The 329,439-nt window shown below is 73.7% G+C and carries 299 protein-coding genes, 5 tRNA genes, 2 pseudogenes and 1 riboswitch (1 of these 307 running past the window's edge); of the genes and pseudogenes, 150 read left to right on the top strand and 156 right to left on the bottom strand.

Translation table 11 applies throughout. The features are described from left to right. On the bottom strand, positions 1–863 hold an 863-nt coding region (locus tag CLV35_RS10940), incomplete at its 3' end, for an IS110 family RNA-guided transposase (RefSeq protein ID WP_121193545.1). Between the two features lie 1,439 nt (positions 864–2,302). On the opposite strand from CLV35_RS10940, the gene CLV35_RS10930 reads away from it, so the two are divergent. Next, a complete protein-coding gene (locus tag CLV35_RS10930; protein WP_147431940.1) occupies positions 2,303–3,223 on the top strand; it encodes a hypothetical protein in 921 nt (306 codons plus the stop codon). Positions 3,224–3,643: 420 nt separating this feature from the next. Here the strand turns inward: CLV35_RS10930 and CLV35_RS10925 are convergent, their stop codons facing one another. Further along, entirely contained in the window at positions 3,644–4,516 is an 873-nt protein-coding gene (locus tag CLV35_RS10925) for an NAD(P)H-binding protein (RefSeq protein ID WP_121193464.1), read from the bottom strand. An 81-nt stretch (positions 4,517–4,597) separates the two neighbouring features. Here CLV35_RS10925 and CLV35_RS10920 point away from each other — a divergent pair, with 81 nt between their 5' ends. Next, a complete protein-coding gene (locus tag CLV35_RS10920; protein ID WP_121193463.1) occupies positions 4,598–5,308 on the top strand; it encodes a TetR/AcrR family transcriptional regulator in 711 nt (236 codons plus the stop codon). 17 nt (positions 5,309–5,325) lie between these two features. On the opposite strand, the gene CLV35_RS10915 is transcribed toward CLV35_RS10920, so the two are convergent. Continuing rightward, positions 5,326–5,790, bottom strand: a complete 465-nt coding sequence (locus CLV35_RS10915) for an Lrp/AsnC family transcriptional regulator (protein WP_121193544.1) — start codon at positions 5,788–5,790, stop codon at positions 5,326–5,328. A 94-nt stretch (positions 5,791–5,884) separates the two neighbouring features. Here CLV35_RS10915 and CLV35_RS10910 point away from each other — a divergent pair, with 94 nt between their 5' ends. Continuing rightward, positions 5,885–6,337, top strand: coding sequence for a rhodanese-like domain-containing protein (locus tag CLV35_RS10910; protein ID WP_121193462.1), 453 nt, complete (start codon positions 5,885–5,887; stop codon positions 6,335–6,337). Positions 6,338–6,354: 17 nt separating this feature from the next. On the opposite strand, the gene CLV35_RS19730 is transcribed toward CLV35_RS10910, so the two are convergent. After that, entirely contained in the window at positions 6,355–6,777 is a 423-nt protein-coding gene (locus tag CLV35_RS19730) for a hypothetical protein (RefSeq protein ID WP_147431939.1), read from the bottom strand. Between the two features lie 172 nt (positions 6,778–6,949). Between CLV35_RS19730 and CLV35_RS10900 the strand changes: the two genes are divergently transcribed. Next, entirely contained in the window at positions 6,950–7,291 is a 342-nt protein-coding gene (locus CLV35_RS10900; RefSeq protein ID WP_121193460.1) for a YciI family protein, read from the top strand. Between the two features lie 17 nt (positions 7,292–7,308). Here the strand turns inward: CLV35_RS10900 and CLV35_RS10895 are convergent, their stop codons facing one another. Genes CLV35_RS10895 through CLV35_RS10885 form a run of 3 tightly spaced genes read right to left on the bottom strand, consistent with a single transcriptional unit; the run spans position 7,309 to position 9,497 of the window. Then, entirely contained in the window at positions 7,309–7,932 is a 624-nt protein-coding gene (locus CLV35_RS10895; RefSeq protein ID WP_121193459.1) for a histidine phosphatase family protein, read from the bottom strand. A 42-nt stretch (positions 7,933–7,974) separates the two neighbouring features. Then, entirely contained in the window at positions 7,975–8,886 is a 912-nt protein-coding gene (locus CLV35_RS10890) for an alpha/beta fold hydrolase (protein ID WP_121193458.1), read from the bottom strand. Continuing rightward, positions 8,883–9,497 carry a LysE family translocator gene (locus CLV35_RS10885; protein ID WP_121193457.1) on the bottom strand — a complete coding sequence of 205 codons (615 nt, stop codon included), beginning with the start codon at positions 9,495–9,497 and terminating at the stop codon, positions 8,883–8,885. Before CLV35_RS10885 ends, CLV35_RS10890 begins: the two co-directional genes overlap by 4 nt. 129 nt (positions 9,498–9,626) lie before the next feature. On the opposite strand from CLV35_RS10885, the gene CLV35_RS10880 reads away from it, so the two are divergent. Both CLV35_RS10880 and CLV35_RS10875 read left to right on the top strand, forming a co-directional pair. After that, positions 9,627–10,208 carry a VanZ family protein gene (locus tag CLV35_RS10880; RefSeq protein ID WP_121193456.1) on the top strand — a complete coding sequence of 194 codons (582 nt, stop codon included), beginning with the start codon at positions 9,627–9,629 and terminating at the stop codon, positions 10,206–10,208. 20 nt (positions 10,209–10,228) lie between these two features. Next, a complete protein-coding gene (locus tag CLV35_RS10875; RefSeq protein ID WP_121193543.1) occupies positions 10,229–10,807 on the top strand; it encodes a dihydrofolate reductase family protein in 579 nt (192 codons plus the stop codon). On the opposite strand, the gene CLV35_RS10870 is transcribed toward CLV35_RS10875, so the two are convergent. Next, complete coding sequence (locus tag CLV35_RS10870; RefSeq protein ID WP_121193455.1) at positions 10,801–11,415, bottom strand: class I SAM-dependent methyltransferase; 615 nt, start codon at positions 11,413–11,415, stop codon at positions 10,801–10,803. The two genes, CLV35_RS10875 and CLV35_RS10870, sit on opposite strands and share 7 nt — an antisense overlap. A gap of 63 nt (positions 11,416–11,478) precedes the next feature. Between CLV35_RS10870 and CLV35_RS10860 the strand changes: the two genes are divergently transcribed. Further along, positions 11,479–12,618: a hypothetical protein gene (locus tag CLV35_RS10860; RefSeq protein WP_147431938.1), complete on the top strand. Its 1,140-nt coding sequence runs from the start codon at positions 11,479–11,481 to the stop codon at positions 12,616–12,618. A gap of 9 nt (positions 12,619–12,627) precedes the next feature. On the opposite strand, the gene CLV35_RS10855 is transcribed toward CLV35_RS10860, so the two are convergent. Beyond that, positions 12,628–13,017, bottom strand: coding sequence for an Ltp family lipoprotein (locus CLV35_RS10855; protein ID WP_121193453.1), 390 nt, complete (start codon positions 13,015–13,017; stop codon positions 12,628–12,630). A 137-nt stretch (positions 13,018–13,154) separates the two neighbouring features. Between CLV35_RS10855 and CLV35_RS10850 the strand changes: the two genes are divergently transcribed. After that, the gene (locus tag CLV35_RS10850; protein ID WP_121193452.1) at positions 13,155–13,988 is read left to right on the top strand and encodes an SDR family NAD(P)-dependent oxidoreductase; all 834 of its coding nucleotides are present in this window, start codon (positions 13,155–13,157) and stop codon (positions 13,986–13,988) included. On the opposite strand, the gene CLV35_RS10845 is transcribed toward CLV35_RS10850, so the two are convergent. Next, positions 13,883–14,539 carry a TetR/AcrR family transcriptional regulator gene (locus CLV35_RS10845; RefSeq protein ID WP_231121708.1) on the bottom strand — a complete coding sequence of 219 codons (657 nt, stop codon included), beginning with the start codon at positions 14,537–14,539 and terminating at the stop codon, positions 13,883–13,885. The genes CLV35_RS10850 and CLV35_RS10845 overlap by 106 nt on opposite strands. Before the next feature lie 74 nt (positions 14,540–14,613). Between CLV35_RS10845 and CLV35_RS10840 the strand changes: the two genes are divergently transcribed. Together CLV35_RS10840 and CLV35_RS10835 are read left to right on the top strand one after the other, a co-directional pair. Beyond that, complete coding sequence (locus tag CLV35_RS10840) at positions 14,614–15,312, top strand: alpha/beta fold hydrolase (RefSeq protein WP_121193451.1); 699 nt, start codon at positions 14,614–14,616, stop codon at positions 15,310–15,312. Continuing rightward, positions 15,309–15,728 carry a RidA family protein gene (locus tag CLV35_RS10835; protein WP_121193450.1) on the top strand — a complete coding sequence of 140 codons (420 nt, stop codon included), beginning with the start codon at positions 15,309–15,311 and terminating at the stop codon, positions 15,726–15,728. The genes CLV35_RS10840 and CLV35_RS10835 overlap by 4 nt, the downstream gene beginning before the upstream one ends. A 12-nt stretch (positions 15,729–15,740) precedes the next feature. Here the strand turns inward: CLV35_RS10835 and CLV35_RS10830 are convergent, their stop codons facing one another. The 3 genes from CLV35_RS10830 to CLV35_RS10820 form a co-directional block, all read right to left on the bottom strand. Continuing rightward, complete coding sequence (locus CLV35_RS10830; protein ID WP_121193449.1) at positions 15,741–16,361, bottom strand: MBL fold metallo-hydrolase; 621 nt, start codon at positions 16,359–16,361, stop codon at positions 15,741–15,743. A gap of 2 nt (positions 16,362–16,363) precedes the next feature. Then, positions 16,364–17,545, bottom strand: a complete 1,182-nt coding sequence (locus CLV35_RS10825) for a glycerophosphodiester phosphodiesterase (RefSeq protein ID WP_231121707.1) — start codon at positions 17,543–17,545, stop codon at positions 16,364–16,366. 184 nt (positions 17,546–17,729) lie between these two features. After that, positions 17,730–19,328, bottom strand: coding sequence for an amidase family protein (locus CLV35_RS10820; protein ID WP_183061918.1), 1,599 nt, complete (start codon positions 19,326–19,328; stop codon positions 17,730–17,732). A 209-nt stretch (positions 19,329–19,537) separates the two neighbouring features. Here CLV35_RS10820 and CLV35_RS10815 point away from each other — a divergent pair, with 209 nt between their 5' ends. After that, on the top strand, positions 19,538–19,942 hold the full coding sequence (locus CLV35_RS10815) for a VOC family protein (protein WP_121193447.1): 405 nt from the start codon (positions 19,538–19,540) through the stop codon (positions 19,940–19,942). Between the two features lie 6 nt (positions 19,943–19,948). On the opposite strand, the gene CLV35_RS10810 is transcribed toward CLV35_RS10815, so the two are convergent. The 4 genes from CLV35_RS10810 to CLV35_RS10795 all read right to left on the bottom strand — a co-directional run bounded on the left by CLV35_RS10810 (position 19,949) and on the right by CLV35_RS10795 (position 25,099). Further along, the gene (locus CLV35_RS10810) at positions 19,949–20,737 is read right to left on the bottom strand and encodes a YaaA family protein (protein WP_121193446.1); all 789 of its coding nucleotides are present in this window, start codon (positions 20,735–20,737) and stop codon (positions 19,949–19,951) included. A gap of 127 nt (positions 20,738–20,864) precedes the next feature. After that, a complete protein-coding gene (locus CLV35_RS10805) occupies positions 20,865–22,574 on the bottom strand; it encodes a glycerol-3-phosphate dehydrogenase/oxidase (protein WP_121193445.1) in 1,710 nt (569 codons plus the stop codon). A gap of 135 nt (positions 22,575–22,709) precedes the next feature. Next, the gene (gene glpK, locus CLV35_RS10800) at positions 22,710–24,227 is read right to left on the bottom strand and encodes a glycerol kinase GlpK (RefSeq protein WP_121193444.1); all 1,518 of its coding nucleotides are present in this window, start codon (positions 24,225–24,227) and stop codon (positions 22,710–22,712) included. A 41-nt stretch (positions 24,228–24,268) separates the two neighbouring features. Continuing rightward, positions 24,269–25,099: an MIP/aquaporin family protein gene (locus tag CLV35_RS10795; RefSeq protein WP_121193443.1), complete on the bottom strand. Its 831-nt coding sequence runs from the start codon at positions 25,097–25,099 to the stop codon at positions 24,269–24,271. A gap of 138 nt (positions 25,100–25,237) precedes the next feature. Here CLV35_RS10795 and CLV35_RS10790 point away from each other — a divergent pair, with 138 nt between their 5' ends. From CLV35_RS10790 to CLV35_RS10740, 11 genes are all read left to right on the top strand, one after another. After that, a complete protein-coding gene (locus CLV35_RS10790) occupies positions 25,238–26,002 on the top strand; it encodes an IclR family transcriptional regulator (RefSeq protein WP_121193442.1) in 765 nt (254 codons plus the stop codon). Next, the gene (gene glpK / locus CLV35_RS10785; RefSeq protein ID WP_121193441.1) at positions 25,995–27,515 is read left to right on the top strand and encodes a glycerol kinase GlpK; all 1,521 of its coding nucleotides are present in this window, start codon (positions 25,995–25,997) and stop codon (positions 27,513–27,515) included. The genes CLV35_RS10790 and glpK (CLV35_RS10785) overlap by 8 nt, the downstream gene beginning before the upstream one ends. A gap of 32 nt (positions 27,516–27,547) precedes the next feature. Further along, on the top strand, positions 27,548–29,677 hold the full coding sequence (locus CLV35_RS10780) for a putative bifunctional diguanylate cyclase/phosphodiesterase (RefSeq protein ID WP_183061917.1): 2,130 nt from the start codon (positions 27,548–27,550) through the stop codon (positions 29,675–29,677). A gap of 9 nt (positions 29,678–29,686) precedes the next feature. Then, positions 29,687–30,685 carry a Gfo/Idh/MocA family protein gene (locus CLV35_RS10775; RefSeq protein ID WP_121193439.1) on the top strand — a complete coding sequence of 333 codons (999 nt, stop codon included), beginning with the start codon at positions 29,687–29,689 and terminating at the stop codon, positions 30,683–30,685. A gap of 42 nt (positions 30,686–30,727) precedes the next feature. Next, on the top strand, positions 30,728–31,819 hold the full coding sequence (locus tag CLV35_RS10770) for an S-(hydroxymethyl)mycothiol dehydrogenase (RefSeq protein ID WP_121193438.1): 1,092 nt from the start codon (positions 30,728–30,730) through the stop codon (positions 31,817–31,819). After that, positions 31,819–32,496 carry an MBL fold metallo-hydrolase gene (locus CLV35_RS10765; RefSeq protein WP_121193437.1) on the top strand — a complete coding sequence of 226 codons (678 nt, stop codon included), beginning with the start codon at positions 31,819–31,821 and terminating at the stop codon, positions 32,494–32,496. Before CLV35_RS10770 ends, CLV35_RS10765 begins: the two co-directional genes overlap by 1 nt. Then, a complete protein-coding gene (locus CLV35_RS10760) occupies positions 32,496–33,356 on the top strand; it encodes an alpha/beta fold hydrolase (protein ID WP_121193436.1) in 861 nt (286 codons plus the stop codon). The genes CLV35_RS10765 and CLV35_RS10760 overlap by 1 nt, the downstream gene beginning before the upstream one ends. Before the next feature lie 156 nt (positions 33,357–33,512). Next, positions 33,513–33,947, top strand: a complete 435-nt coding sequence (locus CLV35_RS10755; RefSeq protein WP_121193435.1) for a DUF3151 domain-containing protein — start codon at positions 33,513–33,515, stop codon at positions 33,945–33,947. Positions 33,948–33,950: 3 nt separating this feature from the next. Continuing rightward, positions 33,951–34,925 carry an NAD(P)/FAD-dependent oxidoreductase gene (locus CLV35_RS10750; RefSeq protein ID WP_121193434.1) on the top strand — a complete coding sequence of 325 codons (975 nt, stop codon included), beginning with the start codon at positions 33,951–33,953 and terminating at the stop codon, positions 34,923–34,925. Between the two features lie 5 nt (positions 34,926–34,930). Further along, a complete protein-coding gene (locus CLV35_RS10745) occupies positions 34,931–36,364 on the top strand; it encodes an MFS transporter (RefSeq protein WP_231121704.1) in 1,434 nt (477 codons plus the stop codon). A 45-nt stretch (positions 36,365–36,409) separates the two neighbouring features. Beyond that, on the top strand, positions 36,410–37,387 hold the full coding sequence (locus CLV35_RS10740; RefSeq protein WP_121193433.1) for an oxygenase MpaB family protein: 978 nt from the start codon (positions 36,410–36,412) through the stop codon (positions 37,385–37,387). 21 nt (positions 37,388–37,408) lie between these two features. On the opposite strand, the gene CLV35_RS10735 is transcribed toward CLV35_RS10740, so the two are convergent. Then, the gene (locus tag CLV35_RS10735; protein ID WP_121193432.1) at positions 37,409–38,404 is read right to left on the bottom strand and encodes a hypothetical protein; all 996 of its coding nucleotides are present in this window, start codon (positions 38,402–38,404) and stop codon (positions 37,409–37,411) included. Positions 38,405–38,591: 187 nt separating this feature from the next. Between CLV35_RS10735 and CLV35_RS10730 the strand changes: the two genes are divergently transcribed. Beyond that, the gene (locus tag CLV35_RS10730) at positions 38,592–39,878 is read left to right on the top strand and encodes an adenylosuccinate synthase (protein WP_121193431.1); all 1,287 of its coding nucleotides are present in this window, start codon (positions 38,592–38,594) and stop codon (positions 39,876–39,878) included. Positions 39,879–39,881: 3 nt separating this feature from the next. Here CLV35_RS10730 and CLV35_RS10725 read toward each other — a convergent pair whose 3' ends face one another. Continuing rightward, positions 39,882–41,030 carry a hypothetical protein gene (locus tag CLV35_RS10725; protein ID WP_147431937.1) on the bottom strand — a complete coding sequence of 383 codons (1,149 nt, stop codon included), beginning with the start codon at positions 41,028–41,030 and terminating at the stop codon, positions 39,882–39,884. A gap of 208 nt (positions 41,031–41,238) precedes the next feature. Here CLV35_RS10725 and CLV35_RS10720 point away from each other — a divergent pair, with 208 nt between their 5' ends. The 7 genes from CLV35_RS10720 (at position 41,239) to purB (ending at position 51,715) form a co-directional block, all read left to right on the top strand. Then, the gene (locus CLV35_RS10720) at positions 41,239–42,699 is read left to right on the top strand and encodes an MFS transporter (protein ID WP_121193429.1); all 1,461 of its coding nucleotides are present in this window, start codon (positions 41,239–41,241) and stop codon (positions 42,697–42,699) included. 78 nt (positions 42,700–42,777) lie between these two features. Continuing rightward, positions 42,778–46,200, top strand: coding sequence for a BTAD domain-containing putative transcriptional regulator (locus CLV35_RS10715; RefSeq protein ID WP_231121703.1), 3,423 nt, complete (start codon positions 42,778–42,780; stop codon positions 46,198–46,200). A 69-nt stretch (positions 46,201–46,269) separates the two neighbouring features. Further along, complete coding sequence (locus CLV35_RS10710) at positions 46,270–47,730, top strand: FAD-binding oxidoreductase (protein ID WP_231121702.1); 1,461 nt, start codon at positions 46,270–46,272, stop codon at positions 47,728–47,730. 53 nt (positions 47,731–47,783) lie between these two features. Beyond that, positions 47,784–48,218, top strand: coding sequence for a universal stress protein (locus tag CLV35_RS10705; RefSeq protein WP_183061916.1), 435 nt, complete (start codon positions 47,784–47,786; stop codon positions 48,216–48,218). Continuing rightward, positions 48,218–48,940: an HAD family hydrolase gene (locus tag CLV35_RS10700; RefSeq protein WP_121193427.1), complete on the top strand. Its 723-nt coding sequence runs from the start codon at positions 48,218–48,220 to the stop codon at positions 48,938–48,940. The genes CLV35_RS10705 and CLV35_RS10700 overlap by 1 nt, the downstream gene beginning before the upstream one ends. Before the next feature lie 12 nt (positions 48,941–48,952). Further along, complete coding sequence (purD, locus tag CLV35_RS10695) at positions 48,953–50,212, top strand: phosphoribosylamine--glycine ligase (protein WP_121193426.1); 1,260 nt, start codon at positions 48,953–48,955, stop codon at positions 50,210–50,212. A gap of 69 nt (positions 50,213–50,281) precedes the next feature. Beyond that, on the top strand, positions 50,282–51,715 hold the full coding sequence (gene purB, locus CLV35_RS10690; protein WP_121193425.1) for an adenylosuccinate lyase: 1,434 nt from the start codon (positions 50,282–50,284) through the stop codon (positions 51,713–51,715). A 127-nt stretch (positions 51,716–51,842) separates the two neighbouring features. Here the strand turns inward: purB and CLV35_RS10685 are convergent, their stop codons facing one another. Genes CLV35_RS10685 through CLV35_RS20055 form a run of 3 tightly spaced genes read right to left on the bottom strand, consistent with a single transcriptional unit; the run spans position 51,843 to position 53,813 of the window. Next, positions 51,843–52,538 (bottom strand): DUF3618 domain-containing protein, encoded by a 696-nt coding sequence (locus tag CLV35_RS10685; RefSeq protein WP_121193424.1) that lies wholly within the window; start codon positions 52,536–52,538, stop codon positions 51,843–51,845. 43 nt (positions 52,539–52,581) lie between these two features. Continuing rightward, complete coding sequence (locus tag CLV35_RS10680) at positions 52,582–53,031, bottom strand: phage holin family protein (protein WP_231121701.1); 450 nt, start codon at positions 53,029–53,031, stop codon at positions 52,582–52,584. Next, positions 53,028–53,813 (bottom strand): hypothetical protein, encoded by a 786-nt coding sequence (locus CLV35_RS20055; protein WP_183061915.1) that lies wholly within the window; start codon positions 53,811–53,813, stop codon positions 53,028–53,030. The genes CLV35_RS10680 and CLV35_RS20055 overlap by 4 nt, the downstream gene beginning before the upstream one ends. Before the next feature lie 184 nt (positions 53,814–53,997). Between CLV35_RS20055 and CLV35_RS10670 the strand changes: the two genes are divergently transcribed. Both CLV35_RS10670 and galE read left to right on the top strand, forming a co-directional pair. Next, entirely contained in the window at positions 53,998–54,894 is an 897-nt protein-coding gene (locus tag CLV35_RS10670) for a phosphoribosylaminoimidazolesuccinocarboxamide synthase (protein ID WP_121193423.1), read from the top strand. A gap of 52 nt (positions 54,895–54,946) precedes the next feature. After that, positions 54,947–55,909 carry a UDP-glucose 4-epimerase GalE gene (gene galE / locus CLV35_RS10665; protein WP_121193422.1) on the top strand — a complete coding sequence of 321 codons (963 nt, stop codon included), beginning with the start codon at positions 54,947–54,949 and terminating at the stop codon, positions 55,907–55,909. A gap of 7 nt (positions 55,910–55,916) precedes the next feature. On the opposite strand, the gene CLV35_RS10660 is transcribed toward galE, so the two are convergent. Further along, on the bottom strand, positions 55,917–57,302 hold the full coding sequence (locus CLV35_RS10660; RefSeq protein ID WP_121193421.1) for a hypothetical protein: 1,386 nt from the start codon (positions 57,300–57,302) through the stop codon (positions 55,917–55,919). Between the two features lie 98 nt (positions 57,303–57,400). Between CLV35_RS10660 and purS the strand changes: the two genes are divergently transcribed. The 8 genes from purS to CLV35_RS10620 all read left to right on the top strand — a co-directional run bounded on the left by purS (position 57,401) and on the right by CLV35_RS10620 (position 67,410). Continuing rightward, on the top strand, positions 57,401–57,658 hold the full coding sequence (purS, locus tag CLV35_RS10655; protein WP_121193420.1) for a phosphoribosylformylglycinamidine synthase subunit PurS: 258 nt from the start codon (positions 57,401–57,403) through the stop codon (positions 57,656–57,658). Then, positions 57,655–58,326 carry a phosphoribosylformylglycinamidine synthase subunit PurQ gene (purQ, locus tag CLV35_RS10650; RefSeq protein ID WP_121193419.1) on the top strand — a complete coding sequence of 224 codons (672 nt, stop codon included), beginning with the start codon at positions 57,655–57,657 and terminating at the stop codon, positions 58,324–58,326. Before purS ends, purQ begins: the two co-directional genes overlap by 4 nt. Next, the gene (purL, locus tag CLV35_RS10645; protein ID WP_121193418.1) at positions 58,323–60,638 is read left to right on the top strand and encodes a phosphoribosylformylglycinamidine synthase subunit PurL; all 2,316 of its coding nucleotides are present in this window, start codon (positions 58,323–58,325) and stop codon (positions 60,636–60,638) included. The genes purQ and purL overlap by 4 nt, the downstream gene beginning before the upstream one ends. A gap of 46 nt (positions 60,639–60,684) precedes the next feature. Continuing rightward, positions 60,685–61,767, top strand: a complete 1,083-nt coding sequence (locus CLV35_RS10640) for a winged helix DNA-binding domain-containing protein (RefSeq protein ID WP_231121700.1) — start codon at positions 60,685–60,687, stop codon at positions 61,765–61,767. Between the two features lie 150 nt (positions 61,768–61,917). Continuing rightward, positions 61,918–65,286, top strand: a complete 3,369-nt coding sequence (locus CLV35_RS10635; RefSeq protein ID WP_121193417.1) for a S8 family serine peptidase — start codon at positions 61,918–61,920, stop codon at positions 65,284–65,286. Beyond that, the gene (locus CLV35_RS10630; protein WP_121193416.1) at positions 65,286–66,269 is read left to right on the top strand and encodes a hypothetical protein; all 984 of its coding nucleotides are present in this window, start codon (positions 65,286–65,288) and stop codon (positions 66,267–66,269) included. The genes CLV35_RS10635 and CLV35_RS10630 overlap by 1 nt, the downstream gene beginning before the upstream one ends. A gap of 78 nt (positions 66,270–66,347) precedes the next feature. Continuing rightward, on the top strand, positions 66,348–67,040 hold the full coding sequence (locus CLV35_RS10625; protein ID WP_121193415.1) for a hypothetical protein: 693 nt from the start codon (positions 66,348–66,350) through the stop codon (positions 67,038–67,040). 10 nt (positions 67,041–67,050) lie between these two features. Beyond that, complete coding sequence (locus CLV35_RS10620; RefSeq protein ID WP_121193414.1) at positions 67,051–67,410, top strand: sterol carrier family protein; 360 nt, start codon at positions 67,051–67,053, stop codon at positions 67,408–67,410. Here CLV35_RS10620 and CLV35_RS10615 read toward each other — a convergent pair. After that, complete coding sequence (locus tag CLV35_RS10615) at positions 67,358–69,658, bottom strand: MMPL family transporter (RefSeq protein WP_231121699.1); 2,301 nt, start codon at positions 69,656–69,658, stop codon at positions 67,358–67,360. The genes CLV35_RS10620 and CLV35_RS10615 overlap by 53 nt on opposite strands. Before the next feature lie 228 nt (positions 69,659–69,886). On the opposite strand from CLV35_RS10615, the gene CLV35_RS10610 reads away from it, so the two are divergent. From CLV35_RS10610 to purM, 3 genes are read left to right on the top strand one after another with little or no spacing between them, the layout of a single operon-like run. Next, on the top strand, positions 69,887–70,099 hold the full coding sequence (locus CLV35_RS10610; RefSeq protein ID WP_121193413.1) for a hypothetical protein: 213 nt from the start codon (positions 69,887–69,889) through the stop codon (positions 70,097–70,099). A gap of 9 nt (positions 70,100–70,108) precedes the next feature. Then, complete coding sequence (gene purF, locus CLV35_RS10605; protein WP_121193412.1) at positions 70,109–71,644, top strand: amidophosphoribosyltransferase; 1,536 nt, start codon at positions 70,109–70,111, stop codon at positions 71,642–71,644. Beyond that, positions 71,641–72,708 (top strand): phosphoribosylformylglycinamidine cyclo-ligase, encoded by a 1,068-nt coding sequence (gene purM / locus CLV35_RS10600; protein ID WP_121193411.1) that lies wholly within the window; start codon positions 71,641–71,643, stop codon positions 72,706–72,708. The genes purF and purM overlap by 4 nt, the downstream gene beginning before the upstream one ends. A gap of 66 nt (positions 72,709–72,774) precedes the next feature. Here purM and CLV35_RS10595 read toward each other — a convergent pair whose 3' ends face one another. Next, positions 72,775–72,972, bottom strand: coding sequence for a DUF3073 domain-containing protein (locus tag CLV35_RS10595; protein ID WP_121193410.1), 198 nt, complete (start codon positions 72,970–72,972; stop codon positions 72,775–72,777). Between the two features lie 265 nt (positions 72,973–73,237). Here CLV35_RS10595 and bldC point away from each other — a divergent pair, with 265 nt between their 5' ends. After that, positions 73,238–73,453 (top strand): developmental transcriptional regulator BldC, encoded by a 216-nt coding sequence (gene bldC / locus CLV35_RS10590; RefSeq protein WP_121193409.1) that lies wholly within the window; start codon positions 73,238–73,240, stop codon positions 73,451–73,453. A gap of 187 nt (positions 73,454–73,640) precedes the next feature. Next, a complete protein-coding gene (locus CLV35_RS10585; RefSeq protein WP_121193408.1) occupies positions 73,641–75,203 on the top strand; it encodes an LLM class flavin-dependent oxidoreductase in 1,563 nt (520 codons plus the stop codon). A gap of 25 nt (positions 75,204–75,228) precedes the next feature. Here CLV35_RS10585 and CLV35_RS10580 read toward each other — a convergent pair whose 3' ends face one another. From CLV35_RS10580 to hutH, 7 genes are all read right to left on the bottom strand, one after another. Continuing rightward, positions 75,229–77,472, bottom strand: coding sequence for an exo-beta-d-1,3/1,6-glucosidase (locus tag CLV35_RS10580; RefSeq protein WP_121193407.1), 2,244 nt, complete (start codon positions 77,470–77,472; stop codon positions 75,229–75,231). Continuing rightward, complete coding sequence (locus tag CLV35_RS10575) at positions 77,472–78,530, bottom strand: aldo/keto reductase (protein WP_121193535.1); 1,059 nt, start codon at positions 78,528–78,530, stop codon at positions 77,472–77,474. Before CLV35_RS10575 ends, CLV35_RS10580 begins: the two co-directional genes overlap by 1 nt. A 49-nt stretch (positions 78,531–78,579) precedes the next feature. Beyond that, positions 78,580–79,803, bottom strand: coding sequence for an imidazolonepropionase (hutI, locus tag CLV35_RS10570; RefSeq protein WP_121193406.1), 1,224 nt, complete (start codon positions 79,801–79,803; stop codon positions 78,580–78,582). Next, entirely contained in the window at positions 79,800–81,119 is a 1,320-nt protein-coding gene (locus tag CLV35_RS10565; protein WP_121193405.1) for a formimidoylglutamate deiminase, read from the bottom strand. Before CLV35_RS10565 ends, hutI begins: the two co-directional genes overlap by 4 nt. Further along, positions 81,116–82,306: an allantoate amidohydrolase gene (locus CLV35_RS10560; RefSeq protein ID WP_121193404.1), complete on the bottom strand. Its 1,191-nt coding sequence runs from the start codon at positions 82,304–82,306 to the stop codon at positions 81,116–81,118. Before CLV35_RS10560 ends, CLV35_RS10565 begins: the two co-directional genes overlap by 4 nt. Position 82,307: 1 nt before the next feature. Then, positions 82,308–83,963, bottom strand: a complete 1,656-nt coding sequence (gene hutU / locus CLV35_RS10555; RefSeq protein ID WP_121193403.1) for a urocanate hydratase — start codon at positions 83,961–83,963, stop codon at positions 82,308–82,310. Positions 83,964–84,028: 65 nt separating this feature from the next. Beyond that, positions 84,029–85,588, bottom strand: coding sequence for a histidine ammonia-lyase (hutH, locus tag CLV35_RS10550; RefSeq protein ID WP_121193402.1), 1,560 nt, complete (start codon positions 85,586–85,588; stop codon positions 84,029–84,031). 86 nt (positions 85,589–85,674) lie between these two features. Between hutH and CLV35_RS10545 the strand changes: the two genes are divergently transcribed. Both CLV35_RS10545 and CLV35_RS10540 read left to right on the top strand, forming a co-directional pair. Beyond that, positions 85,675–86,442, top strand: a complete 768-nt coding sequence (locus CLV35_RS10545; protein ID WP_121193401.1) for an IclR family transcriptional regulator — start codon at positions 85,675–85,677, stop codon at positions 86,440–86,442. 102 nt (positions 86,443–86,544) lie between these two features. Then, positions 86,545–86,793, top strand: a complete 249-nt coding sequence (locus tag CLV35_RS10540) for a hypothetical protein (RefSeq protein ID WP_121193400.1) — start codon at positions 86,545–86,547, stop codon at positions 86,791–86,793. A 5-nt stretch (positions 86,794–86,798) separates the two neighbouring features. On the opposite strand, the gene CLV35_RS10535 is transcribed toward CLV35_RS10540, so the two are convergent. Further along, positions 86,799–88,688, bottom strand: a complete 1,890-nt coding sequence (locus CLV35_RS10535; RefSeq protein WP_121193399.1) for a GmrSD restriction endonuclease domain-containing protein — start codon at positions 88,686–88,688, stop codon at positions 86,799–86,801. A 335-nt stretch (positions 88,689–89,023) separates the two neighbouring features. On the opposite strand from CLV35_RS10535, the gene CLV35_RS10530 reads away from it, so the two are divergent. Continuing rightward, a complete protein-coding gene (locus CLV35_RS10530; protein ID WP_121193398.1) occupies positions 89,024–90,052 on the top strand; it encodes a right-handed parallel beta-helix repeat-containing protein in 1,029 nt (342 codons plus the stop codon). A gap of 691 nt (positions 90,053–90,743) precedes the next feature. Next, on the top strand, positions 90,744–93,914 hold the full coding sequence (locus CLV35_RS10525) for an RHS repeat domain-containing protein (protein WP_183061914.1): 3,171 nt from the start codon (positions 90,744–90,746) through the stop codon (positions 93,912–93,914). A gap of 566 nt (positions 93,915–94,480) precedes the next feature. Here CLV35_RS10525 and CLV35_RS10520 read toward each other — a convergent pair. Continuing rightward, entirely contained in the window at positions 94,481–96,091 is a 1,611-nt protein-coding gene (locus CLV35_RS10520) for a carboxylesterase/lipase family protein (protein ID WP_121193396.1), read from the bottom strand. 142 nt (positions 96,092–96,233) lie between these two features. Between CLV35_RS10520 and CLV35_RS10515 the strand changes: the two genes are divergently transcribed. Continuing rightward, a complete protein-coding gene (locus tag CLV35_RS10515; RefSeq protein WP_183061913.1) occupies positions 96,234–97,220 on the top strand; it encodes a LacI family DNA-binding transcriptional regulator in 987 nt (328 codons plus the stop codon). Positions 97,221–97,238: 18 nt separating this feature from the next. On the opposite strand, the gene CLV35_RS10510 is transcribed toward CLV35_RS10515, so the two are convergent. Genes CLV35_RS10510 through CLV35_RS10500 form a run of 3 tightly spaced genes read right to left on the bottom strand, consistent with a single transcriptional unit; the run spans position 97,239 to position 98,619 of the window. Next, positions 97,239–97,841 (bottom strand): maleylpyruvate isomerase family mycothiol-dependent enzyme, encoded by a 603-nt coding sequence (locus tag CLV35_RS10510; protein ID WP_121193394.1) that lies wholly within the window; start codon positions 97,839–97,841, stop codon positions 97,239–97,241. Continuing rightward, entirely contained in the window at positions 97,838–98,278 is a 441-nt protein-coding gene (locus tag CLV35_RS10505; RefSeq protein ID WP_183061912.1) for an SRPBCC family protein, read from the bottom strand. Before CLV35_RS10505 ends, CLV35_RS10510 begins: the two co-directional genes overlap by 4 nt. Beyond that, positions 98,275–98,619, bottom strand: coding sequence for an ArsR/SmtB family transcription factor (locus tag CLV35_RS10500; RefSeq protein ID WP_231121697.1), 345 nt, complete (start codon positions 98,617–98,619; stop codon positions 98,275–98,277). Before CLV35_RS10500 ends, CLV35_RS10505 begins: the two co-directional genes overlap by 4 nt. Before the next feature lie 99 nt (positions 98,620–98,718). Between CLV35_RS10500 and CLV35_RS10495 the strand changes: the two genes are divergently transcribed. From CLV35_RS10495 to CLV35_RS10485, 3 genes are all read left to right on the top strand, one after another. Next, positions 98,719–99,219 (top strand): Fur family transcriptional regulator, encoded by a 501-nt coding sequence (locus CLV35_RS10495; protein WP_121193392.1) that lies wholly within the window; start codon positions 98,719–98,721, stop codon positions 99,217–99,219. Between the two features lie 5 nt (positions 99,220–99,224). Beyond that, positions 99,225–101,453 (top strand): catalase/peroxidase HPI, encoded by a 2,229-nt coding sequence (gene katG / locus CLV35_RS10490; RefSeq protein ID WP_121193533.1) that lies wholly within the window; start codon positions 99,225–99,227, stop codon positions 101,451–101,453. Positions 101,454–101,521: 68 nt separating this feature from the next. Continuing rightward, positions 101,522–101,986, top strand: coding sequence for an AAA family ATPase (locus CLV35_RS10485; protein ID WP_121193391.1), 465 nt, complete (start codon positions 101,522–101,524; stop codon positions 101,984–101,986). A 19-nt stretch (positions 101,987–102,005) separates the two neighbouring features. Here the strand turns inward: CLV35_RS10485 and CLV35_RS10480 are convergent, their stop codons facing one another. Further along, positions 102,006–102,776 (bottom strand): SDR family NAD(P)-dependent oxidoreductase, encoded by a 771-nt coding sequence (locus tag CLV35_RS10480; RefSeq protein WP_121193390.1) that lies wholly within the window; start codon positions 102,774–102,776, stop codon positions 102,006–102,008. Positions 102,777–102,836: 60 nt separating this feature from the next. Here CLV35_RS10480 and CLV35_RS10475 point away from each other — a divergent pair, with 60 nt between their 5' ends. Further along, positions 102,837–103,661, top strand: coding sequence for an SDR family oxidoreductase (locus CLV35_RS10475; protein WP_121193389.1), 825 nt, complete (start codon positions 102,837–102,839; stop codon positions 103,659–103,661). A 65-nt stretch (positions 103,662–103,726) separates the two neighbouring features. Here the strand turns inward: CLV35_RS10475 and arr are convergent, their stop codons facing one another. The 4 genes from arr to CLV35_RS10455 all read right to left on the bottom strand — a co-directional run bounded on the left by arr (position 103,727) and on the right by CLV35_RS10455 (position 106,358). Beyond that, positions 103,727–104,188 (bottom strand): NAD(+)--rifampin ADP-ribosyltransferase, encoded by a 462-nt coding sequence (gene arr / locus CLV35_RS10470; protein ID WP_121193388.1) that lies wholly within the window; start codon positions 104,186–104,188, stop codon positions 103,727–103,729. A 24-nt stretch (positions 104,189–104,212) separates the two neighbouring features. Next, positions 104,213–105,202, bottom strand: coding sequence for an LLM class flavin-dependent oxidoreductase (locus CLV35_RS10465; RefSeq protein ID WP_121193387.1), 990 nt, complete (start codon positions 105,200–105,202; stop codon positions 104,213–104,215). Positions 105,203–105,273: 71 nt separating this feature from the next. Continuing rightward, the gene (locus tag CLV35_RS10460) at positions 105,274–105,915 is read right to left on the bottom strand and encodes a winged helix-turn-helix transcriptional regulator (RefSeq protein WP_121193386.1); all 642 of its coding nucleotides are present in this window, start codon (positions 105,913–105,915) and stop codon (positions 105,274–105,276) included. Positions 105,916–105,920: 5 nt separating this feature from the next. Continuing rightward, positions 105,921–106,358 (bottom strand): VOC family protein, encoded by a 438-nt coding sequence (locus tag CLV35_RS10455; RefSeq protein WP_121193385.1) that lies wholly within the window; start codon positions 106,356–106,358, stop codon positions 105,921–105,923. A gap of 119 nt (positions 106,359–106,477) precedes the next feature. On the opposite strand from CLV35_RS10455, the gene CLV35_RS10450 reads away from it, so the two are divergent. The 3 genes from CLV35_RS10450 (at position 106,478) to CLV35_RS19725 (ending at position 109,129) form a co-directional block, all read left to right on the top strand. Then, the gene (locus tag CLV35_RS10450) at positions 106,478–107,323 is read left to right on the top strand and encodes a PHP domain-containing protein (RefSeq protein WP_121193384.1); all 846 of its coding nucleotides are present in this window, start codon (positions 106,478–106,480) and stop codon (positions 107,321–107,323) included. A gap of 65 nt (positions 107,324–107,388) precedes the next feature. Continuing rightward, positions 107,389–107,910 carry a sigma-70 family RNA polymerase sigma factor gene (locus CLV35_RS10445; protein ID WP_121193383.1) on the top strand — a complete coding sequence of 174 codons (522 nt, stop codon included), beginning with the start codon at positions 107,389–107,391 and terminating at the stop codon, positions 107,908–107,910. A gap of 592 nt (positions 107,911–108,502) precedes the next feature. Further along, complete coding sequence (locus CLV35_RS19725) at positions 108,503–109,129, top strand: beta propeller repeat protein (RefSeq protein WP_147431936.1); 627 nt, start codon at positions 108,503–108,505, stop codon at positions 109,127–109,129. A gap of 302 nt (positions 109,130–109,431) precedes the next feature. Here CLV35_RS19725 and CLV35_RS10435 read toward each other — a convergent pair whose 3' ends face one another. Continuing rightward, entirely contained in the window at positions 109,432–109,806 is a 375-nt protein-coding gene (locus CLV35_RS10435; RefSeq protein ID WP_121193381.1) for a cupin domain-containing protein, read from the bottom strand. Positions 109,807–109,879: 73 nt separating this feature from the next. Here CLV35_RS10435 and CLV35_RS10430 point away from each other — a divergent pair, with 73 nt between their 5' ends. Both CLV35_RS10430 and CLV35_RS10425 read left to right on the top strand, forming a co-directional pair. Further along, the gene (locus CLV35_RS10430; protein WP_231121696.1) at positions 109,880–110,317 is read left to right on the top strand and encodes a MarR family winged helix-turn-helix transcriptional regulator; all 438 of its coding nucleotides are present in this window, start codon (positions 109,880–109,882) and stop codon (positions 110,315–110,317) included. Positions 110,318–110,396: 79 nt separating this feature from the next. Then, a complete protein-coding gene (locus CLV35_RS10425) occupies positions 110,397–111,257 on the top strand; it encodes a helix-turn-helix domain-containing protein (protein WP_121193379.1) in 861 nt (286 codons plus the stop codon). A gap of 7 nt (positions 111,258–111,264) precedes the next feature. On the opposite strand, the gene CLV35_RS10420 is transcribed toward CLV35_RS10425, so the two are convergent. Continuing rightward, positions 111,265–112,251 (bottom strand): polysaccharide deacetylase family protein, encoded by a 987-nt coding sequence (locus CLV35_RS10420; RefSeq protein WP_121193378.1) that lies wholly within the window; start codon positions 112,249–112,251, stop codon positions 111,265–111,267. A 205-nt stretch (positions 112,252–112,456) separates the two neighbouring features. Between CLV35_RS10420 and CLV35_RS10415 the strand changes: the two genes are divergently transcribed. From CLV35_RS10415 to araA, 4 genes are read left to right on the top strand one after another with little or no spacing between them, the layout of a single operon-like run. Beyond that, entirely contained in the window at positions 112,457–113,521 is a 1,065-nt protein-coding gene (locus CLV35_RS10415; RefSeq protein WP_231121694.1) for a LacI family DNA-binding transcriptional regulator, read from the top strand. Next, complete coding sequence (gene araB / locus CLV35_RS10410; RefSeq protein WP_121193376.1) at positions 113,518–115,185, top strand: ribulokinase; 1,668 nt, start codon at positions 113,518–113,520, stop codon at positions 115,183–115,185. Before CLV35_RS10415 ends, araB begins: the two co-directional genes overlap by 4 nt. Then, complete coding sequence (locus tag CLV35_RS10405; RefSeq protein WP_121193375.1) at positions 115,182–115,865, top strand: L-ribulose-5-phosphate 4-epimerase; 684 nt, start codon at positions 115,182–115,184, stop codon at positions 115,863–115,865. The genes araB and CLV35_RS10405 overlap by 4 nt, the downstream gene beginning before the upstream one ends. Before the next feature lie 22 nt (positions 115,866–115,887). Further along, positions 115,888–117,393, top strand: a complete 1,506-nt coding sequence (gene araA / locus CLV35_RS10400) for an L-arabinose isomerase (protein ID WP_121193374.1) — start codon at positions 115,888–115,890, stop codon at positions 117,391–117,393. 30 nt (positions 117,394–117,423) lie between these two features. On the opposite strand, the gene CLV35_RS10395 is transcribed toward araA, so the two are convergent. The 3 genes from CLV35_RS10395 to CLV35_RS10385 all read right to left on the bottom strand — a co-directional run bounded on the left by CLV35_RS10395 (position 117,424) and on the right by CLV35_RS10385 (position 120,427). Beyond that, on the bottom strand, positions 117,424–118,329 hold the full coding sequence (locus CLV35_RS10395; protein ID WP_121193373.1) for a phosphatase PAP2 family protein: 906 nt from the start codon (positions 118,327–118,329) through the stop codon (positions 117,424–117,426). 113 nt (positions 118,330–118,442) lie between these two features. After that, complete coding sequence (locus tag CLV35_RS10390; RefSeq protein WP_231121693.1) at positions 118,443–119,657, bottom strand: aldose epimerase family protein; 1,215 nt, start codon at positions 119,655–119,657, stop codon at positions 118,443–118,445. 104 nt (positions 119,658–119,761) lie between these two features. Further along, complete coding sequence (locus CLV35_RS10385; RefSeq protein ID WP_121193372.1) at positions 119,762–120,427, bottom strand: maleylpyruvate isomerase N-terminal domain-containing protein; 666 nt, start codon at positions 120,425–120,427, stop codon at positions 119,762–119,764. 40 nt (positions 120,428–120,467) lie between these two features. On the opposite strand from CLV35_RS10385, the gene CLV35_RS10380 reads away from it, so the two are divergent. Further along, positions 120,468–120,902 carry a hypothetical protein gene (locus tag CLV35_RS10380; RefSeq protein WP_121193371.1) on the top strand — a complete coding sequence of 145 codons (435 nt, stop codon included), beginning with the start codon at positions 120,468–120,470 and terminating at the stop codon, positions 120,900–120,902. A 38-nt stretch (positions 120,903–120,940) separates the two neighbouring features. Further along, positions 120,941–122,077, top strand: coding sequence for a PP2C family protein-serine/threonine phosphatase (locus CLV35_RS10375; protein ID WP_121193370.1), 1,137 nt, complete (start codon positions 120,941–120,943; stop codon positions 122,075–122,077). Here the strand turns inward: CLV35_RS10375 and CLV35_RS10370 are convergent. Continuing rightward, on the bottom strand, positions 122,049–124,541 hold the full coding sequence (locus CLV35_RS10370; RefSeq protein WP_147431935.1) for a zinc ribbon domain-containing protein: 2,493 nt from the start codon (positions 124,539–124,541) through the stop codon (positions 122,049–122,051). The two genes, CLV35_RS10375 and CLV35_RS10370, sit on opposite strands and share 29 nt — an antisense overlap. Positions 124,542–124,633: 92 nt before the next feature. On the opposite strand from CLV35_RS10370, the gene macS reads away from it, so the two are divergent. From macS to CLV35_RS10355, 3 genes are read left to right on the top strand one after another with little or no spacing between them, the layout of a single operon-like run. Further along, complete coding sequence (macS, locus tag CLV35_RS10365; protein WP_183061910.1) at positions 124,634–125,740, top strand: MacS family sensor histidine kinase; 1,107 nt, start codon at positions 124,634–124,636, stop codon at positions 125,738–125,740. Positions 125,741–125,751: 11 nt separating this feature from the next. After that, positions 125,752–126,402, top strand: coding sequence for a response regulator (locus CLV35_RS10360; RefSeq protein ID WP_121193531.1), 651 nt, complete (start codon positions 125,752–125,754; stop codon positions 126,400–126,402). Between the two features lie 11 nt (positions 126,403–126,413). Next, positions 126,414–126,929, top strand: coding sequence for a beta-class carbonic anhydrase (locus CLV35_RS10355; protein ID WP_231121691.1), 516 nt, complete (start codon positions 126,414–126,416; stop codon positions 126,927–126,929). A gap of 3 nt (positions 126,930–126,932) precedes the next feature. On the opposite strand, the gene CLV35_RS10350 is transcribed toward CLV35_RS10355, so the two are convergent. Continuing rightward, positions 126,933–127,526, bottom strand: a complete 594-nt coding sequence (locus tag CLV35_RS10350; protein WP_121193367.1) for a hemerythrin domain-containing protein — start codon at positions 127,524–127,526, stop codon at positions 126,933–126,935. An 82-nt stretch (positions 127,527–127,608) separates the two neighbouring features. Here CLV35_RS10350 and CLV35_RS10345 point away from each other — a divergent pair, with 82 nt between their 5' ends. Next, positions 127,609–128,613, top strand: a complete 1,005-nt coding sequence (locus tag CLV35_RS10345) for an NAD(+)/NADH kinase (RefSeq protein ID WP_121193366.1) — start codon at positions 127,609–127,611, stop codon at positions 128,611–128,613. 135 nt (positions 128,614–128,748) lie between these two features. Here CLV35_RS10345 and CLV35_RS10340 read toward each other — a convergent pair. Both CLV35_RS10340 and CLV35_RS10335 read right to left on the bottom strand, forming a co-directional pair. Further along, a tRNA-Phe gene (locus CLV35_RS10340) sits at positions 128,749–128,825 on the bottom strand. A 75-nt stretch (positions 128,826–128,900) separates the two neighbouring features. After that, positions 128,901–129,440 carry a pyridoxamine 5'-phosphate oxidase family protein gene (locus CLV35_RS10335; protein ID WP_121193529.1) on the bottom strand — a complete coding sequence of 180 codons (540 nt, stop codon included), beginning with the start codon at positions 129,438–129,440 and terminating at the stop codon, positions 128,901–128,903. On the opposite strand from CLV35_RS10335, the gene CLV35_RS10330 reads away from it, so the two are divergent. Beyond that, positions 129,439–130,230, top strand: a complete 792-nt coding sequence (locus CLV35_RS10330; RefSeq protein ID WP_121193365.1) for a GNAT family N-acetyltransferase — start codon at positions 129,439–129,441, stop codon at positions 130,228–130,230. The genes CLV35_RS10335 and CLV35_RS10330 overlap by 2 nt on opposite strands. Positions 130,231–130,272: 42 nt before the next feature. On the opposite strand, the gene CLV35_RS10325 is transcribed toward CLV35_RS10330, so the two are convergent. The 3 genes from CLV35_RS10325 to CLV35_RS10315 form a co-directional block, all read right to left on the bottom strand. Continuing rightward, positions 130,273–130,346: transfer RNA gene (locus CLV35_RS10325), tRNA-Asp, on the bottom strand. Between the two features lie 61 nt (positions 130,347–130,407). After that, positions 130,408–130,480, bottom strand: a tRNA-Glu gene (locus CLV35_RS10320). Between the two features lie 83 nt (positions 130,481–130,563). Next, a complete protein-coding gene (locus tag CLV35_RS10315) occupies positions 130,564–132,015 on the bottom strand; it encodes a metallophosphoesterase family protein (protein WP_147431934.1) in 1,452 nt (483 codons plus the stop codon). Positions 132,016–132,033: 18 nt separating this feature from the next. On the opposite strand from CLV35_RS10315, the gene CLV35_RS10310 reads away from it, so the two are divergent. Beyond that, complete coding sequence (locus CLV35_RS10310) at positions 132,034–132,381, top strand: metallopeptidase family protein (protein WP_121193363.1); 348 nt, start codon at positions 132,034–132,036, stop codon at positions 132,379–132,381. A 394-nt stretch (positions 132,382–132,775) separates the two neighbouring features. Further along, positions 132,776–134,152, top strand: coding sequence for a glycosyl hydrolase (locus CLV35_RS10305; protein ID WP_147431933.1), 1,377 nt, complete (start codon positions 132,776–132,778; stop codon positions 134,150–134,152). An 86-nt stretch (positions 134,153–134,238) separates the two neighbouring features. On the opposite strand, the gene CLV35_RS10300 is transcribed toward CLV35_RS10305, so the two are convergent. From CLV35_RS10300 to CLV35_RS10290, 3 genes are all read right to left on the bottom strand, one after another. After that, the gene (locus tag CLV35_RS10300) at positions 134,239–134,547 is read right to left on the bottom strand and encodes a hypothetical protein (RefSeq protein ID WP_121193361.1); all 309 of its coding nucleotides are present in this window, start codon (positions 134,545–134,547) and stop codon (positions 134,239–134,241) included. A gap of 79 nt (positions 134,548–134,626) precedes the next feature. Beyond that, entirely contained in the window at positions 134,627–136,510 is a 1,884-nt protein-coding gene (gene typA / locus CLV35_RS10295) for a translational GTPase TypA (protein ID WP_121193360.1), read from the bottom strand. A 200-nt stretch (positions 136,511–136,710) separates the two neighbouring features. Continuing rightward, entirely contained in the window at positions 136,711–137,433 is a 723-nt protein-coding gene (locus CLV35_RS10290; RefSeq protein ID WP_147431932.1) for a hypothetical protein, read from the bottom strand. Between the two features lie 197 nt (positions 137,434–137,630). On the opposite strand from CLV35_RS10290, the gene CLV35_RS10285 reads away from it, so the two are divergent. The 7 genes from CLV35_RS10285 to CLV35_RS10255 all read left to right on the top strand — a co-directional run bounded on the left by CLV35_RS10285 (position 137,631) and on the right by CLV35_RS10255 (position 146,024). Beyond that, positions 137,631–138,395: a response regulator transcription factor gene (locus CLV35_RS10285; protein WP_121193358.1), complete on the top strand. Its 765-nt coding sequence runs from the start codon at positions 137,631–137,633 to the stop codon at positions 138,393–138,395. Next, complete coding sequence (locus CLV35_RS10280; protein WP_121193357.1) at positions 138,392–139,852, top strand: sensor histidine kinase; 1,461 nt, start codon at positions 138,392–138,394, stop codon at positions 139,850–139,852. The genes CLV35_RS10285 and CLV35_RS10280 overlap by 4 nt, the downstream gene beginning before the upstream one ends. A 326-nt stretch (positions 139,853–140,178) precedes the next feature. Continuing rightward, a complete protein-coding gene (locus tag CLV35_RS20050; protein ID WP_183061909.1) occupies positions 140,179–141,564 on the top strand; it encodes a hypothetical protein in 1,386 nt (461 codons plus the stop codon). 147 nt (positions 141,565–141,711) lie between these two features. Next, positions 141,712–143,754, top strand: coding sequence for a flagellar biosynthesis protein FlhA (gene flhA, locus CLV35_RS10270; RefSeq protein ID WP_121193356.1), 2,043 nt, complete (start codon positions 141,712–141,714; stop codon positions 143,752–143,754). Beyond that, positions 143,732–145,156 (top strand): hypothetical protein, encoded by a 1,425-nt coding sequence (locus tag CLV35_RS10265; protein ID WP_121193355.1) that lies wholly within the window; start codon positions 143,732–143,734, stop codon positions 145,154–145,156. The genes flhA and CLV35_RS10265 overlap by 23 nt, the downstream gene beginning before the upstream one ends. Further along, a complete protein-coding gene (locus tag CLV35_RS10260) occupies positions 145,153–145,779 on the top strand; it encodes a PilZ domain-containing protein (RefSeq protein WP_121193354.1) in 627 nt (208 codons plus the stop codon). The genes CLV35_RS10265 and CLV35_RS10260 overlap by 4 nt, the downstream gene beginning before the upstream one ends. Positions 145,780–145,781: 2 nt before the next feature. Continuing rightward, positions 145,782–146,024, top strand: coding sequence for a hypothetical protein (locus CLV35_RS10255; RefSeq protein ID WP_147431931.1), 243 nt, complete (start codon positions 145,782–145,784; stop codon positions 146,022–146,024). 5 nt (positions 146,025–146,029) lie between these two features. Here CLV35_RS10255 and CLV35_RS10250 read toward each other — a convergent pair whose 3' ends face one another. The 3 genes from CLV35_RS10250 to CLV35_RS10240 all read right to left on the bottom strand — a co-directional run bounded on the left by CLV35_RS10250 (position 146,030) and on the right by CLV35_RS10240 (position 151,226). After that, the gene (locus CLV35_RS10250; RefSeq protein ID WP_121193352.1) at positions 146,030–149,095 is read right to left on the bottom strand and encodes an MGH1-like glycoside hydrolase domain-containing protein; all 3,066 of its coding nucleotides are present in this window, start codon (positions 149,093–149,095) and stop codon (positions 146,030–146,032) included. A gap of 110 nt (positions 149,096–149,205) precedes the next feature. Next, positions 149,206–150,759: a methyl-accepting chemotaxis protein gene (locus tag CLV35_RS20790; RefSeq protein ID WP_147431930.1), complete on the bottom strand. Its 1,554-nt coding sequence runs from the start codon at positions 150,757–150,759 to the stop codon at positions 149,206–149,208. Between the two features lie 74 nt (positions 150,760–150,833). Continuing rightward, positions 150,834–151,226, bottom strand: a complete 393-nt coding sequence (locus tag CLV35_RS10240; RefSeq protein ID WP_121193351.1) for a DUF6204 family protein — start codon at positions 151,224–151,226, stop codon at positions 150,834–150,836. Between the two features lie 51 nt (positions 151,227–151,277). On the opposite strand from CLV35_RS10240, the gene CLV35_RS10235 reads away from it, so the two are divergent. Next, positions 151,278–151,781: a PadR family transcriptional regulator gene (locus CLV35_RS10235; RefSeq protein WP_183061908.1), complete on the top strand. Its 504-nt coding sequence runs from the start codon at positions 151,278–151,280 to the stop codon at positions 151,779–151,781. Between the two features lie 6 nt (positions 151,782–151,787). On the opposite strand, the gene CLV35_RS10230 is transcribed toward CLV35_RS10235, so the two are convergent. Genes CLV35_RS10230 through CLV35_RS10220 form a run of 3 tightly spaced genes read right to left on the bottom strand, consistent with a single transcriptional unit; the run spans position 151,788 to position 154,812 of the window. Continuing rightward, the gene (locus CLV35_RS10230; RefSeq protein ID WP_121193349.1) at positions 151,788–152,576 is read right to left on the bottom strand and encodes an endonuclease/exonuclease/phosphatase family protein; all 789 of its coding nucleotides are present in this window, start codon (positions 152,574–152,576) and stop codon (positions 151,788–151,790) included. Continuing rightward, positions 152,558–153,427, bottom strand: a complete 870-nt coding sequence (locus CLV35_RS20045) for a GNAT family N-acetyltransferase (protein WP_183061907.1) — start codon at positions 153,425–153,427, stop codon at positions 152,558–152,560. The genes CLV35_RS10230 and CLV35_RS20045 overlap by 19 nt, the downstream gene beginning before the upstream one ends. A 26-nt stretch (positions 153,428–153,453) precedes the next feature. Continuing rightward, positions 153,454–154,812: an alpha/beta hydrolase family protein gene (locus CLV35_RS10220; protein ID WP_121193348.1), complete on the bottom strand. Its 1,359-nt coding sequence runs from the start codon at positions 154,810–154,812 to the stop codon at positions 153,454–153,456. Positions 154,813–154,986: 174 nt separating this feature from the next. Between CLV35_RS10220 and CLV35_RS10215 the strand changes: the two genes are divergently transcribed. The 4 genes from CLV35_RS10215 (at position 154,987) to CLV35_RS10200 (ending at position 158,459) form a co-directional block, all read left to right on the top strand. Continuing rightward, positions 154,987–155,466 carry a globin domain-containing protein gene (locus CLV35_RS10215; protein ID WP_147431929.1) on the top strand — a complete coding sequence of 160 codons (480 nt, stop codon included), beginning with the start codon at positions 154,987–154,989 and terminating at the stop codon, positions 155,464–155,466. 190 nt (positions 155,467–155,656) lie between these two features. After that, the gene (locus tag CLV35_RS10210) at positions 155,657–156,205 is read left to right on the top strand and encodes a SigE family RNA polymerase sigma factor (protein ID WP_121193346.1); all 549 of its coding nucleotides are present in this window, start codon (positions 155,657–155,659) and stop codon (positions 156,203–156,205) included. Continuing rightward, the gene (locus tag CLV35_RS10205; protein WP_121193345.1) at positions 156,205–157,623 is read left to right on the top strand and encodes a hypothetical protein; all 1,419 of its coding nucleotides are present in this window, start codon (positions 156,205–156,207) and stop codon (positions 157,621–157,623) included. The genes CLV35_RS10210 and CLV35_RS10205 overlap by 1 nt, the downstream gene beginning before the upstream one ends. Before the next feature lie 86 nt (positions 157,624–157,709). Next, on the top strand, positions 157,710–158,459 hold the full coding sequence (locus CLV35_RS10200; protein WP_121193526.1) for a GntR family transcriptional regulator: 750 nt from the start codon (positions 157,710–157,712) through the stop codon (positions 158,457–158,459). 247 nt (positions 158,460–158,706) lie between these two features. On the opposite strand, the gene CLV35_RS10195 is transcribed toward CLV35_RS10200, so the two are convergent. Continuing rightward, positions 158,707–159,531, bottom strand: a complete 825-nt coding sequence (locus CLV35_RS10195; protein ID WP_121193344.1) for a YdcF family protein — start codon at positions 159,529–159,531, stop codon at positions 158,707–158,709. A 205-nt stretch (positions 159,532–159,736) separates the two neighbouring features. Here CLV35_RS10195 and CLV35_RS10190 point away from each other — a divergent pair, with 205 nt between their 5' ends. The 3 genes from CLV35_RS10190 (at position 159,737) to CLV35_RS10180 (ending at position 163,935) form a co-directional block, all read left to right on the top strand. Then, positions 159,737–160,558 carry a hypothetical protein gene (locus CLV35_RS10190; protein ID WP_121193343.1) on the top strand — a complete coding sequence of 274 codons (822 nt, stop codon included), beginning with the start codon at positions 159,737–159,739 and terminating at the stop codon, positions 160,556–160,558. A gap of 223 nt (positions 160,559–160,781) precedes the next feature. Continuing rightward, on the top strand, positions 160,782–163,484 hold the full coding sequence (locus CLV35_RS10185; protein WP_147431928.1) for a LuxR C-terminal-related transcriptional regulator: 2,703 nt from the start codon (positions 160,782–160,784) through the stop codon (positions 163,482–163,484). A 4-nt stretch (positions 163,485–163,488) separates the two neighbouring features. Beyond that, positions 163,489–163,935: a globin domain-containing protein gene (locus CLV35_RS10180; RefSeq protein WP_183061906.1), complete on the top strand. Its 447-nt coding sequence runs from the start codon at positions 163,489–163,491 to the stop codon at positions 163,933–163,935. Here the strand turns inward: CLV35_RS10180 and CLV35_RS10175 are convergent. After that, positions 163,914–164,390 (bottom strand): MarR family winged helix-turn-helix transcriptional regulator, encoded by a 477-nt coding sequence (locus CLV35_RS10175; protein ID WP_183061905.1) that lies wholly within the window; start codon positions 164,388–164,390, stop codon positions 163,914–163,916. The two genes, CLV35_RS10180 and CLV35_RS10175, sit on opposite strands and share 22 nt — an antisense overlap. A gap of 31 nt (positions 164,391–164,421) precedes the next feature. On the opposite strand from CLV35_RS10175, the gene CLV35_RS10170 reads away from it, so the two are divergent. Beyond that, positions 164,422–164,844, top strand: coding sequence for a nuclear transport factor 2 family protein (locus CLV35_RS10170; protein ID WP_121193339.1), 423 nt, complete (start codon positions 164,422–164,424; stop codon positions 164,842–164,844). Further along, entirely contained in the window at positions 164,841–166,001 is a 1,161-nt protein-coding gene (locus CLV35_RS10165) for an epoxide hydrolase family protein (protein ID WP_121193338.1), read from the top strand. The genes CLV35_RS10170 and CLV35_RS10165 overlap by 4 nt, the downstream gene beginning before the upstream one ends. Before the next feature lie 59 nt (positions 166,002–166,060). On the opposite strand, the gene CLV35_RS10160 is transcribed toward CLV35_RS10165, so the two are convergent. Then, a complete protein-coding gene (locus tag CLV35_RS10160) occupies positions 166,061–168,118 on the bottom strand; it encodes an Ig-like domain-containing protein (RefSeq protein WP_121193337.1) in 2,058 nt (685 codons plus the stop codon). Positions 168,119–168,350: 232 nt separating this feature from the next. On the opposite strand from CLV35_RS10160, the gene CLV35_RS10150 reads away from it, so the two are divergent. Next, a complete protein-coding gene (locus CLV35_RS10150; RefSeq protein WP_121193335.1) occupies positions 168,351–169,277 on the top strand; it encodes an alpha/beta fold hydrolase in 927 nt (308 codons plus the stop codon). Positions 169,278–169,298: 21 nt separating this feature from the next. Here CLV35_RS10150 and CLV35_RS10145 read toward each other — a convergent pair whose 3' ends face one another. After that, positions 169,299–170,180, bottom strand: a complete 882-nt coding sequence (locus CLV35_RS10145) for an SDR family oxidoreductase (RefSeq protein WP_121193334.1) — start codon at positions 170,178–170,180, stop codon at positions 169,299–169,301. 108 nt (positions 170,181–170,288) lie between these two features. Between CLV35_RS10145 and CLV35_RS10140 the strand changes: the two genes are divergently transcribed. From CLV35_RS10140 to CLV35_RS10130, 4 genes are all read left to right on the top strand, one after another. Next, positions 170,289–170,915, top strand: a complete 627-nt coding sequence (locus tag CLV35_RS10140; RefSeq protein WP_183061904.1) for a TetR/AcrR family transcriptional regulator — start codon at positions 170,289–170,291, stop codon at positions 170,913–170,915. 361 nt (positions 170,916–171,276) lie between these two features. Continuing rightward, positions 171,277–171,531: a DUF6458 family protein gene (locus CLV35_RS10135; RefSeq protein WP_121193525.1), complete on the top strand. Its 255-nt coding sequence runs from the start codon at positions 171,277–171,279 to the stop codon at positions 171,529–171,531. Positions 171,532–171,576: 45 nt separating this feature from the next. Next, complete coding sequence (locus CLV35_RS20040) at positions 171,577–171,741, top strand: hypothetical protein (RefSeq protein ID WP_183061903.1); 165 nt, start codon at positions 171,577–171,579, stop codon at positions 171,739–171,741. A gap of 155 nt (positions 171,742–171,896) precedes the next feature. Then, a tRNA-Arg gene (locus tag CLV35_RS10130) sits at positions 171,897–171,969 on the top strand. 329 nt (positions 171,970–172,298) lie between these two features. Here the strand turns inward: CLV35_RS10130 and CLV35_RS10125 are convergent. The 5 genes from CLV35_RS10125 to CLV35_RS10105 all read right to left on the bottom strand — a co-directional run bounded on the left by CLV35_RS10125 (position 172,299) and on the right by CLV35_RS10105 (position 175,423). Then, a complete protein-coding gene (locus CLV35_RS10125) occupies positions 172,299–172,679 on the bottom strand; it encodes a YybH family protein (RefSeq protein ID WP_121193332.1) in 381 nt (126 codons plus the stop codon). Between the two features lie 49 nt (positions 172,680–172,728). Then, the gene (locus tag CLV35_RS10120; RefSeq protein ID WP_121193331.1) at positions 172,729–173,517 is read right to left on the bottom strand and encodes a hemerythrin domain-containing protein; all 789 of its coding nucleotides are present in this window, start codon (positions 173,515–173,517) and stop codon (positions 172,729–172,731) included. A 287-nt stretch (positions 173,518–173,804) separates the two neighbouring features. Then, positions 173,805–174,041: a DUF1059 domain-containing protein gene (locus CLV35_RS10115; protein WP_121193330.1), complete on the bottom strand. Its 237-nt coding sequence runs from the start codon at positions 174,039–174,041 to the stop codon at positions 173,805–173,807. Positions 174,042–174,112: 71 nt separating this feature from the next. After that, positions 174,113–174,943 carry a sigma-70 family RNA polymerase sigma factor gene (locus CLV35_RS10110; RefSeq protein ID WP_121193329.1) on the bottom strand — a complete coding sequence of 277 codons (831 nt, stop codon included), beginning with the start codon at positions 174,941–174,943 and terminating at the stop codon, positions 174,113–174,115. 96 nt (positions 174,944–175,039) lie between these two features. Continuing rightward, complete coding sequence (locus CLV35_RS10105) at positions 175,040–175,423, bottom strand: STAS domain-containing protein (RefSeq protein WP_183061902.1); 384 nt, start codon at positions 175,421–175,423, stop codon at positions 175,040–175,042. Positions 175,424–175,595: 172 nt separating this feature from the next. Between CLV35_RS10105 and CLV35_RS20035 the strand changes: the two genes are divergently transcribed. Beyond that, a complete protein-coding gene (locus CLV35_RS20035; RefSeq protein WP_183061901.1) occupies positions 175,596–175,883 on the top strand; it encodes a BON domain-containing protein in 288 nt (95 codons plus the stop codon). Positions 175,884–176,571: 688 nt separating this feature from the next. Here CLV35_RS20035 and CLV35_RS10090 read toward each other — a convergent pair. The 4 genes from CLV35_RS10090 to CLV35_RS10075 form a co-directional block, all read right to left on the bottom strand. Then, the gene (locus CLV35_RS10090; protein WP_121193326.1) at positions 176,572–177,006 is read right to left on the bottom strand and encodes a hypothetical protein; all 435 of its coding nucleotides are present in this window, start codon (positions 177,004–177,006) and stop codon (positions 176,572–176,574) included. A gap of 109 nt (positions 177,007–177,115) precedes the next feature. Then, positions 177,116–177,724: a GerMN domain-containing protein gene (locus tag CLV35_RS10085; protein ID WP_147431926.1), complete on the bottom strand. Its 609-nt coding sequence runs from the start codon at positions 177,722–177,724 to the stop codon at positions 177,116–177,118. Further along, entirely contained in the window at positions 177,721–179,094 is a 1,374-nt protein-coding gene (locus CLV35_RS10080) for a HAMP domain-containing sensor histidine kinase (RefSeq protein ID WP_231121688.1), read from the bottom strand. Before CLV35_RS10080 ends, CLV35_RS10085 begins: the two co-directional genes overlap by 4 nt. Then, a complete protein-coding gene (locus CLV35_RS10075) occupies positions 179,091–179,798 on the bottom strand; it encodes a response regulator transcription factor (protein WP_121193324.1) in 708 nt (235 codons plus the stop codon). Before CLV35_RS10075 ends, CLV35_RS10080 begins: the two co-directional genes overlap by 4 nt. Positions 179,799–179,910: 112 nt before the next feature. On the opposite strand from CLV35_RS10075, the gene CLV35_RS10070 reads away from it, so the two are divergent. Continuing rightward, complete coding sequence (locus tag CLV35_RS10070) at positions 179,911–180,294, top strand: STAS domain-containing protein (protein ID WP_183061900.1); 384 nt, start codon at positions 179,911–179,913, stop codon at positions 180,292–180,294. A 53-nt stretch (positions 180,295–180,347) separates the two neighbouring features. On the opposite strand, the gene CLV35_RS10065 is transcribed toward CLV35_RS10070, so the two are convergent. Then, positions 180,348–180,998 (bottom strand): DUF4396 domain-containing protein, encoded by a 651-nt coding sequence (locus tag CLV35_RS10065; RefSeq protein WP_231121687.1) that lies wholly within the window; start codon positions 180,996–180,998, stop codon positions 180,348–180,350. A 156-nt stretch (positions 180,999–181,154) separates the two neighbouring features. Between CLV35_RS10065 and CLV35_RS10060 the strand changes: the two genes are divergently transcribed. Both CLV35_RS10060 and CLV35_RS10055 read left to right on the top strand, forming a co-directional pair. Next, a complete protein-coding gene (locus tag CLV35_RS10060) occupies positions 181,155–182,204 on the top strand; it encodes an SDR family oxidoreductase (RefSeq protein ID WP_121193321.1) in 1,050 nt (349 codons plus the stop codon). Then, positions 182,201–183,160 carry a vitamin K epoxide reductase family protein gene (locus CLV35_RS10055; protein WP_121193320.1) on the top strand — a complete coding sequence of 320 codons (960 nt, stop codon included), beginning with the start codon at positions 182,201–182,203 and terminating at the stop codon, positions 183,158–183,160. Before CLV35_RS10060 ends, CLV35_RS10055 begins: the two co-directional genes overlap by 4 nt. Positions 183,161–183,168: 8 nt before the next feature. On the opposite strand, the gene CLV35_RS10050 is transcribed toward CLV35_RS10055, so the two are convergent. Then, positions 183,169–183,627: a MarR family transcriptional regulator gene (locus CLV35_RS10050; RefSeq protein ID WP_121193319.1), complete on the bottom strand. Its 459-nt coding sequence runs from the start codon at positions 183,625–183,627 to the stop codon at positions 183,169–183,171. Positions 183,628–184,547: 920 nt separating this feature from the next. Between CLV35_RS10050 and CLV35_RS10040 the strand changes: the two genes are divergently transcribed. Beyond that, positions 184,548–185,600 (top strand): helix-turn-helix transcriptional regulator, encoded by a 1,053-nt coding sequence (locus tag CLV35_RS10040; RefSeq protein WP_121193318.1) that lies wholly within the window; start codon positions 184,548–184,550, stop codon positions 185,598–185,600. Between the two features lie 36 nt (positions 185,601–185,636). Here CLV35_RS10040 and CLV35_RS10035 read toward each other — a convergent pair whose 3' ends face one another. Both CLV35_RS10035 and CLV35_RS10030 read right to left on the bottom strand, forming a co-directional pair. Next, positions 185,637–186,080: a DUF6196 family protein gene (locus CLV35_RS10035; protein WP_121193317.1), complete on the bottom strand. Its 444-nt coding sequence runs from the start codon at positions 186,078–186,080 to the stop codon at positions 185,637–185,639. Continuing rightward, complete coding sequence (locus tag CLV35_RS10030; RefSeq protein WP_121193316.1) at positions 186,061–186,951, bottom strand: helix-turn-helix transcriptional regulator; 891 nt, start codon at positions 186,949–186,951, stop codon at positions 186,061–186,063. The genes CLV35_RS10035 and CLV35_RS10030 overlap by 20 nt, the downstream gene beginning before the upstream one ends. A 101-nt stretch (positions 186,952–187,052) precedes the next feature. On the opposite strand from CLV35_RS10030, the gene CLV35_RS10025 reads away from it, so the two are divergent. From CLV35_RS10025 to CLV35_RS09990, 8 genes are all read left to right on the top strand, one after another. Next, positions 187,053–187,940, top strand: a complete 888-nt coding sequence (locus CLV35_RS10025) for an aldo/keto reductase (RefSeq protein WP_121193315.1) — start codon at positions 187,053–187,055, stop codon at positions 187,938–187,940. A 146-nt stretch (positions 187,941–188,086) separates the two neighbouring features. Continuing rightward, positions 188,087–190,060 carry a right-handed parallel beta-helix repeat-containing protein gene (locus tag CLV35_RS10020; protein WP_121193522.1) on the top strand — a complete coding sequence of 658 codons (1,974 nt, stop codon included), beginning with the start codon at positions 188,087–188,089 and terminating at the stop codon, positions 190,058–190,060. Between the two features lie 20 nt (positions 190,061–190,080). Continuing rightward, positions 190,081–190,911 (top strand): oxidoreductase, encoded by an 831-nt coding sequence (locus CLV35_RS10015; RefSeq protein ID WP_121193314.1) that lies wholly within the window; start codon positions 190,081–190,083, stop codon positions 190,909–190,911. 100 nt (positions 190,912–191,011) lie between these two features. After that, positions 191,012–192,019, top strand: coding sequence for a LacI family DNA-binding transcriptional regulator (locus CLV35_RS10010; RefSeq protein ID WP_121193313.1), 1,008 nt, complete (start codon positions 191,012–191,014; stop codon positions 192,017–192,019). A 171-nt stretch (positions 192,020–192,190) separates the two neighbouring features. Next, positions 192,191–193,597, top strand: a complete 1,407-nt coding sequence (locus CLV35_RS10005; RefSeq protein WP_121193312.1) for an ABC transporter substrate-binding protein — start codon at positions 192,191–192,193, stop codon at positions 193,595–193,597. A 1-nt stretch (position 193,598) separates the two neighbouring features. Continuing rightward, positions 193,599–194,546, top strand: a complete 948-nt coding sequence (locus CLV35_RS10000; protein ID WP_231121685.1) for a carbohydrate ABC transporter permease — start codon at positions 193,599–193,601, stop codon at positions 194,544–194,546. Further along, positions 194,543–195,367 (top strand): carbohydrate ABC transporter permease, encoded by an 825-nt coding sequence (locus tag CLV35_RS09995; RefSeq protein WP_121193311.1) that lies wholly within the window; start codon positions 194,543–194,545, stop codon positions 195,365–195,367. The genes CLV35_RS10000 and CLV35_RS09995 overlap by 4 nt, the downstream gene beginning before the upstream one ends. Before the next feature lie 6 nt (positions 195,368–195,373). Continuing rightward, positions 195,374–196,273 (top strand): GDSL-type esterase/lipase family protein, encoded by a 900-nt coding sequence (locus CLV35_RS09990; protein ID WP_121193310.1) that lies wholly within the window; start codon positions 195,374–195,376, stop codon positions 196,271–196,273. Here the strand turns inward: CLV35_RS09990 and CLV35_RS09985 are convergent. Together CLV35_RS09985 and CLV35_RS09980 are read right to left on the bottom strand one after the other, a co-directional pair. Further along, complete coding sequence (locus tag CLV35_RS09985) at positions 196,266–196,691, bottom strand: hypothetical protein (RefSeq protein ID WP_231121684.1); 426 nt, start codon at positions 196,689–196,691, stop codon at positions 196,266–196,268. The genes CLV35_RS09990 and CLV35_RS09985 overlap by 8 nt on opposite strands. Positions 196,692–196,747: 56 nt before the next feature. After that, positions 196,748–198,685, bottom strand: coding sequence for a methyl-accepting chemotaxis protein (locus tag CLV35_RS09980; RefSeq protein ID WP_147431925.1), 1,938 nt, complete (start codon positions 198,683–198,685; stop codon positions 196,748–196,750). A gap of 133 nt (positions 198,686–198,818) precedes the next feature. Here CLV35_RS09980 and CLV35_RS09975 point away from each other — a divergent pair, with 133 nt between their 5' ends. Next, complete coding sequence (locus CLV35_RS09975) at positions 198,819–200,291, top strand: GGDEF domain-containing protein (protein ID WP_121193308.1); 1,473 nt, start codon at positions 198,819–198,821, stop codon at positions 200,289–200,291. On the opposite strand, the gene CLV35_RS09970 is transcribed toward CLV35_RS09975, so the two are convergent. Beyond that, positions 200,208–201,062, bottom strand: coding sequence for an SDR family oxidoreductase (locus tag CLV35_RS09970; RefSeq protein WP_121193307.1), 855 nt, complete (start codon positions 201,060–201,062; stop codon positions 200,208–200,210). The two genes, CLV35_RS09975 and CLV35_RS09970, sit on opposite strands and share 84 nt — an antisense overlap. 89 nt (positions 201,063–201,151) lie before the next feature. Between CLV35_RS09970 and CLV35_RS09965 the strand changes: the two genes are divergently transcribed. From CLV35_RS09965 to CLV35_RS09945, 5 genes are all read left to right on the top strand, one after another. After that, a complete protein-coding gene (locus CLV35_RS09965) occupies positions 201,152–201,727 on the top strand; it encodes a TetR/AcrR family transcriptional regulator (RefSeq protein ID WP_231121683.1) in 576 nt (191 codons plus the stop codon). Further along, positions 201,724–202,686 (top strand): helix-turn-helix domain-containing protein, encoded by a 963-nt coding sequence (locus tag CLV35_RS09960; protein WP_121193305.1) that lies wholly within the window; start codon positions 201,724–201,726, stop codon positions 202,684–202,686. Before CLV35_RS09965 ends, CLV35_RS09960 begins: the two co-directional genes overlap by 4 nt. Positions 202,687–202,879: 193 nt before the next feature. After that, a complete protein-coding gene (locus CLV35_RS09955; RefSeq protein WP_121193304.1) occupies positions 202,880–206,785 on the top strand; it encodes a carboxypeptidase regulatory-like domain-containing protein in 3,906 nt (1,301 codons plus the stop codon). A 75-nt stretch (positions 206,786–206,860) separates the two neighbouring features. Further along, the gene (locus CLV35_RS09950; protein ID WP_121193303.1) at positions 206,861–207,556 is read left to right on the top strand and encodes an SDR family NAD(P)-dependent oxidoreductase; all 696 of its coding nucleotides are present in this window, start codon (positions 206,861–206,863) and stop codon (positions 207,554–207,556) included. Positions 207,557–207,668: 112 nt separating this feature from the next. Further along, on the top strand, positions 207,669–208,754 hold the full coding sequence (locus tag CLV35_RS09945) for a ScyD/ScyE family protein (protein WP_121193302.1): 1,086 nt from the start codon (positions 207,669–207,671) through the stop codon (positions 208,752–208,754). Positions 208,755–208,784: 30 nt separating this feature from the next. Here the strand turns inward: CLV35_RS09945 and CLV35_RS09940 are convergent, their stop codons facing one another. The 7 genes from CLV35_RS09940 to CLV35_RS20025 are packed head-to-tail and all read right to left on the bottom strand — an operon-like array spanning position 208,785 to position 215,091. Beyond that, positions 208,785–209,492, bottom strand: a complete 708-nt coding sequence (locus CLV35_RS09940) for an aspartate/glutamate racemase family protein (RefSeq protein ID WP_231121682.1) — start codon at positions 209,490–209,492, stop codon at positions 208,785–208,787. Beyond that, on the bottom strand, positions 209,483–210,139 hold the full coding sequence (locus CLV35_RS20030; RefSeq protein ID WP_183061899.1) for a collagen-like protein: 657 nt from the start codon (positions 210,137–210,139) through the stop codon (positions 209,483–209,485). The genes CLV35_RS09940 and CLV35_RS20030 overlap by 10 nt, the downstream gene beginning before the upstream one ends. A gap of 58 nt (positions 210,140–210,197) precedes the next feature. Further along, complete coding sequence (locus CLV35_RS09930; protein WP_121193301.1) at positions 210,198–211,142, bottom strand: alpha/beta hydrolase; 945 nt, start codon at positions 211,140–211,142, stop codon at positions 210,198–210,200. Between the two features lie 2 nt (positions 211,143–211,144). Continuing rightward, the gene (locus CLV35_RS09925) at positions 211,145–212,083 is read right to left on the bottom strand and encodes an alpha/beta hydrolase fold domain-containing protein (protein ID WP_121193300.1); all 939 of its coding nucleotides are present in this window, start codon (positions 212,081–212,083) and stop codon (positions 211,145–211,147) included. Positions 212,084–212,096: 13 nt separating this feature from the next. Next, positions 212,097–212,927 (bottom strand): ATP-binding cassette domain-containing protein, encoded by an 831-nt coding sequence (locus CLV35_RS09920; protein WP_121193299.1) that lies wholly within the window; start codon positions 212,925–212,927, stop codon positions 212,097–212,099. Between the two features lie 5 nt (positions 212,928–212,932). Continuing rightward, the gene (locus CLV35_RS09915) at positions 212,933–214,012 is read right to left on the bottom strand and encodes an ABC transporter permease (RefSeq protein ID WP_121193298.1); all 1,080 of its coding nucleotides are present in this window, start codon (positions 214,010–214,012) and stop codon (positions 212,933–212,935) included. 29 nt (positions 214,013–214,041) lie between these two features. Beyond that, complete coding sequence (locus CLV35_RS20025) at positions 214,042–215,091, bottom strand: substrate-binding domain-containing protein (RefSeq protein ID WP_183061898.1); 1,050 nt, start codon at positions 215,089–215,091, stop codon at positions 214,042–214,044. Between the two features lie 211 nt (positions 215,092–215,302). Between CLV35_RS20025 and CLV35_RS09895 the strand changes: the two genes are divergently transcribed. Beyond that, entirely contained in the window at positions 215,303–216,424 is a 1,122-nt protein-coding gene (locus CLV35_RS09895) for a helix-turn-helix domain-containing protein (protein ID WP_147431923.1), read from the top strand. A 2-nt stretch (positions 216,425–216,426) separates the two neighbouring features. On the opposite strand, the gene CLV35_RS09890 is transcribed toward CLV35_RS09895, so the two are convergent. Next, entirely contained in the window at positions 216,427–217,113 is a 687-nt protein-coding gene (locus CLV35_RS09890) for a TetR/AcrR family transcriptional regulator (protein WP_121193293.1), read from the bottom strand. A 71-nt stretch (positions 217,114–217,184) separates the two neighbouring features. Here CLV35_RS09890 and CLV35_RS09885 point away from each other — a divergent pair, with 71 nt between their 5' ends. From CLV35_RS09885 to CLV35_RS09875, 3 genes are all read left to right on the top strand, one after another. Continuing rightward, positions 217,185–217,631: an SRPBCC family protein gene (locus tag CLV35_RS09885; RefSeq protein WP_121193292.1), complete on the top strand. Its 447-nt coding sequence runs from the start codon at positions 217,185–217,187 to the stop codon at positions 217,629–217,631. Positions 217,632–217,740: 109 nt separating this feature from the next. Then, positions 217,741–218,583, top strand: a complete 843-nt coding sequence (locus tag CLV35_RS09880; RefSeq protein WP_121193291.1) for an SDR family NAD(P)-dependent oxidoreductase — start codon at positions 217,741–217,743, stop codon at positions 218,581–218,583. Beyond that, entirely contained in the window at positions 218,580–219,248 is a 669-nt protein-coding gene (locus CLV35_RS09875) for an SDR family NAD(P)-dependent oxidoreductase (protein WP_121193290.1), read from the top strand. The genes CLV35_RS09880 and CLV35_RS09875 overlap by 4 nt, the downstream gene beginning before the upstream one ends. 4 nt (positions 219,249–219,252) lie before the next feature. Here the strand turns inward: CLV35_RS09875 and CLV35_RS09870 are convergent, their stop codons facing one another. The 6 genes from CLV35_RS09870 to CLV35_RS09845 form a co-directional block, all read right to left on the bottom strand. Continuing rightward, complete coding sequence (locus CLV35_RS09870) at positions 219,253–220,056, bottom strand: helix-turn-helix domain-containing protein (protein WP_407938203.1); 804 nt, start codon at positions 220,054–220,056, stop codon at positions 219,253–219,255. 91 nt (positions 220,057–220,147) lie between these two features. Beyond that, positions 220,148–222,307, bottom strand: a complete 2,160-nt coding sequence (locus CLV35_RS09865; protein WP_121193288.1) for a beta-galactosidase — start codon at positions 222,305–222,307, stop codon at positions 220,148–220,150. 80 nt (positions 222,308–222,387) lie between these two features. Further along, the gene (locus CLV35_RS09860; RefSeq protein ID WP_121193287.1) at positions 222,388–222,942 is read right to left on the bottom strand and encodes a hypothetical protein; all 555 of its coding nucleotides are present in this window, start codon (positions 222,940–222,942) and stop codon (positions 222,388–222,390) included. Between the two features lie 127 nt (positions 222,943–223,069). Further along, positions 223,070–223,726 (bottom strand): TetR/AcrR family transcriptional regulator C-terminal domain-containing protein, encoded by a 657-nt coding sequence (locus CLV35_RS09855; RefSeq protein WP_121193286.1) that lies wholly within the window; start codon positions 223,724–223,726, stop codon positions 223,070–223,072. Positions 223,727–223,762: 36 nt separating this feature from the next. Next, on the bottom strand, positions 223,763–224,143 hold the full coding sequence (locus CLV35_RS09850) for an STAS domain-containing protein (RefSeq protein WP_121193285.1): 381 nt from the start codon (positions 224,141–224,143) through the stop codon (positions 223,763–223,765). 52 nt (positions 224,144–224,195) lie between these two features. Next, positions 224,196–225,248 carry a fatty acid desaturase family protein gene (locus tag CLV35_RS09845; RefSeq protein WP_121193284.1) on the bottom strand — a complete coding sequence of 351 codons (1,053 nt, stop codon included), beginning with the start codon at positions 225,246–225,248 and terminating at the stop codon, positions 224,196–224,198. A 122-nt stretch (positions 225,249–225,370) separates the two neighbouring features. Between CLV35_RS09845 and CLV35_RS09840 the strand changes: the two genes are divergently transcribed. Further along, positions 225,371–225,688, top strand: coding sequence for a hypothetical protein (locus CLV35_RS09840; RefSeq protein WP_121193283.1), 318 nt, complete (start codon positions 225,371–225,373; stop codon positions 225,686–225,688). 24 nt (positions 225,689–225,712) lie between these two features. Here the strand turns inward: CLV35_RS09840 and CLV35_RS20020 are convergent, their stop codons facing one another. The 12 genes from CLV35_RS20020 to CLV35_RS09775 form a co-directional block, all read right to left on the bottom strand. Next, positions 225,713–226,351 (bottom strand): ABC transporter ATP-binding protein, encoded by a 639-nt coding sequence (locus tag CLV35_RS20020; RefSeq protein WP_183061897.1) that lies wholly within the window; start codon positions 226,349–226,351, stop codon positions 225,713–225,715. Then, positions 226,348–227,193 (bottom strand): ABC transporter ATP-binding protein, encoded by an 846-nt coding sequence (locus CLV35_RS09830; RefSeq protein WP_183061896.1) that lies wholly within the window; start codon positions 227,191–227,193, stop codon positions 226,348–226,350. Before CLV35_RS09830 ends, CLV35_RS20020 begins: the two co-directional genes overlap by 4 nt. After that, the gene (locus CLV35_RS09825; protein WP_121193281.1) at positions 227,180–230,020 is read right to left on the bottom strand and encodes a hypothetical protein; all 2,841 of its coding nucleotides are present in this window, start codon (positions 230,018–230,020) and stop codon (positions 227,180–227,182) included. Before CLV35_RS09825 ends, CLV35_RS09830 begins: the two co-directional genes overlap by 14 nt. Before the next feature lie 64 nt (positions 230,021–230,084). Further along, positions 230,085–230,768: an ANTAR domain-containing protein gene (locus tag CLV35_RS20015; protein ID WP_183061895.1), complete on the bottom strand. Its 684-nt coding sequence runs from the start codon at positions 230,766–230,768 to the stop codon at positions 230,085–230,087. A gap of 93 nt (positions 230,769–230,861) precedes the next feature. Beyond that, the gene (locus CLV35_RS09815) at positions 230,862–231,545 is read right to left on the bottom strand and encodes a response regulator (RefSeq protein WP_121193280.1); all 684 of its coding nucleotides are present in this window, start codon (positions 231,543–231,545) and stop codon (positions 230,862–230,864) included. A gap of 22 nt (positions 231,546–231,567) precedes the next feature. Further along, positions 231,568–233,523, bottom strand: a complete 1,956-nt coding sequence (locus tag CLV35_RS09810) for an APC family permease (protein ID WP_121193279.1) — start codon at positions 233,521–233,523, stop codon at positions 231,568–231,570. Beyond that, on the bottom strand, positions 233,520–236,027 hold the full coding sequence (locus CLV35_RS09805) for a sensor histidine kinase (RefSeq protein WP_121193516.1): 2,508 nt from the start codon (positions 236,025–236,027) through the stop codon (positions 233,520–233,522). The genes CLV35_RS09810 and CLV35_RS09805 overlap by 4 nt, the downstream gene beginning before the upstream one ends. A 32-nt stretch (positions 236,028–236,059) precedes the next feature. Next, a complete protein-coding gene (gene kdpC / locus CLV35_RS09800; protein ID WP_231121681.1) occupies positions 236,060–236,689 on the bottom strand; it encodes a potassium-transporting ATPase subunit KdpC in 630 nt (209 codons plus the stop codon). A gap of 42 nt (positions 236,690–236,731) precedes the next feature. After that, positions 236,732–238,774 (bottom strand): potassium-transporting ATPase subunit KdpB, encoded by a 2,043-nt coding sequence (gene kdpB, locus CLV35_RS09795; RefSeq protein WP_121193277.1) that lies wholly within the window; start codon positions 238,772–238,774, stop codon positions 236,732–236,734. Beyond that, on the bottom strand, positions 238,771–240,435 hold the full coding sequence (kdpA, locus tag CLV35_RS09790) for a potassium-transporting ATPase subunit KdpA (protein ID WP_121193276.1): 1,665 nt from the start codon (positions 240,433–240,435) through the stop codon (positions 238,771–238,773). Before kdpA ends, kdpB begins: the two co-directional genes overlap by 4 nt. 1 nt (position 240,436) lies before the next feature. After that, the gene (gene kdpF / locus CLV35_RS09785) at positions 240,437–240,526 is read right to left on the bottom strand and encodes a K(+)-transporting ATPase subunit F (protein ID WP_121193275.1); all 90 of its coding nucleotides are present in this window, start codon (positions 240,524–240,526) and stop codon (positions 240,437–240,439) included. A 260-nt stretch (positions 240,527–240,786) separates the two neighbouring features. Next, on the bottom strand, positions 240,787–241,188 hold the full coding sequence (locus CLV35_RS09775) for a hypothetical protein (RefSeq protein WP_121193274.1): 402 nt from the start codon (positions 241,186–241,188) through the stop codon (positions 240,787–240,789). A gap of 59 nt (positions 241,189–241,247) precedes the next feature. Further along, a riboswitch (cobalamin riboswitch) is annotated at positions 241,248–241,447 on the top strand. A 29-nt stretch (positions 241,448–241,476) separates the two neighbouring features. Between CLV35_RS09775 and nicT the strand changes: the two genes are divergently transcribed. After that, a complete protein-coding gene (gene nicT, locus CLV35_RS09770; RefSeq protein WP_121193273.1) occupies positions 241,477–242,568 on the top strand; it encodes a Nickel transporter NicT in 1,092 nt (363 codons plus the stop codon). Positions 242,569–242,579: 11 nt separating this feature from the next. Here the strand turns inward: nicT and CLV35_RS09765 are convergent, their stop codons facing one another. The 5 genes from CLV35_RS09765 to CLV35_RS09745 form a co-directional block, all read right to left on the bottom strand. Then, complete coding sequence (locus tag CLV35_RS09765) at positions 242,580–243,254, bottom strand: YcnI family protein (RefSeq protein ID WP_121193272.1); 675 nt, start codon at positions 243,252–243,254, stop codon at positions 242,580–242,582. Positions 243,255–243,342: 88 nt separating this feature from the next. Next, on the bottom strand, positions 243,343–243,873 hold the full coding sequence (locus CLV35_RS09760; protein WP_121193271.1) for a hypothetical protein: 531 nt from the start codon (positions 243,871–243,873) through the stop codon (positions 243,343–243,345). 26 nt (positions 243,874–243,899) lie between these two features. Beyond that, positions 243,900–244,436 carry a SixA phosphatase family protein gene (locus tag CLV35_RS09755; protein ID WP_183061894.1) on the bottom strand — a complete coding sequence of 179 codons (537 nt, stop codon included), beginning with the start codon at positions 244,434–244,436 and terminating at the stop codon, positions 243,900–243,902. 162 nt (positions 244,437–244,598) lie between these two features. Next, positions 244,599–244,871: a GlsB/YeaQ/YmgE family stress response membrane protein gene (locus CLV35_RS09750; protein WP_121193269.1), complete on the bottom strand. Its 273-nt coding sequence runs from the start codon at positions 244,869–244,871 to the stop codon at positions 244,599–244,601. A gap of 165 nt (positions 244,872–245,036) precedes the next feature. Further along, positions 245,037–248,228, bottom strand: coding sequence for a glycoside hydrolase family 3 protein (locus tag CLV35_RS09745; protein ID WP_121193268.1), 3,192 nt, complete (start codon positions 248,226–248,228; stop codon positions 245,037–245,039). A gap of 149 nt (positions 248,229–248,377) precedes the next feature. On the opposite strand from CLV35_RS09745, the gene CLV35_RS09740 reads away from it, so the two are divergent. Beyond that, a complete protein-coding gene (locus tag CLV35_RS09740; RefSeq protein WP_121193267.1) occupies positions 248,378–248,998 on the top strand; it encodes a TetR/AcrR family transcriptional regulator in 621 nt (206 codons plus the stop codon). Between the two features lie 7 nt (positions 248,999–249,005). On the opposite strand, the gene CLV35_RS09735 is transcribed toward CLV35_RS09740, so the two are convergent. The 5 genes from CLV35_RS09735 to CLV35_RS09715 are packed head-to-tail and all read right to left on the bottom strand — an operon-like array spanning position 249,006 to position 253,009. Further along, complete coding sequence (locus tag CLV35_RS09735) at positions 249,006–249,518, bottom strand: hypothetical protein (RefSeq protein ID WP_121193266.1); 513 nt, start codon at positions 249,516–249,518, stop codon at positions 249,006–249,008. After that, positions 249,515–250,801, bottom strand: coding sequence for a DUF58 domain-containing protein (locus tag CLV35_RS09730; protein ID WP_147431922.1), 1,287 nt, complete (start codon positions 250,799–250,801; stop codon positions 249,515–249,517). Before CLV35_RS09730 ends, CLV35_RS09735 begins: the two co-directional genes overlap by 4 nt. Continuing rightward, positions 250,798–251,784 (bottom strand): AAA family ATPase, encoded by a 987-nt coding sequence (locus CLV35_RS09725; RefSeq protein ID WP_121193264.1) that lies wholly within the window; start codon positions 251,782–251,784, stop codon positions 250,798–250,800. Before CLV35_RS09725 ends, CLV35_RS09730 begins: the two co-directional genes overlap by 4 nt. After that, positions 251,781–252,299: a hypothetical protein gene (locus CLV35_RS09720; RefSeq protein WP_121193263.1), complete on the bottom strand. Its 519-nt coding sequence runs from the start codon at positions 252,297–252,299 to the stop codon at positions 251,781–251,783. The genes CLV35_RS09725 and CLV35_RS09720 overlap by 4 nt, the downstream gene beginning before the upstream one ends. Then, entirely contained in the window at positions 252,296–253,009 is a 714-nt protein-coding gene (locus CLV35_RS09715; RefSeq protein ID WP_121193262.1) for a DUF4129 domain-containing protein, read from the bottom strand. Before CLV35_RS09715 ends, CLV35_RS09720 begins: the two co-directional genes overlap by 4 nt. An 82-nt stretch (positions 253,010–253,091) precedes the next feature. Here CLV35_RS09715 and CLV35_RS09710 point away from each other — a divergent pair, with 82 nt between their 5' ends. From CLV35_RS09710 to CLV35_RS09695, 4 genes are all read left to right on the top strand, one after another. After that, positions 253,092–253,388 carry a putative quinol monooxygenase gene (locus CLV35_RS09710; RefSeq protein WP_121193261.1) on the top strand — a complete coding sequence of 99 codons (297 nt, stop codon included), beginning with the start codon at positions 253,092–253,094 and terminating at the stop codon, positions 253,386–253,388. Between the two features lie 17 nt (positions 253,389–253,405). Next, positions 253,406–254,329, top strand: coding sequence for a universal stress protein (locus tag CLV35_RS20010; protein ID WP_183061893.1), 924 nt, complete (start codon positions 253,406–253,408; stop codon positions 254,327–254,329). 91 nt (positions 254,330–254,420) lie between these two features. Next, positions 254,421–256,094: an ATP-binding protein gene (locus tag CLV35_RS09700; protein ID WP_121193260.1), complete on the top strand. Its 1,674-nt coding sequence runs from the start codon at positions 254,421–254,423 to the stop codon at positions 256,092–256,094. Positions 256,095–256,245: 151 nt separating this feature from the next. Beyond that, positions 256,246–260,172 (top strand): LamG-like jellyroll fold domain-containing protein, encoded by a 3,927-nt coding sequence (locus tag CLV35_RS09695; RefSeq protein ID WP_231121680.1) that lies wholly within the window; start codon positions 256,246–256,248, stop codon positions 260,170–260,172. On the opposite strand, the gene CLV35_RS09690 is transcribed toward CLV35_RS09695, so the two are convergent. Next, positions 260,169–260,450, bottom strand: coding sequence for a hypothetical protein (locus CLV35_RS09690; RefSeq protein WP_121193258.1), 282 nt, complete (start codon positions 260,448–260,450; stop codon positions 260,169–260,171). The genes CLV35_RS09695 and CLV35_RS09690 overlap by 4 nt on opposite strands. Positions 260,451–260,673: 223 nt before the next feature. Between CLV35_RS09690 and CLV35_RS21005 the strand changes: the two are divergent. Both CLV35_RS21005 and CLV35_RS09680 read left to right on the top strand, forming a co-directional pair. Beyond that, positions 260,674–263,035, top strand: a pseudogene (locus CLV35_RS21005) (phosphoketolase family protein). A gap of 60 nt (positions 263,036–263,095) precedes the next feature. Then, a complete protein-coding gene (locus tag CLV35_RS09680) occupies positions 263,096–263,818 on the top strand; it encodes a GAF and ANTAR domain-containing protein (protein WP_121193257.1) in 723 nt (240 codons plus the stop codon). Here CLV35_RS09680 and CLV35_RS09675 read toward each other — a convergent pair. From CLV35_RS09675 to CLV35_RS09660, 4 genes are read right to left on the bottom strand one after another with little or no spacing between them, the layout of a single operon-like run. Then, positions 263,815–264,732 carry a 1-phosphofructokinase family hexose kinase gene (locus CLV35_RS09675; protein ID WP_121193256.1) on the bottom strand — a complete coding sequence of 306 codons (918 nt, stop codon included), beginning with the start codon at positions 264,730–264,732 and terminating at the stop codon, positions 263,815–263,817. The two genes, CLV35_RS09680 and CLV35_RS09675, sit on opposite strands and share 4 nt — an antisense overlap. Beyond that, complete coding sequence (locus CLV35_RS09670; protein WP_121193255.1) at positions 264,729–265,673, bottom strand: 1-phosphofructokinase family hexose kinase; 945 nt, start codon at positions 265,671–265,673, stop codon at positions 264,729–264,731. The genes CLV35_RS09675 and CLV35_RS09670 overlap by 4 nt, the downstream gene beginning before the upstream one ends. Further along, positions 265,670–266,452 (bottom strand): DeoR/GlpR family DNA-binding transcription regulator, encoded by a 783-nt coding sequence (locus CLV35_RS09665; RefSeq protein WP_121193254.1) that lies wholly within the window; start codon positions 266,450–266,452, stop codon positions 265,670–265,672. The genes CLV35_RS09670 and CLV35_RS09665 overlap by 4 nt, the downstream gene beginning before the upstream one ends. Beyond that, entirely contained in the window at positions 266,449–267,774 is a 1,326-nt protein-coding gene (locus CLV35_RS09660; RefSeq protein WP_183061892.1) for an FGGY-family carbohydrate kinase, read from the bottom strand. The genes CLV35_RS09665 and CLV35_RS09660 overlap by 4 nt, the downstream gene beginning before the upstream one ends. A 97-nt stretch (positions 267,775–267,871) precedes the next feature. On the opposite strand from CLV35_RS09660, the gene CLV35_RS09655 reads away from it, so the two are divergent. Then, a complete protein-coding gene (locus tag CLV35_RS09655; protein WP_121193252.1) occupies positions 267,872–268,714 on the top strand; it encodes a class II fructose-bisphosphate aldolase in 843 nt (280 codons plus the stop codon). A gap of 214 nt (positions 268,715–268,928) precedes the next feature. Here CLV35_RS09655 and CLV35_RS09650 read toward each other — a convergent pair whose 3' ends face one another. From CLV35_RS09650 to CLV35_RS09630, 5 genes are read right to left on the bottom strand one after another with little or no spacing between them, the layout of a single operon-like run. After that, positions 268,929–269,921 carry an N-acetylglucosamine kinase gene (locus tag CLV35_RS09650; protein ID WP_121193514.1) on the bottom strand — a complete coding sequence of 331 codons (993 nt, stop codon included), beginning with the start codon at positions 269,919–269,921 and terminating at the stop codon, positions 268,929–268,931. A gap of 5 nt (positions 269,922–269,926) precedes the next feature. Next, the gene (locus CLV35_RS09645; RefSeq protein WP_121193251.1) at positions 269,927–271,087 is read right to left on the bottom strand and encodes an SIS domain-containing protein; all 1,161 of its coding nucleotides are present in this window, start codon (positions 271,085–271,087) and stop codon (positions 269,927–269,929) included. A 58-nt stretch (positions 271,088–271,145) separates the two neighbouring features. Further along, positions 271,146–271,994: a carbohydrate ABC transporter permease gene (locus CLV35_RS09640; protein ID WP_121193250.1), complete on the bottom strand. Its 849-nt coding sequence runs from the start codon at positions 271,992–271,994 to the stop codon at positions 271,146–271,148. Beyond that, the gene (locus tag CLV35_RS09635) at positions 271,991–272,914 is read right to left on the bottom strand and encodes a carbohydrate ABC transporter permease (RefSeq protein ID WP_121193249.1); all 924 of its coding nucleotides are present in this window, start codon (positions 272,912–272,914) and stop codon (positions 271,991–271,993) included. The genes CLV35_RS09640 and CLV35_RS09635 overlap by 4 nt, the downstream gene beginning before the upstream one ends. Positions 272,915–272,946: 32 nt before the next feature. Then, entirely contained in the window at positions 272,947–274,281 is a 1,335-nt protein-coding gene (locus CLV35_RS09630) for an ABC transporter substrate-binding protein (protein ID WP_121193248.1), read from the bottom strand. 215 nt (positions 274,282–274,496) lie between these two features. Here CLV35_RS09630 and CLV35_RS09625 point away from each other — a divergent pair, with 215 nt between their 5' ends. Then, on the top strand, positions 274,497–275,252 hold the full coding sequence (locus tag CLV35_RS09625; protein ID WP_121193247.1) for a DeoR/GlpR family DNA-binding transcription regulator: 756 nt from the start codon (positions 274,497–274,499) through the stop codon (positions 275,250–275,252). An 87-nt stretch (positions 275,253–275,339) separates the two neighbouring features. Continuing rightward, a complete protein-coding gene (gene melA, locus CLV35_RS09620) occupies positions 275,340–276,647 on the top strand; it encodes an alpha-galactosidase (protein ID WP_121193246.1) in 1,308 nt (435 codons plus the stop codon). Positions 276,648–276,710: 63 nt separating this feature from the next. Here melA and CLV35_RS09615 read toward each other — a convergent pair whose 3' ends face one another. Next, positions 276,711–278,291, bottom strand: coding sequence for a carboxylesterase/lipase family protein (locus CLV35_RS09615; protein WP_183061891.1), 1,581 nt, complete (start codon positions 278,289–278,291; stop codon positions 276,711–276,713). A gap of 167 nt (positions 278,292–278,458) precedes the next feature. Between CLV35_RS09615 and CLV35_RS09610 the strand changes: the two are divergent. Then, a pseudogene (locus CLV35_RS09610) lies at positions 278,459–279,873 on the top strand (ferredoxin reductase family protein). A 114-nt stretch (positions 279,874–279,987) separates the two neighbouring features. On the opposite strand, the gene CLV35_RS20475 reads toward CLV35_RS09610, so the two are convergent. Next, positions 279,988–280,161, bottom strand: a complete 174-nt coding sequence (locus CLV35_RS20475) for a hypothetical protein (protein WP_231121674.1) — start codon at positions 280,159–280,161, stop codon at positions 279,988–279,990. A 31-nt stretch (positions 280,162–280,192) separates the two neighbouring features. Between CLV35_RS20475 and CLV35_RS20470 the strand changes: the two genes are divergently transcribed. The 3 genes from CLV35_RS20470 to CLV35_RS20005 all read left to right on the top strand — a co-directional run bounded on the left by CLV35_RS20470 (position 280,193) and on the right by CLV35_RS20005 (position 282,043). Further along, positions 280,193–280,429, top strand: coding sequence for an FMN-binding protein (locus CLV35_RS20470; protein WP_231121673.1), 237 nt, complete (start codon positions 280,193–280,195; stop codon positions 280,427–280,429). Between the two features lies 1 nt (position 280,430). Beyond that, entirely contained in the window at positions 280,431–281,249 is an 819-nt protein-coding gene (locus tag CLV35_RS09600) for an FAD:protein FMN transferase (protein WP_231121672.1), read from the top strand. Positions 281,250–281,371: 122 nt separating this feature from the next. Further along, positions 281,372–282,043, top strand: a complete 672-nt coding sequence (locus CLV35_RS20005; RefSeq protein ID WP_121193243.1) for a hypothetical protein — start codon at positions 281,372–281,374, stop codon at positions 282,041–282,043. Positions 282,044–282,135: 92 nt separating this feature from the next. Here CLV35_RS20005 and CLV35_RS09590 read toward each other — a convergent pair whose 3' ends face one another. Further along, a complete protein-coding gene (locus CLV35_RS09590) occupies positions 282,136–282,801 on the bottom strand; it encodes a TetR/AcrR family transcriptional regulator (RefSeq protein WP_121193242.1) in 666 nt (221 codons plus the stop codon). A 102-nt stretch (positions 282,802–282,903) separates the two neighbouring features. On the opposite strand from CLV35_RS09590, the gene CLV35_RS09585 reads away from it, so the two are divergent. Then, positions 282,904–284,412, top strand: a complete 1,509-nt coding sequence (locus tag CLV35_RS09585; RefSeq protein ID WP_231121671.1) for a DHA2 family efflux MFS transporter permease subunit — start codon at positions 282,904–282,906, stop codon at positions 284,410–284,412. Between the two features lie 19 nt (positions 284,413–284,431). Here CLV35_RS09585 and CLV35_RS09580 read toward each other — a convergent pair whose 3' ends face one another. Beyond that, entirely contained in the window at positions 284,432–285,445 is a 1,014-nt protein-coding gene (locus CLV35_RS09580) for a LacI family DNA-binding transcriptional regulator (protein ID WP_121193240.1), read from the bottom strand. Positions 285,446–285,654: 209 nt separating this feature from the next. On the opposite strand from CLV35_RS09580, the gene CLV35_RS09575 reads away from it, so the two are divergent. The 5 genes from CLV35_RS09575 (at position 285,655) to CLV35_RS09555 (ending at position 294,056) form a co-directional block, all read left to right on the top strand. Next, positions 285,655–287,001, top strand: coding sequence for an ABC transporter substrate-binding protein (locus tag CLV35_RS09575; protein ID WP_231121670.1), 1,347 nt, complete (start codon positions 285,655–285,657; stop codon positions 286,999–287,001). A 131-nt stretch (positions 287,002–287,132) separates the two neighbouring features. Beyond that, positions 287,133–288,017, top strand: a complete 885-nt coding sequence (locus CLV35_RS09570) for a carbohydrate ABC transporter permease (protein WP_121193238.1) — start codon at positions 287,133–287,135, stop codon at positions 288,015–288,017. Positions 288,018–288,019: 2 nt separating this feature from the next. Further along, positions 288,020–288,919, top strand: coding sequence for a carbohydrate ABC transporter permease (locus tag CLV35_RS09565; RefSeq protein ID WP_121193237.1), 900 nt, complete (start codon positions 288,020–288,022; stop codon positions 288,917–288,919). Between the two features lie 68 nt (positions 288,920–288,987). Next, positions 288,988–291,639: a glycoside hydrolase family 78 protein gene (locus CLV35_RS09560; protein WP_121193236.1), complete on the top strand. Its 2,652-nt coding sequence runs from the start codon at positions 288,988–288,990 to the stop codon at positions 291,637–291,639. A gap of 167 nt (positions 291,640–291,806) precedes the next feature. Next, positions 291,807–294,056 (top strand): beta-glucosidase, encoded by a 2,250-nt coding sequence (locus tag CLV35_RS09555; RefSeq protein ID WP_121193235.1) that lies wholly within the window; start codon positions 291,807–291,809, stop codon positions 294,054–294,056. A gap of 82 nt (positions 294,057–294,138) precedes the next feature. On the opposite strand, the gene CLV35_RS09550 is transcribed toward CLV35_RS09555, so the two are convergent. Genes CLV35_RS09550 through CLV35_RS09535 form a run of 4 tightly spaced genes read right to left on the bottom strand, consistent with a single transcriptional unit; the run spans position 294,139 to position 298,077 of the window. Next, positions 294,139–294,783 carry a LutC/YkgG family protein gene (locus CLV35_RS09550; protein ID WP_121193234.1) on the bottom strand — a complete coding sequence of 215 codons (645 nt, stop codon included), beginning with the start codon at positions 294,781–294,783 and terminating at the stop codon, positions 294,139–294,141. Continuing rightward, complete coding sequence (locus CLV35_RS09545) at positions 294,780–296,285, bottom strand: LutB/LldF family L-lactate oxidation iron-sulfur protein (protein WP_121193233.1); 1,506 nt, start codon at positions 296,283–296,285, stop codon at positions 294,780–294,782. Before CLV35_RS09545 ends, CLV35_RS09550 begins: the two co-directional genes overlap by 4 nt. After that, positions 296,282–297,022, bottom strand: a complete 741-nt coding sequence (locus CLV35_RS09540; protein WP_121193232.1) for a (Fe-S)-binding protein — start codon at positions 297,020–297,022, stop codon at positions 296,282–296,284. The genes CLV35_RS09545 and CLV35_RS09540 overlap by 4 nt, the downstream gene beginning before the upstream one ends. A 2-nt stretch (positions 297,023–297,024) precedes the next feature. Next, positions 297,025–298,077, bottom strand: coding sequence for a LacI family DNA-binding transcriptional regulator (locus tag CLV35_RS09535; RefSeq protein ID WP_121193231.1), 1,053 nt, complete (start codon positions 298,075–298,077; stop codon positions 297,025–297,027). A gap of 222 nt (positions 298,078–298,299) precedes the next feature. Between CLV35_RS09535 and rhaI the strand changes: the two genes are divergently transcribed. The 5 genes from rhaI (at position 298,300) to CLV35_RS09510 (ending at position 307,222) form a co-directional block, all read left to right on the top strand. Beyond that, complete coding sequence (gene rhaI, locus CLV35_RS09530) at positions 298,300–299,481, top strand: L-rhamnose isomerase (protein WP_121193230.1); 1,182 nt, start codon at positions 298,300–298,302, stop codon at positions 299,479–299,481. Further along, positions 299,469–301,508 (top strand): bifunctional aldolase/short-chain dehydrogenase, encoded by a 2,040-nt coding sequence (locus tag CLV35_RS09525; protein ID WP_121193229.1) that lies wholly within the window; start codon positions 299,469–299,471, stop codon positions 301,506–301,508. Before rhaI ends, CLV35_RS09525 begins: the two co-directional genes overlap by 13 nt. Continuing rightward, positions 301,505–302,974, top strand: a complete 1,470-nt coding sequence (locus CLV35_RS09520) for a rhamnulokinase (RefSeq protein WP_121193228.1) — start codon at positions 301,505–301,507, stop codon at positions 302,972–302,974. The genes CLV35_RS09525 and CLV35_RS09520 overlap by 4 nt, the downstream gene beginning before the upstream one ends. A gap of 93 nt (positions 302,975–303,067) precedes the next feature. Beyond that, positions 303,068–304,660: a methyl-accepting chemotaxis protein gene (locus tag CLV35_RS09515; protein ID WP_147431920.1), complete on the top strand. Its 1,593-nt coding sequence runs from the start codon at positions 303,068–303,070 to the stop codon at positions 304,658–304,660. Positions 304,661–304,741: 81 nt separating this feature from the next. Beyond that, on the top strand, positions 304,742–307,222 hold the full coding sequence (locus CLV35_RS09510) for a putative bifunctional diguanylate cyclase/phosphodiesterase (RefSeq protein WP_121193226.1): 2,481 nt from the start codon (positions 304,742–304,744) through the stop codon (positions 307,220–307,222). A 38-nt stretch (positions 307,223–307,260) separates the two neighbouring features. Here the strand turns inward: CLV35_RS09510 and CLV35_RS09505 are convergent, their stop codons facing one another. The 11 genes from CLV35_RS09505 to CLV35_RS09455 all read right to left on the bottom strand — a co-directional run bounded on the left by CLV35_RS09505 (position 307,261) and on the right by CLV35_RS09455 (position 319,816). Beyond that, entirely contained in the window at positions 307,261–309,504 is a 2,244-nt protein-coding gene (locus CLV35_RS09505; protein ID WP_121193225.1) for an EAL domain-containing protein, read from the bottom strand. 82 nt (positions 309,505–309,586) lie between these two features. Then, positions 309,587–309,970 (bottom strand): ATP-binding protein, encoded by a 384-nt coding sequence (locus CLV35_RS09500; protein WP_231121667.1) that lies wholly within the window; start codon positions 309,968–309,970, stop codon positions 309,587–309,589. Between the two features lie 118 nt (positions 309,971–310,088). Next, on the bottom strand, positions 310,089–311,267 hold the full coding sequence (locus CLV35_RS09495) for a hypothetical protein (RefSeq protein ID WP_121193224.1): 1,179 nt from the start codon (positions 311,265–311,267) through the stop codon (positions 310,089–310,091). A 79-nt stretch (positions 311,268–311,346) separates the two neighbouring features. Next, positions 311,347–313,809: a beta-glucosidase gene (locus tag CLV35_RS09490; protein WP_121193223.1), complete on the bottom strand. Its 2,463-nt coding sequence runs from the start codon at positions 313,807–313,809 to the stop codon at positions 311,347–311,349. Then, a complete protein-coding gene (locus CLV35_RS09485; RefSeq protein WP_121193511.1) occupies positions 313,796–315,013 on the bottom strand; it encodes an NAD(P)/FAD-dependent oxidoreductase in 1,218 nt (405 codons plus the stop codon). The genes CLV35_RS09490 and CLV35_RS09485 overlap by 14 nt, the downstream gene beginning before the upstream one ends. A 5-nt stretch (positions 315,014–315,018) precedes the next feature. Then, a complete protein-coding gene (locus CLV35_RS09480; RefSeq protein ID WP_231121665.1) occupies positions 315,019–315,840 on the bottom strand; it encodes a CPBP family intramembrane glutamic endopeptidase in 822 nt (273 codons plus the stop codon). A 39-nt stretch (positions 315,841–315,879) separates the two neighbouring features. Further along, positions 315,880–317,262, bottom strand: coding sequence for a serine/threonine-protein kinase (locus tag CLV35_RS09475; protein WP_147431919.1), 1,383 nt, complete (start codon positions 317,260–317,262; stop codon positions 315,880–315,882). Beyond that, entirely contained in the window at positions 317,259–317,543 is a 285-nt protein-coding gene (locus tag CLV35_RS09470; RefSeq protein ID WP_121193221.1) for a hypothetical protein, read from the bottom strand. Before CLV35_RS09470 ends, CLV35_RS09475 begins: the two co-directional genes overlap by 4 nt. Positions 317,544–317,769: 226 nt before the next feature. Beyond that, entirely contained in the window at positions 317,770–318,279 is a 510-nt protein-coding gene (locus CLV35_RS09465) for a DUF1360 domain-containing protein (RefSeq protein ID WP_231121664.1), read from the bottom strand. Next, positions 318,276–318,800, bottom strand: a complete 525-nt coding sequence (locus CLV35_RS09460; RefSeq protein ID WP_121193220.1) for a DUF1360 domain-containing protein — start codon at positions 318,798–318,800, stop codon at positions 318,276–318,278. Before CLV35_RS09460 ends, CLV35_RS09465 begins: the two co-directional genes overlap by 4 nt. After that, positions 318,797–319,816 (bottom strand): SDR family oxidoreductase, encoded by a 1,020-nt coding sequence (locus tag CLV35_RS09455; protein ID WP_121193219.1) that lies wholly within the window; start codon positions 319,814–319,816, stop codon positions 318,797–318,799. The genes CLV35_RS09460 and CLV35_RS09455 overlap by 4 nt, the downstream gene beginning before the upstream one ends. 97 nt (positions 319,817–319,913) lie before the next feature. Between CLV35_RS09455 and CLV35_RS09450 the strand changes: the two genes are divergently transcribed. Next, positions 319,914–321,506 (top strand): phytoene desaturase family protein, encoded by a 1,593-nt coding sequence (locus tag CLV35_RS09450; RefSeq protein ID WP_121193218.1) that lies wholly within the window; start codon positions 319,914–319,916, stop codon positions 321,504–321,506. 40 nt (positions 321,507–321,546) lie between these two features. Here CLV35_RS09450 and CLV35_RS09445 read toward each other — a convergent pair whose 3' ends face one another. Next, on the bottom strand, positions 321,547–322,008 hold the full coding sequence (locus CLV35_RS09445) for an SRPBCC family protein (protein WP_231121663.1): 462 nt from the start codon (positions 322,006–322,008) through the stop codon (positions 321,547–321,549). A gap of 31 nt (positions 322,009–322,039) precedes the next feature. After that, entirely contained in the window at positions 322,040–322,678 is a 639-nt protein-coding gene (upp, locus tag CLV35_RS09440; protein WP_121193217.1) for a uracil phosphoribosyltransferase, read from the bottom strand. 98 nt (positions 322,679–322,776) lie between these two features. On the opposite strand from upp, the gene CLV35_RS09435 reads away from it, so the two are divergent. The 3 genes from CLV35_RS09435 to CLV35_RS09425 all read left to right on the top strand — a co-directional run bounded on the left by CLV35_RS09435 (position 322,777) and on the right by CLV35_RS09425 (position 324,129). Then, complete coding sequence (locus CLV35_RS09435; RefSeq protein WP_121193216.1) at positions 322,777–323,034, top strand: hypothetical protein; 258 nt, start codon at positions 322,777–322,779, stop codon at positions 323,032–323,034. Between the two features lie 85 nt (positions 323,035–323,119). After that, on the top strand, positions 323,120–323,647 hold the full coding sequence (locus CLV35_RS09430) for a tRNA adenosine deaminase-associated protein (RefSeq protein ID WP_121193215.1): 528 nt from the start codon (positions 323,120–323,122) through the stop codon (positions 323,645–323,647). Positions 323,648–323,679: 32 nt separating this feature from the next. Further along, on the top strand, positions 323,680–324,129 hold the full coding sequence (locus CLV35_RS09425; RefSeq protein ID WP_183061890.1) for a tRNA adenosine deaminase-associated protein: 450 nt from the start codon (positions 323,680–323,682) through the stop codon (positions 324,127–324,129). A gap of 6 nt (positions 324,130–324,135) precedes the next feature. On the opposite strand, the gene CLV35_RS09420 is transcribed toward CLV35_RS09425, so the two are convergent. Further along, positions 324,136–325,974 carry a family 43 glycosylhydrolase gene (locus CLV35_RS09420; protein WP_121193213.1) on the bottom strand — a complete coding sequence of 613 codons (1,839 nt, stop codon included), beginning with the start codon at positions 325,972–325,974 and terminating at the stop codon, positions 324,136–324,138. A gap of 117 nt (positions 325,975–326,091) precedes the next feature. Here CLV35_RS09420 and CLV35_RS09415 point away from each other — a divergent pair, with 117 nt between their 5' ends. Together CLV35_RS09415 and CLV35_RS09410 are read left to right on the top strand one after the other, a co-directional pair. Further along, the gene (locus CLV35_RS09415; RefSeq protein WP_121193212.1) at positions 326,092–326,574 is read left to right on the top strand and encodes a nucleoside deaminase; all 483 of its coding nucleotides are present in this window, start codon (positions 326,092–326,094) and stop codon (positions 326,572–326,574) included. A gap of 37 nt (positions 326,575–326,611) precedes the next feature. After that, positions 326,612–326,698 (top strand) — tRNA-Ser (locus CLV35_RS09410). Between the two features lie 54 nt (positions 326,699–326,752). Here the strand turns inward: CLV35_RS09410 and CLV35_RS09405 are convergent. The 5 genes in view from CLV35_RS09405 to CLV35_RS09385 are tightly spaced (at most 1 nt apart) and all read right to left on the bottom strand, a layout consistent with a single transcriptional unit that may run on beyond the window. Further along, entirely contained in the window at positions 326,753–327,391 is a 639-nt protein-coding gene (locus tag CLV35_RS09405; RefSeq protein ID WP_121193211.1) for a hypothetical protein, read from the bottom strand. After that, positions 327,388–327,837, bottom strand: coding sequence for a hypothetical protein (locus tag CLV35_RS09400; protein WP_121193210.1), 450 nt, complete (start codon positions 327,835–327,837; stop codon positions 327,388–327,390). The genes CLV35_RS09405 and CLV35_RS09400 overlap by 4 nt, the downstream gene beginning before the upstream one ends. Further along, positions 327,834–328,229 carry a hypothetical protein gene (locus tag CLV35_RS09395; protein WP_121193209.1) on the bottom strand — a complete coding sequence of 132 codons (396 nt, stop codon included), beginning with the start codon at positions 328,227–328,229 and terminating at the stop codon, positions 327,834–327,836. The genes CLV35_RS09400 and CLV35_RS09395 overlap by 4 nt, the downstream gene beginning before the upstream one ends. A gap of 1 nt (position 328,230) precedes the next feature. Then, positions 328,231–329,421 (bottom strand): WXG100 family type VII secretion target, encoded by a 1,191-nt coding sequence (locus CLV35_RS09390; protein WP_121193208.1) that lies wholly within the window; start codon positions 329,419–329,421, stop codon positions 328,231–328,233. Beyond that, positions 329,418–329,439, bottom strand: the 3' portion of a protein-coding gene (locus CLV35_RS09385; RefSeq protein WP_121193207.1) for a WXG100 family type VII secretion target. Its footprint extends 269 nt past the window's final position; only the last 22 of its 291 coding nucleotides appear in the window; the start codon falls outside the window, past its right edge; it ends in the stop codon at positions 329,418–329,420. Before CLV35_RS09385 ends, CLV35_RS09390 begins: the two co-directional genes overlap by 4 nt.

The following is a 329,439-nucleotide window of genomic DNA, read 5'->3' as shown; positions in this document are numbered from 1 at the left end:
TGCAGGACCCGGTTGATCCGCCGATTCCCGGCCCGGGAGAGCCGGTGTCGGGTCTGGTCACCCGACGAGGCGTCGATCGGGGCGGTGCCGTTCCACGAGGCGAAGTGCCCGCGGGTCGGGAACCGGGACACGTCGCCAACGTCGCCGAGCAGCCGCGCCGCGCCCGAGGGCCCGATCCCGTGCGGCTCGAGCAACCCGGAGCCGGTCGCCTCGACGAGCTCGGTGAGCTGCTTCTTCGCCGCCTTGATCTTCCGGTCGATGACCTCCAGCTCGCCGACGAGCTCGGAGGCGAGCTGTCGACGGGTCCTGCCGACCACGTCACGCGGGCGAACGCTGGCCAACAGCTCGCGTGCTTGTGCTGCGGACAGGGCCTTCTTCGCCCCACCGGCGATCAGTTCGGTAAGCAGCCGGTGCAGCCGGTTCACCGTCAAGGACCGTGCCGCGCCCAGTTCGTCGCGGCGATCAACCAGCAGCCGCAGAGCCACCGACGCATCATCGGCGACCACCTGGCGCAGCACGGGAGTGCGCAGCGCCACAACCGCCACGGAGTGCGCGTCGGTCGCGTCGGTCTTGCGGCCCTGCCCAGTGGAGAACACCCGCGCCCGCGCGGACAGCTTCGCCGGCACGTCCACCACGGGCTCGCCGTCGGCGACCAGACGTTGGGCGAGGTGCCGGCCCACGCCGTTGCAGCCCTCGACCGCCCACAGCCGCTCGGGCCAGCGCCGGCCCTCCCGCAACATCTGCTTGTAGCCCTCGCGATCAGTGCCGAACCTGCCGGTCGCGAGCACACGCTCACGCTCGTCGAGGACCTCGATCGTGGCGGACCGCTTGTGCGGGTCCATCCCGATGATCACTGCGCCCATCTCTGCCTCCACCCGCCGACCGGATCCTGTGGACGACGAGGGGGCAGCGCTACTTCGAGCAGGACAAACCCTTCTTGAGCCTCACCTCGTCACGGCGTCCGGCGGGACGCAGACCATGAGAGAGCCACACCAACGAGCCGTGGGCAGCCGCTATGAGAGCGACCCCGCCGTACACCTCGACCAGCCTCGCCAGGCTCAGGCCGTGAGTCCAGTACACAAGTAGCCGCCGAGCGCGCGGACGCGCATGCCTGCCGCCGGCCGCACACCGACGCAGTGTGCCGCACGTGCGGCGGCCGCGGTCAGACGCTCCCCGCGCGTTCTCGCCAAGGCGTCGGATGCCGGCTCAGGGCAGGCGCAACTTCGTGGCTGGCCCGGTAATGCGCGAGCCGTCGTTGTCGTACAGGACTGCGACGAGACCGTAGGTCCCGGCCCTCAAAGCGTCCCTGGTCAGGTCGGGGTGGCGGCGACCCACCGGACCAAACGGGCAGCCACGGAGGGCCACTGACGACTCGGTGGTGGCTTCATCGCTGCCCTCGAGGGTCGGGCCCCAACCTTCGGACGTGTGGCCGACGTCCCCGTGGTCGCGGCCGACTACGAAACCGTCCTTCACCAGCAAGACGGTGGCTCCGCCGGTCAGCACTGAGACGCGGCGCCCGTCACGGGAGCGAAGCCTGACCCGGACGTTGACTCGCTGGCCCGCCACTGGGGCGACCGGCGGTTGAACGGTGGCCACGATGTCTCGGCCCTTGGGCCCACTCGGATGCGGAGCTCGTCCACAAGTCGGGCCACCAGTTCGGACGTACCCAGCCAGCCACAACGGCGCGTTGTGTTCAGGGGCGACGACAGTCCCGACTGCGAGCCCTAGAGCCAACAGCCCAGCCACCCAGCCGGCGACTGCTCGAGCTCCGAGGCGCTTCGGTCTGTCGCTCGGCGGGCGAGAGGACACTGGTGCGGGCGCCGCCACGCTCGCACTGTAACCCCGCCCGGTGTGTTCTCGCGCCGGCGCGAAGATCGCGACCTCGAAAAGCCCGGCAGATCCGCTTAGCCAGAGCCTGCAGATGCACGCTCATGCCGCGGGGCGCGCGGGCGCGCGCAGCATGTCGCGAGGGCCGCGGCTGCGCGCCTGCCCGCTGGTCATGGGGGCGATGATCCTGAGCGACTTACTGCTGCAGCTCGTCGATCTACGAGGACAGCGAGCCCGTCTGACGACTTGAGCGGGGACGGAGTGGCATCCTCGTCTGACGCGGTTGACGGCAGCGCCGAACGAGGGAGCGACTCGTATGACCGAGCATCGGGACGGTCCGCGCCGCCTCAGCACGGCACCGTGGCGCGTGCGACTCGGAGTGCTCGGGGCGACTGTCGTTCTCGCTGCGTGCGGTACCCAGCATGCCGCAGGGTCGATGCCCTCCTCCTCACCTGCGGCAGGCAGCACTTCTGCAGTGCCTAACGGCTGGCAGCGCATTAGCTCGCGCGGCGTCGAGGTCGAGGTGCCCGCGTCCTGGCCGATCAACTCCTGGAGCGGATGCGAGCCAGCGCCTGAGGCCCTCGTAGTGCGCGGGCAGGGCGTCGTCGCCGGCTGCGGGAACGACTCCCCCGTCCACTCCCTCGTCACCATCGAGCGCGCCAGCGTGCCGCCAGACAGCAGCGTGCGGGCCTTCCAGCCGGGCGCCAAGCTCAGCACAGTGGCCGCCATGCTGGACGGAGTTCCGGCGCAGCGCCGCACATCCACCCTGCCTAACGGTCAGCGCCACGTCGAGCTCACCGTCCCCGGGCACGACGTCGCGCTCTCCGCAACTAGCTCGGACGATGTCTTGCTCGAGCAGATCCTGTCCAGCGTGCACCTTGTCGACGTGGACTCCGCAGGATGCGCGACCCGCTTGCCGACCCCGGCGCCCTGGGACGTTCGGCGGTCGGGTCCCGCGGTCGACCTGGCTGCCGAGGGCGCTCCCTCGTCCATGGCGGTCTGCGCCTACGAGCAGGACGGTATCGACTCTTCCCTCGACGCCACGCCCTCACCCGAGCCGACGCAAGCGTCCACAGCGACCCTGTCCGCCTCGAGTGTGCTCACCGGCGACGCGCTCACGCAGGCAGTCGCCGCCATCGACGACGCCGCCCCCGGCCCAGTCCCTGACCTGTCAGCCAGGGAGTGCCTCGCCGGTCCAGACCGCGCGCCACTGCTGTTGAGCGCTCACTACCCCAGTGGTGGAACCATGGACGTGCGGATCCGATACTCCACGTGCACCGACCGCTGGACCGCGACTCCGCACGGCACCTCTCAGGTGACCATGGCGCAACTCGCGGCGCTCCTTGGACCGCTGCACATCGGCTACGCCACCCTCGGATCGCTTCCCGGGCGATAGGGAAACCGTTAGCACCCCGGCGGACTCGCACACAGGACCCGCTCAATCGTCCGACCTAGGTGGGCATGCTCGAACAAGGAGGCCCGCTCATGCCGCCGTTCGCGCGATGGCACCACTGTGGCCCTGCTTCGTGAGCATCCCCTTGCAATGCGCCCCAGGCGCGCAGAGGAGCCGGCGGCCGGCGCCGCGATCCGGTAGATCCAGCCAGCTGAAAGGCGCAGCCCAGCTCGTCGTCCTGCGTGGCGAGACGCCCTGGATGCACTGCGGCTGTACGAGCGGTGCCGCGGAGCCGACAGTCCTCGAGCAGGACTGCCCGGCACAGCCCCGTCCGCCGTCGCCGAGGCGTGAAAGCCGTACTGCACCGCGGTGCTTCCCCTGCAAGCCCTGCCGGAGTCCCGGCGAACCGCCAGCTAGCGTCGGTCAGCCAGCAGCCCTCTGCTTTGCGTCGATCGCCTGCAGGGCGTCGCGTACGGTGCGCGGCGCACGGCCGAGCAGTTCGCCGAGCAGCGGGTCGACACCAGCGAACATTTCCTGGGCCGCCGCCTCGAAGATGCCCAGGGTGAAGCGCGCTTGCGGCTCAGGCGAGCCAGCGGCGACCAACCCTGACACCCACTCCTCGGGATCGACTACCACCGTCTCCACTGGCCGCGACGCAAGCTCCGCCGCGACGGCCGCCACCGCGACGAAGGTCGGCGCAGCAGCGGCAGTCAGAGTCACCGGCCCGTCGTGCGCACCCGGGGACAGAAGCACGAGGGCCGCTGCCTCCGCCTCGTCCTCTCGAGATGTCCAGGAGACAGGGCCGTCGCCCGGGATCACGATGCGGCCGGTCTCGCGCCACGGGCCGAGCAGCCACTCGAGGGTGTGGGCGTAGAAGCCGTTGCGCAGGGACGTCCAAGCGAGGCCGGACCCCGCCAGGAGTTCCTCGGTAGCGGCGTGGGTGCGGGCGGGCGCGAAGGGCGATGCTGGCGAAGCGCCCTGGTGGCTGGTGTAGAGCAGACGGCCGACGCCGGCTGCGACGGCCGCCTCGATCGCAGCCCGGTGCTGCTCGACCGGGTCCCCGACCACAGCGTTCGATGACACGAGCAGCAGCTGGTCCGCTCCCGCGAAGGCAGCGGGCAGACCACTCGGGTCGTCGTAGTCGCCATGCCGCACCTCCACCCCGCGGTCCGCGAAGCGCTGCGCCTTCCTCGGGTCGCGCGCGACGACGACGAGCTCCTCAGGATCGAGTCGCTCGAGCAGGTGGTCTGCAGTGGATCCGACGAGAGCGCCAGTGGCGCCAGTGAGCACGATCATGGAGTCCTCCGGTAGCGATGATAACGAGGCGACGTTAACAGCGAAATCACGGCGTTAGCAAGACCGCGGTAGCATCGATACGTGACCGAGACTCCGGTACGCCGTGCTGACACACGGGTGCGCATCGTCGAAGCGGCCGCTGAGCTGCTGCAGGAAGGCGGACCCGCCGCGGTGACCACGCGAGCGGCAGCCGAGGCGGCGGGCGTACAGGCCCCAGCGATCTACCGGCTGTTCGGCGACAAGGAAGGGCTGCTCGAAGCGGTGGCGGAGCACGTGCTCGCGACGTACGTCTCGAGCAAGGCGCAGGTGGTGCGCGATGCCACGGTTGCCGAGATCGATCCCCTCGATGACCTGCGTTCCGGTTGGGACACGCAGATCGCGTTCGAACTGGCCAACCCCGCCCTCCACCGGCTCCTGCACGATCCGCAGCGGGCGGGGCGCTCGCCCGCCATCCAGTCCGGCTTGCGGGTTCTCGAAGCACGCGTCCACCGGCTCGCGGTCGAGGGTCGCCTGGCGGTCAGCGAGCGGCAAGCTGTCGACGTCATAGCGGCTGCTGGTAGTGGCGCGGTGCAGGTGCTCCTCGCTGCCCCGCCGGACAAGCGGGACCTTGCGCTCGCCGACCGGATGTTCGACGCTGCCCTCAGTCAGGTCCTCGTCGAGCCTGTCGCGTCGGGGCCGGGCGGCACTCTGCCGGCCGCTGTCACCCTGCGCGCCGCAGCACCGCAGCTCGACGTGCTGACCACCTCCGAGCGCGCCCTCCTGGTGGAGTGGTTGGACCGCATCCTCGCCTAGGCCGCCGACTCGGCGGCCTACTCAGCGGCGGGTGCCAGGTTCCTGCGCGGCAGCGGGCTCGAGTAGACGACGTGGGTCGTGATGCTCCCGAGCGTCGCCAAGCGCCCGGTGATCCGCTCGAGGTCCTTCATCGACCGGGCGAGAGTCTTGACGATGAAGCACTCGTTGCCCGTCACGTGGTGCGCCTCGACGATCTCCGGCGTCGAGTCGAGCAGGTCGTGGAACGGCTTGTAGGTGCCGGACGGGTACGCGACGCGCACGAACGCCGTGATCTGGTAGCCGAGCGACTCCGGACTCAGGACCGCGCTGTAGCCGGTGATCACGCCAGCCTCCAACAGGCGCCGCAGACGCTCCGCTGTGGCGCTCGAGGACAGGCTGACGGTTCGGGCCAGGTCGGCGATGCTCATGCGTGCGTCGCGCTGGAGGCACTCGACGATGAGGCCGTCTGTGCGGTCGAGCGTCAGGCGGGGATTCGTCGGCACGACCGGCACCGTACAGGTCATTCGCCGGCCGCAGAGCGCACTTCCCGGCTGTTGCCGGTTCTCCGAGCGACAGAACCCCGCTTGACTGGTCCCCATGCCGAGCACTTCGACGCTTCCGACCCAGACTCCGACCACCCTCGCGGCGAGGGACTTCTTCGCCGCCAAGCTCGCCTACGAGACCGACCCGTCGGACCTGGCTGCGGACCGTGCCGCCGGGCGTGACCCGCTCGTCCTCGACGTGCGCTCCCACGCAGCGTGGGCGCAGGGTCGCATCCCCGGCGCCGTGCACGTACCGAACGACGAGCTCGCCGCTCGGGCAGCAGACGTCGTACCCACCCCGGACACCGCCGTCGTCGTCTACTGCTGGGGGCCGGGGTGCAACGGCAGCACTCGCGCCGCGCTCACGCTCACCCTGCTCGGCTACTCGAACGTCCGCGAGCTCATCGGCGGCTTCGAGTACTGGGCCCGTGAGGGGCTCGCAGTGGTAACCGACTCCGGTCGGGGGCGCCGCGCTCCCGACCCGCTCACGGCACCTGCGTCGTCCTGACCGCCGCGCGCTCCGGTTCAGAGCGCTTCGACGACCCACACATGACCACTGCTGTCGACGCGGAGGAGTCGGCGCTGCTCCCGTCTGCGCAGGGCCATCAGCAGCCAGACGACGAGCCAGAGGCCGCCGGTCAGGACTGTGAGCAGGAAGTGCGCGAGGTGGGACACCGGAGTCCGGGTCAGGAGGGTGATGCTGTCCTCGGTGGAGTCGAGGAGCAGCGCGCCGGCGAGCACTTCCTGCTCCCGCACCTGCTTGAGGAGGCGGCCCCGACGCTCGACGGGCAGCGGCGCGCCGACCAGCTCTGTCAGCGGCGGCGTCGATCGTTCCAGCGCAGCGCGCCTACGTCTTCTCGGTCGCTCACGTCTTCCCCCGTCCTGCCTGGGGCCACCGTACGACTGCTCCGGGGGCAGCACGGCGACCACGTGGCTGCGAACGCTCATGGCACCTCCCGTTCGGGCGCCCGGCACACACCCGCGGTTCCCTCGCTCCGGAGCAGGAGAAATGCCCTTGCACGGGCTGCTCACCGCTCTGCAGAGTGGCCCGAGGTCGAGCGCAGCGGGGGACTGACGGACCCGAGCGCTGGCCCCTCGTCCGCGGAAAGGGGACAGGCGCATGGCTCGGTTCTTCATCTCGTTCGACGACGGCGCGATGGACCACATACCCGACGAGGACTGGCCTCTCGTCGGTGAGGCGGCGCATGCCGTGGTGCGCGAGGCGCAGGCTGCCGGGGTCTGGGTCCTCGGAGCCGGCATCACCCGGCAGCGGTCGACAGTCGTGGCGCCCGACGGGACGGTCACGTCGGGGCCGGTGCCGGAGACGAAGGCCGTCGTCGGCGGCTTCTCGGTCGTCGACGTGCCGTCGCGCGACGACGCGGTCACCTGGGCGGCCAAGTTCGCCGCCGCCTGTCGGTGCGCGCAGGAGGTGCGGGAGGTTCTGGCCGACCCTGCGGGCTAGCGATGGTCGAGTGCGGTTCAGGTGGTGCGCAGCCGCACCGGGAGGTGCTCGACGTCAGCGACGCGCGCCACCAGCGTGTGCCGTGGTGCACGTCCAGGCGGACGACCACTCGGCCAGTGCCGCAGCTCGGTGATCGACGCGTGCCCTGTGTCCATCTCGCTCAGCCACGGCTGGTCCGCCGACAACCCGAAGGCCCAGCGCAGGGCCACGGCGAGCACCCCGTCGTGCGCCACTGCGACGACCCGCCCACCGGTCCGCGCCTCGGCCACCAACCGCTCCAGCGCCTCCTGCACACGACGGTGGAACTCGCCGAGGGACTCGCCGCCCTCCAAGCGGTCCTCCGCGCGCCACAGCGACCGGTCCTCACCACCGGCAGCCCGGTCCCAGCTCCACGACGGGCCGAAGCGGAACTCGGCCAGGTCCTCCACGACCCGAGGCGGCCGCCCGAGGGCGGCCGCGGTGTCGCGTGCGCGCAACGTGGCACTGCTGACGAGCAGGTCGTCATCGGTCAGGGCGACGGTCGGGCGAAGGAGAGCCGCCTGTTCGTGCCCGAGCGGCGTCAACGGCCCGTCGTCACCCTCGCGCACCTGCTGCGCGTGGCGCAGCAGCAGCAGCGTCACCGCGCCCTCGTCGTCCTCCATCGCACGATCGTCCCGCACTCCGGCGAGACCACGCTCTGCCTGCTAGGAGCTTGTCCTGAAAGCGTGCACGTCGACCACTGCACGCGCGAAGTCTGCCGGCGCCTCCTGGGGCAGGTCGTGCCCCGCGTCGACGAGGCGGTGGTCGAGCAGTGCGCTGAAGTGCGGCTCGTGGTCGCTCCGGGGCTGAGGCGGCGACACGGTGTCGTGCTCGCCGTCGAGGACGATGGTGGGCACGCCGATGACAGGTCGCTCGGCGATCCTGCGCTCCGTCCCGTCGTAGGCAGGGTCGCCCGCCACGAGGCCGTAGCGGTGCCGGTACGAGTGGACGACGACATCGACGAAGTCGGGGTTGTCGAACGCCGGCCGCGTCGTCTCGAAGTCCTCGTCGCTGAACCTCCAGGTGGGGGACCACTCCTCCCACAGCAGCCGGGCGAGCTCACCCCGGTAGCGGAGCAGTCCTTCGCGACCTCGCTCGCCGTGGAGGTAGTACTGGTACCAGTGCGGCCGCTCGTGCTGGGGCAGGGAGGGTGTCGCGGCGCCGGCAATGTCCTGCAGCAGGTAGCCGTTCCCGGTCACCAGGCCCGAGACGCGCTCCGGCCACAGGGCAGCCACCACGCACGCTGCACGACCGCCCCAGTCGTAGCCCGCGACGACCGGCGTCTCGAGTCCGAGAGCGCCGAGGAGCTCGAGCAGGTCGGAAGCCACCGCCGCCTGCTGGCCCGAGCGCATGGTGGCGTCGTCGACGAAGCGGGTGCCGGCGTACCCGCGCAGGGACGGCACCACGACGTTCGCTCCGGCGTCGGACAGGATCTCCGCCACCCGGTCGAAGCTGTGGGCGTCGTAGGGGAAGCCGTGCAGGAGCACCGCTGGCCACCCGTCCCGGCTGCCGCTGCAGCGGACCTCGACGTCGAGCACGCCCGCGCGGACGCTCAGCAGGTCTGGACCGGCGCTCACTCGCGGCCGGTCATCGCCAGCCGCGCGCCGAGAGCGACGAAGGAGACGGAGAAGACCTTGCGCACGCGGTCGACGAGCGCGGGGCGTTCGAGCAGGTGCGTACGCGTCGCGGCCGCGCACACGCCGTAGGCCGCGAACACGACGAACGTCAGGAGCATGAAGACCGCACTGAGACCCAGCATGTGCGACAGCGCATGGGGGCTGTCGGCAGGTACGAACTGGGGCAGGAACGCGAAGAAGAAGATGGTGAGCTTCGGGTTCAGCAGGTTGACGAGGACCGCGCGGGTGACCACCGTGCGAGCAGGGACCGGGCCGCTCGTCGACTGGACGGCCAGCACGCTGCTGTCGCGCCACGTCGACCAGGCCATCCAGATCAGGTAGCCGACGCCGAGGAACTTCACCGTCTCGAAGGCCAGGCCGCTCGCGCGGAGGAGCGCTGCCGTACCCGTCACGGCCGCCACGAGGTGCGGCAGCGTGCCGAGCGTGCACCCGGCGGCTGCGACGAGGCTCGCCCGCCGGCCGCGCGACAGGCCGGCCGCGATGGTGAACAGCGCACCTGTGCCAGGGGTGGCCACGATGATGAGCGAGGTCAGTACGAAGGTCACGCTCACGGTGCCCGCCTCGGGTGGGGAGTGGCTTGGCCGCGATACTGGTGCACGCGGTCGGCCCTCGGCAAGCGCGTTTGCGCGGGCAAGGTGCTGGCGGCCGACCCGCAGGACGAGCAGCACCCGAGGAGGAACGTGGCCACGCCGTGGCACGAGCTGAGCCCGTGGCCGTTCGTCGTCCCCCTCGGAGTGCTGGCCTTCGCCGCCGCGCTGTGGTGGCTGCAGCGACGCGCCGCCCTGACCGTGTCCCGTGCCGTGACCGCTGCGGTGGCGTGCGTCTACGGCGGTGGCGTGGTCGCCAACACGGTCTTCCCGATCTTCATCGGCAAGCCCGGGTCGGGCGTGCCGTGGTGGGACCAGCTGAACCTGACGCCGCTGCAGGGCACGGACGTGAAGGACATGCTGCAGAACGTCGTCGTCTTCCTGCCGTTCGGCGTGCTGCTGCCGCTGCTCGCTCGGGTCCGCTCTGTGCTCCTGGTGCTGGTTGGCGGGTTCCTCTCCAGCCTCGGCATCGAGCTCGTGCAGCTCGTGCAGTCCACGACCGGCAACGGCGGCCACGTCGCGGACGTCAACGACCTGCTCGCCAACACCGTCGGAGCGCCCGGCGGGTACGCGGTCTACCGTGCCGCTCTGCTCCTGCCACGCCTGCGGCGGCTGGCCGAGGACGCCACCTGGCCGCCGACGAGGATGGCGCTGGAGCCTCGTCCTCTTCGGTAGTGGACGAACCGGAGGGGACCATGGCGGATGTCGTGATGCATGCGGTGGTGTCGGTGGACGGCTACGTGGCCGACCCCGACGACGAGGTCGGGCCGCTGTTCGACTGGTACTTCAACGGTGACACCGAGATCGTCGACGGCGGGCCCTTCAAGGTGTCGCCGGAGTCCGCGGCCTACGTGCGCCCGATGTGGCAGAGCATCGGCGCCACCGTCATGGGTCGTCACCTCTTCGACCTGACCAACGGCTGGGAGGGCAAGCCGCCTGCGGGCGACCACGTCGTGGTGGTCTCGCACCGGCCGAAGCCGGACGGCTGGCACCCCGAGGCGTCCTACGACTTCGTCGACGACGTGGCTGCCGGTGTGGCGCGGGCCAAGGAGCGAGCCGGCGACCGGGTCGTCGCGCTCACCGCCGGCGACGTCGGCGGGCAGGCGCTGGCGCTGGGCCTCGTCGACGAGGTTGCGATGGACGTCGTGCCCGTCGTCTTCGGCGCAGGCAAGCGCTACTTCGGTGCCGCCGGCGACAGTGTCGTCCTCGAGGACCCGCACGTCGTCGTCCAGGGCGACCGGGTGCTGCACCTGCGCTACCGCGTCCGTCACTGAGGAGCGACGCGGGCGGCCAGAGCGGCGTACCTGCGGTCCGGCCGGTCGGGAGTCCGTCGCTGCAGCCGGTCGACCTCTGCGAAGCCCGCGTCGGCCAGGTGCTGCGCGAGGACCTCGACGGGCCAGCGGTACGCGGTGGTGACCGCGTGGTCGAACGCAGCCACCTCGTCGTCGCTGTCGAAGAACCCCACGACCAGGACGCCGGTCGGCGTCAGGAGCCGGTGGAAGGCCTGCAACACGCGGTCCAGCTCGACGGGCGGCGTGTGGATGGTCGAGTACCAGCTGAGGACCCCGGCGAGCGAGTGGTCGGCGACGTCGAGCTCGAGCATGGAGCCGACCTCGAAGGGCGGCCCCGGGTGGTGGGCTCGCGCGTGGGCGACGAACTCCGGCACCAGGTCGACGCCCGAGACGTCGACGCCCAGACCGTGCAGCCAGGCTGTCCACCAGCCCGGGCCGCACCCGACGTCGAGGACCGGGCCAGCGAGTCCGAGGAGGTGGCGGCGTACGAACGCCTCGTCCTGCTCGTCGGGCCGCCAGCCGCCGTCGAACAGGTCGACGTAGCGCCCGGCCAGCGCCGAGTAGGCGGTCGACACCCGCTCGAGCTCCACCGCAGCACCCTAGGGCGCCGGCCCCCGGTGAACCTCGCGCGCACGCCGGCGCGTCCTACCAGCGTGCCCAGACACCTGCACCGCCTCGTCGCGGCCCTGCCGATCGCCCTCGCTCTCGCCGTCACCGCGCCCGCGGCCGCGGCGACCCCCGCCCCGTCTGCTCCTGCCACGACCGTGTCCGACGTGCGGCTCAGCGCGCCGGTCACCCGCCTCGTGGGCACAGCGACGACGACGCTCACGGTCGAGGCTCACCTGAGCAACCCCGGCGGAGTGCACCCGGTGAGGGCAGTCTTCAACGACGGCAACGGGGCTGCGACGTGCCCGTGCCTCGTCGTGCGGACCGGCACCTCCCAGTCGGCCCGCGCGGTGGACCCGCAGGCCGGCAACGACCGCACCGTGCCCCTCGAGCTCGTCGGGGGCACTCCCGAGGACGGGCTGTGGCGGGGCACCACGACGCTGGGTGCGGTCAACGCCGGCATCTGGCGCGTCTCGGGGATCTTCACCGAGGACCTGCACGCCGAGAACCTGTTCGACCAGTCACCGGTCACGGTGCCTGCGCTGGAGGCGGCGGCCTTCAACCTGCGCGGTGCCGACTGGCCCCGCATCGCGATCGCGGCCGTGCCCACACCTCGCGCCGACCGGCCCACGGTGATCAGCGGCACCGCGCGCCTGTCCCGCACCGGGCACGCGGCGACCGGGCTCCGGCTCGCGGTCTACGGCGGCGGCTGCGAGATGGCCGCGCTGAGCGAGGGCGCGCTGCTCGGCAAGGCCGTCGTCGGGCGCGACGGGCGCTGGCGCACGACCACGACGACCGCCGACACGGCCGTCTGCGTGCGCTACGCCGAGGCCGCGGTGCCGACGGCCGCGCCGGGGAGCTGGGCGGCGCAGGTCGTGCGCACCGTCGACCTGTCGAAGCTGCGCCGCACGGTGACTGCTGCGCCGGTCGCGGCCTCGGCCGAGGCGGGCACGGACGTGCGGGTCCGGGGGCGCATCTGGCCTCGGGCGAGCGGCGGCGACGTGCGCCTCCAGCGGCGCGTCGGCCGCACCTGGCGGCAGGTAGGGCAGGCCTACACCGGCACGACAGGGACCTACACCCTCGTCGCCACGCCTCCGGCGCGCGGTGCCAACTCCTACCGCGTGCTGCTGCGGCGGGGGGCCTTCGGTGCCGCCTACAGCAAGTCGTTCACCATCACGGGCCGCTGACCGGACGGCTCACAGTCCGGTGTGGTTGACCCCGTAGACCGCCTGGGCGTGGGTGAACTTGTCGCCGTAGGGCGACTCGAGCTGGTGGATGAGCCCGTTGCGGCTGAAGTGCTGGAACTTGAGGTAGGACTTCGCGGCCCGGACCGCCTGCGTGTTCCAGTTGGCCTTGACGTGGTCGACGCCGTAGACGGCGTCGGCCTTCTTGAAGCCGTCACCGTAGGACGACGAGAGCTGGTCGATGAGGCCGAGGCGGGAGAAGGCCTGGAAGCGCAGGTAGTCCTGCGCCGCGCCGACCGCCTGCCGCTGCGCGACGGTCACAGCCTGAGCGGGCGTGGTGGAGACCGCCGTGGGCACCGCGGCAGCGACGAGCGCAGCGGCGGTGAAGAGCAGCTTCTTCATCTGACCAGTCCTCGGGGTCGTGGGGCGCCGGGCATGCCGGTGCCTGATCATCGGCGCGGCTCGCCGCGACCTGAGTGGTCGTGAGCGCGGCGGGGTAGGCCCTCCACCAACTCCCCGCTCCGCTCCCGAGAGGCCTCATGTCCCAGCGCACCATCGTCATCACCGGAGCGAGCGACGGGATCGGTGCAGCGGCGGCCCGGACGCTCGCCTCCCGCGGTGAGCACGTCGTCCTCGTCGGCCGCTCTCCCGAGAAGACGGCAGCGCTCGGCGCCGAGCTCGGTGCGCCGTTCCACGTGGCCGACTACGCGGACCTCGCGCAGGTCCGGCGGCTCGCGCGAGAGCTCACCGACGCGTACCCGCGCATCGACGTGCTGGCCAACAACGCCGGCGGCATCATGGCCGGCCGCACCATGACCGTCGACGGGTTCGAGAAGACCTTCCAGGTCAACCACCTCGCCGGCTTCCTGCTGACCCACCTGCTGCTGCCGACGCTGGTGGAGAGCAGGGCGACGGTGGTCCAGACCTCGAGTCGCGCGGCCTCCGCCTTCAGCAGGTTCGACATCGACGACCTGCAGAACTCCCGCAGCTACTCGCCCCAGCGGGCCTACGGCAACGGCAAGCTCGAGAACGTCCTGTTCACCCGCGAGCTCCACCGGCGCTACGCCCAGCACGGCCTCTCGACGGCGGCGTTCCACCCCGGGGTGGTGGGCACGAACTTCGGCAGCGAGTCGACCTTGCTGATGCGGGCCGTCTACCACACGCCCCTGGTCAAGCGGCTCTTCACCCGGACCCCTGACCAGGGCGCTGCGCCCCTGCTGTGGCTGCTCGACAGCACGCCCGGCAAGGACTGGCAGTCGGGCGAGTACTACGAGAGGTACGCAGTGGCGCGCACTGCGCCCGCGGCGTACGACGACGAGCTGGCGCGTCGCCTCTGGGACGAGTCCGAGCGCCTCGTGGGGGCCGCGGTCTGAGAGCTCGCGGCGCGCACGGTCGCGAGGAAGTCCGTGAAGGCAGCGTCGACACGCATGTGGTCTCCCGTGGCATCGAGGTCCATGAGAAGGCCGCGCACCACGGCGAGCACCACCGAGCCGAGACCTGGGTGGCCGGTGGTGGCCATGCCCTGCTCGAGCGGCGCCAGCCAGTCGGTGGTCGCCTCTCGCCGGAAGTCCGGCCAGTGCGGTGCGCCGGCGGTGTCGTGCAGCGGGCTGAAGATGCGCAGGTAGGGACGTCCCTGCGCTCCGGAGATCGCCTTCCACGCGCGGGCCAGGGTGTCGAGGTAGTCCTCGTCAGGCCGCAGGGTCAGCAGTCCGGTGAAGTCGGCGACCTGGCGGGCCCGTGCTGCTACCAGCACCTCCCGCAGCAGGCCGTCGCGCGTGCCGAAGTGGTAGACGAGCATGCGGCTCGACGTGCCCACCGCCGTGGCGAAGGCCTCGAGGCGGTCGGGCAGCCCGTGCGCCAGAGCGTGGTCGGTGCACGCCTCGAGGAGCCGCTGGCGGATCTCCGGCTGGGGGCGTCGTCCCACCCACGCACCGTTTCACGTAATCGCCGCTACGTCTACCGTCGTCAGCAGGTGCTCGACGGCGGAGGGAGCGGGACGTGACGAGGGTGGTCTTCGTGCACGGGGCGTGCGTGCAGGACGGTACGTGGTGGTGGCGCCCGACGGGCGACGCGCTGGCCGCGCGGGGCGTACGCAGCGTCGCCCCGCTGCTGCCGAGCTGCGGCGAGACCGGTCTGCCGGTGGGCGGCGACGGGCCAGGGCTGGTGGAGGACGTGGCCTCGGTCCGGGCGGTGCTGCTCGCCGACGACGAGCCGACGGTCGTGGTCGGGCACAGCTACGGCGGCATCATCGTTGCCGACGCCATCGCCGGGGTGCCCAGCGTGCGCCACCTGCTGCTCGTCTCCAGCTACCTGCCCGAGCGGGGCCAGACCCTCTCGGAGTTCGGCGCGCCGGAGCCGTCGCCGGCGCTCGACGTCGACCCCGAGCGGGGCACCTTCACCGTCCGGCCCGAGCTCGCGGCGGAGACGTTCCTGCAGGACTGCGCCGCCGACGTCCAGCGCGAGGCGCTGGGGAAGGTCGCGCTGCAGAGCCTGCGCGTCCTCAGCGACCCGGTGCGGGTTGTGGGGTGGAAGGAGGTCGCGACCACCTACCTCGTGTGTGCCGAGGACCGTGGCACCCCGGCGTCGCTGCAGCGGGACTACGCGCAGCGGGCGGACCGTGTGGTGGAGCTCGACAGCGGCCACCACCCGTTCCTCTCGCAGCCGGAGGCCGTCGCGGACCTCATCATGGGCCTGTGACCCCACCACTCGAACCCACCGTCACCCTGGTCCGCGCCGAGCGGCTCGCGGGGTCGGTGCCCTACGCGTACGCCGCCATCGCCGCACCCGGGGCGCTGGTCTTCACCGCGGGCGCCTGCCCGCTCGACGCCGACGGGCGGACGGTCGCCGTCGGCGACGTCGTCGGGCAGGCGCAGCAGGTGATGGCGAACCTCGCGGTGGCGCTGGAGGCGGCCGGCGCGGGCCTGGGCGACGTCGTGAAGACGACCGTCTTCGTCGCGTCGTCGAGGCGCGACGACCTCGGCGCCGCGTGGGAGGTCGTGCATGCAGCGTTCGGCGACCACGACGCGCCCAGCACGCTGCTCGGCGTCGGCGTGCTGGGCTGGCCCGACCAGCTGGTCGAGGTGGAAGCGGTCGCCGTGCGCCCGCCGGGGTGATGCCCCGCGGAGTCACCGAGCGGGCGGGCCCGCCGTCACCAGAGCGGTCAGCGCCTCCCACGGGTCGGCGACCTCCGCGCCATGGCCGAGCAGCAGCCGTCGCCCGCCCTGCTCGACCAGCCGGAGGAGGCTGCGCTCGGCGACGTGCGCGTCGGCGGTGAAGGGAGCCGGCGCGCGCTCCAGGCGTCCGCCCACCGACCCGACGCAGTCACCGACGAGCACGTCTCCCGACCGCTCGTCGACGAATGACACGTGGCCCGGAGTGTGACCGGGCGTGGCCATCACGCGCAGCGGACCGACCCGGTCACCGTCCCCGACGCGCCGCGCGTCCGGCAGCTCGTCGCCCGACCAGACCCGGGCCTGCGGTGCCTGGGCTCGGACTCGGGCCAGGCCCCCGGTGTGGTCGGGGTGGTAGTGGGTGACCACCACGTCGGACACCTCTGCCCAGGCAGCGCCCAGCTCGACGAGGCCGGCCGCGACGCCCTCGGCGGACGGGTCCATCCCCGTGTCGACGAGGACGACGCGGTCCTCGCTCGCGACCAGGTAGGCGCGGACGTCCAGCTCCACGCCCGCCGGACCGGCCATCCCGGGCGGCAGGCGCAGCGGCATCACGACCGGCAGCACGTCGAGCACGGCTACTGCACCTTCGCCTCAGGGTGGTCCAGGCCGTACGAGTAGCCGAGGAAGTCCTCGCGGGCGGCGAACTCGAGGTCCGGGGTGTCGGAGAAGAGCCCGTCGACCCCCGCGGCGAACAGCGCGGAGTACTCCGCGAGGACGTCGCCGTAGGCGTTGGGGTCGGTGCCGATCCGGTCCTGCGCCGGCAGGAACTGGTTCTCGGGCCGCACGGTGTAGGGGACGACCTCCACGCCTGCTGCGTGCGCGTCCCGGACCAGCGGCGACGCGGCACCGGTCGACCCGTCGGCGGCGAGCGGGAACACCTGGGCCTTGTCCGGCCCGAGCCAGTCGGCGTAGGTGGCGATCTCCCGGAGCCCTGCCGGGGTGGTCATCTGCGCGTAGGTCTCCGGGTTCCCGCTGGCCACGTGGTCCCACGGCCGGGCCGTCGGGCCGGCGCTGGTCAGCTGCACGAGGTGCACCCGCAGCTTGTAGGTGCGGCGCAGGGCGCGCAGGTTGGCCTCCTCGAACGACTGCACGTAGACGTCGGCGCTGTGCTTGTCGAGCCGGTTCGCGCGCAGGGTGTCGACCAGCACGGGCTCGAGCGGGAGGCCGATGGACGCGAAGTAGGTCGGGTGCTTCGTCTCCGGCGCGATCCCGATGTCGCGGTGGTAGATCCGGCTCTCGCGCTTCGCGAAGTCGATGACCTGCTGCAGGGTCGGGATCTGGTAGCGCCCGTCGAGGATCGTGTTGTGCTCGCGCACGTCGGGGAGCCGTTCCACCGCGCGCAGCGTCTGCAGCTGCGCGTAGGTGAAGTCCTGCGTGAACCACCCGGTCTGCGTCACGCCGTCGATGGTCTTCGTGGTCTGCAGTGACGCGAACTCCGGGTGCTGCGCCACGTCGGTCGTGGAGGTGATGTTCGGCTCGTGCCGCACGACGAGCACGTGGTCCTTGGTGGTCACCAGGTCGGGCTCGATGACGTCCGCGCCCATCCGCACCGCGAGGTCGTAGCTCGCGAGCGTGTGCTCGGGGCGGTATCCCGACGCGCCGCGGTGGCCGAAGATCAGCGGCGCGTCGACAGACGTACGCGTGCTGTTCTGCCCTGCGTCCGCCGAGGTCACCAGGCCGACGGGTGTCAGCACGGCGGCCAGCGCCGCGACGCCCGCAGCGAGGCGGACCTTCAAGCGGGGCATGGATCGGGTCATGGGTCGGCTCCCTTCCACAGCATCGCGTGCCGGGACCGTTCCCGAGCTCCGTCGCCGTGGGACGAACCAGACAACCACGGAGAAGTGCCCCGGGGGAAGAACCCGAGGCGGCCTGGAGCTGAACGTCAGTCGCCCCGCCCGTCCGGGCGGACGGGCGGGGCGGGCCGCCGTGGTGGGGCGAGGGTCAGGGAGCGCAGGACTCCGCTGCAGCGTGCTTGGGCGTCACGCCCACGCACCGGAAGGCCGCTGGGTTGACCTGCGCGGGCGGCTTCCAGAGCATGCTCGCCTGCTCGTAGTCGTAGGCGAAGCCGAGCAGCTGGGCCTCGTGGTAGGCGGCGCCCAGGAAGCCGATGCCGAACGGCCGCCGGGTCGAGGCCTGGTAGCCCGCCGGCACGATCACCGTCGGGTAGCCGGCACGGGCGCCGATCCCGGCCGAGCTGCTGCCGGCGAACAGGATCGAGTCGAGGTGGCTCGCAGCCATCGCCGCGTCGATGTAGCCCTTGCTGGTCGCCAGGTCGGATGCCCGGTCGGCGTCGTGCTTGGCCTTGGCGGCAGCCAGGTCCACCGCCTCGGACGCGAACAGCTGCGTCGCACCGAACTTCTGGGTGGTCATGGGGTTGGCGCGGTAGAAGTCGGCGACGGAGGAGATGTCCTTGAAGGCGAAACCGGGCGCGGTGCGGGTCTGCAGGTAGCTGTTCAGGTCGCGCTTGAACTCATAGGTCAGGACCGACGAGCCACCAGGCGTACCGCTGGTGTCCAGCGCCACCGGCACGAGAGTCGCGCCCTGGGCGACGAGCTCGGCCTTCGCCTGCTGCCACAGCGCGTCCTGGTCGGGCGAGAGCACGCCGGGGTCCTGGACGCCGATGCGTGCACCTTGCAGAGCCGTCGTGCTGAGGGCCTTCGTGTAGTCCGTACCGGCGTAGGGCGCGCTGCTCGCGGTAGCGGGGTCAGCGGGGTCCACACCAGTCATGGCTGTGAGCTCGGCTGCGACGTCGTAGACGTGGCGCCCCATGGGGCCGGCGGTGTCCTGGCTCGCGGAGATCGGGATGATGCCGGTGCGGCTGACGAGCCCGACAGTCGGCTTGATCCCGGCGAGGGAGTTGGCGTTCGACGGGCTCAGGATCGAGCCGGAGGTCTCGGTGCCGATGCCGACCGCGGCCATGCCGGACGCGATGCCGGCGCCCGTGCCGGAGCTCGAGCCGCTCGGGGTGACGCTGGTGTCGTAGGGGTTGAGCACCTGGCCGCCGAGCGAGCTGTAGCCCGAGGGCATGCCCGAGGTGAGGAAGTTGGCGAACTCGCTGAGCTTGGTCTTGCCGAGGATCACCGCGCCAGACTTCTTGAGCTGCTTCACCAGCGGCGCGTCGTCGACCGGGTAGTTCCCTGCGAGCGCCAGCGACCCGGCCGTCGTCGGCACCCCGTTGAGGTCGATGTTGTCCTTGATCAGCACCGGGATGCCCATCATCGGGCCGAGGTCGATGCCCTTCTTCCGGGCGTGGTCGGCGTCCTTCGCCTCGCGCTTCCAGTCCGGGTTGATCGCCTGCACCGCGTTGATCGCCGGAGCGTCGGCGTTGATCGCCTCGATGCGGTCGAGGTAGAGCTCGGCGAGGTCGACGGCGTCGATCTTCCCCGCGTCGAGCAGCGACTCGAGCTGCTGCACCGTGGCCGTCGTGATGTCGACCAGCGGGGTGTCGACGTGCGAGGAGGCACGGCCCGGCACGGCGCTCGCCGTGAGAGCGGCGACCAGTGCTGCGGCTGCGGCAGTGCCGGTGAGCGCCGTACGCATTCCGCCTCGGCGGAGGATGCTCGTGGTTGGCATCGGTGTCCCTTTCGTCCGGTGACGTGCAGGACGAACAGCACCAGATGCACCGGTGAACCGGAAGGGGGAGCGACCACACGCAACCAGACCCTTACCGGGGCGAAACACCCGGCGCCGTGACGAGCTGACCGAGAACCCTGTTGGTCGGCGCGCTCCGGAGCCCTAGCATCGCGCGCATGACAGGTCCGCAGCCCTACCTGCAGCTGCCCGGGACGGCGCGTGAGGCCCTCTCCACCTACGGCTCCGTCTTCGGCTGCACGGTCCACGTGCACACCTTCGCCGAGTTCGGCCGCACCGACGGGCCGCCGACCGCGGTCGCCCACGGCTACCTCAGTGACGGGCCGGTGGACCTCTTCGCCTCCGACGTGGCGGGTGACCAGCCGCCGCTGCGCTGCGAGGGGCTGCTGTTCTCGCTGCTGGGCGCCGCTCCTCCGGCGACGCTGCGCGAGTGGTTCGCCGCGCTCTCGGAGGGTGGCCGCGTCGTCGACGACCTGCAGCGCCGGCCGTGGGGGGCGCACGACGGCACGGTGGTCGACCGCTTCGGCGTGCCGTGGCTGATCGGGTTCGAGGGCGAGGGCTGAGGGGGCTCAGCCCGGCAGGACGACGTCCAGGGCGGGAACTCCGCCGGTGACCCGTCGCTGCACGACCTGCCAGCCGAGGCCGGTCGCCACGGCTGCCACGTCGTCCACGTCCTCGGGCACCGCACCCGCAGCGGCCTTCTCGAGCAGGGCCCGCGCGAGCACGCCCTTGCCGTGCTTGGAGAAGTGCGACACCACGCGCGGCGGTCCCGACGGGCGCGGCGACAGCACGCGTACCCCCAGCACCTGGTGGCGCAGCGGCCCGGTCGGGGGCCACATGCCGGCGTAGTCCGTGGAGCGCAGGTCGACGGCGAACGACGTACGCAGCACCGCCGGCATCGCGTCGCGCAGCGCTGCGCGCCACACCGGCGTCAGCGGACCGAGCGCCGGGAGCGTCGCCGAGACGGGTACGCGGTAGTCCGGCACCAGGTCGCTGCCGCGCACGATGCCGAAGAGCCCCGAGAAGACGAGCACCGAGCGCTCGGCCAGACCGCGTACGTCCGGGCCCATCGAGGGCACGTCGAGCCCGGCGTAGACCACGCCGGTGTAGCGGTCGAGGGCGGGGCGGGTGGGACTCGTCGCCGCCGAGCGGTTCGCCTCGAGGGCGGCCTCGACCACGGCGGGCGGCAGCTTCAGCGCCGCGGCCGCAGCTCCCTCGTCGGCGGAGACTCCCGCAACCTCGGTGAGCACGCGCCGTCGGGTCGCACCGAGCCGGGGCGCGACCAGGGCGTCGCAGTCGACCGGGGGCCCGTCGCCGCCCGTCGACTTGGCCTCGCTGGGCGGCAGGAGCAGGAGCACCCGGGCACGCTACCCGGCGCGTTGTGTCCGAACCCGCCGCCCACCCCTACGTCCGGCACGATGTGACTTCTTGCCAATCGGATTGGAAAGAAGTCACATCGTGCCAAAGGGAGGGGCGCACGACGGGCTAGCGCTGCGGGACGATCTCCGGGGCGGTGAGGCGCACCTCGTCGGCGGCCTTGTCGTCGGGCTGGAGCTGCGAGGCGCGCTCGGCCTCCACGCGCTGGAGGTAGCGCTCGACCTCGGTCTGCTCCTGCTCCGGCGTCCAGCCCAGCACGCCGGCCATGAGCCGTGCGGCCTGCGGGGCGGCGCTGACACCGCGGTCCCAGGCTTCGATCGACACCCGGGTGCGCCGGGCGAGCACGTCGTCGAGGTGGCGGGCGCCCTCGTGCGTCACCGCGTAGACGATCTCGACGGCCAGGTAGTCGTCGGCGCCGGCCACGACCTCACCGAGCGAGGGGTCCTTGGCGAGCAGCTCGAGCAGCTCGTCGACGAGCGTGCCGTATCGGTTGAGCAGGTGCTCGATGCGCGCGACGTGCAGCCCCGCCTTCTCGGCGATGAGGTGCCGCCGGTTCCAGGCGGCGGAGTAGCCCTCCGCGCCGACGAGGGGTACGCGGTCGGTGACGCACTCGGGGATGCGCCCCTCGAGCCCGTGGCTGACGGCGTCGACCGCGTCCTTCGCCATGACGCGGTAGGTCGTGTACTTCCCGCCGGCGACCACGACGAGCCCGGGCGCCGCGTGCGCCACGACGTGCTCGCGCGACAGCTTGGACGTCGACTCCGACTCACCGGCGAGCAGCGGGCGCAGGCCCGCGTAGACGCCCTCGACGTCCTCCTTGGTGAGCGGCGTCGACAGCACGCTGTTGACGTGCTCGAGCAGGTAGTCGATGTCGCTGGCCGACGCGGCGGGGTGCGCCTTGTCGAGGTCCCAGTCGGTGTCGGTCGTGCCGACGATCCAGTGCCGGCCCCACGGGATGACGAACAGCACGCTCTTCTCGGTGCGCAGGATCAGCCCGGTCTCGGACTGGATGCGGTCGCGCGGGACGACCAGGTGGATGCCCTTGGAGGCGCGCACCTTGTACTGCCCACGCCCGCCGATCAGCGCCTGGGTCTCGTCGGTCCACACGCCCGTGGCGTTGATGACCTGCTTGGCCCGGATCTCGAACGTGGTGTCGCCCTCGAGGTCGTGCACCAGCGCCCCGGTGACGCGCTCGCCCTCGCGCAGCAGGTCGACGACCCGGGTGCGCGACGCGACGACGGCGCCCTGCTGGGCCGCCGTGCGGACGATCATCATCGTGTGGCGGGCGTCGTCGACCTGCCCGTCGTAGTACTGCACGGCCCCGACGAGGGAGTCCTTGCGCAGCGCCGGCGCGAGGCGGAGCGCACCTCGCCGCGTGAGGTGCCGGTGGTGCGGCACGCCGCGGGCCGCGCCGCCCTCCAGCCCCATGGTGTCGTAGAGCAGCACGCCGGCACCGACGTAGGGCCGCTCCCAGAACCGGTGCGTCAGCGGGTAGAGGAAGGGGATGGGCTTGGTGAGGTGCGGCGCGAGCGTCTGGAGGATCAGCCCGCGCTCGCGCAGCGCCTCCCGCACCAGCCCGAAGTCCATCATCTCGAGGTAGCGCAGGCCGCCGTGCACGAGCTTGCTCGAGCGGCTCGACGTGCCGCTCGCCCAGTCCCGCGCCTCGACGAGCCCGGTACGCAGTCCGCGGGTCGCCGCGTCGAGCGCGGCGCCGGCGCCGACGACGCCGCCGCCGATGACCAGGACGTCGAGCTCCTCGGTGGCCAGGCGGGAGAGGGCCGTGCTGCGGTCCTCCGGTGAAAGCGCGACTGTGGTCACGAGCTGCCTCGATCTCTCTTCTTCGGTGGTTCGGTGGTTCGGTGGTGCGGTGGGTTCTCCCGGTACAACGCCCCGGGAGGCGCGGACGGTGCCGGGCGGGGGTGTGACCCTCGCCCCGCACCGCCCGCCGGACGACTAGTCGACGTCTACCCAGTCGAGGGTCCGCTCGACGGCCTTCTTCCACTTGGCGTGGCCGGTCTCGCGCTGCTCCTCGCTCCAGTTGGGCTCCCAGCGCTGGTCCTCGTTCCAGTTCTCCCGCAGCTCGTCGGTGTTCTTCCAGAACCCGACGGCGAGACCTGCCGCGTAGGCGGCGCCCAGCGCCGTCGTCTCGGCGACCACCGGCCGGCTGACCGGAACGCCGAGCACGTCGGCCTGGATCTGCATGCACAGGCTGTTGGCGGTGACGCCGCCGTCGACCTTCAGCACGTCGAGGTGGACGCCGGAGTCCTTCTCCATCGCGTCGGCGACGTCGCGGCTCTGGTAGCAGATGGCCTCGAGGGTGGCGCGCGCCAGGTGGGCGTTGGTGTTGTAGCGAGAGAGCCCGACGATCGCGCCGCGCGCGTCGGAGCGCCAGTAGGGCGCGAACAGGCCGGAGAACGCCGGCACGAAGTAGACGCCTCCGCTGTCCTCGACCTGGCGGGCCAGCGCCTCGCTCTGCGCCGCGCCGCTGATGATGCCGAGCTGGTCGCGCAGCCACTGCACCGCCGAGCCGGTGACGGCGATCGAGCCCTCGAGCGCGTAGACCGGCGCCTCGTCGCCGAAGCGGTAGCAGACGGTGGACAGCAGGCCGGAATCGGAGCGTACGAGCTCGGTGCCCGTGTTCAGCAGCAGGAAGTTGCCTGTGCCGTAGGTGTTCTTGGCCTCGCCCGGCGCGAAGCACACCTGGCCGACCATGGCGGCCTGCTGGTCGCCGAGGTCGCCCGTCAGCGGCACGGCGCCACCGAGCGGCCCGCCGCTCAGCGCCTCGCCGTAGCCCGCGGGCTCGGAGGAGGACTTGATCTCCGGGAGCATGGAGCGCGGGATGTCGAAGAAGCCGAGCAGCTCGTCGTCCCAGTCGAGCGTCTCGAGGTTCATGAGCATCGTGCGGCTGGCGTTCGTCACGTCGGTGACGTGGACGCCGCCGTTGACGCCGCCGGTGAGGTTCCACAGCAGCCACGAGTCCGTGTTGCCGAAGATCGCGTCGCCGCGCTCGGCCGCGGCGCGTACGCCGTCGACGTTCTCGAGGATCCACTGCACCTTGCCGGCGGAGAAGTACGTCGCCGGCGGGATGCCGGCCTTCTGCCGGATGACGTCGCCGCGGCCGTCGCGGTCGAGCGCCGAGGCGATGCGGTCGGTGCGGGTGTCCTGCCAGACGATCGCGTTGTAGTAGGGGCGCCCGGTCTTCTTGTCCCACACGACGGCGGTCTCGCGCTGGTTGGTGATGCCGCAGGCCGCGAGGTCGGAGGCGTTGAGCCCCTGCTTGCCCATGGCGGTGCGGATGACGGAGCTGGTGCGTTCCCAGATCTCGACCGGGTTGTGCTCGACCCAGCCGGCCTGCGGCAGGATCTGCTCGTGCTCGAGCTGGTGCTTGCCGATCTCCTTGCCCGAGTGGTCGAAGATCATGAAGCGCGTGCTGGTGGTGCCCTGGTCGACTGCGCCGACGAAGTCAGCCATGCGAGGTCCTTCCACGAAGTGGATCGAGTGGTGTGCGAGGGTCAGACGGTGGCGCTGGCGGGGAGCTCGACGGTGTCGCGGTCGGGCGTGCCCCGGCCCGGCTCCTCCTCCTCGTCGGGGATCGGCAGGAACTTGCCCACGAGCAGGTCGTAGAGCCCGCCGCCGATCAGGCCGCCGACGACCGGCGCGACTATGGGCACCCAGAAGTAGACCGTGCCGTCGGCCGAGGTCCACGCGTGCGAGAAGCCGGTGATGGACTCCGCGAGGCGCGGGCCGAAGTCGCGCGCCGGGTTGATCGCGTAGCCGGAGTTGACGCCCCAGGCCATGCCGATGGCCACGACCAGGAACCCCGTCACGACCGGCCCGATGTTGGCCAGGGGAGAGGTGTTGCGGGCGTCCACGATCGCGAAGATGCCGAAGAGCAGGATCGCCGAGCCGATCACCTCGTCGACGACCGCCATGTGCAGGCTGACGCCCGGCTGCGTGGCGAAGATGCCCTGCGACTTGTAGCCGTGCGACGGGTCGAACTTCGCCAGCACCTCGCTGTAGTTCCAGCGCACGAGCAGCGCGGCCACGAAGGCTCCGGCCGTCTGTGCGAGCGAGTAGGGCAACACCTTGCGCCACTCGAAACCACGGAATACCGCCAACGTGATGGTGACGGCTGGGTTGAGGTGTGCGCCGCTGAGGCGCGCGGCGACGTAGACGCCGAAGGTCACGCCGAAGCCCCACGCCCAGTGGATCGCGTTGGCATCGCCGTTGCCCCCGGCGACCACCTGCGCCACCACGCCGACGCCGAACAGGATCAGCACCATCGTGCCGGCGAACTCGGCGCAGAGCTCGCCCACGAGTCGGTTCTTCCACAACGCCGCCAAGACACCCACTCCTTCGTGACTGGGCCCTGCCTCGTCAGCAGGGCACCTGCTTGGTGCTGCGAACGTAGGGCGGCCGCACGCGCGCGACAACGGATCTTCGTCGGCATTGTCGAACGATCGAGAGGTACGCTCCGCGGCATGCCGGGTCCGGTGCAGTCGGTGGAGCGGGCAGCAGCCATCCTCAAGCTGCTGGCGGCGAGCTCTGCCCCGCTGGCCCTGGTCGAGGTGGCCAACAGCCTGGACCTGGCCAAAGGCACTGCCCACGGCCTGCTGCGCACGCTGGTCGAGGTCGGCTTCGTGGAGCAGGACCGCACGAGCGGCCGCTACGCGCTCGGCGCGACGCTCCTCCAGCTGGGCACCGACTACCTCGACGTCAACGAGCTGCGCTCGCGCGCGCTCAACTGGGCCGACCCGCTGGCCTCGCGCACCGGCGAGGCCGTGCGCGTGGGCGTGCTGCACGGCGCCGAGGTCCTGGTCGTGCACCACGTCTTCCGCCCGGACGACACCGCGCAGACGGTGGAGGCGGGCGCCCTGCTCCCCGCGCACGCCACGGCCCTGGGCAAGGTGCTGCTCGCCCACGACCCGGCCGCGGTCGCGCGCCTCGGCGCGCCGCTCGCCAGCTTCACGCACCGTACGCTGACCGACTCCCGCGCCCTCGCGGCGTCGCTCGCGGAGGTGCGGCGCCGCGACTGGGCGGTGTCGGTGGAGGAGCTCGAGGTGGGGCGCGCGGCGATCGCCGCACCGATCCGCGGGCGCGGCGGGCTGGTCGTCGGAGCGGTCGGCATCAGCGGCGACTGCGACCGCTTGGCCCCGCGCGGCACGCCGCCGGCCGGCCTGCTCTCGCTGGTCGCCGACACCGCGAGGGCCATCTCCCACGAGCTGGGGGCCCGCGCCCATGGCTGAGCGCTACGTGGCCGCCGTCGACCAGGGCACCACCTCCACCCGGTGCATCCTGTTCGACCAGGGCGGCCGGCTGGTCTCGGTCGCCCAGCGCGAGCACCGCCAGCACTACCCCCAGCCCGGCTGGGTCGAGCACGACGCGACCGAGATCTGGCGCAACGTGCAGGCGGTGGTGCCCGAGGCGGTCCGCCAGGCCGGCGTGTCGGTCGACCAGGTCGTCGCGCTCGGCATCACCAACCAGCGCGAGACCATCGTGCTGTGGGACCGGCACACCGGCGTGCCTGTCGCGCGGGCGATCGTGTGGCAGGACACGCGCACCGACCTCATCGCCTCGACGTTGGAGGAGGACGGGCGCAGCGCCGGCATGCGGCGGACGACCGGACTGCCGCCCACGACGTACTTCTCCGCGCCGAAGGTCCAGTGGCTGCTCGAGAACGTACGCGGTCTGCGCGAGCGCGCGGACCGCGGCGACGTGCTCTTCGGGACGATGGACACCTGGCTGGTCTGGAACCTCACCGGCGGCCCGCGCGGGGGCCGGCACGTCACGGACGTGACGAACGCCAGCCGTACGCTCCTCATGGACATCGCCACGCTCGAGTGGGACCCCGGCCAGCTGGCCGCCTTCGGCATCCCGCGCGTCGTGCTGCCGGAGATCCGGTCGTCGGCAGAGGTCTACGGCACCGCGAGCGAGGTGCTGCCGGGCGTACGCATCGCCGCGGCCCTCGGCGACCAGCAGGCCGCGCTGTTCGGGCAGACCTGCTTCGACGCCGGCGAGGCGAAGTGCACCTACGGCACCGGCAGCTTCCTGCTGCTCAACACCGGCGCCGAGGTCGTGACGTCGTCGCACGGGCTGCTGACCACGGTGGCCTTCCATCTGGGGGGCGAGCGGCCGACCTACGCGCTCGAGGGCTCGATCGCGATCACCGGCTCGCTGGTGCAGTGGTTCCGCGACAGCCTCGGGCTGATCCGGACGGCCCCCGAGATCGAGACGCTGGCCCGCACGGTCGACGACAACGGCGGCTGCTACATCGTCCCCGCGTTCTCCGGGCTCTTCGCGCCCCACTGGCACAGCGAGGCACGCGGCATCATCGTCGGGCTGACCTCCTTCATCACCAAGGGCCACCTCGCCCGGGCGGTGCTCGAGGCGACCGCGTGGCAGACGCGCGAGGTGCTCGACGCGATGGACGCCGACTCCGGACTGGCGCTGACCGGGCTCAAGGTCGACGGCGGGATGACCTCCAACAACCTGCTCATGCAGTTCCTCGCCGACGTCCTCGACGTGCCGGTCGCCCGGCCCATGGTCTCCGAGACGGTGTCGCTCGGTGCGGCCTACGCGGCGGGGCTGGCCGTGGGCTACTGGCCCGACCTGCAGGGGCTGCGCCGCAACTGGCACCGGGCCGGGCAGTGGACGCCCGCGATGGACCCCGCGACACGTGCGGCGGAGTACGACAACTGGCAGCGGGCGGTGCAGCGGACCTTCGACTGGGTACGCCCTGCATCGCACGGACCCGGCTGAGATCCAGCAGCCGGGCGAGGGTGGAATCGCAGGTGAGGGGGAGTGGAGTGCTGGGACGCCGCAACGACGCGGGGGTCGCCCAGGTCGCGCAGGCTGTCGTGGCCGCGCTGGAGGTCGACGACACGACCGGCCTGCTGGTGTGCGACCCGGTCCTCGACCCGGAGGGCCGGGTGGAGGACTTCGTCTACGTGCACCAGAACGCGACGGCGTCATCACTGCTCCAGATGGATGCGCTCGTCGGGCGCCGGATGCTCGAGGTGTTCCCCGACCTGGCCCGGTCCGAGCTGATGACCACCTACCGGTGCCTGGCGGCCACGGGCGGGCGCGCGGTGACGAGCAGCCGCTTCGAGGCCATGCGCTCGCACCTCGACGGCCACTCCTACGAGATCGCCGCCGACGCGCGCAGCGGCCTGCTCGTGCTGCTGTTCCGCGACGTCACCGCCGCTGAGGACGCGAAGGCCGCCCTCGCGGCCCTCGCCGCCAACGAGCGCCGGTTCCGCGCGCTGGTGGAGCAGGCGACCGACGTGATCCACCTGATCGACTCCTCCGGACGCACGATCTACGCCAGTCCGGCGCTGGGCCGCATCCTGGGCTACTCGCCCAGCGAGGTCTCGGCACTGCCCTTCACCGCCTTCGTCGACCCGGACGACCTCGAGCAGGCGCGCAGCGGCTGGGAGGCGGTGCGCTCGGCAGGACCCGAGCAATTGTTCCGGTGGTCGGCCCACATGCGGACCTCGACCGGCGAGTCCCGCTGGTGCGAGGTCTCGGCGCGCAACAAGCTGAGCGACCCCTCCATCGCCGCCGTGGTCGTCAACTGGCACGACGTCACCGAGCGCCGCGAGCTGGAGGTCCAGCTCGCGCACGACGCGACCCACGACCCGCTCACCGGGCTGCCGAACCGCCGACTGATGGGCGAGCTCGTCGAGCACGCCATCGCCCGGTCGGTGCGCGGCACGAACTCCGCCGGCCTGCTCTTCTGCGACGTCGACCACTTCAAGGTCGTCAACGACACGCTCGGGCACGCCGCGGGCGACGACCTGCTCGTGCAGCTCGGACGCCGGCTGAGGGAGGCGCTGCGCCCCGGGGACGTCGTCGGCCGCTTCGGCGGCGACGAGTTCGTGGTCCTCTGCGAGGACCTCACCGAGGTCTCGGACCTGTTCGCGGTCGCGGAGCGCGCGCAGGAGGCGCTGCACGGCGAGTACGTGCTCGACGGCCGGGTCGCCACGGTCTCGGTCTCCGTCGGGCTGACGACGCTGGAGCGGGGCGGCTCGCTGCGCCGGGCGCTCAGCGAGGCCGATGCCGCCCTCTACGAGGCCAAGCGCACCGGCCGCGCCCGCATCGAGGTCTTCGACCGCCGGCTGCGCGTCCAGCTCGAGCACCGCCTCGAGACCGAGGGGCTGCTGCGCGGCGCGATCGGTCGCGGCGAGCTCGAGCTGCACTACCAACCGATCGTCGACCTGCGCGACGGCCGGCTCGTGCGGGTCGAGGGGCTGCTGCGCTGGCGCCGCGACGGCGAGCTGCTGGCGCCCGGCTCGTTCCTGCCGGTGGCCGAGGAGACCGGTCTGATCGTCGATGTCGGCGCCTGGGTGCTCCGCTCGGGGTTCTGCCAGGCGGCCGCCTGGGCGGCCGCGCTCGACGAGCCGCCGGTGGTGTGCCTCAACGTCGCGGCCCGCGAGCTCGCCGACCCGGGCCTGCTCCGCCGGGTCGACGCGCTGCTCGAGGAGTTCCCGCAGGCGCGCGGACGCGTGGAGCTGGAGGTCAGCGAGCGGCTGCTCGCGGCCGACACGCGCTCCGTGGGTCCGGTGCTGCAGGCCTTCGCCGAGCGCGGGCTCCTGCTCGCGCTCGACGACTTCGGCGCCGGCAACACCTCGCTCACCTGGCTCCAGCACCTGCCGCTCGACGTGCTCAAGCTGGACCGCGCGCTCGTCGAGGGGCTGCCCGGCGAGAGCCACGTGGCGATCGTGGGCGCGCTGACCCAGCTCGCCGAGCGCCTGGGCATCCGCACCGTCGCCGAGGGCATCGAGACCGGCGAGCAGCTCACCTCCGTGGTCGAGCTCGGCTGCTCCTACGGGCAGGGCTTCCACCTGGCCCGCCCGGCTCCTGTCGGCGACCTGGACGGCCTGCTCGGCGGCAGAGGTCTCGCGCCCTGGGCGCGGGTCTAGGGTCGGGCCGTGACGCACAGCCCCGCACGCCTGAAGGTCGCCGTCGTCGGCACGGGAGGCTGGGGCGAGCAGCACGCCCGCATCTTCAGCCGCCGGCCCGACACCGAGCTCGTGGCGGTCGTCGGCCGCAACCCCGACCGCACGCAGGCCCGCGCCGCCGCCTACGGCACCACCGCGTACACCGACCTCGACGCCATGCTCGAGGGCGCCCAGCCCGACCTGGTCACCGTCTGCCTGCCCAACGAGGGCCACTTCGAGCCGACGCTGCACCTGCTCGAGCGCGGGGTGCCGCTGCTGGTCGAGAAGCCGCTGGTCTTCGACCTCCGCGAGGCCGACCGGCTGCTCGAGGCGGCGGGCGAGCGGTTCTTCGCGATCAACTTCAACCACCGGTTCGGCGAGCCGGCGCTGCGGGCCAAGGCGGCGATCGACGCGGGGGACCTCGGCGAGCTGGTCTTCGCCACCTGGCGCTTCGGCGGCGAGCCCAACTTCGGCACCAGCCCGCACGCCAACCTCGTCGAGACCCAGTGCCACGGCTTCGACCTGCTCGAGCACCTGGTCGGCCCGGTCACCAGCGTCATGGCGCAGATGACCGACCGGACGCGTCCGGGGACCTTCACGACCGTCGCGCTCGCGCTGGAGTTCGCCGGCGGCGCGGTGGGCACGATGCTCGGCACCTACGACTCGTCCTACGCCTACCCCGGCACCCAGCTGGTCGAGGTGAACGGCACGCGCGGCCGCGCCTACCTCGAGGACACCACCCGCCGGCTCACCCTCCAGTCGGCCGGCGACGACGTGCGGCGGGTGTGGGAGGCGGGCTACTTCGACGACGAGGCGCGCACGTTCGAGTACACCTTCGACCGCCACGTCGAGCTGGTGGTCGACGCCCTGCGCAGCTGCGGCGAGCCGCCCGTGCACGCACGCGCCGGCCGCCGTGCGCTGCAGGTGGCCCAGGCCTGCATCGAGAGCTTCGAGACGGGGCAGCGGGTGGCTGTCAGCCCCGGACCGTAGGGTCTGGGGCCAGGTCGAGCATCCGGGGCAGAGGGGCAGCACATGGCAGAGGCACAGCGCGTCCGAGGGGTCGTCGCGAGGTCCAAGGGCGCGCCGGTCGGCATCGAGACGGTCGTCGTGCCGGCGCCCGGCCCGGGCGAGGCACGAGTGCGCGTGCAGGCCTGCGGCGTGTGCCACACCGACCTGCACTACAAGCTCGGCGCGATCAACGACGACTTCCCCTTCCTGCTCGGGCACGAGGCTGCCGGCGTGGTGGAGTCGGTCGGCCCCGACGTCACCGAGGTCGCGGTCGGCGACTACGTCGTCCTCAACTGGCGCGCCGTGTGCGGGCAGTGCCGCGCGTGCCGCCGCGGCCGGCCGCAGTACTGCTTCGCCACCCACAACGCCACGCAGAAGATGACCCTCGAGGACGGCACCGAGCTCTCGGCCGCGCTCGGCATCGGCGCGTTCGCCGAGCTGACGCTGGTCGCGGCCGGCCAGTGCACCAAGGTCGACACCGCCGCCCCGCCCACGGTCGCCGGCCTGCTGGGCTGCGGCGTGATGGCCGGGCTCGGCGCGGCGATCAACACCGGCGGCGTGGGCCGCGGCGACAGCGTGGCGGTCATCGGGTGCGGCGGGGTGGGCGACGCGGCGGTCGCCGGCGCCTACCTCGCCGGCGCCCGCGCGGTGATCGCCGTCGACGTCGACGACCGCAAGCTCGAGTGGGCGCGCGGGTTCGGGGCCACCCACACCGTCAACTCGCGCACCCACGACCCGGTCGAGGCCATCCGCTCGCTCACCGACGGCCACGGCGCCGACGTCGTCATCGACGCGGTCGGCTCGCCCGAGACCTGGAAGCAGGCGTTCTACGCCCGCGACCTCGCCGGCACCGTCGTGCTGGTCGGCGTGCCCGACCCCGAGGCGACGCTGGAAGTGCCGCTGATCGACGTGTTCGGCCGCGGCGGCTCTCTCAAGTCGAGCTGGTACGGCGACTGCCTGCCCTCGCGCGACTTCCCCGTGCTGCTCGACCTCTTCCTCCAGGGCCGGCTGCCGCTCGACCGGTTCGTCAGCGAGGAGATCGGGCTCGACGACGTCGAGGCCGCCTTCGACCGCATGCACGCCGGCGAGGTCCTCCGCTCGGTCGTGGTGCTCTGATGGCCGAGCTCTCGAAGGGCCTCGAGGTCGTCGCCGAGTTCCCGCAGGGCCTGCGCATCGAGCGCCTGGTCACCTCCGGGCTCTTCGAGCTCGACGGCGGCAGCTGGGAGGTCGACAACAACGTCTGGCTCGTCGGCAACGACGAGGAGGTCGTCGTCATCGACCCGGCGCACGACGCCGAGGCGATCCTGGCCGCTGTCGGCGACCGCGAGCTGCTGATGGTCGTCGCCACTCACGGGCACAACGACCACGTCAACGCCGCCGTCGAGGTCGCCGCTGAGAAGGAGGCCGAGATCGGGCTGCACCCGAAGGACTCCATGCTGTGGGCCGAGGAGTACGGCGCCGACCTGCGCTGGGACGTCGACCTCGCCGACCAGGGGGCCATCACGGTCGCCGACCTCGACCTGACGATCCTGCACACGCCGGGCCACTCGCCGGGGGCGGTCTGCCTGCACGCCGCGGACATCGACGTCGTCTTCACCGGTGACACGCTCTTCAAGGGCGGCCCCGGCGCCACCGGCCGGAAGTACTCCGACTTCGACCTGATCCTGCGCTCGATCCGGCGCAAGCTGCTCCCGCTCGCCCCCGAGACCCGCGTGCTGACGGGCCACGGCGACGAGACGACGATCGGGGCCGAGGCGCCCGACTACGACGAGTGGGTCGCGCGCGGTCACTGATGGCACGCACCCACCTCCCCGAGGTCCCCGGCGTGCGCCACCGGTGGGTCGAGGCGGCCGGCCTGCGGGTGCACGTCGCGCTCGCGGGTCCCGAGGTCGGCGAGCCGGTCGTCCTGCTGCACGGCTGGCCGCAGCACTGGTACGCGTGGCGCCACGTCGTCGCGGCGCTGCCCCCCGACGTGCGTCTGGTGCTGCCTGACCTGCGTGGTCTCGGGTGGAGCGCTGCTCCCCGCTCCGGCTACGGCAAGGAGCAGCTGGCCTACGACCTGATGGCGACGCTCGACGCGCTGGACGTGCGCCGTGCCGTGCTCGTCGGTCACGACTGGGGCGGCTACGTCGCCCACCTGGCCGCCCTGCGCTGGCCCGACCGCGTGCGCGCGCTGCTCGAGGTCGCGATCGTGCCGCCCGTGTCCACCCTGCGCATCGGCCCGCGCGACCTCCGGCGCTTCGCCTACCAGCCGGCGATGGCGGCGCCGCTCGCCTCGCAGCTGGCGCTGGTGACCGCTCCGGGCGTGGTCGAGCGGCTGCTCGCGTCCGCCGCCCACCGCTCCTACTCCGTCGAGGCTGAGGCTGCGCACTCGTACGCCGCGGTGCTCCGCGAGCCCGCCCGCGCCCGGGCGTCGGCGCTCTACTACCGCCGGTTCCTGCTCGAGGACCTGCCACGCGTGCGCGCCGGGCGCTACGACGCGCCGCTGGAGATGCCGCACCGCTTGGTGCTCGGCTCGCACGACCCGGTCATCCGCCGGCGCTTCCTGCCGGCGGGAGGGCGCGAGCACGTGCGCGTCGTGCACGGCTCGGGCCACTTCGTGCCGGAGGAGTCGCCGGGCGAGCTCGCCGCGGAGGTGCTGCGCCTGCTGTGAGGCACCCGCTGCGACCGGTGCCTCGAGAGCGGGAGGCGCGGGGCACGAGGTGCTCGTCCACTCCACCCACGACGGTGGCAGCAACGCCGTGCGCGACGCCCGCGCGCTGCGGGGGCTCCGGGGACGCTGGTGTGCCCGGCGCCGTCGTGCGGCAGGATGCGGAGCATGATGCCGAACCTGCTCGCCGGTCCGCCCCCGACGCACCTGCCCGACGACCCGGCCGCGCGCGAGCAGGTCGAGGGCCTCGTGGCGGCCGGCGGCGACGTACGCCCCGCTGCAGCAGCGCACCCCGCGTCCTCGCTGGCGTGGGCGGTGCTCGCCGAGCAGGCGCTCGACGGCGGCGACGCCGTGACCGCCTACGCCTTCGCCCGCACCGGCTACCACCGCGGCCTCGACGCCCTGCGCCGCGCCGGCTGGAAGGGCCACGGCCCGGTGCCGTGGGAGCACGAGCCCAACCGCGGCTTCCTCCGCGCGCTGGCCGCCCTCGGGCGGGCCGCGGCCGCGATCGGCGAGGAGCCGGAGGCCGAGCGCTGTCGCGACTTCCTCCGCGACAGCAGTGCCACCGCTGCGCAGGAGCTGCCCACGTGGTGACCCGTGCCGGCGGCTGAGGCGGGTCCGGCGGTCGTCGTGGTGGGCGGCGGCATCGCCGGCTCGGCGTGCGCGCGCGAGCTCCAGGCGGCAGGCGTACGCGTCCGCCTCCTCGACCGCTCGGCGAACCCGGGCGGGCGGCTCGCGAGCTACGAGCTGCACGGCCGGGTCGTCGACCTGGGCGCCTCCTACGTCACGGCCGGCGACGAGAGGTTCGCCGCGCAGGTGCGCGACTGGGAGTCGCGCGGCCTCGCGCGCCCGTGGACCGACACCTTCCACGTCGCCGAGGGCCGCAGCATCACCGGCTCGAAGGCGGGACCGCTGCGCTGGGGCACCGCGCAGGGGCTGCGCTCGCTGGTCTCCGACCTCCAGCGCGGGCTCGACGTGGTGCGCGGGCGCGAGGTGGTCGACGTCGACCCCGGCCCGCTCGTCGACGGCGAGCTCGCCGAGGCGGTCGTGCTGGCGATGCCCGACCCGCAGGCCGCCGACCTGCTCGCCGACACCCTCGGCGAGGAGCTCGACGCGGTCGTCCCGCGCACCTGGGAGCCGGTCGTGGCGCTCGCCGCGGGCTGGGACCGCCGCAGCTGGGACCCCGAGGTGGCGGGCGTCTTCGTCAACGCCGACCCGGTGCTGGGCTGGGTGGCCGACGACGGCAGCCGGCGCGGCGACGGTGCGCCCGTGCTGGTGGCGCACTCGACCTCGCAGTTCGCCGAGGAGCACCTCGACGACCCGCCGTCGGCCGTGGGCCCGATGCTGGCCGCGGTGAGCCAGCTGCTCGGCGTCGCGGACGAGCCCGAGTGGGTCGAGGTCCGCCGCTGGTCGCTGGCCCGGCCCGCCGAGGGCCGCGACGCGCCCTTCCACCTGGGCGCCTCGATGGTCGGGCTGTGCGGCGACGGCTGGCACGGCACGCCGAAGGTCGAGGCCGCCTACCTGTCCGGGCGCGAGCTCGGCGCGGCGCTCGGGCAGCTCGTGGGCGGCTGAGGCCGGTGACCGCGACGGGCGCGACCGGCGCCGGCGACCTGGCCTACGCGTCGGCGCCGGGCCGATGGGTCCTGCTCGCGACGGTGCTCGGCTCGGGCATGGTCTTCCTCGACGGCACGGTGGTCAACGTCGCGCTCCGCCCGATCGGCAGCGACCTCGACGCGGGGCTCTCGGCCCTGCAGTGGGTGGTCAACGGCTACACCCTCGCCCTGGCCTCCCTGATCCTGCTCGGCGGGTCGCTCGGTGACCGGTTCGGGCGCCGCCGCGTCTTCGTGGTCGGCACCGTGTGGTTCGCGGGCGCCTCGCTGCTGTGCGGGCTCGCCCCCGACCCCTCGACGCTCATCGCCTTCCGCGTGCTGCAGGGCATCGGCGGCGCGCTGCTCACGCCGGGCAGCCTGGCGATCCTGCAGACCGCGTTCCGCCACGAGGACCGGGCGCGGGCGATCGGCGCGTGGTCGGGGCTCGCCGGGCTGGCGTCGGCGGCGGGACCCGTGCTCGGCGGCTGGCTCGTCGGCCAGCTCTCGTGGCGCTGGGCGTTCCTGATCAACGTGCCCTTCGCCCTGGCGGTGGTGCTCGTCTCGGTGCGTCACGTGCCCGAGAGCCGCGACGCGGAGGCCGCGCCGCACCTCGACGGCATCGGCGCAGGGCTCGGCGCGCTCGGGCTCGGCGCCACGACGTACGCGCTGATCGCCTGGCCCGACGGCGGTGCCGACGCGCTCGACGTCGCGGCTGCGGTCGTCGGCGTCGCCGCCATGGTGGCCTTCGTCCTGCGCGAGCGCACCGCGCGCTTTCCGATGCTGCCGCTGGGGCTGTTCCGGTCGCGCACCTTCAGCGCCGCCAACCTGGCCACCTTCGCGATCTACGGCGGGCTCGGCGGCGTGTTCCTCCTGCTGGTGCTCGAGCTGCAGGTCGTCGACGGCTTCTCCCCGCTCAAGGCGGGGAGCATGCTGCTGCCGCTCACGGCCGTCATGTTGCTCGTGTCGGCGCGCATGGGAGGCGTCGTCAACCGCATCGGGCCGCGCTGGCCCATGACGGTCGGGTCCCTCGTCGCCGGCACGGGCGTCGTGCTGATGTCCCGCCTGCCCTCTGGCGGGGCGTCCGTCCCGAGGGTCCTGCTGATGGTCGCGGTCGTCGGGCTCGGCATGTCCGTGCTGGTCGCGCCGCTGACCGCGAGCGTGCTGGGCAGCGTCGAGGACCGCTTCGCCGGGGTCGCGTCGGGCACCAACAACGCCGTCTCGCGCGCGGCCGGGCTGCTCGCCGTCGCCGCGCTGCCGGCGCTGGTCGGCCTCACCGGCGACGAGTACGCCGACCCCCACGCCCTGCACCCGGCCTACCAGCACGCGACGCTCATCTGCGCCGGCCTGTTCGCCGCAGGTGCGCTCGTGTCACTGGTCGGCGTGCCCGACGTGCTTCGGGCGCACCCCGTCGACGCCGACTGACTCCCCGGGTGGCGGGACCGGCCGCGCCGGGAGAGTCTGGGACCGATGTGTGCTCTCCCGCTGAAGGACCTGGCCGACACGACCCGGCGCACCTTCCGCGCCCGCGTCTCGGGCGACCCCACCGGCGCGCCGGACTGGGTGCGCGACATCGCCCGCGTGGGCGAGGGTCCCGGCTGGTTCGATCCCGAGGGCGTCGTGTGGCGCGTGCACGGCGACCTCGCGACCCTGGTGGGCGGGGTCGGCGCGCTGCTCGGGCAGGGAGCGCACCCCCTCGCGCTCGCCGGCGTGCTGCGCCACTCCGCCTACCAGGACGACCCGTGGAAGCGGCTCGCCGGCACCGCGCGCTGGCTGGTCGTCTCGACCTTCGGCTCGGCCGAGCTGGCCGAGCGCGAGTCCGCCCGCGTGCGCGGCATGCACACCCGGGTGCGCGGCACCGACCCGCAGGGGCGCGCCTACGCCGCCTCCGACCCCGCGCTCCTGCGCTGGGTGCACCTCGCCTTCACGGACGCGTTCCTCGCTGCGCAGGAGGCGGTCGGGCGTGACCTCACCGGGCGCTTCGGGCGCCGCTGGCCCGACACGTACGTCTCCGAGTGGCGCCGCAGCGCCGAGGCGCTCGGCGCGCGCGACCTGCCCTCGACCGAGGCCGAGCTGGCGGAGGCGATCGCCGCGTACGCACCGGTGCTCGAGCCGGTGCCCGACCACCTGCTCGCCTTCCTCTCGGCGCCGCCGGGGCTCGGGCGGGCCGAGCAGCTGTTCTACTCCGGGCTGTCGGGCGCTGCCGCGCTGCTCGTCTCCCCGACCATCGCGCCCCTGGCCGGCGTGCCCGGTCGCGCGGCGCGGGGGCCTCGCGAGCGGGCCCGGCTGGCGCGTACGCGGCTCCAGCTCCGCGCCTTCGGCGTCGCGCTGGGTTCCTACAGCCCGTCCGAGGAGTCGGCCCGCTACCGGCTCGGCGGGCCGCTGCCCGGCTGGGTCACCGATGAGGACGACGACCTGCCCGGCCTGGTGGCTGCGTCAGGCGCCTGAGTCGTCCGTCGGCGCCGGGCGTCAGCAGACGAGGGCCGGGTCGGCGCTCGAGCCGCCGACGACGACGAGCGTCCCGTCGGAGAGGCTGACCGAGCTGCGGTGCGTGACCCGGGTGAAGGGGTCGGTCGCGGCGATCGACCAGCCGTCCGGCGTGCGCGCGAAGCGCAGCGGGATCGCGAGGTCCGCGACGCCGCGCCGCACCGCGGCCACGCCGGTCGCCAGGTCGGCAGGACCCACGGCGCGGGTCTGGCGGTCTGCGACGGCGTTCGCGTAGGCAGCGCTGCACGTCGCAGCCTGCGCGACCTCGTCGCCGAGCTCGGGCGCCGCCTTGGCCTGCAGCAGCCGCTGGAGGCCCACGACCCGCCGGCGGTCGGGGAGCCCGACGTGTGCGCCGTAGGAGAACGACGCGCTCCACGCGGAGGTCTCGGTGGGGGCGGCGACCACCCTGGCGAGGGCCCCCCCGCGGCCGACGACGAGGGTGAGCCGGTCGGCCGGCGAGTGCCGCTGCAGGACGAGCAGGGTCGTCCCGTCGACCCGCCTGCGCACCGAGCGGACATCGGTCTGCCGCAGCCCGCCCAGCTGACTCGTCGGCTCGTCGTCGGCGATCGCCAGCGTCTGCCGCGGATCCGGGTCGAGCGCATGCGTCGCACCGGGACGGTGCATCAGGCGCAGGGCCGGTCGGTCCTCGGCGTCGAGGCGGTAGTAGACGCCGACGTGGCGGACCTCGAGCCGGTCCTCGACGCCGTCCACGCTGGTGCTCACCACGTGGGCGGCGTAGCGCACGGCGTCGTACGTCGTGACCTGGCTGCCTGGCTCGGTGCCGCGCGGATCCCGCTCGACCGCACGGAAGCCGCTGCGCTGCGCCGCCGCGGTGGCTGCGCGGATCGCGGCCAGGTCGCCCGCCGCCGCCCGGGTCGCCACGGAGGCACCGCCCGCGGCGGACGCACCGGTCGACGGCACGAGGGCCGCGAGCGAGAGGGCTGCGACAGCGAGAGGGCGGAGGTCGGGGCGGCGCACGGACGCACAGTAGGGTTCGAGCCGGTCGAGCGGCCGGAGATCCGCGTGACTCCCACCGGTCAGGGCCGGGGGGAGTTCCGCACCGCCCCCGGCAAGCCTCGAGCCGGCGAGTGCGGCAGATCGTGGGGCTTCGTCCGGTCCGTTAGGCTCCCACGACGTACCTGCCCCCTGCTGTAGAGGTGTCGCCGTGCCTGCGATCGTCGTCGTCGGAGCCCAGTGGGGCGACGAGGGGAAGGGCAAGGCCACCGACGCGCTCGGGTCGTCGCTCGACTACGTCGTGCGCTACAACGGCGGCAACAACGCCGGCCACACCATCGTGGTCAAGGGCGAGAAGTACGCGCTGCACCTCCTGCCGACGGGCATCCTGACGCCCACGGTCATCCCGGTCATCGGCAACGGCGTGGTCATCGACCTGAGCGTGCTGTTCGAGGAGATCGACCTGCTCGAGAGCCGCGGCGTCGACACCTCCAAGCTGCTCATCAGCGCCAACGCCCACATCATCACGCCCTACCACCGCACGGTCGACAAGGTCACCGAGCGGTTCCTCGGCAAGGCCAAGATCGGCACGACCGGGCGCGGCATCGGCCCCACCTACGCCGACAAGATGTCGCGGGTCGGCGTGCGCGTGCAGGACCTGCTCGACGAGAAGATCCTGCGCCAGAAGGTCGAGGGCGCGCTCGAGCAGAAGAACAACCTGCTGGTCAAGGTCTACAACCGCCGGGCGATCACCGTCGACGAGGTGGTCGAGGAGCTGCTCCAGCACGTCGACCGGCTGCGCCCGTTCATCGCCGACACCTCGCTGCTGCTCAACAAGGCGCTCGACGACGGCAGGACGATGGTCCTCGAGGGCGGGCAGGCCACGCTGCTCGACGTCGACCACGGCACCTATCCCTTCGTCACGAGCTCCAACCCCACCTCGGGCGGCGCCTGCACGGGCTCCGGCATCCCGCCGACCCGCATCGACGGCGTCGCCGCGGTCGTCAAGGCCTACGCGACGCGCGTGGGCGCCGGGCCGTTCCCGACCGAGCTGCTCGACGCCGACGGCGAGCGGCTGCGCCAGGACGGCGGCGAGTTCGGCACGACCACCGGGCGCCCGCGCCGCTGCGGTTGGTACGACGCGGTCGTCGCCCGATTCTCGGCGCGCATCAACGGGGTGACCGACTTCGTGCTCACCAAGCTCGACATCCTCACCGGCTGGGAGCAGATCCCGGTGTGCGTCGCCTACGACGTCGACGGCGTGCGCCACGACGAGATGCCGATGACCCAGACCGACTTCCACCACGCGAAGCCGGTCTACGAGTACTTCCCCGGCTGGACCGAGGACATCTCGTCGGCGCGCACCCTCGACGACCTGCCGAAGAACGCGCGCGACTACGTGGCGGCGCTCGAGCGGCTCTCGGGCGCCCCGATCAGCGCGATCGGGGTCGGCCCGGGCCGCGACCAGACCATCGAGATCCGCAGCCTGCTCCGCTAGCGCTCAGCCGGTGAGGCCGGTGGAGCCGGAGAAGGCACCACCCATGCCGCCCTTGGCGGCCGCGAGCGCCATGTCGACCAGCGTGTCGAGCGCGACGGTGTCGCCCGCGTCGGGCGAGGACACGGCCTTCGGGGAGTCGTCGATGTCGACGACCAGCTTCGCCGTCGTGATGGCCGAGGCTTTGGCGTCCTGGCTGAGCTTCGCGATGCCGGCCAGGTCGACCGTCGCCCGGGTCAGGTGCTTGGACTCGACCGTGGCCGTGCCCGTGACCGGAGTGCCGTCGGGCAGCTTGCCGATGCTCGTGCGCGCCTGGGTCAGCTCCGAGGCCGAGATCGAGCGCCCGAACAGCGTGGAGTACTGCGGCTCCGTGACCACGTCGAGCGCGGCGAGCAGCGACTTCTTGACGTCGACCTGGTACTTGACCAGCGTCTTGTCGCCGTCCTGGCTGACGTCGGTGGTGAGGTCGGCCGCGTCGACCAGGTCGCGGCCCAGCGCTCGGAGCGCGCCGGGGTCGAGGGCCTGCGGGGTGGTGCCGGTGGCGCCGGCCACCGAGTCGAGGAGACCCGCCGCCTTGGCCTTCGCATAGGCGCCGGCGAGGTCGAGCTTGAGCCACTTGCCCGCCTTGAGCCCGTCGACGACGGTGGCGAACTGGGGGGCGGTCGCCGCGTCGAGCGGCAGTGCCGAGCCGGTCGCCTTCTCCCACGCCTGCGGGTCGAGCCTCGCGAAGAGCACGCCGTCGACCAGCCGCACCGCGGCGACCTGGGTGCTGCCGTCGGACCACACCAGCTCGAGCGTGCCGCTCTTCTTGAGCGACTCGACCGGGTCGGGGCTCGGCGTCGCGCCCTGCTTGGAGGACTCGCCGAGCGTCGTGTCGCCGGCGGGGTCGATCGTCACGCGGATGACGGCGTCCTCGGCCAGGCGGGCGGCCCGCTCGTCGTCGGCCGACGTCGCGACCGAGACGAGCTCGCCCTTGGGGTCGTCGAGGTCCAGGGTGAACGACGCCGCCTTGGCGTCGCGCAGGTTGTGCATGGCGTCGCGCGCGGCGAGCTTGTCGTCGACGGAGCCGCAGGCGGTCAGCGTGCCGACGAGCGCGAGCGACACCGCGCCCCCTGCTACGAGTCGTCGGCGGGTGCTGCTGGCGGTCGTGCGCATGGACGGTTCTCCCCCTGGTCGGTGCGGCCCCCTCGCACCGGCGGGCTACCCCGTCGGCCGGCGGCTCGAACCCCGAAGGGTACGCAACCCCGGCGCAGCACGGTGCAAGTCGTCCACAAGCCACCCGCAGGTGGACGCCAACGATCTGCCAACAGCCCGGTCCCACTGTGGTCCCGACAGCACACCCCGCCCACACCGAGGACAGCTCATGACCACCACGACCACGTCACCGGCGAGCCGCGAGAGCACGGCTCCTCTCATACCCGGGCCGCGGCGACAGCCGCTCGGGCGCCCGGTGAAGAACAGCTCGAGCACCCTCAGCCTGGTCGTCGTCTGCGTGACGACGGCGATGCTGATGCTCGACATCGCCGTCGTCAACACTGCCCTTCCGACCATCGCCTCCGAGCTCGGCACCGGGCTGCAGGGCGTGCAGTGGGTCGTCGACGCCTACACCCTCGCCCTCGCCGCCACCGTCCTGACGGCCGGCTCGGTCGCCGACCGGCTCGGGCGCCGCAGGCTCCTGGTCGCCGGGCTCGTCCTCTTCACGCTGGCGTCGCTCGGCTGCGCGGCCGCCGGAACGATCGGCGTGCTCGAGGCGGCTCGCGCGGTGCAAGGTCTCGGCGCCGCCGTGCTCTTCGCGGTGTCGCTCGCGGTGCTCGGCCACGCCTTCCCCGACGCCGGTGCGCGTGCCAAGGCGCTCGCGGTCTACGGGGCGACGATCGGTGCGTCGTTCGCGGTCGGCCCGCTCGTCGGCGGCCTGCTCACGCAGGGTCTGGACTGGCGCTGGATCTTCCTCGTCAACGTACCCGTCGGTGCCCTGTGCCTCGCCCTGACGCTGCGCGGCGTCGAGGAGTCGCGCGACCCGCACGCCCGCCGCGTCGACTGGGCCGGCCAGCTCCTGCTGACCGGCGCGCTCTTCCTGCTCGTGCTCGGACTGGTACGTGGTGGTGCGGAGGGCTGGTCCTCCACCCCCATCGTCGCCTCCCTGGCCGCCGCTGCCGCCCTGCTCGTCGCCTTCGTCGCCGTCGAGGCCCGGGTGGCCGAGCCGATGCTGCCGCTGGGGATGTTCGCCGACCGCCTCTTCACGGGCACGCAGGTGGCCGCCTTCGCCATCTCGTCGTCGCTGTTCGCGGTCTTCCTCTACATGACGCTCTACCTCCAGGGCGTGCTGCACCTCTCGCCGGTCGAGGCCGGCGCTGTCTACCTGCCCGGCACCGTCGTCATGTTCGTCGCGGCCGGTGCCACCGCCCAGCTGCTCGACCGGCTCTCGGCGGGAGTGGCGCTCTGCGGCTCGCTCCTCGTCGTCGCGGGCGGGATGGGGCTCTCGCTGCTGGCCGGCCCGCACTCGTCGTGGGTCGTGCTGCTGCCCGGGACCGTCGTGTCCTTCGCCGGCGCCGGCGTCTTCAACCCCGTGATGAGCGGGCTGGTGCTGAGCCAGAGCGACTCGGCGCGCGCCGGGTTGGCGGCCGGCATCAACGACTCGTTCCGGCAGGTGGGCATCGCGCTCGGCGTGGCCGTGCTCGGCACGTTCGTCCCGGCGGCGTCGGCCTTCGGCGCCGACCCCGAGGGCTACGTGACCGGCCTGCACCACGCGCTGCTCGTGTCGGTGGCGGTCGCCGTGGCCGGCGCGGTCGTGGCCGCGCTGTTCGTCCGCCGCCCCCGCGGCTGAGTTCCCGCTGTTGGCGGAAAACACCACCAGACGGTCCTCGGCGCCTCCTAGGATGCGCCGAGGACCAGGAGGACGCGCGTGCTGTATCGGCTGCTCGGGCCGCTCGAGGTCGTCCACGACGGCGTCGCCATCGATCTCGGCGCGCCCAAGCAGCGGGCGGTGCTCGCCGCCCTGCTGCTCCACCGCGGGCGGGTCGTGTCGACCGACCGGCTGGTCGAGTCGGTGTGGGGCGACGAGGCGCCGCCGAGCGCCGTGCCCAGCCTCCAGGTCCACGTCTCGAACCTGCGCCGCGTGCTGCGCGACGGCCACGGCGGCTCGGCCCCGGTCGAGCGCCGGCAGCCCGGCTACGTCCTGACCGTCGACGACGCACAGGTCGACGTCGCCCGCTTCACCGCCGCCGCCGACGCCGCCCGCCACCACGTCGACGCTGGCGAGTGGGACGACGCCTGCCAGCGGGCGTCGGAGGCCCTCGAGCTGTGGCGCGGTCCGCTGCTCGCCGACCTCGCCGACGAGGACTGGGTCCGCGTCGAGGCCGTCGGCCTCGAGCAGCGGCGCACCGAGTGCCTCGAGACGCTGGCGACCGCGCTGCTCGGGCGCGGGCGGGTGGCGGAGGCACTGGCGCGTACGTCCGTGCTGGTCGCCGAGCAGCCCTACCGCGAGCGCGCCCGCTGGCTGCACCTGGTCGCCCTGCACCGCGACGGGCGCACGGCCGAGGCGCTCGAGGACTACCGCGCGCACGCACACCGGCTGGCCGAGGAGCTCGGCATGGAGCCGGGCGGCGAGCTGCGCGAGCTGCAGGCGGGGCTGCTGCGCGACGACCCGGCCCTGCGCGCGTGGCCGGCGGTGCCGGGGGCCGCTGCGCGGGTGCCCGAGCAGGTCGAGGCGCCGCGGCGCCGGGCGTCCGACGAGGAGCCCGCCGCACGCGTACCCGCCGCCCGGCGTCCCGCGGAGGGGCCGGGCGCTCTCGTCGGCCGGGCGCGGGAGTCCGCCGTGCTCGACTCGATGGCGCAGGAGCTCGCCGCCGGGCGGCCGTCCTGGCTGGTGCTCACCGGCCCGCCCGGCATCGGCAAGACGCGGCTCGCCGAGGAGGCGGTCGCGCGCTTCCGCTCGGTCGGCGCGCGCGAGGCGTGGGGCCGCTGCCCCGAGGAGGAGGGCGTGCCGGCCTGGTGGCCGCTGCGCCAGGTCGTGCGCGCGCTCGGCGCCGACCCCGACTCCGTGCTCGTGCCGCCGCGCGACGTCGACGCCGACACCGCCCGCTTCGCGGTCTACGAGCGGGTGCTCCAGCTGCTCGAGGCGGCGACGGCCGAGGGGCCGGTCGCGCTCGTGGTCGACGACGTGCAGTGGTCCGACGCGACCTCGCTGCGCGCGCTGGCCTACCTCTCGAGCGCGCTGCGCGACCGGCCGCTCGCGGTCGTGCTCACCCTGCGCGACGGCGAGGGCTCCTCCGACGTCGCGCACCTGCTGGCGGCGCTGGCCCGGCGCGAGGCCGCCTCGCAGCTCGCGGTGCCGCCGCTGGCGGCCGACGAGGTAGTCGCGCTCGCCTCCGAGGTGGCGGGCGAGACGGTCGCCCCGGCCGACGCCCGGCTGCTGGCCGAGCGCACCGGCGGCAACCCGCTGTTCGTCGCGGAGTACGCACGGCTGCCGCGCGACGAGCGCAGCAGCGGCGGCATCCCGCTGGCCGTGCGCACCGTGCTCGGCCGCCGCCTGGCCCGGCTGCCCGAGCCGGTGCAGGTGCTGCTGCGCGCCGCCGCGGTGCTCGGCGACCCCTTCCCGGTCGACCTGCTCGCGGAGACGGCGCGGCTCTCCTTCGACGAGGTCGCCGACCTGCTCGAGGCGGCCGCCGACGAGCACATCATCAGCGCCGCCCGCGGCTCGTCGGGCTACGCGTTCTCGCACGCGCTGCTGCGCGAGGAGGTGCTCGCCGGGCTCCCGGCCCTGCGCCGGCAGCGGCTCCACGCCCGCGTCGCAGAGGTCACCACCGGCATCGACAGCGACTCGCTCGCCCGCCGGGCGCTCCACCTGGTCGCCGCCCAGCCGCTGGTCGAGCCCGGCGTCGTCGTGCAGGCGTGCACCGCGGCCGCCGAGGACGCCGAGGCGCGCTGGGACGCGGACACCGCCGCCCAGTGGTGGGAGTCCGCGCTCGGCGCCCTCGACCGGCTGCCGCCCGCCGCCCGCGGCACCGAGCGGCGCGACGACCTGGTCGTCGCCCGGCTGCAGGCGCTGGCCCGCGCCGGCCGCGACCAGACCGTGCTCGACGTCGTCGACGACGAGCTGGTCAGCGCTGCCCGCGAGGTGCGCACCGGCACCATCGGGCGCCTGGCAGCGGTCCTGCTGCGCACCAGCGGCGCCTGGCCCTGGGCGTCCTACGGCGACGACCCCGGCGTGCTGCTCGCCCGGCTCGAGTCGCTCACCGGTGCGGTTGCCACCGACCCGGCGGCGCACGTGCGCGTGCTCGGCGCCCGCGCGGTCGGCAGCTGCTACGCGCCCGACCTCGCCGTGCCCGACGCGCTCAGCCGCGAGGCGCTGGAGCGGGCCGAGGCGCTCGGCGACCCCGACGTGCTGGCCGACGCGCTCGTCGCCCGGGTGCTCGCCTTCGTCGGCGCCGCCGCGCACGCCCGCGAGTCGATCGAGCTGCTCGACCGGGTCGCTGGGCTGCACCACGAGCAGGCCCGGGTCGACGAGGTGCTGCGCCACAACGTCCTGACCATGTCGGAGACGATCCTCGGCCGGGTGGAGGTCGCCGAGGAGCACCTGCGCGATGGCGTGGCCGGGGCCGACCTGCTCCGCCTGCCGGTCACGCGCGTCCAGCTGCGCTGGGCCGGGGCGATGCTCGCCCAGTGGCGCGGCCGGCTCGACGAGGCCGAGCAGCTGGTCACGCGCGCCTGGGCCCTGCACCGCCAGACCGAGCTCTACGAGTCCGGCGTCCACAACCTGGCCCTGCTCTCGGTGCGCTGGGACCGCGGCCGCGTCGCCGAGCTGCCCGAGGTGGTGGCCCACTCGCCGGAGCCGGGCGTCTGGGCGGCGACCGCGGCCGCCGAGACGGGTGACCTGGCAGGCGCCCGGGAGCTGCTCGACGACCTCGTCCCGGTGGCGACGCCGTTCTACTGGTACTCCCTGGGCCACCAGGTGCTGCTCGCGCACGTCGCCGCCGACTGCGGGGCGCTCGAGCACGCCGCCACGCTCGTCGAGCGGCTCACGCCGCACTCCGGCCACGTGGCCGCCATCGGGCAGGTCGGGGTCATCGGCACCGTCGACGCGGCGCTCGGGCGCCTGCACGCGGTGCTGGGCGACCACGGCACCGCGGCCCGGCTGCTCCGCGACAGCGTGGAGCTGTCGCGGCGGGCCGGCGGCGTGCCGAGCGAGCTGCGCAGCCGGCTGGCCCTCGCGCTGCTCGGGCCGCCCGGCGACGCGCGCGACGAGGAGCTGGCGGCGGTCGCGGCCGCCGCCGACGCGCTCGGGATGCACGGCGTACGCGACGCGGCTCGCGCCGCCCTCGGCTGACGACGCGCGGTCGGTGGGGCCAAGCGCGCGCCAAGGCCGCGCCAAGCGCCCGGAGCCACGGTGGGTGCCATGACCAGCACCACCCCGTCGCAGGAGGACCCCGCCATGACCGCCCAGACCCCCGCCACCACCGACGCCCCGTCGGTGCCCGCCGCGCGCACGCCCCTGAGCTGGGACGCGCTGCGCGGCCGGCTCACCGGGCGGCTCGCCCTCCCGGGCCAGCCCGGCTACGAGCTCGCCATCCCGTGGAACGTCGCCGTCCCCGTGCAGCCGCAGGCGGTCGTCGCCGCCGCTGACGCCGAGGACGTCGCCGCGGTCGTCCGGTTCGCCCGCAGCCACGGGCTCACCGTCGCCGTCCAGCGCACCGGCCACGGCGCCGTACCCCTCGACGCCTCCAGCGTCATGGTCCACACCGGCGCGCTCGACGAGGTGAGCGTCGACGTCGAGGGCCGCTGGGCCCGCGTCGGGGCCGGCGCGACGTGGCAGCAGGTCCTCGACGCCGCCACGCCCCACGGCCTCGCGCCGCTGTGCGGTTCCGCCCCGGGCATCGGCGTGGCCGGCTTCCTCACCGGCGGCGGGCTCGGCCCGATCGCCCGCTCGGTCGGCGTCTCGTCCGACCACGTGCGCGCCGTCGAGGTCGTCACCGGCGAGGGCCGCCTGCGCCGCGCGACGCCCACCGAGCACCGCGAGCTCTTCTGGGGCCTGCGCGGAGGCAAGGGCACGCTCGGCGTCGTCACCGCCGTCGAGATCGACCTGCTGCCGATCGCCGAGCTCGTGGGCGGTTGCCTGTGGTTCGACGGCGCCGACGCCGCCGCGGTCACCGAGGCGTGGCGCCGGCTGTGCGAGGCGCTGCCCGAGGAGGGCACGACCTCGCTCGCCTTCGCGCAGCTGCCGCCGCTGCCGCAGCTGCCACCGCAGATCGCCGGCCGGTTGACCGTGGCCGTCCGCTTCGCCTGGCTCGGCGAGCCCGCGCATGCCGAGGAGCTGCTGGCGCCGCTGCTGGCGGCTGCCACGCCGGTGCTCGGCGGGGTCGGGCCGATGCCCTACTCCGCCATCGGCTCGATCCACGCCGACCCGGTCGACCCGATGCCGGTGCACGAGCAGGTGAGCCTGCTGCGCGAGCTGCCGGCCGAGGCCGTGTCGGCGCTCGTCGCCGCGGCCGGTCCCGGGTCCGGCTCGCTGCAGACGATCGTCGAGGTGCGCCACCTCGGCGGCGCGGTCGCCCGCGAGCCACAGCGGCGCAGCGCCTTCTGCCACCGGGACACCGCTTTCACCGTGCTGGCCATCGGGGTGCCGGTGCCCGACCCGGGTGCCGTGGCCGCCGACGCCTCTCGGGTGCTGGCGTCGCTGGCGCCGTGGACGACCGGCGCGCGGTTCCCCAACTTCGGCGCGAGCGCCGACCCGGCGGAGGTCGCGCGCGCCTACGACCCCGAGACGCTGCGCTGGCTCGGCATGCTTGCCGAGCAGTACGACCCGGCTGGAGTCCTGCGCGTCGGTGCCGTGGTGCGTACCCAGGCGCACACCGGGTAGTCCATGATCGCGCGGCCACGGCGGCCGGGCAGCTGCAGCCGAGGAGGTGCGCGGTGGCCGAGGCCCCGCTCGTGCTGGTGGGCATCGACGGGTCGGACCCGGCGAGGACCGCCCTGGTCTGGGCGGCGGACTACGCCCACGCGGTGGGCGCCCGCGTCCTCGTCGTCTACGCGTGGGAGCCCGCGGCTGTCTGGATGGGCTACCCCTACGTCCCCGACCCCGACGAGAGCGCGCCGGAGGAGTCGCTGCGCGAGGTGCGCCGGCAGGTCGACGCGACCCTCGCGGAGGCCGGCCACTCCGACGTGCCGATCGAGGTGGAGTTCCGGCGGGGCAACCCGGCGGAGGTCCTCGTCGACGCCTCGGCGCAGGCCGCCCTCGTCGTCGTGGGCCGGCGCGGCGGCGGCGGCTTCGCCGCGGCGATCATGGGATCGGTCGGCCGGCACGTGAGCTCGCACGCCTCGTGCCCCGTCGTCGTGGTGCCGCACTGATGGCCGCGCAGGACGGGAAGTCCGGGGGCAGCGGGGCGCAGGAGCGCACCGACACGACCTCGCGGGTCGACACGGCCGTCTTCGACATCGACGGCACCCTCGTCGACAGCAACTACCACCACGTGCTGGCGTGGTACCGCGCGTTCCGGTCCCACGAGGTCGTCGTTCCGGCCTGGCACCTGCACCGCGCGATCGGCATGGGCGGCGACCAGCTCGTCGCCCACGTCGCCGGCGACGAGGTGGAGGAGCGGCTCGGCGACGCGCTGCGCGACCTGCACGACGAGAACTACGCGGCGGTGCGCCACGAGGTCGTGCCGTTCGAGCCTGCCCGGGCGCTGCTCCAGGAGGTCGGGCGCCGGGGCATCACGGTCGTGCTCGGGAGCTCGGGCAAGCCCGAGGACGTCGACCAGGCGCTCGACCTGCTCGACGCCCGCGAGATCGCCGCGAGCTGGACGTCGTCGGCCGACGCGGGCAACAGCAAGCCGGCCCCGGACATCGTCGAGGTGGCCGTGCGCAGCGTCGACGGCTCGCACGCGGTCATGGTCGGCGACTCGATCTGGGACGTGGAGGCGGCGGCCCGCCTCGGCGTACCCAGCGTCTGCGTGCGCAACGGCGGCTTCGGCGTCGACGAGCTGCGCGAGGCCGGCGCGGCCGAGGTGTGGGAGTCGCTCGAGGAGCTGCTCGACGGGCTCGACCGCAGCCTGCTCGGGAGGCCCCGCTAGTCTCGCCCCGCCATGAAGGTCCTCCTCATCGGCTCGGGCGCGCGCGAGCACGCCCTGGCCCGCGCCCTCGCCGCCGACCCCGGCGTCTCCGAGCTCGTGTGCGCCCCGGGCAACCCCGGCACCGCCGAGCTCGGCCGCACCGTGCCGGTCGACCCGCTCGACGGCCCGGCGGTCGCCGCGCTCGCCGCTGCCAAGGAGGTCGACCTGGTGGTGGTCGGCCCCGAGGGCCCGCTGGTCGCCGGCGTCGCCGACGCGGTGCGCGCCCAGGGCATCGCCTGCTTCGGCCCCTCGGCGCGCGCCGCCCGGCTCGAGGGCTCGAAGGCCTTCGCCAAGGAGGTCATGGCCGCGGCGCAGGTGCCCACGGCGATGGCCCACGTCTGCACGACGCCCGGCGAAGTGGAGGCCGCGCTCGACGCCTTCGGCCCGCCCTACGTCGTCAAGGACGACGGGCTCGCGGCCGGCAAGGGCGTGGTGGTGACCTCCGACCGCGGCGAGGCCCTGCGCCACGCGGCCTCGTGCGCGGGCGCCGTGGTCGTCGAGGAGTTCCTCGACGGGCCCGAGGTCAGCCTCTTCGCACTGAGCGACGGCACCGACGTCGTGGCGCTCCAGCCGGCGCAGGACTTCAAGCGCGCCCGCGACGGCGACGACGGGCCCAACACCGGCGGCATGGGCGCCTACTCGCCGCTGCCCTGGGCAGCGCCCGGTCTGGTCGACGACATCGTGGCGCGGGTCGTGCAGCCCACGGTCGACGAGCTGCAGCGGCGGGGCACGCCCTTCGTCGGAGTGGTCTACGCCGGTCTGGCCCTGACCTCCCGCGGCCTGCGCGTCATCGAGTTCAACGCCCGCTTCGGCGACCCGGAGACCCAGGTCGTGCTCGCGCGGCTGCGCACGCCGCTCGGCGGGCTGCTGCTCGCGGCGGCGACGGGGCGGCTGGCCGACCTCGAGCCGCTCGTGTGGGACGACGGCGCTGCGGTGACGGTCGTCGTCGCCGCGGAGGGCTACCCCGGCGCGGTGAGCACCGGCGACGAGGTCACCGGCCTCGACGCGGTGCCGGCCCCCGCCTACGTCCTGCACGCCGGCACGGCGCGCGACGCCGACGGGCGCCTGGTGAGCGCCGGCGGGCGCGTGCTCTCCGTCACCGCCACCGGACCCGACCTCGCGAGCGCGAGGGACGCTGCGTACGCCGGGGTGCGTGCCGTCCACCTGCGCGGGTCGCACCACCGCTCCGACATCGCGCTGGCCGCCGTCGAGGGGCGCGTCACCGGCGGCTGAGGGGGCAGGTGCGCCGGGTGGGCGAGAATGGCGCGCGTCGCCCTGCACCCAGCCGTTGGACATGAGGTCATGACCCGCAAGCCCGAGATCCCGAACGTCCTCGCCGCCCGCTACGCCTCGCCGCCGCTCGCGCAGCTGTGGGCGCCGACCGCGAAGATCGTGCTCGAGCGCCGGCTGTGGATCGCCGTGCTCACCGCCCAGCGCGACCTCGGCGTCGCCGTGCCCGACGGTGTGGTCGAGGACTACGAGCGGGTGGTCGAGACGGTCGACCTGCACTCGATCGCCGCGCGCGAGCGCGTCACGCGCCACGACGTGAAGGCGCGCATCGAGGAGTTCAACGCGCTCGCCGGGCACGAGCACGTGCACAAGGGCATGACCTCGCGTGACCTCACCGAGAACGTCGAGCAGATGCAGGTGCGCGAGTCGCTGCTGCTGGTGCGCGACCGCATGGTCGCCGCGCTCGTGCGGCTGGCTCGCATGGCGAGCGAGCACAGCGCGCTGGTGATGACCGGACGCAGCCACAACGTCGCGGCGCAGGCGACCACGCTGGGCAAGCGCTTCGCCTCGGCGGCCGACGAGCTGCTCGTCGCCCTCGAGCGGGTCGAGGCGCTGCTCGAGCGCTACCCCCTGCGGGGCATCAAGGGCCCGGTCGGCACCGGGCAGGACATGCTCGACCTGTTCGAGGGCGACTCGGGGCGGCTGGCGCAGCTGGAGCAGCGGGTCGCGGCGCACCTCGGCTTCTCGCGCGTGCTGACCAGCGTCGGCCAGGTCTACCCGCGCTCGCTGGACGCCGACGTGGTGTCCACCCTGGTCCACGTCGCCGCGGCGCCCTCGTCGCTCGCGACCACGATCCGGCTGATGGCCGGCCAGGAGCTGGTCACCGAGGGCTTCAAGGCGGGCCAGGTCGGCAGCTCGGCCATGCCCCACAAGATGAACACCCGCAGCTGCGAGCGGGTCAACGGTCTTGCAGTGGTCTTGCGTGGTTATCAAGCGATGGTGTCGGAGCTCGCCGGCGGCCAGTGGAACGAGGGCGACGTGTCCGACTCGGTGGTGCGCCGCGTGGCCCTGCCCGACGCGTTCTTCGCGGTCGACGGGCTCTTCGAGACGTTCCTGACGGTGCTCGACGAGTTCGGCGCCTACCCGGCGGTGGTGGCCCGCGAGCTCGACCGCTACCTGCCGTTCCTCGCCACCACCAAGGTGCTCGTGGCGGCGGTGAAGGCCGGTGTCGGGCGGGAGACGGCCCACGAGGTGGTCAAGGAGCACGCCGTCTCGGTCGCGCTCGGCATGCGCGAGCAGGGCACCGACCGCAACGACCTGCTCGACCGCTTCGCCGCCGACCCGCGGCTGCCACTGAGCCGGCCGGACCTCGACGCGCTGGTGGCCGCCCCGCTCTCGTTCACCGGCGCGGCCGAGCGCCAGGTGGCCGACGTGGTCGCCCGCGTCGAGGCGGTCGCCGCCGCGCACCCCTCAGCCGCTGCGTACGCACCCGCTCCCATCCTCTGAGAGCGCGCCCATGATTGGCACGATGTGACTCCTTGCCAATCAGATGGGCAAGGAGTCACATCGTGCCGAACGACGGCGGGCCCGCCACGACGCGAGGTCGTGACGGGCCCGACGGGGTCGGACGAGGTCAGCTGGTGAGGCCGGCCTTCTGCTCCTGCGCCGTGGCGGCCACGTTCTCCTTGGCCTCCTGGGCGGAGTCGCGCACGTCGACCGTGGCGCCCTGCGCCTCGGCCTTGACGTTGTCGACGGCGTCCTGAGCGGTCAGCTTGACCGACTCGAGCGCGTCCTGCGCCGGGCCCTGCAGGGCCTCCTTGAGCTCGCCGGCCTTGCTCTGCAGCGCGTCCTTCACCTCGGGGCTCGTGAGCTTGTCCTTGGCGGCGGAGGCGAGCTGGGTCTCGCGCTCGGAGGCGGGGAGCAGCGACGACGCGAGCCAGCCGACGCCGAAGGCGATGAGGCCGGCGGCCAGCGGGTTGCCCTCAGCGCGGTGCCGGGCGGCGCTGGGCGCGGAGTGCAGCGCGTCGGAGGCGCCGTGGACGCTGCCGGCCGCGCTGTCACGCAGGCCGCCGGCGCGCTCGGCGAGGCCGGGGCCGTCGCCACCGCCCGGGGTGTGCGACGCGACGGCGCTGCGGGCGTCGCCCGCCTTGCCCATGACGGCCTCGCGCACGCCCTGCACGCGGCTCTTCGCGCTCTCGACCTGGCGGTGGGCGATCGAGCTGGGGCTCACCTTCTCGGCCAGGGCGTCGACGTCGGAGCCCAGCGAGGCGCGGGTGCGCTCGATCTCGGCGCGGATCTCGTCGGGGTCACTGCTGGTGGGGGTGGTCATGGTGTCTCCTGGGTCTGAGGGAGGTCGCGGGGAGGGGACGGGCCTAGTGGCCGGTGCCGGGCTTGAGCGTCGGCGGGATCTCCTTGACGGTCTCCTGCGTCTGCTTCATGCCCTTGACCTTCGAGAGCTGCGCCTTGCCCATCAGGGCGAGGACGGCGCCGATGACGCCCCACACGACCGCGACGATCAGCGCGGCCCAGGCCTCGTCCATGACGTTGGCCAGGCCCCACCAGGCGGCGAGGGACACGAAGAGGAGCACGAAGTGGCCGGCCAGACCGGCGCCGCCGAGCATCCCGGCGCCCTTGCCCGCCTGGCTGACGTCCTGCTTCAGCTCGGCCTTGGCGAGGGCCACCTCCTGGCGCACGAGCGTCGAGAGGTCCTTGGTCACGTCGGTGAAGAGCTGGCCGAGCGAGCCGGGGCTCGCGGCGGCGTCCCCGACCACCTGCGGGCGGTCGTTCTCGAGACGGGTGGCACCCGTGTTGACGTCGCTCACGGCCGGGTCCCGTAGCCCACGCCGCTGGTCTCGGGCCGCACGTCGACGGTCTCGAGGGCGGGGTCGGCGATCGAGCCGGTCGGGTAGCCGGTGCCGGTGGAGTACGCGCCGCCGGCGCTCGTGCCGCCCGCGGTGAGGGCGTCGGTCGCGTACGTCTCGGTGGCGTACGTCGTCGGCGCCGCGTACGCGTCGCTGCTCGGGTAGGTGCGCGCCGGCACCGACGCGGTGTCGTCGGAGTCCTCGTGGACCGCCGCGACGGTGCTGCGCGTGATGCGGCCGGCCATCAGGCCGGCGACCGCCGCGCCGATGAGGAACGTGCCGGGCTTGCGGCGGGCGAACTCCTTCGCCTCGGTCAGCAGGTCGCCGGGCTCGCGGGACTCGACCCAGCCCGCGACCTCGTGCAGCCGCTCGGAGGCCTGCCGCGCGATCTCGGTCGCGATGCCGGACTGGCCGCCCTCGCCGTTGACCAGGGCCTGCAGCTCGTCGGCCAGGCTGCGCACGCTGGTGACCGCGCGGTCCTTCTGGACGCCGGCCTGGCTCTGCGCCTGCGACCGGGCCTCGCCCAGCAGGTCGCGCGCCTGGTTGGCGGCCTCGGCCACCACCTGCGAGCCCTGCTCCTTGGCGGTGGCGGCCACCTGCTGGCCCGCGGCGGCGGCGGTCTGCCCCACGCCTGCGGCCTGCTCCTTGGCCGTGGCAGCGGTCTCGCCCGCTGCCTGCTTGGCGGCGTCGGTCTTCGATGTGCCGGCGCTGTCGCCGGTGTCGTAGCTCGTGGTCTCGCTCACGGACCATCCTCCTGGTGCTCGAGATCGTTCGCTGTCGTCCAGCGTGTGACTGTGCCGCCGGGGAGCCGCGTGCTGCGTGCTCCCGGGTCGCGTGGCACAATCGGTCAAGGCAGGGCATACCCCCCCGCACCGGGCGTTCAATCCGCCCTTCAGGGGGGTTTCGCCTGCGTGCGAGGATGCGGGCGTGTCGACGCCTCCCTCTCCGGCTCCCGCGCCGCCCGGCCTCGTCCCGCTGCACTCGGGCAAGGTCCGCGACCTCTACGCGACGGCCGGTGGCGACCTGGTGCTCGTGGCGAGCGACCGCATCTCGGCCTTCGACTTCGTGCTGGGCACGCCGGTGCCAGACAAGGGCCGCGTGCTCACCCAGCTCTCGCTGTGGTGGTTCGAGCGGCTCGCCGACCTCGTGCCGCACCACGTGCTCTCGACCGAGCTGCCCGAAGGCGCCCCGGCCGAGTGGGCCGGGCGCGCCCTGGTGTGCGAGCGGCTCGACATGGTCCTGGTGGAGTGCGTCGCGCGCGGCTACCTCACCGGCTCGGGGCTGCTCGACTACCGGGCCACGGGCTCGGTCTGCGGCATCGCGCTGCCGGGCGGGCTAGTCGACGGCGACCGCCTGCCGGAGCCGCTGTTCACCCCGGCCGCCAAGGCGGCGGTGGGCGCCCACGACGAGAACATCAGCTTCGCGCAGGCCGTCGAGGCGGTGGGCGCGCCGCTCGCGGAGGAGCTGCGCCGGTTCACCCTGGAGCTCTACGCGCGCGGCGAGCAGGTGGCGCGCGAGCGGGGGATCATCCTGGCGGACACCAAGTTCGAGTTCGGCCGGCGCGCCGACGGCACCGTCGTGCTGGCCGACGAGGTGCTGACGCCGGACTCCTCGCGCTTCTGGCCGGCCGACTCGTGGCGGCCCGGCTCGTCGCAGCCCTCCTTCGACAAGCAGTACGTCCGCGACTGGCTCCTCTCGCCCGCCTCCGGGTGGGACCGCGCCTCCGAGGAGCCGCCGCCCCCGCTGCCTGACGAGATCGTCGAACGGACGCGGGCGCGCTACGTCGAGGCCTACGAGCGGATCACGGGTCGGCCGTTCGTGTGACCGCTTCTGATCGTTCCCTTACGGAAGCGATCAAGGCGCTACAGTGGCGCCCATGACCTCGACCTGGCTGCTCACCGGCGGTGCCGGCTACATCGGTGCCCACATCGTGCGCGCCCTCGCCGATGCGGGGCTGCGCGCCGTCGTGCTCGACGACCTGTCCACCGGTGTGCCGGCTCGGCTCGCGCCGGACGTGCCGCTGGTGCAGGCCAACATCCTCGACACCGACGCCGTGCGCGCCGCGCTGCGCGAGCACTCCGCGACCGGCGTCGTGCACCTCGCGGCCAAGAAGGCGGCCGGCGAGTCGGTCGAGAAGCCGCTGCTCTACTGGCGCGAGAACTCCGAGGGCACCCGCAGCCTGCTCGAGGCGATGGACGCCGAGGGGGTCGACAAGCTGGTGTTCTCCTCCAGCTCCTCGGTCTACGGCGAGCCCGAGACCGACGAGGTCGACGAGGACGCCCCGACCCGGCCGGTGAGCCCCTACGGCGAGACCAAGCTGGTGTCGGAGTGGATGATCCGCGACCTGGGCGCGGCGAGCGACCTGCGGTGGGCCGCGCTGCGCTACTTCAACGTCGCCGGCGCCGGGGCGCCCGAGCTGGGCGACCGGGGCGTGTTCAACCTGGTGCCGCTCGTCTTCGAGGCCATCAGCACCGGGGGCAGGCCGAAGGTCTTCGGCGACGACTACGACACCCGCGACGGCTCCTGCATCCGCGACTACATCCACGTCGCCGACCTCGCCGAGGCCCACGTCGCGGCGGCCCAGAAGCTCACCGAGGGCCCGCTGCGCGGCGCCTTCAACATCGGCCGCGGGGAGGGCTCCACGGTCAAGGAGGTGCTGGCGACGGTCCGCGAGGTCACCGGCATCGAGTTCGACTACGACGTGGTCGGCCGCCGTGGCGGCGACCCCTCGAAGGTCGTGGCCGTCGCGGCCAAGGCCGAGCGCGAGCTCGGCTGGACGGCCAAGCGGGACCTGCGCGACATGGTAGCCAGCGCGTGGGAGGCGTGGCAGGGCCGCTGACCGGGCCTCAGCGCAGCGGCCGCGGCACCCGGCCAGACAGCCGGGTGGCGACGATGCCCATCACCCGCGTCAGCAGGTCGCTGTCGAGCGCCCGGCCGGGCGGCCCGACCAGCTGGGTGAGGCTGAGCCGGTCGCCGACCCGCACCAGCAGCTCGTAGGTCTCGCTCGGTGCGCCCGACCCGTCCGTCGCCTCGGCGCCCGGCCGGGGCAGGTGGTGGTAGCCCACGCCCTGCCAGCGCGACCCGGTCACCCGCGCGACCGGCAGCACCTCGTGGGCGGGGTCGCGGCACTCCAGGAGCGCGACCGCGGTCTCGACCGCGTCGGTGGTCGACCCGGGGCCGTAGCGCAGGACGACCTGCGAGACGGAGATGCCGGTCGAGGGCGGCCCGAGCCGCAGCTCCTCGCTCTCGGCCGCGCTCTGGTTGGCCGGCGCGATCGGGTAGTGGCCGGGCACCAGCGCGACGGGCAGCTCCAGGCGGGTGGGCGGGCGCTCGTGCAGCCAGCCCTGCCCGAGGTCCTCGGGCGCGAGCATGAGCGCCGGGCGCAGGGGCGTGCCGCCGTAGCGCCGGTCGCGACCGACGGCGGCCGGCTCGGGGCACCTCTCCTGCAGGCTCCGGGCGTACTGCAGCCACAGCGGCACCGCCGTCGACGACGGCGCCGCGGCCGGAGCCGGCGAGGAGCCGAAGCCCGCGGCCGAGGCGCCCACGGCGCCGCCGACCAGCGCGGCCACCGCGAGCACCGCGCCGCCGACCGCCACCGCGCTGTGCACCCGGGCAGCCCGCAGGGCGCGCGTCGCGAGGTCCGGCACGGGCGCCACCTCGTCCGCCAGCCGGTCGAGCACCTCCTCGAACCCCAGGTCGACGCCCGCCGCCTCGAGCAGCTCCGGTCCGCGCGCGCGGGCGCGGGCGATCGGGGCGACGGCGTCGAGCCACCGCGTACGCATCGCGACCGCGACCTCGTGCTCGTCGAGCCGCAGCACCAGCGCGAGCGCGCCGGCGAGCCGGTCGCGCGGCATCATCCGCCACAGCGCGTCGCGCAGCGGGCCGCTGCGGGGGTGCGGCCGCGTCGTCCAGTCGAGCTCGTCCTCGCTGGGCAGCCGGCGGCACAGCTCGCGCACCACGGCGACGTGCGGGTCGCGGCCGCCGTCGGTCAGCTCGGCCCAGTCGCGGTGCGCCGCGGCCAGCGCGGCGACGACCAGCCGTACCGCGCGCGAGGGGTCGGGGAGGACGGCGGAGGCGAGGCGTACGAGCTCGGTGCCGTGCGCGTCGACGTAGTCGGTGAAGGTGTCGGTGCCGGAGAGCGGCGGCGGCTCGGAGTCGAGCAGGTCGTGCCCCGCCGGCAGCACGTCGGCGCGCGAGTCGACCAGCTCCACGCGCGAGTCCAGCAGCTCCACGGCACCACTGTGCGCCCCCGGCGGCGTTCGCGCCACGCCCGGGTCCGAGGCGCTCGGTAGGATGGCCGCGCCGACCACCCCCGACCGCTGGAGCGACCGTGCCTCGCGTCGTCGTCGACGTCATGCTGAAGCCAGAGATCCTCGACCCGCAGGGGTCCGCCATCGCGGGTGCGCTGCCCCGCCTGGGCTTCTCGGGGGTGACCTCCGTGCGGCAGGGCAAGCGGTTCGAGCTCGAGCTCGACGGCGAGCTGACCGCCGAGCGGCTCGCCGCCGTCGACGAGGCCGCGCGGACCCTGCTGTCCAACCCGGTCATCGAGGACTACGTCGTGCACACCGACGCGGAGGCCACGGCGTGAGGATCGGGGTCGTCACCTTCCCCGGCTCGCTCGACGACGGCGACGCCCGTCGCGCGGTCCGCGTCGCCGGGGCCGAGCCGGTGGCGCTTTGGCACGGCGACGCCGACCTGCGCGGCGTCGACGCGGTCGTCCTCCCCGGCGGCTTCTCCTACGGCGACTACCTGCGCTGCGGTGCCATCGCCCGCTTCGCGCCGGTCATGGGCGAGGTCGTGCGCGCCGCGGGCCAGGGGCTGCCGGTGCTCGGCATCTGCAACGGCTTCCAGATCCTGTGCGAGGCGCACCTGCTCCCCGGTGCGCTGATCCGCAACGACGTGCGCCGCTTCGTCTGCAAGGACCAGCGGCTGCGCATCGAGTCGAGCGCCACGGCGTGGACGGCCGGCTACTCCGACGGCCAGGAGATCGTCGTGCCGCTGAAGAACGGCGAGGGCGGCTTCGTCGCCTCCGACGCCGTCCTCGACGAGCTCGAGGGCGAGGGCCGCGTCGTCGCGCGCTACCTCGGCGACAACCCCAACGGGTCCTACCGCGACATCGCCGGCATCGCCTCGGCCGACGGCCGCGTCGTGGGGCTCATGCCCCACCCCGAGCACGCCGTCGAGACGCTGACCGGGCCCTCGACCGACGGGCTGCCGTTCTTCACCTCGGTCCTCACCTCGCTGGTGGCCGCATGAGCGTCGACGCAGGCTCCCGCGTGGACACCGTCGGCGCGGCCGAGCGGACCCCTGACGCGCCGCAGCCCTACCGCGAGCTCGGGCTGAAGGACGACGAGTACGCCCGCATCCGCGAGATCCTCGGCCGCCGGCCGACCTCGAGCGAGCTCGCGATGTACAGCGTCATGTGGAGCGAGCACTGCTCCTACAAGTCCTCGAAGGTCCACCTGCGCCAGTTCGGCGACAAGGCCCCGCAGACCGACGCGCTGCTCGTCGGCGTCGGCGAGAACGCCGGCGTCGTCGACATCGGCGGCGGCTGGGCCGCGGTCTTCAAGGTCGAGTCGCACAACCACCCGAGCTACGTCGAGCCCTACCAGGGCGCGGCGACCGGGGTCGGCGGCATCGTGCGCGACGTGCTGACCATGGGCGCGCGCCCGATCGGCGTCATGGACCCGCTGCGCTTCGGCCCGGCCGACGCCGACGACACCAAGCGCGTGCTGCCGGGCGTCGTCGCCGGTGTCGGCGGCTACGGCAACTGCCTCGGCCTGCCCAACGTCGGCGGCGAGGTCGTCTTCGACGCGAGCTACGCCGGCAACCCGCTCGTCAACGCCCTCTGCGTCGGGGTCCTCAAGCCCGGCCCCGACGGCTCGGGCATCAAGCTCGCGCACGCCTCTGGCGAGGGCAACCTGGTCGTCCTGTTCGGCGCCCGCACGGGCGGCGACGGCATCGGCGGCGTCTCCGTGCTCGCCTCGGAGACCTTCGAGTCGACCGGGCCGACCAAGCGCCCGGCCGTCCAGGTGGGCGACCCCTTCATGGAGAAGCTGCTCATCGAGTGCTCGCTCGAGCTCTACGCGGCCGACCTCGTCGTGGGCATCCAGGACCTCGGCGGCGCCGGCATCTCCTGCGCGACCTCCGAGCTCGCCTCGGCCGGTGACGGCGGCATGCACGTCGACCTCGACCTCGTGCCGCTGCGCGACCCCTCGCTCGCCCCTGAGGAGATCCTCATGAGCGAGTCGCAGGAGCGCATGATGGCCTGCGTGGAGCCGGCCAAGGTCGAGCAGTTCCTGGCCGTCTGCGCCAAGTGGGACGTGCCCGCGACGGTCATCGGCTCGGTCACCGGCACCGGCCGGCTCCAGATCGACTGGCACGGCGAGCGCATCGTCGACGTGCCGCCGCGCACGGTCGCCCACGAGGGTCCGGTCTACGACCGCCCGATCGCCCGGCCGGCCGACCAGGACGCGCTCCAGGCCGCCGGCCCCGGGTCGCTGGCCCGCCCGTCGACCGGCGAGGAGCTGCGCGCCGACCTGCTCGCGCTGCTCGGCTCGCCCAACACGGCGAGCAAGACCTGGGTCACCGACCAGTACGACCGCTACGTCCTGGGCGGCACGGTGCTCGCCCAGCCGGAAGACTCCGGCGTCCTGCGCGTCGACGAGGAGACCGGGCTCGGCATCGCGCTCGCCACCGACGGCAACGGCCGCTACGCCCGGCTCGACCCCTACGCCGGCGCCCAGCTCGCACTCTCCGAGGCCTACCGCAACGTGGCCACCGTCGGCGCCAAGCCGCTGGCCGTCACCAACTGCCTCAACTTCGGCTCGCCCGAGGACCCCGCGGTGATGTGGCAGTTCTCCGAGGCGGTGCGCGGCCTCGCCGACGCGTGCCTCGAGCTCGGCGTGCCCGTGACCGGCGGGAACGTCAGCTTCTACAACCAGACCGGCGACGTCGCGATCCTGCCGACGCCGGTCGTCGGTGTGCTCGGCGTCCTCGACGACGTCGCACGCCGTACGCCGATGGCGGTCGACGCGTCGCAGACCGGCAACGTGCTCTACCTGCTCGGCGAGACGCGCGACGAGCTCGGTGGCTCGGAGTGGGCGTCGGCGCTCCACGGCCACCTCGGCGGGCTGCCGCCGAAGGTCGACCTGGCCGCCGAGCGCAAGCTCGGCGAGGTGCTGCTCAACGCCTCGCGCGACGGGCTCCTCGACGCCGCGCACGACCTGTCCGACGGCGGGCTCGCCATCGGGGTGGTCGAGATGTGCCTGCGCGGCGGGTCGGGTGCGCGCATCTACCTGCCCGAGGGCGTCGAGCCGTTCGTGGCGCTGTTCTCCGAGTCGGTCGCCCGCGCCGTGGTCTCGGTGCCGCGGACCGAGGAGGTCCGCTTCCAGGACATGTGCATCGCGCGTCGCCAGCCGCACGTGCGCATCGGCGTGGTCGACGGCGACACCCTCGACGTGCAGGGGCTGTTCTCGGTGCCGGTCGAGGAGCTGCGGCGCGTGCACACCGCGACGCTGCCTGCGTTGTTCGAGGCCGAGGTGGTCGACGCCACCGCGCAGGTCTGACGGCGCGCGGGTCCGACGGCGCGGGCTGACGAGGCGGCGGCACCCGGTGGACGCCCGAGCGCAGAACCGGGCGCTGCTGGCCCGCCAGCTCCTGCTCGAGCGCTCGCGCCTCTCGGTCCCTGAGGTCGTCGAGGCCCTCGTCGGGCTGCAGTCGCAGGCACCGCAGGCGCACTACGCGGGCCTGTGGTCGCGCATCGAGGGCTTCGACCCGGCGGTGGCCTCGCAGCTGCTGGAGAGCCGGGCGCTCGTGCGCATCGCGCTGATGCGCGGCACGATCCACCTGGTCACGGCGGAGGACGCGCGGTTCCTGCGCCCGCTCGTGCAGCCCGTGCTCGAGCGCGCCCTGCGCGGCGGCCAGGGACCCGGCGCCGACGTCGACCTGGTCGAGCTGGCGGCACAGGCCCGGGCGCTGGTCGAGGAGGCACCGCGCACGTTCGCGGAGATCGGCGCGGCGCTCGCGGCCCGCTGGCCGGGCGAGGACCCCGAGCGGCTGTCCCGAGCCGCGCGGTGCGGGCTCGCGCTGGCGCAGGTGCCGCCGCGCGGGCTGTGGGGCAGGTCCGGCCCAGCACGGCACACGACCGTCGAGAAGTGGCTGGGCGCGCCTCTCGATCCGCGGCCCTCGTCCGACCGGCTGGTGCTGCGCTACCTCGCGGCCTTCGGCCCGGCGACGGTGGCCGACGCGCAGGCGTGGTCGGGGCTCACCCGTCTTCGCGAGGTCTTCGACCGGCTCGGCCCGGCCTTGGTGCGGCTGCCGGCCGACGACGGGCGCACGCTGTGGGACCTGCCCGACGCGCCACGGCCGGACGCTGAGGTCGAGGCACCCGTGCGCCTGCTCGCCGACTTCGACAACCTGCTGCTCTCGCACGTGGAGCGCACGCACGTCGTCGACGAGTCGCACCGCCGCGCCATCTTCACGGTCAACGGCATCATCCCGCGCACCGTGCTGGTCGACGGCCGCGTCGCGGGCACCTGGACCAGCGAGGTCGCGGGAGCGCGGTGCAGCGTACGGGTCGCCTCCTTCGCCCGGCTGAGCCCGGGGGTCCGCGACGACGTGGAGCGCGAGGCTCACGCCTTCGCCGCCATGGCGGCGCCGGGCGCAGACGTGCACGTGCAGCACGCCGTGCGGTGACCTCGGGTCCACCGACCGTGACAGAATTGGGCCATTCGGGGCGCATCGGCGCCGGAACTGGTGTTCGATGTCCTCGAACATGCGACGGCCCGGCCAGTTGCTGCCCCGGCCAGCGTGCACCGTCGACCCACCCTCGAGAGGCCCACGCTCATGCCCTGCCGTCCCCTGCTGGCCGCTGCCTGCATCAGCCTGTTCGCCGCCGCCCTGCCCGCCGCCCCGGCGTCAGCCGGTCCCATCGCTCCGGCGGCCTCCGAGGCCTCGCGCAACGTCGTCGTGGTGCTCAGGGACCAGCACGCCGAGCTGCCTGCGTCGGGTGCGTCGCTCGCACCGCGCGTCGCGCGTACCACTGCTGACCAGCGCACGCTCGTCGACGCGGCTACCCGCGCCGGTGCCACGCAGGTGCGCCAGCTGCACGTCGCGAACGCGTTCGCCGCCCGTGTCAGCGGCGAGGAGGCGGCCCGGCTGGCCGCCGACCCGGGCGTCGCCGCGGTCGTGCCCGACCGCCTCGTCGCCGCGCCCGCGCGCTCGACGCAGGAGACACCCGCCGCGTCGCCCGCCGTGCCGGGGCCGGTCTCTGGCCGGGCGTGCCCTGCGAACCCGTCCAAGCCGGGCCTGGAGCCGGAGGCGCTGCAGCTGACCCACACCGCTTTCGCCGACGGGACAACGCCTTCAGCCGCAGCGACGGCGACGGGCAAGGGTGTCAAGGTCGCCTTCCTCGCCGAGGGTCTCGACGTCGCGAACCCCGAGTTCGTGCGGCCCGACGGCCGCCCGGTCTTCGTCGACTACCAGGACTTCAGCGGCGAGGGACTGTCGGCTCCGACGTCGGGCGGGGAGGCGTTCGGCGACGCGTCGTCCATCGCTGCCCAGGGCCGTCGCACCTACGACCTCTCCCGCTTCGCGAGCGCGGCCCACCCGCTGCCCGCCAAGTGCACGATCCGCGTGCGCGGCGTCGCGCCCGACGCGCAGCTCGTGGGGCTGAAGGTCTTCCCCGCCAACGGCTACGCCTTCAGCTCGGCGATCCTCGCGGCGCTGGACTACGCGGTGACCGTCGACCACGTCGACATCGTCAGCGAGTCCTTCGGCAGCAACCAGTTCCCCGACACCGGTGACGACCCGACGGCGCTGTTCAACGAGCAGCTCGTGGCCGCCGGTGTCACGGTCGTCGCGAGCACCGGCGACTCGGGCTCGGCCAACACCATCGGCTCGCCCAGCAGCTCGCCGGGCGTCATCGCCGTCGGCGCCACCACCCAGTTCCGCACCTACTCGCAGCTCGGCTACCACGGCTTCCCGCTGTCCAACGGGAAGTACCGCAGCAACGGCATCTCCGGGCTCAGCTCCTCGGGCATCACGCAGTCCGGGCGGACCATCGACCTCGTGGCGCCCGGCGACCTCGGCTGGTCGGCGTGCACCGCCGACCCCGAGCTCTACGCCGACTGCACCGACCTCGAGGGGCGTCCCTCGAACCTGCAGCTGTTCGGCGGCACCAGCGAGTCGGCACCGCTGACTGCAGGAGCGGCGGCGCTGGTCGTGCAGGCGTTCCGCGACTCGCACGGGGGAGCGAGCCCGACTCCGGCGCAGGTGCGCCAGGTGCTCACCAGCACCGCCGACGACCTCGGCCTGCCCGCCGACGAGCAGGGCGCCGGGTTGCTCGACACCCTGCGCGCGGTCCGCGCCGCCCGGGCCCTGCCTGGCTCGACGGCCGCCTCGGCGAGCACCGACCTGGTCGTCTCGCCGACGCAGGTCTCCGTGGAGGCCGAGTCCGGCACCGCAGCGCACGTGTCGGTCACGGTGACCAACGTGTCGAGCTCCACGCGTACGCTGCGCGCTCGCGTCCGTTCGGCCGGCGCGGTCGTCGGGACGCCGCAGACGCAGAGCGTCGCGCTCGACGCGTCGGAGTCGGCGCCCGCCTTCCTCGACGCGACAGGCGCTCCGCGGCCCTATGCGACGGCGACCTTCACCGTGCCAACCGGCGCCCAGCGGCTGTCGGCGGAGATCGCCTACCCGGGCGCCAGCGTGCTCGGCAGCGTCTTCGTCACGCTGTTGGAGCCCGACGGCACCTTCGCCGCGCACTCGCTGCCGCAGGGCAACGACGACTACGGCTACGTCGACGTGCCCCACCCGGTAGCGGGCACGTGGAAGGCAGTGGTCTTCACGACGTCCAACGGCGACGGGTACTCCGGTCCCGTCGAGCTGACGACGACGGCCTTCGCCGAGGACGTCGATGCTGCGGTGCCGGCGCCGGTCACGATCGCGCCGGGCCGCTCTGCGCAGCTCGCCCTCGACGTGCCGCAGCCGCACGATGCGGGTGACCGCGCCGACGCGCTCGTCCTCAGCAGCACGACGGTCACCGGTGGCATGCCGTCGTCTAGCGTGGTTCCGGTGGTGCTGCGTACGCTGCTGCGCCTCCACGCCCACCGCGCGCGTGTCGACGGCGTGCTCACGGGCACGAACGGCCGCGCCGGCGTGCCCAGCCCGTCGCTGACCTACGCCTTCGACGTGCCGCCGGCGACCGAGTCGCTCGCGGCGCACGTGTCAGTGCCGCAGCTCGCGGGGCAGCGGCTCTACGGCTTCCTCGTCGACCCCGCCGGCGAGCCGGTGTCCGTGCAGACGAACCAGCGGCTCGACGGCGACGGCACGGTGCTGCTCTCGCCCAGCTTCGACCTGACCCACGTCGCGCCGCTCGCGGGGCGCTGGCAGCTGGTGCTCGCGTCCTACCGCTCGTCGTCGCACACGACGCGCGAGACGCCGTTCCGCGTCGACCTCGACCTGGACGCGGCGCGGGTGCGCGCCACAGGCGTACCGGGCTCGGCGTCGACGGTGCTCAAGCGCGGCAAGGCGGTGCACGCGAGCCTGCGGTTCACCAACGGCGGCGGCGCGAACGCCTACTTCTTCGCCGACCCTCGGCTCGACACGGTCGTGGACCAGCCGCTGGTGGTGGCCAACGACTACTGGTCGGCGTACGGCGCCCCGCAGGGCCCGTTCCCGGCGGTGTCCGTGCCGACGCAGACCACGGCACTCACCGTCTCGGCGCAGAGCAGCGCGCCGCTGCTCTTCGAGGTCGCGCCGTTCCCGGCCGACCACCTCGAGGACCTCGCCTTCCAGGGCGACCCCGACCGCGTCGCCGGCCCGGTCGGCACCGCGCCGTCGGTGACGGTGGAGGACCCGGAGGTGGCTCCGCAGACGTGGCTCGCGCTGCCGTCGCCGGTCGGGCCCGTGCCGGCCGAGGGCTCGGGCGAGATCGACGCGGTGTTCTCGGCGTCGGCGCGGACGAAGGCGTTCGACCTGTCGGTCACCTCGAGCACCGGGGACGCCCAGCTCTCCAAGGTCGACGCCGGCGCCGACATCCCGTCGCTGCTCGACGTCGCCGCGGGCGGCACGGGCGCCGTCGAGCTGACGTTCACGCCCGACGCGCCGGTCGGCACGGTCGTGCACGGCACGGTCTACCTCGACGCGCTCGACATCCTCACCGGCGGCGTCGACGAGGTCACGGCGGTGCCCTACACCTATACCGTGGGCTGATGTCCCGCGCCGGCAGCGGTCTCTTCGCCCTCCTCGTCGCGGCCGGCGGGCTGGGGGCAGCGGCGCCGGCCCGGGCCGACGTGCCCCCTGTGGCGGCCCCACAGGTCACCGCACCGGCTCCGCTCGTCGGCGCCGCGACCGGCTCGCTGCTCGTGGACGTCCGCTTCGCGGCCCCGGTCGCGGCGCCCGTGGTGGCGCTGCTCGAGGGTGCCGTCCCCGGGGACGGGCCCCGGCTGCCGCTGGCGGCCGACGGGCTCGACTGGACTGGCGCGGTCCCGGTCTCCGCCGCGCAGGCCGGCACGTGGACGCTGGCCGACGTGACGGTGGGCGGCGAGCTGGTGCCCCACGGGGCGGCGCTCGCCACGGCGGTCGTGCAGGGCAGCGACGCTCCGGCGGTCACCTTCGCTCCCGTGACACGCGTGCCCGTGCCGCGCGGCAGCACGGTCGTCATCGCCGGACGCGCGGTGCTCGGCGACAGCGGGCGCCCCGCCGCCCGGCTCCGTCTCGCCGTGTGGTCCTCCGCCCTGGCGGGCGGGCCGCCCAGCGAGCCGGTCCCATTCGTGCGCACCGACGCGCAGGGCAGGTTCCGCTGGACCCAGCTCATGGACGGCCGTGGCGACGCGGTGGTGTCGGTCGCACGGGTGCTCGGCGAGCAGGTCGTGCAGCGTACGCAGCTCCGCGTCGCCTGGCTGCGCACCTCCGTCACCGCCGTGCCCAGCGCGACGAGGGCCCGTGCCGGCGCACGGGTGGTGGTCCGCGGCCGGGTGCAAGGGGCGCCTGGTGCGGCGGTGCTGCTGCAGCGGCGAGTGGGCGCCCGGTGGGTCCCGCTGGCGGGGGCGGCGTCGCGGGCCGGTGCCTACGCGGTCCCGTTCCGGCTGCCGGCCGGCCGCACGACCCTGCGCGTCGTGCAGCCGAGGACGGCGGAGTGGCGCTCGTCGGTGTCGCGCAGCGTCGTCGTGACGGGGGTCCGCAACCGGACGTAGGCCGACGGTTGGAGCCGGTGATCTTGGGGAGGTTGCCCCTGGCAGCCGGAGGAGCCGGCTCGACGAAGGAGACCTCGCATGCGCAAGCCCTCACGTCTGGTCCTGGGTGCCACCTGCGCCGCGGCGCTGCTGGCGGCGCCCGCGACCGCGTCGGCCTCGAGCACGGCAGTGGCGGACCCGACCCTGGTGAACAAGGTCATCACCCCGGCGCAGTTCCCCGGCTACAAGGTCCTCGCCAAGCCGACGGTGACGAACCCCGACGCCTCGGCCGCGTGCGGCGGCAAGGCGCCCGCCGGCACGACGAGCGTCGCCACCGCCCTGGGCGTCACGTCCCGACGCGGCACCCTCACGCGTGCGACCGGCATCACCGAGTCGCTCAGCGAGTTCTCGTCGCCCGCCGTCGCCAAGGCCACCTTCGCGAGAGCGCGCAAGGTGATCGTCGGGTGCGTCAGCAAGGCGGCCAGCGGCAGCGACGTGCGCATCCGCGCGACGGTCGGCCGCACGCCGGTGGTGAAGGGCGCGAGCCACGCGTTCACCGTCGTCACCACCTCGTCGGTGACCGTCACGGTCAACGGCAAGACCTCGCGGGCCAGCGGCAGCACCCGCACCTACATCTACCTCAGCGGCCGCTACATCGTCTCCGTCGTGCCGAGCCGCACGACCACGCGGGTCTCGGGCCGGACCCTCACCACCGTCTCCACCGACACCGCCTTCTCGCGCCGCCTGGGCGTGCGCGCCGGCACGTACGCGGTGGCCGCCCTCCAGTCGTAGGGTTCCTCGCGTGGCAGTGCGCAGGAGGACCGACGTGGGCGAGGGCCGCGCCGCCGTGGCGCGCGCCCTCGCCGCCGAGGTGCCGGAGGCCGCCGACCTGCGGACCGCCTGCCGCTACCTGTGCGAGGAGCTGGCGTCGCGCGCTCCGGGCCGCAGCGTGGAGGTGCGCGTGCCGCCCTACGCCGCGGTCCAGGCGATCGCCGGACCACGGCATACCAGAGGCACCCCGCCCGCGGTGATCGAGACCGACCCCGTGACCTGGCTGGGCCTGGCCACGGGGCGGGTCTCGTGGGAGGAGGCTCTCGCCTCCAGCGCGGTCAGCGCGAGCGGGGAACGGACAGACCTCGCGCCGTTCCTGCCACTGGCGTGAGCCGGCCCGCGGTCAGCTTCCTCGGCCACGCGCGGTCGCCCAGCAGGGCGAGCGCCGCCGGGAGAAGCACCGCGCGCACGACCGTCGCGTCGATCAGGATCGCGGCGGCGAGCCCGACGCCCATCTGCTTGAACTCCAGCAGGCTCAGCGTCGCGAAGATGCTGAACACCGCCACCATGATGACCGCGGCGCTGGTGACCACGCCGGCCGTGCGGGTGATGCCGACGCGGACCGCCTCCTGCGTCGGCAGTCCTGCCTCGAGGGCCTCCTTGATGCGGCTCACGACCAGGACCGTGTAGTCCATCGAGAGACCGAAGAGGATCACGAAGGCGAAGAGCGGCAGCCACGAGATGACCGCTCCGTTCGAGCGGAAGTGGAGCAGCCCCTCGGCCCAGGTGTGCTGGAAGACGAGCACCAGCAGGCCGTAGGACGCGGCGACCGAGAGCATGTTGAGCCCGATGGACACCAGTGCGACCACAGGCGCCCGGAAGCTGACCAGCATGACGAGGAAGGTCATCAGCAGCACGAACCCCAGCACCATCGGCAAGTGGTCGATGGTGGCCTTGTTGAAGTCGAGGTCCCACGCGGCGCTGCCGGTGACGCCCCAGCTCGTGTGCGGGATGCCGTCGAGCGCTGCGGCTCCGACGGTGTCGCGCAGGACGCCCACCGCGCGGTGACCCTCCGGCGAGCTGCTCGAGACCGAGAGCGGCACGTCGACGCGGGCGACGCGGCCGTCGCGCGAGGTCTCGACCTCCGGGGCGTCGCCGGGGGTCAGCGGGGCGAACTCCGCGTGCGTCGGCGCCGTCGAGGCGACGCTCGACAGTGCCCGCGTCGCCGCAGCGCCCAGGGGCTTGCCGTCGGTGCTCGACACGACGACGGTCAGCGCCTCGGAGTTGCTGGGGAACGCGGCGAGCAGGTGGTCGTAGCTGCGGACCTCGGGGATGGTGCGGGGGAGCGCGTCGGAGCCGGAGGACGCGAGCCGCATGCCGACCGCCGGCAGGGCGAGCAGGAGCAGGGCGCCGACGCCCACCGTGAGCGCGGCCTTGGGCGAGCGGAGGACCGGCCGCAGCACGGCTCCCCACAGCCGCGACTCCCCGACGTGCTGCGAGCCCGCACGGGCGGCCTCCACGCGGCGCTGGTGCAGCCTCTTGTGCAGGAACGGCACGCGGGGCCGGTCGAGCACCCCGCCGAGCAGGGAGAGCAGGGCCGGCAGGGCGGTGACGGAGCCGACCATCGCCACGGCCACCACGAGCGTCGCGCCGATCCCGAAGGAGACGAACGTCGCCGTGCCCGAGAGGAAGAGCCCCGCCATGGCAACGATCACCGACAGGCCTGACACGACGATGGCGTGGCCGGCGGTCTCGGCGGCCCGCTCGACGGCCTCGCGCGGCGCCCGGCCGCGGGCGCGCTCCTCGCGCTCACGGCGTACGTAGAACAGCGAGTAGTCGACGCCAACCGCCATGCCGACGAGCAGCACGACGCTGGAGAGCTGCGGGCTCACCGGCACCAGGTGGGAGACCAGGCTCGAGAGGCCGAGCGCCGAGGCCACCGAGGTGATGGCCAGCAGCACCGGCACGCCGGCGGCGACCAGGGCACCGAAGACCATGAGCAGGATGACCAGCGTGACGGGGACGCTGAACATCTCGGCCTTGCCGAAGTCCTCGGCGACCACGTCGTTGACCGCGTTGTCGACCGACGCGTCACCGACCTGCTCGACGGTCACCTCCGGGTGCGCCTTCGCCAGCGCCGCGGTCACGTCCTGCACCGCGGGCACGGCGTCCTCGGCGATGTCGGCAGCCTTCTCGGGCGTCGCCGACTCCGGCACGGCGAGCGTCACGCGCACCAGCTGGCTGCGGCCGTTGGCCGCGGTCACGGGAGCGCTCACGTCGGCGACCGCCTCCATCCCGGCCAGCCGGTGGCGCAGGTCGGCGACCGCGGCGTCGGCGCTGGTGCCGATCGGCCCTGCCTTCGAGGTGAACAGCACGTTCTCGACCGGCTTCTCGCCGAACGAGGTCTTGGCCACGACGCGGTCCACGACGCCCGACTGCCCGACGCTGGTCTCGGCGTCGGTCTGCGTCCTCGTGCCCACGATCCCGCCGAGCGCGACGGTGACGACGACGAACAGCGTCCACAGGCCCAGCGCGGTCCAGCGGTGCGCGGCGCTCCACGACGCGACGCGGGTCACCACCCCGCGTCGGCGGGCGGGCGGCGGCGGGCTGGGGCGGGTCTGCTGGAGCGTGGCGGACATGGCGGCCTCCGGGGCGGGTGCGGTGCGTCGGGGGCGGCGGCCGGGCGGCCACCGCGTACGTGCTCCAAGGTCCCGCCGCGCACCCCCTCGCGTCTGTGCCGCTGGCCTCCGAACTCCGGCTCCGGCCTGCCCCGCCCCGGGGGTGGGGACAGCCCCCGTACGCGCCGGGTGCGCCCGCCCGGCGGCGCACGGGTGTCGGGGGTCCGCCGGACCCCGTAGCGTGGAGGGGTGGCACTCGCACGCACCCCTCGCTACAGCCGCTTCATCACCGCAGGAGCGGGCGTCGGCGTCGTGCTCGGCTTCGTGCTGGTCGCCGTCCGGCACGACACCGGGCGCTACTCGGCCGGCACCGCGCTGGTCTACACCGCGCTGGTGCTCGGCGCCCTCGGGGCGCTGGCCGGCGGTGTGGCCGCGGTCCTGCTCGACCGCCGCGCCCCGTAGTCTTGCCCCATGGGTCGCGGTGACGGACGGCTGAACCACGACCTCTTCGACGGTGACAAGGGCCCGCAGGACGCGTGCGGGGTCTTCGGCGTGTGGGCGCCCGGCGAAGAGGTTGCCAAGCTCGCGTACTTCGGGCTCTACGCCCTGCAGCACCGCGGGCAGGAGGCAGCCGGCATCGCGGTGAGCAACGGCTCGCAGATCCTCGTCTACAAGGACATGGGCCTGGTCTCGCAGGTCTTCGACGAGTCGCACCTCGCCTCGCTCAAGGGCCACCTCGGCATCGGGCACGCGCGCTACTCCACGACCGGCGCCTCGACCTGGGAGAACGCCCAGCCGACGTTCCGCTCCACCGGCTCGGGCGCGCTCGCGCTGGGCCACAACGGCAACCTGACCAACACCGCCGAGCTCGCGAAGCTGGTCGCCGACCACGAGTCCGAGCACGGCGCGCCGACCCACCGGCGGCCCGACGGCGTCATCGAGTCGACCAACGACACCGACCTGATCGCCGCGCTGCTGGCCCAGGACCCCGACCTCTCGATGGAGGAGGCGGCGCTGCGCGTGCTGCCCCTGCTCCGCGGCGCCTACTCCCTCGTGTTCATGGACGAGACGACTCTCTACGCCGCGCGCGACCCGCAGGGCATCCGCCCGCTGGTGCTCGGCCGGCTCGAGCGCGGCTGGGTGGTGGCCAGCGAGACCGCGGCCCTCGACATCGTCGGCGCGAGCCTCGTGCGCGAGATCGAGCCGGGCGAGCTGCTCTCGGTCGACGAGCACGGGCTGCGCTCGCGCCGCTTCGCCGAGTCCGACCCCAAGGGCTGCCTGTTCGAGTACGTCTACCTCGCGCGCCCCGACACCCGCATCGCCGGGCGCAGCGTGCACGCGGCGCGCGTCGAGATCGGCCGCCAGCTCGCGCGCGAGGCGCCGGTCGAGGCCGACCTGGTCATCCCGGTGCCCGAGTCGGGCACGCCCGCAGCCATCGGCTACGCCGCCGAGAGCGGCATCCAGTACGGCGTGGGCCTGGTCAAGAACGCCTACGTCGGCCGCACCTTCATCCAGCCCAGCCAGACGATCCGCCAGCTCGGCATCCGGCTCAAGCTCAACCCGCTGCGCGAGGTCATCGCCGGCAAGCGGCTGGTGGTCGTCGACGACTCGATCGTGCGCGGCAACACCCAGCGGGCGCTCGTGCGCATGCTGCGCGAGGCCGGCGCCGCCGAGGTGCACGTGCGGATCTCGAGCCCGCCGGTCAAGTGGCCGTGCTTCTACGGCATCGACTTCGCGACCCCGGCCGAGCTCATCGCCAACGGGCTGGCCGTCGACGAGGTGCGCCACGCCATCGGCGCCGACTCCCTGAGCTACGTCTCGCTCGAGGGCCTCATCGAGGCCTCCGCCCAGCCGGCCTCGGCGCTGTGCTCGGCCTGCTTCACCGGCGAGTACCCCGTCGCCCTCCCCGACGACCAGGCGCTGGGCAAGCACCTGCTCGAGGGGCTGGTGGGCCGGGTCGAGAGCGAACGCGCAGAGTCCCTCGAGGCGGAGCCGAACCCCGCGTGACCAGCTACGCAGCGGCCGGCGTCGACATCGAGGCCGGCGACCGGGCCGTCGAGCTCATGCGCGAGTGGGTCGCGCGCGCCTCGCGTCCCGAGGTCGTCGGCGGCATCGGCGGGTTCGCCGGCCTGTTCGACGCCAGCGCCCTCGCACGCTACCGCCGTCCCCTGCTCGCCACCTCGACCGACGGCGTCGGCACCAAGGTGGCGCTCGCCCAGCGCCTCGGCGTGCACCACACGATCGGGCTCGACCTGGTGGCCATGGTCGTCGACGACCTGGTCGTCTGCGGGGCCGAGCCGCTGTTCATGACCGACTACATCGCCTGCGGCAAGGTGGTGCCCGAGCGCATCGCGGCTGTGGTGCGCGGCATCGCCGAAGGCTGCGCCCTCGCCGGCTGCGCGCTGCTCGGCGGCGAGACCGCCGAGCACCCCGGCCTGCTCGACCCCGACGAGTACGACGTGGCAGGCGCCGCGACCGGCGTGGTCGAAGCCGACGAGCTGCTGGGCGCCGACCGGGTGCGCGCCGGTGACGCCGTGCTCGCGATCGCGAGCAGCGGGCTGCACTCCAACGGCTACAGCCTCGTGCGCCACGTGGTGCTCGGCGAGGCCGGTCAGCGGGCGGGGCTCTCGCTCGAGGCGGAGGTCGCCGAGCTCGGCCGCACCCTCGGCGAGGAACTGCTCGAGCCGACCCGCATCTACTCCCTCGACTGCCTGCAGCTCGCCCGCGAGGTCGAGGTGCACGCCTACTCCCACATCACCGGGGGCGGGCTCGCCGCCAACGTCGCCCGGGTGGTGCCGGCCGGCCTGCGCGTGGTCGTCGAACGCGCGAGCTGGACACCGCCCGCGGTCTTCTCGCTGGTCGGCTCGGTCGGCGCGGTGCCGCAGGACGAGCTCGAGCGCACGCTCAACATGGGCGTGGGCATGGTCGCGCTGCTGCCCGAGGCCGACGCGGCGCGCGCGGTCGAGCTGCTGGCCGGGCGCGGGCTGCGCGCCTGGGTGGCCGGCACCGTCGAGGAGCTCGACGACGCCTCAGCCCCCGGCACGGCCGAGCTCGTCGGCACGCACGCCTGACGCGCAAGGCCCCCCTGGCCGCCGGAGCGGAGGGGGGACCTTGCGGCGCGCAGCGCGGGAGGGGCGTCAGCCCCAGCGGTCGTCGTAGTCGTCGGACTCGTCGCCCTCGACGTCGACCTCGACCGGCTTCGGAGTCGTGCTGAGCAGTCCGCCGCCACCGTTAGCGAGCTCTCGCTGGAGGGCGTCGTAGTCGGTGCTGGGGCTGGAGTACTTCAGCTCCCGGGCGACCTTGGTCTGCTTGGCCTTGGCGCGGCCACGCCCCATGGCTCGACCCCCTCATGCAATGACGGGGCGGCCCGGCATGGAGCGGCCCCGCGGAATTCGTTTCCGTCGTGCCCCCAACCGTACATGGCTCCTCGTCCATCCGGCGACCCAGTGGAGGGCTGAGCGGGGGTGCCCGTTCGGGCTAGCCCGCCGCCCCGGACGAGAAATAGTCCGAGTGAGCCATATCGGACATCACCGCTGACAAGGCACGATAGGCGTCTGCGGGCCGAACAGTCGGTTGCGCGCGCTTGGGAGGGGTTCTGGAATGGCTACACGCACACCCGACACGGAGTCGTTGCTCACCCCGGCCGAGGTAGCCACCATGTTCCGCGTCGACCCGAAGACGGTCACGCGCTGGGCCAAGGCCGGCAAGCTCACCTCGATCCGGACGCTGGGCGGCCACCGCCGCTACCGCGAGGCCGAGGTGCGGGCGTTGCTCAGCGCCGTCCCGCAGCCGCGCACCGAGGCCGACTCCCTCTAGGCCGCACGGGCCCGGCGGTGCGTCCGCCGGCCCGACGCCGTCTCCGCGTCCCTCCGGTGGCCCTCGGGCCGGCCGGGGGGACGTGCTGCGTCGCGGCCCCGGCCTCGTGCGCCGCGCGGGCGGCACTGTCGTACGGTGCGGGGTGTACGCCCCGCGGTGCGGGTCGCGCGACGCCGGGAGGGCACGGGTGGACTACGGCCACAGCCTCGAGTTCGGCACGTTCCTCACGCCCGGCGCCGCCGCGCCCGACCGGGTGCTGGCGCTCGCCGCGCTGACCGAGCAGGTAGGGCTCGACCTGGTGGCCGTGCAGGACCACCCCTACAACTCCCGGTTCCTCGACACCTGGACGCTGCTGTCGGTCATCGCGGCGCGCACCACCCGCGTACGCGTCGCGCCCGACGTCGCGAACCTGCCCCTGCGCCCGCCCGCGGTGCTCGCGCGCAGCGTCGCGTCGCTCGACCTGCTCACCGGCGGCAGGGTCGAGCTCGGGCTCGGTGCCGGCGGCTTCGCCGACGCGATCGCCGCCTTCGGCGGCCGGCGCCTCAGCCCGCGCGAGTCGGTCGACGCGCTGCGCGAAGGGATCGCGGTGATCCGCGCGGTGTGGGACGAGAGCGGCGGCACGGTGCGTGTCGAGGGGGAGCACTACCGGGTGCGCGGTGCGCACCCCGGCCCCGCACCCGCGCACCCGGTCGGCATCTGGGTCGGCGCCTACAAGCCGCGGATGCTCGCGCTCACCGGCGAGCTGGCCGACGGCTGGCTGCCGAGCGCGCCCTACGCCCCGCCCGACCAGCTCGGCGCCATGAACGCCGCCATCGACGAGGCCGCTGCGGCCGCCGGACGAGACCCGGGCGCCGTGCGCCGGCTCTACAACGTGACAGGCACCTTCGCCAGCGGCGGCGGCTTCCTCGACGGGCCTGCGCAGGTGTGGGCCGAGCAGCTGGCCGAGCTGGCGCTCGAGCACGGCACGAGCTCCTTCGTCCTGATGACCGACGACGCCGACACGATCCGCCGCTACGCCGCCGAGGTCGCCCCGGCCGTCACCGAGATCGTCGAGGCGCACCGCGCTGGCGGCGCGGCCGAACCGACGCGTACCGAGCCGGTGCGTACCGAGCCGGTGCGTACCGAGCCGGTGCGTGCGCGGCCGGGCGCCACGCCGTTCGCCGTCGTGCCCACCCCCGACCCGGGTCTGCGGCTCAGCGGCGAGCAGCTGTGGGACGAGGAGGCGCGGCCGCACGCGCCGGCGCCGGACGCCGACCGCCTCTACACGCCGCACGAGCAGGCCTCCGGGCGCCACCTCGTCGACGTGCACGACCACCTGCGCTCGGAGCTCGAGCAGCTGCGCGAGATCGTGGCCGAGGTGATCGCCGGCGGCATCGAGCCGCACTCCGCGCGCTCGCAGATCCAGACGATGACGGTGCGGCAGAACAACTGGACGGCTGGCGTCTACTGCGCGCAGTACTGCCGCGTCGTGACCACGCACCACTCGCTGGAGGACGCGAGCGTCTTCCCGCACCTGCGCAGGGCCGACGAGGCGCTCGGCCCGGTGCTCGACCGGCTCGAGGCCGAGCACCTGGTCATCCACGACGTGCTCGAGGGCGTCGACCGGGCGCTCGTGGCGTTCGTCAGCGACCCCGACGGGCCGGCGAGGCTGCAGCACGCGCTCGACGTGCTCACGGACGCGCTGCTCTCGCACCTGTCCTACGAGGAGCGCGAGCTCGTCGAGCCGCTGGCGCGCCTCGGGTTCTACTGAGCGGTCCGCCGACCGGTCGACGGCCCTAGCCGGTGATGCGGAAGCCGGCGCGCAGCAGGTGCTCGTCGCGCGACGACCTGCCGACCAGCAGCTCGAACTCGCCCGGCTCGACCCGGCGGACTCCGGCGGCGTCGACCAGCGTGCAGGCCGCCGCCGGCAGCACGAGGTCGATGACGCGCTCCTCGCCCGGCGCGAGCGGCACCTGCACCCAGGCCTTGAGCTCCTTCGCGGCCCAGGTCACCGACGACACGACGTCGTGCATGTAGACCTGCACGGTCTCGAGCACCGGCCGCGTCCCGGTGTTGCGGAGCTGCACCGTCGCCTCCACCGTGCCGCCGGCACCGACCTCGGGAGTGCCGACCTGCAGGTCGGACCACTCGACGGTGGTGTAGCTGAGCCCCTCGCCGAACGCGAAGGCAGGACTCTGGGTCAGGTCGGCGTAGCGCGTCGCGTGCTGGCCGGGCAGCTGGTTGTAGAACGTCGGCTGCTGGCCGACGTGCCGGGCGAACGAGATCGGCAGCCGGCCCGAGGGCTCGATCGCGCCCAGCAGCAGCTCGGCCACGGCCTGGCCACCGCGCATGCCGGGGTTGGCCGCCCACACGAGCGCGGCTGCGCCGAGCACGGAGGGTGGCAGCACGAGCGGCTTCGAGGCGACCAGCACCACGACGAGCGGGATGCCGGTGGCCGCGAGGGCGTCGAGGAGCGCGACCTGGGCACCGACCAGCTCGAGCGTCGCTGTCGACCTGCCCTCGCCGACCAGCTCGATGCGGTCGCCGACGACCGCCACGACGACGTCGGCCGACTGCGCGGCGGCGACGGCTTGGGCGACCATCGCCTCGTCGCGCTCGGCGGGGATCACCACCTGCGGGCGCGGCTGCCCGTCGGGGAAGACGTCGCCCTCGGGGTCGCGGCCGACGGTGAGGATGTCGGCCCCCCGTGCGTGCGTCACCGTCCACGAGTCGGGGACCGCTGCGCGCAGCCCGTCGAGCACCGTCGTCGTCAGCTCGCGCGGGTGGCCCTCCATCAGCCAGTTGGCCTGTCCGGAGGCGCCGGCCCAGTCGCCCAGCACCGTGTCCGCGTCGTCGGCGTTCGGGCCGACCACGGCGACCGTGAGCGGTGTGCCCCCGGCGTCGAGCGGCAGCGTGCCGTCGTTGGCCAGCAGGACGAGTGAGCGGCGGGCCACCTCGAGGTTGAGCTCGGCGTGCTCCGGCGCACCGATGACCGCCGCCTGGCGGGCGGGGTCGGGGCGGCGCGGGTCCTCGAAGAGCCCCAGCTCGAACTTCAGGGTGAGCACCCGGGCGACGGCGGCGTCGAGCTCGGCCTCGTCGAGCAGCCCTGCGGCGACCGCCTCCTGCGCGCCGTCGAAGAACTGCGGTGTCGTCATGACCATGTCGTTGCCGGCCCGGACCGCGGCGGCCGCGGCCTGGGTGTGGTCGGCGAAGACGTGCTGCTCCCACACCATGCGCCCGACGTTGTCCCAGTCGGTGACGAGCGTTCCGGTGTAGCCCCACTCGCCGCGCAGCACCTCGCGAAGCAGCCAGTCGTTGACGGTGATGGGCACGCCGTCCATCGACTGGTAGCCGAGCATGAAGGTGCGGCAGCCCTCGCGGGCCACGCGCTCGAACGGCGGCAGGAACCACGAGCGCAGCTTGCGGCGCGAGATGTCGGCCTCGCTGGCGTCCCGTCCGCCCTGGGTCTCGGAGTAGCCGGCGAAGTGCTTGGCGCACGCCAGCACCGCGGTCGGGTCGTCGAGCCCGTCGCCCTGGTAGCCGCGGACCATCGCTGCGCCGAGCTCGCCGATGAGGTGGGGGTCCTCGCCGAAGGTCTCGCTGACGCGGCCCCAGCGCAGGTCGCGCGCGATGCAGAGCACCGGCGAGAAGGTCCAGTGCACACCGGTCGCCGCCGCCTCGACGGCGGTCGCGCGCGCCACGCGCTCGAGCAGCGAGACGTCCCAGGTCGCAGCCATCCCCAGCTGCGTGGGGTAGATCGTGGCGCCCTTCCAGAACGAGTGCCCGTGGATGCAGTCCTCGCCCACGAGCAGCGGGATGCGCAGCCGGGTCTGCTGCGTCAGCTCCGCGGCCTCGTCGAGGTAGGCGGGCGACGCGTGCAGGATCGAGCCCGCGTGCATGGTCTCGATGTGCTCGCGCACACCGACCTGGGCGTCGAGCTGCATCATCTGGCCGACCTTCTCGGCCAGCGTCATGCGCCCGACCAGGTCGGCGACCCGCTCGGCGACGGGCAGTGACGCGTCGAGGTAGGGCGCGGCCATCAGCGCTGGAGGAACGGTCGCAGCAGTGCCAGGTCGGCGGGACCGAGCCGGTCGGTGGAGGTCGCGGCCTGGTGCCAGTGGGGGTAGATGAGCGGCGGGCGGCTGACCTGCTCGAGCCGGTCGAGCTCGTCGTCGGTGAGCACCAGCTCGGCGGCGCGCAGGTTGTCGGCGAGCTGCTCGTCGGTGCGGGCGCCGACGATGACCGAGCTGACCGCGGGGCGGGTGAGCAGCCACGCGAGCGAGACCTGGGCAGCGGAGACGCCGTGCGCCTCGGCGACCTCGAGCAGCACGTCGACGATCGCGTAGAGCTGGTCCTCGTCGCGCACGGGCGGCTCGTCCCACCCGGCGAAGCGGCGGGTGCCCTCGGGCGCGGCCTCGTCGCGGCGGTACTTGCCGCTGAGCAGGCCGCCGGCCAGCGGGCTCCACACCAGCACGCCGACGCCCTGGTCGACCGAGGCCGGCAGCAGCTCGTACTCGGCGTCGCGGGCCTGCAGCGTGTAGTGGATCTGGTGGCTGGCGAAGCGCGACCAGCGCGCGGAGTCGGCGACCGCCAGCGCCTTCATCAGTTGCCAGCCGGTGTAGTTGGAGGCGCCGACGTAGCGGACCTTGCCCGACTGCACCAGGTGCTCGAGCGCGGCCAGCGTCTCCTCGAGCGGGGTCTGCCCGTCCCACTCGTGCAGCTGGTAGAGGTCGATCCAGTCGGTGCCGAGCCGGCGCAGCGACGCCTCGCAGCCGCGGACGATGTGGTGGCGCGAGGAGCCGGCGTCGTTGGCGCCGGGGCCCATGCCGCCCATGCGCACCTTCGTGGCGACCAGCACGTCGTCGCGGTGGGCGCCCAGCGCCTCGCCGAGGATCTGCTCGGACAGCCCGGTGGAGTAGACGTCGGCGGTGTCGAAGAGGTTGACGCCGGCCTCGATGCACATCTCGACCTGGCGCCGGGCGTCCTCGACGCCGGTGCCGCCGAGCGGGGACGCCCAGCCGGTGCCGCCGAAGGTCATGGTGCCGAGCGAGAGGGCGGACACGCGCAGGCCGCTGCGCCCCAGCTGACGGTAGTGCACGCTCGTCTCCTTCGACTCGACGCAGCCGGGCTCCCGGCAGCTCGACACCCTAGGTGGACGGTCCGACGGGGTGCTGCGTGGGTCGCACGGCGTCGTCCGGCAGGTCCAGCGCCCGCGCGAGCGGCACGCCGGGCCGGTAGGCGAGGTGCAGGTGCGTGGGCGCGTCGATGACGGTGAGGTCGGCACGCGTACCAGGCGCGATGCGGCCCACGTCGTGTCGGCGCAGGGCGAGCGCGCCGCCGGCCGTGGCGGCCCACAGCGCCTCGTCGGGACTCATGCCCGTCTCGCGCACGGCGAGCGCGATGACGAAGGGCATGGACGAGGTGAAGCAGCTGCCGGGGTTGCAGTCGGTGGCCAGGGCGACGACCGCGCCGGCGTCGAGCAGGCGCCGCGCGTCGGGGTAGGGCGAGCGGGTCGAGAACTCGACGCCCGGGAGGAGGGTGGCGACCGTACCCTGCCTCTCCTGCGCGGGCGCTGAGGCCGCGAGCGCCTCGACGTCGGCGTCGGTGAGGTGCGTGCAGTGGTCGACGCTGGCGGCGCCGAGCTCGACGGCGAGGCGTACGCCGGGGCCGGCGGTGAGCTGGTTGCCGTGGACGCGCAGCCCGAGGCCGGCCCGGGCGCCGGCGCTGAGGACGGCACGGGACTCGTCGGCGTCGAAGGCGTGCGCGCTCCCCGGCTCGCAGAAGACGTCGACCCAGCGGGCCCAGGGCGCGCATGCCTCGAGCATGGGGCCGGCGACCAGGTCGACGTAGGCCGAGCGTTCGGCGCCGGGTGGTACGACGTGAGCTCCGAGGAACGTCGTCTCGGGGGTGACCTCGCGGGCAAGGCGGAGGCTGCGTGCCTCGTCCTCGACCGTCAGGCCGTAGCCGCTCTTGACCTCCACCGTGGTGGTGCCCTGCCTGCGCATCTCGGCGACCAGCGCCCGCAGCGACGCTCGCAGCTCGTCGTCGCTCGAGGCGCGGGTGGCCGCGACGGTCGTCGCGATGCCACCGCCGTCGTAGCGCTCGCCGGTCATCCGCGCCGAGAACTCGCCCGAGCGGTCGCCGGAGAACAGCAGGTGGGAGTGCGAGTCGACGAACCCGGGGACGACGGCCCGTCCCCCGACGTCGAGCCGGTGGTCCGCCGCCGGCGCTGACGCCGCGGGTCCGACCCACTCGACGAGGCCACCCGACACCACGACCGCTGCGTCATGGACGACGCCGAGCGCAGACCCGTCGCCCGTCGACGCGTCGTTGGTGACCAGCTCACCGATGTCGGTGACGACGGTGCTCATGCGTCAGCCCACAGCGACGACACCGCATCGCACAGCAGCGCTCCGACGTCGCCCAGTGCGTGTGCCCCGTCGCGCACGACGGTGCGACCACCTACGACCACCGTGTGGACATCAGGTGAGGATGCGGCGAGCACGAGCTGCTCGGGCGTGGAACCGGCGGTGCGTACGCTGTCGAGCCGCACCGCGACCAGGTCGGCGGGTGCCGCTGTCTCGATGCGGCCGGCCTCCGGCCAGCCCAGCGCCGCGTGACCGTCGGCGGTCAGGGCATCGACCAGCTCGGCGGGGGAGAAGGACCCGCGTCGCCGGGTTGCGAGCCGCTCGTGCATCTCCAGCGCCCGCGCCTCTTCCAGCAGGTCGATGACGGCGTGCGAGTCGCTGCCCAGGCACAGCGGGGAGCCGGCGGTAACGAGGAGGCGCATCGGCCCGATGCCGTCAGCCAGGTCGCGCTCGGTCGTGGGGCAGGCGCAGATCCGGGTGCCACTGCCTCCGAGGATGTCGATGCCGGGCGAGAACGTGGCGTGGACTGCGGTGGTACGAGCGCCGAGCGCCCCCGCGTCAGCGAGTAGCTGGGTCGGAGTGCGGCCGTAGTGCGCGAGCGCTGCGTCGTTCTCGGCCTGCTGCTCCGACAGGTGCACGTGCAGGGGTGCGTCGGGGAACGCGGACGCGACCTCGGGAAGGGCGTCGCGGGGCACGGCCCGGACCGAGTGCACCGCTGCACCCAGCCGCAGGGTGGCGTCGGGCGCCAGCTGCCCGACGCGGGACGCCCAGGCCTCGGCCGAGCCGTCGCCGAACCGCTGCTGCACCGGGTCGAGCGGGAGGTGACCGTCGGAGGACAGACCCCCGGAGAGGTAGCACGCGTCGAGCAGCGTGATGCGGATGCCGGCGTCGCCGGCCGCCTGGCGCAGCGCCTCGCCCATCGCGTTCGGCTCGTCGTAGCGGGCGCCGCCCGGCGCGTGGTGCAGGTAGTGGAACTCACCGACGCAGGTGACCCCGGCGAGGGCCATCTCGGCGTAGACCGCGCGAGCCAGCCGCAAGTAGGAGTCCGGGTCGAGGCGGGCGGCCACCGCGTACATCTGCTCGCGCCACGTCCAGAACGTGCCGCCGGAGCCGTGCGTCCGCCCGCGCAGCGCGCGGTGGAAGGCGTGCGAGTGCGCGTTGGCGAAGCCCGGCAGCACGAGGCCGCGGAGCCTCTCGTCGCCGTCGGAGGCCGGGACGCCCGTCTCGACCGAGGTGACCACGCCGCTGTGTGCCACGACGCGGACGGACGCGACCGGCGCGGAGCCGACCCAGGCGTACTCGCACCACCAGGAGGTCACGGAGCCGGCCAGGTGTGGCCGGCGAGCGCGCGCACGACCGACGCCAGCGCCTCGACGCCGGCGTGGCAGTCAGCCGGCTCGGCGTGCTCCTCGGGCGAGTGCGAGACGCCGGTCGGGTTGCGCACGAACAGCATGGCCGTCGGGATGCCCGCCTGGGCGAGGACCCCGGCGTCGTGGCCTGCACCTGTCTCGAGGACCGGCGCGCCCTGGAGGAGGGCCGAGAGCTGCACCGCGAGGGAGCGGTCGAACGGCGTACGCGGCGTCCACGACTCCTCGACCGGCTCGAGTCCCGCGGCAGCGAGGTCTGCGACGACCGCCCGGACGGCGGTCTCCTCGGACGCGCGGGCGTCGAGCCACGCGGTGACGCGCGAGGGGATGGCGTTGACGCCGTTGGGCGAGACGAGCACCTTGCCGACCGTGGCCAGCGCGGAGCGGCGTTCGGCCGCGGTGCGCGCCGAGGTGACGAGCCGGGCCAGCTCGAGCATCGGGTCGTCCCTGTCGACCAGGGCCGTGGTGCCGGCGTGGTCGGCCCGTCCTGCGAGGTCGACCCGCCAGCGACCGTGCGGCCAGATGGAGCTGCCGACACCGACGGCAGCGGCGGAGTGCACGAGCCCGCGGCCCTGCTCGACGTGCAGCTCGACGAAGTGGGCGACGCGTCGCAGCGTCTCGTCGTCACGACCGACGCGGGCCGGGTCGACGCCGGCGGCGGACATCGCCTCGGCCATCGTGACGCCGTCGCCGTCGCGCAGGCCCCGGGCCCGGTCGGCGTCGAGCACGCCGGTCAGCAGCCGGGACCCGGCGCAGGCGATGCCGAAGCGGGCGCCCTCCTCGTCACCGAAACAGGCGACGCCGATCGGCTTGGCGGGAGAGAAGCCGCTGTCGCGAAGAGACTCCAGAGCGGCGAACGCCGAGACCACCCCGAGCGGGCCGTCGAACGCGCCGCCGTCAGGCACGGAGTCGAGGTGGCTGCCCATCACGACGCCGGGACCGTCGGTGTCGGGGGAGCCCCACCAGGCCCACAGGTTGCCGGCGCGGTCAGTGGTGACGTCGAGCCCGAGGCCGGCTGCAGAGGAGGTGAACCACTCGCGCAGCGTGCGGTCCTCAGGAGTCCACGCGTACCTCCGGTAGCCACCGCTCGAAGCCCGTCCGACCGGCTCGAGCTCGGCCCACAGCGCGTCGAAGCCCATGTCAGCCCTCCTGCATCGGGACCCGCACGCCGCGCTCCTGCGCCACCTCGTCGGCGAGCTCGTAGCCCGCGTCGACGTGGCGGATCACGCCCATGGCCGGGTCGTTGCTCAGCACGCGGGCCAGCTTGGCAGCTGCGAGCGGCGTCCCGTCGGCGACCGACACCTGGCCGGCGTGGATCGAGCGGCCGATGCCGACTCCGCCGCCGTGGTGGATGGACACCCACGTCGCGCCGGAGGCGGTGTTGACCAGGGCGTTGAGCAGCGGCCAGTCCGCGATCGCGTCGGAGCCGTCGGCCATCGCCTCGGTCTCGCGGTAGGGGGATGCGACGCTGCCGGCGTCGAGGTGGTCGCGGCCGATGACGATGGGGGCCTTCACCGCGCCGGAGGCGACCAGCTCGTTGAAGGCCAGGCCCGCACGGTCGCGCTCGCCGTAGCCCAGCCAGCAGATGCGCGCCGGCAGGCCCTGGAAGGCGACGCGGTCCTGGGCGGCGCGGATCCAGCGGTGCAGGTGGTCGTCGTCGGGGAAGAGCTCCAGCACGGCCTCGTCCGTCGCCCGGATGTCGGCGGGGTCGCCGCTCAGCGCCGCCCATCGGAACGGGCCCTTGCCCTCGCAGAACAGCGGCCGGATGTAGGCGGGCACGAAGCCGGGGAAGGCGAACGCGCGGTCGAAGCCGCCGAGGCGGGCCTCGTCGCGGATCGAGTTGCCGTAGTCGAAGACCTCGGCGCCCGCGTCCAGGAAGCCGACCATGGCCTCGACGTGCCGGGCCATCGACGCCCGGGCGCGGTCGGTCGCCTCCTCCGGCTTGGCCGCGGCGTAGTCCGGCCAGTCGCCGAGCTCGATGCCCTCGGGCACGTAGGACAGCGGGTCGTGCGCACTGGTCTGGTCGGTGACGATGTCGACGTCGACCCCGCGGCGGAGCAGCTCGGGCAGCACGGTCGCGCAGTTGCCGACCAGCCCGACGCTGAGCGCCCTCCGCTCCGACTTCGCCGCGAGACAGCGCCGCAGCGCGTCGTCGAGGTCGTCGGCCACCACGTCGAGGTAGCGGTTGGCCACGCGGCGGGCCAGGCGGGTGCCGTCGACGTCGACGACGAGGCAGACGCCGTCGTTGAGGGTGACCGCCAGCGGCTGCGCGCCGCCCATGCCGCCGCAGCCGCCGGTGACGGTGAGCGTGCCGGCGAGCGTCCCTCCGAAGCGCTTCGCGGCCACGGCGGCGAAGGTCTCGTAGGTGCCCTGGAGGATCCCCTGCGTGCCGATGTAGATCCACGACCCGGCCGTCATCTGGCCGTACATCGTCAGGCCCTGGCGCTCGAGCTCCCGGAACTTCGGCCAGGTGGCCCAGTCACCGACCAGGTTGGAGTTGGCGATGAGCACCCGCGGCGCCCACTCGTGCGTCTGCATGACGCCCACCGGGCGTCCCGACTGCACGAGCAGCGTCTCGTCGTCGCGGAGGTCGGTCAGCGTACGCATGATGGCGTCGTAGCTGCGCCAGTCGCGCGCCGCGCGACCCGTGCCTCCGTAGACCACGAGGTCGTCGGGCCGCTCGGCAACCTCGGGGTCGAGGTTGTTGGCGAGCATGCGCATCGGCGCCTCGGTCTGCCAGCTCCTCGCCGTCAGCGTCGTGCCGCGAGCGGCGCGTACGGGTCGTGCTCCGTCCATCTCAACTCCTCGTGTCCGAACTCGTTCTCCGCCGACCTGCCCGAACGCCTTCGTGCGTTCGGACACTAGGCGAGGGGGCCGGTGACCGACTCGGCTGCGGTGCGGATGGCACCACTGCGTACCAGCTCGACGACCGCCTCGATCTCGGGTGCGAGGTAGCGGTCGGGACCCGGGCCTGGTACCCCTGCCGCGCGGATCGCGTCGCGGACCGCCCCTGTCGCGGCGGCCGGTGAGAGCGGCGCGCGCAGGTCGAGCGAGCGGGCGGCGGTGAGCAGCTCGACGGCCACCACGCGGGTCAGCCCGTCGACCGAGCGCCGCAGCTTGCGCGCGGCCGCCCAGCCCATCGACACGTGGTCCTCCTGCATGGCGCTGCTGGGGATCGAGTCGACGCTCGCAGGCACGGCCAGCCGCTTCATCTCGCTCACGATGCCAGCGGCGGTGTACTGCGCGATCATGTGGCCGCTGTCGACGCCCGGGTCGTCGGCGAGGAACGGCGTCAGGCCGTGGTTGCGGTTGACGTCGAGGTGCCGGTCGGTGCGCCGCTCGCTCATCGAGGCGACGTCGGCCGCGGCGATGGCGAGGAAGTCGAGCACGTAGGCGACCGGTGCGCCGTGGAAGTTGCCGTTGCTCTCGACCCGGCCGTCGGTAGTGACGACCGGGTTGTCGACGGCGGCGGCGAGCTCGCGCGAGGCCACCAGCTCGGCGTGGGCGAGGGTGTCGCGCGCCGCGCCGTGCACCTGCGGCGAGCAGCGCAGCGAGTAGGCGTCCTGCACGCGCGTGCACTCGCCGGTGCGGTGGCTGGCCATGACGCCGGAGCCGGCGAGCAGCGTACGCAGGTTGGCGGCCGCGGCCGCCTGGCCCGGGTGCGGGCGCAGCGCCTGGAGGTCGGCGGCGAAGACCGCGTCGGTGCCGAGCAGTGCCTCGACGCTCATGGCGGCGGCGATGTCGGCGGCCACGAGCAGCTCGCGCAGGTCGTGCGCCGCGAGCAGCAGCATCCCGAGCATGCCGTCGGTGCCGTTGATGAGGGCGAGGCCCTCCTTCTCGGCGAGCGCGATGGGTGCGATCCCGGCCTCGGCCAGCGCCTCGGCGGCGGGCCGCAGGTCGCCGACAGCGTCGCGCACGGTCCCCTCGCCCATCAGCGCCAGCGCGCAGTGCGCGAGCGGGGCGAGGTCGCCGGAGCAGCCCAGCGAGCCGTACTCGTGCACGACCGGCGTGATTCCGGCGTCGAGCAGCGCGGCGTAGGTCTCGGCCACCACCGGGCGGACGCCCGTGCGGCCGGTCGCGAGCGTGGAGAGCCGCAGCAGCATCAGCGCCCGCACCACCTCGCGCTCGACCTCGGCCCCGGAGCCGGCCGCGTGCGAGCGCACGAGGCTCGCCTGGAGCTGGGCCCGGCGGGCGGCGGGGATGTGGACGGTGGCCAGCGCACCGAAGCCGGTCGAGACGCCGTAGTGCGGCACGGTGTCGGCAGCGAGCGCCTCGATGACCGCCCGCGAGCGGGCGATGCCGTCGAGCGCCTCCGCCGAGAGCCGCACGCCGGCGTCGTCGCGGGCGACGGCCACGAGGTCGGCGGGGGAGACCGGCCCGGAGCCGACCTCGACGGTGGTGCGGGTGGTGGTGCTCGTCATGGCACCCAGTGGACCGCGTGGCCGCCCGCGCGGGGAAGCGGTGTCGAGCATCTGCTGTCTGGGATCGCAGACATAGGCTGTAGCGCATGGGAGCCAGCCGCGTCCCCGCCGCCGAGCAGACGCTCCAGGTGCTGACCCACCTGGCGCGGCACGCGAGCCCGCTGCCCGCCGCGCGCATCGCCGCCGACCTGGGGCTGCCTCGCTCGACCGTCTACCACCTGCTCAACGTGCTCGTGAGCGCCGGCTACGCCGTCCACCTGCCCGAGGAGCGGCGCTACGGCCTGGGCGTCGCCGCCCTGCAGGTCGGCACCGCCTACACGCACCAGGCGCCGCTCGGTCGCCTGGCGCGCCCGGTCCTCGCCCGGCTGGTCGACGCCACCGGCTTCGCGGCGCACCTCGCGGTGCTGCACGGCCGCGAGGTGCTCTACGTCGTCGAGGAGCGCGCACCCGGCCGGCCGCCGCTGGTGACCGACGTCGGCGTACGCCTGCCCGCGACCCTCACGGCGAGCGGTCGGGCGATGCTCGCAGCCCTGCCGGCGCCGCAGGTGCGCGCGCTCTTCCCCGACCGCGACTCGTTCGTGCAGCGGGGTTCCGGGGGACCCGACTCGCCGTCGGCGCTGCGCCGGCTGCTGGTCGACGCGCGGGCGCGGGGGTACGCGGTCGAGGACGGCGAGGTCACGGCCGGCTTCGCCTCGGTGGCGTACGCGGTGGTCGACCACGCGGGGCTGCCGGCCGCGGGGCTCGCCACGACGTACCCGGCGGACGAGGTCGACAACCCCGGCCGCGACCGGCTGGTCGCGGCGGTGGCCGCTGCGGCGAGCGAGCTCGGGAGGCGCATCGGCGGCCAGGGCTGAGGCCTCGTGTCCGAACCTGCGCGCGCGCCGCCTGCGGCGGAGGCCGCGCAGGTTCGGACACAACGGCCGTGCGGGGAAGGTTGCGGTGGCAGGATGCCAAAGGTGCCCATCACCGAGGCCGTGGACTCGATCTCACCCGCTCCTGGCTGGACCGCGGTCTACCGCGAGGAGCACGGCGGTGAGCACCACGTACCCCTCGCCGGCTGGGCACTGCTCGGCGCGCTGTCGACCTGGCCCGGGGCCGTCGTCGGGCTCGTGCCCGCACGCACCGACGGTCGCAGCGTCGAGCTGGTCGACGAGCACGACGCCGCCTTCGTCCGCTACGAGTACGTCCGCGACCTCCACCACTGACCTGCTCAGCCGCAGGCCACGTTGGAGATCTCCGCGCTCCCGTCGGTGCGCGTGTTGTCGCACGTGACGCGGTTGGTCGTCACGCCGTTCGCGCCCTTCTCGATACGCACCACGTAGCCCGGCACGCCGCCGCTGACGGTGTTGCGCGAGAACACGTTGCCCTCGCCCGACGGCTCGCCCGGCGCGTCACCGCCCAGGACCCGGTGCGACTGGAGGGCGTCGGCGAAGGTGCCGCTGCCCGAGTTGTCCGTGATGCTCCAGGCGTAGCCCTTCACGTCGACCCAGGAGTCGGCCGAGTTCTCGTCTGAGGTGCCGGCGTCGAGGAAGGCGTTGTGCGCGACGGTGCCTCCGGTGGTGCGCTCCTTGATGTCGACGCCCTCGGCCTGCGTGCGGGCGATGAGGTTGCCCTCGACGCGCACGCGGTCGGAGCGGTCGGGCAGCCCGTGCGAGTACTTGCCCCAGTTGGTCACCGCAGACCCGACGTAGACGCCCTCACCGAACTTCTTCTCCTGCAGCCCCGTGTCGTGGACGTAGCTGTCGAGGACCGCCCCGTCGGCCGAGCCGCCGCGGAAGTGCACGCCCTCGTTGCCGCTGCCCGACACCTCGACGTCCTCGAGCACCGTCCCCTGCGACCCGTCGACCAGCACGCCCTTCTGCCCGCCGGTGACGCTGAGGCCGACCACGTGCCAGTGGTCGCCCGTGACCGTCAGCACGCTGCCGCTGCGTAGCGACGTGCCGACGAGGACCGCGCCCCTGCCGCCCAGCAGGGTAATCGGGGCGTCGGCCGTGCCGTCGGCCTTCGCGTCGAAAGAGCCCGCGTAGGTGCCGTCCGCGAGGTCGATGACAGAGCCGGGTACGGCTGCGGCGAGCGCCGTGCGCAGCGCCTTGACCGTCGACACCAGCACGCTGCCGTCCGGCTGGGGCACGGGGGAGTCCGGGTCCGGCTGCGCCGGCGGATCGGGTACGGGCGGTGGCACCGGCTCGCTCGGAGGTGCCGGATCGGCGGGCGGCGCGGGCTCGGGCGTCGGGGTCGGCGCAGGCGCCGGTGCAGGCGTAGGCGTAGGCGTCGGCGCTGGCACGGGAGCGGGCTGGGGCACCGGGACCGTAGTGGGGACCGCAGGGACGGTGGGCGCCGGGGACGGCACCACCGGCCCACCCGGCACCACGGGCGGCGCCGGCTGCTGCACCGGCGTGCTCGTCGCCATCCCCGGCCGCGCCGGCGCGTCGACCCCCGGACCAGCGAGCACCAGCGATTGCCGCGGGCAGCTCGAGAGCAGGGAGAGCAGCAGTGCCTTCTCCTTCGCGGTGGCGCTGAGGCCGTACTTCCACAGCACCGCCGTCTCGCGTCCAGCCAGGGCGCACGCTCGTGTCCGGGACGCCGGCCGCCACGACGTCAGGTCGCGACCCCGGCGAGCCCGCACCGAGGCCGCGTCCGCCGTCGCGAGCTCGAGCGGGTCGTTGGCGAAGGCGGCGCGCTTGGCCGGGGACCACGAGCGGGCGCCGCTGCGCCACGCCTGCTCGAGCGGCACGACGTGCTCGACCACGACAGCTGCGGGGTGTGCGGCGGACAGAGCGACCTTCCGCCCGCTGTAGAAGCTCGCCGCGCTGCCCGCTACGACCACGCACGAGCCCGTCCTGCGGAACCGCACCGTGCGGCCGAAGTCGCGCCGCAGGACGTCGTCGCGGGTGCTGCACCCGTTGCGGTCCACGTCCTGCCACGCCCGGCCGAAGCGGGCGGCCGAGAAGCCGGTGCCCGCAGCGTACGCACCGACCCGCAGGTGCTTCGCCGCGTCGCGCGCGGTGTACGGGGTGCTCGCGGCGGAGGCCGGCGGCGCGCCGCCGACGACGAGCGCGCCGAGGAGGGCGGGGACGAGCAGGCGTCGAGATGCGGACACGGCGTCCCTCGGTCGGCGGGCCGGGCCGGCAGCCGACCCACCCGCCCCACGTACTTCCTACCGTGCGCAGGAGCGCAGTGTCCAGAAGCAATGGAGGCGCCGGCAGGTGGGGCCGGGCGGCGTCCCTCAGTCGACCGGATGTCGCAAAGTCCCGTGCCGCTGAACTTCTCGTGATGCCTGCGTGTCGAAGCGGTTGACGAGACGTGTCTCGCGGGCGCTCACAGCTTCCTGCAGACCAGACATATCCACTCAATCGGTCGCCGACGCACGTGGTGGCCCGGCCGTCTCGACCGAGGGCTCTGGTGCGGAGATCATCGGCGTCCCAGCCTGCCTCCATGAACCCCTTGCGCGCCCTGCCGGCGCTGTCCGAGTCCCGTGCGAGGGTGGCCGCAGCCGCGGTCACCCTCCCTGTTGTCGCCGTGAGCGCCGTCGCCTGGGCCTCGCCCGCGTCAGCTGCCACAGTCGTGAACGTCAGCACGGCGGCACAGCTGACGAGCGCGCTGGCCAACGCCGCGCCGGGCACGAGCATCGTCCTCGCGGACGGCACCTACACGGGGCAGTTCGTCGGTGCCAAGAGCGCGCCGTTCAGCAACCCGATCAAGATCACCGGCACTCGCCGTGCCGTCCTGACGACTGGATCGACCAGCACGGGCACTGCACTCTCCATCGGCGGCGCGCAGTGGCGCCTCACCGGCTTCACCGTCACGAAGGCCCTCAACGGCATCGAGGTCAGCCACTCCTGGGGCACCGTCATCGACAAGGTCGAGGTCGGCACCATCGGCCAGAAGGGCATCCGCCTCCAGGGCAACAGCAGCGAGGCCGTCGTACAGCGCAGCTACGTCCATGACACCGGGCTGACCAACGCGCGCTACGGCGAGGGGATCGACGTCGGCTCCTCCGTCGACAACTGGGCGGCCGTGACGGCCGGCAAGCCTGACCGCACCAACAAGGTACGCGTCCTGGGCAACCGCATCGAGCGCACGGCCGCGGAGGGCGTCGACGTCAAGGAAGGCACGATCGGCGGCACGATCTCTGCCAACACCTTCCTCGACGCCGGTGTCGTCGGCTGGAACTCCGGCGACTCGTGGGTCGACCTCAAGGGCAACGGCTGGCGGGTCGTCTCCAACACCGGCGCCGGCGCTCAGGACGACGCCATGCAGATCCACTCCATCGCGGGACTCGACGGCAAGCAGATCCCGGGCTCCGGCGACGACAACGTCGTACGCGGCAACACCGTCACCGGCGGCGTGCCCGGCTACCTCATCAAGGTCTACAAGAACAGCGACAACAACACCATCGGCTGCGACAACGTCCGCACCGACGACGGCGACAAGGGCATCAGCAACCGCAAGTGCACGCCCTGACGCACCGCTGACGTGGGGCGCTCCAACGCAGCAGCGTCTGGTGCCGCCGGTGCACTAGTCAGCCGCTGTGACATCCCGCCTCCGCCCCAGCGCGTCTGCGCAGGGGCGGAGGCGCGTCGGCATGCTGACGCGCAAAGCCAGCGCCAGGATTACAGCCACTGGTGGCGGGTGCCTGCTCCGGTGGCGCCGTCGCTTCAGCCGACGTCGGTCGCGAAGCCGGACGTCAGGCGCTTCATGCGCTACATGAGCGCCGCCGCACTGACGGCTTCACCCACGACAGCTGCTTCCAGGGTCACAGGCCGGGTGATGTGATCTATATCACAAAGTGTTTAGTGATCTTGCGATTGGGCCGCCCGCGTCAAATGTGACCGAACTTGTCCCCGTTTCGCGTAGCTGCCCTGCAATAACCTCCGAGAATCGTTCATCAGCGACCTCCTTGATCACCTCGAGCAATGGCCTGTAGACCTGCGGTGTCCCGATTTTGTGGTAGCAGGTGGCATGGATGCCGCCTCCCACCTCCGGGTGTTGCTCGAAGGAGCGGTTCATGGCGGATGCGCAACGCACGCAAGGGTGGGGGAGTCGGCGTCTGCAGCGCCGGCTCGCGGTAGGCGCGCCAGTTCTGGCACTGGCGGCGGGGGGTCTGGTCGCTGTGCCATTTGCCGGCTCCGCGGAGGCGGCCGGCCCAACTCCGGTGGTCTGGAACGCGCCGTCGTCCATCGACCGCACGCCGGCCGGGTCGACGCCGACAGCCACGTGGGCTGCGCCCGGCGCGTCCGGCAGCCGACTGGGGGAGCAGTCGTTCTACGGGGCACAGACGTTCCAGCTGTGGGACGACGCCTACGCGACGGTGAACCTGTCAACAGGCAACTTCGAGCTCCACTCCAGTGACCTTGGCGTCAACGGTCCGGGCCTGTCGCTGAACCTCGACCGGTTCTACAACTCGCAGGCGACCGGCGCCGGCTCGTTCGGCACCGGCGGCTCGCTATCGCTCGGGCGGGACGTCGGTCTCGTCGCCAGCGGATCGACCGTCACGTTCCACGCCCCGTCGGGCTTCACCGCCACCTTCACCAGCAACGGGTCCGGCGGCTGGACCGCACCATCCGGCCTGAACGCCGACCTGGTGCACAACAGCAACGGCACCTGGTCGCTGACCTACCGCAAGAACTCAGTCAAGTACACGTTCACCACGGGTGGCTACCTGTCGACGGTCGCGGATCGCAACGGAGTCGTCCAGACGCTGCGCTACTGGAGCGACGGCCGACTCGCGAGCATCACTGACACCGCCGGCCGGGTCACCAACATCACCTACACCTCGGGCCGCATCACCCAGGAGACCGACCCCGCCGGTCGCGCCTGGACCTACGGCTACGACGGCTCCGGGAACCTGACCAGCGTCACCGACCCCTCCGGTGGCGTCACCAACTACACCTGGGACAGCGGCAAGCTGGCATTCATCCAGGACCCGCGGGGAAACTGGAGCGAGGTCCGCTACGACACCTCCGGACGGGTCGCCTCCTTCCGGCAGTACAAGAACGCCGGCGACAACAACGGGAACTCCGCCGCCACGTTTTTCACCTACACCCCGGGCAATGGCGGGGCGATGACCACTGACGTCAAGGATCCGCGAGCCAACACGTCCACCTTCGTGATGGACTCCGCCGGCCGGGTCACCAAGACCACCGACCCGCTCGGGCGCTCGCGCTACACCACCTGGACGACCAACTCCGACGTCCAGTCCGCGGTCGACGCCATGGGCACCGGCTCCAGTGACACGGCCCACCAGATCGCCTACTCCTACGCCACCGATGGCACGAACAACCTGCAGTCGGTCACCCTGCCGACCGGGGCTGCCGCCAAGGCGCAGTACGGCAACGTGTCCGGCTGCTCGAGCACCGACACCGGGCACCCGTACCAGGTCAAGTGCAGCGAAGATGACGCCGGCAACCAGACGACCTATTCCTATGACACGCCCGGCAACGTCGCGACCGAGAAGTCGCCCAACCCGGCCGGCGGGGTCTTCACCAAGACCTACACCCACCAAGGCGTCGGCGGCGCCTCATGCGGCGGCAAAGTTGGCCAGCTGTGCACCGCCACGGACGGCCGCGGTGGAGTCACCTCCTACGCCTACGACACCGACGGCAACCTGGTCACGGTCACCCCGCCCGCCCCGCTCGGCGCGACGACCTACACCTACGACAGCGTGGGCCGGGTCACCTCGGTGACCGACGGCAAGGGCCAGACGACGACGTACTCCTACGACAAGCTGGACCACCGCACCCAGACGGTGTACACCTCACCCGGCGGCAGCATCGTCTACGTCTACGACGCCGACGGCAACCTCACCACCCAGTACGACAGCCTCACCGCCGCCTCGGCGACCTACAGCTACGACACGCTCAACCGTCAGATCACGAAGCAGCTGCCCGGGCAGACCGTCACCCAGCAGATGGGCTATGACGAGAATGGCAACCTCGTCGACTACGTCGACGAGACCTTCGTCCACGTCCGCTACAGCTACGACGCCGCCAACGAGCTCACCTCGCTCGCCGAGCGCAACACCTGCGCCACCGACGCCAGCACCTGCACCACGTTCGACTACTACGCCAACGGCAACCTGAAGGCGGTGCACTACCCCGGCGGGGTCACCCAGACCACCACCTGGGACAACTCCGGCCGCGCCACCGAGATCAAGGCCACCGGTTCCGCCGGCACCCTGACCGACTTCAACTACGCCTACAACAGCGTCGTCGGCGGCAGCCTCCCGGCCAACGACCGCACGAGGGTCCAGCGCCGCAGGGACGTCGTCGGCATCGGCGGACCGGCGAACAGCACCACTACCTACGCCTACGACAGCCAGGCGCGGCTCGCCAGCGCAGTGGAGGTCACCTCCGGCGGTACGACCAACGCGTCCTGGACCTACAGCTACGACGCCAACGGCAACCGCACCCGCGCCGACGTCCTCACCGGCGGCACCCACCGGATCGACACCTGGGCCTACAACGCCGCCGACCAGCTCACCACCCGCAACGGCAGCACCAGCGGCTGGGCCTACGACGCCAACGGCAACGAGACCCTGAGCCCCGGATCAGCAAGCGTCTACAACGTCCAGCCTCGCACCGACACCCACAACCCCCGCGAGCAGCTCACCTCGCTGCGCACCTCCACCGCGGGGACCGGCGGCACCACCGTGCCGTTCACCTACTTCGGAGCCACCAACTTCGAGCGCACCGGCGCGGGGTCTACACCGTTCACCAACGGCGTCGAAGGCATCGCCACCTTCACCAACAGCGCCGGATCAACCCTGGCCTACACCCGCATGCCGAACGGCACACCGATCTCCATGCGCCAGGTGACCGCCGGTGTCGTCACCAGCTACTACTACCTCACCGACAACCTCGGTAGCGTCATCGCCATGACCGACCAGAACGGCGCGGTCGTCGCCAAGTACGGCTACGACCCTGCGGGCAACACCCGCACCGTCACCGGTGCGCAGGCGTCCAACAACGCTCTCCGCTTCACCGCGGGCTACCGCGACAGCGTCACCGGGCTGTACAAGCTCGGGTACCGCTACTACGACCCCAGCCTCGGCCGCTTTACTCAGCCAGACCCGACCGGTCAGGAGGCAAACGCCCATCTCTACGGCGGGGCGGACCCTGTCAACAAGGTAGACATCCACGGCGCCGAGGACTGCCTCAAGGCGGAAGTGGTTGCCGGAGTTTCCGGTGCGGCCGCAGGGGTAGCCGGAGGGCCACTCGCTGAGGTGAGTGTTCCAGGCGGTGCCGCCGCCGGTGCAGCGACCGGCCTCATCGGCGCTGGCGTCGCCTGCGAGGTGGGCAACCTCTACGACGCGATCTTCGGCTGACGCCATGTCGAAAAAGACACGTGCCTACGTGGGTCTCTGTCTGGTCGTCCTTGCTGTGGCGATCTTGATCGCCGTCGTCATGCGCTGACCTTGTCAACGGCGGCATGAGCCGAAGGAGAACCACTGCGTCAGTTGGGCGTAATCGTCCGCTAGGCGACACTTACGAGACCTAAGACGGCGACGCGTGCCACGGTGTTGTAGAAGAGTCTGGTGGTGCCTATGCTGCATGTCAGCACAGGCATCATTGGCGCGACGCGTCGCGCACGACTTCTACACACCCGTTGGTCACGGCCAACGTGCTCCGAAACCCTGTGGCACGCCTGCCGACGAACGGGCGTTCTGCCGGATGGCGAAGTCAGAAGGCCGAGCCTGCCGTTGCCGTCGGTTCGCCACGGATGGGCGCGGGACGCGCGGCGGGGCCCCCAATGCGGTCTGCCCCGTTCGTGTGGTCGCTCAGCTTCTCGGCCGCCCCTGGGCGCGGCACGTCTGACTGGCATCGCAGGACCGTTCCGCGTGAGGGCGCCCGGCCGACGTGGCCGGGCGCCCTCGGGACGAGCCGGTGCGTACTAGGAGAAAGTGCTCCAGAACCCGCACTGGTGCTCGGCGTCGAACTGCGCCTGGTCGATGACCACGCTCTGCCCACCGGGCCGCAGCGAGATCGTCGAGCCGTGCTTGTCGAAGCGCGGCCAGCTGGTCTGGCCGGCCACGCGCGGGCGGCCGTTGGTCGCGAACGCGCCCCAGTACTTCGTCATCTCGTTCGCCAGCTGGCGCTCACCGGCGTTGAACAGCGGCGCGATGGGCGTGCCGTTGTTGAAGCTCGGCCAGATGTAGGCCAGCTCGGCCGCGTGACCGGCGCCCCAGACGTAGCCCGGGAACTGCTGGAGGCCAGGGCCGGTCCGGTTGTCGAACTCGTAGGCGTAGGTGCGGGTGTACTTCGCCAGCGTGTGGACGAAGTCGCTCTGCACGCAGCCGCCGATGAAGCCGTTGTCGGTGAGCAGTGCGCCCAGCAGGTACGCGTAGGTGAACTGGTCGGACTGCGCCGGCCACGGGTAGTGCGCGTAGACGTCGTCGGCCCGTGCGCCGTAGCTGCGGCTGAGGTAGGTGAGGTAGTCGGCCTTCGTGCCCGTGGCGCCGGCGACGAAGGTGCGGCCCTCGTCGCGGTTGACGCCGGTGAGGACCGGTACGTGCGCGAACCGGCCGGCGGCCAGCGCCGTCTGCGTCGGCTCGGGGAAGGTGCTGGTGCCGTGGACGAACGTCGAGCCGAAGCCGCCGCTCGCGTCGAGGAGCTTCGCGGGCGACGCGGCCCGCAGGCAGGCGAGCGGGTCCGCCGCCGACGAGCAGCCGACCGCGCTGACGAACGAGGCACTGGCCGACTCGGCCTGCGCCTCGGTGCGGCTCGGGCAGTAGGTGCTCTGCATCATCGCCTGGTTGAACAGCCCGCGGGACTCCGGCGAGATCATGTGCCCGCAGACGGAGTACGCGCCGGCCGACTCCCCGTCGATGGTGACCTCGTAGGGCTTGCCGCCGAACGCGCGGATGTTGCGCTGCACCCAGCGCAGCGCCGCCTGCTGGTCGAGGAAGCCGTAGTTGCCCGACTGCCCGCCCTCGGCGGTGAGCTGCGAGGTGGCGAGGAAGCCGAAGACACCGAGCCGGTAGTTCATCGACACGCCGATGACGCCGGTGTCGGCGACGAGCTTGGCCTCGTCGTTCTGGTTCGAGCTGCCGTTGGTGAGCCCGCCGCCGTGGATGAAGACGTGCACGGGCAGGTTGTCGCCGGCCTTGGTGCCCGCTGGGCGCTGCACGTTGATGAAGAGGCAGTCCTCGGTCTCCGAGCGCGGGCCGTTGGTGCTGGGCAGCACCGGGCACACGTTGCCGAAGCTGCTGGCGTCGCGCACGCCGCTCCACGCGGCAGCCGGCTGCGGGGCCTTCCAGCGCCGCGCGCCGTTGGGCGCTGCGGCGTAGGGGATGCCGCGGAAGCTCTCGACGCCGTCGGCGGTCGTGCCGCGGACGGCTCCCTTGTCGGTCTGCACGACGCCGCCTTGCGCCGCATGCGCTGCGGTGGCGGGGACGAGGCCGACGAGCGCGACGGGGAGGGCGAGGAGGGCGGCGCGCAGTCGTACGCGGTGGCCGCCACCCGCCCTCCCGCTGCCGTGGTCTCGGTCTGCACTCTGCTGCATGTGCTGCTCCCTTGCGGTGATGCGGGCAGGTGGGACGGGCGGTTTGCGATGGATTACACGAGTAACCCGTCAGCGGGGCGACGCTAGACTTCCCCTCCCCGCGCGGTCAAGGGGGTCGTCGCAGGAAGGGGGTGCGGGAGCCGTGGAGCGCCGACCGACCAGCGCCGACGTCGCCCGCGAGAGCGGCGTCTCGCGGGCGACGGTCAGCTTCGTGATCAACGACAGCAAGCCGGTCTCGGCCCAGACCCGCCGACGCGTCCTCGACGCGGCCGAGCGCCTCGGCTACGCGCCGCACGGCGCGGCCCGCTCCCTGCGAGCCGGCCGCAGCGACCTCGTCCTGCTCTACGTGCCGCCGCTGCCGGTCGGTGCCGCGCTGGCCCGCCTGATCGACGACATCGCCGTGGGGCTCGGCGAGCACGGGCTCAGCCTGACGACCTACCTCGTGCCCGAGCGCGGCCGCCACGACCTCGCCGCGCTGCTGCGCTCGGTGAGCCTGGCGGCGGTCATCGCGATCCGCCCACCCGACGGCCCCGACGGCGACGCGCTGCGGCACTCCAGGGTGCCCGTCGTCGTCGTCCCGAAGGCCGGGCCCGGTGACGAGGGCAGCCACGACGTGCTGCAGCAGCGGGTCGGCCGGCGCCAGGTCGAGCACCTCGCCGACCGCGGCCACCGCCGGCTCGGCTACGCGGTGCCGACCCACGCCGACGTGCTCTCGGCGTTCGCGGTGCCGCGGCTCGAGGGCGTACGCAGCGCCTGCCGCGCCCTCGGCCTCCCGGCTCCGCTGGTGCGGGAGGTGCCGCTCGACGTCGAAGGCGCACGCCTCGCGGTCGAGGAGTGGACCCACGAGGCATGCACCGCCGTCTGTGCCTACAACGACGACGTGGCGTTCGCCGTGCTGGCGGGGGTGCACTCGCTGGGGGTGCGGGTGCCGGAGGAGTTGGCGGTCGTCGGGGTCGATGACATACCTCTCGCACCACTCGCCATGCCACCACTGACCACCGTGGTGGTCGACGGCGAGGGAGTGGCACGGCAGATCGTGCACGACGTGCGCCAGGCCATCGGCGACGAGCCCGCCGTCAGCGACGTCGAGGGCGAGATCGTCCACCTGGTCGTGCGGGCCTCGACCTGAGGCGCCGCCTCGCGTGCGTCAGCCCGTCGCGGTCCGCGCCAGCGCACGGCCGCCGGGCAGCGTACGGGCCGCCAGCAGCGACACGAGCGAGCCGCTGTCGGCACTCACGACCTCGCCGGCACCCCAGCCCCACGCCGTGTCGGTCGCCTCGAGCCGCAGGCCGCCGAGCTCGACCCCGAACATCGCGCCGCCCGCGCCGGTGAGCAGGTCGAGCACGGCGACGACCGCGTCGGGAGGCGCGGCTGCGGGCAGGCCCAGCGGGACCGTCGCGTCGAGCGAGTGCACGACGGCGTGGGTCAGTGCCCCGGCCGCTCCGCCGCCCGGTGGCTCCCAGGCGTGCAGCTCGGTGGAGCGCAGCTGTCCGAGGAGGTCCTCCCTCGGCAGGCCCGCGTCGCGGAGGGCGACGGTGTCGGAGAGCCGGTGGAAGTCCCCGCCGGCGGCGGCCATCTCGGCGCCGAAACGCTCCGGGGTCAGCCGCACGGCCATGGTCATGTGCGCGACCACGGCCCGGACCGGCCAGCCCTCGCACAGCGACGGCTCGTCCCACCGGTCGACGGAGCGCTCGAGAGCGTCGGCGAGCCCGTCGCAGGTGGCGGCGACGAGCGCGTGGTGGTCGGTCACGGAGCTTCCTCTCGGACGAGGCGGGTGAGGTGCTCCTCGAGCTTGTCGAGCGAGGTCGCGAAGCCGGCGCGGGCCTCCGGCGCCCGCATCGCCTCGGGCACGTGGCGCTGGTGGATGACCAGCTCGGTGCTGCCGTCGCCGAGGTCGTGGAGCGTGCTGGTGGTGTGGAGCCCGCTTCCCGGCTCGAGCCACGCGAGGAGCTCTGGAGCGAGCACGTCGGTGAAGGTCGCCACCATGCGGTGCGTCCCGTGGGCGCCGACCAGCAGCGTCTCGAACCGGCCGCCGGGGCGCAGCTCCACGACGATGCCGTCGGGAGGGGTCTCCATGCCACGAGGGCCCCAGAAGTGCGCCAGCTCGGCCGGGTCGGTGAGGCACCGCCACACCAGCTCCCGAGGCGCCCGCAAGACCCTGCGGTAGACCAGTTCGTCGTCGCTCACGCGTCGCCCTCCTGCAACTGGGCCAGGCGGCCCTCCAGGCGGTCCATCCGCTCGGACCACGTGCGCCGGCTCTCCTCGATCCACGAGGCAGCGGTCTCGAGAGCGTCAGCCTCGAGCCGGCACGGGCGGGTCTGCCGGTGCCGACCACGACTGACCAGACCGCACCTCTCGAGCACACGAATGTGCTGGGAGACCGCCTGCATGCTCATCGAGTAGGGCTCCGCGAGCTCGGTCACCGTCGCCTCGCCCGCACTGAGGCGGGCGACGATGTCGCGCCTCGTCGGGTCGCTCAGGGCGGTGAACAGCGCGTCGAGCGTCTGGTCCTGCACGGTGCCGGTCACGGACCCAGTCAAGCGCACGCTTGTGCAAGCGTAATTTTGAACCAACAGAGTGCGTGCTCAGACTTGAACTGTTCAAGGAAGTAGGGCAAGGTCGGTCCCGTGACGACCACCGCCGACGCCGAGGGCCTCCTGCGCTCGGCGGCGCTGCGCGTGACCCGCCCCCGCGTCGCGGTGCTCCAGGCCGTCCACGAGCGACCGCACGCCGACACGGAGACGTTGATCGAGGCGGCGCGACGCGACCTGGGTGCCGTCTCGCACCAGGCGGTCTACGACGTGCTCCGCGTGCTCACCGACGCCGGGCTGCTGCGCCGCATCCAGCCGTCGGGCTCCGTCGCACGCTACGAGGCGCGGGTCGGCGACAACCACCACCACCTCGTGTGCCGCTCCTGCGGCACCATCACCGACGTCGACTGCTCGGTGGGCGAGGCGCCCTGCCTCCATCCCGTCGACGACGCCGGGTTCTCGGTCGACGAGGCCGAGGTGACCTACTGGGGCCGCTGCCCCGCGTGCTCCACCTCGCAGACCGGACCAGCAGACCAGACCGAGCCGGCCCGCCAGACTCCCCCAGCCCACGCGTACGAGCAGAGAGGCAACCCGTGACCGAGATCGACCCCAAGCCCCGCGACACCAGCGCCAGCCCGCAGGGCACCGACACCACCGCGAGCACCAGCGAGAGCGAGAACCCGGCGATCCCGGGGCCCACCGCCCACGTGAGCCAGCGGCCGCGGAGCAACCGCGACTGGTGGCCCAACCAGGTCGACCTCGGCGTGCTCAACCGGACCGCGCGCTCGTCCGACCCGCTGGGCGAGGACTTCGACTACAAGACCGCTGTGCAGCAGCTCGACTTCGAGGCGGTCAAGGCCGACCTCGTCGAGGTCATGCACACCTCGCAGGACTGGTGGCCCGCCGACTACGGCCACTACGGCCCGCTGTTCATCCGCATGTCGTGGCACGCCGCGGGCACCTACCGCCAGGCCGACGGCCGCGGCGGCGCGGGCGCTGGTGAGCAGCGCTTCGCCCCGCTCAACAGCTGGCCCGACAACGCCAGCCTCGACAAGGCCCGCCGCCTGCTGCTGCCGGTCAAGCAGAAGTACGGCCGGGCGCTGTCCTGGGCCGACCTGCTGGTGCTCGCCGGCAACGTCGCCCACGAGGACATGGGCTTCCAGACCTTCGGCTTCGCCTTCGGCCGCGAGGACGTGTGGCAGCCCGAGGAGGTCTTCTGGGGTCCGGAGGACACCTGGCTCGGCGACGAGCGCTACAGCGGCGAGGACCCGCTCGATCTCGACGAGACTCCTCTCGGCGCGGTCACCATGGGCCTGATCTACGTCAACCCCGAGGGCCCCAAGGGCATCCCGGACCCGCTGGCCTCTGCGCACGACATCAAGGTCACGTTCGGCCGGATGGCGATGAACAGCGAGGAGACGGTCGCGCTCATCGCCGGTGGTCACACCTTCGGCAAGACCCACGGCGCCGGCGACCCCTCGCTCGTCGGGCCGGAGCCCGAGGGCTGCCCGGTCCACGGCAACGGCCTCGGCTGGAAGAACCAGTTCGGCAAGGGCAAGGCCGAGGACACCATCACCTCCGGGCTCGAGGGCGCGTGGACGCCCACGCCCACGAAGTGGGACAACTCCTACTGGGACACGCTGTTCGCCTGGGAGTGGGAGCTCACGCAGTCGCCCGCCGGCGCCAAGCAGTGGCAGCCGACCGACCCGGCCTCGGCGACCGTGCCCGACGCGCACCGCGAGGGCGTCACGCACCGCCCGATGATGGCCACGAGCGACCTCGCGCTCATCGCCGACCCGGAGTTCCGCGCGATCTCCGAGCGCTTCCGTGACAACCCCGACGAGTTCGCCGCCGCCTACGCCAAGGCGTGGTTCAAGCTGCTCCACCGCGACATGGGCCCGGTCTCGCGCTACCTCGGCCCGTGGGTGCCGCAGGAGGTCCAGCTCTGGCAGGACCCGGTGCCGGCGGTCGACCACGAGCTCGTCGGCGAGGCCGACGTGGCGGAGCTCAAGCGCCTCGTGCTCGAGTCGGGTCTCTCGGTGTCGCAGCTGGTGAACACGGCGTGGGCCTCGGCCGCCTCCTACCGCGGCACCGACAAGCGCGGTGGCGCCAACGGCGCGCGCCTGCGCCTGGCGCCGCAGCGCGACTGGGCCGTCAACGCCGGCACCGCCGAGGTGGTCGCGAAGCTCGACGAGATCCGGTCCTCGTTCGCCAAGCCGATCTCGCTGGCCGACCTCATCGTGCTGGCCGGCTGCGCCGGCGTCGAGAAGGCGGCCGCCGACGCAGGCGTCCAGATCACGGTGCCGTTCACCCCGGGGCGCACCGACGCCTCGCAGGAGCAGACCGACGTCGACACCTTCAAGTGGCTCGAGCCGCGGGCCGACGGCTTCCGCAACTGGATCACCCCTGGTGCGAAGCTCTCGCCGGAGACGCTGCTCGTCGACCGCGCCTACATGCTCGAGCTGACGGCCAAGGAGATGACCGTCCTGGTCGGCGGCCTGCGCGTGCTCGGCGCCAACACCGGTGGCGTGCAGCACGGCGTCTTCACGCAGACGCCGGGCGTCCTGTCGCAGGACTTCTTCCGCAACCTGCTCGACCTCGGCGTCTCGTGGCGCACGTCCACCGATGACGAGGGCGTCTACGAGGGTCTTGACGCCGACGGCAACGTCGTCCGCACGGCGACCGCCGCCGACCTGGTCTTCGGCTCGAACTCGATCCTGCGCGGCATCGTGGAGGTCTACTCCTCCGACGACGCCAAGGAGAAGTTCGTCAAGGACTTCGTCGACGCGTGGGACAAGGTCATGATGCTCGACCGCTACGACGTGGAGTAGCAGCTCAGCGCCGCTGACGGCCCGCTCGCACCCCCGGTGCGGGCGGGCCGTCGTCGTAGGCTCTGCTCATGCGGGTCCTGCTCACCGGCATGTCGGGCACGGGGAAGTCCACCGTGGTCCACGAGCTGCGCCGGCGCGACTTCGCGGCCTATGACGCCGACGACGACGGCTTCACAGAGCCGGCGGGCGACGGCACGTGGCGGTGGCGTACGTCTGCGGTGACCGCGCTGCTCGACCGCCACGACGCCGGCCTGGTGTTCTTCGCCGGCTGCTCGGACGAGCAGGCGCAGTTCGCCTGGGACCGCCAGGTGCTCCTCACCGTCCCCGAGGTCGTGCTGCTCGAGCGGCTGAAGTCGCGCACCAGCAACGACTTCGGGAAGTCCAAGTCCGATCGTGAGCGGGTGCTCCTCGACCTGCGCGAGGTCGAGCCGCTGCTGCGCCGGGTGGCCGACCGCGTGGTGAGCACCGACCGGCCACTCGCCGACGTGGTCGACGAGGTGCTCGCTGCGGCGCTCGGGAAGCGGCGGGCGTGAGGCGACGACCGCGTACGCGTCAGTGCGCCTGCCCGGTGCTGGCCGAGGTGCCGCCGTCGACGGCGAGCCACGCGCCGGTCACGTAGCCCGCGTCCGGACTCGCGAGCCACAGGACCGCAGGTGCGATGTCCTCCGGCCGTGCTGGCCGGCCCAGCGCGATGCGGTTGGTGGCCGCGGCCAGCGCCTGCGGGTCGTCCTCCACGGCCCGGGTGATCTCCGTGATCGTCAGCGCCGGCGCCACGGCGTTGAGCCGCACGCCGCGCGGGCCGTAGTCGAGAGCGAGCGACTGGACGAAGTTCATGATGGCGGCCTTCGTCGCGTTGTAGGCCGACTGGCCCCAGTCGCCGCGCAGCCCGGAGACCGAGCCGACGACGACCAGGTTGCCACCGGAGCGCTCCAGCTCGGGCAGCGCGTGGCGGGCCACGTGCACGAAGCCGTCGATGTTGGTGCTGCGGATCGCCTGCCACGCGTCGAGCGACAGCTCGTCGAACGGCGAGTTCACGTAGGCAGCGGCGTTGTTGACGACGACGTCGAGGCGCCCGAAGCGCTCGACCACGGCGGCGACCATCGCCGCAGCCGAGTCGTCGTCGGCGACGTCGGCCTCCACCGCGAGCCCGCGCTCGGCGGGGTGGCCCTCGAGCGTCTCCTCGAGCCGGTCACGGCGCCGGCCGCTCACCGCGACGTTGGCGCCGTTGTCGAGGAAGGCGCGCGCGATGGCCCGGCCGATGCCCGACCCGCCGCCGGTGACCAGCACGGTCGAACCGTCGAAGGCGTAGGTGTTCGCAGTCATGCCAGGACCAATCGTCGGAGACAGGAAGGTTGTTCCCGCAAGCCTGGGTAGGAACCCGACATGACATCGAAGACCTGGTTCATCACCGGCGCCTCGCGCGGCTTCGGCCGCGAGTGGTCGATCGCCGCGCTCGAGCGCGGCGACTCCGTCGCCGCCACCGCCCGCGACACGAGCACGCTCGACGACCTCGCCGAGACGTACGGCGACCGCTTCCTGCCGTTGCAGCTCGACGTCACCGACCGCGCAGCCGACTTCGCCGCCGTGCAGCGCGCGCACGAGCACTTCGGCCGGCTCGACGTCGTCGTCAACAACGCCGGCTACGGGCACTTCGGCCTGGTCGAGGAGCTGACGGAGGACGAGGCCCGCGCCCAGCTCGAGACCAACCTGTTCGGCGCGCTGTGGGTGACGCAGGCCGCGCTGCCGTTCCTGCGCGAGCAGCGCAGCGGCCACATCCTGCAGGTGTCCTCGATCGGGGGGATCTCCGCGTTCCCCCTGGTCGGCATCTACCACGCGTCGAAGTGGGCGCTCGAGGGCATCAGCCAGGCGCTCGCGCAGGAGGTGGCCGACTTCGGCATCAAGGTGACCCTGATCGAGCCGGGCGGCTTCTCCACCGACTGGGCCGGCGCGTCGGCGAAGCGGTCCGAGCCGCTGCCGGACTACGCGGAGTTCCACGAGAAGGCCCAGCGGGAGCGCAGCCAGCGCAACTCGACGCCCGGCGACCCCAAGGCCAGTGCCGCGGCGGTGCTGCGCATCGTCGACGCGGAGAACCCGCCGCTGCGCTGCTTCTTCGGCTCGAGCCCACTCGGCATCGCGGAGAAGGACTACGCGTCGCGGCTCGAGACGTGGCGCCAGTGGCAGGACGTCGCCGAGCTCGCCCAGGGCTGAGCCCGTGTCCGAACGCGCCGCGCGTCCACCAGGGTGGACGCGGCGGCGCGTTCGGACACAGCGCCCTAGTCCAGGATGACGTCGCGCCCTTCGGCGCGCAGGCGAGCCAGCCCGTCGAGCATGCCTTGCAGGACGTCGGGCTCGTGCCCCTGCCAGTCGTACACCTCGCGCAGAACGCGCAGCGGCTCGCGCGAGCGGTAGGACATCGTCGGGTTGCCGGGGAACTTCTTGTTCGTGACGTTCGGGTCGTCCTCGAACGGGCCCAGCGGCTCGACCTCGTAGACGTGACCGCGCTCGCCGGTGCCGGCGAGCGCGGTCGACAGCTCCGCTCCCCACACCGCCGTTTCGAGCGCGGCCGAGAAGTAGATGTTGTTCGAGACCCGACCGGACTGGAAGTTGCTCCCGCGCCCGGCGACGAGCTCGTCGCCGGGCTGGAGCACGGACCTCGTGCCGTGGAAGAACGGGCCGGTCACGTGCCGGCAGCGCTCGAAGGTGACGGGGACGTGCTGCGTGTCGCTCTCGGGCATCGCGCTCCTCAGCTGCTGGAGGACTCAGGCGGCGACCGGCTCCATGGCCTCGGCGGTCAGCGTCAAGGACCGTAGCCGAGACTCGGTGTCAGGAGCCTGGTGCGCGGTGATCAGCTCGTCGGCGTCGGCCTGCTTGCGGAACTGCTCGAGGTAGTCCGCCACCTCGTGCGGCGTGCCGACCGCGGCGTAGGTGAACATCGAGTCGACGTGCGCGGCGGCGCCCTGGCGCAGCAGCTGCTCGGCCTCGTCGTCGGTGAAGGTGCGGCCGCGGCCGAAGAGCCCGACGGCCAGCGTCCGGCGCATGGCCGCGAGGTGCTCCTGCGCCTGGCTGGTCGTGTCGGCAGCGAGGACGTTCACGCCGGCGATGACGTACGGCCTGTCGAGCTGCGCGGAGGGCTTGAAGTCGCGTCGGTAGAGCGCGACGGCCGCCTCCAGCGCCTGCGGCGAGAAGTGGCTCGCGAACGCGTACGGCAGCCCGAGGGCCGCAGCGAGCTGCGCGCCGAACAGCGACGAGCCGAGGATCCAGAGCGGGACGTGCGAGCCCTTGCCCGGCACGGCGTCGACCCCTGGCACCCGGCTCTCGCCCGCGAGGTAGGCCTGCAGCTCGAGCACGTCCTGCGGGAACGTGTCGGAGGAGGTCTGGTCGCGGCGCAGCGCGTACATCGTGGCCTGGTCGGAGCCCGGGGCACGGCCGAGGCCGAGGTCGATGCGCCCGGGGTACATCGCCTCCAGGGTGCCGAACTGCTCCGCGATGACCAGCGGCGAGTGGTTGGGCAGCATGACCCCGCCCGCGCCCAGACGGATGGTCGACGTGTGCGCCCCGACGTGCGCGATCAGCACGCTGGTCGCCGACGACGCGATGCGCGGCATGTTGTGGTGCTCCGCGTACCAGACCCGCTGGTAGCCGAGCTCCTCCGCCCGCTGCGCGAGCGCCACGCTGGCGGCGAAGCTGCTGCCGGCGGTCTGGCCCTTCGGGATGGGGGCGAGGTCGAGGACGGAGAGCGGGATGCGCATGCGAAGACCTTCCAGTTGACTCGCTCTCGACAACGCGCCCGCCGGCGATCCGCTTCCCGCCTCGATCCGGGTCAGGCCGCCAGGCGGAACGTCCGCGCGAAGCGGTCGAGCAGGGTCGCCCGGCCGTGCAGCACCTCGACCACACCCGTGGTGACCGCTCGATCCGGCTCGAGCGCCCCGGAGATCAGCCGGTGGATGCCCGGGCCGGCGCTGAAGGCCAGGTCGGCCGGCCCCTCGCCGCGCGTCACGTCGAGGGCCGGACCGTCCACGCGGATGAGCAGACCGGCGGCGCCGAGGTGGGCGGCGTACGCGGTGGCGGGCAGCGTCGCCGCCACCTCGGGGCGGAAGGCGGTGCGCAAGGCCATGGTCATCGAGTCAGGGGTGATGACCTGGTCGTCGCGCGGGTCGCCCAGCGCCTTGGCCCCCCAGGCGCCGAGCGCGACCACGACCGGCTCGAGCTCGCGGCCGTAGGGCGTCAGCTCGTAGACGATCACGCGCGAGCGGGGTGCCCGGCGGATGATGCCTGCCTCCTGGAGCTCCTTGAGCCGCGACGCGAGGATGTTGGTCGGGATGCGGGGGAGCCCCGCGGCCAGCTCGCCGTAGCGCCGCGGCCCGACCAGCAGGTCGCGGACGATCAGCAGCGCCCAGCGCTCCCCGACCAGCTCGAGCGCACGCGTGATGCCGCAGTACTGCCCGTAGTCGCGCGCGGCCATCGACCTCAGACCTGCTGCTGCGCCAGGTGCGCGTCCGGCCCCTGCTCGGCGGCGACCGGGTCCATCCAGCCGAACTCGAGGATGTGGCCGTCGGGGTCGGTGAGCTGGCGCTGGTACATGAAGCCGTAGTCGGACGCCGGCTGCGCCTCGGAGCCGCCCGCTGCCAGGCCGGCCGCGACGGTGGCGTCGACCGCCTCGCGGGAGTCGAGGAAGACCGCCGTGGCGCCCCATGCGGCAGCCGTCGGGTCGGCGATCGGACGCTGGGTGAAGGTCTGGAAGAAGTCGCGCACCAGCAGCATGAAGAAGCTGTGGCCCTCCTCGACGACGACGCAGGCGGCGTTGTGGTCGGTGAACTTGGGGTTGATGGTGAACCCGACCGCTGTGTAGAACGCCTTCGCGCGCTCGAGGTCGGTCACCGGCAGGTTGACGAACATGGTGGTCATCGCGCTCTCCTCAGGTCGTTGGCGTCGTCGCCACGGCCACACTTGCAAAAGACAAGTGAGCGGTCAAGGGAGTTTCTGTGCCCCGTGCACGCTCGCAGCATTGCTGTCACCATCAGAAGGTGGATCCGCAGGGGGGACCGCTGCCGGCGGACTCGCACGTCCACACGGAGTGGTCGTGGGACGCGACGAGGGTGGGCGACATGGACGCCTCGTGCGCGCGGGCGGTGTCGCTCGGGCTCCCTGCGGTCGCGTTCACCGAGCACGTCGACATGACGCCCTTCCGTGCCGGCTTCCTCGCCGACGTCCATCCCGAGCTCGTCGACGACGGGACCCTGACCGCGCCACCGCTCGACGTCGAGGGCTACCTCGAGGCCGTCGAACGCTGCCGCTCGAAGTACCGCGACCTGACGATCCTCACCGGCGTCGAGGTCGGCCAGCCGCACCTGCACCGACGCGCCGTCGACGCCCTCGTGGCACGCGGAGGCTTTCAACGGGTGCTCGGCTCGCTGCACGCGCTCCCCGACGGCGACGACTTCGCCGAGCCGTGGGAGCTGTTCCCGCACCGGCCCGCGCCCGAGGTCGTGCGCGACTACCTCGCGGAGATCCCGCGCGTGGTGGCAGGGTCGCAGGCCTTCAGCGCCCTGGCGCACATCGACTACGCCGTACGCAGCTGGCCCGACGACGCCGGCCCCTTCGACCCGTTGGACTTCGAGGACGAGCTGCGCCTCGCCCTCCGCTCGGTCGCCGAGGGTGAGCGCGTGCTCGAGATCAACACCCGGCTCCCGCTCGCGCCGCTCGTCGTGCGCTGGTGGCGGGAGGAGGGCGGCCAGCGCGTCACCTTCGGCAGCGACGCCCACCGGCCGGAGTTCGTCGGGCACGGGTTCTCCGACGCGGCGCAGCTCGCCGCGGCCGAGGGCTTCCGGCCGGACCACCAGCCCGGTGCCGCCTGGCTGCTGGCCGGCTGAAGTCCCGCCCGGGTCAGGTGCAACCGGCGTGCCTCCCCAGGAGTCGTAGTGACGGAAGGGGGGGCATGGACGAGCGCGCACCGAGCATCGCTGAGCTGTACGACGCCTGCTACCGCAGGCTGGTCGCGCAGCTGTTCGCGCTGACCGCAGACCTCGCGGCCGCCCAGGACGCGGTGCAGGAGGCGTTCGTGAAGGCGCTCTCCTCGCCGCAGTCGATCGCCCGGGCTGACAACCCCGAGGCCTGGCTGCGCACCGTCGCGGTCAACAGCGCCCGCAGCAGGTGGCGGCGGCTGCGGCACCTCGACCGCCTGCTCGGAGTCGGTCGCACCGGAGTTGCGGAGGCGGCGCCCGCGCTGAGCCCCGACCACGTGGCGGTCGTCTCTGCGCTGCGCGGCATCCCGCGCGAGCAGCGGGAGGCCATCGCCCTGCACCACGTCGCCGACCTGCCGGTCAGTGAGGTGGCAGCGCTGCTCGACGTGCCCGTCGGCACGGTGAAGGCGCGGCTGTCCCGCGGACGGGCCCGGCTCGCCCAGCTGCTTGCCGACGACGAGCGCACCGTTGACCCTGCGGAGGTGGCACGTGGATGAGATCGAGCGGCTCGTCGCCGCCGCTGCCGGAGCCGGGCGCGCCTCGAGCGGACCTCCGCTCGGCAGGCTGCGACACCTGGCTGCTACCCGGCGTCGTCGGCGCCGCGGGGCGTACGCCGGTGGCGGGGCAGTCGCCGTCGCAGCCGTCATCGGGCTGCTGGCGGTCACGAGCCCCGGCGGCAGCGCCGCTCCGGGTCTTCCGGGCGCGGGGACGGTGTCACCCGGTGCCGTGCCGGAGGCGACCGGCTCAGTGTCCGTGGCGCGGGAGACGCCTCTTGCGGTTCGGTCGGCACCTCGCGGGCAGCTCACCGCAGCGGTCGTCACCACGGAGGGGATCGTGGCCCTCTACGGCGCCTGCCCGGCCTCGGTGCAGAGGTGCAGCGTGCGCCTCTACGGGTCGCGCGACGGTGGAGCGACCTGGTCGAGGCCGACCACGGCCGCCACCACCCAGGGCTTCCCCTCGTTGGTGCTGTCGCAGGACGGCCGGGCGGCCGTCCTGACCTGGTCGAGAGCAGACAAGCCACTCATAACCACTGACGGTGGCACCTCGTGGTCTGTCACGCGGCGGGTCGACGCGGTCGAACCGTCGTCCGTGTCGACTGATCACGACATCCTGCTCGGCCGCGGGCTCAGTGATGGGAAAGGTTCTGCGCTCGACGTGGTGGACCCCGCGGCCTCTACCGTGGCGACCGTGTCGGTGGCGCGGCGGTTCGAGGTCTCGAGCAGCGGCATCGCCGTCCGCGGGAGCACGCTCACCGCCTCGATCGACGGCGCTGCGTCGGTCAGCACCGACGCCGGCGCGACCTGGCGTGCAGCACCCCGCGCGGACGGCGAGCTCGGCAGTGCGGCGAGCCGGGCGCCCGACGGCTCGCTGGTGCGGGCAAGCGGTGGCGACGGCGCCGGTTGGGTGCCGCTGCGGCACCTCTACCGGTCCAGCGACGACGGGCGTACGTGGTCGACCACCCGTGTCGCCCGCGTGCCTGCCGTCCCCATGGACACACTCGTCGTGACGCAAGACGGCTACCTCGCGAGCAGCACCGACGGCGAACCACTCCGTGCAGGTCGGGACCTGCGGTTCACGCCGCTCGGCGCGGGAGTGAAGGGGCCGCTCGCGTCCCTGCAGGCGGGCGCCGCGGGGGCCTGGGCGACGACCATGGATGGACGGCTCCTGCTCGTCCGCGCCAGCGGGGCCTGGAAAGCAGTTCCGCTGCCCGAGTAGCCGACGCCACCGTCACGCAGATGTGCGACGAGGCCGAACAGCTGAGCACAGCGGTCGTGCTCGGATTGACCGAGGACGCCTGCACGGTCGCTGCACCAGGCGGCACGGCTGTGGCGCCGTTCGCAGGGGGCTTCCCCGCACCGCGCGTGGAGCGGGTGGCACCGGGTCACCTGGTGGCGGTCGCCGGCGAGGGTGCGGCGTCGGCACCCGTGCGTACCTCTCGGCCGGGCCGAGGACGCGCGGGTGGACCTGGCTGAGGCCGAGCGGTTCCTCATCGACATCGGGCTGCTCCAGGCGTCGGCTCACCGCGCCCACGGCGGAGAGAGCCGTGTGCCGTCGGGCAGCACCGCCTCGAGCCCCGCGGAGGTGGTGACCCAGGCGCGGGCAGGCGCCGTCGAGCAGTTGTCGACCTGCAGGACCTCGCCGGGGCCGACCACCGCGACGTCGCCGGGCGCCAGGCGACTGCACTCGTCGCCGAGGGAGACCACGAGCTCGCCCTCGAGCACGTGCAGCACCTCCTCGCGCGTCACCGAGTGCGCTGCGCCCACGGTGCCGGCCGGCACCTCGAGCAGCCAGGCGCACAGCTCGCTGCTGCCGCGGCTGGGGCTCGCGAAGCTGGTGAACGCTGCTCCGTGCAGCTCGAAGCGCACGGCCTCGTGACGGCGGACGACGGGCATGGCGGTGTCCCCTCAATGGTCAATATGGTTGACCAGATGGTCCAGCCGGTTGACCACTGTGTCAAGATGCCGCGTGGCCGAGAGCGACCTGCCCTACCTGCTGCTGTCTGCCGCGACCGCGGTCGTCGACGCCGTGCAGGCCGGCGTGCGCGACGCCGGCTTCGACGACGTGCGGCCCGCGCACGGCTTCGCCTTCCTGCGGCTCTCCGGCGGGGGTGCGACCGTGGTCGAGCTCGCTCGCCACCTCGGCGTCACCAAGCAGGCCGCCAGCCAGCTCGTCGAGGAGCTGTCGCGCAAGGGGTACGTCGAGCGCACCCCCCACCCCGACGACGGCCGCGCCGTGCTGGTCGTGCTGACCGAGCGGGGACGCGCCTGCACCGCCGCTGCCGACGCGACCCTCCGCACGCAGACCCAGCACTGGTCCCACGTGGTCGGCGAAGGACGGCTGCGTACGCTGCGCGACGACCTCGCGCGCATCGTGCCGCCAGGGCCGGTGCGGCCGACCTGGTGAGGGGAGACCCCGGGCGCGCCGGCCAGACCCGCTTGGTGGCACCGGGAGTACCTGGAAGCGCCCCGCTCCGCACGCCACCATGGACCACGTGGACACCGAGACCCTGGGCAGCGCCCTGCGCCTCTGGCGCGACCGGCTCTCACCGGTCGACGTCGGGCTGCCGCGTCGCACCGGGCGCCGAGCCGTCGGGCTGCGCCGCGAGGAGCTCGCCGAGCTGGCCGGCCTGTCCGTCGACTACGTCGTGCGACTCGAGCAGGGCCGGGCGACGAGCCCGTCGGCGCAGGTGGTCGCGGCACTGGCTCGGGCTCTGCAGCTCCACCCCGGCGAGCGCGACCACGCCTACCGCCTCGCCGGCCTCCAGCCCCCTGCCGAGAAGACCATCTCGACGCACGTCCCGCCGGGTGTGCAGCGCGTGCTCGCGCGGCTCACCGACTTCGCCGTCGGCGTCTTCAGCGCCGACTGGACGCTGCTGACGTGGACGCCCGCGTGGGCCGCGCTGATCGGCGACCCGAGCGAGCGGACGACCGTGCAGCGCAACCTCGTGCGCGCGGTCTTCACGACCCCCGAAGCGCGGCTGTCGTCGTGGCCGGTGACCGCCGAGGACCCTGGGCTGCCCCCCGCGCTCGTCGCCGACCTGCGCGCGGCGCTCGTCGACTACCCGCGCGACCGCGGCCTGGCCGCCCTCGTCGCGGAGATGCGCGAGGGCAGCCCCCGCTTCGCCGAGCTGTGGGACCAGGGTGCGGTGGGTCGCCACGTGTCGTCGCGCAAGACCGTCCAGCACCCCGTCGTCGGGCCGGTGACCTGCGACTGCGACGTGCTCACCGTGCCGGGCAGCGACGTGCGGCTGGTCGTCTACACCGTCCCGGCGGGGTCGCCGGAGGAGGAGAAGCTCGAGTTCCTCCGGGTGACCGGCGCAGGTCTCTCGCCGGCGACGGGCTGAGCCGACCTCAGGCCGCCGGCAGGGTGAAGTGCCACCCCGCCTGGGGCAGCGCGTCGAGCAGCCAGGTGAGCACCGCCACGGTCTCCGAGCGGTCGCCACCGCCGTCGTGCATCAGCACGACGCCGCCGGGACGCAGCTGCTCCAGCACGCGGCTAGCGATGGCCCGCTCGCCCGGCCGTGACCAGTCCCGCGGGTCGACGCTCCAGCGCAACGGCCGCAGCCCGGCCGCCGACGCGGCGGACAAGACCTCGGGTGTCCACTCGCCGCCCGGCTGGCGGTAGTAGGGCACGGGTACGCCCGGCGCCGCCCGCCGCACGGCGGCGATTCCGTCGTCGACCTCCGCCGTGACGTAGGCCGCGCCCTTCGTCGTCATCGTGAGGTCGTGGTCGCGGCTGTGGTCGCAGAGCAGGTGGCCGGCGGCGTGCTCCGCGCGCACGAGCTGCGGGTGCGCCGCCACCTGGGTGCCGACCAGGCAGAACACCGCAGTGACGCGGTGGCTCGCGAGCAGCGCGAGCACCTTGGTGGTGTAGGCCGGTGCTGGCCCGTCGTCGAACGTGAGGGACACCGACGCCCCGTGGCCGGGAGGTACGCGGAGGCCGGCGAAGGTGCGCATGCCGGCCGGCACGCCGGTGCCCTCCGGCACAGCGGGGGCCTGCGGTGCGGCCGGTGGTGCCGACGTCACGGGCGGCGCGGGCGTGGCGGAGACGGCGGGCGCCGCTGGTGTGGCGGTCGCGGCGGCTGGAGCGGTCGCTCCGGCCGGGGCGGTCGCTGCGGGTGCTGACGGGAGCGCCGTCGAGGGCGCCGCCGGCGTCGGTGCCGCTGAGAACGCCTCCTGCCAGAGCGGCACCGGCGTGCCGCTGTCGAGGGCTGCCGGTGGCGGCGACGGGGGGACGGCCGTGGCCGGTGCGGCGGAGGCGGACGTCGCCGGGTGCGACGACGCGACGGGTACCGCCTGGCTGCACGCGCACAGCGGCAGCAGCGCGGCCAGCGCCACCGCGGGGACCAGGCGAGCGCGCCGAGGCGCGCACTGCCGGGCTGCCGCTCGCACCCACGCCCCCGTTCGTCGGTCGTGCTGCCCGGACCCGGGCGGCTCTGCCATCCTGGCACCTGGGCGACCGTGCTGGGGGCAGCGACATGGTGCCCGGCCAGCTCGGGCCCGGGGCTTGACATCGGTGATGTGAGCGTTAACACTCTTCGGCATGCCTCCCGCCGCCCGCCCTGCCACCATGGGCGACGTCGCGGCGGCGGCGGGCGTGTCGCACCAGACCGTCTCGCGGGTGCTCAACGACTCCGACTCCGTGCGACCGCACACGCGCGAGCGCGTGCTGGCCGCGATCCAGGACCTCGGCTACCGGCGCAACATCGCCGCTCGCGCGCTGGTGACGCGCCGGAGCCACACGATCGGCGTCATCAGCTCGGGCACCCAGCTCTACGGCCCCGCCAGTGTCATCTTCGCCGTCGAGCAGGCCGCGCGTCGCGCCGGCTACTACCTCAGCATCGCCAGTGAGCGCGTGCTCGACGGGCGCAGCTTTCGCGCCGCGCTCCAGCGCCTCGAGGAGCAGTCGGTCGAGGGCCTCGTCGTCATCTCCACCGAGGAGCAGGCCAAGTCGGCGCTGGCCCAGCTGTCCACGTCGCTGCCGACCATCGTCGTCGAGGGGGCCGCTGACGGCGGGCCGCCGACCGTCTCGGTCGACCAGGTCGACGGCGCCGCGCAGGCGACCCGGCACCTGCTCGAGCAGGGCGTGCGCACCGTGCACCACGTCAGCGGGCCGCGCAGCTGGATCGAGTCGCAGGCGCGCGTACGCGGCTGGCGCCGCACCCTCGAGGAGGCCGGGGCGCCGGTGCCCGACGTGCTGCGCGGCGACTGGAGCCCGGCCTCCGGCTACGCGGCCGCCCGGCAGCTCGCCGAGCACGGCGACGTCGAGGCGGTGTTCGTGAGCAACGACCCCATGGCGCTGGGCGTCCTGCGCGGGCTCGAGGAGTCCGGCCTGCGCGTGCCCGACGACGTGCTCGTGGTCGGCTTCGACGACGTGCCCGAAGCGGCCTACTACGGACCACCGCTGACCACTGTGCGCCAGAACTTCGAGGAGCTCGGGCGCCGCAGCATCGAGCTGCTCGTCGGCCAGCTGACCGACGGCGTGCAGCCGCAGTCGGTGACGGTCCCCGCGGAGCTCGTCGTGCGCCGCAGCTCCCTGCGCCCCTCCACCACGAAGACCGGCAAGGCCGGCAGGACCGGCAGCAAGAGACCTGGAAGGACAACATGAGCGAGGACCGCAGGGTCGTGGTCGGCGTCGACTACGGCACCCTCTCGGGCAGGGCCGTGGTCGTGCGCGTCGCAGACGGCACGGAGCTGGGCAGCGCCGTCCACGAGTACCCCCACGCGGTGCTGGAGCAGACGCTCCCCGGCGGTGAGCGGCTCGGCCACGACTGGGCGCTGCAGGTGCCCCGCGATTACGTCGAGGTGCTCCAGAACGCCGTGCCCGCGGCGGTCGCGGCCAGCGGGGTCGACCCCGCCGACGTCATCGGCATCGCCACCGACTTCACGGCCTGCACCGTGCTGCCGACGCTCGCCGACGGCACCCCGCTGTGCGAGCTCGACGAGCTGCGCGGCGAGCCGCACGCCTACGTCAAGCTGTGGAAGCACCACGCCGCTCAGGGCCAGGCCGACCGCATCAACGCCCTCGCGCACGAGCGCAAGGAGCCGTGGATCGCCCGCTACGGCGGCAAGCTCTCCAGCGAGTGGGAGCTCGCGAAGGGCCTGCAGCTGTTCGAGGAGGCGCCCGACGTCTACGCGCGGACCGAGCACTGGGTCGAGGCCGCCGACTGGATCATCTGGCAGCTGTCGGGCACCTACGTGCGCAACGTCTGCACGGCCGGCTACAAGGCCGTGCTGCAGGAGGGCGAGTACCCGAGCCGCGAGTTCCTCGAGGCGCTGGCGCCCGGGTTCGGCGACTTCTTCGAGGCCAAGGTCGCCCGCGAGCTCGCACCTCTCGGTGCCCGCGTCGGCGGGCTGACCGAGCAGGCTGCGGGCTGGACCGGCCTGCCGGCCGGCATCGCGGTCGCGGTCGGCAACGTCGACGCCCACGTCACCGCCCCCGCCGCGAAGGCGACCTCGCCCGGCCAGATGCTCGCCATCATGGGCACGAGCACCTGCCACGTCATGAACTCCGACACCCTCGGCGAGGTGCCGGGCATGTGCGGCGTCGTGCGTGACGGCATCACGCCGGGCTACTGGGGCTACGAAGCCGGCCAGTCGGGCGTCGGTGACATCTTCGCGTGGTTCACCCGCACCAGCGTGCCCGCGTCCTACACCGAAGCCGCGCAGCAGCAGGGCATCTCGATCCACGAGCACCTCACCAACCTGTCCGCGGAGCAGGCGGTCGGCGAGCACGGCCTCGTCGCCCTCGACTGGCACCTGGGCAACCGCTCGGTGCTCGTCGACCACGAGCTCTCCGGAGTGCTGGTCGGTGCGACGCTCGCGACGCGCCCCGAAGAGGTCTACCGCGCGCTGCTCGAGGCGACGGCCTTCGGCACCCGGCGCATCATCGAGGCGTTCGAGGAGAGCGGCGTCCCGGTGACCGAGTTCGTGGTCGCTGGTGGTCTGCTCAAGAACCGGTTCCTCATGCAGACCTACGCCGACGTCACCCGCCGCCCGCTCTCGCTGCTGGCCAGCGAGCAGGGCCCGGCCCTCGGCTCCGCCATCCATGCCGCCGTCGCCGCCGGGGCCTACCCCGACGTCTACGCCGCCAGCGAGGCCATGGGCCGCAAGGACGAGGCGGCCTTCGTGCCCGACGAGGAGCGGGCCACCGCCTACGACGCGCTCTACGCGGAGTACCGCCGGCTCCACGACGCCTTCGGCCCGGACGACGGCGCCCTGGGCGGCCTGCTCCACCGGCTGCGCGCGATCAAGCGGGAGGCGCAGGCATGACGACCACGATCGACGGACCGGTGCGGGAGGCGGTCGACCGCGTACGCGTGCAGGTCGCAGCGCTCCACGCGCAGCTCGTGCGCTACGAGCTGGTCGTGTGGACCGCCGGCAACGTGTCCGGCCGCGTGCCGGGATCGGACCTCTTCGTCATCAAGCCCAGCGGCGTCGAGTACGACGAGCTGACGCCCGAGTCGATGATCGTGTGCACGCTCGACGGCGAGGTCGTCGAGGGCGAGCACTCACCGAGCTCCGACACGGCGGCGCACGCCTACGTCTACCGCCACATGCCCGAGGTCGGCGGCGTGGTGCACACGCACTCGACGTACGCCTGCGCCTGGGCCGCGCGCGCCGAGCCGGTGCCGTGCGTGCTGACCGCCATGGCCGACGAGTTCGGCGGCCCGATCCCGGTCGGGCCCTTCGCCCTCATCGGCAACGACGACATCGGCATCGGCATCGTCGAGACGCTGAAGGACTCGCGCTCGCCGGCCGTGCTCATGCAGAACCACGGCGTCTTCAGCATCGGCAAGGACGCGAAGGCTGCGGTCAAGGCCGCCGTCATGTGCGAGGACGTCGCCCGCAGCGTGCACATCGCGCGCCAGGGCGGCGAGCTCGTACCCATCCCGCAGGACGACATCGACCGCCTCTACGACCGCTACCAGAACGTCTACGGACAGCGCTGACCGTGAAGGGAACATCCCACTCATGACCACCCCCCACCTGCACGAGGTCTGGTTCCTCACCGGCAGCCAGTCGCTCTACGGCGACGACACGCTGCGCCAGGTCGCCGAGCAGTCGCAGGACGTCGCGCGCCTGCTCGACGAGTCGGGCCAGATCCCGGTGCGGATCGTCTGGAAGCCGGTGCTGACGACGGCCGACGCGATCCGCCGCGCCTGCCTCGACGCCACGGCCGACGACACCTGCATCGGCGTCATCACGTGGATGCACACCTTCTCGCCGGCCAAGATGTGGATCGCCGGCCTCGACGCGCTCGGCAAGCCGCTGCTCCACCTGCACACCCAGGCCAACGCCTCGCTGCCGTGGTCCGAGATCGACATGGACTTCATGAACCTCAACCAGGCCGCGCACGGCGACCGGGAGTTCGGGGCGATCGAGACCCGCATGGGCGTGCACCGCAAGACCGTGGCCGGCTTTGCGGGCGACCCCGCGGTGCAGGGCCGGGTGGCGATCTGGGCGCGCGCGGCGCGGGGCTGGCACGAGAGCCGCACCCTGAAGCTCGCGCGCTTCGGCGACAACATGCGCGACGTCGCGGTCACCGAGGCCGACAAGGTCGAGGCGCAGCGGGTCTTCGGCATGTCGGTCAACACCTACGGCGTCAACGACCTGGTGGCTCGTGTCGACGCGGTGTCCGACGCCGAGATCGACTCGCTGGTCGCGGAGTACGAAGAGCTCTACGACGTGGTGCCCGAGCTGCGCAAGGGCGCCGAGCGGCACGACTCCCTGCGCTACGGCGCCCGCCAGGAGGTCGCGCTGCGCGGCTTCCTCACCGACGGCGGCTTCACCGCCTTCACGACCAACTTCGAGGACCTCGGCGGCCTGCGCCAGCTCCCCGGCCTGGCCGTGCAGCGCCTCATGGGCGACGGCTACGGCTTCGGCGGGGAGGGCGACTGGAAGACCTCGGCGCTGCTGCGCATCGTCAAGACGATGGCCGAGGGCCTCGAGGGCGGCACCTCGTTCATGGAGGACTACACCTACCACTTCGGGCCGGGCGAGCCGAAGATCCTCGGCGCCCACATGCTCGAGGTCTGCCCGTCGATCGCGGTTGAGACGCCGCGCATCGAGATCCACCCGCTCGGCATCGGCGGCCGCGAGGACCCTGTGCGCATGGTCTTCGACGCGGTCCCCGGCCCGGCGTTCGTCGTGGGCCTCTCGGACCTCGGCGAGCGGTTCCGCTTCGTCGCCAACGAGATCGAGGTCGTCACCCCCGACGAGCCGCTGCCCAAGCTGCCCGTCGCCCGCGCGGTCTGGAAGCCGCAGCCCGACCTCACGACCTCGGTCGAGTCGTGGCTGCTCGCCGGCGGCCCGCACCACACGGTGATGTCGTCGGCCCTGCCGGTGGAGGCGCTCGTGGACTACGCGGGGATGGCGCGCACGGAGCTGGCGCTCATCGACGCCGGCACGAAGCCGCGCGAGTTCGCCAACGAGCTGCGGTGGAACTCGGCCTACTACCGGCTGGCCCGCGGCTTCTGAGCGACCGCGCTGCCCGAGGCCGGGCCCGTCTCAGCGCTGCAGCGTGAGGGCGGGCTCGGCACCGGTCGACGAGTGGCGCCCGGCCGCGTCGACGAACGGCACCACCAGCAGCCACACCGCCATCGTCACCAGCCCCGCCGTGGCGATGGCCGCCATGCCGCCGGCGTAGGCCGCCACCTGCCGCAGCTGCCCGAACGAGCCCGGCACGTGGCGGGCGGTCATCGCGATGAGCCCGACGGCGAGCACGCCGAGCGGCGCGGCCGAGCTCGCGAGGAACAGCGCGGTCGTCCGGTGCGGCGTGTCGGGCGCCGGCGAGCTCGCGTCCGGCGGTGCGGCGTCGACCACCAGCGCGGCGGTCACCGACGCCCAGGCCAGCACCACGGCGTACGCGGCGATGACGTCGCTGGGCCGGTGCCAGCCGGCGACCACGGTCGCCAGCCCGGTGGCGATCGCGTAGCCGCACCCGAGCACCGCGACGTAGGGCCGCAGGCGCCGGGGCGCCACGAGCACCGCGGCCGCCGCCACGGACGCCGCCACCGTGGTGTGGCCGCTCGGGAACGAGTTCGAGACCCCGTTGCCGTAGTTCGGCCGCGTCAGCACGTGCTTCTTAAGCAGCTCGGTGGTCAGCGACGAGCCGCCGATGAGCAGCGCTGCCGACAGCGCCGAGCGCCAGCGTCCGCGGGCGAGCCCGATCGCCATGGTGACGAGCAGCGCCGCCGCCAGCATCGACACCGACACCACGTCGAGGACGCGGCTGGCGTGCGGGGCGAGGCTGCCCTGGCCGATCGTGACGCCGCCCATGGCCGCGATCTCGACCAGCTGGCCGGTCTGGGTGCGCACGAAGACCTCGAAGGCCACGGCCACGAGCAGCGCGGAGCAGGCCGCGAGGGCCACCAAGAGCGCCACCAGGACCGGGCGCCGGCTCGAGATCTGCACCCCTCGAGCATGCCGCACCGCGGAGGGCGCCACCTGCCGCGGGCCGGGTGCGGGGTCGCCGCACCCGGCCCGGGGTCCTGGGGGCCGTCACCCGCGACGGCGGACCGGCCTGCCTAGTGGGCCTTGAAGCGGTAGACCGTCGTCGTGTCGTAGGTCTGCCCGGGGCGCAGGACCGTCGACGGGAACGAGGGCTGGTTGGGCGAGTCGGGGAAGTGCTGCGTCTCCAGGGTCAGGGCGTCGTGCTTGCGGTAGACCTGCCCGCTGGTCCCGGCGAAGCTGCCGTCGAGGAAGTTGCCCGAGTAGAACTGGATGCCGGGCTCGGTCGTCTCGACCATCATCGTGCGCCCCGAGTCGGGGTCCCGCAGCCAGGCCGCACGCTGGAGGGTGCCGTCCCAGCGGTCGAGCACCCAGTTGTGGTCGTAGCCGCCGTTGGCGAGGTGCAGCTGCTCGTCGTCGGCGTCGATGCGCTCGCCGATCTGGTGCTTGGTCGTGAAGTCGAAGGGCGTGCCGTGCACCGAGGGCAGCGCGCCGGTCGGGATGAGGTTGACGTCCACGGGCGTGTAGCGGCTCGCGTTCAGCTTGAGCAGGTGGTCCTCGATCGTCCCCGTGCCCTCACCGCCCAGGTTGAAGTAGGTGTGGTTGGTCATGTTGATGACCGTGGGCATGTCCGTCGTGGCGGTGTAGTGCAGCTCGAGGTCGTCCTGCGAGGTCAGCTCGTAGGACGCCGTCGCGTGCACCGTGCCGGGGAAGCCCTGGTCGCCGTCGGGGCTCACCAGGCTGAAGAGCACGCCCGTGCCCCGCTTGGTCGTGAAGGTCGACGCGCTCCAGACCAGCTTGTCCCAGCCCACGAAGCCGCCGTGCAGCGTGGCGAGCCCGTTGTTGAGCGGCAGCGGGTAGGTGTGGCCGTCGAGCGTGAAGCCCCCGGCGCGGATGCGGTTGCCGTAGCGCCCGATCGTCGCGCCGAAGTAGGGCGACTTCGCGACGTAGTCGGCCAGGTTGTCGAAGCCGAGCGCGACGTTGGCGACCTCGCCGTGCTTGTCGGGCACGTCGAGCGACTGCACCGTCGCGCCGTAGGTCAGCAGGCGCACGGCCATGCCGTGCTGGTTGGCGAGCGTGTAGCGCCGGATGGTCTGGCCCATGTAGGTGCCCCACGGCTCCCAGCTGACGGTCACGCCGCCGCCGCGGGAGCTCTGCGCCTGGGCGGCCGGTGCGCCGGCCAGGGCGGCCGCCCCTGTGACGGCGCCGAGGCCGGCCACGAGGGCGGCCCTGCGGGTGACGAGCCGCTGGCCCGCCCTGCCGTCTTCCTCTGGTGCAATGTCTAGCGTCACTGCTGGACTCCTCGCACTCGTCGGACACGAGCGCGCCCGGGCGGCGCGCCCGCGGGTTGCGTCCTTCAACCTGCTGAGGTGACGCAGCGTTGTCAAGAGCGGGATCAGCCGAAGAGCGGCAGCTTGCCCGAGTCCGTCCCGAGCAGCGCCCGGTCGTGCGCGTCCAGGGCGGTTCGTCCGGTGCCCTTCAGCGCCGCGACCTCGTCGGACCACTCGGTCGGGAGCGGGGAGCCGAGCAGGCCGTCGAGCACCCGCCGCACCAGCGCGAGGCCCCCTGCGCTCGGCGCCGGGGCCTCCGGCAGGTGCGCCACCAGGTCGAGGTGGTGCACGCTCGCCTCGACGACCAGGGTGGCGACGAAGTCGCCCGTCGAGAGCACCACGCCCTGCGTCTCGAGGCAGCCCTGGGGGTCGGCCGCCGCCGCTGCGCGCAGCGCGGCCCGCGTCGTCGTGGACAGGTGCTCCACGAGCGTCGTGGGCGAGGCGTAGGCGGAGGACGAGACGCGGACGAACCGGGCGTGTCCGTAGCCGCCGTCGCCTTCCCCAGGGCGGAACGGTGCCCAGTAGGACACCAGGTCGGTGTCCGGCGGCCCGTCGGCCGGCGTCGCGAAGGCGACGAGCGCCCGCTGGGCGTCGAGCAGCAGGTGGAACAGCAGGTCGCCGACGCACCAGCCGTCGGCGAGCGTCGGGCGCAGGAAGTCGCGCGGGGCGAGCGGCGCCACGGCCTGGAGCACGCGGTCCCAGCAGTCCTCGAGCACCTCGGCCGGCGCCATGGGCCCAGTCTGGCGCCGACGGCGCGGTAGCGTCGAGGACGTGAGCGACCCGGAGCAGTCGGCGTGGCAGGAGCAGCGCCGGGCTGCGGCCACCGACCTGGCCGCAGCCGCCGAGGCGCGCCGGCGGGCCGACGCCGCACAGGCGGCGGAGCTGCTGCGGGGGTTCGCCGCCGAGGCCACCCGGCAGGGCATCCCCACGACCGAGCTCACCGCCCGCGGCGACGACGGCCGCGCGCGCTACCGCACCGGCCTGCGCGGCTGGTACCTGCGCCGCAACCGCACACTCGGGGTGGGGGAGGACGGCTCCTTCTACATCCTCAGCGTCCCGGGCGGGCTGCGGGCCCGCCTCACCGGCGTCACCGTCCCGCCGTCGGACCCTCCGCTGGTCGTCGGGGCGGGAGGTCGCGACGGCGAGTCGATCCCGCTGCCCGACCTGCTGCACCTGCGCCTCGACGCGGGCGACGACTGGGAGTGAGCGGGCGGGCGACAGCCGGTGCGCAATAGGGTGCAGGGATGATCTCGGCGCTAGCGCGGCTGCTGCCGGCCGACCGGCGCGCGCGCACGCAGCTGGTCCTGGTGGTCGAGCTCGCAGCCGTGGTCGTGCTCGCCCTGCTCCAGCACTACTACGGCGACAAGCTCGTCGTGGTGCCCTGGCTCTCGCTCGCCCCGCTGACCGCGTCGCTCGTGCTGTGGTGGGCGCCGACGGCCGTCGTCGCGCTCGCGGCGGTCGGGGCGGTCGCGTTCCTCAGCGACCGCATCGGCGACCTCTTCACGACCCAGGGCTGGATCCGGCTGGCCGGCAGCACGGCGCTGGCCGGCTTCGCCGTGCTCAGCTCGCTGATCCGGACGCGCCGCGAGGAGCGGATCCGCCGCGTCACCGAGGTCGCCGCGGTCGCGCAGGCGACGATCCTGCACCCGGTTCCCGTCGCGGTCGGCGGCATGACGCTGGCCTCGCGCTACGTCTCGGCCAGCGCCGACGCCCTCGTGGGCGGTGACCTCTACGACGTCGTCGCGACTCCCAGCGGCGTACGCGTGGTGCTCGGTGACGCGCGCGGCAAGGGCCTGCCGGCGGTGCAGACCGCCGCGACCGTCCTGTCGGCGTTCCGCGCGGCCGCGCCGCGCGACGGGGTGAGCCTCGAGGACCTCGCCCGCGAGATCGAGCAGACCCTGCAGGCCCGGCTCGGCGCCGAGGACTTCGTCACCGCGGTGCTGTGCGAGCTCGAGCCGGGCGGCGCGCTGACGCTGGTCAACTGCGGCCACCCGCAGCCGCTGCGGCTCGCCCGGGGCCGCGCGCCCGAGACGCTCGGCTCGTGGGAGTCGCCGCCGCTGGGCCTGGGGGTGCAGCCGAAGGCCGAGCGCTTCGAGCTCGGCGCCGGTGAGCGCCTCCTGCTCTTCACCGACGGGCTGGTCGAGGCCCGCGACGGGCAGGGCCGGTTCTTCGCGCTCGAGCCGGCCGCGGACTCGGCGCTGTCACCCTCGCCGGCCACCACGGGCGCCGCCGGCCTGGAGCACGCCCTCGACACCCTCATGGACCAGGTCCGCGAGCACGTCGGCGGCAACCTGGCCGACGACGTCGCCGTGCTCGTGGTCGAGACGCCCTACTCCGTGAGCGCCGCGGCCCTCAGCGCAGGGAGTGCAGGCGTGTGGTGAGCGCACGCACCTGGCGCAGCCGCCGCTCGTAGGTCGTCCCCAGCGCCACCAGCAGCGCGCCCAGGGCCCCGACGACCACCCAGCGCGGGAGGGCCGCGACGGCCGGCCCGACCTGGGCCAGCGCGTCGACCGCCAGGACGCCGGCACCGATCAGGAGCGGAGCGGCCAGCCGCGTACGCGCCCCCACCACCGTCACCAGCGCCGCGCCCGCGGCGAGCACCAGCGGCCGGGTGGCGCCCTCGGCGGTGCCGGCCAGCGCCACCAGCAGGGTCGGCAGCAGCGCGAGCGAGAGGCCGGAGCCGTAGGCGGCCCACGAGCTGAGCGGTCGCCGCCGTGCCGTCCGCCAGCCGGCGACGAGCAGGGCCGCCGCGCTCGGCAGCGTGTAGGCCTCGACGACCTCGACCCCCGCGCCGTGCAGCCGCGACCACGAGGCGGAGGCGAGCAGCAGGCCGGCGACCAGCCGCAGCCGCGACTGCGCGTGGTCGCGCTCGAAGGACAGGACCCCTGCCCCCGCCCCGGCGAGCGTCAGGCCGAGCGAGAGCGCCGGCTCGTACGCAGCGGTGAGGGCGAGCGCCACCGCAGCGGCGGCTGCCGCGCTCGCCTGGGCGCTGGTGCGTACGCCGTGCTCGCTCCGCGACCAGGACCCCGCCGCCAGGGCCGCCAGGACCGCGGCGGCCAGCGCCGCGTCGGCCGCCCACGCCGTGCCGAGCCCGGCGGTCGCACCGGCGCACCCCGCGGCGGAGGCGGCGGCCAGCGCCGCGGCGGCGGAGGGCACCGGCCGCCACTGACCGGGCCAGGTCACCGCGCACGCCATGGAGACGACGCCCACCAGCACGAGGCAGGCGAGCAGCAGCCCGTCGTCCGCGCCCGCCCACGCCAGGCCGGCGGCCGCCACCGAGGCGCCGGCCAGGGCGGGCTCGAGGCGGCGGCCCCGCCCCGCGACCGCCAGCGTGCCGGTGCCGACCAGGACGAGCGAGAGCGCCGCGACGTCGGTCCGCAGCCCGGCGGCGACCGGCACCAGCACCAGTGCGCCGGCGACCGAGGCGGTCACTGCTGCGAGAGCCGCACGGTGCCACGCCGGGCGCGCGGCAGCGGCACGCGCGACCACGACCAGCACGGCGGCTGCCGCGAGCAGGGCCAGCGGTGCAGCCGCGGTCGGCACGTCGGCGGAGCCGGCCGCCCGCACCCATGCCCGCGACGCGTCGTCGGCAGGCCCGGCGTCGGAGCCGAGGTCGAGCCCCGGCACCGCGGCCGCGGTCAGGGCCAGTGCGGCCGGCACGGCCGACGCCACGGCGGTGACGAGCACGACGGTGGTCCAGGCACCCGAGCGCACTGCCGTGGGCAGGAGGCGGAGCTGCGCGAGCGCGCACAGCACGGCGACCGCCGCCAGCGCCACCAGCGGCAGGTCGCGGGCGTCGAGCCCCCGCGCGGCGAGCGCGACCGCGAGGACCGGCAGGCATGCGGCGGCGGCAGCGCACGAGGCCACCGCTGCGTACCCCTCCGTCAGCAGGCCGGCGACGACGGCGAGCGCGCCGGCCGCGACCATGACCAGCGCCGCTGCGGTGGCGGGGGCGGTGGCGTCGTCCCCGACGGTGACGGCGGCGCCCACGGCGCCCGCGAGCCACCAGGCGACCGCGCCGAGCGCGAGCACCAGGCGTACGGGCTGCGCGGTCCGCCACGACGCCAGCGCACCGAGCGTGGCCGCCCCGGCCACCAGCGCCGCGGTGGCCGCCACACCCTCGACCTGCGCGGCGAGCAGCGGCACGGCGACGACCGCTGCGGCGGCGCCGGCGAGCTGCGGAGCCAGCAGCCGGCCCCTCTCGGCGAGCAGCAGCGCGAGCAGACCGCCCACGCCGAGCACGGCGGCCCAGTACGCCGTGGCCGCCACCCCGTCGAGGCCGGCGAGCCCCGTGGCACGGGCGGCGTACGCGTCGAGCAGGCAGAGCACCGCGGTCAGCGCGGCGAGCGACTCACCGGTGGCCGGCAGCGCCCGGCGCACGGCCGCGGCCGAGCCGCCGGCGGCCAGTGCGGTGACCGCCACCAGGACGCCCGCCCGGCCGCCGATGCCCAGGCCGTCCCATGCGACGACGGTGAAGACCAGCGCCGCGACCGCGAGCAGCGTCGCGCCGACGGCCAGCAGCACCTGCTGGGCGGTGACGGCCGGCGCCTCGGGCTGGCGCGCCGCGGGCGGGCGTCGCGCGGCCGGAGGCGCTGCGGCGACGGCGGCGCCGTGCAGGGCCGCACGCAGGACGGCGCGGGACTCGAGCAGGTGGGCGGCCTGCAGCGAGACCGAGAGCAGCTGCCGGGCGGCCTGGCCCTCGAGGTCGGCGCCGCAGCGCGGGCAGCGCGGGCCGTCCAGGGGCTGGCCGCAGTCGGGGCAGTGGGCGGTGTCGCGCAGGGCGGTGGCGAGGGCGCGCTCGTCGAGGACGGGCGAGGCGGTCGCGGAGGCAGGTTGGTCGGGCACGATCCCACCGTGCCGCGGGGGCGGGCTGCGCACATGAGCACTGGTACTCAACCTGACGGACTCCTGAGCCTCGTGCTGCCACGATTGCCGGCGTGACCGGAGTCGAGCGGGTGCTGTGGCGGGCCGTGGCCGCCTACCGCGTCGTCGCCTGGGTCTACGCGGTCGTGCTCCTGGCGCGCGCCGACGGCGACTACGCCCACCCGCTCGGCGCGTGGCTGGTGCTCGCGGCCCTCGGAGCGTGGAGCGCGGTCGCACCGCTGGCGTACGCGGTCCGGCGCGGTCCGGCGCTCGGCATCGACCTCGCCGCCGCGCTCGGCTCCATCGCCGTCACCGGCGTGCTCGACACCCACGAGCGCGTCGTCTCCGGCGCCCAGACGCTCCCCGTCGTGTGGCCGGCCGCCGCCGTCATCTCGTGGGGGCTGGCCCTCGGCTGGGCCGGCGGGCTCGGCTCCGCGGTCGCCGTCGGCGTCGTCGGCGTGCTGGAGCGCGGCGAGCTCGCCCAGCAGACGGTCCACAACGCGGTGCTGCTCTGCGTGACCGGCTCGATCCTCGGCTACGCCGCCAGCATCCAGCGCGAGGCCCAGCGCCAGCTCTCGAGCGCCCGCGCCGCCGAGGCGGCCCTCGCCGAGCGCGAGCGGCTCGGCCGCGTGGTCCACGACGGGGTCCTGCAGGTGCTCGCGCTGACCGCCCGGCGCGCCGCGACGGCCGACGACCCCGACCTGACGGCGCTCGCCGCGGAGGCGGAGGCCCAGGAGCGGGCGCTGCGGCGGCTGGTGTCGGGCGTCGTCGGGGCCTCGAGCGCCACCGGCACAGACCTCGCCGCCCGGCTGGCGGCGCTGGCCAGCGACGACGTCGACGTCGCTGTGCCGCCGGTCGCTGTGCAGGTGTGCCCCGCCGTCGCCGACGAGCTCGAGGCGGCGGTGCGCGCGGCGCTCGACAACGTACGCGTGCACGCCGGCCCCGGCGCCCACGCCTGGCTGCTGCTCGAGGAGACGGCGGAGGAGGTCGTGGTCAGCGTGCGCGACGACGGACCGGGCTTCGCGCCCGGGCGGCTCGACGAGGCCGAGCAGGCCGGACGCATGGGCGTACGCAGCTCGATCGTCGGCCGCCTGCGCGACCTCGGCGGGTCGGCGCGGATCGAGGCGGCGCCCGGCTTCGGCACCGAGGTCGAGCTCGTCGTGCCCAAGGCCGCCCGGTGAGCGTCCGGGTGATGGTCGTCGACGACCACCCGCTCTGGCGCGAGGCGGTCGCCCGCGACCTGGGCGACGCCGGCTTCGAGGTCGTGGCCACCGCGGGCGACGGCGCCAGCGCCCTGCGCAGGCTCGCCGCCGCCCGCCCCGAGGTCCTCGTGCTCGACCTGCAGCTGCCCGACATGCCGGGTGTCGAGGTCGCCCGCGCGGCGGCCGACCCCGCGGGGCCACAGGTGCGCGTGCTCGTGCTGTCGGCCTCGGGGGAGCAGACCGACGTGCTCGAGGCGGTGAAGGCCGGCGCCACCGGCTACCTGGTCAAGTCGGCCTCGCGCGAGGAGCTGCTCGACGCCGTCCGCGCGACCGCGGCGGGGGAGCCGGTGTTCACGCCCGGGCTGGCGGGGCTCGTGCTCGGGGAGTTCCGCCGCATCGACGCCGAAGGCACGGCCGCCCCCGCGACCGCGCTGACGCCGCGCGAGACCGAGATCCTGCGCATGGTCGCCAAGGGGCTCACGAGCAAGCAGATCGCGGCCCGCCTGGTGCTCTCGCACCGCACGGTGCAGAACCACACGCAGAGCATCCTGGGCAAGCTCGCCATGCACAACCGCGCCCAGCTCGTGCGCTTCGCCCTCGAGCACGGGCTCGACGACGGCGGCGACGAGCCCGCTCACTAGTCTGGTCGGCCGTGAGCACTCCGAACACCACCCCCGACGCGTTCGCCGCCGAGTTCGAGGCCAACACGTCCTACGCAGCCAGCTTCTCCCTGCGCGGTCTCGAGGCCAAGGCGGCCAAGGGCCTCGCGGTCGTCACGTGCATGGACTCGCGCATCGAGCCGCTGCCCATGCTGGGCCTCGGCCCGGGTGACGCGAAGATCCTGCGCAACGCCGGCGCCCGGGTGACCGAGGACGTCCTGCGTACGCTCGTGCTCGCCGTCCACCTGCTCGGCGTCGAGCGCATCCTCGTGGTGCCCCACACCCGCTGCCGGATGTCGGCCGAGGACGAGGGCAAGGTCCACGAGGCGATCTTCGCCGCCTCCGGCATCGACACCCGCAGCCTCGAGCTGCGGCCGAGCCCCGACGTGCGCGGCGCTCTCCGCGGCGACGTGCAGCGCATCGTGTCCTCGCCCTACGTCCCCGACTCCGTCGCTGTCGGCGGCGCGGTCTACGACGTCGACACCGGCCTCCTCGAGCGCGTGGTCTGAGGCCTAGGCCTCGTCGACGGCGCGGGCCAGCTCCTGCTTGCTCATGCTGGAGCGGCCCGCGACGTCGAGCTCCTTGGCCTTCTCGTAGAGCTCCTCCTTGGTGGCGCCGTCCGTGCTCCCGCCGTCCCCGCTCGCGCCCTCCCCGCTCGGGCCCGACCAGCCGGTCTCAGCGGCGAAGCGCTCGCCCATGGCCCGCAGGTCCTCGGCCGAGGACCCCTCCTCGAGCGCCGGGAGCAGCTCGCTCTCCTCCTCCTCGACGTGGTGGCGCAGCTCGCCGACCATCGCCGCGAGCTTGCCGTCGTAGCCGGGGCCGTCGGGGTCCTCGGTGAGCAGCTCCTGGAGCATCGCCTCGATGTGGTGGTGCTCGGCCGCGCCGTCCTTGACCTCGTCGCCCTCCTGGGGGTCCCGGGCCTCGATCGCCGGGTAGACGAAGCCCTCCTCGGCCTTCGAGTGCGGGATCAGCAGCGCTGCCACCTTCTGCAGCAGGGGCAGCGTGTCGCTGTCCTCCTCGCTGGCCTGGTCGAGCAGCGCGTCGATCTCGCGGTGCTGCGCCTTGATCACCTGCACGACGTCGCGGGTGCTGTCCGAGTTCGCCACGGGGTCTCCTCAAGATCGGTTCGAGGACCGGTGCCTACCCCGCCCCGCGGCACCTGAGACGCACGGCCTGAGACTGTGGGGCATGACGACCTGCGGGCGGATCGGGCTCATCGTGCACACCGGGCGGCAGGCCGCCGTCGACGCCGCGGCGCGCGTCTACGAGTGGGCGCGCGAGGCCGGCGTGCCCGTCGTCGAGATGGACGTCTGGGACGCCGCCGCCACCCGTCGCAGCGCCAAGAGCGAGATGGAGGCCGGCGGCAACCCCGACCTCGTCGTGACGATCGGCGGCGACGGCACCTTCCTGCGCGGCGTACGCGTCGCCGTCGCCCGCGACGTGCCCGTCCTCGGCGTCAACGTGGGTCGCGTGGGCTTCCTCACCGAGGTGGAGCCGGCCGAGCTGCGCGGGGCGCTGGAGGCCTACGCCGACGACCGCACCTTCCTCGAGGAGCGACTGCTGCTCGGCCTGACCGCCTCCCGGCAGCTCGACGTGCCGGGCGGCATCGACGAGCTGCTGCGCTTCGGCCGGGGGCCGGCGCTCCCCCCGGTCGCGACCGAGGGTGACACGGACCCGCGCGACGGGTTCACCACGGACGTCGCCGCGGTCAACGACATCGTGTTCGAGAAGCTCGCGCGCGACCGGCAGGCGAGCCTGGGCGTCTACGTCGACGGCCGGCTGTTCGCGTCCTACTCGGCCGACGCGCTGATCGTGGCGAGCCCGACCGGGTCGACGGCCTACAGCTTCGCCGCCGGCGGCCCCGTGCTCTCGCCGCGGCTGCGGGCCCTGGTCTTCACGCCGGTCGCCCCGCACATGGCCTTCAACCGCAGCCTCATCCTGGCCCCCGAGGAGTCGGTCGGCGTGCGCGTGCTCGAGCACTCGGGGCAGGTCGCCGTCAGCATCGACGGGCAGGTGCGCGGGGTCGTCGGGCCGGGGGACTGGCTGTCGGTGTCGCCCTCACCGCACGTGGCCCGGCTCGTCCGCGTCCGCCGCTCGGACTTCTACGCCCGCCTGCGCGACCGCTTCGGCCTCGCCGACGCCCCCGCCGCCTCCGCCGACGGCACGGCCCCGGTCAGCTTCCTCGACGCCTGACGCCCGCGTCCCGCCGTTGGCACGATGTGACTCCTTGCCGATCACATTGGCAAGGAGTCACATCGTGCCAAACCGCGGACAGGACGAGCCGGGTACGCAGAAGGCGCCCCCGGGGTCCGGAGGCGCCTCCTCGTGTGGTGGGCAGGGGCGGGGTCGAACCGCCGACCTTCCACTTTTCAGGCGGACGCTCGTACCAACTGAGCTACCTGCCCAACACCGCAGCTCGGCTGCAGCGCGCACCAGTGTAGCGGCTGCGGGACGGGCTGCCGGACCGCCCGGGACAGGGCTCAGCCCGGGAACGAGAACCGGGTCGCGTCGGCAGGGAACGAGAACCAGGCCAGCGCCCGCCGCGGCACCAGCACGCGCAGGCCGCCGCCGTCCTCGCCCGACCACGAGTCGGGCCCCGGCGAGTAGCCCATCGCCGCGTACTTGGCGAAGGCCTCGGCCAGCCGCGCCCCCAGCGGGTCGGCGTCGGCGCGCGCCGGGCTCGAGGTGCCCTCGACGATGACCGCCTCGGCGCCGCTCTCGAGGTGCAGCGTGCACGCCGGGTTGCCGGTGAGGTTGCGCGCGTGGACGGTGGTGGGCGCGCCGTCGTACCAGAACCGCCCGTCGACCCACACGCCCCAGCGCGGCACGACGTGCGGCCGGCCGTCGGGGCGCACGCTCGCCAGCCAGTAGTGCGTCGCGGCGACCAGCCGCGCCTCGACCTGCGCCCAGTCGAGCAGCCCGTCGGTCGTCCCGGGCAGGCCGTAGCCCTCCGGCATCCGGGGCCGCCCCGGGAGCGGGTCGGCCGGTCGTCCCGGGTCTTCCGCGAGGATGTCCGCCATGCCGCCCACGCTAGGACCGGCCACCGACAGTGTCACCGGCCCGACCCGCCTCGACCTGCTCGCGGCGCAGGCGTGGCCGGCGCTCGAGACGGTCGAGGTGGACGGCTGGCTCCTTCGCCTCTCGGCCGGCGTCACGCAGCGCGCCAACTCCGTGCTCCCGCTGAAGGCGCCCGCGGACGCCGGTGCCGCGGTCGAGCAGGTCGAGGCCACCTACGCTCGCCACGGCCTGCCCGCCACCTTCCAGGTGGGTCCCGCCAGCCAGCCCCAGGTCCTCGACCAGCTGCTCGACGAGCGCGGCTACGCGGCCGGCTCTCCCACGCTCGTCCAGGCAGCCGGGGTCGAGACGCTCCTGGCCGGGCTGCGGCCACCGGCCCACCGCGTGGACCTGGCCGACGCCCCCGACGAGGGCTGGATGGACTGCTGGTGGGCCGTCGACGGCCGGGGCGACGCAGCTGCCCGGGCCGTCGCCCGGCGGATCCTGACCGGTGCGCCCGCCGTCTACGCGTCGGTCCGGCAGGCCGGCGCCACCCTGGCCGTCGCCCGCCTCGCCCTCGTCGAGGGCACCACCTGGGCCGGGCTCTACTGCGTCGCGGTGCGGCCGGCAGCGCGGCGCAGGGGCTGCACGTCGGCCGTGCTCGCGGCACTGGCCGAGGCTGCGCGCGACGCCGGCCGCGACACCGTCTGGCTGCAGGTGCTCGAGGCGAACGCCGTCGCCCGCGCGGGCTACGCGAGAGCCGGCTTCGCGGACGTCTCGCGGTACGAGTACCGGACGAAGGAGCGCCGAGCATGACGAAGGCCCGGCACCAGGGACTGGTGCCGGGCCTCCCGGAGGCGACCCCGACGGGACTCGAACCCGCGGCCTTCGCCGTGACAGGGCGACGCGCTAACCAACTGCGCTACGGGGCCTCGCTGCAGAACGGACTCGCACTTGCAGGACCCAGTCTCTCACACGCCAGAGACTGGGACGTACCCCCAGCGGGATTCGAACCCGCGCTACCGCCGTGAAAGGGCGGCGTCCTGGGCCACTAGACGATGAGGGCAGGTCGTCGTCGAGCTCCCGTGAGGGTGCCGCGAGAACTGTACGCGACCGCTCGCCGAGCCCGCCACCGGCCGTACCAGCGGCTCACTTGCGCGCCTCCGGCGCCGGCTCCTGCACCGGCACCACGTGCCGCTCGACCGTCGCCGTGGCGAGCCCGAGACCGCCCAGCGTGATGTCGTCGTAGGCGGCCAGCCGGTGGGTCGTGCGGTCGAGGTAGAGCACCGAGAGCTCGACGGGCGTCGGCGACTCGCCTTCGAGCCCGCGCAGCCCCGCCCCGCCGGTCGATCCCTGCGTGAACATCGTGGTGCCGCCCTCGAGCTCGGTGACGGCCCGCTTGTGGGTGTGGCCGCTGAGCACCAGCGGCACCGCGCCGTCGAGCCGGGCGCCCTCGACCGGGTCGTGGACGACCGCCACGTCGACCGGCTGGGGCGAGGAGCGGGCGGTCTCGGCGAGCCCGTCGCCGGCCGCCTCGACGGCCTCCTGCTCCACCTGCGAGGGCTCACGGGTCGTCTGGTCGGGCGTGAAGCGGGGGTCGGGCCCGCCGAGGAAGCGGATGCCCTCGACCTCGACGGGCTGCCCGCGCAGGACCGTCGTGCCCGGCTCCCGGTCGACCGCCGCAGTGGTCGAGCGCGAGTCGTGGTTGCCCTTGACGTAGACGTAGGGCACGCCGAGCGTCCCGATCGGCGCCGCGAACGCGTCCTCGAGGGAGCTGCCGTGGTCGGTCAGGTCTCCCGCGTCGACGACCAGGTCGATCTTGTACTGCTCGACCGTCGAGCGGATGACCGGCCAGGCCGACGGGTTGAGGTGGATGTCGGAGACGAGCAGCACCTTGGTCGTGTCGCCGCCCTCGGGCAGCAGCGGCAGGGTGGAGGTCGCCGCGTACAGCCGCGACACGTTGCCCACCAGCTTGGACAGCTCGCTGCCGTAGGCGCTCAGGTTGCCCGCGATGTCCTCGGCGCTGCCGATGACGCCCGGGGCGTTGGCCAGCAGGCCCGAGTAGGTCGGCTCCGAGAGCGCGTCGCGGCGCAGGGTCGCGGCGGCGACGCCGACCGAGGCGCCGAGCAGCCCGGCCGCCACGCCGGCGCAGAGCAGCGCCCGGCGCCAGCTGCGGTAGACCACGAGCCCGAGCACGGCCGCGCCGCCCAGGGACGCGGCGCCCGCGGTCAGCGCCAGGCGCAGGAGCGCACGGCGTACGTCGTGGGTGAGCCGCTGCGGCAGCGCGGTGAGCAGCGTGGGGTCGTCGACGAGCTGGCGCGCCGCCTGGGGGTCCAGGCGGCGGACCTCGGCGGTGACGTGGAGGGGGCCGCGGTGCGTGCGCAGGGCGATGGAGCCGAGCGGCGGCACCCGTACGCTGACGCCGCCCGAGAGCCCGGCGGTCGCCGAGAGCCGCGCCTGCACCGGGCCGACCGGCGCCCGCACCGAGCCGAAGAGCGCGAGCCCGAGCGCGATGCCCGCGCACGACACGGCGAGGACCAGGGCGGCGCGCGCGAGCCGGTGCCGGCGCAGCCGCACCAGCAGCGTTCTCAACAGGCGCATGGGACGTAGCCTCGCGGTGTGGTGGACATCTCCGAGGAGGAGTTCGACGCGCTCGTCGTCGAGGCGCTGGACGGACTACCCCCTGCCCTCGGACGCGCCATGCGCAACGTCGCCGTCGTGGTCGAGGACGAACCGCCCGACGGCCAGCACCTGCTCGGGCTGTACGAAGGCGTGCCGCTGACCGAGCGGGGCGAGTGGTACACCGGCGTGCTCCCTGACAAGATCAGCATCTTCCGCGGACCCCTCGTGCGGATGGCGCGGACGCGCGAGGACGTCGTCGCCGAGGTGCGCACCACCGTCGTGCACGAGGTGGGACACCATTTCGGCATGGATGACGACCGGCTGCACGAGCTCGGCTGGGGCTAGACCCGAAGGGGTCAGCCCGCCCTGGGCAGCGGGGACGGGCGGAGGTGCCGCGCTGGGAGACGCCTCTCGGCGACAGGCCGCTCGTGGCGGCGAATGATGGAGCCCGGGGTCATGCCCCAGCGCGGCACCGTGCACAACGGTGCCTCACCCGCGCGGATTCCGCCAGTAGCGACCCCCGCGCGGTGAGGCACGACACGCTCCGGTGGTGCGTCTGCGACGACGATGCGCAGTCCGGTAGGTAGGTTCGTGGTGCCGGACGGCTCTGCCGGCCGGACTGAACGTCCCGCCGGGGCCACCGTCTCTTGTGCAGTGACGGTGCGTGCCCGGTTCGTCTGAGATCGTCCCCTCGCTCGTCCGCACCGCGTGCTCCGGCACGCTCGTCTCCCCTCGCCCCTTGCGAAAGGACCTCCGCCTCATGCGCGTACGCCGGCCGATTCGGCTCGTCGCCGCTGCAGTGAGCTTCGCCGTCGGTGGCAGCCTGGCAGTCGCCAGCGCCACCCCGGCTCTTGCTGTGACCAAGCCCGCACCCGTCGTGAAGCCGGTGGCGACCCCGGTCGACTACTTCGGGATGCACGTCTCCAACCTCGGCGTCGCCCGCTACCTGCCCTCCAAGGCGACCGTCGGCTCCGTGCGCCTGTGGGACACCGGCACCACGTGGGCCGACGTCCAGCCGACGCCGACGACCTGGAACTGGACCCGTCTCGACGCCGCGGTCGCCCAGGCCGTGCGCAACCACCAGAAGCCGATGATCGTGCTGGGCCAGACGCCGGCGTGGGCGAGCAGCCAGCCCACGCTCGACCTCGGCAAGGGCCTGCCCGCCGGCTCCACCGCGACGCCGAGCCACCTGACCTACTGGCGCGCCTACGTCGACGCGGTCGTGGCGCGCTACTACCGCAAGGGCGTCCGCGAGTTCCAGACCTGGAACGAGCCGAACGGCGGGCTGTTCTTCACCGGCACGCCGACGCAGATGGCCTCGCTCAACCTGGCCGCCTACCAGGCGCTGCACGCCGGCACGGTCGTCAAGACGAAGAAGCGCGTCAAGGGCCGCACGGTGACCGTCTCGACGGTCAAGCGGAAGTACCCGCTGGCCTCGCTCGTCGGCCCCGGCTTCACCTCGCGCCGCGCGCCGGCCATCACGTGGATGTCGAAGTACCTCGCCTCGACCGGCGGGAAGTACGCCGACATCAACGCGGTGCACCTCTACTCCAACCCCGGCAAGGGCCCTGAGGACGCGATCGCGCAGCTCGTGACGGTGCGCCGCTACCTCAAGAAGTACAAGCTCGACACCCTGCCCGTCTACGCCACCGAGGTCAGCTTCGGCGGGCCGGTCGGCGGCATCGGGGCGCCCGAGAAGATCACCGAGGCCAACCAGGCCGCCTACGTCTCGCGCTTCCTGCTGCTCGCCCGCGCGCAGGGCGTCGCCCGCACCTACTGGTACGCGTGGGACGTCCACGGCCGCCTCGGCGTCGAGCTGACCAAGGCCGACAACCGCACGCTCACCCCGGCGGGCAAGGCCTACTCGGTCACCCGCACGTGGATGGCCTACCCGCTGGTCGACTGCACCCGGGCCAGGACGAACACCTACACCTGCACCATCAAGCTGCGCCGCGGGCACGGCTACATCGTGTGGAACCCGACCAAGCGCGTCGGCATGCTGGCCCCGGCCGGCACCGTGTCGGTCACCAGCGTGCTCGGCGTCAAGAAGAAGACCAAGGCGAAGGCCAAGCTGGTCATCACCAGCTCGCCGCAGTACATCGCCTCGACGGTCTGAGCCCCACACCGCCGGACGCACGACGGCCCCCCACCTGCTCAGGGTGGGGGGCCGTCGTGCGTCCGGAGTGCGGTCCGTCGGGCCGCTCAGCCGATGGCGAGGTCCATGCGTGCCAGCGCCTGCACCAGGGTGGCCGGGGAGACGACGTGCTGCGGCGTGGAGGTCGCTGTGGCGGCGACGTCGGCGAAGGTCGCGGCGTACTCCGTGAGCGCGTGCACGAGGACGCGCACCGCTGCCGGCTCGTCGACCACCTCGGCGGCGACGCGGTCGAGGGTCGCGCGGCGCTCCTCCTGGCCGACCTCGGCGATGTAGGCGCCGATCAGCTCCAGCGCCCGGGCCCGGGCGCTCAGGGTGAGGTGGGGCGGGGTCTCGCGGTGCAGGGGAGTGCTGGTCACGGTCGGAGCATCGACCGGGTACGCGGCGGTGCTGAAGGCGCGCCGCGTACCCGTTCGTGTGGACCCGTGGAGCGGGCGCCTACTGCGCCAGCGCCGCCTTGGCCTGGCGGCCGCGGCTGCGGCCGCGCTCGGTCGCGTCGAGGACGACCTTGCGGATGCGTACGGCGGTCGGCGTCACCTCGACGCACTCGTCCTCGCGGCAGAACTCGAGCGACTGCTCGAGCGTGAGCTTGCGGGACGGGACCAGGCGGACCAGCTCGTCGCTGCTCGACTGGCGCATGTTGGTGAGCTTCTTCTCCTTGGTGATGTTGACGTCCATGTCGTCGTCACGGGAGTTCTCGCCCACGATCATGCCCTCGTAGACCTCGGTCGTCGGCTCGACGAACAGCGAGCCGCGCTCCTGCAGGTTGAACATCGCGAACGGCGTCGCGACACCGGCGCGGTCGGCGACCAGGGAGCCGGTCGCGCGGGTGCGCAGCTCGCCGAACCACGGCTCGTAGTCCTCGAACACCGCGTTGGCGATGCCGGTGCCGCGGGTGTCGGTGAGGAACTCGGTGCGGAACCCGATCAGGCCGCGCGAGGGCACCAGGAACTCCATGCGGATCCAGCCGGTGCCGTGGTTGGTCATGGTCTCCATGCGGCCCTTGCGCACGGCGAGCAGCTGGGTGATGACGCCCATGTACTCGTCGGGCGCGTCGACCGTCAGGCGCTCGACGGGCTCGTGCACCTTGCCGTTGATCAGCCGGGTGACGACCTGCGGCTTGCCGACCGTGAGCTCGAAGCCCTCGCGGCGCATCTGCTCGACGAGGATCGCCAGCGCGAGCTCGCCGCGGCCCTGGACCTCCCAGGTGTCGGGGCGCTCGGTCGGCAGCACGCGCATCGACACGTTGCCGATGAGCTCGCGGTCGAGGCGGTCCTTGACCAGGCGGGCGGTGACCTTCGAACCCTTCTCGCGGCCGGCGAGGGGGGAGGTGTTGGTGCCGATCGTCATCGAGATGGCCGGCTCGTCGACCGTGATGAGCGGCAGCGGGCGCGGGTCGTCGGGGTCGGCGAGCGTCTCGCCGATGGTGATGTCGGCGATGCCCGCGATGGCGACGATGTCGCCGGGGCCCGCGCTCTCACCGGGGACGCGCTTGAGCCCCTCGGTCACGAGCAGCTCGGTGATCTTGATGCGCTCGATCGAGCCGTCGTGCTTGCACCACGCGACCTGCTGGCCTTTCTTCAGGTTGCCGGCGAAGATGCGGCAGAGGGCGAGGCGGCCGAGGAACGGCGAGGCGTCGAGGTTGGTGACGTGCGCCTGGAGCGGCGCCTCGGGGTCGTACTCGGGGGCCGGCACCGCGTCGAGCAGCACCTTGAACAGCGGCTCGAGGTTGTCGGACGCGGGCATGCCGCCGTTCTCGGGGCGCTCGGTGCTCGCGCGCCCGGCCTTGGCCGAGGCGTAGACGATCGGGAACTCGATCTGCTCCTCGTCGGCGTCCAGGTCCATGAACAGCTCGTACGTCTCGTCGACGACCTCGGCGATGCGGGCGTCGGGACGGTCGACCTTGTTGATCAGCAGCACGACCGGCATGCGCTTCTGCAGCGCCTTGCGCAGCACGAACCGGGTCTGCGGGAGCGGGCCCTCCGACGCGTCGACCAGCAGGACGACCGCGTCGACCATGGACAGGCCGCGCTCGACCTCGCCGCCGAAGTCGGCGTGGCCGGGGGTGTCGATGATGTTGATCGTGATCTCGCGGCCGTCGACGATGTGCTTCACGGCGGTGTTCTTCGCGAGGATCGTGATCCCCTTCTCACGCTCCAGGTCCATGGAGTCCATGACCCGGTCGGTGAGCTCGGCGTGCGCCGAGAACGCACCCGACTGCCGGAGCATCGCGTCGACCAGAGTGGTCTTGCCGTGGTCGACGTGGGCGATGATGGCGACGTTGCGGAGGTCTTCGCGGCGTACGCGGTTCTCAGTGGACACGGGGCACCATGCTACGGGCCCTCGCGCCTCCCCCGCTCCCGTCGCTGCTCGACCCTGCCCCGGCGACGCTCTGCCCTGCGCCCGCACCCGGCGGCAGCTGGGCGAGGTGAGCGGTGGAGGATACGGGCCGGCGGTAGCTGGAGGGCTACCGCCGGCAGGTGCTCGCTACCGCTCACCTCGGCCGCCGAGCCACGTACGCGTCAGCTGGTCTGCTGCGTCGGCGTCGGGGTGGGCGTCGGCGTCGGGGTGGGAGCGGTGGTCGCCCCGGGAGCGCCGGGGCGCCCCCAGTGGCCGGGCCCGTGGCCGTGGCGCCCGCCCGGGCCGCCGGGCCCGCCGAGACCCAGACCGCCGATGCCGCGCAGCCCCTTGCCGGGGCCCGTCCGGTCGACCAGCTCGCCGATGCGCGTCTGGAGCTTGCCGGTGATCGTGTCGGCCTGCGCCTGGGTCAGCCGGCCGGCCTTCACCTCTGCGGCGATCTTCGTCTTCGCGAGCGCCACGAGCTTGCTGACCAGGTCGGCCCTGGAGATGCCCTTGGACTGCGCCACCTCGGCCAGCGTCTTGCCGCCCTCGAGCGCCGTGCGGAGGTCCGCCTCGGTCATGCCGAGGGTCTTCGCGACCTCCGCCAGCCCGGCCTCGAAGCGACCACCCGGTCCGCCGGGGCCGCCGAAGCGCGGCCCGCCGGCCGGACCCGGAGGCAACGCGTCGTCGAGGGTGCTCGCGACCTCGTCGGCCTGCGACTGGGTGATCGTGCCGTCCTTGACGAGGCCGGCCAGCGCGTCCTTGATCGCGCTCGCGCGGTCCTTGATGCCCTGCGTGGTGCTGGTCGCCGCGCCGGCCACGCCGGAGCCGAGCACCGCACCTGCGCCCAGTCCCGCGAGCCCCATCGCCGCTGCCAGCGTCACCGCTGATGCCTTCCTGATCACTGCTGCTCCTCCGTGTCGTGCCGAGCCGAGCTCTGCCCGGACTCCTGCACCTCCCAGGAACTGTCCGCGGGCTTGGAGGGTGCTGTCACGAACCTGCCAAAGTGCTGTGAGTGGGCCATGGGACTGGCCGGGGCGTCCACAGGGAACCCACAGGCGAGGCACAGACGGTGCCGAGGGTCCTGGTCGAAGGTGGTGGCATGTCCTTCCTCACGCCCCAGCCCGGCACCGGTGCCGCCGTCAAGTCCGCTCCCGAGGGGCTGCGCCGCTCCGACGGCTCCCCGGTGCGGGTCCTCGTCGTCGACGACGAGCCGACGCTGACCGAGCTGCTGTCGATGGCCCTGCGCTACGAGGGCTGGGACGTCGCGTCCGCGGGAGACGGGCTGAGCGCCGTACGCGCCGCCCGTGCCTCCGCGCCCGACGCGGTCGTCCTCGACATGATGCTGCCCGACATCGACGGGCTGGAGGTGCTGCGCCGGCTGCGGGCGGAGGCACCGCGCGTACCCGTCCTGTTCCTCACGGCCAAGGACGCCGTCGAGGACCGCGTCGCGGGCCTGACCGCCGGCGGCGACGACTACGTGACCAAGCCGTTCAGCCTGGAAGAGGTCATCGCCCGCCTGCGCGGGCTCATCCGGCGCTCGGGCGCCGGGGCGCGCGAGGACGAGCCGCTGCTCGTCGTCGGCGACCTGAGCATGGACGAGGACAGCCGGGAGGTACGCCGTGGTGGCGACCTCGTCGCCCTGACCGCCACCGAGTTCGAGCTCCTGCGCTTCCTCATGCGCAACCCCCGCCGCGTGCTGAGCAAGGCGCAGATCCTCGACCGGGTGTGGAACTACGACTTCGGCGGCCAGGCCAACGTCGTGGAGCTCTACATCTCCTACCTGCGCAAGAAGATCGACGCCGGGCGCGAGCCGATGATCCACACGATGCGCGGCGCGGGCTACGTGCTCAAGCCCGCACCGTGAGGCTGCCGGGGCGCTCGCTGCGGGCGCGGCTGCTGCTGCTGCTGAGCGCCCTGCTGGCGGTGGCGTGCCTCGGCATCGGCACGCTGTCGGTCGTCGCCATCAACAGCTCGCTGCGCCACCAGCTCGACCAGCAGCTGACCCAGACGGTCGGCCCGGGCGGCGGTCCGGGCGGCCGTGAGCGGGAGGCGGAGAGGGAGACGCCCTGCGGCTTCCTGGACCCGACCTCGACCGCGTCGACCGGCCCACGGTCGCCCGGCGGGCAGCGTCCCGACACGATCCTCGGCTGCGTCTACGGCGGGACCGTGCACGCCCTGGTGATCCGCTCCGGCACGGCCAGGACGGTGACCGACGACGCGACGCTGCTCTCGCTCTCCCGCCGGCCCGCGGGCATCACCACCGCCGAGGTGGAAGGGCTCGGTGACTACCGGTTCCGCGTGAGCGCCGGTCGGGACGGCTCGGTGGTCATCCTGGGCCTGCCGCTGCGCGAGGTCACCTCGCAGGTCTGGAAGCTCGCCCGCGAGATCGCCGTCGTGTCGCTGGTCGCGCTGCTGCTCGCCCTCGCCCTCGCCTGGCAGCTGCTGCGACGGGCGCTGGCGCCGCTCCAGCGCGTGGCGGCCACGGCCGCCCGGGTCAGCCGGATGCCGCTCGACCAGGGCGAGGTCGCGCTCAGCGAGCTGGTGCCGGCGCGCGACGCCGACCCGCACACGGAGATCGGGCAGGTCGGCTCGGCCCTGAACCGCCTGCTCACCTCGGTCGGGAGCGCCCTCAACGCCCGGCACGCCAGCGAGACGCGGGTGCGCCAGTTCGTGGCGGACGCGAGCCACGAGCTGCGTACGCCGCTGGCCGCCATCCGCGGCTACGCCGAGCTCACGCGCCGCGGGCGCGACGAGCTGCCCTCCGACACCGCGTACGCCATGAGCCGCGTGGAGTCGGAGGCCGCCCGCATGACGACGCTGGTCGAGGACCTGCTGCTGCTCGCGCGCCTCGACGCCGGCCGCCCGCTCGCCGCGGAGCGGGTCGACCTCACCTCGCTGGTCGTCGACGCGCTCAGCGACGCCCACGCCGTCTCGCAGGACCACCGGTGGACGCTCGACGTGCCCGACGAGCCGGTGGAGGTGGTCGGCGACCCGTCGCGGCTGCACCAGGTCGTGGCCAACCTGCTCGGCAACGCCCGCACCCACACCCCGCCCGGCACCGAGGTCTGCGTCGGGCTGCGCCGGCAGGGCGACGAGGTCACGCTGCTCGTGCGCGACGACGGCCCGGGCATCGCGCCCGAGCTGCGCGACAACGTCTTCGAGCGGTTCGCACGCGGTGACTCCTCGCGCTCGCGCGCGGCAGGCAGCACCGGGCTGGGGCTCGCGATCGTGGCGGCCATCGTCTCGGCGCACACCGGACGGGTGGAGGTGGACTCCGGGCCTGGGCGCACGGAGTTCCGCGTGGTCCTGCCTGCCGCCTGAGCCGGCGCCGGGACCAACGTCCCGGGCGGCGGCGGGTACTGCGTACCCGCCCGTCCGCACCTGCGCCCGACCCCCCTTCCCGCCGATGAGTCAGTAGTCCGGCGAGGCAGGCGCTGCGCCGGACGCGGCGGGAGCCGCGCGGCGCACGTCTGGGGAGGTGCGCGCCGCGCCAGGGCTCCCCCCGGCGGGGGAGGGGTCGGCTCGGGTTCCGAGCCGGAGATGACGGCGGCGGGTCCGCTGCTGCGCACCGGGGAGGGTGCGCGGCCGGCGGGCCCGCCGCGTCGCGTCCGCGGGTGGCGCGCCGCGCGCCGGGGCATGAGGGCGGTGTGAAGGCATCGATCCGCGGCACCCGGGCCGCTGTGCTCCTCGTCGCCGTGCTCGCGCCGTGGCTGGCGCTCGGCGGGACCGCCTCGGCGGACGCAGCCATCGACCGGGCCGTGCAGGCGCTGGACGGCAAGCCCGGCGTCTACGTCGAGCCGGGCAGCGAGGGCCAGCCGCTCAGCGCGGCCGAGCTCGGTCAGGTGCGCTCGCGCGTCCAGGCGGCCGACACCCCGATCTTCGTCGCGGCGCTCACCGACGCGAACGCGGCTGCCCTCAAGCTGCACCTCACCGAGCTCATCAACAAGGTCCGTGAGAACGGCACCTACGCCGTGCTCTCGCCGGCCGGGTTCTACGCGGCCTCCAACCGGCCCGGAGTGCGAGGCGCGGCCTTGGCCACCCAGGCGGTCAACGCCCACAAGGGCGACCCTCTGGCTGCCGTGCTCGACTTCGTCGACGGCGTCGACGCCGCGGCGGGCTCGGTGGACGGCGGCTCGGACGGCGGCTCGGGGGGGTCGAGCGGCGCCGGGCTGCTGGGCGTCCTGGGCGTGCTGGCGGTCGGCGGCGGCGGAGCGCTGCTGTGGTCGAGGCGCCGGCGCCGCCAGCGAGAGACCGCGCAGCTCGAGCAGGTGCGCGGTGCGGCCGAGGAGGACGTGACCGCGCTCGGCGAGGACATCGCCCGGCTGGACGTGCCGGCCACCGCCGACCAGAACACCCGGGACGACTACTCCGGCGCGCTCGACTCCTACGACCGTGCCAAGCAGGTGCTGACGGCGGCCGACGACCCCAGCGACCTGCAGGGCGTCACGACGGCGCTGGAGGAGGGCCGCTGGCGGATGGAGTGCGTACGCGCCCGGCTCGCAGGCAAGCCCGTGCCCGAGCGCCGCCCGCCGTGCTTCTTCAACCCGCGCCACGGCCCGTCCGTCGCCGACGTCGCCTGGGCGCCTGCCGGCGGCACGGAGCGCACGGTGCCCGCCTGCGCGGCGGACGCCGAACGGCTCGCCCAGGGCGGCGAGCCCGACCTGCGCCAGGTGGCGGTCGGCTCGCGCTACGTCCCCTACTACGAGGCGCCGGCCTACGCGGGCTACTTCGGCGGCTACTACGGCGGCTGGGGCGGCGGCGGGTTCCTGAACGGCCTGGTGCTCGGCGAGCTGCTGGGCGGCGGGCTCGGCGGCGGCTGGGGCTACGGCGCGCCGATCGGCTACGGCGGCGGCTACGGCGACAGCGACGGCGGCGACTCGGGCGCGGGCGACTACGGCGGCTCGGGCGACTCGGGCGGCGGCGACTTCGCCAGCGGCTTCGACCTCGGCGGCGGCGGCTGGGGCGGCGACAGCGGCGGCGGTGGCTTCGACGGCGGCGGTGGCGGCGACAGCGGCGGGGGCTCCTGGAACTGAGCCCCGCCGGGGCGGACGGGCGCGAGCCGAACGGGGGACACCCGTACGGCTCAAGACGCAGGCACGGCTGCCGAGACACGGAGAGCCAGGACGGCACACTCGGGGGCCACGGACTCGGCCGCCACCACCTGCTTGCCGGAAGGTCCCGTGCCGAAGAACAAGCTCCCCCAGCTGGCGGTCCCCGCCGGGCTGGTCGGGATCGTCCTCATGCTCGTGGTGCCGCTGCCGGCGTTCTTCCTCGACATGCTGATCGCGGTGAACATCATGTTCGCCCTGCTGATCCTGCTGGTGTCGATGTTCGTCCTCAAGGCCCTCGACTTCTCGATCTTCCCCTCGATCGTCCTGGTCGCGACGCTGTTCAGGCTCGCGCTCAACGTCAGCGCCACGCGTCTCGTGCTGCGCGACGGCGAGGCGGGCAACGTGATCGGCGCGTTCGGCCACTTCGTGGCCGGCGGCTCCCTCGTCATCGGCCTGGTGATCTTCTTCATCCTGGTCGTCATCCAGTTCATGGTCGTCACCAAGGGTGCCGAGCGCGTCGCCGAGGTCGGCGCCCGCTTCACCCTCGACGCGATGCCCGGCAAGCAGATGGCGATCGACGCCGACCTCAACCAGGGCATGATCGACGAGGCGGAAGCCCGCAAGCGCCGCCAGGAGGTCAGCTCCGAGGCCGACTTCTACGGCGCGATGGACGGTGCCTCGAAGTTCGTCAAGGGCGACGCCATCGCCGCGGTCATCATCACGGTGATCAACCTGCTCGGCGGCTTCGTCATCGGCGTCGTGCAGCACCACCTCTCGCCCGGCGAGGCGATCACCACCTACAGCCTGCTGAGCATCGGCGACGGCCTGGTCTCGCAGATCCCCGCGCTGCTCATCTCGGTCGCGACCGGCCTCATCGTCACCCGCTCGACGACCCAGGGCGACCTGGGCACCGACGTCATCGGCCAGCTCAGCCGCCAGATCCTGCCGCTGCGGATCGCCGGCGGCGCCATGCTGCTGCTCTGCGTCATCCCGGGCCTGCCCAAGCTGCCGTTCCTCGTGGTCGGCCTGCTGGTGGTCTTCGCCAGCACCCGGCTCAAGTCGCCGGAGGAGAAGGCGCTCGAGGAGCTGCCGCCGCCGGTCGAGCAGCCCTCGCCCGACTCGCCCGAGGCGCTCGCCGAGGACATGCGCGTCGACGCGCTGGCGCTCGAGCTGGCCTGCGACCTCATCGACCTGGTCGACACCACGGTCGGCGGCGACCTGCTCGACCGGGTGCGCTCGCTGCGCCGCAAGGTCGCCCTCGACCTCGGCCTCGTGATCCCGCCGGTGCGTACGCGTGACGACCTCGAGCTCCCGCTCTCCACCTACGTCATCAAGATCGGCGGCGTCGTCGCCGGCCGCGGCGAGGCGCCCACGGGCGCGGTGCTCGCCATCAGCGACGCGCTCGAGGGCCTGCCCGGCACGCCGACCCGCGAGCCGGTGTTCGGGCTGGCCGCCAAGTGGGTGCCGATGGAGCTGCGCCACCAGGCCGAGCTGCTCGGCGCGACCGTCGTCGACCGCGCCAGCGTCATCACGACGCACATGGCCGAGGTCGTCCGCGACGGCGCCAGCCGCCTGCTGGGCCGCGAGGAGGTGCGCTCGCTGGTCGAGATGGTCAAGCGCACGCACCCGGTCGTCGTCGAGGAGCTCACCCCGGCGATGCTCAACCTCGGCGAGGTGCAGCGGGTGCTCCACGCGCTTCTCGACGAGGGCGTCTCCATCCGCGACCTCCCGCGCATCTTCGAGGCGCTCTCCCTGCGCGCGAAGGTCAGCGCTGACGTCGAGGGCCTCGTCGAGGCCGCCCGCGCCGCGCTCGGCCCCGCGATCAGCGCCCCGCACGCCGTCGACGACCTGCTGCGCGTCGTCACGCTCGACCCGCGCCTCGAGCAGTCGATGTTCGAGTCGATGGTCGCGGGCGACGGCGGCACGCACATCCTGCTCGACGGCGAGCGGCTCGAGAGCCTCACGATGCAGCTCGCCCGGATGGTCGAGCAGGCCGAGCAGCGGGGCTTCAACCCCGTCCTCGTCTGCTCCCCTCAGGTCCGGCCGGGACTGCGCCGACTCGTACGTACATCGCTTCCCCGACTGCCTGTGCTGTCGTACGGCGAAGTGACCGGACAGCTGCGGATCGAGACGATCGGAGTGGTTGAGGATGTCCACGCGACTGCTGCTTGAGGGACCGACGATCGAGGGCGTCCTCGCCCAGGTGCGCGCCGAGCACGGTGACGCCGCCCGGATCGTGCAGGCCGACAAGGTGCGCAGCGGCGGCTTCGCCGGCTTCTTCGCGAAGGAGAAGTTCGAGGTCGCGGTGGAGATCGACGACGACGCCGCTCCCGCCCAGGGCCGTGACGCCCACGTGCGCCGGGCCGCCGCCGCCCTCGACATCCTCGAGCTGGTCGACGACGCCGACGACGACGAGGGCGGCCTCGCTGCCCTCGGGTTCACCTACGGCCCCTCGGGCGCCGTGACCGCGCCGGCTCCGGCGGTGACCCCGGCGGTCCAGGCCGCCACGGAGGCGCTGGCCGAGCTGCGCGAGGTACGCGCCGCAGCCTCGGGCCCGCGGCGCCCGGCGCTCGCGCCCGACGACGACTCGCCCATGGTCTCGACCAGCTCGCAGAGCTTCGCCCGGGTGCTCGCGGCGCTGAGCCGCGACATCGAGGAGCCCGAGGCACCGGCGTTCACGCCCGCCCCGTTCGCCGCCCCGGTGGTCGAGGCCGCCGTCGAGCCGGTCGTCGTCGAGCCGGTCGCCCTCCAGCCCGCGCCCGTCGCCGCCCCGGCGCCCGCCTCCCCGGCGCCCGCCGCCGCGACGCCGACCCTCGACGCCGAGACCATCGCGATGCGCATGCGCGCCGGCTTCGAGGCCGTCGTCGCCGAGGCCGCTGCCGCCGCCGAGGACGCGCCCGTCTCCCTCCGCCAGTCGCCCGCCGCCGTCGCCCTGCTGGCGGCCGGCGTGCCGGAGTCGCTGCTCGAGGGCCTTCCGCTCAACGCCGGCCTGTCCCAGGCGGCCCGCTACGTCGCCGACCGCCTGCCCGCCGCCGCGCCGTGCGCGACCGGGCCCGGCGCTGTCGTCGCCATCGTCGGCGAGGGACGCGGCGCGTACACGATGGCCCGCCTGCTCGCAGTCGGCCTCGGCGCGCACGCCGACTCGGTGCTGCTGCTCGCCGACCAGGACCTCGGCCTGCGCGTGCCGGACACCGAGCGCCTCGCCACCCGCCGCCAGGCCGCCCGGGCGATCGCCGCGCGCCGCGAGCTCGACTCGCCGGTCGTCCTCGCGGTCGACGCCGGCGTCGGCCGGGCCAGCATGGAGCGCGCGCTCGACATGCTGGAGGCTCTGCCGGTCGACACCGCGTGGCTGCTCGTCGACGCCACCCGCAAGCTCGGCGCCGTGGCGAGCGACTCGCTGTCGGCCGTCGACGCGGTGGTCCTGCAGAACGCCGCCGAGACCGCCAGCCCGGCCGAGGTGCTCCGTCTCGACCTGCCCGTGGCGATGGTCGACCTCGAGGGTGCGAGCCCGGCCGTCTGGACCCGGGTGCTCGTGTCGGCGGTCAACGCGGGGGAGGACGAGGAGCAGGGATGAGCGCGCTGCCCGAGCTCAACACACTCGTACGCGTCGCCCTCGGTGAGGGCGCGCCCGTCCTGCCCTCGCGCGTCGAGGGAGTGGAGGGCGACGACCTCCTGCTGGCCGCGCCGTCCTACGTCGGCGACGTCGTCGGCCCCCGCGTCGGCTCGACGGTCTCGGTGCACTGGACCTCGGCGCGCGGGGTCTGCAGCGTGCCCGTCGAGTTCGTCGCCGCCGAGCGTTCCGGCATCAAGCTGTGGCGCGTCCGCCTCAACGGCGGCGTCGAGTTCTCGCAGCGGCGCCGCTACGCGCGGGTGACCACCGGCGGGCCGCTGTCGCTGGCCGCCGACGACCTCGAGACCGTCCGAGTCGGCTGGATGCTCGACCTCTCGGAGGGCGGCGTGCGCGCCCGCATCGCGCCGGGCGCGTTCTCCTCCGACGAGCCGGTCGAGGTGCGGCTCACGGTCGAGGGCGAGCTCGTGACCCTCGTCGGCTCGGTGGTGCGCACCGCCCCGCCGGTCGGCGGCTTCGAGGAGGTCACCGTCTCCTTCCCCGACGACCACCACGCCGCCGACCTCGTGCGCCGCTTCGTCCTCCAGGAGCAGGTCCGCCTGCGCCGCCTGGCCGCAGAGAACGGGTGATCATGCGAGTCCTCCGGCCCGGCGCCCTCCTCGGTGCCTTCCTCATCGCCTCGCCGACGATCTACGCCGCGTTCGTCACCGGCACGAGCACCGTCGACGCGGCCATCGTGCGGTTCCTCATCGCCGTCGTGCCCTGCGGCATCGCACTGGGCATGCTCGACGGCCTGCTCGACGCCTACACCGCGGGCGTCGGTCGCAAGGAGGCCCGGGCGGCCACCGAGCGCCGGCGCGACGCGGCCGGCTGACGGGGCTAGCGACCCAGCACGTCGACCCGGTCGAGGGCCAGCGTCCCGCCGTCGGAGCGCAGGCCGACCGCCGGTGACCAGCTAGCCAGAACGGTCGGGTCGACGCCGCGGCTCACTGGAGCCGTGCGCAGCCGCGACCACGTGCCGGCGTGCTCGACCCACGTCGTCAACGTGCCGCCCAGCACCACTGCGGCGAAGCGGTCACCGGGCGCCCACGTCACCGAGGCGCAGCAGCCGCCTGTCACGTCGTCGCCCCGGCTCGACCCGCCGACCCGCACGTCGACGCCCGAGGTGCGGAAGTTGTTGTTGTACCAGAGCAGGGCGTTGTCGCCGCTGCCTGCGGACAGCCCCGCGAAGAGGCTGTCCTCAGGCTGGGTGCCGGCGAAGGACTCCGGCTCGACGACGACCGCGGTCCCGGCTGCGGACCCGGTGACGGGCGCGGCGAGCAGAGCGCCGGTGCGCCCGCTGCCCGACGCGTGGAGCGCGCCGTCGTGCACGGAGAAGTCCGGTGCCCGCTCACCGAAGGGCGAGTCGACGCGGTAGTCGGCGAGCCGGTCCGTGTCGAAGGTGTCCGACCACAGCGTGTGCGGGAAGTCGGCGGGGTCGAAGGTGTAGCGCGTGGGCGCGACGGCGCTGGCCGTCCGCCCCGGCGACTTGTCAGGAGTGACCACGACGCGCACGGGTGCGTCGGCCGAGAGGTCGACGTCGGTCGGTGGCGTGACGCTCCACCGCGCGGTGAAGGTGGCGCCGGGGTCGAGGCGGTCGATCTGAGTCGCGGTCAGGGGCTGTGCCGTCCAGCCCGTCGGAAGGAGAAGGGACACGCTGGCGCGACGGAACTTCTCCGTGCTCGTCACGTCGGCGGCGACCGTCACGGGCTGGTCCGGACGCACGGGCACGGCGCCGTCGACCAGTCCTCGGAATGCCACGTGCGCCGTGTCGAGCACCGGCCGCCACGACTGGAGGGCCGTGATACCGACGGCTCCACCGTCGTTGCGCATCGGCAGGATGCGCACGCGGCTCGCCGTCACCGGCGGGTCGACGACCACGCGGTTCAGGACGCCGCGCTGCGGCACTGCAGGCGTACGCGTCTGGCCGGGCACGTCGTGCCAGGTGCCGGCAGCGTCGGCGTACTGCAGGGCGAAGCTGTCGGGCGTGCGCACCCCGCCGCCGTCGTCGTAGAACGAGACGCGCAGGTCGGCGATCCTGGTCGGCGCGCCGAGGTCGACCTCCAGCCAGTCCTCGCGGTTCGGGGAGGACCAGGTCGTCCAGCGCGTCGACGGCACGTCGAGGTGGAAGTCCTGCCCGTCGATGGCGTTCTCCGGCTTGTCGCCGCTCCACGTGTAGCTCGCCGTGGCGCGGGGGTAGCCGGTCTCGCTGACGTTGGCGAAGTCGTCGACCAGCGTCGGCAGCGGTGCGGGCGCGTCGCGGCGGACGCGTACGGTCAACGCGGTGAGCTGCGCCTGGTGAGCGGTCTGCACGCCGTCGACCCAGACCGTCAGCCCGGCGCCCTTGCCGTAGTGGCTGCCGTCGCGGTCCCACACCACGCTGACGTTGTGCCCGTGGTAAGCGAGGTTCTCGAGCGCGAACCAGTCCCACCCGGTCGGCACGAGCGGCTCGAGCTCGAGGGTGGCGTCGGTCTGCGGACGCACGCCGAGCAGGCCGTTGAGGACCAGGTCGGTGTAGGTCGAGTGGTTGTAGTCCTCGCTGTGGCCGGCGCTGTCGTAGATCCAGCGGTCCTCGTCGGGGGAGTGCGCCTCGGCGACGTAGGGGACGCCGTTCTTGCGCTGAGTCAGGGCATATCCGCGCAGCAGGTCGTAGTAGTCGTCGCGCGAGACGTAGCTCTGCGCGGGGTAGTCGTCCAGCAGGTTGGCCAGCGCCGTCAGCGTCTGGCTCGTCGCGTAGGGCCAGCTCGGCCCGTCCCACCGGCAGCAGCCCGACAGGGCGTCGTGCATGAACCACGGGCTGCGCCGCTCGACGGTCGTGGGGCCGAAGGGCGCGGCGAAGCCCTGCGGGTCGGTGAGCTGCGCCCAGGCCACGGAGTTCTTCGCCGGCGGCATGTCGAAGTACCACGGGACGAAGCCGATCTCCTCGCGGTCGGCGAGCTTCGCCCGGGTGGGGTTGTCGTCGCGGGCGACGTGCTCGTAGAACTTCGCGTCGTCGTCCCAGAGCCACGCCTCCATGGCCTTCTCGAGCGACGCCGCCTCGGCGCGGTAGTGCGACGCCTTCGCCGAGTCGCCCGTGCGCTGGTACAGCGTGCCAAGGGCGAGCGCATCGCCGTACTGGTAGGCGTTGATGGTCGGCCGGTAGCCCTCGCCGCCGTGGTAGGGATCGTCGCTCTGGTAGGAGCTGGCGGTGTACTCCATGGCGTCCCACACCGGCGTCTGCCAGTAGAGACCGAGCGCGGGGTCGAAGTTGCCCTTCCACTGCTCGTACTGCTTCGTCAGCTCGGGCAGCATGCCCTCGACGAAGTCCCAGTCGCCGGTGACCTTCGCGCGGGCGACTGCGGCGTCGACCGACCAGAACGAGTACTGGTGAGCCCAGTCCGTGCTCGTCGTGCCCTTGCCGTCGTTCGGCTCCTTGTCCTCGGACCCGGTGCCCTGCAGCCAGTAGCGCAGGTAGTCGTCGACGTAGCGGCTGTCGCGCAGCCAGCGGCCCTCGTAGACGTGGTGCGCCGCGGCAGCGTTGATGCCGCCGAAGGGCGCGGAGTAGCCGACCGGGCCGAGGAACTCCGAGAGGATCCAGCCGTCCTTCGGGCCGGTGTACTTCAGCGCCTCCTTGTAGGTGCGCCAGCGGTAGTAGTAGGTGCTCTGCACGTCCTTGTCGGGCAGGTCGACGAACGGGATGTTCGACTCGTACCACTGCGGTTCGACCACGTCGCCGAGCAGCGCACGGTGGTCGAGGATCGAGGTCGTCGGGCCTACCGCTGGGTAGACGTCGACGGGCGCGGTGGACGGTGTCGAGGCAGCGGCGGCGTGCGGCACCCCCGCCAGGCCGGCCAGGAGCGCGCCGGCTCCGGCGAGGCCGCCGGTGAGACGGCGTCGGAGGGACGAGGGGCGGGAGGAAGCGCGCATTCCGGACTCCTGTGTCGGCGGTGCTCCCGCCGCACGATGCCAACTGATCGACTTGTCGTCAAGACCGCACAGTGTCCGGTCAACATCGATCAGGAGTCCGCATGCGCCTCCTAGGGCTGCTGACGGCGTTGGAAGGCGCCGGCCATCGACTCCTGCTGGCCCAGCACCTCGATGATGCGAGCCTGGACGACGTCGAGCTCGCCGATGATGTCGCTGGTCGAGTGGATGCCTGACACGACCGACTGGCTGCTCGTCTGGATGCCGGCGATCTGGTCGGCGACGCGCTTGGTGGCGCTGGCCGTCTCGCGGGCGAGGTCCTTGACCTCGCTGGCGACGACCGCGAAGCCGCGGCCGACCTCGCCGGCACGCGCGGCCTCGATCGTCGCGTTCAGCGCGAGCAGGTTCGTCTGGTCGGCGATCGTCGAGATGATCTTGATGATGTCGCCGATGGCGGCCGAGGCCCGGCCGAGGTCCTCGACCTCGTGCGTCATCGCCGAGGCGCGGCCCGACGCCTCGCCGGCCACGCGGCCGGCGTCGTGCGCGGCCTCGCGCAGCAGGGTCACGGTCTCGAGCAGCGCGCGGGCGTTGGCGGCGTCGACCTCGACCCCGCGGAGCACCGAGAGCTGCTGCGAGACGAGCTGCTGCACGTTGCGCAGCGCGGCAGCCCGCGACTCGGACAGCTCGATGGTCTCGGTGACGAAGAAGTCCATGGTGCCGACGACCCGGTCGCCGATGACGATCGGGAAGCACACGCCCGACTTCACGCCGGCACGCTGGGCGGCAGGGGCGCGTACGCAGTCGGTGACCTCCGCGAGGTCGCGCACGAAGACCAGCCCGCGCGACTTCCATGCGCGGCCCGAGAGGCCGACACCCTCGGCGAACGACGCCTCGAGCGTGACCTTGCGGAACTCGTCGCCGGCAGAGCCCGACTCCACGCCGAAGCGCAGGACGTCGGCCTCCTCGTCGAGCGCCCAGTAGGAGCCGTAGGCCCAGCCGAACGCCGTGCGCACGGTGTCGAGCGCCGTACGCAGCGCCTCGTCCTGCGACTTCGCCTTGCTGATCTCGCTGACGACCGTGGTGACCGCGACGCGGTCGCTGAGCGTCTCCTTGAGCTGGGCCGTCGCGATGGCGTCGTGGCGCACGATGGTGGCGATCCGGATGATCGACTCCCACTTCGCGCCGGCGAAGTGGGGCAGCGGGGAGGTCGAGTAGAACTCCATGATGCTGACGACCACGTCGTCCTCGACGATCGGCAGCAGCACGCCGTTCGTCATCCCCGCAGCGCGGGCGGTGTCCCAGCGGTGCGACCGCTGGGTAGCGCCCGGGTCGTCGGTGAAGACCGGCCGGCGCGTCGAGACCGCCCGGCCGATGAGACCCTTGTCGTCGGTCAGGACCTTCGTGCCGCCGGCGGCCGACTGCATCGCGGCGGCCGCTGGGCCGGTCTCGAGCGCGAGGGTGAACTCGTGGGCCGAGGTGCGTCGCCACATCGCGCCGTAGCAGAAGCCGAGCGCGTCGACCATGGCCTGCACCATCTTGCGCTTGGCGTCGAGCGGACTGTCGACGCCGGCGGTGAGCGACAGGATGATCTCTTCGAGCGCCTCGACGTCACGGGGCACCGGTCCCCCTGCGGTCTGCGCCTGCTCCTGTCGCCTGAACCAGCTCACGAACGTCTCCTGTCGATGTGCGGTGGCGCGGTTGTGCGGCCCTCACCCCGCCATCGGCAGCGAGCGACCGGACCTTACGTCCGCGCGCCCGCCCGTCCGCGCTTCGCCGTGACGTCCTCGATGCACGTGGTGGTGGTCCGGAGGCCCTTGGCGGGAATGCCGCGACCGGCGAGGTAGTCCACGGCGCGGACCTCGCCCTCCAGCTCGGCGACGACGTCGGCCTCGGCGGCGGAGGACTCGTCGACGTCGAGCAGGTAGCGCAGCGTGAAGCGAGTGAGAGTCGGGGTGTAGGTGAAGGTGCCGCTGGGCGTGAAGGCGGAGGCGTACACGTCGTGCGCCGGCTGCTCCGCGAGCAGCTGCTCCCGGACGTCCGGCGCGGGCGCGTCGAACCGCCCCGTGACCTGTACGCGGTAGGTGCGGACCACGACGACCTCCCTCTCCGCTGCGGCCGGCTGGCCGGCTGACATGTCAAGATTGACATGTCGAGTCCGCCACGTCAACGCCGTAGCATCGGACGCATGTCCCTCCGGCACGCCCTCCTCGGTCTGCTCGCCGCCGGGCCCGCCACCGGCTACGAGCTGTCGCGCTCGTTCGACGCGTCCCTGCGCCACGCCTGGCACGCGAGCCACAGCCAGGTCTACCCGGAGCTCGCCCGGCTGGAGTCGCTCGGGCTCGTCGAGGAGGTGGGGCAGGGACCGCGCCGCAGCCGTACGTGGGCCATCACCGACGCGGGGCGCGGCGAGCTCCGTCGCTGGCTGGTGGACGAGCTCCCGAGCCGTACGCAGCGCAGCGAGACCGCGCTGCGCTGGTTCCTGCTGCCGCTCCTCGCGCCGGAGGAGCGCCGGCGGGCGGTCGAGCGCGAGATCCGCAGCGTCGAGGAGAGCACCGCGATGCTCGAGGGCATCACGGCGGCGATGCGCGACGAGAGGGCGGCCCGCACGTTCGAGCCGACCGCTGACCTCGGCCTGCGTCTCAACGAGGTCATGCTCGCGTGGCTGCGCGAGCAGCTGCCGGCGGAGTGACGCCTTTCAGACGTCGAGCACCAGCGCGCAGTGGTCGGAGACCGCGGGCCGCCCGACGATGCGGAGCTCCCGGACAGCGCCGGGGTCCGAGACCAACAGGTAGCTCGCGTGGCGCACCGGCTTGGCGTAGTGCTCGGTCCGCGTGTCCTCCGTCCCGACGAGGTCGGTGAGGCCGATCGTCCTGAGCACCGCGAAGGTCTCGCTGCCGGGCAGGAGGTTGAGGTCGCCGCACACGACGACGAGGTCGCCCGCGACGCGTACGTCGTCGACGAAGGCGGCCAGCCGCTTCGCCTGCTGCGTGCGCTCAGGCGTGTCCGCCTTGCCCGCCGGGTCGCGCAGCCCGTGGAGCTGCACGACCGTGACCGTTCGGCCGTCGCCCCCGACACGCACCGCCTGGGCGATCCGGGGACGACCGCCCGTCGGCCACTCCTCGTGCTCGGCGAAGCTCCCGTGCACGAAGCGCGTCGCCGAGGAGAGCAGGGTCAGCTCGGGCGAGGTCCAGGTGCCGAGGCCGAACTCCTGCCGCCACGGGCGTCCTGCGCCGTCGCGCACGGGGCCGGCGTCGGAGGCCGCGAACTGCGCGTAGTGGCGGGGGAGCACGCCGCGTACGTCGTCGAACAGGTCCGCGCGCTGGGGCAAGGTGTGCTCCCCGTCCGAGAACGCCGTCCACCCCGACAGTCCGGACGTGCGCGTGACCTCCTGGAGGCAGAGGACGTCGGCGTTCATCGTCGGCAGCCACGCGGCGAGCTCGTCCCAGAGCGCGCCGCCCCAGGCGTTCAGCGAGACGACGCGCACGGGTCCACCTCGAGCACCTTGCGCATCACCGTCGAGACCGGCAGGTAGCCGAGCCGTTCGTAGAGCCGGCGGGCTCCCGGGTTGTCGCCGAAGACGTTGAGCCCCAGGGTGCGGCTGCCGGCACGGACGACGAGCTCCTCGGCCGCCCGCAGGGCGCGCTCGGCGATCCCGCGCCCCCGCAGGGCTTCGGCCACCTCGACGTCGTAGACCCAGGAGGCGCCTGCCTCGTCGGGGTGCGGCCCCAGCCACAGCACGCCGGCGTCGTCGCCGTCCGCGACGATGCGCAGCAGCCAGGTGCCGGGCGACTCGCGTCCCTGCGGCAGCCACCGCTCCCGGAACTCGCGCTCGGCGCGCTGGCGCTCGACCTCCACGGGTCGACCGGTGTTGCGCGACCTCTCCTCGGCGTAGGCGGCCATCGCCTCCGCGGCCCACTCGTCGTACTCGCTCACCGTCATCGGCCGCAGGGTGACGTGGGGAGTCGGCTGTCGCGTCGCCGGCTCGACGAGCTGCCACCGGTAGCCGTAGGCGTCGACGAAGGCGGCCGACGTGCCGGTGGCCTCCACACCGGCCGGCTCGACCTCCCGGAGACCCGCTGCGGAGAAGCGCGCACGGTCCGCCGCCAGGTCGGTGCTCTGCAGGACGAGGCCGACGCCGGTGGGGCTTCCGACCGCCCCCGCCGGGGTGCCGGCGGGCACCTCGACCAGGACGACCGAGGCGCCCGCTCCCCCGTCGATCTCGAGCGTCGCTCGCCGCGAGGACGGCCCGGGAACGGTCTCGAACAGGCGACCGTAGTAGCTCACGGCTACGGCGAGGTCCGGGACGGAGAGAGTCACGGTCGCGAGCACCGGCATGCCGGGATCCTGCCGCACCTGGCGCCTCAGCCGCGCGCGAGCTGGCGCGGGTGGTGGCGCGTGAACGCCGGCTCGAGGTGCACCCCGCCGCCGGAGTTGAGCTCCGGCCCGAGGGCGGCGGCCAGCCGCGACAGCTTCTCCGGCCGCACCGACCAGGTCCCCGTCTCGAGGCGCGACTGGAGCGTCTCGAAGGCGGCGAGCACCTCCGCCGAGGTGAAGGTGCAGTGGCCGGCGCGGTCGACGAAGCTCTGCCGCAGCAGGTCCGAGCTGCCCGCGGCAGCCACGGAGTCGGCGTACGCGCGCTCGTGCCAGGTCGGCACCAGCCCGTCGGCGGTCGTGTGGAGCGTGAGCACCGGGCGCGTCAGGTCCCCCGTCACGGACGCCGTGGCGGCCAGGTGGCTGCGGGCACCAGGGTCGGGCGACACGCGAGGTGCCGCGGCCAGGGCGTCGAGGTCAGCGTCGAGGTCGAGGCCGGCCGCCGCGTACGCCGCCCGCACCTCGGGACGTTGCTGCGACGAGCGCAGCAGCCGCGCGTAGTCGACCCCGACGTTGCCGGAGGGGTTGCCGCCCGAGCGGGCCTCCAGGTCGCCGCGCTCGGCGTAGGCGAACACTGGGAAGGACTCGACCATCCACCGGAGGCGCGCCTCTGCCCGCCCCGCCGCGTCGGTCGGCTGCGGCGCGAGCGGGTCGACGGCACCGGGCACCTGCATGACCGCGGCAGCCAGGGCCAGCCTCGCGCGGCCGGCCGGTGTGCCGGCTGCCGCGCCGAGGAGCTCGTTGGCGGTGCCCAGGTTCGCCAGCGGGTCGGTGATGCCGGTGACGGCGGGCCGGGCACCGGCGGGGAGCAGGGTGTCGAGCACGTAGGCGGCGTCCAGGTAGCTGTCCCACAGCCGTACGCCGCCGCCACCGAGCTGGCACATCGGCAGTGCCGCCGAGATGCGGTCGGGCGCCTGCTCGACGAGCAGCGAGGTGACCAGGCCGCCCAAGGACTCGCCCCACGCGACCACCCGGCTCGGGGTGCCGACCCGCGTCTCGACGGCGTCCAGCGTCGCGAGCTGGTCGTGCACGGCCTCCTCCACGACCCAGCCGTTGCCCGAGTAGGACGAGCCGGCGAGCGCGATGCCCTGGGCGAGCAGCGCCGCGCGGGAGCCGTCGCTGTAGGCGTCCTCGGCGGGACTGTCCTCGCCGGGGAACCGGAGGCCGTGGGAGAAGAGGGCCAGCGTGCCGTTCCAGTGCTGGGGCACCTCGACCACGTACTCGGCGCCGTCGGCCAGCGTGCCGTGCAGCACGCGGGGCGCCTCGGCGGCGTGCGCGGCCGGCGGCCCGCCGAGCAGCCCTGCGAGCAGGACGAGAGGCAGCGGGAGCAGGCGTGCAGTGCGGTTCATGTCGTCTCCTGACGGCCGGTGTGTGCGTGCACCGAGCCTGCTGCGACGCCTGCGCGCCGGCCTGAGCAACGGTTGCTCAGTCCGCGATCGTCGGGTGCTCACTCCTGCCGCACGGGAGCAGCTGAGTAGTCCTTGCTCAGGCGCCTGGGCGGGCGCCTCCGGTCTGCTGTGCGCATGACACCTGACCAGGTGGCTGTCGTGCAGTCGACGCTGCGGGCAGCCCGGTGCGACCTCGACCTGCTGGCCGCCCGCTTCTTCGAGCGGCTCTCCACCAGGAACCCGGCGCTCCGGAGCCTCTTCCCCGACGACACGGCCGAGCAGGAGGGCAAGGTCGCCGCGGTGCTCGACGAGATCGGGTACGCGGTGCACGACCACGAGCGACTCGCCGCGGAGTGCGTGGCGCTCGGGCGGCGGCACGAGTCCTACGGTGCCCGGGCCGAGCACTACCCGGTCTTCGGCGAGGTCCTCGCCGAGTCGCTCGCCGCCACCGTCGGCGACGCCTGGACCGTCCGGACGGCCGACGCGTGGGACGCGGCGTTCGAGCTCGTCACCGAGCTCATGCAGTCGGGGCAGCGCTCGGCGGAACCTCTCGCCGGGCCAGTGCCTTCTGGCAGGGGACAGGGGCTGCGCACGGGGCGCAGCGGCCACCGCTGAGGAGGACGAGGTGTACGACCCGCACACCGTAGCCACCGCCCGCCGTGCCCGCCGCCGCGCTCAGCGCCGCCGGCTCGCGGCTGTCGGTCTGGGCGCTAGGGCCCTGACAGTCACGAGCCGCACTCCGGACGCTGGAGCAGTGGTACTCAGTGGCATGCATGCACACGACAGATGAGGGAGTTGCCAGGTCATGCGTGAGCCAGTCGGGTTCCGCGCTTTCGTCGAGGCGCGCTACCCCTCGCTGGTCCGGTTCGGGACGCTGCTCACGGGCGATCCGGGCCGCGGTGAGGACCTCGTGCAGGAGGCGCTCGTGAAGACGCTCCACGCCTGGGACCGGCTGCACAGCGACGCCGTCGACGACGCGCGCCCGGTGCGGCCCGACGGCACCGACGGCGGGCCCGAGGCCTACACCCGCAAGGTCATGACGCACGCCGCCTGGCGCGCGGGCAAGCGGCGGTGGTGGGGCGAGCGGCCCACGGACGAGCTGCCTGAGCACGCGGCGCCCGACGCCTACGCGCAGTCCGACACCGCCGATGCGGTGCGCCGCGCGCTCGCCGCCCTGCCCGCGCAGCAGCGCGTCGTGCTCGTGCTGCGGTTCTGGGGCGACTACACCGAGGCGCAGATCGCCGACGCGCTGGACATCTCCTCCGGCACCGTGAAGAGCCGGACCAGCCGCGGCATCGCCGCGCTGCGGGCGACGGGCTGGCTCGACGAGGCGGTCGTGGGAGGTGGCAGCTGATGCATGACGACGAGAGCATGGTCGCCCTGCTGCACCTGGCGGTCGACGACGTCGTGCCCCGCACCCCTCGGCCCACCGACGCGGTCCTCGCGCGCGCCGCGCGGACCCCGTGGGGCCGCGTCTCCGCTGCGGCCTCCCGGGCCCGGCGCCTGCTCGCCGGGGTCCTGGTGGTGGGAGCCGTGGGAGGAGGCGCGTACGTCGCCGCGGCGCACGGCGGCGGTGACGACCAGCCCGCGCCCGAGCCGCTCGTCCTGTCCGTGCGGCTGCCCGCCGGCTGGGCGTGGGGTCCTGACGGGACCACGCTGCGCTGCGGCGCCACGGTGCAGCCGCGCACCGTCTACCGCGACGCGGTGCTCGACGACGTGCTCGACTGCGGCGACGAGCCGGTGCGGGGAGGCCCTGCGGTGCTGCTCGGCACGGTCGCCGGTGACCTGCGCGAGGCGCTCGCCGCGCGCGGCACCTCCACCGTCGTGGCCGGGCTGCCGGCCTGGGCGGCCGCCGCCGACGCGGAGGTCGGCGTGGGCGCGTACGCCGTGGCCGGCACGTCGACGGGGCTCGCCGTCGTCGGGCCGCACGGCGACGACGACGCGGCTGTGGCCGCCGCGCTGCAGGGCGAGGACGTCTTCACCGTCCCGCGGGCGGCCCATGACCTGCTCGCCGGCGTGAGCGCCTCGGGCGACGCGCCGGACTCGCTGCAGCTGCCGGAGTCTCCGGCGCAGGTGGCCCTGCTGCCCTCGGGCGCCGACAGTGCCGGTGGTGCGGGGGGCACGGTGTCGCGCCAGGCCGAGATGGCGCGGGTCGTCCGCGCCCTCGCCCCGGTGCGCGGCGAGCCGTGCGGGCCCGCGGCCTCGGCCCGCACGCTGTTCGTCCGCGGCAGCGCCGGGGCGTGGGTACGCGTCGACGTCCTCCGCGACCGGGCGGGCTGCCGCACGGCGGTCTCGGAGGCCGGCGGCTCGGCACGCCTCGCGGGCGACCCCGTGGCGGCCGCCGTGGCCGGTGCCGACCCCGTCGAGCCGCTGGTGCTCTCGTCGCAGCTGGTGTCCCGCGGCGGGCTGGCTGTGCAGGTGCCCCGAGGGTGGGACGTCGCGCGCGGACCGGTGTTCGACCCGTGCACCGCTCGGCGGGCGGCGGTCGTCCTGGCCGACGCCGTGCGTCCGTCCTGCAGCAGCCCGCGGCCGCAGGTGCCCTACGCGTGGCTGCCGCCGCAGACCGTGCGGCTCCGGGCGGTCGGGACCCCCGTCCGCGGCACGGGGACCGGCGGCGTGCGGGTGCGCTGGGTGGACGCCCTCGCCACCACGGGCGGCGAGGACGTCGTGGCCCGGCTCGGCACGGTGGCTGGGGTCGCCGGCCGTGCCCTGCTCGTGGGGGTCCCCGACGCCCAGCTGCCGGTGGTGCAACGCGGCCTGGGGACGCGGTGACCTCCTGGGCCCGCCCTCCGACGTCGCTGCCGGGCCCGCGCGCGGGACTACTGTGGCCCCGTGCAGTGCGGGCGGGCGGGGCGTCGGTGAGCGAGAGCTTCGCGCCGCGCTACCACCAGATCGAGCAGTCGCTGCGGGCTCGTATCTCCTCGTTGCCCGCGCACGCGCTGCTGCCGTCGGAAGCCGCGCTGTGCGAGGAGTTCTCGGTCAGCCGCATGACGGTGCGCGCCGCCATGCAGCGCCTCGAGGCCGACGACCTGGTCTACCGGCAGCCCGGCCGCGGCACCTTCGTCGCCGAGGCGCAGCCGCACCGGCAGGTGTCGCGGCTGCGCGGCTTCAGCGCCGAGATGCGACGCCGGGGCCTCGAGCCCTCGTCGCGCGTGCTGACGGCGCACGTGCGACCCGCGACCGACGACGAGCGGGCCGACCTGCGCCTGCGTGCACGGGCCGAGGTCGTCGAGCTCCGGCGCATCCGCGTCGCGTCCGGACAGCCGATCGCCGACGAGCACACGGTGCTGCCCGCCGACATGGCGCCTGTCCTGGACGCCGACCTGGCCGGCGGCTCGCTCCACGAGCAGCTGCGTGCGCTCGGGCGGACCGCGACGAGCGGCACCTGCAACATCCGTGCGGAGGCGGCGGACCGGACCACCGCGCGCGAGCTCGGGCTGCGTACCGGATCTCCTGTGCTCGTGGAGGAGCGCCTGATCCTCGACCAGGACGGCGTACCTCTCGAGCGCACCGCGACCCGCTACGCGGCGGACCGCTACGCGCTCGAGGCGTCCTTCACCGTCGAGCCCCCGGCACCCGTCCGCCGCGGTCGTCGCCAGCCCAGCTGAGCAACGTGCCACCGGTCTGAGCACCCGTTGCTCAGGACGTGCGCCGCCCGCCGGCGCGACAGTCGTGGCACTGGCCGGCCGTCCGAGGCCGCGCCGCACCCGACTGGAGACACGACATGCTCGACCTGCTCCTCCTCCTCGTCAGCGCCGTACTCCTCTGCGCGTCCGGACGCACCCCGACGTCCGGGTCCGCACACCCGAGCGCGCACGACGCCGGCACGTTCGCCCGGCTGCTGGCGAGGGCGCGCTAAGGGCTCGTGCACCCGGCGGCAGGTGCCGTCGCTCCCCGCGGCCGGAGACCGCGGCCCAGGACGCCGGCCGACGCGAGGACGTCGGCCGGGACCTCGACGGCGACGCAGAAACCCTTGCCGCGCGGGCCGTAGCCGTGCTCGTCGTCACGGAGGCGCTGGACCTCTCCGAGGAGCAGTCCCGTGAAGCGTTCCCACGTCCAGGTCGGTGGTCCTGCGCTGCACGAGCGGATGCCGGGCACGAACGGTGCCCAGCTCGCCAGCCGAGCGGCTGCCGGCCAGTGGAGCTCGAAGGTCGCGTGGGTGCGCCGCTGCATGGTGGGGTCCTGCTCGAGCAGGACCGAGCGGTGCGCCAGACGTCTCGCCCGCACGGTTGCCAGGGCGAAGGCGGCGTTCTCGCCGGTGTTCGTCGACCGCTCCTCCAGCACCAGCGCCGCCGCGGGGACGCCCAGCTCGCGCAGCAGACCGCCGAGCACGGCGGCCTCGCTCGGTCCTCCGACGACCGCCGAGCGGCCGCGCAGCTGCGCCGCGCGCTCGCGCAGCGCCGCCGTCGAGTGGCCGACCCCGCCTGTGACGACGATGCAGCCGACGCGTCCGGCGTGCCAGGCAGCTGCCGACAGCTGGACCGACTGCAGCACAGCACTTCCGGCCAGGACCAGGAGGTTGACGTCACCTCCGCGGCCCGGACCGGGAGGGTCGCGTCGCGCGAGCCAGCCCGCGATCCGCTCGGCCGCCGCGACCGTCTCCTCCGTGGTGCCGTCGGGAGCGCGCACCCATCCCTCCGGTGACAGCGACGCCTGCAGGGCAGGAAAGCGGTCGATCATCGGGATCCTCCTGCGTCAGTGGCGATTCGCACTTGACGCGGCCACCGTAGGAGCGCAACAGTACGAATGTCTAGCCAACTAGATGTCCGTCATCGCAGTGCTCGAAGAAGGTGCTGCAGTGGTGGAACCTGCCGAAGAGCCAGTGCCTTCTAGCGGTCGTGGCTCGCTGCACACAGGGTGCGGCAGCACGTCCGAGGAGCGAGAGATGAACGAGAACGTCCAGACCCCTTCCGCCTGCGGCGCGGAGCGCGTCACCGGCCGGCGCCGGGTCCTGGCCGCAGCGCTGGGTGGCCTGGCCGCCGTGGCGGTGGCCGCACCGCTCGTCCCCGCCGAGGCGGCGACGACCGCGGCTGCCCACTCCGCGACGGCGCAGGCGCAGCCCAGCGCGAAGGCGGTCGTCGAGGCCCTGGCCGCCCAGGGGCTCGACGTGCGCCATGCGCGCGACGAGGGTCCGCGCACGATCGTGCGCGGTGGTGCGTGCGTCGAGCTGAAGTCGCTCGGCTGCGAGCAGATGGTCTCGACCGAGGACGCCTCGGTCATGGTCTTCACCACTCGCGCGGCCGCGGCCGCCTACGTCGGTGGTGCCGACGACGAGGCTGCGCGCGTGGGCCGGGTGGTCCTCTCCTACGGGAGCCCCACCCGGGTGGTCCCCTCGCGTCGACCGGCCTACGAGAAGGCGCTCGTCGCCTTCCTGCGCGAGACGCCGACGGCCGAGGACGCGGTGCGCATCACGGTGCAGCTCGCCTCGGAGGGCCTGCTCATGCGCCACGCGCACGACGAGGGCCCCGGTGGCATCCGCCGCGGTCGGGCGAGCGAGATCCCCGGCGCCGTCGACATGGTGGCGACCGACGGTCCGGCGGTCATCCGCTTCCGCACGACGCGCGCTGCGGCGACCTACGTGGGGAACGCCGACGACGCCGCGACCCGGGTGGGCACCTACGTCCTGTCCTTCGGTGCCCCGTCGCGGGTGGCGACGGCCCAGCAGCCGGCGTACGTCTCCGCGCTGAGCACCGTCCTGGCCGGGTGACCGGCGGGCGGGACCCGCACGAGGCATGGCGCCGGCGGGGGGAGCCGCGCCATGCTTGGCCAGGGAGACCGGGGGTGGCTGTGAGGAGTCCTGTGCACGTCGTCCGTGCGCCGAGGCCCGGAGGGGGGTCCTCGGCGGTCGCGCGGCCGGCGCCGTGCAGGAGGAGCAGCAGGGAGCCGGGCAGCGCGACGTGGTGCTGCCGCGCCGAGGGGAGCGGAGCACGGTGAGCACGACCTTCGCGGTGCGGGAGCCGGCGAGCGCGCTGGCCTGGCCGCTGGTGGCGCGGCACGCCGAGCTCGAGGGCGCCCTGGCGGCGCTGCAGGACCGGCGCATGCGCGGCTGGGTGGCGGCGGGCCCTCCGGGGGTCGGCAAGACCCGTCTGGCCGAGGAGGTGCTGGGCGCGGCGGCGAAGCACGGCTACCGCACCGCCCGCGTCACCGCCTCCCGGTCGTCGTCGCAGCTGCCGTTCGGGTCGGTGGCCCACCTGCTCCCGGCGGAGGCCCGCGGCGTCGAGGACCCGGTCACCGTCTTCGACGTCGTGCTGCGCTCCGTGCGCGAGCAGGTGTCGGCGCGCGGCGGGTCCCGTTCGGTGGTGCTGGTCGACGACCTGCACCTGCTCGACGGCACGAGCGCGACGATGATCCTGCGGCTGCTCGACGAGGGGCTGGTCTTCCTGCTGGCGACCGTGCGCTCGTCGGAGCCGGTCGACGAGGCGGTGTCGGCGCTCTGGCGCGGTGACGGCGTCCGCCGGGTCGACCTCGGCGACCTGCCGCGCCGCGCGGTGCAGACGCTGATGCACCTCTCGCTGCGCGGACCGGTCGACGCCGGTGCCGCCGACGACGTGTGGGAGACCTCGCGGGGCAACCCGCTCTACGTCCGCGAGCTCGTCCTCGGCGCGCTCGACTCCGGCGCGCTGCAGCAGGTCGGCGGTGCGTGGCGGCTCGTGGCTCCGCTGAGCCCGACGCCCCGTCTCGTGGAGGTCGTGGCGGCGCGCCTCGACGCGGTGCCCGACGCCGGTCGCCGCGCACTCGAGCTGCTCGCCGTCGCCGAGCCCGTCTCGCTCGACGACCTGCTCGCGGCGTCGGCCCGTCCTGGCAGCGACCCGCTCGAGGTCATGCAGTGCCTCGAGGCCCTCGAGCGGGCGGGCACGGTGCGCTCGTTCCTCGACGGGCGCCGGACGACCGTCCGGCTCGCGCACCCGCTCTACGGCGAGGTCCTGCGGGCGCAGCTGCCGGAGCTCGCCCGCCGGCGGGCCGGGCTGGTGCTCTCCGGCCGGGTCAAGGCCTACGGCGCCCGCCGCTACGAGGACCCCTTGCGCATCGCGACGATGCAGCTCGACGCCACAGGCACCGCCGACACCGAGCTGCTGGTGCGCGGCGCCCGGCTGGCGCGCCACGGCTACGACCTCCTGCGCGTCGCCCGGCTGGCCCGCGCGGCCCTGGCGCAGCAGGACCGGCTCGACGCGCGGCTGCTCCTCGGCGAGGCGCTCTACGAGCTCGGCGAGTTCGACGAGGCCGAGCAGGTCCTCGACGCCGCTCTGGACGCCACGACCGACGACGTGGCCCTCGTCCGCGTCGCCTCCGTGCGCACCGCGCTCGAGCTGACCGGCCGCAACCGGCCCCCGGAGGCGCTGCGGGTGGTGCAGCAGGCGGCGTCCCGGGCGCGGACGGAGCCGGCCCTGCACGCCCTGCGGGCGCTGGAGGCGCTGGTGCTCGGCTTCGCCGGCCGCGCCGCGGACGCGGTGGCGCTGGCCGACGCGGTCGTCGGCGACGGCACGCCGTCCCGCGCCGCGATGGTGGCGTCCTGGGCCCGGGCGACCGGGCTGACGCTGCTCGGCCGGGCCGAGATCGCGGTCGACGCCGCTCGCCGGGGATTCGCGATGCACGAGGCGCTGCCCGAGGTGCTGGCCGTCTACCACGTGTCCGTGCACTTGTCGGCCGAGTCGTTCGCCCTGCAGGAGTGCGGTCGGCTCGCCGAGGCGCTGGAGGTCGCCGAGCGGGGGTACGCGCTGGCCACCCGCGACCGCTCGCCCTGGGTGCGCACGCGGCTGGCCCGGATGGCCGGGCGCGCGGCGGTGCTCGCCGGCCAGCCGCGTACCGCCGTGCGCTGGTACGTCGAGGGCCTGTCCGTCGCGCGCGCCCACGGTCACGACGCGGCCCGCAAGATGCTGCTCGACCAGAAGGCGCTCGCGCACGCGCTGCTCGGCGAGCTCGACGAGGCCGAGCGGGCGCTGGCCGAGAGCGCCGGCATCGAGGTCTCGGCCGTCGTCTACCCGGAGCACTGCCTGGGGCAGGCGTGGACGCTGGCCGGCCGCGGCCACCTCGGCGCCGCCCACCGGGTGCTCGAGGAGGGGGCGGCGCGCGCCGCGTCCGCGGGTGACGTCAGCTCCGAGCGACGGCTCCTGCACGACCGGGCGCGGCTCGGCGAGGCGGGCGCGGTCGCCGACCGCCTGGAGGAGCTGCGCCGGCCCGACGGCGGACCGCTCGCCGACGCGTACGCGCTGCACGCCCGCGCCCTGCGCGACGGCGACCCGACCAGCCTGGCGGAGGTCGCCGCCTCCTTCGAGCGGCTGGGCTGCACCCTGCTCGCCGCCGAGGCGTGGACGTCCGTGGCCGCTGCCTTGCGGCGTCGCGGGTCCGCCCGCGAGGGCGCGCGGGCCGCGGTGACGGCGAAGGCGCTGGTCGAGAGGTGCGAGGGTGCCGTCACACCCGCGCTGCGTGCCGTGGACGCGGTGGTCCCGCTGACGCGCCGCGAGCGCGAGGTGGCCTCGCTGGCAGCGACCGGCCTGTCCAGCAAGGACGTCGCCGACCGGCTGGTGCTCTCGGTGCGCACCGTCGACAACCACCTGCAGGCGGTCTACGCGAAGCTCGGCGTCAGCAGCCGTGCCGACCTGGCGCGAGCGCTGCGGCCCGGCGGCGGAGGATGACCCCGTGACCCCCGAGCAGGTCGACGTCGTCGACCGCACCCTCGCTGCCCTCCGGGCGCCCGACGCCTTCGCCGCCGACTTCTACCGGCGGCTGTTCGCGGCTGCACCTGGCCTGCGTCCGCTGTTCCCGCCCTCGCTGGAGGAGCAGCAGCGCAAGTTCGCCGCCATGCTCGTCGAGATCGCCGCCGGCATCCGCGAACACGACGACTTCCTCGAGCGGTGCGCGGACCTCGGGGCGCGTCACGCGGGCTACGGCGTGCGCGTCGAGCACTACGAGATCGTCGGTGACGCGCTGCTCGCTGCGCTAGCGGGGGCTCCCGGCGTCCACTGGGACGACGAGGTGCAGGAGGCGTGGCAGGCCGCCTACGCCCTCATCAGCGACGTCATGATGGGCGCGCAGTCGGCGGCCCTGCCGGTCAGCTCCACGGGTCAGCCCAGCCGCCCGTCCTGAGGAGCCACCGTGCGCCGCTCGACCTGCTCCCGGATCCCGAGGACGTCCAGAGCCGCGACGAGCACGGCGTGCGCCGCCGCCAGCTCGTCGGTGCCCACCTCCCCGGCGACCCGCGCGTCGATGTCGGCTCGCACGGCTCTGGCCCGGTGCACCGCCTCCCGTCCACGGGTCGTGAGCCGCACGGGGCGGCTCCGTCGGTCGGCGTCGTCCGCGACGAGCTCGACGTGCCCGAGGGCCATCAGCTCCTTGAGGACCTTGGACACCGCCTGCTGCGAGACGCCCAGCTCTGCCGCGACCTGCGTGGCGGTGGCGGGCCCCACGAGAAGTCGCTGCACGACGTAGCCGTGACCTCGACGCAGCCCGGTGCCGTCGAGGGCGCGCAGGACGGCGTCGTCCACCGCGGCGCCCAGGAGGGACAGCAACGTCGCCAGACCCAGGGTCGTCTCTCGCTCCACAGCACAACCATAGTTGTGTATCGTCGCGTCCATGACCAACTCCACCGCCACTGAGGTCGAGTCCGTCGTCCTCCGCTACTTCGCCACCGTCTCCGACCTGGGGTCGAGCGCGGACGACCTGCTGGCGCTCGTCGCGCCGGGGCTGCGCGTCGTCGAGCACCCGAACCCGATCACCCCGCGCGGCGCCGTGCGCGACCTCGAGCAGACGCTGCAGGGACTCCGAGCCGGCAAGGCGCTGCTGCGCGAGCAGGTCTTCGACGTCCACGAGGTGCTCACGTGCTCGGACCGCGCCGCGGTGCGCGCGACCTGGCGCGGAGTCGTCGGCGTGGACGCCGGGCCCTACCGCGCCGGCCAGGAGCTGGTCGCGCACGTCGCCGCAGTGCTGACCGTGCAGGACGGTCGGGTCGTCGACCACGAGACGTTCGACTGCTACGAGCCCGTGGGCGCGCAGTGAGCGGCGCGGGGGAGTCGACGGTCGAGCCGTTTCCCATTCAGGTGCCGGAGAGCTCCCTCGAGGAGCTCGCCGGACGCCTGCGAGGTACGCGGTGGGCTGACCTACCCGCCGACCCCACGTGGTCCCTGGGCGCCGACCCCGCCTACCTGCGCGAGCTGGTCGACTACTGGGTCGACGGGTTCGACTGGCGCGCCCAGGAGGCGGCGCTGGGCGCGCGCCACCGCGTACGCGTGCGCATCGGCGACCTGCGCATCCACGCGGTGCACGTGCGCGCGGCTGCCGGTGCGCCGCGTCCGCTGCCGCTCGTGCTGTGCCACGGGTGGCCTGACTCGTCCTGGCGCTACGAGAAGGTCCTCGACCTGCTCACCGACCCGGGCGCACACGGCGGTGACCCGGCCGACGCGTTCGACGTCGTGGTGCCCGACATGCCGGGCTACGGCTGGTCGGACGCGCCTGGCGCACCGCTCGACTCGATCGCCGTCGCGGGGCTGTGGGCGCGGCTCATGACCGCCCTGGGCTACGAGCGGTTCGGCGCCGTCGGCGGCGACATCGGCAGTGGTGTCAGCCGCTACCTCGCCCTCGATAACCCCGACCGGGTCGTGGCCGTCCACCGCACCGACGCCGGCTTGCCCGTCCCGGGCTCGCACGCCGACCTCTCCGAGGAGGAGCAGGCGTGGCTCCAGCGCGTGGCCGCCTGGGGTGCGAGCGAGGGCGCCTACGCGGCCATGCACCGCACGAAGCCCGACACCGCCGCTCTCGGGCTCACCGACTCGCCCGTCGGGCTGGCCGCGTGGATCGTGGAGAAGCTGCGAGCCTGGAGCGACTGCGGCGGGGACGTCGAGACGCGGTTCACCAAGGACGAGATCCTCACGAACGTCGCGACCTACTGGCACACCCGGACCATCGGCCCTTCCATGCGCATGTACGCGGAGAACGCCGCCATCCCGGTCGAGCAGCACGCGCGCCGCGTCGAGGTCCCCTCAGGCTTCGCGCTCTTCCCCGGTGACATCCTGCGGCCGCCGCAAGCCTGGCTGGAGCGCACCACGAACCTGGTCCGGCTCACCGAACCTGCGGCTGGCGGGCACTTCGCGGCGTTCGAGGTGCCGGAGCTGTTCGCGGCCGAGCTGCGGGACTTCTTCCGCCCCTACCGGTCCTGACGTCGCCGCAGGCCTGTCGAGGGACGTCCCCTCGACAGGCCCGCACGAGCGCCCGGGCGTCAGGACTTCGTGTCGCCCTCCGCCGGGTTGAAGCCGGTGAGCACGTCCTTGCCCCCGCCGACGAGGGCGTAGAGGTCGGCTCCGGTGCCGCCCTTGAGCGTGTCGTCACCCTGTCCGCCGATGAGGATGTCGTTGCCGCCCGCACCGTCGAGCTTGTCCGCGCCGTTGCGGCCGGCGAGGATGTCGGTGCCGCTCGTGCCGGTGAGCGTGTCAGCACCGCTGCCCGAGTCGGCGCCCACCTTGAGGGTCACGAGGGTGCTCGCGCTGTGCGACCCGTCCGAGACGGTGACGGTGACTACCGCGGTGCCGGACTTGCCGCTCGTACGCTTCACCGCCACCGTGCGGTTCGCGCCCGAACCACTGAAGACCACGCCGCTGTTGGGGACGAGCGAGGTGTTCGAGCTGCTGGCCTTGAGTGTCAGGGCGGAGGTCGCGGTGTCCGCGTCCGACAGGACCAGCTTGAGGGTGGCCGTCAGCGCGTCCGCCGACACGCTGCCCCCGGCGGCGACCGTCACCTTGGGCGGCGCCGCGGCCGCGTGCACCGTGAGGCTCACGGTCGTCTCCGCCGAGGTGTAGACGCCGTTGGTGGCGCGGTAGGTGAAGCTGTCCTGGCCGGTGAACCCGGCGGCCGGGGAGTAGACGAAGCCACCGTGGTCACTCAGCTGGAGCGTCCCGTGGGCCGGCTGCTGCTGGAGGAACGCGCGGAGGGCGACGCCCTTGGGATCGGTGTCGTTGGCGAGCACGCCCGGGTCGGCCACCGTGAGCGTCTTGCCGGCCGTGGCGGTGTAGGCGTCGGGCGCAGCGACCGGAGCGGGGGACTGCACGACTGTGATGCTGACGGGCACCGGCGCCGACCGGACTCCGGACGCGTCGACGGCCGTGTAGGTGAACCAGTCGCTGCCGACGTAGCCGGCGTCAGGGACGTAGGAGAACGACCCGTCCGCCCCGAACGCCGCCAGCTTCCCGTGCCCGGGCGCGGTGACGACGACTGCGTCCCGCAGCCTGGCGCCCGCGACGTCGTGGTCGTTGGCGAGCACGCCGTAGGCAGCCGGCTCGGTCTTGGCCCCGCGGTTGGTCGTCTTGTAGGAGTCGGGAGTGCCCAGCGGGGCGGGCGGCATCTGCGGCACCCCTGCGACGGTCACGTCCACCGGGCCCTCGCCGTGCATCGCGGGGATCGGGCTGGTCGTGCCCGTCGCCGGGTCGACGCGGAGGACGTCCGTGCTGGTGGCGAGCAGCAGCTTGCCGGCCGCGTCGACGGCCAGCCCGGTGCCGGCCTGCGGCTGCACCACGGGCGTGCCCGTCATCGTGGTCAGCGTGATGCCGGGGCGGTCGACGCGCACCAGCCGTCCCGGTGCCGTCACCGTGGGCGCCAGGTGCGCCACCAGGTCCCCGTCGGGCAGGGCCGCGAGCGACTGGATGGGCCCGGCGAGCGTCGTGATGGTCGAGGCGGAGGCCGGCGAGTCGGTGATGCGGTCGATCTTCGAGTCGTGCGACACGACGAGCGAGCCGTCGCGCTGGGGCACGAGGTTGGGCGAGTGGTCGGCACTGCTCTTGCCGGAGAGCAGGGTCTCGCTCAGCCAGGTGCCACTGGCGCTGATGTGGGTGACGCGTTCGAGCTCGTCGCCCGGCCACCAGCTGCCGACCCAGAGGGAGCCGTCCGCTGCCACGGCGATGTCGTTGGCATCCGCTCCGCTGCCGTGGTAGAAGCGGGACTGCTGGCCCGTCAGGTGGTCGATCTTGACCAGATCGAGGTAGACGGTGTTGCCCTCGACCGACTCGCTCGTCACGTAGAGGTCGCCGTTGGCGGCGGAGGCGACGTGGGGGTCGAAGCCCAGGTAACCACCCCAGGTGATGTTCGAGCGGGCGCCGGTGACCGGGTCGATGCGGTCGACTCCGGTGATGAGGGTGCCGAAGAAGTCGTGCCATTCCGTGGTGACGATGATGTCGCCCGGCTGGACCGCGGCGGTGGCGGCGTGGGCCGGCGCGCCGGGCGTGGCAGTGACGGCTGCCGCGGCCAGGGCCGCGACGACGAGCCCGCTGAGGGCGGGTCTGCGCATGGTCTCTCCTCGAGATGTGGTTGCTGTCGAGGAGATGCTGGGCCCGAGCGGTGGGAGTTGACCTGAGTAGGCGGTGCTCACGTCTCGGTCTGCAGCTGCTCGGATGCCTCGTCGCCGGGTGGGACGCCTGGCGGCGCGGCTCCTGGCTCGGGCATGCTGGCGCACGTCGTGGCGGCCATCCAGGTGCCGGCCGAGTACCTGTAGAAGGGGGAGCAGTGCACCGGGTTGATGGATCGGGGGACAGCCAGGGCTGTCACGAGGCGCAGCAGGGGGAGCGGCCTCACTCCCGTCCTGGCCGCCACGTGCTCCTGGATGTCGATGGCGAGATCAGGCTAGTGGACCACGGTGGTCCGGTCGGTGCACCCGTCGTGCTGGCGATCCACGGTCTCGGTGGCTCGGCGAGCACTGGGACCTCGTGCTGCCACTGCTCACCGCGGGGGTGCGCACGGTCGCTCTGGACCTGCCCGCGCACGGCGGCAGCCGCCCAGGCGCCGGACCTACGCTCGACGACGCCCAGCGGGTGGTGGCCGCCGTCGCCGATTGGGCAGCGCTCCACCAGCCGGTCACGCTGCTCGCACACAGCTTCGGTGCCACCGTCGCCCTCCGGTGGGCTGCGACTGCGCCGCAGCGAGTGTCGCGCCTGCTCGTCCTGGCTCCCCCGGTGCCGCGGGCGGCCCACTACGACCTGGGCATCGCCGCGAAGCAGCTGCTGCTCCGCCTGCCGGGCGTGGAGGGTGTCGTCTCGCGCCAGCAGCGAGCGGCATCCCCGCGCGAGCTCGTAGACAGGCAGCTGCGCCAGGCGACCCCGCACCCGGAGCGGGTGCCGGAGAGCGCGGTGTCGGCGTCGGCTGACGACGTCGCGCTGTGCCGAAGCCGTGGGTGGGAGCCTGAGGCGCAGCACCAGCAGTGGCGCATGATCCTGGAGACGATGACGCTGCTGCGCGACGGCGCGGCCTATGCCCGGTCGCTGGCCGAGCTGGACGTCCCTGGCGGGTGGCTGCACGGAGACGCCGACCCGTTGTCGCGCCTGACCGCCGCCCGTCGGCTGGCCGATTCGCAGCCCCGCTGGCCGTTCCACGTGATCGGCGGCGCAGGTCACGTGCCTCACGTCGAGCGGCCCCGTGAGGTCGCGGCTGAGCTGGACCTCCTGCTCCGCTGACTCGCAGGGTTCCCCGCGAGATCAGGCTGTGTAGTAGCCCGCCTCCAGGTCCTCGAGGAGGGTCGGACCGGTCGGCTCCCAGCCCAGCAGCGCACGCGTGGCGGCGCTGGACGCCGGCTGGTCGCCGCCGAGGAGCGCGCCGAAGACGCCCAGCTGGTCGGGGTCGACCGGTGATGCCGGGAGGCCGGTCTTGCGTGCGATGACGTCGGCGACGTCGCGCATGCGTACGCCTTCCTCCGCGACCGCGTGCAGCACGGAGCCGGCGGGCGCCTGCTCGATCGCCAGCCGGAACAGCCGCCCGGCATCGCTGACGTGCACAGCGGGCCAGCGGTTCTGCCCGTCGCCGACGTAGGCAGCCGTGCCGAGCTGACGGTCCAGGCCGACCAGCACGGCGATGAGCCCGTTGCGGTCGCCCTGACCGTGGACCGTGCGCGGCAGGCGCACGAGCCCGGAGCGGATGCCCTTCTGCGAGAGGGCCAGCACTGCGTTGGCCGTGCGTGCGCGGGCGCCTGCGGGGCCCTCGGGATCCAGCGGATCGGTCTCGGTGGACAGGGTCCCCAGGTTGGTCGGCGTGCCGGAGGCGGCGAAGAACGCCTTTCCCGTGAACTGCAGGGCGGACGCGAGCTTCTCGAGCAGGCGCACCTCGTTGTCGATCGTCTCGTCGAACTCGGCGAAGTCGAGGGTGAACGCGAGGTGCGCGCTCGCGTCCGCGCGCACCGCCTGCGCGACGATGAGGTCGTGGTCGAGCATGTCGCCGAGCACCGGCGTCGCGCCGAGCGCGCGCAGCTTGTCGGCCGACGCGGTCGACCGGGCCAGCCCTGCCACCTCGTGACCTGCAGACACGAGCTCTCGTGTGAGGGCCGATCCGATCCACCCGGACGCCCCGGTGACGAAGACGCGCATGTCCAGCTCCTACCGTCGGTGGCTCGTGGGTTCGAGCCGTCGGTGATGTGACTCGGTCACATCGTACGACAGCGATGGGTCTCGGTCACATCACGTAGGCTGGTGCCTGTGGCCCGATGGCAGCCGGATGCGCGAGGCAGGTTGCTGCTGGCCGCCGTGGACCTGTTCACCGAGCAGGGCTATGACGCGACGACGGCCGCTCATATCGCCCAGCGCGCCGGGCTGACCAAGACGACTCTGTTCCGGCTGTTCGCGGACAAGCGCGAGATCCTCTTCCAAGGTCAGGCGGCGCAGGTGTCGACCGCAGCTGCGGGGGTGTCCTCGGCACCGGAGGGGGCCTCAGCCGTCGATCTGCTCCACTGCGGTCTGCAGGCGCTCTGCGCCGAGCACGTGCCCGAGCAGCAAGAACTCGGCCGGAGGATCAACTCCCTCATCGCCACGAGCGAGGAGTTGCAGGAGCGAGCCGCCTTCAAGCGCGCGACCATCGCTGCAGCGCTGTCGGCCGCGATGGCCGCGCGCCTCCAGGACCCGCGGCAGGCGGTGCCGCTGGCCGATGTCGGTGTACGCGCCTACTACGACGGCTTCGCGGCGTGGACCGACGCTCGACGCGCCGAGGGACTCGCGGAGGTCGTGCTCGACGAGCTCGACGGGCTGCTGAGCTCGCTCCGCTCGGCCTTGACCGGCGTGACGCCGTCCGCCGGGCAAGTCCGCCGTCGAGTCCGGTCGGTGCGATGAGGGCCGGGGGACCGAGCGTCGGGTGTTGCCGGCTCTGAGTTGTGCCTGCGCGTGCGGCTCGAGGGGATACGGCAATTCGGCAATTCGCCCATGACTTCCTGCCTCGCGGATCCGGGGCAGTTCTTCGATCGACGAGGCAGAGTCGATGAGTTCGCTTGAACCTGTCAAGAATGAGCCCGAGGGGATCACCCCTAGGGAGGGTTTATCTGCCTGGTCGGGACCCGTTCGGAAGCTGTTCTAGGGACCTGACCTGCGCAGATGCACGCAACGTGCTGAGGAAGTCACTGATCAAGGACGTGTTGGTCGTTGAGCCAGGGGTATCCACGTGTTGTTCCTTTCAACGACGAGCACGGAGGACGAGATGGGAATCGGCATCAGCATTCTGCTGATCGCAGCGGGGCTGATCCTGGCGCTGGCGGTCGACGCCACGGTCGCTGGGCTCGACATCCACACAGTGGGCTGGATCCTCGCCGCAGCCGGCGTCCTCGGCCTCGTGCTGGAGTTCGCGCTCTTCGCTCCGCGCCGCCGTGTCGCTGGCCCCGTCGTCGAGCGCGAGGTGGTTGCTCCCACGACCCGGACGGTCGTGGAGGAGCGCCAGGTGCCGCCCGCCTACTGACCGGCGCGCACACGTCCTTCCCCACCACTTACCCCGGAGGTCTCCATGGTCACCCTGCTCTACATCGTCGGCGTCATCCTCTTCATCCTCGGCATCATCGGCTTCTTCACGCACGCCGTGGGCCTGGGCGTCGGCGCGATCATCGTCGGCGCGGTCATCATCCTGGTGTGCAAGTTCGTCGTCGGCCCGCGCGGCGGAGCGACGATCTAGCCAGGTAGCACCCGCAGCAGGTCACTGCAGCGAGGGCCGCTCCGCGAGGGGCGGCCCTCGCTGCGTACCTGCGCTGTCGCGGCGGCGAGGAGGAGTGGTGCGCTGCGAGGTCGCGACACCCGGTATGCTTGTCAGGCGCCGTTGCGGTGGCGCACGCGCCCGTAGCTCAACGGATAGAGCATCTGACTACGGATCAGAAGGTTAGGGGTTCGAATCCCTTCGGGCGCACACTGTGTCGAGACAGTAGGCGCAAGGCCCTGACCAGCGGAAACGCCGGTCGGGGCCTTCGTCTGCCACGCTGCGGCCCCCCTCGTCCGACGGCCACGGTGACGTCCCGCTCCATCACCGGTGCGGCGGTCGGAACCCGATGGCGGCCGCTTGCGACATCGACGTGGGCCGCGCGCCGAGGCCGGCCGTCGGCATCGCGACCGGGTGTGGGTCGCAGACGTACGCGACGGTGGCCACTGCAGCGGCAGCCGCCGCCGCAGACACCCGCAAGAGGACGGCGGAGCAGGCCGGCTCAGCACGCCGCGGTCGAACCCCTGCTGCTCGCACGTTCAGCCTGCGAACGGGTGGTCGACGACGTACTTCCAGCTGCCGTCGGGCTGTCGGCGGACGACCTCTGCCGTGGTGCCGTGCAGGGCGAGGGGAGCTCCGTCGCTGTCATGGGCGCCGTCGAGCTCGAAGGTGATGCTTCCCAAGGCGATGTCGCCGTGGACCAGCCAGTGACGGGGGCTGAAGCGCAGGGAGCCGCCCAGCGCCAGGAACGCGTCGAGCGCAGCTTCGATCGCTGTGTGACCCCGCAGCGGCTCTGCGCCGGGTGCGGGGACAAGCACGGCGTCGGGTTCGTACATCTGCACCAGCCGTGCCAGGTCGCCTTCGTTGAAGGCCCTGCACCACTGGTCGTTCAAGTCGGCGGGGTCGGTCGGTGTGCCCATCGTGAGGTCCCTCGTGGTAGTGGTAGTAGGTGGACTGATCGGTCGGCGGTCAGGGTCGGCGTGTGCCGTGGACCTTCGCGGCGCGCCGGGCGTAGATGCGGGGTGCGATGCGCGGCACGAGCATCCGCGGCACGCGAGGGGCGCCGGAGAGCATGGCGGCCAGCACCTCGGGGTCGCCCTCGTACATGAACATCCCGAAGACCAGGGGCAGGTCGCGCTTGCCCACCGAGCCGGCGCCGGCCTCGCCGATCGCCCGCCACTCCTGCTCGGTGAGGTAGGCAGCGGCGAGCGGGAGGAGGAGGCGCTCCTCCGCGTCGAGGTGCTCCGCGAGCAGCGCATGCAGGTCCTGCAGCGCCGCGACGAGGAGGTCGCGGTCCGCGGCGTCCGCACGGCGTACCCAGGCCTGGCGCGACTCGCCGACCCGCGCGAGGGTGCGGTCGATGCCGTCGTGCTGAGCCTCGGCCTCGTCGAGCAGGGCGACCGCGGAAGCCGGGAGCCTCGGGCGCAGAGCCGGCCACAGCAGCTCGTCCTCCCCGGCGTGGTGGTGGTGCAGCAGGTCGCAGAGCAGGGCCAGGTGGCGCTCGACGGCGCGGGCGGCCGCCCGTGAACCGGCGGGCACGCGGGCGACGGCTGCCGGCGCGAGGCGGAACTCGCGCAGCATCGCGGTGTGCACCACCAGCATGTCGCGCACGTCGACGAGAGCGGGCTCGGTCTCGCGCACGGTCACGACGGCCGGGCGCTGGCCGGGGCAGGTCCAGTCCGCTCGTGCGACGTCCCACCAGCACTGCGAGCTGTGGCCGTGGACGGTCTGGGCGGTGTCTGTCGTTCTGTTGTCCATGCCCACGAGGTTGCCGCGGGGCGCGCCGCGCGCCCATCCCAACAATCTGGGGTCTTCGGCTGACCAACGACGTGTCAGCGCTGGTCCAGTTCCTCTCGAGGCTCTGCGCGATGGTGCGTTCCGGCAGGCTGACTCGTGCTTCCGGCGCTACGCGCAGCTCTCCGACGCCGAGGCCCTCGACGTGGTGGCGGGATTCTGGCTGCAGGTCGACGAACCGAACCTCCTCCAGCCACGTCCTGCCGACCTGCGGGCGGGCGTCGGTGGTGCTCGAGGAGGTCCGTCGGTGCTCAGCCCTCGGACAGCTCGGCGAACGCCCGCTTCACGTCGCGGTACCACCCCATCGACCTCCGGGGGTGCCGCCAGCGGCTCTTCATCTCGTTGCGCGCGCCCAGGTGCGTCACATCCCCGGCCTGCTCGGCCTCCTTGAGGTGGCGGTCCTGCGCCTTGATGACGTCGTCGGCGGACTCGCCCCGGTGCTCGAAGCCGCACGGGCCGCCGAGCTGCTTGCAGGTCATGGTCTTCACGGCTGTCTCCTGCCTGGTAGTGGATGCTGCTGCTACGACGGTGGTCGAGCGCCGGGTGTGACCGGCTCGCACTAGTCCCGCGGTGAGTCGTCCTGCCGGCGGCGTACCGTACGCAGGACCTCCTGGTCGGCGCGGAACGTGAGGGAGCGGACCACGCCCGCGGCGACCGTGAAGTCGAAGACCACCTTCGCCTCGCCCACGTGGAACCAGGCCGCCCCGGGACGGGCGTCGACGAAGACCGGGAGCGCCGCCCGGGCGGCGCCGTCGAAGAAGTTCGCCACCTCGCGCTGGCCCTCGATGCGACGAGGTGTGCCCATGAGGATCGCGGCGTCGTCCGCGGTGACGACGACGTCCGGCGCGAGCAGCTGCATCAGCCGGTCGAAGTCGCCGTTGCGCGCGGCCGCCAGGAAGGCGTCCACCACCTCCCAGTCGGCCAGCCGGTCCTCAGGCGCCGGCTGCCGCACCTTCGCGCGTGCCCGGGAGGCCAGCTTGCGCGCGGCGACCGGCGTCGTGTCCAGCACCGCGGCGATGGTGGGGAACTCGAAGCCGAAGCTGTCGTGGAGCACGAAGGCGACTCGTTCGGCCGGGGAGAGCCGGTCGAGGACCGCATGAAGGGCGACTCCGACGGTGTCGGCCAGCACCACGTCGTCCGCGGGGTCGGCCGCCGGCTCGGGGGGACTGGACACCGGAGCGGACTTCACCGCCCGGAGCCTGTCGAGGCACAGCCGGGTGGTCACCGTGGTGAGCCAGGCGGGCAGGTTCTCGATCTCCGACTCGACCGCGTGCAGCCGGAGCCACGCCTGCTGCACGACGTCCTCGGCCTCGACGGGGTCGCCGAGGACGCGGCTGGCGAGTCCCACCAGGCGCGGCCGCTCCGCCGCGAACGACTCCGTGCGGTCCATCGGGCTCCTCCAGGTCTGCGTCGTCGACACACACCCTCGACGAGCAGGCGGCCGGAGGTGTGACCGACTCGCCGGGTCAGCCCGAGCGCGTCACCCCTAGCTCGTCACCCCGAGCGCGTCGTCGAGCCCGACGAGGCGGAGCAGTCTGCGCACGCCGCCGTGCGCACCGACGACGCGCAGGGGAAGACCTCGGCGCCCCGCCACCACAGCCAGCTCGTCGACGAAGCGCACCAGGGTCAGGTCCGCGAAGCTCACCTGCTGGACGTCGATGACGAGGGGCGCTTCCCAGGCAGCGGCCTCGAGGCGCTCCATGGCAGCTGCCAGGCACCCTGCGCTCGCGATGTCGATCTCGCCGGCGAGCTCGACGCTGAGCGCCACGGGGTGCCTGTCCACCACGACGGCCCGGCAGGAGCTGGCTGCCGGTGCCGACGGAGCGCTGCACGTCCCGGTGATGCGGTAGGCCGAGACCGTCGTCTGCATGGCTCCAGCCTGCCGCGTGCGCCTTGCGGCTCTGCTGTCCATGACGTTGCGGTTCCGTGACGGCTGCGCGGGGCGGACCGGCGCAGCGGGTCGTCACACGATCGCAACAGCACCGTGCGAGGAGCTGCAAAGGGCGGTGGGAATCCTCCGAGCACCAGGACAGGAGACGGAGATGAGCATGTACGAGTGGATGCTGCCCATGGAGGCTGCGCCGCCCCAGGACGCCGACACGCTCCTCGCGCTGCGGACGAGGGAGCGGCTGCGGTCGGACCCTGTCACGAAGCGCGCGCGGCTCCGGGTGAGTGCGTGTGCCGGCGTCGTCGTCCTCCGCGGAAAGGTCCCGGACCGTGCGGTCCTCGCGGCCGCCAGCCGCATCGCGGTCGAGACCCCGGGCGCTCGCGACGTGAGCAACCAGGTGCGCTTCCCGCGTGACGCCTGGCCCGAGGTCGACGGTGGATGAGCTCACCCCGGAGCACGGGCCGGCCCTCGGCACCTGACGCGGTCCAGTGGCGCGCCTTCCGGTCGTTCGCGAGCGCTCAGGCGGCGCACTCCGCCGGTGACTCGGCCTTCGCCGTCGCGCTGGCGCACAGCGTCTTCGTCGTCGCGCCGACCGGTGCGCAACAGACGAGGACGGTCTTCTGCCTGGTGCTGACGATGGTGCCCGTCGCCCTGCTCCTGCCGTTCCTCGGTCGGGTGCTGGACCGCGGCGGTCTCGAGCCGCGACACGTGCTCGCGGTCTGCGGTGGGGCGCGCGTCGCCCTCGTCGCGCTGCTGCTCGCGGCGTCGGGTCCGTCCCTGCTCGCGGGAGAGGGCCCGCTGCTCGCGGAGGCCTTTGCGTTCGCTCTCGTCCTCGCCGTGCGCGTCGCCTCCCGGGCGCACGGCATCGTCCGTGCGGCGTGCGTGCCGTGCTACCAGCCGGTGCGGTGGACCGGAGGCCGAGCCAACGCGACGCTCTCCGCCGTGGCCTCCGCGGGAGGTGCCGCCGGCGCCGGCGCAGCGGTCGTCGGTCCGTTCGTCACGGGACTCCCGGTCCTCTGCTGGGCAGCAGCGGCGTACGCCTGCAACGCCGTGCTCGCCGGAGCCCTGCCCCCGCGTACGAGCCCGAGCCGGCGCGCGCCGGGTGGTCGCCGAGGAACCGGTCGGTACGCTCAGCCCGCCGAGGTCGCGGCGGTCGGCCTCGCCACCGCCGGGGTCCGGTGGGCGGTCGGCTCCACGACCTTCGTGCTCGCGCTGGCGCTGCGTACCCAGCCCGCGGTGCTCTCCCTCGCTGCTGCCGCTGCCGCGTGCGGCGCCGCCCTCGGGACCGTGGTGGGCGGGGTGCTGCAGCGGCGGGCGGCCGAGCAGCTGTCTGCACCCGGCGTACTCCTCGCGGTCGGCCTCGCCGCCGGCTGCGCAGCCTCGGGGCCCGACCTGCCGCGAACGCTGCTGCTCGCCGCGACCGTGGGGCTCGCCAGCTCGGTGGCGAGGCTCGGCTTCGACAGCACCGTCCAGCGGCGGGTGCCGGACGCGGCGCGGGGCGGGCTCATCACGCGCTGGGAGGGTGCCTTCCAGCTCGCGTGGGTGGCCGGCGCGGCGACCAGCACGCTGGTGACGGGGCTCCCAGCGGCGATCGGCGTGCTGGCCGTCGTGGCGTCCTCGGCCGCGCTCGTCGCGCTGCGCCGCGGTGGGGCCCGCCGGCCGTGCGCGGGTGGATCAGCGGGCGTGCCGCGCGACGAGCGATGCGTAGTCACCGGGCGCGAGCGGCCGGTCGGTCAGGGTCCCGTCGGCCAGCTGGGCCTGCACCGGTCTGCCCTGACGGGTGAGGAGGACGCGGTCGACGCCCGGCACCGAGGCCGCGGTGAGGACGACCTGGCCCACCGCCAGGGGACCCTGGTCTCCGACGGCCGCCACGTCCTGCCCCTGCAGGTCCACCGTCGCGGTCCGCCCTGCCACCTCGGCCACCGCCAGGTGCAGGGCGGGCGGCAGCGCGGTGTCGAGCCCCTGGGCGCGCTGCTGGCCCGTCGGGCCGCTGGACAGCGCACCCACCACGGCACCCAGGTTGCGTGCGGTCGTCGTGCCGCCCTGCTGGACCGGCACACCGACGAGCTGGTCGTCGCGCACGAAGTAGACCGTCGGCACGCCGGGCAGCTCTTGCTCCCGAGGCGAGGTCGACGGTGTCGCGCTCCCGGTGGCGCCGCTCAGCAGTCCGTAGGGCACGTCCTGCCGGTCGACGCGGTGGACGTCGCCGGCGGACGGCACGCCGCAGCCGGCGAGGACCGCGGTCACGACGACGCCGGTGAGTACGCGGGTGCAAGGTCTCATGCGTCCGCCCGCGGCAGCCGCACGGTGAAGCGGGCGCCGCCGCCCGGTCGTTCCGAGCACCACACCGCTCCGCCGTGCGCCTCGGCCGACTCCCTCACCAGGGCGAGGCCGAGCCCGCTGCCCGACGTGGACCCGCGCGCCCCCTTCAGGGTCGCGAAGCGCTCGAAGACGCGGTCCCGTTCGTGCGGCGGCACACCGGGACCTGCGTCGTCGACGGAGAGCAGGACGTCGTCGCCGTCGGCGTCGATGACGACGGCGACCGCGCCGCCGCCGTGCCGCTGGGCGTTGTCCAGCAGGTTGGCGACGGCTCGGGCCAGCACCCGGGGGTCGCCGGTCACCGCCTGCGGGCCACGGGCGAGCAGCAGCTCGGGCGGCTGGCGCCGGTCGGCGAGCAGCTGGCGCACCAGGTCGCGCAGGTCGAAGGTGCGGCTCTCGCCCCGCAGGGCGGCGGGGTCCGCACGCGAGAGCGCGATGAGGTCCTCCAGCAGCGTGCGCAGCCGCGCCAGCTCCTCCTCGACGAGCGTGAGGGCCGTGCGGCCGGCGGGCGAGAGCTCGTGCTTGCGGGCGACGAGCAGGTCCACGGACCCGACCAGTGTCGTGAGCGGGGAGCGCAGCTCGTGGCTGACGTCCGCGGCGAACCGTGCGTCGCGCTCGATCCGCTGCTGCACCGCGTCGGCCATCGAGTTGAAGCTGGCCACGATCGTCGAGAGCTCGGGGTCGTCGGTGTCGGGCAGGCGGTGCGAGAGCTCGCCGCTCGCGATCGCGGCCGCGGTGCTGGCCAGCGGGTCGAGCGGGCGGAGCACGGCGCGGCCGCTCCAGGCGCCGAGCGCGGCCGAGAGGACCGTGGCGGCGGCGGCACCGCTCGCCAGGACGAGCGCGAGCGTGCGCAGGGTCTGCTGGAGCTCCTGCTGCGGGCGCACCTCGTAGACCTCGGCGTCGACGGCCGGCAGGGGGACGCCGACGACGAGGCTGGGCGCGCCGAGCACGCGGGCCGGGACGACGGCCACGCTCTGGCCCCGCACCGCCTCCACCAGCTCGCGCGGCAGCGATCGGGAGTCGACATCGAGGGAGCTGGAGTACCACGAGCCCTGCCGGTGCAGCAGCAGCGCGGTGGCGCCGCGGCTGTCGAGCGCGGCGAGGGCCTCGGAGGGACGGACCCCCGCCGTGCGCAGCTGCGCCTGCAGCACGGCAGCGTCCAGGTAGGTCTGGCGCAGCACCGTGCGCTGGCGCTGGTCGAGCAGGAAGGTGCGCGCGAGCTCGTACGTCGCGCCCGCCGACAGGACGGCCACCGCCAGGCCCGCGACCGCGGACGCGAGCGCCTGCCGACGGCGCAGGCTGCGCGGCCACCTCCGGGCGGCGGGCAGCCTCACGCCGGGTCGAGGCGGTAGCCGAGGCCGCGCACCGTCACGATCACCCGTGGCGAGCCCGGGTCCTCCTCGACCTTGGTGCGCAGCCGCCTCACGTGCACGTCGACGAGGCGCTCGTCACCGAAGAACCCCTGGTCCCACACCTTGTCGAGCAGGGTGCCGCGACTGAGCACCTGCCGCGGCACCGCGGCCAGCTCGCAGAGCAGGCGGAACTCGGTGAGCGTCAGGTGCACCTCCTCGTCGCCGCGGCGCAGCTCGCCGGCCGCCGGCGACAGGACGAGGTCGCCGTCGGCGCGCCGCGCGAGCACCAGGTCGCCGGGCAGCGCAGGAGCGGGGTCCGGACGCGCTGCACGGCGGCGCAGGGCGCGCAGCCGGGCGGTGATCTCCTTGACCTGGAACGGCTTCGTCACGTAGTCGTCGGCTCCCGCCTCGAGCCCCGCGACGATGTCGTGCGTGTCGGACCGGGCGCTGACCACGATGACCGGGGCGTCGCTCGAGCGCCGGACCTCCCGGATGCAGGTGAAGCCGTCCATGCCGCCGAGCATCAGGTCGACGATGAGCATGTCGGCCGGGGCGCTGCGCATCTGCTCGACGGCGGACTCGCCGCTCGGTGCCTCGCGGACGTCGTAGCCCTCGTCCTCGAGGGCCAGCCGCAACATGGCGCGGATCCTGTCGTCGTCCTCGACGATCAGGATCTGCTCGGCCACCTCTTCATGCTGCCACGCGCGTCCTGGGTCCGACATCTCCGGCGCGGAGCCGTCACACAACTGCAAAGGAGACGACCTGGTCACCGCAAAGCCGCTCTCGCAGGCTCGTCCTGTGAGCACGACCAGGAACCATGACCGTCCAGCCACCGCGCCCGGCGACGACGCCGAGCGCGGTGACCGGATCCTGGTCGTGCTCCGCCAACTTCCGCTCGACGACGAGGTCCCTGAGCTGCGCTGGCGCCTCCGCGAGGCCGTGCTCGGCGGGGCACGGACCGTCGTGGTCGACATGCGCGGCGTCCAGCGGCTCAGCTCCGGCATGATGTCCGCCCTGCTGACGACGCACCGGCTCTGCCGCGTACGCGGTGGGCACGTGGAGCTCGTGGACTGCGAGCGGCCGGTCGTGGAACTGCTCTACCGCACCGCGCTGTGGCGGGTGTTCCCGCTGCGGCTGCGCTCCGAGAGCGCGACGACCGTGCGCCGCACGACGGCGAGCTGACCGCCCGCAGTCGCTGGCCGGAGCCCGAGCCTCAGGCAGCAGGTGCGCTGACATCACATCGCTTCCTTGACGCCCCGACGCACGAGCCACCAGTTCATGGGGTAGCTGGTGGCGAAGCCGATGCACATGCCGACCTGCATCAGGAACCAGTAGGCAGGGGATGCGGGTCTGAGGTGCGGGTCGGGGAACAGAGCGAGCGACATCACTGCCATCCAGCCGAAGAGGCCGACCTCGAAGGCGGTGAGCGAGAGGACGTCAGCCTTGGTCGCGACCGCGAGGCCACGGCGCAGGCCCAGTCCACGCATCGGCGCGATCGCGAAGTACTGGAACAGCACGCCGAGCAGCAGTGCGAGCAGGAAGTCGCCGGCGTACTCGGCCAGCAGCGCTGAACCGGCGAGCTGCAGTCCGAGCAGGAAGACCACCGTCTCCGCAGCTATGTCGCCCAGCGTGCAGCCCGCCCCGCAGTGCGTAGTGCCCACCGCGACCGCCGCCCAGAACGGCTTCTCGGGCATGCCGCCTGCGTCGTCCGCCCGGTGCGTCGCGGCCCTGCCCCACGCGCGGTAGGCCCAGGTGGCCAGCGGCCCTGCGTACAGCGCGGTGATGGGCCACACCCACTCCATGACGGCCATGTGCTGGCGCCAGCCGCGTACGCGGATGTCCCACACGATCTCGGCAGCACAGGTGAGCGCGCTCAGTAGCGCCACCCAGGCCAGGACATCGAGCCACGTGGGCACCACCGCTGGGCCTCCGTCCTGTCGCGCATCACCATTGACCGGTGCATACCACCAACTGATGCTGTTTAGCACATGTGTGGCCGGGCAGCCTCCATCCACGAGTGAGCGCAGCACCAGGAGGAGAGGATGCACCGCGGAACGGTGGTCGTGACGGGTGCCAGCGGGGGAGTGGGGCGTGCGACCGCGTGCGCCTTCGCCGAGCGGGGCTGGGACGTCGCCCTGCTGGCCCGCGGGCAGCAGGGTCTCGACGCGGCGGCGGCCGAGGTGCGCAGTGCCGGCGTCCGCGCACTCCCTGTCGTCGTGGACATGGCCGACTGGCCCGCTGTGTCCGCGGCAGCCGAGCGCGTCGCCCAGGAGCTCGGCACGCCGCGCGTGTGGGTCAACGTGGCGTTCACCAGCGTGTTCGCGCCGTTCCGCGAGATCGCGATGGAGGAGTTCCGGCGCACCACCGAGGTCAGCTACCTGGGATACGTGCACGGCACCCGCGCTGCGCTGGACCTCATGTCGCCCGTCGAGGGCGGCGTCGTCGTCCAGGTCGGGTCGGCCCTCGCCTACCGGGGGATTCCGTTGCAGACCGCCTACTGCGGCGCCAAGCACGCCATCCAGGGCTTCAACGAGGCCCTGCGCTGCGAGCTGCTCCACGAGGGCAGTGCGGTGCGCACGACGATGGTCCAGCTCCCGGCCGTCAACACGCCGCAGTTCGACTGGGTCCTGAGCCGGCTGCCCCGCCACCCGCAGCCGGTGCCGCCGATCTACCAGCCCGAGGTGGCGGCGCGCGCGGTCGTCCTGGCCGCACAGCACCCGGGTCGGCGCGAGTACTACGTCGGGCCCAGCACCGTCGCGACGATCCTCGGTGACAAGCTCGCGTCCGGACTGCTCGACCGCTACCTCGCCCGGACCGGCTGGGTGTCGCAGCAGACCTCCGAGCCCGCACGCCCCGGCCGTCAGGCGAACCTGTGGGAGGCCGCCGACGGACCCGACGGTCACGACCACGGTGCCCACGGCTCGTTCGACTCCCAGGCGAAGTCCCGCTCGTGGCAGGCCGAGCTGAACCGCCTGCCGTGGCTCCTCTCCGGCGCGGTGAACCTCGTCGCGGCGGCGGTGGCCGGAGGGCAGATGGTGGCGAAGGGACGGCGCGACTTCGCCGCTGCGCTCCTGGGCCGGCCGCACCCGTGAGCGCGTCCGCCGCCAGCTCGCACGACCCCGGGTGCAACCCCTCCGCGTGGATGCACCGCCTCGTGCTGGCCGGTCTCGCCGTCGTGGGCGCCGCCGTCGCCGGCTACCTGACGCTCGTCGAGACCGACGTGCTCAGCCACGCCTGGGACCCCTTCACGGGGGACGGGTCCGACCGGGTGCTCCACTCGTCGTTCTCCTCCAGCCTGCCCTTCCCCGACGCGGGCCTCGGCCTGCTGGCCTACCTCGCGGAGGTCGTGCTCGCACTCGTGGGTCCGGAGGACCGGTGGCGCCGGATGCCGTGGGTGGTCCTCGTCTTCGACGCCGTGCTGCTGGGTGCCGCCACCGGCGGCCTCGTCCTCCTGGTCGTCCAGGCGGCGGTCGTGCACCACTACTGCACCCTGTGCCTGGTCTCGACCGGCATCTCGGTGACTGCTCTGGGGCTGAGCCGGCTGCGTGAGTCGCGCGCGGCGCTCCGTCGGCTTCGGCAGCAACCCCGTGCGGATCGGGTGGATGCTCTGCTCCACTGGCCAGGGACGGCTCCTCCGGTGGGCGCTGTGCGGATCGCCGAGGCCCGTGCCATGACCGCCGCGTCGCTCACCGCGCTCGACGGGGCTGCGCTCGTGGTCCTACCGATCAGCGCGTACGCGTTCACCGAGCCGGGCGTTGACGCGGTGTGGCGCGACCTGGTCCTCGGGACCGCGCTCGTCCTGTGGGGAGTCGCGGGGCTGCGGGCGCCTCTCCGGGCGCGACGCAGCGGGGGAGGAACCCTCCTGGCCGGGGGAGTGCTCATCGGGTCCGCACTCCTGTTCGACGGGCAGCCCGACGGTGTGCTCGCGCTCCGGTGGTGGACGGAGGTCTCTGCAGGTCTCGTTGCGCTGGTGGCCGGAGGGACTCAGCTCCTCAGCACCGCGTGGGCGCGTCACCTGGTGCGACAGCGCGGCATCCCTGGCCGGTAGGGTTCGGGTCAGCTGTCCCAGGCGACCGGGCCAGCGTCTTCGGGCGCCTCGCCGGTCACTCGGGAGAGGGCGGCCATGGCGAGTCGCAGGTGCTGGCGCTCCTCGGGATCGAGCTGACTCAGGATCTCGCGGAGCTCGCGCTTGCGGTACTCGGTCATCCGCCGCAGCAGCCCGCGGCCCGCGGGCGTGAGCGAGAGGCGCAACGCTCGACGGTCCGACTGCTCCACTTGCCGGTCGATGAACCCTTTGCGCACCAGGCGGTCCACGAGACGCGTCGCCGTCGAGGTGTCGACGTCGAGCTCTGCGGCGAGCTCGGAGAGGCGCAGCGCGCCTCGGCCGCGCAAGAGCACGAGCGCGCGCAGCTGGGGCAGTGTCGCGTCCGTGGCGTGTGCCGCGAGCGATCGAGCCGCAATGCCCACCAGCACGCGGCCGCCGTTGATCACGACGTCCAGGTCGTCGTCGTCCATCCAGACACTCTCTCAGGTCGAGTGCCCAGCGTTGCACACATGCACACGTGGGCATTCCGTGGACGAGCGATCCAGCAGTGAGCTCACCCGAGCCGGTGCGTCCCGCGCAGGCAATGTCGTCTCGCCGCTGCGGGGCGTGTGCACGAGAGGGGCGGAGCTCCCCCGGCGCACGACACGGTGACACCGCGGCCGCGGGCACGTCAGCCCGCGAAGGGGTGGTCGACGACCTACCTCCACGTGCCGTCGGGCCGCCGGCGGACGACCTCGGCCGTGGTGCCGTCGAGAGGGGCTGGCGAGGGATGAGGCCGAGCGAGCCGCCCAGGCTGGGGAACGCGCCGAGGGCCGCTTCGATGGCGGCATGGCCTCGCAGCGGCTCGGCGCCCCGATGCAGGGACGAGGACGGCGTCGGACTCGTACATTCCCACCAGCCGCGGCAGGTCGCCTTCGTTTCGGTCGGAAGCTCATGGCGGCGGGCCCGGGCACCAGTGGTCTCAGGTGGACAGGGTCGGCGTGTGCCGTGCACCTTCGCGGCGCGTCGGGCGTAGATGCGGGGCGCGATGCGCGGCAGGAGCAGCCGCGGCAGCAGGGGCGCGGCGGAGAGCCTCGCTACGGCGCCGGCCTCACCGACCGCCCGCCACTCCTGCTCGGTGAGGTACGCACGCAGCGCCGACGCGGAGGAGCGCCTCCTGCTGCCGCGGTGGTGGTGGAGCAGGTCGCAGACGAGCGCCAGGTGGCGGTCGACGGCGCGGGCGGCGCCCTTCGCGCCGTCGGGTCCCCGGGTGACGGCTGCCGGGGGAGGAGGGTCGGGCGCTGGCCGGGGCAGCTCCAGTCGGCCGGGTGGGAGGCGCGCCCATCCCGGAAGTCCGGGGACTTGTGGCGGACCACCTCCTCCCGGGGGGCAGATCGCGCACCATGGTTCCATGGCGAACCGGACCCGACGGACCGTGCACGAGCAGCTCCGCGACGCGCTCGGCGCTGAGCTCGACCTGCCCTCACTCGCGCAGACGGTCTACTCCGTGGTCGCCCGCCGCGTCGCCTACGACTTCGCATGCTTCGCCACCACCGACCCGGCCACTGGCCTGATCACCGGCGCCTCGAAGACGCGCTCGCTCGGCATCGGAGACGAGGAGTTCGCGGCGGCGGAGTACGGCGGACCGGACCTCAACAGCTTCGCCGAGATCGCGCGGCGGCGGCTGCCGGCCGGGGCCCTCTGGCTGGACACCGGCGGGCACCCGGAGCACTGCCGCCGCCACCGCGACTTCATGGCACCCCGCTTCGGCTTCACCGACGAGCTGCGCGTCGTCTTCTCCGCCAGAGGTGCGAGCTGGGCGGCCCTGGCCCTCTACCGCGGGCCGGGGGATCCTCCCTTCACGGGCCCGGACGTGCAGGAGCTGGGCGCGGTCAGCGAGCTGGTCGCCGAAGCCGTTCAGCGCAGCCTGTTCCGCAGCGGTCCGGGTCCCCGCACGGTGCAGAGCGCGGACCCGACGGCCGGCCCGGCCGTGCTCGTCATCGACAGCTCGGACCGCGTCACCCACCTCACGCCGGCGGCCCGCGCGGCGGTCGACGAGCTCGGCGGATGGGACCACGGCTCCCTCCCGGCCAACCTGCTGGCCGTCATCGCCAGCACCCGGTCCCGGGGCGAGCACACCGACACGCGTGCCCGAGCAGCGACCGGACGGTGGCTCAGCCTGCGAGCCGCGCCGCTCGCAGGTCCCGAGTCCTCCGGCGAGGTCGTCGTGACCGTCGAGCCCACGCCGCGCACGGCGCTCAGTCGCCTCTCCCTCGCCGCGCACGGGCTGACCACCCGCGAGGAGGACGTCGCGCTCCTCGTGCTGCAGGGCGCCAGCACGGCGACGATCGCCGCCGACCTGCACCTGTCGCCGCACACCGTGCAGGACCACCTCAAGGCCGTCTTCGCCAAGCTGGGCGTCACGAGCCGCCGTGAGATGACCGCGCGCCTCGTCCTCGACTGATCGGCTCAGGTCACCGCTGCTCCAGCGGATGACCGCTCAGCTGGTGGACGACGCGCCCAGCCCGCGGATGACGCCGACGACGTCGTCGAGCAGCCCGACCGGGCACCCCCAGTAGTCGTAGATGCCGCCGCGAGCGCGGTTGCTGCCGCATACGACGAAGACCCCGGTCCCCAGGCGCGTCTTCAGCTCGCCCGCGAGCCAACCGACGAAGCCGCTGTTGTCCACGCCGGCCGGGAAGTGGAACGACACGAGGCCGAAGCGCTCGCGCCCGGCGTCCTGCACGTCGTCGCGCACCAGGGCGCTCCACGAGTCCTCGTCGCGCACCACCGCCAGCGTCGCTGCGCTCAGCTGGGGCGGCTCGTCGAGCGGCGTCTCGGCGAAGGACCACACCCCGTCGAAGACCGTCATCTCGGCCCGTGCGAGGACCGAGCGCAGGCGCGCGTGCGTCTGCTCGGGCGTCTCACGGCTGATGCTGACCACTGCTGCTCCTCGGGACGAACGGGTCGTCGCGCACCTCACCGGCGTACCAGCTCTCGAGCAGCTGCAGCCTCTCGCGCGTCGGCTCGTCGGCGGCGTGGTAGACGAACAGGCTCAAGGTCGACGAGTCGGGCAGCGCGAGAGCCTCGAAGCCGAGATCGAGCTCACCGACCACGCGGTGGCGCAGCGTCTTGCGCCCGGTGCGGTGGTACTTCACGTCGTACGCCGCCCACCGCCGGGAGAAGTCCGTGCTCCGGGTGGCGAGCTCGCCGACCAGCGTCGTGAGGCGCCGGTCCGTCGGGCTGGCGCCGACGTAGCCGCGGAGGACCGCGACGACGTCGTCGGCGGTCTTCTCCCAGTCGACGTAGAAGTCTCGGGCGACGGGGTCGAGGAAGGTGAAGCGGGCGTTGTTGCCCTGCGCGACCTCGCTGTGCAGGAGGTCGTCGTAGAGCGCGCGTGCCAGCGCGTTGGTCGCGACGATGTCGAACCGGTGGTCGCGCGCCCACGCGGGCAGCCCCTGCATCGAGTCGATCACGGTCTGCAGCCCGGGGCGCAGCGCTGGGGGTGACGCGCTGCCCACCGGGCGTCGCGGAGCACGAGCGGCCCTGGCGAGGTCACGCAGGTGCGCCAGCTCCGCGTCGTCGAGCTGCAGAGCCGTCGCGAGCGCGACGAGCACCTCGTCGGAGACACCGGAGAGGTTGCCGCGCTCGATGCGCACGTACCAGTCCACCGAGATGGACGCCAGGACCGCGACCTCCTCGCGCCGGAGCCCGGGCACCCTCCTGCCGGCACCGGCACCCAGACCGGCCTGCTGCGGGGTGATCCGCGCCCTGCGAGTGCGCAGGAACTCGGAGATCTCCGTCCGCAGGTCCATGCGGGGCACAGTACGCGCGGACCGCCGGCGCTGGGGGGTACCGCCAGTCCCCCGAGCGGCGGCCACTTCCCCGTGCCGGGCGGTCGGAGTCCCATGGGCTCATGGAGACGATCACTCTCAACAACGGCGTCACGCTTCCCGCACTGGGCCTGGGCGTCTACCAGAGCCGGCCCGAGGAGACCGCCGCCGCCGTGGCGACCGCCCTGGAGGCGGGCTACCGCCACGTCGACACCGCAGCGGCCTACTTCAACGAGACGGAGGTGGGAGAGGGGTTGCGCCGTGCCGGACTGCCGCGCAAGGAGGTCTTCGTCGAGACGAAGGTCTTCCCGAGCGACTACGGCTACGAGCAGACCTTGCACGCCTTCGAGAAGTCGACGCGCAAGCTCGGCGTCGACCACCTCGACCTCCTGCTCATCCACCAGCCGCGCCCGAGCCAGTTCGAGCGGACCGTCGCGGCCTACCGAGCGCTCGAGAAGCTGCTGGCAGACGGCGCCGTGCGTGCGATCGGCGTGAGCAACTTCATGCCCCACCACCTCGAGCGCCTGCTCGCCGAGGTCGACGTCGTGCCTGCCGTAAACCAGGTCGAGCTGCACCCCTACTTCCAGCAGCCCGCCGTCCAGGCCGCCGACCGCGCGCGCGGCATCCTCACCCAGGCCTGGTCGCCGATCGGTGGCATCACGTTCTACCCCGGGCCCTGGCGGGAGGACCGCCGCAACGTCATGCAGGACCCCACGATCGCCGGCATCGCGCGGGCCCGAGGGAAGTCTGCGGCCCAGGTGATGCTGCGGTGGGGGATCCAGCAGGGCCGCTCGGTCATCCCGAAGTCGACCAACCCTGGGCGCATCGCGGAGAACCTGGACGTCTTCGACTTCCGGCTCGACGCGGACGAGGTGCGCAGGATCGACGACCTGGACACCCTCATGCGCACGGGACCCGACCCGGACGAGCCGCGGGGCGACTTCTACGACCGGCCGATCCCGGAGGGGTGAATCGCCGGACCCACGCGCGGGCCCCCCGCGCGGGCCCCCCTGCTGGGGCCCCGCGCGGCGTGGTCGAATGGGAGGCACAGGCACCCACCGTCGGGGTCGTCCCGAAGGGCGCGGTGCGAGGCATCGTCCGGAAGGCCCACGTACGCATGGCTGCCCTGCACGTCGCGACGACCGGTTCCGACTCGGCCTCCGGGGCCGAGGACCAGCCGCTCCGCACCATCCAGCGTGCGGCGGACCTCGCCCGGGCCGGTGACACGGTCGTCGTCCACGGGGGCGTCTACCGCGAGTGGGTGCGGCCGCGCCGCGGCGGCCTGAGCGACCGGCGCCGGATCACCTACCTGGCCGCGCCCGGAGAGCACGTGGCGATCAAGGGCTCGGAGCAGGTCACCGGGTGGGAGCAGGCCGGGGGCAGCGTCTGGCGCGTCACCGTGCCCAACACGCTCTTCGGCGACTTCAACCCCTACGCCGAGGAGCTCGTCGGCGACTGGGTCGTCCACCCCGAGGGCGAGTCGCGCCGCAAGCACCTCGGCGACGTCTACCTCAACGGCAAGAGCTTCTACGAGGTGCTCTCGGCCGACGAGGTCGCCGACCCGCCGGTGCGCGCCGAGGTCGTCGACAACTGGACCGGCCTGCCCGACCAGGTGCGCGACCCCGAGCAGACCCGCTTCGTCTGGTACGCCGAGGTGGCCGACGACGCCACCACGATCTGGGCCAACTTCCAGGGGGCCGACCCCAACGCCGAGCTGGTCGAGATCAACGTGCGCCGCTCGGTCTTCTACCCCACCGAGCACCACATCGACTTCATCACCGTGCGCGGCTTCGAGCTGGCGCAGGCGGCGTGCCCGTGGACCCCGCCGACGGCCGACCAGCCGGGTCTCATCGGCCCCAACTGGGCCAAGGGCTGGGTCATCGAGGACAACGTCATCCACGACGCCAAGTGCTCGGCCGTCTCCCTGGGCAAGGAGGCATCGACCGGCCACAACTTCGCGACCACCCGCGGCGACAAGCCGGGCTACCAGTACCAGCTCGAGTCGGTCTTCTCCGCCCGCCACATCGGGTGGGACCGGGAGCACGTGGGCTCGCACGTGGTGCGCCGCAACGAGATCTACGACTGCGGCCAGAACGGCATCGTGGGCCACCTCGGCTGCGTGTTCTCGACCATCGAGGACAACCACATCCACCACATCGCGCTCAAGCGCGAGTTCTACGGCTACGAGATCGGCGGCATCAAGCTCCACGCCGCGATCGACGTGGAGATCGTCCACAACCGCATCCACGACTGCTCGCTGGGCACCTGGCTGGACTGGGAGACGCAGGGCACCCGCATCTCGCGCAACGTCTTCTACCGCAACAACCGCGACCTGTTCGTCGAGGTCAGCCACGGCCCCTACGTCGTCGACCACAACGTGCTCGCCTCGCCCGTGTCGTTCGAGTCCTTCAGCCAGGGCGGCGCGTTCGTCAACAACCTGTTCGGCGGGACGCTGCGGTGGGAGCCGGTGTGGGACCGAGCCACGCCGTACCACGTTCCCCACAGCACGCAGGTCGCCGGCTACGCGGTGATCTACGGCGGGGACGACCGCTTCATCGGCAACGTCTTCCTCGGCGGCGACGTCGACCACGCCTACGCCCCCGACGGCTTCCCGTTCCAGGGCCCGGTCGGGCACGGCACCGCCGTGTTCGACGGCCACCCCACGAGCTTCGACGAGTACCTCGCACGCGTCGACGCCCAGCCGGCCGGCGACCACCAGCGCTTCCCCGGCGTGAAGCAGCCGGTCTACCTGCGCGACAACGTCTACGCCGCAGGGGCTCGCGCCTCTGACGGCGAGTCGAGCCCGCTCGTGCTCGACGGCGACGCCTCGCTCGAGGTCGTCGACGAGGGGACCGAGGTCTACCTGCAGCTGCAGCTGCCGCAGGGCTTCGACGGCGTACGCGTCGGGGTCGTCACCTCGGCCGACCTCGAGCGCACGCGCTTCGTGGACGCCGACTTCGAGGAGCGCGACGGCAGCCCGCTCGTCGTCGACGCCGACCTCACCGGCGAGCGCAAGGACGCCGCCAGCAGCTACCCCGCGGGCCCGCTCACCTCGCTGGCCGGTGGCGAGGCGCGCCTGCGCGTCTGGTGACGCACGAGGAGAGGACGACCATGGCGACCTGGCTCATCACCGGCAGCTCGACCGGGCTCGGGCGCGACCTCGCCCGCGCGGTCCTCGAGGCGGGCCACAACGCCGTGGTCACCGCCCGCGACCCGGGGTCTGTGCGGGAGCTCGCCGACGCGTACCCGGACACCGCTCTGGCGGTGGCGCTCGACGTCACCGACCACGAGCAGGTGGCCGCAGCCGTACGCGCCGGCGAGGAGCGCTTCGCCGGCATCGAGGTGCTGGTCAACAACGCCGGCTACGGCTACCGCGCGGCGGTCGAGGAGGGTGACGACGCCGACGTGGCGGCGCTGTTCGCCACCAACGTCTTCGGCCCCGTCGCGCTCATCAAGGCCGTGCTGCCCGGCATGCGCGCCCGCCGCAGCGGCGCCATCGTCAACATCTCCTCGATCGGCGCCCGCGTCTGCCCTCCGGGCTCCGGCTACTACGCGGCGACGAAGTCGGCGCTCGAGGGGCTGTCCGGCTCGCTGCGCAAGGAGCTGGCGCCGCTCGGCATCTCCGTGGTGGTCGTGGAGCCGGGCGGCTTCCGCACCGACTTCGCGGGCCGCTCGCTCCAGCAGGCCGCCACGCCCATCGACGACTACGCCGAGACGGCGGGCAAGCGGCGCAAGGAGCACGACACTGCCCACGGCACGCAGCCCGGCGACCCGGCTCGCGCGGCACAGGCCATCATCGCGGCGGTCGAGGCCGACGAGCCGCCGGCGCTGCTCATGCTCGGCTCCGACGCGCTGAGCGCCATCCGCGGCGTGTTCGACGCCCAGCTCGCCGAGCTGGCGGCTTGGGAGCGGACCAGCGTGGGCACGGACTACCCCGCCTGACGGCAGCAGCGCGCCCCCTCGTAGAAGTGCTTCTGTAGGGTCTCGCTGCCGGGCTCCGCGCGGCACGCCGTCCGTCGAGCGCCGCGAGAGGGCCCAGGTCATGACGAAGCAGGTCACGATCTACGACGTGGCGCACGACGCCGGGGTGAGCATCTCGACCGTCTCGAACGCGCTCAACCGGCCCGACCGGGTCAGCGCCGCGACGCGCGAGCGCGTGCTCTCGGCGGCCGACCGCCTCGGCTTCGTGCCCAAGCCCGCGGCCGTCTCGCAGGCCCGCCGCGGCGCCGGCTGCATCGGCATCCTCGCCCCCTTCACCGCCTACGCCTCCTACTACGCCCGGCTGACCGGCGTGCTGACCGCCCTGCGCGACACCGGGCAGGAGACGCGGGTCATCGACATCCCGTCGGCGGCCGCAGCCACCTCGCCGGCGCTGGCCGCGTCGGCGATCCGCGGGCAGCTCGACGGCATCGTCGTCATGGGGGAGCGGATCGAGGAGGCGGTCGAGCGCCGCCTGCTCGAGCGGGGCATGCCCACGGTGCTCGTCGACGCGCGCAGCGAGCTGTTCAGCGTGGTCGTGACCGACGACTTCCGCGGCGGCGCGACGGCGGCCGAGCACCTGCTGGCGCTGGGCCACCGGCGCATCGGCTACCTCACCGAGCGCCAGGAGTCCGACTACGACTCCCAGGCCCGCCAGCGGCTCGACGGCTTCCGCGACGCGCTCGACCGGCACGGCGGCACCACGCTGCACGTCGCCGCGTCCGGACCGACTGCGGAGCAGGCCCGGCAGGCGGCGCACGAGCTGCTGTCGGCGGACGAGCGGCCCACCGCCGTGATGGCCCACTACGACGAGTTGGCGGTGGGTGCGCTGCACGCCGCCCGCGACCTGTCCCTGCGGGTGCCCGAGGACGTCTCGGTCATGGGATACGACGACGGGCCCGCGGCCAGCGCGGCCGGCCTCACCACCGTGGCGCAGCCGTTCGCGGAGTCGGGGGCCGCAGCCGTACGCCTGCTGCTGAGCCGGATGGCCGACCCGCGCGCGCCGCGGACGGTGACCGTCCTCGACTGCTCGCTGGTCACGAGGGGGACGACCGGCACAGTGCCCTCGTGAGCCGGGATGTCACAGCTCGGTTGCAGATCGAAGTGCTTTTGTAGAAGGTCTTGGCGACGGCGCTCCGCTGTGCTTGACTGCGGGCAGCGGCGCCGGTGGACCCCCTCCGGCGCACCTCCCTGGTCGCCGGTCGAAGGAGTCCGAATGCCTGCTCGTCAGCTCGCAGCGTCGATGGGTCGACGCCGTGCCCCGTCCCAGGGTCGACGGTGGCGGCTCGGCGCGGTGGCGGTGCTCTCGCTGGCCCTCACCGCCGCCTGCGGCGGTCCCGGCAGCGACTCCTCCAGCGACGCCGCGCCCAGCAGCGCGGCGGGTGGCGCCAGTGGTGGTGCCACCAGCACGGTCGGCGCGGCCAGCGCGACCCCGTCGTGCGGCACGGCGCCGGTCACCATGAGCGGCTACTTCGAGACCGGCTTCCCGCTGCCGAAGGCGCTGACCGACGAGTTCACCAAGCAGTTCCCCAACGTCACGTGGGACATCCGCGAGGACCAGTTCGCGGTGATCACGCAGAACGCACCGCGCACGCTGGCCGACAACGCCCCCGACCTCATGCGCCTGCCGCAGATGTCCGAGCTGGCGAAGGACAAGCTGCTGCTCGACCTCGACGACTACGCCAAGGCCTTCGGGTGGGACCAGTGGCCGGCCTCGCAGCTCGAGCAGCTGCGCGTCTCCGACGACGGCAGCCGCGGCTCCGGCCCGCTCTACGCCAACGGCTTGAACTTCAGCATGACCGGCATCTTCTACAACAAGAAGCTCGCCGCGCAGATCGGCATGACCGAGGCTCCGAAGACCCTCGCGGACTTCGACGCCCTGCTGGGCAAGGCGAAGGCGGCCGGCATCACGCCCATCGCGCAGTTCAACGGCGGTGCCACGGGCGGCTTCGCCTTCCCGCTGCAGAACCTCATGGCGGCCTACGGCCCGGCGGGTCCCATCAACGACTGGATCTTCAACAAGCAGGGCGCCACGATCGACACCGACACCAACAAGCAGGCCGCGCAGCACCTGCAGGGCTGGATCAAGTCGGGCTACTTCGCCAAGGACGTCAACTCTATGGACTACGCGGCGATGATGAGCCGCTTCATCGGCGGCAAGAGCCTGTTCATCTTCGACGGCGACTGGGAGTCGGGCAACCTCGACAAGCAGATGGCCGGCAACGTCGGCTTCTTCCTCATGCCTCCGGTCCAGGCCGGTGGCAAGCAGGCGGCCATGTCGGCCCCGCTGACCTACGGCATCGGCGCGAAGGCCAAGCACCCTGACTGCGCCGCGTTCTTCCTCAACTGGGTCGCGACGAACGACAAGGCACGGACCATCGACGTCGAGGTCGGCGGCTCGCACCCCATGGGCCCGGCCGACGCCTTCATGCCCCCGGTGAAGGAGGGCACCGTCACGGCGGCCACCCTCGAGGCGGGCGCGAAGATCGGTCAGGACAACGGCGCCATGGACTTCATCGCCAACGCCACAGGAGCGATCTACGCCAAGAGCTGGACGCCGAACCTGCAGAAGATGGTCGGCGGTCAGCAGACCGGCGACGGCATGCTCGCGGCGGTGCAGAAGGACTACCAGTCCCAGCTGAAGCGCTGACGTGAGCTCGCAGACGCAGCAGGCGGGCGGTGCGGCGCCGACCACGGCGTCCGCACCGGCCCCGCGGCGGCGGCGTCGTGGCGGGCGCGCCCGCTGGACCGGGTGGCTGTTCGTCGCTCCCGCGCTGCTGGTCTACGCGGTCTTCGTGCTCCGGCCGATGGTCGTGAGCGTGCAGTACTCGCTCTACGACTGGGACGGCGTGGGCGCTTCCACCTACGTCGGCCTGAAGAACTACAGCAGGCTGTTCACGGACTCGGTGCTCTCGCACTCGATCCTCAACGCGTTCAAGCTCATCGTCTTCTTCAGCGCGGTGCCGGTGCTGCTCGGCCTGCTCATCGCGACCTCCATCCGCGCGATCGCCGCCAGCAGGCTCGCGGTCGTGGCGCGTACGGTGCTGTTCCTCCCGCAGGTCATCCCGCTGGTCGCCGCCGGCATCGTCTGGAGCTGGCTGCTCTCGTCGACCGGCTTCGTCAACCAGGTGCTGGGCTGGGTGGGCCTGGGTGGCGTCACCCGCGCCTGGCTCGGCGACTTCACCTTCGCCCTGCCTGCGGTCGGCGTCATCGGCGCCTGGGTGCTGCTGGGCCTCTGCACGCTGCTCCTGCTGGCCGGCATGACGAAGATCGACCCGTCGCTCTACGAGGCCGCCCGCCTCGACGGCGCGGGCGCCGTGCGCGAGTTCGTCTCCATCACGCTGCCGGCGCTGCGCCAGGAGATCGGCGTCTGCGTCACCGTGACGGTCATCGCCGCGCTGGCGAGCTTCGACATCATCTACATCTCGACGCAGGGCGGACCCGGCAACTCGAGCATGGTCCCCGGGCTCGAGATCTTCTACCTCGCCTTCACCGAGCGGCAGGTCGGCCAGGCCTCCGCGCTGGGCGTGGCCCTGATGCTGCTGGTGCTCGCCTGCGTCCTCCCCGTCCAGTGGCTCACCAAGGAGCGCGACGAATGATCGTCCAGCGTCGCGAGGCCCTCGTCGGCCGAGTGCTGCTCGTCCTGCTCATGGTCATCACGGTGCTGCCCTTCGTCAGCCTGGTGGTCACCGCGCTGCACGAGCCGGGCACCTACCCCGAGGGCATCTCGTGGCCGGACAGCCCGCACTGGGGCAACTTCGCCGACGCCTTCGAGGCTGCCCACATGGGCACGCTGCTGCTCTCGAGCCTGCTCATCGTCGCGGGCGTCGTCCCGGCCTCGCTGCTGCTCGGCACCATGGCCGGGTACGCGTTCGGCCACCTGCGGATGCCCGGGCACCGGGCGGTGTTCCTGCTGTTCGTCCTCGGGCTCACGCTGCCCTTCGAGGGCATCCTCACCCCGCTCTACTACCAGGTCCGGGACATGGGGCTCCTCAACACGCGGTGGGCGATCATCCTCCCGCTGATCGGGCTGTTCATGCCGTTCTCGGTGCTGTGGATGCGGGCGCACTTCGTCAACGTGCCGCAGGAGCTCTCGGAGGCGGCCAGCGTCGACGGCGCCAACCTGTGGCAGCAGTTCTGGCGCATCCAGGTGCCGCTAGCCGTGCCGGCGCTCTCGTCGCTGGGGCTGCTGCTGTTCCTGTGGACCTGGAACCAGTTCCTGCTGGCGATCGTGCTGGTCGACGACCCGACCAAGCGCACGATGGCCGGCGCCCTCGGGGCGTTCCAGGGCCAGTACGGCACCGACATCCCCCTGCTGTGCGCGGGATCAGTGCTCATCCTCGCCCCCACGCTCGCCGTCTTCCTGCTGTTCCAGCGCCAGTTCGTCACCGCGCTGCTGCAGGGCTCGGTCAAGGGCTGACGAGCCGTGCTCGACGAGACGACCGACCGGTCGAGCGCGCCCGCGCCGCTGCCGGGCCGCGGCAACGGTGCCCCGGCCTGGCTCGACGCGGCCACCATCGCGCGCTACACGCACTACAGCCGGCTGCCGCTCCACGCCATGGTCGGGCTCGACGCGGAGCTCGCGCTGGTGCTCGACGCCCACTTCGTCGGCTGCACGCCCGAGCAGCTGCGCGACATCCGCGCGCAGCACGCGCGGGCAGTGGCCGAGGCCGCGGCGCAGCTGCTCGCCGACGAGGGCTTCGCCGCCGACCTCGACCGCGTGCCTGCCGCGACGGGGCAGCGCGTCGTCGTGCTCGGCGACTCGATCACCGCCGACAGCCTCGGCTGGGCGACCCTGCTGGCCGCGTGCCTCGACGCGCTGCCCGGGGGAGCTCCCGCCAGCGTCGCGAACCTCGCTGTCAGCGCGGCGACGACCAACGAGACGATCGCGATGTTCGACCTGGCGGTGCGCGAGCGGCCGACGTGCGTCATCACGATGCTCGGCACCAACGACGGCCGACGCCAGGGCGCCGTTGCCGACGTGCGCACGGTCAGCCCGGAGGAGACGCGGCGCAACATGCTGGCGCTCAAGGCACTGGCCGAGCAGGAGGCGCAGGCGCGCTTCGTCGCGCTCGCGCCCCCGCCCATGGACGACGCGCGCTACGAGGCGACCGCTCCCGACGGCGCGCCGACCCGCTTCAGCAGCGCCGACCTCGAGGAGACCCTCGCCGCCCTGGCCGCCGCGCTGCCCGACCTGGTCGGCCCTCCTGTGCAGGTCGAGGACTCGTTCTGGCTGCCGGACGGCGTGCACCCGACCCTCGAGGGCCAGGTCCTGCTGGTCCGCCACGTCGTCCGCGCGCTGGCGACCCTCGGGCCCGTCAGCTGACGCCGACCGGCTCGAAGACCGGGTCGCCGGCAGCGGCGCGGTAGCCCGGCACCTCCTCGAGCGAGTACCACACGGGGATTCCGCGTTCCTGCGCGATCGCGACGTCCTGGTCGGCTCCCCCACTCGCGCCGGGGAGCCGCAGGACCGCGTCGCAGTGCGCCAGGAGACGCTCCGCGGTGGGGTACATGACCTCGCCCGCGACCGGGTCGGCGACAGACGTGCCGCCCGCGCCGCGCAGCACCGGCAGGGCGACCCACTCGCCGATCATCGGCACGTGACCGGTGCGGAACACGGGCCACGCCGCCTCCTCGAGGCTCGCCAGGTTGGCGGCCAGCCTGTCCGGGTCGTCGCCCGTGCCTGACCGGTAAGGACCGGCGATGAGGACGAGCAGGGGTCGGGTCTCTCGAGTTGCCATCATGGCTGCACTCTAGCCACAACCTGCAACACCATGCAACACCCGGCAACAATCGGCGATCAGACGATGAAGTGGCCGACCGCCCGTCGCAGCCGCTCGGCGTCCGAGCCGAGCTCCTCGGCGATCGTGCGCGTCGTGGCCGCGCTGGCCTCGACGAGCTGTGCCGACTGCGCGGCCGCCTCGACGCTGACCGTGATCTCCGCGCTGGCCTCGGCGACGCCGGAGACGTTGCGGCTCATCTCGCCGGTGGCGGCGTGCTGCTCTTCCACCGCCGCGGCGATGGTCTGCTGGATGTCGGCGATGCGCTCGACGATCCGCGTCGAGTCGTCGATGGACGCGACGGCGGCGGCAGCGTCGGTCTGGATGGTCGAGATGCGCCCGACGATGTCCTCGGCGGCGCTGGCCGTCTCTTGCGCCAGCTGCTTCACCTCGCCGGCGACGACGGCGAAGCCGCGGCCGGCTTCACCGGCACGGGCGGCCTCGATGGTCGCGTTGAGGGCCAGCAGGTGCGTCTGCTGCGCGACGGCGGTGATGAGCTTGACCACGTCGCCGATCTCCGTGCTCGACCGGCCGAGCTGGCTCACGAGCGCGCTGCTCCCGCGCGTCGAGACCGCCGCGTCGCCCGCGACGGTCGACGCCTCGGCGGAGCCCTGCGCGATCTCGTTGATGGCGGCGCTGATCTCCTGCGTGCTGGCGGCCACCGTGTCGGCGCTGCCCGTCACCGAGCGGACCCCGGCTGCAGCTGCGGCAGCCTGTGCGGAGGAGCCGCGCGACGCATCCAGCAGGACTCCGGAGGACTCGGTCAGCGTGTCCGAGGCCGCGGACACCGCGCCGGCCGTCCGGGTCACCGTGCTGACGGCGCGGGCCAGCTCGGCGGAGGCCTCGTTGAGGGCACGGCCCATCGCGGCCACCTCGTCGGCGGTGTCGATCTCGACGCGCGCGGTCAGGTCGCCGTCGCGAAGCCGCTCGAGGGCGCGCTGCGTCCGCCGCAGCGGCGGGACGCTGGCGAGGTAGCAGGAGACGAGCAGGTAGGCCACCAGCAGCAGCGCGAGCAGGGTCGCGAGCTCGATGCGGTGGGCGGTGGCGCGAAACGCGCCGAGCCGCGTGACGAGCAGGTCGTCGAGGTGACCGGCCAGCTCGCTCGACAGCGCGCTGCTTGCCGCGGTGGACGCGTCGGCCGCGTCGACCGCGACGTCGGTCACCCGGCCGCTGGCCACGCCGCTGCGTACGGTGTCGAGCACCTGCTGCGCAGCGGAGGTCGCGCGCTGCACCTCGGGTCCTGCCGCAGCCAGCTTCCGGTCGGCCGTCTGGTGCAGGGAGGTCTGCATGCCCGAGCTCACCGCCGCGAGCGTGGTGGTGAGTGCGCCGCTGGCGACCGCGAGATCGACGCGCGCGGAGTCCGCGGCGGCAGGCGTACCGACCGATCGTGCGACCTGGACGCGGTCCACCGCACCCGACGCTGTGTCGAGCAGCAGCGGCAGCCGGAACATCACGGCGTCCATGACGTAGTAGGAGTCGAGGTCCGGGTCGAGCGTCAGGTTCGACCCGTCGGACACGGCTACCGTGAGCGCCAGCAGCGCCGACGTCACCGCGCTCCATTTCTGGTACGCAGTGGTTGCGTCCGCCGCCGGTGCCTCGGCGCTCGCGAGGGCGGCCTTGGCGGCCTGCCACTGCTCCGTGGTGCGGAGGGCGCCGCCGTCACGGGCGTCGACGGCGTCGACCGCCGCGACCGCCGCGCCGAGGTCGGGAACGGGTGCACCGCGTACGGCTGCGTGCCGTGCGACGACGGCGGCGGAGGTGAGCGCGAGCACCGGCCGCACGTAGGCGACGCCGATGCGCTCCTTCGCGCTGAAGTCGCTCTGCGACGCCTCGACGGCGAGGTAGCCCCGCGTCACGAAGCCGAGGGGCAGCAGCAGCACGAGGGTGAGCACGAGCAGCTTGCCCGCGTAGGGCAGGCGCGCCATCAACGAACGGCCGGGGGCCAACAGCAGACGCACCGCGATCACATCCTCGGACCCCCGTCGAGCAAGTTGTCGTGCGGAGGATCGGCCGTGGCGGCTGGAACTTGAGCGCCGAGCGACGGCGTGGTCGTGATGCTCAACCCGGGCACTCGGCTGCCGATGCGGAGGCATGTCGTCCCGCGCAGCCGTCGCCACGCTCGTGGCCTGCCTGGGCCTCGTGGCGTGGCAGCCCGAGGCGCCGGTCGGGCGCACGGCGTACTTCGGCTGCTCCGTCGCGTTCGTCGTGCTGGCCTGGAGGGCGGTCGCCCGGCCGAGCAGCCGCACCCGCCTGCCGTGGGCCCTGCTCGCGGCGACCCTGACCACGTGGCTGCTCGGCGACACGGTCTACGCGGGAATGAACATCTGCGGCTACTCGCCCGACATCAGCGTCTGCGACGTCCTGTGGATCGCCGGCTACCCCATGCTGGCCGCGGCGCTGTTCGTGGTCGTGCGCCACCGCGCGCCCCACTCGGCGCGGGCCGGCGTGCTCGACGGGCTGACGCTCACCAGCGCGGTCGCGATGACGATGTGGGTCCTCATCGTGTCGCCGGGCATGGACGCCTCGTCGGCGCTCGCCTCCGTCGTGCAGGTGGCCTACCCGCTGGGTGACGTCGTCGTGCTGTCCGCGGTGCTGTTCCTGCTCTTCACGCCAGGCCGGCGCGGTGCCCCTGTCGTCCTGCTCGTGCTCGGAGCAGCGGTGATGCAGGTCGGCGACACCGTGCTCAGCGTGCTGGCCGACGTCGTCGGCGACAGCGTGCTCGTCCACTTCGACGCCGTCTTCCTGATGTCCAACGCGTTCCTGATGCTGGCGGTCGTCTCGCCCCAGCGCGACGCCGAGCTGCTGACCGCGAGCGAGCCGCGGCCGGAGCGGCCGCACCGGGCGCGCGTGCTGTTCCTCGGTGCGGCGCTCGCCTGCGGGCCGCTGATCTTCGCCCTGCGTGGCACCCTCGCGCCGGGCGAGCGGGTCGCGCTCGGGCTCGGCTCGCTGGTGACCGTCACCTTCGCCCTCGCCCGCTTCACCCTCGCCATCGGCGAGCAGGCACGCGCCCAGCGCGAGCTGGCTCGGGTGGCGGACCGCGACCCCCTCACCGGGCTGGCCAACCGCCGCGTGCTGCTCGACCGCGTGTCCGCGGCGCTGTCGTCGGGCGCCGGCGTGCTCGTCCTCTACCTGGACCTCGACGGATTCAAGGCCGTCAACGACGAGTACGGGCACTCCGCCGGCGACGCGGTGCTGGGCGCCGTCGCGGAGCGGCTCCGCGCCGGCGTACGGCCGCACGACCTCGTGGCCCGCATGGGCGGCGACGAGTTCGTGGTGCTCTGCGAGGACCTGGACCCGACCGACGTCGACGGGCTCGTCGAGCGCCTGCGGCGCAGCGTGAGCGAGCCGGTGCTCCTGGGCGGCGTGCCCGTGCGGGTCGGCGTGAGCATCGGCACGGCGGGCGGCGTGGGATCGGACGGTGAGCACCTGCTGCTCACCGCCGACGCGGCGATGTTCGCCGACAAGCGGACGCGCGCAGCGTCAGCTGGCGGCGCGGACGTCGTCGGCGTCGGTCGAGAAGGCGAGCTCGCGAGCCGACTCCAGCGCCTCGAGCCGGCTCCGTAGCGCGGCGGTCGCCAAGGCGTACGCGTCGGAGCCGAGCGTCAGGCGCAACGGTGCCTCGCGCGAGTCGACGGAGGTGATGATCGCCGACGCGATCTTCGCCGGGTCGCCCGGCGCGGGCAGCGGCGGGAGCTCGCCCGCGAACCGGCGGCGCAGCTCCCCCGACGGGCCGTCGGCGTAGTCAGGCAGCGGGTCAGCGAGCACTGCGCTGCCTCCGGCGAAGGCGGTGCGCGCGACGCCGGGCTCGACGATCGTGACGCCGATGCCGAAAGGTGCGAGCTCCGCGGCCGCGGACTCCCAGAAGCCCTCGATGCCCCACTTGGTCGCGTGGTACAGGCTCATGGCGGGGAACGCCACCTGCCCGCCGACGCTCGCCACCTGCACGACCCGGCCGCCGCCCTGGCGCCGCAGGTGCGGCACCACGGCGCGGGCGAGCTGGATCGGCGCGGTGAGGTTGGTCGCCAGCTGCTGCTCGAGCTGGGCGTCACTGAGCTCCTCCGCCGCGCCGAACAGGCCGTAGCCGGCGTTCGACACGACCACGTCGATGCGGCCGAGCTCGGCGAACGCGCCGTCGACCACCTCGCGCAGCTGCGCCGTGTCGGTCACGTCGAGGCTGCGGCGCCACAGCCGGTCGCCCGCATCCGCGGCGAGGTCGTCGAGCGCCTGCGGCCGGCGGGCCGTCGCCGCGACGCGCTCGCCGCGGGCGAGCAGCTGCTCGGTCAGCTCCCGGCCGAAGCCGGAGGACGTGCCGGTGATGAGCCAGGTGCGAGGCATGGGTGCTCCTCAAGAGTTGTATCTAACTGGTTGGTTACATCGTGCGCCGGGTCGGCCGCAGTGCGCAAGCCCCTCCTACGATGGGCGGCATGCCACCCGACGCGACCGCGACGAAGCAGCGCCTCCTGCAGGCGGCCGTCGACGAGTTCGCCCGGTTCGGGCTGGCCGGCGCTCGGGTCGACCGCATCGCCGAGGCCGCCGCCGCCAACAAGCGCTCCATCTACGTGCACTTCGGTACCAAGGAGGAGCTCTTCGACCGGGTGGTCGCCGACGGGCTGCTCCAGCTCGCCGAGGCCGTGCGGTTCGATGCGACCGACCTGCCCCGCTACGCCGGCGAGCTCTGGGAGCTGCTCGAGCACCGCCCGCACGTGCGCCGGCTGACGCTGTGGTCCTCGCTCGAGCGGCCGCAGCCGGTCGACGCCGAGGTCGAGGTCTACCGGACGAAGGTCGGGGCGGTCGAGGAGGCGCAGGCGGCCGGCGCCGTGCGCGCCGACATCCCCGCGCCGCAGCTGCTGGCCATGGTCCTGGCGTTGGTCATCAGCTGGGACACGGCCTCGTGGTCGCTGAAGGCGCTCCACACCGGCCCCGGCGCCGCGGAGCAGGCGAGGGCGGGCATCGAGGCGGCGGTCGCCGGGCTGGTCCGGGTGCCGCCCGCGGCCTCATGAGCTCGCCGGCCGGCTGGCTGTCCACCCTCGGCCTGAGCGACGACGCCGGCGCCGCCTACGTCGAGCTCGTGCGTGAGCCCGCCGCCGACGCGGTCGAGCTCGCCGGCCGGGCCGGGCTCGAGCCGGGCGCGGCCGAGGCGGCCGTGCGCGAGCTGCAGGGTGCAGGTCTGCTGGCGCGCACCGACGGTGCGCTCGCCGCCGCGAGCCCCGACCTGGTGCTCGGGGCACGCGTCGCCGAGCAGGAGGCGCGCTTGCGTGAGGCGCGGGCCGGGCTGCGGGCGCTCGACGAGATGCACCGCGCGGCGGTGCGGTTCCCGCGCCCCGCCGACGTCGTCGAGCTGGTGGTCGGCGCGGACGCCGTCGCGCAGCGCTTCGCCGACGTGCAGCGCCTGGCGCGCACCCAGCTGCGCGGCTTCGACAAGCCGCCCTACCTCGCTGACCCGGCGGGCGAGGTCAACCCCGACCAGGCGGCGGCGGTCGCCGACGGCGTACGCGTGCGCACCGTCTACGACCGCGACGCGGCGGCGTGGCCCGGCCGCCTCGAGAGCGACATCCTCGTGGCGGAGAACGCGGGCGAGGAGTCGCGGGTCGCGGCGACGCTGCCCGTGAAGCTCATGATCGCCGACGACCGCGCGGCGCTGATCCCGCTGAGCTCCACCGACCCGGCCGCCGCCTACCTCGTGCATCCCGGTGCCCTGCTCGACGCCCTGGCTGCGCTGTTCGAGGCGGTGTGGGAGCGGGCCCTGCCGGTCGCGACGCAGGGGCCAGGCGCCCCTGACGACGGGACGGCCGCGCTGCTGACGCTGCTCGCGTCCGGCTCGACGGACGAGGCGATCGCGCGCGCCCTCGGGATGAGCCCGCGGACGGCGCAGCGCCGCGTGCAGGCGCTCATGCAGCAGCTCGGTGTGGCGACCCGGTTCCAGGCAGGCGTCCGGGCCCGCGAGCGCGGCTGGGTCTGAGCCGTCACACCCGCGACACCTCGACGACATCCGACCTGGCGAGATCGGTCACCTGGCAGGAAGACGCCACTGCTGTCCCTTGTGGAGCGGGCGCCGCCGGTGTGAGGGTGCCGACGTGGGCGGCGTGGCCCCTCGTCCCGCGGGCGCCGCGACCCGGTCGTCGCTCGCCCTCCGTCTCGTGGAAGCAGGCCCAGTGACTACGACCCCCTTCGCCCGGATCCGCCGGGTGCTGGTCACCGGCGCGGTCGCCGCGCTCGCGTGCGCGACGCTGACGGCACCCGCCGAGGCGGCGACGCCGCGCCAGGTGCCGCGCGCGCCCCAGCCGCACACCGTCCCGCTCTGCGACACCGAGGTCGGCCCGGGCGTCGCCCGCTGCTTCGCCGAGGCCGTGGCCCAGGACGGCGAGGTCCGGACGACCGCGACGCCCGAGGGCCTGACCCCCGCCGACGTCCGCGACGCCTACGGCCTTCCGGCCGGTGGCGGCGCCGGCGCGACGATCGCCATCGTCGACGCCTACGACAACCCGGGCATCGAGTCCGACCTCGCGGTCTACCGCGCGACCTTCGGGCTGCCGCCGCTGCGGCCGGGCCAGTTCCGCAAGGTCGACCAGCGCGGCGGCACCGACTACCCGCCCGCCTCCGACGCCGGGTGGGCGGGCGAGATCGCCCTCGACGTCGACTCGGTCACGGCGGTCGCGCCGGAGGCCGACATCATCCTCGTCGAGGCCGACACCCCGGGCTTCCTCGACATGGGTGAGGCCGTCAACCAGGCGGTCGCCCTGGGGGCGAAGTACGTCTCCAACAGCTACGGCTCCGGGTACAGCTTCGACCCGGGCAGCGGCGAGGACCCGATCGAGCTGACCTGGCAGGAGGCCTACTACCACCACCCGGGCGTCGTCATGGTCGCCAGCACCGGCGACAGCCACTACGGCGTCTCGTGGCCGGCGGCCGCGCCGTTCGTCACGGCGGTCGGCGGCACCAGCCTCGTGCGTGACCCCTCGTCGCCGCGCGGGTGGAAGGAGACCGTCTGGGACAGCCACGGCGGCGGCCCGGGCAGCGGGTGCTCCGTCTACGAGCCGAAGCCCGCCTGGCAGCACGACTCCGGGTGCGCACAGCGCACGGTCGCCGACGTCTCGGCCGACGCCGACCCCGACACCGCCATTGCGATGTACAACTCCTTCGACGGCGGCGGGTGGCAGCAGGTGGGCGGCACGAGCATGTCCGCGCCGCTGGTCACCGCGACGTACGCCGTGGCCGGCGCCCCGGTGCCCGGCACCGACCCCGCGTCCTACCCCTACCTCACCCCTGGCGCGACGCTGTTCGACGTCACTGCCGGTGCCAACGGGTTCTGCTCGCCGCGCTACCTGTGCACGGCCGACGCCGGGTACGACGGCCCGACCGGCCTCGGTACGCCGGACGGCACGAGCGCCTTCGCGGCCGGGCCGCACGGCGAGCTGACCGGCCGCGTCCTCGACGCGGCGACGCACCGCCCGGTGCCCGGGGCCCAGCTGCGGCTCACCAGCCAGGAGCAGGAGACGAGTGTCGACGCGGACGGCACCGGCGCGTACGACGCCCACCTGCGCGTCGGCACCTACACCGCCACGGTGTCGGCCTTCGGCTACTACGCCGTGCCTCTCGGCACTGTCGTCGTCGCCGACGGTGCCACCGTCAGGCGAGACGTGGAGATGCGCAAGGCGCCCACGGCGACGCTCTCGGGCACGGTGCGCGACGGCTCCGGCCACGGCTGGCCGCTGCCCGCGGCGGTGACCGTGGACGACGTCCCGGGCGGGACGCTGCACACGTCGCCCTACTCCGGCCACTACAGCATCGACCTGCCGGCGGGCGGTCCTTACACCGTGCACGTCACACCGCGCGCCCCCGGCTACGCGCCGGTCACGCGGCAGGTCCGTGTCGCAGCGTCGGGCACCGTCGAGGACCTCGAGCTGCCGGTCGACGCGCTGCTGGAGGACGTCGCGGGCTACTCGCGCGCCGACACCGGCACCGTGGAGACGCTCGACACCGGTCAGCTGCCCGGGTGGACCGTCGACACCACCGGCTCGGGCACCGGCTGGGTGCTCGACAACCCCAGCGGCTACGAGAACCTCACCGGCGGCACGGGCGGCATGGCCCTCGTCGACACGAGCAGCACGCCCGCGGGGTCCCGCCTCGAGTCGACCTTGACCAGCCCACCGACGGACTTCAGCGACGCCTCGCACCCCCTGCTGGAGTTCGACACCTGGCTGCTGCTGTCAGACGGCCAGGTCGCGACCGTCGACCTCAGCACCGACGGCGGCTCGACGTGGCAGACGGCGTGGGACACCACCGACCCGGGCTCCGAGCTGCTGACCGGGCACGTCCTCGTGCCGCTCGACGCCGCCGCGCACCAGAGCCGCGTACGCGTGCGCTTCCACTACGACGACACCGTGCTGTTCGGGAAGTGGTGGGAGCTCGACGACATCCACCTGGGCGACCGCCAGCAGGTTCCGGTCGCAGGTGGTCTGGTCGCCGGCACGGTGACCGACGCGAACGACTCCAGACCCGTCGACGGCGCCGGCGCGGCTCTGACCGACGACCCGACGCGGAGCACCACCACCTCCAGCAGCGACGACCCGGCCGTGGGGAAGGGCTTCTACGAGCTCTTCGTGCCGAGCGCCGGTAGCCGCAGCGTCACGCTGACTCGCAAGAACTACCAGACCGCCGTGCGCCCGGTCGCCCTGCGACCGGACGCCGTGGTGCCACTCGACGTCGCGCTGAAGGCGGGCCGGGTGGCGTCGAGCGCGACCGGGATCGGCGTCACCGAGCAGCCGGGCGGCATCGGGCACGCCGACGTCACGCTGTCGAACACCGGTACGGCGCCGGTGTCGGTGACGGTCACCGAGCGGCCCGGCACCTTCACACCGGCCGCGACCAGCGGCGTACCCGCCCTTCGCGTGCCGGCGGTCGTGAGCCGCACGTCGCACGCAGCAGCGGCCCGCACCGCCGCTGGCGTGCGGAAGCCCGCACCGACACCGGCGCCCGCGTCGCCGGAGGGGTGGAAGGGGATCCCCGGCCCGCCCGTGCCGCTGCAGGACAACGCCGTCGTCTCCGGTGGTGGCTACGTGTGGTCGGTGGCCGGCTGGAACGGGACCGAGGACACCGACGCGCTCTACCGCTACGACCCTGCGTCCCAGACGTGGGCGACCCGTGCGCCCATCCCGCACCCGCGCGAAGCCGCGTCCGCGGCCTGGCTCGACGGGAAGATCGTCGTGACCGGCGGCTTCTCGCCGCAGGGCTACGAGGAGGGGTCGACCGACGTCTACGACCCGGTCACCGACACGTGGAGCTCCGGCGCCTACCTGCCGGTGCCCTACGCCGCCATGGGCACCGCGGTGCTCGACGGCAAGCTGTGGCTCGTCGGCGGGTGCAGCAGGTACGACTGCGGAGCCCAGGAGGTGCAGGTCTACGACCCGGTCAGCGACTCGTGGTCGCAGCCCACGTACTACCCGGAGTACGTCGGCTGGGAGGCATGCGGTGGCATCGACGGCAAGCTCTACTGCTCCGGCGGCACGGTCACCCAGGCCGACCTCACCTCGGCCTACGTCTACGACCCGGCCACGAAGGTGTGGACACCGATCGCCGACCAGCCGACCAGTGCCTGGGGTGCGTTCTACGCAGCAGCCAACGGTCAGCTCGTGGTCTCGAGTGGTGTGGTCGGCAACGCGCTGACCAACGCGACCTGGGCCTATGACACCAAGACCGAGCGGTGGTCCGCCCTGCCGAACGCGTTGAACGCGCTCTACCGCGGCGGCTCGGCGCCCGGCTTCTACGCCATCGGCGGAGCGGCGGCGCCCGGGGCGCCGACGCCGGCGGCCGAGGTGCTGCCGGGCTGGACCTCAGGGCCGGTCGACCTGAGCTGGATGCAGGTGCGGCGCACGACCTTCACGCTCGCACCGAGTGCGAGCAAGCGCGTACGCATCCGCGTCGACACCTCCGACCCTGCGCTGAGGGGCCTCGGCACCTACACCGCGGCGCTCTACGTCGCGAGCGACGACCCCTACAGCGACCTGGTCGTGCCGGTGAGCGTCACCGTGGCGCCGAAGGTCAAGAGACCGCACCGCTGAGCCCACGGTGGTACTCGCAGTCCACCCGTCGAGCAGGGCCTGGCGAGCGTGCCGGCCCTGCTCGACGATGGATGCATGACCACCACCTTCATCACCGGAGCCAACAAGTCCCTGGGCTACGAGACCGCCCGCCGGCTCGTGCTCGCGGGCCACACCGTCCTCGTCGGCGCGCGTGACCCGGAGCGCGGCCGCGCGGCCGCCGAGGCGCTGGGCGCCCGCTTCGTCCAGATCGACGTCACGGACGACGCGTCGGTCGCGGCGGCCGCGGCCGACGTGCTCGCGCACGAGGGCGTCGTGGACGTGCTCGTCAACAACGCCGGCGTCAACGCCCCGCACGTCCCCGTGGAGCAGCTGAGCGCCGCGGACCTCAGCGCCGTGCTCGACGTCAACGTCGTCGGCGCGGTGCGCGTCTTCCACGCCTTCCTCCCGCTGCTGCGGCGCTCCGGCTCCCCGGTCGTCGTCAACGTCTCCAGCGGGATGGGGTCGTTCGCCGCGACGCACGACCCCGAGCGCGTCGAGTCGAGCGTCGTGTCGCCCTTCTACACCGCCTCGAAGGCGGCGCTCACCATGCTGACCACGCAGTACGCCAGGGCCTTCCCCGACATCAAGGTGAACGCGGCCGACCCGGGCTATACCGCCACGGACTTCAACGGCCACAGCGGTCCCCAGACCGTCACGGAGGGGACCGACGCGATCGTCGAGCTGGCCTCGATCGGCGCCGACGGCCCGACCGGTGCCTTCCGTGACCGGCACGGCGTCGCGCCCTGGTGACCGGGGGGGCACGAGTTCGGGCGAAACCCTGGCGCGGCCGGGTGCTCGAGGCCATGATCTGGCCACCGGGACGCAACGGCGCACCCGGCCCGAGCACCCGAGGGAGTCGTCGATGAGACGCAGCACCATCGCAGTGTCCATGCTCGCCGCCGCCGGCCTGGCCGTCGCCCCGCTCGCGGCACCCGCCTCGGCCGCGCCCTCCGGCGCCGTCGGGACGATCGTCTCCACCGGCCTCGAGGGGCCGCGCCAGCTCTTCTTCGACGGCGCCAACGCCTACGTCGCCGACTCCGATGACGGCCAGGTGCGCACCCTCACCGCCGACGGCAAGTCGCAGGCTGTGCTGTCCCGGCTCGGCTCGACGCAGGGCGTCGCCGTCGTCGGCGGCTCCGTCCTCGCCGCGGTGGGGGCGGCGGAGCCCGACGAGCACGCGACGAAGCTGCCGCCGCGCGGCCTGAGCGCCACCGTCGTCTCCTTCGCCTTCCCGACGCGCAAGCTGCTCTCGGACCCGCAGCGCTTCGAACTGCGCCACAACCCCGACGGGCAGCAGCAGTTCAATGCCAAGGGCGTGCCGCTGGACGCGCTCTCGAACCCCTACTACCTGCTGCCGGACCCGCACGGCTACGTGCTCCTGGCCGACGCGGGCGGCAACGACATCCTGCGCATCAACAGCCGAGGAGCGACCTCGCTGTTCGCCGCCCTCCCGCTGATCACCGCCGGGAAGTGCAAGACCGTTCCCAACAACGACAAGAAGCACGTCGGCTGCGACCCCGTGCCGACCGGCATGGCATGGGGACCCGACGGGTCGCTCTACGTCTCCGCGCTCGGCTCCGAGGTCGAGGGCGCCGTCTTCCAGCTCGACGGCCGCACCGGCGCGGTGCTGCGCACGTGGACCGGCTTCGGTGAGGGCCTGACGGGCGTCGCGGTGGCCGACGACGGCACGATCTACGCCAGCGAGCTGCTGCACGGCGCTCCTGAGGGCAACCCGCCGAAGGGCTTCGACCCCTCGACCGTCGGGCGCATCGTCAAGGTGTCGACGACCGGCGCGATGAGCTACGCACCGGTGCCGATGCCGGCCGGGATCGTCTGGCACGACGGCGCTCTCTACTCCACCGCGTGGAGCATCGCCGGCATGGTCGGCATGGCGCACGCCGGGCAGGTGCTGAAGGTCAACCCGTCGGCCTTCGTCGCGGCGAGCTGACCGACGCCTCGGGGGGAGGCCGCGCCCGGGCTAGGTGCTGAGCACCAGCTCGAGCGCGGCCTCCACGTGGAGCCGCGTCGTCGGGAACACCGGGACGCTGCTGTCGGCCTGCCCGACGAGCAGCTCGATCTCGGTGCAACCGAGCACGACGCCCTCGGCGCCTCGGGTCACCAGCCGCTCGATGAGCGCGCGGAACGCGTCGCGCGACTCCTCGCGGACGATGCCCAGGCAGAGCTCCTCGTAGATGACCCGGTGCACCAGTGCCCGGTCGTCGACCTCCGGCACCAGGACGGACAGGCCGCCGGCCTCGAGGCGCTCGCGGTAGAAGCTGCGCTCCATGGTGAAAGCGGTGCCCAGCAGGCCGACCTGGCGCACGCCCCGGGCGCGGACAGCCGCAGCGGTGACGTCGCAGATGTGCAGCAGCGGCACGTCGACGGCGGTCTGCACCTGCTCGGCCACCAGGTGCATGGTGTTGGTGCACAGCAGCAGGACGTCCGCGCCGCCGAGCTCCAGGCTCCGGGCGACCTCGGCGAGCCGCTCGCCCGCTTCGTCCCACCGGTCCGAGACCTGCAGGGCCTCGATCTCGGCGAAGTCGACCGATGCCAGCAGCAGCCGGGCCGAGTGCAGGCCACCGAGGCGCTCGCGCACCAGCACGTTGGCCAGGCGGTAGTACTCCGCGCTGCTCTCCCAGCTCATCCCGCCGAGCAGCCCGAGGGTGCGCGGCGCCGTCACGGGCACGTCACGGTGAGGGAGAAGCCGGTGGGGGAGCCGCCGTCCCAGGTCGTGGACACGTAGAGCCGGCTCGGTGTCGCGCTGAGCAGTGCCACCTGGGCGACCGGCGTGCGCGCGTAGGTGGAGTCGCTGCCCAGCACCGTCGCCGCTGCTCCGCAGTGCCGCACGTCGGCGACGGGGAGCTGCAGCGTGACACCGAGGTTCGTCGCGCTCGCGCTGCTGCTCACCACGGTCACTCCGGGCGTCGCGTGGACCAGCCCGGAGCCGGCGAGCCAGTTGACGACGTACGCGTTCGCGCCCCCCGCGGGCCCCTGCGGCCCGACGGCGCCCGCCGGGCCCTGGGCGCCGGGTGCACCCTGCGGCCCCTGCGCACCTGACGCGCCTTGCGGTCCGGGCACGCCCTGCGGCCCCTGCGCGCCGGCAGCCCCGCGCGCTCCGCGGGTGGCGGCCGCGCCCACCGCGTACAGCGTCGTGCCCTTGGCGCACCGACCGCCGGTCGGCTTCGTCACGGCGTGGCTCTTCGTGCCGACGCACACGTTGAGCAGCCGCGGCGTCCGGGTGGCCGCCACGGCGGCGCCGCCGCCGGCACCGCCCACCACGAGCAGGGCGGTCGCGGCGGCGAGGGCAGCAGGGCGGGGGCGCAGGAGCGTCATGCGCACAGCGAACCAGCATCGAGCGCCTCGGCGCCAGCAGTCGTGCCCTTCCGGCCGGCTACCGCGTGCGGCAGCGCTGGAGCGCCGCCAGGTAGTCGGCGTAGGCCCGCTGCGACACCCCGGCCGTCGGCACGATGCTGTCGAAGCTGTGGAACGTGCCTGGCACGTGGTGCAGCTCGGTGGACGTGCCGGCGGCGATGAGGCGCAGCGCGTAGTCGATCCCCTCGTCGCGCAGCGGATCCTCCTCGGCCGTGAGGACGAACGCCGGCGGCAGGCCCGAGAGGTCTTCTTCCCGGGCAGGCGCGGCGTAGCGCGGCGGCTCGTCGCGCGACGGCCCGAGGTAGCGGTCCCACATCAGCTCGGCGCCCTGCCGCGTGAAGCACGGCGAGTGCGTGTAGAGCTGCATCGAGCGGGTGGCCATCCGGTCGTCGGTGACGGGGCAGATCAGCAGCTGCTGGTGGATCTCGGGACCGCCCTCGTCGCGCGCCCGGAGGCACACGCCCGCGGCCAGGGCGCCGCCCGCGCTCGACCCGCCCACCGCGACGCAGCCGGTGTCGAGGCCCAGCGGGCCGGCGTTGCGCAGCACCCACTCGAGGGTGCCGTAGCCGTCGTCGAACGCCGCGGGGAACGGGTGCTCAGGGCTGAGTCGGTAGTCGGGCGACGCGATCGCGAAGCCCGAGTCCTCGGCCAGCCGCACGCACAGCTCGTCGTCGATCTCGGCGAAGCCGAACGCGAACGCGCCCCCGTGCAGCCAGAGCATGACGGGTACGTCTGCGGCCCCCCGCGGCCGGTAGAAGCGCACCCGCACGGGCGGGCCGTCGGGACCGGGAGCGATGTCCCGGACCTCGACGGCGTGCGGCACCGTGAGGCTGCTGGTGCGGTGGATCGCGTGCAGGCGCTCGCGACCGTCCTCGAGGTCGGTGCCGTCACCGATGTCGAACATGATCAGCGCTGCCGACAGCTCGGCGTCCATGCGTCCCCCCAGGTGCTGTGCTGCAGGCATGGCTACCACTCCGCGGGGGCGAGCGGTGGCCGCGCCAGGAACTCGTGGACCTCGCGCCACAGCTCGGCCGCGGCGCGGCTCTGCGGCGCGAACCGGTCGTAGGCGTGGTAGGTGCCTGCCGCGAGCCGCGCGTGCACCGGCACCCGCGCGTCGAGCAGCGCCCGCACCAGCTCGAGCTCCTCGTCGCGCAGCGGGTCGTGCTCGGCGAGCAGGACGAGCGTGTGCGGCAGCAGCGGCAGCCGGTCGTCGAGCAGCGGCGAGGGCCACGGCCCGCTCGCCGCGGGTCCTCGGTAGCGGTCCCACATGAGCTCGGCCTGCTCGGAGTCGAACACCGGTGCGGTGGTGTAGCGCCGCATGGAGCCCGAGTCCTGCCGGTCGTGGACGACCGGGTAGACCAGCACCAGCCGCTCCACCTCGGAGCCAGCGGCCACCGCGTGCAGGGTGGTCCGCAGCGCGAGCGAGCCGCCGGCGCTGGCCCCGGCCACGACCAGGCGTCGGGGCGACGGCGCGTCCGCCGCGACGGTCGCCGCCAGCTCCCGCTGGAGCCACGAGAGCGCCACGGCCGCGTCGCGCTCGGCGGCGGGGAAGGGGTGCTCGGGCGCGAGGCGGTAGTCGGGCGCCGCGACCAGCAGCCCGTGACGCACCGCGAGCTCCTGGCAGAGGTCGTCGTCCACGCCGGGCTCCCCGAGCGAGAACGCGCCGCCGTGCAGCCACAGCAGACCACCGGTGACGCCGGCGCGTGGCTCGTGGACCCGCAGCCGCAGCGGCCGGCCCTCGCCCGCCACCGTCACGTCGCGGGTCTCGACCTCGTCGTCGGACTCGCGCGCGAAGTGGGCCATCGCCTCGGCGAGCGCCGCCCGGTGGGTCGCCAGGTCGGCGTCCGGGTCGACCTCGAGCAGCCGGTCGCGACCGGCGAGCAGCTCGGTGTCGTAGCGGCGCACCTGCCGTCCGGCCTCAGACCGCGCTGCTGTCGTCTCCGACACCGACCTGTCCCCTCTCGACACCCGTCAGCAGGCTCTGGAGCTCCGCGCCACCGGCCATCAGCTCGATGACCTCGCCGATGCTGCGCTCGCCGCGCGCGAACTCCGCCGACGGCTCGCCGCGGCGCAGGACCATGAAGCGGTCGCCCGCGGCGTGGGCGTGGTACGCGTTGTGCGTGATGAACAGGACGGCCACGCCGCGCTCCCGCACCCGGGAGACCAGTCGCAGCACCGTCGCCGACTCACGGACGCCCAGTGCGGCAGTGGGCTCGTCGAGCACGAGCACCCGGGCACCGAAGTGCACCGCCCGCGCGATCGCGAGCGCCTGGCGCTCGCCGCCCGACATCGTGCCGACCAGCTGGCGGCCGTCGTCGACCCGGCGGATGCCGAGGTTCTTGAGCTCGGCCAGTGCGGTCCTGCTGGCGGTGGCCATGTCGATGCGCTTGAACGGTCCCCAGCCGACTGTCGGCTCGGCGCCCAGGACGAAGTTGCGCGCCACGCTCATCAGCGGGAGCGTCGCGACCTCCTGGTAGACCGTCGCGATGCCCACGTCGCGGGCAGCGCGGGGGCTGGAGAACGACACCTCCTCGCCGTCGACCACGACGGAGCCGGAGGTCGGGCGCTCGACGCCCGTCAGGAGCTTGATGACGGTCGACTTGCCGGCGCCGTTCTCGCCCAGCAGGCAGAACACCTCACCGGGCATGAGGCGCAGGCTGAGGTCGCTGACGGCGGTCACCCCTGCATACCTCTTGGTGACGCCGCGCAGCTCGACGACGGGACGGGTGGCGGTCTGGGTCTCTGTCATGGGGATCAGCTCCCGCTCAGCGCGAGGGCGCGCAGCCGGTGGTTGGCGAGCACGGCGACGAGCAGCAGCGCGCCGATGAACAGCTGGGTCAGGTCGGCGTTCCAGCCCAGCAGGAGCACGCCGGTGGAGATGATGCCGTAGGTCGCGGCCCCGCAGGCGGTGCCCATCGGCGAGCCGTAGCCGCCGGTGAGCAGGACGCCGCCGATGACCGCCGCCGCGACGGCCTGGAAGATGAAGGCGCTTCCCAGGGTCACGTTGCCGTTGCCCAGGGTCAGGGTCTGCACGGTGCCGGTGAGCACTGCGCAGACCGAGGTCGCGACGAACAGCGAGATCTTGACCCGGTCGGTGGGCACGCCGACCAGCCGGGCGGCCACGACGTTGCCGCCGGTGGCGTAGGTCCAGTTGCCGAAGCGGGTGCGGCTCATCATCCACGCCGACACGACGAGGAGCAGCACCCACCAGACGAGCGCGACGCCCAGCTGGTCGTTCATCCACTTGCTGGCGAACAGCGCGTGGGTCAGGCCGCTGGAGCTGGCGGACACGTTCGACGAGCCGGTGGCCCAGATGCTCACGGCCAGCGCGCCGCCCAGCAGCATCATCATCGTCGCCAGGGTGACGATGAACGAGGGCAGACCAGTGCGGACCACCATGAAGCCGTTGGCGACACCGACCGCGACGGCGATGGCGAAGCCGACGATGACACCGAGCCACGCCGGCTCGCCGTAGCCGCCGGTGGTGATGCCGACGCTCATGGAGCCGACGCCCACCATGGCCCCCACAGACAGGTCGAACTCGCCGGCGATCATCAGCAGCCCGATGGGCACGGCGACGATGCCGAGCTCGGCGGCGGCGTTGACCCAGTTGGCTGTGCCGCCCTGGGTCAGGAAGCCGTTGTCGCCGGCGAAGATGCTGAAGAACACGAACAGCGCCAGCGCCGACACGGCGCCGCCGATCTCGGGTCGGGTGAGCAGCCGGCGCACGGTGGAGCGGCCGGAGGTCTGGGCTGGTCCGGCCGGGTCGGCGACCGGCGGCAGGGCCGGTGCCGCCGTCGCCGTGCCCGGCCCCGTGGCGGTGGGGAGGTCCATCGGTGTTCCGTTCTCGCGCGGGAGGGGTTCTACTTCGGGCCGATGACGTTCGGGTACTTGTCGAAGACGGCCGAGATCTTCTCGACGTTCGACTTGTCCACGAACTGCGGGCCGGTCTTGATGACGCCGACCGGCGCGAGGCCGAACTTCGCGTAGGTGTAGGCGGTGATGGTGCCGAGGTAGCCGTCGAGGTAGGGCTGCTCGTTGACCAGGAAGAGCATGCTGCCGTTGTTGACCTTGTCGATCGCCGACTTGCCCACACCGAGGGAGCCGACGGGTGCACCCTTGCGGCCGGCCTGGTTCAGCGCGTCGATCGCGGCGTAGCCGGTGAGGTTGTTGAGCGTCATGACGCCCTCGACGTCCTTGTGCGTCGCGAGGAAGCCGCTGAGGTCCTTGGTGGTCTTGCTCTGGTCGGTGCCGTCGCCGCTGGGCAGGGTGAAGACGTCGGACGAGCCGCCCGCCGCGCGCAGGCCGTCGCCGAGCCCCTTGCAGATGGCGTCGAGGTAGGGGTTGCCCGCAACGTTGACCACGCAGGTGATGTTCTTCTTGCCGGCGTCGAGGAAGCGCTTGGCGGACTGGGCGCCCACGTCTGGGCCGAACTGGCCGATGAAGCCGAGTGCGCCGTCCTTCTCCCAGCTGTCCTGGCCCGACTGGTTGACGAAGACCGGAATGCCTGCTGCGACGGCCTTCTTGATGAGCGGGTCCACCACGTTGGTGATGAAGTCGCCGACCACGATCGCGTCGGGCTTCGACGCGATGGCGGCCTCCATCGTGCGGGCGGAGCTCGCCTGGATGTCCGCCTCGTCGATGGGGATGTAGTTGAGCTTGATCGGAAGCTGCTTCGCCGCGTCCTGGGCGCCCTGGTAGAGCGGCGGGAAGAACGGGTCGTTGAGGGGGCCGGAGACGAAGGCGATCTTGATCTGCTCGCCGCTGCTGGCGGCCACGGGCTGGCCGGTGGCGGCGGCGTCCTTCGCGGCGTTCGACTTCGCACTGCAGGCGCTGAGGCCGAGCGTCGCGGCGAGCACGAGCGGCAGCGCGCCCGCGACGAGCCGTCGACGACGGACGATGGGGTGGGACATGCGGGGCTCCTCGCATCGTTGGGAGTTCGGCGGCGACACGCTCGTGCTGCCTGCCGTGCGAGAAGTGTCGAGCGGCGCGGCGTCCGCGTCATCCGCCACGCGTCGCTGATCGGGGCTGCCGTGCCCGCCAGACGGCGCGGACGCGCAACGCTTGCGTAACGATGCGGCGGGTCGGTGCCCGCTCGTGGGGTGACGCCCTAGCCTCGGAGGCGTGCGAGGTCTGCTCCTGCGTCTGTCGAGCATGGATCCCGACGCCGAGGCGTCGCTTCGGGTCATCGAGTACTTCGACCGCCTGGTCAACAACGGCGTCAGCCTCGAGGCGCTCACCCGAGCCGCCGCCGCCCTCGCGTGCTGCACCGCAGGGCTGCGCGACGCCGCCTCCGGCCAGATCATCCGCTTCGACGACAAGGGTGGCTCGGCGCCGCCGCTCGAGCTGCCAGTGGCGATCGAGGCGCCCGTCGTCGTCGGCGAGGTGACGGTCGGCCACGTGTGGCTGGAGCGCCAGCAGGTCCAGCCCCTCGACGAGATCCTCGTCGAGCGCATGGCCGTGACCGCGGCCGCGCGCTGGCGCCCGCTGACCTCCACTGCCGGCAGCACCGACGTCGCACTGGTCGGCCTGCTGATCGCGGCCGACACCGACGAGGACGAGCGGGCGCGGGCCCTGCGCCTCCTGCGCCTGTCGCCGGCCCGCTCGCTCCGGGTCGCCGCGGTCTCGGCATCCGACGGGGAGCTCGGGCCGGCCATCGCCTCCGTCGTCGCCTCGGTCTCGGCGCTGGGCGGGGTCGCCCGAGCCGCCCGCGTCGGCATGGTGGGCGCGGTGGTGCTGCAGGCGCCCGGCGACCCGCTCGAGCTGCTCCGCTGCGCGCCCGCGGCGGCCGGCGCCGAGCGCCCGGCCCGCATCCACGTGGGCGTCGGCCCCTGCGTACCCGCCTCGCGCGCCCAGGACTCGTGGACCTCGGCGCGCGTCGCCGGCCAGTTCGCCGGCGCGTGGCGCGACGAGCGCCTCGTCGTCTGGGACGACCTGGGGGCGCTCGCGACCCTGGCCTCGTGCCCTGCGGAGGTCGCCCTGAGCAACCCTGACGTCCGCGCCCTGGCCGAGATGTCGCGGACTTCGAGCGGCGAGCTCGACATCGACATCCTGCTCGCGTTCACGTGGAGCGGCTCGGCCCGGCAGGCGGCCGCCGAGCTGCACCTGCACCACAGCTCGATCACCAACCGGCTGCGCCACGTCGAGGCGGCCCTGGGCGTCTCGGTCGACGACCCCGCCGGCCGCCTGCGCGCGCAGACGGCGGCGATCCTCTGGCGGCTGCACGGCCTGCGCAAGGCGGCCTGAGCTCAGGGCCCGTCGAGCGTCGCGAGGCCGTCGACGAGGAGCGCGGCGGCGCGGCGTACGTCTGCGGTGACCGCCGCTGCCAGCGGCGCGGGTGCGCGCTGCGTGCCCACGTGGCGCGCGAGGCTCGCGAACTGCACGCTCCAGAGCCCCAGCAGCGCGTGCGCGGCGGCCAGCGGACGGAGGTCACCGGGCTCCGCGCGCGAACGCTCGGCCAGCGCGGCTGCGGCGACGCCCGTGAGCCGGTCGAAGGTGTCGCGCTGGTAGGCGCGCAGCGACGGCGTCTCTCGCAGCATCCGGCCGAACCTGCGGAACCCCTGCGCCGCGGCGTCCGGGTCGGGCTGCGCGCCGAGCCACGCCGTCAGCTCGTCCAGCTCGGCGCCCAGCACGTCGAGGACGACCTTGACGGGGGAGGCACCGGGCTCGCGCAGCCGCTCGAGGGACCCGGCGGTGCCCGCCCACAGGTCGAGGAGCAGCGACTCCTTGGTGGGGAAGTAGTTGAACACCGTCTTCTCGGACACGCCGCACGCGGCGGCCACGTCGGCCACCCGCACGGCGTGGAAGCCGTTCTCGAGGAAGAGCCGCGTCGCGGTCGCTGAGAGCAGCCGGCGGGTCTGCCGCTTCTTGCGCTCCCGGAGCCCCTCGCCGGCCGGCTCTGGTCCTGCAGCCAGCGCGGTCCAGTCGAGCGTCATGGCGAGAGTTTACAGCGGCTGCAACTTACGGTTACTGTAACAATCTCTGCCCATCGACGCAGGAGGCTCCCGTGAGCACCATCTCCCTCACCCGCGACTACCCCGCCCCGCCCGAAGACGTGTGGCGGGTGATGACCGACCCCGAGCTCATCCCGCTGTGGACAGCGACAGGAGCCGGTGCGCGGGCTGACGGTTTTGCGCCCGTGGTGGGCACGCGCTTCCGGTTCGTCGCGGAGCCCAAGCCCGGATGGAGCGGCGTCGTCGACTGCGAGGTGCTGGAGGTCGAGGCACCACGGCTGCTGCGCTACTCCTGGACCGGTGGCGACGGCGGTGCGACCACGGTGGTCACCTACCTCGTCGAGCCAGCACCCGGCGGCGCGCGGCTGACCTACCACCACACCGGCTTCACCGGTCTTGGCGGACTGGTGATGTCTCGACTGCTCGGCCGGGTGCGCCGCAGGATGCTCGACGTCGGGGTGCCCGCCGCGCTGGACGCACTGGCCGCCGGCGCCCGCTGACGTCCGGGCGGGTGCGCTGCTCCTAGGTGCAGGCCGGCCCTGGTGCGCCCGGCGAGCCGCACGAAGACTGGAGGGCGACACGAGGCGACAGAGCAGAGGAGCGGCCGGGATGGCCAAGAACTGGTTCGTGACAGGAGCATCACGCGGCTTCGGCAGGGCCTTCGCCACGGCGGCGCTGCGGCGGGGTGACAACGTCACCGCAACCGCGCGCGACGCCTCGCCGCTCGCCGCGGTCGCCGCGGAGTCCCCCCAGCGGTTCCTGCCGCTCGAGCTCGACGTCACCCGGGCGTCCGACGCCGCAGGCGCGGTGCAGGCGGCGCACCAGCGCTTCGGTCGGCTCGACGTCGTCGTCAACAACGCGGGCTACGGGCACTTCGGCGCCTTCGAGGAGCTGACCGAGGACGAGCTCGTGGCTCAGCTCGACACCAACGTGCTCGGCCCCTTCCGCGTGGTGCAGGCGGCGCTGCCGATCCTGCGCGCGCAGGGGAGCGGGCACGTCGTGCAGGTGTCGAGCATCGGCGGCGTCGGCGCCTTCGCCGGGCTCTCGGCCTACCACGCGAGCAAGTGGGCGCTCGAGGCCATGAGCGAGTCGTTGGCGGCTGAGGTCGCCGGCTTCGGCATCCGGGTCACCATCGTCGAGCCCGGCGGCTTCGCGACCGACTGGGCCGGCGCGTCGGCGCGGCGCTCGGAGCGGCTGGAGGTCTACGCCGCCATGTGGGACGCGGTTGCAGCGCGCCGCGGCGCGGCCGCGCCCGGCGACCCGGAGGCCGCTGCGCAGGCACTCCTGGAGGTCGTCGACGCTCCGGAACCACCGCTGCGCGTGCTGTTCGGCTCGGCAGCGCCGGGTCTGGTCAGGAGCGTCTACGAGCGCCGGCTCGCCGAGTGGGCCGCGTGGGAGGACACCGCGCGCCGGGCGCAGGGCGACGCCGCACCGGCTAAGGAGGCCGGGTGAGCGGCGGGCCGGCCGACGGCCTGGTGCTCGTCGCCGGGGCGGGCCCGGGGGTCGGGCTCGCCACCGCGCGGGCCTTCGCCTCGCACGGCCACCCGGTGGGCCTGGTCGCCCGTGACGAGCAGCGGCTCGCCGGCAACGCCGAGGAGCTGCGGGCTGGCGGCGCCGTGGCCGACTACGCCCTCGCCGACGTCCGCGACGACGCGGCGTTCGCCGCCGCCGTCGCGTCGCTCACCGCGCGGCACGGGCCGGTGGTGGTGCTCGCCTTCACCCCGCTTCCAGACGTCGCCCTCATCCAGCCGGTGGTGCAGACCACGCCAGATCACATTGCCGGGGCTCTCGCCCTCGGCGTCACCGCCGCCGTGCGGGCGGCGCAGGCCGTGCTGCCCGGCATGCTCGAGCGGGGCGCGGGGACGCTGCTGTTCACGACCGGCAGCGCAGCGGTCGCGCCGAGCCCCGACCGCGCAGCCAGTGCGGTGGCCAATGCCGCGGAGAGCGTGTACGTCCGCCTCCTGCACGAGGCGGTGGCCGCCTACGGCATCACCGTCGCGCAGCTGGTGATCGTGGGTGCAGTGGGGCCGGGTCGCAAGCACGAGCCGGCCGCCGTCGCAGAGCGGCTGTGGCAGCTGCACGCCGAGTCCGGCGAGGTGCTCAGCGTGCTCCAGTAGCTCCTCAGCCCCGGCGGGCCTCGACGTCGCGCGTCGCCGCCAGGGTGCCGAGCAGCCGCAGCGCCTCGGCGCTCGGCGTGCCCGGGTCTGCCGAGTAGACGACGAGCTGCAGCCCGGGCCCCGAACGCACGTCGAACGCCTGCATGTGCAGCGTCAGGCGTCCGACCTCGGGATGGCGGAAGGTCTTGCTCTCCAGCGTCTTGCCCCGGGCGTCGTTGGCCTGCCACAGCTCGCGGAACTCCGCGCTGCGGCCGAGCAGACCATGGAGCACCTCCTGCACGCGGGGGTCGTCGTAGGCCTCGCTGTGCCCGAGGCGGAAGCCGGCGGCCGAGTTGGCCGCCACAGCAGGCCAGTCGTCGTAGAACTCGTGCGCGGCCGGGTCGAGGAACACGATCTCCATGAGGTTGCCGGAGAAGGCGAACTCGTCGAAGAGGGCGCGCGCGAGCCGGTTGGCGGCGAGCACGTCGTTGGACCGGTCGAAGACCAGCGCCGGGTTGTCGGGCCAGCCCTCGACCAGCGCCACCAGCTCGGCCGGCACCGGGCCGCTCGTGGCCAGTCGCGGAGCCAGGCCCGCGAGCCGGTAGAGGTGGCTGCGGCCGTCGTGGTCGAGGCGGAGCGCGACGGCGAGGGCGTCGACGACCTGCGGCGACGGCGTACGCTCCCGGCCCTGCTCCAAGCGCACGTAGTAGTCGGCGCTGACGCCGGCCAGCAGCGCCACCTCCTCGCGGCGCAGGCCCGGCACGCGCCGCGGCCCGGTCGTGGGCAGCCCGACGTCGTCGGGCGAGACCCGGCTACGGGCACCGCGCAGGAAGCCGCCGAGCGAGGAGACGGCGGCAGAGGTCTCCGTGCTTCTCGCGCCGGAGCCGCCGGCGTCGTCCTCGTGCCTCACCCGGTCAACGCTAGCTCGGCGACACCGGGCCGGCAGAGGTCGTGCCGGTGACGCCGTCGAGGACCTGCTCCTCCCGCTCGACCAGGACCCGGACGTCCCACGCGCCGAGCGCCAGCACGTCGCCCGCCGCGAGCGCGCCGCCGCCCAGCGCGTCGTCGAGCACGACGGGGACGCGCACCTCGGCCGGCACCCACGACCAGTTGTGCACGAAGCGCACGCGCCGCCCGTCCGGCGCCGTGGCACCGGTCACCCGGACCGCGGGCGGCAGCTCTCCCCAGCCCGGACCGCCCGAGGGCGTCGCCCACGCGAGCAGCGCCGCGGCCAGGTCGAGGCTCGGCACCGTGCCGACGCAGGTGATCCGGCCCCGACCGGCCTCGCGGGTCGTGACCGCAGGCCACCGACCGAGGTGCGGGTGGTCGTAGCGGGCCAGCACCGTGGCGTCCTCGGCGACCAGGCCGTCGACCCACCGGGTGCCGGCCGGCTCGCCGGGGAGCGGGAGGTCGCCCTCGCCGGGCACGACCGCCACGTCGTCGAGCAGGTTGGTGAACTCGTCGTACCAGACGCCGGCCGCCTCGGCGAGGCGCGCGGGCTGGACGTCGGTGCGCGCCCGGCCGAGCTGGTCCCCGTAACCGGTGCGCGGACCGAGGACGAGGTGGCCGCCGGCAACCGCGTACGCGTGCAGCCAGTCGAGCGTCGCGTCGTCGGCGAGGTAGAGGCCGGGGACCACCAGCACCGGGTGCTGCTGGACTCCCTGCTCGGGCGTCAGCGCCGACGGCCCGCCGACCAGCTGGCGGACGTGCACGACGCGCACCTGCCGCCCGGCGTCGAACGCGCCGCGGTAGAACGGGTCGAACAGGCCGTGGTAGGCGCGCTCGTCAGGACCGCCGTCAGGGTGCGAGAGCGCAGGGTGCTGCTGCATGAACCACTTGGTGGGCATGGAGAAGACCAGGGTCACGTCGGCGTCGGGCACGAGGCCGGCCACGAGGTCGCCGGCGGCCTCGAGCTCGGCGCCCAGCCGCGCCAGCTCGCGGTAGGTGCGGCCCGGGCGCCCGGTGTGCGGGAGCACGCCGCCCCACCACGTCTCGGCGCCGAAGTGCAGGGTGTGCCAGTGCCAGTACTCGACCATGCGGGCACCTCGTGATACCAGTGCCCAGGCCACCTGACGCCACTGCCCGTCGTAGGCGGGCCGGTTGTCCCACGCCGGGCCGATGCCGCCGGCGTTGGTCTCGGTGACGAGGAACGGTTCCTGGCGCGAGGAGAACATGCGGTCGGCGTTGAGGTAGACCGCCCAGGTGCCGCTGCTCGTCCACGTCTGTCGCGGGGAGCGACGGTCGGGCAGAGCGAGCGAGTCCTGCATCTCGTAGTAGGGGTTGCTCGCCGTGACGTCGAGGGCGCCCGTGAGCCGGTCGTCCTCGACCGCCGGCCGCTCGTAGGCCAGGCACGTGGTCACGAACTGGTCGTCGCGCGCGTACTCCCTCACGACCTGCGCCTGCCAGGCGATGAACTCGGTCGTGAGCTGGGCCTGGAACGCGCGCCAGGCCACGTCGTACTGCGGCTGCGCGTTGCCGTCGGGCCGCCAGAGGTCGGCCCAGGTCGTCAGCCGGTGCGACCAGTAGACGAGTCCCCACTCGCGGTTGAGCGTCTCGACGTCGCCGTAGGTAGACCGCAGGGAGTCGACGAAGCGCTGGAAGACGCCCTCGTTGTGGAAGATCTCGAGCCCCGGCTCGTTGTCGACCTGGAAGCCGAGGACTGCCGGGTGCCCGGCGTAGCGCCCGACCACCTGGCGCACGACGCGCTCGGCGTGGAACCTGAAGGCCGGGTGCGTGTAGTCGACCTCCTGACGGGCGCCCCACGGGATGCGCTGCCCCGTGCGCCGCTCCGCCGCGATCTCCGGGTAGCGGCGCGCGAGCCACGGTGGGACGGCGTAGGTCGGCGTGCCGAGGACGACGGAGATGCCGCGCGCGTGGGCGCCGTCCAGCACGGGTGCGAGCCACTCGAGCTCGAAGCGGCCGTCCTCGGGCTCCCACGTCGACCACACCGACTCGCCGACCCGGATGACGCTGAACCGCGCCTGCGCCATCAGGTCGAGGTCGGTCTCCAGCCGGTCGTAGGGCTGGTACTCCGCGTAGTAGGCGGCGCCGAACAGGACGCGTGGGGGGAGGTGCGGCATGACGGGCGGCTCCTGGTCTCGGACGACCCGGTCAGTAGACCAGGAGGACCAGGGCCGCCCGTCCGGCGGGCGCGACGGGGTCAGGCGCCCGGCGTGAAGCGCTTCAGCACGCCGGTCTTGACCTCGGTCTCGCGCTGCTGCTCGCCGGCGAAGGCGCTGACCACGACGAGCGCGCCGGTCAGGGCCGGGATGGCCCACTGCAGCAGGCGGAGCTGGCGCTGGGCGTCGGCCACCTCGGACGGCGTGCCGGCGGCGGGCGCGGTTCCCGAGCCGGCGGGCACCGCCCCGGCGTCCGAGACCTTCTTGCCGAGCACGCGGCTGTAGCCGGTGGCGGCGAGGGCGCCGACCGTGAGGCCGGTCTTGACGACCGACATGGTGGCGACGCCGCTCTGGCCGGCGACACGGCTCTTGTTGCCGACCAGCTGGCCGACGCTGCCGATGAGGTGGGCGCCGATCGCGGCGGCGTTGACCGGGGTCCAGCGGTCCCAGCCGGCGTTGGCGACAGCTCCGGTCGAGCGGTCGCTGCCGGCGGCGGCCGCGGCGGGGTTCAGGGCGACGGCGTTGGCGAGGGTGCCGCCGAACCAGGCGGCGAGGCCGACGTCGTGGAGCGAGCGGGACAGGGTGTTGCGCGCCATGCGTGAACTCCAGGTGGACGAGGTGGGCCGGTCAGCGACTGCTCCCGGCAACGGGCGATACGTCCATCCTGTGCCCATCCGTGGGGGTGTGCCACTCGCGAGTCGCGGACTCTTCCTCGGGCCGCGCTCAGCCCCGCAGCGCCGCGAGGCCGACGAGCAGGACGTCGAGCCCGCGCTCGAGCTCGGCCGCGCCGTCGTAGCGAGCGAGCTCGCTCGCCAGGGAACGCAGCAACGGGAACTCGCGCGGCGGGAGCCGGTGCAGCCCCAGCCGGAGCAGGTCGTCGGTCTCGTCGGGGTCCGCCACCACCTCCTGCAGCTCGGTGAGCAGGTGCCCGAACAAGAAGCCGACGTAGGCGCGGTAGACCTGCAGCGCCTGGACCGGGCTGAAGCCCGAGGCGGTGAGCAGCGCGAGCAGCTGCTCGAGTGGCCGCAGGGTGCCCAGCGGGCGCAGCCCGAGCGGCGTGGCCAGCGGGCGGGTGACCAGCAGGGGTACGACGTGCGGGTGCGCGAGGGCGAGTGTGCGCAGGTCGTGGGCCGTGCACCGCAGCTGCTCGGCCCAGTCAGCCGGAGCCTGCGGGATGGTGAGCTGCGCCAGCACCAGCTCGGCGACGCCGTCGAGCAGGTCGGCGCGGCTCGGCGCGTAGCGGTAGAGCGTCATGGGGTCGCGGCCCAGCCTGCTGCCCAGCCGTCGCATCGTGAGGGCGTCGAGGCCCTCGGCGTCGACCAGCTCGAGCGCGGCGACCATGACCTGCTCGCGGCTCAGCGTGCTCCGGCGTGCGGGCATCGGTGCGGACGTCCTTCCGGCGAGGTTCCCGAGTGCCTACACGCCGGACCGGTGTGCCGGCGCGTCGGCGGCGGTGGCCTGCACCGCTGCCAGGGCCGCGTCGACCGTACCGTGCACGTCGAACACCTTGTGCAGGCCCGTCATGTGCAGCAGCCGCAGGACGTGGGGGTGGGTGACGACGAGGTGGAGCTCCCCGTCGCCGAGGCGCGCCCGCTTGCGCGCACCGATGAGCACGCCCAGGGCCGCCGAGTCCACGAACGTCACGCCCGTGAGGTCGACGACGACGCGCTGCCGACCCTGGGTCGACAGGTCGCGCAGCGTCCCGAGAAGGCGTGGCGCCGCGTGCGTGTCGAGCTCGCCGGTGGCCTCGACGATGATCACGCCGCCTTCGCTCCGGCTGCTGATCGTCGGATCCATAGGAATCTCCTCGAGGTGGTGCAGGGACGTATGCGGTGGCGCGCTGTGGGCGTCAGGCGCGGTAGAGAGCGACGAGCGGGCAGGTGAACGGGTCGCGCGCCCGCAGGCCGACCGCGTTGAGGTAGCGCACGACGATCCCGTAGGAGCTGAGCAGGCTCGTCTGGGTGTAGGCGACGCCGTGCTCGGCGCAGAAGCGGCGGACGATCGGCTGGGCCAGGCGCAGGTGGCGCCGCGGCATGCTCGGGAAGAGGTGGTGCTCGATCTGGTAGTTGAGCCCGCCCATGGCGAAGTCGGTCAACCGGCCGCCGTCGACGTTGCGCGACATCAGCACCTGGCGCCGCAGGAAGTCGATGCGCGCGTCTCGCGGCACGAGCGGCATGCCCTTGTGGTTGGGTGCGAAGGACCCGCCGAGGAAGACCCCCGTGAGGCCGAGCTGCACGGCCAGGAACGCCGCGGCCTTGCCCGGGGGGAGCAGGACGAGCACGACCGCGAGGTTGGCGGCGAGCCGTCCGGTGACGAGCCCGAGCTCGGTCCAGCGGTGCGGCGCACCCTTCTGCTGCACCAGGGTCTGCACGCTCGCGATGTGCAGGTGCAGCCCCTCGAGGGTCAGCAGCGGGAAGAAGGCCCAGCCCTGGTGACGGGTCAGCCAGGCGGCCAGGCCGCTGCGTCCCGCGGCGACCGCGGGGGTGAAGGCGAGGACGCCGGGGCCGATGTCGGGGTCCTTGCCCTGCTGGTTCGGGCCGCTGTGGTGCCGGTTGTGCTTGCTCGCCCACCAGCTGTAGCTGAGTCCGGCGAACGCACCGGCGAGGATCCGCGCCGACCACTCGTTCCACCGCGGCGAGTCGAAGACCTGCCGGTGGGCGCCGTCGTGGCCGAGGAAGCCGAACTGGGTGACGACGGCGGCCAGCACTGCGGCGACGGCGAGCTGGAACCAGGAGTTGCCCAGCAGGACGAACGCGGCCCAGCAGGCCGCGAAGACGGCGATGCATCCGCTCGCGCGGCGCCAGTAGAAGCCGCGGTCCCTGGCGAGCAGGCCGGCTGCGCGCACCTGGCGCGACAGCTCGGCGTACTCGCTGCCGACGGCGAAGCGTGCGGACGGTGCCATGGCGGCCCTTCGACCAGGAGACGCTGCGGGAGAGGACGCAGGTGCGGCCGACTGCCGCTCTACAGTGTAGACATTACCCGTAGACTGTGGTTGCGAACCGTCAACGAGGGCACACTGTCCGTATGGAGTCCACGGCGTACGTCGGCGAGTGCCCAGCCTGCGCGGGGCCGTTGCGCCAGGCCGCCGAGCCTCAGACGGTCGAGTGCTCCGAACGCGGCCACACGTTCACCGTCCCCGAGCTCGAGCACGACCAGGCGCAGGCCGTCCGGCGCGCGCTCTGGTCGGCGGAGAAGGCGCTGAACTCACAGGCCCTCGGCCTGCAGCTGATCGGGGAGTCGGCGGGCGTGGACCACGGCCCGACCATCCAGCGGCTGCGCGAGGACGCGGAGGTCGTGCGCGGCCTCGCCCGACGCTGGGACGGACTGGTGGCCGACCGCTGATCGCGGAGCCGCGGACGGCGCCGGTCAGCCGTCGACTCGGCCGCCCTCGAGGCGAACCACGCGCGAGGCCACCGCGATGACACGGGGGTCGTGCGTGGCGGCCAGCACAGTCGTACCCGTCGCTGCAGCGCGCTGCAGCTCGCCCAGCACCCGGTCGACGTTGGCGTCGTCCTGGTGCCCCGTCGGCTCGTCGAGGACGAGCAGCCCCGGACGGAGGCAGAGCGCCCGTGCGAGGCCGGTGCGCTGCTGCTCGCCCAGTGAGGTCTGCACGGCCGGCTGAGCCGCGATCGCGTCGAGCGCCAGCCGCGCCAGGAGGCCGGCGTCAGGCGTCGCGCCGCGCAGCCGCGCCGGCAGGTGGGCGTTCTCCTCGACGGTGAGCTCCTCGGCCAGACCGAGCCGCTGCGGCAGGAAGGCCCGCACCGCCCAGTCGTCGATGCTGTCGGCCGGGCGTCCCTCGACGAGGACCTCGCCACTGCCGGGCCTCATCGCACCCGCGACCAAGTGGCACAGCGTGGTCTTGCCTGAGCCCGAACGTCCGGCGAGGGCGACCAGCTCGCCGCGGTGTGCGACCACGCTGACGTCGGTGAGGACGGGTACGGCATGGCGCCCCGCGCCCGCCACGTGGCTGACCGCGCGCACGACGAGCACCGGCGCGGCGCTCACCGGTCGCCCTCCGCCACCGGGCGCAGGCGCAGGCCGTCGCCGTCGCGCTCGACCAGCGCGCGACCTCCGGGGAAGAGCTCCAGGGCGTCGGCGGGCAGCTGGAGCCGGCCCGTGGAGTCGATCGGCGCGGTGACCCGGCCGCCCCGGTCGCGCTCGGTCGAGAGCACCCCGTGCCGCAGCGCCAGCACGCGGTCGGCGGCTCCCACGGCGCGGGCGTCGTGCGTCGAGAGCACGACCGCGCTGCCCGCCGCGGCGGCCCGGTGCAGCTGCTCGAGCACCAGGACCGCCGACTCGTCGTCGAGCTCCGCGGTCGGCTCGTCGGCCACCAGCAGGTCGGGCGCGCCCCAGGTGGCGACGGCCACAGCCAGCCGCTGCTGCTCGCCGCCGGACAGCTCGCCCGGGCGCGAGCCCGCCAGCGGCGCCAGCCCGAGCTCGTCGAGCGCCTGCACCGGCGTACGCGGGTCGTCGCCGCGCAGGCCCGCGACCTGCCGCAGCTGCTGGGCGGCGGTGAGCCGCGGGAACAGCGAGTGGCTGGGCCGCTGGGCCACCCAGGAGACGTGGCGCCGGCGCAACGAGGTGACCGCCCGGCCCGACAGGCCGCCGACCGGCCGCCCGAGGACGGTGAGCTCGCCGCCGCTCGCGCGCTCCTGGAGGGCGAGGACGCCCAGCAGGCTCGACTTGCCGCTGCCCGACGGCCCGGTCACCGCGGTCACGGTGCCGCGGGCGAAGCGCGCGTCGACGCCCCGCAGCGCGTGCGTCTCGCCGGTGGCCGAGACGTAGATCTTCAGCAGGCCCGCGCACACGGCGACGGGCTCCTCGACCGGCTGGCTACTCGGCGCCACGGAGCACCTGCTCGTCCCCCTCGGCGCGCGCCCGCGCACCCGCCACCACGGCAGCCACGGCGACGGCCAGCACCGCCGCGCCGGCGGTGGCCGCGAGGCTGCCGGCGTCGAGGCCGAAGTCGAAGGCCACGACCTGCCCCTGCTGCGGGTCGAGCAGGCGCGCCGCCATCGGAGCCACCAGCGCCCAGCCCGCCGCGGCCAGCAGCACCGCGGCGGCGGCCATGGCCGCCAGCTCGAGCAGCCGGGCGGCCCACACGCCGCGCGCGCCGAGCCCGACGCGGCGCAGCATCAGCTCCGTGGCGCGCGCCCGCGCCGCCGACCGGTCGGCGTGCATGGCGAACGCGAGCAGCGCGATCAGCCCGGCGCACAGGCCGAGCGTGCGCAGGTACCCCAGCCCGCGCGCCGCCGCCACGAGCTGCGGCTGCTGCCGCGCCACGAGCTCGGAGGAGGTACGCACCGGCTCGACGTGGTGCGCCTGCAGCGTCTCGTCGACGTCCGCGGCCCCCCGCGACGACCACAGCGAGGCACCGAAGTAGCCGGCCATGGAGCTCGTGCCGCCGTTGGCGTAGCGGGGATCCGCGGGTCCGGCCTGGAAGAGCATGCTCGCCTGCGGCGCCACGAGCATGGGCATCGTCCCCAGCCCGGGGAAGGCGCGGGCGGTGCCGACGACCTGCACCGGCACGTCGGTCGCCAGGGTCTGCACCGAGACGCGCGAACCGGTGCGCATGCCGGGGTAGTTGACGGCGACGACGGGCACCGTCACCGGCGTCTGCCCGGCGGCCAGCAGCCGCAGCGCCTCGCGGTCGCCGGTGGCGAGCGGGGCCATCAGCCGGCGCGCCGCGGCGAGCTCCGAGCCGGTGCCCCAGCTCGCGACCGCGGCGAAGCGGTCGGGGTCGACGGCGAGCACCTCGATGTTGCCGGACGAGCCGCCGATGCCGACACGCGTGCGCCAGACCACGGTCTGCCACGGCGCGACGGGCGGTGGGTGCACCTGCGCGAGCTCCTCGGCCGGCGGCACCGCCTCCTGCGCCGCGCGCCCGGTCGGCCGACGCGGCGGTGACGGGTCGAGGGCGGAGGAGTCCTCGATGTCGGCGGTCGCCCGGGCGCCCGAGGTGACCGCCACGCGGTCCCCGGTCGTGGCCGTCGTGGAGGTCGCCGCGCACAGCGCGAAGAGCAGCAGACCGAGGCCCGAGGACAGCACGGCGACGACGCCCGCCCGCTCCGCGCCCGGTGCCGCGAGGCGGCGCAGGGCGAGCCAGCCCGCCCAGGACGCCCGGCGCCCGGAAGAAGTGGCGCTGCGGCGCCGCAGCAGCTGGGCCGTCGACCAGGTGACGACCCGGCCGCCCACCGCCCCGACGGCCGCGGTCACGAGCAGCGGCACCAGCAGCGAGAGCCCGCTCGAGCTGGCGCCCTCGGGCGAGGCGGTGAGCAGCCCGGCGGACGCCGTGGCCGCCGCCACCACGGTCAGCGCCTCCCACGGCACCCGGCGGCGCACGGTGCCCGCGCTCGGCCGCACGACCACCAGCGCCGCCACCAGCGCGACCGCCACGACGACCACGAGGCCTGCGCCCGCGGTGACCGCGCCGCGCACGGCGGCCTGGTGGACCGTCGTCCCCGGGATCCGGCCGGGCGGGCCGACGGCCCGGATCACCGCGTACGCCAGCGGCACCCCGGCGGCGACGCCGAGCACTGCGGCCGGCAGGTGCTCGATCCCAGCCAGGGCCGCCTGGAAGGCAGGGCGCAGCCCGAGCCCCGTCGCCAGCCGCTGCTCGGTGCGCCTGCGCCGCAGCCCCAGCACCGCGACCGCGGCGACCGCGGCGACGCCGAGCGCGACGGCGGCGCTCGACAGGGTGCCGGCGCGGTGCTCGGTGGCGTCGGCGACCTCCTGCGCGGCGCCGTGCACGATCGCGATGCCCGAGACGACCGAGGGGGAGACGGGGGAGAGGTCGGACGGGAGCGCGTCCTGGTCGACGACCTGGGCGCGCAGCGCCTCGACCCCGGCCGCCGTGCGCCCGACGCCGGCCAGCGTGTCGTTGTCCGCGCGCAGGGCCGCGTCCACCAGCCACAGCAGCTCGTCGCCGGTCTGGTCGGAGACGGCCCGGGCGGTCGCCGTGTCGGCGACGACCAGGTGGGCGGTGTCGCTGGCGAACTGCACGTCGGACGGCAGCGCGCCGCGCAGCAGCGCCCAGTAGTCGGCGCCCGGCCGGTCGGCGGGGCGGCGCCCGTCGGCCCCGGTGCGGTAGGTGCCGGCCACCGTCGCGGTCGCCGTCGCGGCGCTGAGGTGGCGGGCGCGGAGCACCAGCGAGACGAGGGACCCCGGCCGTACGCCCAGCTGCGAGGCGACGTCGGCGGGCAGCCAGACGCCGGCGGCAGGTACCGCGCCGCTCGACGCCCCGGCCGCCACCAGGTGGGTGCCCGGGTCCTCGATGCCGACGACCCGCGAGGCGACCGAGCGGCCGCCGGCCTCGACGGCGAAGGTGTAGCCGGAGTCCCGCCCTCGCAGCTCGGCGGCGACCGACACAGCGGTGGTGTGCGGCGGCGTCAGGCCCGGGATGCGGCGCAGGCGCTCGGCGAGGTCGTCGGTGCTCCTGCGCGTGCCGCCGCCGCCCACCACGCGCACGACCGGCGCGTCCGCGGCCCGGGCCCCGGGCGGCACGGCCTCGAGCGCCGAGCGCATGGCCGCGTTGCGACCGGCCTCGGCGAACAGCGGCTCGGACGCGGCGGCGGCCGAGAGCACGGTGAACGCCGCGACGACCAGGAGGCCCCAGACGCCGCTGCCCGGCAGGCGGAGCGCCGCCGAGAGCCACAGCGGGGACGGCGGGCGCACGGCGACGACGCTATCGGGGGGACCGACGGCAGGGCACCCCTCGTGACGTGATCGTGACGCCCGCCTACCCGCCGGGCGCGTCCGCCGGCTGACCGGCACCCGCACCGCGTGCGCCGGCCGCGGCGACGAGCACCGCCGCGGCCTCCGGCACCGTGCTGGCCGCCTGCCGGGCGAGCGCGGCGAGCAGTCGGAAGGCGCCGTCGCCGTCGACGCCGTGCCGCTCCATGAGCATCCCCCGGGCCATGCCGACCTGCCGGCTGGTCTCGAGCGCCTGGTGGAGGGCCGAGACCTCGGCGTCGCCCGCCTCGGCGCGCTGCACCGCCTGGTCGCGGTCGGCCGCGGCGCGCTCGCGGGCCCGGGCGCCGCGGCCGCGGTCGTCGCTGGCGTGCTGGCGCTCCGCGCGGGACCCCTCCCGCTCGACCAGGGCAGCGTCGCGCTCGCGGGCCGCGAGGAAGCGCTCGCCGGCCGGGTCGTGCGCGCCCGCCCCCGAGTCGCGGCGCCGTCCCCGCCGGGTGGCCTCGACGTCGCGGGCGAGAGCGGCCTCGTCGCGCCGGGTGGCCCGCGCGTCGTGCACCGCCGCGAGCTCGTCCCACTGCTCGGCCAGGGCGTCGCGCTCGCTCGCCAGCGCCGCCAGCTCGCGCGGGGTCCACGTGCCGGACGTGAGCGCCTCCGCCTCGCGGCGGGCCAGCTCGTCGTCGAGCGCGGCCAGGTGCTCTCCCCACGCCGTCACGTCGTCTCCTCGCTCCATGGCGGGAACCGTAGCGCCGTACGGGGTTCCGAGCCCGCTCGTCCTGCGTGACCGGGCGTCGGCGCAGCGAGCGGTGGACCGGGCCGCCGCGCGTCAGGGCTGGAAGCGGTAGCCCATGCCCGGCTCGGTCAGCAGGTGCCTCGGCCGGTCGGCGCCGGGCTCCAGCTTGCGCCGCAGCTGGGCGACGTACTGGCGCAGGTAGTTGGTCTCCTCGCCGTAGGCGGGCCCCCACACCTCGCGGAGCAGCTGCTGCTGGGTGACCAGCCGGCCGGGGTGGCGGACCAGCACCTCGAGCAGCCGCCACTCCGTCGGCGTGAGCCGCACCGGCTCGTCGTCGGCGCCGGTACGCGTGACCCGCCGGTCGGCGAGGTCGACCACGACCTCGCCGAACCGGACCACCGGCCGCGCCTCCGGAGGAGCCGACCGGCGGCTCACCGCCCGGGTGCGGGCCAGCAGCTCGTCGACGTCGAAGGGCTTGGTGACGTAGTCGTCGGCGCCCGCGTCGAGCGCCTCCACCTTGTCGAGGCTGTCGCTGCGGCCGGACAGCACGATGACCGGCACGTCGCTCCAGCCGCGCAGCCCGCGCACGACGTCCACGCCGTCCATGTCGGGCAGCCCCAGGTCGAGCAGGACGACGTCGGGGTGGGCGCGGGCCGCCTCCGCCAGCGCCTCGGCGCCGGTGGTGGCGGTGTGCACCTCGAACCCGCGGGCCCGCAGCGTGATGCGCAGCGAGCGCACGAGCTGCGGCTCGTCGTCGACGACCAGCACGCGGGTCACGGGGCTCCTCTCGGCCGGGTGCTCAGGCGACGTGCACGACCGGCCGGCGCGCCGGGTCGGGCTCAGCCTGCCGCAGCACCTCGCGGGTGACGGTGGCGACCTCGCCGGCGCCGAAGAAGAGGAAGCGCAGCAGGTGCAGGAGCGGGTTGCCCTCGGTCCAGGAGAAGTAGACCTGCGGCAGGGTGCCGGTGCGGTCGCGGACGGCGAGCAGCAGCTCGGCGACGGTGTTCGGGATGACCGAGCTGTGCACCGTGAGGATGCGGTGGCCGAACCGCTCCTCGCCGCGCACCCGCAGGTCGGTCTCGAAGTCGGAGGCGTCGTCGACGGTGACCTCGAGGAAGACCAGCGGCGCGAAGCGCGGCAGGTTGCTCAGACGGCGCGCCTCGTCGGCCTTCTCGCGGTACTCGCGGGCGTCGCGGCGTCCGGGCTCGTTCGCGACGACGTGCAGCGCGCCGGAGCGCGCGGCCTCGAGCAGGTAGCGCTCGGCGGCAGCGTCGAAGCTGACGCTGGCAGCCCGCAGCTCGAACGCGCGGCGCACGCGTGAGAGCAGCGACACGACGAGGATGGCGAGGATGAAGCACCCGCCGATGCGTACGCCGTCGGGCCGCTCCACGACGTTGGTGGCCGTCGTGTAGGCGAACACCGCCGCGACGGCGGCGAAGCCCAGCGCCGCCCCCCGCTGGTGCAGCCGCCGCGCGGACAGCGCCACGGCGACGGTCGCCGAGGTCATGAGCACGAGGACGCCGGTGGCGTAGGCGCCGCCCTGCGCGTCGACGCTGGCGTCGAACCACCAGGTGACGAACAGCGCGACGGCCGAGAACACCAGCACCAGCGGGCGCAACGCCTTGGCCCACCGGGGCGCCATGCCGTACCTCGGCAGGTAGCGCGGCACCAGGTTGAGCAGCCCGGCCATGGCCGAGGCGCCGGCGAACCACAGGATCGCGATCGTGCTGATGTCGTAGGCGGTGCCGAACGCGCTGCCGAGGTGCTCGTGCGCGAGGTAGGCGAGCGCCCGGCCGCTGGCCTGCCCGCCGCTGCGGAACTCCGCCGGGGGGATCAGCACCGTGGTGGTGAAGCTCGACAGCACGAGGAAGACGCTCATGACCACCGCCGCGGTCGTGAGCAGGCGGTGGGCGCCGCGGATGCGCCCGAGCGGCCGTGCCGGGGTGTCGTCGGAGCCGCCCGCGATCTGCGGCATGACCGCGACGCCCGTCTCGAAGCCGGACAGGCCCAGCGCGAGCTTGGGGAAGACGACCAGCGCCGTGCCCAGCACGCCGAGCCAGTCGGGGTGCTCGCTCACCAGCAGCGCGTGCCAGTCGCGCACGAGCTGAGGGTGGCGGGCGACCTCGAGCAGCGAGTCCGCCACGACGACGGCGCTCAGGGCGAGGTACGCGGTGACGAGGACGACCGCGATGCCGATGGCCTCGCGGAACCCTCGCAGGAAGACGGCCGAGAGGGCGGCGAGCAGCACCGCGGTCAGCAGCACCTGGTGCCCGTGCGCCCAGTCGGGGACGTAGGGGTTCTCGAGCGCGTGGGCGGAGGCGTCGGCCGCCGAGAGCGTGATGGTGATGAGGAAGTCGGTCGCGGCGAAGCCCAGCAGCACCAGCACGAACAGCTTGCCCGCCCACCACGGCAGGATCCGCTCCAGCATGGCGATCGAGCCCTCGCCGTGGGGGCTCTCGCGGGCCACCCGGCGGTAGACCGGCAGTGCCCCGACCAGCGTCAGCGCCACCAGCACGAGCGTGGCCACGGGTGCGACCGCGCCCGCCGCCAGGGCCGCGATGCCCGGCTGGTAGCCCAGGGTCGAGAAGTAGTCGACGCCGGTCAGGCACATCACGCGCCACCACGCCTGCGCGCGGTGCGCCGGGGCGGGCTTCGCGTGCGGGCCGGGCAGCCGGGCGGCCCGGCCCTCCTCACCCTCGAGCAGCCAGGAGCGCAGGCGCGGTGCTGCGGTGCCGCGTGCCGACGTGCTGGTCATGACCGGGTCGCCTCCTCGAGCGCGAGCACCATGGTGAGGCCTCCTCCCGGGGTGTCCTCAGCGGTGAGCGTGCCTCCCATCGCCTCGGCCAGCCCGCGCGACAGCGCCAGCCCCAGCCCGACGCCCGTGGTGTTGTCGGTGTCGCCCAGGCGCTGGAAGGCGACGAAGATCCGCTCGCGCTCGGCCGTGGGCACTCCCGGCCCGCGGTCGACGACGCGCAGCTCCACGCGGCCGCCGAGCGCGCTGCCCGCCAGGTGCGGTGCCGCACCGGGCGGCGAGTAGCGCAGCGCGTTGGCCACCAGGTTGGCCACGACGCGCTCGAGGAGCCCCGCGTCGGCGCGCACCTGCGGCAGGGTGGGGGGCACGTCGCAGGTCACCCGCGCAGCAGCGGGTCCGAGGCTGTCGAGGGCCAGCGGCACGACGTCGTCGAGGGCGACGTCGCGCAGGAGCACGCTCATGGCGCCGGCCTGCAGCCGGCTGAGGTCGAGCAGGTTGCTGACCAGCCGGGTGAGCCGGTCGAGCGACTCCTCGGCGCTGGCGAGCAGCTCGTCGTGGTCCTCGTCGTCGAGGTGCAGGTCCGGAGCCCGCAGGGTGCTCAGCGCCGTCTTCGCGGCGGCCAGCGGCGTGCGGAGGTCGTGTCCGACGGCGGCCAGCAGCGCCGTACGCACCCGGTCGGCCTCGCGCACGGTCTCCGCACCCTGCGCGGCGCTCGCCAGCCGGCTCCGTTCGCGCGCGACGGCCGCCTGCGCGGCGAACGCGGTCAGGACGCGGCGGTCCTCCGCCGGCAGCGGGCGTCCGCGCAGGACCAGCGCCAGCGAGTCGCCCGCGGGCACCAGCACCTCGCCCTCGTCGGGCGAGCGGGCCGGGTCGGGTCCGCTGCTGGCCACCGACGACCACGGCTCCAGCGGGCCCGCGCGCTCCAGCAGGGCGACCGACGACACCGCGAAGGTGTCGCGCAGCCGGTCGAGCAGCGCCGGGAGCGCGCTCTCGCCCCGCAGCACGCTGCCGGCGACCGCGGACAGCACCGCCGCCTCCGCGGACGCGCGCGCCGCCTGGCTCGTGCGCCGCGCAGCCACGTCGACGACCGCGCTGACGGCGGCGCCCACGACGAGGAAGACCAGCACGGCCAGCACGTTGTTGCGCTCGCCGATCGTGAAGGTGTGCAACGGCGGGGTGAAGTACCAGTTGAGCAGAGAGGCGGCGAGCAGGGCGCTGACGGCGGCCGGCACCGCTCCCCCGACGAGCGCCGCAGCGACCACTGCCAGCAGCAGCAGCAGCGCCTCGCTGGTGAGGTTGACCGAGCTGCGCGTACGGGTCAGGGCAGCGGTGACCAGCACGGGGAGCACGACCGCGAGCACCAGCCCCCACACCCGCCGGCGCCGGGCGACCCCGCTCGACGGGTGGGGCAGCTGCCGGCTGCCCGCGGCCTCCTCGTGGGTGACCACGTGCACGTCGATGTCGCCGGAGCTGCGCAGGACGCTCGCGCTCACCGACTCGCGGCCGAGGGTCCGGCGCAGGCGCGAGCGCCGGCTGGTGCCGAGCACGAGCTGCGTGACGTTCTCGGCCCGGGCGAAGTGCAGCAGGGCGTCGGCGACGTCGTCGCCGACCAGCACGTGGTAGGTCCCGCCGAGCGACTCGACCAGGGCCCGCTGCCGCGCGAGGGAGTCGGGGGAGCCGGCCGCCAGGCCGTCGGAGCGGGCGACGTAGGCGGCGAGCAGCTCCGCGCCCCTGGCGCGGTCGGCGATGCGCGCCGCCCGCCGCAGCAGCGTGTCGCCGCCCGGCCCGCCGGTCAGGGCGACGAGCACCCGCTCGCGGGTCTCCCAGGTGTCGGTGACGCCGAGGTCGAGCCGCAGCTCCTGGAGCCCGTCGTCGACCTTGTCGGCCAGCCACAGAAGCGCGAGCTCGCGCAGCGCCGTGAGGTTGGAGGGGCGGAAGTAGTTCGAGAGGGCGGCGTCGACGCGCTCGGGCGGGTAGACGTTGCCGTGCGCGAGGCGCCGGCGCAGCGCCTCCGGGGTGGAGTCGACCAGCTGCACCTGGTCGGCCCGGCGCACCACCGCGTCCGGGACCGTCTCGCGCTGCGGCACGCCAGTGATCTTCTGCACCACGTCGTTGAGCGACTCCAGGTGCTGCACGTTGACGGTCGAGAGGACGTCGATGCCGGCGGCGAGCAGCTCCTCGACGTCCTGCCAGCGCTTCTCGTGCCGCGACCCCGGTGCGTTGGTGTGCGCCAGCTCGTCGACCAGGACCAGCTCGGGCCGTCGCTCGAGCACCCCGTCGAGGTCCATCTCGCGCAGCACGATGCCCCGGCGCTCGACCCGGCGCATCGGCACGACCGGAAGGCCCTCGAGCAGGGCGGCCGTGTGGGCCCGGTCGTGGGTCTCGACGACGCCCACGACCACCGCGCCCCCGCGCGCGAGCCGGCGCTGCGCCTCGTCGAGCATGGCGTAGGTCTTGCCCACCCCCGGCGCGGCGCCCAGGTAGATGCGCAGGTGACCGCGTGCCATGCAGCCCATCGTGCCCTGCGCGCCGGCCGTCCTCACCGCAGGCGGGCCAGCGCCAGGTTGAGCTCGAGCACCCGGACGTGCGGCTCGCCGAGGAACCCGAGCGTCCGGCCCGTCACGTGGGCGTCGACCAGCCGGCGCACCACCGCCGGGTCCAGGCCGCGTGCCCGCGCGACGCGGGCCACCTGCTGGCGGGCGTACTCGGGGCTGATGTCGGGGTCGAGGCCGGAGCCGCTCGCGGTCAAGGCGTCGGGGGGTACGTCTGCGGGCGCGGTCCCGTCGGCCGCTGCGGCGGCGGCGCGCCGCTCCTCCACCGCCCGGAGCAGGTCGGGGTTCTCCGGGCCGAGGTTGGAGGCCGAGCTGCTCGCGGCGTCGTAGCCGTCGCCCGCGGCTGAGGGACGGGGCTGGAACCACTGCGGCAGCGGCTTCCCCTGCGGGTCGGAGAAGGACTGACCGAGCAGGCTGGAGCCGACGACGGTCCCGTCACGGGTGAGCAGAGAGCCGTCCGCACGGCCGGGGAGAGCGACCTTCGCGATGCCGGTGACCAGCAGCGGGTACGCGATGCCGAGCACGACGGTCAGGAGGGCCAGGGCCCGGAGGGCGGCGAGCGCCTGGGGCGCCCACGAGGCGCGGGCCGGCGGCGTGCGCCCCTCGGTGGTGGGCACCGGACGTGTAGTGGTCTGAGAGGTTGTCGTGGTCATAGGTGGTCACGCGATCCCGGGAAGGTGCTGGACGAGCAGGTCGAGGAGCTTGATGCCGGCGAAGGGTGCGACGACGCCGCCCACCCCGAAGACGAGCAGGTTGCGCTGCAGCAGCGCTGACGCCGATGCCGGCCGGTATCGGACGCCGCGCAGGGCGAGCGGGATCAGCGCCACGATCACGAGGGCGTTGAAGACCACTGCGGACGTGATCGCGGACTGCGAGCTGTGCAGGTGCATGACGTTGAGGCGGTCGAGCCCCGGGAACCTGCTGGCGAACATCGCGGGCAGGATGGCGAAGTACTTCGCGATGTCGTTGGCCAACGAGAACGTCGTCAGGGCGCCGCGGGTGATCAGCAGCTGCTTGCCGATGCCGACGATGTCGATGAGCTTGGTCGGGTCCGAGTCGAGGTCGACCATGTTGCCGGCCTCCTTGGCGGCCGAGGTCCCGGAGCCCATGGCCACGCCGACGTCGGCCTGGGCGAGCGCCGGTGCGTCGTTGGTCCCGTCGCCGGTCATGGCGACGAGCCGGCCGCCGGACTGCTCGCGCCGGATCAGCGCCAGCTTCTCCTCGGGCGTGGCCTCGGCGAGGAAGTCGTCGACCCCCGCCTCTGCGGCGATCGCCGCAGCCGTCAGCGGGTTGTCGCCCGTGACCATGACCGTGCGGATGCCCATGGCGCGGAGCTCCGCGAAGCGCTCGCGCAGGCCGTCCTTGACGACGTCCTTCAGGTGGATGACGCCCAGCACGCGGGCCCCGTCGGCGTCAGCCTCGGCGACCACGAGCGGCGTCCCGCCGCGGCCCGAGATGCGGTCGACCGAGGCCTCCACCTCGGCCGGCACACGACCGCCGCGGTCGAGGACCCAGCGGACGACGGCGGAGGCCGCACCCTTGCGCACCTCGCGCAGACCGCCGCGCCCGTCGTCGAGGTCGATGCCGGACATGCGGGTCTGGGCGGTGAAGGGGATCACGTGCGCGCCGGGTAGTCCGCCGGCCTGGTCCTCGCGCAACGCGTACGCCTCCTGGGCGAGCGCGACGACCGAGCGGCCCTCCGGCGTCTCGTCCGCGAGGCTGGCGAGCTGCGCGGCGTCGGCGAGGCGGTGGGGCTCGACACCCGGGGCGGCGACGAACTCGCTGGCCCGCCGGTTGCCGTGGGTGATGGTCCCTGTCTTGTCGAGCAGCAGGGTGCTCACGTCACCGGCCGCCTCGACCGCCCGCCCTGAGGTCGCCAGCACGTTGCGCTGCACCAGCCGGTCCATGCCGGCGATGCCGATGGCCGAGAGCAGCGCGCCGATGGTCGTCGGGATGAGGCAGACCAGGAGCGCGACCAGGACCACGAGCGACTGCTTCGCCTGCGAGTAGGCGGCCAGCGGCTGCAACGTCACGACCGCCAGGAGGAACACGAGCGTGAGGCTCGCGAGCAGGATGTCGAGCGCGACCTCGTTGGGCGTCTTCTGCCGCGCAGCGCCCTCGACCAGCGCGATCATGCGGTCGAGGAAGGTCTCACCGGGCTTGCTGGTGATGCGCACGACGATGCGGTCGGAGAGCACGCGCGTGCCGCCGGTCACGGCTGACCGGTCGCCGCCGGACTCCCGCACCACGGGAGCCGACTCCCCGGTGATCGCCGACTCGTCGACGCTCGCGACGCCGTCGACGACGTCGCCGTCACCGGGCACCACCTGCCCCGCCTCGACGACCACGAGATCGCCGACCCGGAGTCCGGTGCCGGGCACCTCCTCCTCGCCGCCGCCGGGAAGCAGCCGGCGGGCCGTCGTGGAGGTGCGAGCCCGGCGCAGCGTGTCGGCCTGGGCCTTGCCGCGCCCCTCGGCGACGGCCTCCGCCAGGTTGGCGAACAGCACGGTCAGCCAGAGCCACGCGGTGATCACCCAGGCGAAGACGCTCGGGTGCCAGACGGCGAGGGCGGAGGTGAGGACCGAGCCGACCTCGACGACGAGCATGACGGGGTTGCGGGCCATCACCCGCGGATCGAGCTTGCGCACGGCGTCCGGGGACGAGCGGACGAGCAGGGCAGGGTCGAGCAGGGTCGTGGTCATCGGTGGAGCCCTTCTGCGAGCGGGCCGAGCGAGAGCGCCGGCAGGTAGGTCAGGCCCGTGACGACCACGATGGTGCCGCCCAGCAGCACGACGAACAGCCCCCGGTGCGTCGGCAGGGTTCCTGAGCTCGCCGGCACCGGCACCTGCCGGGCCAGCGACCCGGCCAGGGCCAGCACGAGCACGATCGGCACGAACCTGCCGACGAGCATCGCGATGCCCAGCGCCGTGTTGTAGAAGTGCGTGTTGACGCTGATGCCGGCGAAGGCGCTGCCGTTGTTGTTGGCGGCGGAGGTGAAGGCGTAGAGCACCTCCGAGAGGCCGTGCGCCCCCGGGTTGAGGATGGAGGAGCGCGGCGTGCGGAACGCCAGTGCCACCGCAGTGCCGACGAGCACCGTCGCCGGCGTCACGAGGATGTAGAGCGAGGCGAGCTTCATCTCGCGGGGCGCCAGCTTCTTGCCGAGGTACTCCGGCGTCCGTCCGACCATCAGGCCGGCGAGGAACACCGCGACGACGGCCAGCACGAGGATCCCGTAGAGGCCCGATCCCGTGCCCCCGGGCGTGATCTCGCCGAGCTGCATGTCGACGAGGGTGATGCCGCCGCCGAGCGAGGTGAACGAGTCGTGGAAGGAGTTCACCGCGCCCGTCGAGGTCATGGTCGTCGACACCGCGAACAGCGAGGACGCACCGACGCCGAAGCGGGTCTCCTTGCCCTCCGTGCTGGCGCCGACCGCGGTCGGCACCGTTCCGTGGTGCGCGGCCTCCACCGCGTACATCGCCCCGACCGCGGCGAGCCAGATGACACCCATGGTGGCGAGCACCGCGTACCCCTGCCGCACGTCACCCACGAGGCGGCCGAAGGTGCGGGGCAGGCTGAAGGGGATCACCAGGAGCAGCAGGACCTCGAACCAGTTGCTGAAGGCGCTCGGGTTCTCGAAGGGGTGCGCCGAGTTGGCGTTGTAGAAGCCGCCGCCGTTGGTCCCGAGCTCCTTGATGGCCTCCTGCGAGGCGACCGGACCACCGGGGATGCTCTGGGTGCCGCCTGCGAGCGTGTGCGCCTCGGTGAACCCGTGCAGGTCCTGCACCACGCCGCAGGCGAGCAGCACGACCGCGGCGAGCAGCGCGAGCGGCAGCAGGATGCGCAGGCAGGTGCGGGTCAGGTCGACCCAGAAGTTGCCGAGCCGGTCGGTGCGCGAGCGGGCGAAGCCGCGCACGAGCGCGACGGCGACGGCCATGCCGACGGCGGCGGAGACGAAGTTCTGCACTGCCAGACCGGCCATCTGGGTCAGGTGGCCCATCGCGGCCTCGCCCGAGTACGACTGCCAGTTGGTGTTCGTGACGAACGACGCGGCCGTGTCGAAGGCCTGGTCCGGGGCGATGGGCGCGAACCCGAGCGAGAGCGGCAGGCGGTCCTGCACCCGCTGCAGCGCGTACAGCGCCAGGACGCTGACCGCCGAGAAGGCCAGCACCGCGCGCAGGTAGACCGGCCACCGCTGCTCGGTGTCGGCGTCGACGCCCACCAGCCGGTAGACCGCGCGCTCGGCGCGCAGGTGCCTCGGCGAGGAGTAGACCGCAGCCATGTAGTCGCCGAGCGGCCGGTGCACGAGCGCGAGGACGGCGACCAGCGAGCCGGTGGTCAGGACGAAGGAGAACGTCTCGCCCATCTCAGAACCGCTCCGGTGCGACCAGCGCCACGACGAGGTAGCCGACCAGGACCACGGCCACGACGAGCCCGACGACGTCGGAGGCGCTCACAGCCGCTCGACCCCCCGCACCAGCAGGCCGCACAGGGCGAAGAACGCCAGTGCGAGCAGGACGAGGACGACATCAGCCATCGGACCCTCCGGATCTTCGGGGAGCGGGACGCTCCGCCTCAGGCCGGCACGCTGCCGGCCACGGAGCCAGCCAACCGCCGCGCAGCGGCGCCGGTGCCGCGCTTGACGCGACCTTGACGCCGGGCCCGCACGTCTTGACGCGTCCTTGACGCCGGCGCCGCTCCCTCGGGCCCCGGACCCCTAGCCGGTCACGTCCAGCTTGAAGAGCAGCAGGTCGGTCTTGTGGGTCTCGACCTCGAACGACCCGGTGAGCGAGGCCGTGAAGACGAGGGTCCCCGGCGTACCCGGTGTCGGGAGCTCCATCTCCTCGTCGATGCCGTGCACGTGGACCTCGTCGACATGGTCGCTGGTGACCGTGAGCCGGATGGTCCGGCCCTTCGGCACGGTCACCGTGGAGGTGGGCGGGGTGACCTTGCCGTCGGCGACGGCGTAGGTCAGCTCGGTCGTGGTCGCACTGCTGCCGGCGGTCGTGGCCCCGGACGAGCCGCCGTCGGCGGTGCTCGCGGAGGAGCACGCGGTCAGCGCGAGCGCGGCCGCCACGGTGAGCAGGCCGGTGGCGGCGCGGCGGCGGGCGAGGGTCATGGGACGTCCTTCCAGGAGGCGGGTCCGCCCGGGCGCTTGCCGGGCCGGGGCGGCGGACCGTACGGTGCTGGTGCCGTGGTGCTCGGGAAGCCGGTGGGATTCCGGCACGGCCCTCGCCACTGTGTTCGGAGAAGCTGAGGCCCTCCCGAGAGGGAGCCACTGGGCGCGCTCGCGCGCCTGGGAAGGCGGGTCGCAGCGCCCACCCTCGTCGAGGGTGGGGTCCGTCAGCCAGGAGACCGGCCACGGCACTGCGTCACCCTGTCCACGAGGTGCTGGAAGAGGAACCCCATGCCGTTGCCTGCGCGCAGCGCCGTCCGCCCGACCCGTGGAGAGCGGGGCGGGCTCGCCGCCGTGCTGACGGTGGTCGTGCTCATGAACGTCGTCGCCTGGGTGGTCCTGGTCGCCGTCGTGCGCCCCCAGCACCTCCAGATCGGCACCCAGGTCTTCGGCGTGGGCCTCGGGGTGACGGCGTTCACGCTCGGCATGCGCCACGCCTTCGACGCCGACCACATCGCCGCCATCGACAACACCACTCGCAAGCTGATGGCTGACGGCACCCGACCGGTCTCGGTGGGCTTCTGGTTCGCCCTCGGCCACTCGAGCGTCGTCGTGCTCCTGGCGGCTCTCACGGCGGTCGGCGCGCGAGCCGTGTCGTCGCTGACCGACGACGGCTCGAGCGAGCACCACGTGCTGGGCCTGCTCGGCACCTCGGTCTCGGGCGTCTTCCTCTACGCGATCGGCCTGCTCAACCTCGCCGCGCTGACGGGCATCGTGCGGGTCTACCGGCGGGCGCGTTCCGAGGGCTACGACGCCCACGCCCTCGAGGAGGCGCTCGACTCCCGCGGCCTCATCACCCGCGTGCTGCGCCCGCTGATGCGCTCGATCACCCGCCCGGTGCAGATGTTCCCCATCGGGCTGCTGTTCGGCATCGGCTTCGACACCGCGACCGAGGTGACGCTGCTCGTGCTCGCCGGTTCCGGTGCTGCGAGCGGGCTGCCGTGGTACGCGGTGCTCGTGCTGCCGCTGCTGTTCACCGCCGGCATGAGCCTGTTCGACACGCTCGACGGCGCCTTCATGACCGTGGCCTACCGCTGGGCGTTCGCCAACCCGGTGCGCAAGATCTACTACAACCTGACCATCACGGGGCTCTCGGTCGCCGTCGCGATGCTCATCGGCACCATCGAGCTGGTCGGCGTCTTCCACGAGCAGCTGGGCCTCGAGGACCCCGTGACGGGCTGGGTCGCGGGCCTCGACCTGCAGCACGTCGGCTACACGGTCGCCGGGCTCTTCGTCGTGGTCTGGGCGGTCGCCATCGGCTACTGGAAGCTCGCCGCGGTCGAGGCGCGTTGGGAGGCACGCACCGCCCGGGCGCTCGACTGAGCCGAGGCCCCTCACCGGGTCCGCCGGCGCAGCGAGAGTCCGGCCAGCCCGGCGGCGAGGACGGCCACGACGAGACCGGCGGCGGCCAGCGCGCGGGCCGTCCCGTCGGTGCTGCCGTCGTCGGCCGTCGTCGCGGCCGGGAGCAGCGCCAGCACGGGCGCCGGGTCCTCCGGCTCCTCGGCGCCGGGCGTCGTCCGCTGGTCCCAGTGCACGACGGTGCCGTCGGAGTAGGTCTGCACGGCGGGGAAGGCGATCGAGCGCGCGCCCTTCGGGAACGGTCCGACCGAGAGCGCGAACTGCTGGAACTCGCCGGGCGCGACGCCGGCGTCCGTGCCGGCCTTCCACGTGACGGTCTGCACCGCCTTGGTCAGCGTGAAGCCGCCGGCCGTGACCGGCCTGGGCAGCGGGGTCTCGGGCGCGCTGACCGTCCACCCGGCGACCGGCTGGGCGGCGACCGACGCGAAGGGCGTGTCGGCCGGGAGGGTCACCGCCAGCTGCACCGTGGAGGCGGTGTCGGACTCGGTGGGGACTCGGAACACGATGACGCCGTAGCCGCCGGGGGAGGCGTCGGCGGAGGTGACGCGGACGTGGGCGGAGGCCGGAGCGGCGGCCGCCACGACGAGCAGGAGGGCCGCGCCGGCGGTGCCGGCGCCGCGGAGGAGGGATCGGGCAGGGGTCGGTGTCATGGGTCGTCCGTCTGGTGCGCAGGTGCGGGGGAGGGCAGGGCTCGCCGGCACCGCGGGTCGGACGCTGGGTCCGGCTCCGGTGGCGCGCTCAGCGAGCGGGCTGCGCCGGAGGCCCGCGGCGCGGCGCGCCGGCGGTGAGCAGCAGCGCCCGCGGCACCCACCCGCGCGACGCGACGGGTACGCAGCGGCCCGTCGCGCCTGCGACGGTCTCGGGCGCGGGACGCCGCACCGCGTACGCGAGCGACCCGACGGCGCCGGCGACGGCGTCGGCCAGGAGCTCCGCGTGGACCAGCGCCGCCGCGGTCAGCAGGGTGCCGACCGCGTGCCAGGCCAGCATCTGGAGCAGGGAGCCCATGGCGTCGTGCGGCTCGGCCACCGCGAGCAGGAGGTGGGCGGTCGCCTGGGCGCCGGCGAGGGCTACCAGCAGGCGCGGCCCGGTCCAGCGCGCGCTGGCCACGAGCGTGCAGAAGAGCGCGGGGCCGAGGGCGACGAGCAGCGCTGCGCGCGGCCCGGCGACCGGTCCGCCGCCGAGCACGTGCCCGCCGAGCGCCAGGGCGGTGCAGGTGGCGACGGAGGACAGCGTGCGGGCCGGTTGCCCGAGCCCACGACTGCCGACCACGCCCGCAGCCTAGCCGCGCGCCCCTTCTACGACGGCAGCTGCTCCTCGTCGTGCCGGTGCGCGCTGTTCACCAGGTCGGCCGAGACGATCTGCGACGGGCGCAGGTAGTGCGCCGTCAGGCCGCTGCCGGTGTCCTGCACCAGCCAGCACGCGCCCTTCTTGGTGACCGGCGGCTCGCCTGGCACCCGGCCCGGCGGCACGGCGACCTCGCCGGTGCGGTCCCAGCGGGCCAACAGCGCGTGCAGCGTCTCGCCGTGGGCGCACACGAGGGTGCCCTCCTGCGCCGGGTCGAGCAGGAAGCCGGCCAGCACGTCGGGGTCGGCGCCGGGCAGCAGCAGGTCGCTGCTCTCGACCGCCAGGCCGAGGCGCTGCGACAAGGGCGCGAGGGTCTCGCGGCAGCGCACGTAGGGGCTCGTGAGCAGACGGCGCAGCGGCCAGTCACCGAGCTCGTGGGCGAGACCGGCGGCCTGCTCGCGACCCTTGCGGGTCAGCGGGCGCAGGCTGTCGTCGCTGCTCCACGCGCTCTTGTCACCGGCATGGGCGTGGCGGGCCAGGACGAACACTGGAGGGACGGTAGCCGACGAAGGTGAACGACCCCGCCGAGCCGCTGCTCGGAGCGGCCGAGCGCACAGCAGCGCGCCCGGCCGGTGACCGCCCGGCGGGAGTCCGCGGGACGGCGCCCGGCCGGGCGCGAGAGGTGCTGCTGGGCTGCGACGCCTGGAGCGTCAGACGCGCGAGCGGCTCTGCAGACGCATGTAGATCAGCAGCGCGATGACCGCGCCGACGATCGAGCCGATCCAGCTCGAGGGCTGGACGAAGCCGTCCTGCGAGTCCTTGTGGAAGATGAGGTAGCCGAGGAAGCCACCGATGAACGAGCCGACGATGCCGAGCAGGATCGTCTGCGGCACGCTCATGGCTTGGCGGCCGGGAACGATGGCACGGGCGATGAAGCCCGCGATGAGGCCGACGACGAGAAGTCCGATGATGGTGCCGAGCATGAGGCTGTCCTTTCCAAGACGTGGTCAGCCGGTGTTCTACCCACGCCCGTGCGCCGGAACCCTGCGAGTGAACAGACGTCCGGCGCCGACGGTGCGGGGGCCTCCCGCGCCGCCGGCGCCGTGGTCTCATGCGGTCTGCGCGACCACGTCTGTCACCAGTGTGCGTCAGCGGCGACGGACGTGCGACTTGTCGACGGACACGAACTCGTCGAGGCCGTGGAACCGGCTCGTCCACGAGCCGACCGAGATGCCCTGCACGCCCTGGATGCCCGCGAGCTGCTGGAACGGCAGGCTCTGGGCGACGACCGCGAGGATGCGGCTCGCGCTGCGCTGGAGGTCGCCCAGGCGCAGGTCGTAGCTCGCGGGGTAGCTCCCCTTGAGCACCACGGTGTACGCGGTGACCGGGCTCGCGTCGTCCCCCGGCGTCGCGTGCACGACGTCGGTGAGCGAGACGCCCGCCTTCTGGTCAGCGTTGAGGGCCGTGCTGGCCGGTGCCAGCAGAGCCTGCACCGCTGCGTACGCGTCCTGGACGGAGGTGAACTTCGCGTTCGGCGTGAAGGTCGGCTGCCCGTCGGCGCCGGTGCCGGCGGTGCCGGACAGCGGCGTCCTCGAGAGGTCCGTGCTGGCGTCGACGCGCGTGCTGATCGACTCGCTGCCCGACGCCGACAGCGCGAAGTTGCCGACCTGCACGTTGTAGGAGGTGAAGGTGAAGGTGCCGAAGCTGAACACCGACTTGGTGTAGGCCGGGAGCCCGTCGATGTCGATGGTCGGCGTCACCTTCTTGGCGGCGTTGACCACCTCCTGCGGGTTGTTGCCCGGCTCGATGAGGTCGTTGCCGGCGTACATCGTGTTGGCCGCACCGTGGCTGCCGCCCCAGTCGGTCATGACGAGGCCCTTGAAGCCCCACTCCCCGTGCAGGATGTCGGTCACCAGGTCGTAGTTGCGCGACGCCCACGTGCCGTTGATCTTGTTGTAGGACGTCATGATCGCCATCGGCTGGGCCGACTTGACCGCGTACTCGAACCCGCGCAGCTCGATCTCACGCGCCGCCCGCTCGCTGACGACGGCGTCGTCGGCGTTGCGGTTGGCCTCCTGGCTGTTCTCGGCGTAGTGCTTGAGCGTGACGCCGACGCCGGGGTTGCTCTGCACGCCCTTCGTCGTCGCTGCGGCAGTGAGGCCGGCGACGAGCGGGTCCTCCGAGTAGTACTCGAAGTTGCGGCCGTTCAGCGGGTCGCGGTGGATGTTCATGCCCGGCGCCAGCCACAGCGTCGCGCCGTACTCGGTCATCTCCTTGCCGACCGCGTCACCGACTCGTTGCACGAGGTCGCGGTCCCACGTCTGCGCGAGCAACGTGCCGATCGGCCACGCGGTGGTCCACTGGTAGGTCGTGGGCTGGGTGTTGATCTGCTGGGTGATGCGCAGGCCGGCCGGACCGTCCGAGAGCGCCATCCCCGGTATGCCGAGGTTCTCGTACTTCGCCGTGGTGTAGCCGGCGGCGCCGACAGCGGTCGGGGTGGACCCGGCGGCGCTCGCGCCCTCGACGATGTTCGAGAGCTGGTCGAGGCTCAGGCCCGCGACGAACTGCTGCATCGACACGGTGCCCTTGGCGACGTCGTAGAGCGTCGCGCCCGGCACAGGGCTGACGGCCTGGACCGTCTCACCCGTCTTCGCCGAGTAGGGCACCCCGGTGCCGCCCCAGTTGGTCTGCGCCGGGTCGACGTAGGCGGTGGTGGTGGAGATCCTGCTGCCGTCGACGGCGTAGTACGGCGAGGTCGAGTCGACGGGCATGGACTGCTCGTAGGGCGAGGCCGCCTGCACCGTCGGCATCTTGCCGCCGATGACGATGTGCTGCGCTGCAGCGATCTCCGCCTTCTCGCCGGCGTAGGACCAGAAGTTCTTCGGCGAGCTGGTGAGCTCGGACGCGGGGCTCGCGTCGTCGGTGAGCTCGTTGTGGTCCTGCTCGGTGACCCACGTCTTCGGCAGTGTCAGCCGGGCGGCGACGTGGGTGCTGCGCGACGACTCGCCGACGCGTACGACGTAGTCGCCCTTCTCGAGCACCCACGCGGCCCGGGCGGTGTCGTAGGACGCCATGGTCGAGGTGTCGAAGGCGACGTTGACGTTCTGCGACGCGCCCGGCGCCAGCTCGTCGGTCTTCGCGTAGCCGACGAGCTGCTGGTAGGGCTTGTCGAGCCCGGTCTGCGGGGCCGACACGTAGACCTGCACGACGTCCTTGCCGCTGACGGTGCCGGTGTTGGTGACCTTGACCTTGACCGTGGTCTTGGTGGACTTGCTGGTGACCGTGCGGGTCGTGACCGTGAAGCTGGTGTAGGACAGCCCGTAGCCGAAGGGGTAGTCGACGACCGAGGCCGGCTTCCTCGCGTCGATGGTCTTGTAGAACGAGTCGAACCAGCGGTAGCCGACGTAGACGCCCTCGCCGTAGGGCTCGGTCGCCGTGTTGCCGTCGTTGGCGCCGAAGGTCTTCGACGCGGGGTAGTAGGAGTACTTCGAGGCCCACGTGTCGGTGAGGCGGCCCGAGGGGTCGACCTTCCCGCTCAGGACGTCGACGAGCGCGTTGCCCGACTCCTGGCCCGCCTGGCTCATGAGCAGCATCGAGTCGAGGGCGAGCCCGCCCTTCGGGTCCTTCGCCGACCCGTTGACCTGCGCGTAGAACGCCGTGTCGACGACGCCGCCGGAGTTGAGCACGACGATGACGTGCTCGTAGGTCTTGCCGATGAGTGCGAGGTCGGCCTTCTCGGTGTCGGTCAGGTAGTAGTCGCCCGCGACGGCGGCGCGGTCGGCGCCCTCGCCGGAGTTGCGCGCCACCACGTAGACCGCCGTGCTCGTCGGGGCCTCGGGCTCGACCGAGGCCGGCGTGAGCAGCTGCTCCACCGAGGCGTAGTCGACGGCCGGGCCGAAGATGGCGCCGGTCGAGCCGGGCGGGTACTTCGTGTCGTAGGCCTTGGTCATCGCCGACCAGTAGGCGTCACTGGTCGTGACGCGGTAGCCGGCGTTCTCGAGGCCCTGGCGCGCCGTCACGGTGTAGCGGTTGTAGACGTCGCCGGAGCCGGTGCCGCCCTTGACCGTCTTGTAGGCGCCGACGCCGAAGAGCGCGACGTTGCCGCTGCTGGCCATCGGCAGGGCGTGGCCGCGGTTCTCGAGCAGGACCATGCCCTGGGTCGCCGCCTGCCGCGAGAGCGCCGCGTCGGCAGTCTCGAGGGGGCCGGGGTTCGGGTCGGTGGTGGCGGCGGAGGCGGCCCCGGGGGGACGGGCCACGACGAGCGCGGTCGCCACGGCCGCGGGGAGGGCGAGCCACCTCCGTGCGGCGCTCGACCGGATGCTCGATCGGTTGTGCTGCATGCGCAGTCCTTTCTGACAGCGGTGTCGCAAGCGCCTCGCACAGTAGACCGACCAACCAGTAGGTCGCTAGACGTCGAGACCGATCCGTGACCTCGGGCAGCCATCGCCCTGCACCTGTGCGCCCCCCGGCCCGCCATAGGGTGACGGCCATGGCAGCGGGAGCGGACGAGCAGCCGACCGACCGGCGGGAGCGGCCGAACCGGCGCGCCGAGATCGTGCAGGCGGCGTTCGAGCTGTTCTCCGAGCGCGGCTTCCGCGGTGCCTCGCTGGGCGCGGTCGCCGCGCGCGTGGGGCTCACCAACGCCGGGCTGCTGCACTACTTCTCCTCCAAGGAGGAGCTGCTGACCGTGGTGCTCGCCGAGCGCGACCGCGAGACCCGCGAGCACGCCGAGCGCAGCGCGTCCGAGGACGGCTCGCTGCACGCGACGCTCGAGCAGCTGCGCGCGATGGTGGCGCACAACGCCGAGAACGCCGGGCTCGTGCAGGTGTTCACCGTGCTCGCCGCCGAGAGCGTGACCGACGGGCACCCGGCGCAGGAGTTCTTCCGCGGGCGCTACGCGCGGGTACGCAGCAACCTGGCCGGCGCGCTGGCCCGCGACCCCGACCGGCCGCTCGACGACGACGCATCCCGGACGCTGGCCAACCTGGTCATCGCCGTCATGGACGGGCTGCAGGTCCAGTGGCTGCTGGCACCCGACGAGGTCGACATGGAGGCCGCGTTCGCGCTGCTCGAACGGCTGCTCGAGGGGGCGTCGGACCGCTCGGCGTGACGGCCGGCTACGGGACGGCTGTGGTGCGTCGGCCGGCCGCGGCCGCGAACGTGACGGTCGCCGCGAGCGCCACGACCCGCAGCCACGGGTGAGCACCGCCGAGCGCGCCGGGCAGCGCCGCCAGTGCGAGCAGCTGCGCGACGACCTGGGCGACCAGCGCGTCGCGCATCAGCCGGCCCAGCACCGCCACCTCGACGACCGCGCGCCAGGAGGCGTGCGCCGCGAGAGGGGCCAGCACGACGACGGCGTGCAGCAGCAGCACGAGCAGCGCCGTCCGCCAGCCGGTCACCGGACGGGAGAGCAGCGCCAGCCCGGTGGTGACCAGCACCCCGCCCGCCGCGAGGCCCCCCGGGGAGCCGCCCAGCAGCACGGCGCTGACGCCGAGCCAGCCGGCGAGCACCCAGCGCGCCATGCCCGGCGGGTGGGCCAGCGCCTCTGCGGCGACGGCTGCGGCGGCCGGGCCGAGGCGCACCGCCCAGGCGGGGAGCGTGCGGCCGGTGTCGAGCTCGACGCCGCTCACCGGCGGCGCTCCAGCCGGGCGAGGGCGAGCAGGTCGCGCGCGGGGTCCTCGCTCCAGCGCACGGTCGGTACGCCGGCGGCCGCCAGCGCCGCGAGGCGGTCCTCCCGGCGCATGGTGACGACGCGCATCGCGAGCCGCTGGCGTCCGTCGAGGCGGCGCGGCACCAGCCGGGGGAGGACGTCGACGGCGACGACGCGGTGCCCGGAGGCGGCCCACTGCTCGGCCACCAGCGCGGCCTCCGGGTCGAGGAACGTCGAGAGGACGTAGACGAGCGAGCCGGCGGCGATCCGCGGCGCGCGCACCCGGCGCAGCGGCTCGCCCTCGGGGGCCATCTGCGCGAGCGCGTCGAGCACCCGGGCGACGTGGCGGCGTCCCGAGCCCGGGCGTCCGGGGTGCCGGCGACGGCCGAGGTCCTCGAGCGCCAGGCGGTCGCCCTGCGACAGGTAGAGCTGGGCCAGGCTGGCGGCGGCCTCGCGCGCGAGGTCCAGCGAGGTGCGCTCGCTGCCCGGCAGCCCGCCGCCCAGCCCCCAGGTCGTGGGATCGGGGCCGACCTCGTCGCGGGAGTCCACGACGAGCGTCACCGTCGCCTCCGCCAGGCCGAGCGTCCGGCGCACGTAGAGCTGCTCGAGCTGCGGCGAGCGCCGCGCGGTGGTGCGCCAGTCGATGCGGCTCATCCGGTCGCCCGGCCCGAAGGGGTGGACGTCGCGCAGGCTGCCGCCCTCGCCGGGGCGGCGCGACTCGTGGCTGCCGGCGACGCCGCGCAGCCGGCTCGGCACCGGTGCCGCGGGGAGCGGCCGGGCGCGCGGGGCGATGCGCAGCGTACGCGGCCGTTCCGTCGTCACGGCGCTGCGGCTGCCGGCGCCGGGACCCACGGCGACGTGCTCGAGGTCGGGGGCCGGCACCGGACCCGTACGCAGTGACGCGGTCGTCGCGCGCAGCGTGCGGCGGCCGCCGCGCACGGCCACGACCGCCTCGGCCGGCCGGCCCGTCGGCAGCTGCGCCCGCACGACCAGCGCAACCGTCGCCGGCGGGACCTGCACCTGCGCCGTCGTGGTCAGCGTGCCGGCCTCTCCCGCCTCGGCGGCGGAGCTGGCCAGGGCGACGCCCGACGGCCGCGACCGCAGCAGCCGCTCGGCGGTGAGCAGCGGGGCGACCGCGAGCACAGCCACGTCGGGCCGGCCCACCACCGCCCCGACCGCGAGCACCACGAGGCCGGCGGCGAGCACCTCGACGACGACCCGCGACGGGAGCCAGCGGGCCTCCGGCGCGGCCGGGAGGCTCACCCGACGGCCGGGGCGCCCGCCGGTGCGGGCACCCGGCCGAGCAGCTCTCGCACGACCGCCTGCGTCGACGCCCCCGAGGCCCACGTCGTGACGGTGAGCGTCAGCCGGTGGGCGAGGGCCGCGACGGCGACCTCCTTGACGTCCTCCGGGACGACGTAGGAGCGCCCGTCGAGCACCGCGACCGCGCGGGCGAGCAGCAGCAGCGCCTGCGAGCCGCGCGGGGAGGCGCCGACCTCGACGCCGGTGTGCCCGCGCGTGGCCGCCGCGAGCGCGACGCAGTAGCGCACCACGTCGCGGTCGACCGCCACCGTCTCGACGCCGGCCTGCATGGCCAGCAGCGTCGAGGCGTCGACGACCTGCCGGACGGGTGCGGCCTCCGCGCCGCGCGCCAGGCGGCGCAGCAGCACGTCGCTCTCCTGCTCGGCGTCGGGGTAGCCGACGGCCAGCCGCACCATGAAGCGGTCGAGCTGGGCCTCGGGCAGCGGGTAGGTGCCTTCGTACTCCACCGGGTTCGAGGTGGCGAGCACGTGGAAGGGCGCCGGCAGCGGGTAGGTCGTGCCGTCGACCGTCACCTGGCGCTCGGCCATCGCCTCGAGCAGCGCCGACTGGGTCTTGGGCGCGGTGCGGTTGACCTCGTCGGCGAGCAGCAGACCGGTGAAGACCGGCCCCGGCCGGAAGGCGAACGACGAGGTCGCCGGGTCGAAGACGTTGGACCCGGTGATGTCGAGCGGCAGCAGGTCGGGCGTGCACTGCACACGGCGGAAGTCGAGGCCCAGGGCGGTCGCGAGCGAGCGGGCGGCGAGCGTCTTGCCGAGGCCCGGCACGTCCTCGAAGAGCACGTGGCCGCCGGCCAGGACGGCCGCGAGCGCGGTACGCAGCGGCCCCGACATCCCGACGACCACCGTGCCGACCTCGTCGAGCACCGCGGTCCCCAGGCGTCCGACCTCCGCGACGGGCAGCGGCTCGAGCGCGGGTTCGGTCATGTGCGGCTCCCGGGGGCGGCGGCCGGTGGCACCGGGCCCGGTCCTGGCGGGACGAGGGCCTCCAGCGCGCTGACGGTGTGCTCGAGGTCGCGCACGCGCGGCAGCGTACCGCCGGGGCAGGTGAGCGTCGCCCAGGCCCGCTCGCCCAGCAGCTCGCGCGCGCGCTGCGCCCCGTCGGGCCGTGCGAGGTCGACACCGACCCGGCGCAGCCGCTGCTCCGCCACCGGTCGCAGCAGGCGCAGCGCCTCCTCGCTCACCGCGCCTCCCGCGCCGGACAGGCTCCACGCCAGCCGGTCGAGCTCGCGACGCCCGCCCTCGCCGTCGGCGTGCTGGCGGCCCGGGATGGGCGGCCCGTCCTGCGCGGGAGCGCAGTGGGCGCCGCGCACCAGCAGCGCGGCGACGGGCACCAGCCCGGCGGCGATCGCGTAGGCGACCGGCATCCGGAGCAGCAGCGCGCCCACCAGCACGACCGCCCCGGACGCAGGGGCGGCCAACGGCAGCGGCGAGCGGGTCACGGCAGCGCCACCGAGAGCCCGGCGCGCAGGTCGGCGAGGCACTCCCGGGCCGCGGCGACGTCGGCGTCGGTCACGGGCTCGGTCGAGAAGCGCGCCCGCTCGTAGAGGGCCAGCAGCCGCCGGGTCGACAGCGGGTCGGCGCCCGTGCGGCGGAGGACGTCGAGGGCGAACTCCGTCGGAGTCGTCGACGGGGCGCGCGGGACGCCCGACTCGGCGGCGCCCTCCTCGAGCGCGACCCACGCACCGACGACGGCGTCGCGCGGGGCCCGATCCTCCTCGATGGCGCGCTCGGCCGCCTCGACGCCGGCGACCACGCGCTGCACGAGCTCGTCGCCGCGCGGCGGCTCGGGCGCCTCGTGCGGACGCCAGAACGGCGGCCGCCAGCCCTGGCTGAGCGCGCGGGTGAGCAGCACTGCGGCGAGCAGCACGACCAGCAGGGCGCCGACGAGCAGGGCCACCAGGAGCAGCGCGAGCACCACCGAGGTGTGTCCCCCCTGCCCCGGGCGGGCGACCGCGGGCGGCAGCGGTGCTGCCTCGCGGTGCGGGATGCGCGCGTGCAGGTCGATGCGGCCGACGCCCGGCAGGTGGATCGCCGCGTGCCACGGGCCGGCGAGCGCCGAGCCGAGCACCACGGCCGCCACGAGCACGACCGGGAGGACGCCGGGCGGCAGGGCGCCGCGGGTCGACAGCTGCGGGCGGAGGCGCGGCACGGGTGCAGGCTAACCCGCCGGCGTGCCGCACACTGGGGCCGCTCGCACCGCCGCCCGTGGCCGCTCGTCGAAGGAGACCCTCGTGTTCGCGATCGCCGTCAGGTTCGACCTGCCCGACGAGCAGGCGGCCGCCGCCTTCGACGAGCTCGTCGCCGCCACCGTGCCCGAGATCCTCGCCGAGGAGCCCGGCACGCTGGTCTACGTGCCGCACCGGATCGTCGACGAGCCGCTCTCGCGACTGTTCTACGAGACCTACGCCGACCGCGAGGCGCACCGCGCGCACGAGGCGCGGCCCGGCACCGCGGAGTTCCTGCGGCGGGTCGGCGAGCTGGTCAGCAGCGTGCGCGTCGAGCTGCTGACGCCGGCGCTCGCCGACTGAGCGCGGGAGGCAGTGCAGTGGCAGTCGGCGCCACCGACCTGCTCGTCGCCGTCGACGGGTCGGCCGACTCGGGGCACGCGCTCGAGTGGGCGGCCCGCGAGGCCGCGCTCCGGCAGTGCGGGCTCGTCGTGCTCAGCGCCGTGCAGCCGCCCTACAGCGGCTGGGCGGGCGGCGGCAGCACCTTCGGCCCGCAGCTGGAAGCCGCCGGGCTCCGCACCTCGCAGGTGCTCGAGGAAGCGGCGGCTCGGGTCCGCGAGCTGGAGCCGCGCGTCGAGGTGACGACGCAGCAGGTGCTCGACGGGGCTGCCCACGCCATCCTCGAGGCGGCGCCCGGCGTCGCCCAGGTGGTCGTCGGTGCCCACGGCCACGGCCGCCTCGAGCGGCTGCTCGCCGGTTCGGTCAGCATGCACGTCGTCGCCCACTGCGAGCAGCCGGTCGTCGTCGTGCGGCCGGCGGCGAGCCCGGACGGGCCCGTGCTCGTGGGCCTCGACGGGTCCGCCGCCTCCAGCGAGGCGCTCGCCTACGCGGTCGAGGCCGCTGTGCTGCACGGGCGCCCGCTGCTCGCCGTGCACGCCTGGGAGGACTACGCCTCCGACGGCTCCGGCGCGGTCGAGCTCTCCCCGGACGTGCTCGACGAGCGCTCGGCGGAGGCCACCGCGTCGGTCGAGGCCGAGCTGGCGCCGTGGCGCCAGCGGCAGCCGCAGCTCCAGGCGGCCGCCCTCGCCGAGCGCGGGCACCCCTTCGAGGTGCTGCGCCGGCACAGCGCAGCGGCCAGCCTGCTGGTGCTCGGCTCGCACGGCCACTCCGCGCTCGGGCGGCTGGTCGCGGGCTCCACCGCGATGGCGGCGCTCTACCGCGCCGAGTGCACCATCGCGGTCGTCCGGCCCCGGTCTGCCGATCCGGTGGGTCTGCTCGGCCCTACCGACCTCGACGCCGTCTGACTCCTCGCGCCGCGCGCTCAGGTCGCGCCCGCGCCTGCCGACTCGTGTCAGGAGGCCCGTGCGGGCGGACGAGCGGCTGGGAGGACGGGGAGTGCTCACGAGCGAGGCGCTGCGCCTGTCCGCCCTGCACGAGTACGGCCTGCTCGACAGCCCGGCCGACGACGAGCTCGAGGCGGTGGTCAGGCTCGCCGCCGCCGTGGCCGGCGCCTCCTCCGCGACGCTGAACCTCATCGACGAGGACCGGCAGTGCCAGCTCACGACCGTCGGCTTCGAGGGCGGCGACTCGCCGCGCAGCGACTCCATGTGCGCGCTGCGCCTGCTCGAGGCGAGGACGGTCTGGACGCCGGACGCCAGCAGCCACCCCGACTACGCCACCAACCCGTGGGTGACCGGCCGCCTCGCCGCCGTGCGCTTCTACGCCTCGGTGCCGCTGGTGACGCCCGGCGGCTTCGTCCTCGGCACGCTGTGCGTCTTCGACACCGTGGTCCGGCGGCTCAGCGACGCGCAGGTGCGCCTGCTCGAGGACGCGGCCGGCGTGGTGGTCGCGCTGTTCGAGCGGCGGCGCCAGGCCCGCGAGAACCGCGACCTCGCCATGGCGGCCGACGAGCAGCGCGAGCTGCTCGAGCTCACCATGCGCGAGCTCGAGGTGCGCCAGGAGCTCACCGACGCCGTGCTCGACACCATCGACGTCGGCGTGGTCGCGGCGGGCCCCGACGGGCGTCTCACGCTGTTCAACCGCGCGGCGCGCGACTGGCTCGGCACCGACCTCGACGCGACGGTGGCTCCGGAGGAGCACGCGGCGCGCTACGCGCTGTTCGCGGCCGACGGGCGTACGCCGCTGACGGCCGAGGACGCGCCGCTGCAGCGGGCGCTGCGCACCGGCCGCGTCGACGGCGCCGAGATCGTCGTCGCCCCGGCGGGCCGCGCCCCCGCCCGCTTCACCGTGTCGGGTCGTGCTCTCGCCGTCTCCGACGGCAGCTCGCTGGGCGCGGTCGTCGCCATGACCGACGTGACCCACGACCGGGAGCAGCGCGCCGCGCTGGAGGCCGCGCACGCGCAGCTGGCGGAGCGTACGCGTGAGCTCGAGCGCTCGAACGGCGAGCTCGAGCAGTTCGCCGCCACCGCCAGCCACGACCTGCGCTCGCCGCTCTCCGTCGTCGACGGCTACCTCGAGCTGCTCGACGACGTGCACGGCGAGGCGCTGGGGGAGCAGGGCCGCGGCTGGGTGGGTACGGCGCGGCGGGCCCTCGCACGCACCCTCACCCTCACCGACGCCCTCCTCAGCTACGCCCAGGCCGGCGGAGCCTCCTGCGCCCGGCTGCCCGTCGACCTCGGCGAGGTCCTCGAGCACGCGGTGCTCGACCTGCGCCACGAGGTGCGCGCCGCCGGCGCGTCGGTCGAGGCGCCTGCACCGTTGCCAGTCGTCTACGGCGACGCGACGCTGCTGCGCCAGCTGCTGCAGAACCTCGTCGGCAACGCGATCAAGCACCGGCACCCCGACCGGCCGAGCCAGGTGTGCGTGACCGCCGAGCGCGGTGAGGGCGGCTGGGTCGTCTCGGTCGCCGACAACGGCGTGGGGATCCCCGCCGAGGCGCGCGAGCGGGTCTTCGCGATGTTCTCCACGTTGGACCCGGCTTCCCGCACGGGGCACGGCGTCGGGCTCTCGACCTGCAAGCGCATCGTCGAGCGCCACGGGGGCCGCATCTGGATCAGCGAGGCCCCGGGCGGCGGCGCCGTCGTGCAGGTGGCCCTGCCCCAGCGCTAGGTGCCTTGACAAGCCGACGCACGGGGGCGCACCCTTCTCGGCAATCCCGGCTCGAACCAGCAGGTACCGTGTCGAACCGCACTTGTTAACGCTCACACGGAGTGGTGGAGCAGTCGGGACCGCTGTCCGGCCCGTCACGAAGGAGTGCGCCGTGCCCCGTCCCACCCGTCCCCCCAGGAGCCGCAGCAGGCGCTCCGTCGCTGCTCTCGCCGTCGGCTCCGTGCTCGCCGGCGGCCTGACCGCCGCGCTCGGCGGCCCCGGTGTCGCGTCCGCGGCGACCGGTCCCTCCCCGCTCAGCCGCTGGACCTTCGAGGAGGGCAGCGGCACCACCTCGGCCGACACCGTGGGCACCTCGCCGGTCAGCCTGCAGGGCGGTGCCACCTGGGCGAGCGGCATCCAGGGCCAGTCGGCCCTCCAGCTCGACGGCAACGGCCAGTTCGCCGACGCGGGCGAGCCGGTGATCGACACCGGCGGGTCCTTCACCGTGAGCACGTGGGTCAAGCTCGTCACCGTCGGCGGCTACCAGACGGTCGTCAGCGTCGACGGCGCGCAGGTGAGCGGGTTCTTCCTCGGGCTGCGGGGCGACACCAACCGCTTCGCCTTCGTGCAGCTGCCCACTGACGCCGCGCAGGGCGCGCCTGCCTTCCCCGGCGGCAGCTTCGACCCCGTGGCCGGACAGTGGTACCAGCTGACCGGCGTCAAGGACGCCGCCGCGGGCACCCTCTCCCTCTACGTCAACGGCCGCCTCCAGGCCACGACGGCGGCTCCCCCGTCGTGGAGCGCCGGCGGCCACCTGGTCGTCGGACGTGGCAAGTACGCCGGCAACCCGGTCGACTTCGTCAACGGCAGCGTCGACGACGTACGCGCCTGGTCCTCCGCGCTCACCGCCGGCCAGGTCGCCCAGCTCGCCACCACGGGCACCTGGCGCTTCGACGAGGGCAGCGGCACCACTGCGGCCGACGACTCGCTGGCCGACGCCACCGGCACGCTGACCGGCGGAGCGTCCTGGACCCCCGGCGTCGTCGGCCCGAGCGGCGTGGCGTTCAACGGCACCAGCGCCTACGTCGACACGCCCGGTCCCGAGGTCAACACCTCCCAGAGCTTCTCGGTGGCGGCATGGGTCCGCGCCGACGACCCCGACGGCTTCCGCACGGCGGTGAGCGTCGACGGCGACCAGGTGAGCGGCTTCTTCCTGCAGCGCCGCGGTGACGGCCGCTTCGCGTTCACCAAGCTGGCCTCCGACTCCACGGCGGCCGCGGCCTCGGTGGCCAGTGCGACGACGACCGCCTCGACCGGCGTGTGGTACCACCTGGTCGGCGTCTACGACTCGGTGGCCGGCACGGTCACCCTGTTCGTCAACGGCACCAAGCAGTCGACGGTCTCCGTGCCCTCGACCTGGCGGGCGACCGGCCACCTGGTGGTCGGCCGTGGCAAGTACGGCGGCCCGGCCGACTTCTGGAGCGGCGCGGTCGACGACGTACGCACCTACCCCTTCGCCATGGACGCCGCGACGGCGTCGAGCCTTGCGACCTCCGGGCAGTGGCACCTCGACGAGGGTGCCGGCACGCTGGCGAAGGACAGCTCGCCCAACGGGGCGGACGGCACGCTGCGGGGCGCCGGCGCCACCTGGACGACCGGCGCGGTCGGCAAGGCCGTCGCGCTCACGGGCGGCGCCGACATCACCGTCGCCGACTCGCCCGGTCTCGACCTCGGCACGGGCAGCGCGTCGGTCAACGCCTGGGTGAGGACCACCTCGAGCGCACCCCAGACGCTACTGGCGAAGGGAACCGCCACCGACGGCTACGCGATCGCCGTCTCCGGCGGCAAGGTGACCGTGCGGCTGGGCTCCGGCGCGTCGGCGATCTCGGGCACGACGGCCGACGGCGGCCTGGCCGACGGCGACTGGCATGACGTGGTAGCAGTGGTCGACCGGTCCGCCGGCCGACTGCGCGTCTACCTCGACGGCACCGCATCGCCGCTCGTCCCCTCGGCGGGTTCGTGCGGCGCCGGAGCGAGCGACGGCCTCGACATCTCCATGTGCGCGGGCGCATCCGGCGACTCGGCGGCGTCGTTCACCATCGGCAGCGCCAGCGGGTCTGCGCCGTTCCTCTCCGGGGCGGTCGACGAGGTCCAGGTCGTGCGCTACGCCCTGACCGCTGAGCAGGTAGCGGTCCTTGCGGGGGCCAACGCGATCACCGTCGACGCCACCGACATCCGCGCGACCACGCGCAAGACCACCTACGGCCTCATCCTCGAGGACATCAGCCACTCCGTCGAGGGTGGTCTCTACGCCGAGCTGGTGCGCAACCGCTCGTTCAAGGAGTCCTACCAGGGCGGCAGCGGCGCCGGAGACTTCCCCGTCCCCTACTGGGAGCTCAGCACCGCAGGAGGGGCCACCGGCTCCTACGCCGTCGACCGGACGACTCCGCTCAACTCCGCGATCGACCGCAGCCTCAAGTTCTCCGTCGCCACGCTGCCCGTGGGCGGCCGCATCGCGGCGAGCAACGTGGGCTTCTACGGGATCGAGGTCGACCCGTCGACCTCCTACAAGGGCTCGGTGTCGGTGAAGGCCGCGAGCGGCTGGAAGGGTGACGTGCGCGTCAGCCTCGAGAAGCCCGACGGCACCGTGGTCGCCTCGAAGAAGCTCAGCGGTGTCGGCACTGCGTGGAACAAGCGGACCTTCACCCTGAAGACGCCGAGCGGCATCGCGTCCTCGACCGACAACCGGGTCGTGGTCTCGCTGGTGAACTCCGGCAAGAAGCCCATCAGCGGCTCGGCCGTGTGGGTCTCGCAGGTCTCGCTCTTCCCCCCGACCTACAAGAACCACGGGCTGCGGGTGGACCTCATGGAGAAGCTGGCGGCGCTGAAGCCCGGCCTCTTCCGGGTGCCGGGCGGCAACTACCTCGAGGGCAACGACCTCGCCACCCACTTCGACTGGAAGACGACGATCGGCCCCGTCGACGAGCGGCCCGGGCACCAGAACACCGCCTGGGGCTACTGGTCCTCCGACGGCATGGGCATCCTCGAGTACCTCGAGATGGCCGAGGACCTCGGCGCCCAGCCCGACCTCGCGCTGTTCGCGGGCTACACGCTCAACGGCCAGCACGTCAGCGAGGCCGACTACCAGCCCTACATCGACTCGGCGCTCGACGAGATCGAGTACGCCATCGGTGACACCTCGACGACCTGGGGTGCGAAGCGGGCGGCCGACGGCCACCCGAAGCCCTTCGACCTGCACTACGTCGAGGTGGGCAACGAGGACTGGTTCGACGGCTCGGGCAGCTACGCGTGGCGCTTCAGCCGCATGTACGACGCCATCAAGGCGGCCTACCCGCAGCTCAAGGTCATCTCGACGACCGGTGGCCTGCAGGGAGGGGCGGCCAGCTCGACCGCGACGGGCCGCACGCCCGACGTGGCCGACGACCACTACTACAACTCGCCGCAGTGGTTCACGGACGCGTCGACCCGCTACGACCAGGCCGACCGCAGCGGACCGCAGATCCTGGTCGGCGAGTACGGCGCGCAGGACGGCCAGCCCACGGGGACCCTGGCGTCCGCAGTCGGTGAGGCGGCGTTCCTCACCGGCCTCGAGCGCAACAGCGACATCGTGATCGGGAGCATGTACGCACCGATCCTCGTCAACGAGAACCAGTCCAACTGGGGCACCAACCTCATCGGCCTGGACGCGGGCTCGAGCTACGGCTCGCCGTCCTACTGGGTCGAGCAGATGTTCAGCAACAACCTCGGCCAGCACGTCGTCGGGAGCCGCATCACCGGCGCCGGAGTGCTGCGCCAGACCGTGAGCTCGACGACCACCAGCAAGGGCACGACGTTCTACGTCAAGCTGGTCAACCCGAGCAACCAGGTCCAGTCGGCGCGGCTCCGGTTCACCGACGTCGCGTCGATCGACGGCACGGGGACCCTCACCCAGCTCACCGGTGACGCGGCCACGCGCAACACGCTGGCTGCGCCGGAGGCGGTGACGCCGACGACGCGTCAGGTGACGGGGCTCGGCACGAGCACCCGGCTGAGCCTGCCCGCGAACTCGGTGACCGTCCTGCGGGTCACGGGTCGCTAGGAAGGGCTACGCAGTCCCGGAGGGGGCGTGCAGCAGAGGGGGCCGGTCCGCGTCGCGGGCCGGCCCCCTCCGTGGTGCCGGCACTGCTCCCGCAGCGAGTCGAGCACGGACACGTCGCCGCGGGACACGGCCGAACGGACGCGTGCCTCGTTCCCGCTGGCGATGCAGAGCATCTCCGCCACACCGTTGCGGTCGCGGACGACGAGGTACGCGTGGCCGCCCTGCTCGTAGACGTCGACCCAGCGAGCGTGCGGGTCGGTCGTGGTGCGGTCGTGCACGTGTCCTCCTTGGGGCTTTCCTCCCATGCTGGGTCTGCGGCACCCTGGCTGGCAGGGCGCATCCGCCCCTAGGGTCGGGACGTTGGTCACGCCTGCGGGGGACCCGGGTCCCGCGCCTCGGACCAACTGCCCGGGCCAGAGTGGTGGTGCAACGGTGCACTCCCCGACGACGCCAGCGGAGGACGCGACAGTGACGACAGCGCTCGACCAGGACCTCGCGACCATCACCGACGACGAGGTCGCCACCCTCGACGCGTGGTGGCGCGCCGCCAACTACCTCACCATCGGCCAGATCTACCTGCAGGCGAACCCGCTCCTGCGCGAGCCGCTGTCGCCCGAGCACATCAAGCCGCGGCTGCTCGGCCACTGGGGCACCAGCCCGGGCCTCTCGTTCGTCTACGCGCACCTCTCGCGGCTCATCGCACGCACCGGCCAGCAGGCCGTCTACCTCGCCGGACCCGGCCACGGCGGCCCCGCTCTGGTGGCCGCCGGCTACCTCGAGGGCACCTACACCGAGACCTACCCGCGGGTGACGCAGGACGAGGCCGGCCTGACCCGGCTGTTCCGCCAGTTCTCCTCGCCCGGCGGCATCCCGAGCCACGTGTCGGTGACGACGCCCGGCTCCATCCACGAGGGCGGCGAGCTCGGCTACGTGCTCGTGCACGCCTTCGGCGCCGTGATGGACAACCCCGACCTGCTCGCGCTGGCCGTCGTGGGCGACGGCGAGGCCGAGACCGGGCCGCTCGAGGGCTCGTGGAAGGGCGTCTCGTTCATCAACCCCGCGCGCGACGGGGCGGTCCTGCCCGTGCTGCACCTCAACGGCGCCAAGATCGCCGGCCCGACGGTGCTCGGCCGCAAGCCCCGGGAGGAGGTGCGCAGGCTGCTCGAGGGACACGGCTACGACGTGATCGAGGTCGAGGGCTCCGACCTGCCGGGCATGCACGTGCGCTTCGCGGAGGCGCTGGCCACCGCGTACTCCCGCATCACCGCCATCCAGGCGGCCGCCCGCGGCGGTGACTGGGACGGCACCCGGCCGCGCTGGCCCCTCATCGTGCTGCGCTCGCCGAAGGGCTGGACCGGCCCGCAGACGGTCGACGGGGTCACGGTCACCGGCACCTGGCGCTCGCACCAGGTCCCGCTCTCCGGCGCGCGACAACCCGGAGCACCTGAAGCTGCTGGAGGAGTGGCTGCGCTCCTACCGCCCGGAGGAGCTCTTCGACGAGACCGGGCGCCCGGTGGAGGGCGTCCTCGGCTTCGGGCCGGCCGGCGACCTGCGGATGAGCGCCAGCCCGCACGCCAACGGCGGGGTGCTCACGAAGGACCTCGACCTGCCGGACTTCCGCGACTACGCGATCGAGGTCGCGCAGCCGGCTGTCACGAAGGCCGAGTCGACGCGTCGGCTGGGCGAGATGCTCCGCGACGTCTACCGCGCCAACGGCGACCGGTTCCGGCTCTTCTGCCCGGACGAGACCAACAGCAACCGGCTCGGACCGGTCTTCGCGGCCTCTGACCGCGCCTTCATGGAGGAGGTGCACGACGACGACACCGCGCTGAGCCACGACGGCCGCGTGATGGAGGTGCTCTCGGAGCACAACTGCCACGGCTGGCTCGAGGGCTACACCCTCACCGGCCGGCACGGGATGTTCGCGACCTACGAGGCCTTCGCGATGGTGAGCGCGTCGCAGACGGTGCAGCACGGCAAGTGGCTCGAGGAGGCGGCGCACCTGCCGTGGCGGGCCAAGGTGCCGAGCCTCAACATCCTGCTGACCTCGACCGCGTGGCGCAACGACCACAACGGCTTCTCCCACCAGGGGCCCGGCCTCATCCAGGTGGCGCTGACCCAGCGCTCGGACGTCTCGCGCATCTACTTCCCGCCGGACGCCAACTGCCTGCTGTCGGTGGCCGACCACTGCCTGCGCTCACGGTCCTACGTGAACCTCATCGTGATCGACAAGCAGCCGCAGCTGCAGTGGCTCTCCATCGACGACGCGGTCGAGCACTGCGCCAAGGGCGCCGGCATGTGGCAGTGGGCCGGCACCGACGACGGCACGACCGACCCGGACATCATCCTCGCGTGCGCGGGTGACGTGGTGACCATGGAGACGGTCGCGGCGGCGCAGATCCTCGAGGAGCACCTGCCCAGCTTCCGCACCCGTGTGGTCAACGTCGTCGACGTCATGCGGCTGCGCCGCCCTCGGGAGCACCCCCACGGCATGGACGCCATGGCGTTCCGCGAGCTGTTCACCGACCACAAGGACGTCGTCTTCGCGTTCCACGGCTTCCCGGGGGCCATCCACCAGCTCGTGCACGGCCGGCCCGACGCCGACCGCTTCCACGTCCGCGGGTTCATCGAGGAGGGCACGACCACCACGCCCTTCGACATGGTGGTGCGCAACAAGGCCTCGAGATACCACCTGGTCATCGACGCGCTCAACAACGCCCGCCGGCTGCCGCAGGGAGCCAGCGACCTGAAGGCGTGGTGCGAGGCCAAGCTGGCCGAGCACGAGGCCTACGTGGTGGAGCACCTCGAGGACATGCCGGAGGTCCGCGACTGGGCACTCGGCGACTGGGCGCAGCAGGGGTGAGCGGCTAGGCTCGTCGTCCCGATGCGTGCCCGCACGCCAGCTGCCGACAGGAGCGCTCGCATGTCCGTCCCGCAGGACAGCCCGGCCGGCCCGGCCTTCGCCGAGCTGGCGCGCATCGATCTCGCCACGAGCGACCTCGTCCAGGTCCTGCAGCGGGTGGCGGAGCTGGCCGCTGAGACGGTGCCGGGGCACGCCGAGGTGTCGGTGACCCTGATCGATCTCCGGGGAGGGCGCACCCCCGTGTCGACCGGGCAACTGGCGCGCGAGCTCGACGAGGCGCAGTACGCCGAGGGCCGCGGTCCCTGCCTCGACGCCGTCCAAGCCGGGACCACCACGAGGGTCGACGACATGGCCGACGAGGTGGACCGCTGGCCGCTGTTCGTGGCCAACGCGCGCAAGCACGGCGTGCGCAGCTCGATGTCGGTGCCGCTGCCGATGCAGAGCGACGTGGCCGGCGGCCTCAACCTCTACAGCACCTCGCCGGAGACCTTCGACGACGCCACCGTGGCCGTGGTCGAGACCTTCGCGGGCTACGCCGGGGTCGCGGTCGCGAACGCCCACCTCTACGCCAGCTCGACGGCCACCGCCGACCAGATGCGCCAGGCCATGGCGACCCGCGCGGTCATCGAGCAGGCCAAGGGGTACGTCGCTGCGCAGCGCGGCATCAGCGTCGACGAGGCCTTCGACGTGCTGGTGCGCGCCTCTTCGGTGACCAACCGCAAGCTGCGCGACATCGCCGCCGACGTGATCTCCGGCGCCGGGACGGTCACGCGCGGTCGCTAGCCGACCTGCCGGACCTCCGTCGCGGCGGTGAGGCGCTCGACGGCGGAGGCTTCGACGGTTCCCGCTGCCGGGTGGAGCACGGCCGCAGCCGACCATGCGACCGCGCGGCGCAGCACGTCGGGCCACGGTTCCTCGGCCACGAGACCGACGGCGAGGGCGGCGACGGCAGCGTCGCCTGCACCTGTGGGGTTCACCGGCTGGAGCGCGGGCGGCCGGGCCTCCCACGTGCCGGTGCTGTCGACCGCCAGCAGGCCCTGCGGACCACGTGACACCACCACGCGCTGCGCGCCCTGGCTGAGAGCCGTGGCTCCCGCTGCTCGCACGTCCGGCCCGCCGGTCGCGCGGAGCAGCTCTTCCTCGTTGGGCTTCACCAGGTCCGGCCCCGCGGGCAGCGCTGCGCGCAGCGCTGCGCCGTCGGCGTCGACGATGCACCGCAATCTCGCCGCGTGCGCGCGGCGGGTCACCACTGCGTACGCGTCCTCCGGTGCCCACGGCGGCAGGCTGCCTGAGCAGACCACGAGAGCCACCTCGTGCAGCAGGGCGTCGAGGTGGGAGAGCCAGCGGGCCCAGAGCTCGGCCGGACCCACAGGCCCGGGTTCGTTGAGGATGGTGACGCGGCCGTCGGTCTCGCGGACTGCGAGGGTGCTGCGGGTCTCGACGCTGTCGTCGACCAGCATGCGGTGCGGCGTGCCCGACGAGTCGAGGTCCTCGAGCAGCCGTTGCCCTGGGGCGCCGCCCACGACGCCGGTCGCGACGGTCGGTGCGCCCATCTGCCGGAGCACGCGGCTGACGTTCACGCCCTTGCCGCCGGCGCGGCCGCTCGACTGCTGCACCCGGTTGGTGCCGCCCACGGCGAGGGAGTCGACCGACCAGGTGAGGTCCCACGCCGGGTTGAGGGTGACGGTGAGGATCACGAGGCGCCTCTCAGAGCGGTGTGCGGCGGAGGAGGGTCGGCGAGCTCGACCGCGCGACGGTGCGCGTCGGTGACGAGGGGTACGCGGCTGCCCGGCTCCAGGAGCGCGGCGCCCGCCCACGCGACCGCCTCGCGCAACGCCTCCGGACCGTCGCCGCCAGCGGCGACGAACCCCGCGAGCAGTGCGTCGCCGGCGCCCACCGTGCTGAGCGGCGACGCGACGCGCACGCGGGCGAGCCACGTACCGCTCCCACCGACGAGCAGCGCGCCCTCCGCGCCTGCTGAGATCAGGGCGCTGCCGGCGCCGGCGGCCAGCAGAGTGCGGGCGGCGGCCTCGACCTCGCCCCACGTCGCGGCCCGCCCGCCGGTCGCCTCGGCGAGCTCGTCCAGGTTGGGCTTGACGACGTGCGGGCGGGCCTCGAGCCCCGCCAGCAGGCCGGGCCCGCTGGTGTCGAGGGCGACCCTCGCACCTGATGAGGCGGCCGCGCGGCAGAGCCGGGCGACCAGTGCGGGCTCTGCGCCCGGCGGCAGGCTCCCCGAGACGACCACCGTGTCCGCGTCCGCGGCAGCGCGGGCCACCGCGGTCACCAGCGCCTCCACCTCGTCGGCGGTGAGCGCAGGGCCGGGGGCGTTGACCTTGGTCGCCAGCCCGCCGGGCTCGGCGAGCGTGACGTTGACCCGGGTCCCACCGGCGACAGGCACCGTCAACGCCGGCACCTGCTCGGCCGCGAGCAGCGCCTGCAGCTGCGCTCCGGCGGGGCCGCCCGTGGGGAGCACCGCCCGGGCGGCGAGGCCGTTGGCGAGCAGAGCGCGGGCGACGTTGACCCCCTTGCCGCTGGGCTCGACGTGCAGCACCCGGGCGCGGTGCAGCTCGCCGCGGGCCAGCGCGTCGAGCTCGTAGGTGAGGTCGATGCTGGGGTTGGCCGTGACGGTGGCGATCACACCCGCTCCAGCGCGAGTCCGGTGGCCCGCACGTCGTCGAGGGCCTCGCCCGCGAGGCCGGTGTCCGTGACGAGCAGGTCGATGTCGGCGAGCGCGGCGTGCTGGTGGCTGCTCACCGCGCCGACCTTCCCCGAGTCTGCGAGCAGCACGCGGCGACGCGCTGCGCCGAGCATCGCCCGCTTGACCGCCGCCTCGGCGGGGTCGGGAGTCGTGCACCCGCGTGCCGCCGAGATGCCGTTGGTGCCGAGGAAGGCGACGTCGACGTTGAGCTCCTGCAGCGCGCGTACGGCCCACTCGTCGACGGAGGTGAGGGTGGTGCGCCGCACACGGCCGCCCAGCAGGTGGACCTCGGTGCCCGGGCGTGCGAGCAGCACCGTGGCCACCGGCAGCGCGCCGGTGAAGACCCGCAGCTCGGCGTCGGCGGGCAGCAGCTCGGCCAGCCGCTGCACGGTCGAGCCGGCGTCGAGCAGGACCGAGCCGCCGCGGGGGAGGTGCGCGAGCGCGGCGCGGGCGATGCGCTCCTTCTCCTCGGCAGCACCGGTGCGGGCGGCCACGGCCGGCTCGAAGTCGAGACCGTGCAGGGGTACGGCGCCGCCGTGCACCCGGCGCAGCCGGCCCTCGCGCTCGAGGGCGATGAGGTCGCGCCGGACCGTCTCGGTCGTGACGCCGAGGTGCGCGGCCAGCTCGGCGGCGTCGAGGCGCCCGCGCTCGGCGAGCAGCGCCAGTGCCGCCTGCTGCCGCTCGAGCGAGTAGAGACCGCGCGCCGGTGTTGCACTCATGACGGCACCGGAGGCAGGTCGTCGGTCGACGCGTAGACCCCGCCGGCGACGCCCGCCAGCAGGGCGGCGCCCCGCGCACCGGGCTCCCGGACCGGACTGGTCTCCAGTGGTCCGAGCAGCGCGCGCTTGCGCTCCATCAGGCCGGTGCTCCGGCTCCACCCGCCGGCCGCGACCGTGCGGGTCGGCTCGCCTGCGACGGCCGTCATCCGCCCGCGCACTGCGGCGGCCTCCGCTGTGACGGTGTCGAGCGCCGCCCGCCACACCTCGGCCTCGGGACGCCCGGCTCCCTCGAGCACCACCGGCCTCGTCGGGTCGGCCAGGTCGAGCCGGACCGAGGTGCAGGTCAGCGCCATGGCCTCGGCGTCGAGCGCTGGGACGTCGGCCTGGGTCCGGCCGAGCACCGTCAGCACACCCCGGAGCGCCAGCCCGCCCTGCGTGCCTCCGAGCAGGCACCAGCTGCCGGCCAGGGCGTGCCAGCCCACGGTGGTGCCGGCGCCCGCCAGCTCGCGGACCGCGGCGTCGGGGAGGTCGGGGGACACCGTACGCACCAGCGCCTCCGCGCTCCCGCACGAGTCGAGCTCCGCGCCCGGGCCCGTGGCGCCGACGCCCACGACGGCGGCCTGGTGGTCGTGCCCGGCGACGGTCAGGACCGCGCCCGCCAGCCCCGGCACGGTGGTGCCGGCCGTGCCCAGCGGCGTCCCCGCCTCGACCAGCGGGGCGAGCAGCGCGCGGTCGCCGCCGCTCCAGGCCAGCGCCTCGTCCCACCAGGCACGGGCCCGCAGGTCGAGCCAGCCCGTGCGGGAGGCCAGCGAGAGCTCCGAGCCCTCATCGCCGCCCAGCGCCCGCACCACCCACGCAGCGACGTCGAGCCGGCGCACCGCGGCGCCGACGCCGGCGTGGTCGAGAAGCCAGCGGTGCTTGGTCAGGCTCCACTGCGGCCAGAGCGGCAGCCCCGTGCGCGAGGAGAAGCGGCCCTCGCCGAGCGCCCGGTCCAGCTGCGGCACCAGAGCGACGTCGCGCCGGTCGTGCCAGGCGACCAACGGGCCGAGCGGCTCGCCGGCCCGGTCGAGCAGCACGCCCGACTCCGCCATGCTCGCGACGCCGAGCGCCGAGACCCGGCGTCCGGGGACCTGCACGAGCAGGTCGCCGAGGGCGGCGGTGACCGAGGCCACCAGCGCGTACGCGTCGAGCTCGGTCCGCTCGCCGCTGACCGTCCAGGTCACCGGTGCGGAGGCGGCCGCTCGCTCGACGCCGTCGGACGTGAGCGCGACCGCCTTGACCGAGCTGGTGCCCACGTCGAGGCCGACGAGCAGGTCGTCCACGCCGTCCTCCGGGGCTTGTCGCGTTGCGAGTGCGTGGATATCGTTGGGTTCCGTTGGGCTCGCTGTCAAGAGTCGTCGTCTAGGGGCTGGAGGGCTCGTGCCGCTCGTCACCACCGCCGAGGTCGTCGCGGGCGCGCGCGACCGGGGCGCGGCCGCCGCCGCGTTCAACGTCATCACGCTCGAGCACGTCGAGGCCGTCGTGCTCGGCGCCCGGACGGCCGGCTCGCCGGTGGTCGTGCAGGTCAGCGAGAACGCGGTGCGCTACCACGGCGGCGCCGTCCTGCCGCTCGCCGCCGCCTGCCGGGCCGCCGCCGAGGCCGCCGAGGTGCCCGTCGCCCTGCACCTCGACCACGTCGAGGACGTGCACCTGCTGCACCGCACGGCCGAGGCAGGCTTCAGCTCGGTGATGTTCGACGCCTCGAAGCTGGCCTACGACGACAACGTGGCAGCGACCCGCTCGGCCGCGCAGTGGGCGCACGGGCACGGCCTGTGGCTCGAGGCCGAGCTCGGCGAGATCGGCGGCAAGGACGGCGCCCACGCGCCGGGGGTGCGCACGAAGCCGGAGGAGGCGCAGTCTTACGTCGCGGCCACCGGCGTCGACGCCCTCGCCGTCGCGGTCGGCAGCTCGCACGCCATGACCTCGCGCACCGCCTCGCTCGACGACGGGCTGATAGCCCGCCTGCGCGACGCGCTCGACGTGCCGCTGGTGCTGCACGGGTCGTCCGGCGTCGCCGACGACGACCTGCGTTCCGCCGTCGCGCACGGCATCGCCAAGGTCAACATCGGCACGATCCTCAACGTCGCCTTCACCGGCGCCGTGCGCGAGGTGCTCGCCGCCGACGAGCGGCTGACCGACCCCCGCACGTACCTCGTCGAGGCGCGCCGCCGCACCGCCGACGTCGTCGCCCACCTGCTGGGCGTCGTGTCCGGCGAGCGGTAGCTCCTGCACGCGAGCGATAGCTCCGTAGCTACCGCTCGCATGCGCTCGCTACCGCTCGCGCCCCGCTGGGACCGCTGGGCCCGCCCGTGCGGTTTCCGGCCGTCGTCGAGGGTTGAGCGGTAGCGAACGAGGGCCGGCGGTAGCCCGTGCGCTACCGCCGGGCCGGCTTTGCTACCGCTGAGCCGAGGTTCCTACCGCTGGGCCAGGGGGCGGCCTACGCCGAGGCGCGCACCCCCGCCACAAGCCGGTCGAGCGCGGAGGGGGCGAGCGGCGTACCCGCCAGCTGTGCGGCGTGCAGCGCGGCACCCAGGACCGGGGGCACGAGGGGCTCCCGGACGTCGTAGCGAGCGGGCGACTCGCGCAGCCGGGCGAGGAACGGCTCGCGCACCTGCGGCGCGGAGAACACCCCGCCCGACCACGAGACCGGCACGAGCTCGTCGTCGCCGAACCCCAGCCGGCGCCGCGTCGTCTCCACCAGCGCAGCCAGTTCGGCAGCCGCCGAGTCGAGGATGCCGAGAGCGGCAGCGTCCCCACGCGAGGCTGCCGTCACGACGGCACGCGACAGCGCCGCGATCCGGCGCCGGTCGGACCGCCACCGGTTGAGGACTACGTCGACGAGGTCGAGGTCGGTGCCGAGCGCGAGCTCCTCGCGCAGCACGCCGAGCAGCGGCCCCTCGGGCGCCCGGCCGTCGGCCATCTTCGAGAACGCGCGCAGCCCGCGGATGCCGATCCAGTAGCCCGAGCCCTCGTCGCCGAACGTCTCGCCCCAGCCGCCGACGCGCACGCCGGTGCCCGCCCTCTCCCCGTAGGTGATGGAGCCGGTGCCGCTGACGACGTTGATGCCGTCGGCGCCGCCGAGGGAGCCGGCCCACGCGCAGACGGTGTCGTTGCCGCAGGCGAAGCGGTCGTGGCCGAGCGACGCGCCGGCGGCGGCGTCGAGCGCCGGCAGGTCGCCGCTGACCTCGCCGTAGGCAGGCAGGCCGAAGAACGCGTACGCGACGTCCTCCTGACCGACGCCGGCCGACGCGCACACGGCGGAGACCCCGTCGCGCAGCACCCGCACGACGAGGTCGAGTCCCTCCTCGGCGCCGGTGAGGTAGTAGCAGCTGGGGCCGTCGAGGCGAGCGGCCACCTCACCGTCGGCGGTGAGCAGGCAGAAGGCGGTCTTGGTGCCGCCGCCGTCGACGCCCAGGAAGACGCGGGAGATGGCGGCTACCGCCTCTCGTCCGCGAGCTCGTGCACCGTGACGCCCTGCACGACCCGGTTGACCTCGCCGGCGGGGAAGGGGTTGTCGGGCGTGAGCCCGAGCGCGAGCGAGGTGTGCAGCGCGAGCAGCTGGGCCAGCACCACGAACGGCAGCCCGAGCAGCGGGTCGGCCACGTCGTCGAGCCCGAACGACCACACCTGCGGCGCGTCGAGCCGGGCGCTCGGACCGCCGGCGACCACGAGCACGTCGCGCGGGTGCTGCGAGCTGAGCAGCTCGGCGGCGATGTCCTCGTCGTACTGCCGGGTGTAGGGGTCGTTCGACACGAACACCACCGTCAGCGTGCTGTCGTCGAGCACCGACTTGGGGCCGTGGCGGAAGCCGAGCGCCGAGTCGAAGTAGCTCACGACCGTGCCGGCGCTGAGCTCGAGCAGCTTGAGCGCCGACTCCCGGGCCAGCGCGCACAGCGGCCCGCTGCCCAGGTAGACCACGCGCCGGTAGCCGCGGCCGGCCAGCTCCTCGACGGCCGCGCTGCGAGCGCTCAGCAGCTGCTCGCCCGCGTCGGCGAGCCGGTCGACGACCGCGACCTGCGCGTCGTCGCCGCTCAGCGCCAGCCAGGTCGCCAGCACCATGCAGGTGAAGCTGCTGGTCATGGCGAAGCCCTCGTCGTTGGACGCCTCGGGCATGAGCAGCACGTGCGCCCGCTCGGCGCCCGCCATCGACTTCGACAGCTGGCCGTCGGCGTTGCACGTCACGACGAGGTGGTGCACCTGGCGCAGGCACTGCTCCGCCAGCACCGTGGCCGCCACGCTCTCGGGGCTGTCGCCCGAGCGTGCGAACGACACGAGCAGCGTGGGCACGTCCTCGGCGAAGACCTCGCGCGGGTTCGACACGATGTCGGTGGTCGCCACTGCCTCGACGCGGCGGCCCAGCCGACGCGCCAGGGCGGGCGCGAGCAGGCCGCCGGCGAAGGCCGACGTGCCGGCGCCGGTGAGCACGACGCGCAGGTCGGGCAGCGCGAGCAGCGGGCTCAGGAACTGCGCGGTACGCGTGCGGCCGGCCGCCGCCTGCGCGGCGACCTCGCGCCACAGCGCCGGCTGCTGCTCGATCTCGCGCGCGGTCGCAGCGGCGCCGCGCGCCGCCCAGTCGATCGGGGTCTTCGTGGTCACGGTGTGCTCCCGGGGAGGTGGTCGGTCGAGGTGTTCCCCCGCGGGGCGCGGAGATGCGTCACTTGGTGCTGCCGGCGAGCAGGCCGCTGACGATGTAGCGGTTGAAGGTGAGGGCCAGCAGCGCCGGGACGGCGATCGCCAGGACGCCCGCGGCGTTGAGCAGCGTGCTGGGCACGACGTGCCTGCCCTGCAGCGCCGAGATGACGACGGTCAGCGGCTGGGTGCTGCTGTCAGTGGAGAGCACCAGCGGGAAGAGGAACTGCGCCCATGCGAACAGGAAGGTGATGAGCGCGGTCGAGATGATGCCCGGCCGGGCGAGGGGGAGCAGCACGTGCCACAGCACCTGCAGCCGGTTGGCGCCGTCGACGAGCCCGGCCTCCTCGATGCTGGTCGGCAGGCTCGCGAAGTAGTTGTGCAGGACCCAGGTCGCGAGCGGGAGGAAGCCCGAGACGTAGACGAGCACGATGCCCGTGTAGGTGTTGACCAGCCCGAGGTCGCTCATGATCCGGTAGAGCGGGATCAACGTCGTGTAGGCGGGGAACGCCATCGTGGCCAGCACGCTGTAGAAGAGCAGGTTGCGGCCGCGGAACTGCATGCGGGCGAACGCGTAGGCCGCCAGCGTCGCCAGGAGCACGGTGACGATGGTCGCGACGCCGCACTCGATGACGATGTTGCGCGCCGAGCTCCGGATCTGCTGGGAGACGTCGGTGTTGCCGGTGAGCAGGGCCTTGTAGTTGCCCAGGGTCGGGTTCGTCGGGAGGTAGTGGCTGGGCTTGGCGCGGGCGTCGCTCTCGGTCTGCAGGCTGATGTTGACCGCCCAGTAGATCGGCACCAGCGACCACAGCAGGATCAGCACGACGCCGATGCGCTGCAGCGGGAACCGCCGGGCCCTCCTCGAGCGGCTCACAGCTCGACCTTCCGGTAGACGAAGCGGACGACGCCGACCGAGACGACGAGCGTCACCAGCGTGATGATGAGCGAGAGCGCGTATCCGGTGCCGAAGTCGAGGTTCTGGAAGCTGATGAAGTAGGTCTGCATCGTGACCGACGCGGCGGTCGAGGCGGCTCCGTTGAGCACGTAGGGCTGGTCGAAGACGTTGAGGGTCGCGATCACCGCCTGCACCATCGCCACCGCGATGCCGGGACGGGCCAGCGGCAGCGTGATGCGGGTGAACGCCTTCCAGGGCGTGCAGCCGTCGATCTCCGCCGCCTCGTAGAGCTCGCCGGGGATGAGCTGCAGCGCCGCCAGCACCAGCAGCGAGGACAGCGGCGTGATCTGCCAGACCTGCACCAGCTCGATGAGCGTGATGGTGAGCAGGCGGTTCTGCCCGAGCAGCACGTGCGAGTCGCCGCTGATGTGCAGGGTGGTGAGGACGCTGTTGATGAGGCCCGCGTTGGGGTCGAAGATCCCGCTCCACAGGATGCCCTCGACGACACCGGGCAGTGCCCACGGCAGGATCAGCACGGCGATGACGACGCTGCGCCCGGTGAAGGGCTTCTGCAGCGCCACCGCGATGGCGACGCCGAGGACGGTCGACAGGATGACGCCGGTGAGCACGTAGAACCCGGTGTTGCCGGCGCTGCGCATGACGGCGCTGTTGTGGAGCAGGGAGGTGAAGTTGCCGAAGCCGGTGAAGCGCACGGGCGGGTCGAGCTCGTCGACCTTGTAGAACGACTGGACGACGGTGAACACCGCCGGCACCAGCGCCAGCCCGACGATGAAGGCCGCGACCGGCGCGACGAGGACGTAGGGCAGCAGGTCGACGCGGCTGCGCCGGGTACGCCGCGGTGGGCTCGGCGGCGCACCGGTGGCCGTCGCTGCGGCCACCGGTGCCCCTCCGCGTGGGGACGACGCCACCGTCAGCTGCCCGACTTCTGGTCGGCCAGGTCGGCGATCGCCTTGATGGCGTCAGCGACGCTCTTCGAGCCGGTCGCCGCGTCGTGCAGGTTGGTGTAGACGGCGTTCGAGAACTCGGGGTACCACGCCGGCGCGCCCTCGGGGAAGACCGGCTTGGAGTTCTTGAGCAGCTGGCCCAGCACGTCGCCGCCGATCAGCGTCCCGGTCTGGGTGATCTTCTGCACGGCGCTGAGGTGCGAGGGGAGGGCGTAGGCCGGCAGCGCCTTCTCGGCACCGTTGGCGCCGGAGAAGTCGACCTGGTTGTCCGAGTCGGTGAACCACTCGATGAACTTCGCCGCAGCCGCGGGGTACTTCGCCTGCTTGGGGATGCCGATGCCGTCCGGGTTCGAGAGGTTCGGACCGGCACCGGAGACGCCCGGCGTCGGGATGTAGGCGACCTTGCCGACCACCGAGGAGGACGAGGGGACGTTGTAGAGGCTGCCGACGTTGCCCGAGTAGTCGGAGAACGTGCTGGCGACCAGGCCCTTGGCCATCAGCGTCTGCTGGCCCTGGCTGTCGGCGACGTTGATGTTGCCGGGCGGGACGAGGCCGTTCTTGAGGGCGTCTACCATCCACTGCGCCGCCTTGTAGCCGGCCGAGCCCGGGTCGGTGAACTGCGGCTTGCCCTTGCCGTCGAGGATGGTGCCGCCGAAGGCACCGGTGGTCTGGTACCAGAAGGTCGACAGGCCCTCGGCCGCGGCGAACGGGATGTTGAGCGGGTACTTCGAGATGCCCTTGGCCTTCACCTGCTCGAGCGCCTTCATGTACTCGTCCATGGTGGTCGGCGTGGCGGTGACGCCCGCCTTCTTGAGCATGTCGGTGTTGACGGTGGTCACCATGAACGACGCGTCGTAGGGGATGCCGACGACGTGCTCGCCCGACTTGAACGAGGCCAGCTGCGGGACGTCCGCGGCCAGCGTCTTGGTGTCCATGTACTTCTCCATGGGCAGGAACCAGCCGAGCTTGCCCAGCTGGCCCACGCGCGACCAGTCGACGTCAGTGGCGTCGGCGAAGTAGGTCTTCGCCGTCGCAGCGGCGGAGATCTTCGTCTGGAGACTGTCCCAGTCCACGTTGGACCACTTGACCGTGATGCCGGTCTCCTTGGTGAAGGCGTCGAGCGCCGCCTTGGGCGGCGGGTCGACCGCGAGCACGACCGAGATGGTCACTCCCTTGGTCTCCGTCGAGCCGCTCGAGCCGCTGGAGCTGCCGCTCCCTCCGCCGCACGCCGCCGTGGCGAGCAGCAGGCCGGCTCCTCCTGCTGCGGCGAGCGTGTGCCTGGTGGTCCGCCTTGCCGTCATGTCGGAACGCCTTCCTCGTGGGCCATGGGCATCCGCGTCCTGAGTGCGCACACCTGCGCAACTTCGTCCGGATCCGCTCTGCGCGTTCGTGCGCGATGCAGCGGGACGCTAGTGCTGGCACCGAGGCGCGTCAAGGGATCGTGCGGAACCGTTACGCACAATGAACATGGCGCTGCATGATTGCGCGCAAGTTTGCACACCCGTAACATCGGCCCGTGCGCCGAGCCGAACGACTGAGTGCCATCCTCGAGCGCGTCAGCGAGACGGGGAGCGTCGACGTCCTGGCGCTGTCCGACGACCTGGGGGTGTCCGGCGCGACGATCCGCCGCGACCTCCAGGTCCTCAGCAGCCGCCGGCTGCTCGTGCGCACGCACGGCGGCGCCCTGAGCAACGACGTGGGCGAAGAGCTGCCCGTGCGGGTCAAGGCCGCCCGCAAGCAGCCCGAGAAGCGCCGCATCGGACAGGCCGCAGCCGCCCTGGTCGAGGACGGCGCCGTCATCGGCATGACCGGCGGCACCACGACCACCGAGCTCGCGCGCGCCCTGGCCGACCGCCGGGGCATCACGCTGGTCACCAACGCGATCAACATCGCCGCCGAGCTGGCCGGCCGGCCCGGCCTCCGCCTCGTGCTGATCGGCGGCGTCGTGCGCCCGTCCTACGAGCTCGTAGGCCCTGCTGCTGAAGCGATGCTGTCCAACTACCACCTCGACATCGCCTTCATCGGCGTCGACGGCCTGACGCCGGAGGAGGGCTGCACGACCCACGACGAGATGGAGGCGCAGACCGACCGGTGCTTCCTGCGCCGCGCGCACCGCACCGTCGTGGTGGCCGACAGCTCGAAGATCGGCAAGGTGACCTTCGCCCGCATCAGCCCGCTCTCCGGCGTCCAGGACGTCGTGACCGACCGCGGCGCCGACGCCGACGCGCTGCGGCGGCTCAAGGAGGCCGGCGTGCAGGTCGTCACGGTCTGAGCGGCCTGCACCGCCGCGTACAGCGCAACACTGCGCAGTTCTGCGTATTTGTTGCGCGAGTGCTCTGGGCAGTTCGACACTGCGGCGGTGACGACAATCAGCTTCCTGGGTGCCGGCAGCGTGGTGTTCACGCGCGACCTGCTCACCGACCTCATGGCCTTCTCCGACCTCGGCGACCTGCGCATCGTGCTGCACGACATCGACGCCGACCGACTCTCGACCGCGGAGTCGCTGGCGCAGCGGATGTCCGCCGACCGCCCCGGCACCACGGTCGTCGCCGAGTCAGACCGGCGCAGGGCGCTGGAGGGCGCCGACTTCGTGGTCAACTCGATCCAGGTCGGGATGTTCGAGGCGACGCTGCGCGACTTCGAGGTGCCCGCGCGCTTCGGCCTGCGCCAGACCATCGCCGACACCGTCGGCATCGGCGGCATCTTCCGCGCTCTGCGCACCTTCCCCGTCCTCGAGGGCATCGCGCGCGACATGCTCGAGGTCTGTCCCGACGCCTGGCTGCTCAACTACACCAACCCCATGGCGATGAACGTCGCCTACCTCCACGCCGTGGCGCCGCAGCTGAAGGTCCTCGGCCTGTGCCACTCGGTCTACTGGACCGTGCACGGCCTGTCCGAGCTCGTCGGCGTCCCGATGGACCAGGTGCAGTTCCGCAGCGCCGGCGTCAACCACCAGGCCTGGCTGCTGGAGTGGACGTCGCAGGGGCAGAGCCTCTACCCCCGGCTCGACGAGCTCATCGCCAAGGACGCGGAGCTGCGCCGCCGCGTACGCGTCGACATGTACCGCCGCATCGGCTACTACCCGACCGAGACCAGCGAGCACTCCGCCGAGTACCTGCCCTGGTACATGCACCACGACGAGGAGGTCGAGCGGCTGCGCATCCCGGTCGGCGCCTACGTCGGCATCTCCCAGCAGAACCTCGACGAGTACGCCGACACCCGCCGCCGCCTGCAGGCCGGCGAGCCGCTGCCGCAGGACGACCGCGGTGCGACCGAGTACGCCCCGCAGGTCGTGCACAGCCTGGTGACCGGCACCCGGCGCGAGATCGTCGTCAACGTGCCCAACCTCGGGCTCATCGACAACCTGCCCGCCGGCTTCACCGTCGAGGTGCCCGCTGTGGTCGACGGGTCGGGGGTGCGCCCTGAGCCCGCTGGCTCCCTGCCCACGCAGTGCGCCGCGGTGAACGCGGCCTACTGCGGCACGGGCATGCTCACCGTCGAGGCCGCCGTGACGGGCGACCCGCGCAAGGTCCGCCAGGCGGCCATGGTCGACGCCAACACCAGCGCCTCGCTCTCGGTCGACACGATCTGGGCGCTGTGCGACGCGATGGTGGAGGCGCACGGCGACCTCCTGCCGGAAGCGCTGCGCGCTCCGCTGGCGCTGTAGCGACACCGCGCACGACGGGCCCGCTCCCTGCTGGGAGCGGGCCCGTCGTGTGCCGTGCTGCGGTCAGCTGAGCCAGAAGTCGCAGTGGTGCTCGGTCACGAAGTCGTAGACGACGTGGCTGGCGCCCCCGGTGCGCAGCTGCTCGACGATCCCGTTCGTGCCGTACTGCGGCCAGGTCGGCGCACCGCGGGAGTTGGGGTTGCCCGTGCGGGCGAACGTGCCCCAGTAGCGCATCATCTGGTCCGACAGCTTCTCCTGCGTGGCCGTCAGCGGCTTCTCGCCCAGCGTGAAGTCGAAGAGGTACTGCAGCTCCGCGCTGTGTCCGTTGGACATGTCCTCACCGGGGATGGCGAAGCCGTAGAGCGTCGGCGACGTCGGGTCGTCGAACTCGTAGCGGTAGGTCGGCACCTGCCCGGTCATCGCCCTGGCGTTCAGCTCGACGTTGCACGCATTGCCGGCGTCGGTCTGGATCTGGGTGATCTGGTCGTAGGGCGTCTTGTAGCTCGAGAGGGGGTACAGCTGCAGGACGGCAGGAGCCTTGGCGCCGTAGGTCTTGCTCACGAGGTCGACGACGCCCTGGGCGGTGATGCCGGCGAGTGCGGTCGACAGCAGCCGGTTCTCCGAACGCGTCGAGCCGGTCATCACGGGCACCTTGTTCCAGGCCCCGCTGGTGATGGCGTCCTTGGGGCTGGTGGGGAGCAGGGCGCCGCCGACCTTGGGGCCGCCGAGGTAGTTGTTCTGGTTCGCGACCAGCGTCCCGGGCCACGCCTTGCGCAGGCAGTTGACGACGGTCGCAGGATCGGTGCACCCGACCGCGTCGGCGAAGGTGACGCCGCTGGCCTCGCCGGCGGCGAGGGTCGCGCGCGGCGTCATGCAGGACGAGCTCTCGACGACCGCCTTGTCGAACAGCCCCTTCGCCGACGGGGCGGCCAGCATGCTGCAGACGGCCGAGGCTCCGGCCGACTGGCCGTAGATCGTGACGTTGCCCGGGTCGCCGCCGAACGCGCGGATGTTGCGCTGAACCCAGCGGAGCGAGGCGATCTGGTCCATGAGCGCGTAGTTGCCCGACCCGCCGGGAGTGACGGCGGACAGCGCAGGGTGCGCGAGGAACCCGAGGGCGCCCAGACGGTAGTTGATGCTGATGATGATCGTCCCGGTCTTCGTCGCCATGCTGCCGCCGCCGTAGATCACGCCGGTGCCCTGCGTGTTGCCGCCGCCGTGGAACCACACCATCACCGGCAGCCGGGCTCCGCGGACGAGGGTGCGCGGACGGTAGACGTCGAGGTAGAGGCAGTCCTCACTGACCGCCTGCTCCTCGCGCACGCCGGTGGGCTGGAACTGCAGGCACGCGGGGGACTGGCGGGAGGCGTCCCGGACCCCCGACCACGACGCCGCGGCGGCCGGCGGCGCGAAGCGCAGGTCGCGTACGGGTGGGGCGGCGTAGGGCAGGCCGAGGAACTCCTGGAAGCGGCCGGTGTCGACTCCTCGGACGGCGCCGCTGGCGGACCGGACGACGGTGCTGGCCGGTACGGCCCTGGCCGCCGAGGTGGCCGCCTGTGCTGTCGCGGGGAGCAGGCCTGTGGCGAGCAGCGGAGCGGCGGCGGCGAGGCCGACGAGCACACGCAGGGAACGGGGGATGCGCACGAGGACTCCTGGACATCGTCGTTGATGCACCTCGGACACGGCACTGGTCCGGTTCGTCAGTGTTTCGGCGGGATGTCCGACCCGTCAAGGGGGCGAGACGCACAGGAAGCGCACAGGGTGGGCACAGCGGGTTCCGCAGGTACTCCGCCGACAGTGGGTGCATGACCATGACGGACGACGCCGTGCGACCGGCTCCCCTGCTCCCCGCGCCGGCTCCAGCCGGCACGGCTCCTCGCCGCGGCTTCGGTGGCGACGTCGTCGGCGTGGCCGCTCTGCTCAGCGTGGTCTACGTGGTGGCGCTGTGGCTGTCCAACCGCGGCCTGCAGGACGTCACCGCAGGCACCGCGCCGGCCTTCACCTCGCTCGGGCGGGTGACTGGCCTCGTCTCCGCCGACCTGCTGCTGCTGCAGTGCCTGATGCTGGCTCGCCTGCCGTGGGCTGAGCGCACCTGGGGCCAGGACCGGCTCGCGCGCTGGCACCGGCTGCTCGGCTTCACCTCGTTCAACCTGATGCTGGCCCACGTCGTGCTCATCACGATCGGCTACGCGGCCGTGACAGCCGCAACGTGCTCGGCGAGCTCTGGAACCTCGTATGGACCTACCCCGGCATGCTGCTCGCTGCCGCCGGCTCGCTGCTCGTCGTGCTCGTGACCGTGACCTCGATCCGGATGGCCCGCCGCCGGCTGCGCTACGAGTCGTGGCACCTGCTGCACCTCTACGCCTACCTCGGCGTCGGCCTGGCCCTCCCGCACCAGGTCTGGACCGGCACCGACTTCGTCTCGTCGGCGTGGGCGCGGACCTACTGGTGGTCGCTGTGGGTCGCCGCCGCCGCGGCGGTGCTCGTCTTCCGAGTCGGTACGCCGCTGTGGCTCTCGTGGCGCCACCAGCTCCGCGTCGTGCGGGTCGTGACCGAAGCGCCGGGCGTCGTGTCGGTGCACCTGGGCGGGCACCGGCTCGACCGGCTCGGCGCCCGGGCCGGGCAGTTCCTCACCCTGCGCTTCCTCGACGGGCCCGGCTGGTCGCGCGGCAACCCGTACTCGCTCTCAGCGGCCCCGCACCCGCGCCTCCTGCGCGTGACCATCGCCGACGCCGGTGACGGCAGCGCCCGCGCCGCCCGCCTGCGGCCGGGGACCCGGGTGCTGTTCGAAGGCCCGTACGGCCGCCTGACCGCGGAGGCGCGCACCGACACCGCCCGCCCGGTGGTCCTGCTGGGTGCCGGCGTGGGAGTCACGCCGCTGCGGGCGCTGCTCGAGGAGATAGACGCACCAGGGCGTACCACTCTGGTCGTGCGCGCCCGCAGCTCCGACGACCTGCTCTTCAGCGCCGAGCTCGAGGCGCTGGCCGCCGCCCGTGGCGTACGGGTGGTGCCGCTGGTCGGGCCTCGCGCGGGGGAGGGGTCGTGGCTGCCGCGGCAGTACGCCTCCCTCGGGGGTGCCACTGCGCTGCGCCGGATCGTGCCTGACATCGCCGAGGCGGAGGTCTACGTCTGCGGCCCGACCGCCTGGGCGGAAGCCGTGTCGAGCGCGGCCCGCGAGGCCGGCGTGCCGCGCCGCAGGGTGCACGAGGAGCGGTTCGCCTGGTGACCCGCCCGCAGCTCTCCTTCCACTCGCCCTTCCCCACCTCCGAGGAGGTCCCCCCGTGCGTCGCGTGACCCTGTGGTTCGCATCCACCGTCTCAGCCCTGGTGCTGCTGTTCTCCTACCACACCAGCACCAGCTCCTCCGGTGCCCAGGCCGCCGCCCTGGCTCCGGCCACTCCCGGCACCGCCAGCACCGCCACGACACCCGCCACCGACCCGGCGCCGTCGGCGTCGGCGTCGGCGTCGGCGTCCTCGGACTCGACCAGCTCGACCAGCTCGTCCGGCACGTTCACCGGCGAGTCCGTGGACACGCGGTGGGGTCCGGTGCAGGTGCAGGTCACCGTCAAGGACGGCGCGGTGACCGACGTCCAGGCCGTCGTCTACCCGACCGAGAACGGCCGTGACCAGGAGATCAACTCCTACGCCCTGCCGCTGCTGCACGACGAGGTCATCGCGGCGCAGAGCGCCCAGATCGACGCCGTGGGCGGCGCGACCGTCACCAGCGACGGCTACATCAGCTCGCTCCAGTCGGCGCTCGACGCCGCGCACCTGGGGAGCTGACGTGACCGCCCTGCTCGAGGTCCCCGCCGCCCACCTGCCGCGCCGCGCGTGGGTCGAGCAGGTCATGGGCCTGCCCGTCAGCGTCCACGTGCGCGGCGAGAACGCCGGCTCGGGCACGGTGGAGCAGGCGGTGGCCGACCTCTACGCCGAGCTCCGGCGCGCCGACGCGCGGTTCAGCACCTACCGCGACGACAGCGAGGTGATGGCCCGCCGCCGCGGGGAGGCGCCCGTGCCCTCGGCGCAGATGGCCGAGGTCCTCGAGCTCTGCGACGAGGCGCGCAGGCGGACGCACGGCGCCTTCGACGCCGAGCTCCCCGGCGGCTTCGACCCCTCCGGTCTGGTCAAGGGCTGGGCCGTCGAGCGGGCCGCAGAACGGCTGCGCGAGGCGGCTCGGGGGAGCGACTGGCTGGTCAACGCGGGCGGCGACATCGTGCTGCGCGCAGAGGAGGGGCGTACCTGGCAGGTCGCGATCGAGGACCCGCGCGACCCGGCGCGCACCCTGCGTACCTTCGCCCTCTCCGACGGCGCGGTCGCCACCTCCGGCGCGGCGCACCGCGGCGCGCACATCGTCGACCCGCGCACCGGCCGGCCCGCTGCTCAGCAGGTGCTGTCGGCGACCGTGCTGGCGCCGAGCCTGCTCTGGGCCGACGTCTACGCCACCGCCGCGTACGTCGGTGGTGTCGACTCGCTGTCGTGGCTGGCGCCCGCCGCGACGCAGGTCCTGCTCGTACGCGGTGACGGCTCGCTCATCAGCAGCCGCCAGGTCGCCGGACGACGGGTTCGCCCGTGGACCGTGCCGCTCGCGCGCGTCCTCGGCTAGACGGCTCACAGCCAGCCACAGGCCCGTGGCAGCGCGGCCACAGCGAGCGTCCAGCCGCGTGCCGCTCCATGGGGAGCAGCGGCGCCCACCGCGGGGGCCGCCCTCGTCAGAAGGAGTCCTCCATGAAGTCGACGCGGGCATCCGGCCTCGTCCTCGCAGGTGCCGTCGGGCTCGCCGGGCTGGGGGTGGGCGCCGTCCTCGGCCCCACCGCAGCCTCGGCCGCCACATCCAGCACCTCGGCGCTCACCGGTCGGGCGAGCGCCATCGCCGACGCGCTCAAGGGCCTCGTGAGCGACGGCACCCTGTCGCAGACGCAGGCCGACGAGGTGGCCAGCACGCTGAGCAGCGCGTTGCCCGACCATGGCCCGGGTGGGCTGGGCGGTCCCGGTGGCGGGCACGGCCGCGGGGCCGACCTCGACACCGCTGCGAGCGTCATCGGCATCTCGGCCGACGACCTGCGCACCGCGCTCGACAGCGGCAAGACGCTGGCGCAGGTCGCGCAGGGCAAGGGCGTCAGCCAGTCCACGCTGGTCGCCAAGCTCGTGGCCTCCGAGAAGGCCCGCCTCGCCGCGGCCGTCGAGGCGGGCACGCTGACCCAGGCGCAGGCCGATTCGATGTCGGCCGACCTGACCGCACGGATCACCCAGGAGGTCACCACCACCTGCGCCGGTGGTGGCGGTCGCGGCGGCCACGGGGGTTCGCGTCCGGGCACGGCGCCGAGCGCCCCCACGACGCCGGCCACTCCCGCCACGCCGAGCACGCCGACGCCCACGGCGAGCGGCTCGACGACCTGACGCCCGACCCGGGACGACGTTGGCAGGATGGGCCATCGTGACGGTAGGACCGTCACGATGGCCCATCGTGCCAAGGGAAGCGCCCGGCCCCCCTAGTGGCGCCGCGGCGCCCAGCGGGCGGTGAGCTGCTCCGCCTCGGCCTCGCTCAACGCCTCACCGAGCGGGGAGTTGCCCGGCCGGGCCCGCAGCGCGTCGAGGAGCAGCTCGCAGTAGCGCCGGTGCAGGTCGGGCCGGAAGTCGCGGGCGTGCTCGGCGACCTGCGACACCATCACGAAGATCGCGGGCAGGTCCTCGGCGGTCACGTCGGGGCGCAGCGAGCCCTCGGCGTGCGCGCGGTCGAGCAGCGCGCGTACCAACGGGGCGATCGCGTCGCGCATCGAGCAGAGCTCCGCCTGCGCCCAGTCGGAGCGGAGGACGACGTCGCGCAGCCCCGAGTCCTCGGCCTGCATGTCGGTGCTGCGGCGCAGGAACGTCGCGAGGCCGTCCCAGCCCGTGGGCGCGTCGAGCGCCTCGCGGGCGAGCGCGACCACCTCCTCGAGCCGGCCGACGAGCGCGGCGCTGACCAGCGCCTCCTTGGTGGGGAAGCGGCGGTAGACCGTGCCGACGCCGACGCCGGCGTGGTGCGCGACGTCGTCGAGCGTGGCGGCCAGACCGCGCGTGGCGAAGACCTCGCGCGCCGCCTCGAGGATCCGGGCCCGGTTGCGCTCGGCGTCGCGGCGCAGCGGTCGCTCGCTGGAGGGCTCTGCAGCGGCTGCCATGCCCCGAGCGTACCAATCAAGTGGAGACGTCGCCTCAACTTGCGTGCTAGCCTGCCGAAGTACCGGAGAACAGTTCTCCACTTCGGCCTCACGAGGATGACGATGACGGCTCAGTCCACCGAGCGTGCAGAGAGCCGCCCCGGCGCTCCCGGCTCCACCCCCTCCAGCGGCGTCCCCGCGAGCCGATGGCTCGTGCTGGTCGTCCTCTCGCTCGCGCAGCTGATGGTCGTGCTCGACGCGACCATCGTGAACATCGCGCTGCCCACGGCCCAGCACGCGCTCGGCTTCTCCGACGACGCCCGCCAGTGGGTCGTCACCGGCTACGCCCTGGCCTTCGGCAGCCTGCTGCTGCTCGGCGGCCGGCTCGCCGACCTCTTCGGCCGCCGCCGGATGTTCATCATCGGCCTGGTCGGCTTCGCGCTCGCCTCGGCGCTGGGCGGCGCGGCCGAGGGCTTCTCGACGCTGCTCGCGGCTCGTGCGCTGCAGGGCGTGTTCGGCGCGGCCCTCGCTCCGGCGGCCCTCTCGCTGCTCTCGACCACGTTCACCGATCCGGCCGAGCGCGGCAAGGCGTTCGGCATCTACGGCGCCATCGCCGGCGGCGGCGGCGCCGTCGGCCTGCTGCTCGGCGGCCTGCTCACCGAGTACGCGTCGTGGCGCTGGTGCCTCTACGTGAACCTGGTCATCGCCGCGGTCGCCCTGGCAGGGGCCCTGCTCTGGATGCGCGAGGGCGAGCGCCCGGCGCGCCCGCAGCTGGACGTACGCGGTGCTGCGACGGCGTTCGTCGGCCTGGTGGCGCTGGTCTACGGCCTGGCCAACGCCGAGTCGCACGGCTGGACCGACGTCCTCACCCTCGGCCCGATCGTCGTCGGTCTCGCGGTCCTGGCGGTCTTCGTCCTCGTCGAGCGCACGGCCGAGCACCCGCTGCTGCCGCTGCGCGTGGTGCTCGACGGCAACCGGGGCGGCGCCTACCTCTCGGCGAGCATCGCCGGCGCCGGCATGTTCGGCCTGTTCCTCTTCCTGACCTACTACCTGACCGCCACCCTCGGCTTCAGCCCGGTCGCCACGGGTGCCGCGTTCCTGCCGATGATCGCCTCGATCATGGTGTCGGCGACGGCGGCCGGCTCCTTCCTCGTCGTGCGCACCGGGCCGCGCCCGCTCGTGCCCACCGGCGCGCTCGTCGCCGCCGTCGGCATGGTGCTGCTCACGCGCCTCGACCTCGACAGCTCCTACGCCGCCGACGTGCTGCCGGCGCTGCTGGTGATCGGCGTGGGCCTGGGCTTCGTCTTCGCGCCGGTGCAGAACGCCGCCACGTCAGGCATCCAGCACGACGACGCCGGCGTTGCTTCGGCGATGATCAACACCACGCAGCAGATCGGCGGCTCGATCGGCACCGCGCTGCTGAGCTCGTTCGCCGCGAGCGCCGCCTCGGGCTACGCGGAGGACCATGCCGCCGCCGCCGACGTCGCCGCGCGTGCGGCGCTCGCGAGCTACCACACGGTGTTCTGGTGGTCGGCCGGCCTGTTCGTCGTCGCCGCCGTCGTGGCCGCCGTGCTCTTCCGGAGCGGCCCGCTGGAGCTCGACCCCGGCCTCGACCCCGTGGTGGCGCACTAGCAGCCGTCGGAAGGGCCGCTCACCTGCGGACCGGGCGTCTCTTGGCGCTCGACCGGCGGGTCACGAGCTCGGGCTCGAAGACGTGGTCGCGGTGCACGTGGCCGCTGCCCGGTGTGATCTCCTCGAGCAGCATCTCGGCGGCGGTCGCGCCGATGAGCTGCCGGGGCTGGCGTATCGAGGTCAGCGGCACGGCGGCGCCTGCCGCTGCGTCGATGTCGTCGTAGCCCACGATCGCCACGTCGTCGGGCACGCGCAGGCCGTGGTGGGTCATCGCCTGCAGGACCCCGATGGCCAGGACGTCGTTGCCGCAGAGCACGGCGGTCACCCGGCGCCGCGGGCTCTGCGCCGCGATCGTGTCGCCGGCCGAACGACCGCCCAACGGATCGGCGTGCCGCGCCGGCAGCACGAGGAGCTCGTCGGGGTCAGCCCCCTGCTCCGCCAGGAACTCCTGCACGCCGGAGAGGCGCTCGTGGAACTGGGGGCCGACGAACGCCAGCCTGCGGTGTCCCTGCTGCCACAGGTGCTCGACCGCGAGGCGCCCGCCGTGCCGGTCGTCGCTGTGGACCGAGCAGTGCTGGCCGGACCGGGACCGGCGCCCGATGACGACGACGGCGGTGCCCGCGGCCGCGATGCGGTCGAGCGGCCCGTCGTCGTCCGTCAACGGTGTGATGAGCAGTCCCTGCACGCGCTGACCGACCAGGCGCTCGAGGATGACCGCCTCACGGGCCGTGTCGCCGTCGCTGTTGCAGATCATCACCATCGTGCCGTTGGGGTAGGCGACGTTCTCCGCACCACGGGCCACGTCGCTGTAGAACGGGTTGGACACGTCGTCGGCCACGAAGCCGACCACACGGCTCCTCCCCACGCGCAGTGCGCGAGCGGACTCGTCCGGGACGAAGCCCAGGGCCTCGATGGCGCGCAGGACCTTCTCGCGCGTCGCAGGACGGACGACCGACGGCCGGTTGAGCGTGTTGCTGACGGTCCCTTCGGAGACGCCCGCGTAGGCAGCGACGTCCTTGACACTCGCTGCCACGCCATCCTCCTCGTCCTCCGGATCTCGACACGAAGGTACAGGCGGCTGCCCAGCGGGACGCGCGTGGCCATGCCCGGGCGTCGGATTGAATCGTTACTGGTCCGCAGCCTCCCGTGTCACAGTTTGGCCACGGCGCCTTGACGGTCCCTCATGCCACCGTTACGTTTTGAATCGCTTCAAGAGCGCACACCGGATGTCGAGGAGGACTCGTGGCAAGAGTGATCAAGGGACGCGTACGTGTGGCCTCGGCTGCGGCGGCGGTCAGCTCGCTGGCGGTGCTGCTCGCAGCCTGTGGCGGCAGCAGCAGCGGAGGGTCGGGCGCGAGCTCGTCCAGCGGCACCGGCGGCGGATCGTCGGCGAAGTCGCTCTCGTTCCTCGCGATCAACGAGAACACGACCATCCCGACGACGCTGACGAGCCTGTCGCAGAAGGAGTGCGCCGCCGAGAACAAGGCGCAGCCACTGCAGATCAAGAAGCAGGCGCAGGGGACCCTGGACCAGCAGCTCCAGCTGCTCGCGGGTCAGAAGGCCCTCCCGCAGCTGTTCATCAGCGCCAACTCGCCCGACCTGACCAAGCAGCTCTTCGACAGCGGTGCGATCCTCGACACCGGCGAAGCGGCCACGTCTGCAGGAGTGTCCGACGACGTCCTCCCGGCCGCCTCGTCGAGCATCAAGGCGCTCTACGACGGCAAGCAGATCGTGCTGCCGACGGAGCTGAACATCGAGGGCATCTGGTACAACAAGAAGCTGCTCGCCGACAAGGGCATCTCGGTGCCGACCACCTGGGACGAGCTGACTGCCGCCTTCGCCAAGCTCAAGGCCGCCGGTGTGCAGCCGATCTCCAACGCCGGCAAGGGCGGGGACGGCTGGGGCATCACCCGCTGGGTCGGCAACTACATCCTCCGCGACCAGGGTGCGGACGCGCTCAAGGCGGTCAAGGACGGCTCGGCCAAGCTGACGGACGCCAAGTACGTGGCGGACGCGCAGGCCATCGCCGACCTCGGCAAGAAGGGCTACTTCGGCAAGTCGCCCACCTCCATCGACTACGCGACTGCGCTCAACACCTTCATGACGGGCAAGGCCGGCTTCATCTACATGGGCTCCTGGGCCCTGGCCGCCTTCAACGACCCGAAGCAGAACGCGATCGGCGCAGACAACATCGGCTTCATGAGCTTCCCGACCGTGAGCGGCGGCTCGGGCACGGCGGACCAGACGCCGGCCAACGTCGGCACCGCCCTCGCAGTCTCCAAGACGGCCTACGACAAGGACCCGGCGACGCAGGCGTGGGTCAAGTGCATCATCGCCAACTACGGCACGGTCGCCCTGCGCGACTCGAGCCAGATCACCGGCTTCAAGGTCGCCTCGGGCGTCACGGTGCCGCCGCTCTCGCAGGACATCCAGACCAAGATCTCGAACATCAAGGACAGCGTGCTGTGGTTCGAGGCCTACTTCCCCACGAAGGCCACCACGTCGAGCCAGAACAACGGCGGTCTGCTCGGCAGCGGGAAGCTGTCGGGTGAGCAGTTCATGAAGACCGTCAGCGCCGACCTCGGCTGACTCAGGACCACTTCGGTCCGGTCCCGGCGCCACGCCTGGACCGGACCGGTGGCAGCGGCCACCCTCGCCGGGTGCGAGGGTCCTCCCTGCACCCAGCAGTCCTCTCCAGCGAGCAACAGGAGCACCGCCCTATGACCAGTGTCTTCGGGGACAAGAGATCGATCGCGCTGCTCCTGGGGCCGGCGCTGCTGTTCTACTCCCTCGTCATGCTGCTCCCGATGTTGTGGTCCCTCGGCTACACCTTCTTCAACGGCAGCGTCATCACCGGCTTCGACTTCGCCGGTCTGGCGAACTTCCGCAAGCTGTTCGACGACCCGGCGCTGATGCCGGCCATCTGGTTCACGGTCAAGTACGCGGTCTGCATCACCGTCGGCCAGGTGCTGATGGGCTACGGGCTCTCGCTGCTCTACCTGTTCTTCTTGAAGCACGCGGGCGGCGTCATCCGCACCCTCGTCTTCTTCCCGGTCGTGCTGCCGACGGTGGCGGTGTCGCTGCTCTTCCAGAAGTTCTTCGAGTACGCACCGCAGACCGGGCCTGTCAACTCGCTGCTCGACGCAGTGGGGATCGGCGGGATCGACTGGTTCGGCAGTGCCGGCAAGGCGTTCGTCGTCATCGCCATCATGGACATCTGGCGGTCGATGGGGTTCTACGCGGTGCTGCTCTACGCCGGACTGCTCGACATCCCGGACGAGCTGATCGAGTCCGCCGCGCTCGACGGGGCCAACGGCTGGCGGCTGATCAAGAACATCATCATCCCCCTGTCGCTGCCGGTGCTCGTGTCGTCGGTCGTCTTCAGCATCAACGGCACCCTCAAGGCGTTCGACTCCATCTACGCCCTGACGGGTGGCGGTCCGGGCACGAGCACCACTCCGCTGACGCTCTACATGTTCCAGACGTCGTTCTCCTACGGCGACTACGGCTACGGAGCCACCGTTGCTCTCACGCTGACCCTCATCTGCCTGCTCGTCACCGTGGTCATCTTCCGAGCCACCCGTCGCGACACCGTACCGAGGTAGACATGGCCACCGTCATCACGAACAGCACCTCGCTGGCCGCCGACCCGGGGCCGGCGTCCCAGCGGCGCCGCGGGTTCCGCAAGGTGGCCCGCCGGCTGCCCGGCTACCTGTGCGTCACGGTCCTGCTGGTCGTCGTGGTCTACCCGCTGGTCTGGCTGCTCCTCGGCTCCCTCAAGACACAGGACGAGTTCCTCAACGACCCGACCTACAGCCTGCCGCACAGCTTCACCTACTTCTCGAACTACTCGACCGCGTGGTCCGCCGTTGCGGGCTACCTGCGCAACTCGGTGCTCGCGGTGTTCCCCGCACTGGGCCTGGTCATCCTGTTGGGCACGGCCGCCGGCTTCGCGCTCGAGGTGCTCGTCTGGCGGGGGCGCGGCGCCACGCTCCTGCTCTTCCTCGCCGGCATCATGATCCCCGGCCAGATGATCCTGCTGCCGCTCTTCACCGTCTACTTCAAGCTGGGCCTGACGGGAACCCTGTGGCCGCTGATCATCACCTACACGGCGATCGGCCTTCCCCTCACCGTCTTCATGATGGCGACGTACTTCAGGGCCATCCCTCGAGAGGTCTTCGAAGCGGCCACGCTCGACGGTGCGACCGTCATCCGCTCCTTCTTCTCCATCGCGTTCCCGATGATGCGGAACTCGATCCTCACCATCGCCCTCGTCCAGTTCTTCTTCCTCTGGAACGACCTGTTGATCGCGCTGACCTTCACGACGGACGACACCAAGCGCACCGTCCAGGTGGGTCTGCTCAACTTCACCGGGCAGTTCGGCGTCGTGCAGTACGGCCCGACCTTCGCCGCGATCTGCATCAACGTGCTGCTCATCCTCGTGCTCTACGTCGTCCTCAACCAGCGCGTCATGCGTGGTCTGTCGGCGGGAGCGGTCAAGGGCTGACGCCGCCCCGGGGGGCACCGCCCCGGCACCGCCCTCTGCAGCCTGACGCCGACACCGCAAGGAGAACGATGAGCCTCGACCAACCGGGCGAAGGTGCCCCCACGACGCAGGTGCGTGCCGTGACGGTCGAGCACCATGCACACCCCCTGGGCATCGGGGAGCCGACACCGCGACTGTCCTGGCTGGTCGAGACCTCGGAGCCCGGCTGGCGCCAGGAGGCCTACGAGGTCGAGGGCCGCACCGTCGACGGGACGCTGCTCTGGTCCAGCGGGCGCGTGGAGTGCGACGAGAGCGTGCTCCGACCCTGGCCGGGACCTGCGCTCGCCTCGCGGGAGCGGGCCGCCGTACGCGTACGCGTCTGGGGGCGCACGACGCAGGTCACCGCGTGGAGCGACGAGACGACGCTCGAGGTGGGTCTGCTGAGCCCCCAGGACTGGAGTGCCGCCTTCGTATCGCCCGCCGACGGTGAGCACGTCACGGTGGACGGCCCGGCCGACCTGCTGCGCAGGGAGTTCACGGTCGGGGAGGAACTCCTGCGTGCGCGCCTCTACGCGAGCGCCTGCGGTGTCTACGAGCTCGAGCTCAACGGGTCCAAGGTCGGTGCCGACGTGCTCGCGCCCGGATGGACGAGCTACGGCCACCGGCTCAAGTACCAGACCTACGACGTGACCACCCAGCTGCGCCGTGGGCCCAACGCCATCGGAGCGTTCCTCGCCGACGGCTGGTTCCGCGGGTCCATCGGGTGGAACCGTGTCGGGAAGCGCTACGGCACACGGCGGGCGCTGCTCGTGCAGCTCGAGCTCGACTACGCGAACGGCCGCCGTGAGGTGGTGGTGACGGACGAGCGGTGGACCTCGAGGCAGGGGCCCATCACCCGCGCCAGCCTCTACGACGGTGAGCGCTACGACGCCACTGGCGAGGTCGCTGGGTGGTCGGCTGCCGGCGCCGCGCTCGAGGGCTGGACTCCTGTCGTGCGGGTCGACGTCGCCACCGGTGCGCTCGTGGCGCCCTACGCACCGCCGGTGCGGGCGACCGAGCTCCGAGCGCCCACCAGCGTGACCAAGCTCGTGGACGGCACCCACCTGGTCGACTTCGGGCAGAACCTCGTCGGCAGGCTGCAGATCCGGCTGCGAGGGCCGCGCGGCACGGTGGTCGGACTCCGCCACGCCGAGGTCCTGGAGGAGGGCCGCATCTCCACCCGACCGCTGCGTACCGCGAAGTCCCACGACGAGTACGTCGCGGCCGGCCACGACGAGGAGACGTGGGAGCCGAGGTTCACGGTCCACGGGTTCCGCTACGCCGAGATAACCGGCTGGCCGGGGGAGATCGGCGCCGGTGACGTCGTCGCTGTGGTGTGCCACGACGACATGACGCGCAGCGGCTGGTTCGCGTCGTCGAACCCCCTGCTCGACCGTCTGCACGAGAACGTCGTCTGGAGCATGCGGGGCAACTTCCTCACCGTGCCAACCGACTGCCCGCAGCGCGACGAGCGGCTGGGCTGGACCGGTGATCTCCAGGTCTTCGCGCCAACGGCCAGCTTCCTCTACGACTCGGCCGCCAGCATCACCGACTGGCTGCGCGACGTCTGCGCCGAGACGGGTTCGGACGGCCTGGTGCCCCTCTACGTGCCGCACGTCGAGACCTCCTTCCCCCAGTTCCACTGCGCGGTGTGGGGCGACGTCACCACTGTCGTACCGCTGCTCTTGCACGAGCGGACCGGCGACCAGGCCGCGGTGGAAGCCGGCTACGACACGGCCCGGGCGTGGGTGGAGGGCTGCCGCGGCCTGCTCGACGACCGCGACGTCATCTCGAGCGGGCCGCAGCTGGGTGACTGGCTCGACCCTTCGGCTCCTGCCGACAGCCCGCAGGAGGCCCGGACCGACCCCTACCTGGTGGCCACCGCCTACCTCGCGCGGTCGGCGCGGCTGCTGTCCCGGCAGGCGGCTCTCGTCGGCAAGCAGGACGACGTGGGGGACTACTCGGCGCTGGCCGACCGCGTCACCGCCGGGTTCCGCCGCGAGTTCGTCACCCCTTCCGGCAGGTGCGCGTCCGACACGCAGACCGCGTACGCCCTGGCCCTGCAGTTCGACCTGCTGGAGACCGAGGAGCAGCGCCGACACGCCCGACGGCGTCTCGCGGAGCTCGCGCAGGCGTCGGACTTCCGGATCGGGACGGGGTTCGCCGGGACCCCGCTCGTCCTGGACGCCCTGACCGGCGACGGGGACGCGGAGACGGCGTACCGGGTCCTGCTGGAGACCGGGTGCCCCTCCTGGCTCTACGCGGTCACGATGGGCGCGACGACGGTGTGGGAACGCTGGGACAGCATGCTGCCCGACGGGAGCGTCAACCCCGGCGCCATGACCTCCTTCAACCACTACGCCTTCGGCTCCGTCGCCGACTGGATGCACCGGACGCTCGCAGGGCTGGCGCCTGCCGAGCCCGGCTACCGCACCATCCGGGTGGCACCCCGACCGGGCGGTGGGTTGACGGCCGCCTCAGCGAGGCACCTGACACCGTACGGACCGGCGAGCACGAGCTGGACGCGCACGGGGGAGACCCTGACCGTCGACGTCGTCGTCCCTCCGAACGCGGCCGCGGTCGTCGAACTGCCTGGCACTGCGGCCGTCACCGTCGAGTCCGGGCACCACACGTTCCGCACCGCCTTCCGGGCGGCCGAGCAGGACCCGATCGCTCCGCTGCCGCCACGACAGCGCTTCTGAGCCGGCGCACCACTACGCACCACCTGCCCCACAACGTTTCGATAACGGCCGGCGAGAGGTCTTGTCAGCAGAGGCCACAGGTGTTTGAGTCGTTGTGACGGTCGGTGAATCGATTCAAGTCAGTTCCTGACCGACTGCAAGTGCCACGCCCTTCAGAGAGGAAGCCCGTGAACACACGTACGTGGCGCCGTCGAGCGCCGCTCGTCGCTGTCGTCCCGCTCGCCGCGGCACTGGTCACCAGTGGACTGGCGAGCGCGCCTGCAGCCACCGCAGCCGACGGCGTCGACTGCTCGACCGTGCCGTGGATGAACACGTCGAAGACGCCTGACCAGCGCGCGCAGTCGCTGCTCGACGCATCGACCCTCGACCAGAAGCTGCGCTGGCTCGACGAGATCGCTGCCAACAACCCGCAGCAGACCGAGATCCCGGTCCGCAACCCGGCGAACGTGCGGGAGACCACGAACGTCACGATGCCGGCACAGGTGCCGTGCACACCGGTCATCCAGTACGCCGACGGTCCCGAGAACGTCAACGCCGACGGCGGTGTCACGTACTTCCCCGCTCCCATCGCCAACGCCGCGGCCTGGAGCGCTCAGCTCTCCGAGCGCAAGGGTGCCGCGCAGGCCGACGAGGCGTGGAACAAGCAGCGCAACGTGCTGCTGGCGCCGGGAGTCTCCAGCGCCCGTGATCCGCGCGCTGGTCGTACCTCCGAGTACCTGGGCGAGGACTCGCTGCTCAGCGGCATCCTGGCCGGCGCGGCGTCCACCGGCATCAACAGCAACCCGGCGCAGCCGGTGGAGTCGACGCTCAAGCACTTCGTCGCGAACGAGCAGGAGACGAACCGCCAGACGAGCTCGTCGAACGTCGACGAGCGAACGCTGCGCGAGACCTACGCCCTGCCGACCGAGATCGCGGTCAAGCGCGGCGACGTCGACAGCGTGATGTGCTCCTACAACCAGATCAACGGCACTCAGGCCTGCAGCAGCGACCTGGCCCTGCGCAAGATCCTCAAGGACGAGATCGGCTTCCAGGGCTTCGTGATGACGGACTTCTTCGCCGTCCACAGCCTCACCGGCGCCGAGCCCGACATCAAGGCCGGCCTGGACCAGGAGCTGAACGCGTGGCTCTACTGGTCGCCCGCGCAGCTCAAGCAGGCCCTCGCCAACGGCAGCATCACCGAAGCCGACATCGACGCAGCTGCCTTCCGGGTTGTGCGCTCGCACATCAGTGCCGGTCTCTTCGACGTCCCGCGCCCGACCGTTTCGATGGCGAACGTGAGCACCGCTGCCCACAAGGCGGTCGCCCGCGAGGTCGCTGAGAAGGGCTCGGTGCTGCTGAAGAACTCGGCGGGCATCCTGCCGCTGTCAGGTCGTGGGAAGAAGATCGCCGTGATCGGAGCGACAGCGGCCAACACCGCCGCCACCAACGACATCGACGCGTCGAGCGTCTGCACCTACGGCACGGGCAACGGCGCGTGCACCGCGGTCGCGCCGCTCGACAGCATCCGGGCTCGCGCGGCCGCCGCCGGCGACACCGTGGTCTACGACGACGGCAGCGACCTGGCGTCGGCGAGGGCGGCGGCGAAGGCTGCGGACACGGTCATCGCCTTCGGCTACTACAAGGAGGGCGAGTTCAGCGACCGGGCCAACCTGTCGCTCGACGGCAACGGCGACGCGCTCATCGACGCCGTCTCCGGCGTCAACAAGAACACCGTCGTCGTGCTGCAGACCGGCGGCCCGGTCCTGATGCCGTGGCTGTCGAAGGTGAAGGGCGTGCTCGAGACGTGGTACGCGGGTGAGCAGATGGGCCCAGCGGTCGCCGGCTTGCTCTACGGCGACGTCAACCCGAGCGGCAAGCTGCCGATCACCTTCCCGAAGTCGGAGGCGGACCTGCCTACGGCCGGCTCGGTGAACCAGTTCCCGGGCGTGGTGGACGCCAACGGCATCCGCCAGGTCGACTACACCGAGGGCCTGGCAACGGGCTACAAGTGGTACGCGTCGAAGGGCATCGAGCCGCTCTTCCCCTTCGGTCACGGCCTGTCCTACTCGAGCTTCTCCTACGGCCACCTGCACGTGACACCGAACTCGATCAAGAGCAACCGCGACGTGCGCGTCCGGTTCCGCCTGACGAACACGGGCACGCGCACCGCGACGGAGACCGCCCAGGTCTACGTCGAGCTCCCCGCCAGCACGGGTGAGCCGGCCAAGCGGCTCGTCGGCTGGCAGCAGGTGACGCTGAAGGCGGGAGAGTCCCGGAACGTGCGGATCACCTTCACGGCGCAGGACATCGCCGACCTGCACCTGCTGCAGTACTACAGCACCTCGTCCGGAGCGTGGCAGACCGCCAAGGGCTCCTACCGGGTGTCCGTCGGCGGGTCGTTCACGACCTCGCTGCAGGACGGCTTCACGATCAGGTAGCTCGTCCGCCCCGACCTGAGGGACCTGTGCGCGGTTGCCCGCCGCGCGCAGGTCCCTCGCGTGTCTGCCCCAGAAGTTGCAGTCAGGCGGCCGGGCCGTCGTCGACGAGGACGACGTCGAGGGTCCGCGGCCCGTGCACGCCCTCAACCCGGTTGAGCTCGATGTCGCTGGTCGCGCTCGGGCCGCTGATCCAGGTGAGCGGGCGGCGCGCGTCCAGGCGGGCGAGCGCGTCGGGCACCTGCGCGACGACCTGGTCGCCGCGTACGACCAGCAGGTGGTAGTCCGGCACCAGCGTGAGGATCCGCCGGCCCTGCGCCGGCCCGGCGTCCAGGACCAGCGTGCCCGTCTCCGCGACGGCGACCGCGCAGCCGGTCACGACGCCGTCGACGGCGTCGAGCTCCGTGGCCGACAGGGGCGGGTCGTCGGTGAGGCGCTCGTCGAGGTCGGTGCCGCCGAGCCAGGCACCGGGTGTGCCGGGCGGCACGACGAGGCGGCGAACGCGGTGGCGCGCCAGCCGCTCGGCGACCACCGCGGAGAGCGTGGCGCTGGAGGCTCGGGTGACCGCCGCACGGTAGTCGACGACCCGCTCCTCGAGCAGCGACAGCAGCTCGTCGTGGGGAAGCACGACCTCGCCGGCGCGCCGGTAGTCGCGGGGGACGGTGACCTGCGGCTGACCGTCGCCCAGCGCCAGGCGTACGCGTGCGAGCACCTCGTCGCGCGCGCTCACGACCCGCCTCCGCGCTCGCGGTCCCACCAGTCGTGGAAGGACTCCCGCGGCGGGAGCGGGAGGTCGCGGGTGGTCGTCCAGCGGTCGAGCGGCGGCGGCAGCGCCTTGATGCGCCCGTGCGCTCCGGGCAGGACGCCGAGCAGACGTCCGAAACGAGCCGACCGGAGCGCCGCCCGCCAGCGCAGGGGGTTCCGCATGACCCAGGCCAGTGACCGCATCATGGCGGCCTCCGGCGTCGGCGTCCGCGAGTGGGCGGCCTTCTCGAGACTGACCTGCTCTCGCAGGTGCACGAGCATCGAGGGGATGTCGATGGCGACCGGGCAGGCGTCGAAGCAGGCGCCGCAGAGGGTCGAGGCGAAGGGCAGGCTGGGGTTGTCGGCGACGCCGGTCAGCTGCGGCGACAGGACGGCCCCGATCGGCCCGGGGTAGACCGAGCCGTAGGCGTGCCCGCCCGTGCGCTCGTAGACCGGGCACACGTTGAGGCAGGCCGAGCAGCGGATGCACCGCAGGGCGGCGCGGCCCTGGGGATCGGCGAGGGTGGCGGTGCGCCCGTTGTCGAGCAGGACCAGGTGGAACTCCTGCGGCCCGTCGCCGGGCGTGACCCCCGTCCACATCGAGGTGTAGGGGTTCATGCGCTCACCGGTCGAGGACCGGGGGAGCAGCTGGAGGAACACCTCGAGGTCCTGCCAGCTCGGCACGAGCTTCTCGATGCCCATGACCGTGATGAGCGTCTGCGGCAGCGTCAGGCACATCCGCCCGTTGCCCTCGGACTCGACGACCGACAGCGTGCCGGTCTCGGCGACCGCGAAGTTCGCGCCCGAGACGGCGACGCGTGCCGCGAGGAACTTGCTGCGCAGGTGGAGGCGGGCGGCCTCTGCGAGGGCGGCCGGCTCGTCGGTGAGGGCCGGGTCGGCGGCGCGGCCCACCTGCCCCATCTCGCGCAGGAAGATCTCGCGGATCTCCGCGCGGTTGCGGTGGATCGCGGGCACGAGGATGTGCGAGGGCTTGTCGTGCCCCAACTGGACGATCAGCTCGGCCAGGTCGGTCTCCCAGGCGGCGATGCCGGCGGCCTCGAGCGCCTCGTTGAGGCCGATCTCCTGGGTTGCCATGGACTTGACCTTGACCACCTCGTCGGCGCCGGTCCCCTGCACCAGGCGCGTGACGATGGCGTTGGCCTCGTCGGCGTCACGGGCCCAGTGGACCGTGCCTCCGCGTGCGGTGACCTGCTCCTCGAGCTGGACGAGCAGCTCCGGCAGCCGGGCGAGGACGTCGTCCTTCAGCGCCGCTCCCGCGGCCCGGAGCTGCTCCCAGTCGGGCACCTCACCGACGACCGACGCCCGCTTCGCGCGGATCGTGCGCGTCGCCGTGCCGACGTTGCGCCGGAGCTGGGGGTCGTCGAGGGACCGGCGTGCGGCGTCGGGGAAGGGCTCGGTGCCACGCAGGTTGCCCACCCCCTTCGGTGCGGTGGGGATCCCTGGCATGCCGAGGTAGGTCGTGGTCATGCGGCGTCCGCCCGGGTCGATGCGAGGATCTCGGCGAGGTGCACGGTGCGCACTCCGGTGTGGAGGCGGCCCAGGCCGCCCCCGATGTGCATGAGGCAGGACGAGTCGCTGGCGCTGCAGACGTCGGCCCGGGTCGAGGTGACGTTGCGCATCTTGTCGGCGAGCATGGCGGCCGAGACGTCGGCGTTCTTGACCGCGAAGGTGCCTCCGAAGCCGCAGCACGACTCGGCCTCCGGCAGCTCCACGAGGTCGAGCGCTGCGACCGCGCGCAGCAGCTGCAGCGGCTTGTCACCGACGCGCAGCACCCGCAGGGAGTGGCAGGTCGGGTGGTAGGTCACGCGGTGCGGGTAGTAGGCGCCCACGTCGGTGACGCCCAGCACGTCGACCAGCAGCTCCGACAGCTCGTAGGTGCGCGACGCCACCTCGCCCGCCTGCTCGGCCAGTGCCGTGTCCCCGGCGTCGAGGGCGATCTGCCGGTGCTGGTGGCGGACCGAGCCGACGCACGAGCCCGAGGGCGCCACCACGGCGTCGTAGCCCTCGAAGGCGTCGACGTAGCCGCGGACGAGCGGGAGCGCGAAGCGGCCGTAGCCGGTGTTGGTGTGCATCTGGCCGCAACAGCTCTGCTCGCGCGGGAAGCCGACCTCGTGGCCGAGCCGCTCGAGCAGCTGCACGGTCGCCTTGCCGACCTGGGGGAACAGGCCGTCGGCGAGGCACGTGACGAGCAGTCCGATGCGCATGGTCAGCCTGCCTCCTTCGGCGCCCGCTTGCGGGCTGCTGGTCGTCGTACGTCGCTCGACGCGCGCACCACGAGCTCCGGCTCGAACACCACCTGCCGGTGGGCGTGGACAAGCCCGTCGTCGTTGATCTCCTCCAGCAGCAGCTCGGCGGCGGTGCGACCCAGCAGCTCGCGCGGCTGGCGCACGGAGGTCAGCGGCACCGCCGCCGCCGCCGCGTAGTAGATGTCGTCGTAGCCGACGATCGCCAGGTCGCCGGGGACGCGGAGCCCTGCTGCAGTCATCGCCTGCAACAGACCGAGGGCGATGAGGTCGTTGGCGCAGAACGCCGCCGTCGGGCGGCGCGACGCGGGCATCGCCGCCAGCAGCTCACCGGCCCGGCGCCCGTCCTCCACGGTGAGGCCGCTCGTCTCCGTGAGCGACAACGTGGCGCCGGTCTGGGCCTCGACGGCCCGGGTGGCGCCGCGGTAGCGGTCGATCACCTGGGGGACGTCCAACGGGCCGCCGACGAACGCGGTCCGCGTGTGCCCACGCGAGAGCAGGTGCTCGAGCGCGAGGCTGCCACCGCGTACGTCGTCCACAGAGACGGAGCACCGGTCGGCGCGGTCGGCCCCGCGGTCGACGAGCACGACCGGTGTGCCGCGTTCGACCAGCCGGTCCAGCCGCGGGTTGCGGGTGTCGACCGGCGTGACGAGCACTCCCTGGACCCGCTGCTCCTCGAGGTGGGCCAGGTGGCGGGACTCGCGCTCCCGGCTCTGCCCGGAGTTGTAGAGCGTGATGACCGCGCCGCTCGCGTCGGCCGCAGCCTCGGCGCCGGCAGCCACGTCGGTGAAGAACGGGTTGGCCACGTCGAGCACGAGCAGGCCGATCGTCCGGCTCCGGCCCGCGCGCAGGGACCGGGCTGCCTCGTTGCGGACGAACCCGAGCTGTTCGATCGCGTGCTCCACGCGCTGGCGCGTCGCGGGCGCAACGGCATCGGGTCGGTTCAGCACGTTGCTCACGGTGCCGACGGACACCTGGGCGAGCGTGGCCACGTCGCGGATGCCGGCTGACGACATGCGACCTCCTGTCTGTCGCCGCGCACGGCGCCGCCGCCGGACCAGGGCCCGATTGCTTGGAACGTGTCAACAGCATAGCCAGGTGTCAGTTCTCGACAGGGGCCCCGGAACGTGCACCAGGGAGGTGTTGACCGCTCTCTCTGCCCGGCCTAGGGTGGCGGCGTCCGACTGAACCGTTTCACAACAAGCCCACCTGTCGTCCGGGTGGCATGGAGACACCGCATGACTGCCCACGACCCTGACGTGACCCTCCGGGTCCGCGACGGCCTCGCCGACTTCACCATCGAGGTCCCCTCGTGGGCCTACGGCAACTCCGGCACCCGCTTCAAGGTGTTCTCGCAGCCGGGGGTGCCGCGCGACCCGTTCGAGAAGGTCGCGGACGCCGCGCAGGTGCACCGGTTCACCGGAGCGTCGCCGCGGGTGTCGCTGCACATCCCGTGGGACCGCGTGGACGACTACGGCACGCTGGCGGCGTACGCGGCGGACCAGGGTGTGTCGGTCGGCGCGATCAACTCCAACCTCTTCCAGGACGACGCCTACATGCTCGGCTCGCTGACGCACGCCGACAAGGCGGTGCGGGCCAAGGCGGTGGCGCACCACCTCGAGTGCATCGAGGTCATGCACGCGACCGGCTCGAAGGACCTCAAGGTCTGGCTGCCCGACGGGCTCAACTACCCGGGGCAGGACTCGCTGCGCGACCGCCAGGAGCGGCTGGCCGACTCGCTGCAGCAGGTCTACGCGGCGCTGGGCGAGGACCACCGGCTGCTGCTGGAGTACAAGTTCTTCGAGCCCTACTTCTACTCGATGGACGTCCCCGACTGGGGCACGTCGCTGCTGCACTGCCTGGCGCTGGGGGACAAGGCGCTGGTGGTGCTCGACACCGGGCACCACGCGCCGGGCACCAACATCGAGTTCATCGTGGCGCAGCTGCTGCGCCACGGCCGCCTCGGCGCCTTCGACTTCAACTCGCGGTTCTACGCCGACGACGACCTGATGGTCGGCGCGGCAGACCCGTTCCAGCTCTTCCGCATCCTGCACGAGATCGTGCAGCAGGACGCGCACCTGCCGTCGTCGGGCGTGAACTTCATGCTCGACCAGTGCCACAACATCGAGCCGAAGGTCCAGGGCCAGATCCGCTCGGTCCTCAACGTGCTCGAGTCCATGGCCAAGGCGCTGCTCGTGGACCGCGAGGCGCTGAAGGCCGCGCAGCTGGCCGGTGACGTGCTCGGCGCCAACGGGCTGCTCATGGACGCGTTCAACACCGACGTGCGCGGGCTCCTGGCCGACCAGCGCGAGGAGCGCGGGCTGCCGCGCGACCCGATCGCCGCTTACAAGGCATCGGGCTACCAGGACCAGATCGCCGCCGACCGGGTGGGCGGCAACCAGGCGGGATGGGGAGCATGAGCACGGTCGAGGAGCTGGTCGCCCGGTCCAACCGGCTCGGCGCGGACCCGAAGAACACCAACTACGCAGGCGGCAACACCTCGGCCAAGGGCGCCGCGACGGACCCGGTCACCGGACAGCCGGTGGAGCTGCTGTGGGTCAAGGGGTCCGGCGGTGACCTCGGCGCGCTGACGGAGAGCGGCCTGGCCGTGCTGCGCCTCGACCGGCTGCGCTCGCTGGTCGACGTCTACCCCGGCGTCGAGCGCGAGGACGAGATGGTCGCCGCGTTCGACTACTGCCTGCACGGCAAGGGCGGCGCGGCCCCGAGCATCGACACCGCGATGCACGGCCTGGTCGACGCAGACCACGTCGACCACCTGCACCCCGACGCCGGCATCGCGTTCGCGACCGCGGCCGACGGCGAGGCGCTGACCAAGGAGTGCTTCGGCGACGACGTCGTCTGGGTGCCGTGGCGTCGTCCGGGCTTCCAGCTCGGCCTCGACATCGCGGCCGTCAAGCAGGCGAACCCGCAGGCGATCGGCTGCATCCTCGGCGGGCACGGGATCACCGCGTGGGGCCGCACCAGCGAGGAGTGCGAGCGCCACTCGCTGTCGATCATCGAGCGCGCCGCTGCGTACATCGCCGAGAAGGGTGCGGCCGATCCGTTCGGCGCCCCGCTGGAGGGCTACGTCGCGCTGCCAGAGGAGGAGCGGCGTACGCGTGCGGCCCGGCTCGCGCCGGTCATCCGCGGTCTCGCCTCGACCGACAAGCCGCAGGTCGGCCACTTCACCGACAGCGACGTGGTCCTCGACTTCCTCGCGAGCGAGCGGCACCCCGAGCTGGCGGCCCTGGGCACCAGCTGCCCCGACCACTTCCTGCGCACCAAGGTGCGGCCTATGGTGCTCGACCTGCCGGCGACGGCGCCGGTGGAGGACACGGTCGCCCGGTTGGAGGAGCTGCACGCGGCCTACCGCGCCGACTACGCCGCCTACTACGAGCGGCACGCGACCCCGGAGTCGCCCGCCATGCGCGGCGCGGACCCGGCGATCGTGCTGGTGCCGGGCGTCGGCATGTTCTCGTTCGGCGCCAACAAGCAGACGGCGCGAGTGGCGGGCGAGTTCTACGTCAACGCCATCAACGTCATGCGGGGCGCGGAGGCGATCTCCACCTACTCCCCGATCGAGGAGAACGAGAAGTTCCGCATCGAGTACTGGTCGCTCGAGGAGGCCAAGCTCCAGCGGATGCCGAAGCCGAAGCCGCTGCAGTCGCGCATCGCGTTCGTCACCGGCGCGGCATCTGGCATCGGCAAGGCCATCGCCACCCGGCTCGCGGCCGAGGGCGCGTGCGTCGTCATCGCCGACCTCGACCTGGGCAAGGCGCAGGCGGCGGCCGCCGACATCGGCGGTGCCGACGTGGCGGTGGGCGTCGCGGCCGACGTGTCCGACGGCGAGGCGGTGGCGGCGGCCCTGCGGGAGGCCGTGCTCGCCTTCGGCGGGGTGGACCTCGTGGTCAACAACGCCGGCCTCTCGCTGTCGAAGTCGCTGCTCGAGACCACCGAGCGCGACTGGGACCTGCAGCACGACGTGATGGCCAAGGGCTCGTTCCTCGTCGCCCGCGAGTCGGCGCGGATCATGATCGAGCAGGAGATGGGCGGCGACATCGTCTACATCTCCAGCAAGAACAGCATCTTCGCCGGCCCCAACAACATCGCCTACGGCGCGACGAAGGCCGACCAGGCCCACCAGGTCCGGCTGCTCGCGGCCGAGCTGGGGCCGCACCAGATCCGGGTCAACGGCATCAACCCCGACGGAGTCGTCCGCGGGTCGGGCATCTTCGCCGGCGGCTGGGGTGCCTCCCGCGCCGCGGTGTACGGCGTCCCGGAGGAGGAGCTCGGCGCCTACTACGCGCAGCGCACCCTGCTCAAGCGCGAGGTCCTGCCCGAGCACGTCGCCAACGCGGTCTTCGCCCTGTGCGGAGGGGACCTGACCCACACGACGGGCCTGCACGTCCCGGTCGACGCGGGCGTCGCCGCCGCGTTCCTGAGGTGACCGCGCTCGCCACGGTCGCCGCCGTCGACCTCGGCGCGTCCAGCGGCCGGGTCGTCGTCGGTGCCGTGGGAGCTGACCAGCTGCAGCTCTCCGAGGTCCACCGGTTCGCCAACGAGCCGGTGCGGGTGGCCGGGACGCTGCACTGGGACGTGCTCTCGCTGCACCGCAGCATGCTGCACGGTCTCCGCCAGGCGCAGCAGACCGCCGGACGGCTCGACTCCGCGGGCATCGACTCCTGGGCCGTCGACTACGGACTGCTCGACGCGTCCGGGCGGCTGCTCGGCAACCCGGTGCACTACCGGGACTCCCGCACCAGCGGGGTGATGGCGGACGTGCTGTCGGACGTCGGTGCCGAGCGCGTCTACTCGAGCACCGGCATCCAGTTCCTGCCCTTCAACACCGCCTACCAGCTCGTCGCCGAGCGACGCGGGGGACTGCTCGAGCAGGCCGACCAGGTGCTGCTCGTCCCTGACCTGTTCGGCTACTGGCTCACCGGTGCGACGGTCGCCGAGGTGACGAACGCGTCGACGAGCCAGCTGCTCGACGTCACCCGGCGGGCGTGGGACGACGAGCTCGTCGCCCGCCTCGGCATCCGGCGGAGCCTGCTGCCCGACCTGGTGGAGCCAGGCACGCTGCTCGGGGAGGTCACCTCCGACGCCGTTGCGGGAACCGGTGTCGAGCCAGGCATGCCGGTGGTGGCCGTGGGGTCGCACGACACCGCCTCGGCGGTCGTCGGAGTGCCGATGGGCGCGGGGGCCGCGTACGTCTCGTGCGGCACCTGGTCGCTGGTCGGGCTCGAGCTCGACGGTCCCGTGCTCACCGGTGCGAGCCGCGAGGCCGGCTTCACCAACGAGCTGGGCGTCGACGGGACCGTGCGCTACCTGCGCAACGTCATGGGCCTGTGGCTCCTGCAGGAGTCGCTGCGCACGTGGCGGCTCGACGGGCACGTCGCCGACCTGGGTGCCCTGCTCGACGAGGCGGCGCGGCTGCCGCGGCTGCGCAGCGTCGTCGACCCCGACGACCCCCGCTTCCTGCCGCCGGGCGACATGCCCGCGCGCATCCGCGCCCTGTGCCAGGAGCGGGGCGAGCCGGTGCCCCGGACGCCGGCCGAGCTCGTACGCTGCATCGTCGACAGCCTCGCCCTCGCCTACCGGCGGACGGTGCACGAGGCGGCGGCGCTCACGGGCACCGAGGTGCGCGTTCTGCACGTGGTCGGGGGCGGCTCGCAGAACGCCTTGCTCTGCCAGGCGGCGGCCGACGCCGTCGGCCTGCCGGTCGTCGCCGGACCGGTCGAGGCGTCCGTGATCGGCAACGCGCTGGTGCAGGCCCGGGCCCTCGGTGCGGTGGGAGGGGACCTGGCCGCTCTGCGGGCGCTGGTGGCGCGCACCCAGCCGCTCCAGCGCTACGAGCCGGCTCCGCCGACGGTCGTCTGGGCGGACGCCGAGCGGCGGGTCCGGAGCAGCTGACGGCGAACGCGTCAAGTCCTGTCCGGCGATGCCGATGAGCGGGTGAGACCAGCACCGCTGCTGGCACCCGACCCCGATCGAAGGACCCGAGACGTGACCAAGTTCCGAGCCGTGTTCGCCAACCGGCCCATCGCGGTCCGCGTCCTCGCGGCCGTCGTGCTCAGCGCCATCGCGACGCTGGCCGTGGGTGTCGTGAGCTTCCAGAAGCTGTCCGCCGAGCGCGACGCCGCCCGCAACATCAAGTCGCAGGGCGCCACCGCGCTGCGCCAGATCGCCGACCTGCGCGCCACCAGCCTGCGCGTGCAGAACGCCGCTACGGCAGCCGACTTCGTGCCCACCGGCGACGACAGCCTCGTGAAGGCCTACGCCGCTGCGGTCTCCGGCCTCGACGCGAGCCTGGCGAAGACCGCCCCGACGGTGGCCGGCACGCCCTACGAGGCGCCCTTCGCCCAGTTCACCAGCGCGTGGAACGCCTACAAGACCGCCGAGAGCGGCGTGTCGACGGCGGTCAAGAACAAGGACATGGCGGCCGTCAGCGACGTCTACACCAAGCAGATGCTGCCCGCGATCCAGGGCATGGACAAGGCGATCGACGGCCTGTTCGCCACCACCGACGCCAGCATCAACGCCTCGGTCGGGCAGGCCGAGGGTGCCTACAGCGCCGGCCGCACCTGGATCCTCGTGCTCTCGCTGCTGGGCAGCGCGCTGGCCGTCGTGGTCGGCTTCTTCGTCGCCCGCGGCATCGTCGGACCGCTCGGCCGCGTCCGCCGCTCGCTCGAGGCCATGGCGCAGGGTGACCTGACCGTCAGCGCCGACGTCTCGTCGACCGACGAGCTCGGCACCATGGCGCGCTCGCTCGACGCGGCCCAGGCCGGCGTCCGCGAGGTCGTCTCGGCCGTCGCCACCTCCGCCTCCGCCGTCGCGGCGGCCGCCGGCCAGATGGCCAGCACCTCGCGCAGCATCGCCGCCTCGGCCCAGGAGACCTCGGAGCAGGCCGCCGCGGTGTCCGCGGCCGCCGAGCAGGTCTCGCTCAACGTCGCCACCGTCTCCACCGGCTCGGAGGAGATGGGCGCCTCGATCAGCGAGATCGCGCACAACGCCAACGAGGCCGCCCGCGTGGCCGCCGTCGCGGTCGACGTCGCCCAGGCGACCAACGTCACGGTCGGCAAGCTCGGCGACTCCTCGGCCGAGATCGGCAACGTCGTCAAGGTCATCACCACGATCGCCCAGCAGACCAACCTGCTCGCGCTCAACGCCACCATCGAGGCCGCCCGCGCCGGCGAGGCCGGCAAGGGCTTCGCGGTCGTCGCGAACGAGGTCAAGGAGCTCGCGCAGGAGACCGCGCGCGCCACCGAGGACATCGCCCGCCGCGTCGAGTCCATCCAGGTAGACACCGCCGGCGCCGTCTCGGCCATCGGTGAGATCTCCGAGGTCATCCGCCAGATCAACGACTTCCAGGTCACCATCGCCACCGCGGTCGAGGAGCAGACGGCCACGACCCAGGAGATGAACCGCAACGCCACCCAGGCGGCGGGCAGCTCCGGCGAGATCGCGAGCAACATCTCGCGCGTCGCCGCCGCCTCGGCGGAGACGACCGACGGCGTCACGCAGTCGCAGGTCGCGGTCTCTGAGCTCAACCGGATGGCCGGCGACCTGCAGTCGATGGTCTCGACCTTCCGCTACTAGTCGCACGACCCGCTACGGTGCGGCCCGCTGCGAACGCAGCGGGCCGCTTCCGTGCAGGGGACGAGGGGTAAGGAGGGTGGCGTGAGCGAGCAGCCGGGGCGTACGCCTCTCGCCGAGCGCCGGTCGGTGCGCTTCCTGCGCCCCGCGCCCGGGACGCTCCCGCTCGACGTCGCGCACCGGCGCGCGGCCGCGCTGAGCAGCCTGCACGAGCTCGTCGCCGGCATCAACGGCCACCGCGAGCTCACCGCCACCCTCGAGGCGGTCGCCGAGGGGGCCCGCGCGCTCGGCTTCGGCGTCTCCGTGGTCAACCTGGTCAACGACGAGGGCGACCTCGAGGTCGTCGTCGTCTCGGGCGACGAGGCCGCCCGCGACGCGCTGCTCGGCCAGGTGCGCAGCCGCAGCTCCTGGGAGGAGATGCTCCGAGCCGGCACCGATGACAGCAACGTCGTCTTCCTCGACCACAGGCACTTCGTCTGGCCCGAGGACGGCCTGCTCGCCGCCTGGGTGCCAGAGGTCGACGACCCCGACAGCGGCGACCTCGACGCGTTCCACCCCGAGGACGCGATGTTCGTGCGCCTGAACGGCGCCGACGGCAGCCTGGTCGGCACGCTGAGCGTCGACCTGCCCGCCGACGGCCGGCGCCCCGACGCCGAGACCAGCGAGCTGCTCGACATGTACGGCCGGCACGCCGCGCTGGCGATCGACCACGCCCGGCTGCTGCAGGACCTCGAGGGCGAGCGCGCCGGGCAGCGGCTGCTGCTCCACCGGCTCGAGGCGCTGCTCGTCCTCGCCCGCCGGCTCTCGGAGTCGCGGACCGTCGACGCCGTCGTGCGCGTCGTCGCCGACTCGCTGCCCGGCGTCGCGACCTGCGACCACGCGACCGTCATGGTGTGGGACGCCCGCGCCGGGGAGCTGCGCGGCGTCGCCACGACCGGGATGTCGCCCGAGCAGGACGCCCACATGCTGAGCGCCGCCGTCCGGCCGCAGGAGTGCCCCGAGGTGGCGGCCCTGCTCACCCGGCGCGAGCCGATGCACGTGCAGCGCGGCGCCGTGAGCCCGCCCGTCGACCGGCTGCTGGCTGCCGTGGGGGCTGAGGAGGCGATGGTCGTGCCGCTCGTCGGCGACCACGACCTGCTGGGCGCCGTGACCGTCGGCTGGTCGACCCTCGGCAACGCCGAGGCGCAGGGCGAGGAGCTCGTCACCCGCCTGCGCGGCGTCGCCCACCAGGCCGGCACCGCGCTGCAGAGCGCCCGGCTCCACGAGGCGGTGCGCCACTCGTCGCAGCACGACGCCCTGACCGGGCTGCCCAACCGCGTGCTCTTCCGCGACACCCTCGAGCGCGTGCTGCGCTCCGGCGGTGACCGCGACATGGTGGCGGTGCTCTTCTGCGACCTCGACCGCTTCAAGCGCATCAACGACGAGCTCGGCCACGCCGCCGGCGACGAGCTGCTGCGCCAGGCGGCCGCGCGCCTGCTCGGGGCCGTGCGCCCCGGCGACCTGGTGGGCCGGCTCAGCGGCGACGAGTTCGCGCTCGTGCTGCCGGCCGTGCCCGACGAGCTGGCCGCCGAGGCGGTGGCCCACCGGGTGCTCAGCGCCTTCGAGCGGCCGTTCCAGATCGAGGGCCGGCCCACCCACGTCACCACCAGCGTCGGCGTCGCCGTCCACGCCGGCCCGGGCGGCCGCGTCGAGCAGCTGCTGCGCGCGGCCGACGTGGCGATGTACCAGGCCAAGCGCCGCGGCGCCAACCAGGTCGTGCACGCCGGGGGCGAGACCGCGTCGCCGCGGCCCGCGACCACCGCGCGCGAGTCCGACATCTCCGACGGCCTGCACGGCGGCGAGTTCCGGCTGTTCTTCCAGCCGATCGTCGACCACGAGCGCATGACCGTGGCCGGCTGCGAGGCGCTCGTGCGGTGGGAGCACCCGTCGCTCGGGCTGCTGACGCCGGCGGCGTTCGTGCCGCTCGCGGAGGAGACCGACCTGATCGTCGAGCTCGACCACTGGGTGCTGCGCGGGGCGTGCGCCGCCGCGGCGGGGTGGGGGAGCGACGCGTACGTCTCGGTGAACCTCTCGCACCGCACCCTCGCCGACACCCGGCTGCCGGAGACCGTGCGCGCCGCCGTCGCGCAGAGCGGGCTGCGGCCCGACCGGCTCTGCCTCGAGGTCGTCGAGAGCCGCTCGCTCCAGGACCTCGGCGGCCTCGCCGCCCGGCTGGCGGCGATCCGCCACCTCGGCGTACGCATCGCGCTCGACGACTTCGGCACCGGCTACTCGAGCCTGAGCTGGCTGCAGAGCCTGCCGGTCGACGTCATCAAGGTCGACCGCTCGTTCACCGCGGCGCTCGACTCGCCCGCCACCCTCGCGCTGCTGCGCGGCATGGTCGCGCTCGCGAGCGAGCTGTCGGTCGGTGTCGTGGTGGAGGGCGTCGAAACCCCTGAGCAGTCGGCGGCCGCCCGCGAGGCGGGCGCCCGCTTCGCGCAGGGCTACCTGCACGGCCGGCCCAGCGCCGATGCGGCGCTCGAGGTCGAGCACGAGCCGGCCGTGCGAGCTCCCCGCCGCTCCTAGCCGAGTACGACTGACGGCGGCGGGCGCCCGCCCCGCGCCTAGCGGCTGCTGCGGCGGCGCTGCTTGTCGGCGTACATCCGCGTGTCGGCGGCGTGCAGGAGCGCGTCGAAGTCGCCGCCGTCCTCGGGGAAGGCCGCGACGCCGATGCTGACGGCGGTCTCCAGCAGCCCGCGCGGTGTCTCGACCGGGCGCGCGAGCAGCTGCTCGAGCTCCGCGGCGACGGCACGACCCTCGGCGGCGGCCGACTCCTGCGCCAGGCCGGGCAGGATCAGCAGGAACTCGTCGCCTCCCAGGCGCGCGACCAGGTCGCCGCGCCGCAGCCGCTGCTGCAGCCGGCTGACGACACCGGTGAGCAGCGCGTCGCCGACCGCGTGACCGTGCGAGTCGTTGACCCCCTTGAACTCGTCGAGGTCGAGGTAGAGCAGCGCCACGCCGGTCTCGGACATCTGCGCCTGGAGCAGCGTCGCCTCGAGCACCTCGGGGAGCCGGCGGCGGTTGAGCGCCCCGGTCAACGGGTCGCGGAAGGCGAGGTGCTCGATCTCCGACGCGTACGCCTCGGCGCGCTCCCGCTCCCGGCGCAGCTGCGCCTCGGCCTCGACGCGGGCGGTCACGTCGTTCTGCACGCCGATGTACTGGACCAGCCGGCCCTCGTCGTCGAAGACGGGGGCGAGGTAGATCTCGTTCCACCAGAGCTGGCGCTCGGTGCCGCGGTAGTTGAGCAGGGTCTCGCGGACCTCGCGGCCCTCGCGGATCGCGGTGCGCAGCCGGTCGACGACGGCGGGATCGGTGTCCTCGCCCTGCAGGAAGCGGCAGTTGAGCCCGAGCACCTGCTCGGCGCGCACCCCTGCGAGCCTCTCGAAGGCGGTGTTGACGTAGACCAGCGGCTGGTCGGGGCGCGTGACGTCGGCGATGGTGACGCCGTTGACCGTCGCCGCCAGAGCCCGGCGCAGGGTGCGCTCGGCCTCGGTGCCGGTCGCGGGGGCGGCAGCGAGCGAGCGCGGGGCGGCCGCGGCAGCGGGGGCCTGCCTGGCCGCGGCGCCGACGACCGCGGCCACGGCGTCGGCGGGGAGGACCCGGCTCATGAGCGCCGCCGCGGCGTCGGCCACGACGTCGCGGTCGTAGGTGAGGGCGAACTCGAAGGTGCGCTCCATGTCGGGACCACCGTCGCCGAGGTCGCGGGCGAGCAGGGCGGCCGAGAAGTGCGGTGCGAGCACGGCGATGTCCCACTCGCCGTGCACCGGGTCGCCCTCGGTCAGGTCGGCGCCGCGCACGCCGGCCACCGGCTCGGCCGGCAGGCCGTCGCCGATGGCCGCGACGAAGCCGACCCGCTCGGCGAGCTCGCGGTAGCGGTGGGCCGTCGGGGCGGTGAAGTGCCGCGCCTCCTGGAAGGTCGCGACGACGACGCAGGTGGAGCCGAAGCGCAGGGCCTCGCGCTCGAGGTGCTTGCTGACCTCGATCAGCAGCGGCTTGGTCGAGCGGCGCAGCGCCGTGCCCTCGGGCAGGCAGCGGAAGGGCGAGTCCTGCGACGCTCCTGCCGGCACGGTGGCGGGCAGGTCGAGCGGCGCGGTGGCGAGCGCGGTGGCGAGCGTGGCCGCTGGCCGGCCAAACATCCACCCCTGCCCGAGCCGGGCGCCCAGGGCACGCGCCATCTCGAGGTGGCCCTCGTCCTCGATGCCCTCTGCGAGCAGCAGCGCGCCGGTGCGCTCGGCGTAGGCGTTGACGGCGTTCATGATCTCGGCGACGGCCGGGCCGGGCCGCTGCTGCACCAGGCGCAGGTCGAGCTTCACGACGTCGGGGCGCAGCAGCGGCATGAAGGCGAGCGAGAGGTCGTCGGCGCCCACGTCGTCGAGGGCGATGCGCCACCCGGCGGCGCGCAGGCGCGTCACGGTCGCGAGCAGCTCGGCCGGCCGGGCGGCCAGCGCGCGCTCGGTGATCTCGAGCATGACCTGCAGGCCGTGGGGCGCGTCGGCGGCGATGGCGAGCAGCTCGTCGAGCGGGGCGGTGTCGAGCACCTCCGGCTCGACGTTGACGAACAGCGTCAGGGGCGGCACCACGCCTGCGGCGACCGCGCCGCGCAGCGCGGTGCGCCGGCACAGCTCGTCGAGCTCGGCCAGCCGCCCGGCCTCGCGAGCGGCGGCGAACAGCACGTCGGGCCGCTCGAGCGGGCCCTCCGGGCCGCGGGCCAGCGCCTCGTAGGCGACGACCGAGCCCGTGTCGAGCTCCACGATCGGCTGGAACACGCTGCGGACCGCGCCCGCGCCAAGAACGTCCTCGATGCCCACTGCTGCCCGCCCTGATCCGTGCCGTCCCGTCCGCAGCCCTCATCGGCACGTGTCCCCGGTCGCCTGAGCGGTCAACCCGGAACTAGGGCTTGAGCCGGAACCAGACCGCCTTGCCGTTCTCGGTGGGCTGGACGCCCCACGAGTCGCTGAGCAGGTCGACGATGTGCACGCCCCGGCCGCTCTCGTCGTCGGGCGAGGTCTCGCGGGGCGTCGGCTCGACGGCGCAGCCGTCGCTGACCGAGACCCGCATGCCGGCGCTCGCGTCGCACTCCACCTGCAGGGTGATCGGCGGAGCGCCGTGTCGGATCGCGTTGGCCACGAGCTCGGTGACGAGCAGGCGGGCGTCGTCGAGCACGGAGGCCGCGTGCTCGGTGCAGATCGCCGCGTCCATGAACTCCCGCGCCTCACGGGCGGCGGTGGGCGACGTGCTCAGGGTGCGCTGGCTCGCGGGCGTGACAGCGCACACAGCAGGGACGACCTCTCTAGGGGTGTCAGGGTGACGCCAGTGGTCTGCCCCGCCCCTGCGGCGCAGCAAACGCGCCGGGCGACGTGACGCACGGCTCGTCCGGGCGCCGGCGCGGGCGTCAGGCGGTGGGCCCGTCCGCCGGAGGCGCCCACGAGCGCGGCGGCTGGCGCAGCAGCCGGCGGCGGACGAAGCGCTCCGCCCGCTGGCGCGGCGTCAGCACGACAGGGGTCACCCGCGTGAACAGCTTGGCCCGCCCGGCCGCCAGCACCGCGGCCGAGGCCGCTCGTGCGACCTCCTCGCCCGACGGCGCGACCGAGTCCCGCGAGGTGGGGGTCAGGTCGTCGAGGTCGCCGACGACGCGTACGCCTGCCTGGCGCAGCGCCGCCACGTCCGCCGACGCCCACTCCGCCACCTGCTGGGCCCAGGTCGCCGGCAGGCCGACCTTGCGGCCGCGCTCCCCGGCGGCAAGGAAGCCGTCGACCACGACCGCCTCGCGCAGGACCCGGCTGTTGCGCAGCCCGATGCCGGCGGCGTCGATGGCGGTGTTGAGCTCGGAGAGCAGCACGGTCTCCGGCCAGGTGAGCCCGAGGTGGGCCTGCTGGACGGTGAGCACCGGGGTGGGCAGGCCGGCCAGGCCGGGGACGCCCGTGGCCTCGAGGTAGCGCCGCCACAGCACGTCGGGGGCGCCGGCGCCGCTGGTGACCAGCGTGACGCGGTCGCTCCCGACGACCGCGCCCCAGCGCTCGAACAGCGAGGCGAGGTCGTAGGCGCGCCACGGGGCGCTCACGGCGTCGGCGGCGTCGGCCTCCGCGAGCCGGTCGCGGTCGCGGGAGCGGACCTCGAGGAACTCCTCGAAGGTCACGGCGGTGCCGCCGCGTACCGTCTGCTGCCAGGCCGAGCCGAGGTTGCGCGCCAGGTCGCGGGCGGTCACCAGCACCGAGACGTCGCTGACGCCGAGCTCGTCGACCACGCGTCGCACGGCGCTGGGTCGCAGGAACGCCAGCGCCTCCGACGACAGCAGCACCGGGCCGGGCTCGGCGCGCACCTGCTCGGCCAGCCACTCCCAGTCGGTGCGCGCCTGCGCGGCGTGGGTGTCGGAGACGTAGCCGAACTCGCCCGGCAGCAGGCCGTAGAACGCGCGCTGGTGGTGGTTGGGCACGTGGCGCTCGCCCGTCGGCGGCACGGGGTAGCGCAGCCCGGCTGCCGCCGCCGGCTCGGCGCGCTGCGCCAGCCCGTGCTGGAGGTAGGTGGTGCCGGACTTCTGCTGCCCGATGTGCAGGACGATCCGTGACGCCACCCGGGGTGCCTCCTCCGTGCTCGTGCCGCGCGCCCTGGCCGGGCGCGGAACGGCACAGGGTACGCGGGACGGCCGTCCGTCAGCCGGCGTGCAGCTCCAGCGTGGCGCGGACGTCGCCGAGCCCGCGGGCGAGCAGCAGCCGGCCCGCCGGGCGCTCGGGCGCAGGTGCCCAGGCGCCGGCGGCGGCGTCCCAGGTGCGCTGCACCCGCCGGTCGAGCGGGACCTCGACCGCGGCGCTCTGCCCCGGCTCGAGCGTCACGGCGGCCCACCCGGCGAGGCGGACGTAGCCGCCTGACGGCTCGAGGTAGGCCTGCACGACCTCGCGGCTGCGGCGCGGGCCCGTGTTGGTCACGCGCACGGTCGGGGTGCCGGTCGCGGACAGCGCCGCGTCGGACCACTCCCAGCTCGAGAGCCCGAGCCCGTGGCCGAACCAGAACAGCGGCTCGGGCGCGCGACCGGCGTGGTGGCCGCGGTGGCCGAGGAACGGGCCCTCGTCGTAGGCCAGGTCGCCGTCGACCGGCGTCACCGACCACGCGGGCGACGCGCCGTCCGCGGCGGGGAAGGTGGTCACCAGGCGTCCGGCCGGCTCGACGCGGCCGAGCAGGGCAGCGGCCACGGCGTGCCCGCCCTCCTGGCCCGGCAGCCCCGCCCACAGCACCGCGTCGACCTCGTCGAGCCACGGCATGAGCACCGGCGTGGCGGCGTTGACGACGACCACCGTGCGGGGAGCGGCAGCGGCGACCGCGCGGACCAGCGCGTCCTGCTCGCCCGGCAGCGCGAGCGTCGTCTTGTCGACGGCCTCGGTCTCCTGCTCCTCGGTCAGCCCCACGACGACCACCGCGACGTCGGCGCCGGCGACCACAGCCACCGCGTCGGCGATCGCGTCGCCGGCCGGCCGGCGCGCCGGCCGGGCGATGAGGCCGAACATGCCGACGCCCTCGAGCGGCGGCGCGTCCGGGTCGTCGGCGCCACGGTCGGAGCCGACCAGCCGCACGGTCGTCTCGACCACCGTCGACCCGTCGAGCTCGACCGTGTCGAAGGTGCTCGGCGGGGCGAGGATCTCCTCGCCCAGGCCGGTGCCCACCACGCGCAGCGAGGCCTCGGCGCGGTGGTCGCCCGCCTGCAGCTGCCACTCGCCGGCCCCGATGACGCCGAGCTCGACGCGCCCGCTGATGCCCAGCCGGGCACGCGTCACCACCGTCGCGACCCGCTCGGCGAAGTCCTCGTCGAAGCCGACCACGCGCTGGGCCTCGTCGTTGTGGCGGTGCTCGATCAGGGAGCCGTCGCGCGCGTAGAGCCAGGAGTGCGTGCCAGGCTCGCCCGTCTCGGGGTCGGTGACCCAGGTGGTGCGTGCCGGGACCGGCCGGTCGCGCACCTCGACGCCGTCGACGACCGTCAGCGCGTCGCCGAGGACCGCGGCGAGCCCCTCGGCGACGGACACCTCGTGCACCGGGTTGACGTGCGCCGAGCCGCCGCCCATGTCGACGGTCTCGAGCGCGTGCCGGCCGACCAGCGTGATGCGCAGCGACGGGTCGAGCGGCAGGACCGGGCCGCGGTGGGTCAGCACGGTCATGCCGGAGGCCGCGAGCCGGGTCATCTGCTCGACGCGCTGCGGGCTGTCGGCGGCGGGGAGGTCCTGGGGCGCCTCGGGCTCGGCGCCCAGGGCGCCGACGCGCTCGGCGAGCAGCAGCAGGCGGCGCAGGTGGTCGTCGACCGCCGCCTCGGGCACCTCGCCCCCCTCGACGGCGCGCACCAGCGCCTCGCCCCACGGCCCGTCGGGCCCGGGCATGACGAGCTCGAGGCCGCCGTTGGCCGCAGGCGCGGCGCTCTTGGTGGCGAACCAGTCGGACATGACCAGGCCGTCCCAGCCCCACTCGCCCTTGACGACCTCGTTGATCACGTGGTGCTGCTCGGTGGCCGGCACGCCGTTGACGTCGTTGTAGGCGGCCATCATCGACCAGGCGCGGGCGTCCTCGGCCGCGATCTCGAACGGCAGGAGGTAGACCTCGCGCAGCGTCGCCTCGTCGACGACGCTGTTGACGGTGTTGCGCGCGGTCTCGCTCTCGTTGGCGACCAGGTGCTTGAGGCACGCGGCGACGCCGCGGGACTGCATGCCGGAGACGTAGGCCGCGGCCAGCCGCCCGGTGAGCAGCGGGTCCTCGGAGAACGCCTCGAACAGCCGGCCGCCGAGCGCGGTCCGGTGCAGGTTGATCGTCGGGCCGAGCACCACGTGGATGCCCTGGGCGAGCGCCTCCTCGGCGAGCATCCCGCCCACCTCGCGCAGCGCCTCCTCGTCCCATGCCGAGGCGAGCAGTGTGGCGTTGGGGAAGAGGGCGACGGCGGGGCCGCCGCTGAACTTCAGCCCGCGGACACCGGTCGGACCGTCCGAGAGCCGCAGCTCGCGCAGGCCCACCGAGGGCTCCGGCCACAGGGTGAACGTCGTCGCGCCGCTGAGCAGGCGCACCTTGGACGCCAGGTCGAGCGAGGCGACGAGGTCGGCGTGGGCGGAGGGCTCGGCGGGAGCAGCGTCAGCGGGGCTCATGCGCAGACTCTGCCACGCCGGCCTCGGCCGCGACCGACCGCTCGAGCTCCTTGCGCCAGCGCCGGAACTCCTTGGGCAGGCCCATCCCCAGGACGGCTGTGAGCCGCCCGCCGGCACGGTAGGCCGCGACGAACCGGTGCTCGTCGAGCTCGCCGACTTCGACGGTGACCTCCTCGTCGAGACCGGCGGACCCGGCGAACTGGACGTAGGTGTCGTACTGCTCCGACCAGAACCAGTGCGGCCGGCGCGGCCCGGGGCGGCTCTCCCCGGCGAGCAGCCCGGCTACGGCGACGGCCGGGCGCTCGAGGGCCTCGCTCCAGTGCTCGACCCTCCGGTGCCGGGAGTGCGCGTCCTCCCACCAGGCTGCGCAGTCGCCCACGGCGACGACGCCGGGCGCGCTGGTGAGGCCGCCCGCGTCGCAGAGGACGCCGTCACCGAGCGCGAGCCCCGAGCCGTGCAGCCAGTCCGTGGCAGGCACCGCGCCGATGCCGACGACCACGACGTCGGCGGGCAGGAGCCGGCCGTCGGCCAGCTCGACCGCCTCGACGCGGCTGGTGCCGTGCAGCGCGGAGACGCCGGAGCCGCACAGCAGGCGTACGCCGTGGCGCTCGTGCAGCGAGGCGACCACTGCGCCCATCCGGGCGCCGAGCGGGCCGGCCAGCGGAGCCGTCAGCGCCTCGACCACCGTCACCTCGAGGCCGAGCCCGCGGGCGGTGGAGGCGACCTCGGCGCCGACGAAGCCGGCGCCCACCACGACGAGGCGCGACGCCCGCAGCAGCTCTGCCCGCAGGGCCTCGGCGTCGTCGAGCGTGCGCACGGTGTAGACGCCCGCGAGCCCTCCGGACCCGGGCAGCGGGCGCGCCGTCGCGCCGGTGGCGAGCACGACGCCGTCGGCGGTCAGCGTTGCGGGCCCCTCGGTCGTCTCGAGCGCGAGGGTGCGCGTGGCCGCGTCGAGCGCGGTTGCTCGCGTGCCGAGCCGCCAGTCGACGTCGAGGTCCTCGCCGGGGGCCTCGAGCCGGAGCTCGTCGGCGCTGGTGGTGCCGGCCAGGAAGCCCTTCGACAGCGGCGGCCGGTCGTAGGGGCGGTGCGACTCCTCCCCGACCACCACGATGGTGCCCGTGTGCCCCTGCGTGCGCAGCGCCCGCACGGCCGAGAGGCCGGCCAGCGAGGCGCCGACGACGGCCACGGTGGCGTCGGGGGACAGGCCCGTCACGTCGGCAGCCAGCCGACCTTGCCGGCCAGCAGCGCGTAGCCCACGAAGGCCACGCTGTCGATGAGCGTGTGCGCGACGACGAGGGGGGCCACGCGCCCGTAGCGGCGGTAGACCGTCACGAAGACGACGCCCATGACCGCGTTGCCCGCCAGCCCGCCCAGGCCCTGGTAGAGGTGGTAGGACCCGCGCAGCAGCGAGCTGCCCAGCAGCGCCGCCCGGGGCGACCAGCCCAGCTGGTCGAGCCGGCGCAGCAGGTAGCCGACGACCACGACCTCCTCGAGGAAGGCGTTCTGGAAGGCCGAGAGCAGCAGCACGGGGACGCGCCACCACACGGCCGGGAGCGTCGTCGGCACGACGGTGAGGTTGGCCCCGGCGGCGCGGGCACCGAGGTAGAGCGCCAGGCCGCTGCCGCCGATCGCGGCCGCGAGTGCCGCGCCCAGCGCGAGGTCGTGCCGCCAGCGGCGCCGGTCGAGCCCCAGCGTCTCGGCGCCGGACCGACCGACGTCGCTGTTGGCCGCGCTCCCACTGTCGTCGGCGGAGCGGTCGCGCGTGAGCAGGTGCAGGGCGAGGAAGGCGGGCACGATGCCGGCGGCGATGTTGACGCTCTGGCGCGCCAGGTCGAGCCACGGCCGTCCAGGGGCGAGCGTGCCGTTGAGCGTCGCCCGGTGGCTGGCGAGCCCGCCGGGCGCGGTGACCGTGCCGAGGAAGCTGACCAGCGCGAAGACCGCGGATGCTCCGAGCGAGACGCCGAGCACGAGCAGGACCTCGTCGCGCAGCAGGGTCCGCGCCCGGCGCTGCGGCGCCGTCTCGAGCTGCACGTGTCCTCCTCCGCCCCGGCTGCGCCCGGGTCTTCGAGCCTACGGCGCAGCACGCGGACCCACCCGTCGCACGCTCCAGCGGCTCGTCTCTGCGCTCGAGCCGGGTGCGAGCCAGGGACCGGCCACTGCGAGCCAGCCCGCTACCGAGGGGTCGCCGACCGGCAGCTGGGCTGCCGCGGCAGCGTAGGTGTCGAGCCCGTGCGGGCTCGCACCGCCACGGCCCGAGAAGCGCGCGGTCGTCAGCCGCGGGCGGTCGGGGTTGCGCAGCCCGTCGAGCGCCGGCACCGGGTCGGCAGTGCCCTCGAGCGCCAGCACCGCGGCGCCTGACGCGGGCATGCGCGCTGCGGGGGCTCCGGCGACGAGCACCGCCTCGACGTCGTAGCGGCGCATCCGCGGGTCGGCCGCCAGTGCGGTGGCGACCAGGCCGCCCTCGCTGTGGCCCACCAGGAGCAGCTGCGCCCCCGGCGGCACGCCGGCCCGCCGGAGCGCGAGCACCACCCCGTCGGCGTAGGCGTTGTCGCGCCGGGCCACGAGCCGCACGTCGGAGGTCAGGTCGCGCGGCTCCGCCCCCGCGCGCGGCGACCACGACACGGTGCCCGGCAGGCCGACCACCCAGCGCTCCTGCCCGTCGGGCCCGACCAGCCGGGTCACCGTCAGCGTCGCGCCGCCGCCGGGGTGCAGCGCCGGGTCGCCGGCCAGGTCGCGCAGCAGCTCGGCCGGCGAGGTCGCCGCCGGCCGCGGCGCGCTGCCGCCGACCCGTCGGACGACGACCGTCCGCTCCGGCAGCAGGGCCGAGACCGCGGCGGCGTCGCCGCCGTAGCTGCCCGGCGCAGCCAGCAGCAGCGCCGGTGGGAACCACAGCGCCACGCCGTCCAGCACGCCGGCGGCTCCCGCGGCCAGCGCCTCGACGGCTCGCGGGTGCCCGAGCACCTCGTCCGCCGCTCGCGAGGCGAGCCCGCCCGCAGCGACCGGCCGGCCGTGCACCGCCGCGTCGACGACGACGGCCGTGGCCAGCGGCAGGACGACCAGGGGAGCCGCAGCCCCCACGACCGCTCCGGTGGCGGTCGCAGCGGCCTGCACCAGCCCGTGCAGCACGGCGTCGGCCCCGCGGTAGGTCTGCAGCGCGAGCCGGAGCCGTGCCGCCAGCTCGCCCGCCGACCACGCCGCGCCCAGCAGCAGCCGGGCCGCGCGCAGCAGGGCGTCCTCGGCCGCCACCGCCGTGCCGGGGCTCAGCACCGCCCCGGCGGCGAGCTCCGGGTCGAGCGCGGCGGCAGCGAGGTCGCGCGCCGCGTCGGCCAGGACGTCGGCGACGGCAGCGCACGTGCGGGCGAGGGCCAGCAGGTCGTCGCCGCGGGCGCGCACGCCGCCGGCACCACCGCGTACCTCCCAGTGCACGGCGACTGCGCCGGTTCCCCCGCTCACAGCACCTCCCGCAGCAGACCCGCTGCCGCGGCTCGCAGCTCGGCCCGCACCTCCTCGGCGCGCCGTGCGTGGTGCGCCAGCGCGTCGGCGGCCGACTCGGCGGCCTCGGCGCCCGCCAGCACACCGCGCAGCTGGTGCTCCGCCGTCGCGCGGAAGACCACGGCCGCGCTGGACTCCCACGCCAGGCCGGTGAGCCCCCGCAGCAGTCGGCCGTGGGCCAGGCGCAGCCGCTCGGCCACCTGGCGCGCGCGCCGGTCGAGGGAGGTGTCGGTGGAGCTCATGGCCACGGACGCTAGGCCCGGCGGGACGGCGGCCGGACCGCCCGGCGGGGGAGCGGTGGACGACGAACGCGGCAGAGGGCCGGTCGGTGGACAACACCACGGATGTCCACCGAGGCACGGAGGAGAGCCTCAGCCCTCCACAGCCCCCGCCGTGCGCGCTGCGCCGACAGGCTCGGACTCCTCGGTGCCCGGCTGGCTCGAGTCGGGCGAGGCCGAAGAAGCCGGACTAGGCCTGCTGGACCTTGGCGTAGGCGTACTGCAGCACGTCGGCCGCCGAGACCGCGGTGAAGATCGTGGCCGCCAGACGGGTCTGCTTGGGAGCGACGACCATGCTGAAGGTGAAGCCCGTGGCCACCCACTGGCCCACGCAGAACGGGCAGGTCAGCAGCTCGCCGAGCGCCTTGCGGGCGCCCGTGCCGCGGACCTCCTCCTCGAGCTCGGCCTCGGCGCTGGTCCCCTTGAAGCGCGTGAACGGCGCGCGCAGCGGGCTCGTGACGGGGTCCTTGGTGATCAGCCTCGAGAGCCGGTGCGTCGCCACGGAGATGAGCGCGATGTCGGCGAAGGCGAAGCGGTCGGGGAGCCGGCGGTCCGAGCGCATGACGCCGAGCGTGCTGATGCCGACGGCGGTGCCGTAGAGGCCGAGCAGGCCGACGAAGGCGCCCAGCGGGCGCTCCTCGTCACCGGCGTAGGCCTCCTTCTCGGCGAGGGCCTTGTGGTGCAGCTCGTGGAGGTTCACCCCTCCACCGCCTGCTCCGCGCCGGCGTAGGCGAGCTGCAGGAAATCGGAGATGCCGACCGCAGCGAAGACCGAGGCCACCGCGCGGGCCTGCCGCGGCGCGACGAGCATGCCGGCGGTGAAGGTCGTGGCGATCCACTGGCTCAGGCAGAACGGGCAGGTGAGCAGCTCGCCGAGCGCCCGCCGCGGCCCGTCGACCCGGATCTCCTCGCGCAGCTCGCTCGGCCCCGACACCCCGGCGAAGCGGGTGAACGGCGCCCGCAGCGGCGAGGTGACGGTCGACTTCGTCAGGACCCGCGACGCCTTGAACGTCGCGGCAGCGACCAGCGCGATGTCGCCCGGCGCGATGCGCGCCTGCTTCTTGCGCGTCGCCACCGCGGTCAGCGTGCCGAGGCCGACGACGGCGTAGGCGGCGAGCAGCGCTGAGTAGGTGCCGAGCGGGCGGTCCTCCTCGCCGGCGTATTCGTGGTGGTGCTCGCTGACGGCCTCGACGAGGCGCGCAGCGGGTCCGTGCTCTGTCACGAGGCAGCCTTCCGGGAGGTGAGGGAGAGGGCGCTGGCGCCGAGGCCGACCAGCCGGGTGCCGATGCCCACGACGGCGCGCGGGAACACGGGCGGGAGGAACTCGAGCGTGCGCGGCTTGGCCTGGTCGTCGAAGGCGCCATGGGCACCGTGGTCGCCAGGCACAGGCGCGTGCAGGTTGTCGGGCCGCGGCCGGTCCTCGGGCTCGTCGACCTGCTGGGCGTCGAAGCCGGTTCGGCCGAGGTAGTGGTCGAGCAGCCCCGGCGCCACGCGGTTGCCGAGGATCGTCAGAGCGGTGATCGGAGCGACCCAGTACTCGCGGCGCCCCGCCTCGGCGGCGCGCACGATCGCCTGTGCGGCGACCTCCGGCTGGTAGATCGGCGGCACGGGCTGGGCCTTGCGCGGCATGTAGGACTTGGTGATCCGGAACTGCGGCGTGTTCATCGCCGGCAGCTGCACCATGCTCACTGTCACGTCGGTGCCGTCGTGGAGCAGCTCCGCGCGCAGCGAGTCGCACAGCCCCTGGATGGCGTGCTTCGAGCCGCAGTAGGCCGACTGGAGCGGGATGCCGCGGTAGGCGAGCGAGGACCCGACCTGGATGATCCGGCCGGTGCCGCGCGGCTTCATCCGCGTGAGCGCCGCCCTCGTGCCGTAGGCGTAGCCGAGGTAGTTGACCTCGGTGACCCGGCGGAACTCCTCGTCGCTCATCGACTCGAAGGTGCCGAACACCGTGGTCATCGCGTTGTTGACCCAGACGTCGATCGGTCCGAGCTCGGCCTCGACCCGGCGGGCCGCCGCCTCGACCTGCGCCGCGTCGGCGACGTCGCAGCGCACCGCGAGCGCGGGGACCCCGCGCTCGCGCAGGTCGGCCTCGGTGGCCCGCAGGCCGTCCTCCCCGCGCGCCAGCACGGCGACGGAGTCGCCCCGGTCGGCGAAGGCGCGCGCGGTGGCGCGGCCGACGCCGGCTGTGCCACCGGTGACCACCACCACGCGCGGACGTGTCTGCTGTGCTGCCATGGCTCGGGCCTACCCTCCGGTGCAGAGCGGCAAGCGACGGCGCAGGTGTCGCGTGCGTCTCGGCTTGGCCGGATGATCCCGAGGGCAAGGGGCGCGCATGAGCGAGATGGTGGACGCGGTCGTCGTCGGGGGCGGGCACAACGGGCTGGTCGCCGCCAACGTGCTTGCCGACGCGGGCTGGGACGTCGTGGTGCTCGAGGCCCAGCCGGTCGCCGGCGGCGCGGTGCGCAGCGCTGAGGTGACGGCTCCGGGCTTCACCACCGACATGTTCAGCTCGTTCTACCCGCTGACCGCCGCGTCTCCGGTCATCAAGAGCCTCGCCCTCGAGGACCACGGACTGCGGTGGCGGCACGCGCCCGAAGTGCTGGCCCACCCGACGCGCGACGGCCGGGCGGCGGTCCTGTCGCGCGACGTCGACGTGACGGCAGCCTCCCTCGACGCCTACGCGCCCGGTGACGGCGACGTGTGGCGGCAGATGGTCGACGAGTGGCAGCAGATCCGGGAGTCGTTCCTGACCGCGCTGTTCACCCCGATACCGCCGGTCAAGGGAGGCCTCGGTCTCCTGCGCACGCTCGGCCCGGCCGAGCTGCTGCGGTTCGCCCGCTTCGCTGTGACGCCCGTGCGCACCTACGCCGCCGAGCGCTTCGACGGCGAGGGCGCCGCCCTGCTGCTCGCCGGCAACGCCCTGCACAGCGACCTGTTCCCCGAGGGCCCGGGCAGCGCGCTGTTCGGGTGGCTGCTCGTCATGCTCGGGCAGGACGTCGGCTTTCCCGTGCCGGAGGGCGGCTCGGGCCGCCTGGTCGACGCGCTCGTCGACCGGCTCGAGAGCCGGGGCGGCAGCGTACGCGTCAGCTCCCCGGTCGAGAAGGTGACCGTGAGCGGCGGGCGGGCGACCGGTGTCGTCCTGCGCGACGGCACGACCGTGCGGGCTCGCCGCGCGGTGCTCGCCGACGTCACGGCGCCGGTGCTCTACGACCGGCTCGTGGGCCGCGAGCTGCTGCCACCGCGCATGCAGCTCGACCTCGAGCGCTTCGAGTGGGACAGCGCGACGATCAAGGTCAACTGGGCGCTCTCGGGCAAGGTGCCGTGGACGGCGGAGCAGTGCCACGGCGCGGGCACGGTGCACGTCGGCGTCGACATGGACGACCTCACCGACTACGCGGCCGACCTGAGCACCGGGCGGATCCCGCGCCGGCCGTTCCTGCTCTTCGGCCAGACGACGACGGCCGACCCCACCCGCTCGCCCGCCGGCACCGAGTCGGCCTGGGCCTACACGCACCTCTCGCGCCGGGGGCCGCTCGACGACGCCACGCTCGACGCGCACGTCGAGCGGATGGAGGAGGTGCTGGAGGAGTACGCACCCGGCTTCCGCGACCTCGTCGTCGCCCGGCACGTGCAGAAGCCGCGCGACCTCCAGGACGCCGACGCGAGCCTCGACGACGGGGCGATCAACGGCGGCACGTCCCAGCTGCACCAGCTGCTGGTCTTCCGCCCGACGCCGTCGCTCGGCAGGCCCGAGACGCCGGTGGAGGGGCTCTACCTGGCCTCGGCCTCGGCCCACCCGGGCGGCGGCGTGCACGGCGCGCCCGGCTGGAACGCTGCCAGGGCTGCGCTGTCCCGCGAGACGCTGACGGGCCGCGTCACCGGGCGCGCGGTCCTGGCCGCCACGCGCTACCTCGCGCGCGGCTGACGCGGTCGACCGCGCACAGGGGGTCAGCCGCGCGGGCCCGTCAGTCCCGCGGCGCGCGGTTCTCGGCGATGAGCGAGAGGCGGCGCAGGCTCTCGCGGTTGCGGGGGACGATCGCGGCCTGGCGCAGAGGGCGGGGTACGAAGCGGCCCGGCCCGCGCGTCGCGTCCTCGGTCATCGTGACCCTGGTGCGGCCGTCGAGAGGCTCGAGGGTCAGCGAGATGGTCGCTTCTCCGAGCGGCCAGCCGCGCGCCTGCATGGTCAGCGACGTCTGCGGCTCGCACTCGAGCACGGAGGTCGAGTCCGAGAGCAGCACGGGCCACGCGCCGACGCTGTGGTGGATCTGCGCGCCGACGGCGGGCCAGCCGGCCTCGACGTCGCGGATCGCCGAGGCGCCCACGACCCAGTTGGCGTAGGCCCACCCGTCGGCCAGCACCGACCAGACCTGCTCTCGGGAGGCGTTGATGACCCGCTCAACGCGGATGGTCGCCATCTCGGTGCTCATGGCCGAGCCCTACCCCTCCGGGCGCGCCGGCTCACGCGACGCCGTAGAGACGGTCGCCGGCGTCGCCGAGCCCGGGGACGATGTAGCCGAGCTCGTTGAGCCGATCGTCCACCGCGGCCACGACCACCGTGACCTCGACGGAGGCGTCGGCGAGCCCCTGCTCCATGTGCGCGATGCCCTCGGGAGCTGCCAGCAGCGAGATGCAGGTGACCGGGCCGGCGCCGCGCTCGGCGAGCAGGCGCACGGCCGCGACCAGCGTGCCGCCGGTGGCGAGCATCGGGTCGAGCACGTAGCACTGGCGCCCGGCGAGGTCCTCGGGCAGCCGGGTCGCGTAGGTCGAGGCGAGCAGCGTCCCCTCGTCCCTGACCATGCCGAGGAAGCCGACCTCGGCGGTGGGGACCAGGCGGGTCATGCCGTCGAGCATCCCGAGTCCCGCCCGCAGGATCGGCACGACCAGCGGCTTCGGGGTCGAGAGCCGGGTGCCGGTCATCGGCGAGACCGGCGTCGTGATCTCCATCGGCTCGACCCGCACGTCGCGCGTCGCCTCGTAGGCCAGCAGCGTCACGAGCTCGTCGGCCAGCCTGCGGAACGTGGGGGAGTCGGTGCGCACGTCACGGAGCACCGTGAGCTTGTGCGCCACGAGGGGGTGGTCGACGACGTGGGTACGCATGGCGGCACGGTAGCCGGGTTCGACCGCCCCGCGCGGGGTAGGGCGCCGGTGACCGTCGGGCGAGCAGGTGCCCGGCAGCGGGGCAGGGAGGAGCCAGCATGAGCAGCACCGGGCGCACGGCGACGACCAGCCGCGCGGCGACGCTCGAGCCGCCGGCACCGCTCCACCCCGCGGGGCGGGCGGCCGACGACCGACATCGCGCTGAGGGCGCCCCGACGCGGCTGCGCCGGCGCGCGGAGCTGCTGCGCGAGCGCAAGGAGGCGCGGCTGCTGCGCCGCACGGTCGCCCCGCGGCGGGCGCGCCGGGCGGCGGTGCTGGCCGCCGCGTACCGCCGGATGCTCGCCCGCTCCCTCTAGGGGCTGCGGGGTCCCAGCCGGGCACTGCACGCAGAGCCCGACAAGTGCCATCATCCATGACCACACGGACGTCCGGGAGGTCATCATGCCGCGCACGCAGACGACGGCCGACGGCCGCGACGCCGCCTGGGACGACGACGCCGGCGAGGGCGACTTCGCCGTCGCCGCCTACCGCGAGGACGGCGTCTGGCACGTGAGCCGGCTGGCCGGCAACGCCCACGACGACCTCTCCGCCCTGGTGCGCGCGTTGCAGCAGCGGCCCCCGGAGTCGGCGCCGCTGGCGTTCGTCGGCGTGGACGACGACTTCTACGTCGCGGCGCGCCTGGTGGGCCGCGACGTGCGCCTCTTGCTCTCCGACGTGACAGCGGCGAGCGAGTGGCCGCTGGCCCGCGAGGTGCTCGACACGCTCGGCGAGGAGCTGCCCGACGACGACGAGCCGCGGCCCGTCGGCGACCTCGGGATGTTCGCCGACCTCGGGCTCCCGCGCCGCGTGGTCGAGGGGATGTGCGACGACGACGAGCTCTACCCCGACGAGGCGTGCGTGGAGCTGGCCGACCGGCTGGGCTTCGGCCCGCAGCTCGAGTTCGCGCTGCGCCGGCTCGCCGCGCGCTGACCGACGACCGCCAGACCCGAGGAGGAAGACCGGTGGCCTACTTCGCGGCCCTGCTGTCGCGCGACGGCGGCCCGTGGCGCCCGCGCGAGGTCGACGTGGAGGGCCACGACGACGTCGACGCGCTCGCCCAGGCCATGCGGCGCGCCGCGAAGGGCGACGCCCTGGCGCTGCTGCTGCTCGAGCACGAGGACGAGTGGTTCGCCGTCGTCCGGGCCGAGGACGCCGACGACCCGCAGGTCTTCGTGTCGTCGGCCGCCGGTGCCGCAGCCTCGCCCTACGCGGCCGCCCTCGGCTACGACCCGGAGCTCGCCGAGGACGAGGAGGACGACCCGGCCGGCGACACCGAGATCCTCGCCGACCTCGGCACCGAGCCCGACGAGCTGCTGCGCCTGGCAGGCGACGACGGACCCGACGTGTCGGAGGCCGTGACGGCGCTGGCCGAGAAGGCCGGATTCGGCGAGCTGCTCGACGACATGCGCTGAGCGCCCTCAGGGCAGGCGCAGCGAGAGGTGCTGGGCGACAGACGTACCCGCGTCGGTCAGCGTCCACGAGCCGTCGTCCGCGGGCGCCAGGGTCCACCGGCGGCACTCCGGGTGCGACGCGTCGCTCGCCACGACGCGCAGCTTCCCGCGATCCGGGAAGCTGCTGGTGCAGCGCGAGGTCGACAGCTGCAGGCCGGTCGCGACGTTGGTGACCGTGTAGGTCGCTCCGCCGGCGGAGGAGAAGCTCCACTCCTGGCAGGCGTCCGTCGACCGCGCCTGCAGGCGCGGCGACCCGCTGGCCGGCGACGCGCTCGTGCAGTCCGGAATGCCCAGCGCAGCGGTCCCGGCGACGTCCGCGAGCAGCACGCGGCCGACCGGCTGGAAGCGGAACTGCTGGCAGGCGTCACCACGGGCCGTGGAGATCCGCAGGTCGCCCGTGGCGGCCCCCGCTGCGCAGCCGGCGTCGTCGATCACGCGCGCGCCGGGCAGGACGCTGGCGATGGTCGACCACCCGTCGGTCGACGTGGCGGGGCGCCACCGCTGGCAGTCGTTGGCGAGCCAGCCCCACTGCGCGACGTCGCCGCCGTCGGTGTTGTCGCACCCGGCCACCTCGGCCACCTTGTTGCTGGAGCGGTTGAGGATCCGCGCCCCGCTGCCCTTCCGCTCCACCTGCCACTGCTGGCACGGCGAGCCGGTCGCCGCCGCGAGCGCGATGTCGGCGCCCTCGTAGCCGCAACCGACGTCCTCGGCGACCCCGCCGGCGCTGCGGGCGACGATCGACACGTAGGCGGCGCCGTGCCCGACCTCGCGGCTCGGGTTCACCGGGTCGTCCAGCGACGGCCAGCCGTCGGACCAGCGGAGCTGGCGCACGTTCAGCCGCGGGGTGCCGGCGTCGGTCGCGTCGTAGTAGTGGTTGACGAACCAGTCGGTGCCCCCGGCGGGCCAGACGTCCGCGCCCCCCGTGCCGACGAACTCGTTGTAGCCGCGCAGGACCTCGGTGCCCCCGCCCTGCAGCATGGGCACGCCGGCGCGGTCGACGTAGGGGCCGGTGGGCGAGGTGGCGCGGCCGACCACCACGCGGTAGTCGCTGTCCACGCCCCGGCAGCAGAAGTCGAAGGCGACGAACAGGTAGTAGTAGCCGCCGTGCCGCACGATCGACGGCCCCTCGACCGGTCCGCCGGCGCGGGACGCGAGCGGGAAGTCGCCGTCCCCGGCGGGTTTTCCCGTGGCCGGGTCGAGGTAGCGCGCGTGGATGCCCGACCAGAACGAGCCGAAGGACAGCAGCTGCGTCTGTGCGTCGACCTGCAGCACGTCGGGGTCGATGGCGTTGTAGTCGTCCACGCCGGGGTGCGACCGGAGCACGAGCCCGCGGTCGGTCCACCGGTGGTCGGGGCTGTCCGGGTCGAGCGTCGGCGTCGTCGCGAGCGCGATCACCGAGTTGTTCGTGCCGAACTGCGAGGCCGCGTAGTAGAGCCGCCACTCGCCTCCGGCACGGACCAGCTCGGGCGCCCACGCGTCGGCGGGCGTGGTCCCGAGCGTCTGCGGGATCCAGGCGGGGAGCGCGTCGAACACCGGGCCGAGCTCGGTCCAGTGCACCAGGTCCTTCGACCGCTTGACCGGTAAGTAGGTGTGCGTGCCGGCGTCGCCGGTGATCACCACGTAGTACCAGTCGCCCTCCTTGACCATCGTCGGGTCGTGCGCGACGGGGTCGGCGGGCCGCTCGGCCTGCGCAGCCGGCCCGGCTGAGTCGGTGCTCGCCGCCCCGGCTGGCGGGGCCAGGAGCGAGGCGGCGACGAGGGCGACCGCGCCCAGCAGGGCGGCACGCGCGGCAGCGGGGATCCTCACGGAGGCACCTCTTCGTGTGTCCGGTTCGTCCGACTCCGGCAGTCTGTCCCAGTTCTTGCAGCGCTGCAAGAGCGCTGGCGGAGCTCGCTGCCGTGGCTGCTGGGATGCTGGGCGGCGATGAGGCCGGAGACCCGCTGGGAGCCCGCGATGCGCGCCGCGCTCGAGGAGGCGCTCGGCGCGCTGCCCGCCGCAGACGTACCCGTCGGAGCCGTGGTGCTCGACGAGACCGGTACGCCGGTGAGCCGCGCGCACAACGAGCGCGAGGCGACGGGGGACCCGACCGCGCACGCGGAGGTGCTGGCGCTGCGCCGTGCCGCCGCCGTGCGGGGGGAGTGGCGGCTGGCCGGCTGCACGCTCGTCGTGACGCTCGAGCCGTGCGCGATGTGCGCGGGCGCGGTCACGCTCTCGCGCGTCGAGCGGGTCGTCTTCGGCGCGTGGGACCCGAAGGCCGGTGCGGCGGGCTCGCTGTGGGACCTGCTGCGCGACCGGCGGCTGAACTCCCGGCCCGAGGTCGTCGGCGGCGTCCTCGAGCGCGAGACCGGCGAGCTGCTCCGCGCGTTCTTCGAGGGTCACCGGGGCCCGACGGCCGTCGAGGGCTGAGCGACAGCCGCCTGAGCGACCCGCTATCCTTCTCGGCGGTGGCGTGTCCGAGCGGCCAAAGGAGCACGCCTCGAAAGCGTGTGTGGGGGCAACTCCACCGTGGGTTCAAATCCCACCGCCACCGCAGTGCCAGAGGCGGGCCCCCAGGGGCCCGCCTCTCGCCGTTCGGAGGGCACCCTCAGTCCGACAGCTCCTCGTCGTCAGGGAGCACTCGGGTGAGGAGCCGCCAGACCTCGGTGGCCGTGGCCGGCCGCAGCGACGCGCTGCCCGGGGTCGCCTCCACGAGCGCGAGGCCGGCGCTCCCGTCGACCGCGGCCAGCTGCCGGGAGCCGCCCTGCCAGCGCACGTCCAGCACCCACGACCAGTCGGCGCCGAGCTCGGAGTAGGCCGACGAGCGGCGCAGGTCGTCCGCGTGCGCGAGGTCGTCGAGCACGGCCTCCTCGACCGGTGTCGGGACGCGGCGCGTACGCCGTGGGCCGAGCCGCACGACCCTGGCCACCGCTGCGGGGAACGCGGCGGGAGCCACGGGCAGCAGCTGGGCCACCTCGCCGTGCACGGCGAGGAGCAGCGCGCCGGCTCCGCGCGCCAGCCACGCCCGGCTCGTGGTGACCAGTGCGCCGGACGCGACGACGAGCTCGGCGGTGGCGAGGGGTGCGGCGACGGCGGCCAGCGCCTCGGGGATGCCCGGCACCGCGAGGGCCTCCGCCGCGGCTCCCTCCGGCACGGAGTCCGCGCCCGCGTGGGCCCGGCCCAGAGCGGCGAGCCCGTCGGGGTCGAGCCGCACCACGCCGCTGCCTGCCTCGACCTCCAGGATCACGCGGGCACCACCAGGGTCGACGCGGCGGCCGTGAACACGTCGGCGGTCTGGTCGTAGCGCAGGGTCTCCACGCTTCCGGTGAGCGTGATGCCGAGCCCGCCGGCCAGCACGGCCCACTGCTCCATCGTCACGTCGGCGCCCTCGGCGGTCACGTGGCGCGCGAGGCGCCGGCCGCCCGGCAGGCCGGCGACGGGCAGCCGCTCGAGGTCGAGGACGAGGTAGTCCGCGAGCAGCTGCGGGAGCACCTGGTCCGCGGCCACCTGCCAGTCGCGGAAGCTCAGCGGCGTGGACTCCACCGTGAGCACCAGGCTGGCGCGGAACCCGCGGCCCGGTCGCTCCGGCTCGAGGGCGAGCGCGGCGCCGGTGCTGCCGTCGGCGGCGGGCTCCCAGCCGTCGGGCACGACGAGACGGACGCCGGAGCCGGCGTGCTCGAGCAGGGCGCTCACGTGTGGGCGCGGCCGCGCGCGCGCTCGGCGCGCCGCCGTTCCTTGCGCCGACGGTCGGCGTCCTTGCGGTGGGCGGTGCGCGCCGCGTACCACCGGGGGAGCGACCACGACGGCATGGGGACGCCCATGACGCCGAAGACCACCAGCAGCAGCCCGGCGAGCGCGGCCACGTCCACGCCGAGGCGCTGGACGTCGCGGGACACCGCAGCGGTCGAGAGGGAGAGTCCCAGGCACAGCACGGCGATGGTCGGCAGTCCCACGAGGACGAAGCGCTCCCACTGGCGCGCGGTGTCGGACACCCAGCCGCGGGCGCCCTGGGTGCGTCCCAGGCGCAGCCACGCACCGAGCGCGAGGGCGGCGAGGCCGACGAGGAGGAGCACGACGGTGGCCATCTCAGTCCCAGAAGGTGATCGCGTCGCCGACGTCCTTGGCCACGTCCACCGCGCCCTCGCCGAGATCGGCGGCCGCGTGCCCGATGCCGTCGGTCATGTCGTTGATCTGGTCGCCGACCCAGGCGCCGGCGCTGGAGCCCACGAAGCCGCCGGCGAGACCGCCGACCAGGCCACCGACGACGGTACCGACGCCGGGGAAGATCGCGGTGCCGATGGCGCCGCCGATCTCGGCTCCGACCAGGCCGCCTCCCCATGCGCCGCCGGCGGTGAGCCCGGCCTTGGTCACGGTGCGGTCGACGCGCTCGCCGGTGTCGAGCGACGGGTCGTCGGCGTCCTTCTGCCACTGGTCCCACCCGGCCGTCGCGGCCGTGACCACCACACCGGCCCGCCCGACCCACTTCGCGCCGGCGCCCCACGCGTCCCGCGTGGCTGCCTGGCCGGCCTTCGCGTGCCAGCTGGTGCTGTCGAAGGACGCCCGGAAGCGCTCCCACGGGCTCAGGCTCGTCCCCATCGGACCGAACCGCCCGTTGACCCGCGGCTGGAAGACCTGCAGGCGCCCCTTGAGCATCCAGCTGCTCGCGGCGCCGAAGCCCCACGCGCCGCGGCCGAACACCCACGACGTGCGGTCCCAGGGGTCCGAGCTGTCCGGCGGCAGGAAGCCCAGCTTCTGGACGAGGTTCTCCACCCACCCGTCGCCGTCCGAGGCCTGCATGGCCGTCTCGAGCGCCTCGTGAGCGGTGCGCTCCGTGCCCCGCGCCGCCTCCGCCCGGTCGAAGGCCTCGTTGTAGACGTCGACCTCGGCGTTGTAGGCGGTGACCGCCGCGTCGTCGGCCGCCTCCCCCGGCTCGGTCGGCGGGTGCACGCCGTCGCCGGACACGTCGAGCCCGGCACCGGCGGCACGCGTCCGGATCGCGGAGAACTCCGCCTTCACCGAGTCGAGCTCGCCGGCGAAGGTCTCCAACGCACGAGCGGCGGGCAGGATGCGCTCGGTGAGCTCGTCGAGCCCGGTACGGCTGTCGCCCAGTGCGGCGCGGAAGGCGTCGGCGGCGTCGCCCTGCCACGCCGTGGTGCTCGTGGAGTCGGCCTGCTTGAGCGCGGTGACCGCGTCGTCGACGACGGAGGCGACGGTGCGGGCCGCCTGCGCCGCCGCCCGGCACGCGCCGGGATCGCCGTGGACCTGCAGCTCGATCACGGACCCACCTGCATCCCC

This window comes from Motilibacter peucedani, assembly GCF_003634695.1.
GTDB classification, from domain to species: Bacteria; Actinomycetota; Actinomycetes; order Motilibacterales; family Motilibacteraceae; genus Motilibacter; species Motilibacter peucedani.
This window is presented reverse-complemented; position numbering and strand designations above follow the sequence as displayed.

What these genes read in the sequence shown, in the direction of transcription:
- CLV35_RS10925 (WP_121193464.1), bottom strand. Translation starts at nt 4,516, where the DNA reads ATGATCGTGCTCACTGGCGCCACTGGCGCTCTCGTCGGATCCACTGCA.
- CLV35_RS10910 (WP_121193462.1), top strand. Translation starts at nt 5,885, where the DNA reads ATGCCGAGCACTTCGACGCTTCCGACCCAGACTCCGACCACCCTCGCG.
- CLV35_RS19730 (WP_147431939.1), bottom strand. Translation starts at nt 6,777, where the DNA reads ATGAGCGTTCGCAGCCACGTGGTCGCCGTGCTGCCCCCGGAGCAGTCG.
- CLV35_RS10900 (WP_121193460.1), top strand. Translation starts at nt 6,950, where the DNA reads ATGGCTCGGTTCTTCATCTCGTTCGACGACGGCGCGATGGACCACATA.
- CLV35_RS10895 (WP_121193459.1), bottom strand. Translation starts at nt 7,932, where the DNA reads ATGGAGGACGACGAGGGCGCGGTGACGCTGCTGCTGCTGCGCCACGCG.
- CLV35_RS10875 (WP_121193543.1), top strand. Translation starts at nt 10,229, where the DNA reads ATGGCGGATGTCGTGATGCATGCGGTGGTGTCGGTGGACGGCTACGTG.
- CLV35_RS10855 (WP_121193453.1), bottom strand. Translation starts at nt 13,017, where the DNA reads ATGAAGAAGCTGCTCTTCACCGCCGCTGCGCTCGTCGCTGCCGCGGTG.
- CLV35_RS10850 (WP_121193452.1), top strand. Translation starts at nt 13,155, where the DNA reads ATGTCCCAGCGCACCATCGTCATCACCGGAGCGAGCGACGGGATCGGT.
- CLV35_RS10825 (WP_231121707.1), bottom strand. Translation starts at nt 17,545, where the DNA reads ATGACCCGATCCATGCCCCGCTTGAAGGTCCGCCTCGCTGCGGGCGTC.
- CLV35_RS10820 (WP_183061918.1), bottom strand. Translation starts at nt 19,328, where the DNA reads ATGCGTACGGCGCTCACCGGCACTGCCGCAGCCGCAGCACTGGTCGCC.
- CLV35_RS10815 (WP_121193447.1), top strand. Translation starts at nt 19,538, where the DNA reads ATGACAGGTCCGCAGCCCTACCTGCAGCTGCCCGGGACGGCGCGTGAG.
- glpK (WP_121193444.1), bottom strand. Translation starts at nt 24,227, where the DNA reads ATGGCTGACTTCGTCGGCGCAGTCGACCAGGGCACCACCAGCACGCGC.
- CLV35_RS10790 (WP_121193442.1), top strand. Translation starts at nt 25,238, where the DNA reads ATGCCGGGTCCGGTGCAGTCGGTGGAGCGGGCAGCAGCCATCCTCAAG.
- glpK (WP_121193441.1), top strand. Translation starts at nt 25,995, where the DNA reads ATGGCTGAGCGCTACGTGGCCGCCGTCGACCAGGGCACCACCTCCACC.
- CLV35_RS10770 (WP_121193438.1), top strand. Translation starts at nt 30,728, where the DNA reads ATGGCAGAGGCACAGCGCGTCCGAGGGGTCGTCGCGAGGTCCAAGGGC.
- CLV35_RS10765 (WP_121193437.1), top strand. Translation starts at nt 31,819, where the DNA reads ATGGCCGAGCTCTCGAAGGGCCTCGAGGTCGTCGCCGAGTTCCCGCAG.
- CLV35_RS10760 (WP_121193436.1), top strand. Translation starts at nt 32,496, where the DNA reads ATGGCACGCACCCACCTCCCCGAGGTCCCCGGCGTGCGCCACCGGTGG.
- CLV35_RS10755 (WP_121193435.1), top strand. Translation starts at nt 33,513, where the DNA reads ATGCGGAGCATGATGCCGAACCTGCTCGCCGGTCCGCCCCCGACGCAC.
- CLV35_RS10740 (WP_121193433.1), top strand. Translation starts at nt 36,410, where the DNA reads ATGTGTGCTCTCCCGCTGAAGGACCTGGCCGACACGACCCGGCGCACC.
- CLV35_RS10725 (WP_147431937.1), bottom strand. Translation starts at nt 41,030, where the DNA reads ATGCGCACGACCGCCAGCAGCACCCGCCGACGACTCGTAGCAGGGGGC.
- CLV35_RS10720 (WP_121193429.1), top strand. Translation starts at nt 41,239, where the DNA reads ATGACCACCACGACCACGTCACCGGCGAGCCGCGAGAGCACGGCTCCT.
- CLV35_RS10710 (WP_231121702.1), top strand. Translation starts at nt 46,270, where the DNA reads ATGACCAGCACCACCCCGTCGCAGGAGGACCCCGCCATGACCGCCCAG.
- CLV35_RS10700 (WP_121193427.1), top strand. Translation starts at nt 48,218, where the DNA reads ATGGCCGCGCAGGACGGGAAGTCCGGGGGCAGCGGGGCGCAGGAGCGC.
- purD (WP_121193426.1), top strand. Translation starts at nt 48,953, where the DNA reads ATGAAGGTCCTCCTCATCGGCTCGGGCGCGCGCGAGCACGCCCTGGCC.
- purB (WP_121193425.1), top strand. Translation starts at nt 50,282, where the DNA reads ATGACCCGCAAGCCCGAGATCCCGAACGTCCTCGCCGCCCGCTACGCC.
- CLV35_RS10685 (WP_121193424.1), bottom strand. Translation starts at nt 52,538, where the DNA reads ATGACCACCCCCACCAGCAGTGACCCCGACGAGATCCGCGCCGAGATC.
- galE (WP_121193422.1), top strand. Translation starts at nt 54,947, where the DNA reads ATGACCTCGACCTGGCTGCTCACCGGCGGTGCCGGCTACATCGGTGCC.
- purL (WP_121193418.1), top strand. Translation starts at nt 58,323, where the DNA reads ATGAGCGTCGACGCAGGCTCCCGCGTGGACACCGTCGGCGCGGCCGAG.
- CLV35_RS10635 (WP_121193417.1), top strand. Translation starts at nt 61,918, where the DNA reads ATGCCCTGCCGTCCCCTGCTGGCCGCTGCCTGCATCAGCCTGTTCGCC.
- CLV35_RS10630 (WP_121193416.1), top strand. Translation starts at nt 65,286, where the DNA reads ATGTCCCGCGCCGGCAGCGGTCTCTTCGCCCTCCTCGTCGCGGCCGGC.
- CLV35_RS10625 (WP_121193415.1), top strand. Translation starts at nt 66,348, where the DNA reads ATGCGCAAGCCCTCACGTCTGGTCCTGGGTGCCACCTGCGCCGCGGCG.
- CLV35_RS10615 (WP_231121699.1), bottom strand. Translation starts at nt 69,658, where the DNA reads ATGTCCGCCACGCTCCAGCAGACCCGCCCCAGCCCGCCGCCGCCCGCC.
- purF (WP_121193412.1), top strand. Translation starts at nt 70,109, where the DNA reads ATGGGTCGCGGTGACGGACGGCTGAACCACGACCTCTTCGACGGTGAC.
- CLV35_RS10595 (WP_121193410.1), bottom strand. Translation starts at nt 72,972, where the DNA reads ATGGGGCGTGGCCGCGCCAAGGCCAAGCAGACCAAGGTCGCCCGGGAG.
- bldC (WP_121193409.1), top strand. Translation starts at nt 73,238, where the DNA reads ATGGCTACACGCACACCCGACACGGAGTCGTTGCTCACCCCGGCCGAG.
- CLV35_RS10580 (WP_121193407.1), bottom strand. Translation starts at nt 77,472, where the DNA reads ATGGCCGCGCCCTACCTCGACGCGTCACTGCCCGTCGCCGAGCGGGTC.
- hutI (WP_121193406.1), bottom strand. Translation starts at nt 79,803, where the DNA reads ATGAGCACCGTCGTCACCGACATCGGTGAGCTGGTCACCAACGACGCG.
- CLV35_RS10560 (WP_121193404.1), bottom strand. Translation starts at nt 82,306, where the DNA reads ATGGGCTTCGACGCGCTGTGGGCCGAGCTCGAGCCGGTCGGACGGGCT.
- hutU (WP_121193403.1), bottom strand. Translation starts at nt 83,963, where the DNA reads ATGGACGGAGCACGACCCGTACGCGCCGCTCGCGGCACGACGCTGACG.
- hutH (WP_121193402.1), bottom strand. Translation starts at nt 85,588, where the DNA reads ATGACGAGCACCACCACCCGCACCACCGTCGAGGTCGGCTCCGGGCCG.
- CLV35_RS10545 (WP_121193401.1), top strand. Translation starts at nt 85,675, where the DNA reads ATGGGAGCCAGCCGCGTCCCCGCCGCCGAGCAGACGCTCCAGGTGCTG.
- CLV35_RS10530 (WP_121193398.1), top strand. Translation starts at nt 89,024, where the DNA reads ATGAACCCCTTGCGCGCCCTGCCGGCGCTGTCCGAGTCCCGTGCGAGG.
- CLV35_RS10520 (WP_121193396.1), bottom strand. Translation starts at nt 96,091, where the DNA reads ATGCAGCAGAGTGCAGACCGAGACCACGGCAGCGGGAGGGCGGGTGGC.
- CLV35_RS10485 (WP_121193391.1), top strand. Translation starts at nt 101,522, where the DNA reads ATGCGGGTCCTGCTCACCGGCATGTCGGGCACGGGGAAGTCCACCGTG.
- CLV35_RS10480 (WP_121193390.1), bottom strand. Translation starts at nt 102,776, where the DNA reads ATGACTGCGAACACCTACGCCTTCGACGGTTCGACCGTGCTGGTCACC.
- CLV35_RS10475 (WP_121193389.1), top strand. Translation starts at nt 102,837, where the DNA reads ATGACATCGAAGACCTGGTTCATCACCGGCGCCTCGCGCGGCTTCGGC.
- arr (WP_121193388.1), bottom strand. Translation starts at nt 104,188, where the DNA reads ATGCCCGAGAGCGACACGCAGCACGTCCCCGTCACCTTCGAGCGCTGC.
- CLV35_RS10465 (WP_121193387.1), bottom strand. Translation starts at nt 105,202, where the DNA reads ATGCGCATCCCGCTCTCCGTCCTCGACCTCGCCCCCATCCCGAAGGGC.
- CLV35_RS10460 (WP_121193386.1), bottom strand. Translation starts at nt 105,915, where the DNA reads ATGGCCGCGCGCGACTACGGGCAGTACTGCGGCATCACGCGTGCGCTC.
- CLV35_RS10455 (WP_121193385.1), bottom strand. Translation starts at nt 106,358, where the DNA reads ATGACCACCATGTTCGTCAACCTGCCGGTGACCGACCTCGAGCGCGCG.
- CLV35_RS10445 (WP_121193383.1), top strand. Translation starts at nt 107,389, where the DNA reads ATGGACGAGCGCGCACCGAGCATCGCTGAGCTGTACGACGCCTGCTAC.
- CLV35_RS10435 (WP_121193381.1), bottom strand. Translation starts at nt 109,806, where the DNA reads ATGCCCGTCGTCCGCCGTCACGAGGCCGTGCGCTTCGAGCTGCACGGA.
- CLV35_RS10425 (WP_121193379.1), top strand. Translation starts at nt 110,397, where the DNA reads ATGGACCACGTGGACACCGAGACCCTGGGCAGCGCCCTGCGCCTCTGG.
- CLV35_RS10415 (WP_231121694.1), top strand. Translation starts at nt 112,457, where the DNA reads ATGCCTCCCGCCGCCCGCCCTGCCACCATGGGCGACGTCGCGGCGGCG.
- araB (WP_121193376.1), top strand. Translation starts at nt 113,518, where the DNA reads ATGAGCGAGGACCGCAGGGTCGTGGTCGGCGTCGACTACGGCACCCTC.
- CLV35_RS10405 (WP_121193375.1), top strand. Translation starts at nt 115,182, where the DNA reads ATGACGACCACGATCGACGGACCGGTGCGGGAGGCGGTCGACCGCGTA.
- araA (WP_121193374.1), top strand. Translation starts at nt 115,888, where the DNA reads ATGACCACCCCCCACCTGCACGAGGTCTGGTTCCTCACCGGCAGCCAG.
- CLV35_RS10385 (WP_121193372.1), bottom strand. Translation starts at nt 120,427, where the DNA reads ATGGCGCCGGCCGAGGTGCTCGAGGACTGCTGGGACCGCGTGCTCCAG.
- CLV35_RS10375 (WP_121193370.1), top strand. Translation starts at nt 120,941, where the DNA reads ATGATCTCGGCGCTAGCGCGGCTGCTGCCGGCCGACCGGCGCGCGCGC.
- CLV35_RS10360 (WP_121193531.1), top strand. Translation starts at nt 125,752, where the DNA reads ATGGTCGTCGACGACCACCCGCTCTGGCGCGAGGCGGTCGCCCGCGAC.
- CLV35_RS10345 (WP_121193366.1), top strand. Translation starts at nt 127,609, where the DNA reads ATGACGACCTGCGGGCGGATCGGGCTCATCGTGCACACCGGGCGGCAG.
- CLV35_RS10330 (WP_121193365.1), top strand. Translation starts at nt 129,439, where the DNA reads ATGCCGCCCACGCTAGGACCGGCCACCGACAGTGTCACCGGCCCGACC.
- CLV35_RS10335 (WP_121193529.1), bottom strand. Translation starts at nt 129,440, where the DNA reads ATGGCGGACATCCTCGCGGAAGACCCGGGACGACCGGCCGACCCGCTC.
- CLV35_RS10315 (WP_147431934.1), bottom strand. Translation starts at nt 132,015, where the DNA reads ATGCGCCTGTTGAGAACGCTGCTGGTGCGGCTGCGCCGGCACCGGCTC.
- CLV35_RS10285 (WP_121193358.1), top strand. Translation starts at nt 137,631, where the DNA reads ATGTCCTTCCTCACGCCCCAGCCCGGCACCGGTGCCGCCGTCAAGTCC.
- CLV35_RS10265 (WP_121193355.1), top strand. Translation starts at nt 143,732, where the DNA reads ATGTCCACGCGACTGCTGCTTGAGGGACCGACGATCGAGGGCGTCCTC.
- CLV35_RS10260 (WP_121193354.1), top strand. Translation starts at nt 145,153, where the DNA reads ATGAGCGCGCTGCCCGAGCTCAACACACTCGTACGCGTCGCCCTCGGT.
- CLV35_RS10255 (WP_147431931.1), top strand. Translation starts at nt 145,782, where the DNA reads ATGCGAGTCCTCCGGCCCGGCGCCCTCCTCGGTGCCTTCCTCATCGCC.
- CLV35_RS10250 (WP_121193352.1), bottom strand. Translation starts at nt 149,095, where the DNA reads ATGCGCGCTTCCTCCCGCCCCTCGTCCCTCCGACGCCGTCTCACCGGC.
- CLV35_RS10240 (WP_121193351.1), bottom strand. Translation starts at nt 151,226, where the DNA reads ATGTCAGCCGGCCAGCCGGCCGCAGCGGAGAGGGAGGTCGTCGTGGTC.
- CLV35_RS10235 (WP_183061908.1), top strand. Translation starts at nt 151,278, where the DNA reads ATGTCCCTCCGGCACGCCCTCCTCGGTCTGCTCGCCGCCGGGCCCGCC.
- CLV35_RS20045 (WP_183061907.1), bottom strand. Translation starts at nt 153,427, where the DNA reads ATGCCGGTGCTCGCGACCGTGACTCTCTCCGTCCCGGACCTCGCCGTA.
- CLV35_RS10220 (WP_121193348.1), bottom strand. Translation starts at nt 154,812, where the DNA reads ATGAACCGCACTGCACGCCTGCTCCCGCTGCCTCTCGTCCTGCTCGCA.
- CLV35_RS10215 (WP_147431929.1), top strand. Translation starts at nt 154,987, where the DNA reads ATGACACCTGACCAGGTGGCTGTCGTGCAGTCGACGCTGCGGGCAGCC.
- CLV35_RS10210 (WP_121193346.1), top strand. Translation starts at nt 155,657, where the DNA reads ATGCGTGAGCCAGTCGGGTTCCGCGCTTTCGTCGAGGCGCGCTACCCC.
- CLV35_RS10205 (WP_121193345.1), top strand. Translation starts at nt 156,205, where the DNA reads ATGCATGACGACGAGAGCATGGTCGCCCTGCTGCACCTGGCGGTCGAC.
- CLV35_RS10195 (WP_121193344.1), bottom strand. Translation starts at nt 159,531, where the DNA reads ATGATCGACCGCTTTCCTGCCCTGCAGGCGTCGCTGTCACCGGAGGGA.
- CLV35_RS10190 (WP_121193343.1), top strand. Translation starts at nt 159,737, where the DNA reads ATGAACGAGAACGTCCAGACCCCTTCCGCCTGCGGCGCGGAGCGCGTC.
- CLV35_RS10170 (WP_121193339.1), top strand. Translation starts at nt 164,422, where the DNA reads ATGACCAACTCCACCGCCACTGAGGTCGAGTCCGTCGTCCTCCGCTAC.
- CLV35_RS10160 (WP_121193337.1), bottom strand. Translation starts at nt 168,118, where the DNA reads ATGCGCAGACCCGCCCTCAGCGGGCTCGTCGTCGCGGCCCTGGCCGCG.
- CLV35_RS10145 (WP_121193334.1), bottom strand. Translation starts at nt 170,180, where the DNA reads ATGCGCGTCTTCGTCACCGGGGCGTCCGGGTGGATCGGATCGGCCCTC.
- CLV35_RS10135 (WP_121193525.1), top strand. Translation starts at nt 171,277, where the DNA reads ATGGGAATCGGCATCAGCATTCTGCTGATCGCAGCGGGGCTGATCCTG.
- CLV35_RS20040 (WP_183061903.1), top strand. Translation starts at nt 171,577, where the DNA reads ATGGTCACCCTGCTCTACATCGTCGGCGTCATCCTCTTCATCCTCGGC.
- CLV35_RS10125 (WP_121193332.1), bottom strand. Translation starts at nt 172,679, where the DNA reads ATGGGCACACCGACCGACCCCGCCGACTTGAACGACCAGTGGTGCAGG.
- CLV35_RS10120 (WP_121193331.1), bottom strand. Translation starts at nt 173,517, where the DNA reads ATGGACAACAGAACGACAGACACCGCCCAGACCGTCCACGGCCACAGC.
- CLV35_RS10110 (WP_121193329.1), bottom strand. Translation starts at nt 174,943, where the DNA reads ATGGACCGCACGGAGTCGTTCGCGGCGGAGCGGCCGCGCCTGGTGGGA.
- CLV35_RS10105 (WP_183061902.1), bottom strand. Translation starts at nt 175,423, where the DNA reads ATGCAGACGACGGTCTCGGCCTACCGCATCACCGGGACGTGCAGCGCT.
- CLV35_RS20035 (WP_183061901.1), top strand. Translation starts at nt 175,596, where the DNA reads ATGAGCATGTACGAGTGGATGCTGCCCATGGAGGCTGCGCCGCCCCAG.
- CLV35_RS10085 (WP_147431926.1), bottom strand. Translation starts at nt 177,724, where the DNA reads ATGAGACCTTGCACCCGCGTACTCACCGGCGTCGTCGTGACCGCGGTC.
- CLV35_RS10060 (WP_121193321.1), top strand. Translation starts at nt 181,155, where the DNA reads ATGCACCGCGGAACGGTGGTCGTGACGGGTGCCAGCGGGGGAGTGGGG.
- CLV35_RS10050 (WP_121193319.1), bottom strand. Translation starts at nt 183,627, where the DNA reads ATGGACGACGACGACCTGGACGTCGTGATCAACGGCGGCCGCGTGCTG.
- CLV35_RS10040 (WP_121193318.1), top strand. Translation starts at nt 184,548, where the DNA reads ATGGCGAACCGGACCCGACGGACCGTGCACGAGCAGCTCCGCGACGCG.
- CLV35_RS10030 (WP_121193316.1), bottom strand. Translation starts at nt 186,951, where the DNA reads ATGGACCTGCGGACGGAGATCTCCGAGTTCCTGCGCACTCGCAGGGCG.
- CLV35_RS10025 (WP_121193315.1), top strand. Translation starts at nt 187,053, where the DNA reads ATGGAGACGATCACTCTCAACAACGGCGTCACGCTTCCCGCACTGGGC.
- CLV35_RS10020 (WP_121193522.1), top strand. Translation starts at nt 188,087, where the DNA reads ATGGCTGCCCTGCACGTCGCGACGACCGGTTCCGACTCGGCCTCCGGG.
- CLV35_RS10015 (WP_121193314.1), top strand. Translation starts at nt 190,081, where the DNA reads ATGGCGACCTGGCTCATCACCGGCAGCTCGACCGGGCTCGGGCGCGAC.
- CLV35_RS10010 (WP_121193313.1), top strand. Translation starts at nt 191,012, where the DNA reads ATGACGAAGCAGGTCACGATCTACGACGTGGCGCACGACGCCGGGGTG.
- CLV35_RS10005 (WP_121193312.1), top strand. Translation starts at nt 192,191, where the DNA reads ATGGGTCGACGCCGTGCCCCGTCCCAGGGTCGACGGTGGCGGCTCGGC.
- CLV35_RS09995 (WP_121193311.1), top strand. Translation starts at nt 194,543, where the DNA reads ATGATCGTCCAGCGTCGCGAGGCCCTCGTCGGCCGAGTGCTGCTCGTC.
- CLV35_RS09985 (WP_231121684.1), bottom strand. Translation starts at nt 196,691, where the DNA reads ATGATGGCAACTCGAGAGACCCGACCCCTGCTCGTCCTCATCGCCGGT.
- CLV35_RS09975 (WP_121193308.1), top strand. Translation starts at nt 198,819, where the DNA reads ATGTCGTCCCGCGCAGCCGTCGCCACGCTCGTGGCCTGCCTGGGCCTC.
- CLV35_RS09970 (WP_121193307.1), bottom strand. Translation starts at nt 201,062, where the DNA reads ATGCCTCGCACCTGGCTCATCACCGGCACGTCCTCCGGCTTCGGCCGG.
- CLV35_RS09965 (WP_231121683.1), top strand. Translation starts at nt 201,152, where the DNA reads ATGCCACCCGACGCGACCGCGACGAAGCAGCGCCTCCTGCAGGCGGCC.
- CLV35_RS09960 (WP_121193305.1), top strand. Translation starts at nt 201,724, where the DNA reads ATGAGCTCGCCGGCCGGCTGGCTGTCCACCCTCGGCCTGAGCGACGAC.
- CLV35_RS09950 (WP_121193303.1), top strand. Translation starts at nt 206,861, where the DNA reads ATGACCACCACCTTCATCACCGGAGCCAACAAGTCCCTGGGCTACGAG.
- CLV35_RS09945 (WP_121193302.1), top strand. Translation starts at nt 207,669, where the DNA reads ATGAGACGCAGCACCATCGCAGTGTCCATGCTCGCCGCCGCCGGCCTG.
- CLV35_RS20030 (WP_183061899.1), bottom strand. Translation starts at nt 210,139, where the DNA reads ATGACGCTCCTGCGCCCCCGCCCTGCTGCCCTCGCCGCCGCGACCGCC.
- CLV35_RS09930 (WP_121193301.1), bottom strand. Translation starts at nt 211,142, where the DNA reads ATGCCTGCAGCACAGCACCTGGGGGGACGCATGGACGCCGAGCTGTCG.
- CLV35_RS09920 (WP_121193299.1), bottom strand. Translation starts at nt 212,927, where the DNA reads ATGACAGAGACCCAGACCGCCACCCGTCCCGTCGTCGAGCTGCGCGGC.
- CLV35_RS09915 (WP_121193298.1), bottom strand. Translation starts at nt 214,012, where the DNA reads ATGGACCTCCCCACCGCCACGGGGCCGGGCACGGCGACGGCGGCACCG.
- CLV35_RS20025 (WP_183061898.1), bottom strand. Translation starts at nt 215,091, where the DNA reads ATGTCCCACCCCATCGTCCGTCGTCGACGGCTCGTCGCGGGCGCGCTG.
- CLV35_RS09890 (WP_121193293.1), bottom strand. Translation starts at nt 217,113, where the DNA reads ATGACGCTCGACTGGACCGCGCTGGCTGCAGGACCAGAGCCGGCCGGC.
- CLV35_RS09880 (WP_121193291.1), top strand. Translation starts at nt 217,741, where the DNA reads ATGGCCAAGAACTGGTTCGTGACAGGAGCATCACGCGGCTTCGGCAGG.
- CLV35_RS09865 (WP_121193288.1), bottom strand. Translation starts at nt 222,307, where the DNA reads ATGCCGCACCTCCCCCCACGCGTCCTGTTCGGCGCCGCCTACTACGCG.
- CLV35_RS09860 (WP_121193287.1), bottom strand. Translation starts at nt 222,942, where the DNA reads ATGGCGCGCAACACCCTGTCCCGCTCGCTCCACGACGTCGGCCTCGCC.
- CLV35_RS09855 (WP_121193286.1), bottom strand. Translation starts at nt 223,726, where the DNA reads ATGCCCGCACGCCGGAGCACGCTGAGCCGCGAGCAGGTCATGGTCGCC.
- CLV35_RS09850 (WP_121193285.1), bottom strand. Translation starts at nt 224,143, where the DNA reads ATGGATCCGACGATCAGCAGCCGGAGCGAAGGCGGCGTGATCATCGTC.
- CLV35_RS09845 (WP_121193284.1), bottom strand. Translation starts at nt 225,248, where the DNA reads ATGGCACCGTCCGCACGCTTCGCCGTCGGCAGCGAGTACGCCGAGCTG.
- CLV35_RS09840 (WP_121193283.1), top strand. Translation starts at nt 225,371, where the DNA reads ATGGAGTCCACGGCGTACGTCGGCGAGTGCCCAGCCTGCGCGGGGCCG.
- CLV35_RS20015 (WP_183061895.1), bottom strand. Translation starts at nt 230,768, where the DNA reads ATGGAGCGAGGAGACGACGTGACGGCGTGGGGAGAGCACCTGGCCGCG.
- CLV35_RS09810 (WP_121193279.1), bottom strand. Translation starts at nt 233,523, where the DNA reads ATGACCAGCACGTCGGCACGCGGCACCGCAGCACCGCGCCTGCGCTCC.
- CLV35_RS09805 (WP_121193516.1), bottom strand. Translation starts at nt 236,027, where the DNA reads ATGGCACGCGGTCACCTGCGCATCTACCTGGGCGCCGCGCCGGGGGTG.
- kdpB (WP_121193277.1), bottom strand. Translation starts at nt 238,774, where the DNA reads ATGACCACGACCCTGCTCGACCCTGCCCTGCTCGTCCGCTCGTCCCCG.
- kdpA (WP_121193276.1), bottom strand. Translation starts at nt 240,435, where the DNA reads ATGGGCGAGACGTTCTCCTTCGTCCTGACCACCGGCTCGCTGGTCGCC.
- CLV35_RS09775 (WP_121193274.1), bottom strand. Translation starts at nt 241,188, where the DNA reads ATGACCCTCGCCCGCCGCCGCGCCGCCACCGGCCTGCTCACCGTGGCG.
- nicT (WP_121193273.1), top strand. Translation starts at nt 241,477, where the DNA reads ATGCCGTTGCCTGCGCGCAGCGCCGTCCGCCCGACCCGTGGAGAGCGG.
- CLV35_RS09765 (WP_121193272.1), bottom strand. Translation starts at nt 243,254, where the DNA reads ATGACACCGACCCCTGCCCGATCCCTCCTCCGCGGCGCCGGCACCGCC.
- CLV35_RS09750 (WP_121193269.1), bottom strand. Translation starts at nt 244,871, where the DNA reads ATGCTCGGCACCATCATCGGACTTCTCGTCGTCGGCCTCATCGCGGGC.
- CLV35_RS09745 (WP_121193268.1), bottom strand. Translation starts at nt 248,228, where the DNA reads ATGCAGCACAACCGATCGAGCATCCGGTCGAGCGCCGCACGGAGGTGG.
- CLV35_RS09740 (WP_121193267.1), top strand. Translation starts at nt 248,378, where the DNA reads ATGGCAGCGGGAGCGGACGAGCAGCCGACCGACCGGCGGGAGCGGCCG.
- CLV35_RS09725 (WP_121193264.1), bottom strand. Translation starts at nt 251,784, where the DNA reads ATGACCGAACCCGCGCTCGAGCCGCTGCCCGTCGCGGAGGTCGGACGC.
- CLV35_RS09680 (WP_121193257.1), top strand. Translation starts at nt 263,096, where the DNA reads ATGTCCGTCCCGCAGGACAGCCCGGCCGGCCCGGCCTTCGCCGAGCTG.
- CLV35_RS09665 (WP_121193254.1), bottom strand. Translation starts at nt 266,452, where the DNA reads ATGAGTGCAACACCGGCGCGCGGTCTCTACTCGCTCGAGCGGCAGCAG.
- CLV35_RS09630 (WP_121193248.1), bottom strand. Translation starts at nt 274,281, where the DNA reads ATGACGGCAAGGCGGACCACCAGGCACACGCTCGCCGCAGCAGGAGGA.
- CLV35_RS20005 (WP_121193243.1), top strand. Translation starts at nt 281,372, where the DNA reads ATGAAGTCGACGCGGGCATCCGGCCTCGTCCTCGCAGGTGCCGTCGGG.
- CLV35_RS09590 (WP_121193242.1), bottom strand. Translation starts at nt 282,801, where the DNA reads ATGGCAGCCGCTGCAGAGCCCTCCAGCGAGCGACCGCTGCGCCGCGAC.
- CLV35_RS09585 (WP_231121671.1), top strand. Translation starts at nt 282,904, where the DNA reads ATGACGGCTCAGTCCACCGAGCGTGCAGAGAGCCGCCCCGGCGCTCCC.
- CLV35_RS09570 (WP_121193238.1), top strand. Translation starts at nt 287,133, where the DNA reads ATGACCAGTGTCTTCGGGGACAAGAGATCGATCGCGCTGCTCCTGGGG.
- CLV35_RS09565 (WP_121193237.1), top strand. Translation starts at nt 288,020, where the DNA reads ATGGCCACCGTCATCACGAACAGCACCTCGCTGGCCGCCGACCCGGGG.
- CLV35_RS09560 (WP_121193236.1), top strand. Translation starts at nt 288,988, where the DNA reads ATGAGCCTCGACCAACCGGGCGAAGGTGCCCCCACGACGCAGGTGCGT.
- CLV35_RS09545 (WP_121193233.1), bottom strand. Translation starts at nt 296,285, where the DNA reads ATGACCACGACCTACCTCGGCATGCCAGGGATCCCCACCGCACCGAAG.
- CLV35_RS09540 (WP_121193232.1), bottom strand. Translation starts at nt 297,022, where the DNA reads ATGCGCATCGGACTGCTCGTCACGTGCCTCGCCGACGGCCTGTTCCCC.
- CLV35_RS09535 (WP_121193231.1), bottom strand. Translation starts at nt 298,077, where the DNA reads ATGTCGTCAGCCGGCATCCGCGACGTGGCCACGCTCGCCCAGGTGTCC.
- rhaI (WP_121193230.1), top strand. Translation starts at nt 298,300, where the DNA reads ATGACTGCCCACGACCCTGACGTGACCCTCCGGGTCCGCGACGGCCTC.
- CLV35_RS09525 (WP_121193229.1), top strand. Translation starts at nt 299,469, where the DNA reads ATGGGGAGCATGAGCACGGTCGAGGAGCTGGTCGCCCGGTCCAACCGG.
- CLV35_RS09490 (WP_121193223.1), bottom strand. Translation starts at nt 313,809, where the DNA reads ATGAGCCCCGCTGACGCTGCTCCCGCCGAGCCCTCCGCCCACGCCGAC.
- CLV35_RS09470 (WP_121193221.1), bottom strand. Translation starts at nt 317,543, where the DNA reads ATGAGCTCCACCGACACCTCCCTCGACCGGCGCGCGCGCCAGGTGGCC.
- CLV35_RS09455 (WP_121193219.1), bottom strand. Translation starts at nt 319,816, where the DNA reads ATGGCAGCACAGCAGACACGTCCGCGCGTGGTGGTGGTCACCGGTGGC.
- CLV35_RS09450 (WP_121193218.1), top strand. Translation starts at nt 319,914, where the DNA reads ATGAGCGAGATGGTGGACGCGGTCGTCGTCGGGGGCGGGCACAACGGG.
- CLV35_RS09445 (WP_231121663.1), bottom strand. Translation starts at nt 322,008, where the DNA reads ATGAGCACCGAGATGGCGACCATCCGCGTTGAGCGGGTCATCAACGCC.
- upp (WP_121193217.1), bottom strand. Translation starts at nt 322,678, where the DNA reads ATGCGTACCCACGTCGTCGACCACCCCCTCGTGGCGCACAAGCTCACG.
- CLV35_RS09435 (WP_121193216.1), top strand. Translation starts at nt 322,777, where the DNA reads ATGAGCAGCACCGGGCGCACGGCGACGACCAGCCGCGCGGCGACGCTC.
- CLV35_RS09430 (WP_121193215.1), top strand. Translation starts at nt 323,120, where the DNA reads ATGCCGCGCACGCAGACGACGGCCGACGGCCGCGACGCCGCCTGGGAC.
- CLV35_RS09415 (WP_121193212.1), top strand. Translation starts at nt 326,092, where the DNA reads ATGAGGCCGGAGACCCGCTGGGAGCCCGCGATGCGCGCCGCGCTCGAG.
- CLV35_RS09395 (WP_121193209.1), bottom strand. Translation starts at nt 328,229, where the DNA reads ATGGCCACCGTCGTGCTCCTCCTCGTCGGCCTCGCCGCCCTCGCGCTC.